This is a genomic window from Variovorax saccharolyticus, from assembly GCF_030316765.1.
Taxonomy (GTDB): Bacteria; Pseudomonadota; Gammaproteobacteria; order Burkholderiales; family Burkholderiaceae_C; genus Variovorax; species Variovorax saccharolyticus.
The window spans coordinates 55,329-486,243 of sequence record NZ_JASZYT010000005.1; the positions used below are offsets into that span (position 1 = coordinate 55,329).

The 430,915-nt window shown below is 68.8% G+C and carries 390 protein-coding genes and 3 pseudogenes (1 of these 393 running past the window's edge); 187 read left to right on the top strand and 206 right to left on the bottom strand.

Going from position 1 to position 430,915, the window contains the following annotated elements; genetic code table 11:
• The 3 genes from QTI45_RS16520 to QTI45_RS16530 form a co-directional block, all read left to right on the top strand.
• Positions 1 to 1,767, top strand: the 3' portion of a protein-coding gene (locus tag QTI45_RS16520) for an AMP-binding protein (RefSeq protein WP_286655188.1). Its footprint begins 87 nt before the window's first position; 1,767 of the gene's 1,854 nt are visible here — the last part of the coding sequence; the start codon falls outside the window, past its left edge; its stop codon occupies positions 1,765 to 1,767.
• Positions 1,764 to 2,753, top strand: a complete 990-nt coding sequence (locus tag QTI45_RS16525; protein ID WP_286655189.1) for a Bug family tripartite tricarboxylate transporter substrate binding protein — start codon at positions 1,764 to 1,766, stop codon at positions 2,751 to 2,753. The genes QTI45_RS16520 and QTI45_RS16525 overlap by 4 nt, the downstream gene beginning before the upstream one ends.
• Before the next feature lie 140 nt (positions 2,754 to 2,893).
• Positions 2,894 to 3,037, top strand: a complete 144-nt coding sequence (locus QTI45_RS16530) for a hypothetical protein (protein WP_286370244.1) — start codon at positions 2,894 to 2,896, stop codon at positions 3,035 to 3,037.
• 25 nt (positions 3,038 to 3,062) lie between these two features.
• Here the strand turns inward: QTI45_RS16530 and QTI45_RS16535 are convergent, their stop codons facing one another.
• From QTI45_RS16535 to trkA, 3 genes are all read right to left on the bottom strand, one after another.
• A complete protein-coding gene (locus QTI45_RS16535) occupies positions 3,063 to 3,461 on the bottom strand; it encodes a GNAT family N-acetyltransferase (RefSeq protein ID WP_286370245.1) in 399 nt (132 codons plus the stop codon).
• Positions 3,462 to 3,609: 148 nt separating this feature from the next.
• Positions 3,610 to 5,076, bottom strand: a complete 1,467-nt coding sequence (locus QTI45_RS16540; RefSeq protein WP_286655190.1) for a TrkH family potassium uptake protein — start codon at positions 5,074 to 5,076, stop codon at positions 3,610 to 3,612.
• Positions 5,077 to 5,093: 17 nt separating this feature from the next.
• On the bottom strand, positions 5,094 to 6,560 hold the full coding sequence (gene trkA, locus QTI45_RS16545) for a Trk system potassium transporter TrkA (protein ID WP_286655191.1): 1,467 nt from the start codon (positions 6,558 to 6,560) through the stop codon (positions 5,094 to 5,096).
• Between the two features lie 117 nt (positions 6,561 to 6,677).
• Here trkA and QTI45_RS16550 point away from each other — a divergent pair, with 117 nt between their 5' ends.
• Both QTI45_RS16550 and QTI45_RS16555 read left to right on the top strand, forming a co-directional pair.
• Positions 6,678 to 7,667: an alpha/beta fold hydrolase gene (locus QTI45_RS16550; protein WP_286655192.1), complete on the top strand. Its 990-nt coding sequence runs from the start codon at positions 6,678 to 6,680 to the stop codon at positions 7,665 to 7,667.
• A gap of 39 nt (positions 7,668 to 7,706) precedes the next feature.
• Complete coding sequence (locus QTI45_RS16555) at positions 7,707 to 8,204, top strand: flavodoxin family protein (protein WP_286655193.1); 498 nt, start codon at positions 7,707 to 7,709, stop codon at positions 8,202 to 8,204.
• 34 nt (positions 8,205 to 8,238) lie between these two features.
• On the opposite strand, the gene QTI45_RS16560 is transcribed toward QTI45_RS16555, so the two are convergent.
• The 9 genes from QTI45_RS16560 to QTI45_RS16600 form a co-directional block, all read right to left on the bottom strand.
• Positions 8,239 to 8,565 (bottom strand): GYD domain-containing protein, encoded by a 327-nt coding sequence (locus tag QTI45_RS16560; RefSeq protein WP_286370250.1) that lies wholly within the window; start codon positions 8,563 to 8,565, stop codon positions 8,239 to 8,241.
• Positions 8,566 to 8,725: 160 nt separating this feature from the next.
• Positions 8,726 to 9,613 carry a DMT family transporter gene (locus QTI45_RS16565; protein ID WP_286655194.1) on the bottom strand — a complete coding sequence of 296 codons (888 nt, stop codon included), beginning with the start codon at positions 9,611 to 9,613 and terminating at the stop codon, positions 8,726 to 8,728.
• On the bottom strand, positions 9,606 to 10,436 hold the full coding sequence (locus QTI45_RS16570) for a DUF2182 domain-containing protein (RefSeq protein WP_286370252.1): 831 nt from the start codon (positions 10,434 to 10,436) through the stop codon (positions 9,606 to 9,608). The genes QTI45_RS16565 and QTI45_RS16570 overlap by 8 nt, the downstream gene beginning before the upstream one ends.
• Before the next feature lie 39 nt (positions 10,437 to 10,475).
• Positions 10,476 to 11,078, bottom strand: coding sequence for a DUF1326 domain-containing protein (locus QTI45_RS16575; protein ID WP_286370253.1), 603 nt, complete (start codon positions 11,076 to 11,078; stop codon positions 10,476 to 10,478).
• A 142-nt stretch (positions 11,079 to 11,220) separates the two neighbouring features.
• Entirely contained in the window at positions 11,221 to 11,508 is a 288-nt protein-coding gene (locus tag QTI45_RS16580; protein WP_286370254.1) for a hypothetical protein, read from the bottom strand.
• A gap of 120 nt (positions 11,509 to 11,628) precedes the next feature.
• Positions 11,629 to 12,666: an L-idonate 5-dehydrogenase gene (locus QTI45_RS16585; RefSeq protein WP_286655195.1), complete on the bottom strand. Its 1,038-nt coding sequence runs from the start codon at positions 12,664 to 12,666 to the stop codon at positions 11,629 to 11,631.
• Between the two features lie 8 nt (positions 12,667 to 12,674).
• Positions 12,675 to 13,448 carry a glucose 1-dehydrogenase gene (locus QTI45_RS16590; RefSeq protein ID WP_286655196.1) on the bottom strand — a complete coding sequence of 258 codons (774 nt, stop codon included), beginning with the start codon at positions 13,446 to 13,448 and terminating at the stop codon, positions 12,675 to 12,677.
• Between the two features lie 14 nt (positions 13,449 to 13,462).
• Positions 13,463 to 14,134, bottom strand: coding sequence for an RraA family protein (locus QTI45_RS16595; RefSeq protein WP_286655197.1), 672 nt, complete (start codon positions 14,132 to 14,134; stop codon positions 13,463 to 13,465).
• Positions 14,135 to 14,184: 50 nt separating this feature from the next.
• A complete protein-coding gene (locus tag QTI45_RS16600) occupies positions 14,185 to 15,393 on the bottom strand; it encodes an aspartate transaminase (RefSeq protein ID WP_286655198.1) in 1,209 nt (402 codons plus the stop codon).
• A gap of 158 nt (positions 15,394 to 15,551) precedes the next feature.
• On the opposite strand from QTI45_RS16600, the gene nac reads away from it, so the two are divergent.
• The 12 genes from nac to QTI45_RS16660 all read left to right on the top strand — a co-directional run bounded on the left by nac (position 15,552) and on the right by QTI45_RS16660 (position 25,458).
• A complete protein-coding gene (gene nac, locus QTI45_RS16605; protein ID WP_286655199.1) occupies positions 15,552 to 16,502 on the top strand; it encodes a nitrogen assimilation transcriptional regulator NAC in 951 nt (316 codons plus the stop codon).
• A 135-nt stretch (positions 16,503 to 16,637) separates the two neighbouring features.
• Entirely contained in the window at positions 16,638 to 17,087 is a 450-nt protein-coding gene (locus QTI45_RS16610; protein ID WP_286655484.1) for an acetyl-CoA carboxylase biotin carboxyl carrier protein, read from the top strand.
• A gap of 10 nt (positions 17,088 to 17,097) precedes the next feature.
• Positions 17,098 to 18,450, top strand: a complete 1,353-nt coding sequence (accC, locus tag QTI45_RS16615) for an acetyl-CoA carboxylase biotin carboxylase subunit (protein WP_286655200.1) — start codon at positions 17,098 to 17,100, stop codon at positions 18,448 to 18,450.
• Positions 18,447 to 19,118, top strand: coding sequence for a 5-oxoprolinase subunit PxpB (gene pxpB, locus QTI45_RS16620; protein ID WP_286655201.1), 672 nt, complete (start codon positions 18,447 to 18,449; stop codon positions 19,116 to 19,118). The genes accC and pxpB overlap by 4 nt, the downstream gene beginning before the upstream one ends.
• On the top strand, positions 19,115 to 20,104 hold the full coding sequence (locus tag QTI45_RS16625; protein ID WP_286655202.1) for a 5-oxoprolinase subunit C family protein: 990 nt from the start codon (positions 19,115 to 19,117) through the stop codon (positions 20,102 to 20,104). The genes pxpB and QTI45_RS16625 overlap by 4 nt, the downstream gene beginning before the upstream one ends.
• Positions 20,101 to 20,532 carry an acetyl-CoA carboxylase biotin carboxyl carrier protein gene (locus QTI45_RS16630; RefSeq protein WP_286655203.1) on the top strand — a complete coding sequence of 144 codons (432 nt, stop codon included), beginning with the start codon at positions 20,101 to 20,103 and terminating at the stop codon, positions 20,530 to 20,532. The genes QTI45_RS16625 and QTI45_RS16630 overlap by 4 nt, the downstream gene beginning before the upstream one ends.
• Positions 20,533 to 20,550: 18 nt before the next feature.
• Entirely contained in the window at positions 20,551 to 21,315 is a 765-nt protein-coding gene (locus QTI45_RS16635) for a LamB/YcsF family protein (RefSeq protein ID WP_286370264.1), read from the top strand.
• A gap of 171 nt (positions 21,316 to 21,486) precedes the next feature.
• Positions 21,487 to 22,239: an SDR family oxidoreductase gene (locus QTI45_RS16640; RefSeq protein ID WP_286370560.1), complete on the top strand. Its 753-nt coding sequence runs from the start codon at positions 21,487 to 21,489 to the stop codon at positions 22,237 to 22,239.
• A 28-nt stretch (positions 22,240 to 22,267) separates the two neighbouring features.
• Entirely contained in the window at positions 22,268 to 22,969 is a 702-nt protein-coding gene (locus QTI45_RS16645) for an amino acid ABC transporter permease (RefSeq protein ID WP_286370265.1), read from the top strand.
• A gap of 3 nt (positions 22,970 to 22,972) precedes the next feature.
• Positions 22,973 to 23,728, top strand: a complete 756-nt coding sequence (locus QTI45_RS16650; protein ID WP_286655204.1) for an amino acid ABC transporter permease — start codon at positions 22,973 to 22,975, stop codon at positions 23,726 to 23,728.
• A 98-nt stretch (positions 23,729 to 23,826) separates the two neighbouring features.
• Positions 23,827 to 24,561: an amino acid ABC transporter ATP-binding protein gene (locus QTI45_RS16655; RefSeq protein ID WP_286370561.1), complete on the top strand. Its 735-nt coding sequence runs from the start codon at positions 23,827 to 23,829 to the stop codon at positions 24,559 to 24,561.
• 54 nt (positions 24,562 to 24,615) lie between these two features.
• Complete coding sequence (locus tag QTI45_RS16660; protein ID WP_286370267.1) at positions 24,616 to 25,458, top strand: ABC transporter substrate-binding protein; 843 nt, start codon at positions 24,616 to 24,618, stop codon at positions 25,456 to 25,458.
• A gap of 2 nt (positions 25,459 to 25,460) precedes the next feature.
• On the opposite strand, the gene QTI45_RS16665 is transcribed toward QTI45_RS16660, so the two are convergent.
• Together QTI45_RS16665 and QTI45_RS16670 are read right to left on the bottom strand one after the other, a co-directional pair.
• Positions 25,461 to 26,030, bottom strand: a complete 570-nt coding sequence (locus QTI45_RS16665) for a hypothetical protein (RefSeq protein WP_286655205.1) — start codon at positions 26,028 to 26,030, stop codon at positions 25,461 to 25,463.
• Between the two features lie 100 nt (positions 26,031 to 26,130).
• Positions 26,131 to 27,150 carry a Bug family tripartite tricarboxylate transporter substrate binding protein gene (locus tag QTI45_RS16670; RefSeq protein ID WP_286370269.1) on the bottom strand — a complete coding sequence of 340 codons (1,020 nt, stop codon included), beginning with the start codon at positions 27,148 to 27,150 and terminating at the stop codon, positions 26,131 to 26,133.
• Between the two features lie 133 nt (positions 27,151 to 27,283).
• Between QTI45_RS16670 and QTI45_RS16675 the strand changes: the two genes are divergently transcribed.
• On the top strand, positions 27,284 to 29,251 hold the full coding sequence (locus QTI45_RS16675; RefSeq protein WP_286655206.1) for a hybrid sensor histidine kinase/response regulator: 1,968 nt from the start codon (positions 27,284 to 27,286) through the stop codon (positions 29,249 to 29,251).
• A gap of 10 nt (positions 29,252 to 29,261) precedes the next feature.
• Here the strand turns inward: QTI45_RS16675 and QTI45_RS16680 are convergent, their stop codons facing one another.
• The gene (locus QTI45_RS16680; RefSeq protein ID WP_286370271.1) at positions 29,262 to 29,525 is read right to left on the bottom strand and encodes a hypothetical protein; all 264 of its coding nucleotides are present in this window, start codon (positions 29,523 to 29,525) and stop codon (positions 29,262 to 29,264) included.
• A 254-nt stretch (positions 29,526 to 29,779) separates the two neighbouring features.
• On the opposite strand from QTI45_RS16680, the gene QTI45_RS16685 reads away from it, so the two are divergent.
• On the top strand, positions 29,780 to 31,102 hold the full coding sequence (locus QTI45_RS16685; RefSeq protein ID WP_286655207.1) for a lytic murein transglycosylase: 1,323 nt from the start codon (positions 29,780 to 29,782) through the stop codon (positions 31,100 to 31,102).
• A 9-nt stretch (positions 31,103 to 31,111) separates the two neighbouring features.
• Here the strand turns inward: QTI45_RS16685 and QTI45_RS16690 are convergent, their stop codons facing one another.
• Both QTI45_RS16690 and QTI45_RS16695 read right to left on the bottom strand, forming a co-directional pair.
• Positions 31,112 to 32,542 carry a trypsin-like peptidase domain-containing protein gene (locus QTI45_RS16690; RefSeq protein WP_286655208.1) on the bottom strand — a complete coding sequence of 477 codons (1,431 nt, stop codon included), beginning with the start codon at positions 32,540 to 32,542 and terminating at the stop codon, positions 31,112 to 31,114.
• A 116-nt stretch (positions 32,543 to 32,658) separates the two neighbouring features.
• On the bottom strand, positions 32,659 to 33,648 hold the full coding sequence (locus tag QTI45_RS16695) for an AraC family transcriptional regulator (RefSeq protein WP_286655209.1): 990 nt from the start codon (positions 33,646 to 33,648) through the stop codon (positions 32,659 to 32,661).
• Positions 33,649 to 33,773: 125 nt separating this feature from the next.
• Between QTI45_RS16695 and QTI45_RS16700 the strand changes: the two genes are divergently transcribed.
• The 11 genes from QTI45_RS16700 to QTI45_RS16750 all read left to right on the top strand — a co-directional run bounded on the left by QTI45_RS16700 (position 33,774) and on the right by QTI45_RS16750 (position 42,927).
• A complete protein-coding gene (locus QTI45_RS16700) occupies positions 33,774 to 34,829 on the top strand; it encodes a beta-keto acid cleavage family enzyme (protein ID WP_286655210.1) in 1,056 nt (351 codons plus the stop codon).
• 11 nt (positions 34,830 to 34,840) lie between these two features.
• Positions 34,841 to 36,139 carry an MFS transporter gene (locus QTI45_RS16705; RefSeq protein WP_286655211.1) on the top strand — a complete coding sequence of 433 codons (1,299 nt, stop codon included), beginning with the start codon at positions 34,841 to 34,843 and terminating at the stop codon, positions 36,137 to 36,139.
• A gap of 56 nt (positions 36,140 to 36,195) precedes the next feature.
• Positions 36,196 to 37,605, top strand: a complete 1,410-nt coding sequence (locus QTI45_RS16710) for a histidine kinase (RefSeq protein ID WP_286655212.1) — start codon at positions 36,196 to 36,198, stop codon at positions 37,603 to 37,605.
• A 63-nt stretch (positions 37,606 to 37,668) separates the two neighbouring features.
• A complete protein-coding gene (locus QTI45_RS16715; RefSeq protein WP_286655213.1) occupies positions 37,669 to 37,971 on the top strand; it encodes a sensor histidine kinase in 303 nt (100 codons plus the stop codon).
• A complete protein-coding gene (locus QTI45_RS16720; protein WP_286655214.1) occupies positions 37,968 to 38,609 on the top strand; it encodes a response regulator in 642 nt (213 codons plus the stop codon). Before QTI45_RS16715 ends, QTI45_RS16720 begins: the two co-directional genes overlap by 4 nt.
• A 111-nt stretch (positions 38,610 to 38,720) precedes the next feature.
• Positions 38,721 to 39,110, top strand: coding sequence for a response regulator (locus tag QTI45_RS16725; protein ID WP_286655215.1), 390 nt, complete (start codon positions 38,721 to 38,723; stop codon positions 39,108 to 39,110).
• Positions 39,111 to 39,132: 22 nt separating this feature from the next.
• Positions 39,133 to 40,245 carry a beta-keto acid cleavage family enzyme gene (locus QTI45_RS16730; protein ID WP_286655216.1) on the top strand — a complete coding sequence of 371 codons (1,113 nt, stop codon included), beginning with the start codon at positions 39,133 to 39,135 and terminating at the stop codon, positions 40,243 to 40,245.
• Positions 40,246 to 40,345: 100 nt separating this feature from the next.
• Entirely contained in the window at positions 40,346 to 41,071 is a 726-nt protein-coding gene (locus QTI45_RS16735; protein WP_286655217.1) for a carboxymuconolactone decarboxylase family protein, read from the top strand.
• Between the two features lie 27 nt (positions 41,072 to 41,098).
• Entirely contained in the window at positions 41,099 to 42,013 is a 915-nt protein-coding gene (locus QTI45_RS16740) for a hypothetical protein (RefSeq protein WP_286655218.1), read from the top strand.
• Positions 42,014 to 42,032: 19 nt separating this feature from the next.
• Positions 42,033 to 42,554: an FUSC family protein gene (locus QTI45_RS16745; protein WP_286370282.1), complete on the top strand. Its 522-nt coding sequence runs from the start codon at positions 42,033 to 42,035 to the stop codon at positions 42,552 to 42,554.
• Between the two features lie 172 nt (positions 42,555 to 42,726).
• A complete protein-coding gene (locus tag QTI45_RS16750; RefSeq protein ID WP_286370283.1) occupies positions 42,727 to 42,927 on the top strand; it encodes a hypothetical protein in 201 nt (66 codons plus the stop codon).
• Between the two features lie 81 nt (positions 42,928 to 43,008).
• On the opposite strand, the gene QTI45_RS16755 is transcribed toward QTI45_RS16750, so the two are convergent.
• From QTI45_RS16755 to QTI45_RS16800, 10 genes are all read right to left on the bottom strand, one after another.
• Positions 43,009 to 43,731 carry a type 1 glutamine amidotransferase gene (locus QTI45_RS16755; RefSeq protein ID WP_286655219.1) on the bottom strand — a complete coding sequence of 241 codons (723 nt, stop codon included), beginning with the start codon at positions 43,729 to 43,731 and terminating at the stop codon, positions 43,009 to 43,011.
• A 14-nt stretch (positions 43,732 to 43,745) separates the two neighbouring features.
• The gene (locus QTI45_RS16760; protein ID WP_286655220.1) at positions 43,746 to 44,465 is read right to left on the bottom strand and encodes an ABC transporter ATP-binding protein; all 720 of its coding nucleotides are present in this window, start codon (positions 44,463 to 44,465) and stop codon (positions 43,746 to 43,748) included.
• The gene (locus QTI45_RS16765; protein WP_286655221.1) at positions 44,458 to 45,225 is read right to left on the bottom strand and encodes an ABC transporter ATP-binding protein; all 768 of its coding nucleotides are present in this window, start codon (positions 45,223 to 45,225) and stop codon (positions 44,458 to 44,460) included. The genes QTI45_RS16760 and QTI45_RS16765 overlap by 8 nt, the downstream gene beginning before the upstream one ends.
• Positions 45,222 to 46,184 (bottom strand): branched-chain amino acid ABC transporter permease, encoded by a 963-nt coding sequence (locus tag QTI45_RS16770; protein ID WP_286655222.1) that lies wholly within the window; start codon positions 46,182 to 46,184, stop codon positions 45,222 to 45,224. The genes QTI45_RS16765 and QTI45_RS16770 overlap by 4 nt, the downstream gene beginning before the upstream one ends.
• On the bottom strand, positions 46,181 to 47,041 hold the full coding sequence (locus QTI45_RS16775) for a branched-chain amino acid ABC transporter permease (protein ID WP_286655223.1): 861 nt from the start codon (positions 47,039 to 47,041) through the stop codon (positions 46,181 to 46,183). Before QTI45_RS16775 ends, QTI45_RS16770 begins: the two co-directional genes overlap by 4 nt.
• A gap of 37 nt (positions 47,042 to 47,078) precedes the next feature.
• Positions 47,079 to 48,275, bottom strand: coding sequence for an ABC transporter substrate-binding protein (locus tag QTI45_RS16780; protein ID WP_286370289.1), 1,197 nt, complete (start codon positions 48,273 to 48,275; stop codon positions 47,079 to 47,081).
• An 85-nt stretch (positions 48,276 to 48,360) separates the two neighbouring features.
• On the bottom strand, positions 48,361 to 49,620 hold the full coding sequence (locus tag QTI45_RS16785; RefSeq protein WP_286655224.1) for an NAD(P)/FAD-dependent oxidoreductase: 1,260 nt from the start codon (positions 49,618 to 49,620) through the stop codon (positions 48,361 to 48,363).
• Positions 49,620 to 49,943, bottom strand: a complete 324-nt coding sequence (locus tag QTI45_RS16790) for a 2Fe-2S iron-sulfur cluster-binding protein (protein WP_286370291.1) — start codon at positions 49,941 to 49,943, stop codon at positions 49,620 to 49,622. The genes QTI45_RS16785 and QTI45_RS16790 overlap by 1 nt, the downstream gene beginning before the upstream one ends.
• A gap of 11 nt (positions 49,944 to 49,954) precedes the next feature.
• Complete coding sequence (locus tag QTI45_RS16795) at positions 49,955 to 51,394, bottom strand: glutamine synthetase family protein (RefSeq protein WP_286655225.1); 1,440 nt, start codon at positions 51,392 to 51,394, stop codon at positions 49,955 to 49,957.
• A 13-nt stretch (positions 51,395 to 51,407) separates the two neighbouring features.
• Complete coding sequence (locus tag QTI45_RS16800; RefSeq protein WP_286370293.1) at positions 51,408 to 52,733, bottom strand: aromatic ring-hydroxylating dioxygenase subunit alpha; 1,326 nt, start codon at positions 52,731 to 52,733, stop codon at positions 51,408 to 51,410.
• A 277-nt stretch (positions 52,734 to 53,010) separates the two neighbouring features.
• Here QTI45_RS16800 and QTI45_RS16805 point away from each other — a divergent pair, with 277 nt between their 5' ends.
• Complete coding sequence (locus QTI45_RS16805; protein ID WP_286370294.1) at positions 53,011 to 53,745, top strand: GntR family transcriptional regulator; 735 nt, start codon at positions 53,011 to 53,013, stop codon at positions 53,743 to 53,745.
• Between the two features lie 6 nt (positions 53,746 to 53,751).
• Here the strand turns inward: QTI45_RS16805 and QTI45_RS16810 are convergent, their stop codons facing one another.
• Positions 53,752 to 54,957 carry a GGDEF domain-containing protein gene (locus QTI45_RS16810; protein ID WP_286655226.1) on the bottom strand — a complete coding sequence of 402 codons (1,206 nt, stop codon included), beginning with the start codon at positions 54,955 to 54,957 and terminating at the stop codon, positions 53,752 to 53,754.
• A 148-nt stretch (positions 54,958 to 55,105) separates the two neighbouring features.
• Here QTI45_RS16810 and QTI45_RS16815 point away from each other — a divergent pair, with 148 nt between their 5' ends.
• Together QTI45_RS16815 and yccS are read left to right on the top strand one after the other, a co-directional pair.
• Positions 55,106 to 56,551 carry a sensor domain-containing diguanylate cyclase gene (locus QTI45_RS16815; protein WP_286370296.1) on the top strand — a complete coding sequence of 482 codons (1,446 nt, stop codon included), beginning with the start codon at positions 55,106 to 55,108 and terminating at the stop codon, positions 56,549 to 56,551.
• A 132-nt stretch (positions 56,552 to 56,683) separates the two neighbouring features.
• Positions 56,684 to 58,804 (top strand): YccS family putative transporter, encoded by a 2,121-nt coding sequence (gene yccS, locus QTI45_RS16820; protein ID WP_286655227.1) that lies wholly within the window; start codon positions 56,684 to 56,686, stop codon positions 58,802 to 58,804.
• 15 nt (positions 58,805 to 58,819) lie between these two features.
• On the opposite strand, the gene QTI45_RS16825 is transcribed toward yccS, so the two are convergent.
• Together QTI45_RS16825 and QTI45_RS16830 are read right to left on the bottom strand one after the other, a co-directional pair.
• Complete coding sequence (locus tag QTI45_RS16825) at positions 58,820 to 59,365, bottom strand: nucleoside 2-deoxyribosyltransferase (RefSeq protein WP_286655228.1); 546 nt, start codon at positions 59,363 to 59,365, stop codon at positions 58,820 to 58,822.
• A 23-nt stretch (positions 59,366 to 59,388) separates the two neighbouring features.
• Entirely contained in the window at positions 59,389 to 59,976 is a 588-nt protein-coding gene (locus tag QTI45_RS16830) for a hypothetical protein (RefSeq protein WP_286655229.1), read from the bottom strand.
• A gap of 248 nt (positions 59,977 to 60,224) precedes the next feature.
• Between QTI45_RS16830 and QTI45_RS16835 the strand changes: the two genes are divergently transcribed.
• The 10 genes from QTI45_RS16835 to QTI45_RS16880 all read left to right on the top strand — a co-directional run bounded on the left by QTI45_RS16835 (position 60,225) and on the right by QTI45_RS16880 (position 69,116).
• A complete protein-coding gene (locus tag QTI45_RS16835) occupies positions 60,225 to 60,482 on the top strand; it encodes a hypothetical protein (protein WP_286655230.1) in 258 nt (85 codons plus the stop codon).
• Positions 60,483 to 60,533: 51 nt separating this feature from the next.
• On the top strand, positions 60,534 to 61,448 hold the full coding sequence (locus QTI45_RS16840) for a LysR family transcriptional regulator (protein ID WP_286655231.1): 915 nt from the start codon (positions 60,534 to 60,536) through the stop codon (positions 61,446 to 61,448).
• Positions 61,449 to 61,602: 154 nt separating this feature from the next.
• A complete protein-coding gene (locus QTI45_RS16845) occupies positions 61,603 to 62,985 on the top strand; it encodes an SLC13 family permease (protein ID WP_286370302.1) in 1,383 nt (460 codons plus the stop codon).
• A 19-nt stretch (positions 62,986 to 63,004) separates the two neighbouring features.
• On the top strand, positions 63,005 to 64,687 hold the full coding sequence (gene mdcA, locus QTI45_RS16850; RefSeq protein WP_286655232.1) for a malonate decarboxylase subunit alpha: 1,683 nt from the start codon (positions 63,005 to 63,007) through the stop codon (positions 64,685 to 64,687).
• Positions 64,688 to 64,696: 9 nt separating this feature from the next.
• Entirely contained in the window at positions 64,697 to 65,023 is a 327-nt protein-coding gene (gene mdcC, locus QTI45_RS16855; protein WP_286370304.1) for a malonate decarboxylase acyl carrier protein, read from the top strand.
• Entirely contained in the window at positions 65,020 to 65,913 is an 894-nt protein-coding gene (locus tag QTI45_RS16860) for a biotin-independent malonate decarboxylase subunit beta (protein WP_286655233.1), read from the top strand. Before mdcC ends, QTI45_RS16860 begins: the two co-directional genes overlap by 4 nt.
• Positions 65,914 to 65,942: 29 nt before the next feature.
• A complete protein-coding gene (locus QTI45_RS16865; protein ID WP_286655234.1) occupies positions 65,943 to 66,644 on the top strand; it encodes a biotin-independent malonate decarboxylase subunit gamma in 702 nt (233 codons plus the stop codon).
• Positions 66,645 to 66,652: 8 nt separating this feature from the next.
• Entirely contained in the window at positions 66,653 to 67,345 is a 693-nt protein-coding gene (mdcG, locus tag QTI45_RS16870) for a malonate decarboxylase holo-[acyl-carrier-protein] synthase (RefSeq protein WP_286655235.1), read from the top strand.
• Positions 67,342 to 68,214: a triphosphoribosyl-dephospho-CoA synthase MdcB gene (gene mdcB / locus QTI45_RS16875; protein ID WP_286370308.1), complete on the top strand. Its 873-nt coding sequence runs from the start codon at positions 67,342 to 67,344 to the stop codon at positions 68,212 to 68,214. Before mdcG ends, mdcB begins: the two co-directional genes overlap by 4 nt.
• Entirely contained in the window at positions 68,211 to 69,116 is a 906-nt protein-coding gene (locus QTI45_RS16880) for an acyltransferase domain-containing protein (protein ID WP_286370309.1), read from the top strand. Before mdcB ends, QTI45_RS16880 begins: the two co-directional genes overlap by 4 nt.
• Here the strand turns inward: QTI45_RS16880 and QTI45_RS16885 are convergent.
• The 3 genes from QTI45_RS16885 to QTI45_RS16895 all read right to left on the bottom strand — a co-directional run bounded on the left by QTI45_RS16885 (position 69,103) and on the right by QTI45_RS16895 (position 71,046).
• The gene (locus QTI45_RS16885) at positions 69,103 to 69,852 is read right to left on the bottom strand and encodes an anti-sigma factor (protein WP_286655236.1); all 750 of its coding nucleotides are present in this window, start codon (positions 69,850 to 69,852) and stop codon (positions 69,103 to 69,105) included. The genes QTI45_RS16880 and QTI45_RS16885 overlap by 14 nt on opposite strands.
• Positions 69,840 to 70,403: a sigma-70 family RNA polymerase sigma factor gene (locus QTI45_RS16890; RefSeq protein ID WP_286655237.1), complete on the bottom strand. Its 564-nt coding sequence runs from the start codon at positions 70,401 to 70,403 to the stop codon at positions 69,840 to 69,842. Before QTI45_RS16890 ends, QTI45_RS16885 begins: the two co-directional genes overlap by 13 nt.
• A gap of 76 nt (positions 70,404 to 70,479) precedes the next feature.
• Positions 70,480 to 71,046, bottom strand: coding sequence for a DUF3455 domain-containing protein (locus tag QTI45_RS16895; protein WP_286655238.1), 567 nt, complete (start codon positions 71,044 to 71,046; stop codon positions 70,480 to 70,482).
• A gap of 227 nt (positions 71,047 to 71,273) precedes the next feature.
• Between QTI45_RS16895 and QTI45_RS16900 the strand changes: the two genes are divergently transcribed.
• Positions 71,274 to 71,531 carry a hypothetical protein gene (locus QTI45_RS16900; protein WP_286370316.1) on the top strand — a complete coding sequence of 86 codons (258 nt, stop codon included), beginning with the start codon at positions 71,274 to 71,276 and terminating at the stop codon, positions 71,529 to 71,531.
• Positions 71,532 to 71,540: 9 nt separating this feature from the next.
• Here QTI45_RS16900 and QTI45_RS16905 read toward each other — a convergent pair whose 3' ends face one another.
• Both QTI45_RS16905 and QTI45_RS16910 read right to left on the bottom strand, forming a co-directional pair.
• On the bottom strand, positions 71,541 to 72,476 hold the full coding sequence (locus QTI45_RS16905) for a YcjF family protein (protein ID WP_286370317.1): 936 nt from the start codon (positions 72,474 to 72,476) through the stop codon (positions 71,541 to 71,543).
• Between the two features lie 2 nt (positions 72,477 to 72,478).
• Positions 72,479 to 73,174, bottom strand: a complete 696-nt coding sequence (locus tag QTI45_RS16910; RefSeq protein ID WP_286655239.1) for a Bax inhibitor-1 family protein — start codon at positions 73,172 to 73,174, stop codon at positions 72,479 to 72,481.
• Positions 73,175 to 73,310: 136 nt separating this feature from the next.
• On the opposite strand from QTI45_RS16910, the gene nhaR reads away from it, so the two are divergent.
• The 3 genes from nhaR (at position 73,311) to QTI45_RS16925 (ending at position 77,820) form a co-directional block, all read left to right on the top strand.
• Positions 73,311 to 74,219 (top strand): transcriptional activator NhaR, encoded by a 909-nt coding sequence (nhaR, locus tag QTI45_RS16915; RefSeq protein WP_286370319.1) that lies wholly within the window; start codon positions 73,311 to 73,313, stop codon positions 74,217 to 74,219.
• Between the two features lie 25 nt (positions 74,220 to 74,244).
• A complete protein-coding gene (locus QTI45_RS16920) occupies positions 74,245 to 77,439 on the top strand; it encodes a bifunctional cytochrome P450/NADPH--P450 reductase (RefSeq protein ID WP_286655240.1) in 3,195 nt (1,064 codons plus the stop codon).
• 129 nt (positions 77,440 to 77,568) lie between these two features.
• Positions 77,569 to 77,820, top strand: coding sequence for a hypothetical protein (locus QTI45_RS16925; protein ID WP_286655241.1), 252 nt, complete (start codon positions 77,569 to 77,571; stop codon positions 77,818 to 77,820).
• Here the strand turns inward: QTI45_RS16925 and QTI45_RS16930 are convergent.
• Both QTI45_RS16930 and QTI45_RS16935 read right to left on the bottom strand, forming a co-directional pair.
• Positions 77,792 to 78,052, bottom strand: coding sequence for a hypothetical protein (locus QTI45_RS16930; RefSeq protein ID WP_286370322.1), 261 nt, complete (start codon positions 78,050 to 78,052; stop codon positions 77,792 to 77,794). The genes QTI45_RS16925 and QTI45_RS16930 overlap by 29 nt on opposite strands.
• 129 nt (positions 78,053 to 78,181) lie before the next feature.
• The gene (locus tag QTI45_RS16935) at positions 78,182 to 79,357 is read right to left on the bottom strand and encodes an NnrS family protein (protein ID WP_286655242.1); all 1,176 of its coding nucleotides are present in this window, start codon (positions 79,355 to 79,357) and stop codon (positions 78,182 to 78,184) included.
• 53 nt (positions 79,358 to 79,410) lie between these two features.
• Between QTI45_RS16935 and QTI45_RS16940 the strand changes: the two genes are divergently transcribed.
• A complete protein-coding gene (locus QTI45_RS16940) occupies positions 79,411 to 79,956 on the top strand; it encodes an RrF2 family transcriptional regulator (protein ID WP_286655243.1) in 546 nt (181 codons plus the stop codon).
• 55 nt (positions 79,957 to 80,011) lie between these two features.
• Positions 80,012 to 81,139: a 3-deoxy-7-phosphoheptulonate synthase gene (locus QTI45_RS16945; RefSeq protein WP_286655244.1), complete on the top strand. Its 1,128-nt coding sequence runs from the start codon at positions 80,012 to 80,014 to the stop codon at positions 81,137 to 81,139.
• A gap of 22 nt (positions 81,140 to 81,161) precedes the next feature.
• Here QTI45_RS16945 and QTI45_RS16950 read toward each other — a convergent pair whose 3' ends face one another.
• A complete protein-coding gene (locus tag QTI45_RS16950) occupies positions 81,162 to 81,683 on the bottom strand; it encodes a hypothetical protein (RefSeq protein WP_286655245.1) in 522 nt (173 codons plus the stop codon).
• A gap of 162 nt (positions 81,684 to 81,845) precedes the next feature.
• On the opposite strand from QTI45_RS16950, the gene tagF reads away from it, so the two are divergent.
• Genes tagF through QTI45_RS16965 form a run of 3 tightly spaced genes read left to right on the top strand, consistent with a single transcriptional unit; the run spans position 81,846 to position 84,106 of the window.
• Positions 81,846 to 82,856, top strand: coding sequence for a type VI secretion system-associated protein TagF (gene tagF, locus QTI45_RS16955; protein WP_286655246.1), 1,011 nt, complete (start codon positions 81,846 to 81,848; stop codon positions 82,854 to 82,856).
• Complete coding sequence (locus tag QTI45_RS16960; protein WP_286655247.1) at positions 82,853 to 83,443, top strand: hypothetical protein; 591 nt, start codon at positions 82,853 to 82,855, stop codon at positions 83,441 to 83,443. The genes tagF and QTI45_RS16960 overlap by 4 nt, the downstream gene beginning before the upstream one ends.
• 30 nt (positions 83,444 to 83,473) lie before the next feature.
• Positions 83,474 to 84,106 (top strand): ABC transporter ATP-binding protein, encoded by a 633-nt coding sequence (locus tag QTI45_RS16965; protein WP_286655248.1) that lies wholly within the window; start codon positions 83,474 to 83,476, stop codon positions 84,104 to 84,106.
• Between the two features lie 26 nt (positions 84,107 to 84,132).
• On the opposite strand, the gene QTI45_RS16970 is transcribed toward QTI45_RS16965, so the two are convergent.
• The gene (locus QTI45_RS16970) at positions 84,133 to 84,615 is read right to left on the bottom strand and encodes an SET domain-containing protein (protein ID WP_286370330.1); all 483 of its coding nucleotides are present in this window, start codon (positions 84,613 to 84,615) and stop codon (positions 84,133 to 84,135) included.
• Between the two features lie 14 nt (positions 84,616 to 84,629).
• Positions 84,630 to 86,435, bottom strand: a complete 1,806-nt coding sequence (locus tag QTI45_RS16975; RefSeq protein WP_286655249.1) for a sensor histidine kinase — start codon at positions 86,433 to 86,435, stop codon at positions 84,630 to 84,632.
• A 124-nt stretch (positions 86,436 to 86,559) separates the two neighbouring features.
• Here QTI45_RS16975 and QTI45_RS16980 point away from each other — a divergent pair, with 124 nt between their 5' ends.
• Positions 86,560 to 87,213 (top strand): response regulator transcription factor, encoded by a 654-nt coding sequence (locus QTI45_RS16980; protein ID WP_286655250.1) that lies wholly within the window; start codon positions 86,560 to 86,562, stop codon positions 87,211 to 87,213.
• Positions 87,214 to 87,216: 3 nt separating this feature from the next.
• On the opposite strand, the gene QTI45_RS16985 is transcribed toward QTI45_RS16980, so the two are convergent.
• The 3 genes from QTI45_RS16985 to QTI45_RS16995 all read right to left on the bottom strand — a co-directional run bounded on the left by QTI45_RS16985 (position 87,217) and on the right by QTI45_RS16995 (position 90,208).
• On the bottom strand, positions 87,217 to 87,630 hold the full coding sequence (locus QTI45_RS16985; RefSeq protein WP_286655251.1) for a response regulator transcription factor: 414 nt from the start codon (positions 87,628 to 87,630) through the stop codon (positions 87,217 to 87,219).
• Positions 87,631 to 87,725: 95 nt separating this feature from the next.
• Entirely contained in the window at positions 87,726 to 88,166 is a 441-nt protein-coding gene (locus QTI45_RS16990) for a nuclear transport factor 2 family protein (protein WP_286370334.1), read from the bottom strand.
• A 20-nt stretch (positions 88,167 to 88,186) separates the two neighbouring features.
• The gene (locus QTI45_RS16995) at positions 88,187 to 90,208 is read right to left on the bottom strand and encodes an NADPH-dependent 2,4-dienoyl-CoA reductase (RefSeq protein WP_286655252.1); all 2,022 of its coding nucleotides are present in this window, start codon (positions 90,206 to 90,208) and stop codon (positions 88,187 to 88,189) included.
• Positions 90,209 to 90,292: 84 nt separating this feature from the next.
• Here QTI45_RS16995 and QTI45_RS17000 point away from each other — a divergent pair, with 84 nt between their 5' ends.
• On the top strand, positions 90,293 to 90,826 hold the full coding sequence (locus tag QTI45_RS17000) for a PadR family transcriptional regulator (RefSeq protein ID WP_286655485.1): 534 nt from the start codon (positions 90,293 to 90,295) through the stop codon (positions 90,824 to 90,826).
• A gap of 200 nt (positions 90,827 to 91,026) precedes the next feature.
• Here the strand turns inward: QTI45_RS17000 and QTI45_RS17005 are convergent, their stop codons facing one another.
• Positions 91,027 to 91,422, bottom strand: coding sequence for a hypothetical protein (locus QTI45_RS17005; protein WP_286655253.1), 396 nt, complete (start codon positions 91,420 to 91,422; stop codon positions 91,027 to 91,029).
• On the opposite strand from QTI45_RS17005, the gene QTI45_RS17010 reads away from it, so the two are divergent.
• Positions 91,421 to 91,642: a hypothetical protein gene (locus QTI45_RS17010; protein WP_286370337.1), complete on the top strand. Its 222-nt coding sequence runs from the start codon at positions 91,421 to 91,423 to the stop codon at positions 91,640 to 91,642. The two genes, QTI45_RS17005 and QTI45_RS17010, sit on opposite strands and share 2 nt — an antisense overlap.
• A 36-nt stretch (positions 91,643 to 91,678) precedes the next feature.
• Here QTI45_RS17010 and QTI45_RS17015 read toward each other — a convergent pair whose 3' ends face one another.
• From QTI45_RS17015 to QTI45_RS17025, 3 genes are read right to left on the bottom strand one after another with little or no spacing between them, the layout of a single operon-like run.
• Entirely contained in the window at positions 91,679 to 91,996 is a 318-nt protein-coding gene (locus tag QTI45_RS17015) for an SH3 domain-containing protein (protein WP_286370563.1), read from the bottom strand.
• 5 nt (positions 91,997 to 92,001) lie between these two features.
• The gene (locus QTI45_RS17020; protein WP_286370338.1) at positions 92,002 to 92,238 is read right to left on the bottom strand and encodes a YMGG-like glycine zipper-containing protein; all 237 of its coding nucleotides are present in this window, start codon (positions 92,236 to 92,238) and stop codon (positions 92,002 to 92,004) included.
• Positions 92,239 to 92,250: 12 nt separating this feature from the next.
• Entirely contained in the window at positions 92,251 to 92,634 is a 384-nt protein-coding gene (locus tag QTI45_RS17025) for a hypothetical protein (RefSeq protein WP_286370339.1), read from the bottom strand.
• Positions 92,635 to 92,800: 166 nt separating this feature from the next.
• On the opposite strand from QTI45_RS17025, the gene QTI45_RS17030 reads away from it, so the two are divergent.
• Positions 92,801 to 93,616, top strand: a complete 816-nt coding sequence (locus tag QTI45_RS17030; RefSeq protein WP_286655254.1) for an META domain-containing protein — start codon at positions 92,801 to 92,803, stop codon at positions 93,614 to 93,616.
• A gap of 92 nt (positions 93,617 to 93,708) precedes the next feature.
• Positions 93,709 to 94,068 (top strand): hypothetical protein, encoded by a 360-nt coding sequence (locus tag QTI45_RS17035; RefSeq protein ID WP_286655255.1) that lies wholly within the window; start codon positions 93,709 to 93,711, stop codon positions 94,066 to 94,068.
• Positions 94,069 to 94,087: 19 nt separating this feature from the next.
• Here QTI45_RS17035 and QTI45_RS17040 read toward each other — a convergent pair whose 3' ends face one another.
• The 6 genes from QTI45_RS17040 to QTI45_RS17065 form a co-directional block, all read right to left on the bottom strand.
• A complete protein-coding gene (locus tag QTI45_RS17040; RefSeq protein ID WP_286655256.1) occupies positions 94,088 to 95,524 on the bottom strand; it encodes a cytochrome P450 in 1,437 nt (478 codons plus the stop codon).
• Positions 95,524 to 97,338, bottom strand: a complete 1,815-nt coding sequence (locus QTI45_RS17045) for an FAD-binding oxidoreductase (RefSeq protein ID WP_286655257.1) — start codon at positions 97,336 to 97,338, stop codon at positions 95,524 to 95,526. Before QTI45_RS17045 ends, QTI45_RS17040 begins: the two co-directional genes overlap by 1 nt.
• A 61-nt stretch (positions 97,339 to 97,399) precedes the next feature.
• Positions 97,400 to 98,053, bottom strand: a complete 654-nt coding sequence (locus tag QTI45_RS17050; protein WP_286655258.1) for an ATPase — start codon at positions 98,051 to 98,053, stop codon at positions 97,400 to 97,402.
• Positions 98,053 to 98,400, bottom strand: coding sequence for a type II toxin-antitoxin system prevent-host-death family antitoxin (locus tag QTI45_RS17055; protein WP_286370345.1), 348 nt, complete (start codon positions 98,398 to 98,400; stop codon positions 98,053 to 98,055). The genes QTI45_RS17050 and QTI45_RS17055 overlap by 1 nt, the downstream gene beginning before the upstream one ends.
• Positions 98,401 to 98,463: 63 nt before the next feature.
• A complete protein-coding gene (locus QTI45_RS17060) occupies positions 98,464 to 99,624 on the bottom strand; it encodes a mandelate racemase/muconate lactonizing enzyme family protein (protein ID WP_286655259.1) in 1,161 nt (386 codons plus the stop codon).
• Positions 99,621 to 100,349, bottom strand: a complete 729-nt coding sequence (locus tag QTI45_RS17065; protein WP_286655260.1) for a GntR family transcriptional regulator — start codon at positions 100,347 to 100,349, stop codon at positions 99,621 to 99,623. Before QTI45_RS17065 ends, QTI45_RS17060 begins: the two co-directional genes overlap by 4 nt.
• 145 nt (positions 100,350 to 100,494) lie before the next feature.
• On the opposite strand from QTI45_RS17065, the gene QTI45_RS17070 reads away from it, so the two are divergent.
• Genes QTI45_RS17070 through QTI45_RS17085 form a run of 4 tightly spaced genes read left to right on the top strand, consistent with a single transcriptional unit; the run spans position 100,495 to position 104,734 of the window.
• A complete protein-coding gene (locus tag QTI45_RS17070) occupies positions 100,495 to 101,265 on the top strand; it encodes an ABC transporter permease (RefSeq protein WP_286370348.1) in 771 nt (256 codons plus the stop codon).
• A complete protein-coding gene (locus QTI45_RS17075) occupies positions 101,262 to 102,092 on the top strand; it encodes an ABC transporter ATP-binding protein (protein WP_286655261.1) in 831 nt (276 codons plus the stop codon). The genes QTI45_RS17070 and QTI45_RS17075 overlap by 4 nt, the downstream gene beginning before the upstream one ends.
• 33 nt (positions 102,093 to 102,125) lie before the next feature.
• Positions 102,126 to 103,130 (top strand): ABC transporter substrate-binding protein, encoded by a 1,005-nt coding sequence (locus tag QTI45_RS17080; RefSeq protein ID WP_286655262.1) that lies wholly within the window; start codon positions 102,126 to 102,128, stop codon positions 103,128 to 103,130.
• Complete coding sequence (locus QTI45_RS17085; RefSeq protein ID WP_286655263.1) at positions 103,127 to 104,734, top strand: GMC family oxidoreductase; 1,608 nt, start codon at positions 103,127 to 103,129, stop codon at positions 104,732 to 104,734. The genes QTI45_RS17080 and QTI45_RS17085 overlap by 4 nt, the downstream gene beginning before the upstream one ends.
• A gap of 37 nt (positions 104,735 to 104,771) precedes the next feature.
• On the opposite strand, the gene QTI45_RS17090 is transcribed toward QTI45_RS17085, so the two are convergent.
• The 5 genes from QTI45_RS17090 to QTI45_RS17110 form a co-directional block, all read right to left on the bottom strand.
• Positions 104,772 to 106,232 (bottom strand): hypothetical protein, encoded by a 1,461-nt coding sequence (locus QTI45_RS17090; protein WP_286655264.1) that lies wholly within the window; start codon positions 106,230 to 106,232, stop codon positions 104,772 to 104,774.
• Between the two features lie 425 nt (positions 106,233 to 106,657).
• Positions 106,658 to 107,716, bottom strand: a complete 1,059-nt coding sequence (locus QTI45_RS17095; RefSeq protein ID WP_286655265.1) for a beta-keto acid cleavage family enzyme — start codon at positions 107,714 to 107,716, stop codon at positions 106,658 to 106,660.
• Between the two features lie 43 nt (positions 107,717 to 107,759).
• Positions 107,760 to 108,833 (bottom strand): beta-keto acid cleavage family enzyme, encoded by a 1,074-nt coding sequence (locus QTI45_RS17100; protein WP_286655266.1) that lies wholly within the window; start codon positions 108,831 to 108,833, stop codon positions 107,760 to 107,762.
• Between the two features lie 66 nt (positions 108,834 to 108,899).
• A complete protein-coding gene (locus QTI45_RS17105) occupies positions 108,900 to 109,742 on the bottom strand; it encodes a TauD/TfdA dioxygenase family protein (RefSeq protein ID WP_286370355.1) in 843 nt (280 codons plus the stop codon).
• Between the two features lie 32 nt (positions 109,743 to 109,774).
• Positions 109,775 to 110,746 (bottom strand): Bug family tripartite tricarboxylate transporter substrate binding protein, encoded by a 972-nt coding sequence (locus QTI45_RS17110; RefSeq protein WP_286655267.1) that lies wholly within the window; start codon positions 110,744 to 110,746, stop codon positions 109,775 to 109,777.
• Between the two features lie 192 nt (positions 110,747 to 110,938).
• Here QTI45_RS17110 and QTI45_RS17115 point away from each other — a divergent pair, with 192 nt between their 5' ends.
• The 3 genes from QTI45_RS17115 to QTI45_RS17125 all read left to right on the top strand — a co-directional run bounded on the left by QTI45_RS17115 (position 110,939) and on the right by QTI45_RS17125 (position 114,347).
• Complete coding sequence (locus QTI45_RS17115; RefSeq protein WP_286655268.1) at positions 110,939 to 111,910, top strand: quinone oxidoreductase family protein; 972 nt, start codon at positions 110,939 to 110,941, stop codon at positions 111,908 to 111,910.
• Positions 111,911 to 111,965: 55 nt separating this feature from the next.
• The gene (locus QTI45_RS17120) at positions 111,966 to 113,006 is read left to right on the top strand and encodes an AraC family transcriptional regulator (protein ID WP_286655486.1); all 1,041 of its coding nucleotides are present in this window, start codon (positions 111,966 to 111,968) and stop codon (positions 113,004 to 113,006) included.
• 114 nt (positions 113,007 to 113,120) lie between these two features.
• Positions 113,121 to 114,347 (top strand): porin, encoded by a 1,227-nt coding sequence (locus QTI45_RS17125; protein ID WP_286655487.1) that lies wholly within the window; start codon positions 113,121 to 113,123, stop codon positions 114,345 to 114,347.
• 63 nt (positions 114,348 to 114,410) lie between these two features.
• Here QTI45_RS17125 and QTI45_RS17130 read toward each other — a convergent pair whose 3' ends face one another.
• The 10 genes from QTI45_RS17130 to QTI45_RS17175 all read right to left on the bottom strand — a co-directional run bounded on the left by QTI45_RS17130 (position 114,411) and on the right by QTI45_RS17175 (position 125,375).
• A complete protein-coding gene (locus QTI45_RS17130; protein ID WP_286655269.1) occupies positions 114,411 to 114,896 on the bottom strand; it encodes a Fur family transcriptional regulator in 486 nt (161 codons plus the stop codon).
• The gene (locus QTI45_RS17135; protein WP_286655270.1) at positions 114,883 to 116,868 is read right to left on the bottom strand and encodes an ABC transporter permease; all 1,986 of its coding nucleotides are present in this window, start codon (positions 116,866 to 116,868) and stop codon (positions 114,883 to 114,885) included. The genes QTI45_RS17130 and QTI45_RS17135 overlap by 14 nt, the downstream gene beginning before the upstream one ends.
• Positions 116,868 to 118,073 (bottom strand): efflux RND transporter periplasmic adaptor subunit, encoded by a 1,206-nt coding sequence (locus tag QTI45_RS17140; RefSeq protein WP_286655271.1) that lies wholly within the window; start codon positions 118,071 to 118,073, stop codon positions 116,868 to 116,870. The genes QTI45_RS17135 and QTI45_RS17140 overlap by 1 nt, the downstream gene beginning before the upstream one ends.
• Complete coding sequence (locus QTI45_RS17145) at positions 118,073 to 118,708, bottom strand: hypothetical protein (protein WP_286655272.1); 636 nt, start codon at positions 118,706 to 118,708, stop codon at positions 118,073 to 118,075. Before QTI45_RS17145 ends, QTI45_RS17140 begins: the two co-directional genes overlap by 1 nt.
• A 94-nt stretch (positions 118,709 to 118,802) precedes the next feature.
• Entirely contained in the window at positions 118,803 to 119,153 is a 351-nt protein-coding gene (locus QTI45_RS17150; RefSeq protein ID WP_286655273.1) for a DUF3325 domain-containing protein, read from the bottom strand.
• The gene (locus QTI45_RS17155; RefSeq protein ID WP_286655274.1) at positions 119,150 to 120,811 is read right to left on the bottom strand and encodes a PepSY-associated TM helix domain-containing protein; all 1,662 of its coding nucleotides are present in this window, start codon (positions 120,809 to 120,811) and stop codon (positions 119,150 to 119,152) included. Before QTI45_RS17155 ends, QTI45_RS17150 begins: the two co-directional genes overlap by 4 nt.
• Positions 120,812 to 120,835: 24 nt before the next feature.
• Positions 120,836 to 121,171 (bottom strand): hypothetical protein, encoded by a 336-nt coding sequence (locus QTI45_RS17160; protein WP_286655275.1) that lies wholly within the window; start codon positions 121,169 to 121,171, stop codon positions 120,836 to 120,838.
• Positions 121,172 to 121,232: 61 nt separating this feature from the next.
• The gene (locus QTI45_RS17165) at positions 121,233 to 123,725 is read right to left on the bottom strand and encodes a TonB-dependent siderophore receptor (RefSeq protein WP_286655276.1); all 2,493 of its coding nucleotides are present in this window, start codon (positions 123,723 to 123,725) and stop codon (positions 121,233 to 121,235) included.
• Positions 123,726 to 123,834: 109 nt separating this feature from the next.
• On the bottom strand, positions 123,835 to 124,839 hold the full coding sequence (locus QTI45_RS17170) for a FecR domain-containing protein (protein ID WP_286655277.1): 1,005 nt from the start codon (positions 124,837 to 124,839) through the stop codon (positions 123,835 to 123,837).
• A 2-nt stretch (positions 124,840 to 124,841) separates the two neighbouring features.
• Complete coding sequence (locus tag QTI45_RS17175; RefSeq protein WP_286655278.1) at positions 124,842 to 125,375, bottom strand: sigma-70 family RNA polymerase sigma factor; 534 nt, start codon at positions 125,373 to 125,375, stop codon at positions 124,842 to 124,844.
• A gap of 249 nt (positions 125,376 to 125,624) precedes the next feature.
• Here QTI45_RS17175 and QTI45_RS17180 point away from each other — a divergent pair, with 249 nt between their 5' ends.
• A complete protein-coding gene (locus QTI45_RS17180) occupies positions 125,625 to 131,945 on the top strand; it encodes a HAMP domain-containing protein (RefSeq protein WP_444813288.1) in 6,321 nt (2,106 codons plus the stop codon).
• Positions 131,936 to 134,161 (top strand): response regulator, encoded by a 2,226-nt coding sequence (locus QTI45_RS17185; protein WP_286655279.1) that lies wholly within the window; start codon positions 131,936 to 131,938, stop codon positions 134,159 to 134,161. Before QTI45_RS17180 ends, QTI45_RS17185 begins: the two co-directional genes overlap by 10 nt.
• 4 nt (positions 134,162 to 134,165) lie before the next feature.
• On the opposite strand, the gene QTI45_RS17190 is transcribed toward QTI45_RS17185, so the two are convergent.
• The 4 genes from QTI45_RS17190 to QTI45_RS17205 are packed head-to-tail and all read right to left on the bottom strand — an operon-like array spanning position 134,166 to position 137,309.
• Positions 134,166 to 134,792, bottom strand: a complete 627-nt coding sequence (locus tag QTI45_RS17190) for an SAM-dependent methyltransferase (RefSeq protein ID WP_286655280.1) — start codon at positions 134,790 to 134,792, stop codon at positions 134,166 to 134,168.
• On the bottom strand, positions 134,789 to 135,556 hold the full coding sequence (locus tag QTI45_RS17195; protein WP_286655281.1) for a PIG-L deacetylase family protein: 768 nt from the start codon (positions 135,554 to 135,556) through the stop codon (positions 134,789 to 134,791). The genes QTI45_RS17190 and QTI45_RS17195 overlap by 4 nt, the downstream gene beginning before the upstream one ends.
• Positions 135,544 to 136,560, bottom strand: coding sequence for an acyl-CoA dehydrogenase family protein (locus QTI45_RS17200; RefSeq protein ID WP_286655282.1), 1,017 nt, complete (start codon positions 136,558 to 136,560; stop codon positions 135,544 to 135,546). Before QTI45_RS17200 ends, QTI45_RS17195 begins: the two co-directional genes overlap by 13 nt.
• A 35-nt stretch (positions 136,561 to 136,595) precedes the next feature.
• Positions 136,596 to 137,309 carry a glycosyltransferase family 2 protein gene (locus QTI45_RS17205; RefSeq protein ID WP_286655283.1) on the bottom strand — a complete coding sequence of 238 codons (714 nt, stop codon included), beginning with the start codon at positions 137,307 to 137,309 and terminating at the stop codon, positions 136,596 to 136,598.
• Between the two features lie 203 nt (positions 137,310 to 137,512).
• Between QTI45_RS17205 and QTI45_RS17210 the strand changes: the two genes are divergently transcribed.
• Positions 137,513 to 138,583: a flavodoxin family protein gene (locus QTI45_RS17210; RefSeq protein WP_286655284.1), complete on the top strand. Its 1,071-nt coding sequence runs from the start codon at positions 137,513 to 137,515 to the stop codon at positions 138,581 to 138,583.
• A gap of 51 nt (positions 138,584 to 138,634) precedes the next feature.
• Here the strand turns inward: QTI45_RS17210 and QTI45_RS17215 are convergent, their stop codons facing one another.
• The 3 genes from QTI45_RS17215 to QTI45_RS17225 all read right to left on the bottom strand — a co-directional run bounded on the left by QTI45_RS17215 (position 138,635) and on the right by QTI45_RS17225 (position 141,396).
• Positions 138,635 to 139,033, bottom strand: a complete 399-nt coding sequence (locus QTI45_RS17215) for a nuclear transport factor 2 family protein (protein ID WP_286370375.1) — start codon at positions 139,031 to 139,033, stop codon at positions 138,635 to 138,637.
• A gap of 91 nt (positions 139,034 to 139,124) precedes the next feature.
• Complete coding sequence (locus QTI45_RS17220) at positions 139,125 to 140,267, bottom strand: YihY/virulence factor BrkB family protein (protein WP_286655285.1); 1,143 nt, start codon at positions 140,265 to 140,267, stop codon at positions 139,125 to 139,127.
• A 37-nt stretch (positions 140,268 to 140,304) separates the two neighbouring features.
• The gene (locus QTI45_RS17225) at positions 140,305 to 141,396 is read right to left on the bottom strand and encodes a glycosyltransferase family 2 protein (protein ID WP_286655286.1); all 1,092 of its coding nucleotides are present in this window, start codon (positions 141,394 to 141,396) and stop codon (positions 140,305 to 140,307) included.
• Between the two features lie 380 nt (positions 141,397 to 141,776).
• On the opposite strand from QTI45_RS17225, the gene QTI45_RS17230 reads away from it, so the two are divergent.
• The 4 genes from QTI45_RS17230 (at position 141,777) to QTI45_RS17245 (ending at position 145,662) form a co-directional block, all read left to right on the top strand.
• Entirely contained in the window at positions 141,777 to 142,193 is a 417-nt protein-coding gene (locus tag QTI45_RS17230) for a GFA family protein (protein ID WP_286655287.1), read from the top strand.
• 25 nt (positions 142,194 to 142,218) lie between these two features.
• Positions 142,219 to 142,671 carry a hypothetical protein gene (locus tag QTI45_RS17235; RefSeq protein ID WP_286655288.1) on the top strand — a complete coding sequence of 151 codons (453 nt, stop codon included), beginning with the start codon at positions 142,219 to 142,221 and terminating at the stop codon, positions 142,669 to 142,671.
• 249 nt (positions 142,672 to 142,920) lie between these two features.
• Positions 142,921 to 144,786, top strand: coding sequence for a pectate lyase (locus QTI45_RS17240; protein WP_286655289.1), 1,866 nt, complete (start codon positions 142,921 to 142,923; stop codon positions 144,784 to 144,786).
• A gap of 96 nt (positions 144,787 to 144,882) precedes the next feature.
• A complete protein-coding gene (locus tag QTI45_RS17245; RefSeq protein ID WP_286370381.1) occupies positions 144,883 to 145,662 on the top strand; it encodes a porin family protein in 780 nt (259 codons plus the stop codon).
• Between the two features lie 3 nt (positions 145,663 to 145,665).
• On the opposite strand, the gene hmpA is transcribed toward QTI45_RS17245, so the two are convergent.
• Positions 145,666 to 146,856, bottom strand: coding sequence for an NO-inducible flavohemoprotein (gene hmpA / locus QTI45_RS17250; protein WP_286655290.1), 1,191 nt, complete (start codon positions 146,854 to 146,856; stop codon positions 145,666 to 145,668).
• A gap of 132 nt (positions 146,857 to 146,988) precedes the next feature.
• On the opposite strand from hmpA, the gene norR reads away from it, so the two are divergent.
• A complete protein-coding gene (gene norR / locus QTI45_RS17255) occupies positions 146,989 to 148,614 on the top strand; it encodes a nitric oxide reductase transcriptional regulator NorR (protein ID WP_286655291.1) in 1,626 nt (541 codons plus the stop codon).
• Between the two features lie 2 nt (positions 148,615 to 148,616).
• Here norR and selD read toward each other — a convergent pair whose 3' ends face one another.
• Together selD and QTI45_RS17265 are read right to left on the bottom strand one after the other, a co-directional pair.
• Complete coding sequence (gene selD, locus QTI45_RS17260; RefSeq protein ID WP_286655292.1) at positions 148,617 to 149,696, bottom strand: selenide, water dikinase SelD; 1,080 nt, start codon at positions 149,694 to 149,696, stop codon at positions 148,617 to 148,619.
• Positions 149,697 to 149,759: 63 nt separating this feature from the next.
• Complete coding sequence (locus QTI45_RS17265; protein WP_286655293.1) at positions 149,760 to 151,217, bottom strand: methyl-accepting chemotaxis protein; 1,458 nt, start codon at positions 151,215 to 151,217, stop codon at positions 149,760 to 149,762.
• A 137-nt stretch (positions 151,218 to 151,354) separates the two neighbouring features.
• Here QTI45_RS17265 and QTI45_RS17270 point away from each other — a divergent pair, with 137 nt between their 5' ends.
• The 7 genes from QTI45_RS17270 to mnmH all read left to right on the top strand — a co-directional run bounded on the left by QTI45_RS17270 (position 151,355) and on the right by mnmH (position 156,391).
• Positions 151,355 to 151,636, top strand: coding sequence for a YlcI/YnfO family protein (locus tag QTI45_RS17270; RefSeq protein ID WP_286655294.1), 282 nt, complete (start codon positions 151,355 to 151,357; stop codon positions 151,634 to 151,636).
• The gene (locus QTI45_RS17275; RefSeq protein WP_286655295.1) at positions 151,633 to 151,959 is read left to right on the top strand and encodes a type II toxin-antitoxin system RelE/ParE family toxin; all 327 of its coding nucleotides are present in this window, start codon (positions 151,633 to 151,635) and stop codon (positions 151,957 to 151,959) included. The genes QTI45_RS17270 and QTI45_RS17275 overlap by 4 nt, the downstream gene beginning before the upstream one ends.
• A 94-nt stretch (positions 151,960 to 152,053) precedes the next feature.
• Positions 152,054 to 152,911, top strand: coding sequence for a putative selenate ABC transporter substrate-binding protein (locus QTI45_RS17280; RefSeq protein ID WP_286655296.1), 858 nt, complete (start codon positions 152,054 to 152,056; stop codon positions 152,909 to 152,911).
• A 34-nt stretch (positions 152,912 to 152,945) separates the two neighbouring features.
• A complete protein-coding gene (locus QTI45_RS17285) occupies positions 152,946 to 153,713 on the top strand; it encodes a phosphonate ABC transporter ATP-binding protein (RefSeq protein ID WP_286655297.1) in 768 nt (255 codons plus the stop codon).
• The gene (locus tag QTI45_RS17290) at positions 153,710 to 154,537 is read left to right on the top strand and encodes a PhnE/PtxC family ABC transporter permease (protein WP_286370390.1); all 828 of its coding nucleotides are present in this window, start codon (positions 153,710 to 153,712) and stop codon (positions 154,535 to 154,537) included. The genes QTI45_RS17285 and QTI45_RS17290 overlap by 4 nt, the downstream gene beginning before the upstream one ends.
• Positions 154,534 to 155,337, top strand: coding sequence for a phosphonate ABC transporter, permease protein PhnE (gene phnE / locus QTI45_RS17295; protein WP_444813287.1), 804 nt, complete (start codon positions 154,534 to 154,536; stop codon positions 155,335 to 155,337). Before QTI45_RS17290 ends, phnE begins: the two co-directional genes overlap by 4 nt.
• Positions 155,330 to 156,391, top strand: coding sequence for a tRNA 2-selenouridine(34) synthase MnmH (mnmH, locus tag QTI45_RS17300; RefSeq protein ID WP_286370391.1), 1,062 nt, complete (start codon positions 155,330 to 155,332; stop codon positions 156,389 to 156,391). Before phnE ends, mnmH begins: the two co-directional genes overlap by 8 nt.
• Here the strand turns inward: mnmH and QTI45_RS17305 are convergent.
• Complete coding sequence (locus QTI45_RS17305) at positions 156,388 to 156,999, bottom strand: Dps family protein (RefSeq protein ID WP_286655298.1); 612 nt, start codon at positions 156,997 to 156,999, stop codon at positions 156,388 to 156,390. The genes mnmH and QTI45_RS17305 overlap by 4 nt on opposite strands.
• 207 nt (positions 157,000 to 157,206) lie before the next feature.
• Between QTI45_RS17305 and QTI45_RS17310 the strand changes: the two genes are divergently transcribed.
• The 3 genes from QTI45_RS17310 to QTI45_RS17320 are packed head-to-tail and all read left to right on the top strand — an operon-like array spanning position 157,207 to position 159,402.
• On the top strand, positions 157,207 to 157,980 hold the full coding sequence (locus tag QTI45_RS17310) for a DUF2092 domain-containing protein (protein ID WP_286655299.1): 774 nt from the start codon (positions 157,207 to 157,209) through the stop codon (positions 157,978 to 157,980).
• Between the two features lie 12 nt (positions 157,981 to 157,992).
• Positions 157,993 to 158,517 (top strand): hypothetical protein, encoded by a 525-nt coding sequence (locus tag QTI45_RS17315; RefSeq protein ID WP_286655300.1) that lies wholly within the window; start codon positions 157,993 to 157,995, stop codon positions 158,515 to 158,517.
• Positions 158,518 to 158,559: 42 nt separating this feature from the next.
• Entirely contained in the window at positions 158,560 to 159,402 is an 843-nt protein-coding gene (locus tag QTI45_RS17320; protein WP_286655301.1) for a bile acid:sodium symporter family protein, read from the top strand.
• Positions 159,403 to 159,405: 3 nt separating this feature from the next.
• Here QTI45_RS17320 and QTI45_RS17325 read toward each other — a convergent pair whose 3' ends face one another.
• The 13 genes from QTI45_RS17325 to QTI45_RS17385 form a co-directional block, all read right to left on the bottom strand.
• The gene (locus QTI45_RS17325; protein WP_286655302.1) at positions 159,406 to 161,508 is read right to left on the bottom strand and encodes a site-2 protease family protein; all 2,103 of its coding nucleotides are present in this window, start codon (positions 161,506 to 161,508) and stop codon (positions 159,406 to 159,408) included.
• Positions 161,502 to 162,842: an efflux RND transporter periplasmic adaptor subunit gene (locus QTI45_RS17330; protein ID WP_286655303.1), complete on the bottom strand. Its 1,341-nt coding sequence runs from the start codon at positions 162,840 to 162,842 to the stop codon at positions 161,502 to 161,504. The genes QTI45_RS17325 and QTI45_RS17330 overlap by 7 nt, the downstream gene beginning before the upstream one ends.
• Positions 162,839 to 163,618, bottom strand: a complete 780-nt coding sequence (locus tag QTI45_RS17335; RefSeq protein ID WP_286655304.1) for an efflux RND transporter periplasmic adaptor subunit — start codon at positions 163,616 to 163,618, stop codon at positions 162,839 to 162,841. The genes QTI45_RS17330 and QTI45_RS17335 overlap by 4 nt, the downstream gene beginning before the upstream one ends.
• Positions 163,599 to 165,128 carry a TolC family protein gene (locus QTI45_RS17340; protein WP_286655305.1) on the bottom strand — a complete coding sequence of 510 codons (1,530 nt, stop codon included), beginning with the start codon at positions 165,126 to 165,128 and terminating at the stop codon, positions 163,599 to 163,601. Before QTI45_RS17340 ends, QTI45_RS17335 begins: the two co-directional genes overlap by 20 nt.
• 26 nt (positions 165,129 to 165,154) lie before the next feature.
• Entirely contained in the window at positions 165,155 to 171,802 is a 6,648-nt protein-coding gene (locus tag QTI45_RS17345) for a cadherin-like domain-containing protein (protein WP_353621318.1), read from the bottom strand.
• Entirely contained in the window at positions 171,762 to 174,335 is a 2,574-nt protein-coding gene (locus tag QTI45_RS17350; RefSeq protein ID WP_286655306.1) for a hypothetical protein, read from the bottom strand. The genes QTI45_RS17345 and QTI45_RS17350 overlap by 41 nt, the downstream gene beginning before the upstream one ends.
• A 47-nt stretch (positions 174,336 to 174,382) precedes the next feature.
• Entirely contained in the window at positions 174,383 to 175,807 is a 1,425-nt protein-coding gene (locus QTI45_RS17355) for a DUF4347 domain-containing protein (protein ID WP_286655307.1), read from the bottom strand.
• Between the two features lie 78 nt (positions 175,808 to 175,885).
• Positions 175,886 to 177,088, bottom strand: coding sequence for a hypothetical protein (locus QTI45_RS17360; RefSeq protein ID WP_286655308.1), 1,203 nt, complete (start codon positions 177,086 to 177,088; stop codon positions 175,886 to 175,888).
• Positions 177,089 to 177,114: 26 nt separating this feature from the next.
• Positions 177,115 to 177,597, bottom strand: coding sequence for a YidH family protein (locus QTI45_RS17365; protein ID WP_286655309.1), 483 nt, complete (start codon positions 177,595 to 177,597; stop codon positions 177,115 to 177,117).
• Positions 177,594 to 177,977 carry a DUF1622 domain-containing protein gene (locus tag QTI45_RS17370; protein WP_286370403.1) on the bottom strand — a complete coding sequence of 128 codons (384 nt, stop codon included), beginning with the start codon at positions 177,975 to 177,977 and terminating at the stop codon, positions 177,594 to 177,596. The genes QTI45_RS17365 and QTI45_RS17370 overlap by 4 nt, the downstream gene beginning before the upstream one ends.
• Positions 177,978 to 178,015: 38 nt before the next feature.
• Positions 178,016 to 178,399, bottom strand: a complete 384-nt coding sequence (locus QTI45_RS17375) for a response regulator transcription factor (protein ID WP_286655310.1) — start codon at positions 178,397 to 178,399, stop codon at positions 178,016 to 178,018.
• Between the two features lie 47 nt (positions 178,400 to 178,446).
• On the bottom strand, positions 178,447 to 179,067 hold the full coding sequence (locus QTI45_RS17380) for a response regulator transcription factor (protein WP_286655311.1): 621 nt from the start codon (positions 179,065 to 179,067) through the stop codon (positions 178,447 to 178,449).
• Positions 179,068 to 179,081: 14 nt separating this feature from the next.
• Positions 179,082 to 181,319, bottom strand: a complete 2,238-nt coding sequence (locus tag QTI45_RS17385; protein ID WP_286655312.1) for a sensor histidine kinase — start codon at positions 181,317 to 181,319, stop codon at positions 179,082 to 179,084.
• Between the two features lie 248 nt (positions 181,320 to 181,567).
• Between QTI45_RS17385 and QTI45_RS17390 the strand changes: the two genes are divergently transcribed.
• The 5 genes from QTI45_RS17390 (at position 181,568) to QTI45_RS17410 (ending at position 193,491) form a co-directional block, all read left to right on the top strand.
• The gene (locus QTI45_RS17390) at positions 181,568 to 183,079 is read left to right on the top strand and encodes an arylsulfatase (protein WP_286655313.1); all 1,512 of its coding nucleotides are present in this window, start codon (positions 181,568 to 181,570) and stop codon (positions 183,077 to 183,079) included.
• 141 nt (positions 183,080 to 183,220) lie between these two features.
• Positions 183,221 to 185,614: an arylsulfatase gene (locus QTI45_RS17395; RefSeq protein WP_286655314.1), complete on the top strand. Its 2,394-nt coding sequence runs from the start codon at positions 183,221 to 183,223 to the stop codon at positions 185,612 to 185,614.
• The gene (locus QTI45_RS17400) at positions 185,611 to 187,008 is read left to right on the top strand and encodes a DUF1254 domain-containing protein (RefSeq protein ID WP_286655315.1); all 1,398 of its coding nucleotides are present in this window, start codon (positions 185,611 to 185,613) and stop codon (positions 187,006 to 187,008) included. Before QTI45_RS17395 ends, QTI45_RS17400 begins: the two co-directional genes overlap by 4 nt.
• 71 nt (positions 187,009 to 187,079) lie before the next feature.
• The gene (locus QTI45_RS17405) at positions 187,080 to 190,868 is read left to right on the top strand and encodes an autotransporter outer membrane beta-barrel domain-containing protein (RefSeq protein WP_286655316.1); all 3,789 of its coding nucleotides are present in this window, start codon (positions 187,080 to 187,082) and stop codon (positions 190,866 to 190,868) included.
• A gap of 127 nt (positions 190,869 to 190,995) precedes the next feature.
• On the top strand, positions 190,996 to 193,491 hold the full coding sequence (locus QTI45_RS17410; protein WP_286655317.1) for a penicillin acylase family protein: 2,496 nt from the start codon (positions 190,996 to 190,998) through the stop codon (positions 193,489 to 193,491).
• A 21-nt stretch (positions 193,492 to 193,512) separates the two neighbouring features.
• Here the strand turns inward: QTI45_RS17410 and QTI45_RS17415 are convergent, their stop codons facing one another.
• Genes QTI45_RS17415 through QTI45_RS17425 form a run of 3 tightly spaced genes read right to left on the bottom strand, consistent with a single transcriptional unit; the run spans position 193,513 to position 194,895 of the window.
• Positions 193,513 to 193,986 (bottom strand): GNAT family N-acetyltransferase, encoded by a 474-nt coding sequence (locus QTI45_RS17415; protein ID WP_286655318.1) that lies wholly within the window; start codon positions 193,984 to 193,986, stop codon positions 193,513 to 193,515.
• Positions 193,987 to 194,011: 25 nt separating this feature from the next.
• On the bottom strand, positions 194,012 to 194,449 hold the full coding sequence (locus tag QTI45_RS17420; protein ID WP_286370413.1) for a YeeE/YedE family protein: 438 nt from the start codon (positions 194,447 to 194,449) through the stop codon (positions 194,012 to 194,014).
• A gap of 11 nt (positions 194,450 to 194,460) precedes the next feature.
• Complete coding sequence (locus QTI45_RS17425; protein WP_286370414.1) at positions 194,461 to 194,895, bottom strand: YeeE/YedE family protein; 435 nt, start codon at positions 194,893 to 194,895, stop codon at positions 194,461 to 194,463.
• Positions 194,896 to 195,008: 113 nt separating this feature from the next.
• Here QTI45_RS17425 and QTI45_RS17430 point away from each other — a divergent pair, with 113 nt between their 5' ends.
• Positions 195,009 to 195,413: a PPC domain-containing DNA-binding protein gene (locus QTI45_RS17430; protein WP_286655490.1), complete on the top strand. Its 405-nt coding sequence runs from the start codon at positions 195,009 to 195,011 to the stop codon at positions 195,411 to 195,413.
• 27 nt (positions 195,414 to 195,440) lie between these two features.
• Here QTI45_RS17430 and QTI45_RS17435 read toward each other — a convergent pair whose 3' ends face one another.
• The 4 genes from QTI45_RS17435 to QTI45_RS17450 are packed head-to-tail and all read right to left on the bottom strand — an operon-like array spanning position 195,441 to position 199,638.
• Positions 195,441 to 196,457 (bottom strand): Bug family tripartite tricarboxylate transporter substrate binding protein, encoded by a 1,017-nt coding sequence (locus QTI45_RS17435; protein WP_286655319.1) that lies wholly within the window; start codon positions 196,455 to 196,457, stop codon positions 195,441 to 195,443.
• Between the two features lie 26 nt (positions 196,458 to 196,483).
• A complete protein-coding gene (locus QTI45_RS17440; protein WP_286655320.1) occupies positions 196,484 to 197,911 on the bottom strand; it encodes a sensor histidine kinase in 1,428 nt (475 codons plus the stop codon).
• A 1-nt stretch (position 197,912) separates the two neighbouring features.
• On the bottom strand, positions 197,913 to 198,578 hold the full coding sequence (locus QTI45_RS17445; protein WP_286370417.1) for a response regulator: 666 nt from the start codon (positions 198,576 to 198,578) through the stop codon (positions 197,913 to 197,915).
• A gap of 37 nt (positions 198,579 to 198,615) precedes the next feature.
• Positions 198,616 to 199,638 (bottom strand): Bug family tripartite tricarboxylate transporter substrate binding protein, encoded by a 1,023-nt coding sequence (locus QTI45_RS17450; RefSeq protein WP_286655321.1) that lies wholly within the window; start codon positions 199,636 to 199,638, stop codon positions 198,616 to 198,618.
• Positions 199,639 to 199,767: 129 nt separating this feature from the next.
• Between QTI45_RS17450 and QTI45_RS17455 the strand changes: the two genes are divergently transcribed.
• Positions 199,768 to 200,979, top strand: coding sequence for a hypothetical protein (locus QTI45_RS17455; RefSeq protein ID WP_286655322.1), 1,212 nt, complete (start codon positions 199,768 to 199,770; stop codon positions 200,977 to 200,979).
• Positions 200,980 to 201,009: 30 nt separating this feature from the next.
• Here QTI45_RS17455 and QTI45_RS17460 read toward each other — a convergent pair whose 3' ends face one another.
• From QTI45_RS17460 to QTI45_RS17480, 5 genes are read right to left on the bottom strand one after another with little or no spacing between them, the layout of a single operon-like run.
• Complete coding sequence (locus QTI45_RS17460; protein WP_286370420.1) at positions 201,010 to 201,984, bottom strand: Bug family tripartite tricarboxylate transporter substrate binding protein; 975 nt, start codon at positions 201,982 to 201,984, stop codon at positions 201,010 to 201,012.
• A gap of 34 nt (positions 201,985 to 202,018) precedes the next feature.
• Positions 202,019 to 203,575: a bifunctional 3-(3-hydroxy-phenyl)propionate/3-hydroxycinnamic acid hydroxylase gene (locus QTI45_RS17465; protein WP_286655323.1), complete on the bottom strand. Its 1,557-nt coding sequence runs from the start codon at positions 203,573 to 203,575 to the stop codon at positions 202,019 to 202,021.
• A gap of 3 nt (positions 203,576 to 203,578) precedes the next feature.
• A complete protein-coding gene (locus QTI45_RS17470; protein ID WP_286655324.1) occupies positions 203,579 to 204,442 on the bottom strand; it encodes a fumarylacetoacetate hydrolase family protein in 864 nt (287 codons plus the stop codon).
• On the bottom strand, positions 204,439 to 205,356 hold the full coding sequence (locus QTI45_RS17475) for a VOC family protein (protein ID WP_286655325.1): 918 nt from the start codon (positions 205,354 to 205,356) through the stop codon (positions 204,439 to 204,441). The genes QTI45_RS17470 and QTI45_RS17475 overlap by 4 nt, the downstream gene beginning before the upstream one ends.
• Positions 205,353 to 206,450 carry an amidohydrolase family protein gene (locus tag QTI45_RS17480; protein WP_286655326.1) on the bottom strand — a complete coding sequence of 366 codons (1,098 nt, stop codon included), beginning with the start codon at positions 206,448 to 206,450 and terminating at the stop codon, positions 205,353 to 205,355. The genes QTI45_RS17475 and QTI45_RS17480 overlap by 4 nt, the downstream gene beginning before the upstream one ends.
• A 112-nt stretch (positions 206,451 to 206,562) precedes the next feature.
• Between QTI45_RS17480 and QTI45_RS17485 the strand changes: the two genes are divergently transcribed.
• Together QTI45_RS17485 and QTI45_RS17490 are read left to right on the top strand one after the other, a co-directional pair.
• On the top strand, positions 206,563 to 207,465 hold the full coding sequence (locus QTI45_RS17485; protein WP_286655327.1) for a LysR family transcriptional regulator: 903 nt from the start codon (positions 206,563 to 206,565) through the stop codon (positions 207,463 to 207,465).
• A gap of 53 nt (positions 207,466 to 207,518) precedes the next feature.
• The gene (locus QTI45_RS17490; RefSeq protein WP_286655328.1) at positions 207,519 to 207,905 is read left to right on the top strand and encodes a DUF1090 domain-containing protein; all 387 of its coding nucleotides are present in this window, start codon (positions 207,519 to 207,521) and stop codon (positions 207,903 to 207,905) included.
• 8 nt (positions 207,906 to 207,913) lie between these two features.
• On the opposite strand, the gene QTI45_RS17495 is transcribed toward QTI45_RS17490, so the two are convergent.
• Both QTI45_RS17495 and QTI45_RS17500 read right to left on the bottom strand, forming a co-directional pair.
• Entirely contained in the window at positions 207,914 to 208,762 is an 849-nt protein-coding gene (locus QTI45_RS17495; RefSeq protein WP_286655329.1) for an ABC transporter substrate-binding protein, read from the bottom strand.
• 191 nt (positions 208,763 to 208,953) lie between these two features.
• Complete coding sequence (locus tag QTI45_RS17500) at positions 208,954 to 209,451, bottom strand: VOC family protein (RefSeq protein ID WP_286655330.1); 498 nt, start codon at positions 209,449 to 209,451, stop codon at positions 208,954 to 208,956.
• 145 nt (positions 209,452 to 209,596) lie between these two features.
• On the opposite strand from QTI45_RS17500, the gene QTI45_RS17505 reads away from it, so the two are divergent.
• The gene (locus tag QTI45_RS17505) at positions 209,597 to 210,889 is read left to right on the top strand and encodes a DUF3422 family protein (RefSeq protein WP_286655331.1); all 1,293 of its coding nucleotides are present in this window, start codon (positions 209,597 to 209,599) and stop codon (positions 210,887 to 210,889) included.
• Positions 210,890 to 210,928: 39 nt separating this feature from the next.
• Here the strand turns inward: QTI45_RS17505 and QTI45_RS17510 are convergent, their stop codons facing one another.
• From QTI45_RS17510 to QTI45_RS17520, 3 genes are read right to left on the bottom strand one after another with little or no spacing between them, the layout of a single operon-like run.
• Positions 210,929 to 211,354 carry a GlcG/HbpS family heme-binding protein gene (locus QTI45_RS17510; RefSeq protein ID WP_286655332.1) on the bottom strand — a complete coding sequence of 142 codons (426 nt, stop codon included), beginning with the start codon at positions 211,352 to 211,354 and terminating at the stop codon, positions 210,929 to 210,931.
• Between the two features lie 27 nt (positions 211,355 to 211,381).
• Positions 211,382 to 213,118 carry a thiamine pyrophosphate-binding protein gene (locus tag QTI45_RS17515; RefSeq protein ID WP_286655333.1) on the bottom strand — a complete coding sequence of 579 codons (1,737 nt, stop codon included), beginning with the start codon at positions 213,116 to 213,118 and terminating at the stop codon, positions 211,382 to 211,384.
• A gap of 5 nt (positions 213,119 to 213,123) precedes the next feature.
• The gene (locus QTI45_RS17520; protein WP_286655334.1) at positions 213,124 to 214,113 is read right to left on the bottom strand and encodes a Bug family tripartite tricarboxylate transporter substrate binding protein; all 990 of its coding nucleotides are present in this window, start codon (positions 214,111 to 214,113) and stop codon (positions 213,124 to 213,126) included.
• A gap of 153 nt (positions 214,114 to 214,266) precedes the next feature.
• On the opposite strand from QTI45_RS17520, the gene QTI45_RS17525 reads away from it, so the two are divergent.
• Positions 214,267 to 215,169, top strand: coding sequence for a helix-turn-helix domain-containing protein (locus QTI45_RS17525; RefSeq protein WP_286655335.1), 903 nt, complete (start codon positions 214,267 to 214,269; stop codon positions 215,167 to 215,169).
• A 15-nt stretch (positions 215,170 to 215,184) separates the two neighbouring features.
• Here QTI45_RS17525 and QTI45_RS17530 read toward each other — a convergent pair whose 3' ends face one another.
• Positions 215,185 to 215,829, bottom strand: coding sequence for a DUF6134 family protein (locus tag QTI45_RS17530; RefSeq protein ID WP_286370439.1), 645 nt, complete (start codon positions 215,827 to 215,829; stop codon positions 215,185 to 215,187).
• A complete protein-coding gene (locus QTI45_RS17535) occupies positions 215,822 to 216,376 on the bottom strand; it encodes a DUF2878 domain-containing protein (protein WP_286370440.1) in 555 nt (184 codons plus the stop codon). The genes QTI45_RS17530 and QTI45_RS17535 overlap by 8 nt, the downstream gene beginning before the upstream one ends.
• A gap of 174 nt (positions 216,377 to 216,550) precedes the next feature.
• Here QTI45_RS17535 and QTI45_RS17540 point away from each other — a divergent pair, with 174 nt between their 5' ends.
• From QTI45_RS17540 to QTI45_RS17555, 4 genes are all read left to right on the top strand, one after another.
• Entirely contained in the window at positions 216,551 to 217,102 is a 552-nt protein-coding gene (locus QTI45_RS17540) for a histidine phosphatase family protein (RefSeq protein ID WP_286655336.1), read from the top strand.
• Between the two features lie 52 nt (positions 217,103 to 217,154).
• Entirely contained in the window at positions 217,155 to 217,310 is a 156-nt protein-coding gene (locus QTI45_RS17545) for a hypothetical protein (RefSeq protein ID WP_286370442.1), read from the top strand.
• 90 nt (positions 217,311 to 217,400) lie between these two features.
• Complete coding sequence (locus QTI45_RS17550) at positions 217,401 to 218,042, top strand: LysE family translocator (RefSeq protein WP_286655337.1); 642 nt, start codon at positions 217,401 to 217,403, stop codon at positions 218,040 to 218,042.
• A 34-nt stretch (positions 218,043 to 218,076) separates the two neighbouring features.
• Positions 218,077 to 219,555 carry a patatin-like phospholipase family protein gene (locus tag QTI45_RS17555; RefSeq protein ID WP_286655338.1) on the top strand — a complete coding sequence of 493 codons (1,479 nt, stop codon included), beginning with the start codon at positions 218,077 to 218,079 and terminating at the stop codon, positions 219,553 to 219,555.
• Between the two features lie 20 nt (positions 219,556 to 219,575).
• On the opposite strand, the gene QTI45_RS17560 is transcribed toward QTI45_RS17555, so the two are convergent.
• The 4 genes from QTI45_RS17560 to QTI45_RS17575 all read right to left on the bottom strand — a co-directional run bounded on the left by QTI45_RS17560 (position 219,576) and on the right by QTI45_RS17575 (position 223,164).
• Positions 219,576 to 220,205 carry an MliC family protein gene (locus QTI45_RS17560; protein ID WP_286655339.1) on the bottom strand — a complete coding sequence of 210 codons (630 nt, stop codon included), beginning with the start codon at positions 220,203 to 220,205 and terminating at the stop codon, positions 219,576 to 219,578.
• A gap of 18 nt (positions 220,206 to 220,223) precedes the next feature.
• Positions 220,224 to 221,144, bottom strand: a complete 921-nt coding sequence (locus tag QTI45_RS17565) for an HAD family hydrolase (protein WP_286655340.1) — start codon at positions 221,142 to 221,144, stop codon at positions 220,224 to 220,226.
• Positions 221,145 to 221,172: 28 nt separating this feature from the next.
• Complete coding sequence (locus tag QTI45_RS17570) at positions 221,173 to 222,789, bottom strand: arylsulfatase (RefSeq protein ID WP_286655341.1); 1,617 nt, start codon at positions 222,787 to 222,789, stop codon at positions 221,173 to 221,175.
• Positions 222,790 to 222,936: 147 nt separating this feature from the next.
• The gene (locus QTI45_RS17575; RefSeq protein WP_286370448.1) at positions 222,937 to 223,164 is read right to left on the bottom strand and encodes a hypothetical protein; all 228 of its coding nucleotides are present in this window, start codon (positions 223,162 to 223,164) and stop codon (positions 222,937 to 222,939) included.
• Positions 223,165 to 223,286: 122 nt separating this feature from the next.
• On the opposite strand from QTI45_RS17575, the gene QTI45_RS17580 reads away from it, so the two are divergent.
• Positions 223,287 to 223,772: a cyclic nucleotide-binding domain-containing protein gene (locus tag QTI45_RS17580; RefSeq protein ID WP_286655342.1), complete on the top strand. Its 486-nt coding sequence runs from the start codon at positions 223,287 to 223,289 to the stop codon at positions 223,770 to 223,772.
• A gap of 28 nt (positions 223,773 to 223,800) precedes the next feature.
• Here the strand turns inward: QTI45_RS17580 and QTI45_RS17585 are convergent, their stop codons facing one another.
• Positions 223,801 to 224,550 (bottom strand): metallophosphoesterase family protein, encoded by a 750-nt coding sequence (locus QTI45_RS17585; RefSeq protein WP_286655343.1) that lies wholly within the window; start codon positions 224,548 to 224,550, stop codon positions 223,801 to 223,803.
• 135 nt (positions 224,551 to 224,685) lie between these two features.
• Between QTI45_RS17585 and QTI45_RS17590 the strand changes: the two genes are divergently transcribed.
• From QTI45_RS17590 to QTI45_RS17620, 7 genes are all read left to right on the top strand, one after another.
• The gene (locus QTI45_RS17590; RefSeq protein ID WP_286370451.1) at positions 224,686 to 224,913 is read left to right on the top strand and encodes a hypothetical protein; all 228 of its coding nucleotides are present in this window, start codon (positions 224,686 to 224,688) and stop codon (positions 224,911 to 224,913) included.
• A gap of 79 nt (positions 224,914 to 224,992) precedes the next feature.
• Entirely contained in the window at positions 224,993 to 226,018 is a 1,026-nt protein-coding gene (locus tag QTI45_RS17595; RefSeq protein WP_286655344.1) for a patatin-like phospholipase family protein, read from the top strand.
• Positions 226,019 to 226,023: 5 nt separating this feature from the next.
• On the top strand, positions 226,024 to 229,620 hold the full coding sequence (locus QTI45_RS17600) for a gluzincin family metallopeptidase (RefSeq protein ID WP_286655345.1): 3,597 nt from the start codon (positions 226,024 to 226,026) through the stop codon (positions 229,618 to 229,620).
• Positions 229,621 to 229,634: 14 nt separating this feature from the next.
• Entirely contained in the window at positions 229,635 to 231,017 is a 1,383-nt protein-coding gene (locus QTI45_RS17605) for an MBL fold metallo-hydrolase (protein WP_286655346.1), read from the top strand.
• 56 nt (positions 231,018 to 231,073) lie between these two features.
• A complete protein-coding gene (locus QTI45_RS17610; RefSeq protein ID WP_286655347.1) occupies positions 231,074 to 233,089 on the top strand; it encodes a gluzincin family metallopeptidase in 2,016 nt (671 codons plus the stop codon).
• Positions 233,086 to 234,528 (top strand): MBL fold metallo-hydrolase, encoded by a 1,443-nt coding sequence (locus tag QTI45_RS17615; protein ID WP_286655348.1) that lies wholly within the window; start codon positions 233,086 to 233,088, stop codon positions 234,526 to 234,528. The genes QTI45_RS17610 and QTI45_RS17615 overlap by 4 nt, the downstream gene beginning before the upstream one ends.
• Positions 234,529 to 234,623: 95 nt before the next feature.
• Positions 234,624 to 235,130, top strand: coding sequence for a C40 family peptidase (locus tag QTI45_RS17620; protein ID WP_286655349.1), 507 nt, complete (start codon positions 234,624 to 234,626; stop codon positions 235,128 to 235,130).
• Here QTI45_RS17620 and QTI45_RS17625 read toward each other — a convergent pair.
• The 4 genes from QTI45_RS17625 to QTI45_RS17640 are packed head-to-tail and all read right to left on the bottom strand — an operon-like array spanning position 235,127 to position 243,282.
• Positions 235,127 to 236,167: an adenylate/guanylate cyclase domain-containing protein gene (locus QTI45_RS17625; protein ID WP_286655350.1), complete on the bottom strand. Its 1,041-nt coding sequence runs from the start codon at positions 236,165 to 236,167 to the stop codon at positions 235,127 to 235,129. The genes QTI45_RS17620 and QTI45_RS17625 overlap by 4 nt on opposite strands.
• Positions 236,160 to 236,501 (bottom strand): Hpt domain-containing protein, encoded by a 342-nt coding sequence (locus QTI45_RS17630; protein WP_286655351.1) that lies wholly within the window; start codon positions 236,499 to 236,501, stop codon positions 236,160 to 236,162. Before QTI45_RS17630 ends, QTI45_RS17625 begins: the two co-directional genes overlap by 8 nt.
• Positions 236,498 to 242,311: a GAF domain-containing protein gene (locus tag QTI45_RS17635; protein WP_286655352.1), complete on the bottom strand. Its 5,814-nt coding sequence runs from the start codon at positions 242,309 to 242,311 to the stop codon at positions 236,498 to 236,500. The genes QTI45_RS17630 and QTI45_RS17635 overlap by 4 nt, the downstream gene beginning before the upstream one ends.
• On the bottom strand, positions 242,308 to 243,282 hold the full coding sequence (locus QTI45_RS17640; RefSeq protein ID WP_286655353.1) for an AraC family transcriptional regulator: 975 nt from the start codon (positions 243,280 to 243,282) through the stop codon (positions 242,308 to 242,310). The genes QTI45_RS17635 and QTI45_RS17640 overlap by 4 nt, the downstream gene beginning before the upstream one ends.
• 138 nt (positions 243,283 to 243,420) lie before the next feature.
• Here QTI45_RS17640 and QTI45_RS17645 point away from each other — a divergent pair, with 138 nt between their 5' ends.
• Both QTI45_RS17645 and QTI45_RS17650 read left to right on the top strand, forming a co-directional pair.
• Positions 243,421 to 244,242 (top strand): Rossmann-fold NAD(P)-binding domain-containing protein, encoded by an 822-nt coding sequence (locus QTI45_RS17645; protein ID WP_286655354.1) that lies wholly within the window; start codon positions 243,421 to 243,423, stop codon positions 244,240 to 244,242.
• 110 nt (positions 244,243 to 244,352) lie between these two features.
• Positions 244,353 to 244,910 carry a hypothetical protein gene (locus QTI45_RS17650; RefSeq protein ID WP_286655355.1) on the top strand — a complete coding sequence of 186 codons (558 nt, stop codon included), beginning with the start codon at positions 244,353 to 244,355 and terminating at the stop codon, positions 244,908 to 244,910.
• A 266-nt stretch (positions 244,911 to 245,176) separates the two neighbouring features.
• On the opposite strand, the gene QTI45_RS17655 is transcribed toward QTI45_RS17650, so the two are convergent.
• The 4 genes from QTI45_RS17655 to QTI45_RS17670 all read right to left on the bottom strand — a co-directional run bounded on the left by QTI45_RS17655 (position 245,177) and on the right by QTI45_RS17670 (position 249,036).
• On the bottom strand, positions 245,177 to 245,680 hold the full coding sequence (locus QTI45_RS17655; RefSeq protein WP_286655356.1) for a hypothetical protein: 504 nt from the start codon (positions 245,678 to 245,680) through the stop codon (positions 245,177 to 245,179).
• Positions 245,681 to 245,770: 90 nt separating this feature from the next.
• Complete coding sequence (locus QTI45_RS17660) at positions 245,771 to 246,772, bottom strand: Bug family tripartite tricarboxylate transporter substrate binding protein (protein WP_286370465.1); 1,002 nt, start codon at positions 246,770 to 246,772, stop codon at positions 245,771 to 245,773.
• Positions 246,773 to 246,826: 54 nt separating this feature from the next.
• Entirely contained in the window at positions 246,827 to 247,813 is a 987-nt protein-coding gene (locus QTI45_RS17665; protein ID WP_286655357.1) for a hydroxymethylglutaryl-CoA lyase, read from the bottom strand.
• Complete coding sequence (locus QTI45_RS17670; RefSeq protein ID WP_286655358.1) at positions 247,810 to 249,036, bottom strand: CaiB/BaiF CoA transferase family protein; 1,227 nt, start codon at positions 249,034 to 249,036, stop codon at positions 247,810 to 247,812. Before QTI45_RS17670 ends, QTI45_RS17665 begins: the two co-directional genes overlap by 4 nt.
• Positions 249,037 to 249,127: 91 nt before the next feature.
• Here QTI45_RS17670 and QTI45_RS17675 point away from each other — a divergent pair, with 91 nt between their 5' ends.
• Positions 249,128 to 250,030, top strand: coding sequence for a LysR family transcriptional regulator (locus QTI45_RS17675; protein WP_286655359.1), 903 nt, complete (start codon positions 249,128 to 249,130; stop codon positions 250,028 to 250,030).
• A gap of 24 nt (positions 250,031 to 250,054) precedes the next feature.
• Here the strand turns inward: QTI45_RS17675 and QTI45_RS17680 are convergent, their stop codons facing one another.
• The 6 genes from QTI45_RS17680 to QTI45_RS17705 form a co-directional block, all read right to left on the bottom strand.
• Positions 250,055 to 250,651, bottom strand: a complete 597-nt coding sequence (locus tag QTI45_RS17680) for an NUDIX hydrolase (RefSeq protein WP_286655360.1) — start codon at positions 250,649 to 250,651, stop codon at positions 250,055 to 250,057.
• A gap of 98 nt (positions 250,652 to 250,749) precedes the next feature.
• Complete coding sequence (locus QTI45_RS17685; RefSeq protein ID WP_286655361.1) at positions 250,750 to 252,264, bottom strand: MFS transporter; 1,515 nt, start codon at positions 252,262 to 252,264, stop codon at positions 250,750 to 250,752.
• Positions 252,261 to 252,635, bottom strand: a complete 375-nt coding sequence (locus tag QTI45_RS17690; RefSeq protein WP_286370471.1) for a YciI family protein — start codon at positions 252,633 to 252,635, stop codon at positions 252,261 to 252,263. The genes QTI45_RS17685 and QTI45_RS17690 overlap by 4 nt, the downstream gene beginning before the upstream one ends.
• Positions 252,632 to 253,003: a YciI family protein gene (locus QTI45_RS17695; protein WP_286655362.1), complete on the bottom strand. Its 372-nt coding sequence runs from the start codon at positions 253,001 to 253,003 to the stop codon at positions 252,632 to 252,634. Before QTI45_RS17695 ends, QTI45_RS17690 begins: the two co-directional genes overlap by 4 nt.
• A 128-nt stretch (positions 253,004 to 253,131) precedes the next feature.
• Entirely contained in the window at positions 253,132 to 254,400 is a 1,269-nt protein-coding gene (locus QTI45_RS17700) for an RNA polymerase sigma factor (protein ID WP_286655363.1), read from the bottom strand.
• A gap of 114 nt (positions 254,401 to 254,514) precedes the next feature.
• Entirely contained in the window at positions 254,515 to 254,775 is a 261-nt protein-coding gene (locus QTI45_RS17705) for a hypothetical protein (RefSeq protein WP_286655364.1), read from the bottom strand.
• 460 nt (positions 254,776 to 255,235) lie between these two features.
• On the opposite strand from QTI45_RS17705, the gene QTI45_RS17710 reads away from it, so the two are divergent.
• On the top strand, positions 255,236 to 256,603 hold the full coding sequence (locus tag QTI45_RS17710; RefSeq protein ID WP_286370479.1) for a sensor histidine kinase: 1,368 nt from the start codon (positions 255,236 to 255,238) through the stop codon (positions 256,601 to 256,603).
• 2 nt (positions 256,604 to 256,605) lie between these two features.
• On the opposite strand, the gene QTI45_RS17715 is transcribed toward QTI45_RS17710, so the two are convergent.
• From QTI45_RS17715 to QTI45_RS17725, 3 genes are all read right to left on the bottom strand, one after another.
• On the bottom strand, positions 256,606 to 256,731 hold the full coding sequence (locus QTI45_RS17715; protein WP_286370480.1) for a hypothetical protein: 126 nt from the start codon (positions 256,729 to 256,731) through the stop codon (positions 256,606 to 256,608).
• Positions 256,732 to 256,818: 87 nt separating this feature from the next.
• A complete protein-coding gene (locus tag QTI45_RS17720; protein ID WP_286370481.1) occupies positions 256,819 to 258,402 on the bottom strand; it encodes an MFS transporter in 1,584 nt (527 codons plus the stop codon).
• A gap of 76 nt (positions 258,403 to 258,478) precedes the next feature.
• Entirely contained in the window at positions 258,479 to 258,736 is a 258-nt protein-coding gene (locus tag QTI45_RS17725; protein WP_286655365.1) for a hypothetical protein, read from the bottom strand.
• A gap of 257 nt (positions 258,737 to 258,993) precedes the next feature.
• On the opposite strand from QTI45_RS17725, the gene QTI45_RS17730 reads away from it, so the two are divergent.
• The 3 genes from QTI45_RS17730 to QTI45_RS17740 all read left to right on the top strand — a co-directional run bounded on the left by QTI45_RS17730 (position 258,994) and on the right by QTI45_RS17740 (position 262,431).
• Positions 258,994 to 259,404, top strand: coding sequence for a hypothetical protein (locus QTI45_RS17730; RefSeq protein ID WP_286655366.1), 411 nt, complete (start codon positions 258,994 to 258,996; stop codon positions 259,402 to 259,404).
• 938 nt (positions 259,405 to 260,342) lie between these two features.
• Positions 260,343 to 261,020, top strand: coding sequence for a response regulator transcription factor (locus tag QTI45_RS17735; RefSeq protein ID WP_286370485.1), 678 nt, complete (start codon positions 260,343 to 260,345; stop codon positions 261,018 to 261,020).
• 70 nt (positions 261,021 to 261,090) lie between these two features.
• Positions 261,091 to 262,431, top strand: a complete 1,341-nt coding sequence (locus QTI45_RS17740; protein ID WP_286655367.1) for a sensor histidine kinase — start codon at positions 261,091 to 261,093, stop codon at positions 262,429 to 262,431.
• Here QTI45_RS17740 and QTI45_RS17745 read toward each other — a convergent pair.
• The 5 genes from QTI45_RS17745 to QTI45_RS17765 form a co-directional block, all read right to left on the bottom strand.
• Positions 262,394 to 263,737 carry an HlyD family type I secretion periplasmic adaptor subunit gene (locus tag QTI45_RS17745; RefSeq protein WP_286370487.1) on the bottom strand — a complete coding sequence of 448 codons (1,344 nt, stop codon included), beginning with the start codon at positions 263,735 to 263,737 and terminating at the stop codon, positions 262,394 to 262,396. The genes QTI45_RS17740 and QTI45_RS17745 overlap by 38 nt on opposite strands.
• Before the next feature lie 22 nt (positions 263,738 to 263,759).
• On the bottom strand, positions 263,760 to 265,439 hold the full coding sequence (locus QTI45_RS17750; RefSeq protein ID WP_286655368.1) for a type I secretion system permease/ATPase: 1,680 nt from the start codon (positions 265,437 to 265,439) through the stop codon (positions 263,760 to 263,762).
• A gap of 69 nt (positions 265,440 to 265,508) precedes the next feature.
• Positions 265,509 to 272,741 carry a peroxidase family protein gene (locus QTI45_RS17755; RefSeq protein ID WP_286655369.1) on the bottom strand — a complete coding sequence of 2,411 codons (7,233 nt, stop codon included), beginning with the start codon at positions 272,739 to 272,741 and terminating at the stop codon, positions 265,509 to 265,511.
• 152 nt (positions 272,742 to 272,893) lie between these two features.
• Positions 272,894 to 273,562 carry a DUF1488 family protein gene (locus tag QTI45_RS17760; RefSeq protein ID WP_286655370.1) on the bottom strand — a complete coding sequence of 223 codons (669 nt, stop codon included), beginning with the start codon at positions 273,560 to 273,562 and terminating at the stop codon, positions 272,894 to 272,896.
• Positions 273,563 to 273,687: 125 nt separating this feature from the next.
• On the bottom strand, positions 273,688 to 275,238 hold the full coding sequence (locus tag QTI45_RS17765) for a TerC family protein (protein ID WP_286655491.1): 1,551 nt from the start codon (positions 275,236 to 275,238) through the stop codon (positions 273,688 to 273,690).
• A 349-nt stretch (positions 275,239 to 275,587) separates the two neighbouring features.
• On the opposite strand from QTI45_RS17765, the gene QTI45_RS17770 reads away from it, so the two are divergent.
• From QTI45_RS17770 to QTI45_RS17780, 3 genes are all read left to right on the top strand, one after another.
• The gene (locus QTI45_RS17770; protein ID WP_286655371.1) at positions 275,588 to 275,740 is read left to right on the top strand and encodes a hypothetical protein; all 153 of its coding nucleotides are present in this window, start codon (positions 275,588 to 275,590) and stop codon (positions 275,738 to 275,740) included.
• Positions 275,740 to 276,213: a hypothetical protein gene (locus tag QTI45_RS17775; RefSeq protein WP_286655372.1), complete on the top strand. Its 474-nt coding sequence runs from the start codon at positions 275,740 to 275,742 to the stop codon at positions 276,211 to 276,213. The genes QTI45_RS17770 and QTI45_RS17775 overlap by 1 nt, the downstream gene beginning before the upstream one ends.
• 123 nt (positions 276,214 to 276,336) lie before the next feature.
• The gene (locus QTI45_RS17780) at positions 276,337 to 277,158 is read left to right on the top strand and encodes a MipA/OmpV family protein (protein ID WP_286655373.1); all 822 of its coding nucleotides are present in this window, start codon (positions 276,337 to 276,339) and stop codon (positions 277,156 to 277,158) included.
• Positions 277,159 to 277,202: 44 nt separating this feature from the next.
• Here QTI45_RS17780 and QTI45_RS17785 read toward each other — a convergent pair whose 3' ends face one another.
• Positions 277,203 to 278,378, bottom strand: coding sequence for a PepSY-associated TM helix domain-containing protein (locus QTI45_RS17785; protein ID WP_286370501.1), 1,176 nt, complete (start codon positions 278,376 to 278,378; stop codon positions 277,203 to 277,205).
• Positions 278,379 to 278,565: 187 nt separating this feature from the next.
• Between QTI45_RS17785 and QTI45_RS17790 the strand changes: the two genes are divergently transcribed.
• Together QTI45_RS17790 and QTI45_RS17795 are read left to right on the top strand one after the other, a co-directional pair.
• Positions 278,566 to 280,743 (top strand): TonB-dependent siderophore receptor, encoded by a 2,178-nt coding sequence (locus QTI45_RS17790; protein WP_286655374.1) that lies wholly within the window; start codon positions 278,566 to 278,568, stop codon positions 280,741 to 280,743.
• Positions 280,744 to 280,843: 100 nt separating this feature from the next.
• A complete protein-coding gene (locus QTI45_RS17795) occupies positions 280,844 to 282,373 on the top strand; it encodes a methyl-accepting chemotaxis protein (protein ID WP_286655375.1) in 1,530 nt (509 codons plus the stop codon).
• A gap of 78 nt (positions 282,374 to 282,451) precedes the next feature.
• Here QTI45_RS17795 and QTI45_RS17800 read toward each other — a convergent pair whose 3' ends face one another.
• Positions 282,452 to 284,101, bottom strand: coding sequence for an EAL domain-containing protein (locus QTI45_RS17800; RefSeq protein ID WP_286655376.1), 1,650 nt, complete (start codon positions 284,099 to 284,101; stop codon positions 282,452 to 282,454).
• Between QTI45_RS17800 and QTI45_RS17805 the strand changes: the two genes are divergently transcribed.
• Positions 284,087 to 284,422, top strand: coding sequence for a cupin domain-containing protein (locus QTI45_RS17805; RefSeq protein ID WP_286655377.1), 336 nt, complete (start codon positions 284,087 to 284,089; stop codon positions 284,420 to 284,422). The genes QTI45_RS17800 and QTI45_RS17805 overlap by 15 nt on opposite strands.
• A gap of 24 nt (positions 284,423 to 284,446) precedes the next feature.
• Here QTI45_RS17805 and QTI45_RS17810 read toward each other — a convergent pair whose 3' ends face one another.
• The 5 genes from QTI45_RS17810 to QTI45_RS17830 all read right to left on the bottom strand — a co-directional run bounded on the left by QTI45_RS17810 (position 284,447) and on the right by QTI45_RS17830 (position 291,167).
• Complete coding sequence (locus tag QTI45_RS17810; protein ID WP_286655378.1) at positions 284,447 to 285,991, bottom strand: hybrid sensor histidine kinase/response regulator; 1,545 nt, start codon at positions 285,989 to 285,991, stop codon at positions 284,447 to 284,449.
• The gene (locus tag QTI45_RS17815) at positions 285,988 to 287,493 is read right to left on the bottom strand and encodes an ATPase domain-containing protein (RefSeq protein WP_286655379.1); all 1,506 of its coding nucleotides are present in this window, start codon (positions 287,491 to 287,493) and stop codon (positions 285,988 to 285,990) included. Before QTI45_RS17815 ends, QTI45_RS17810 begins: the two co-directional genes overlap by 4 nt.
• 160 nt (positions 287,494 to 287,653) lie before the next feature.
• Complete coding sequence (locus QTI45_RS17820) at positions 287,654 to 288,862, bottom strand: sugar transferase (protein ID WP_286655380.1); 1,209 nt, start codon at positions 288,860 to 288,862, stop codon at positions 287,654 to 287,656.
• Complete coding sequence (locus QTI45_RS17825) at positions 288,859 to 289,563, bottom strand: hypothetical protein (RefSeq protein ID WP_286655381.1); 705 nt, start codon at positions 289,561 to 289,563, stop codon at positions 288,859 to 288,861. The genes QTI45_RS17820 and QTI45_RS17825 overlap by 4 nt, the downstream gene beginning before the upstream one ends.
• Positions 289,564 to 290,702: 1,139 nt before the next feature.
• Positions 290,703 to 291,167: a hypothetical protein gene (locus tag QTI45_RS17830; RefSeq protein ID WP_286370514.1), complete on the bottom strand. Its 465-nt coding sequence runs from the start codon at positions 291,165 to 291,167 to the stop codon at positions 290,703 to 290,705.
• A gap of 158 nt (positions 291,168 to 291,325) precedes the next feature.
• On the opposite strand from QTI45_RS17830, the gene QTI45_RS17835 reads away from it, so the two are divergent.
• Together QTI45_RS17835 and QTI45_RS17840 are read left to right on the top strand one after the other, a co-directional pair.
• Positions 291,326 to 292,255 carry a DUF6502 family protein gene (locus QTI45_RS17835; RefSeq protein WP_353621315.1) on the top strand — a complete coding sequence of 310 codons (930 nt, stop codon included), beginning with the start codon at positions 291,326 to 291,328 and terminating at the stop codon, positions 292,253 to 292,255.
• A 98-nt stretch (positions 292,256 to 292,353) separates the two neighbouring features.
• Positions 292,354 to 293,598, top strand: coding sequence for a DUF5666 domain-containing protein (locus tag QTI45_RS17840; RefSeq protein WP_286655382.1), 1,245 nt, complete (start codon positions 292,354 to 292,356; stop codon positions 293,596 to 293,598).
• 8 nt (positions 293,599 to 293,606) lie between these two features.
• Here the strand turns inward: QTI45_RS17840 and QTI45_RS17845 are convergent, their stop codons facing one another.
• From QTI45_RS17845 to QTI45_RS17880, 8 genes are all read right to left on the bottom strand, one after another.
• Complete coding sequence (locus QTI45_RS17845; protein ID WP_286655383.1) at positions 293,607 to 295,067, bottom strand: sodium:solute symporter family protein; 1,461 nt, start codon at positions 295,065 to 295,067, stop codon at positions 293,607 to 293,609.
• A gap of 36 nt (positions 295,068 to 295,103) precedes the next feature.
• Positions 295,104 to 295,295 carry a DUF3311 domain-containing protein gene (locus QTI45_RS17850; RefSeq protein ID WP_286370518.1) on the bottom strand — a complete coding sequence of 64 codons (192 nt, stop codon included), beginning with the start codon at positions 295,293 to 295,295 and terminating at the stop codon, positions 295,104 to 295,106.
• A gap of 82 nt (positions 295,296 to 295,377) precedes the next feature.
• Positions 295,378 to 298,383 carry an ATP-binding protein gene (locus QTI45_RS17855; RefSeq protein ID WP_286655384.1) on the bottom strand — a complete coding sequence of 1,002 codons (3,006 nt, stop codon included), beginning with the start codon at positions 298,381 to 298,383 and terminating at the stop codon, positions 295,378 to 295,380.
• Between the two features lie 99 nt (positions 298,384 to 298,482).
• Complete coding sequence (locus tag QTI45_RS17860; protein WP_444813289.1) at positions 298,483 to 299,754, bottom strand: epoxide hydrolase family protein; 1,272 nt, start codon at positions 299,752 to 299,754, stop codon at positions 298,483 to 298,485.
• A gap of 129 nt (positions 299,755 to 299,883) precedes the next feature.
• Entirely contained in the window at positions 299,884 to 300,852 is a 969-nt protein-coding gene (locus QTI45_RS17865; protein ID WP_286655386.1) for a quinone oxidoreductase family protein, read from the bottom strand.
• The gene (locus tag QTI45_RS17870) at positions 300,849 to 302,312 is read right to left on the bottom strand and encodes an aldehyde dehydrogenase family protein (RefSeq protein WP_286655387.1); all 1,464 of its coding nucleotides are present in this window, start codon (positions 302,310 to 302,312) and stop codon (positions 300,849 to 300,851) included. The genes QTI45_RS17865 and QTI45_RS17870 overlap by 4 nt, the downstream gene beginning before the upstream one ends.
• A 52-nt stretch (positions 302,313 to 302,364) precedes the next feature.
• Positions 302,365 to 303,381: an alpha/beta fold hydrolase gene (locus tag QTI45_RS17875; protein WP_286655388.1), complete on the bottom strand. Its 1,017-nt coding sequence runs from the start codon at positions 303,379 to 303,381 to the stop codon at positions 302,365 to 302,367.
• A 416-nt stretch (positions 303,382 to 303,797) separates the two neighbouring features.
• Entirely contained in the window at positions 303,798 to 304,616 is an 819-nt protein-coding gene (locus QTI45_RS17880) for an alpha/beta fold hydrolase (protein WP_286655389.1), read from the bottom strand.
• A gap of 390 nt (positions 304,617 to 305,006) precedes the next feature.
• On the opposite strand from QTI45_RS17880, the gene QTI45_RS17885 reads away from it, so the two are divergent.
• On the top strand, positions 305,007 to 305,600 hold the full coding sequence (locus tag QTI45_RS17885) for a cytochrome P460 family protein (protein WP_286655390.1): 594 nt from the start codon (positions 305,007 to 305,009) through the stop codon (positions 305,598 to 305,600).
• Between the two features lie 72 nt (positions 305,601 to 305,672).
• Here the strand turns inward: QTI45_RS17885 and QTI45_RS17890 are convergent, their stop codons facing one another.
• The 9 genes from QTI45_RS17890 to QTI45_RS17930 all read right to left on the bottom strand — a co-directional run bounded on the left by QTI45_RS17890 (position 305,673) and on the right by QTI45_RS17930 (position 318,880).
• Entirely contained in the window at positions 305,673 to 307,130 is a 1,458-nt protein-coding gene (locus QTI45_RS17890; protein WP_286655391.1) for a catalase, read from the bottom strand.
• A gap of 105 nt (positions 307,131 to 307,235) precedes the next feature.
• On the bottom strand, positions 307,236 to 307,655 hold the full coding sequence (locus QTI45_RS17895; protein ID WP_444813149.1) for a response regulator transcription factor: 420 nt from the start codon (positions 307,653 to 307,655) through the stop codon (positions 307,236 to 307,238).
• A 107-nt stretch (positions 307,656 to 307,762) separates the two neighbouring features.
• Entirely contained in the window at positions 307,763 to 308,776 is a 1,014-nt protein-coding gene (locus tag QTI45_RS17900) for a sensor histidine kinase (protein WP_286370528.1), read from the bottom strand.
• Positions 308,777 to 308,928: 152 nt separating this feature from the next.
• The gene (locus tag QTI45_RS17905; RefSeq protein WP_286655392.1) at positions 308,929 to 309,594 is read right to left on the bottom strand and encodes a response regulator transcription factor; all 666 of its coding nucleotides are present in this window, start codon (positions 309,592 to 309,594) and stop codon (positions 308,929 to 308,931) included.
• A gap of 23 nt (positions 309,595 to 309,617) precedes the next feature.
• Positions 309,618 to 314,726, bottom strand: a complete 5,109-nt coding sequence (locus tag QTI45_RS17910; RefSeq protein WP_444813290.1) for a trifunctional serine/threonine-protein kinase/ATP-binding protein/sensor histidine kinase — start codon at positions 314,724 to 314,726, stop codon at positions 309,618 to 309,620.
• A 340-nt stretch (positions 314,727 to 315,066) separates the two neighbouring features.
• Entirely contained in the window at positions 315,067 to 315,807 is a 741-nt protein-coding gene (locus QTI45_RS17915; RefSeq protein ID WP_286655394.1) for an SDR family NAD(P)-dependent oxidoreductase, read from the bottom strand.
• A gap of 72 nt (positions 315,808 to 315,879) precedes the next feature.
• On the bottom strand, positions 315,880 to 316,461 hold the full coding sequence (locus QTI45_RS17920; RefSeq protein ID WP_286655395.1) for a TetR/AcrR family transcriptional regulator: 582 nt from the start codon (positions 316,459 to 316,461) through the stop codon (positions 315,880 to 315,882).
• 205 nt (positions 316,462 to 316,666) lie between these two features.
• Entirely contained in the window at positions 316,667 to 317,074 is a 408-nt protein-coding gene (locus QTI45_RS17925) for a hypothetical protein (RefSeq protein ID WP_286655396.1), read from the bottom strand.
• A gap of 234 nt (positions 317,075 to 317,308) precedes the next feature.
• A complete protein-coding gene (locus QTI45_RS17930) occupies positions 317,309 to 318,880 on the bottom strand; it encodes a phospholipase D family protein (RefSeq protein ID WP_286655397.1) in 1,572 nt (523 codons plus the stop codon).
• A gap of 435 nt (positions 318,881 to 319,315) precedes the next feature.
• On the opposite strand from QTI45_RS17930, the gene QTI45_RS17935 reads away from it, so the two are divergent.
• Positions 319,316 to 319,444, top strand: a complete 129-nt coding sequence (locus tag QTI45_RS17935) for a hypothetical protein (protein ID WP_286370535.1) — start codon at positions 319,316 to 319,318, stop codon at positions 319,442 to 319,444.
• A gap of 87 nt (positions 319,445 to 319,531) precedes the next feature.
• Here the strand turns inward: QTI45_RS17935 and QTI45_RS17940 are convergent, their stop codons facing one another.
• Both QTI45_RS17940 and QTI45_RS17945 read right to left on the bottom strand, forming a co-directional pair.
• Positions 319,532 to 320,482 (bottom strand): hypothetical protein, encoded by a 951-nt coding sequence (locus QTI45_RS17940; RefSeq protein WP_286655398.1) that lies wholly within the window; start codon positions 320,480 to 320,482, stop codon positions 319,532 to 319,534.
• Positions 320,483 to 320,557: 75 nt separating this feature from the next.
• Positions 320,558 to 321,061: a ferritin-like domain-containing protein gene (locus QTI45_RS17945; RefSeq protein WP_286655399.1), complete on the bottom strand. Its 504-nt coding sequence runs from the start codon at positions 321,059 to 321,061 to the stop codon at positions 320,558 to 320,560.
• 194 nt (positions 321,062 to 321,255) lie between these two features.
• On the opposite strand from QTI45_RS17945, the gene QTI45_RS17950 reads away from it, so the two are divergent.
• Positions 321,256 to 321,675, top strand: a complete 420-nt coding sequence (locus QTI45_RS17950) for a DUF4189 domain-containing protein (RefSeq protein ID WP_286655400.1) — start codon at positions 321,256 to 321,258, stop codon at positions 321,673 to 321,675.
• Between the two features lie 177 nt (positions 321,676 to 321,852).
• Complete coding sequence (locus QTI45_RS17955; protein ID WP_286370539.1) at positions 321,853 to 322,272, top strand: hypothetical protein; 420 nt, start codon at positions 321,853 to 321,855, stop codon at positions 322,270 to 322,272.
• 12 nt (positions 322,273 to 322,284) lie between these two features.
• On the opposite strand, the gene QTI45_RS17960 is transcribed toward QTI45_RS17955, so the two are convergent.
• A complete protein-coding gene (locus QTI45_RS17960) occupies positions 322,285 to 323,202 on the bottom strand; it encodes a LysR family transcriptional regulator (protein ID WP_286655401.1) in 918 nt (305 codons plus the stop codon).
• 71 nt (positions 323,203 to 323,273) lie between these two features.
• Between QTI45_RS17960 and QTI45_RS17965 the strand changes: the two genes are divergently transcribed.
• From QTI45_RS17965 to QTI45_RS17990, 6 genes are all read left to right on the top strand, one after another.
• On the top strand, positions 323,274 to 324,674 hold the full coding sequence (locus QTI45_RS17965; RefSeq protein ID WP_286655402.1) for an aminotransferase family protein: 1,401 nt from the start codon (positions 323,274 to 323,276) through the stop codon (positions 324,672 to 324,674).
• Between the two features lie 34 nt (positions 324,675 to 324,708).
• Positions 324,709 to 325,686 carry a tripartite tricarboxylate transporter substrate-binding protein gene (locus QTI45_RS17970; RefSeq protein ID WP_286655403.1) on the top strand — a complete coding sequence of 326 codons (978 nt, stop codon included), beginning with the start codon at positions 324,709 to 324,711 and terminating at the stop codon, positions 325,684 to 325,686.
• A 17-nt stretch (positions 325,687 to 325,703) separates the two neighbouring features.
• Positions 325,704 to 328,001, top strand: coding sequence for a LamG domain-containing protein (locus QTI45_RS17975; RefSeq protein ID WP_286655404.1), 2,298 nt, complete (start codon positions 325,704 to 325,706; stop codon positions 327,999 to 328,001).
• 32 nt (positions 328,002 to 328,033) lie between these two features.
• Complete coding sequence (locus QTI45_RS17980; protein WP_286655405.1) at positions 328,034 to 328,639, top strand: GNAT family N-acetyltransferase; 606 nt, start codon at positions 328,034 to 328,036, stop codon at positions 328,637 to 328,639.
• Entirely contained in the window at positions 328,639 to 329,016 is a 378-nt protein-coding gene (locus QTI45_RS17985) for a DUF1801 domain-containing protein (protein WP_286655406.1), read from the top strand. Before QTI45_RS17980 ends, QTI45_RS17985 begins: the two co-directional genes overlap by 1 nt.
• A gap of 62 nt (positions 329,017 to 329,078) precedes the next feature.
• Positions 329,079 to 329,396 carry a hypothetical protein gene (locus tag QTI45_RS17990; RefSeq protein WP_286655407.1) on the top strand — a complete coding sequence of 106 codons (318 nt, stop codon included), beginning with the start codon at positions 329,079 to 329,081 and terminating at the stop codon, positions 329,394 to 329,396.
• A gap of 12 nt (positions 329,397 to 329,408) precedes the next feature.
• Here the strand turns inward: QTI45_RS17990 and QTI45_RS17995 are convergent, their stop codons facing one another.
• The 8 genes from QTI45_RS17995 to QTI45_RS18030 all read right to left on the bottom strand — a co-directional run bounded on the left by QTI45_RS17995 (position 329,409) and on the right by QTI45_RS18030 (position 338,044).
• Positions 329,409 to 330,254, bottom strand: coding sequence for a hypothetical protein (locus tag QTI45_RS17995; RefSeq protein ID WP_286655408.1), 846 nt, complete (start codon positions 330,252 to 330,254; stop codon positions 329,409 to 329,411).
• Between the two features lie 81 nt (positions 330,255 to 330,335).
• A complete protein-coding gene (locus tag QTI45_RS18000) occupies positions 330,336 to 332,969 on the bottom strand; it encodes a diguanylate cyclase domain-containing protein (protein ID WP_286655409.1) in 2,634 nt (877 codons plus the stop codon).
• Positions 332,970 to 332,977: 8 nt separating this feature from the next.
• Positions 332,978 to 333,706 carry an EAL domain-containing protein gene (locus QTI45_RS18005; RefSeq protein WP_286655410.1) on the bottom strand — a complete coding sequence of 243 codons (729 nt, stop codon included), beginning with the start codon at positions 333,704 to 333,706 and terminating at the stop codon, positions 332,978 to 332,980.
• A 209-nt stretch (positions 333,707 to 333,915) separates the two neighbouring features.
• On the bottom strand, positions 333,916 to 334,845 hold the full coding sequence (locus QTI45_RS18010) for a dihydrodipicolinate synthase family protein (protein ID WP_286655411.1): 930 nt from the start codon (positions 334,843 to 334,845) through the stop codon (positions 333,916 to 333,918).
• Positions 334,842 to 335,738: an SMP-30/gluconolactonase/LRE family protein gene (locus QTI45_RS18015; protein WP_286655412.1), complete on the bottom strand. Its 897-nt coding sequence runs from the start codon at positions 335,736 to 335,738 to the stop codon at positions 334,842 to 334,844. The genes QTI45_RS18010 and QTI45_RS18015 overlap by 4 nt, the downstream gene beginning before the upstream one ends.
• Entirely contained in the window at positions 335,735 to 336,499 is a 765-nt protein-coding gene (locus QTI45_RS18020) for an SDR family NAD(P)-dependent oxidoreductase (protein ID WP_286655413.1), read from the bottom strand. The genes QTI45_RS18015 and QTI45_RS18020 overlap by 4 nt, the downstream gene beginning before the upstream one ends.
• 87 nt (positions 336,500 to 336,586) lie before the next feature.
• Positions 336,587 to 337,600, bottom strand: a complete 1,014-nt coding sequence (locus tag QTI45_RS18025) for a methyltransferase (RefSeq protein WP_286655414.1) — start codon at positions 337,598 to 337,600, stop codon at positions 336,587 to 336,589.
• A gap of 48 nt (positions 337,601 to 337,648) precedes the next feature.
• On the bottom strand, positions 337,649 to 338,044 hold the full coding sequence (locus QTI45_RS18030; protein ID WP_286655415.1) for a hypothetical protein: 396 nt from the start codon (positions 338,042 to 338,044) through the stop codon (positions 337,649 to 337,651).
• A gap of 156 nt (positions 338,045 to 338,200) precedes the next feature.
• Between QTI45_RS18030 and QTI45_RS18035 the strand changes: the two genes are divergently transcribed.
• The 3 genes from QTI45_RS18035 to QTI45_RS18045 all read left to right on the top strand — a co-directional run bounded on the left by QTI45_RS18035 (position 338,201) and on the right by QTI45_RS18045 (position 340,770).
• On the top strand, positions 338,201 to 338,512 hold the full coding sequence (locus tag QTI45_RS18035) for a hypothetical protein (protein WP_286655416.1): 312 nt from the start codon (positions 338,201 to 338,203) through the stop codon (positions 338,510 to 338,512).
• A 118-nt stretch (positions 338,513 to 338,630) separates the two neighbouring features.
• A complete protein-coding gene (locus QTI45_RS18040) occupies positions 338,631 to 340,172 on the top strand; it encodes an arylsulfatase (RefSeq protein ID WP_286655417.1) in 1,542 nt (513 codons plus the stop codon).
• Positions 340,173 to 340,215: 43 nt separating this feature from the next.
• The gene (locus QTI45_RS18045; protein WP_286655418.1) at positions 340,216 to 340,770 is read left to right on the top strand and encodes a hypothetical protein; all 555 of its coding nucleotides are present in this window, start codon (positions 340,216 to 340,218) and stop codon (positions 340,768 to 340,770) included.
• 41 nt (positions 340,771 to 340,811) lie between these two features.
• Here QTI45_RS18045 and QTI45_RS18050 read toward each other — a convergent pair whose 3' ends face one another.
• The 7 genes from QTI45_RS18050 to QTI45_RS18080 form a co-directional block, all read right to left on the bottom strand.
• A complete protein-coding gene (locus QTI45_RS18050) occupies positions 340,812 to 341,198 on the bottom strand; it encodes a response regulator transcription factor (RefSeq protein ID WP_286655419.1) in 387 nt (128 codons plus the stop codon).
• A 21-nt stretch (positions 341,199 to 341,219) separates the two neighbouring features.
• Positions 341,220 to 341,804, bottom strand: coding sequence for a hypothetical protein (locus tag QTI45_RS18055; protein WP_286655420.1), 585 nt, complete (start codon positions 341,802 to 341,804; stop codon positions 341,220 to 341,222).
• A gap of 21 nt (positions 341,805 to 341,825) precedes the next feature.
• On the bottom strand, positions 341,826 to 342,668 hold the full coding sequence (locus tag QTI45_RS18060) for a DUF2092 domain-containing protein (protein WP_286655421.1): 843 nt from the start codon (positions 342,666 to 342,668) through the stop codon (positions 341,826 to 341,828).
• 61 nt (positions 342,669 to 342,729) lie between these two features.
• A complete protein-coding gene (locus QTI45_RS18065) occupies positions 342,730 to 343,416 on the bottom strand; it encodes a response regulator transcription factor (protein WP_286655422.1) in 687 nt (228 codons plus the stop codon).
• On the bottom strand, positions 343,413 to 345,293 hold the full coding sequence (locus QTI45_RS18070; protein WP_286655423.1) for a sensor histidine kinase: 1,881 nt from the start codon (positions 345,291 to 345,293) through the stop codon (positions 343,413 to 343,415). The genes QTI45_RS18065 and QTI45_RS18070 overlap by 4 nt, the downstream gene beginning before the upstream one ends.
• 213 nt (positions 345,294 to 345,506) lie before the next feature.
• On the bottom strand, positions 345,507 to 347,975 hold the full coding sequence (locus QTI45_RS18075) for a PAS domain-containing protein (protein ID WP_286655424.1): 2,469 nt from the start codon (positions 347,973 to 347,975) through the stop codon (positions 345,507 to 345,509).
• A gap of 74 nt (positions 347,976 to 348,049) precedes the next feature.
• Positions 348,050 to 348,832, bottom strand: a complete 783-nt coding sequence (locus QTI45_RS18080) for an IclR family transcriptional regulator (RefSeq protein ID WP_286655425.1) — start codon at positions 348,830 to 348,832, stop codon at positions 348,050 to 348,052.
• A gap of 110 nt (positions 348,833 to 348,942) precedes the next feature.
• Between QTI45_RS18080 and QTI45_RS18085 the strand changes: the two genes are divergently transcribed.
• The 10 genes from QTI45_RS18085 (at position 348,943) to QTI45_RS18130 (ending at position 360,030) form a co-directional block, all read left to right on the top strand.
• Positions 348,943 to 349,959 (top strand): TRAP transporter substrate-binding protein, encoded by a 1,017-nt coding sequence (locus QTI45_RS18085; protein ID WP_286373506.1) that lies wholly within the window; start codon positions 348,943 to 348,945, stop codon positions 349,957 to 349,959.
• Positions 349,956 to 350,399 carry a type II 3-dehydroquinate dehydratase gene (locus tag QTI45_RS18090; RefSeq protein ID WP_286655426.1) on the top strand — a complete coding sequence of 148 codons (444 nt, stop codon included), beginning with the start codon at positions 349,956 to 349,958 and terminating at the stop codon, positions 350,397 to 350,399. Before QTI45_RS18085 ends, QTI45_RS18090 begins: the two co-directional genes overlap by 4 nt.
• 171 nt (positions 350,400 to 350,570) lie before the next feature.
• The gene (locus QTI45_RS18095) at positions 350,571 to 351,137 is read left to right on the top strand and encodes a TRAP transporter small permease (protein ID WP_286373508.1); all 567 of its coding nucleotides are present in this window, start codon (positions 350,571 to 350,573) and stop codon (positions 351,135 to 351,137) included.
• Positions 351,134 to 352,414, top strand: coding sequence for a TRAP transporter large permease (locus tag QTI45_RS18100; RefSeq protein WP_286373509.1), 1,281 nt, complete (start codon positions 351,134 to 351,136; stop codon positions 352,412 to 352,414). The genes QTI45_RS18095 and QTI45_RS18100 overlap by 4 nt, the downstream gene beginning before the upstream one ends.
• A 162-nt stretch (positions 352,415 to 352,576) precedes the next feature.
• A complete protein-coding gene (locus QTI45_RS18105; RefSeq protein ID WP_286373510.1) occupies positions 352,577 to 353,581 on the top strand; it encodes a TRAP transporter substrate-binding protein in 1,005 nt (334 codons plus the stop codon).
• 17 nt (positions 353,582 to 353,598) lie between these two features.
• The gene (locus QTI45_RS18110) at positions 353,599 to 354,057 is read left to right on the top strand and encodes a DUF1810 domain-containing protein (protein WP_286655427.1); all 459 of its coding nucleotides are present in this window, start codon (positions 353,599 to 353,601) and stop codon (positions 354,055 to 354,057) included.
• Between the two features lie 125 nt (positions 354,058 to 354,182).
• A complete protein-coding gene (locus QTI45_RS18115; protein WP_286655428.1) occupies positions 354,183 to 356,432 on the top strand; it encodes an ATP-binding protein in 2,250 nt (749 codons plus the stop codon).
• Positions 356,425 to 356,886, top strand: a complete 462-nt coding sequence (locus QTI45_RS18120; RefSeq protein WP_286373513.1) for a response regulator — start codon at positions 356,425 to 356,427, stop codon at positions 356,884 to 356,886. The genes QTI45_RS18115 and QTI45_RS18120 overlap by 8 nt, the downstream gene beginning before the upstream one ends.
• Positions 356,876 to 359,395, top strand: coding sequence for a response regulator (locus tag QTI45_RS18125; protein ID WP_286373514.1), 2,520 nt, complete (start codon positions 356,876 to 356,878; stop codon positions 359,393 to 359,395). The genes QTI45_RS18120 and QTI45_RS18125 overlap by 11 nt, the downstream gene beginning before the upstream one ends.
• A complete protein-coding gene (locus QTI45_RS18130; protein ID WP_286655429.1) occupies positions 359,392 to 360,030 on the top strand; it encodes a biliverdin-producing heme oxygenase in 639 nt (212 codons plus the stop codon). The genes QTI45_RS18125 and QTI45_RS18130 overlap by 4 nt, the downstream gene beginning before the upstream one ends.
• Here the strand turns inward: QTI45_RS18130 and QTI45_RS18135 are convergent.
• A pseudogene (locus tag QTI45_RS18135) lies at positions 360,021 to 360,485 on the bottom strand (YgjV family protein); the annotation flags it as partial. The gene QTI45_RS18130 and the pseudogene QTI45_RS18135 sit on opposite strands and share 10 nt — an antisense overlap.
• 100 nt (positions 360,486 to 360,585) lie before the next feature.
• Positions 360,586 to 361,530: a hypothetical protein gene (locus QTI45_RS18140; protein WP_286373516.1), complete on the bottom strand. Its 945-nt coding sequence runs from the start codon at positions 361,528 to 361,530 to the stop codon at positions 360,586 to 360,588.
• Between the two features lie 105 nt (positions 361,531 to 361,635).
• On the opposite strand from QTI45_RS18140, the gene trxC reads away from it, so the two are divergent.
• Positions 361,636 to 362,073: a thioredoxin TrxC gene (trxC, locus tag QTI45_RS18145; protein WP_286655430.1), complete on the top strand. Its 438-nt coding sequence runs from the start codon at positions 361,636 to 361,638 to the stop codon at positions 362,071 to 362,073.
• A gap of 109 nt (positions 362,074 to 362,182) precedes the next feature.
• Positions 362,183 to 362,740 carry a hypothetical protein gene (locus QTI45_RS18150; protein WP_286655431.1) on the top strand — a complete coding sequence of 186 codons (558 nt, stop codon included), beginning with the start codon at positions 362,183 to 362,185 and terminating at the stop codon, positions 362,738 to 362,740.
• A gap of 27 nt (positions 362,741 to 362,767) precedes the next feature.
• Here the strand turns inward: QTI45_RS18150 and QTI45_RS18155 are convergent, their stop codons facing one another.
• On the bottom strand, positions 362,768 to 363,616 hold the full coding sequence (locus QTI45_RS18155) for an IclR family transcriptional regulator (RefSeq protein WP_286655432.1): 849 nt from the start codon (positions 363,614 to 363,616) through the stop codon (positions 362,768 to 362,770).
• 279 nt (positions 363,617 to 363,895) lie between these two features.
• Between QTI45_RS18155 and QTI45_RS18160 the strand changes: the two are divergent.
• The 3 genes and pseudogenes from QTI45_RS18160 to QTI45_RS18170 form a co-directional block, all read left to right on the top strand.
• Positions 363,896 to 364,834: pseudogene (locus QTI45_RS18160) on the top strand (Bug family tripartite tricarboxylate transporter substrate binding protein); the annotation flags it as partial.
• 310 nt (positions 364,835 to 365,144) lie between these two features.
• Positions 365,145 to 367,499: a cytochrome P450/oxidoreductase gene (locus QTI45_RS18165; RefSeq protein WP_286655433.1), complete on the top strand. Its 2,355-nt coding sequence runs from the start codon at positions 365,145 to 365,147 to the stop codon at positions 367,497 to 367,499.
• Positions 367,500 to 367,608: 109 nt separating this feature from the next.
• Positions 367,609 to 369,318, top strand: coding sequence for a uracil-xanthine permease family protein (locus QTI45_RS18170; protein WP_286655434.1), 1,710 nt, complete (start codon positions 367,609 to 367,611; stop codon positions 369,316 to 369,318).
• A gap of 5 nt (positions 369,319 to 369,323) precedes the next feature.
• Here the strand turns inward: QTI45_RS18170 and QTI45_RS18175 are convergent, their stop codons facing one another.
• Positions 369,324 to 370,463 carry a Kelch repeat-containing protein gene (locus tag QTI45_RS18175; protein ID WP_286655435.1) on the bottom strand — a complete coding sequence of 380 codons (1,140 nt, stop codon included), beginning with the start codon at positions 370,461 to 370,463 and terminating at the stop codon, positions 369,324 to 369,326.
• Positions 370,464 to 370,605: 142 nt separating this feature from the next.
• Here QTI45_RS18175 and QTI45_RS18180 point away from each other — a divergent pair, with 142 nt between their 5' ends.
• Positions 370,606 to 371,382: a PAS domain-containing transcriptional regulator gene (locus QTI45_RS18180; RefSeq protein ID WP_286655436.1), complete on the top strand. Its 777-nt coding sequence runs from the start codon at positions 370,606 to 370,608 to the stop codon at positions 371,380 to 371,382.
• A 35-nt stretch (positions 371,383 to 371,417) separates the two neighbouring features.
• On the opposite strand, the gene QTI45_RS18185 is transcribed toward QTI45_RS18180, so the two are convergent.
• Positions 371,418 to 372,407, bottom strand: a complete 990-nt coding sequence (locus QTI45_RS18185) for a hypothetical protein (protein ID WP_286373525.1) — start codon at positions 372,405 to 372,407, stop codon at positions 371,418 to 371,420.
• Positions 372,408 to 372,681: 274 nt separating this feature from the next.
• On the opposite strand from QTI45_RS18185, the gene QTI45_RS18190 reads away from it, so the two are divergent.
• From QTI45_RS18190 to QTI45_RS18240, 11 genes are all read left to right on the top strand, one after another.
• Entirely contained in the window at positions 372,682 to 373,056 is a 375-nt protein-coding gene (locus QTI45_RS18190; RefSeq protein ID WP_286655437.1) for a hypothetical protein, read from the top strand.
• Positions 373,057 to 373,240: 184 nt separating this feature from the next.
• Positions 373,241 to 374,179: a DUF6502 family protein gene (locus QTI45_RS18195; protein WP_286655438.1), complete on the top strand. Its 939-nt coding sequence runs from the start codon at positions 373,241 to 373,243 to the stop codon at positions 374,177 to 374,179.
• On the top strand, positions 374,176 to 375,780 hold the full coding sequence (locus tag QTI45_RS18200; RefSeq protein WP_286655439.1) for a DUF5666 domain-containing protein: 1,605 nt from the start codon (positions 374,176 to 374,178) through the stop codon (positions 375,778 to 375,780). The genes QTI45_RS18195 and QTI45_RS18200 overlap by 4 nt, the downstream gene beginning before the upstream one ends.
• A gap of 176 nt (positions 375,781 to 375,956) precedes the next feature.
• The gene (locus tag QTI45_RS18205; RefSeq protein ID WP_286655440.1) at positions 375,957 to 376,820 is read left to right on the top strand and encodes an FAD binding domain-containing protein; all 864 of its coding nucleotides are present in this window, start codon (positions 375,957 to 375,959) and stop codon (positions 376,818 to 376,820) included.
• Positions 376,821 to 376,842: 22 nt separating this feature from the next.
• Positions 376,843 to 377,337 (top strand): (2Fe-2S)-binding protein, encoded by a 495-nt coding sequence (locus QTI45_RS18210; protein ID WP_286655441.1) that lies wholly within the window; start codon positions 376,843 to 376,845, stop codon positions 377,335 to 377,337.
• 67 nt (positions 377,338 to 377,404) lie between these two features.
• Entirely contained in the window at positions 377,405 to 379,819 is a 2,415-nt protein-coding gene (locus tag QTI45_RS18215; protein WP_286655442.1) for an aerobic carbon-monoxide dehydrogenase large subunit, read from the top strand.
• A gap of 24 nt (positions 379,820 to 379,843) precedes the next feature.
• Positions 379,844 to 380,464, top strand: coding sequence for an SRPBCC family protein (locus QTI45_RS18220; RefSeq protein ID WP_286655443.1), 621 nt, complete (start codon positions 379,844 to 379,846; stop codon positions 380,462 to 380,464).
• 7 nt (positions 380,465 to 380,471) lie between these two features.
• Positions 380,472 to 381,371: an AAA family ATPase gene (locus tag QTI45_RS18225; RefSeq protein ID WP_286373533.1), complete on the top strand. Its 900-nt coding sequence runs from the start codon at positions 380,472 to 380,474 to the stop codon at positions 381,369 to 381,371.
• Complete coding sequence (locus QTI45_RS18230) at positions 381,368 to 382,534, top strand: vWA domain-containing protein (RefSeq protein WP_286373534.1); 1,167 nt, start codon at positions 381,368 to 381,370, stop codon at positions 382,532 to 382,534. Before QTI45_RS18225 ends, QTI45_RS18230 begins: the two co-directional genes overlap by 4 nt.
• A 32-nt stretch (positions 382,535 to 382,566) precedes the next feature.
• A complete protein-coding gene (locus QTI45_RS18235; protein ID WP_286373535.1) occupies positions 382,567 to 383,454 on the top strand; it encodes an XdhC family protein in 888 nt (295 codons plus the stop codon).
• A gap of 1 nt (position 383,455) precedes the next feature.
• A complete protein-coding gene (locus tag QTI45_RS18240; RefSeq protein WP_286655444.1) occupies positions 383,456 to 384,130 on the top strand; it encodes a nucleotidyltransferase family protein in 675 nt (224 codons plus the stop codon).
• Here the strand turns inward: QTI45_RS18240 and QTI45_RS18245 are convergent.
• The gene (locus tag QTI45_RS18245; protein WP_286373537.1) at positions 384,091 to 384,420 is read right to left on the bottom strand and encodes a GIY-YIG nuclease family protein; all 330 of its coding nucleotides are present in this window, start codon (positions 384,418 to 384,420) and stop codon (positions 384,091 to 384,093) included. The genes QTI45_RS18240 and QTI45_RS18245 overlap by 40 nt on opposite strands.
• A gap of 121 nt (positions 384,421 to 384,541) precedes the next feature.
• Between QTI45_RS18245 and QTI45_RS18250 the strand changes: the two genes are divergently transcribed.
• The 7 genes from QTI45_RS18250 to QTI45_RS18280 all read left to right on the top strand — a co-directional run bounded on the left by QTI45_RS18250 (position 384,542) and on the right by QTI45_RS18280 (position 390,449).
• A complete protein-coding gene (locus QTI45_RS18250; RefSeq protein ID WP_286373538.1) occupies positions 384,542 to 384,706 on the top strand; it encodes an FmdB family zinc ribbon protein in 165 nt (54 codons plus the stop codon).
• A 35-nt stretch (positions 384,707 to 384,741) separates the two neighbouring features.
• Positions 384,742 to 385,422, top strand: a complete 681-nt coding sequence (locus QTI45_RS18255) for a redoxin domain-containing protein (RefSeq protein WP_286655445.1) — start codon at positions 384,742 to 384,744, stop codon at positions 385,420 to 385,422.
• A 120-nt stretch (positions 385,423 to 385,542) separates the two neighbouring features.
• A complete protein-coding gene (locus QTI45_RS18260) occupies positions 385,543 to 386,196 on the top strand; it encodes a hydrolase (protein ID WP_286655446.1) in 654 nt (217 codons plus the stop codon).
• A 15-nt stretch (positions 386,197 to 386,211) separates the two neighbouring features.
• The gene (locus tag QTI45_RS18265; RefSeq protein WP_286655447.1) at positions 386,212 to 386,511 is read left to right on the top strand and encodes a XapX domain-containing protein; all 300 of its coding nucleotides are present in this window, start codon (positions 386,212 to 386,214) and stop codon (positions 386,509 to 386,511) included.
• The gene (locus tag QTI45_RS18270) at positions 386,504 to 388,387 is read left to right on the top strand and encodes an amidohydrolase (RefSeq protein WP_286655448.1); all 1,884 of its coding nucleotides are present in this window, start codon (positions 386,504 to 386,506) and stop codon (positions 388,385 to 388,387) included. Before QTI45_RS18265 ends, QTI45_RS18270 begins: the two co-directional genes overlap by 8 nt.
• Positions 388,387 to 388,824 (top strand): DoxX family protein, encoded by a 438-nt coding sequence (locus tag QTI45_RS18275; protein WP_286655449.1) that lies wholly within the window; start codon positions 388,387 to 388,389, stop codon positions 388,822 to 388,824. Before QTI45_RS18270 ends, QTI45_RS18275 begins: the two co-directional genes overlap by 1 nt.
• On the top strand, positions 388,821 to 390,449 hold the full coding sequence (locus QTI45_RS18280; RefSeq protein WP_286655450.1) for an MFS transporter: 1,629 nt from the start codon (positions 388,821 to 388,823) through the stop codon (positions 390,447 to 390,449). Before QTI45_RS18275 ends, QTI45_RS18280 begins: the two co-directional genes overlap by 4 nt.
• A gap of 31 nt (positions 390,450 to 390,480) precedes the next feature.
• On the opposite strand, the gene QTI45_RS18285 is transcribed toward QTI45_RS18280, so the two are convergent.
• The 3 genes from QTI45_RS18285 to QTI45_RS18295 all read right to left on the bottom strand — a co-directional run bounded on the left by QTI45_RS18285 (position 390,481) and on the right by QTI45_RS18295 (position 392,151).
• A complete protein-coding gene (locus QTI45_RS18285) occupies positions 390,481 to 390,918 on the bottom strand; it encodes a TA system VapC family ribonuclease toxin (RefSeq protein WP_286655451.1) in 438 nt (145 codons plus the stop codon).
• On the bottom strand, positions 390,915 to 391,148 hold the full coding sequence (locus QTI45_RS18290; protein WP_286655452.1) for a DUF6364 family protein: 234 nt from the start codon (positions 391,146 to 391,148) through the stop codon (positions 390,915 to 390,917). Before QTI45_RS18290 ends, QTI45_RS18285 begins: the two co-directional genes overlap by 4 nt.
• 79 nt (positions 391,149 to 391,227) lie before the next feature.
• Positions 391,228 to 392,151, bottom strand: a complete 924-nt coding sequence (locus QTI45_RS18295; RefSeq protein ID WP_286655453.1) for a LysR family transcriptional regulator — start codon at positions 392,149 to 392,151, stop codon at positions 391,228 to 391,230.
• Positions 392,152 to 392,256: 105 nt separating this feature from the next.
• On the opposite strand from QTI45_RS18295, the gene QTI45_RS18300 reads away from it, so the two are divergent.
• Positions 392,257 to 393,423, top strand: a complete 1,167-nt coding sequence (locus QTI45_RS18300) for a mandelate racemase/muconate lactonizing enzyme family protein (protein WP_286373548.1) — start codon at positions 392,257 to 392,259, stop codon at positions 393,421 to 393,423.
• A gap of 30 nt (positions 393,424 to 393,453) precedes the next feature.
• On the top strand, positions 393,454 to 394,431 hold the full coding sequence (locus tag QTI45_RS18305; RefSeq protein WP_286655454.1) for a tripartite tricarboxylate transporter substrate-binding protein: 978 nt from the start codon (positions 393,454 to 393,456) through the stop codon (positions 394,429 to 394,431).
• A gap of 17 nt (positions 394,432 to 394,448) precedes the next feature.
• Here QTI45_RS18305 and QTI45_RS18310 read toward each other — a convergent pair whose 3' ends face one another.
• The 6 genes from QTI45_RS18310 to QTI45_RS18335 form a co-directional block, all read right to left on the bottom strand.
• A complete protein-coding gene (locus QTI45_RS18310; RefSeq protein ID WP_286373550.1) occupies positions 394,449 to 395,402 on the bottom strand; it encodes an AEC family transporter in 954 nt (317 codons plus the stop codon).
• Between the two features lie 102 nt (positions 395,403 to 395,504).
• Complete coding sequence (locus QTI45_RS18315) at positions 395,505 to 396,503, bottom strand: transketolase family protein (protein WP_286655455.1); 999 nt, start codon at positions 396,501 to 396,503, stop codon at positions 395,505 to 395,507.
• Complete coding sequence (locus QTI45_RS18320; protein WP_286655456.1) at positions 396,503 to 397,342, bottom strand: transketolase; 840 nt, start codon at positions 397,340 to 397,342, stop codon at positions 396,503 to 396,505. Before QTI45_RS18320 ends, QTI45_RS18315 begins: the two co-directional genes overlap by 1 nt.
• Positions 397,343 to 397,379: 37 nt before the next feature.
• Positions 397,380 to 399,269: a TRAP transporter large permease gene (locus tag QTI45_RS18325; protein WP_286655457.1), complete on the bottom strand. Its 1,890-nt coding sequence runs from the start codon at positions 399,267 to 399,269 to the stop codon at positions 397,380 to 397,382.
• A gap of 125 nt (positions 399,270 to 399,394) precedes the next feature.
• Positions 399,395 to 400,411, bottom strand: coding sequence for a TRAP transporter substrate-binding protein (locus tag QTI45_RS18330; protein ID WP_286655458.1), 1,017 nt, complete (start codon positions 400,409 to 400,411; stop codon positions 399,395 to 399,397).
• Positions 400,412 to 400,449: 38 nt separating this feature from the next.
• Complete coding sequence (locus tag QTI45_RS18335) at positions 400,450 to 401,199, bottom strand: SDR family NAD(P)-dependent oxidoreductase (RefSeq protein ID WP_286373579.1); 750 nt, start codon at positions 401,197 to 401,199, stop codon at positions 400,450 to 400,452.
• Positions 401,200 to 401,316: 117 nt separating this feature from the next.
• Here QTI45_RS18335 and QTI45_RS18340 point away from each other — a divergent pair, with 117 nt between their 5' ends.
• Positions 401,317 to 402,201 (top strand): LysR substrate-binding domain-containing protein, encoded by an 885-nt coding sequence (locus tag QTI45_RS18340; RefSeq protein ID WP_286655459.1) that lies wholly within the window; start codon positions 401,317 to 401,319, stop codon positions 402,199 to 402,201.
• Between the two features lie 11 nt (positions 402,202 to 402,212).
• On the opposite strand, the gene QTI45_RS18345 is transcribed toward QTI45_RS18340, so the two are convergent.
• The 5 genes from QTI45_RS18345 to QTI45_RS18365 all read right to left on the bottom strand — a co-directional run bounded on the left by QTI45_RS18345 (position 402,213) and on the right by QTI45_RS18365 (position 407,489).
• A complete protein-coding gene (locus tag QTI45_RS18345; RefSeq protein ID WP_286655460.1) occupies positions 402,213 to 404,816 on the bottom strand; it encodes a flavin-containing monooxygenase in 2,604 nt (867 codons plus the stop codon).
• Between the two features lie 108 nt (positions 404,817 to 404,924).
• Complete coding sequence (locus QTI45_RS18350) at positions 404,925 to 405,281, bottom strand: hypothetical protein (protein ID WP_286373557.1); 357 nt, start codon at positions 405,279 to 405,281, stop codon at positions 404,925 to 404,927.
• 49 nt (positions 405,282 to 405,330) lie between these two features.
• Positions 405,331 to 406,371 carry an RNA methyltransferase gene (locus tag QTI45_RS18355; protein WP_286655461.1) on the bottom strand — a complete coding sequence of 347 codons (1,041 nt, stop codon included), beginning with the start codon at positions 406,369 to 406,371 and terminating at the stop codon, positions 405,331 to 405,333.
• A gap of 76 nt (positions 406,372 to 406,447) precedes the next feature.
• The gene (locus QTI45_RS18360) at positions 406,448 to 406,735 is read right to left on the bottom strand and encodes an acylphosphatase (protein WP_286655462.1); all 288 of its coding nucleotides are present in this window, start codon (positions 406,733 to 406,735) and stop codon (positions 406,448 to 406,450) included.
• A gap of 4 nt (positions 406,736 to 406,739) precedes the next feature.
• On the bottom strand, positions 406,740 to 407,489 hold the full coding sequence (locus tag QTI45_RS18365; RefSeq protein WP_286655463.1) for a pirin family protein: 750 nt from the start codon (positions 407,487 to 407,489) through the stop codon (positions 406,740 to 406,742).
• A 137-nt stretch (positions 407,490 to 407,626) separates the two neighbouring features.
• Between QTI45_RS18365 and QTI45_RS18370 the strand changes: the two genes are divergently transcribed.
• Positions 407,627 to 408,535 (top strand): LysR family transcriptional regulator, encoded by a 909-nt coding sequence (locus QTI45_RS18370; RefSeq protein WP_286655464.1) that lies wholly within the window; start codon positions 407,627 to 407,629, stop codon positions 408,533 to 408,535.
• A 36-nt stretch (positions 408,536 to 408,571) separates the two neighbouring features.
• Here the strand turns inward: QTI45_RS18370 and QTI45_RS18375 are convergent, their stop codons facing one another.
• Genes QTI45_RS18375 through QTI45_RS18385 form a run of 3 tightly spaced genes read right to left on the bottom strand, consistent with a single transcriptional unit; the run spans position 408,572 to position 411,542 of the window.
• Entirely contained in the window at positions 408,572 to 409,477 is a 906-nt protein-coding gene (locus QTI45_RS18375; RefSeq protein WP_286655465.1) for an AraC family transcriptional regulator, read from the bottom strand.
• 26 nt (positions 409,478 to 409,503) lie between these two features.
• Complete coding sequence (locus QTI45_RS18380) at positions 409,504 to 410,592, bottom strand: maleylacetate reductase (protein ID WP_286655466.1); 1,089 nt, start codon at positions 410,590 to 410,592, stop codon at positions 409,504 to 409,506.
• The gene (locus QTI45_RS18385) at positions 410,589 to 411,542 is read right to left on the bottom strand and encodes a tripartite tricarboxylate transporter substrate binding protein (RefSeq protein WP_286655467.1); all 954 of its coding nucleotides are present in this window, start codon (positions 411,540 to 411,542) and stop codon (positions 410,589 to 410,591) included. Before QTI45_RS18385 ends, QTI45_RS18380 begins: the two co-directional genes overlap by 4 nt.
• Positions 411,543 to 411,724: 182 nt before the next feature.
• Between QTI45_RS18385 and QTI45_RS18390 the strand changes: the two genes are divergently transcribed.
• Entirely contained in the window at positions 411,725 to 412,657 is a 933-nt protein-coding gene (locus QTI45_RS18390; protein ID WP_286655468.1) for a LysR family transcriptional regulator, read from the top strand.
• A gap of 3 nt (positions 412,658 to 412,660) precedes the next feature.
• Here QTI45_RS18390 and QTI45_RS18395 read toward each other — a convergent pair whose 3' ends face one another.
• On the bottom strand, positions 412,661 to 414,796 hold the full coding sequence (locus tag QTI45_RS18395; protein WP_286655469.1) for a putative bifunctional diguanylate cyclase/phosphodiesterase: 2,136 nt from the start codon (positions 414,794 to 414,796) through the stop codon (positions 412,661 to 412,663).
• A gap of 191 nt (positions 414,797 to 414,987) precedes the next feature.
• Between QTI45_RS18395 and QTI45_RS18400 the strand changes: the two genes are divergently transcribed.
• From QTI45_RS18400 to QTI45_RS18440, 9 genes are all read left to right on the top strand, one after another.
• Complete coding sequence (locus QTI45_RS18400; protein WP_286655470.1) at positions 414,988 to 415,662, top strand: DUF2628 domain-containing protein; 675 nt, start codon at positions 414,988 to 414,990, stop codon at positions 415,660 to 415,662.
• An 83-nt stretch (positions 415,663 to 415,745) separates the two neighbouring features.
• Positions 415,746 to 416,843 carry a lipocalin-like domain-containing protein gene (locus QTI45_RS18405; RefSeq protein ID WP_286655471.1) on the top strand — a complete coding sequence of 366 codons (1,098 nt, stop codon included), beginning with the start codon at positions 415,746 to 415,748 and terminating at the stop codon, positions 416,841 to 416,843.
• A gap of 84 nt (positions 416,844 to 416,927) precedes the next feature.
• The gene (locus QTI45_RS18410) at positions 416,928 to 417,446 is read left to right on the top strand and encodes a hypothetical protein (protein WP_286655472.1); all 519 of its coding nucleotides are present in this window, start codon (positions 416,928 to 416,930) and stop codon (positions 417,444 to 417,446) included.
• A gap of 211 nt (positions 417,447 to 417,657) precedes the next feature.
• A complete protein-coding gene (locus QTI45_RS18415) occupies positions 417,658 to 418,500 on the top strand; it encodes an ABC transporter permease (RefSeq protein WP_286655473.1) in 843 nt (280 codons plus the stop codon).
• Positions 418,490 to 419,731 carry an ABC transporter ATP-binding protein gene (locus tag QTI45_RS18420; protein WP_286373570.1) on the top strand — a complete coding sequence of 414 codons (1,242 nt, stop codon included), beginning with the start codon at positions 418,490 to 418,492 and terminating at the stop codon, positions 419,729 to 419,731. The genes QTI45_RS18415 and QTI45_RS18420 overlap by 11 nt, the downstream gene beginning before the upstream one ends.
• A 12-nt stretch (positions 419,732 to 419,743) precedes the next feature.
• Positions 419,744 to 420,628, top strand: coding sequence for a glycosyltransferase (locus tag QTI45_RS18425; RefSeq protein ID WP_286655474.1), 885 nt, complete (start codon positions 419,744 to 419,746; stop codon positions 420,626 to 420,628).
• 8 nt (positions 420,629 to 420,636) lie between these two features.
• Positions 420,637 to 421,521: a glycosyltransferase gene (locus tag QTI45_RS18430; protein ID WP_286655475.1), complete on the top strand. Its 885-nt coding sequence runs from the start codon at positions 420,637 to 420,639 to the stop codon at positions 421,519 to 421,521.
• A complete protein-coding gene (locus tag QTI45_RS18435; RefSeq protein ID WP_286373573.1) occupies positions 421,518 to 422,615 on the top strand; it encodes a Gfo/Idh/MocA family protein in 1,098 nt (365 codons plus the stop codon). The genes QTI45_RS18430 and QTI45_RS18435 overlap by 4 nt, the downstream gene beginning before the upstream one ends.
• The gene (locus tag QTI45_RS18440) at positions 422,615 to 423,739 is read left to right on the top strand and encodes an NAD-dependent epimerase/dehydratase family protein (RefSeq protein WP_286655476.1); all 1,125 of its coding nucleotides are present in this window, start codon (positions 422,615 to 422,617) and stop codon (positions 423,737 to 423,739) included. The genes QTI45_RS18435 and QTI45_RS18440 overlap by 1 nt, the downstream gene beginning before the upstream one ends.
• Here QTI45_RS18440 and QTI45_RS18445 read toward each other — a convergent pair.
• Positions 423,702 to 424,241: an antibiotic biosynthesis monooxygenase gene (locus QTI45_RS18445; RefSeq protein ID WP_286655477.1), complete on the bottom strand. Its 540-nt coding sequence runs from the start codon at positions 424,239 to 424,241 to the stop codon at positions 423,702 to 423,704. The two genes, QTI45_RS18440 and QTI45_RS18445, sit on opposite strands and share 38 nt — an antisense overlap.
• Positions 424,242 to 424,614: 373 nt before the next feature.
• Between QTI45_RS18445 and QTI45_RS18450 the strand changes: the two genes are divergently transcribed.
• The 3 genes from QTI45_RS18450 to QTI45_RS18460 all read left to right on the top strand — a co-directional run bounded on the left by QTI45_RS18450 (position 424,615) and on the right by QTI45_RS18460 (position 426,307).
• Positions 424,615 to 424,821 (top strand): hypothetical protein, encoded by a 207-nt coding sequence (locus tag QTI45_RS18450; RefSeq protein WP_286373576.1) that lies wholly within the window; start codon positions 424,615 to 424,617, stop codon positions 424,819 to 424,821.
• 207 nt (positions 424,822 to 425,028) lie between these two features.
• Positions 425,029 to 425,439: a hypothetical protein gene (locus QTI45_RS18455; protein ID WP_286655478.1), complete on the top strand. Its 411-nt coding sequence runs from the start codon at positions 425,029 to 425,031 to the stop codon at positions 425,437 to 425,439.
• A 214-nt stretch (positions 425,440 to 425,653) separates the two neighbouring features.
• Entirely contained in the window at positions 425,654 to 426,307 is a 654-nt protein-coding gene (locus tag QTI45_RS18460) for a hypothetical protein (protein WP_286655479.1), read from the top strand.
• Between the two features lie 268 nt (positions 426,308 to 426,575).
• On the opposite strand, the gene QTI45_RS18465 is transcribed toward QTI45_RS18460, so the two are convergent.
• Positions 426,576 to 427,676, bottom strand: a complete 1,101-nt coding sequence (locus QTI45_RS18465; RefSeq protein ID WP_286655480.1) for a DNA-binding protein — start codon at positions 427,674 to 427,676, stop codon at positions 426,576 to 426,578.
• A 276-nt stretch (positions 427,677 to 427,952) separates the two neighbouring features.
• Between QTI45_RS18465 and QTI45_RS18470 the strand changes: the two genes are divergently transcribed.
• The 3 genes and pseudogenes from QTI45_RS18470 to QTI45_RS18480 all read left to right on the top strand — a co-directional run.
• Positions 427,953 to 428,984 carry a site-specific integrase gene (locus QTI45_RS18470; protein ID WP_286655493.1) on the top strand — a complete coding sequence of 344 codons (1,032 nt, stop codon included), beginning with the start codon at positions 427,953 to 427,955 and terminating at the stop codon, positions 428,982 to 428,984.
• A 229-nt stretch (positions 428,985 to 429,213) separates the two neighbouring features.
• The gene (locus QTI45_RS18475; RefSeq protein WP_286655481.1) at positions 429,214 to 430,551 is read left to right on the top strand and encodes a hypothetical protein; all 1,338 of its coding nucleotides are present in this window, start codon (positions 429,214 to 429,216) and stop codon (positions 430,549 to 430,551) included.
• A 199-nt stretch (positions 430,552 to 430,750) separates the two neighbouring features.
• Positions 430,751 to 430,915 (top strand): annotated as a pseudogene (locus tag QTI45_RS18480) (IS3 family transposase); the annotation flags it as partial.

The following is a 430,915-nucleotide window of genomic DNA, read 5'->3' on the forward strand; positions in this document are numbered from 1 at the left end:
CTGGAGGCGCTCGAGCACTCGGCCCGCCTGCATGGCGACAGGCGCGCCCTGACCTACATCCCTGCGGCCGATCTGCAGCAGCCTCCGGCCAGCTGGACCCACGCCGGCTTCGTCGCCGAAGTCCGCCGCGCCGCGCGCCTGTTCCAGCGCCTCTCCGGCGACGAAGCGCCGAGGGTGGCGATGCTGCTGCCGGCCATTCCCCAGGCCTACTTCACGCTCTGGGGCGCCGAGGCGGCCGGCGTCGCCTGCCCGGTCAACTACCTGCTGGGCGCGGAGCACATCGCCGAGCTCCTCTGCGCGGCCGAGGCCAACATCCTCGTGGCGCTGGGGCCGAACGCGGAACTCGACATCTGGCCGCGCATCGCCGAGATCCGCGCGCGCTGTCCGAAGCTGCGCTGCGTGCTGGCCGTCGGCGCGCCGGCCGGCGATGGCGCCGTGCTCGATTTCGATCGCGAGCTGGCTGCCACCCGCGCCGATGATTTCGTGGCGCCCGGCGACGACCCCGACCGGCTGGCGGCGCTGTTTCACACCGGCGGCACCACCGGCCGCCCCAAGTTGGCCATGCAGACCCAGCGCAACCAGCTGCATGCAGCCTGGGGCGCGGCGCGCATGTACGGCGCCGGCCCGGCCGATGTGATCCTCAACGGCTTCCCGCTGTTCCATGTGGCGGGCTCGATGGTCTACGGCCTGTCGACCCTGCTGGCCGGCGGCGAAGTGCTGCTGCCCACCTTGCTGGGCATGCGCAACCTCGACTTCGTGAAAGCCTACTGGCGCTGCGTCGAGCGCCATCGCGTCAGCCTGCTGGCCACGGTGCCGACCGTGATCTCGGCCCTGCTCGGCGTCGAGCGCGGCGATGCCGACCTCTCGAGCGTGCGCGCCCTGCTGACCGGCGGCTCGCCGCTGCCGACCGAGCTGGCGGACGGTTTCGAGCAGCGCTTCGGCATCCCGGTGCGCAACATCCTCGGCATGACCGAGTGCGGCGGCGTCATCGCGATCGAGCCGGTGGCGGGGCCGCGCGTGGCGGGTTCGGTCGGCCTCGCCTTGCCGTTCACGCGGCTGCGGGTGGTCGACGAGCTCGGCCTCGAGGTCGCGGCCGGCGTCGACGGCGTGCTGCAGATCAGCGGTCCCAACGTCGGGCCCGGCTACACCGAGGCATCGCGCAACGCCGGGACCTTCACCGACGACGGCTGGCTGGTGTCGGGCGACATCGCGCACATCGATCTCGAGGGCCGCGTGTTCGTGACCGGCCGGGCCAAGGACCTGATCATCCGCAGCGGCCACAACATCGACCCGATCGTGATCGAGGACGCGCTGCTGCGGCACCCCGACGTGCTGATGGCAGCGGCCGTGGGCGCGCCCGACGAGTACGCCGGCGAAATCCCGGTCGCCTTCGTCTCGCTGCGCCCCGGTGCCGCGGTCACGGCCGCCGCGCTGCATGACTTCGCGCAGCAGTTCATCCCCGAGCGGCCGGCGTTCCCGAAGCGCATCGTGGTGCTCGACGCGCTGCCGACGACCGCCATCGGCAAGCTGTTCAAGCCCGAACTGAGGGCGCAGGCGGTGCGTGCCGTGCTGGCGGACCGCCTGGCGGGCGAAGGACTCGACACCCTCGTCGCGCTCGACGTGCTGCTGGAGCCGCGCGGCCCGGTGGCCGAGTTCTCGGCGGTCGCCGACGCCGGCCTCGAGGCGCGGATCCGAAAGCTGATGAGCGGCTTCGCGCTCGAGTACCGGCTCTCGCGACAACATTCCAATGGAGACCCAGAAAGATGACTTTCAGATCCTCACGCAGACATTGCCTGCTCGGCGGCCTGGGCCTGGCGGCCGCCGCGATCGCGCCCTCGGCTGCGTTCGCGCAGGCCTTTCCCAGTCGCTCGCTGCGGCTGGCGGTCGGCTTCGCGCCCGGCACCGGGCCCGACGTGGTCGCGCGCACCCTCGGCCAGCGCCTGGGCGATCTGCTCCAGCAGCCGCTGGTGATCGAGAACCGCGCCGGTGCGGGCGGGCAGATCGCGGCGCAGTTCGTCGCCAAGAGTCCGCCCGACGGCTACACGCTGCTGATCGCCGATGTCAGCGCGATCAGCATCGCGCCGGCCGCGTTCTCCAGGCTCGGCTACGACCCGGCGAAGGAACTGGTCGCGGTGTCGGAGGTGGTCCGCACCGACTTCATCCTGGTGGTGCCCAACCAGTCGCCGGCGCGCACGGTGGCCGAGTTCGCCAAGCTCGCCGCCGCCAGCCGCGAGAAGACCAACTTCGGCACCTTCGGCGCCGGCACGCCGGGCCACTTCGGGGCCGAGATGTTCGCCGAGCAGGCGGGTTTCAAGGTCGAGCCGGTCCACTACCGGGCCACCGGCGATGCGGTGTCGGCGATCATCGCGGGCGACGTGCAGGGTGCCTTCGTGTCGACGGCCCTGGCCACGGCCCAGGTCAAGGGCGGCAAGATGCGCGCCCTGGCGACCACGGCGCCGCAGCGTTCGCCGCTGTTGCCTGAGGTGCCGACCTTCGCGGAGTCGGGCTTTCCGAAGGCCGACTTCTCGGCCTGGTTCGTGCTGTTCGTGCCGGCCGGGACGCCGCCCGGCGTGATCGCCACGCTCAACGAACAGGCCATCGCCGCGGTCCGCACGCCGGATGTGCGCCGCCGGCTCGAAGAGGCGGGCTTCAGCGTACTGGGCACCAGCCAGGCCGAGGCCGCCAGGATGGTGGTCGACGAGACTGCGAAGTGGAAGAAGGTGGTGGCGGCGACCGGCTTCAAGGGCGACTGAGACACGCCCGCGCGCTGCATCGAGCGCAGGGCGGGGCGGGCCGAAGTCCACCGGGGCTTCGTGGCCGTTGATCGTGTCGGTTGCGCCCGCGCGCCGACCTGCTTAACCTGCCTGAAAACCAACGCCTCCAAGGAGGTCTCATGTTCAGGCTCACGGTCGCGACCTTGCTGCTCGTGCTGGCAGGCTGCTCGGGAAATCCGCAGCCCCGCCAGTTCTCGGTGTGTTCGACCCAGCCCGGCAGCTACGCCTGCCAGGTCGAGCGCATGTCGAACGCCGGCATGTGACAGCGGCCGCCTGCAGGCATGTCTGTCAGCGGACCAGGTAGTACGCGGAGAACTCGCCGGCGCTGTGCGCGCAGCGCTGGAACCCGACGCGAAGCAGCCAGCCTTCGAACCTGGGACTCGCGATGTTCTCGAGATAGAGCACGCGTGCCTGCAGGCCGTCGCTGCCGTCGAGGAAGCGCTCGACCAGCCGCGCGAAGTACCCCTGGCTTCGGGCGTCCTCGGCCACGTGGACGTGGGCCAGGCAAAGCGCCGGCTCTCCCGGCGTGGAGGCCTTGAACCAGGAATAGCGCAGGTACGCCTGGAGCGCGGCGCTCGTGTACCAGCGCGAGACGACGTCGTGCGCCCGAGGGATGCTGGCCTCGAACTGTGTGAGCCATGCGAAGCAGAGGTCCAGCTCGGCCTCCAGTTTGGTCGTGCAGTCCATGAGCCCATCGTAGCCGCCGTGCGAGGGCCGCTATTGCGCTACAGCAACAGTGCAGCGTCTCGAAATCGGTTTCCGGCCTGGGGACTTTCCCCAAGCGGAAATGCCCGCCGGCGTCTCATTGGGCCGGGCCGGTGGTGGCGGAGCGCATTCACTTGCGCCAGAACGAGGGCGTCAGCAGCGCGATGAAGCTCAGCATCTCGAGCCGCCCGAGCACCATCGCGAAAGTGCAGACCCAGACCTGGAAATCCGTCAGGCCGCTGAAGTTGCCCGCCGGCCCGACGGTGCCGAGCCCCGGCCCGGTGCAGTTCACGCTGGCCAGCACCGCGCTGAAGGCCGTGACCGGGTCGAGGTCGGTCAGCACCAGCAGCATGCTCAGCGAGATCGTGGTCACGCCGTAGACCAGCATGAAGGCCAGCACCGAGAAGATCACGCGGTGGTCGACCACCATGCTGCCGAGCGTCACCGGCTGGACCGCTCGCGGATGCACCAGCCGGGTCATCTCGCGCCGCGCCTGCTTCACGAGGATCAGCACCCGCACCATCTTGATGCCGCAGCCGGCCGAACCGGCGCTGGTCGCCACGCCCGAGAGCAGCAGCATGAAGAGCGGCGCGAACACCGGCCAGGCCAGGTAATCGACGGTCGCGAACCCGGTCGTGCTGCCGACCGAGATGGTGTGGAAGACGCCATAGCGCAGCGCATCCACCGGCCCGTAGACCCCCTTCACCCACAGCACCACCGCCACGAGCAGGCCGCCGCCGATCAGCGCGATCAGCGTGGCGCGCAGTTCCGGGTCACGCCAGAAGCCGCGCCAGTGACCCTTTCGCATGGCGACGAAATAAAGCGCGAAGTTGCAGCTGGCCGCGAGCATGAAGATCACGGCCACGCCTTCGAGCAGCGGCGATCCGAAATGCGCGAAGCTCGCGTCGTGGGACGAGAGACCGCCCAGGCTCACGGTGGCGAACATGTGCATCATCGCGTCGATGGCCGTCATGCCGCCGGCCCAGTAGGCGAGGAAGCAGGCCGCCGAGAACGTGGCGTAGATGCCCCACAGTCCCTTGGCGGTTTCCTTCACTCGCGGCGTGAGCTTGCTGTCCTTGATCGGGCCGGCCACCTCGGCCTTGAAGAGCTGGCTGCCGCCGACGCCCAGCAGCGGCAGGATGGCCACCGCCAGCACCAGGATCCCCATGCCGCCCAGCCATTGCAGGAAGGTGCGCCAGACGTTGATCGACACCGGCAGGTCGTCCAGCTTGGCAAGCACCGTCGCGCCCGTGGTCGTGAGCCCCGACACCGCTTCGAAGTATCCATGCGTGAAGTTGATCGGCCGTCCGATGCTGTCGAGCGACCACATCATCGGCAGCGTGGCGAACAGCGGCAGCAGCACCCAGGTGAACGACACCAGGAAGATGCCGTGGCGCGGTTGCAGCTCGCGCTTGTATTTGCGCAGCCCGCCCCACAACGCACCGCCGCAGGCGAAAGAGATCGCCGCCGAGATGGCCCACACATGGCGCAGGCCGTCGGCGTGCGTCCACGAGATGATCCACGGCACGAACATGGCGAACGAGAAGAAAGTCAACAGCGCGCCGAGCACGCGCAGCACCGGAAAGAAGTCGCTCATGGACGAGGCCGGTGGCGTCAGAAGAAGGTGGCGCTGACGCGGAACAGCTTCTCCACGTCGCGCACCTGGCGCTTGCGCGGCACGAAGATCACGACGTGGTCGTTGCTCTCGATCACGGTGTCGCCGCGCGCGATGATCACCTGCGCCGGGATCGGCGCCGCGGTGCCGGCCGGAGGCTCGCCCTCGCCGATCTCCGGCAGGCCGCGCATCACCAGCCCGAACTGCGCGCCCTTGGGGAGCTGGATGTCCGAGATCCGGCGGCCGACCACGCGCGAGGTCTTGCGGTCGCCGCGCGCCACGATTTCCAGCGCTTCGGCCACGCCGCGGCGCAGGCTGTGGACCGCCTGCACGTCGCCCTGGCGCACATAGGCCAGCAGCTCGCCGAGCATGGTCTGCGCGGGCGACAGCGCGATGTCGATCTGGGTGCCGTGCATCAGGTCGGCATAGCTGCGCCGGTTGATCAGCGCCAGCACGCGCCGCGCGCCGAGCCGCTTGGCCAGCAGGCTGGCCATGATGTTGTCCTCGTCGTCGCTGGTGAGCGAGAGGAACAAGTCGATGTTCTCGATGCCTTCGTCTTCCAGCAGGTCTTCGTCGGTGCCGTCGCCATGCAGCACCAGCACGCTGCCCGGCAGTTCGGAGGCCAGCTGCACGCAGCGCGCGTGGTCGCGCTCGAGCACCTTGATCTGGTAGTTGCCCCCGGTCTCGACCAGCTGCTTGGCGAGCCGCAGGCCGACGCGGCCGCCGCCCGCGATCATGATGCGCTCGACCTCGCGATGGTCCGCCTTGTCATAGCGGTGCAGCGCCGACAGCACCGCCGGCAGGTGCTCGCGCGCCGACAGCACGAACACTTCGTCGCCGGCCTCGATCAGCGTCGGGCCTTCGCAGATGATGAAGCGGTCGGGCTCGTTCTCGAGCCGGCGGTAGATGCCGACGATGCGCATGTCGGCACCGGGCACGGTTTCGCGCAGCTCGGCGATGCTGTGGCGCACCATCGGCGCGCCGGCGACCGCGCGCACCGCCACCAGGCAGGCCAGCCCGTTGGCGAACTCGCGCACCTGCAGCGCCTCCGGGTACTCGACCAGCTTGCCGATGTAGCGCGTCAGCGATTCCTCGGGGCAGATCACGCAGTCGACCGCGAAGCCCTCCTTGCCGAGCAGCGGGCTGTCTTCCTTGAAGGCACTCGAGCGCACCCGCGCGATGCGCGTCGGGATGCCGAAGACCTGGTAGGCGACCTTGCAGCACACGAGGTTGGTCTCGTCCTGCGCGGCGCAGGCGATCAGCATGTCGCAATCGCGCGCACCAGCCTCGGCCAGCACGTCGGGCTCGATGCCGCTGCCCACCACGCCGCGCAGTTCGATGCGTTCTTCGAGTTCGCGCAGCCGCACCGCGTCGGTGTCGATGACGGTGATGTCGTTGCGCTCGGACACCAGCGTGCCGGCCACGCTCTCGCCGATCCGGCCTGCGCCGAGGATGATGATTTTCAAGTGTTGGACTCTCCGGGACGCTTTATACGCTTGAAGGGCGAGGCCCGAGCGCCGGTGATCCTTGCCACGGCGGGGGTTTGTCGGCATCATCGCCGGCGCTGAGGAAGGAGCCCGCCGATGAAACCGTGGATTCGACATGCCGCCGCGCTCGCCACCTTCGTGGCCGCGGCCGCCGCGCAGGCGGCCGGCCTCGTGGGCAGCACGCTGCCGGCGGGCTTCCCCTCGATCGAAGACACTTCGCTGCGCAAGCCCCTGATCGGCTTCGGCGCCGCCGGAGCGGTGACGCGAACGCCGGTGATCTTCATTCACGGCAACAACGACACGCCGTTTCCCACGCCCTGCAATCCCTTGGGGCGTATCCAGGCGCTGGCCCAATACCTGGCCGACCACGGCTACGCCACCAGCGAGCTGTGGGGCGTGGGCTACCAGGGCGACCAATGCGACCTCGCGGCCGACCAGACACGGCGCTCGAGCATCGCCCACACCAATGCGGCCAACGTGCCCGACCTGCGGCGCTTCGTGCGCGCGGTGATGGAGTTCACGGGCGCCAGGCGGGTCGACATCGTCGGCCACAGCCTGGGCGTGACGCTGGCGCGCGAGTGGATCCGCCAGGACGAGGCGCAGCAGCTGGTGCGCCGCTTCGTGGCCATCGACGGGCCCAACCACGGCATCATCAACTGCTCGCCCGACCCCGCCAACTACTTCCAGGCCCCGGCCGCGGGCGGCTTCACGCCGGCGAGCGATGTCTGCCAGGAACTGGGCTCGCCCGACACGCCGTTTTTGCGCCTGCTCAACGGCCGCAACGGCCGCAACGAGAACGACGGGCCCACGCGGGTGCTGGTGATCCGCAACGGCGATGCCAGCTTCGTCTACTTCCCGGTGCAGGACGGCGTGATCGCGCCGGTGCCCGCCGTCGATTCCTTCGGCAAGCCGACCGACTTCTCCCGCAGCGCGAGCCTGCGCGGCGCGCGCGAGATCGTGCTCACGGGGCAGGGCGCCTACGACCTCGTCCTGGGCACCGGGCACCTCGGCATCCTGAATTCGCCGCAGACCTGGCAGGCCACCTTCGAGTTCCTGAACGACCGCTCCAGGGGCAAGGACGACTGAGTCGGCCCCTCATCGGGCCGGGCCGCTATGCTGGGCGGCATGACTCCCAAGACGCTGCTCGTCGTCTACCACACCATGACCGGCGGCACCGCGCAGATGGCGCAGGCCGCCGCCGCCGGCGCAGGCGCCGAAGCCGGTGTGCGGGTGCGCCTGCTGCGGGCGCCGGAGGCCCAGCCCGAGGACGTGCTGGGCGCCGACGGCTACGTGTTCGCCACGCCCGAGAACCTGGCTGCGATGGCCGGGCTCATGAAGGACTTCTTCGACCGCTGCTACTACGCCGCGCTCGACCGCATCAACGGCCGGCCCTATGCCGCGCTGGTGTGCGCGGGCAGCGACGGCCAGAACGCCGCGCGCCAGATCGACCGCATCGCCACCGGCTGGCGGCTGCGCTCCATCGCGCCGGCCTTGATCGTGTGCACCCATGCGCAGACGCCCGAGGCCATCGCGCGGCCCAAGCAGATCGGCGCCGACGACCTCGCGCAATGCCGCGAACTGGGTGCCGCGCTGGCGGCGGGGATGGCGCTCGGCGTGTTCTGAGCGCCCGGGCGCTCCTGCCGCGCCGCGCCGGCGTTCAGCCCTTGGGCGGCGGATAGGCCAGCTTGCCTGCGTTGCCCAGGAGCTCGACGGTTTCCGCGACGGTGTAGAGCTGCGAGGTCTTGAGGCTGCGTACATGCCCGGCGAGCTCGACCGCGATGACCGCCGTGGCCGCCACCTTGGCATCGGGTGCTTCGTAGATGATGAAGCCGTCGTGGTCGCCCGCCATGTAGTACATGCTGAGGAGCTTGCCGCCCAGTTTCTCGATCAGCGCCTTGACCGGGGCGCTGCGGTCTTCAGGGTTCTTGGCCAGCTTCTGCCAGCCTTCGGTGTTGTAGCTGAAGCAAGTCATGTAGGTAGGCATGCGCGTCTCCAATCTTGAAACCGGGGCCGCAACGAATCCGGGCCCGCGGCCCGGCGCCGCCCGGGTCCCTCGTGGCGGCCGGTTCGCTTTTACTCCGTCGAAGGCGGAATGCAATGCGGGCCTGCTTTTCCCTCACTGCAGGCGGGTCTGCGCGTCAGCTTCAGGCCGTTCGTTGCGGGCCCGCCTTGCGCGCCTTGCCGATCAGCACCAGCGCGATGCCGCCGAGGATCGCGCCCGAAGCGAGCGCGAGCCGCAGCGAGATCGCCTCCGAAAGAAGCAGCGCCCCGCCGAAGGCGGCGATCGGCGGAACCGACAGCTGCACCGTGGCTGCGCGCATCGCGGACAGACCGGGCAGGGCGGCATACCAGATGACGTAGCCGATGCCGGAAGTGATGGCGCCGGAGGCGATCGCCAGGGCCGCGCCGTGCGCATCCGCGTGCATCCGGCTGGCGAACAGCAGGCTCAGCAGCAGCGCCACCGGAGCCGCCCGCGCGAAGTTGGAGGCGGTCGCGGCCAGCGGATCCGCGACGCCGCGGCCGCGCAGCGAGTAGACGCCCCAGGCGATGCCGGCAATGGCCATCAAGCCCGCACCCAGCGGCGGCGGCGCGGCGATCCCCGGCGACACCAGGTAGAAGAGCCCCGCGACGGCCAGCACGAAACCGGTCCACGCCATCGGGCCGAAGCGCTCGCCGGCGCGCAGTCCGGCGCTGAACATGGTCAGTTGCACCGCGCCGAAGAGGATCAAGGCACCGCTGCCGGCGGACAGGCTCAGGTAGGCGAAGGAAAAGAACGCGACATAGGCGAACAGCATGGCGGCAGCGAGCCAGTCGGCAGCGGCCGACGGCGCCGGGCCCGACCTGAGACGCACGATGACGGCGAGCATCAGCGCGCCGGACACCAGCCGGATGCTCGAGAAGCTGGCCGGGTCGATGCTCCCGTGCTGCAGGGCGAGCCGGCACAACAGCGAATTGGCGGCGAAGGCCAGCATGGCCGCGGCAGTCAGGAGGATCGTCCGCAGCCTGGCCGGGCCGCCGCGTTCCTCAGGCATTCGTCGCCACCAGCACGGCGGCCCATCCCAGCAGGGCGAATCCCAGGGGCGCGCTCAGGCGCCGGCCCCAGCGGAGGTTCTTCTCGATCGCCATCACGGCGGCGAGCAACAGCATCCAGCCGAGGCTGCCGGTGCCGACGACGAACATCAGCAGCATCAGCGCCCAGCAGCAGCCGACGCAGAACAGGCCGTGGTGCATGCCGAGCGCGAAGGCCTGGCGCGCCTGGCCTTGGCCGCGCCAGTGCTCGATGACGAAGCTCAAGGGCGTGCGGCACTTGTCCATGCAGCGGTGCTTGAGGCTGCTGAACTGGAAGGCGCCGGCCAGCGCGATGGTCGCGGCGCCGATCAGCCAGCCGTTCCAGGCCACGGTGGGCGAGTTGGCGAGCAGCGCCAGCACGCCGCTGTGAAGCGCATGCGCGAGGAGGCCGAAGGCGCCCCACACCGCCACGTAGCCGAGGCCGAGCAGCACCAGGAGGCGCCCATGGTCCGGGCGCCCGGCCGTCAACCGGTCGAAGGCGTTGAACAGGGGCAGGGTGGTCGGCAGCATCATGGCGGCCGTCATGAGGATCCAGGCGGCGGCGTAGAGCAGCATCGGCAGCAGCACGCTGCCGGCCGGCACGGCGCGGCACAGGAAGGCGGCCGGACCGGAGGTCATCCAGTCGTCGTGCGCGAGATAGCGCCCGTACGGGCTGCGCGCCCAGGCCCAGAGCAGCAGCCACGCCAACGCGATCAGCGCTGCGAGCACCGGCAGGAAGATGCGCTGGTGACGCGAGGCAGCGCCCGTGGGTGGGGGCGCCGGCTTCTCGCCCCGGACGGCACTCACAAGGCGACTTCCATGTTGCGCAGTCGGTCTGCAGGCCGTTCAACAGTCGAAGACGAAGGTGCTTTGCAGGGCGTTGTGGTTCTTGATGTCGAGGTCGATGCCCAGGGCGGGGTTCTTCGACCGGTAGGTGGGCGCCTTGCCGACGAATACCGGCGCGCCCGGCACGGTCGAGAACACGGTGTCGGACAGCGTGGTCTGGCCGCCGGTCGCGCCGCGATAGGGTTCGAGTTCGGCGTAGTAGTCCTTGCCGATCTCGAGTTCGCCCTTGCCCTCCTTCACCGTGAAGCGGATCGGCGCCCGCTCCACCGAAACGACTTGGCCGATGAGCTTGGCGAGATCGGCGATCGGGCCGCCGGCCTGGCCGGTGTAGACCTTGAGAAGCGCCTCCTCCTGGGCCTTCGACGCGTTGTCGTCGACGAAGATCGCCGCGGTCCAGTTGCCTTCGAGGATGTTGCCGGGCACATGCGCCACGGCCGCGATGGTGTTGCCGCCCACGTCGACGCCGTCGATCGTGCCCTTGTCGATGCGCCACGCGACGATGGTGTCGCAGGTGCCGTTGTCGGGGTCCTCACCAATCCAGCAGGGGCACAGCACATTGCAGTTGCACACCTCCAGCAGACGTCCTTCCAGGTGATAGCTCATACGAACCTCCGTTGAAGCCGCACGAATACCACCTTGTCGTCGCGGCCCGGGCGGCAAGGGGCCCAACGATGCTACGCCGCGCGAAGAGTCAAGTCCAGTTTGGGTGACGGCCCGGCCGGCCGCCTCCTGCCTGCGGCGATGCCTAGGAGTTCTTTGCCTGGCCGTCGAGGCGGCGGTTGGCGTCGAGCGCGTAGACGACCTGCTTGTCGTCCGCCGACTTGTGGGGCGTTGCGCCTTCGCCCGAAGGCAGGGCCGAGGAGCCGTAGAGCTCGCGTTCGAGCCGCTTCGCACGCTCCGCATACATGCGGGCCAGCGCGCCGTGATGCTCGGCGGCGGCCTGGTGCTCGATGCGCGCCATGTGCGCTTCCTCGAGCAGCGTCATGACGCGCCGCAGGTGGCCGTTTCGGCTGGGTTGAAAGATGTTGAACATCAGACCCTCCTTCGCTGGAAGCGATTGAACACCCCCGCTTTTTACTTCAATCGGGCAGGGCGCGCTGGCGGCTCGAAGGCCTAGGCCGTCCGGACGATGGCGCGAACGGCCGGCGCTGGATCAATCGAAGTTCAGCAGCACCTTCATCGCCTGCGAGCGATCGGCCGCCAGCGCGAAGGCGCGCGCCGAATCGCGGTACGAGAGCGTGGCCGAGATCAGGGGCTTGACGTCGACCAGCCCCTTGTTGAGCAACTCGACCGCGACCGCGAACTCCTCGTGGAAGCGGAAGGCGCCGCGCAGGTCGAACTCCCTGGCGACGATGGTGTTGATCGGCAGCTGGATCTCGCCGCCGGCCAGCCCGAGCTGCACGATGATGCCGCGCGGGCGCAGCGCCTCGAAGGCGCCGACCAGCGCGCGCGGGTTGCCGCTGGCCTCCAGCAGCACGTCGAAGCTGCCCTTGTCCGCGGCGAATCGCCTGAGGCCATCGGGTTCCTCGGCCACGTTGACCACCTCGTCGGCGCCGACCTTCAGGGCCTTCTCGAGCGTCAGCGCGCCGACGTCGGTGGCCACGATGTGGGCCGCTCCCGCGCGCCGCGCCGCGATGATCGCCAGCGCGCCGATCGGCCCGCAGCCGGTCACCAGCACGCGCTGGCCCAGCAGCGGGCCGGCGCGGCGTACCGCGTGCAGCGCCACCGACAGCGGCTCGGCCATCGAGCCCTCGCCGTCGCTGACCGAATCCGCGAGCTTGTGGGCTTGGTGCGTCTCGACCACGATCTGCTGGCGGAAGGCGCCCTGCACATGCGGGTTGCGCATCGCGCTGCCGTAGTAGCGCATGTCCAGGCAGTGGTTCTGCAGGCCCTGCTGGCAGAAGCGGCACAGGCCGCAGGGCCGGCTCGGGCTGATCGCGATGCGCTCGCCGGGGCGAAAGCCCGTGACGGCGGAGCCCACCGCCTCGATCATGCCGGCCACCTCGTGGCCCAGCACCATGGGCTGCTGGATGCGCACGGTGCCGAAGCCGCCGTGCTGGTAGTAGTGCAGGTCGGAGCCGCAGATGCCGCCGCAGCGCACGCGCACCTGCAGCTGGTCGGCGCCGAGCTCGGCGGTTTCGATCTCCTCGACGCGCAGGTCGCCGGGGGCATGGATGACGAGGGCTTGCATGGTGGTTCTCAGAGCGTTGCGGTCACGCCGCCATCGACGTAGAGGATGTGGCCGTTGACGAAGTTGGAGGCATCGCTGGCGAGGAACACGGCGGCGCCGACCAGGTCTTCCACGTCGCCCCAGCGCCGCGAGGGCGTGCGCCCGACGAGCCAGTTCGTGAACTCCTCGTTCTTCACCAGCGCCTCGGTCAGCTCGGTCTTGAAGTAGCCGGGCCCGAGGCCATTGACCTGGATGCCGTGCTGGCCCCAGTCGATCGCCATGCCCTTGGTCAGCATCTTCACGGCGCCCTTGCTGGCGGTGTAGGGCGCGATGCCGGGACGGCCCAGCTCGCTCTGCACCGAGCAGATGTTGACGATCTTGCCGCGGCGGCGCGGGATCATGTGGCGCGCCACCGCCTGGCCGACGAGGAACACGCTGTCGACGTTGGTCTTCATGAGTTCGTGCCAGTCGGCCTCGGCGAACTGGTCGAGCGGCGCGCGGCGCTGCATGCCGGCGTTGTTGACCAGGATGTCGATGGCGCCGACCTCGGCCTCGATGCGTGCCACCGCGGCCGCCACGGCGTCGCCGGAGGTGACGTCGAAGGGCGCGGTCAGCACCTGCAGGCCCTCGCCGCGCAGCACTTCCGCGGCGGCTTCGAGCTTGCCGGCATTGCGGGCGTTGAGGATCACGCGCGCACCCGCGCCGGCGAGGCCGCGCGCCAGCGCGAAGCCGATGCCGGCACTCGAGCCGGTGATGAGCGCGGTGCGCCCGCTGAGGTCGAAGCTTTTCAGTACAGGGCTCAAAGTGGGTCTCCAGGTCAGTTGGGGCAGCGCGCCTCCAGCGCGTCGACGAAGCTGCGGTCCCAGCGCCCTTCCTTCATGGCGCGCATGGTCTCGGCTTCGGTCGCCAGGTGGGCCCGGGCCTTCTCGATGAGCCATTCTGCATCGTCCGGCGAAAAGGCCATCAACCCGTCCTGGTCGCCGACCACGATGTCGCCGGGGTTCACGCGCATGCCGCCCACCGACACCGGGACGTTGATCTCGCCGGGCCCGTCCTTGTACGGTCCGCGATGGTTCACGCCGCGCGCGTAGACCGGGAAGTCGCGTTCGCGGATCTCGGCCAGGTCGCGGATGGCGCCATCGAGCACGACGCCCACGGTGCCGATGGTGGCGGCATAGAAGGACAGGATGCCGCCGATGACCGCGTTGGCCACGTCGCCGTCGGCGTCGATCACGATCACGTCGCCGGGCCGGCAGAACTCGAAGGCGCGCAGGAGCGTGAGGTTGTCGCCGCCGCGCGACCTGATCGTGACCGCCGTGCCGGTCATCGTGCCGGGCCCGGGCCGGTGGTAGGGCCGGAGGCCGACGCTGCCGATGTTGCGGTGCATGTTGTCGCTCAGCGCCGCGACCGGGATGTCGCGCAGCGCGGCGATGTGCGCCGGGTTCACTTGCGGCGCGGACGGATTCTTGCGGATGCCCTTGAATTGCATGGGTGTCTCCTGTTCGGTGAGGTTGGGGTTCGAGGGGCCTTTGCCGCTGCTCAGCGAAGTTCGGCGACCGCACGCGAGATGCGCGCGCAGCCTTCCTCGAGGATGTCGATCGAGGTCGCGATGGACAGCCGGAAGTAGGGCGAGAGGCCGTAGGCGGTGCCCGCGACCATCGCGACCCCTTCGCTTTCCAGCAGGTACATCACGACGTCGCCGTCTTGGGCGAGAAGCTTGCCGGCCGGCGTGGTCTTGCCGATCAGGCCCTCGCAGCTGACGTAGAGGTAGAAGGCCCCGGGCGGCGTGGCGCAGCGCAGGCCGGGGATGGCGTTGATCAGGGCCAAGGTGCGGTCGCGGCGCTGCTTGTAGACCGCGACGCTCTCGGCGACGAAGGACTGGTCGCCGTTCATCGCGGCCGCGGCGGCGGCCTGGCTGATCGAGCAGCAGTTGCCGGTCGATTGCGACAGCAGCGTGTCCATCGCGCGGATCATGTCGGCCGGGCCGGCCACGTAGCCGATGCGCCAGCCGGTCATCGCATAGGTCTTCGAGACGCCGTTGACGACCAGCGTGCGGTCGCGCAGCTCGGGTGCGGCGCCGAGGATGTGGGGCGTCTTCTGGCCATCGAAGCGGATGTGCTCGTAGATGTCGTCGGTCATCACCATCACCTGGCTGTGGCGCAGCAGCACGTCGGCCAGCGCCCGGTATTCGGCCGCGGTGTAGGCGGCGCCGGTCGGGTTGCTCGGCGAGTTGATCAGCAGCCAGCGCGTGCGCGGCGTGATGGCTGCCTCGAGTTGCGCGGGGGTCAGCTTGAAGCCGTTGGCTTCGGGGCAGGCGACGGTCACGGGCTGGCCGTCGCAGGCCAGCACCATGTCGGGGTAGGACACCCAGTAGGGCGCCGGCACGATGACCTCGTCGCCCGGCTCCAGCGTGATCGCGAAGGCGTTGTAGATCGCGCTCTTGGCGCCGCTGGTGGCGATGATCTCGTTCATCGCGTAGTCGAGGCCGTTCTCCCGCTTCAGCTTGGCGACGATGGCTTCGCGCAGCTCGACGGTTCCGGCCATCAGGGTGTAGCGCGTGGCGCCCTTGTCCATCGCCGCGGCGGCGGCCTGGCGGATGTGCAGCGGCGTGTCGAAGTCGGGCTCGCCGACGACGAGATTCACGATGGACTTGCCCTGGCGGCGCAACTCGTTGGCGCGGTCGGCGGCCGAGGTGCTGGGCGAGGGCTTGATGCGGCGGACGCGCTCTGCGATGCGGGTGGTGGTCATGGCTTGCTGGAGTGGGATGGCAGGACCGTACGGTACGCAGATCGCCTCGCCGAGGCCAAGACGACATCGCTCTGGTCGTATAGGCAGAGCTTATGGAAGGCCCGGATGACCGGTGCCGAGCCCCGGTGCTAGGCTCGGCTTTTGCTTCGGAGGCAGCCGTGAACCTGCGGCGACTCAAATACTTCGTGAAGATCGTGGACATCGGCAGCCTGACCCAGGCGGCCGAGGTTCTTTTCATTGCCCAGCCGGCGCTGAGCCAGCAACTGGCCACGCTGGAGGGCGAGGTGCGGCAGCAGTTGCTGGTGCGCACCAAGCGCGGCGTGACGCCGACCGAAGCCGGCAAGGTGCTGTACCGCCATGCGCAGATCATCCTGCGCCAGTGCGAACAGGCGCAGATCGACATGGAGGCGGCCGGGCAGGGCGTCTCGGGCCAGGTGTCGGTGGGCCTCGCGCCCGGCACCGCGGCGGCGGCGCTCTCGCTGCCCTTGCTGCGCACGGTTCGGGCGCGCCATCCCGGCATCGTGCTCTACCTGAACGAGAACTACGGCACCACGCTGAGCGAGCTGATCATGAACGGCCGCATGGACCTGGCCGTGCTCTACGGCGACAAGGCGATCCACGGCCTGACCTTCCTGCCGCTGCTGAAAGAGCCCCTGTTCCTGGTCGGCCCGGCCTCGATCCCGGCGCCCGCTCAACCGGTGCGGCTGGCCGACCTGCGCGACATGGAACTCTTCCTGCCGCGTCCCTACAACGTGGTGCGCAAGCTGGTCGATGCCGCTTTCGGCCGGCTGGGCGCCGCGCCGCGCGTCGTGGCCGAGATCGAGTCCGCCTTCACGCTGACCGCCGCCGTGGCCGACGGCCTGGGTGCCACCATCCTGCCGGCCTCGATGGCGCGCGAGGTGGTGGCGGCCTGCGGGGCCTGGCAGTTCCAGATCGTCGATCCGGTGATCGAGGCGCCGCTGGCCCTGTGCCAGTCGGACCATCTCCCGCTCTCCGAGCCGGCGCAGGCGGTGAAGGACATCCTGCTCGAGCTGGTCACGGAGCTGTCGAACAGCGCCGCGTCGGTGTCGCAAGCGCTGCCCGACGCGGTGTCGCCCGTGGTGTCATAAGCCGGCCTTATCCCGGCACAGCCAATCCGTCTTTGGCTTTGCAGCCCCCGCGGGCTACCTTTCATGCCTGCCGTCACGCGTTCGCGGAATGCGTCGGCCACCAAGGAGATCCCGCCGTTCGCCGGCGGGGCCGGCATGAACCAGGAACAGATCAGGAACCTCATCGACGCGTTGGCAAGCTCCGGGCTGTCGGAGCTCGAGTACAGCGAAGACGGCTGCACCTTGCGGCTGGTGAAGCAGGGGGTGTCGAGCGCCTCGCCCCGGGGTGGGCGCGACGCGGACGATGACCATGCGGCCCCGCAGGCCACGGTCCAGCGCGCATCCGACCTTTCCGACGCCCTGGCGGCGCGCCCGGACGAATGCCTGGCGCCGCTCTATGGCGTGATCCACCTGCAGCCCTCGCCGGGCGAGCCGCTGTTCGTGCAGCCGGGCCAGCAGATCGCGGCCGGCCAGACCTTGTGCGTGATCGAGGCGATGAAGGTCTTCAACGAGGTGCGTGCCGAGGCTGACGCCACCGTCGTCGAGGTGCTGGTGCGCTCCGGCGACGAGGTCGAGGCCGGCCAGCCCCTCTTCCGTCTTGTCTGAGAGGGACATCATGTTCGACACCGTCCTCATTGCGAACCGCGGCGAGATCGCCCTGCGCATCCTGCGCGCCTGCCGGGGCCTGGGCCTCCACACCGTGGTCGCGCATTCGGAGGCCGACCGCGACGCGCCCTATGTGCAACAGGCCGACCAGGCGCTGTGCATCGGTCCGGCGAGTCCCGGGCTGAGCTATCTCAACCCGTCGGCGCTGCTCTATGCGGCCGAGGTGAGCGGTGCGCAGGCGATCCATCCGGGCTACGGCTTCCTGTCGGAGAACGCGGGCTTCGTCGAGCAGGTCGAGCAGGCCGGCCTGCGCTTCGTCGGACCGAGCGCCGCCTGCATCCGCGTGATGGGCGACAAGGTCGCCGCCAAGCGCGCGATGCGCCGGGCCGGCGTGCCCTGCGTCCCGGGTCCGGACGAGGGCCTGCCCGAGGACCCGGAGGCGGTGCGCCGGCTGGCGCGCGAGGTCGGCTACCCGGTGATCGTGAAGGCGGCCGGCGGCGGCGGCGGTCGCGGCATGCGCGTGGTGCGGGAAGAGGGCGAGCTGCTCGAGGCGCTTGCGCTCACGCGCGAGGAAGCCCGGCGCGCCTTCGGCAATCCGGAGGTCTACATCGAGAAGTTCCTGCTGCATCCGCGGCATGTCGAGATCCAGGTGCTGGCCGACAGCCATGGCCACGCGATCTGGCTCGGCAGCCGCGACTGCTCGCTGCAGCGGCGGCACCAGAAGGTGATCGAGGAAGCGCCGGCACCCGGCATCGACGAGGCGCTGATCGCCTCGGTCGGCGAGAGCTGCGCGGCGGCCTGTCGGCAGATCGGCTACTCGGGCGTCGGCACCTTCGAGTTTCTCTACGAGAAGGGCGCCTTCTACTTCATCGAGATGAACACCCGGCTGCAGGTGGAGCACCCGGTGACCGAGATGACCACCGGCATCGACATCGTGCAGCAGCAGCTGCGCATGGCGCGCGGCGAGCGGCTGGCGATCGTGCAGGCCGACGTCCCCTGCCGGGGGCATTCGATCGAATGCCGGATCAACGCGGAGGACCCCGACAGCTTCGCGCCGTCGCCGGGCCGCATCACGGGCTGGCGCGTGCCCGGCGGCTTCGGCGTGCGCTTCGACTCGCATGCGGGCGTGGGCTACCGCGTGCCGCCCTACTACGACTCGATGATCGGCAAGCTGATCGTGCATGGCGCGAACCGCGAGGACGCGCTCGACCGCATGCGGCTCGCGCTCGGCGAACTGCAGGTCGACGGCATCGCGACCAACGTGCCGCTGCACCGCGCACTGCTCCAGGACGAGGGCTTCGCCATCGGCGGGGTCGACATCCACCACCTCGAACGCTGGCTTCAGCACAGGAGCACGCCGTGACTGCCTCGACCCCTGGACCGGTTCCGACGCTGAGCCTGCTGGGCACCACCGCGCTGCTGTTCGAAGCGCCGGGCGCGCTGGAACTGCATTCGCAGCAGCGCATCTGGGCGCTCGCGCAGGAGGCGGCCGGATGGCCCGAGGTGCGCGAGGCCGTGCCCGGCATGAACAACCTGATGCTGAGCTTCGTTCGGCCGCCGCGCGCGCTCGATGCATTGAAGGCGCGGCTGGAAGCCGCCTGGGAAGCCGTCACGCCGCTGGCCCGCGAAGGCCGCGTGGTGGAGCTGCCGGTGATCTACGGCGGAGCCGGCGGCCCGCACATGGCCGACGTGGTGGCGCACACCGGCCTGTCGGTCGAGAACATCGTCGAGCTGCACAGCGCGCCGCTGTACCCGGTGTATGCGCTCGGCAGCCACCCCGGCTATTGCTACCTCGGCGGCATGGACCCGCGCATCGCGACGCCGCGGCGCAAGGTGCCGGTGCTCAGCATTCCCGGCGGTGCGGTGTCCATCGGCGGTGCACAGACCGGTGTCTCGGCCTCGGCCGGCCCGAGCGGCTGGAACACCATCGGCACCACCACCATGGCCTTCTTCGACCCGGCGCGAAATCCGCCGGCCACGCTGCAGCCGGGCGACCGCATCCGCTTCCTGGTCGAAGGGATCGAAGCATGATCGAGATACTTTCCAACGCCGCGCTGGCGACCGTGCAGGATCTGGGGCGCCTGGGCAGCCTGCGCTTCGGCGTCGGCACCGCCGGGGCCATGGATGACCTCGCGCTGGCGGCGGGCAACCTGCTGCTGGGCAACGAAGCGGGCGCCGCGGGCATCGAGATTCCGGTCTTTCCGTTCAAGGTCCGGTTCATCGAGGATTGCGCCTTCGCGCTGACCGGCGCCGACTGTGGCGCCAGGCTCGACGCGGCGCCCCTGCTGCCGTGGTGGTCGCACCAGGCGCGCGCCGGCCAGGTGCTGACGCTGGGCCTGCCCCAGGGCGCGCAGCGCGCCAGCCGGGCGCTGCTGTGCCTGCCGGGCGGCATCGACGTGCCGCAGGTACTGGGCTCGCGCAGCACCCAGATGCGCGGCGCCTTCGGTGGCCACGAGGGCCGCGCATTGCGCAAGGGCGACCGGCTGCGGGCCGCCGAGCCGCAGCGCGCTTGCCGCACCGGTTTCGGGCTGGTGCCGCCGGCCTTGGCCCTGCCCCAGGAGATCGATGGGCTAATCGCGCTGCGGGTGCTGCCGGGCGCCGAGTACCTGGGTTTCGAAGCCGCATCGCGCGCCGCCTTCTGGGCCGGCGAGTGGCGCATCACGGCACAGAGCGATCGCTATGGCTATCGCCTGGCCGGAGAGCCCCTGCAGCCGGTGGCTCCGATGGAGCTGCGTTCGCACGGCATCGTGCCCGGCGTGATCCAGGTGCCCCACAGCGGGCAGCCGATCATCCAGATGCGCGATGCCCAGCCTTCGGGCGGCTATCCCAAGTTCGGGACCGTGATCGAAGCCGATCTCTGGCGCCTGGGGCAGGCGCCGATCGGCAGCCGGATCCGCTTCGTCGAAACCGGCTGGGACGAGGCCGTGGCCGCGCTGGAGCAGAAGGAAGCCTGGTTGGCGAAGGTGGCCCGCATGGTGGCGCTGCGCCGCAGCGCGCCGATGGGAGCCGCCGCATGAAGAAGGCGCCCCACGAACTCCGCGAGATCGCCGGCTGGATGGCGGCGACCGACATCGGCTTCCTCGAACTGCGGATGCCCGGCGTCACCGTGCGCCTGGAGCGGCGCGGCGAAGAGGTCGTGATGCTGGACCATGGCCAGCGTGCCGACGCGCAGGCCGAGGGCCGGGCCAACCCGGCCGGGCTGCGCCCGGACACCGTCACGGCGGGTTCCGTCGGTGTGTTCCTGCATGCCCATCCGGGCGCCACCGCGCCCTTCGTGCGCACCGGCATCGAGGTGCTGGCGGGACAGACGCTGGGCCTGCTGCGCATCGGCGTCCTGCTGCTGCCGGTGCTCGCCTCCCGCGCCGGCACCGTCGCCGCGCTGCGTGCCGGGGACGGCGCGACCGTCGGCTACGGCGCGCCGCTGGTCGACCTGCATCCCTTCTGACGACAAAGGACAACCGACATGGACATCGACCTGAATGCGGACCTGGGCGAAGGCTTCGGCCCCTGGCGCATGGGCGACGACGAGGCACTGCTGGGCATCGTCTCCTCGGCCAACGTCGCTTGCGGCTTTCATGCAGGCGACCCGCAGACCATGGACCGGACCGTGCGCACGGCGCTGGCGCGCGGCGTGGATGTGGGCGCGCATGTCGGCTTTCCGGACCTGGCCGGCTTCGGCCGCCGGCCGATGCAGATGGACACGCGCGAACTGGTCGCGGCCGTGGTCTACCAGCTGGGCGCCCTGGCCGGCATCGCGCGCAGCGCCGGCCACCGGATGACGCACATGAGCTTTCACGGCGCGCTCGGGAACATGGCGGCGGCGGACGCGGAATTCGCGGCGCCGCTGGTGCGCGCGGTGGCGGACTTCGACCCGGCGCTGACGATCAGCTCCTCGGCCAGCCGGGCCATCGAGGATGCGGCCGAGCGCTGCGGCCTGCGCGTTCGCACCACCTTCCTGGCCGACCGCGCCTGCGACGAGGCCGGGCTGCTGATCCCGCGCAAGATGCCGGATTCGGTGATCCATGAGCCCGAACGCGTGCTGGCCCGTGTCCGGCAGCTGCTGGAGGAGGGCACCGTCACCGCTTATGGCGGCAGCCGGATCCCGATGCGCGTGCACTCCATCCTGGTCCACGGCGACACGCCCGGCGCGGTGGCGCTGGCGCGCGGCGTGCGCGAAGTGGTTGAGGCGCACGGCCGCGTGGTCCCGATCTCTCGCCAGCCGGCCTGAAGCGCACCCTCGAAAAGGCCCGGACATGGTGCTTACCCTGACTCGGCGCGCACCCTTGCGGGGCGACATAAGGGCGCCTTATCGCTCCACAGCCAAACCGTCTTGGCGCGCCGAAGCGGCGGTCGATACAGTGAATTCATCGCGCCATTCCACAGAAAGAAAGTGACCCTGATGCCCTTCTCCGACTACAAGACCGCCCTGGTGACAGGGGCCTCCTCCGGCATCGGCGCCGCCGTCGTCGAGCGACTCTGCAAGGAGGGCCTGCAGGTCCACGCGCTGGCCCGCAGCGGCGACAAGCTCAAGGAACTCGCCGCCCGCACCGGCTGCATCCCGCACGCCATCGACGTCAGCGACCTGCAGGGCGTGACCGCACTCACGAAGGAGGTCGACTTCGACGTGCTGGTGAACAACGCCGGCGTGGATCGGCCGGGCTCGATCCTCAAGGCCGACGCCGAAGGCATCGACCTGCTGGTGGACGTCAACCTGCGCGCGGTGCTGCATCTCTGCCGGCTGGTGGTTCCGGGCATGGTGGCGCGCGACAACGGCCACGTGGTCAACATCAGCTCGATCGCCGCGGCCTACAACTTCGGCGGCAACAGCACCTACCACGCCACCAAGGCGGCGGTCAGCATGCTGTCGAGCCAGCTGCGGGTGGATTGCTTCGGCAAGCGGGTCCGCGTGACCGAGATCTGCCCGGGCCGCGTGGCGACGGACATCTTCGCGCACGTGCATGGCGACTCCGAGGAGACGCGCAAGCGATTCGTCGAAGGCTACGAACTGCCGGAAGCCTCGGACATCGCCAACGCCATCGCCTTCGCCATCGCGGCGCCGGTCGCGGTGAACATCGGCCACATGGAGATCACGCCGACCCTGCAGGTGCCCGGCGGCCTCTCCACCGCCAAGCCGGAGACGGTGCGGGCCTGAGAGCCGCGCGTTCACACGAGGGCACGCCATGAAGGACTTCGACCTCCTCGCGATCCTGCTGAAGCCCGAGTTCGGCGCCATGCTGCTGCACGGGATGGTGCTGACCCTGAAGATCGCGGTCGGCTCCTGGCTGCTCGCGATGACGATGGCCGTCGTCCTGCTGGTGGTCCGGCTCAGCGCCAATCCGGTGGCCGAGCGGCTGGTGGCGGCCTACGTCTCCTATCACCGCAACGTGCCGACGCTGGTCCAGCTGATGCTCTGGTACTTCGGCATCTTCAGCCTGCTGCCCGACCCGGTGCAGGCCTGGCTGTCGGACAACAACGCCGAGGCGCTGATCTCCATCGTCGCCCTGGGACTTTGCCAGGCCGCCTACTTCAGCGAGGACATGCGCTCCGGCCTGCGCGCCATTCCGGCCGGACAGTCCGAGGCGGCGCGCGCGCTCGGCCACGGCTACATCGGCGCGATGCGGCACGTGATGCTGCCCCAGGCGGTGCGCAACGCGGTGCCGGCGCTGGTGAACCACAGCGTGTCGCTGTTCAAGAACAGCAGCCTGGCGATGGCCATCGGCGTCGCCGAGCTCACGCATGCGGTGAAGGAGATCGAGAGCCAGAGCTTTCGCACCTTCGAGGCCTACAGCCTGGCGACCGTCATGTACCTGCTGGTCTCGATGCTGATCATGGCGGTGGGCGCCTGGATCGCGCGCCGCTATCGCGTTGCCGGGGCGAGGTGAGACATGTTCGGCATCTTCGACATCCTGCGCGACAACTGGCTGCTGCTGCTGGTCGGCCAGTACCCGAACGGGCCGCTGGGCGGCATCGTCGCCACGCTCATCCTCTCGGTGCTGGGCATCGTGCTGGCCTTCCCGGTCTCGGTGCTGCTGGCACTGGCGCGCCTGTCCCCCTGGCGCGCGCTGCGCTGGCCGGCGACGGTGCTGGTCTACATCGTGCGCGGCGTGCCGCTGCTGATGGTCATCCTGTGGGTGTACTTCCTGGTGCCGATCCTGATCGGCCACGATGTCTCGGGCTTCACCACCATGCTGTGCACGCTGGTGATCTACGAGGGCGCCTACCTGTCGGAAGTGGTCCGCGCCGGCATCCAGGCGCTGCCGAAGGGGCAGGCCGAGGCGGCCCGCGCCCTGGGCCACAGCCACCTGGGGACCATGGCCTACGTGATCCTCCCGCAGGCGCTCTACAACATGCTGCCGAGCATGCTGAGCCAGTTCATCTCCACCATCAAGGAGACCACGCTGGGCTACGTGATCAACGTGCAGGAACTCACCTTCGCGGCCAACCAGATCAACAACCAGCTGCTGACCAAGCCCTTCCAGGTGTTCTTCATCCTGGCGATGACCTACTACGTCGTCTGCTTCAGCCTGACGCAGCTGGCGCAATGGCTGGAGCGGCGGATCGCCCACAAGCGGCTCGGCAGCGCCACGCCCGCAAGCACCGAGGACGGCCTGCCGCTGCCGCCGGTGGCAGCCAACCCCTGACACCGCGCCACGACGGTGAGTGAATCAAAGAACGGAGACAGACCATGGAAACCCTTGAACAACCCAGCGCACGGCAGAAGCCGCGCGAAGACGACACCATGATCCTGTTTTCCAACATCAACAAGTGGTACGGCGACTACCAGGCGCTGACCGATGTCAACGCCGAGGTCAAGAAGGGCGAGGTGGTCGTGGTCTGCGGGCCATCCGGCTCGGGCAAGTCGACCCTGATCCGCACCGTCAACCGGCTCGAGGAGATCAAGTCCGGCCAGCTGCTGTTCGATGGCCACGACATCCATGCACCGCTGAGCAGCCATGCGCTGAACAAGCTGCGCAGCCGCATCGGCTTCGTGTTCCAGAGCTTCAACCTGTTCCCGCATCTGTCCGTGCTCGACAACATCATGCTGTCGCCGGTGCGCGTGCTCGGCGTCAAGCGCGCCGAGGCCAAGGCGAGGGCCGGCCAGCTGCTCGAGCGCGTGGGCCTGTCGAACAAGGCCAATTCCTATCCGGCGCAGCTCTCGGGCGGTCAGCAGCAGCGCGTCGCGATCGCCCGCGCGCTGGCGATGGAGCCGCCCGCGATGCTGTTCGACGAACCCACCAGCGCGCTCGATCCCGAGATGGTCGGCGAGGTGCTGTCGGTCATGCGCAGCCTGGCCAACGAGGGCATGACCATGATGTGCGTGACCCACGAGATGAACTTCGCGCGAGAGGTCGCCGACCGCGTCTGGTTCATGGACGCCGGCCGCATTCTCGAGAAGGCCGACCCCGAGACCTTCTTCACCCGCCCCGAGCACCCGCGCGCGCAGCGATTCCTGTCGGACCTGCGGGCGCACTGAGCCGATCCGTTTCCCCTTTTGTCGTTCACCCGATATTCTTCCCAGGAGCTCCCCATGTCGAATGCCAACGTGTTTCGTCTCGCCGCCCTCGCTGCGGCCCTCTGCGCGTGCTCGCTCGCGGCCCAGGCCGACCAGTGGAGCGACATCAGCGCGCGCAAGGAACTCAAGTGCGGCACCTTCGCCGACGTGCCGCCCTTCGCGGCGCCGGACCCGAAGACGCGCGAGATGGTGGGCCACGACGTCGACCTCTGCAATGCGATCGCCAAGGAACTCGGCTTGACGGCCAAGGTGACGCCGCTGTCGGTCGAGGCCCGCGTGCCCGAGGTCAAGCTCGGCCGCGTCGACGTGACCATCGCCAACCTGGCCTACACCAAGAGCCGTGGCGAGCAGATCCAGTTCAGCGACCCGTACTATGTCGCCAAGGAGATGCTGGCGGTGAAGGCCTCCGACCCCGGCACCACCAAGGCCGACTTCAAGGGCAAGCGCCTGAGCTCGACCAAGGGCTCGACCTCGGAGCTGTCGATCAAGATGAACGGCTCCGAGCCCGTGACCTTCCAGGACACCGGCTCGGCCTTCATGGCGGTGCAGCAGAACAAGTCGATGGGCATGGTGGCGAATACCATGACCATCACCAAGCTGGTCAACCAGTCGAAGACCGAGGGCGTGGCGCTGAAGATGATCAAGGAGCCGATGGTGCTGCAGCCGATCGGCATCGGAATGAAGAAGGACGAGCCGGCGCTGCTGGCCAAGGTCAACGAGGCGCTCTATTCGCTCGAGAAGAAGGGCGAGCTCGACAAGCTCTGGAACAAGTGGCTCGGCCCGAACACCGAATACAAGATGACGCGCGAAGAGAAGGTCACGCCGCTGGCCGAGCTGAAGTTCGAACTGCTGCCCTGAGCTCAGTGATCGAGCCGGCGGTCCGAGGCGCGCCAGCGCTCGACCAGCCGCCGGACCACCCCGGCGCCGCCCTTGGGGTCGGTGCCGACCACGCGATCCCGGTACAGCGCGCGGAGCTCGCCGAGCACCTCGTTCAGGGCGGCGACGTTGCGCTCGGTGTAGAGCCAGACCCCGGTGACCACGAAGTGCCCCGGGATGACGGACGGCTTGGGCGCGACGCGGATGTCCTCGATGCCGATGCGGTGCATGATCTCGGCGCGGTCGGCCGCGTGCTGCGAGCCGGCCGCGAGCAGTTCCACCGGCCGTGAGAAGGCAAAGCTCACGGCCTGGATCTGCTCGAAGTTCTCGACCACGAAGGCGCAGATCTCCAGGAACACGAGGCGTCCCAGATGGCGCGTTTCCTCGAGGCCGCTCAGCGATGGCGTGAAGTGTTCCACCCGGATCTCGGTTCCCGAGGGATTGACCGGCACCGGGTCCAGGGTGCAGAGCAACTGCTCTCCGTCGTGCACCAGCATCGGCTCGCCGAGCCTGTAGTCCGCCCGTCCCGGGCCCGTGATCCGAAGTTTCTTCAAGGTCTGCTGCGCTCGTTGCACGGGCCCATGCCCCTGCGGGCCCGCCGCTGCGGCGGGGCCCGGGGCTGGATTTTAAGGGAAGCGCGTTTCGGGCCGGCCGCTACTCGGCGCGGATGTCGTTGTTCTTGACCACCTCGCCGAGCAGCTTGTAGTAGTCGCGCGTCAGCGCCGCGAGCTGCTCGGGCGTGCCGCCGCCGGCGTCGTCGCCGCGATCGGCGATGGTCTTCTGGACATTGGGTTCCTTGAGGGCGCTGTTCATCGCCGTGTTCGCTTTCTTCACGATGTCGGGGCTCAGGCCCGGCGGGCCGTACAGGCCGATGAAGGAGATGATCTGGAAGTCCTTGATGCCGGCTTCGGCGGCCGTGGGCACGTCGGGGAAGGCAGGCACCCGCTTGGGGCCGGTGACCATCAGCGCCTTGAGCTGGCCCGACTTGAGGAAGGGCGCGACCACCGACGAGGCATCGAACATGGCGGGCACACGGCCGGCGATCAGGTCGGTCATCGCCGGGCTGCTGCCCTTGTAGGGCACGTGGCTCATCTTCGGCTTGCCGATGCGCTCGCGGAACAGCTCCATCGCGGTCTGCACCAGGCTGCCGGGCCCGCCCGAGGCGTAGTCGACCGCCTTGCCCGCCTTGTCCTGCGCCTTGATCCAGGCGATGAACTCGGGGACGTCCTTGACCGGCAGGCTGGTCGGCACGACCAGCATCAGCGAGGAGGTCAGCAGCAGCCCGATGGGTGTCATCTTGAGCGGATCGGCCACCGGCGTGTTGCGGTAGGTGTGCGGGTTCAGCACCATGTTGCTGCCGTTGCCTACCAGCAGCTTGTAGCCGTCGGGCGGCGCCTTGAGGACGTAGTCGGTGGCGATGTTGCCGTTGACCCCGGGTTTGTTGTCGATCACCACGCTCTGGCCCAGGCTGGTCTGCATGCCGGCGGTGAGCACGCGCCCCGCGAAATCGGTCTGTCCGCCCGGTGGATAGCCCACCACCAGCGAGACCGGCTTGGTGGGCCAGGTGCCCTGGGCGAGGGCGGACGCGGGCAGGATGCCGGCGCCGAGAGCGCCGAGCCCGTAATGCAACGCGCTGCGGCGCGACAAGGAGCGCTTCGACTGGATCGGGTTCATGCGGGTCTCCGATGTTGGCTGGGCTGGCGGGCCATCATAGGAGTGTGCGGGGGGCCTCACAAGGCCCGTCGGGGTGTATTGGACTATCCTTCCCGCAGATCCTCCCTCACGATTTTGGCCAGGAGTCACCCCGTTGGACCAGTCCTCGCATCTCTCCACGACGCTCGGGCCCGAGGAGCGGTATCGCCTGCTGGTGGATGCCGTCGAGGAATACGCGATCTACATGCTCGACCCGGATGGGTTCGTCATCAGCTGGAACTCCGGGGCGCAGCGCCTGAAGGGCTATGCCGAGGCGGAAATCCTCGGGCGCCACTTCTCGACCTTCTACACGCCCGACGACGTGCGCGCCGGCGCCCCGACCCGGACGCTGAACACGGCCCAGCGCGAGGGCCGCTTCGAGACCGAGGGGTGGCGCTGCTGCAAGGACGGCCGGCGCTTCTGGGCGCAGGTGCTGATCCACCCGATCCGTTCCCCGTCAGGCGAACTCCTGGGCTACGCGAAGGTGACCCGCGATCTCACCGAAAGGCGGAATGCCGAAGATGCGCTGCGGCGCAGCGAAGAGCAGTTCCGGCTGCTGGTGCAGGCGGTCACCGACTACGCCATCTACATGCTCGATCCCACCGGCCTCATCACGAGCTGGAACACCGGCGCCCAGCGGATCAAGGGCTACGCGCCGGACGAGGTGATCGGCACGAATTTCTCGCGCTTCTATCGCACCGGGGACCAGACCCGCGGCGAGCCTGCGAAGGCCCTGGCCACGGCCGCCTCCGAAGGCCGCTTCGAGAGCGAGGGCTGGCGCGTGCGCAAGGATGGCTCGGAGTTCTGGGCCAGCGTGGTGATCGATCCGGTGCTCGATGCGAACGGCAGCCTGATCGGATTCGCCAAGGTCACGCGGGACATCACGGAGAAACGCCGCGCCCAGCAAGAGCTCGAGCAGGCCCGGGATGCCCTGTTCCAGGCCCAGAAGCTCGACGCCATCGGGCAACTCACCGGCGGTGTCGCCCACGATTTCAACAACCTGCTGATGGTCGTCCTCAGCAGCCTCGAATTGCTGCGTCGCCGCCTGCCGGCCGACGAGAAGCTGCAGGGCCTGGTGAACAACGCCATCCAGGGGGCGCGGCGCGGTGCCTCGCTGACCCAGCGCATGCTGTCGTTCGCCCGGCGCCAGGACCTGGCCCCGGTGGCGGTCGATGTTCCCCGGCTCGTCGACGGCATGCGGGAAATGCTCGCGCGAACGCTCGGTTCGGCGATCCGGATCGAGACCGTCTTCCCGGCGGCGCCCGATCCGGTGCTGGTCGACCCGAACCAGCTCGAACTGGCGATCCTCAACCTCTGCGTGAACGCGCGCGACGCCATGCCCGAAGGCGGGCGGCTCGAACTCAAGGTCGAAGAGAAATCCGTCGCCGCCGCAGCCGAACTGCGGCCCGGAGCCTACGTGTGCCTGTCGATCTCCGACACCGGCGCAGGCATGGACGCGGCGACGCTCGAGAAGGCGGTCGAGCCCTTCTTCACGACCAAAGGAGTCGGCAAGGGCACCGGACTGGGACTGCCCATGGTCCAGGGGCTGGCCGCGCAGTCCGGCGGCCGCTTCGTCCTGAAGAGCACCGAGGGCGCGGGCACGACGGCCGAACTCTGGCTGCCGGTGGCGCAAGGCGCGGCCGATGCGGTGGCGGCCGAATCCGACGCCGATGGCGGCGCCAAGGCCGGCGAGCGATCGCCGCCCCTGCTGGTCGTGGCGGTCGATGACGACAGCCTGGTGCTGGCCAACACCACCTCGATGCTCGAGGACCTGGGGCATTCGGTCATCACCGCAGGTTCGGCGCAGGACGCCTTGAACCTGGTTCGCGGCGAACCCGCGGTCGGCCTGGTGGTCTCGGACCAGGTCATGCCCGGCATGACCGGTGCGCAGCTGTTCGCGGTGCTTCGCAAGGAGCGTCCGGAACTGCCGCTGATCCTCGCCACCGGCTATGCCGAGCTGCCGCCGGGGCTGTCGGTCTTCACGTCGAAGCTGGCCAAGCCGTTCGACCAGGACCAGCTGGAGGCGGCGATCTCGCGGGCATTGCGCGTCAGGGGCTGGCACACGCGCGGACAGGGCCGTTGAGCCGCCGGCGTCAGGCGTTCGATCGCTCGGCCGCGCGGCGCAACTGATCGATCTGGCGGGCCTGCTCTGCATCCCGCAGGCTCTTCGCCGCCCGGGCGGCCGCGTACTGAACGTAGAGCACGTCGATGGCTTCCCGCCATCGCTGGATCGCCAGCTTGTGTTCGGTGTCGGTCTCGGGATCGTGCGGATTCGCGGCGGCGTGGCGCTCGGGGAAAGAGGGAACGGCTATCCCTGCCTTGCGCAGGATGACTTCTTTTTGGTCGATGGTCAGCATGATTGTCTCCAGCAAGCACCGTTCCAGCTTCGGGCCGTGAAAACTGGCGATCACGGCAGTTTGAGCTCTGCCGTTTTCGCCGTCGCTCAGAGGCGCGGATGCCGGTCGGGTGCCTTGAATAGATGGGTCCGCTGCGCGGGCGCTCAAGGGTTGGCGACGTCGCGAAAAGCGATGGATTCCACCCCGTCTCGGACCCCGTGCCACGGCTCCTTGACCGACAGCGAGGGGCCTCGCGCCGGGGCGAAAATCGGCACATGCACAGATTTCCTTTTCCTCCGCCGCGCCTGCGAACACCGGCCACCCTGGCACTGGCCGCGGCCTTGCTGGCGGGCTGCGCCTCCGCGCCACCCCCTGCGCCTGCGCCGGCGCCGACGGCCGAGGCCGCGCCCGTGCCCCGGCCGGCGCCGCCTCGGCCGCAGCCGCCGCTGCCCGCGGCCGCGGACGATGCCGCACTGCAGCAGGGCTTCGCCCGCTGGGTCGCCGACTTCCGCGTCCAGGCGCGCGAAGCGGGGATCAGCGAGGCAACGCTGCAGTCGGCCTTCGCCGAGGTCCGCTACCTGCCGCGCGTCGTCGAGCTGGACCGCGCCCAGCCCGAATTCACGCGCACCGTCTGGGACTATCTCGACAATGCCGTGACGCCGCAGCGCGTGGCGCTCGGCAAGGAGAAGATGCAGCAGGTGGGCGCCCAAGCCGATGCGGCGGCCGCGCGCTACGGCGTTCCGTCCGCCGTGGTGGTCGCCATCTGGGGCATGGAAAGCAACTTCGGCGGCAACTACGGCAGCACGCCGACCATCGACGCCCTGGCGACACTGGGCTTCGAGGGCCGCCGCGAGGAATGGGCGCGCCGCGAACTGCTGGCGGCGCTCAGGATTCTCGACAAGGGCGACATCGATCGCGCGCACATGATCGGCTCCTGGGCCGGTGCCATGGGCCAGACGCAATTCATGCCGTCGAGCTTCCTGGCCCATGCGGTCGATGCCGACGGCGACGGCCGGCGCGACATCTGGGGCAGCATGGCCGACGTCACGGCGTCGACTGCGAACTTCCTTGCGCGCTCGGGCTGGAAGGCGGGGCAGCCCTGGGGCGTCGAGGTGCAACTGCCAAACGGCTTCGACTACGGCCGCGCCGACACCAGCGTGCGCCAATCCAGTGCGCAATGGGCCGCCGAGGGCTTGCGCACCATGGACGGCCGGCCGCTGCCGGAGTTTGCCGACGGCATGATCCTGCTGCCCGCGGGCGCGCGCGGGCCCGCGTTCCTGGTGGGTCCGAACTTCCGCGCAATCCTGCGCTACAACAACTCGACCAGCTATGCGCTTGCGGTCGGCCTTCTCGCGCAGCGGCTCGCCGACGGTCCCGGCGTGCAGGCGGCCTGGCCGCGCGACCTGCCCGCGCTCTCGCGCAGCCAGCTGCTGGAACTGCAGACCGCCTTGAACCAGCGCGGCTTCGCCAGCGGCACGCCCGACGGCATGATGGGGCCGGCCACGCGCGAAGGCATCCGCCAGTTCCAGCGCAGTGCCGGCCTGCCCGCCGACGGCTATCCCAGCGCGGCGCTGCTGCAGCGCTTGCAGGCTCCGTAGGCCGGCGGCTCATGGCGCATTGACGACCGGGACATAGGCCAGCCGCCGATCGCGCAGCACCAGCAGCGCCACCCTGCGGCCTGGCGGGGTTTCGGCCAGCTTGCGCCTGAAATCCTCGACACGGTCGAGCCGGGCGTGGTTGGCGGCGACGATGATGTCGCCCGCGCGAATGCCCTCGCTGCGCGCGGCCCCGGCGGCTTCCCGGACCAACAGGCCGCCATCGCTGCCGAACTGGAGCTTCTGCAGCGGCGAAAGCTCGCCGAGACTGAGCCCGAGGCCGTCGCCCCGCTCGGAGCCCGCCTCCGACTTGGGCACGGTCCGCGGCGCCGGCTCCTCCGACGGCGTCACCCAGACCGTCCGCCGGCTGCCGTGCCGCCACAGTTCCACTTGGCTGCGGCGGCCGGCCGGTGCGCTGGCCACGCGTTGCAGCAGCTCCGAGAAGTGCGCGATCGGGACGCCGTCGAAAGCGGTGACGATGTCGCCGCGGGCCAGGCCTGCGGCCCGTGCCGGCCCCTGGGCATCGACCCGCACCACGAGCGCGCCCCTCGGCTCGCCGAAGGCGAAGGACTGGGCCAGTTCGGGGGTCATCTGCTGGAAATCGGCGCCGAGTCGGGCTCGCCGGACCCGGCCGGATTCCTTCAGCTGGGCCGCGATCCGGGTCGCCAGGTTGATCGGCACGGCAAAAGACAGGCCCATGTAGCCGCCGTTGCCGCTGTAGATCATCGAGTTGATCGCAACCACTTCGCCGCGGCTGTTGAACAGGGGGCTGCCCGAACTGCCGGGATTGATCGCCACGTCGGTCTGGATGAAGGGGACTTCGCCGGCGCCCCCGATGTAGCGGTCGACCGCGCTCACCACGCCCGCGGTGACGCTGCCGTGGAAGCCGAAAGGCGCCCCGATGGCCGCCACCCAGTCGCCCGGCGCCAGTTGCGACGAGTCGCCGATCACCGCGGCCGCGAGCCCGCCGGCGTCGATCTTCAGCAGGCCCACGTCGGTGCGCCGGTCGAAGCCGATCACCCGCGCGGGGAAGCGCCGGCCGTCGTCCAGGCGGACCTGGACCTCGTCGATGCCCGCCAGCACGTGGGCGCTGGTGAGGATCACGCCGTCGCGCGCGAGAATCAGGCCGGAGGCGAGGTCGCGGATCTGGCTGATGCGCACCTCCGCCGGCAGCGGCCAGGCCAGGCGGTCCGCGAAGTCGGTCTCGGGCGCGAACTCCAGCTCGATGCCCTCGGCCCGCTCGTCGCGGCCGATCCGCAGGGTGACGATGTCGACCACGCTGGCCCGGCGGCTGGCGACCAGCGAGGAGAAGCCGGGTGCGGCCGTTGTGACCTGCGCGGCAGGCGGCGATGGAAGAGGCGGCGGCCCGGGCGCTGACGCGCAGCCGGCGACCAGGCCGGCCACCATGCCGAGGGCGGTGACCCTGCGATTCAGGACGCGCATCTACGTCGCCTGCGGCGCCAGGTTGCAGACCACCAGAAGCTTGCTCATTGCCGACTCCGCGTCGTGGGCGAGCAATCAATGTAGGCGCATGCTGCGGACGCGGTCTTTGCGCCGGATCAAGTCCTCCATGTCGAAACGCTGCACCCGAACCGGCCGGTGAACCAGCGCGAGAACGCGCTCAGCGAAGCAAAGCCCAAGAGGCTCGCCACCTCCGACAGCGGCCGGTCGCGGCTCGCCACGTAGCGCGGCACGACTTCGGCGCGCGCCGCGTCGAGGATGGACGAGTAGCTTTCGCCTTGCGCCTCCAGGTGGCGCTGGAGGGTCCGGGCCTGCACGCCGAGCTGCTGCGCCACGGCCGTCATCGAACAGGTGCCCGTGGGCAGCAGCGCGAAGACCAGCTTGCGGACCTGGTCGATCATGGTGGCGTCGGACTGCGCGAGCAGCGCGTCAAGGTAGCGCCGCGTATGCCGCGCCATGTCGGGCTCGTAGGAGGCGACTGCGACGTCGAGGTCCGTGGTCTGGCACACGATGCCGTCGAAGTCCTGGTCGAACAGCACGGGCGCACCGAACACGCGCCTATAGACGTTGAGCCTGGGCGGCGGGCCGTGGATGAAGCACACGCTGCGCGGCTTCCAGGCGGCGCCCAGGAACACGGCCAGCGTCCGGTGCACGACGCCGACGATCAGCTGCATCTGCTGCCGGATCGAGCCCGGATGGCCACCCATCATCTCCTGGCGAATGATGGTGAGCCCGTCGGCTTCCTCGATCCGGATCAGCAGGGCCTCGTTCTGCAGCCGCGCGTAGTAGGCCATCGAGACCAGGGTCTTGCGCAGGGTCGGCTCTTCCCGCGCCACGAAGGCGAGCGGGCCGAGGTTGGAGAGTTCGCGGGTCTCGGCCATGCGCAGGCCGAAGTCCTCGCAGCCGGAAGCCTGTGCCGACGATTCCAGCAGGCGCCCGACGGCCTCGGTGGGCACCTTCATGTCCGGATCGAGCAGCACCGACGGATGGATGCCGGCCGCGCGCAGGTGGCGAAACGGCTCCAGGCCCACCGAGCGCGCCACCTTGACGTAGTTGGTGAGGCTGGCGGCTCGGATCAGGTAGGGCATGGGCGACTTTCGCGTTGTCGCAAATTGTCAAATCAATGACGCATTCGGTCAAACCGAAAAAGCGGCCGCTTCCCATACTTCGTCCCATCCAACGGCAACGCCGGCATTCCAAAGGACGACAAAGCATGAATTTCCTCGACGACTCCCTGCTGCCCGAAAACCAGGAAAAACTCGTGATCCAGGTGGCGCCCTACGGCCCCCAATGGGTACCCGGCGATTCGGACGACATCCCCGTCACCCTGGAACAGCAGGTCCAGAAGGCGGTCGATTGCTACAACGCCGGCGCCACCGTGCTGCACGTGCACGTGCGCGAAGCCGATGGCAAGGGCAGCAAGCGTCTTTCGATGTTCAACGAGATGCTGGCCCGGCTGCGCGATGCGGTTCCGAAGATGGTGCTCCAGGTCGGCGGCTCGATCTCCTTCGCCCCCGAGGGCGAGGGCGCGGCCGCCAAGTGGCTCAACGACGACACGCGCCACATGCTCGCCGAGCTCGATCCGCGCCCGGACCAGGTGACGGTGGCCGTCAACACCAGCCAGATGAACGTGATGGAGCTGATGACCGCCGCGGACGTGGCGGGCACCTCGCTCACCAACCCGGCGATCCAGGCCGCCTACCGCGACATGGTGGTGCCGTCCAACCCGTCGTGGCACGAGGAGCACATCCGCCGCCTGGTCGCCAACGGCATCCAGCCGCACTTCATGCTCGGCAGCCTGACCGGGCTGGAGACCGTGGAGCGCTTGATCCGGCGCGGCGTCTACTGCGGACCGCTGGTGCTCAACTACGTGGCCATCGGCGGCGGCGCCGCGGGCCTGAACCCGGCCGACATGATGGAGTTCGTGCGCCGCACGCCCGACGGCGCGGTGCTGACGCTGGAGACGCTCAACCGCAACGTGGTGCCGATGAACACCATGGCGATCGCGCTCGGCATGCATGTGCGCGTGGGGATCGAGGACACCCTCTTCGGCCCCGATGGCCAACGGGCGACCTCGGTGCAGCAGATCGAGAAGATGGTGCGCATCGCCCGCGAGCTCAACCGCGAGGTGGCCACCGGCAGCGATGCCCACCGCATCTACCGGACGGGCACCTTCTGGGACGACGCTGCCCAGACGCTGTCGTGCCTGGGCATGGTGCCCAATCGCAAGCCGGAGCAGCGCGGGGTTCCGCTGCGCCGGGTCGCCTGAGGCGCACGACCATGGCCTGGAAGAAGAACCCCTCCGCCGTGCTGGCCGGCCTGCTGTTCATCCACCTGCTGGCCCACATCGACCGCAACATGCTGCTGGGCTTCTCGCCTCAGATCATCGCGGACCTCGGCATCAGCAACGCGCAATACGGCTTCCTGGTCGGCGCCGTGTGGGTGATGAGCTTCGGGGTGATGGCCCTGTTCCTCGGGTCGCTGGCCGATCGCTTCAGCCGCACCCGCATCATCGCCGCCGGCGTGTTCATCTGGAGCCTGTGCACCTGGGCCTCCGGCCATGCCCAGAGCTTCGAGCAGATGGCCCTGGCGCGCTTCTTCGTCGCCAGTGGCGAGGCCGCCCTGGTGCCCGCCGCGGTGTCGCTGTTGACGGAGCTGTTCCCGGAGAAGCGGCGCGGCACGGTCATGGGCGTGTTCTTCATGGGGATTCCCATGGGCATCGGCGTCAGCTTCCTGCTGGCCGGCACCTTCGGCGCCGCGCACGGCTGGCGTTCGACCTTCTACACGCTGGGCGTGGCCGGCGTCGTCATTGCGCTGCTGCTCTCGTTTCTCAAGGACGATCGCAGCAACGCGCCGGCGCACGAGCGCGGCGCCCCCTTCGTGCTGCAGGTGCGCACGGTGCTCGGCCAGATGCGCCAGCGCCCCGCGCTGCTGTTCCTGATCGTCGGCTTCGTCCTGATCCACGTGCTGTTCGCCGGCCTCTCGTTCACCCAGTTGTGGCTGGTCCAGGAGCGCGGCCTGGACGCGGCGTCCATCGCGTCGCGCATCGGCGCACTCCAGTTGCTGTTCGGTGCCCTGGGGGCGGTGGTCGGCGGCGTCGTGGGCGATCGTCTGGCGCGACGGATTCCCGGCGGACACGCGGGCGTCATCGTTCTCTTCATCGCGCTGTGCGCCGTGCCGATGATCGCCTACCGCTTCGTCGCGCCGGGCTCGTGGCTGTTCTACCTGGGCATGTGCGCGGGCTTCTTCCTGCCGCTCGGCAGCTACGGGCCCGCGAACGCCGCCATCATGGGCATGGTTCCGCCGCAGACGCGCTCGACCGTGAGCGGCTTCACCATGCTGTGCATCAACATCCTGGCGATAGCGGTCGCCAACCTGGTGGCGGGCAGGGCGGTGGACGTGCTCATCGCCCAGGGCGTCTCCTCGCCGCTGACGCATGTCGTCCTCGCGACCGATGTCGTCGGCATCGGATCGATCTTCTTCTTCGCATTGGCCGCGCTGTTCTCCGCCGGGCAGCGCGCGGGTCGCGGCACGGCCCCGACCGCGGCTGTCCAGCCTGTCGCGGACACGGCCCGGTAGGTACAAGGTCGCATTGCATCGGCCAGCCCGGACCCTCACCATTCGCGATCATGAGGATGTCGCCTCGTACCCTGCGGATGCGGATCGCGCTGGTCTGGCTGCTGCTCGCAGGGTTCGTTGCGATCGGCGCCGAAGCCGCGGGCCCGAGGCGAGTGCTGACCCTGCACTCCTTCGGCCGCGACTTCGCACCCTACGACACGATCGCGTCGACCTTCCGCACCGATCTTGCGCGCCGATCCGCAGAACCGATCAACTTCGTCGATGCCAACCTCGACCTGAGCCGCGCTCCGAACGAAGGCGAGGAACGGTTCTTCGTCGAGTACCTGCGCGCCCGTTTCGAGCAGGCGCCGCCCGATGTCGTCGTGACGATCGGTCCGCCGGCAGCACGCTTCTACCTTCGGCACCGGAGCGAGCTCTTTCCCGCCACCCCGCTGGTGGTCGGCGCCTTGGACGAGCGCATCCTGAAACAGCTCCCGATCGGGCCGGCCGATGCGGCCGTGGCCGGAAAGGTGGACCTGCCGGCGCTGGTCAGCAATATCCTGACGGTCCTCCCCGACACGGAAACGATCTCGGTGGTGATCGGGTCCTCCGAGCTCGAGCGCTTCTGGAAGGCGGAACTGCAGCGCGAGTTCGCCCAGTTCGAGGGGCGAGTCGGCTTCGAGTGGCTCGACAAACTGTCGCTGGTCCAGATGCAGCAGCGCATCGCGACCTTGCCTGCGCGTTCGGCGGTGCTCTATGCCTACATGATCGTGGATGCCGCCGGCATTCCGCACGAGCAGCGGGCCGCCCTGGAAACCCTGCGAAGCACCGCGAGCGCTCCCATCTTCGGGATCTACGAGAGCGAACTCGGCAAGGGGGTGGCGGGCGGCCCCTATTCGTCGCAGAAGAAGCGCGGGGAACACATGGCCACGGCTGCGCTTCGTTCATGGGGCGCACCGGCGCCGTCCCAGCCGCGGCTGGACGTGATCGGCTTCGAGCCGCCCGTCTACGACTGGAGAGAGCTCGAACGATGGAAGATCGACAAGGCACGTCTGCCGCCCGACAGCGAGATCCGCTTCAGGCCGCCCTCGATCTGGGAAGAGCACCGCGTCGCCGTCCTGGCGACCAGCGCTGCGCTCGTGTTCCAGGCGGCGCTGATCGTGGCGCTTCTGATCCAGCGCGTCGAGCGACGCAAGGCCGAACGCGAGGCACAGCACTTCGGGGGGCGGATCCTGACCGCCCAGGAAGACGAGAGGCGAAGGCTCGCGCGCGAGCTGCATGACGATGTCACGCAGCGCCTCGCGGCGCTCGCGATCGATGCCGCAAGGGCCCAAGGCCACGCGGGCAGTTCCGCCGCCACGACCGCGCTGGACGCGATCCGGCTGGGGCTCGTGAAGTTGAGCGAAGACGTTCATGCGCTGTCGTATCGCCTGCATCCTTCGGTGCTCGAGGACCTCGGGCTGGTCGCGGCATTGAAGGCGGAATGAGGTCGCGTCGCGCGCCAGCAGCCGATTCGCGTCGATCTCGATCTCGAGGCGATCACGAGGAAAGTGCCTCCGAACACCGCGATCTGCGTCTTCAGGGTGGCGCAGGAGGCATTGCGCAACGTCGTGCGCCACGCCAAGGCAGGCAGCGTGGAGGTCTCTCTGCGCGCGCGCCAGGGCGGCATCGCGCTGACGGTGCATGACGACGGCCAGGGCATCGGAAGCGCGCCCGGCGACGCCCGGACCAGCCTCGGCCTCGTGAGCATGCGCGAAAGGGTCAGGCTGGTCGGCGGCAGGCTCGAGGTCGTGAGTCGACCCGACCACGGCACCTCGGTGATCGCATGGGTACCCCTCCAGGAGGCCGCATGACCGGCGCGCGCATCCTGCTCGCCGACGATCACCGGATCGTGGCCGAAGGGCTGAAGAGCATCCTGGCGGCGGAGTTCGATCTGGTCGGCGTGGTCGAGAACGGGCGGGACATGGTGGAGGCTGCACGAGGCCTGCAGCCGGATGCCATCGTCGCCGACATCACCATGCCCCTGCTCAACGGCATCGAAGCGCTCGAACTGCTCAGGAAGGAAGGCATCGAGACCCCGGTCGTCTTCCTGACCATGCACCGCGAGGTCGACTACGCCATCACCGCGCTGGAGGCCGGCGCCGCGGGCTATGTCCTCAAGCATTCGGCGCCCGACGAACTGGTGCGTGCGGTGCAGGTCGTTCTCGGAGGCGGGACCTTCGTCAGTCCCTCGCTGGCTGGCGAACTGTTTCAGGCAACCCGGGCCAGGTCGAGGGAGCACGGCGAGGCGGCCGTGGCCTTGTCGGTGCGCCAGCACGACATCCTGCGGCTGCTGGCCGACGGCAAGTCGGCGAAGGAGATCGCCAAGGCGCTCGATATCTCATCCCGCACGGTCGAGTTCCACAAGTACAAGATCATGGAGTCGTTTGGCCTGAAGAACGGCGCCGAACTGATCCACTTCGCGATCAAGCGCGGCATCGCGCGTCCCTGACTCGTAATTTTTCCGGCGACCGCCAGCAATCGTTCGAGCTGACACCCGCTTCCATCCGGTTCATTCTTCGTCTGCGATCTCGGCGAAGAGCCTGCTTCACAAGGGAGCGACATGAACTGCGTACTACTGGGTGATCGACACCACGGCCTGAGCGAAGGCATGCGTGGCTTGCTCGAGACCACCTTCAGTGCGGTGTTCATGGTGGCGGACGCGGTCTCGTTGATCGAAGGCGCCGCGCGGCTCCAGCCCGAGCTGGTGGTGGTCGATCTCGCGCTCGCCGGCGGAGATCTTCCGACGCTGGTGGGCACGCTGCGCAAGGAGGCGCCGTCGGCCAAGGTGCTTCTGCTCAGTGCGCACGACGAGGGCGCGGTGGCGTTGGCGGCGCTGGCGGCGGGCGCCGACGGATTCGTGTTGAAGCGCCTGATCGCAGGCGAGTTGCTGGCGGCGGTCGACGCGCTTCTTGCGGGTGATCGCTATGTATCGGCAGGGGTGGTTGTTTGACTCTAACGAAGGAGCGATGGAAATGTATTTCACCGACGATTCACTGTTTCCCGAACTGATGACGCCCACGATCATCACCGCGGCGCCGTACGGTCCCGAGTGGCTGCCCGGCGATGTCGAGGACCTGCCGCTGAGCTTCGAGCAACAGGTGCAGGCCGCGGTGGACTGCTACAACGCCGGCGCCACGATGCTGCACTTCCACGTGCGAGACCCGAAGACCGGCGAGGGATCGAGCAACTTCGATCACTACAACGAACTCCTCGGCATGGTGCGCAAGGCGGTGCCGAAGATGATCATCCAGGTCGGCGGCTCGATCTCCTTCGCGCCGCACACCGAGGGCGCGAAGGCCAAGTGGCTGGACTACGACACCCGCCACATGCTCACCGAGCTCGACCCGAAGCCGGATTGCGTCACGGTCACGACCGGATCGAGCCTGTGGGACATCACGCAGGCCTTCGTGCCGGGCGATGCGGATGGCACGCACCTGGACGACCCGAAGGTCGCGGCGGCCTGGAGCGGCATGGTCGTGGACTCGCTGCCGGCCTTCTATATCGAGCATCTGAAGCGGCTGCGCAAGAACAGGATCCAGCCCTACTTCGTGCCGGGCCACGTGCACCAGCTCGAGATCATCGAGCGCCTGATCCGCTCCGGCGTCTACATGGGGCCGCTGAACCTGGCGCTGTGCGGCTACGGCGGCGGCACCATGGGCCGCAATCCCTTCGACTGGATGGAGATGCTGCGCCGCACCCCGCATGGTGCCTCCAGCGTGACCTTCTGGAGCAGCATGCGCGGCAACATCGCGATCCAGACCCTGGCGACGATCCTCGGCGTCAACGTTCGCGTGGGCAACGAGGACAACATCTGGGACATCGACAAGAAGCGCTGGTCGACGGTCAAGCAGGTCGAGTGGGCGGTCAAGCAGAGCGAGCAGTTCGGCCGCAAGGTCGCAACGGCGGAGGAGGCGCGCGAGATCATGAAGATCGGCGTCTGGTACGACAGCGTGGACGAGACGCTGTTCAACCTCGGCCTGCCGCCGAACCGCAAGGACGGCCACAAGGGCTTCCTGGCATACGAGACCGACGGTCGGCTGCCGCGGGCGACGGGCGTCGTGACGCGGCCTACCAGCATCCTCTAGAGCATCTGGAGCAGGCCGGAGAGCGGCGCGTCCGGGAGCCCGGAGGCGCCGCTTGATGCCACCCGAAACGCTCATGCACCGTGACCCAGAGGAGAACTGCATGCAGGTCAACGACGAAACCGGTCCGTGGGAGGATGCGCTGGCCCAGTTGCGCGAATGGGATGGTGCCTGGGCGGAGTCCAGCACCCGCATGGCGACCAATCCGTGGCGCAGCGGCGTGCTGTCCCGCAAGCTGGCCGAACTGGTCGGCGTTGCGATGAACGCCGCCTGCACCAACCTGAATCCCGAGGGGACCCGTCGCCACATCCGCAGGGCCCTCGAAGCCGGAGCCAGCCGGGACGAGATCCTGTTCGTGCTGAAGTGCGCTTCCGTGATGTCGATCCATTCCTGCAGCCTCGGGGCGCCGATCCTGCTGGAAGAAGCGAAGTCAGCGCAGGCGGTTCCGACCAGCAAGGCCGGCCTGCTGACGCCCGCCTGCGACCGGATGAAAGCCATTGGCCAGTGGAACGCGGCGTGGGATCCGTTCTACGAACTCGACCCCGTGTGGACCGACGAATTCATGGCCACGGGCGCGGGCATCTACGCAAGCGGCGTCCTGCCCGCGAAGGAGATCGAACTGCTGAGCATTGCCTTCGATGCCTCCTACACGCACATGTATGCGCCAGGCACGCGACGGCATATCCGCAACGCCTTGGCCGCCGGTGCCACGATCGAGGAGATCATGGAAGTGCTCAAGCTCTGCGTCGGGCAGGGCGTGCAGGCTTGCAATCTCGGCGTGCCGATTCTTGCCGAGGAGTTGGCGCGGCGCGCTCGCCAGGCAACATGAAAGGGACTCGAGATGGCCAAGCTGAAGATGAATGATCCGCGAAGCGAACGCGTCGCCGACCTGAGGGCCGGACAGTACGCGGACGGCAGCCCGCTGCACGACGTGCAATACCTCGAATGCAAGCTGATCCTGAAGACCGACGAGTTCACCTCGCCGGCGGGCTTCAGGAAGTACGGCAAGCTGGTCGCCCAGGTGGCCGAGGAGTGCGGGATCGGTTTCGATCAGAAGCCGGCCAAGGGTGCGCGGCCGGCGATCCGGGAGGTGATGTTCCTCGACACCGAGGACTTCAGGCTCTACAGCAACGCCTTCATCCTGCGGCGGCGCATCCGTTTCGAGGACGGCTTCCCGGCCGAGGAGCCGGAGGTGGTCTTCAAGTTCCGTCACCCCGACCAGCAAGAGGCGGCCGAGGTGGATGTGCGGCCCAACCTGCCGGGCGACTACCGCATCAAGTTCAAGGCCGAGGCCTTGCCGCTCAAGGACCGGCTCGGCGGCTACCGGCTGCTGTTCTCGCACAACGTCCAGTTCCCGCTGAGCCATGCGCCGACGGACGGCGATCGCACCGCGATGGAGCAGCTGATGCAGGTTTTCCCCGCCATGAAGGTCTTGCAGCTCGACAAGGGCGACCATGTCTCGCTGGTCAACCAGACGATCGTCGAGGAGGTGCTGCAGGACCTCGGCACGCTCGACTTCGGCAAGGGCGTCACGGCCGACGCCAACGTCGCGCTGTGGCGCACGCGCGGCGAGCACCTGCCGCTGGTGGGCGAGTTCGCCTACCAGGTGAAGTTCAAGCGCCGCGAGGAGGTGCACGACAAGGCACGCGAGCGCTGCGCCAGGTTCTTCATCCGGCTGCAGCAGGTCGGCCACGCCTGGATCTACCTCGGGGCCACCAAGACCGGCATGGTCTACCGGCTCAAGGGCAATCCGCCGCAGGCCCACGAGTAGCGGGCAGCGGGCACTCGCCATGAAGCTGAGCGAGCGCTTCCTGGCGGACGACCTGCGCGGCGTGCGCTATGCCGCGAACGTCTTCCTGGCCACCACGGTGCTGTGGATCGTCGTCAAGGTCTACGGGGATTCGAATCCGATCTGGGCCGTCAGCTCGATGGTCGCGACGAGCGACCCGCAGCTGAAGCAGTCGCTGGCGACTTTTCGCGGGCGGCTGATCAACACGCTGGTGGGCTGCGCGATCGGCCTGCTCGCCATCGCCATCGGCCGCACCGCGTGGGAGCTTCCGGCGGCGCTCGCGCTGACCGTGCTGCTGTCGTCCTATCTGGTGCGGGTTCCGACGATGTGGCGGCAAGCGCCGATCACCGCCGCGATCGTCATCGCCGGCAACCTGCAGCACCACGACAAGCTCGGCGCCCTCGAGAGCGGTGCCGTGCGCGTGGGCGAAGTGCTGTTCGGCTGCGCGGTCGGCATCGGCAGCGCCTGGCTGCTGTCCAGGCTGTGGCCGCTGCACGAGGAATCGTCGATCCAGAAGGGTTGAGCGGGTTCATCGCGTCCCGGCCGGCAGATACCTCATCGGGGGCTTCCAGACCCAGCCTTTCGGGTCAGCTGTGAACTATTTCACGGTCAAGATTAGTACTTAGCGACTACATGTGGCGATTTGTAAGTACCTTGGTACTACTATTCAGCCATCGCACAGGCAAAGGAGAAGCATGAATACGTACCCCACCGCAAGCCAGGCAAATGGCGTCGCCCGCACCCTGAGCAAGCACCTGTCGTGCACCATCGTCGTCTACCGCACGCCACAGGCGAAGTTCGTGACCGCGCGCACCAGCGACACGGTGGTCGGAAACATCGAAGGCATCTATCGCAACGGCTATTGCACGCCGACCCTCCTGAGCAGCGTGCACTGAAAGAACTCGACTCCCTCGGCTCCACGCAGCCGGACGGATTTATGCCTCCTTCGGGAGGCTTTTTTTTTGCCTTCGCGCAGGTCAGGCGCAGCCCATCACCCAACGTGCGTAGAGACGCGCCAGCAAGGTGTGCATGCCTTGCGTGCGCCGCGGCAGGTCGTTCAGCAGGTCGCCGCTGGCGCTCGCCGCCGGATTCGCGAGCGCATTCTGCCGAACCAGCTGCTGGCCGTTGCGCGCCATCGAGAGCTCGACCAGGGCCGGCGTCATCTCGAGGTGCGACTGCACCAGCAGGTGCAGGTCGCGCAGCACGAAGGCCTGGTTGGCGCAATGGGCGCCGCGCGCCAGCGGCACGGCGCCGGGCGGCGGCGCGAAGGTGTCGGCGTGCCACTGGAAGGTCTGAAGCACCTTGCCTGCGTGCTCCTCGCCCCACCACGCGCGCGCCGTGTCGCTGGCCTCCGCGGTGATCTCGCACCAGCCGATCTCGGGCCGGTCGTGCGGATGGACTTCGCCGCCCAGCGCGAGCGCCACCAGCTGGCTCCCCAGGCAATGGCCGGCCACCGGGATGCCGCGCGCATCGGCGTCGCGGATCAGTGCGAGTTCGTGTGCGATCCATGGCAGCGGGTCGTGCGCGCCCATGTAGCCGCCCATGAAGACCAGGCCGCCGAAGCGCGAAGCGTCCGCAGGGACCGCGTCGCCGTCGACGATGCCCACCAGCTCCACGTCGCGGCCCAGGGCCTCGAGTATCGGCAGCACCGCGCCCGGCGCCCCCACCTCGGCGTGCTGGAAGACCGCGATCGGCTTCATCGGCCCAGACCCCTTCAGGCCGGCACGTCGGCCATGCCGACGCCGAGCAGTCCCTCGAGCAGCGAAGCATCGCCGGCCAGCGCCGCGCTCGGGCCGGCATGCACCACCGTGCCGCGTTCGAGCACGATCGCCTGGTGCGTCATCTCGAGGGCCAGCACCGGGTGCTGCTCGACCACGATCGATGCCAGGCCCTCGCTTTCGCAGAGGTGGCGGATCGAGCGGGCCAGCTCCTCGACGATGATCGGCGCCAGGCCTTCCATCGGTTCGTCGAGCAGCAGCAGCTTCGGGTTGGTCATGAGAGCGCGGCCGATGGCCAGCATCTGCTGCTCGCCGCCCGACAGCTGGTTGCCGTAGTTGCCGCGCCGCTCGCGCAGGCGCGGAAAGAACTGGTAGACCCGCTGCAGGTTCCAGGGGCCGGGCCGGCCGATCACGGTCAGGTTCTCCTCGACCGTGAGCGACGGGAACACCTCGCGCTCCTGCGGCACCCAGCCCAGGCCGGCGCGCACGCGCCGGTGGGACGGCCAGCGCGTGATGTCCTCGCCGCACCAGCGCAGCGCGCCGCGCATCACGCGGGTGTTGCCCATCAGCGTCTCGAGCAGGGTGGTCTTGCCCACGCCGTTGCGTCCGAGGATCGCGAGGCTCTGCCCCTGCGCGAGCGAAAAGCTCAGGCGGTCGAGCACCACGGCGTTGCCGTAGCCGGCGACCACCTGGTCGAAGGCCAGCATCTCAGACATGGGCTGCTCCCGCGTGGCCTGAATGGCCCAGATAGACCTCGCGAACCCGCGGATCGCGGCCGATCTCGGCCGGCGTGCCCTCGGTCAGGATCTGGCCGGCGACCAGCACCGAGATGCGGCGCGAAAAACGGAAGACGAGATTCATGTCGTGTTCGATGAACAGCACGCTGATGTCCTGCGGCAGTTCGGCAATGACTTCGAAGAGTTCGCCGCTCTCATCCTCGGGCACGCCGGCGGCGGGCTCGTCGAGCAGCAGGATCCGGGGCCGGGCGGCCATCGCGAGCGCGATCTCGAGCAGGCGCTGCTTGCCGTAGGCGAGTTCGGCCACCGGCACGTCGGCCAGCGCGTCGAGCTTGAGACGGCCGAGCAGCGCATGCGCTTCATCGAACGCCGCCTTGTTGCGCTTGAGCGGGCGCCACCAGACCGCGCCCAGGCCGTCGCGCTCGCTGATCGCGAGCACCACCGACAGCAGCGGCGTGAGGCTCGGGAACAGGGTATTGATCTGGAAGGTGCGTGCCAACCCCATGCGGGCGCGCTTGTCGGCGCTGAGCGCGGTGAGCTCGCGCTCGCCCATGTGGATCGTTCCGTGCGTGGGCCTGAAGACCCCCGTCAGCAGGTTGATCAGTGTGGTCTTGCCGGCACCATTGGGGCCGATCAGGGCCTGGCGGGCACCGGGCTCCAGGGTCAGGTTGACGTCGTCGACGGCGCGGAATTCGCCGAAGGAGATGCCCAGGCCGCGTGTGCGGAGTGCGGCGCTCATGACACTCTCCCGGTCTTCACCAGGCGCGACAGCGCGCCCATGATCCCGCCGCGGCCCAGCATCACGGCAGCGATCAGGAAGATGCCGAGCCAGAACATCCAGTACTGCGGATTGAGATCGGCGAACCAGTCGTGCACCAGCATGTAGACGATCGCGCCGATCATGCCGCCGTAGAGCCGGCCGGTGCCGCCGAGCACGAGGATGATCAGCACCTCGGCCGAGCGGTTGAAGCCGATCGACTCGATGCCGACGAACTGCGTGGTCTGGGCCAGCAGCGCGCCCGCGATGCCGGCCACGCCGGCCGACAGCGCGTAGGCCATGCGCAGGCGCGCCTCGACCGGCGAGCCGATCGCCAGCATGCGCTTGCGGCTGTCGTGGATGCCGCGCAGCGTCAGCCCGAAGGGCGAGCGCAGCACCAGACGCACGCCGAGGAACACCACCAGCACCACGCCGTAGGCATAGGCGAAGGCGGTCTTGCCGAACAGGTCGAACTCGAACAGGCCCAGCACCGGCGCGATCACCACGCCCTGCAGGCCGTCGGTGCCGCCGGTGATCGACGACAGCCGGTTGGCCAGCTCGGCCAGCAGCATGCACACGCCGATGGTGATCATGAGCCGCGTGAGGTCGGCGCCGCGCACCACCAGGTAGCTCAGCACGTAGCCCAGCGCGACGCACAGCAGCAGGGCGAACAGCAGGCCGCTGAAGGGCTCGCTCCAGCCGTGCTTGGCCAGCAGGCCTGCGGCGTAGGCGCCGGCGCCGAAGAAGGCGGCGTGGCCCACGGTGAGGATGCCGGCGTAGCCGAGCGCCATGTCCAGCGAGACCGCGAACAGCCCGAAGATCATGACCTGGCTCATCAGCGTGAGCTTGTCGGGCAGCAGGAAGAAGCTCGAGGCCAGTGCGAGCCAGAAGAAGACCTCGGCGCCTCGGAGGCGCGCGGGCGACAGCGTGAGAGCCTTCATGCCAGGCCCTTGCGCGGGATGATGCCGTTGGGCCGGGCCAGCAACATGATGATCATGACGACATAGATGAGGAATGCGCCGGCTTGCGGCAGGTAGTACTTGCCTGCGACATCCACGATGCCGACCAGCAGTGCGGCCACGAAGGGGCCGGTGATGGTGCCGGCGCCGCCGACGCAGACCACGATCAGGAAGTACACGAGGTACTTGAGCGGGAACGAGGGCTCGAGCCCCAGCATGCCGAGGCTCAGCGCGCCGCCGAGGCCGGCCAGGCCGCAGCCCAGCGAGAAGGTCAGGAAGAACAGCCGCTGCACGTGGATGCCGGTGCCGCCGGCGACGCGCTGGTTGTCGACCGCGGCCCGCACCATCGCGCCGTAGCGGGTCTTGCCGAGCACCAGCAGCAGGGCCGCGAGCACCGCCACGCCGCAGACGATCAGGAACAGGCGGTAGCGGCCCACCTCGAGGCCCAGCAGAGACACCCGGCCGTCCAGCAGCGGCGGCAGCTGGAAGGCCTGCAGGGTCGGGCCGAAGAAATACGTGAACACCGCGACCGACACGAACACGATGCCGATCGACAGCAGCACCTGGTCGAGCGGATGGGCGCGGTAGAGCCGCCGGTAGAAGCAGACCTCGAGCGCCGCGCCCACCAGCGCCGCGGCGACGAAGGCCGCCGCCAGCGACGGGAAGAAGCCGACGCCGAAGTGGTTCATCAGAACACTCGCGGCGTAGCCGCCGACCATCGCGAACGTGCCGTGCGCGAGGTTGACGAAGTTCATGAGGCCCATCGTGATGGACAGGCCCACCCCGATGAGGAACAGGAGCATGCCGTAGGCCACCCCGTCGAAGATCACGATTCCCATGGATTTCCCGTTGCTGCTGGCGCGCTGCGCTGGCTGATTACTGGCTTTCCTTGGCCGGGTCCTTGACGCGCTCGAACTTGTCGAACTCGACGTTCACGAGCTCGCCCTTCACGCGTTCGGTCTTGCGGATGTAGACGGTCTGCACGATGTCGCGGGTGGCGGGATCGATCTCGATCGGGCCGCGCGGGCTCTCGAACTTCAGCCCCTTGAGCGCTTCCATGAACTTGTCGCCGGAGGCGTCGCCCTTGGTCTTGGCGAGCGCGAGGTCGATGGCCGCCATCGTGTCGTAGGCCGTCACGGCGAAGTAGCTGGGGCGCAGCTTGGTGCCGAACTCGGCCGCGAAGTCCTTCACGAACTTCTGGTTCTTCGGCGAAGCATGGCCGTACGAATAGTGGTGGCTGGTGAGCAGGCCCAGCGCCACGTCGCCGGTGGCCTCGAGGTAGCTGTCGTCGGTGGCTTCGCCGGTGGCGTAGAGCTTGATGCCGGCTTCTTCCATGCCGCGCTCCTTCCAGACCTTGAGGAAGGCCGGCGGCATCACGCCCGAGGGAAAGAAGAAGAACACCGCCTGCGGCTTGGCGTCCTTGATGCGCTGCACGTAGGCCGAGAAGTCGGGGTTGTTCATCGGCGTGCGGACTTCGCCGACCACCTTGCCGCCCTGGGCCGTGAAGGCCTTCTTGAAGGCGGTCTCGGCATCGACGCCCGAGGCATAGTCGGCGACCACGGTGTAGGCCTCCTTCACGCCCTGCTTCGCCATCCAGCGCGCCATCGGGTCGGTGACCTGCTGCACCGTGAACGACAGCCGTGCCACGTAGGGCGAGCTGGCCGTGATGGCGGAAGAGGCGGCGTTCATCACGAGGGTCGGGACCTTGGCCTGGGTGGCGATCGCGGCGACCGCGTAGGCGTTGGGGCTGAAGTCCAGGCCGGTGATGACGCTGACCTTGTCGCGCACCACCAGTTCCTGCGCGATGCGCTTGGCGGCATCGGGCGCGGGACCTGCCGTGTCCTTCTTGATGATCTCGACCGGGCGGCCGGCGATCTTGCCGCCGTGCTCCTTGAGGTACAGCGCGACGCCGGCGTCGAACTGGCGTCCGTAGTCGGCGTAGGGGCCCGAGTAGGTCGCGATCATGCCGATGCGCAACGGCTCGTCGGCTGCCTGCGCGGCCGACATGGCACCGAGGGCGCCGAGGCAGGCCAGCGTCAGGGTGGCGAGCGCGTTTCTCTTGTTCATCATCATCGTGGAAGCTCCGTTCAGTGAAGCCGGCGAACCGGCGGGCAAGGGTGATTGGGGAATGCGGCGGGGCCCGGCGCGGCCCCGGAACTCAAGCGGCCATGGCCTCCGCCATCTTCGGGACGAGCGACTTGAGATCGAAGGATTCGTCGGCGAGCTGGCTGGCGCCGGCAGCGGCCGGGGCGCCGATCAGCTTGCGGCTCAGCATGTGCTCGGCCGGCCTGTTGACCGACTGCGCGGCCACGAGCGTACCTTGTCGCAGATGGAAGACGCTGAAGCGGTCGCCGTCCATGTCGCCGCGCAGCACGACCTCGTCGCCGGGTGCGGCCAGGCCGGCCATCTGGAACTTGAGGTCGAACTGATCGCTCCAGAACCAGGGCACGGAAGTGCAGGGCTGCTCGCGCCCGACGACCAGCGAAGCCAATGCCTTCGCGCCGTCGTTGGCCGACTGGATCGATTCGAGGCGCATGCGCGCCGGCACGCCGGGCGCCGGCGGCAGCGCCATGCTGGCGACATCGCCCGCCGCCAGCACGCGCGGCGCCGAGCTCCGGCCCAGCATGTCGACCAGGATGCCGTTGTCGACCGCGATGCCGGCCTGCTGCGCCAGCTCGGCGTTCGGCAGCACGCCGATGCCGAGCACCACCAGGTCGCAATCGATGCGCTGGCCATCGTCGAGTTCGACCGCGGCGACGCGGCCCTGTTCGCCGTGCAGCGCCCGCACCCCGCGGCCGGCCAGCAGCTCGACCCCGCGGCGCCGATGCGCGTTCGCGACATAGGCCGACATCGCGGGCGGCAAGGCGCGCGCCAGCAGCTGCGGCTGGGCCTCGATCACGCTGACCGCGGCGCCCCGCGAGCGCAGCGCGGCAGCGACCTCGAGACCGATGAAGCCGCCGCCGATGACGCAGGCGCGCTGCGTGCGCTCGGCCGCCTGGGCCAGGCGCAGCGCATCGTCGAGCGTGCGCAGCTCGAGCACGCCGTCGAGCTTCGCGCCCGGCAGCGTGAAGGGCCGGCAGCGCGCGCCGGTGGCCAGTGCCAGCCAGCCGTAGTCAAGCCGGTCGCCGTTGTCGAGCCGCAGGGTGCGCGCGCCGGCGTCCAGCGATTCGGCGCGCCGCCCGAGCTGCAGCTCGATGCGGTTCTGCGCGAAGAAGCCGGGCCCGCGCAGCTGCAGCTGGTCGACGCCGGTCTTGCCGGTCAGCAGGCCCTTGGACAGGGGCGGGCGCTGGTAGGGCGCATGCAGCTCGTCGCCGACGATCACGATGCGCTCCTCGAAGCCGAACTCGCGTGCGCTCGCGGCCAGCTGCACGCCGGCGTACGACGCCCCGACGATCAGGAGGGGAGGGGTGGCGGCCATCAGCTCTGGGTCTCGGGCACGCGCACCGTGAGGCCGTCGAGCTCGGCGGTCATCGTGAGCTGGCAGCTCAGGCGGCTGCCCGGCAGGCGCTCGGCGGCGACCGCGTCGAGCAGTTCGCCTTCCATCTCGTCGGCCGAGGGCAGCAGGTCGATGAAGGCATCGTCGACGTAGACATGGCAGGTCGCGCAGGCGCACGAGCCGCCGCACTCGGCGTCGATGCCGCGGACGTTGCCGTTGATGGCGTTCTCCATCACGCTGGAGCCGGCCTTGGCGTCGACGCTGCGGCGGCTGCCGTCCTTCAGGATGTAGTGGATCGTGGGCATGGCGGGCGCGATCAGAACATGTCGAAGTACTCGCGGTGTTCCCACTCGCTGACTTCGAGGTTGAAGCGGGCGATCTCCGCTTCCTTGATGTGGCACAGGTAGTCGACGAAGCTCTTTCCCATCTGGGCGTTGAGCATCTCGTCGTTGCGAAGACACGCCAGCGCCTCGCCCAGCGAGCGCGGCAGCTGCTCGGCCGGCGTCTCGTAGGGCGCGTCGGCGGACGGACCGGGGTCCGTCTTGTTGCGCATGCCGTCCAGGCCCGAGAAAAGCTGCGACGCCAGGTAGAGATACGGATTGGCGGTCGGCTCGCCGACCCGGTTCTCGATCCGGGTCGCGTTCTGGCCGGCGCCGCCCAGCACGCGAAGCATCGCGCCGCGGTTGTCGCGGGCCCAGATCGCGCGGTCCGGTGCCAGCGAGAAGGGGCGGTAGCGCCGATAGCCGTTGATCGTCGGGCTGGCCAGCGCGGCGGCGCCGCAGGCATGCTGCTTCAGTCCGCCGAGGTAGTGCAGCCCGGTCTCGCTCAGGTCCTGCCCGTTCTCGGCAGGCATGAAGGCGTTGACGCCGTCGCTCTTGCGGCGCAGCGACTGGTGCAGGTGCCAGCCGCTGGACATCACGTTCGGGATCTTCGGGCGGCACATGAAGGTCGCGTGGTAGCCGGCGCGCTGGCAGATCTGCTTGATCGCGCTGCGCAGCAGCACCATGGTGTCGGCCGGCAGCACGCCGGCCGTGGGGCCGAAGGTCAGCTCGAACTGGCTCGGGCCGAACTCGATCTCGAGCGAGCGCAGCGGCAGGCCCAGCGCGATCAGGTTCGAGCGCAGCAGTTCCATCACGGCGTCGACCCGGTCGTAGCGCAGCTCGGTCAGGTACTGGTGGCCGTGCGACAGCAGCGACACCCGCGGCGGCTCGCCGGGCTGGCCCGAATCGGCCAGGCCCATGCGCGCGTCCTCCAGCTTGAAGACATGGAACTCGACCTCCAGGCCGGCGATGAAGTCCAGTCCCATCTCGTCGAGCTGCCCCACCGCGCGCTGCAGGATCTGCCGCGTGGCATAGGGGCAGGGCTTGCCGTCGGCCATGTAGGCGTCGCACAGGACCCAGCCCGAGCGCGGCGCCCAGGGCAGGACCTTGAAAGTCGAGGGGTCGGCCACGACCGTGAAGTCGGCGCCGCCCTGGAAGCCCTCGATGGCAAAGCCGCCGCCGGCCGCGAACACCGGGAACACGGTCTTGTGCGAGGTGTCCTTGGCGAGCAGGGTGGAGGTGAGGTTGACGCCGTCCCACAGCGCGGCGCGGGCTTCGCCGGCGACCAGGGTCTTGCCGCGCAGCAGGCCGTGCTGGTCGGGCCAGGCGAATCGCACGACATCGACTTCGCCGGCATCGATGCGGCGGACCAGTTCGCGGGCTTGCCTGTGCTGGTCGTCGGACCAGAGGCCGTGGCGGTCTACGAAGGAGCTCATGGTGCGGGGCCGTTCAGGCGGCGGCCAGGCGGGCCGAGGCCCAGTCCGACTTGAGGCGACGCTCGCGGTCGGCGCTCTGCCAGTAGCCGTCGGTGTTGCCGGCCTCGCCGATGCCGTCGATCGACGGCGGTCCGGTGAGTGCGCCGGCCTGTGCGGCGTCGATCAGCATCGGTGCGCTTTCGCCGGCCTGCGTGGCCTCGATGGCCTTCACCAGCATGCGGCGGTAGGTGATGATGCCCTTGTCGGTGCTGCCCAGGTGTTCGCGGGTGCGGTCCTGGATCGGGCCCTGCGACTCGATCGCCCACTGGTCGTGGACGTTGATGTCGTCGCCCATGCCGGTGTAGGTCTCGGTCAGCTGCTCCTCGACGCTGAAGCCGTAGTTGTTGCGCTTGTTCTTGCGCGAGGTGTAGTCGGGCAGCTCGTAGAGCTTGAGCCGCTGGTCGCGCATCTGCTGCTTGTCGACCGGGCCCGTGAAGCTGGTGAAGATCGCATACCAGTAGCAGTGCGTGTCGTCGACCGGCACATGCCATTGCGAGATCGTCATCTCCGCGCTCATCGGGATCACGAAGGCCTGCGGGAACACCACGTTGGTGACGCGCACGTGGGTCTGGGTCTCAGAGAGCTGGCGCAGCGCGGTCAGGCGCATGCCGTAGTCGGTCGGCTCGACGCTGATGTCCGGGCGGTCGAACTCGCGCAGCACCTTGGTGATCGGCATGTCCGAGTCGGCCGAGGCGCCCCGGAATTGCTTGCCGTAGCTTTCGGAGGTGTCTGCGTCCTCGAAGAAGCGATGCAGGTAGGAGGCGTGGGCGGGGTCGATGCCGACCTCGAGCGCCTGCAGCCAGTTGCATTCGAACAGGCCCTTGAAGGCGAAGGTGTGCGAGTCGGGGGCGACGAAGCAGTCGAACTCGGGGAAGGCCGGCGGCTCGCCTTCCCCGATGTAGGCGAACACGGTGCCGGCCCGCTCGACCACCGGATAGGCCGACTGCCGGATCCGGCTGCAGAGCTTGCTGCCCACCGGCTCGGCCGGCGTCTCGAGGCAGTTGCCCTTGGCGTCGAACAGCCAGCCGTGGAAGGCGCAGCGAATGCCGCCGTCCTCGAGGCGTCCGAAGGCCAGGTCGGCGCCGCGGTGCGGGCAGTCGCGGTCGAGCATGCCGAGCTGGCCTTTCTCGTCGCGAAAGAGGACGAAGTGCTGGCCCATCAGCTGGACCGGCCGGACCGGCCGCGGGCCCGCGAGTTCGTCCGCCAGGGCCACGGGTTGCCAGTAGCGGCGCAGCAGCGCGCCCGCGGGAGTGCCCCGGCCGACCCGGGTAATGAAATCATTCTGTTCAGCGCTGATCATGGGTGCTCCATCGAGGTTTGACTGTGGGGAAGCTGCATTGCATGCAATGGAATACATTGTTCAAGATGCATCTGTTCCAAGTCAATCATTTTTCGTTCGATCCGGCTCATGAAAGCCATTAGTCAAGGGTTAACACTGATTATTCGACGCCTCGTTGCGGTGCATCCAGGCTGCATGAGTGCATTGTTCCCGTGATGCATGCAACAACCGGACCAGACTACCAATGATGTGTGCAGGAGCCTTAGAATTGCGCCATTCCTCCGCTTTGCCGATACAGATGGACTCCCAACAATCCCGCGTACTGGTGCAACTCCGCGACCTGATCCTCAAGGGCGAGTTCGTGCCCGGCGAGCGGCTGGCCGAGATCCCGCTGGCGGAAAAGCTGGGTGCCTCGCGCACGCCCGTGCGGCTGGCGCTGACCAGCCTCGAGCACGAGGGCCTGATCGAGCAGTCGCCCAGCGGCGGCTACCAGATGCGCCGCTTCACCTCGCAGGAGATCGCCGACGCGATCCGCGTGCGCGGCGTGATCGAGGGTTTCGCGGCCCGCCTGCTGGCCGAGGACGGCGCGTCGCGGCAGTTGCTGCGCGAGTTGCACGAGTGCCTCGACGCCGGCGACAAGGCGGTCAACAAGGCCGAGATGAACCTCGACGACTACACGGCCTACGTCGAGATGAACGACCGCTTCCACAAGCTGATCATGGAAGGCTGCGGCAACGTCGCGCTGAAGCGCGTGATGGACATGCTCGACGGCCAGCCCTTCGCCTCGCCCAGCGCGATGCTGCCCATGCAGTCGTCGATGGAGGAGGGCCACCAGTGGATGAAGCAGGCCCATCGCACGCACCACGCGATGGTGCAGGCCATCGAACGCGGCCAGGGCTCGCGCGCCCAGGCGCTGGGCGAGGAGCATGTGGAGATCGCGCGCATGAATCTCGAGTACGCGCTCGAGCGGCCGGAACTCGCGGCCGAGCTGATGCCAGGCATGCGGCTGGTGGCCGGGAAGACGCGCGGCTAGCTCCGGCTAGGCGAAAGCCAGCGCGATGCAGTAGTCGACCCAGTTCCAGTAGTGGTCGAGCGTGCGTCCCTCGGCGCGTGCCCGTCGCCAGGCGGCGCGATCGAAGCGCGGGTGCTGGTCGCCCTGCGCCTGGTACTTCTGCTGCAGCCGTGCCGCGTCGAGGCCTTCGTCTCCCAGCAGGTCGGCGGCGACCGATGCGGCCGGCACAGTGGCCGCGGCCGGCGTGCCGCCGGCTTCACCGGCGGCGGGCCCCGGGTGATCCCAGAAGATCATGTCCCTGCCGCCGTCCTTCGCCTTGAAGAGAGCCACGTCGGCCTGGCGCAGCGAGTCTTCCGGCGAGCGCGCCGCGCTCAGCCACGCGAGGCCGATCGAGGCCGTGAGCTCGATCTCCGCCACGCCGACCATGAACGGCCGGGCGCCGAGGATCCTGCGCAGGCTTTCCGCGGCTTCGGAACCCTGCGCCAGCGACACCGACCTGAACAGCACGCCGAACTCTTCGCCGCCCAGCCGGGCCAGCAGGTCGCCGGGCCGGAGCGTCCGAGCCATCCGGGCCGCCGCCTCGACCAGCACGGCGTCGCCGGCATCGTGTCCGAAGCGGTCGTTGACGGCCTTGAAGAAATCGAGGTCGACCACGCCGACCGCGTCCGGTACCCCCTCGCCCACCCGTCCCCGGGCCTCGGCCAGGGCGGCCTGGAAGCGCCGGCGGTTGGGCAGTCCGGTCAGGGCGTCGGTCTGGGCGAGGTCGGTCAGGCGGGTGTTCAGCAGCTCGAGCTCGGCCTGTGCCGTCCGCAGGGCGTTCTCCCGGCCGACCAGTTCGCTGACGTCGGTCCAGACCGACGCGATGCCGCCTTGCCAGCCCTGCTCCTCGATGCGGTAGAAGCGGCCGCTGCGGGCGCGCAGGGTGACCGGCTGCGGCAGCGGGCCGGCCGCCTCGTCTTCGACCAGCTGCCGGTACGCCGGCGTGTCGTCGAAGTCCTCGTGGAACTCGCGCCAGTAGTCGCCGCGGCGCTGCCGGGTCTGGATCTCCGGCACGCCGCTGGCGATGCGCGGGAAGTGCTCGGAAAAGAAGCGCGAGTTCACGTAGACCAGCCGGCCCGCGCCATCGTGCAGGGTCAGGCCGACGTTGACGACCGCCATGAGTTCGACCGGCGCGCTGCCCCCGGTGCCGGGGGCGTGCTGCGGGTTCAAGAAGGGCGGGCGGGTGGTTTCCATCGTTGCGGGGGGCCGGTTGGAGCGGCGGCCATTGTCGTGCAGCCGCGGATCGGTGCGAGGCCGCCGCGAAATCCAATGCATGGACAATAGGCGCCAACGCCGACCGCTTTCGCGCCATCCAGTCCATCTTCCCCAGGAAGCCGCACCCATGTCCCTGTCAACCGACCTCGAGTCGATGTTCGATCTGTCGCCCGTCTCCCTCTGGCTGGAGGACTACAGCGGACTCAAGGACCTGTTCGACGAATGGCGGGCCGACGGCGTCACCGACCTGGGCGCGCACCTGGCCGCCGAGCCTTCGCGCATCCGCGACTGCATGGCCCGCTTCAAGGTGCTGCGGGTGAACCAGCACACGCTGACCCTGTTCGGCGCGCCGAGCCAGCAGGAGCTGCTGGCCTCGCTCGACCGGGTCTTTCGCGACGACATGGCGGACTCCGTCCTGCACGAACTCGAACAGCTCTGGCAGGGCGCCCTGAGCGCGGAGAACCAGACGGTCAACTACACGCTCGACGGCCGCCGGCTCGACGTGCAGGTGCGCCTGCGCATCCTGCCGGGCCACGAATCCCGCTGGGACCGCGTGCTGGTGTCGCTGGAGGACATCACGGCCCGCGTCGCCGCCTATCGCGAACGCGCCGAGGCCGAGCGCCATGCGCGCGACCTGTTCGGCCACTCTCCGGTCTCGCTGTGGGTCGAGGACTTCAGCGCGGTCAAGAAGCTGCTCGACGACATCCGGCGCCGCGGCATCACCGACTTCACCACCTTCCTCAAGGTGCATCCTGAATTCGTCACCCGCTGCATGCAGGAAATCCGGGTCATCGACGTCAACCGCGAGACCCTGCGGATGTTCGGCGCCGCCGACACGCCCGACCTGCTGCGCAACATCACCAAGGTGTTTCGCGGCGAGATGCAGGACTCGTTCGCCGAACAGCTGCAGGACCTGTGGAACAACAAGACCTCGCAGCAGCGCGAGGTCGTCAACTACTCGCTGAGCGGCGAGCTGATCAACATCCACATGCAGTTCACCGTGCTGCAGCACCACCTGCAGACCTGGGACCTGGTGCTGGTGTCGCTGGTCGACATCACGGCGCGCAAGAAGGCCGAGGCCTATCTCGAATACCTCGGCAAGCACGACGTGCTGACGCAGCTTTGCAACCGTGCCTTCTACACCGAGGAACTGCACCGGCTGTCGCGCAAGGGGCCGTGGCCTGTGTCCATCATCGCGATCGACCTCAACGGACTCAAGCGCATCAACGACGAGGACGGCCACGCGGCCGGCGACGCCATGCTGCGCCGCGTCGGCGAGGTGCTTTCCAAGGCGGTCGACGCGCCGGGCTGGCCGGCGCGCATCGGCGGCGACGAGTTCGCGGTGCTGCTGCCGACCACCGACGAGCGCGGCGTCGCCGCGATGCGCGATCGCATCCTTTCGCTGCTCGATCTCAACAACCAGTTCCACGCCGGGCAGAGCGGCCACGTCGTCAGCCTCGCGATCGGCGTGGCCACCTGCGGCTCCGGCGACCAGCTGGAAGCCGCGCTGCTGCGGGCCGACCGCGCCATGTACGAGGACAAGGCGCAGCACTACGCGGGCGACACCACGTAGGACGGCCTGCGGCGCACCGATTTCAGGGCCATGGCATGCATCCTGCGATGTCATGGCATGTTCATTTCCATGACCGAACCCTTTGCGCAGCGACTCCACCGGTGGGGCAGGGACCAGGCCCAGGCGTTTCGCGTGCTGCTCACTCTCGGGACCCTGCTGGCGCTGTGCGGCGCCACGGGCCGGATGGAGGCCGTGACGCCGCTGTTCCTCGGCGCCATCGCCAGTGCGCTGGCCGAGACCGACGACAGCGGGCGCGGGCGCTATCGCGCGCAGCTGGTCACGCTGGCCTGCTTCGCGGGTGCCGCCTTCGCGGTGTCGGCGCTGATCGACGCGCCCGCCGTCTTCATCGGCTGCCTGGCGCTGGCCGCCTTCTGGCTCACGATGCTCGGCGCGGTCGAGGCGCGCTACAAGGCGATCGGCTATGCCACCCTGATCCTCGCGATGTACGCCACGCTGGGCATAGGCAACCACCCGCTCGCGGGGCCCGGCGAGCGCCACCGCGACCTGTTGCTGCTGCTGGCGGGCGCCGCCTGGTACGGCGCCTTCTCGGTCGGCTGGTGCGTGGCCTTTCCGGCTCAGCCGGTGCAGGCGCGGCTGGCCAGGCTCTATGCGGTGCTCGGCCACTATGTCCGCTTCAAGGGCTCGCTGTTCGAGCCGCTGCGCGGCATCGACATCGAGCGCAAGCGGCTGTCGCTGTCGCAGCTCAATGCCGACGTGGTGGCCGAACTCAACGCCGCCAAGGAGAGCATCTTCAGGCGTATCGGCGCGCGCGCGCCCACCGGCCGGATCGCGCGCTATCGCGGCCTCTACCTGATCGCGCAGGACGTGCACGAACGCGCGAGCTCGTCGCATGACGACTACAACGCGCTGGCCGACGCCTTCTTCCACAGCGACCTGCTCTACCGCTGCCGGCGCGTGCTGCACCTGCAGGGAGAGGCCTGCGCGCGGCTGGCGCAGTCGATCGAGCGGCGCGAGCCCTTCGTCGCCGACGGCGCCACGCTGCAGGCGCTGGCCGACCTGCGCAGCGCGATCGCGCACGAGCGCAGGCAGGCGAGCGAGCCGGCGCGGCAGGCGCTGCTGGCGTCGGTCGAGGCGCTGGCGCGCAATCTCGAGCAGCTCGACGGACAACTGGCAGGCGCCGCCGAACCCTTGGCGCGGGCCGGACGCACGGACATGGGCCTGTTCGATCGCTCGCCGCGCTCCTGGCGCGACGCGCTCGAACGGGTGCGCGGGCAGCTCACGCCGCGATCGCCGCTGTTTCGCCACGCGCTGCGGCTGGCGCTCGCGCTCGTCGCCGGCTGGGGCGTGATGCGCGTGATCCATCCCGCGCAGGGCTACTGGATCCTGCTCACGACCCTCTTCGTCTGCCAGCAGACCTGGGGCGACACCATCTCGCGCATGGGCCAGCGCATCGCGGGCACCGCGGTCGGCGTCGTGGTCGGCTGGGCGCTGCTCGACCTGTTCCCCGATCACCGGCTCCAGGCGCTGCTGGCCGTGGTCGCCGGCGTGCTCTTCTTCGCCACGCGCAGCACGCGCTACCTGCTGGCGACGGCCTGCATGACGGTGCTGGTGCTGATGTGCTTCAACCAGATGGGCGACGGCGGCATGCTGATCGTGCCGCGCCTGGTCGACACCGCCATCGGCAGCGTGATCGCGGGCCTGGCCATGGTGCTGGTGCTGCCCCACTGGCAGGCGCGGCGCTTCAACGAACTGGCGGCGGCGGCGATGCGCAACCAGGCGCTCTATCTGCGCGGAATCGCCGGGCAGTACCGCGCCGGCGCGCGCGACGACCTGGCCTACCGGCTGGCCCGGCGCAACGCCCATAACGCCGACGCCGCGCTGGCCAGCGCCGTCTCCGAGATGTTCCGCGAACCGGCGCTCGTGCGGCCGCGCGCCGGCGTGGCGCTGCGCTTCCTGATCCAGTCGCACACCCTGCTGAGCTACCTCTCGGCCCTGGGCGCGCACCGCGTGGCCCTGCCCGAGCCCGGACACGCCGCCGCGCTCGATGCGGTGGCTGCTGGCGCCGCGCAGGCACTGGAGGAACTCGCGGCGGGCATCGAGTCCGGCTCTGCGCAGACGCTCGAGGCGATGCGTGCCCGGGTTGCCGACGTCCAGGCGCTGAGCCGGGCCGGGCCGGACGGCGCGGGCGACCCGGCGACGCAGTTGGTGCGCACCGAACTCAGCCTGATCGGGCAGCAGGTCGAGGCCCTGCGCGGCCACGCGCTGCGGTGGCTGCAGCCGGAGGCCGGCTGAATCCGGGGGCCTCGCTCAACGCGCCGGACGCCCGCCGCGCACCCTGTGGGCGATGCGCTTCAGTGCCGCCGCGGCATCGGGCGCGAATTCGATCGAGCGCGCGAGCATGAGGTTCAGCGGCTGCCCGAGCCCTTCGACCAGGGTGCCGCCGGCCGCTTCCGTCACCACGCCCGCAGCGTCGAGCCGGCAGGGGATCGCGGCCTGCACGCGCTGCGCGTAGCTGCCCTCCGGCACGCCGTAGCCGACCACCGGCTTGCCGAGCGCCACGGCATAGCCGACTTCGAACACGGTGCCGGAGTCGGGTTCCTGGCCGCGAAAGCTCATCAGGTTGGCGATCACGCCGTCCGCCTCGCGGATCAGCGCCACGTTGCCTTCGTAGATGGCCTGCGCCTGATCGTCGTCGTTCGCCGCGGCCTGCAGTGACAGCGGTGCATCGGTCGGCGCGACGCCGGTCATCTGCAGGCGATCGCAGTGCGCCTTGAGCGCAGCGAAGATGCTCTCGTGCGCCGGAAAGAAGACATCCGGGCCGGCCAGGTAGATGCGGGGACGTTCGGGAAACATGCCGCCGATGGTATCGGCCCGGGCTATCGCAGCGCCGGCCGTTCGGCCGTCTTGTCGGCGCTGGAACGGCCCAGCACGCTGGCGCGCAGTTCGTTGTAGCGCGACACGAAATTGACCAGCACGCTGGCGGTCCAGGCGAAGGCGAAGATGCCCGAGATCCCGATGATCGGCGGCACGATGCGCCAGGCGCGCGGCAGCGAGAACGGCTCGCCCAGCGCGGTGTAGCAGTTGGCCGCGAAGTAGGCCGCATCGGACCATTCGGCGACGATGCCGCCGAAGATCAACGCAGCCGACCAGAGCACCACTTCGGCCAGGTGCAGCGCCAGCAGCATCATCACGGTCAGCGTGAACAGCAGGTCGGCGCGCCACAGCGAAGGGCCAGCGCGCAGCGCGTCCGATCGCTTGAGGAAAGAGCTCGTGATGATGCGGATCCAGAAGGCATGGAACATGATCACGAACACCAGCACGGCGCCGCCGAACATGATGTCGGGCAGCGGCAGGGCCTGGGTCAGGGCGTTCTCGACCAGGCTGGGCCGCAGGTTCTGCAGGTCCGAGGCGGCCGTCGATACGACGCTGGGCAATGTGTCGGTGTCGAGTTTCGAATCAGCCATGTGCGAGCTTCCGATCGAGCGATGACGTTTTCAGGGGGGAGCGGCAGTCCATCCCATGGGCCGTTGCCTTGTTGACCGGCGCAGCTTACGCGATCCGGGGGCGACGAATTCGGGGGGTGGAGTGGCCCGCGGCCATCGAGCGCCAGGCGTCGCGTCTAGGGACGGACGCCAAAGCAGGAACCTAGGGTTAACCCTATAATTGCCCTGTCCGCGACGCATGGGCGCCGCGGCTCCAGGAGAAGCCCTTCATGTCCACGATCCTCGCCAACGGTCTTGCCGTCGACGCACCCGGTTCCTCGCCGGCCACCCGCAGCCTCTCGCACGTCCTGGCCTTCGGCCTGCGGCTGCTGACCGGCTGGAATGCCACGGCGCCCGCAGCGCCGCAATCGCGCAAGGCCGAGGCCGACGCGGTCCGCGAATGGGCCTGGACCTTCGCCCGCACCGATCGCAGCTTTTCCGACGACCTGTTCGCCGCCGCCGACCGCCACGAACGCCTCCAGGGCTGACGCCGCCCCGAGCGCCGAAGCGCTCGACGGGTGCCTGCGTAAGATGCGCCCATGGACGAGCGCGTCGACGACGACATCACTTTCCGCAGGCTCGAGATCCTGCTCGCCTTCATGGAGACCGGCAATCTCGCGCGTGCCGCCGAGCGGCTCGGCACCAGCGCGGTGACCGTGCACCGCGCCCTGCATGCCCTGGAGACCGGCACGCGCTGCGCGCTGTTTCGCCACGAGGGGCGCAACCTTCATCCCACCGAGGCCGCGCAGGCATTGGCCGAAGTCGCGCGCGAGGTGCTGCGCACCATGGCCGAGGGCATCCGGGCGACCCGTGAAGTCGCGGGCTACTCGGCCGACCGGATCCGCATCGGCTCGCTCTATTCGCTCACCAGCCGCACCGTGCCGGCCGTGGTCACGGGCATGAAGATCCGCAAGCCCGAACTGCAGACCGAACTGGTGCTGGGCTCGAACGCCGACCTGCTGCAGAAACTGCGCGACGGCGGCATCGATGCCGCCCTGATGGCGGTGCCCGATGCAGCCTCCGACGTCGAGAGCGAGCCGCTCTTCGTCGACGACATCTTCTTCGCTGCGCCGGTCGGCTCGCGCTATGCCGATCTCGCCGAGGTCGATCTCGCCGCCTGCGCCAACGAGCGCTTCGTGAGCCTGAGCGAAGGCTTCGTGACCTACGGCGGCTTCCTCGAATCGTTCCGCGTCGCCGGCTTCTCGCCCGAGGTCGTGATGAAGACCGACGACATCTTCTCGCTCATGAACCTGGTCGGCGGCGGCGTCGGCTTCACGCTGCTGCCTGGGCGGGTGCGCGGCGTGATGCCGCAGCAGGTGCAGCTCATCGCGCTGCAGCCGAAGTACCTGATGCGCCAGACCATTGCGCTGAACTTCCTGCGCTCACGCGAACGCGACCCCAACCTGCTGGCATTGCTGGCGGTGTGCCGAATGGCCCGCGCCGGACTCTCCTGAGCCCTTTTCGTCGGTTTCGGGTTATCCCGTGATCGTTTCAGTTCGCGTAACGGTCGCGCTGCGCGGCTGATTGATCGGCATCGGCCCGATGCGTAACTTCGGTCCCCAGGCAAACAGGCGCATCAGACGCCGCTCACAAACCTGGAGACGACGAATGAGTTCCCACTGGATTTCGATTTACGCGCTGGTCGGCATGTTCGTGCTGGCCACCGTGCTGCCGGTCAACATGGGCGTGATCGCCTTCGTCGGCGCCTTCGCGGTCGGCACCCTGGTCGCGGGCATGAACGCCAAGGCGATCATGGCCGGCTTTCCGGCCGACCTGTTCCTGACCCTGGTCGGCATCACCTACCTGTTCGCGCTGGCCCAGAACAACGGCACCATCGACTGGCTGGTGCGCCTCGCGGTGCGCGCAGTGCGCGGCCGGATCGCGGCGATCCCGTGGATCATGTTCCTGATCGCGGCGCTGCTGACCTCGGTCGGCGCCGTCAGCCCGGCGGCGGTGGCCATCATCGCGCCGATCGCGCTCGGCTTCGCCGCCAAGTACGGGATCAACCCGCTCATGATGGGCCTGCTGGTGATCCACGGCGCCCAGGGCGGCGGCTTCTCGCCGATCAGCATCTACGGCGGCATCACCAACAAGATCGTCGCCAAGGCGGGCCTCCCGATCAACGAGATCGCGACCATGATGGCCAGCCTGGCGGTCAACCTGGCGGTGGCACTGCTGCTGTTCTTCCTGATGGGCGGCATGAAGCTGCTGCGCCAGAAGGCCGAGTTCGGCGGCAACGTGGCGGCCACGCCGCGCGTCGCCCACGGGCAGCGTGGTGCGCAGGTTTACGGCGACGCGGAGGGCGAGGCCTTCGGCGAGGAACGGCGCACCGCCGACCCGGCGCGGGCCTCGCTGATGGATCCGGCCACGGACGCCAAGGGCGGCCCGGCCGGAGACCAGTCCCGGCTCTACCAGATGGCGACGGTGGCCGGCCTGCTGACGCTGGCGGTGCTCACGCTGTTCTTCAAGCTGGACATCGGCTTCGTTTCGATCACCATTGGCCTGGTGCTGAGCCTGATGGCGCCGAATCTGCAAAAGGGCGCGCTGGGCCAGGTGTCCTGGCCCGAGATCATGCTGATCGTCGGCGTCAGCACCTATGTCGGGGTGATGGAAAAGATGGGAACGATCGACTTCGTCGGCCATGGCGTGGCCGGACTCACGTCGCCGCTGATGGCGGCGCTGCTGCTGTGCTTCGTCGGTGCGGTGGTGTCGGCCTTCGCCTCATCGACCGCGGTGCTGGGCTCGCTGATTCCGCTGGCCGTGCCCTTCCTGCAGGGCGACAGCGGGGTCGGCGCGATCGGCTTCATCGCGGCGATGGCGGTGTCCTCGACCATCGTCGACGTCAGTCCCTTCTCGACCAATGGCGCCCTGGTGCTCGCGAATGCGAAGGGCATCAGCCGGGAGGTCTTCTTCCGCCAGTTGATGGCCTATGGCGCCATCGTGACGCTGCTCGCACCGGTGGTGGTGTGGCTGCTTTTCGTCGTGATCTGAACCGCCCATCGAGGCCCACATGAATTCAACAACCTGGAACTCCAAGGCCCTGGGCCGCGAAGCCCGGCTCGCGCGGGCCGCCGCCGCGCTCGGTGCCCGCCTGGCCGGCAAGCAGGTGGACAGCGAGGCCATCGGCAGCCTGCTCGAAGCGGTGCTCGAGCCCGGCGACCGCGTCTGCCTCGAAGGCAACAACCAGAAGCAGGCCGACTTCCTGGCCCGTGCGCTGGTCGCGGTCGACCCGGCCCGGGTGCACGGCCTGCACATGGTGCAGTCGGTGCTGGCGCTGCCGGAACACCTCGACATCTTCGAGAACGGGGTCGCGTCGCGGCTCGACTTCAGCTTCTCGGGGCCGCAGGGCGCGCGGCTCGCGAAGCTGGTGTCGGCCGGCCGCATCGAGATCGGCGCGATCCACACCTACCTCGAACTGTTCGCGCGCTACTTCGTCGACCTGACGCCGAAGGTGGCGCTGGTGGCAGCCCACGCCGCCGATGCCGAGGGCAACCTCTATACCGGGCCGAACACCGAGGACACGCCGGCGATCGTCGAGGCCACCGCCTTCTCGGGAGGCATCGTGATCGCGCAGGTCAACGAGCTGGTCGACGGCCGGACGACGCGGCTGCCGCGCATCGACATCCCGGCCGACTGGGTGAGCTTCGTGGTCAAGGCGCCGAGCCCGAACTTCATCGAGCCGCTGTTCACGCGCGACCCCGCGCAGATCAGCGAGATCCAGGTGCTGATGGCGATGATGGCGATCAAGGGCATCTACGCCGAGTACGGCGTCGAGCGGCTGAACCACGGCATCGGCTTCGACACCGCGGCGATCGAGCTGCTGCTGCCGACCTATGCCGAATCGCTCGGGCTCAAGGGCCGGATCGCGAAGCACTGGGCGCTCAATCCGCATCCGGCCCTGATTCCGGCGATCGAGGCCGGCTGGGTCGAGTCGGTGCACTCCTTCGGTTCCGAGCTCGGCATGGAGGACTACATCCGGGCCCGCTCCGATGTCTTCTTCACCGGTCCCGACGGCAGCCTGCGCAGCAACCGGGCCTTCTGCCAGGCGGCCGGCCACTACGCCTGCGACCTGTTCATCGGCTCGACGCTGCAGATCGACCTCGACGGCAACAGCTCGACCGCCACGCTCGGGCGCATCGCCGGTTTCGGCGGCGCGCCGAACATGGGGGCCGATGCGCGCGGCCGGCGCCATGCGAGCCCGGCCTGGCTCAAGGCCGGCCGCGAGGCGCGCGCCGGCCGCGGCGGCGCCGCCGGCACGCCGCGCGGCCAGAAGCTGGTGGTGCAGATGGTCGAGACTTTCCGCGAGCACATGCAGCCGGCCTTCGTCGACCGCCTCGATGCCTGGACCCTGCAGGAGCAGGCCGGCATGGACCTGCCGCCGATCATGATCTACGGCGACGACGTCTCGCACATCCTGACCGAGGAAGGCATCGCCAACCTGCTGCTGTGCCGCAGCGATGAAGAGCGCGAGCAGGCGATCCGCGGGGTCGCCGGCTACACCGCGATCGGGCTGGCGCGCGACCGCCGCGCGGTCGAGAACCTGCGCGACCGCGGCGTGATCCGGCGTCCGCAGGACCTCGGCATCGATCCGCGCGATGCCACCCGCAACCTGCTGGCAGCCCGCAGCATGCGCGACCTGGTGCGCGCCTCGGGCGGGCTGTACCAGCCCCCCAAGCGTTTCAGAAACTGGTAGGAGGCCGCCGTGTCCACATCCCATTCCCCCGGGCTCGAAACCCTCGAGTTCAGCTTCCCCGGCAGCCGGCCCGCCGGCGCCATCGCGCCGGTGCTGGTCGGCGTGGTCGGCTCCGGCAACCTCGAGGTGCTGCTCGAGGCGGCCGCGGGCGGCGACTGCAGCGTGCGCATCGAGACCTCGGCGCGCGGCTTCGGCCCGATCTGGGAAGCCGTGCTGAGCGACTTCCACCAGCGCCATCCGCTGGCCGGTGTGCGCATCTCGATCAACGACATGGGTGCCACGCCCGCGGTCGTCAGCCTGCGGCTGGACCAGGCGGCGGCGGAGCTCAACGTATGACGCTCATCAGCTATGCCGAATGCTCGGCGCGCGAGCGGATCGCGCAGCTGCTGGATGCCGGCAGCTTCCACGAATGGCTGCCGCCCGCCGAACGCGCGACCAGCCCGCACCTGGCGCAGCTGGGCCTGCCCTGCGCCTTCGACGACGGCGTCGCGGTCGGCCGCGCCACGCTGCACGGACGACCGGTCTTCGTTGCCGCGCAGGAGGGCGAGTTCATGGGCGGCGGCGTTGGCGAAGTGCACGGCGCCAAGCTGGTCGGACTGCTGCGGCGGGCGCTGCGCGAGCGGCCGGATGCGGTGCTGCTGCTCGCGGAGTCGGGCGGCGTGCGGCTGCACGAGGCCAATGCCGGGCTGATCGCGGTCTCAGAGGTCATGCGTGCGCTGCTCGACGTCCGGGCCGCCGGGATTCCGGTGGTGGTGCTGATCGGCGGCGCCAACGGCTGCTTCGGCGGCATGGGCATCGTGGCGCGCTGCGCCGATCGTGTCGTGATGAGCGATGTCGGCCGGCTCGCGATGTCGGGGCCCGAGGTCATCGAGGCTTCGCACGGCGTCGAGGAATTCGATTCGCGCGACCGGGCGCTGGTCTGGCGCACCACCGGCGGCAAGCACCGTTTCGTGTGCGGTGACTGCGATGCGCTGGTCGAGGACGACGTCCATGCCTTCCGCGTCGCGGCGATCGCCGCCATCGGCGCACCCGACGCCTCGCGGCCGCTGTCGCTCGAGACGCTGGAGGCCGAGCATGCCCTGCTCGCGGCCCGACTCGACGCGCTGTCCGGCGCCGCCGCCGGCGACGACGAGTCCTTTCGCCTGTGGGCCCTGCTGGGCGTCGCAGAACCCGATCGGGTGCCCGATCTCGACGTCAAGGCGGTGCGCGCGCTGCGCCCCTCCTGAAACCTTGCTGACCAAACAGGAGACCCGCCATGGAATGGAAAGCACTTGCCGAAGCCCTCTTCGGCCCCGGCCACGGCATCGAGGCCGAGGGCGACTTCCTGCGCGGCGAGCCGCGTTTCGACGGCCGGCCGGTCACGGTCATCGGCACCACGAATCACGCGCCGATCGGCGTCGCGCTCGCGCTGGCGCAGGCCCGCGAGGTGCTCGACGCCGTCGCCGAGCGGCCCGGCCAGCCGATCCTGCTGCTGATCGACACGCAGGGCCAGCAACTGCGCCGGCGCGACGAACTGCTCGGCATCAACCGCGCGATGGCGCACCTGGGCGCCAGCATCGACCTCGCCCGGCGTCGCGGGCACGCGGTGATCGCGCTGGTCTACGACCAGGCGCTGTCGGGCGGGTTCATCACCTCGGGCCTGATCGCGGATGCCTGCTATGCGCTGCCGGAGGCCGAGATCCGCGTCATGCGCATCCCGGCGATGTCGCGCGTCACCAAGCTGCCCGAGGAGATGCTGACCGCGCTGTCGCAGTCGAACCCGGTGTTCGCGCCCGGCGTCGGCAACTACATCGCGATGGGGGGCGTGCGCGCGCTCTGGCAGGGCGACCTCGCGGCGGCGCTGCGCGGCGCCCTGGCGCAGACCGCCACCGACGATCGACGCGCGCAAGACGGCGCCGAGCGCGGCGGCCGCAGGCTGGCGGCGGGCATCGCGCAGCGCGTGCTGGACGCGGCTTGAGGCTGGCGATGGTTCCGCTGCGTCGCCATCGTCTGGCCTACCTCTCCGCTTCCGGCTGGCACGAGGTGCTGGCACGCGCCTGGGACGGGGAGGCGCGGGCCTGCCTCTCGCACTGGGCTGCCGAGCGGCTGCCACTGGTCGTGACCCGGCAGCATCAGGCCGGCGAGGGCGCGGCTGCCGCGCCGATCGCGCTGGGCCTGCCGGCGCCGCTGCGCTGGGGCCGCCGGCGGCTGGCGCTGCAGGTCGCGCGCGAGGCCCTCCTGTGTTTCGACGAGTTTCCGCGCGCTGCCGAGGCGGGCCGCCTGCTGCCGCGTCCGGTGCGCGCGGCATGGCGGGCGCTGGACGCCGGCCTGGGCGCGCTCCATGCGGGCGCGCGCGTGTACGGCAGCCATGGCTGGCAACTGCTCAGCGGGCTCGACTACCTGCACCCCGGCTCCGACATCGACCTCTGGATCGCGGTCGACGATGTCGCCCATGCCGATGCCGTCGCGCGCGCGCTGCAGGACTTCGCCGGCAGCCAGCGCGTGCGGCTCGACGGCGAACTGGTCTTTCCGGACGGCGCCGCGGTCGCCTGGCGCGAGTGGCACGCCTGGCGCGGCGGCCGCACGCGCCGGCTGCTGGTCAAGCGGCTGGACGGCGCGACGCTGGCCGAGCCGGACCCGACGACCGGCTTTCGTGTCCGCGACGGGGCGGTGGCATGAAGGCGGCGCTCCGACTTCGCGCGGCGCCGGGCCCGCTGGCGCCCGCTGCGGCCGCGCACGAGATCGGCCGCGCTGCGGTGCTCGCCCTGCACGACGAGCTGGCGCTGTCGCCCAAGCCCGGCCTGGTGTCCTTCCTCGACAACGGCAGCCACGAGGACATGGACGCCCACACCTTCATGCGCAGCCTGTTCGCGCTGCGCCACTACTTCCCGGCGATCTTCGAGCTGGGCCGCGGGGGCGTGGCTTTCGCCCGTCTCGAAGCCTGCGGCCTCGCGGCCGAGCAGCGCATGCTGGCCGCCACCGGCGGCATCAACACCCATCGCGGCGCGGTCTTCTCGCTCGGCCTGCTGTGCGCGGCCGCGGGTGCGGTGGTCGCCGAAGGCGGGCGGCTGCATCCGGCCGCGCTGCGCGACGCCTTGCGCCGCCATTGGGGCGCTGCGCTGGCCGATCGCGCACGGCGGGTCTCGGTGCTGCCCGGCGGTGTCGCGGCGCGGCGCTACGGCCTGCGCAGCGCTTCGCAGGAAGCGGCGCTGGGCTTCCCGGTCATCTTCGAGACCGCGGCACCGGCGCTGGCGCGGGCGAGCGCTTGCGGCCTGACACCGCAGCAGGCCCGCATCGACACGCTGTTCGCGGTCATGGCGGTGCTCGACGACAGCAACCTGGCGCACCGCGGCGGTCTCGAGGGGCTGCGTTTCGCGCAGGACGCCGCGCGCCGATTCCTCGAGCGCGGCGGCATCGCGGCGCCCGATGGCTTGCAGCATGCACGGGCCGTGCACCGTGACTTCGTGGCGCGTCGCCTGTCCCCGGGTGGCGCGGCCGACGCGCTGGCCGCCGCCTGCTGGCTGCGGCGCATCTGCGCTTCCTCATGAGCTTCGCACTGATCTTCTCGGGGCAGGGCATGCAGCACGCCGGGATGCTGCCGTGGCTCGCAGCCGACGACTCGGTGCGTGCGGTGGCCGCGGCGCTGGGCAGCGACTGGCGGGCTCGGCTGGCCGATCCGGACTGGGCCGGGCGCAACGCGCATGCGCAGCCCCTGCTGGCCGGCCTCGGCTGCGCGGCCTGGTCGCAGCTCGCGGCGCACCTGCCGGCGCCCGCGGCGGTGGCCGGCTACAGCGTCGGCGAGCTGGCGGCCTTCGCGGCGGCCGGTGTCTATGGCCCGGCCACCGCGATCGACCTGGCGCTGCGCAGGGCTGCGTTGATGGACCGCGAGGCCGGCGACGCTGCGGCCGGCCTGCTGGCGATCAGCGGGCTGGCAGGCCCCGCCTTGCAGCAGCTGTGCGAGGACGCCGGGCTGGCGATCGCGATCCGCAACGGGGTCGACAGCGTCGTGGTCGGCGGCCCCCGGAGCGCGCTGGCGGGCGCCGCCGACACGGCCTCGCGGCTGGGCGCGCGCTGCACCCCGCTCAACGTGAACGTCGCCTCGCACACGCCCTGGATGGCGAAGGCCGCGAGCGGCTTCGCGCAAGCGATCTCCACGCTGTCCTTCGAAGCCCCGCGGATGCCCCTGATCAGCAACTTCAGCGGCGGTGTCGTCGGCCGGACGCAAGCGCGCGAGGCGCTCGCGGCGCAGATCGACCACACCGTGCGCTGGGACGAATGCATGGAAGGCATCGCCGCCCGGCGGGTCTCGTGCGTGCTCGAGATCGGCCCGGGGCAGGCCCTGGCGCGCATGTGGAACGAGCGCTTTGCGCAGATCCCGGCGCGTTCCGCGGACGAGTTCCGCAGCGTCGCCGGCATCGCGGCGTGGGTGGCGCGGGCTACAGCACCTTGACCGCGCGCCCGATGAACTGGATCGGCCCGGTCGGCCGGTCGATCGGCGACCCGTTGGCGGGTTCCAGCGTGAGTTCGAACAGCTGATTGGCTTCCAGCGGCGGCAGCTTGTCGAGCGGCACCTGCAGCGTCTGGCCCGGCTTGACCAGACCCAGCGACACCGGGCCGCGCCAGCTGTCGGCCTTGGTCCAGAACTGCAGCGACTTGTCGCTCGGCACCGTGATGCTGCCGAGCGGGATCAGGTTCAGCTGGCGGGCGCCGGCAGCGGTCTGCACCACCCAGCCGGGCGCCTTGTCCTGCGGCGCGACCAGCACCACCATGAACTGCGTCTCGGGCGGCGGCTGGACGCGCGTCACCAGCACCGCGGCCATCACGGCCGCGGCCGCGAAACCGGCGCCGGCCAGGCCGCGCCAGAGGCCGAGGCTGTGCCACCAGCTCGTGCTGCCGTCCGCGCGCGGTTCGGCGCGGGGTGCTACGCGTGGACCTGCGCGTGCTTCCGACTGCGCCGACACGCTCGCATCGATGCGCTGCCACAGCGCAGCCGTCGGCTCGACGGGCTGCGCCAGCGCCACCAGCGGATGCAGGCGCTGCTCCCAGGCCTCGACCGCGGCCTGCAGGGCCGGCTCGTGCGGCATGCGCGCCTCGACCTCGCGGCGTGCGGCCGAAGACAGGGTGCCGAGCACGTAGTCGCCGGCCAGTGCGTCGATGGCGTCGTCGTTCGGGTTCATGCCATGCATTCACGCAGCGAGCGCATGCCCCGCTGGATCCAGGACTTGATGGTGCCCAGCGGCTTGTGCGTGCGCTGCGCGATCTCCCCGTGGGAGCAGCCGTCGAGGTAGGCCAGCACGATGCACTCCCTGCGTTCGGGTTCGAGTCGGTCCAGGCAGGTTTCGAGCCGGCCGAGTTCGGCCCGCGTCTCGGCCGGGTCGAGGCTGCCGGCATGGCGGTCCAGCGCCAGCTCGTCCTCGAGCGCGGCCTGGCGCTCCTCGTCGACCGGCACTTCGCGGCCATGGCTGCGCACCCAGTTCAGCGCCGCATGCCGCACCACGCTGTAGATCCAGCCGCGGCCGGCGCCGCGGCCCGGGTCGAAGGAGCAGGCGCGCTGCCAGATGCTGACGAAGGCATCGTGCAGCACGTCTTCGGCGGACTGGCGCTGGCGCACGATGCGCAGCGCCACGCCCAGCAGGTAGCGGCCCTCGCGCTGGTAGATCTGCGCCAGCGCCTGCCGCTCGCCCCGCGCGCACGCGGCCAGCGCGGCGTCGTAGTCGAAGGGGTCGGGTGCGGACAAGGGCGTGGGGGCAGGGCGATGGAGCCCGGATGTTAGTCGAGGCCCTGCGCGCGCCGGCAGCTTTCGCCGCCGGGCCTCAGGCCGCCTTCCAGAAGATGTAGTCGGCCTGGTAGCGCACGGTCTCCTGCCGGCCCTTGATGGCCGTCGTGCAGGGGCTGGCCGGCGCGATGCCGCCCGTGAGCGCCACGCGCTGGATGTAGGTGACGCCGGCCATCGCGCCGCTGCCCGTCGCCGGGTTCGCCTTCACGAGCTGGTAGGGCAGGCTGGTGGCGCCGGACGGCGCGACCGCGAGCTGCGTGGCGGTCAGCTTCGAGCCGTCGTTGGCCTCCCAGGTGGCGGGCGGGCCGTAGTACTTGCCGACCGCCTTGCCGCTGCGGTCGTTCAGCACCGCCTTGGGCCCGACGAACACCCATTCGGTTTGCCCGGGCATGTTGGCCTTGTCGCGGCATTCGTAGGTGATCTCGCCGATGCCGACGGTTTCCATCGCCACCTTGTGGCCGGCCGGCACCTGGATCGGACCGGGCAGCGCGGCCTGAGAGAACGTGGAGCCGGACGGCGGCATCGAGCCGCAGGCGGCCAGCAGGCTGGCGGCGGCCAGCAGCGGGAGGGTGGCGAGAGGGCGGGACGCGATGGTTCGACGCATGGAAAGCTCCTTCAGTGGTTGGGCAGGCAGCGGTTTGCTGCTGCAGGTACTACCCACCGGAGGCGCTTCTGGATGCAGGGGCGGAAGAAAAAATTTCGGGCCTCCGGGCCGCCGCGCACGCGGCTTTCGCCTGAGGAATTCAGGGCCGTGCGGCTCGGATGCCGGCGCAGGTGCGCAATAATCGTCCCCATGTATTCCGCGAAATGCTCATCTCGGGCCGACTTGCCATGAGCTCCAGCGTACCCACCCCGCAGCAGCTTGCCGACATCGACGACGAAGAACTGCTGCGCCTCGCCGTCAGTTGGCGGGCCCAAGCCTCACGGGGCGACCGCGAGGCCTTCGGCATCGCCCATGCGCTCGAAGTCGAATGCCGACGGCGCCTGCGCGCGAGCCAGCTGCATCAGCTGCCACCCGAGACGCCGCCTGCGGCGCGACCCTGGTGGAAGTTCTGGAGCGGGAAGACCGACTCGATCTCCGCCCCCTGAGGCTGCGGCTCAGCCGCCGCGCACCATCGACAGCACCTGCTTCGCGTCCAGCGTGCGCGCTTTTTCCTGCATCGCCGGCAGGTAGCGCGTCTGCAGGCCTTGCGCCTCCTGCATCACGCCCGCGTAGGCGTCCTTGAGCATCTGGGTCGAGAGCTTGCGCCCACCCGCGTAGTAGCGCTTGGCGACATGGCCCAGCGCATAGGTGGTGGCGAAGCTCATGCCCGAGCTCACGGCCTGCTTGCCGATCCCTCCGAGCAGCCCGCCGCCGACCTTGCCGAGCAGGCCGCCCAGCAGCTTGCGGCCGGCCTGCTCCAGGTACTGGGAGGTCAGGCCGACGCCGACCGTGGCGATGAAATCCTTGATGTGGCCGCTGTCCAGCTCGAAGCCATGGGCCTTGCCGATGCGGTAGACCAGCTTCATCTGCAGCGGGATGATCGCCATGGTCGAGAGCGTCTCGGGCAACAGCTCGAGCGCGCCATTGAGGATCGCGGCGTTGAGGATCGCCTGGTCGAGTTCCGCCTGGCCGGGCCCGGCGGGCGCAGCAGCGACCGCGGCGCCCGCGGCCACCGGCACCGTCGCGAGCGCCTGGGCCTGCTCGGTGAACCGGGCCGAAGCCGCGGCTTCGAGCCCGAGCGAAGCGCGCAGGTCGGCCAGGAAGTCGCTCTCGGCGGCCGAGTGCGCTCCATCGGCATCGCAGACGCAGACCGCCATCTCGTAGGCCAGCTGCCTGGCGCCGCTGCTCTGTAGCTGGGCTGCGAGGTCGGCCATCGACATGCGCTTCATGAGCACGTCCTGGTAGAGCGTCGGCAGGTTGATGGCCTCGGCTTGGGAGAAGCCTTCGGCGATGCGCTTGATTTCCTCGCGCTCGCGTTCGTGCTTGTCGCCGTCGACGAAGGCCGCCATCAGGCTCAGCGTGACGATGGCGCGGGATTCCTGTGGCGTCATCGTCATTCCTCGCGGCTGCCGCCGAGGCCCAGCAGCATCAGCAGCGACTGGAACACGTTGTACAGGCTCAGGTAGACGCCGAGCGTGGCCGTGATGTAGTTGGTCTCGTGGCCGTCCTTGACGCGCTTGAGGTCGTGCAGGATGAAGGCCGAGAAGATGCCGATCGCGAGCACCGCGAGCGTGATCATCAGCGCACCCGACTGGATGAAGAAGTTGGCGATGCCCGCCACCAGCAGCAGGATGGCGCCGATGAAGAGCCACTTGCCCATGGCCGACAGGTCGCGCTTGATCACGGACGACAGCATCGCCATGCCGAGGAAGATCGCGCCGGTGCCGGCGAAGGCGGTCATCACGAGGCTGGCGCCGTTCTGCATGCCGAGCACCACGCCCAGCATGCGCGACAGCATCAGGCCCATGAAGAAGGTGAAGCCCAGCAGCACCGGCACGCCGGCGGCCGAGTTCTTGGTCTTCTCGATCGCGAACATCAGGCCGAAGGCACCGGCCAGGAAGACCACCATCGAGATGCCCGGCGACATGGCGCGGGCGATGCCGGTCGACAGGCCCAGCCAGGCGCCGAGCACCGTGGGAACCATCGAGATGGCGAGCAGCCAATAGGTGTTGCGAAGCACCTGGTTGCGCTCCGCAGCGGCCGGCAGCGCCGCCTGGGGCGAGCCGTAGACCTGGATGTTTTCGTTCATTTTGGAATGTCCTTGGTAGGTTGAAAAACCACGCGTATGGACGCGCATGAGCAGCACTCTAGACCGGGATAGCCTTCGAGAAAAGTCGAATTTTTGACACCATTCATTCGCCTTTTCCGTAATATGCGGGGCAAGGATGAACTTCAAGCACCTGCACTATTTCTGGGCGGCCGCCAAGGCCGGCGGCATCGTGCGCGCCAGCGAGCAGCTGCACATCACGCCGCAGACGCTCTCGGGGCAGATCAAGCTGCTCGAGGAAAGCCTGGGCTGCAGCCTGTTCCAGAAGCGCGGCCGCGGGCTCGAGCTCACGCCCGAGGGGCGCACCGCGCTGAGCTATGCCGACCAGATCTTCGCGCTTGGCTCCGAGCTCGAGGCGGCGCTGGGCAGCCGCGGGGAGGGCGCCCGCGCGCTCGACTTCCGGGTCGGCATCGCCGACGCAGTGCCGAAGTCGATCGCCTACCGGCTGCTCGAACCCGCGCTCGGCATCGCCGAGCCGGTGCGCCTGATCTGCCACGAAGGCAACTTCCGCGACCTGCTGGGACAGTTGTCGGTGCAGCGCATCGACCTCGTGATCGCCGACGAGCCGATGGGCCCGCACCTCGGCGTCAAGGCCTTCAACCACACGCTGGGCACGACCGCGATGAGCTTCTTCGCCACCGCGGCCCTGAAGCGGTCGCTGAAGGGCGAGTTCCCGGCCTGCCTCGACCGCGCACCGATGCTGATCCAGGGGGCGTCCTCGGCGGCGCGGCAGCGGCTCGACCTGTGGCTGGCCGAGCACCGGCTGCGGCCGCGGCCGATCGGCGAGTTCGACGATGCCGCACTGCTGAAGGCTTTCGGTGGCGAGGGCCGCGGCGTCTTCATGACGCCCGAAGTGCTCGAAGAGGAGACCTGCACCCAGTACGGCGTCGAGGTGATCGGCCGTGCCGCCGAGCTGATCGAGGAGTTCTTCGCGATCTCGGTCGAGCGCCGCATCACCCACCCCTGCGTGGTCGCGATCACGAAGGCGGCGCGCGGACGCTTCCATCGGCGCCGCGGCTCCGCATAATCGGCCGGCTCCTCCAAGGACCTCCATGAAGACCTCTTCCAGCGACAAGCCCCAGGTGCCCCAGCCGCCGCTGAAGCCGATCATCGGCAATCTCGGCGAACTCGATTCGAAGGCGCCGATCCAGAGCATGATGCGGCTGGCCGGCATCTACGGGCCGATCTTCAAGCTCACGCTGCTGGGACGCGACGTCTACGTCGTGAGTTCGCAGGAGCTGGTCAACGAGCTCTGCGACGAGAGCCGCTTCAACAAGCGCGTGCACGGCCCGCTGCACGAGATCCGGGCCTTTGCCGGCGACGGCCTCTTCACGGCCTACAACAGCGAGCCGAACTGGGCCAAGGCGCACCGCCTGCTGATGCCGGCCTTCGGCCCGCTCGGCGTGCGCTCGATGTTCGACCGCATGGTCGACATCGCGCACCAGATGTTCGTGAAGTGGGAGCGCTTCGGCGGCTCGGCCGTGATCGATGTCGCCGACAACATGACGCGGCTGACGCTGGACACCATCGCGCTGTGCGCCTTCGACTACCGCTTCAACAGCTTCTACCAGAACGAGATGCATCCCTTCGTCGCCGCGATGGTCGATGCGCTCGAAGAGGCCGGCCAGCGCGGGCGGCGGCCGCAGGTGGTGTCGAACCTGATGGTCGGCACTCGGCGCCGCTACGAGGCCGACCAGGAGCTGCTGGCGCGGGTCGCCGAGCAGCTGATCGCCGAGCGCCGCAGCGACCCGCAGGGCGCGGGCAAGGACGACCTGCTCAACGTGATGCTCAACGGCGTCGACCCGGTCAGCGGCGAGAAGCTCTCGGACGAGAACATCCGCTACCAGATGGTGACCTTCCTGATCGCCGGCCACGAGACCACCAGCGGCCTGCTGTCCTTCGCCTGCTACCTGCTGCTGAAGAACCCCGAGGTGATGCTGAAGGCGCGCGCCCTCGTCGACCAGGTGCTGGGCGACCAGATGCCGCGCTTCGAGCATCTGGCGCAGCTGCGCTACATCGAGCAGATCCTCATGGAGTCGCTGCGGCTGTGGCCCACCGCGCCGGCCTTCGGCGTCAAGCCGATCGCCGACACGCTGCTGGCGGGCCGCTACCCGCTCGCGACCCGGGATACCTTGCTGGTGCTGCAGCCGATGCTGCACCGCGACCCCGCGGTCTGGGGCGAGGACGCCGAGGCCTTCCGCCCCGACCGCTTCGAACCCGACACCGCCGAGAAGCTGCCGCCGAATGCCTGGAAGCCCTTCGGCAACGGCGCCCGCGCCTGCATCGGCCGGCCGTTCGCGATGCAGGAGGCGCAGCTGGTGATCGCGATGATGCTGCAGCGCTTCGACATCGTGATGGACGACCCGTCCTACCAGCTCGAGATCGCCGAGACGCTGACCATCAAGCCCCACGGCCTCAAGATCCGGGCCCGCAGCCGCGGCGCCGGCGGCTTCGCGCTGCGCAGCGCGGTGCCCTCGGTGCCGCAGCGGCTGGTCAAGGACACTGCTGACGACATCGCGCTGCCGGCGGACGCGCCGCAATTGCTGGTGCTCTATGGCAGCAATACCGGTTCGTGCGAGATGTTCGCGCGGCGGATCGCGGCCGAGGCGCCGCGGCAGGGCTATGCGGCCACGGTCGCCACGCTCGACGAATACGCGGGCGGGCTGGTGTCGGCCATGCCGGTGCTGGTGGTCACGGCATCCTACGAGGGCCAGGCGCCCGACAACGCCAAGAAGTTCCTGTCGTGGGTCGAGGGCTGCGCGGCGGGCGCGCTGGACGGCGTGCGCTTCGCGGTGCTGGGCTGCGGCAACCGCCAATGGGCGCGGACCTACCAGGCGGTGCCCAAGCGGGTCGACGCCGCGCTCGCCGCGGCCGGTGCGCTGCGCCTGCGCGCGCGCGGCGAGGCCGATGCCGGGGGCGACTTCTTCGGCGCCTTCGACGACTGGGCCCTTGGGCTGTGGGCCGACCTCGGCACGGCGCTGGGCCGCGCAGTGGCCGGCCACCCCGGCGCGCCGGGCTTCGAGGTCGAGATCGTCGAGTCGTCCCGCGAGCGCGCGCTGGCGCTCAACGAGCTCGAACTCGGCACCGTGGTCGAGAACCGCGAGCTGGTCGACCTGCGCGCCGCCGGCGCGCGCTCGAAGCGCCACCTGCAGATCGCCCTGCCAGCCGGCATGCGCTATCGCAGCGGCGACTATCTGGCGGTGCTGGCGCGCAACCCGCAGGCCAGCGTGGCACGCGCGCTGGCGCGCTTCGGCCTGGCGGGCGACACCCAGATCGTGATCCGCAAGCAGGCAGGCACCGCATCCGCCTTGCCGGCCGACTACCCGATCGCGGCGGCGGAGGTTCTGGCCGGCTATGTCGAGCTGGCCCAGCCGGCGACCCGGGCGCAGGTGGGCCAACTCGCCGAGGCGACCCCGTGCCCGCCCGAACGCCGGGAACTGGAGCGGCTGGCGCAGGAGGAGGCTTATGCGGCCGAAGTGCTCGGCCCGCGGGTCAGCGTGCTCGATCTGCTCGAGCGCACGCCCTCGTGCGCGCTCGGGCTGGCGCGCTTCCTCGCCATGCTGCCGACGCTGCGGGCGCGCCAATACTCCATCTCTTCGTCGCCGCTGGCCAATGAAGCCGAGGCCAGCCTGACCTTCGCCGTGGTCGATGCGCCCGCGCTGTCGGGACAAGGCGTGTTCCAGGGCGTGGCCTCGACCTACCTGGCGGGCCTGCGGGCCGGGGACAGGCTCTCGGTGGCGGTGCGGCCATCGCAATCGGGCTTCCATCCGCCGGCCGACCCGAAGACGCCGATCGTCATGGTCTGCGCCGGCACCGGCGTCGCGCCCTTTCGCGGCTTCCTGCAGGAGCGGGCCTGGCAGAAGGCGGCCGGGCGCGAGGTCGGCCCGGCGCTGCTGTTCTTCGGCGTCGACGATCCGGAGGTCGACTACCTGTATCGCGGGGAGCTTGCTGCCTGGGAGGCGGCCGGCGTGGTCGAGCTTCGGCCGGCGTTCTCGTCCCGCCCCGAAGGCGATGTGGTGTTCGTCCAGCACCGGGTCTGGCAGGACAGGGCCGACATCGGCGCCTGGTTCCGCCGGGGCGCCCAGTTCTATGTCTGCGGCGACGGCAGGCACATGGCGCCGGCGGTGCGCGAGACCTTCATCCACATCTACCGGCAGGCGACCGGCTGCGATGCCGGGGCCGCGTCAGCCTGGGCCGACCGCATGGAGCACGAGCACGGGCGCTACGTCTCGGACGTGTTCGCCTGAGGGGCGATTCGCCCAGGCGTGAGCTTTGTCACGAAGCATGCGAGGCGTCTCGCCGCAATGATGCAAATGCACTATTCGGCCCGGCGGCGAGCGGCCCGAGACTGTGGGCTGAACCCTTCCAGTAGTCCCATGCTCACCCTCCATCGGAAAGAAAAAATGCTTCGCAAGGCCGGGATCGCGGTGCCGCCGTTCCCGGCCCGCCGCCTGCCTTTGCAGGAGCGCCACTTGCGCGATACCGCCCGGGTGCCGCAGGAGGAACGGGACGCCGACGCCGAACAGCGTGCAGCGGTCGAGGCCTGGCGCCGGGCGGTCGACGCCCTGCATGCGGCATTGGCCGCCGGCAAACAGGTTCTCAGGTCAGCGCGCCCGGAATCGTCATGATGTCCCAGGCGCCGCCGAAGCCGCTCGGCGTCGGCCGCTCGACCACCGGCTGGATGCCGGCCAGCACCCGGTGGCCCGCCGCCTGCGCTTCCTGGTAGGACGGCAGTGGCCCGCTGCCCGAATCGACCACCTGACAAGGCCCCAGCCGCAACCATCCGCCGGGCCGGACGATCATCCAGTAGTAGTGTCCGGCAATGGGTTCTTCGATGACGAGGCTGAGTTCAGGCTTCATGTGCGGCGGGTTTCAAACGCATGGGCTGGCATCGGATTGAATCGAAGCCGTGCGGGCGCGCCAAGGAAAAAGATCACACCGGCGGACCCTATCTGCCCCGGGCAATCCCCATGGACGCACCGCGCCTGCTCAGCCATCGCGGCCGTCGGCGCGCGTGCTAAGCAGCCAGGGGGCGAAGCGCAACAGGTACAGGGCGAAGGCCAGGGTCCAGGCTGCGGCGGCGCCGAAGAGCGCCATGGCCTGGAGCGGGGGCGGCAGCCACGGCACGGCCACCCGCGCCAGGGCCGCCGCCATCACCAGGCTGTAGGCCGTGACCTCGGCGCGCGAGACTTTCAACTCGCGGCCGGTGTGGCCGCGCGCGGTGCGGGTCATCATGCCGATCACCAGGCCGCCGATGCAGCCGACGGCCAGGGCGTGGATGCCGGCCGATTCGCCGATCCAGCCGGCCTGCGACGCGGCGAGCAGGCCCAATCCCAGGGGGAGCCAGGCATAGGACAGGTGCAGCACCCAGAGGATCGGCCGTCCCCGGCCGGCCATCGGCGCCCAATGGGCCAGGCGCAGCGCCTGCAGCAGGGCCGCGGCCGCCAGCACCGCGGCACCCGGGCGCGCTGCCATGCCCGATGTCCAGAGCGCCAGCCCGAGCGCCGTGCAGGCCACGGAGACGGGCGACAGCCAGCCAGGCTCGGCGAGCCGCAGCCCCGGCGTCGCGCTCTGCGTGAAGGCCGGGATCACGCGGCCGGCGATGATCGAGATCAGCACCACGACCAGGGCCAGGCCGCCGTGCAGCGCCTGCAGGGGATCGGCCCAGGACAGCCCGAGCGCGCCCAGGTGGAACATCCCGTTGGCGATCGCGAGCAGAACCAGCACCGCCACCACCTTGAGGTTGCGCAGGTTGTGTGCGCGCAGGATGAGCGTCGCGAAGATCGCCGCGGCGGTCAGCAGGAACAGCGTGTCGACGGCCGCGAACAGCGGTGGCGCAGCCGCCACCGACGCGATGCGCCCGGCCAGCCAGAGCAACCACAGGGCCGCCAGCGGCGCGCCGCGCGGCGTCTGCAGCCCGGTCCAGACCTTGCCGGCGGTCAGCAGGAAGCCGACGATCACCGCGGCGACGAAGCCGAACAGCATCTCGTGTGCGTGCCACAGGACGGGCGGCATCGCGTTCGGCAGTGCCGCATGGCCGCCCAGCAGCAGCCACCACAGGGCCATCCAGGCCACGGAGATCGCTGCCGCGCCCAGGTAGAAGGGCCGGAAGGCGAGCCGCAGCAGGGGCAGTCCCGAAGGAGGTTCGGCCTTTAACATATACATGAAATGTATTTTATGATCGAAGGCCACGAAATGCATTAACCGCGATCAATGTCATGCGATTGACCCTTTTCACCGACTATTCCCTGCGCGTTCTGCTGGTGCTGGCGACCCGCACCGAATCGCTGGTCACGATCGCCGAACTGTCCAGGGCCTTCGACATCTCGAACGCCCATCTGATGAAGGTCACCCACATGCTCGGCAAGTCGGGCTGGGTCGAGACCGTGCGCGGGCGCAACGGCGGCATGCGGCTGGCGGCGCATCCTTCGAAGCTCGGGATCGGCACCATCGTGCGCCACCTCGAAAGCGACTTCGCGCTGGTCGAGTGCTTCGGCGACGACAACCGCTGCGCGTTGACCGGCGGCTGCGAACTGGCGGCGGTGCTGGCGCGCGCGATGCAGGCCTTCCTGGACGAACTCGACCGCTACAGCCTGGCCGACCTGGCCAACGCGAGCCCGGCGCTGATGGTGCTGCCGCTGTGGCAGGAGGTCACCTGGCACGGGCGCGTGAGGCAGCCCAGCATCGAGGTGGTGCCGGGCGTGGCCCAGGCGCTGCTGAGCGAGCCGGCCCCGGGGCGGGCGCGCCGCAAGCGCGGCGGCTGAGAACCCGGCCGGGGGACAATCGGGGCCACAACGCCCGAAACCACAGCCCACGACCATGTCACGCCTCGACGACCCCCTCCACGATGCCGAGATCGGCTCCCGCGACAGCACCCTCGACACCACCCGCATCGACGATGTGCGCATCGGCGCCGTCCGCCCCCTGATGACCCCCGCGCTGCTGCAGGAGCGCGTGCCGGTGCGCGACAACACGCTGGCGCTGGTCGAGAGCAGCCGGGCCGCGATCGCCGACGTGCTGCACGGCCGCGACGACCGCCTGGTGGTGGTGGTCGGTCCCTGTTCGATCCACGACCACGACCAGGCGATCGAGTACGCGCAGCGCCTCAAGACGGTGGCCGATTCGCTGCAGGACGACCTGCTGATCGTGATGCGCGCCTACTTCGAGAAGCCGCGCACCACGGTGGGCTGGAAGGGCTACATCAACGATCCGCACCTGGACGGCAGCTTCGCGATCAACGAAGGGCTGGAGCGGGCGCGGCGCCTGCTGCTCGAACTGACCACGCTGGGCCTGCCGACCGGCACCGAGTTCCTCGACCTGCTGAGTCCGCAGTTCATCGCCGACCTGATCGCCTGGGGCGCCATCGGCGCGCGCACCACCGAGAGCCAGAGCCATCGCCAGCTGGCCTCGGGCCTGAGCTGCCCGGTCGGCTTCAAGAACGGCACCGACGGCAGCGTCAAGGTGGCGGCCGATGCGATCCTCGCGGCGCGCGCGCCGCACGCCTTCATGGGCATGACCAAGATGGGCATGGCGGCGATCTTCGAGACCCGCGGCAACGACGACTGCCACGTGATCCTGCGCGGCGGCAAGGCGCCCAACTATGCCGCTGCCGATGTGGCGGCCAGCTGCGAGGCGCTGCTGGCCAACGGCCTGCGGCCGCAGGTGATGATCGACGTCTCGCACGGCAACAGCAGCAAGCAGCACCAGCGGCAGATCGTGGTCTCCGAGGACGTGGCGGCGCAGATCGCGGGCGGCGAGCGGCGCATCACCGGCATCATGATCGAGAGCCACCTGGAAGAAGGGCGGCAGGACCTGAAGCCGGGCGTGGCGCTGCGCCACGGCGTCTCGATCACCGATGCCTGCATCGGCTTCGGGCAGACGGTGCCGGTGCTCGAGGGCCTGGCGCGGGCGGTGAAGGCGCGGCGGCGGCTGGTGAAGGGTTCGTAGTCGTCGAACCAGGCCAGGGGCCTTAGGGCATGCCGCCGGCGTTGCGCCGCAGGATCGCGGCCAGCAGCTCGGTATCGGGATCGGGTGCGGCCCGCTTGCGGGCATCGGCCATTGCCTTGCCCCTGGCTTGTGCCCTGGGCCGGTTGCTGCCGGAGGAGAGGGCGGCCGACCTGGATCTTTCCGGCTTTGAAAGTGACTTGTCCGTCACTGTTTCTGCAGCAGTCGCAGGTTCCGATGAGGGGGTTTCTGATGAAACGGCCATCGTCGGCGTCGACACTCGCATGGCGCTGACCGCTGCCAACGGTTGTGCGGACGGGTTTGCAGGCGATGTCCGGGTGGCCCCATAGAGCCCGCCGATCGAGATCGCTGCAAGGCCGCATGCCCAGCTGGCTGCGATGCGCTTGCGCCGCGTTGCGGCCCACTGGGCGCCGAGGCCGGCGAGTACGCGGCGCGGTTTCGGTGCCGCGGAATCCGCTGCCTTGCGGGGGGCCATGAGGCTCGGGCGAGGCGCGTTGCGAACTGCGTTGAATTCGGTATTGCTCATTGATCTTCGATGAACTCGCCGTGGTCAGCGAGGGTGACAGCGCAGTCAGCGTAGCATTTTTCGCCTGGCGCATTGAAGGCAGGGAGGAGACACGATGATTCGATGGAGCGCAATGCCCCCCGAGGGTGGCTGCGAAGCAGGTCGGCACGCGGGAGCGCAGCCGTGAACCCGCCAGCATTGCGGTCCCTGCAGCTGACCTACCTCGGAAGGCTGCCGTCGCACGCCGACTCGATCCAGGGCGCCCACAATCCGCAGCTGCTGCCCGCGCTCGACGAGTGGATGTCCCGGACCATGGTGCGGCTGTCGGACGCTCCGCGCTGGAGGCGGATCTACGACGATGCCGCGCCCCTGCATTTCGTCTGCCTGGGTTCGCGCAGCCGCCTGGCCATCGCGGGCCATCTGCGGCCGAGCCGCAATGCGTCGGCCCAGCGCTATCCCTTTCTGGTTGCAGTGCCGATCGAGGTCGCGAACGCGAACGACTTCATGGTCGGCGCGCCGATGCTGCTGCAGTCTTGGTGGATGCGCGCGGCGCGTGGCGTCGACGCGCTGTCGGGCCGGGCCGATGTCGAATTCAAGGGTCTGGAGGCTGCTTCGTCGCAGATCGAGTCCGGCTTCGAGGGCTCGGTCGAGCAGGCTGCCTATCAGCAGTTCTTGCACCACACCAGCCTGACGAGCCTCGAGCAGATACTCAACTTCGACGGCCACGACGTGGCGTTGAAAGGCCTCATGCTGGCCCTGGGCCTGCTGTTGCACCCCGTGATGAAGAAGGCCGAGCCGTGCTTCGACAAAGGCTTGAGCCTGCCGCTGCCTTGCGATCCGCTGCTGCAGCCGCTGGTCGCAACGTTCTGGCTCGATGCGGTCTCGCGCTTTTTCCTCAAGGCGGACGTCGAACTGCTGCTCTGCATCGCGCCGGTGGACGGCATGCCGCGTCTGGTCGTCGGGTTCAACGGGCTGTCGTCGACGACGCTGCTCAGCGTGCTGCACGCCCGGGTTGGCGCCGAACGGAACATCACGATCGACCGCCCGGGCTGGGTCGACGAGAGCGCTCACGGCGATGCCGCGATGCGCGAGCTTGCAAGCCGACTCGATCGGTCGCAGCAACCGTTGGAGGGCGTGCTGTCGGCGTTCCATGAAGCGTTCATCGACCCACAGAGGCCAGGGAGAGGGAAGTGAGCAAACTGCACTTCGCAAGCGCGGCGATCGCGTTTGCCGTCGCCGCCGGACTGTTGAGCGGCTGCGAGACCGCGCCGACCCGGCTTGCCGTCGGGCAGGCGGAGTCCTTTGCGCGCGAGATGGCCGAGATCGACGCGGTCGCGAAGTCCGCAGACAAGGACGGCGCGATCCACCGGTATCAGCAGCTCGCCGCCGCCAACCCCGGCAAGGCCGAGCCGTGGGCCCGCATCGCGCAGATCCGCTTCGGCCAGAGCGCCTACAGCCTTGCGATCCAGGCCGCCGAAGAGGCATTGGCGCGGGATCCTTCGAACCGCGAGGCCAAGAGCGTCAACGCGGTCGCGGGATTGCGCCTGGCGGCGCGTTCGCTCGAAAGCCTTCGGGCCGACAGTTCCTTGACGGGGGACGCCCATGCCGATGCGCAGCAGCTGGCCGGCCAGCTGCGCGAGACGCTCGGGACACCGGTGCTGTTGCCCGCTGCGCAGGCGCCTCCACCAAAGAAGAAGAAGTCGGAGCGCCGTGCGCGTCCGGGCGCCGCTCCCGCAGCGCAGACGCGAATCCGTGACAGCGGCGACCCGGCGAGCCGATAGCGGCTTCGATGGCGCGGTATGGTCGGGGCCATGCGCAATCCCCATCCACCCGTGATCCTGCACGTCGAGAAGCTGTGCTTCGCCTACCCCGGACAGCCGGCGCTCGCCGCCGACTGGACGGCATCCATCGGCCCGGGCGTGACGCTTCTGCACGGCGACACCGGCAGCGGCAAGTCCACCCTGCTGCGCGTGCTGGCCGGGGCCCAGGCGGCTCGCGGCCGACTGATGCTGAACGGTGCCCGCCTCGACACTGACCCGGAGGCCTACCGGCGCGGCGTCTTCTTCGTCGATCCGGCGACCGACGTCTTCGACCCGCTCACGGTGCGCGCCTGCACGGCCAGGCTGCGTGAGGGCGACGACAGCTTCGACGAACTCGCCTGGCAGCGGCTGATCGACGGCTTCGCGCTGGCGCCGCATCTGGAGAAGTCGATGTACATGCTGTCGACCGGTTCGAAGCGCAAGGTCTGGCTGGCGGCGGCACTGGCGTCGAGCCGGCCGCTGCTGCTGCTCGACGAGCCGACGGGCGGGCTCGACGCGGCGTCGATCCGCTGCCTCTGGAGCGCCCTGTCGGCATGTGCGCAAGTGCGGGCCGTGGTGGTGGCGAGCGGAGAGCAGGTGGATACGCTGCCGCTGGCGGCGACGATCGAGCTGCCGATACGCTGAGCGCCTTCGGATGCCGGCGCTGGCGACTACACCTCGTCGCGCATCTCCACATCCAGCATGGTGCCGCGGCAGTTGGCGGCGCCGCAGCGGCAGGGGTAGTCCGATGGCGAGGAACCGTCCTCGGCCGTGAGCCCGTAGTCGATGAAGAGCTCGTCGCCGGCCTCGACCGGGACCAGGGTCTGGAACTTGAGCACCAGGCGGCCCGCCTCGTCGTACTCCTCGACCGCCTCGCAGTTCGGATCGCAGGAATGGTTCAGGTGGCGGGTCGCGTTGCCGCCCTTGCCGCCGTCGATGACCTCTTCGTTGGAAAGCATGAACAGGTAGGTCAGCTGGTCGTTCCACTGGCGGGCGGCGATCTCGCCGGCCGTATAGCGGCGGCCCTCGTAGAGACCCAGCAGGGCGTTGGCGGGCAGGTCCCGGGTGGCGAATGCGCCCAGTCCGTGGACGCCGCTGGACGACACCCGCAGGCAGGGGGTGGAGGAAGCGGAGGATTTTCTGGCGGCGGTCATGGCCAGTGATTTCATCACGAAGCGACCGGCTGCGGCGCCCGCGGCAGCAACACATGGAAGGTCACGCCCGGCCCTTCGTTGCGTGCGACCGAGAGGCTGCCGCCATGCGCCTCGAGGATCGAGCGGCACATGGCCAGCCCCATCCCCAGGCCCTTGGCCTTGGTCGTGTAGAAGTGATCGAAGACGTGGTCGAAGTGATCGGCGTCGATGCCGGGGCCGCTGTCGCGGATGGCCACGCGCACGCGCCGCCCGAGGTCCGGCGCCACCGACACGTGCAGCGAGCGCGACCCGCGGGGTTGCTCGACCATCGCCTCGTTGGCATTCATCGCCAGGTTCAGCACCACCTGCTGCAACTGGCCCTTGTCGCCCAGCACCATGCAGTCCGGCGTCATCGAATGCGTCACTTCGACGCCGCGTTCCAGGAAGTCGCTGTGCATCAGGTCGACGACTTCCTGTACGCAACGGCCGACGTCGAGCTGCTCGCGTTCGGTCTCCTGGCGCCGCAGCATGGTGCGCAGGCCGTTGATGACTGCGCTGGCACGCTTGTCGTCGCGCACCACGTCCTGCAGGATCTCGCGCAATTCGGCGATGTCGGGCGGGTCGTGGGCCAGGAAGCGCAGCCCCGCCTGGGCATTGCTCAGGATCGCGGTCAGCGGCTGCGAGAGCTCGTGCGCCAGCGAGGCCGCCAGCACCGCGGTGCGTGCCACCCGGTCGGCGTGCCACACCTGGCGCCGCAGCAGGTACATCTCGCGTTCGTTCTGGCGCAGGTCGGTGATGTCGGTGAGGATGCCGCATACCGCCTCGGGCCTGCCGTCGCGATCCAGCAGCGGAAACAGCAGGGAGGCGAAGATGCGCGGCGCACCGCGCGCGTCGCTGCCGATCCGCACCTCGGTGCGCACGGTTTCGCGATTCCGCAGCACGCGCTGGTCGCTGGCGCGCGCCGCCTCGACCTGCGCGGCGGGAAAAAGGTCGGCGTCGCTGCGCCCGACCGCCGATCCGCTCGCCAGGCCGAACAGCTCGTCGTAGACGCGGTTGGTCATCAGATAGCGCCCGTCCTGCAGCTTCACGTGGACCGCGGCCGGCATGTGGTCCAGCATGCCGCGCACCCGGTCGCGGCTCTGGCGCCGCTCGCGCGCGAGCTCGAAGTCCAGCAGCACGACCATGGCGATGAAGGTGAACTCGGCCAGATGCACGCCCGGCACCCATTCCAGGTTCACGAGGTGGTTGTAGAGCATGCCGAGCATCAGCAGCAACAGGCAGGCCGCCAGGGTCAGGCTGCTGCGCCGGTTGCGGCCGGCACGGTATTCGCGCAGCGCCGCCCAGGCGCACCAGCCGTAGACGAGGTAGTAGAGGCTCGCGCCGAAGACGAACCACACGGAGGCACGATGAACCCGCAGGTCGGTCACCTGCTCGCCCCAGGGGAGCACGATCTGCATCGCGTCGGGCACCCCGGTGAAGGCGACGCCCCAGGGCAGCCAGAGATTCGCCACCAGCAACGCCGCGCAGGCCATGCTCATCGCCACCAGCGGGCGTCGTGCCGGGAGTTGGAGGTAGGCGCTCACGAACCAGGGCAGGAGGCCCGTGAAGACGGTGCTGGCGCTGAGTTCCAGCCGCCGCATGGCCACCAGCTGCGTCGCCGACTCGGCCCGGTAGGCGCCGGTCTTGGCGCTCACGTAGACCGTGATCGTGACGCAAAGGCAGGCGAACAGGAGGTGGGGGCGGTGCACCGGGCGCTGCAGTCCGATGACGCCGTTGTGCAGCGCCGCGTAGGCGATGACCCCCGTCAGGACGCTGAGGGTCAGGACCAGGAAAGCACTCATCACCCTGACTCTATCCGGCAGCGGAGCTGGCGGCGCGCTGGCGGCGCGCCGGCGTGGTGCGGATGCGCCATACGCCTTCTTGCGAGTTGCGCCGCGTGGGCGGACGGCAAATAATGCGCCGGCTATGAGCCCCTCCGACCTGACCGTGTTCGTGATCGACGACGACGCGGCCATCCGCAGCAGCATGGAACGCCTGATCCGCTCGGTGGGGTGGAGGGTCGAGTCTTTCGCGTCGGCGGACGCCTTCCTCGAGCGCCTGCCCGTCGCCGGCACCTGCTGCCTGCTGCTCGATGTGCAGCTGCCGGGGACCACCGGCGTCGCCTTGCAGGACCTGATGTGCGAGCAGGAATGGGAACTGCCGGTCGTCTTCCTGACCGGGCAAGGCGATGTGCCGACCTGTGCCGCCTCGATGAAGAAGGGCGCGGTCGACTTCCTGCTCAAGCCGGTCGACGACGAACTGCTGATCGCCGCCCTGCGCCGCGGCCTCGAGCGCGATGTCGCCCGGCGCGAGCGCGAGGCCCATCGCCACGGCCTCCAGGCTCATCTCGACAGCCTCTCGCCGCGGGAACGGCAGGTGATGGATGGCGTGCTCTGCGGGCGCCTCAACAAGCAGATCGCCAGCGACATGGAGATTTCCGAGAAGACCGTGAAGGTGCACCGGGGGCGGGTCATGGAGAAGATGGGCGTGCGCTCGGTGGCCGAACTGGTGAGTCTTTGCGGCGCCGACCTCGTGGCCCGGGCATCGGCGGCGAAGCGCGAGTCGGCGCCGGCCGATTGAGCATCATCCGCTGCGCGGCGCGGGCGGGGGAGCGGCGCCGCCGCTGCCCGTGACCCAGTCGATGGCGTCCAGCAGCGCTTGGTCGTCGGCCGGCTTGCGCAGGAAGAAGCGGGCGCCGAGGGCACGCGCCAGGCGCCGGGTCTCGTCGTCGTCGCGTGCCGACAGTGCGATCACCGGGATGTCGATGGTGTTGCGTGCCAGGCATTCCTGCACCTGGTGGCCATTGAGGCCGGGCATCGAGATGTCCAGCACCACGCAGCCTGCGACGCCTTGCAGGCCGTGCGCCAGGAAGGCCTCGCCGCAGTCGAACGCCATCGTCCGGTGGCCTGCGGAACGCATCAGGCGCGTCAGCCCGACTCGAACCGAGGCGTCGTCGTCGACCACATAGACGACCAGATCGGCTGCGGATTTCGCCATGGGCAACGGGTCCTTCGCTTTGGCGTCAGGGTGCCGCAAGCGGCACGCGAACGGTATTGGACCTTGGTCCCATGGACCCCGGGCAAGCGCCGCGCTCAGGCCTTCGTCTTGAACGAGGGCAGCTGCTGGCCGAGCCGCTCGCCCATGGCCTGCCCCAGCGCCTGCAGGCCGCTCAGCGGACGCACCATGACTTCGAACTCGACGATCTTGCCGTCGGCGTCGAACTGGATCAGGTCGATCCCCTTGAGCTTCTTGTCGCCGACGCGGGCACTGAACTCGAGCACCACGCTCAGGCCGTCGTCGCTGGCCAGCTCGCGGTGGTAGGCGAAGTCTTCGAACACGTTGATGACCGTGCCGAGCACCAGCAGCACGGCTTCGGCCGGGGCGTAGGCATTGAATGCCATCGGCGAGCGGAACGAGGCGTCGGGGTGGACGATCGATGCCAGCTGGCTCAGGTCGCGGCGGGCGATCATGTCGTGCCAGGCGGCGAGGGAGGCGGCGACGGCCGGCTTCAGGCGGGTGAGGTTCGAAGTCATCAGGGTCTCCATGGTGTGAATCAGATGCTCGCGGCCAGGCGCGTGCCCTGGTCGATGGCGCGCTTGGCATCGAGCTCGGTGGCGACGTCCGCGCCGCCGATCAGGTGCACGCTGCAGCCTTCGTCCTGCAGTTCGCGGTACAGCTCGCGCTGCGGCTCCTGTCCGGCGCAGATCACCACATGGTCGGCGGCGATCAGCTTGTCCTGGCCGTCGACCGTGATGTGCAGGCCTGCATCGTCGATGCGGCGATAGCTGACGCCCGGCGTCATCGAGACGCGGCGCGCCTTGAGCGAAGTCCGGTGGATCCAGCCGGTGGTCTTGCCGAGCTGGTCGCCGACCTTGGTCTCCTTGCGCTGCAGCAGCGCGACCTTGCGCGGCGGCGGATCGACCTGCGCGGCGCGGGTGCCGCCGGCCTCGGCGTAGCGGGTGTCGACACCCCACTCGGCGTAGAACTTCTCGGGCACCACGCTCGCGCTCTCGCCCTCGTGCACGAGGAACTCGCTGACATCGAAGCCGATGCCGCCGGCACCGACCACCGCCACGCTGCGGCCGACCTCGCGGCCGTCGCGCAGCACGTCCAGGTAGCTCAGCACCTTGGGATGGCCGACGCCCTGTATGGCCGGCACGCGCGGCACGATGCCGGTGGCCAGCACGATGTGGTCGAAGCCGTCTTTCTTCAGGGCGTCGGCGGTCACGCGCGTGTTCAGCCGCAGGTCGACGCCGCGCAGTTCGATCTGGCGCCGGAAGTAGCGCAGCGTCTCGTTGAACTCCTCCTTGCCGGGCACCTTCCTGGCGATGTTGAACTGGCCGCCGATCTGGTCCGAGGATTCGAAGAGCACGACCTCATGGCCCCGCTCTGCCGCGGTGACGGCGAAGCTCAGTCCGGCCGGCCCGGCGCCGACGACCGCGATGCGCCCGGGTTGCGGCGCGCGCTCGATCACCAGCTCGGTCTCGTGGCAGGCGCGCGGATTGACCAGGCACGAGGTGATCTTGCCGGCGAAGGTGTGGTCGAGGCAGGCCTGGTTGCAGCCGATGCAGGTGTTGATCTCGTCCGCACGGCCTTGGCGCGCCTTCTGCACGAAGAAGGGGTCGGCGAGCAGCGGCCGGGCCATCGAGACCATGTCGCAGCAGCCGTCGGCCAGCAGCCGCTCGGCGACTTCGGGCGTGTTGATGCGGTTGGTGGCCACCAGCGGGATGCCGACCTTGCCCATCAGGCGCTGCGTGACCCAGGCATAGGCGGCGCGCGGCACCTTGGTCGCGATGGTCGGGATCCGTGCCTCGTGCCAGCCGATGCCCGTGTTGATGATGGTGGCGCCGGCCTGCTCGATCGCCTGGGCGAGCTCGATCACCTCGGCCAGCGTCGAGCCGCCTTCCACCAGGTCCAGCATCGAGAGCCGGTAGACGATGATGAAGCGCTCGCCGACGCGCTCGCGCGTACGCCGCACGATCTCGACCGGGAAGCGCATCCGGTTGGCGTAGCTGCCGCCCCATTCGTCGTCGCGCTGGTTGGTGCGTGCCGCGATGAACTCGTTGATCAGGTAGCCCTCGGACCCCATGACCTCGACACCGTCGTAGCCCGCGTGCTGCGCCAGCGCGGCGCAGCGCACGAAGTCCTCGATCGTCTGCTCGACCTCTGCGCTGCTCAAGGGGTGCGGCACGAAGGGATTGATCGGCGCCTGCAGTGCGCTCGGCGCCACCAGGGACGGCTGGTACGAGTAGCGGCCGAAGTGCAGGATCTGCATGGCGATCCGGCCGCCTTCGGCATGCACCGCCTGCGTGATGAGCCGATGGCGATCGGCCTCCTGCTCGGTGGCGAGCACGGCGCCATGCTTCATCGGGCGGCCGCGCTCGTTCGGCGCGATGCCGCCGGTGACGATCAGGCCGACCTCGCCGCGCGCGCGTTCGGCATAGAAGGCCGCCATGCGCTCGAAGCCCTGCGGAGCCTCTTCGAGGCCCACGTGCATGGAGCCCATGAGGACGCGGTTCTTGAGCGAGGTGAAGCCCAGCTCCAGCGGATTCATCAGGTGGGGATAGTGGTTCATCAGGCCTCTGTCTATGCAACGGGTTGCATAAATGTGCCCGATTTCCGCTGTTCATGCAACTGGTTGCATTTAGAATCGATCACGATGTCATTGCCCCATGCACTGCTGACTGCGCTCGTCGAGCGCCCTGGTTCCGGCTCCGAACTCGCGAGCCGCTTCGATCGCTCCATCGCCTTCTTCTGGCAGGCCACGCACCAGCAGATCTACCGCGAACTCGCGCGCCTCGAAGAATCGGGCTGGGTCCAGTCGCTCCCTGCGGAGCAGGGCCGCGGACGCAAGCGCGCCTACAAGATCCTTCCGGCCGGGCGCAAGGAGCTCAAGCGCTGGGTCCTCGAGATCGACGACCCGGCTTCGTTGCGTGAACCATTGATGGTCCGGCTGCGTGCCGACGCCGCATTGGGACCGACCGGCCTCGACAAGGAGATTGCCCGGCGACTCGCAATTCATGTCGAGAAGCTTGCGGTCTATCGAGAGATCGAAGCGCGTGATTTCGCCGACGTATCCGACTCGCGCCAGAAGCAGGTCCAGCATCTGGTTCTGCAGGCGGGCATCATGCTGGAGAGCCTGTGGGTCCAGTGGTCGAAGAATGCATTGAAGGTTCTCGAACGGCGAGACTAGTCAAGTGCGGCCCGGCCGAGTCACGCCGACTCTGGCGCAAGGCGCTCCCCGGGCCCGGCGATCGGACCATCGCCCCCCGGCCGAGGCCAGGAAAAGACACTGGGCGAGCGACATTCGCCGGTGAGTTGAACGGATCCGTGCATTTGTGCGCAAATGGCGGTATACAGATGCAAGTAATCCATTCGACTTCATTGTGATCGTTACACAATGACGACAACCCGCCGCTCCCAGCCCATGAAAGCATCACCCTTCCTCGGAACATTGCATCGAATCCGCAGTCGCCTCCGGCTTCTGTTCGGCAGGCGCAAGCCGCTGCGGGCAACGCCGCGCGTGGTGGCGACCGCCGCATTGCGGCCCGCGGCGCCGGTTTCGCGGCCGGTGGAATCGAAGCCGATAGCGTCCAGACCGATGCCGATCGCGCTCGAAGCGGCAAAGCCGGTCGTGCGCGAAGCGCCGAGGCCGCCCGTTGCGCCGGCCGCCGTGGCCGTGCCGCCGCGCGTCGAGCCGAGGCCGGGCCCGGCGCCGGTCGTGGTTCCGCCCCCCGTTGCGCCGGCCGCTGCCAGGGTGGCGCCGGTCGAGCCGCCGGCCAAGACCATGCGTTCGCTGGAAGAAGTGCGGGCCGATCTGGCCCGGCTGCGCGAGAGCGCCAAGGAACGCCACGCCAGAGTGCCGGTTCCGGTGCGGCGCGACATCAGCTTCGAGCCCACCGATTTCATGGACTTCGCCAAGCCCGAGCCCGAACGGGCGGCTGACGAGTCCTTCGAGCAGACCGCGTTCCTCGACTTCACGACCCTCAAGACGCCCGCCAATCGCTAGGCGGCCGCGCCGGCCGCGCCCGGCCTGTGGCTTGGCCTAGCCTGCAGGCCGCTGCGATCTGCGGTCGTTGATGACAGGCACGCGGCCGCGAACCGAATGCTGCAGGTAGTGCGAGTCGACCCAGCCCCGGTGGCGCCGTGTCACGACCTCGCACCAGCGCCAGTTGCTGATGCAGCCCGTGACCCTGACCGAGGTACGCGCCGGAAGCACCGTCATCACTTCGAAGAAGCGGTCGGGTCCCGTGCGCATGTTGAGCGCGCGGGTGGTCGACGTGCTGAGCGCGAACGCCGAGAGCGGCAGCGCGAGGAGCAGCGCCAGGACGAAGCCCCTGGCCCCTGGCCGCGTGCGCCCCATCGCGCTCACCAACCCATCTGTTGCTGGCGGCCGCCGCGGATGTTCCCGGCCACGCCGCCGGCGATGCCGCCGATGGCTGCGCCGGTCCAGGCATCGCCGCCCGAGATGGCCGCGATGCCGGCGCCGCCGGCGGCGCCGATGGCCGCGCCGCTCATCGTGCCCTGCTGGCGCGGGGTCATGTCGGTGCAGGCCGTCGACAGCGCGATCGCCGCGACGATCGCAACCCAATGAAGTCGTTTCATGGTGGTTCTCCGTTACTTGTTCTTCTGCAGGCCGGGCACGGCCATCTCGAACCAGATAGTGTCCAGCACCGGCCGCTTGAGCTTGGTCGGATTGGCTGCGTACCAGCGATCGAGGCCCTCGCGCACGCTGTCGAGGGTCTGGCCCTGCATGCCCTTGGCAAGACGTGGCACGAAGCTCTGCGCATCGGGCGGCGGGTTCGCCGCGTGATAGGCACTCTGGACCTGGACCAGGTTCGCAATGCCGACCAGATAGGCCTTCTTGACGGCCTCGCTCGAGGTGGTCCATTGCTCGCCCGTGACCAACGGGACTTCGGCTGCGCGTGCCGGCAGGGCGATCATCGCGAGCGTCATGCACGTCGCAGCGAGTGCGCTGCGCATCTGCAGTTTCATTGTCATCGGCTTCTCCATCTGTAGGCCATGCGGGATGCTCGGTGGATATTGCGCTCGGCATTCCGCCGCTGTCAAACACATCGAAGAAGCGCTTCCGCGATCACGCGCGGCGCTGCAGTCCGGCGTCTCGCGGTGACTAAGATGGGGCTCCGATTTGCATGAGGAACGTGGAATGAAGCCAGCTTCGACATGGATCATGATCGCTGCGGGCGCCGTCGCCGCTGCCCTGCTGGGTGCAGCGGCGGTCGCGCAAACGCGCCCGATGCCGCCCGCCGCATCCCAGGGCCCGTTGGCGGCCTTCGAAGGCCCGACCTGGCGCCTCGTCGGACTGCGCGGCTTCGACGCCGCGGCACTGCCCGGCGGGCCGCGCTCCGTCACGGCGCGCTTCCAGGGCGGCCGCATCGAGGGCTTCTCGGGCTGCAACCGCTACTTCGGCGCCTATGAATTCCGGCAAGGGCGGCTGGCCATCGGCTCGCTGGCCGGATCGATGATGGCCTGCGAACCGGCAGCCATGGCGCTCGAGAGCGCCGTGCAGCGTGCCCTGGCAGGCAGCTTTCGTCCGCTGCGCGACGACGATCGCCTGAGCCTGCTGTCCGACGCGGGCGAGCCGGTGCTGGTCTTCAAGGTCGAGCCGGCACCGTCGCTCGCCGGGCTGCGCTCGAACATCACCGGCTTCAACAACGGGCGGCAGGCGGTCGTGAGTCCGAAGCTCGGCACCACGCTGTCGCTGTCCTTCGGCGAGGGCGTCGTCAAGGGTTTCGGCGGCTGCAACACCTTCCGCGCCACCTACACGACCCGGGGCAACCAGATCGCGGTCGGGCCCGTGGCCAGCACGCGCAGGGCCTGCCCCGGCGAAGGCGTGATGCAGCAGGAGCGGGAGTTCATCGCGGCCTTGCAGTCGACCACGACCTGGGCCTTCAGCGGCGCCCTGCTCGACATGCACCGGGCGGACGGCGAGCGCACTCTGACGGGCAGCCGCGAGGAGTGATCTCCGCGCGCGCGAAAGCGTCTTGGACGAAGTGGCAATATGCGGTGGCCTGCCGAACGGTGGGCGTTCTTCAACGTCTTGAAAAGGTTCACATGAGAAAGATCATTCCCCTGCTGGGCGCGACTCTGATCCAGATGGTGGCCGGCGCGGCTCTCGCGCAGAGCAGCGGCGAGGTCGATCCGGCGCAGGGCAAGGCGCCGCCGACCGCGCGCACGACGCCGGCGGAACGCTCCGATGCCCGCACCGAGCGGCGCGCAACCGGCCGCGAGGCCGCCCGCGGACCGCAGATGGGCGAGGCCCAGGCGAATCCGGTCACGGCGCCGTCGAAGCCGCGCGCCGACCGCAAGGCCGCGGCGTCCAAGCGCCGGGCCGCGAACGCCGCGGCCAACAAGCAAGGCCAGTTCTCGCGCGGCGGCAACGCCGACGCGCCGGAGCGCCAGACCAAGCCCTGAGGCTCGCGCTGCGCGCCGATCAGCCGCGCTCGTGCTGCCGCTCGCGCAGCCGCATGCGCAGGCCGATCGGCGTCATCGTGAATGACAGATGCTCGCGGGCCGGACTGCCGTCCGGCGTGCCGACGCTTGCAAGGTCGAAGCTGTTGAGCAGTTGGGCCATCGCCATCTTCATCTCGAGCAGCGCCAGATAGCGCCCGGGGCACATGCGAGGCCCGGCGCCGAAGGGCATCGAGATGCGCTTGGCACGACCGGCCATGGCGCCGGCCGGGCCGTCGGCCAGCCAGCGCCCGGGCTCGAAGGCCGCCGCGTTCGACAGATGGCCGTCGCTCACGCTGTCGATGCGCATCAGGTCGATCACCACCGTTCCTGCGGGCACCTGCACGTCGCCCACCCGGGTGTCCCGCTCGGCCTGCAGCGCGAGGATCGGCGCCACCGGCTTGAGCCGCATCGTCTCGTGCGTGCAGGCCTCGACGAAATCGAGCTGCGCCAGGTGCTCGAGGCTCGGGCAGCGCGTGTCGCCCAGCACGCCGCGCACTTCGGCGGTGGCGCGCTGCAAGGCCTCGGGATGGCGCCACAGCAGGTCGATCATCCAGGCGATGGTGTTGGCGGTCGTGTCCTCGCCGGCCAGCAGCATGGTGAGCACGTTGCCGGCCACCTGCTGGTCGGTGATGCCGCTGCCGGGCTCGTCGGCCGCGGCGATCATGGCCTCCAGCAGATTGCGCGGCTGGGTGCGCAGCGCGGGGTCGGCCGCCATCCGGCCGCGCGCTTCGGCGATGAAGCCCGCCACCGCCTCGTTGACCGCCAGCACACCGCGCTTGAGTTCCCGGTCGGCCGCGGTCGGCAGCAGGCGCCAGGTCGGCAGCGGCGCCAGCATGCGCTTGAGCAGGGCCGGGAAGATCTTGTCCAGATGCTGCTGGATCACGTCGCCGTCGGACTCCAGCGTGTTGACCTCGGCACCGAAGGCGAGCCCGGCGATCGTGTCGACGGTGTAGCGCATCAGGTCGGCCTGCAGGTCGATGGCCTCGCCGCGCCGCGCGGCCGCCTGCCATCGGCCGACCAGCCGTTCGGCGACCTTCTGCAGCGACGGGAAGTAGTGCCGCACGTGGGCGGGATCGAAACTGGCCATGACCATGCGGCGCTGTCGCCGCCAGTCTTCGCCGTTGGCGCCGAAGAGGCCGGGCTGGAGGCCCATCTCGGACGCCACGGCCTGGAGGCGGACGGTGCGCTTGAAGCCCTCGGGCCGGTCGCGAAGCGTCATGGCCACGGCTTCGTGATCGCCAACGATCAGGATCTTGCGGCGGCCCATCTGCAGCTTGAAGTAGGGGCCGAACTCGCGGCACCACTGCTCCAGCTGCTGGTGCATGCGCGCCGCGTCGATCTGCAGCAGGTTGCCGATCAGGGGGGCGCCGCGCGGCCCCGGCAGGTCGGCGATGCGGCGCGATGCGAGGGTTTCCATCATGCGATCCGGGTGAAGCCGTCGGCGCTCCAGCGCTCGCTGCCGACGCCGTGGTGGACGAAGAACAGGCCGTCGGGGTCGTAACGGTCCTTGGCCGCGAGCAGCCGCGGATAGTTGGCGCCCCAGAAGGAGCGTTGCCAGTCGGGCTCGAAGTAGTTGCTTTCCGAGAGGTACGAGCCGGGCTGCGGGACGCGCTTGCGCAGTTCGTCGACCGCGCGGCCGATCGCCGCGGCCTGGCGGCGCGCCAGCGCGGCGTCGGGCTCGCGCCCCGCCACGCCGGGCAGCGCCGGCGGGCCGTCGGCGCCGCTGATGACCAGCGCGAAGGCGTCCAGCACGGCCGGGTTCATCGCGGTATCGCGGGCGGCGGCGATGGCTTCGGGCGGCGCCCCCGCCAGGCCCTTGTTGACGTGCAGCGACACTCGCCAGTGCCGGCTGGCGTCGAACAGCGCGTCGCAGAGGGTCGGACGGCGCTCGGGATGCAGCAGGGCGGCGGGCAGCCATGCCGATTGGTAGCCGTGCAGCACCTGGCCCGCCTGGCCCTGGTCGCCGGGCCAGAAGACATTGCCTTCGGGTGCGCCGGGCCGGTCGTCGGTGCTGATGAATCCGAGGGCGCGCTTGATCAGGGTCGGGGACCAGAAGTCGCGCGCCGAGGTCGAGACGATCTTGAGCGGCGAGAACTCGATCTTGAACGCCTCGGGCTCTGCCTCGACCGCGTCGAGGAAGGGCCGCCAGACCGCCTGCGCCTCGCTCCGGCTCAGGCCCTGGAACACCATCTCGAGGCGCAGCGTGTTGTCGGGCCGCAGGCGGATCTGCTCGCCCCAGTGCGGGTTGTGCAGGCTGCCGGCGTAGAAGTCGACCATCAGGCCGATCAGGCGGCGGAAGGCCGCTGCCGAAGAGGCCTTGATCGTCATGTTGACCGCGCCGAAGGATTCGGGGAGCGCATGCACCTTCAGGGTCAGGCGCGTGACCACGCCGAGGCTGCCGCCGCCGCCGCCCTTGAGGCCCCAGAACAGCTCCGGTTCGCTGCAGGCGTTGGCGATCCGCACGCGGCCGTCGGCGGTCACGACTTCGGCCTCCAGCAGGCTGCCCGAGGCCAGCCCGTAGGCCTTCGAGAAGCTGCCGAAGCCGCCGCTCTGCACCAGTCCGGCAACGCCGACCGTCATGCAGCCGCCGCCTTGCACGTAGCCGCCACCACGGGTGGTCACGGCGTCGTAGACATGGGCCCAGATCGCGCCGGCGCCGACCGAGACCGCCCGCGTGGGCGCCGCCTGCGCGTCGCAGCCCTTGGCGACGAAGGACTCGTGCAGCCTGACCTGGTTCATGCGGCGGGTCCACACCAGCAGCGAATCGGGTGCGTTGGAGGTGCCCTGGTAGCTGTGGCCGCCGCCCTTGACCACCAGGCGGAGCCTGTTCTTGCGCGCGAAGTCGACCGCCGCGACGACGTCGGCGGTGCTGCGCGCCGCCACCGCATGGACGCTCGGGCTGGAGGTCCACGCATCGACCCAGCCGAGGGTCTGCGTGAGGCCGATCTCGTCGCCGAGGAAATAGGGGTTCTTGACCGCCTTGAAGAACTGCGTGCAGGCGGGCCCGGCGGGCGCCTCGAGGCAGGGCGCGAAAGGCGATGGCACCTTGACCAGCGCGTCGCCGCCCAGCTGGTCGCCGAACTGCCTCCATTGCGCTTCGGAAGGCCAGTCCGGGTCGCCGGGGCGCACGCGGGAGGCCGGGGGGGCGGCGGCGTGCGCTGGTGCCAGCGGCCCGAAGGGGTTTGCGAACTGGGCAGCGGCGGCGATCTGCAGCAGACGTCTTCTGTTCACAGGATCCCTTTCATCGAGGACTGCGTTCGAGGAGCCGGCTGAAGTATGCCGAATACGGGGCTCAGCCCTGTTGCTCGATCGCCGCCTGCACGATCGGCCGGGCCCATTCGGGGGTCGCCTGCAGGGCGGCGGCATCGTCGGCAGGAGGAAACACGAGGCGGCCGCCGATGGTTTCGAGCAGCAGCACCGGGTCTGGAATTTCCTCGCCCGGCGCCGCCTCGGCGCTGTTGTCGAAGACCTGCAGGCGCGCCAGCAGCGGCATCAGGCGGATCAGGTTGATGCGCGAGCTGATCCAGCGTTCGCGGATCTTGGCCACCGGGATGTCGTGGCCGCCGCTGGCAACCCGCGCCTGCACCCGCCGCAGGTGCATCTCGGCCGAGGCGAGGCCGCAGAAGATCATGACCACGTCGTGGCTGCGCGAGGCCCGGGCCAGCATTTCGGGGATGGTGTTGGCGCCTAGGGTGGTCTCGAAGGCGTGGTTGCGGCCGTCGGCGATTGCGGCGGCCAGCTGGGCGCGGCCGAATTCCCAGGCGCGGGCGTTGGCGTCGACCGCCCCGAGGCCGAGCTGCGCGACCAGTTCGCGCGCATAGGTGTCGGGGTTGAACCAGGCCAGCCCGTGCTCGGCGAGCAGGGCGCCGCCGACCGAACTCTTGCCGGCGCCATTGACACCGGCCAGCACGAAGATGAAGGGCCGCGCCTTGCGGGCCGAGGCCATCAGAACGAAGCGCCGGCCTTCGGACGCCGCGCCAGCTTGCCGCGGGCTTCGAACAGGGCGCCGACCCGCTGCGAGGCCTCGGGCTGCTGCAGCACGGCGAGGCGGCTGTCGAATCGGCCCGAGAGCTCCTGGAGCACCGATTGCTCGCGGGCACTGAGGGTCGACAGGTCTTCGGTCAACTGCTGGTAGGTGGCGGCGTCGAGCAGCACCATTTCGACCGCGGCATGGTTCGTGATGGCCACACTGCCGCTCTGGCGGACCAGGCGCACGACGTCGCCCCATTTGTTCTTCACCTGCGAGGCATTCTGGCGCGGGAGGTCGTCGAGGGCGGGCAGGGCGGTGATCATGGCGGGACTCCGAGTGGAGTTGCCATTATGGCAAAAATGGCCAGATTGTGCGTGGTGATGGGCTCAGCCCGCCGCGGCACGGATGGCTTCGGAAATCCGGCCCAGGTCCGGTTCCACCCCGATGCCCGGCGCCTCGCCCAGGTTCACGCGCCCGTCCTCGCCCGGATGCCGGAGCGCGGGGGCGACCTCCGTTCGGAGAGGGTTGTCGTTGGCATCCACTTCCAGCAGGCCATCGCCGCCTGCCGCAGCCAGCAGGTGCGCCGACGCCAGCAGGCCCACGCCTGCTCCCAGGTAGTGCGGGCAATAGCGCAAGCCGGCGGCCTGCGCGCGTCGAATCACCGGCAGGCATGCCGAGATGCCGCCCCACTTGGCGGCGTCGGGCTGCAGCACCGACAGCACGTCGGCGCGCAGCGCGGCATCGAAGTCTTCGTCGCCCGCGATGTTCTCCCCGGCCGCCAGCGCGATCCCGGTGCATGCCTTCAGCGCCTGCCAGTCGCTCCACGGGCGATCGGCACGCAGGGGCTCTTCGAGCCAGCGCAGCGCATAGGGCGCGAGCAGCGGCGCCATGCGCTGCGCCTCGGCCAAGGTCCAGCTCTGGTTGGCGTCCGCCATCAGCTCGGCATCGTCTCCCAGCGCGCGCCGCATCGCATCGAGATTGGCGAGGTCGCGCTCCTGCCCGAAGCCGATCTTGAGCTTGAATGCGCGGTAGCCCTCGTCGCGCCGGCGCAGTGCCATCCGCTCGGGCTGGTCGGGATTGATCCCGCTCGCATAGACCGGGACGCTGCCCCGCGTGCCGCCGAGGTGGCGGTACAGCGGCTGGCCGGCGCGGCGCGCGCTCAGATCCCACAGGGCCAGGTCGATGCCCGCGATCGTCTGCGCGATCGGCCCCTGCTCGCCCGACTGAATGGCCAGCACCGCCGTGCGTTCGGTCAGCGTCGCCCAGGCCTGTGCCGGGCCCGCGAAGGCCTGGCCGAGCAGCAGGGGCGCCATCACCGTGTCCAGCAGGCGCGCCCGGTGCTCTGCGCCGCAAGCGGGGAAGTTGCACCAGATCTCGCCCCAGCCGACCGCGCCATCCGCATCCTCCGCGCGCACGAACACGGCCGGCCTGTCGTGCATGACGCCGAACGAGGTGCGCACCGGCGTCGTCACGGGGTAGCGGAACACCACCGCCTCGAGTCGGGCCAGGGTGATGGAGAGGGCGGGCAGCGGCGGGGCGTCGGTCATGGCTTGAGGTTCATTTCGACGTGGATCGCATCGCCGCGGTAGGTCACCTCGGCAAAGTAGATGACGCGGCCGGCCTCGTCCCGGAACACGCGGCGCACCTCGGCCACCGGCGCGTTGACCGGCACGCCGATCAGGTGGGCGACCTCGAGGTCGGCCGTGCCGATGGTCAGCACCTGATGCGCGTGCGCGATCGTCACGCCCTTCATCGAGGCCAGCAGGGGGATCACGGTTTCGTCGCGGAAGCGCTTGGGGCTGCGGCGGAAGATGCGCTCGTCGAGGTGGATGTTGATCACGCAGTAGGGCTGGCCGTCGCGCGAGTGCACCCGGCGCATGAACACGTAGCGCTCGGCCGGCGTGCCTTCGTCGGGACGCAGCGCGGGGGCGGTGGTCGACTCGTCGATGTTGACGATCTGCGGCTCCGTGTCGCGGTACATGCGGGCCAGTTCGTCGAGCGTGGTCACCACGTTGAGCCAGCGCTCGTGGGCGGGGCGCCCGGTGACGAAGGTGCCGCGGCCCTGCTGCGGCGAGACCAGGCCGTCGCGCGCCAGCAGGTCGATCGCCTGCCGCACGGTGACGCGCGCCACGCCGAACTCCACGCCCAGCTCCTCGAGCGACGGCAGCCGATGCCCCTGGATCCACAGGCCGCGTGCGATGCGCTGGCGCAGCACGTCGGCCACCTGCAGGTAGCGGGGGATCGGGCTGGCGGAAAAGTGCAGGGCGGACATGAGAACGGGCGCAGAAGCTTATGCGGAAAAAGTCGAAGAACTGCAGGTCGGACAGGGGTGGTCTGCTAAAGGTCTGGTCTATAGTATGACCTGACTGATCGAGCACAACAACACGGCCACCGGCCATGCTTCCAGGAGACCCGTTTTGACGCCACCCTTCTCGGCGCCCCGGCGTGCCGCCCTGATACTCGCGCCCTGGCTGGCGTTGCTGCTGGCGTGGTACGCAGTGCGCGCCAGCGGACTGGTCAACCCTGCCCTGGTGCCGGCGCCGCACCAGGTGGCGGCCAAGTTCGTCGAGCTGGCGCGCGACCGTCTGCCGCTCGACGTCTGGATGTCCACGCAGCGGGTGTTCATCGGCGTCACCCTGGGCACGCTGCTGGCCGTGCCGGTGGGGTTCTGCCTGGGCTGGTACAAGGGCCTGCGCAGCTTCGTGGACCCGGTGATCAACTTCTTCCGCGCCCTGCCGCCGATCGCGCTGATCCCGCTGGTGATCGTGTACTTCGGCATCGGCGAGGCGGCCAAGACGGCGATCCTCTTCTACGCCTCCTTCTTCGCCGGCGTGATCGTGATGTACGAAGGCATCGCGCAGATCAGCCCGATCTACGTGCGCGTGGCACGCACGCTGGGCGCCAACGACTTCGAGATCTTCGCCAAGGTGATCGTGCCGCTGACGGTGCCGCACATCCTCACGGCGATCCGCGTGGCGCTGGGCGTGGCCTGGGCCACGCTGGTGGCTTCCGAGCTGATCGCCGCGCAGCAGGGGCTGGGCGCGCTGATCCAGAACGCCTCCGCCTTCTTCCAGCTCGACATCATCTACGTGGGCATCATCTGCATCGGCTTCATCGCGCTGGTCATGGACCTGCTGCTGCGCGCCCTGAGCCGCCGCCTGGTGGCCTGGCAGGACCGCATCGCATGAGCCAGCTCGCCACCCAGACCGAGGCGCCAGTGCGCGTCTCCTTCCGCGACGTGTCGGTGGAGTTCCCCACCGCGCAGGGCCCGATGCGGGTGCTCGACGGCGTGTCGCTCGACATCCGCCAGGGCGAGTTCGTGTCGATCATCGGGCCGTCGGGATGCGGCAAGACGACGCTCATGAACATCCTCGGCGGCTTCCAGCAGCCCACCGAGGGCCAGGTGCTGCTCGACGGCCAGCCGGTGCGCGGGCCCGGCCCGGACCGCGGCGTGATCTTCCAGGAGTACGGCGTCTTCCCCTGGCTCACGGTGCGGCAGAACATCGCCTTCGGCCTCAAGCTCGCGGGCAACAAGATCCCGAAGCCCGAGCACCAGGCCATCGTCGAGCGCTACATGGCGCTGATGGGCCTCAAGGATTTCGCCGACCATTTCCCCAAGCATCTCTCGGGGGGCATGCGCCAGCGGCTCGCGATCGCGCGCGCCTACGCGGTGCGGCCGCAGTTCCTGCTGATGGACGAGCCCTTCGGCGCGCTCGACGCCCAGACCCGCAGCGCGATGCAGGACCTGCTGCTCGAGGTGCTCCAGACCGAAGGCAAGACCGTGCTGCTCATCACGCATTCGGTCGAGGAGGCGATCTACCTGTCCTCGCGCATCGTGGTGGTGACGGCGCGGCCGGCGCGCATCCGCACCGTCATCGACGTGCCCTTTGGCTACCCGCGCGCGGAGAACGTGCACGCGGATCCGCGCTTCGGCGTGCTGCGCGCCCAGATCCACGAACTGGTGATGCAGGAATACGCAGCGCAGGCCCGCCAGACGCTGCGCATGGCCGATTGAACCCTTGCCGCTTTCAACCCAGGAGACTCACCCATGCCCATCCAACGCAGAAGCTTCATCCGCCATACCGTCGCCGCGACCGCAGCCCTCGGCATCGGTGTTCCGGCCTTCGCGCAGTCGCGCACCAAGGTCAAGGTCGGCTACCTGCACACGCCGGCCGTCGATGGCCAGCTCTGGCTGGGCATCCAGGCGGGCAGCTTCGCCAAGCAGGGGCTCGAGCTGGAGCCCATCCAGTTCACCACCGGGCTGGAGCTGTTCCAGGCGATGATCGGCGGCAGCCTCGATGTGCTGACCACGGGCGCCGTGTTGTCCAACTTCCCGGCGCGCGGGCAGGGCAAGGTCTTTCTCATCAACAACATCGAGTACGCGACCGCCCAGCTCTGGGTGCGCGGCGATTCAGGCATCAACAGCCTCGCCGACCTCAAGGGCAAGCAGATCTCCACCACCACCGGCACCACGGCGCACGTCTTCCTCGACCGCGCGCTGCGCTCGGCGGGCCTGGATCCGGCCAAGGATGTGCAGCTCGTCAATCAACGCATGTCCGAGGCCGTGACCTCCGTGATCTCCGGCGCCGTGCCGGCCGTGGCCCTCTGGTCTCCCTTCGACTCGGTGGTGCGCCAGAAGCTGCCCGGTGCGCGCAAGATCGTCGATGCCTCGGCCTTCTTCCCGCAGGCCGCGATCGTCGGCGGCTGGGCCGCGCGCAACGACTACTACGAGAAGAACAAGGCGGTCCTCAGCAAGCTCAACGCGGGCTGGTTGCCGGCCAACGAGCAGATCGTGTCCAGCCCCGACGCCGCGGCCGAGCAACTGCAGAAGACGCAATACAAGGAAGTGCCGCTGGCCGAGTTCAGGGAGCAGTTCAAGGCCTCCAAGTACTACTCGTCGGCCGAGTGGCGGGCCAAGTACACCGACGGCACCGTCACGCAATGGCTGCAGCAGGTGACGGACTTCTTCGTCCAGACCGCCAACATTCCCAATGCGCTGAAGGCGCAGCAGTACTTCGATCCGTCGCTGTTCACCGCCCTCGTGAAGGCATGACGGCTGCACGCGAAGGCTTCGACCACATCATCGTCGGCGCCGGTTCGGCCGGCTGCGTGCTGGCCAACCGGCTCAGCGGTGCGGGCCGGCGCGTGCTGCTGCTGGAAGCGGGCGGCGCGGGCGGCCATTTCTGGCTGCGCCTGCCGGTCGGCTACTTCCGCTCGATCTACGACCCGCGCTTTTCCTGGCAGTTCGAGGTCGAGCCCCAGAGCCAGACGGACAACCGCCGCATCGTCTGGCCGCGCGGGCGGGTGCTGGGGGGGTCGAGCGCCATCAATGGGCTGATCTACATCCGCGGCCAGCGCGCCGACTTCGACGATTGGGCGCGCGCCGGTGCCGAGGGCTGGGGCTACCGCGAGGTGCTGCCCTTCTTCAAGAAGTCCGAGCGCTATGCGGGCGGCGAGAGCGAATACCACGGCGCCGGCGGCGAGCTCGGCGTCTCCGACCTGCGCAACGACCATCCCTACTGCGCGGCCTGGCTCCAGGCGGGGGCGCAGGCGGGCTTTCCGGCGAGCGACGACTTCAATGGCGCGCAGGACGAGGGCCTGGGTGCCTATCAGCTCACGCTGCGCGGCCACTGGCGCTGCGATGCGGCGGTCGCCTTTCTGCAACCCGCGCTGGCGCGGCCGAACCTGCGCGTGCGCACCGGCGTGCACGTGACGCGCGTGCTCATCGAAGGGGGCCGCGCGACCGGGGTGGAATGGCTCGAGGACGGGGTGCTTCGCCGCGCCGTGGCGGAGGGCGAAGTGATCCTGGCGGCCGGTGCGCTGCAAAGCCCGCAGTTGCTTCAGCTGTCGGGCATCGGCCCCGCCGACGCGCTGCGCCGGCACGGCATTCCGGTTCGCATGGACGCACCCGAGGTGGGCGCCAACCTTCAGGACCACTACCAGGCACGGGTGATCGTCAAGCTGCGCGAACCGATGTCGCTCAACGACCAGGTGCGCAGTCCGCTGGGCCTCGCGCGCATGGGTGCGCAATGGCTGTTCGGCCAGCGCGGGCCTCTGACGGTGGGCGCAGGCCAGGTCGGCGGCATGGTCCGCAGCGCGGTCGCCAAGGATGCGCGCGCCGACGTGCTGTTCAACGTGATGCCGCTGTCGGTCGACAAGCCGGGCGACGCGCTGCACCGCTTCTCGGGCTTCTCGGCCTCGGCGGCGCAATGCCGGCCCGAATCGCGTGGCACGGTGTCGCTGCGCTCGGCCGATCCGCTGGCGCCGCCGCGCATCGTGTCCGACTACCTCACCGAGCCCCACGACATCCGGGTGCTGGTCGAGGGCCTCAAGATCCTGCGCGACATCTACGCCCAGCCGGCCTTCCGTGTCCTGGTGACCGGTGTCGAACACCTGCCGGGCAATTCGCTTCGTACCGACGAGGAACTCGCGCAGTTCGCACGCGCCAAGGGCGGCACCGTGTTCCATCCGGTCGGCACCTGCCGCATGGGCGGCGATGCGCGTTCGGTCGTCGATGCACGCCTGCGCGTACGCGGCGTGCAGGGCCTGCGTGTGATCGACGCCTCGGTGATGCCGACGATGACATCGGCCAACACCAATGCGGCGGCCATTCTCATCGGCGAGAAGGGCGCCGACCTGGTGCTGCGCGGCGGTTGAGCGGAGAAAGCGTCGAGGCCGCGCTGCAGTGCAGCTGTCAGCTGGGCTGCTCCGAAACACCCATCAGGACGTAGTCCAGGTCCCCGTTGGTGACCGGCGTGGTGGCACCCTTCGTCGAACTGACGAAGACGTACACGTACTTGGTCATGCCGTCGAACTGGTACTTGAAGGCCTTGGCACGCAGCACGGCGGTGCCGCCGGACTTCTGCTGTTCGAGGCCCGTCGCGGCGAAGGCTTGCGCAATGCCTTCGGTCGCCGGGTCGCTGGTCTGGCCGGCAGGCTGGAACACGAACGAGCCGTCCGACTGGAAGCGGGAGGTGCCGGTGCGCGTGCAGTTCTCGTATTCCGCGAACTCCAGGCCCTGCAGTTCGGCCGGATCGGAGACCGGAACCAGGTCTTCCGCGACATAGACGTACTGGCTGCGCGCAACGCTGGCGTTCGAGACGCAAAGCTCGCCGACCCGGTTGCCATCGAGGCTCACGAAACTGCTCATCCCTGACAGCGTGGCCAGATTGCCTGCGGAGCCGTAGGTTCCGGAGATCGCCACGGTTCCCCGGTGGGGGTCGGGGATCGACATCGTGTAGGTGTCCGTCAATGTCTTGGCCGCGCCGACCCGCATGGTCGTGAGGTTCGGCGTCGTGAAGGCGGTCCCCGCATAGGCTTCCAGCGTCAACGCCTGGCCGGCCGCCGCACGGGTGGCCGCTTCCGTCTGGCTGAGTCCGGCGCCCTGCAGGGCGGCGCGGTAGCTTTCGATCAGGTCGTCGCCGGCATCGCCCTTCGTGGCGCTGAACTGCGAAGTGAGGGGATCGAATCCGTCGGGCAGGGCAAGCCGGCCGGGCAGCGTGGCCAAGGTCAGCTTGAACTTGGCCAGCGCGTCGGCCAATGCGGTCGATGTGATGAGGCTGGTCAACGCGCCGTTGGTCGAACTTGCGAACCAGGTCGCGGGAACCTGCCCGCTGAGAATCCCCACGATCAGGTCGGTGAGCGGCGTGATGTTCGTGGTGCCCGGCGCCGCCACCACGGAATGCAGCACGGTCTGGCTGGGTGCCGATGCAAAGTTGAGCACCGAGGCGTAGTTGACGATGCTCTGCGTTCCCGTGACACGCGCCGCGCAGGGATAGTCGGTGCTCTTGAGCGATGCGGTCCAGACACCGTCGGTGTCGGTGGTCGCGGAGGCCGTTGCGCCCGAAGCGCACTTCAGTTCCACGGTCCCGCCGCTGATCGGAGCGCCGACGGCGGCGACGCCCGTGACAGTCGTGGTGGTGCTGGCCGGGGTACTGGCCGGGGTGGTGGGCGAGGGGCTCGTGATCGGCGCGAAGCCGCCGCCGCCACCACCACCGCATGCCGCCATCGCGGCCACCATCAGCGCGCTCAGCGCCCACCGGACGCTCAGGCGCCTGTTCCGAGTGTTCTTCAATTCCTGTCCTTCGATCATGTGGAGGAAGTCGCCGTGCGCCGTGGCGGCAGGCGGCCCCGGACGGGCGATGACCACGTCCATCGATTCATATCGGCACGGGGAGGGCAAGTCTGAAGGGCTTGCCTTCGCAGGCGTCGCGCAGCAGCGCGGAAATGCTGCCAAGTCGGAATTACGACCGGTCCAGCATCTTCATCATCCAGGCGTGGTAGCGATACTTCGCCCAAGCGATCCACCAGGGCCACATTCCTTGGGAAGTTGTCGGGGCGGCGCACGGCTATTGGCTCGCGCACAACGAAGCCAAGGCGTCCATTCAGAAGATCTTCTCGGGTGCGAACGCAGGCGACGTCCTCAAGAGCGATCACAGTAGCTGGTTCCGAGCCATGTTTTCCGGGCCTTCATTTCGGCGCCGCCTCGGCGGATCATGAAGCTGACGGGGTGTTCGGCATGGGGCAAGACAGGCCGAGTACTTCCAGACGCAGGGCGTTCGACACGCCCTCGATGAGGAGTCACGCGGCCTTGCGCAGGAATCCCTGGTTGGCCCCGTTGCGATTGGGCGCGAAGCCATTCGCCAGCAGCGATTCTTCCGCCGTGTCGTAGAAGACACCGATCCTCGAGATGTCGCGCGCCTGTTGGGCAGTCGCGATGGGGCGGCCGAACTGGCGCGAGATCTGCACCAGTTGCTCGATCTGCGCCACGGTGCCGATCTTGGCCGTGCGCGTCTGGTTCCAGAGCACGTCCTCGGTGCCGCAGCGCACGTGCAGGCCCATGGCGATGCCCATCATGTTCACGGGCAGGACGTTGCGGACCGAGCTTTCCACCGTGAGCACCGCGCCATCGGGAACGGCGCGCAGGAAGTTGGCGAGGTTGTAGATGTTCGGTGCATCCATGCCGCCGCTGATCGCCACCCAGTTCATCACCAGCGGGCCCTTGTAGACACCGCGGCGCATCAGTCGCTCGACCGACTCGAAGCTGTTGATGTTGTAGCACTGGAAGGCGCTCTGGATGCCGGCGGCCGTCAGGCGGCGGATGTGCTCCTCGACCCAACCGGGCTGTGCCGGCACCGTCATCTCCCTGTAGGCCTCGAAGATGGCGGGGATCTCCCGCGAAGTGCCCTTGAAGTCTGCCAGCTCGGCGTGCTCCGTGACGTTCATCTGCGAGGTGTTGACCGTCACCGTCACCTGGTCCGGTTTCGGATCGAGCTCGGCGAGCATGTGGCGCGTGTCGTCGCTCAGCCACTTGGCGGCCGCGCCTTCGGACTCTGGCGCGAAGCTGATGGAGCCGCCCACCTGGATGATCATCTCGGGCACGCGTGCACGCACCCCGGCGATCAGCTCGTTGAACTTGGACAGGCGCTTGCTGCCCTTGCCATCGAGTTCGCGCACGTGCAGGTGCAGCACCGTTGCGCCGGCGTTGTAGCAATCCACCGCCTTCTGGATCTGGTCCTCCATCGTGACCGGAATTTCTTCCGGGAAGTCCGACGGAAGCCAGCCCGGCGCGTAAGGAGCGGCCGTGATGATCAGGGGCTGCTGGTTTTCGGGAAACAGGTGGCCGTCGAGGAAGTTCATGTCGTTTCGTCTCAGGTTGCAATGCGGATGTCGGAAGGATCGGTCAAGCCACCAGTTCGCTGTCCGGCTTGCGCAGGAACCCCTGGTTGCCGCCGTTGCGATTCGGCGCGAAGCCATTGGCCTGAAGCGTCTCTTCCGTGGTGTCGTAGAAGACCCCGATCTTCATGATCTCCCGTGCCTGCTGCGCTGTCGCGATGGGGCGGCCGAATTCGCCCGAGATGCGCACCAGCTGCCTGATCTGCTCGACGGAGCTCGCCTTTCCTGTGCGGGTCTGGTTCCAGAGCACGTCCTCGATACCGCAGCGCACGTGCAGGCCCAGGGCAATGCCGATCATGTTCACCGGCAGCACATTGAGCACCGAGCTTTCCACCGTGACCACCGCGCCGTCGGGCACGGCACGCAGCATGTTGGCCAGGTTGTAGATGTTCGCCTGATCCATCCCGCCGCTGATGGCCACCCAGTTCATCACCAGTAGCCCCTTGTAGATGCCGCGACGGATCATTCGCTCGATCGTTTCGAAGCTGTTGATGTTGTAGCACTGGAATTCGCTCTGGATTCCAGCGGCTGTCAGGCGCCGGATGTGTTCCTCGACCCAGCTGGGATTGGCGGGCACGACCATGTCCTTGTAGGTTGCATAGAGGTGCGGGAATCCGCGCGACACGCCCTTGAAGTCGTCCAGGCCCGCATGCTCCGTCACGTTCATCTGCGAGGTGTTGACTGTCACCGTCACCTGGTCGGGCTTCGGATCGAGCTCGGCCAGCATGTGGCGCGTGTCGTCGCTCAGCCACTTGGCTGCTGCGCCGTCCGATTCGGGCGCGAAGCTGATGGAGCCGCCCACCTGGATGACCATCTCGGGCACGCGCGCACGCACCCCGGCGATCAGCTCGTTGAACTTCGACAGGCGCTTGCTGCCCTTGCCATCGAGTTCGCGCACGTGCAGGTGCAGCACGGTGGCGCCGGCTTCGTAGCAGTCCACCGCCTTCTGGATCTGGTCCTCCATCGTGACCGGGATGTCTTCCGGAAAGTCCGATGGAATCCAGCCCGGCGCATAGGGAGCGGCCGTGATGATCAGGGGCTGCTGGTTCTCGGGGTACAGGTGGCCGTCGAGGAAGTTCATGGGATGGGTCTCCGAGTGGATAGGGGATGTCGGGAATGTCGAACGGGATGAAGAGACTTCAGGCACTCAGTACGGAACGTCGCCCACGATGCCGGCGCGCTCCATCTTTCGCGGCGCGGGCCAGTAGTCGTTGACTGCGTAGTGCTGCGTGCTGCGGTTGTCCCAGACGGCCACGTCCCCGGGCTGCCAGGACCAGCGCACCTGGTACTCGGGAATGGTGGCCCGGCTCGTCAGGTAGTTCAGCAGCAGCGATGCGCCCGGCAACTTGTCGATGCCGTGGCGGATGTTCTCCGGCGTGTTGTAGTTGACGAAGTGCGTGGTGAAGCCGCCTACGTACAGGATCTTCTCGCCGGTTTCGGGATGCGTGCGCACGACCGGATGCTCGACCGGCGGGTTGTCCCGATCCAGCTTCCTGCGCGCTTCATCCGGCATGACGGCGCCGAAGGAAGGCTCGATGCTGGCCTTGGCGCGAAGCTTCAGGATCTTCTGTTTGATCTCCTCCGGCAGTTCCTCGTACGCCTGAACCATGTTGACCCAGATGGTGTCGCCGCCGATCTCCGGGCATTCGATGCAGCGCAGCACCGCGCCCATGGCGGGGTTCTGGCGCCACAGGCCGTCGGAGTGATACGAGTTCTCGTAGCTGTGCCTCGAGTCGCTGCGGTAGATGAGAACCAGGCCGGGGTGCTCGGGATCGCTGTTGACCACGGGGTGGTCTTCCAGCTTGCCGAAGCAACTCGCGAAGGCCACGTGGTCGGCGCGCGTGATGTCCTGGTTGCGAAAGAAGAGCACCTTGTGCTTGAGCAGGGCGGACTTGAGCTGTGCGAAGAGCTCGGGGTTTCGCGCTGCTTCGCCGAGATGGATTTCGCTGACTTCGGCGCCAATGGCCGGCGTGACTTGCTTGATCTTCATGTCTTGCTCTCTGGAGGAATGGCGGCGCTGGGTCAGTTCGCCTGGATGTTGAACTTCTTGACGATGGCGGCGTTCCGCTGTGACAGCAACTTGTTCTCGGACAGCAGCGCTGCCGTATCGATGCTCACGTCGGGCTCCACGCCCACGTCGACCAGCTTCTGCTGCACCGCGGGCGCATCGGCTGCCTTCTTGATGATGGCCTGGAGCTTCGCCAGGACATCGGCCGGCAGCTTGCTGGAGCCGTAGAAGCAGACCTGTCCCTGGAACTGGATGTCCCGGTAGCCGAGTTCGGTCATGGTCGGCACGTCCGGGAAGTACCTGGAGCGGCTCTTGCCGGAGACCGCGTAGGGACGCAGCATGCCGCCCTTGATCAGGGGCAACGAAGTCACCACGCCATCGAACATGATGTCGACCTGGCCGCCGATCAGGTCCTGAAGCGCTGGCGGCGATCCGGCGTAGCCGACGTGCTGCATGTCCAGTTCAGCCTGGTTGCTGAGGATCAGTCCCGAGTACTGCGACACCGTCCCCACGCCGTAGCTGGCGAAGCTGGACTTGCCCTTGCGCGATTTCAGTTGCGCGATGAGACCCTGGAAGTCCTTGGCCGGGTAGCTTGCACCGGTCACGAGCACGTAGCTCGACGTTGCCACCCTGGCGATGGTGGCGATGTCCTTCAGCGGGTCGTACGGTACCTTCATCACCTGCGGCGCTTCCACCAGCAGGTTGCTCGCGCCCAGCAGGATCGTGTTGCCGTCCGGTGCCGCCTGCAGCATGGCGTTGAGCCCGATCGAGCCCGTTGCCCCGGGGCGGTTCTCGACGACCACCGGCCGGCCGGTGTCCGCGGCGATCTGTTGTCCGACGACGCGTGCGGCGGTGTCCATCGTTCCGCCCGCCGGCGCCGGAACGATCACCCTCAGGGGCTTGTCTCCGGAAGCGGCCCAGACGTTGAGCGCCAGCGAACATGTGATCAACGCCATCGCAGGGCGCGCAAACTGATGCAGTTTCATTCCAGTGTCTCCATTTCCAGTTCGTTTCGGATCGATCTGTCAGCGGGTCCAGTATCTGGCGCATGGGCAACAGCTTCTTGCTTATCTGGGACATGCAGTTGTCGAAACGGGACATTGCCGACGTCGCGCTTCCAGTCCGGGAGCCGTCCCCCAAGAATCGCGTCTCCACATGCATTTACAAGGACACGAACCATGACCAAGGCCATTCGCTTTCATGAAACCGGCGGACCCGAAGTCCTGAAGCTGGAAGACGTCGATGTCGGCGAGCCCGGGACCGGCCAGGCCCGCGTGCGCCACACCTATATCGCGGTCAACTTCATCGACATCTACTTCCGCACCGGTCGCTATCCGCTGCCGTTGCCCAACGGACTGGGCTCCGACGCGGTCGGCGTGGTCGAGGCGGTCGGCGCCGGGGTGACGGACCTCAAGGTCGGCGACCGCGTGGGCTACCTGATAGGCCCGCAGGGCGCGTACTCCGAAGCGCGCGTGATGCCTGCCGAGGTGCTGATCCCGCTGCCCGACGGCGTCTCCGACCGCACCGCGGCCACGCTGATGATGAAGGGCATGACGGCGCAGTACCTGTTCCGCCAGGTCTTCCCGCTCAAGGGCGGCGAGACGATCCTGTACCACGCGGCCGCCGGCGGCGTCGGCCTCATCGCCTGCCAGTGGGCGCGTGCGATGGGCGTGACCATGATCGGCACCGTCAGCACCGACGAGAAGGCCGCGATCGCCAAGGCCAACGGCTGCGCCTACACCATCGTCACCTCGCGCGAGAACATCGCCAAACGCGTGCGCGAGATCACCGACGGCAAGGGCGTGCCCGTGGTCTACGACTCGGTGGGCAAGGACACGCTGACGGCCTCGCTCGACAGCCTGCAGCCGCGAGGCTCGCTGGTGAGCAACGGCACGTCGTCGGGGCCGGTGGTGATCGACTCGCAACTGCTCGCCACGAAGGGCTCCATCTGGGTCACGCGGCCGGCGATGAGGCACTACATCGAGCCACGCGCGCACATGCTCGACATGGCGCGGGAGCTGTTCGACCATGTGCTCGCCGGGCACATCGCGAGCGAGCCGAAGCAAATCTTCGCCCTGGCCGATGCGGCCGAGGCACACCGCGCGCTCGAAGGACGCAAGACGATCGGCTCCACCGTCCTCGTGCCCTGAGCAACGTGCGTTCGGGCGCGAGGTCGGTACGATAATGGCGCTCCAGCACCGTCCCATGAGACACATTGCACGACTCATGCGCAGCGCCAGCTTGAGCGGTTACGTCGAGTTGGTGAAGTCGCTCGGTCGCGACCCGTATGCCTTCATGCGAACCGTGGGGCTGCAGCCGAAGGTCCTCGAAGATCCCGAGACGCTGATCCCGAGAGATGCCGTGCGCGAACTGCTGGAAATCACCGCGCGTGCCACGCGGACCGAAGATCTGGCGCTGCGTCTCGCGGCGCAGCGCAAGCTCTCCGCCCTCGGGCCCATCAGCCTCGTGCTGAGGGAGGAAGCCACGCCGAGGGACGCCCTCGACACGCTGTGCCGCTACCTGAAGCTGGTCAATGCCTCGCTGACTGTCCATGTCGAAGACACCGGGAGCATGGTGGTCATCCGGGAAGAACTGATGCCAAGCCCCGGGCTGCCGATGCGACAGTCGGTGGAACTCGCCGTGGGCACCATGTTTCGCATGCTGAGCGATTTGATCGGCCCGCATTGGCGCCCCCTGGAAGTCTGCTTCACGCATCGCCCGCCCAGTGACGTTTCCGCCCATCGCGCCTTCTTCGGACGGCGCGTCAGGTTCAACCAGGATTTCAACGGCCTGGTCTGCCTGGCGATCGACCTGTCCAAGCCGCGCGAGCCGGGAGATCAGGTGGCGGCGGGCTACGCGCGCAAGTACCTGGAAGCCGCCCTCAGGGATCGAAGTGAAAGCGTGCATGACAGCTGTCGCCAGCTCATCCTCGCGCTGCTGCCGGGTGGCGCCTGCAGCGCGCAGGAGGTGGCCCGGCACCTGGGCGTCGATCGCCGCACGCTGCACCGGCGGCTGGTTGCGGAGGATCTCACCTTCAGCGGCCTGCTCGACCAGGTGCGCTCCGATCTGGTCAAGCGCCATCTGCGCGACAGCGATCTGCCGCTGAGCGAGGTGGCCGAGCTGCTGGGCTTCTCCAGGTCCAGCAGCTTCAGTCATTGGTTCCAGAGTCAATTCGGCTGCAGCGCCTCGCAATGGATCAAGCAAGCGGCAGGCATGGCAGCGGCGAAAGAGTACGAGATGTCGTGACCGGTCGGGTTGTCCCAGTTCGGAAAGTTCGTGTCCCCGAAGGACAAGTGAGAAAGGTTGAGCTACCAGATACTTTTCAACAACTTGGACAACGAAGACAACGGAGCGACGCTCATGAGAAGACCCCTGATCGCCTTGACCGTCCTCGCCGCCGGTGGCGCTGCGGCACAGTCCTCCATCACGGTGTTCGGGGTCGTCGACGCCACGGTCAGCGGCTACTCGAACAAGGCCGAGACGCCGCTCGGCATCGCCGTCACGACCAGCAGCACGGTACAGAACAGCGGAGGCTACGCCAGCAGCCGACTGGGCTTCCGCGGCACGGAGGATCTCGGTGGCGGTGCAGCTGCCAGCTTTTGGCTCGAAGCCGGGATACTCAACGACAGCGGCTCAGGGCTGGCGTCTGGCGGGGGCTTTGCCTTCAACCGTCGTTCGACCGTCAGCCTGTCAGGGATCCTGGGTGAAATCCGCCTCGGCAGAGACTACACGCCCACGTTCTGGAACGACGCCGTGGCGGATCCGTTCACCTCCAATGGCGTGGGCATCAACCTGATCGCCACCGCGAGCGGCTTCAACACCCCGGGACAAGCGGCCAACGGATTCCAGGCCAACCCCAACTACATTCGTGCCTCCAACTCGGTGGGCTACTTCCTGCCGCCGGACCTGCGCGGCTTCTATGGCCAGGTCATGTACGCCTTCAATGAAGCAACCAGGTACGACCCGGGCGTCCTGACCCCGAACGTTCCGAACAGCCAGCGCGCCGGCCGCTACGTCGGCGGTCGCTTCGGCTACGCGTCGGGGCCCCTCGATGTCGCAGTGGCGGCGGGCCGAAGCACCATCGGCGACCAGTTCTTCCAGGGCACGACGACCAACCTGGACATCTGGAACGTCGCAGCCACGTACGACTTCGGTGCCCTCAAGCTGTTCGGCGAGTATTCGAACAACAAGCTGAAGACCGACTTCTCGGGCATCCCGCCGGTCGCGAACGCCTTCGGCTTCACGAGCCCGGGAGCCAACGGCGCGTTGGTCGGCTTGACCGTACCGGTCGGACCCGGCCTGATTCGCGCCGTCTTTACCCAGGTGAAGTACAACAACGTCACGGTCGCGAACCAGATCGCTCCTGGGCTGTCTCCGGACCCGAAGTCCGAGAAGTTCGCCCTTGGCTACGTGTACAACCTGTCGAAGCGTACGGCTCTCTACGCGACGGCTGCCCGGATCGACAACAAGAATGGCGCCGACCTGACCGTTGGCGGGCCCGCCTTCTTCACAAGGGCGATCAACGGCTCGGTGCCGACGCCGCACTCGTCGACCGGCTACGACCTCGGCATTCGACACGTCTTCTGATCAAAGCCCTGTGGATCGGCACGTTCTCGTGTTCGGGGCGGGAAGGCCTCGACCCTTCGAAGGTCACCAACGAGGGCCGTCGCCATGCACCGCCGGTGCGTTCCGATCGGGATCCAGGCAGATGGTCAGGGTCTGGCCGGCGGCGTCGAACCCGATCTCCTGCAGGATGGAGGCCAGGTGATCGGCCAGCGCCGGCTCCACGATGGTGAGGGTGCGTCCCGTGCGATGGCACACGACCTGAAGCGTGCCGGGCGGGTCCGTGTGAACGCGCAGGCGGTAGAGCGACCTGCGCGAGCGGTCCGGGACACGCAGCAGGAGGCCGTGCAGTTCCAGGTCGTGGATGGCGCGATAGATCGTCCCGCCGCTCGCCCGTGCGCCGCGCTGCAGCAGGCACCGGCAGAGTTCGGCTGCGGTGGCGAAAGCCGCGCCGTGCGTCGCCATGACCTCGAGCACGCCGACGCGCGCCGCCGTCGGGCGGAGACCGGCCGCGCGCAGCCGCTCGGCCGACGGCGCCAGCGCGGATGGCCGCGATGCCTCACTGGCCTGCAAGGGCAACCACCGGGTCGAGCCGGGCGGCGGTGCGCGCCGGCATGTAGCCAAAGATCAGGCCGGTCGCGACCGCGCACATGAAGGCGCCGGCCATCGCGCTGACCGAGAAGATCACCGGCACGCCCCAGGCGATCAGGGCTGCCCCGATCAGCAGTCCGGCCAGCACCCCCAGCGTCCCGCCCACCCAGGTCACCAGCATGGCCTCCGTCAGGAACTGGCGCAGGATGTCGCGATGGCGCGCGCCGGTGGCCATGCGAATGCCGATCTCGCGCGTTCGCTCGCGCACCGTCATCAGCATCACGTTCATGACGCCGATGCCCCCGACCAGCAGCGACACGGCAGCGACCAGGCCCAGCATCATGGTCATGGCGCTGCGCGTTTCGGCCTCCGCCTGCAGCTTGGCGGCCGGGTTGCTGATGGCGAAGTCCTCGCGGCCATGGCGCGCGAGCAGCAGCGTGCGCATGGCCGCTTCGGCACTTCGAACCTGCGCCACCGAGGCAGCGGTGACCACGGTGTAGTCGGGCTGCGTCTGCGCCTGGTAGACGCGCGCGCGCCCCGCCCGGTAGGGTATGAAGACCATGTCGTCATAGCTCTCGGCTCCCGAATCGCTGCCGCGCTCGGCCATCACCCCGATGACCTCGAAGGGCGAATTTCCGATGAGCAGCTGGCGTCCCAGCGGATTGATCCGGCCAGGGAAGAAATGCGCCCTGGCGTTGTGGCCGAGCACGACCAACGGCGCAAGATCGCGGTCCTCGGCGTCGCTGTAGTAGCGGCCGAGCGCCAGCTTCCAGTGATGCACCGCCGGCATGTCCTGGCTGGCGGCGAAGACATAGACCTCGCGGTCGGCGCGGCCGTAGCGAACCGTGATCGGGTCGCCGATCACCGGCATCACGTGGCCGATCGCGGGCAGTTCCGCGATCGCCGCGAGGTCCTCGGGCGTGATCGGCCCCGGCGGACCGCCGCTGGCAGGCCCCCGGGCACCCAGGTACATGATGGTCGTTCCGAGCGTGCCCATCTGCGCGACCACGCGCTGCTTCGTGCCTTCGCCGATCGCCAACATCACGATGACCGATGCGACGCCGATCACGATCCCCAGCAGCGTCAGGCCGGTGCGCGACCGGTTCAGCCGCATGCCTCGCAAGGCAGTCCGAAGCGCTTCCCGCAGGTTGCCGCCGAAGCTCGCGCCGCGATCGCGGCCCGCCTCGGCGACATCGAGCGCGGGCAGGGCGCGCGCTGCCGCAAGCGCATTCCTGGCGCCGCTGTCATGGACGATGCGGCCGTCGCGCAGCTCGATCAGCCGATGGGCCTGCGCCGCCACCTCCCGGTCGTGGGTGATGAGGATCACGGTGTGGCCGGCGTCGGCGAGTTCGTGAAGCAGTGCCATGACCTCGGCGCCGCTCTGCGAATCGAGCGCACCCGTCGGTTCGTCGGCCAGGATGATCCGGCCGCCGTTCATCAGCGCGCGTGCGATGGAAACCCGCTGCTGCTGGCCACCCGACAACTGGTTCGGACGCAGGTCGATCTTGCCCTCCAGCCCCAGCCGTTCGAGCAGTGCCGTGGCACGGGAGGCGCGTTCGCCTTGCGGCGCGCCGGCATAGACGGCCGGTACCTCCACGTTCTCGCGCGCCGATTCGGTGGGGATCAGGTGATAGCCCTGGAACACGAAGCCGAACGCCTCCCGCCGCAGCCACGCCAGCTGGTCGGCCGAGAAGGCCGCAACATCGTGGCCATCGAAGTGGTAGCTGCCTTCGCTCGCCGTGTCCAGGCCGCCCAGGATGTGCATCAGCGTCGACTTGCCCGAGCCGGACGCACCGACGATGGCGACGAACTCGCCGGCGTCGATGCGCAGGTCGATGCCGTGCAGCACCTCGACTTCCGGTTGCTGGCCATCGCCCTGCGCCTCGCCGCCGTAGCGCTTGCGCACATCCTGCAGGGCGATCAGCGGCGGGGCGCTCTGGCGCGGGGACGGCATCACCACTGGAGCCACCTCTTGTCGGCGGGCGGCTTCTCGCCGACGACGATCTGCTCGCCTTCGCGCAGCCCTTCGATCACTTCGGCCAGGTGGCGATCGCGCACGCCGATGCGCAGTTCGCGCGCCTGCACCCGGCCGTCGCCGTCCAGCACGCGCGCGGCGAAGACGCCGGGCCGGGCCGCGACCGGCTCCAGGGCCGCCAGTGGGACGGCGAGCACGTCCTTGGCCTCTGCCGCCACGAAGCCCACCTGCGCCGTCATCTTCGGCATGAGCTCGCCGTCGGCGTTGTCGACGTCGAAGAGCACCGTGTAGACCACCGCCTTGACCGCGCTGGCGGCGCCGCCAGCGCCGGCCTTCGAGGCCGCCTCGCTGTCGCTGCCGGGTGGGGCGGGAAGGACCTGGCGCACGCGGGCCTCCCAGCGGCGCGGGTGGGAGGTGTCGGCATTGCCCAGGGTCGTGAAGTAGACCGGCATGCCGGCCTTGACCCGCCGCACGTCGGCTTCGGAGACTTCGGTCCAGACCGTCATCGTGCCCAGGTCGGCGATGCGCAGGATGTGGGGCGTCTGGTAGGTCGCGTTCAGGGTCTGGCCTTCGCGGGCTTCGACGGACACCACGGTGCCGTCCATCGGTGCGTAGATGCGCGTGAAGCCCAGCCGCGCCTCTTCGGCCCGCTGGGTCGCCTGGGTCTGTGCGATCTGCGCCTGCAGGTTCGCGATCTTGGCCGCCGCGGAGTTGAAGCCGGCTTCGGCGATCTGCATCTCTTCGAGCCGCGAAGCCCCCGCTGCGGCCAGGATCTTGTGCCGCGAGAATTGGCGCTCAGCCAGCACGTGCTGAGATCGCTGGTCGTCGAGCTGGGCACGCAATGCGGCCAATGCGGCGCGACCGGCGTCCACGGTGGCGCGTTGCACGCTCGGATCGATCTCGGCCAGCAGGTCGCCGCGCTTGACGGTGCGGCCAGGCTCGACCGGGAGGCTAAGGATCAGCCCCGACACTTGCGCGCCGACGTCGATGTATCGCCGCGGCTGGAGCGTGCCGATCGCGGTCACCGTCGATTCGATGTCAGCGCGGCCGACCCGCTGCGTCACGTAGGCCGAATCGGCGCGCGAGTGCCAGGAGCCGAAGCCGGCGGCTGCGGCGAGCAGCAGCAGCAGCGCGACGGCGAGGAGGCTGCCGCGGCGTCGGGAGGCCCTGCTTTTCGGGAGCATCAGCGGGGCACTTCGAAGCTGAGCGTCGCGGTGTGGCGCACGTCCTCGTACTTCTTGCCTTCGATCGTGGCGGCCCCGTCCACCCGGGCCGTCACTTCCAGCACGTAGAGGCCCGGAAACGGCGTGGCGAGCGTGACCGTGCCGTCGGCCGCCGGCTTGAGGACGCGCTGCCAGCCGTCGGAGGTGTCGACGTTGACCTGCGAGGCAGCGACCTGCTTGCCCTTCCACATCAGCTTGAAGCTGTTGCCGTTGGCTTCGGTCGGCACCAGCTCGAGGTCGTTGACCGCCCGGGTCTCGCTGCGGCCGGACTTCGCCTGGTAGTAGTGCAGCACGCCGGCCGCCTTGCTCAGGCTCGCGGTCAGGCGCAGATCGCCGTCGTGGCCGGATGAGAACACGATCCGATCGGTCTCGACCGTCAGCGGCAGCTCCTTGCCGCTGGCACCCGAGGCACGCACGGCGGCGAGGCTGGCGACCGGTTGCGCCGCCTTTCCGACTTCGCCGAAGCGCCCGGTCGTGGCGGCCGAGCCATCGCGTTGAAGCCAGAGATATTCCGCCTGCACATTGCCGGCAACGAAGAGCGCAGCTGCGGCGACCGCAGCGAGGGGGCGAAGGCGTGGGAACTGTGAGGAAGGCATGGAGGGATGTCTCTCTTGAACGATGAGTTGGAATGAACGGGGGGAATCCGCGAGCGGCGTCTCGATGGGCGCGTGAGTCCCGGGCGCGTGCCGGCTAGCCCGGCCCCAGCGCCATGAAGGCCAGGCCAGACAGCGCCAGCGTCGTCGCCAGGCCCGCCACCAGGCGGGGCTGCCAGGGCAGCAGCAGCGCCACCGGCAGCGCGCCGGCGGACAGGAAGCCGATGAACGCGGCGGTTCCCACGCTGCCGCCCCAGGCCGCGATGCAGGGCGCACAGGCCAAGGCGAACAGGATCAGGGCGGCGGTGCGCAGCAGCAGGCGATGGGGGCCCGGCACCTCGTGCTGCTGCGTCAGCTGCGCGTAGTGGCGATCCATCGCGAAGGCCAGCGCCGACATGCCGGCGAAGCCGAGGCCGAGTGCCAGCATCGAAGCGTTCAGCGCGGTCATGGCTCGGCCCTCGGCGGCGCCGGGGCCCGCCCGCGGCGATGAAGCCCGCGCAGCGCCAGCGCCGCGCCGGCGCCCAGGATCAGCGCGCCCGCGGCGACGCCCAGGCTCTCCCAGTCGCCACGCCGGAGCTGGGCCGACGGCCAGTCGCCGGTGGTCAGTCCGTCGAGGGCCGGCAGCAGCAGGCACAGGGCCGCGAGTGCGCCGAGTTGCTCGCGCCAGGCCTGGAACCGCGGCCGCAGCAGCGCGTGGGCGAGCGCGATCAGCCACAGGCCGAAGAAGACGCGCAGTTCCCAGGCCGCCCGCTGGTCGAGCGCCACCGGCAGCAGCCGGTTGGCCCAGAGGAAGCCGATGCAGGCGATCGGCAGCCCGGCGATCGCCGCGATGTTGAGCGATTCGATCAGGCCATGGACCCGCGAACTGGCGGCGCCGAATGCGCCGGCGTGGCGGCCGCGGCGCTTGACCATGAACAGGACGGCACCGGTCGCCATCATGGCCGTGCCGGCCATCCCGGCCAGGAAGTACAGCCACTTCAGTGTCCAGCCGCCGTAGCTCGCCATGTGCAGGCTGCCGAGCACCGACTGCGCCAGCGATGCGGTGCCGCCATCGACGCCGCCCGGCTGGCGGACTTCCAGCGTCCGGCCGCTCGCGGCCTCGAAGGACGCCATGCCGGTGGTGGGGCTCAGGCGGCGCCGGGTCTCCTCTTCGCTGTTCCAGCCGTACACCGCGATGCGCGCGGCGGCGTCGCCCGGGTGGTCGATCACGACCGCTCGCACGGGCTGGCCGATGAGGCGCTCGCCGCGCGCGGCGAAGGGTTCGAGCGACGGCAGGGGCAGTGCCGTGCCGCTGGGCGCCGGTTTCCCGGGGTTGTTCAACGCGGTCAGCAACTGCTGCCTGGAGGCGCTGTCGGTGCCGAAGTGCAGCAGGCCGGCGGCCGGCATGAAGGTCAGTCCCGAGATGACCAGGCCGGTGTAGGCGATCATGAACTGGAAGGGCAGCGTCAGCACCCCGACCGCGTTGTGGGCGTCGAGCCAGCTGCGCTGGCCCTTGCGCGGCCGGAAGGTGAAGAAGTCCTTGAAGATCCGCTTGTGCGTGATCACCCCCGAGACCAGCGCGACCAGCATCGCCATCGCGGCGATGCCGACGATCCAGAGGCCCAGGCTGCCGGCGTGCAACTGGTAATGGAAATCGACGAAGTGGTGCCCTCCCGAGGTGGCGCGATGGGCATCCGGCGAGTCGGCTGGCAGGGGGCGCCCACTGGCCGGGTCCAGCCGGGCGGACGCGTATTGCTGCTTGTCGTCGAACCAGTACACCGTGAGCGCGCCCCCGCCCTCGGCGTCGGCCGGCCAGAGCTCCCACATCGAAGCCGAGGGATGGTGTCGTGCCATGTAGGCCACGGCCCAGTCGAGCCGCTGCGCCCGGTCCGAAGTCGACCCGGGCCCCTCCGGCTGCCCCGGCTGCTGCGGACCCCGCGCTTCGGCCGCCGCTTCCTCGGCCCGGTGCTCCGGCGACATCCAGTGGGTGATCGGCTCGTCGAACACCGCGAGCGTGCCGGTCAGGAAGACCGCGAACAGCAACCACGAAATCCAGAGCCCGCACCAGGTGTGAAGCCATGCCATGGCCTGGCGGAAAGTGCCTTCGGCCATCCGGCCGGTCGTCATGGGGTTGTTCGTGCCGGCCATGGCCTAGACCCCGGCGCGCGGCAGCAGCCACCCGGACGCGGCCAGCAGGCCGGTGGGCAGCAGCAGTCCGGCCCAGACCCGCGACAGCGCGACCGGGGAGAACGACCAGATCACGGCCCCGGTGTAGACCGCGAAGCTGAACTGCATGCCGGCCAGCACGCCCTCGGCCCGCCCCGTGGGCAGCACTGCCGCGAGAAAGACCGCCGCGGCGGAGGCCAGCAGGTAGCCGCCCAGGATCGCGGCGAGCACGCGCGACAGCAGCGGCAGGGCTCTGGGCGCGCGCGCCGCGGCGCGCCGCGGCCGGCCTCGTTCGGCGTCGATGTTCGAAGTTCTTGTCATGGTGTGGGTCCTTGTGACACCTAAGACAATCGGCGCGCGAATTCGGGTAGGGCCCGGGCCGTCAGAACTGATAGCGCATCGTCAGCATCGCGTTGCGTGGCGCCCCGTAGAAGCCGGTTTCGAAGAGGCCCAGGCCGGCGTAGTACTTCTTGTCGAACAGGTTGTTGATGTTGAGCGTGGCCGACAGCTGCTTGCTGAACTCGTAGCGCGCCATGAGCGCGACCAGCGCATAGGGCTTCTGCTCGATGATCGCGTAGTCGCCTGCTGCCGGATTCCAGACCTTGCCGTAGAAGGCGCTCTGCCAGCTGACGCCGCCGCCGATCGTGAGCTTCTGCCACGCGCCCGGCAGCCGGTAGCTGGTCGACAGCCGCAGCATCTGCGCGGGCTGGCTGGCCATCAGCGTGGCGCCGTAGACGCGTTCGCCCTCGGCATCCCGCACATGGTTGTAGGTGTAGCCGGCCTGCAGGTTCCAGCCCGGGGCGATCTGTCCGTTCAGTTCGGCTTCGATGCCCCTGCTGGTGACGCCCTGGACCGCGCGGTAGACGGATTCGCCATCGACGAAATCGACGTACTCGGCCACGTTGTCCTGCTTGATCTGGAACGCGGCCAGGCTGGCGTTCAGGCGGCCGTCCAGAAACTCTCCCTTGATGCCGGCCTCGACGCCGCGCCCCTCGATGGGCGGCAGGTACTGGCGGTTGACGTCCATCAGCGACTGGGGCGAGAAGATGCTCGTGTAGCTGGCATAGACCGACCAGGTCGGGTCGAGGTCGAACACCACGCCGGCGTAGGGCGTCGTCACGCCCGATTCGCTCAGGCTGCTCGACAGCGGCGGGGTCATGCCGTCGACATAGGTCCGGGTGTCGCTGGCAGTGACGCGCGTGACGCGCGCGCCCAGGATCACCGACAGCGCATCGGTCGGCCGCAGGCGCGTGGCGCCGTACACGGCGGTCTGGCGGTCGCGGTCCTCGTAGGAGGCGATCGGCGGAAACTCGGGCTGCGGGAAGTGGCCGGTCCAGTTGAAGATGCTGCCGGGCAGGAGCGGATAGAGGGACTCGGACCAGGGTCCGTCGGTCCGGGTGTTCGACCACATGCCGCCGAACATCAGATCGTGCTTGCGGCCTCCCAGCGCGTAGCTGCCGGTGATGCTGGCGTTGGCCGTGTCCTGCGTGCGGTTGCCGCGGAAGTCGCCCGAGAACAGGTACATGCCCTCGCCGGTCACCGGGTCCGGGTTGCCCCCGCTCGCCGAGCCGAGCAGCGAGCGGTGCTTGCTCTCCTGGTTGTTGACGGTGAGCTTGAGCCGCCAGTCGTCGGCCAGCCGGTGCTCCAGCGTCGCGAACAGGTTGCGGGTTTCCAGTTCGCGCCGGCTCCAGGTCGTCGCCGGGTTGAACGAGCGGCTCCAGTCGGTGCGGCTGCCGTCGCTGAAGAAGATCGGAAAGCCGGTCCAGGTCGAGCCGCGCGGATCGGTGTTCTGGTAGTCCATGCCCAGCGTCAGGAGCGTGTCGCGCGACAGGTCGGCCTCGATCACGCCATACGCCACGCTCTTCTTCTGGCGGTAGTGGTCGAGGTAGGACTCGCGGTCCTGGTAGGCACCGACGAAGCGGCCGCGGACGCTGCCGCTTTCGTTGAGCGGGCCCGACAGGTCGAGTTCGGTGCGGGCGCTCTGCCACGAGCCGAGGCTCGCCGCCACCGAGCCGGCGAAGCTCTGGGTCGGCCGCTTGCGGATGAAGTTGACGGCAGCGGACGGATCGCCGGTACCGCTCATCAGTCCGGTCGCGCCCTTGACGATCTCGACGCGATCGTAGATCGCCATGTCGCCGTTGGTCGCGCCCCAGTCGTAGACGCCGTCGTAGTCCTTGGAGACCCCGTCGTACTGGAAATTGGTGACGGCAAAGCCGCGCGCGCTGAAGCTCCAGCGCTCGCTGTCATAGCTCTGCACCGTGATGCCCGGAGCCCTTTCCATCACGTCCGAGACGTTGAGGGAACCCTGGTCGTCCATCTGCTGGCGCGTGACGACGGTGACGGTCTGCGGCGTTTCGCGCGGCGACAGGCTGAGCCCCGTGGCCGAAGACGAAGGGCCGGCGGCGTAGGAGCCGGTGCCTTCGGTCGTGCCGTTGCCCGGGCCCTGGGCCGTCACCCTGACTTCGGGCAGCGTCGAGCCGGTGGCGTCGCTGGAGGGTGCCTCGGCTGCGGGCTTGCGGCGCAGGAGCCACGCCCTGTCGCCGCTGGGCACGGCTTCGAGGCCGGTGCCCGCGAGCAGGCGGGCCAGGCCCTCGGGCACCGCGTAGCTGCCGCTGAGTCCGGGCGACGTGATGCCGCGCACCAGCTCCGGCGGTGCGCTCAGGCTGACGCCGGCATCGGCGGCGAAATCAGCCAGCGCGGGAGCCAGCGGGCCGGCATGCACCTCGAAGCGGGTGGGCGCCGTGGCGCCGGCCTGCTGTGCCATGGCCACGGTGGTCATCGCAGCGGTCGCGATCAGGCCCAGGAGAAAGCCAAGGGAGGAGCGCGCAGCGATGCGGGTCGCGCTGCCGGCGCGGCCGGCGGGTCGGGAAGCCATGGGACGTTGTTCCTTCGAGAGATTCGGTCGATGTTGAAAAGAGCACATCGAACAGGACACGCCACCGCGGCAAAAGGGGCCAAAGTTTTTTTCTGGGGGGTCGGGGCGCTCAGCCAGTCGCGCCGCGTGGCGCCAGCGTCACCCAGTAGCGGGTGCGGTAGAGCACTTGCACCGGGAGCAGGCGGGCGACGTTGCGCAGCACCGCATCCGTGTCGTCGAGCTGGAAGGCACCCGTGATGCGCAGGCCGGCGACCGCGGCTTCGCATCGCAGCAGTCCGCTGCGGTAGCGCGAGAGCTCGGCCGCGAAGCTGTCGAGCCGCATGTCATCCACCGCAAGAACTCCCCGCGCCCATTGACCGGCGAAGGGATCAGCGGGGCGCACCGCTTCGATGCGCGATGCATCGAAGCCGAGCTGCTGGCCCGCCTGCAGCCGCCGGACCTCCCTGCCGTCGCCCGTCTTCACCTCGACGGCGCCCTGCAGCACGGCCACCTGGCTGCGCTGCGCGTCGTCCCGCACGATGAAGCGCGTGCCGATGGCGCGCGCGCTGCCATGCGTCGTGCGCACGAGAAAGGGCCGCGCGGAGCTCCCGGTCGCGGCCCCGGGATCGCGGGCGGTCTCGATCAGAACGGCGCCGGAGCGCAGCCACACGAGCCGCTGTGTGTCGTCGAAGTCGATGTCGATGGCGCTCGCGGTGTCGAGCCACACGCGCGAGCCGTCCGGCAGCAGCAGGTCGCGCTGTTCGCCGGTGGCGGTCGCATGGGTGGCACTCCACTGCTGCCACGGCGCCAGGCGCCAGGCCAGCCAGCCGACGGGCGCGGCGGCCATGAGCAGCATCAGGCTTCGCACGGCTTCGCGTCGATTGCGGGGACGGCGCAGTGCCGGTGATCCGAGCGCGGGCGGAACGCTGCCCGCGCGGTCGCTCACCTGGATCGCGCGCTGCCAGGCCCGGGCGTGGGCGGGATCGTGCGCCAGCCAGGTCTCGAACTCGCCGCGCTGCCGCGGTGTGCACTCGCCCGACTGAATCAGGACGAACCACTCGGCGGCCCGCGACGCCACCTGGCGCGTCAGCGGATGCGCTGCCGCCGGGCCCGCTTCGCCTGCCGAAGCGCTCATGCTCAGGCGGCCAGCAGGATGCATTCGGTCATCGCCAGCGCCATGTAGCGCTTGACCGACCGCAGGCCGATCTTCAGTTCTTCGGCGATCCCGGCGTAGGTGAGCCCGTCGACCTGCGACAGGATGAAGACGGCCCGCACCTTGGGCGGCATGCCGTCGAGCATGGCGTCGATTTCCTGCAGCGACTGCAGGATGATCAACTGCTGTTCGGGCGATGGCGTCTGCGCTTCAGGCAGCACGGCGAGCGCCGACAGATAGGCCTGCTCCAGCGAGCGGCGGCGCAGGTGGTTGACCAGCAGCCGGCGCGCGACGGTCGCAAGGTAGGCCCGAGGCTCGCGCAGCGCCCCTTCGGCCACCGGCAGGCCGGCCCCCGCGCAAGGGGCGGCGAGCAGACGCACGAAGGTGTCCTGCGCGAGATCCGCGGCCTCGAACGCATCGCCCAGCTTCCGGCGCAGCCAGCCCTGGAGCCAGCCATGGTGATCGATGTAGAGCGCGTGGACTTGGGGATGCGGAACGGCGGAATCGGCGGCGGACATGGGCGGCACTGGGGCGATGGGCCAACAGGCCCGAAGCGCGCTGCACGGAGGAAAGAGGGAAAGGCGCTAAGTATAAATGAGAGTCATTCGCGTTAACTAGAGACTGCGCAGATGCCGCCGGATCGCCGCACAGCAGGGGTGCCACGCCGCTAAAGTCGGGTCGGTTGCAAAGCTGTCCACTTGTCGAAACACGAGGTGCAGATGAGAGTTCTGGAACACGCCCCCGACGCAGACAACGCCAACGAGGAAATGGCGATCCTGCTTGATGCGCTGACCCGGCTTCGAAAGGGCGACGCCAAGGTCAGGCTTCCCGTCCACTGGGTGGGCTTGCCCGGCAAGGTGGCCGACACCTTCAACGAACTGGTCGAGCAGAACGCCACCCTGGCATCGGAACTGACGCGGTTGCGGCAGGTCGTCGGCAAGCAGGGCAAGCTCAAGCAGCGCGCCGTGATGGCCGAGACCCGCGGCTTCTGGGGCGATTCGATCGCCTGCGTGAATTCCCTCATCGACGACCTGGTGCATCCGACCAGCGAGGTTGCACGCGTGATCGGCGCGGTGGCGCAAGGGGACCTGTCCAAGAGCATGGCGCTGGAGGTGGAGGGCCGCGAACTCGAGGGCGAATTCCTGCGGACCGCCAGGACCATCAACAAGATGGTCGAGCAGCTGGGCAACTTCTCCGCCGAGGTGACCCGGGTGGCGCGCGAGGTCGGGACCGAGGGCAAGCTGGGCGGCCAGGCCAAGGTCAAGGGCGTGGCCGGTACCTGGAAGGACCTGACGGACTCGGTCAACTCCATGGCCGGCAACCTGACGGACCAGGTGCGCAACATCGCCGACGTGACCACCGCCGTCGCCAAGGGCGATCTGTCGAAGAAGATCGACGTCGACGTGAAGGGCGAGTTCCTGACGCTCAAGAACACCATCAACACGATGGTCGACCAGCTGCGCTCCTTTGCTTCGGAGGTGACCCGGGTGGCACGCGAGGTCGGCACCGAAGGATCGCTCGGCGGCCAGGCGCGGGTCGAAGGCGTGTCCGGCACCTGGAAGGACCTCACCGATTCGGTCAACTCGATGGCCGGCAACCTGACGAGCCAGGTGCGCAACATCGCCGACGTGACCAAGGCGGTGGCGGCCGGCGACCTGTCGAAGAAGATCACGGTCGACGGCAAGGGCGAGATCCTGGAACTCAAGAACACGGTCAACACGCTGGTCGACCAGCTGCGCTCCTTCGCCGCCGAGGTGACGCGGGTGGCACGCGAGGTCGGCACCGAAGGCAAGCTGGGCGGCCAGGCCGACGTGCAGGGCGTCGCCGGGACCTGGAAGGACCTCACGGAGTCGGTCAACTTCATGGCCGGCAACCTGACCTCGCAGGTGCGCAACATCGCCGAGGTGACGACCGCGGTGGCGGCCGGCGACCTGTCCAAGAAGATCACGGTCGACGTCAAGGGCGAGATCTCCGAGCTCAAGAACACGATCAACACCATGGTCGACCAGCTGCGTTCCTTCGCTGCCGAGGTGACGCGGGTCGCACGCGAGGTCGGCACCGAAGGCAAGCTGGGCGGCCAGGCCGACGTGCAGGGCGTCGCCGGCACCTGGAAGGACCTGACCGACTCGGTCAACTCGATGGCCTCGAACCTCACTTCGCAGGTGCGCAACATCGCCGACGTGACCAAGGCGGTGGCCGCCGGGGACCTGTCGAAGAAGATCACGGTGGACGTGAAAGGCGAGATCCTGGAGCTGAAGGCCACCATCAACACCATGGTCGACCAGCTGTCCTCCTTCGCGGACGAGGTGACCCGCGTCGCGCGCGAAGTCGGGACCGAAGGCCGGCTCGGCGGCCAGGCCGAAGTCAAGGGCGTGGCCGGCACTTGGCGCGACCTGACGGAATCGGTCAACTCGATGGCCGGCAATCTCACCAGCCAGGTGCGCAACATCGCCGACGTGACCAAGGCGGTCGCGGCCGGCGACCTGTCCAAGAAGATCACGGTCGACGTCAAGGGCGAGATTCTGGAACTCAAGGCGACCATCAACACCATGGTCGACCAGCTGCGCTCCTTCGCCGCCGAGGTGACGCGGGTGGCACGCGAGGTCGGCACCGAAGGCAAGCTGGGCGGCCAGGCCGACGTGCAGGGCGTGGCGGGCACCTGGAAGGACCTGACGGAGTCGGTCAACTTCATGGCCGGCAACCTGACCTCGCAGGTGCGCAACATCGCCGACGTGACCAAGGCGGTGGCGGCCGGCGACCTGTCGAAGAAGATCTCGGTCGACACCAAGGGCGAGATCCTCGAACTCACCAACACCATCAACACCATGGTCGACCAGCTGTCGTCCTTCGCCGCCGAGGTCACGCGGGTCGCGCGCGAAGTGGGCACCGAAGGCAAGCTGGGCGGACAGGCCGACGTGCAGGGCGTCGCCGGCACCTGGAAGGACCTGACGGAATCGGTCAACTCGATGGCGTCGAACCTCACTTCGCAGGTGCGCAACATCGCCGACGTGACCAAGGCGGTGGCGGCCGGCGACCTGTCCAAGAAGATCACGGTCGACGTCAAGGGCGAGATCCTGGAGCTGAAGAACACGGTCAACACCATGGTCGACCAACTGCGCTCCTTCGCGGCCGAAGTGACGCGGGTCGCACGCGAGGTCGGCACCGAGGGCATCCTGGGCGGGCAGGCCGACGTGCAGGGCGTGGCGGGCACCTGGAAGGACCTCACGGAGTCGGTCAACTTCATGGCCGGCAACCTCACCTCGCAGGTGCGCAACATCGCCGAGGTGACGACCGCGGTCGCCGCCGGCGACCTGTCGAAGAAGATCACGGTCGACGTCAAGGGCGAGATCTCCGAGCTCAAGAACACGGTCAACACCATGGTCGACCAGCTGCGCTCCTTCGCGGCCGAGGTGACGCGCGTGGCGCTGGAGGTGGGCACCGAGGGCATCCTGGGCGGCCAGGCCGACGTGCAGGGCGTGGCCGGCACCTGGAAGGACCTGACCGATTCGGTCAACCTGATGGCGTCGAACCTCACCTCGCAGGTTCGCAACATCGCCGACGTGACCAAGGCGGTGGCCGCGGGCGACCTGTCCGAGAAGATCACGGTCGACGTCAAGGGCGAGATCCTCGAACTCAAGGCGACGATCAACACGATGGTCGATCAGCTGTCCTCCTTCGCGGCGGAAGTCACGCGCGTCGCGCGCGAGGTCGGCACCGAAGGCCGTCTCGGCGGACAGGCCCAGGTGCGCGATGTCTCCGGCACCTGGAAGGACCTGACCGAGAACGTCAACTTCATGGCCGGCAACCTGACGGGCCAGGTGCGCGGCATCGCGAAGGTGGTGACGGCGGTCGCCAACGGCGACCTCAAGCAGAAGCTCACGGTGGAGGCCAAGGGCGAGATCGCCGCGCTGGCCGAGACCATCAACAGCATGACCGACACGCTGGCGACCTTCGCCGACCAGGTGACCAGCGTGGCGCGCGAGGTGGGGGTCGAGGGCAAGCTGGGCGGCCAGGCCAAGGTGCCCGGTGCCGCCGGCACCTGGAAAGGGCTGACCGAGAACGTCAACCAGCTCGCGGCCAACCTGACGACCCAGGTGCGCGCGATCGCCGAGGTGGCCACGGCGGTGACGCAGGGCGACCTGACGCGCTCGATCACGGTCGAGGCCCAGGGCGAGGTGGCGGCGCTCAAGGACACCATCAACGAGATGATCCGCAACCTGAAGGACACGACCCAGAAGAACACCGAGCAGGACTGGCTCAAGACCAACCTCGCCAAGTTCAGCCGCATGCTGCAGGGCCAGAAGGATCTGCTGACCGTGGGCCAGCTGATCCTGTCCGAACTCGCGCCGGTGGTCGGCGCGCAGCAGGCCGAGTTCTACCTGCTGACCTCCTCGGGCGGCGCATCGAAGCTCAAGCTCTTCGCCAGCTACGCCTCGGGCGGCCACGCGGCGCACGGCAAGGAGATCGACCTCGGGCAGGGCCTGGTCGGGCAGTGCGCGATCGAGAAGTCGAAGATCCTGCTGACCAACGTGCCGAGCACGGCCTTCAAGGTGGCCACCGGGCTGAGCGAAGGCGCGGCGATGGACGTGATCGTGCTGCCGGTGGTGTTCGAGGACGAGGTGCGGGGGGTGCTCGAACTGGCGTCGCTCGAGCGCTTCAATCCGTCGCACCAGGCCTTCCTCGACCAGCTGACCGAATCGATCGGCATCGTGATCAACACGATCTCCGCCAACATGCGCACCGAGGATCTGCTGACCCAGTCGCAATCGCTGGCGGAGGAGCTCCAGAGTCGCCAGCAGGAGCTGCAGCAGACCAACGAGGAGCTGCAGGAGAAGGCCCGGCTGCTGGTGCACCAGAACCAGGAAGTCGAGAGCAAGAACCAGGAAGTCGAACAGGCCCGCCAGGCGCTCGAGGAGAAGGCCGAGCAGCTGGCGCTGACCTCCAAGTACAAGTCGGAGTTCCTGGCCAACATGTCGCACGAGCTGCGCACGCCGCTGAACAGCCTGCTGATCCTGTCGGACCAGCTGTGCAAGAACGCGGAAGGCAATCTCACCGAGCGGCAGGTGGAGTTCGCCAAGACGATCCACCTGTCGGGCAACGACCTGCTGATGCTGATCAACGACATCCTCGACCTGTCGAAGATCGAGTCGGGGACGGTCGCCGTGGAGGTGAGCGAACTGCGGATGGACGATCTGCAGCGCTCGGTCGAGCGCAGCTTCCGCCACGTGGCGGAGGCCAAGCACGTGGACTTCGACATCCTCATGCGGGAGGCGCTGCCCGACACCATCGTGACGGACGTCAAGCGCCTGCAGCAGATCATCAAGAACCTGCTGTCCAACGCCTTCAAGTTCACCCATCACGGCTCGGTGGGCCTTTCGGTCGCCACGGTCGACAGCGGCTGGTCGCGCGACCGCGAGGAGCTCAACAGGGCGCATCAGGTGATCGCCTTCGCCGTGTCGGACACCGGCATCGGCATCGCCGCGGACAAGCAGCAGATCGTCTTCGAAGCCTTCCAGCAGGCCGACGGCTCCACCTCGCGCAAGTACGGCGGCACCGGGCTGGGGCTCGCGATCAGCCGCGAGCTGGCCCGGCTGCTGGGCGGGGAGATCCGGCTGAGCAGCGTTCCTGCCCAGGGCAGTACCTTCACCCTGTTCCTGCCCCAGAGCTACAGCCCCGCGCGCGGCCGAGGCGTCCGCGCGGGCAGCGCAGAGGCGCCGGCGCTCCAGCCGCTGCCGGATCCGCGCCCGGTGGTCCGGGCGCGGAGTCGTCCCGTCGCCGAGCCCCTGCATCCCGATCGCGCCTTGGCGCCGCCCGGCGATGAGGCGGGCGATGCGGAAGCCGCAGCCGCCGACCTGCACCAGCAGAACGTGGCCGGCGACGACCGCGACGCGCTGCTGCCGGGCGACAAGGTGGCGCTGATCGTCGAGAACGACCTGGCTTTCGCGAAAGTCCTGATGCAGGCCGCGCGCCGCGCCGGCTTCAAGGCGCTGGTCAGTGCCAGCGGCGCAGTGGCGCTGGCACTCACCGCCGACCACCGCCCGGCCCTGATCACACTCGACATCCACCTGCCCGACATGCCGGGCTGGCGCATCCTGGAGCGCCTGAAGGCCGACCTGACGACGCGGCACATCCCGGTGTGCGTGGTGTCGACGGACGATTCGCGCGAGCGCGCCCTGAACTCCGGCGCCGTGGGCTTCCTCGCCAAGCCCCTGCAGTCGATCGACCAGGTGGAGGCGGCCATGGAGCGGCTGCACGCCTTCGCACTGGCGGGTCCGCGCAAGCTGCTGGTGGCCATGCGCGACTCCGAGGCGCGGGCGGCCTTGCTGGACGCCTTCGCCGGTGCCGAGGTGGCGATCTCGCTGGCCGAATCGAGGCAGGCGGTCGCCGGCGAGATCGCCGATGGGGCCGTCGATTGCCTGGTCACGGACGGCTCCGTGCCGGGCTTCAGTCCTTCGGACCTGGCCGAGGCGCTCGAGGGCAGGGCGCCGGTGCATCAGCTGCCCGTGATCGTCTACGCAGCGCCCCAGGGACAGCTCGCGGGCGGTGCGCCGCTGGCGGCATGGAGCCGGGGCCTGGACGGCTCCGCATGGCGCGGCATCGGCACGATCGACGGACTGATCGACAGCTGCGCCTTCTTCCTGCATCGCAGTTTCGGCCTGATGTCGGAGCCCGAGCGCCGTGCCGTCGAGGCTGTCGGCGATGCCGCCTGTTCGCTGGCCGGCCGCAAGGTGCTGATCGTGGACGACGACATGCGCAACATCTTCGCTCTGGCGACGGTGCTCGACCAGCAGGGCATGGTGATCCTCTCGGCAGAGAACGGACGCGACGCGATCCGGCTGGTGCAGGAGGACGAAGGCATCGACATCGTCCTGATGGACATCATGATGCCCGAGATGGACGGCATGCAGACCATGCGCGAGCTGCGCCGCCTGCCGCGCGGCAGGCAGCTTCCGCTGGTGGCCGTCACCGCCAAGGCCATGAAGGGCGACCGCGAGAAGTGCATCGAGGCAGGGGCCTGGGACTACCTTTCCAAGCCCGTGGATACGGCCTATCTGCTGGTCGTGATGCGGGGCTGGCTGTGCAGCTAGGCACCCCCCAGGGCCCGTCGCCGCAGCGCGATCCGGCTGCGGGCGAGCGCGCCAGCATCCTGATCGTCGACGACCTGCCCGAGAAGCTGCTGGTGTTCCGCACCGTGCTCGAGGAACTCGGCCAGGACCTGGTCACGGTGCGCTCGGGGGCGGACGCGCTGCGCGAGATCCTCAAGCGCGAGTTCGCCGTGATCATGCTGGACGTGAACATGCCCGGCATGGATGGCTTCGAGACCGCCACGCTGATCCGCCAGCACCGGCGCAGCGCCCATACGCCGATCATCTTCATCACCTCGTACGCGGACGAGATCCAGACCGCCCGCGGCTACTCGCTCGGCGCGGTGGATTACATCCTGTCGCCGGTCGTGCCGGAGATCCTGCGCAGCAAGGTCGGCGTCTTCGTGTCGCTCTACCTGATGCAGCGTCAGGTCGAGCGGCAGGTCGATGCGCGTGCCGCGATGATGGCGGCCGAAACCGCGCGCCGCATGGCCGAGGAGAGCGACCGGCGATCCTCCTTCCTGGCGGCCGCCAGCCAGGCGCTCAGCCGCTCGCTGGACATCGAGGTGGCGATGCGCGAGCTGACCGGCTTGCTGGTGCCGACATGGGCCGCGGCGGCGGTGGCCTGGGTCGCCGACCCGGAGCTCGGTCGCGGACAGTTCGCGATCGCCGCGCGGGGGGCGGGCGAGGGCTCGCCCGCGGTGGTGGCCGGCACCGGGCTGGGCGCGGATGCCGCGGTCATGGCGGTCCTGCAGGATTCGACCGCACTGCGCCAGATCGGCAGGGTTCAAACAAGGGCCCTCCCAGGCCTGAGCGCCGGCGCGCTGGGCCATCCGGGCGCAGACCCCGGGGGACCGGTGCTGAATTCCGTCGCCGCGGTCGCGCTCCACTTCGGCGAGCGCGTGCTGGGCGTGCTGCTGGTGGCTTCGCCCGACGAAGCCGCCTGGACCCACGAGGCCGACCTGAACCTGCTGCAGGAAGTCGCGACACGCGCGGGCGCGGCGTTCGAGAATGCGCGGCTCTATCGCAATCTCCAGCGCGAGATCGTGGAGCGGCAGGCGGCGCAGCAGGAGCTGCAGCAGGCGAGCCAGCGCAAGGACGAGTTCCTTGCCATGTTGTCCCACGAGCTGCGCAATCCGCTGGCCTCCGTTCACACGGCGATCGAGGTCATCCGGCGGGTGGCGGACAAGCATCCCAAGGTGGGGTGGGCGCTGGACCTGGCGAGCCGCCAGCTGCGCCAGATCACGCGCCTCATGGAAGAGCTGCTCGACGTCACGCGCATCAGCCAGGGGAAGATCACCCTCAAGTGCGAGCCGGTCGATCTCAGGGTCGTCATCGCGCACAGCATCGAGACCGTGCATCCGCTGCTCGAGAGCCGGCGCCAGACGCTCGGTGTGCAGATGCCCGAAGCGCCGATCTGGGTGCATGCCGACGGCGCGCGGCTCACGCAGGTGATCGCCAACCTGCTGCACAACGCCGCGAAGTACAGCCCGGAATCGACGCCGATCGACCTCTGCGTGGCGATCGTCGGCCAGGATGTCGAAGTCAGGGTCAGGGACCAAGGCATGGGCATCGACGAGGAGCTGCTGCCGCGAATCTTCGATCTGTTCGCCCAGGGCAAGCGGGGACTCGACCGGTCGCAGGGCGGCCTGGGCGTCGGACTGACCCTGGCCCGACGGCTGACCGAGATGCATGGCGGCCGGATCGAGGTGCGCAGCGGCGGGCGCAACCTGGGGTCCGAGTTTCGCGTCACCCTGCCGCGCGGGGAGACGGTGCCCGCAGGCGAGGCGCCGGCCTGCGCGCCGGTCGGGACGCACCCGTTCCAACCCGAGCGCATCCTGGTGGTCGACGACAACCTCGATGCCGCGCAGGCCCTGGCCACCATGCTGGAGATGGAAGGTCACGCGGTTCGTACCGCGGTCGACGGCGAAGACGCGCTGGCATCGGCGGCCGAGTTCCGGCCCGATGTCCTGCTGCTGGACATCGGCTTGCCGCGGCTGGACGGCTACGAGGTCGCGCGCCGACTTCGTGCGGCGGGCGAGGCGGGCGTGCTCCTGATCGCGATCACGGGTTACGGCCAGCACGAGGATCGCCAGGCGGCGCTGGAGGCGGGCTTCGATTGCCATTTCGTGAAGCCGGTCGAGGCGGACAGCCTGCTCGAGAGCATCCGCGCCTGGCGCCAGGGCGCGCCTTCGCATGCGGGTCAGCGAGCACCGTGAGCGCTCAGCGGATGCCTTCCCGCTGCGCCACGGATCGGCCGTCGCGGGTCCAGACTTGCAGCAGGAAGTCGTCCTCTTCGTGGCGCACCAGCCGCGCCAGGCCGAGCCCGGCCAGCTGCGCATGCACCTGGTCGGTGGCCAGCCTGCGCTCCGCGAAATCGGGGCGCCAGTCGCAGGCGAGCAGCGTGCCCTCGGCATCGAGCGAGCGGTCGCAGCAGCGCGCCAGCTCGCGCATCGCCTCGGCGTCGAGAAAATAGCCGATCTCGCCGAGAACGATCAGGTCGAAGGCGGCGCCGCCGACCTGCCAGTCGGCCGGCAGGTCCTGCCTTTCGATGCTCACGTTGCGAAGCGATGCGGTACGCCGCCGCGCGATCTCGACCGCGCGGGCGGAACGATCGCTCGCGCTCAGCTTGTCGCAGCGTCCGGCGAGCGCCACGGTGAATTCGCCGATGCCGCAGCCGGGCTCGAAGGCATGGCGGTAGCGCCGCCGCCCCAGCGCGGCCAGGATCAGCGCGCGCTTGCGTTCCTCGTACCAGCGGTCGCGCAGCCCATAGGGATCCTCGGCGGCGCCATAGAGGCGGTCGAAGTAGGCTTCCGTGCCTTCGGCTCGGCGCGAGGGCGTCGGGTTCACGTGAAGACCACCTCGAATGGCCGTGCAGCCCGTTCGACCGTCGTCGGACGCAGGACGGCTGCCCGCCCGGTCGACGCGTCGGCTTCGAGCTGGCTGGCAAAGGCCTGCACCGCACAGCGCTTGCGGCGGCTCGCGTCGGTATCGAGGCTCAGCCGCCGGGCCCGTGCCCAGGGCAGGCGCGGGTCGCCCGGCGCGGCCCAATGCCAGGCCCACACCGGCACCTCCACCAGCCTCGCGCCAGTGCGAGCGGCGGCGAAGGCGCAGGCGTGACCGGTGGCTTCATGATCGGGATGCCCGTCGCGTCGCCAGGTGCTGAAGACCACGTCGTTCCGCTCCAGCAGCGGCAGGAGCCGATCGGCCAGCAGGCCTTCGAGGCCCGCCAGGCCGCCATCGGGCAGGCCGAGCCGGATCGGCTCGATGTCGACGCCCAATCGATGCAGGGCCTCGCGGCTCTCGGAAGGACGTTCGCGCACCAGCCGCTCCACCGGCCAGTCCCGCGAGCCGCGGTGGCTGGCCGTGCCGTCGGTGACCGCGATCACGCGGATCGGCGCCCCGCGCCGCGCCAGCTGTGCCAGCAGGCCGCCGACCGCCAGCACTTCGTCGTCCGGATGCGGCGCGACGACCACTGCGCGCGAGCCCGCGGGCACCAGGGCCTCGACCGTGGTCGCGCGCAGCGGGTGCAGGCCGGTCCAGGACTGCCATTCGGCCTCGCTCGTGCCGTCGCCGCGGATCGCGCGGTCGTCCTTCATCGCTACAACTTCCATGGTGTGGCTTCCGCATCGAGGACGCATTCGCCGAGCGCGGCGAGATCGCGTTCGGCATGGCTCTGGCGCATGAAGACGGGCAGGTCGGCGACCGCCCGCGCGAAGCGCGCATCGCGGCACAGGGGCGCTGCACCCGTGGCGCGGCAGGCGTGGGCAATGAGCGCATGGGCCGCGTCCTCGACCACCAGACGCAGGCGCAGCGCGAGCTGACGCGCATCCTCGCCGGGGCGGGCATCGATCCATGCGGCGCTTTCGCGCAGCACGGCCGCGGCGGCAGACAGCGCCGTGTCGATCGCGCCCAGGTGCGCGAGGCGGTGGGCGTCGGGCTTGGTGCCGCAGAAGCCACGCGTCTGGCGTGCGATGCCGAGCGCGCCGCCGAACCAGCATGCCGCGATCCCGGCGCCGCCCTGCCAGAAGCCGGGCCGCCGCACATAGTCGCCGGGGCGGCCGATCTGGTGTGCCGCTGCGCCTTCGAAGCGGACGTCCACGCTGCCGCTGCCGGCCATGCCGACCGCATGCCAGCCTTCGTCGGTGACGATCACGGCGGGCTGGCCGAGCGCCACTTCCGCGAGGCAGGGCTCGCCCTCGGCGTTCCAGCAGCTCACGACCGCATGCGTGACGCTGCGGGCGCCCGAGCACCAGGCCTTGGTGCCGTGCAGGCGGATCGGGGCCGGGCCCGAGCGGTGCGCCGGGAGGGCTTCCAGCGTCACCCGCGCATCGGGCGGCTCCGCGCACCAGGTGGCCCAGCGCGTGCCGGCAACCGCATCCGCGGCGCCGAGTTCGCGGCGGATCGCGAGCGCATCGGTGTGGCCCTCGAAGAGCTTGACCAGCGAGAGATCGTGCGCCGCCACTTCGGACAGCATGCGCCAGCGCTCGAGCGTGGCGCCGGAACCCGGCAGCGGCAGGCGGTCGACGCCTGCATCCACCAGGTGCTCGAGCGAGAGCGCCTCCCGGTGCCGAGCCCGGAGGCGCTCCAGCGTGGCGGCGGCCTCGGGAGCGGGCATCGGGGAGCGTCGCAGGGATGAATCGTCGATCGGCATCATGTGGCGGCGACCGGCGGGGTTGCGGTTGCCGGCGCCACGGCGGCCAGGCTCGCCGCGAGTGCGTCCAGCAGGGCGTCGGCGAAGCCTCCACGGGCGCGGGCGTCGCGGCGCGAACTGGTGAGCACGCGCGGCTTCGCGCTCCACGCGATGCGGGCGCCGGTGGCCTCGAGCGCGCGCACCAGCGCGACGTCTTCGCTGCAGGCCAGATGGCGGAAGCCGCCCGCGCGCCGGTAGGCGGCGGCCGAGACGCCCAGGTTGGCGCCATGGATGTGGGAGTGTCCGTCGACGTCGGCGTAGGTGCGCAGGAAGTGAGCCTCGATGACGTCCGCGTGAACCCCATGGGCCGACCAGTCGTTGACGCCGATCGAACCGCAGACCGCATCGGCGTCCTGGGCGAGCTGGTCGACCAGCCAGCTCGGCGAGACCACGGTGTCGGCATCGGTGAAGGCCAGCCAGCGTGCGCCGGCGGCGAGCATCGCTTCGGCGCCCACTGCGCGCGCCACGCCGACGTTCCGTGCGCGCAGGCTGACGGTGCGCGCGCCCGCGCGCGCCGCGATCACGCCGGTCAGGTCGCTGCAGGCGTCCAGCACCACCACGATTTCGACCGGCTCGCCGTGCAGGCCCGGGTGCACCGCCGCGGCCATGACGGCATCCACGGCCTGGCCGATGAGAAGGGCTTCGTTGTGCGCCGGGATGACGATGCCGATCATGTTGTTGTCTCGCGGAGTGGAGTGCAGCGAAGGTAGTGGCAGGTCTTGTCCGCGCCGAGTCGGTGCGGGCGCCTAGGGCATGTAGGCGCGGGGCGGCAGGCGTCGACATCGCGTCCATCGCAGCGCTTGCGGGATCGATGCCTACGCCACCGTTGCCGCGCCGCTGGCGCGCGGCGCTCCGGCATCGTCCTAGCGTCGGCACCATGATCAAAGTCCGCAAAGGCCAGGCACCCGGTCAGCTTCAACGCGCGGCCTTCCACGAGCGCTTCATGCAGTCCTTCTTCGACCCGGCCTTCGCGCCGGAAAGCGAGGCACTCGGCAGGCTCGAGGACATTGCATGGAAGGCCTACAAGGAAGGCCGCAAGGCGCCGCTCACGCGCCGTGCCGGCAAGGGATTCGCGGACCCCGAGTACCCGATCTCGGTCGACTGGCTGCAGGCCCGCTCGCGGCTGCGAAAGGCGCAGGCGGCCTGGGGGAGAGCGTCCACGCGCTCGCGCGTGCTGCTGGTGAACGGCTCGCCGCGCAATGACGGCACTTGCCCGGGCGAGATCTCGAAGACACACCGCATGGTGCAGTGGGCGCGGACGCAGCTGGAGGGCGCCGGGATCGAATGCGACGTGCTCGACCTGAGCCTGCTGACCTCTGAGTACGGCCGGAGGATCCATCCCTGCAAGGGCTGCGTCTCGACCGCCATGCCGCTGTGCCATTGGCCCTGCACCTGCTATCCGAACCATTCGCTGAACCAGGTCGGCGACTGGATGAACGAGATCTACGAGCTCTGGGTCGCGGCGCATGGCGTGATCCTGTTCACGCCCACGCATTGGTACCAGGCCACCAGTCCGCTCAAGCTCATGATCGACAGGCTGGTCTGCGCCGATGGCGGCAACCCCGATCCGACCACCACCCACGGCAAGCATGCCGGCGAGGCGAAGGCGCTCGAGATGAAGGGCTGGGACTACCCCAAGCACGTGGCCGGCCGTGCCTACGGCGTGGTGGTGCATGGCGACGTCGCCGGCGTCGAGGACCTGCGCCGCAATCTCTGCGACTGGCTCGACTGGATGGGGCTGATCGACGCCGGCGCGCAGGCCCGCCTCGATCGCTACCTCGGCTACTACGAGCCCTATGCCACCAGCCACGATGCGCTGGACGCCGACAAGGCCCTGCAGGAGGAGGTGCGCAACGTTGCGCGCGCGGTGGCCGATGCGGTCGCGCAGCTGCGGGCGGGAAGGCTGAAGGTGCCCGACCGGGCCCTCAAGCGGCCGCGGCCGAAATAGGACTCGGCGCTGCGTCGGCGGCGGCGCCGTGGACGTCGCAACGAACCGGGCTCAGTGCGCCTTGGTCGACGCCGTAGGCGTCTCGGTGTGCAGCACGCAGCGCCATTGATCACCGTCCCGCACCCACGTCGACGTGTCGTTCATCTCCTGCGTGACGCTGTCCTTCTTGCCGCGCGGCGCGACACCCTGCTTGACGCGATAGCTGACGACCGCCGTGGTGTCGGTCGGGAACACGACCTCCATGTCGCTGAATTCGAAGGAAGTGACGACCATCGGACCCTGCTCCGCCATCCTGCGATAGCCCGCATGATCGAACTTCATCGCCCCATGGGAACTGACCATCATTGCCGGCTCGGTGAGCAGGTCGAGCGCGACCTGGGCGTCGTTGTCCACCATCGACTGCCAGAACCGGGTCTCGAGGCCGATCAGCGTCTTGCTTGCAGCTTGCATTTCGCGACTCCTTTTCAGGGAAAGGTCCAGCCTGCGAAATCGCGCCGCTGCGTGCTGCCGGGGTGCGCCTTCGCGCGACGTAGGGCCTGTCTTACGGCCTCATGCCGGTCGAGCGGCGTGCGTTGCGCGTGCTTGCGCGCTGGCGCCGGGTCCAGCGCGCGACCAGGATGTTCCCGATCGTGATGGCCGCGAGCAAGACCACCCGCTGACTCAGGATCCCGGTTGCCTTCGCGATGCGCCGATCGACCTCGTGCTGCGTGGCCGCGGTCCTCGCGATACCCGAATAGTCCGGCAGCGCTTCGCGCATCGCCGGCATCGGCGCTGCACCGGCGCCGGCATCCCCATCGTCCTGGCCAGCGCGCTCGGTGGCGTCCATGGCCCTCGCGCCCGCCAACGATCCGTGCGAATCGGCATAGGCCTTGGTGAACTCCGCGCCGAGCAGGAAGATTTGCGCCGCGTAATACACCCATGCGACCAGGACCACCAGCGAGCCCGCGGCGGCGAAGGATTCGCTGACGCCGCTCTTGCCCAGGTAGAGCCCGATCAGCAGCTTGCCGATCTCGAACAGGATGGCCGTGACGAAGGCCCCGGTCCAGACGTCGCGCCAGGCGATGTCCGCGGTCGGCATCAGCTTGAAGATCAGCGCGAACAGCAGCGTCAGGATGGCGATCGATGTCGAGCCGTTGATGACTTGCAACGCGATTTCCCAGCCTGGAAGCAGGCCGCCGACCCAGCTGTCGAACGCCGCCAGGCCCGCGCTCACGATCAGCGAGACGATGAGCAGGAAGGCGAGGCCGAGGATCAGTCCGAACGACAGCAGGCGTGCCCGGAGGACCGCCCACAACCCGGAGGGCTTCTCCCGCTCGGGCACGTGCCAGATGCGGTCCAGCGCGCTCTGGAGTTCGGCGAAGACGGTCGTTGCACCGACCATGAGCACCACCAGGCTGATCGAGCCGGCGATCAATCCCTTCTCGGGTTCGTCCGCGCTGCGCAGCAGCGCCTCGACCGCGGCGGCGCCTTCCGGCCCCACCAGGCCGGCGATCTGCGCGACGACCTCTCCCTGTGCCGCATCGTGGCCGAAGACCCTGCCCGCGATCGCGATGACGATCACCAGCAGCGGCGCCATCGAGAACAGGGTGTAGTAGGAGATCGCGGCCCCCATGCTCGGCGCATAGTCGTCGACCCAGGCCATGCCCGCGCGCCAGCAAAGATCGAGAAAGGCCTTGGGCTTCATGGGCTCGGCAGCTGGCATCTGGAACAAGCGCGCCCTCTCAGCGTCGTCCCATCCACTTGCGCAGCCGCGTCTTCAATGCACTGTTGCCGAAGACCAGGCGCGAGTACGAGACGAAAGCCGCGCGCGGCAGCACCACGCCGCCGTAGTAGTACACGCGGTTCTGCGCCGCCGAGTGACGCGTGTCGGGATGGCGCAGCACCTTCCACAGCAGGCGGAAGTCCTTGCCTGCGCCGGACAGCCAGCGTTCGAGGAAGGTCAGCCACAGGTAGGCGCCCTGGTCGTCGAGCGGCCGCCAGAGGCGCGCGGCGCCGGGTTCGATCTTGTCGAGCTGTTGGCGAAGCCAGACATCCGATCGCTCGGCGCGCTTGCGGGTCGCGCTGATGGTTTCGACGGACGCCATCATCCCGGTGCTGGCCGATGCGCCGTGCACGCGATAGCGAGTCAGCGGCTCGCCGATCCACGCTGCCGGGCTCAGCAGCGTCGCCGCCGCGATCAGTTGCGTGTCCTGGTACATCAGGCGGTCGGTATCGAGCTTGCCGATCATCCGCACGACCTCGATCCGGAAGGCCAGGGCCGATGTCAGCGAGCTTACGGGGCTCACGGCCGCATCGACCGCCCTGGCTGCGAGCCATCCTTCGGGGCCGCTGCCGCCGGGGTAGTAGGGCGCCTGGCCGAGGTCGGGGATCTGCTCTGAAAAGCGCTGCATCCGATGGTGGACCCAGCCCGGCAGCAGGCCATCCACCCGCCGGCGCAGGGCGGCGAGCACCTTCTCCGTGCGCTGGGGCTCGAGCGCGTCGTCGGCGTCGAGCAGCAGCACGACGTCGCCCGTACAGGCTGCGAGCGCCGTATTGGTCGCGCTGCAGATGCCCGCGTTGGCCTGGTGGATCGGCCGCACCTGCGGGGCACGGGCGGCGTAGGCGTCCAGGATCTGCGCGGTCTCGTCGGTCGAGCCATCGTTCGCGACCACGATCTCGTCAGGGCGGTGCGTCTGTGCGAGGCAGCTGTCGAGGCATTCGACGAGAAAACGGCCGTAGTTGAAACAGATGATCGCGATGCTGACGCTGGGCGACCGCGGCAACTCCTCGAGCTGCAGCGGTTCGATCCGGATGCGTTCATTCACGGCGGTCATGGAGTTCCTCTCGTCATTGCTTCGCCGCTCCGGCGGGCGACATTTCGCCGGGGTGCGGCATGGCAGCTTTCCCGAGGGATGATCTCGATGTCGGCAGCTTGCACTTTCCGGCGCACGCCGTATGTCGGACGTCGCCTATTCGACCCTCGCGACCGGCGAGCCGCAGCGCTACATGCGGGCCTTCGTCGACAGGCCCAGGCCTGACTGACCGGGCAGCGCCGGGACCGAAGTCCCATCGACTCATCTCGACGTTGAAGGTGATGGCTTCCAGGCATCAGCGGTCTATAGTGGCACCCAGTCGCCGCCTTGATGTCGGTCGGCTCGATTCAGGCGTTGGGCCGCAGGGCCGCCTCGCCCTCGCTACCTGGAGGACAAAACGAATGAACGGTCATTGCCTTTGCGGCGCAGTCAGCCTCAGGTCGCCGGATTCCCGAGCGATCGGCGCGTGTCACTGCGGTTTCTGCCGCAGATGGGGAGGCGGGCCACTTCTGGCTGTCCACTGTGGCCCGGATGTTCAGTTTGAAGGCAGCGAGAACATCACTGTCTATGCGTCATCGGACTGGGCACAACGCGCCTTCTGCAGCCAATGCGGAACGCACCTCTACTACAAGCTCTTGGCAACAGGCGAGTACTTCGTTCCCGCGGGCGTGTTCGAGTCTGCCGATTTCGACCTTGCCTCGCAGATCTACGTCGACAAGAAGCCCGGCTACTATTCGTTCGCCAACCAGACGCCCATGCTCACCGAGCAGCAGGTGATCGATCAGTTTTCCTCACCCGGCGGCGAGACGACGGCATAGCTCAACGGCCTTTCCGAGCATGGCTATGCGAACGACGCTACGTGTATGGCTGACAGGCTTTCCGCGGCGACTTGCACGGCAAGCGTTGATCCTGGATGTTGCAGATCACCGCGCTGCGCTGAAGAGGGCCCGTCACGCGCTGTTCGGACTGCGGCCGACCCCGCTCGATTGCACCGTGAGGGGCGGGCTGACGCGCATTCCCGAGACCTTTTCCGAACGCCAGGCCTACCTGGCACTGGACTTGGCAACACTTCATCTGAGCAGCCGTGCCCGCGCGCTTCACACGTTGCACGACTTGGCGCATGTGCGGCTTGTGAGCCCGAGCCAAGCCGAATGCCTTGCGCAGATGCTCCTGCTCGACCGGCAAGACTTCCTGGCCACGCTGGCCGACGCCATGAAGCCGTGCGCGCTCCGCCACGAGTTGCGTGTCGCGCGTCATCACTCCCGGCGCGGCGGCACGGCGGCCGCCTGGTCTTGAAAGCGAAGGTGGTCGCGACATGGCCGGGGTCCGGTCGATAGCACGCGCGTTCGCCAAAGGCAACAAATTCATACGTTGTCGTACAACTAAAGACTGCACTCAATCCCTGCTGATCGCTAGGGATGATTGACTCCCTTGGAAGGTGCCATCAATAATCGCCCCCCGCAGTTGTATGACAACAGATGTTGTACGACATCTGATGACTGCGGATGGATAGCACCCCGACAACCAAACCACAAGGGAAACTCGATGAAACGCAGGCAGTTTGCAATCTCCGCCCTGTCCCCCCTCGCCCTGGCCGCCTGTGGCGGCGGCGGCAACGACAATCCTCTTGCCCTGGTCCCCGCGCCCGCACCGGCGCCCGCCGCGCCGGCGCCCGCGCCTGCAGTCGTCCCGGCGACCGATGCGACGGCCAAGGCCACCGCCTCGGCAGCGCTCAAGCGCGCTGCGAGCTACATGGACGAAGTGGTCTCCTACCGGGGCGGCTACGTCTGGTCGTACTCGCCGGACCTCACCCAGACCTTCGGCGAGATGGAGGCCAAGCGCACCATGCTGTGGCTGCAGCCGCCCGGCACTTCCTCCATCGGCCACATCTACCTGGACGCCTACCACGCCACCGGCGACGAGCGCTTCTACCAGGCCGCCGACCGCACGGCCAAGGCGGTCGCCGCGGCGCAGCACGTTTCGGGCGGCTGGAACTACATCTACGACTTCGCCGGCGAGGCGTCGCTGCAGCACTGGTACGAGACGGTGGGCATGAACGGCTGGCGGCTCGAGGAGTTCCAGCACTACTACGGCAACGCGACCTTCGACGATGCCACCACCGCGGTGGCCTCGCAGCTGATGCTGCGCATGTACCTGGAGAAGAAGGACCCGGTCTACCAGGCCGCCACCGACAAGGCCATCAAGTTCATCACCGATGCGCAGTTCGGTCCCCAGTTCGGCATCGCCGACGGCGGCTGGCCGCAGCGCTTTCCGCACAATCCGAACGCGGTCTCGTCCATGCCCTTGCCGAATCCGCAGCAGCTGCCGGCGGGCGCGCGTGCGGGCATGGAAGACAGCGACTACACGCTGCACGTGACCTTCAACGACGACGTCATGGGCGAGAACATCAAGTTCCTGACCCTGTGCGTCATGGCGCTGGGGCGCACGGAGCTGGTGGCCAACATCACGCGGGCCATGGACTGCATGCAGCGCATGCAGTGGACCTCGACGGTGCAGCCCCTGCAGTCGGGCTGGAGCCTGCAGCATCTGTCGCGCGACACCCTGGGCCGGCTGGCCGGCGCTCCGGCCGGCGCGCGATCCTACGAGCCGCGCTCGCTTGCCACGCACACGACGCAGACCAACATCCAGCAGCTGTTCGGCTATTTCACGCTGACCGGCGACCGGAAGTACCTGTCGCAACTGCAGAAGGCGATCGACTGGCTGAAGTCGGCCTCGATCCAGCTGCCCGCCAACGTGGCGACGCTCAACCCGCTATTGGCCGGCCGCAACGTGGCGACCTTCATCGAACTCGACACCAACGAGCCGCTCTACATCCACCGCTACGGCTCCAACGTCCACAACGGTGCGTACTTCTTCGACAAGGACATCGCCAACACCATCAGCCACTATTCGTCGGGCCGTTCGGTGGATGCCGCGGCACTGCAGAAGCGGCTGGACGAGCTCAACGCGATGACGCCGGCCCAGATCGACGCCATGGTCGCGAAGTCGCCGCTGAAGGCCACCACGGCCCGCGCCCTGCCCAGGTACTTCGGCGTCAACCGGGAAGTGGACTTCCCGGACCTGTTCGAAGGTGCCGTGATGAAGACGCCGGTGGTGCCGGAATCCGAGGTGCAGGCGATCGTGGCCGCGCTGGTGGACGGCAACTACTGGACCGCGCCGGTGCCCGAGATCGTGAACCCCTATCGCGGCAACGGCCCGGCCGTGGCCTACACCGGCACCGCCTACCGCAGCCGCCACGTGGGCGACGTGTACGACACCTCGCCCTATCCGGCCGATGTGCCGCCGGACATCGCGCCCTACGTGAAGCGCGAGAAGCCGCAATTCATCATCACCTCGAACTTCATTGCCCGCATGGGGCGGCTGATCGCGTTCATTTCGCCGGTGGCCTGAGCCCGGTCGGCCGCTGCAGTGGGGCGGGGCGGCACGCACGCCCCGCCCGCATGTCCCTATGATCTCGTGGTCACAACCCCTTCGAGGCCACGAACGATGCGTCCATCCCTGCACGGCCGGTCCCCGGCGAGTTCCTTCCTCCTGCGCTTGAGCGGCCTCGGCGCCGCGCTGGCCTGCCTGCCGGCCGGTGCCCAGAACATCCCGCCCGCCGACGCCTGGCAGTTCGAATTCGTGCCCTACCTGTGGACCGCCGGCGTGCGCTCCGACCTCAAGCTCGGGCCCTTGCCCACGGACGCCGTCTCGGTGAGCGCCACGAGCCTCCTGAAGGCGCTGAAATTCGGCGCCATGGGCACGCTGGAGGCGCGCAAGGGAGACTGGGGCGCCTTCCTGGACATGCAGTACATCAAGCTCGGCGTCACCAACCAGGTCGCCGGCGGCCTGCTGGTCAACAACGACATCGACCTGACGCAGCAGTTCTACACGATGGCCGGCACCTACCGCGTGTACAACGGGCGGGTGGCGGTCGACGTGCTCGGCGGCGCCCGCTACGCCTATGTCAAGACCGAGGTGAACGCCTTGCCCACCCTCCGGGGCCCGGGACGCCAGATCGAGCAATCGGGCGACGCTTGGAACGGCATCCTCGGCGTGCGCGCCCTCATGCCGCTCAACGACAAGTGGTCGCTGCTCGGCTACCTCGACGCCGGCGAGGGCAGCTCGACCTCCAGCTGGCAGGCCGTGGCCGGCGCCAGCTACCAGTACTCGCCCGCCGTCTCGCTGAAGTTCGGCTATCGCTACCTGAGCTACAAGTTCGATGACGGCCTGCTCACCAAGAACGCGATGGGCGGGCCCTACTTCGGCGCCGGCTTCAAGTTCTAGCCGCTATTCGAGCGCCGCGGCCGGCCCGAAGAATTCGTAGCGCGCCTGCTTGTCCGGCACGCCCAGCGTGCGCAGCGCGGTCTTCACCTGCTGCATGAAGGGCTTCGGGCCCAGGAAGTAGGCGTCGACGTCGCGCGTGGCGGGCAGCCATTGCGCCAGCTTCTGGGCGTCGATGCGGCCGACGGCGTGCGGCGCATCGGCCTGCGGTGCGTCCTTGGCCACCTCTTCGTAGCAGTAGAAGCGCTCGAGCTGCGGGTGCTTGTGCGCCAGCGCATCGATGGCGTTGCGGAAGGCGTGAACGCCACGGGTGCGCGCGCAGTGGATGAAGTGCACCGCGCGCGAGGTCTTCAGCGCGGCTTCGAGCATCGCCAGCGTCGGCGTGATCCCCACGCCGCCGCTGATCAGCACCAGCGGACGCTCGCTCGCCTCGAGCGTGAAGGCGCCCGCGGGCGGGAACAGCTCGACCGTGCCGCCTTCGCCGACCTGGTCGTGCAGGTGGTTGGATGCCACGCCGCCGGATTCGCGCTTGACGCTGATGCGGTAGGTCTTGCCGTTGGGCGCCGCCGACAGCGAGTAGTTGCGGCGGATCTCGTTGCCGTCGACCACCAGCCGCAGGCCGATGTACTGGCCGGGCTTGAAGTCGAGGATCGCCCCGCCATCGGTCGGCGCGAGGTAGAAGGAGTTGATCTCCTCGCTCTCGACCTCCTTCTTCACGACCGTGAACGAGCGGGCGCCGCGCCAGCCGCCGGGCGCGTCGGCGCGCTCGTCGTAGGCCTGCTTCTCGGCGCCGATCAGGATGTCGGCGAGCTGGCCGTAGGCTGCGGCCCAGGCGGAGATGACCTCGTCGGTGGCGATCTCGGCGCCCAGCACCTCGCGGATCGCGCGCAGCAGGCAGGCGCCGACGATCGGGTAGTGCTCGGGCAGCACCTGCAGCGCCACGTGCTTGTTGACGATCTGGCCGGCGAGATCGCCGAGCGCCTCGAGCCGGTCGATGTTCTTCGCATACATCAGCACGCCGTTGGCCAGCGCACGCGGCTGGTCGCCGCTGGCCTGGTGGGCCTGGTTGAAGAGCGGCCGCACCTCGGGATGCTCGGCGAGCATGATCCGGTAGAAGTGGGTCGTGAGCGCCTCGCCGCCGGTCTCGAGCAGTGGCACGGTGGCGGTGACGATGGACTTTTGTTCGGTGGTCAGCACGGAAGGGCTCCTGGAGTTCACATGGGATGGGATGCGTTGTGCACTGCAATACCCGTTCCAGGCGAAGCGCCCAGCAAAATCAATCACTTGGCCCGGTCAATGTCATTTCGACCTGGATAAAATCGTGTCGCAATGACTCCTGATCGTGTCACTTTGACTGCCGACGAACTGCTCGAATCGGTCGCGCCGCTGGTCGCCGACATGGGCGCCGGCCTGCCCGGCGAGGAACTCTATCGCCGCCTGCTGCAGTCGCTGCGCGTGCTGCTGCCCTGCGATGCGGCGGCGCTGCTCCGGCTCGAAGACGGCAGCCTGCTGCCGCTGGCGGTCGACGGGCTGAGCCGCGACACGCTGGGCCGCCGCTTCCGCATCGCCGAGCATCCGCGTTTCGCGGCGCTGCTCGGGGCCGGCGGACCGCTGCGCTTTCCGTCCGACAGCCCGCTGCCCGACCCCTACGACGGACTGGTCGAAGGCGTGCATGGCGATCTCGACGTGCACGACTGCGTCGGCTGCCCGATCCAGCTCAACCAGCGGATCTGGGGCCTCTTGACGCTCGACGCATTGCAGCCCGACCGCTTCTCGCTGGCCGACCTCGCGGCGCTGCAGCTGTTCGCCAACCTGGCCGCGGCGATCGTGACCGTGGCCGGCCGCATCGAGCAGCTCGAAAACCGGGTCGCGCTCGAGAGCCTGCGCGCCGAGGGCTTCAGGCTGGCCGCCGCCCCGCGGGCGCGCGAACTCATCGGGCGCAGTGCGGCCATGCGCCGGCTGCTGGCCGACATCGAGCTGGTCGCCGGCAGCGAGCTGTCGGTGCTGATCCAGGGCGAGACCGGCGTCGGCAAGGAGCTGGTCGCCGAAGCGATCCATGCCGGCTCGCCGCGCGCCGCGCGGCCGATGATCAGCCTCAATTGCGCGGCCTTGCCCGAGACGCTGGTCGAGAGCGAGCTCTTCGGCCATGTGAGGGGCGCCTTCACGGGCGCCGCCGGTGATCGCCCGGGCAAGTTCGAGCTGGCCGACGGCGGCACGCTGTTCCTCGACGAGGTCGGCGAGCTCCCGCTGCCGGTGCAGGCCAAGCTGCTGCGCGTGCTGCAGAGCGGCCAGCTGCAGCGCCTGGGCTCCGACCGCGAACACCGCGTCGATGTGCGGCTGATCGCGGCCAGCAACCGCGACCTCGCCGAGGAAGTGAAGGCCGGGCGGCTGAGGGCCGACTTCTATCACCGCCTGAGCGCCTATCCGCTGCGCGTGCCGCCGCTGCGGGACCGCGGCCGCGACGTGCTGCTGCTCAGCGGCTTCTTCCTCGAGGAGAACCGTTCGCGGCTCGGCATCGGCGCCGCCCGGCTGGACGCGAGCGCGCAGGCGGCGCTGCTGGCCTACGGCTGGCCGGGCAACGTGCGCGAGCTGGAGCACTTGCTCGGGCGCAGCGTGCTGAAGGCACGCGCGCGGCATCCGCAGCGGCCGCGGATCCTGAGCCTGGGGGCGGAAGACCTCGAACTGGAGGCGCAGCCAGCCGACCCGTCATCGGCCGCGGCAAGCCCCGGGCTTGCGGCGCCGGACGGCGGTGCCGTCAGCCGGCCGGCGGGCGAATCGCTGCAGGAGGCGGTCGATGCGCTGAAGCGGGAGCGTGTCCGGGCGGCGCTCGCGGCGCACGGCTTCAACCGGGCCGCCGCGGCCCAGGCGCTCGGCCTCGACCGCGCCAACCTGATCCGGCTCGCCAAGCGGCTGGGCGTCGCGCTGGAGCCGGGCAAGGGGCCGCGAGCGGGCTAGGTTCAGGTTTGGATACGCAAACCGGGCGGGCCGGCCTCGGTGCGGCCGATCACCGCCGCGGCGCCGAAGCCTTCGCTGCGGAAGATCTCCAGCACCGCATCGACCGCTTCGGGCGCGCAGCTCACGAGCAGGCCGCCGGCGGTCTGCGGGTCGCTCGCCAGCGCCTGCGCGGTGGCGGGCAGGCCGGCGGCGAGCGCCACCTCGGCGCCATAGCCGCTCCAGTTGCGGCCCGAGGCGCCGGTTACGAAGCCCTCGGCGGCGAGCGCCTCGACGCCTGCGAGCAAGGGCACTTTCGACCACTCGATCACGGCCGTCAGCCGGGCGCCGCGCGCGAGTTCCAGCGTGTGGCCCGCGAGGCCGAAGCCGGTGACATCGGTCAGCGCGTGCACGCCGGCGAGTGCCGCCAGCGCGATGCCCGGCGTGTTGAGCCGGGTCGTGCTGTCGATCAGCTGGCGGTAGCCGGACTCCGGCAACTGCTCCTTCTTTAGCGCGGCCGAGAGCACGCCGACGCCGATCGGCTTGCCGAGCACCAGCACGTCGCCGACCTGCGCGTCGGCATTGCGCTTGACCTGCGCCGGGTCCACCAGGCCCATCACGACCAGCCCGTAGATCGGCTCGACCGAATCGATGGTGTGGCCACCCGCGATCGGGATGCCGGCTGCGCGGCAGACATCCTGGCCGCCGCGCACGATCTCGCCGATGGCCTCGAGCGGCAGCTGGTTGACCGGCATCGCGACCAGCGCCAGCGCCATGATCGGCCTGCCGCCCATCGCGTAGACGTCGCTGATCGCATTGGTGGCGGCGATGCGGCCGAACTCGTACGGATCGTCGACGATCGGCATGAAGAAATCGGTGGTCGCGATCAGGGCCTGGCGGTCGTTCAGGCGGTAGACCGCGGCGTCGTCGGCGGTCTCGATGCCGACCATCAGCTCCGGCGGCATCAGGCCGCCGCCGCCGCTCTTGAGGATCTGCGAGAGCACGCCGGGCGCGATCTTGCAGCCGCAGCCGCCGCCGTGCGAGAAGCTCGTGAGGCGCAGCGGCGCCAGCGGGTTGAGGGGGCGGGGAGAGGGGAAGTCGGTCATGGTGGGGGCAGGCGGATCGGGCGGGCTCCCATTATCGAGACCCGACGGCCTCCCCAGGCTTGATCAGACCACCTCGAGGTCGAAGGCGGCCATGGCTTGCGAGAGATGCGCGGCCTGGTCTCGCAGCGACGCTGCCGCGGCTGAAGACTCCTCGACCAGCGCCGCGTTCTGTTGCGTGGCCTGGTCGAGCGTCGCCAGGGATTCATTGACTTCCGCGATTCCGCTGTGTTGCTCCGATGCCGCTTGCGAGACTTCGGAGAGCAGGCCATGCACGCCCTGAACCTCCGCAAGAATCATGTCGAGGACCTCGCGCGTTTGCCCTGTGGCCGCGACACCGTTTTCGACCTGGGTCGTCGACTCCGCAATGAGCTTGCGAATTTCGCCGGCCGCACCGGCGCTGCGCTGTGCGAGCTGTCGCACTTCCGAGGCGACGACCGCGAAGCCCCGTCCGTGGTCGCCGGCGCGGGCGGCCTCGACCGCGGCATTCAAGGCCAGGATATTGGTCTGGAACGCGATGCTGTCGATGACGCCGGTGATGTCGGCCACCCTGCGTGAGGACGCTGCCAGAAGCTGCATGCGGCGTGTCAGGTCTTCTGCGGCGACCTCGCCCTCGCTGGCCTTTCTGGCTGCGGTCTCTGCCAGCAGCGACGCCCGCATCACTGTCTGCGTGGTCGCGGAAACCGTGGCGGTCAATTGACCGACGGCCGAGGCGGTGCGCTGCAGGCCGGCCGCGGTCTGTGTCGTGCGTTTCGACAGTTCGCTGCTTCCGCTTGCGATGTCGCTGGACGACAGGTTGACCAGGTTGGCCGACTCACGCGCGATGAGCGCCGCATCGCGGACTGTGCCGAGGACCTCGAGCAGTTGCCTGGCGGGCCGGGTGTGTGCCGGCCGCTCCACGCCCGCAAAGCTGACCTGGCCCGTGCCGGCGCCGAGCGCCTTGGTGATGTATTCCAGCTCTGCGGAAAGCAAGGCGTCACGGCGCATGCGCACTGCAACCAGCATCCCGAAGACCACCTCGACGACGACATAGGCGGCGTGCAGGACCACGGTGAAGATGTCGGGCGCCTGCAGGCAAAAGACGGGAAATCCCAGGGCCTGCAGGCGGTCGAACAACAGGTGGTGGACCGCAAAAGCTGCGCCGCCGACAAGGATCGGCAACCAGTGCCTATAGGCAAGAAGAAAAGCCAGAGCGACGAACACGCCGAAGTGATACTCGGTCTTGCCTCCGGCGAGCTGGAGGTGAAGCGCGATGAAGCTCGCCAGCAGCACGGGATAGCAGAGGCTGCTTAACCAGGTTCCGCGGCACAGGAGGTAGAGGAAGACCGCCCCGGCAGACAGCCCGGCCGCCAGCCCTGCGGCCAATGCGAACTGCCCGAAATGCCAGCCGATGGCGAGCGCCACCACGGCTCCCAGGCCACAGGTCGCCAGCATCAGCGTGTCTGCTGCGCGACGGACGAGCGGTAGCGATGCGTCGAATCCCTGGTGCGGGTCGCGGGCCGGAGCGTCGTAGGAATAGGTCATGGGGGGAGGCTGAAGAGCGTCGGCACAGCCGATCGGATGGATATCGGCGTCGTTGCAGATTTCTTGAGGGGGAGCAGGAAGAAAATTTGCCCCCGGCCGCCAGTTGACTGCATTACAAACGTGCTACATTCGCCGCCATGAAATCCTGCACCTTGCCTGCCGTTCGCGTTGAGCCGGAACTGCGTGCCGAGCTCGAAGCAGTTCTGGGTGAAGAGGAAACCATCAGCACCTTCGTGGTCGATGCCGTGCGCCGGGCAGTTGATTTCCGCCGCGTCCAGACCGACTTCCATGCGCGCGGAGAGGCCGCTTGGCAGGACTACCTGCGAAGCGGTGTTTCACACCCCGTGGACGAAGTGTTTGACCGCGTCCAGGCCCGCATCGATGCACGACGTCGCGAACTGCAAAGCCCCAGCACGTGACCGAGTTGTTCGGGGTCGAGATGACCCCGCAAGCCGAGGATGACCTCGAGCGCTTGTTCGAGTGTCCAGTCGCAGGGTCGGAGACCTTGGAGGAACTGGACCATGCCCAGCATGTACTGCACCAGCTTCGCAGCAGCATCAAGAAGCGGCTGGCCGAGAATCCCTGGGCGTATCGGAAAGCGGGAGACGGCAGGCGAACTACGCGCCGAGAGTTGATCGCAGGCCTTGGTTCCACCGGCTACGTGGCCCTCTACGAAATCCTTCCAGGTCGGGAAGTCAAGGTGTTGGCCGTTCGTCATCAGCGCGAAGAGGACTACCACTGAGCCCCCCGAACGGGCAATCATCGAAGCCCGGACGCCGCCGCGCTTCCTACAATCCAGCCTTGTCCGCTCATCCACGCCCAGGCGTCGTCCACCCATGAAAACACTCTCCCGCCTCGCCGTCGCGCTGGCCCTGTCGGCCTGCGCCGTGGCTGCTCTGGCCCAGGTCAGGGTGCTGCGCGTCTCCGCCATTCCCGACGAGGCGCCGACCGAATTGCAGCGCAAGTTCAAGCCGCTCGGCGACTACCTGCAAAAGGAAACCGGCATGGAGGTGAAGTTCACCCCGGTGACCGACTACGCCGCGGTGGTCGAGGGCCTCGCCACCGACAAGCTCGACCTCGCCTGGCTCGGCGGCTTCACCTTCGTGCAGGCGCGCATCCGCACCAACGGCGGCGTGGTGCCGATCGTGCAGCGCGCCGAGGACAAGGTCTTCACGAGCAAGTTCATCGTGCCGACCGACAGCAGCGCCAAGACCCTCGCCGACCTGAAGGGCAAGACCTTCGCCTTCGGCGCGCCGTCCTCCACCTCGGGCAGCCTGATGCCGCGCTACTTCCTGCTGCAGGCCGGCATCGATCCCGACAAGGACTTCAAGACCGTGGCCTTCTCCGGCGCGCACGATGCGACCGTGGCCTTCGTCGCCGCCTCGCGCGCCGAGGCCGGCGTGCTCAACGCCTCGGTCTGGGAGAAACTGGTCGAGGCGAAGAATCCGAACGCGGCCAAGGTGCGGGTCCTGGCGACCACGCCGACCTACTACGACTACAACTGGACCGTGCGCCCGGGACTCGATCCGGCCGTGACGAAGAAGCTGACCGAGGCCTTCCTGAAGCTCGATCCCGCGAATCCGGCGCACAAGGAGATCATGGACCTGCAGCGCGCCAGCAGCTTCATTCCCACGCAGTCGTCCAACTACGACGGCATCGAGGCCGCGGCCAGGTCGGCTGGCCTCGTGAAGTGATGCGGCGGCATCCGCCTGCCGCCGGGCCGGGCGCGTGAGCTTCTCGCTGGCTGCGGTCGGCCTGGTGCATCCGAATGGCCAGCGCGCGCTGCAAGGCGTGACGCTGGCGGCCGGCGCGGGCGAGCGGCTGGCCATCATCGGCCCCTCGGGTGCCGGCAAGACCACGCTGCTGCGCGTGCTCGGCGCTGCGCTGCGGCCCGGCGAAGGCACGGTGCGACTGCTCGACGAAGCGCCCTGGCAGTCGAGCGCGCCGGCCCTGCGCCGGCTGCGCGCGCGCATCGGCACCGTGCACCAGAGCCCGCCGATCGCGCCGCGGCTGCGCGTCGTCACCGCAGTGCTCGCGGGGCGGCTCGGCCAGTGGTCGCTGCCGCGCGCGCTCGGCTCGCTGCTGCTGCGGCCGGCCGACCTCCCGGGCGCGCACGAGGCGCTGTCGCGGCTGGCGCTCGAGGACCGCCTGTTCGAGCGCTGCGATCGCCTGTCGGGCGGCCAACTGCAGCGCGTCGGCATCGCCCGCGTGCTGTACCAGCGGCCGGCCCTGCTGCTGGCCGACGAGCCGGTGTCGGCGCTCGATCCGACCCTGGCCGACGCCGCGCTGCAGACGCTCGTCAGGCAGGGCGAGGCGACCGGCGCGACGCTGGTGGCCTCGCTGCATGCAGTCGAGCTGGCGCTGCGCTGGTTCCCGCGCATCGTCGGCATGCGCGAGGGCCGGATCGTGTTCGACAGTCCGGTCGGCGAGGTCAGCCAGGCGATGCTCTCGGCGCTCTATGCCAACGAGTCCGCCGCGCGGGAGAGCGCCGCTTGACCACCGCTGCAGCGCTGCGCGACCCGGCGGGCCGGCGCCGTCTGGCCGGATGGCTGGCAGCGCTCGCCATCGCCTGGCCGCTGCTGCAGTTGTCCGAGTTCCATCCCTCGGCGCTGTTCGGCAGCGGCAACCTGCAGGTGATCGGCGGCTTTCTCGGCGGCTTCCTGCCGCCGGCCACCGCGCCGGACTTTCTGGCGCTGCTCGGCAGGGCCACGCTCGAAACCCTGGCGATGGCCACGGCCGGCACCGCGCTGGCGTTCCTGATCGGGGCGCCGCTGGGCTTCGTCACCACCCGCGCGCTGTCGCAGTCGCGCATCGGGCCGGGGCCGGGCCGCGTGCGCGCGCTGGCGCTGCGGCAGCTCGCGCGCTCGCTGCTGATGGTGCTGCGCGCCATTCCCGAAATCGTCTGGGCCCTGATCTTCGTGCGCGCGCTCGGGCTCGGCCCCGCTGCCGGCGTGCTGGCGCTCGCGATCACCTACGGCGGCATGCTCGGCAAGGTCTATGCCGAGGTGCTCGAGTCGACCGACACCGCGCCCGCCCGGGCCCTGCTCGAAGCCGGCAGCGGCCGGCTCGGGGCCTTGTTCTACGGCCTGCTGCCGAACTGCGCCCAGGAGCTGACCTCCTACACCGTCTACCGCTGGGAGTGCGCAGTGCGGGCCTCGGTCGTGATGGGCTTCGTCGGCGCCGGAGGCCTGGGCCAGTTGATGGACCAGTCGATGAAGATGCTGAACGGCGGCGAAGCCAGCAGCATCCTGCTGGTCTTCCTGCTGCTGGTGCTGCTGGCGGATGCGCTGAGCAACGCGCTGCGGAGGCTGCTCGCGTGAGCGCGTCGTCACTGGCCTCCTCGCCGCCGCGCTGCCTGCGCTGCTGGGCCGCGACGGCCGCCGTGCTGGCAGCGGTGGCGGCCAGTTTCGTCTACCTGGCGATCGACTACCGGGCGCTGTTCACCGCCGAATCGCTGCTGCTCATGGGCCGGTTCATCGCCGAGTTCTTCCCGCCCGACCTGTCCGCTGGATTTCTCTCGAAGACCGCGTGGGGCGCGCTGCAGACGCTCGCCGTGTCGGCGCTCGGCACGCTGCTGGCCGCGGCCGCCGGCGCGCTGCTGGCGCTGCCCGCCTCGGGCCGCTCGGGTCGGGTGGTGCAGGGCGTCACCCGCTTCGTGCTGAACTTCCTGCGCAGCGTGCCAGAGCTGGTCTGGGCCGCCCTGATGGTGCTGGCGGCCGGCATCGGACCCTTCGCCGGTGCGCTGGCGCTGGCGCTCCACACCACCGGGGTGCTGGGCCGGCTGTTCGCCGAGAGCCTCGAGAATGCGCCGCGCACGCCCGAGCAGGCCTTGCTGCTCAGCGGCTCGGGCGCGGCCGCCGCCTTCGGCTACGGCAGCCTGCCGCTGGTGCTGCCGCAGTGGGTGGCCTACACGCTGTATCGTTGGGAGATGAACATTCGAATGGCCACCGTGCTGGGCTTCGTCGGCGGCGGCGGGCTGGGCCAGTTGCTGTACTTCCACCTGTCGATCTTCCAGCAGGCGCAGGCCATGACCGTGCTGGCCGCGATGTTCGGGCTGGTGGTGCTGGTCGACATGGCCAGCGCGCGGCTGCGCCGCGGACTGGGGCCGGCCTATGCATGAGGACGACAAGCGGCACCGCCCGCCGACGCGGGTGGCGGACATCCCGGCCTTCGACACGCTGATCGACGCCCGCTCGCCGGCCGAGTTCGCGCTCGACCACATTCCCGGTGCGATCAACTGCCCGGTGCTCGACGACGAGGAGCGCCGCATCGTCGGCACGCTCTACAAGCAGACCGGCGCCTTCGAGGCCCGCCGGGTCGGCGGCGCGATGGTCGCCGCGAACCTCGCGCGCCATCTGCGCGAGCAGTTCGCCGACCGGCCCGCCCATTGGAAGCCGCTGGTCTATTGCTGGCGCGGCGGCCTGCGCAGCGGCTCGATGGTCACCTGGCTGCGGCTGGTCGGCTGGGACGCGCAGCAGCTCGCCGGCGGCTACAAGAGCTTTCGCCACCACGTGCTGGCGCAGATCGAGGCGATCTGCCCGCAGCTTCGGCTGCGCGTGATCTGCGGTGCCACCGGCAGCGCCAAGACGCGTGTGCTGCAGGCGCTGGCCGCGCGCGGCGAGCAGGTGCTCGACCTCGAGCACCATGCCCGCCACAAGGGCTCGCTGCTGGGCGCCTTGCCCGGCGTGGCGCAGCCGTCGCAGAAGCAGTTCGAGACCCGCATCGCCAGCTGCTTCGACGGGCTGGACCTGGCGCGGCCGCTGTATGTCGAAGGCGAGAGCGCACGCATCGGCCGCCTGTCGCTGCCGATCCCGCTGGTGGCGCGCATGCGCGAATCCGATTGCATCGAACTGCAGGCCGGCCCCGAGGCGCGGCTGGCCTATCTGCTGCGCGACTATGCCTACCTCGGCGACGACCCCGAAGCCCTGGCCGGACAGCTCGGCAAGCTCAAGGAACTGCAGGGCAAGGCGGTGGTCGAGCGTTGGCAGCGATGGGCGCGCGAGCGCGAACTGGCGCCGCTGTTCGCCGAGCTGATGGCGCTGCACTACGACCCGCACTACGAGCGCTCGCAGGCCAGGCACTTCGGCCGCTGGGAGCAGCGGACGAAAGTCGCGGCGGCCGACCTGACCGATGCGGGGATCGAGGCGGCGGCAGAGGCGGTGCGGGCGCTCTAGGCGGTCACGGGCGACGCCGCCACCAGGTGCTCGGTGAGGAACCACACCTGCAGCTCGTTGGTGCGCAGGACGTTGCTCACGAACACGTCGTTGCTTCCGGCATCGCCCGACTTGTCGACCTTCTCGGCGGCCTCGCGTGCGCCGATGATGATCTGTTCATGCGCCTCGGCCAGACGCTTGAGTTGCACGGCTGCCGGTTCGCGGCCGCGCGGCGGGCGTTCGATCTTCGTGGTCTCTGCGATGTCGGCCGCCATGGCCAGCGCGATGCCGCCCAGCAACTGGATGCGCTCGGCGAGGATGTCGACCAGCAGCACCTGGCCTTCATAGTGCTGGTCGTACATCAGGTGGAGCTGGTTGAAGGTCGGGCCGACGACCTGCCAGTGATGCTTCTTGTACATGTCGCGCAGCGTGATGGTGTCGGCCAGGCACTGGTTGAGCAGCGCGACGCTGTCCTTGCAGACCTTCTCCGAAAGGCCGTTGGGCAGCTTGACGATCTCGCCGTACTTCTGCGTTTCGTGGCTGGTCTGGTCGAGATCGGGCTTGACCGCCTGTTGGCGCTGGGCGAGGGTGCGAGAGGTCGAGGGCTGCTTGGGGCGCGGGGTTGCCATTGGGTACTCCATGAATTTGATGGCATGTTCTAGCGCCGGCGCCGAAGGCTGCGCGTAGGCGTGGTGCCCGCACCCGGGCCGGTCCAGACCGCCTGGTCCGGTTACCGCTGCACGCACAACTGCACCAAAGGACAGTGGCGACGCCTGCAGGGCTTTCGTATGCTGGCCGGGCGCCGATCATGACGCCTCACCGGGAAGGAGTCCGCCTTGAAATTCAAGTTGCTCGCAGCCGCCCTGATTTCAGCGTCGCTTGCCGCGCCGCTCGTCCATGCACAGACCGATCCGTCGGCCACCGCCAAGCCGGTCGAGAACGCGGTCGATCCGGCGTCGATCCAGGCCCTCAAGGACATGGGCACCCATCTGCAGACCCTCAGGCGCTTTCATGTGTCGACCGGCCTGACCGGCGAGGTCGTGCTGGCCGACGGCCAGAAACTGCAGCACACGGCGACGGCCGATCTCGATGTCCTGCGCCCGAACAAGCTGCGCGCCCGCATGTTCAGCACCCGCTCCGAGCGCGTCGTCTTCTTCAACGGCGAGAAGGCGACGATCTTCCTGCCGGCGCAGAAGTACTACTCGACCGTCGATTTCTCGGGCACGGTCGACGCCCTGGTGGGCAAGCTGGAGGAGCGCTACGGGATCGAGATCCCCTTGTCCGACCTGTTCCTCTGGGGCACGCCGGCGGCGCCGCTCGACAAGATCGATTCGGCCATGAATGCCGGCCAGGATTTCATCGGCAAGGACCTGTGCAATCACTTCGCCTTCCGCCAGGGGAATTTCGACTGGCAGATCTGGATCACGACCGGAAGCAAGCCCTTGCCGCGCAAGCTCGTGATCACCAACCGGGCCGACGAGGCCCGGCCGCAGTCGGTGTCCCTGATCGACTGGAACCTCAATCCGGGCTTCAAGGACGACATCTTCACCTTCGTGCCGCCCAAGGGCACCCGGGCGGTGGAGCTGCGGGCCCTCGAAGCCAAGAAGTAAGGGAGAGCGAACATGAAGCACTCATTCGGCAAGCTGTTCCTGTTGCCCCTGGCGATCCTGTGCACGGCCGGCCTCGGGCTGGCACCCGAGGCCGAGGCCAGGCCGGGCGGTGGCGGGGGCGGTGGCCTCGGACACGGCGGTGGCGGCGGCGGAGCCCGGGCCGGCGGCGGGGCGCACGCCGGCGGCGCCAACCGGCAGGTCAACAACGTCAACCGCGACGTGCGGGCCAACAACGTGCGCAGCACCAGCGTCAACAACGTGAACATGAACCGCAACGTGAATGCGAACGTGAACCGGAACGTCAATGTCAATGTGAACAACCGCGGCGGCTGGGACAACGACTACCATCCGGTCGCGACCGCCGCGGCGGTCACGGCCGGCGTGGCGGTGACTGCCGCCGTCGTGGGCTCGATGGTTCGCACCGTGCCGCCCGGCTGCGTGCCGGTCAACTACGGCGGCCTGGTCTACCAGCAGTGCGGCACCGTGTGGTACCAGCCGCAGGGCGGCCAATACGTCGTCATCAATCCGCCGTACTGAGGCGGGCCGCTGCGCGCCGCCATGACCGCCCAGGAAATGATCATGCTCGCCGTTCAGGCGAGCATCGTGATCACCGTCTTCGGCTACGGCCTGGAGGCCACGCTCGACGACGTGCTGTACGTGGTGCGCCGTCCCCTGTGCTTCCTGCGCTCCTTCGTGGCGATGTTCCTGGTCATGCCGCTGCTGGCGATCGGGCTCGACCTGGCCTTCGACCTGCGGCGCGAGATCGAGGTCGCGCTGGTGGCGCTGTCGCTGTCGCCGGTGCCGCCCCTCCTGATGAAGAAGCAGGGCAAGGCCGGTGGACGGGAGTCCTACGGCCTGGGCCTGCTGGTGACGATGGGGGTGCTGTCGGTCGTGATCACGCCGATCGGCATGATGCTCATGACGCAGGCCTTCGGCCGCCAGTTCGAGCTGCCCCTCGGCGCCATCGCGCTGGTGATCCTGAAGGCGGTGCTGCTGCCGCTGGCGGCCGGCATGGTGGTGCAGGCGCTGCTGCCCCGGGTGGCCGCGCGCATCGCCCGCCCGGCCGCCATCATCGGCACCGTGCTGCTGGCCGTCGTCGCGCTGCTGATCGTGTACGCCAGCCGGCATGCGATCCTGGGGCTGTTCGGCAACGGCACCCTCTTGGCGCTGATCGCCTTCATCGTCGCCGGGCTGGCCGCCGGCCATTGGCTGGGCGGGCCCGACGCGCAGGATCGCGTGGTGCTCGCGCTGTCGACCGCGTCGCGCCATCCGGGCATCGCGCTGGCGCTGGCGACCTTCAACTTTCCGAACGAGCCCGGCGTGACCGCGGCGATCCTGCTCTACCTGCTGGTCAACGTGCTGGTGTCGATGGTTTACGTGACCTGGCAGCGCAAGCGCATCGGCTCGGCGGCCGTCGCCTGAGCTTCAGAACCCGCTCTCGCGCAGCAGCACCGCGAACACGCGGGTCAGTCCCTCGCCCAGCAGGCTGCGCCGGGCGGCCTCGATCTGCAGGTGGCCCCGGGTTTCTCGCAAGGCCGGCGGCGGCGCATCGAGTTGCACCAGCACATGGAACAGGGCTGGCGTCGGCACCAGCGCCTCGCCGTGCGGCGCGACGCCGAGCGGCCCGCCGAAGCGCGATGCCAGCGCCGGGTGCTCGAGCTGGTTGATGCGGGTGCTGCCGACGTCGATCACGCGGCCCTCGATCGGCGTCGGCTGCCCTTCGGGGTAGAAGCGCACCGTGCCGCCCGGCGTCAGGCGCTGCACCTCGTCCTGCCGGACATAGGCATCGACCTGCCAGCGCGACGGATCGACCAGCACGCCGATCAGTTCGCGGCTGCCGATCCACTGGCCGCCGCGCCGCTCCGGATCGAGGTCCAGCCACTGGCCCGCGAACGGCGCCTGCAGCTGCAGCCGCGCCATCTCGGCGCGGGCCGCGCGCGCCTGCTCGACTTGCACGCCCAGGCGCTGGCGGATGCCGGCCTGCCGTTCGAGGCCGGAAGGATCGGCGATCAGTCCGGCCAGGCGTTCCTGGTAGCCGCGGATGCTGGCCTCGTTGGCCTGCGAGCGCGCCATGATGTCGGGCTCGTCGAGCACGGCCAGCGTCTCGCCCGCCCGCACCGGGCCCGCGGGGCGCACCTGCTGGAGCAGGGCAGGGTAGGGCGCATAGACGCGCATCTGCACCTCGGCGCGCGCCAGCCCGACGGCATGGACCTGCGTGCGCCAGGGCAGGGCCAGCAGCAGCAGCAGGCCGAGCAGTACGGCGCCGAGCAGCAGCCGGCGCCCGCGCACCACCTGCTGGCGCCGCGCCCACCAGTGCCGGAGTTCGCGCCACACCGGCATCGCGATGAACCACGAGATCTCGACCGCGAACAGGAGGATCCCGAGCGCCTTGAAGAAGAACAGGTAGACCGCCACCGCGATGCCGAGAAAGACCGCCAGCCTATAGAGCCAGGTGAGCATCGCGAAGGCCACCAGCAGCCGCCGGCGCGGCGGCGCGAAGTCCTCCGGCCAGGGCTCGGGCAGGCCCAGCAGCGTGCGTCGCAGCGCGACACGGGCCAGGGCCGAGGAGCGCTCGTGCAGGTTCGGGAAGTCCAGCAGGTCCGACAGGATGAAGTAGCCGTCGAAGCGCATGAAGGGGCTCGCATTGAGCGCCAGCGACAGCACCCAGCTGGTGGTCGCGAGGTACAGCAGCGCATTGCGCAGCGGCCCCGGGTCGCTGAGCGCCCAGCCCAGCGTCGCCAGGCCGGCGAGCCCGAGCTCGGTGAGGATGCCGGCCGAGGCGATCGCCAGCCGCTGGCGCGCGCGCGGCAGCTTCCAGCTTTCGCCGGTGTCGGTGTAGAGCATCGGCCACAGCACGACGAAGGCCACGCCCATGTGGGCCACGCGCAGGCCGAGCCGCGTCGCGACCAGCGCATGGCCGAGCTCGTGGAGGGTCTTGGCGACGATCAGCGCCAGCGCGAAGCTCAACAGGCCTTCGGTCGTGAAGGACTCCACCACCGCGCTCGCGAAGGTGTCCCACTGGTGCAGCACCATCACGATGCCGGCCAGGCTCAGCAGGATCACGGCCCAGGCCGTGAACGGATGGAACAGCCAGTCGAGATGGCCCGCGACCCGGCCCAGCAGCCGCTGCGGGCGCAGCAGCGGAATGCGGAAGAACAGGTAGTGGTGCAGCCACCAGCGCCAACTGGTCCAGCGCCGCGACGGGCTGCCGTTCTGCAGCCGCGCGATGCCTTCGGCTCCGGGGCGCAGCAGCTGGTTCTGCTCGAGAAAACGACGGAAGTCGAGCACCTGGCCCACCTCCGGCCGGAGCGCCGTCTGGTCCGCGATCTGACGGCTGATCTGGCGCGGCGACTGCTCCCAGCGCAGCAGGCATTCGAACTCGAGCCAGCCGATCCGGTAGAAGCGATTGACGACCGTGTCCTGGATCACCCAGGCCGGATCGCCGCGCAGGCCCGGCGCCGCTTCGCGCAGCCGCAGGTCTTCGCGCAGCGGCGGGGTCGGCTGGTCGGCGGCGTCGTCGTTCACCATCCGGTCCAGGCGCGCAGCGCAGCCAGCGGCCGGCGCAGCAGGTAGTAGCCCAGCATCACGCGCTCGCCCTGCAGCTTGGCCGTGCCATGGAGGCCGAGCCGGGCGTGTGCCGGCGTGCCCTCGATGCTGGCCAGCAGGCGGTACGAGGCCACGCCTTCGTCGCTGGTCTTCGCCTGGTAGCTGGTCTCGAGGATGCGGCCGTGCAGGGGGTCCAGCGGGTAGGCGGTGAGGAACAGCGTCACGGGGGCGCCGGGCTCGATCGCGATGGCGTCGGCCACCGGCAGCTGCACGCGCATGCCGGGCTGCGTCGGGTCGGCCACGTGCAGGATGCGCTCGCCGGTCACCACCGGCTTGCCGAGCCAGTCGTCGGGGTCGCTGAAGACCGCCACGCCGGCCCGCGGCGACAGCACCTGGGTGCGCCTGAGCTGCGCCTCGACCGCCGCCAGCTCGGCCCGGCGCTGCCGCGCCTGGGCGCCGAGCAGGGTCAGCTCGTTCTTGCTCTGCGGGTTGTCGAAGGCGCGCTGGCTGGCGGCTTGCAGCTCGGCATCGGCCACGGCGACTTCCTTGTCGAGCACGTCGGCGCGATTGCGCAGCGTGGTCTCGTCGAGCAGGAACAGCGGCGTGCCGACCTCGACCGCCTGGTTGGGCCGCACCTGCATGCGCTGGATCACGCCGTCGATCGGCGAGCTGACGACCTGGGCATTCATCGACACCACTTCGGCCGGTGCCAGCGTGGTCTGGCTGACCGGCAGCAGCAGCAGGGCTGCCAGCAGCGCCAGTCCGATCAGCCAGTGGCTGCGCCTGGGCCGCCAGCGCGGAAGCCGCCGCCGCGCCGCGAACGCGGCCCAGCAGTGCGCCCAGGTCTGCCAGACGCCCTGCAGCAGCCCGCGCAGCGGTTCGGCGGGCGGCTGGTCGAGCAGGAAGACCAGCAGCCCCAGCCGGTGGCCTTCGCGGTCGTGCATCGGAATGCACCAGAGGCCCGCGGGCCACCATTCGGCCCAGCCTTCGGCGATGTCTTCGGGCAGCGCCAGGGCATCGCGCGCCAGCCAGCGCGGCTGGCCGTCCGGCAGCTGGGTCGACAGCCAGCGGCCGGCGCGTTTCAGCCAGACCAGGTAGGGCGAGTCCTCGGTCGGCCGGGCCAGTCCCGAGACGCACAGCAAGGCGAGGCGGTCGCCCTGTTGCGCCAGCACCAGTGCCTGGCGGAAGCGCAGCAGCGGATGCAGGTCGTTGGCCATCGAGAACCCGAGCGCTTCGAGCGTCGGCGCCGCCAGTGCGCGATCCCGCAGCGCGCTCAGGCTGGCCAGCAGCTGGAGGTGCGCCGAGGGCTCGGTCACGGGCCTGTCGTGAAGCGGGCGATGCCGCTCATGCCCGGAATCAGTTCGGGATGCTCGGCGTTGAGGCGCGCCTCCAGCTCGACGGTCTGCGCCACCGCGTCGACCCGGGCGTTGATCGCGCTGACCTGTGCCGCATAGCTCTTGCCGGTTTCGTGGATGCCGACCGTGAGCGGCGTGCCGGGCTTGAGCCGCGCCAGCAGGTTGGAGGGCACGTTGAGGCGCACCTTGAGCGGCCCGTCGCTGACCAGTTCGAACATCGGCGTGCCGGCGCTCACGGTCTGGTGCGGCTTCGCGAGCACCTTGGCGATGCGGCCGCCGAAGGGCGCGCGCACCTGGCAGTAGCCGGCCTGGGTGCGCGCCAGGGTCAGGGCGCCCTCGGTCTTCTCGACCTCGGTGGTCGCCATCAGCACCTCGAGGTCGCCGGCAGCGTTGAGCTTCTGCAGGTTGCGCTTGGCATCGAGGTTCTGGCGCGCCATGTTGAGCTCCGCGCCGGCCACCTTGGCGCGCGCCTGGGTCTCGGTGCAGATGAACTGCGCGAGCAGGGCGTTCTTCGCCACCTTCTGGCCCAGCTCCGCCTGCAGCTCGCCGATGGTGCCGTTCATCTGGCTGGACAGCGTGGTCTCGGTGCGCGCCACCAGCAGCACGCGGATCGCGCCCGGGTCGTCCGCCGGGCCCGGCGCGTTGCGTGCGTCGGCGGCCCAGCCGGCGGGCAGCACCCCGACCGCGGCGGCGGCCAGCAGGGTCCGCAAGGCGCGATCAAGGCTTGGCGGCGACATCTGTCTTGACCTCGTTGCCGGCCAGCAGGCCGCGCTGGCTGTTGATCGTGCGTTCGATCTCCGCCGCCAGCGTGCGCACGTCGTTCTTCTCGATGGCCTCGGGCAGCACGTCGAAGCCGATCGAGTTGTAGAGCCGGCCCTGCGCCGCCTGGGCGTTCGAGTAGGCGGCCTCCCGCTGGTAGCGCGACAGCAGCATCCGGCCTTCGGCACGGATCAGCTCCAGCTCGGTGCCGACCGAGGCGGTGCGCGCGGACTGCGCATACTCGAGCAGCCGCTGGTCGACGCGCAGGCTTTCGTCGGCGAACGCCACCTCCTGGCGCGCCAGCTGGTAGCGCAGGTAGCCGACCCGCACCTGCGTCAGCACCGCCATCGACAGGGCGGTGCGCCGCGCCTCGGCGGTCTGGTTCTGGCTCTGCTGCGCGGCATTGAGCGAAGGCAGCTGGGCCAGCTTCAGCAGGTTGAACGAGACCTGCAGGCCGATCGCGTTCCAGGAGTTGTTGAAGAGGTAGATGTTGGAGTCGTACTGGTGGCCGAGGTTGATGCTCGCGTTGGGCCACAGCAGGGCCTTGGCGATCTTCAGGTCGTAGTCGTCGACCCGCATGCGGTACCACTCCTCCATGATCTCGGGCCGGTTTTCCAGCGACAGCTGCTCGAGGCGATCGATGTCGCGCGTGACCTCGGGCATCGGCGGCTCGGGCATGTCGGCCAGCACCATGCGGGTGCCCGGGGGCAGCGACATCAGCGCGATCAGCTCGGCCTGCGAGAACTCCAGGTCCTGGCGCCGCACCGTCAGCAGGTACACCGAGTCGAGCAGCGCGCGCTGGTAGGCCAGGATGTCCTGTCGCGGCAGCAGGCCCTTGGTCTCGGCCTCGCGGGCCGCCGCGAGCGCCTTGTGGGTGCGCTCCAGCAGGCCGTCGACCTGCGGCAGCAGGCGCTGCGCACCGAGCGCGCGCCAGTAGGCGTTGCGCACGTCCTGCAGCACGTTCTGCGCGACCTTGCGGCGGCGCTCGTTCGCCATCAGGATCTGGTCGGACTTCTGCTGCGTGCGGTAGTAGGCGACGCCGAAGTCGAGCAGGCTCCAGCTCAGGCCCAGGCCGTAGAGGTCGCGCTCGCGCTGCTCGGAGGTCGAGGCGCGCAGGCTGACCTGGCCGTCCTCGATGCCGACCGAGGTGCCGCCCGAATCGTTGTTGCGATTGACGTAGCCGGCCGACGCCACCACCCGCGGCAGCATCTCGTAGCTGGCGACATCGCGCAGGTTCGAGGCCAGCGCGCCCTCCATGAGCTTCAAGCGGTAGTCGAGGTTGTACTTGAGGGCGCGCGCAGCCGCTTCGTAGAAGGTGATCGGGACGGTCACCGGTTCCTGGTCGACGTACATGCGGACCTTGTCCTCGGTCACGCGCTTGCGCAGCTCGTCCTGCGTATAGGGGCTCGGCTCGAGCGAGCCGCAGGCGCTCAGCAGCAGTACCGGCGCCAGGGCGGCGGTCAGGCGCTTGAGTGGATTCCCTGCCATGAGTTGTCCTTTTTTCATCGCCGTTGTCATTCGGCTATGGGTAGGCTCGCCGGGCCGATCGCATGAAGCCGCGCTGCCGCGGCCTGGAGCTGGGCCCTGAAGCCCAGCGCGGTCTGCGGGTCGGGGGGCGTGTCGTTCACGGCCAGATCCTCGGCCGCGGGCGTGAAGAGAGAGGGCGCGGCCAGCAGGCCATCGGCGCCGAGGTTGACGCGGCCCTCGCGGCCGAGGATCCAGGCCAGGTCCTGCGCGCTTTCGCGCCGGCTTTCGCCCACGGCGGTCCCGACGTGCTGGTGCGGCACGATGCCGAGTCCGGCGCCCAGCGAGCCGCTTCGGATCTCCGGCGTGCCCAGCCAGCCGCTTTCGCTGCCGTCGCTGCCGAAGCTGGACAGCCGCAGCGCCGACTCGACCTGCCGCACCACCGGCCCGACGTACACCGCCGGCCGCACGTCGGGCAAGGGCAGGCCGATGTAGTCGTTGCGGTCCAGGTAGCTGAAATAGTCGTACGAGGGCGGCGCCACGTAAGGCGCGGGAATGTCGAGGTCCAGCACCAGCGCCGCGAGGTCGATGTCGCCGCGGCGGTCGCCTACCGTGTAGGTGAAGGTGTCGCGCAGCACCCGGCCCAGCCCGGCGGAAGCCAGCACGTCGGGATTGTTCTGGTCGATGGTGTAGGTGTAGCTGCCGTCGGCGTTGATCACCAGCGTGCCGTATCTGCCGATCAGGGCCTGGCCGATGGCGCCCGCGGTGCCGGTGCCGGCCTCCTCGCCGGTCCGGATGGCGATCACCTGCAGGCCGTCGCCGCCGTCGACGTCCGCGTCGTTCGGCAGCACGTTGCCGGTGGCTTGAGGCGCCGGCCGCTCGTTGGGCGCCACGTTGCTGTCGTCGAGCGCAACCGGCGTGTCGTTGGCACCCTGGATCAGCACGCTCAGTCGCGCATCGGAGGTCGCGCCCGCGGTGTCGCGCATGCGGTAGATGAAGGTCTCGCTGAGCGTCTCGCCCGCGGTACGCAGGGCCTGCACGGCGGGGTTGGCGTTGTCCAGCACATAGCTGTAGCTGCCGTCGGCGTTCAGCGTCAGCTGGCCGTACAGGCCCATCAGCACCTGGCCGGCAGCGACCGATTGCCCGGCCGAGTTGCTCACGGCGAGCACCTGGCGGCTCTCGCCGTTGGCGACACTGTCGACATCGCTGTCGTTGCCCAGCACATTGCCCGTGGGGTTGGTTCCCGGCGTGCCGTTGGCGATGCCGCCGGCCTCGACGGCGGTGGTCGCGTCGTCCTGGGCGACCGGCGTGTCGTTGCGGCCATCGATGGTGATGCGCAGTTCGGTGGTGTCGGTGGCGCGCCAGATGTCGCTCAGCGTGTAGGTGAAGGTGTCGGTCAGGGTCTGGCCGCTCGCGCGCAGGGCCTGCACCTCGGCGAGGCCGTTGTCGACCACGTAGTTCCAGCTACCGTCGGCGTTGAGCGTCAGGTCGCCGTAGAGGCCGCGCAAGCTGCTGCCCACCGTGCCTGCCGTCCCGCTGGCGGCTTCGGTCCCGGTGCGGACCGCCGTGACTTCCAGGGCCTCGCCTTCGAGGTCGCTGTCGTTGGCGATCACGTTGCCGCTCGGATTCACGCCCGGCTGCGCATTGTTCAGTCCGCCCGCCTCCACCGCATCGGCGACATCGACGACCGCCACCGGCGGATCGTTGATGCCGCGGATGATGATGCGGATCTCGGCCAGATCGCTCAGGCCGCCGAGGTCGGTCGCCTGGTAGGTGAAGGTCTCGCTGACGAACTGCAGCGGGCCCAGGGCCAGCACCGCGGGGTTGGTGTTGTCGATGGTGTAGGTGTAGAGGCCGTTGGCGCCGATGATCAGCTGGCCATAGAGCCCGTCGACCAGCGTGCCGTTGGTGTTGTCGGTGGCGGCGTTGACGCCCTGCAGCGGGGCGCCGCTGCCTTCATTGCCAAGGCGGATGCCCGAGACGTGCAGCAGGTCGCCGCGGTCGACGTCGGTGTCGTTGGGCAGCACGTTGCGGGTCGGGTTCACGCTGCTCCCCTGGCCGTTGTCGCCGACGCCGACCGCGACATCGTTCACCGCCACCGGCGCGTCCCATGCGCCGCGCAGCGTGATGGTGAACTGCGCGATGTCGGCAGCGCCCGCGGTGTCGCGCATGCCGTAGCTGAAGACCTCGGTCAGCGTGTCGCCGGGCCGCAGCGCCTGCACCGCCGCCAGGCCGTTGTCGACCTGGTAGCTGTAGCTGCCGTCGGCGCCCACCGTCAGGGTGCCGTACTGGCCGTTGATGGCCTGGCTCGACGCGACCGCGGTGAACGCGCCGCCCGCGGCTTCGGCACCGCCGCGGATGCCGGTCAGTGTCCGGGTGTCGCCGCCGTCGACATCGGTGTCGTTGGCCAGCAGGTTGCCCGTGGGATTGACGCCGGGCGTGCCGTTGGCGGTGCCGCCGGCTTCGGTCGCGAAGGTGGCGTCGTCGACCGCCACCGGGTTGTCGTTGCGCCCCAGGATGATGACGGTGAGCGGCGCCGAACTGGTGGCGCCCGCCAGATCGCGCAGCTGGTAGGTGAAGGTCTCGACCAGCGTGTCGGTGGGGGTGCGCAGCGCCTGCACGAGCGGGTTGCTGTTGTCCACCGTGTAGGTGAGCGTGCCGTCGACGTTCAGCAGCAGCGAGCCGTAGAGACCGGCGAAGGGCGTTCCGATGACGCCGTTGATGACGCCGCGCGCGATGCCGGCGGCGATCAGCAACTCGCCGGAGCCATCGACATCGTTGAACACGTTGACCACGTTGCCGCTCGGATCGAGGCCCGGCGTGCCGTTGGCCTGGCCACCGGCCTCGATCGCGATGACCTGGACCGGATCGGCCACCGGCGTGTCGTTGGCGCCCTGGATGGTCAGGGTCAGCGTGGCGCGGTCTTCGGCGCCGGCGGCATCGATCACCGTGTAGCTGAAGCTGTCGCTGAGGGTGTCGGTCGGTCGGCGCAGGGCCTGCACCGTCGGGTCATTGTTGTCGAGCCGGTAGCTGTAGCTGCCGTCGGCATTGAGGGTCAGCCAGCCGTAGGCGCCGCGCAGTTCGGTGCCCAGCACGCCCGCGCTGCCGGTGGCGGCCTCGGTGCCGGTGCGCACCGAGGACACGGCCCGGGTCTCGCCGTAGTTCACCGGGTCGGCCGGGATCTCGCCGCCATCGACGTCGCTGTCGTTCGCGAGCACGTTGCCGGTCGGATCGACCCCGGGCAGGTTGTTGTTCTGGCCGCCGGCCTCGACCGCGGTGGCGGCATCGTCGGCGGCCACCGGGTTGTCGTTGGCGCCGCGGATCAGCACGATGACTTCGCCCAGGTCGGTCTCGCCGTTGCCGTCGTCGATCGTGAAGGTGAAGCGCTCGGTCAGCAGGTCGGACCCCAGGCGCAGGGCCTGCACCGCGGCGTTGCCGTTGTCGACGGCGTAGCTGTAGGTGCCGTTGGCCTGCATGCTCAGCGTGCCGTACTGGCCGACGATCACCGCGCCGGCCGCGCCGACCGGCGTGTCGGTGCCGCCGGCCGCCTCGGCGCCGGCCCGCACGAAGCTCACGGTCAGTGCATCGCCGTCGGGGTCGAAGGCCACGCTGGTGACGTCGCCCGCCGGATCGACGCCCGGCGTGGCATTGGCCACGCCGCCGCGTTCGGTGGCCAATGCCACGACGTTCTGCGCCACCGGCGGATCGTTGACCCCGCGCACCGTGATCACCAGCTGCGCCAGGTCGCTGAGGCCGCTGGTGTCGGTGAGCTGGTAGGTGAAGATGACATCGACCGTCTCGCCCCCCTGCAGGGACTGCAGCGTGAGGTTGTCGCTGTTGACGTCGAAGGTGAAGGCGCCGTCGGCACCGATGACCAGTGTGCCGAAGTCGCCTGCCACCTGCACGCCGCCGAGCAGCGCGTAGGTGCCGGCGATCGCGGTGCCGTTGCCCAGGCTGGTGCCGGGGGCCACGCCCGACAGCACCACGCCCGGCCCTTCGGGCCCGGTGCCGATGCCGCTCACGACCAGGAGCGAATTGGGCGTGTCGGTGCGGTCGACGTCGAGGTCGACGCCGTTGCCGCCGGGCTGGCCGATGTCGCCGGGGCGGCTCGGGAAGAGGATGACGTTGCCGGCCGGGTTGCCTTCCGCGGCATTGCCGTTGGTGGAGGCGGCCTGGGCGTCCGCATGGTCGTCGCTGGCAACCGGGTTGTCGTTGGCCCCGGTGATGAGGATGCGCAGTTCGGCCAGGGCGTTGAGGCCGCCGGCGTCGGTGACCTGGTAGCTGAAGAACTCGGTCAGCGTGTCGCCCGGCACCAGCCGCTGCACGGCAGGGTCGTTGTCGAACACGGCGTAGCTGTAGCTGCCGTCGGCGCCCAGGGTCAGGGTGCCGTAGACGCCGATCACGACGGTGCCGTTGGCGCTCGTGGTGCCGGGGTTTACCACCGACAGCGGGCCTTGTGCCAGCGGGGCCACGTTGCGCACCCCCGTCACCTGGCGCGTCTCGCCGTTGGCGGCGCTGTCGACATCGGTGTCGTTGGCCAGCACGTTGCCGGTCGCGTTACTGCCCGGTGTGCCGTTGTTCACCCCGCCGGCCTCGACCGCGCTGCCGACATCGCCGACGCCCACCGGCGTGTCGTTGGCGCCGTGGATCGTGACCGTGAGCACGGCGCCGTCGCGCAGGCCCTCGATGTCCGAGAGGGTGTAGTCGAAGCGCTCGACCAGGGTCTGGCTCGACAGCCGCAGCGCCTGGACGGCCGGGTTGTCGTTGTCGACCACGTACTGGTAGCCGCCGTTCAGGTTGACGGTCAGCGTGCCGTAGAGGCCGGCGAAGGAGCGCGCGCCGATCGATGGCAGTACGCCCTGCGGCGTGCCTTGCAGGCCCACCGAGATCACGCGCAGCCGGTCGGCGTTGGTGGCGATGTCGACGTCGGTGTCGTTGGCGAGCAGGTTGCCCGCCGGGTCGAGGCCGACCAGCCGGTTGGAGGTGCCGCCGGCTTCGGTCGCCGAAGCGCTGTCGTCGATCGCATCGGGCGGGTCGTTCACGGGCGCGAGGACGATCTGCAGCGTGTCCTGGTCGATGAGGGCGTCGGCCGGGTTCTGGGTCGGGATGCCGTCGCCGTTCGCATCGCCGGTGTTGCCGCGGTCGTTGGTCAGGATGGTCAGCGTGTCGGCGCCGTTGTAGTTCAGGTTGCCGAGGTACTGCAGGCCGGCCAGCGCGAGGTTGAGCGCCGTGAGGTTGCCACTCAGGGTCAATGTGGCGGTCGCCGAGCCGGTCACCGTGACGCCGGCCGGGATGCTCGCGAGGGTCAGCGTGCCGTGCAGCACCGAGAGCCTGATGTCGAGCGTGCCGCCGGCCGCATCGACGTCGGTCACGGACAGCCCGGTCAGCGCCAGCGCCAGGTCCTCGAAGCCGCTGGCAGCGACCGCGGGCAGCTGGTTCTGCGGCGCATCGTTCTGCTCGACATAGCCGGCATCGGCTGCGGCGGTCGCGCCTTCGCCGAGGCTGACGACGACCTGGCCGAGCCCGCTGGCCGCGTCGGTGTCGATGCGCACCCGCAGGTCGCCGATCGGCTGCGGATAGCTGATGGTGCCGCTCGGCGTGTCGATGCGGAACACGCCCGCCGGCAGCACGCCGAAGCGGTACTGGCCGTTGGTGTCGGTGGTGGTCGTGAAGACGTGGTTGTCGGCCGCCGTGGCGAGGTCGCCGTCGGCGCCGCCCCAGGTCAGGGTCACGCTCTGCCCGGCGAGCGCCGGGCCGTCCGGAACCGCGCTGGCGGTGGCGCTCGCCGTGTCGTTCCAGAGCGTGCCCTGGATCACGCCGAGGCCCGCGCCTTCGGCCAGCACGTAGGTGTTCGGCGTGCCGCCGATGCCGGTGCGCTCGCCATCGACCGCGCCATCGGTGCCCACCGGCGAGCCGCCCCAGCCGGTGAAATCCTCGGGCAGGCTGGTCCAGGTCAGTACTGCGTTGCTGCTGGCGATCGCGGTGCCGTTCGGCAGCGTGACCTGGTAGACCACGCGCACCTGCGCGCCGGGGTCCAGCTGCTCGAAATCGACCGTCAGGCCGCCGCTGGTGCCGACCGTGATGCCGGCCGGCAGCGTCGCTGCCGTGTAGAGGGTGCCGTTCAGCTCGAGGCTGACGAAGGTGTAGGCGCTGCCGGTCGGGAATGAATCCGCGAGGTGGGTGTTGAAGGCCGCCAGGCTGCCGTTCTCGGTGAAGCTCACCGCCACGGTGGCCGTGCCGGTGCTGCCCGCCGGGTTCGGATCGAAGTCGATCACGCGCTTGTCGACACCGCTGAAGCTGGGCTCGACGATGCGCTCGCCCACCGTGTTGCCGACCGCGCGCGGGGCGCCGCCGACCAGCTCGCGGGCGGTCACGTTGAGCACCGTGCCGGCCGTGTTCGACGCCTGGTTGAGCACGCGCGCGTTGAACTCCAGCGAGATCCCCTCGAGGTCGGCGTCGTCGCCGTTGCCGTTCACCAGGTTGCCGAAATTGAAGGTGATGGTCTGGCTGCCGTCCGCATTGACGACCACCTGGATCAGCGACGGATCGAAGATGCCGGTCGGGGCGAGGCCCGAGAGATCGGGCGTGATGGGCCGGGCTTCGGGGCTGTTCTCGTTGCCGTTGATGGCCAGCGTGCCGCCGACGATCAGGTTGATGTCACTGCTCAGCTCGTTCTGCGAGATGAGGGCGACCCGCACCGCGTTGGCGAGCGCATCGGGCGTGATGAAGCCGAGGCCGTTGGGCAGCGTGACCTCGATGTGGTAGTCGGGATTGTTGCCTTCGGGCACCAGCACCAGCACCCGGTAGCGGATCACCTCGCCCACGGCGACCTGCTCCAGCGCGGCCGATGTGGGCGAGGGCGCCGCCGTGTCCGGCAGGCCGCCGACGCGGGAGATCTGCAGCGCCTGGGCGACGTCGAACACCAGCAGTGCGTTGCTCCGGTAGTCGTTGAGCACGCCGGTGTTGAGCGCCGTCGACGCCGGTGCGCTCGCCCGCGGGGTCGGCGCTGCCTGCGGTGCTGCCGTCGAGGCTGGTCCACTGCACTGTCGCCAGGTTGGTGAAGGCGGACTCGGCCGCGGCCGAGGCGTTGACCACGCCCGTGATGCGCAGCACGATGCTGCCGCCCTTGCCGATGTCGATGTTGGCGCCGGCTGCGGTGCGCAACTGGCCGCCGACGATCTCGAAATCGGCGCCGCCGTTGTTGCTCGCGGCGCCCTGGTAGGCCACTCCGGCCAGCGTCAGGTTGTTCAGCTCGGTCGGCAGGGTGTCGAGCAGGCTGATGTCAAAGGCGTCGAAATCGTTGCCGCCATTGCCGTTGCTGATCGTGATGGTGAACTCGACCGCATCGCCGTCGTCGAAGCCCAGTCCCGGATCGGTGACCAGCGTCTGCGCGATCTGCAGTGTCGGTTCGCGCAGGGTCACCGTGGGCGTGCCGCCGGTCAATGCGACGTTGCGGTCGACCGGCGCGGCGCCGTTGGGCGTGTCGCTGTCCGGGTCGCTGAAGGTGATCTGGGCGTTGTTCTGCAGCGCCCGGTTGGCCTGGTTGCCGCTGACGTTGCTCGCCACCAGCCGCACGCGGATCACGAAGCTGTTGTTGCCGACGAGGTTGTCCGCCGCGGCGCCGGTCGCGGTGAAGGTCAGCCGCGCGCCGACGCCGTCGTTGCCGAGGGTGCCGGTGGTGCCGGCGAGCGCACCGGGCGTGACCGTGCCGTTGAAGTTCGCGGCCAGCGCGGCGCTGCCCGCCGTTGTCGTGATGAGTTCGTAGCCGAGCCCGCCGTTGAAGCCCGTGTCCAGGCGCAGGCCCGGCGGAATCAGGTCGTCCAGCCGCAGGGACTGGGTGTTGCCTTCGGGCAGCGTGACGACGATGTCGTAGAGCATGCTCTCGCCGACCACGAGGTCGCTGCCCGTGGTGTGCGCGGCGCTCGAATCGCCGTTGTCCAGGCTGCCGCCGGCGAAGTTCTTGCCGACCTCGGGCGCCGCCACCTGCTGGCCGGCGATTTCCACGATGTCGGCCGGTGCGAAATCGGTGCCGCCTTCGACGCTGGCGTAGTGGGTCAGGGCGGCGCTGCTCTGCAAGGTGCGGGCGGCGTCGATGCTGCCGCTGACCACCACGTCGTAGGTGATGACCACCAGGTTGGCGCCGCTGGCATCGGCGGCCGTTCCGGCGCGGCCGGCCGCGAGCGTGGGGATGGCGCCGGCGTCGAGGAAGCTGATCTCGTTGCCAGACACGCTGTAGTCGATGCCGGCCACGAGCAGGCTGCCGTCGCCGCGGTAGATCCGCAGGTTCGCCGCGCCGAGGCTGTTGCCGACGAAGCTCAGGCCGGCAGGCAGGGTGACGGTGGTGCGGACGTCGAAGGCGCCGCCGCCGCCGCGGTTCTCGATCGCGGTCGCCAGGCGCAGGGTGTCGCCGGCGTCGATGCCGGTGACGTTGCCGTCGACTGCCGCGAGATCGGTCACGCTGCCCTGGAAGGGCACGCCGGCCGAGCCGGGCGCGTTCCAGGTGCCGGTGGTGCCGCTCACCGTGCCGTGGCTGGTGGACACCACGCCATGGCGGATGTCCAGCACCGGCTCGGCCACCGACACGATCACCGCCACGTCCGAGGAGACCAGGTGGTTCTTCGCGATGGTGGTCTGCTGGTCGGACTGCGCGAGCACGTCGAGCGAACGCTGGTCGGCAAAGGGCTGGTCGCCCACGCGCAGGCTGAACTGCAGCTCGACGCGGCTGCCGTTGACCGTGGAATTGACGTAGTTGCCGAAGTCGAAGATCACCGAATTGCCGGGCCCGGTGCTGACCGAGTCGACGGCGTCCGGATTCGTGTTGCCCGGCCCCAGCGTCCACTGCCCGACGCCGCTGCCCTGGCTCCAGGTGACGCCCGCGAGATCGAGCAGCGGCAGCGGCAGGTAGGCCAAGAGCCGGAAGGCTTCGTAGTCGCCCGTGACCAGGTCGTAGCTCAGGCGGAAGGTGACGACATCGCCCGGATGCAGCTCGGGCGTGGCCGAAGGCGAGCCGCCGTTGACCGTCAGCAGCTGGATGTCGACCTGGCGCGTGGCGATCGTGCTGCTGGTGGTCGAGCCATCGGATTCGTCGAAGCCGGTCAGGTTGAAGGCATCGACGAGGAGGGTGCCCGTCACCGTCGCGTTGTTGCCGACGGCGTCGCCTTCGTTGATCTCGCTGTGCGGCGGATGCGGCGTGGCGTAGCTCTGGGCGATGGTGGCGCCATAGCTGATCACCGCCGTGGTGGCGCCGTCGCGGAAGTCCTCGAAGGCCAGGTCGCCGATCAGCGCGCCCAGCTGCAGGGCGCCGGGCGTGGCCCGCAGCGACGCGGCGATATCGAAGACCAGGGTCGTCGTGCCGTCGGCGTTCGGGGTGCTACGGGCGCGGGCGTGACGGTCACCGTCTGCGAATGCGGGTAGTTCGGTCCGGTGACGGTCTCGCCCTCGGGCATGTTGATCGACTGGTCGATCGTGACCAGCGTCGGATGGACCACGAAATCGTGCAGCGATGCCTCGACCAGGCTCGGGTCCACGGTCGGGTTGTCGAGCGCGTCGTTGCCGAACTCGAAGCCGCCGCGGGCCCGGATCGTGAGGTCCGGCGTGCCGTTGGACAGCGCGGTGTCGGCCAGGTTGCTGAGCTGCGCGGTGACCTGCACGGCCACGGTCGGCTGGTCCTGCGACAGGCTGCCGTAGGGCAGCTGCAGCACCACCAACTGGTCGCCGGGACGCATGCCGACGCTGGCCGCCGTGATGACCAGCGGATTGCCGCTCGCATCCCGGGCCAGCGGATGGGTGGCGTTGCCGGCCGCGTCGAAAGTCACGACGAAGGACTGCACCGGCTGGCCGAGGTAGCTGGCCGCGATGAAGGTGGCGCCGTCGTTGCCGTCCTTGCCGGTCGCCGGCATGAAGAGGTCGATGTACGGGGCATAGCCGATGTCCACCGAGGTGTTGCTCATGTTGACCGTGAAGCTGAACTGGCCGCCGAGCAGGGCGTCGGTGCCGCCCGCCGAGAGGCTGACGCTCGGGCCGGCGGCCAGCAGGCCCTGGAAGCCGGCGAGCGCGGCGGCGTCGAGCGCGATGGCCTTGTCGACGTCGCCGCTGCGCACCTCGAGCGTCCAGTTGCCGCCGGCGGCCGCGTTGCCGGTGTCGTCGGCCGAGGCGCCGACGTCGGCGCCGGTCCAGCGCGCCAGTTCGCCCACGAGGGTCCGGCCCGCGAGGCCCTCGCCGACCCGGCAGCCGTACAGCTGGATGTCGGCGCCGGCGCCCAGTTCGGCGCGCCAGCCGCTCAGCAGCTCGCCGGCCTGCGCGATGTTGTCGCTGGAGAGCGTGCGGCTGCCCAGCGTGAACTGGCCGGAGGCGCCGTGCGAGAAGATCTGGATCGATTCGACCGGACCCATCTCGGCCAGCGCCGCGGAGATCGCGGCCAGGCCGTCGGTGCGGCTGTCGACCACCAGCAGCCGGGCATCGGAGGGCAGCTGCGCCGCCAGTTGGGTACGGTTCTCGACCCGGCTGTCGATCACCACCAGCTGCTGCGCGACCGGTGCCGGCGGAACGGGTGCAGGCTGGGCTTCGGTCGTGACGGGCATGCGGGGCCCGGCGTCGGCCGGATGCGAAGGATCGGTGTGCTGCTGCTCGGTGGCCGCGGCCGCATCGAACAGGATGCGCGGCTCAAGTGCCAAGGCGTTGCTTTGCGGAGCGAATGCGTTCATGTGGGAGAGATCCGTTGAACCATCTCGGAGCATTCAAATCGTCAAGCCGTCATGCGTCAAGCCTGTCCTGCCCGGCGGCTAGAGGAACAGCCCCACCATCTTTTCGAGCACCTTGTCAAAGGGCACCAACGCCAGCGCAACCACGCCGAAGGGCAGGGCGGTGGCCATGGCCAGCGTGAAGGCGCTGCGCAGTTCGACCGGTATGACCCGCATCTGGTAGGCCTTCTCGACCGACTGGAACAGGTCGGCCACGGCGGAGAAGTCGGGCGACGACAGCGGCTCGGCGGTCTCCGGGCCCGGTGGGGAGCGCATCCATCGGTCCTCCAGGCTGGTGCCGACGCGCTGCGCGAGCGCGCCATAGGCCTTGACGCCCTGGCGCCAGGTCCGCAGCAACGGCGCGCAGAAGCACAGCAGCGGGGCCGTGAACAGCACCAGCACGAAGACGATGCTGCCGAAGGCGACCCGGCCAAGCTGCTCGGGCGTGATGTCGCCGCCGGCCAGCAGGTGCGCCAGCTCCAGCGCTGCCACGATCACGCCGATCGCGATGCCGAGCAGCGAGAAGCTGTTGAGCGAGTAGCTCACGAACATGAGCCCGCCCGCGCCTTCCGGGTGCGAAGCGACCAGCCGCAGGTCGAGCCGCGAGACCCGCCACAGGTAGAGCGCCCAGAGAAAGATCCGCCAGGCCCAGCCGAGCAGCAGGACCAGCAGCAGGGGCAGGCTGACCAGCATGGCCCACCAGCTGGCGGGCGAGCGTCCCAGCGGCGCGCCTTCGCTGGCCGAGCGATGCCAGTCGGGCAGGAAGCTCGTCGGCACATGGGTCACGAGCAGGACCGCGAGCACATAGGCGAGCACCACCGCAACGGCTTCGACCAGCCACCAGTCGCGCAGCCGCCGGATGGAGTGGACCACGCGCTCGTAGGCCGGGAGTTCAGTCGCCGGGATCAGGCCGCGATCCCTGAAGGTGTGCGCGAGTTCGCCCAGCAGCGGGATGCACGCCGCCTCGGCCAGCACCAGCAGCGGGGCCACGATGAGCGAGCGCGCATGCACCGAGGCATCGCGCAGGAAGGCCCGCCACACTTCGTCGTGGCCCGCGGGAATGGACAGCAGCGCGAGCAGCAGCAGGGGCAGCCAGCCGACGCAGGCGACGATCAGCGCGCGCCGGACCACATGCTGGTGGTCCGGATCGAAGCGCCCCCAGAGCCGCAGCAGGCGCAGCGGCGGCCCGCCGTTGAAGAGATGGAGTTCGCGCGTGTCGCGAAGATCGGGAGCGTTGCTGGGCAATGGACTCTCGCGGTGGTGCCGCGTCCTCAGGTGAGCATCAGCCAGATGGCGCTGACCGAGCCCATCACGAGGATGGCGAGGGTCAGCAGCGTGACCGACATCGAACTCGGCTCGAAGCGCTCCTCCACGATCTCGTGATGCACGCGGCGATAGCGCAGCAGCGCCCACAGCAGCAGCACGACACCGACGATGACCATGCCGAGCCCGACGGTGGCCGCGTCGCGCAACGCAAACGACTCCTGGTTGAGCTTCTCGGCGTTTCCGCTCTGCTGCAGGTAGATGCTGAAGCGGTTGATCGTGATGCCGAAGCTCATGAGCGACAGCGCCGTTCGCAGGTAGGCGAGGTGGGTGCGTTCGTTGGCCAGGTGCGATCGCACATCCGACAGGGCGGTCCGGTGCTCCGACATCTGGGTCCGAAAGGCGGACAGCTGGGTGGCGGTGTTGGTGGGCTCCTTGGCGACCTCCTGCGCCAGGTCGGGCGGCAGGTCCGGCAGGCGGGGCCCGGTCATGGCGGCTTTCCTCGTGCCGCCGCCTTCGACTCCTCGGTCTCGAGCGAGATCCGGCGCGCCATTTCGAGGTCGCGTCCCAGGAAGAAGCCCAGCAGCGTGCGGATCGCGGCGATGGTGGCGAGGCGGCCGAGTTCGTCCCAGCTCGGCGCCACCACCGTGGAGACCAGGTCGGCTGCCAGCATGAACTCCAGCCCGACCATCAGCCAGCGCGACATGCCCTGCCAGACGCTGAGCGACAACTCGCTGGCCGCCGCCCCCGTGAACGCGCCGACCAGCAGGTTCTTGATCGCCAGCAGGGCACCGATGGCGAGCAGCACCAGCGTCGCCGCCTCCAGCAGCTGGGACAGGATGATGGCCGAGTCGTGCAGCAACTGTTCCATGGGATTCTGGTTGTACCGGCAAGCGTCCTGGCCCGGAACTAGCCTTTGGTTAAGTCGCTGCCGTGCCGGCGGATCGCCTCGAGCAGTTCGTCGCTCGAGAAGGGCTTGCGCAACAGGCATGACGCCTTCGCCTCGGCCGCCAGCCGGGCCAGCGCGGCATCGTCGCTCGCCGTGATGAACACCACCGGGACCCGGATGTCGGCCGCCTGCATGCGCATCTGGACTTCGAAGCCGGACAGCCCCGGCATGTGGATGTCGAGAATCACGCAGGCCGGGCGCTGCGTGTCCAGCGAGGCCAGGAACTCCTCCCCCGATGCGAAGCTGCTGACCCGGTAGTCGGCGAGCCGCAGCACCCGCCCGAGCATCGTCCGCATGGGCGACTCGTCGTCCACCACGGCGATAAGCGGATCGATGGCGTGCACGGCATGAAGGTACCGCGTTGCCGCTGCGGCGGGGACTGGTCTTTGGTTCAGTCCCGTTGTGCCGCCGGGATGCCGAGCCGGGCCGCGATGTGCATCAGCTCGGCCGCGGTCCGCACCTGCATGCGCTCCATGATGCGGGCCCGATGGAACTTGACGGTCTGTTCGACGATGCCGAGGTCGGCCGCGATCTGCTTGTTGAGCCGGCCCCGGACCACGCCCGCGAGCACCTCGCGTTCGCGCGGCGTGAGCGTGGCCAGCCGCTGCTCGCAGACCGTGCTGTCGGCCCGGGCCCGGCGGATCGATGCCGATTCCGCGAAGGCGGCGCGCACCGCGCTCGCCAGCGCCGGCCCGCCGACCGGCTTGGTGAGGAAGTCGGCGGCGCCGGCCTTGATCGCCTTGACCGACATGGGGATGTCGCCGTGGCCGGTCAGGAACACGATCGGCCAGGCTTGTCCGGATTCGGCCAGGCGCCGCTGCAGTTCGAGCCCGTCGAGTCCGGGCATGGTCACGTCCAGCACCAGGCAGCCTTCGGTGTCGGGATCGGGCCGGGCCAGGAAGGCTTCGGCCGAGTCGAAGGTCCGCACCTCCCATTCGTCTTCCTGGCGCAGCATCCGCGCCAGCGCCCTTCGCACCGCGGGGTCGTCGTCGACCAGGAAGATGGTGTGCATCGCGCGTTCCACGTTCAGGCGCCCTGCCGTGCGGGCCAGGTGGCGCAGAAGACCGCGCCGCTGTCCGGCGCGTTGGCCGCGGTCAGTGTGCCACGGTGGCCCTCGACGATCGAACGGCAGATCGCGAGCCCCATCCCGGTGCCTCCGGGCTTGGTGCTCCAGAAGGGGTCGAACAGGTGCGGCATGTCGGCCGCCGCGATCCCGCTGCCCTGATCGATCACGCACAGGCGCACCCTCGTGCCGAGCAGCTCGGTGCGGACGACCAGCCGGCGGCGCGCCGGCGCGATGCCGGCCATGGCGTCGGCGGCATTCAGGATCAGGTTCAGCAGCACCTGCTGCAATTGCACCCGGCCGCCGTCGACCAGCGCGAGCGCTGGCGCGAGCTCGGCCACCGCCTCGACATGCCGCGTCGTCAGCTCGGTGCGCACCAGCTCGAGCGTCTCGGTCACCAGCGCGTTGAGGTCCAGCGGCGCGAGCGTCATCTCGCCGCGCTTGAAGAGGGCGCCGAGCCGGCGGATCACCTCCGCCGCGCGCCGGTCCTCGCTGATGATGTCGTCGCAGATGGCGCGCAGCTCGACCAGGTCGAGTTCAGGCTTGCCGAGCATCTTGCGCGCGGCCTCGGCATTGCCGAGGATGGCGGCCAGCGGCTGGTTGAGCTGGTGGGCGATCGATGCCGAGAGCTGTCCCAGCATCGACACGCGCGTCATGTGGGTGAGCGCCGAACGGTCCTTCTGGGCCTGGAGTTCGGCTTCCTTGCGGGCCGTGATGTCGAGCGCCACGCCGGTGATGCGCCGGCTGCCTTTTTCGGCCCGGCCCCGTGCGGCGATCCAACGCACCTGGCCGCCGGGCTCGAGGACGCGGTACTCGACGTCGAGCTCCTCGTCGCGCTCGACGGCCTGCTGCGCGGCCTGGTGCAGCTCTTCGCGATCCGCCGGGTGCACGGTGTCGAGTACCTCGTTGAGCGGGCTGGCCGCGGTGCCGGCATCTTCCGGCGGCTTGCGGTCGACGTCCCAGATCCAGGTCGAAAGCCGCGAGGCGCGGGCCGCGAGACTCATGCGGTGCTCGCTGCGCTCGAGCGCCAGTGCGGTGTGCCGCCGCCGGCGCCGCTCGATGAACAGAGCGGCGATCAGGAGGGCCTGGATCAGGAACAGCGCCGTCGCCAGCAGCGCCTGGACCCGATACCGGTCCCAGAAGGTCGGCTCCTTGAAGAAGACGACGGCGTCCGGCGGGATGTCGGCCTCGGCGATGCCCCACCTGCGCACCTGCCGCCAGTCGACCTGCAGCACGGCCGGCAGCACCGCCGGCAGGGCCACGGCCGCTGGCGCGACGCCATCGAGCAGCGCATTGAGCGCGTCCGCCGTGAAGCGGCCCATGTCGCGGTTCGCGGGCATGCGCCCGCCCACGATGCCGGTGCCGACGAAGGCGCTGAAGGGCCCGTAGACCGGCGCGCGGGTCGATGCGGCGGCGATTCCCGCGATGGCGTCGCGCGGCGAGTAGTCGCGTCCGGTGCCGTCCCGGTAGTAGCCGGGCGAGAACACCAGGTCGCCGGCACCGAGCGCCTGCAGTCGCGCCTTGAGTGCCTCGGTCGAGAAGCCGGCGAGATATTCGACCACCGCGGGCTTGACCGCGAGATCGTCGAAATCGGCGCGGGCCTGGGCTTCCCAGATGCGGTCGCGCGGGCTGGTGCCCGTGACGACCACGAGCCGCCGGGTGCCGGGATGCCAGCGCAGCGCTTGCTCGACAGTGCCACGGAAGTCGTATTCGACCGGCACGCCAAGCAGCGGGGCCGGCGTCGGCCGGAGGGTCTGAAGATAGGACTTGTCGATCCCGACATGGACTACCGGTGTGCCCGGGAACAGGGCTGGGCGATGGTAGAGGACGAAGTTCAGCGCCGGGTCGCCGATGGCGACGATCGCCCGCGGTGGCCGGTCGGCGTACTTTTCGCGAAGGTAGGTGGCGAGGTTGCGGTCGAAGGCCTCGCCCGAGAAGAGGGGCCGGTCCAGGAATTCCTGGAAGATTTCGACCGGCTGCGCCGCGGTGCTCGCGATCCGTTCGCGCATGGCGCGATCGACTTCGATGTTGGCCGGCAGCAGGCGGTTGTTCGAAAACAGCACCAGCACATCCTTGGGCGTGACTTGCGCGATGGCGCCGGCGGAGATGCAGAGACCGGCAAGCAGCAGCGCCAGGCCCATGGCTGGCGGACGCCTCGCGGCGGCGTCCAGGGGGGCGTGCGCGTAGGTCCGGAACAGCAAGGAATGGTCTCGTCGAGGCGCGTTGAGGCAACACCGATGATGAGATCGCCCCGGCTTGCCGCACATCGGCCCAAGGTGCAGCGCCCCCTGCACCTTGGGGCAATCATGCGCCTGATGGCGCCGGCGCAGCGGGCTCGCCGTCGTCTATACCAAAGGCCAGTTGCGCCGGGAGACGCCACGCGGATGATCGCCATCGCCGCAACCTGCAGCCTGCAGGGCGTCGGTCAACGAACACAAGGAGTCCCGGCATGGCGAAGAGCAAGAAACCGAACATTCTGGTGATGTGGGGCGACGACATCGGCCAGTCGAACCTGAGTTGCTACACGAAAGGGATGATGGGCTATCGCACGCCCAACATCGACCGGATCGCGAAGGAGGGCATGATCTTCACCGACGCCTACGCCGAGCAGAGCTGCACGGCCGGGCGCGCCTCCTTCATCACCGGCCAGTGCGGCCTGCGTACCGGCCTCACCAAGGTCGGCCTGCCCGGCGCCGAGCTGGGCCTCAAGGCCGAGGACATCACCATCGCCGAGGCGCTGAAGCCGCTTGGCTATCGCACCGGCCAGTTCGGCAAGAACCACCTGGGCGACCGCGACGAGCATCTGCCGACGATGCACGGCTTCGACGAGTTCTTCGGCAACCTGTATCACCTGAATGCCGAGGAGGAGCCCGAGGAGGTCGACTATCCGAACGTGAAGGACTTCCCGGACTTCAAGAAGAAGTACGGCCCCCGCGGCGTGCTGCACTGCCATGCCGACGGCAAGGGCGGGCAGAAGATCGAGAACACCGGCCCGCTGACCAAGAAACGAATGGAAACCATCGACGATGAGTTCATGGTCGGGGCCAAAAAGTTCATCCAGGCCGCCCACGACGCCGGTGAACCCTTCTTCGTGTGGTTCAACACCTCGCACATGCACGCCTGGACGCACCCCAAGCCCGAGAGCGTCGGACAGTCCGGCCGCTGGCAGTCCGAATACCACGACGTGATGATCGACCACGACAAGCACATCGGCGAACTGCTCGACTTCCTGGACGAACTCGGCATCGCCGACAACACCTTCGTGAAGTACAGCACCGACAACGGCCCGCACATGAACACCTGGCCGGATGCGGGCACGACCCCGTTCCGCAACGAAAAGAATTCGAGCTGGGAAGGTGCGTACCGAATTCCGCTTGTGGTTCGATTTCCCGGCGTGATCCCGGCCGGTTCGGAGTCGAACGAGATCGTCAGCCACCTCGACTGGTTCCCCACCATCCTGGCGGCGGCCGGCGAGCCCGACATCAAGGAGAAGCTCAAGAAGGGCCACAAGATCGGCAAGACCACCTACAAGGTCCACCTCGACGGCTACAACCTGGTGCCCTATCTCACGGGCAAGGAAGCCAAGAGTCCGCGGCCGGGCTTCATCTACTTCACCGACGAGGGCGACGTCGCGGCGCTGCGCTACGACAACTGGAAGATGCTGTTCATGGAGCAGCGCGTCACGGGCACGCTCAAGATCTGGCAGGAGCCTTTCGTGGTGCTGCGCACGCCCTACATCTTCAACCTGCGCATGGACCCTTACGAGCGTGCGCAGATCACCTCGAACACCTTTTACGACTGGATGTTCAGGCACATCTACCTGCTGGTGCCTGCGCAGGCCATCGTCGGGGAGTTCCTGGCGACCTTCAAGGAATTCCCGCCGCGGCAAAAGGCAGCGAGCTTCAGCCTGGACCAGGTCATCGCGAAGATGACCGAGGCATCGGGCGGCGGCGGTCACTGACGCGGCCGGAGGGGTTCGCGCTGCACTGCCCCAAGGTGCAATTGCGCGCCGCATCGAACCACGTCATTCTTGAGCTCCGCCCGCAGCGACAAGGGGATGCTTCGTCCACCGGTTGGTGCGCGGCGCTCCAGGAGCAATGCGATGGCAAAGAAGGCGAACCCTCCCGAATCGCGCCAGCAGGCCGCCGCCGGCAAGGCGCCCGCGAGCGGCACGCCCGCGATCCTGCCGCGGCCGGACTTCCACTTTCCCGGTGAGGTCGGGCGCACCTTCCTCGATTCGGACCCGGCCCGGTTCCCCAAGCCGGTCCAGGCGCCCAAGGGTGCGCCGAACATCGTCCTGATCCTCATCGACGATTGCGGCTTCGGCCAGTACGGCACCTTCGGCGGCGGCATCCCCTCTCCCACGATGGACAAGCTGGCCGCCGAAGGCCTGCGCTACAACCGCTTCCACACGACCGCGCTGTGCAGTCCCACGCGCGCGGCGCTGATCACCGGACGCAACCACCACTCGACCGCCTTCGCCGGCATCACCGAACTGGCGACGGGCTACGACGGCTACACCTGCATCCTGCCGCGCAGCTGCGGCACGATGGGCGAGGTGCTGCGCCAGAACGGCTACATGACGGCCTGGGTCGGCAAGAACCACAACACGCCGACATGGGAGACCAGCATGGCCGGGCCCTTCGACCGCTGGGCCAATGGACTGGGCTTCGATTATTTCTACGGTTTCAATGCGGGCGACATGAACCATTGGAATCCGATCCTCTACCAGAACCGTGATCTGGTGCCGGCCTCGACGGACCCCGACTACCACCTCACGACCGATCTCGCCGACAAGTCGATCGCCTGGGTGCGCCAGGCCAAGAGCGTCGCACCCGACCGGCCCTACTTCCTGTACCTGGCGACCGGCGCGACCCACGCACCGCACCACACGCCGGAGGACTGGATCGCCAAGTTCAAGGGCCAGTTCGACGGCGGCTGGGACAAGTACCGCGAGCAGACCCATGCCCGGCAACTCAAGCTCGGCGTGATCCCGAAGGGCACCCGGCTCACGACCCGCTCCAAGGGGCTGCCGGCATGGAGTTCGCTCAATGCCGACCAGAAGCGCCTGTATGCGCGGATGATGGAAGTCTTCGCGGGCTATGCCGCGCATTGCGACTTCGAGCTGGGCCGCGTGGTCGAGGCCTGCAAGCAGCTGCCCGATGCCGACAACACGATCTTCATCTACATCGCGGGCGACAACGGTGCCAGCGCCGAGGGCGGACTCGAGGGCTCGCTCTGCGAGAACATGTTCTTCAACGGCTTCTCCGAGAAGTGGCAGGACAACATCAAGGCGATCGACGAGCTGGGCGGCCCGAAGCACTTCAACCACTTCCCGTCCGCGTGGGCGCATGCAATGAACACGCCCTTCCAGTGGACCAAGCAGGTGGCGAGTCACTTCGGCGGCACCCGCAATCCGATGATCATCTCGTGGCCGGCGCGCATCAAGGACAAGGGCGCCCTGCGCGATCAGTTCCTCCACACCATCGACATCGTGCCGACGATCTACGAGCTCTGCGGCGTCACGGCGCCGGCCGTGCTGAACGGCGTCGTGCAGAAGCCGATCGAAGGCAAGAGCTTTGCCGACACCTTCGACAGCGCCGACGCCGGCAGCCCGCGCAAGACCCAGTACTTCGAGCTGGGCTGCAATCGCGGCCTCTATCACGACGGCTGGATGGCCTCGTCGCCGTCTTTCGTTCCGTGGGATCCGAACCGCCAGGAATGGGACCCCGACAAGGCGCCCTGGGAGCTCTACAACATCGAGGAGGACTTCTCCCAGGCCAACGACCTGGCCAAAAAGCATCCGGATCAGTTGCGCAAGCTGCAGGATCTCTGGTGGGTGGAGGCCGCCAAGTACAACGTGCTGCCGCTCGACTGGCGGGCCACCATCCGCATGAACGCCGAGCTGATGGGGCGCCCCAGCCTGATCGCCGGGCGCAGCCGCATGACCTACTACCCCGGCACCATCGGCCTGCCCGACGCCGCCTCGCCCGCGATGTGCAACAAGTCGTGGACCATCACGGCGGAGATCGCGGTGCCCGCGGGCAAGGCGGAAGGAATGATCGTCACGCACGGCGGCCTGGAGGGCGGCTACGGGCTCTACCTGCGCGACGGCAGGCCCACCTTCGTCTACAACTACCTGAGCATCGACCGGCCGACCTTCACGGCCAAGAGTGCGCTGCCACCGGGCAAGGCGACCCTGGTCGTCGCCTTCAAGTACGACGGGGGCGGGATGGGCAAGGGCGGCACCGTCACCATGAGCGCGAACGGCAGAAAGATTGCCGAGGGCCGCCTGGAGCGGACGATCCCGATCCAGTTCTCCCTGGGCGAGGGACTGGACGTCGGCATGGACATCGGCTCGCCGATCGACTTCAGCTACAAGATGCCATTCGCCTTCACGGGCAGCATCGAGAAGGTCACCGTCGAGCTGGGTCAGCTGGCGGCTGCACCCAAGGCGGCAAGCGCACGAGCGGCAACGCGGAGGAGCGCCAAATGAACCGGCCGCCGGTCTCGCCCGGTTGGGCTCGCGCATTGCCACCCGCTCCCGACGCGCGCGTGAGCATCACCGAGGCGTACGCGGCCCACGTTGCGCGCGATGTCTTCTTCTGGGCCTGGCCGCTGGTCAACCTGTACAACCGCCGGCTCGCCTTCTCGAAGATGAAGGAGCAGCGCTATGCCGGCCCGCTGCTCGAAGCGCCGCTCAACCGGCTGACCATGCTCAGGGACTATGTCGATCCCGAGGAGCGCAATGTCGCGTGCCCGAACCAGGACGTGGTCTACGGGCTCGGCATGCTGGCGCTGGATGTGTCGCCGGTGGTGCTCCAGGTGCCGGATTTCGGCGACCGCTTCTGGGTCTATCAGGTCGTCGATCTGCGTACCGACAGCTTCGTGCAACTTGGAAAGATGCACGGCAGCAGCCCTGGCTTCTACCTTCTGGTCGGGCCCGACTGGCGCGGCGAGGTTCCAAGGGGAATCACCCGCGTGTTTCGCGCATCGAGCCAGACCGGCCTGGTCGCGCCGCGCATCTTTCAGGACGATACGGCGCAGGACAAGGCAGCGATCCAGGCCGTCCTGACCGGGATCATGATGTATCCGCTTGCGGAGTACGACGGGCAGATGAAGCACATCGACTGGAGCAAGCTGCCCAAGGTGCCGGGTGGCCCGCCCGGCGAGGAAGAGACGCGATGGGTCTTGCCGGAGAGATTCTTCGATGAGCTGCCCGATGTCCTGGCCGATGCGCCGCCGCTGCCGGGCGAAGAGGCACGCTACGCGCAGGTGCTCGCGGTGCTGGCTGCTGCCAAGGACGATCCGAAGCTGAAGCAGGCGATGATCGAAGCGGCCAGGGACGCCGAAGAGAAGCTCGTGAATCCGTTGTTCCAGTTTCGCAACTACGGCCTGCGGCTGCCGCACCACTGGCGCACGATCTCGAACGAATCGGCCTTCGGCAGCGACTATTTCACGCGGACTGCGGTTGCGAAGTCCAACATCCTGGTCAACTCGCCCGACGAGACCAAGTACTTCTACCAGGACCTGGACGAAGCGGGCCAGAGGCTCAACAGCGCGAACCGGTACACGGTCAGCTTTCCGAAGGATGGCACGCCACCGGTGAATGGCTTCTGGTCGCTCTCGATCTACAACGAGCACCATTTCTTCGTCGCCAACCCGATCGGTCGCTTCTCGGTCGGCACCAAGAACAAGGATCTCCAGCTGGCGGCCGACGGCTCGCTCACGATCCATGTCCAGACCGAAGCGCCCACCGACCCGGTGCAACGAGCCAACTGGCTGCCCGCGCCGAAGGGCGACTTCTCGCTCTATGTCCGCGCCTACTGGCCGAAGGTCGCGGCCATGGACGGCTCCTGGACACCACCGCCTGCCCGGCGAATCGACTAGGTGTGCGTCTGCTCTCCCAAGGCCATCCGCGTCGCCTTCGCCTCGCCGCATCCGGCCGCGAGATGAGTCGCGTGTCGACGGGGGTCGTCACCGGTGCGCTGGCCTGCATGATTCCCGGGCCGGCCCTGGCGGACTGCCTGCCCAACCCGCCGGCCAGCGGCCAGACCGTCACCTGCAGCGGACCCGCCCCCACGACCGTGCCGCTCGATGCGTCCGCGGCTTCCGGCGTGACGGTCAACGTCAACGCCGATGCCGTGATCACGGGCAGCGGCAACCTGATCGTGCTTGGAGCAGGCGCCCAGCTCAACAACTTCGGCAGCATCGAGCCGGTGTCCACCGGCGCCGGAAACATCGGCGTGGTGGCTCTCGGCGACAACAGCACGCTGCGCAACTTCGGGACGCTCGCGACCACCGGGTTCAATTCGCTGAGCTTCGTCAGCGTCGGGAACAACAGCGTCCTGCGCAACGAAGCGGGGGCGAGGATCACGATCTCGGGCGACCTCGCCACCGGCCTGATCGCCTCCAACAACGAAGGAAATCGCCTGGTCAACGCCGGCCAGATCACATTGAACACCTTCCAGGGCGCGGGGATGTTCGCGCAGGCAAGCAATCGATCGGAACTGACGAACACCGCGACCGGCGCGATCGAATCCAATCTGGACGAGGCCTTCGGCATGGCGGCCATCGGCGGCACCGGCCATGCGTTGCGCAACGAGGGCAGCATCGTCACGCGGGGCCAGGGTTCGCACGGGATGCTGCTCGGCGAGGCGACCAACTCGACGCTGGTCAATGCCGGATCGATCACCACCTCGGGCGGCAGTTCGGAAACGGTCAACCGTGCGTTCGGCATGTTCGTGGCGGGCGGCCAGGGCAACACCCTGCAGAACACGGCCAGCGGCGTCATCACCGCCAGCGGGATCGGCTCCAGCGCCATCGAAGTCGCCGGCAGCGGCGGCAACCTGCTGCGCAACGACGGGACCCTGAACGTGGGCGGCACGGGTGCGCACGGGCTCTTCGTGCTCTCCGGCGCGGGCAACACGCTGGACAACCGCGGCATCGTCAACACCAGCGGTCAGCGCGGCAACGGCATGCGCGCAGACGACGGCGACAGCAGCTTCTTCAACAGCGGCGAACTCCTGGTCGGCGGCAGGGATGCATTCGGTGTCTTCATGCAGGGCAACAACAACACGCTGGTGAACAGCGGGACGATCCGGGCCTCGGGCATCAATGCCGACGGGGTGCTGTCCAACACCACGGCGGGTGGCTTCGTCGCCAGGATCGAGAACACGGGCTCCATCATCAGCGAGCGCGGTTTTGCGGTGCGGGGCGTGAACGGCCAGGAGACCGTGGTCAATGCCGGCGTCATCCGCAGCGATGCCGGAACCGCGATCGACCTGCGCGCCGGTAACGACACGTTGATCCTGCGTGCGGGCTCCGTGATCACGGGGCTCGCCGACGGCGGTACCGGCACCGACCGCGTGATCCTGGAAGGGGCGGGCACCGCCTCCAATGCGTTCGCCAACTTCGAGACGCTGCGCATGAGCGGCACCGACTGGACCTGGTCGGGCAGCGGCACATTCAACGACACGCAGATCGAGAGCGGCGTGCTGCGCGTGAGCGGGACCCTGACCAGTCCGGTGACCGTGCAGGCAGGAACCCAGTTGCGCATCGGAACCGGCGCGGCCAGCGGCACCGTGGCAGGCAGCATCACCGACAACGGCGCGGTGGTCTTCAACCGCAGCGACGACCTGAGCTACGGCGGCGTCATCGGGGGCACCGGCAGCCTGACCCAGCAGGGCCCCGGGACCCTGACCCTGACAGCGGCGAACAGCTATTCGGGCGGCACCACCATCGCTGGAGGCGTCCTCGGCGTCGGCGCCGACGCCAACCTCGGTGCCGCGAGCGGCGGGCTGACGTTCAACGCGGGCAGCTTGCGGCTCAGCGGCTCGTTCGACACGGCGCGCCCGGTCACGCTCAATGCCGGCGGCGGAACCATCGACACAGCCGGAACGACCAACGCCTTCTCCGGCGTGATCTCGGGTGCCGGCGCACTCGCCAAGGCGGGCAGCGGAACGCTGGTCCTGGTCGCCAACAACAGCTACGCAGGCGGCACGACCATCGCCGGCGGCACGCTGCAACTCGGCAACGGCGGAACCAGCGGCAGCGTGGCGGGCGACATCCTCAACAACGCCAACCTGGTCTTCAACCGCTCCGATACGCTGACCTATGCCGGCATCGTCAGCGGCACCGGCTCGATGAGCCAGCAAGGGCCGGGCCTGCTGATCCTGCCGGGCCATCACAGCTATTCCGGCCCGACGACCGTGCAGCAGGGGGCCTTGTGGGTCAACGGTTCGATCGCCTCCGCAACCACCGTCGCCGCGGCCGGCACGCTGGGCGGCACCGGCACGATCTTCGGCAATGTCCTGAACCGGGGCGTGGTCGCGCCGGGCAACTCGATCGGCACGCTGACCATCAACGGCAACTACGTCGGGCAGGGCGGCGCAATCTTGCGGATCGAGTCGCAGGTGGGCAACGATGCCTCGCCCACGGACAAGCTGGTGATCGTCGGCGGCACCGTCACGGGTTCGACCGCGATGCAGGTGGTCAATCTCGGCGGTACCGGCGCGCTGACCACGGGGAGCGGCATTGCGGTGGTCCTGGGGGTCAATGGCGCAACGACGGCGGCCGGAGCGTTCTCGCTGGCCGCGCCGGTGGCAGCCGGGCCCTACGAGTACCTGCTGTACCGTGGCGGCATCACGGCGGGCACGGCCGAGAACTGGTATTTGCGATCGACCGCGCCGGCGACCCCGGTCGCATCCGTGGACATGCCCGTGCCGCCGCCCGTCCCGCAAGTGGCGCCGGGCTCTCCGCCTGTGCCGGCGGCCGCAGCGGGCCAGCCGCCGAGGCCGCTCTACCGTCCCGAGGTCGCCGTGCAGGCGGCTCTGCCGCCGCTCGCTGGCGAACTGAGTCTCGTGACCCTCGGCACCTTCCACGAGCGGCGCGGCGAGCAGGGGCGCCTGAGCGGCAGCGGGCCGTTGGCTGCAGGCTGGGGTCGCGCGTTCGGCCAGTCGGACGAACAGCGCTGGTCCGGCGATGTGAGCCCCGAATTCGACGGCAGCATGTGGGGCGTGCAGCTCGGCGTGGACCTCTACGGCATCGACCGGACCGATGGCCATCGCGACCGTTTCGGCGCCTTCTTCGGCCATGGGCAGGCTCGCGGCGATGTCCGGGGAACGGCGCTGGGCCGGTCGAACACCCCGGTCGGCCGGATCGAACTGGAGAACAACAGCCTCGGCGCCTACTGGACGCACATCGGCCCTTCGGACTGGTATGTCGATGGCGTCCTCATGCAGAGCTGGCTGGATGGCGACCCGCGCTCGAACCGCGGGGTCGGGACGAGCACCGACGGGAATGCCTTCACGGCCTCCCTCGAAGCCGGCTATCCGATCGTGCTGGGCCGCGGCTGGACCCTCGAACCGCAGGGGCAGCTCATCTGGCAGCGCGTGTCGCTGGACGGCACGCAGGATCGCTTCTCGACGATCGCCTATGACGACCACGAGGGTTTCACCGGGCGCCTCGGCGTGCGCCTGCAGGGCTCGCTGCAATGGGGCGGAGCCGCCTGGCAGCCGTGGCTCAGGGCCAACCTCTGGCGCGGCGCGCACGGCACCGGGTCGGTCGTTTTCGGCGGCGTGCCGATCGCCACGCGCGGCGACGCCACGGCACTGGAGATAGGCGCCGGCATCGATGTGCAGATCACAAAGGCAGTCGGCTTCTACGCAACAGCCGGCTACACCACCAGCATCGACGGCGATCGCCGCAAGAGCATCGGCGGCAACGCCGGCGTGCGGGTGGCCTGGTAGACGAAGCGCACGGTCATCGCATCTCCCACCGGTCGACCAAGACCCGCGGGAAGGGTATTCCATGACTTGTAATTGATTCATGTCTAAAGGAATATCGTGCCAGTCCCCAATGTGACGAGGAACGATGATGACTGGACGCTTCAATGGGCTCGTGGTGCTGGCAATCGGCTGCACTGCGGCGCTCGCTTCATGTGCCGGTGGCGGCAGCGCCCCGCTGGCGCCTCTTGCGGCAGCTCCGGGTGGACAAGGAGCGGTCGCGTCGAAGCTGACCATCAAGCGCGACACCTACGGCACGCCGCATGTCTACGCCGACAACACGCACGACCTGTTCTACGGCTTCGGCTACGCGGTCGCGGAAGACCACCTCTATCAGCTCGAGATGGCCAAGCGCTCGGGCAACGGAACCGTCGCTGCGGTGCTCGGGCCGCGCTATGCCGCGACCGACATCGCGACCCGCTCGGGCATCGACCCGGCTTCCGTTCGAAGGCAACTCGACGCGCTGTCGGCAGAAGATCGGGCGATGTTCGATGGCTATGCCAAGGGCGTGAACGCCCGCGTCAGGGAAGTCCTGGCCAACAAGACCGAACTCCTGCCAAGGGAGTTCGTCGACGCCGGCTTCGAGCCCGGCAGCTGGAGTTCCGAGGATGTGGCCCTGGTCTGGATCGGATTGATCCTGAACCGGTTCTTCGGGGGGAGCGCCGAAGTGGCCAACCTTGCGCTCTTGAACCAGTTGAAGGCGGAGAAGGGCGCCTCCGCAGGTCAAAGCATCTACGACCAGATGCGCTGGCTGGAGGACCCCGCTGCCCCGACCATCATCCCGCGGCCAGGAGCCGTTGCCTCTGCCCGGCAGGGCTCCGAGGCCACAGGCGATGCTCGTCTGGCGCTGCGACCGATATCGCAGTCCGGCGCTGCTTCGCATCGGGCATTGCAGGTGGCGGCCCTGGGGCTCGCGGCGACCGAGAACATGCCGACCGCGAGCAATGCGTGGGTGCTGGGGCCTTCGAGATCCGCCGACGGCACCGCCATCCTCTACAACGGGCCGCAACAGGGCTTCAACAACCCGTCCTTCGTGACGGCGATCGGACTGCATGGCGCTGGCTATGACCTGACCGGCATGACGCCCATCGGCCTTTTGCCCGTGCTCTTCGGGACCAACGGCACCATCGCCTGGGGCTCCACCGTGGGCTCGCTCGACACCAACGACACCTACCAGGAGCAGTTGAATCCGGCCAACCGCTACGAGTACCGGTTCAAGGGCCGGTTCATTCCCATGGAAAAGCGCACGGAATCCATCAAGGTGAAGGGCGAGGCCGACCGCAGCTTCGACGTCTACTCGACGGTTCACGGATTCGTTCAGACCTGGGACCTTGCCAACCAGACGGCCTACAGCGCGAAGCGCTCATGGGAAGGCGTCGAAGTCGAGACCATGCTGGGCTGGGGCAAGGCCGCGCAGGCCAGGAACTGGAACCAGTTCATGGCGCAGGCAGCGCGCGTGAGCGCATCCATCACATGGTTCTACGCCGACGTCGACGGCAACATCGGCGCCGCCGGCCTGGGCGCATTGCCTGTCCGGCCCGCGCAGCAGAACATTCAATTTCCCGCGCTCGGCGACGGCAGCATGGAGTGGCAGGGCCGCCGGCCCTTCAGCGAGAACCCGAAGGCCTACAACCCGGCTCAAGGCTACTTCGTGAGCTGGAACAATCAGATTGCGGCAGGCCTTCGCGCCGACGGCGCCAACTTCTCGGCGGTCGATCGCGTCAACGAGCTCGGCGTGCAGCTGGCGGGCCCAGCGAAGTTCACGCCGGAGCAAGCCTGGAGCATTGCGGGCAACGCGGCGGTGGCCGACCTCAATGCGCGCTACTTCGTGCCCTACATCAAGGCTGCCACCGCGTCGCTTCCCGCGTCGGACCCGGTGCGCAAGGCAGCCGACGCCCTCGTCGCCTGGGACATGCGCCTGCAGGACACCAACAAGGACGGCCAGTACGACGGCCCCGGCGTGACGATCCTCCAGGCCTGGCTGAAGGCGATGACCGTGGCGGTCCTCAAGGACGACCTGCCGGCCGGCGTCTTCAACTCCCTGGTCGACCTCGGGTATGCGCCGCTGGCGGGCGGTGCCCCGGGAAGCCTGCAGCCTGCCCGGGCCTCCAAGCTCCTCTTCAATGCCCTCCAGGGTGCTTCCTCCGGCGTTCCGCAGCGCTACGATTTCCTGAGCGGCCAAACGCCGGACAGCGTCGTGCGTGCCGCGCTTTCGACAGCGGTTGCAGAGCTGACCACCACCTACGGCGCCGACCCGGCCAAGTGGGTCACGCCGTCCGCAAGGCACCGGTTCTCGAAGACGAATGCGATCGGCGTGCCGTGGGCCGCCGAAGACCAGGAGACCCCGCTGTACCAGAACCGCGGGACCGCGGGATTCCGTGTGGTCCTGCGAAAGGACGCGGTCGAGATGTGCTCGCTGATGGCGCCGGGCCAAAGCGGATTCGTGAGCGCAAGCCTCGGCAGGACCAGGCACTACGACGACCAGCTGCCGCTCTTCGAGACCAACTCGTGCAAGCAGGACGCGGTGGGTCGGGCGCAGGTCGATGCACGCGCGAAGGCGACCAGGACGCTGACCGTGAGCCCCTGAAGCCGCCGCGAGGCGGAGCGCTCATCCGCGCTGCTTCAGATCCTTGCGCATCCAGGCATTCTCGAGCGTCACGCCCCGAAGGACCGGGCATCGCCGCTCGACCACATGGAAGCCGTGGAGAGCAAAGAAGGGTTCGGCCGTCTTGCTGACGTCCGAACTCAGCTCGGCCAGGCCGAGCGCCTCGGCCTCCTCGTGAATGCGAGCCATCAGCCTCGTCCCGATGCCTTGTCGCGGATGGGCGCCCGAGACGAAGAAGTGGTCGATGTAGCCGTTCTGCTGGACGTCCGCGTAGCCGACGATCTCGTCGCCGAGCTCGGCGACGAAGGGATTGATTCCCCGAACTCGCCGGGCCCACAGCCCGGTGTCGAGGTCCGCCGGTGCCCATGCCTCGACCTGCTCCGGCGCGTAGTCGCGGGAAGCGATCTCGTGGATGGCCGTGAAGTAGACGCGGAACAACGCAGCTTCGTCACCGGGCCTGAAACGACGAATCTCCATGACGTCCGCGCGAGGTGGACAGGACCTAGGAGGCATCCGCGACCGCCGGCTGCCCGCGGCGCTCGAGTCGCTCGAAGCCGCCCATGCCGGCCAGCATGGCGACCACGAAGACCAGCGCCTTGCCTTCGCCCATGCCGAGCGCGACGAGCGCCGGGCCCGGGCAGAAGCCGGCGATCCCCCAGCCGATGCCGAACAGGACGCTGCCGAGCACCAGGCGGCGATCGATGTCGCGCGAAGCCGGCAGTCTCATCGGTGCCCCGAGGACCGAGACCGTGCGCTTGCGCGCGACGGCGAAGGCGATAGCGCCGACGGCAATCGCGCCGCCCATCACGAAGGCCAGGGACGGATCCCAGGCGCCGCCCAGGTCGAGGAAGCCGAGCACCTTGGCGGGATCGGACATGCCCGAGACGATGAGGCCGAGGCCCAGCACCAGTCCGGCGAGCAGGGCAGTGAAAACGGTCATGGCGGGATTTCTCAGAGGGCGAGCAGGTGGCGGATCAGGAACACGGTGGCGAAGCCGGCTGCCATGAAGGTGGCCGTCGCCACCAGCGAGCGCGGCGACAGCCGGGACAGGCCGCAGACGCCGTGGCCGCTGGTGCAGCCGGAGCCAAGGCGCGTGCCGAATCCGACCAGCAGGCCGGCGACGACCAGGGCGCCGAACTGGGCGTCGATTTGGGGTCGCGGGAAGGCCGCGAACAGTGCATGGACGCACGGTGCGCCGACCAGTCCGGCCACGAAGGCGAGGCGCCAGGCGAGCTCGCCCCTGGCCGGTCTCAGCAGGCCTCCGAGCACGCCGCTGATGCCCGCGATGCGGCCGTTCAAAAGAATGAGCATCGCGGCAGCGATGCCGATCAGGATGCCGCCCGCGAGGGCGGACCAGGGGGTGAACTGATTCCAGTCGATGCGCATCGGGCTTCCTCGGGCCGCGGGGACGGCCAGGCAGCGAGGATAGCGAATGCGGGGTGTGTGTCGTGGCCGTCGTTCGCGGCATGATGTGCGGCATGGCCGCCTCCGACCTCCCTCTGCAGACCCTGCCGGTTCGCCTTCGCCCGGGCGACGATCTGCGCCGGGCGCTCGAGGCCGTCGTTGCGGGGCAGGGCGTCGAGGCGGCATTCGTCCTGTCGGGCATCGGAAGCCTTCGTCCGGCCGAGATTCGCCTCGCCGGCGCCGAGGACGTCCTGAAGATCGACGCCGATTGCGAACTGCTCACGCTGTCCGGCAGCATCGCGGCGCGCGCCTCGCACCTGCACATGAGCGTGGCCGACGCGCAGGGGCGCGTGGCGGGTGGCCATGTCTGCTACGGCTGCACCGTGCGCACCACGGCCGAGGTGCTGCTGGCGCTGCTGCCCGCGTGGCACTTCGCGCGCGAGTTCGATCCGGGCACCGGCTGGGCCGAGCTGGTGGTCAGGCGGCGCGGCGAAGCCTGAGGTCCGGCGCCCCCGACGCGGCCCTGCCTATCGACCCCAGCGCCGCAGCCCCAGGTCGGCCGCCACGTCCTTGTAGCGCGCGAGGCTCGCCATCACATGGTCTTCCAACGCCGCGCCGGTCAGCGAGAAGGGATAGAGGCGATGGCGTTCGCGCAGGGCCGGGTAGCCCGGTGCGGCCATGGCCTCGGCGAAGGCGTCGATCCATCCGCGGGCGGCCGCTTCGGCGACATCGGCGCTCATGTAGACGCCACGGACCGTGGGCCATGCGAGATCCACCTTCTGCGCGCGCGCCGTGGGGATGCCGGCCAGCCCGCCGCCCAGCGCGGCATCGGAGAGCACTGCGAGGATGCGAACCGCCGCGCCGCCCGCGATCGCCTGCAGCGCTTCGGCCGCGTCGCCGGGAAACACGTCCACATGCTTGCCCTGCAGCGCGCTCAGGGCATCGCCGCCGCCTTCGAAGGACACGAAGCGCATCGACTTGTGATCGCGCCCTGCCGCCCGCAGCAGCAGCGCGGCCTTCACCCAGTCCTGGCTGCCCACCGTTCCGCCGGCGCCGAACACGACCTTGGATGGCTCCTGGCGCACGACCGCCATCAGGTCCTGGAGCGATCTGTAGGGAGAGTCCCGGTGCACGGCGATCACGCCGTAGTCGGTGCCGAGGGCGGCGATCCATCGTGCCGCCGACGGCGAGTGGGGCCCGAAGCGCCCTTGCGCGATGTTGAGCAGCGACCCGCTGGAGAAGGCCACGAGGATCGCCGGACCGCCCATCCGGCCCGTGGCGATGCGGTCGAAGGCCACGGCGCCGATGCCGCCGGGCAGGAAGCGCTGGCCCAGCGGCGGGCGGCTCGGCCGGACCACCTGCAAGCCGTCCCGCGCCAGCGCGCAGGTCAGGTCGAAGCCGCCGCCGGCCTTGGCGGGAATCACGCATTCGGCGGCGGCCAGGCTGGGATCGTCGGCGGCGCCGGCCGCGGTGCCTGCACCGGCCAGCAGCACGGCGGGCAGCGCGCGCAGCGCCTGGCGTCGGGTGGGTTCCAGCGTGGACATGGTCGGCGAGTCTACGGTTCGATGCCTTAGGCGCTGCGCACAGGCCACCAGAGCGTGGCGTGCAGGCCCCGCGTGCCTTCGCGCGCCTTGAGTTCGAGATCGCCCTGGTGCCGTTGCGCGATCGAGCGCGCGATCGCCAGTCCCAGTCCCGATCCGCCCTTGCCGGCCCGCGCGCCGCGAACGAAGCGCTGGCCGAGCGCGGCGCATTCGGCCTCGCTCAGCCCGGGGCCGTCGTCCTCGACCGTGATCCGCCAGCCCCGCTGCTCGGCGCCGGCCAGCAGCGTGATGGTGCCGCGTGCCGGCGTGTAGGCGATCGCGTTGACCACCAGGTTGCTCAGGGCCTCGCGCAGCAGGCCCGCATCGGCCACGGCACGCAGCCCGCTGGCCGGAGGATGGATGCCGAGGTCGATGTGCTTGGCGCGCGCCAGCGGCAGCAGGGCGACCGCGACCTCGCGCAGCAGCGGCTCGAGCTCGACCTCCGCGAACGCCAGCGACACCGTGTCGCTGCGTCCCAGGGCGAGCAGCTGCTGGGTGCTGCGCGTGACGCGGCCGATCTCGACGCCGAGGGCTTCGAGCGCCGTGCCGACCTTGGCCGGGTCCTGTTCGCGCTGCGCATAGTCGACCTGCATCTGGAGCGTCGTCAGGTGGGTGCGCAGCTGGTGCGAGGCATCGTCGAGGAAGCGGCGCTGCTGGGCCACCAGCTCCTGCGTGCGGGACATCTGCTGGTTGACCGCCTCGACCAGCGGCCGGATGTCCGCCGGCAGATCGGATTCGTCGATGCGCGTCAGGTCGTCGGCCTTGCGCGCCTGGACCTCGCGCGCCAGCCGGGTCAGGGGCCGCAGCGCAGCCGCCAGCGCCACCGCGGTGCTCAGCAGCAGCAGCGCCAGCACCAGGCCGTCGCGCAGCGCCGCCCGGCGCACGAAGCGCGAGGTGAATTCCTGCCGCGAGCGGGTGCTCTCGCCGACCTGGATCAGCACGCTGCGCCCCCGGCTGCCCGCCGGCGTGCGATCGAGGTCGCGGCGATAGGCGGCGAAGCGGACCGATTCGCCGAAGTAGCTCGCGTCGTAGAACACCGGAACCCCGGGCACCAGCTCGCCCGCCGGCTCGGGCAGGTCGGCGCTGCCCAGTTCGACCAGGCCGTCGGAGGTCGCGACGCGGAAATAGACCTGGCCGCTCGCGGTCAGCTCGAAGAACTCGAACAGCGTGTACGGGAGTTCGACGGCCAGGCCGCCCGAGGCGGTCGAGATGTTGGCGTCGATCGATTTCAGCGCGCCGAGCACCGACCGGTCATAGGCCGCGTTGGCGGCTTCGAGGGCATCGTGCCGCGTCATCCAGAGCTCGACGCAGGTCACCAGCAGCAGCAGCGGCAGCAGCAGCAGCGCGAGGCGTTGCCGCAGGCTCGCGCGCCGGATCCGGTCGGCGGCGGCGGCCAGGGGGCGCGGCAGGGCGCTCAAATCAGCCGGCCTCCAGCGCGTAGCCCAGGCCGCGCAAGGTCGTGATGCGGACCCCGCTGCCGTCGAGCCGCTTGCGCAGGCGGTGCACGAACACTTCGACCGCCTCGGGATGCACGCTGTCGTCGTCGGAAAACACGCGGTCGAGGATCTGCTGCTTGGACAGCGGCTCGCCGCTGCGCTGGGCCAGCACCCGCAGCACGGACAGTTCCCGCGGCGACAGCGACAGCGGCTCCCCGTTCAGCAGGAACTGCCGGCGCGTGCCGTCGTACACCAGCGGCCCGCAGGCGAGCCGGGGATGCTCGACGCCCCGGGCCCGCCGCACCAGCGCATGCAGGCGGGCCTCGAGTTCGGCCAGCGCGAAGGGCTTGGCGAGGAAATCGTCGGCGCCGGCGTTCAGCAGGTCGACGCGCTCCGACAGCGAGTCGCGCGCCGTGAGGATCAGCGTCGGCAGCCGCTGGTCGCGCTCGCGCAGGCGCTGCAGCACCTCGTGGCCGTCGAGTCCCGGAAGCCCGAGGTCGAGCACCAGCGCGTCGTGGTCATGCTGCTGCAGTGCGCGGTCGGCGAGGCGGCCGTCGTCCACCCACTCGACCTGGATGCCGGCGTGCTCGAGCGCCTTGCACAGCCAGGTGCCCAGCGTGTGTTCGTCTTCGGCCAGCAGGATGCGCATGGCGCGATGTTAGAGCCTGGCTCTCGGACGGCGGGCGTCAGTCCGGCTTGATGTTGGCCCGGGCGATGACCTTCTTCCAGCGTTCCTGTTCCAGCGCGATGAACTGGGCGAACTGCTCCGGCGTGCCGCCGATGGCCTCGGCCGCATCGCCGCGCAGGCGCTCCAGCGCGGCCGGCGCGCGCACCGCCTTCATGGTCTCGGTCGACAGCTTGGCCACGTTGGCCGGTGCCATGCTGGCCGGCGCGAGCATGCCGTACCACTGGGTCATCTCGAAGCCCGGGTAGCCCTGCTCGGCCACGGTCGGGACATCGGGCAGCTGCGGCAGGCGCTTGGCCGAGCCGGTGGCGATGCAGCGCACCTTGCCCGACTTGATGAAGGGAATGATGGCCGCGGCGCCGATCGCCGAGGCGTCGAGCCGGCCCGACAGCAGGTCGGTCAGCATCGGCCCGGTGCCGCGGTAGGGCACATGCAGCATGAACACGCCGGAGGTCACCTTGAGGTACTCGAAGGCCAGGTGGCCGGCGCTGCCGTTGCCGGCCGAGCCATAGCTCAGCTTGCCCGGCTTCGACTTGGCGTAGGCGATGAATTCGGTGAGGTTCCTGGCCGGCACGTCCGGATGGACGACGTAGAGGCTGGGCACCTTGGCCAGCAGGCTCACGGGCTTGAAATCCTTGTTGGCGTCGTAGGGCAGCTTGTCGAAGATGAAGGGATTCACCGCCAGTGTGCCGATGTGGCCGAGGATGATCGTGTGCTGGTCGTCGCTGCGCGCGACCTCGGACATCGCGATGTTGCCGGCGGCGCCCGGCTTGTTGTCCACGAAGACGCTCTGGCCGAGCGTGTTGGAGAGTTCGGCTGCCGTGGAGCGGGCCACGATCTCCGAGCTGCCGCCGGGCGCGAAGGGCACCACGAAGCGCACCGACTTGGCGGGCCAGCCGCCGCCCTGGGCCGCGGCGATGCGCGGCAGCAGCCCGGCGAGGCCGAGGGCGCCGCCGGCCAGCAGGAAGCGGCGCCGGGCCTCGGGGCCGGCCGCGGGAATGTGAGCGAGGGCATCTGCAGTCATGGGTCTTGTCTCCATCGGTTGTTCGAAGTGCGCCGATGTTGCCCTGGCGAGGCTTTCGGAATGCTGTCAGCTTCGGCCGCTCGCCTATCATGCCGGCGGCGTGTTTGCGTTCGATGGAGCTTCCGACCCATGACCCCTGCCACCCCGGACACCGACGAACTGCCCGAGCTCGACCCGGCCGATTTCTCGCTGGTGCTGGGTGGACCCCTGTTCCAGCTCTGGCGACGCTCGCGGCTGTCGGACCACGAGGGCAACCTGCCGCACCGCCGCGCCTTCGTGGCGGTCCTGCTCGCATGGCTGCCGCTGCTGCTGCTGTCGCTCGCCGAAGGCCACGCCTGGGGTGGCGGCGTCGAACTCGCGTTCCTCGAGGATCTCGAGCTGAACGCGCGCTTCCTGGTCGCGCTGCCGCTGCTGATCCTGGCCGAGGTGGTGGTGCACCGGCGGATGCGGCTGGTGGCCCGGCAGTTCCTCGAAGACGGGCTGATCCCGGATGCCGCGCGGGCGCAGTTCGATCGCGCCATCGCGTCGGCACTGCGCCTGCGCAACTCGGTGGTCGCCGAGGTGCTGCTGGTGGCGCTGGTGTACGGCATCGGCGTCTTCGTCGTCTGGCGCACCCGATTGACGCTGGACGTCTCGAGCTGGTATGGGGCCGTCGCGACCGGCCGGCTCGACCTCACGCTGGCCGGCTGGTGGCTCGCCTGCGTGAGCCTGCCCCTGTTCCAGTTCCTGCTGTTGCGCTGGTACTTCAGGCTGTTCATCTGGGCGCGCTTCCTGTGGCAGGTCTCGCGCATCAGGCTGAGGCTGATACCCACGCATCCCGACCGCTGCGGGGGCCTCGGCTTCCTGTCGCTGGTGCGCGTGGCTTTCGCGCCCTTCCTGTTCGCGCAGGGCGTGCTGCTGGCGGGGATGATCGCCGACCGCATCTTCTTCGGCGGCGCCACGCTGCTCGAGTTCGAGGTCGAGATCCTCGGCGTGGTGGCCCTGATGGTGTGCGTGATCCTCGGGCCGCTGTGCGTGTTCAGTCCGCAGCTCGAGGCGGCGGAAAACCGGGGCCGCCGCGAGTACGGCACGCTGGCGCAGCGCCACGCCCGCGAGTTCGACCAGAAGTGGCTGCGCGGCGGCGCCGCCCCCGGCGAGGTGCTGCTAGGCAGCGCCGACATCCGGTCGCTGGCCGAGATGGGCAGCAGCTTCGAGATCGTCGAGAACATGCGCTGGGCGCCCTTCACGCTGAAGACCGTGCTGCACCTGGCCGTCACCACGCTGCTGCCCTTGCTGCCGCTGACGCTGACGATGTTCTCGGCGCAGCAGCTGATCGAGCGGCTGGTCCACGTGCTGATCTGAGCGCGCCGGTGGCGTCCGGGCGCGGCCGGCTCACTCCGGCAGCAGGCCGATCTCCAGCGCGATCTGCCCGAGCCGCTTGTGCTCGTCCAGCAGGAAGGCCTCGAACTGCGCGGGCGAGCCGCCCGGCGCGGCGATCGGGCCGATGGCGAGCATCTTCTCGGCGATCGCGGGCTGGACCAGCAGCCTGTTGATCTCCGTGTTGAGCCGCTGCACGACCGCCTGCGGCGTGCCGGCCGGTGCCACCATCGCCATCCATCCGCTCATCTCGATGCCCGGCAGGAACTCGGCCACCGTCGGCACCTGTTCCCATCCCGCGACCCGCTTCGCGGTCGTCACGGACAGCACGCGCAGCCGCCCCTGGCGCGCGAGCTGCGAGGTCGATGCGAGGTCGGCGACCACGGCATCCGCATGGCCGCCCAGGATGTTCTGCAAGGCGACGCCGACCGAGCTGTACGAGACCAGGTTCGCCTGTGCCTTGCTGCGGGCGTTGATCACCCGAGCGATCATGCCGCCGAAGGTGCGCGGGCCTTCGTTGGCGATCGACAGCTTGCCGGGTTCGCGGGCGCTGCGCGCCACCAGATCGGGCAGCGAGGCGATCGGCGAGTCTTCCTTCACGAGCACCGCGAACGGGCTGTTGGCCACGAAGGCCACCGGTGCGAAGTCCTTGACCGGCTCGTAGGGAAGGGTCTTGAACAGGTAGCTGTTCGTGACCAGCGCCGCCGTGGTCGCGAAGTAGAGCGTGTAGCCGTCCGCCGGCGCGCGGGCCACCGCCTGGGCGCCGATGACGTTCTGGCCGCCGGGCTTGTTGTCGATGACCACAGGCTGGCCGATGGCCTGCGCGAGCCCGTCGCACAGCAGGCGCGCGACATTGTCGGGGCCCGAGCCGGCGGGCTGCGAGAGCACCACCTTGACCGGTCGGTCGGGCCACCGGTCCTGCGCCGGCGCCAGTCCGGCGCGCCCCAGGGTCGCCGCCAGCAAGGCCAGCTGAAACTCTCTTCTTTTCATTGCTTGTCTCCGTGGTCGTCTTCGAAGGGGTGCGTCAGTTCAGCCTGGCGGCCAGCGACTGCAGCAGGCGGGCGAGCTGGCCGGCATCGGCAGCCACGCCGTAGATGTAGCGGTCGGGCCGCACCAGCGCCGCGCCGCAGGCATGGCGGCGGAACCAGCCCGCGGCCACGCCTTCGGTCTCCTGCAGGGCGTCGCCCAGCGGCAGGACCGCGAGGCCGGGGATCGCCACCGCGTCGACCTCGACCGGTCCGGGGTCGAAGCCGCGATCGAGCACCAGCCACCAGCCGTCGCCTGCCAGCGCATCGAAGCGAACCCGGCCGCCGTCGCGCGCGATCCAGGGCTGCGGGAACAGCGTCCCGTTGGCCGGATGGGGCGTTGTCGCCAGCAGGCCCGTCTCGAGACGGGGCAGCACGTCCTGGCGCGGCATGTCGCGCACCACGCCGCCGCATTCGGCCAGCATGCGGGCGTCTCGCTCGCGCGCCCGCGCCGGGTCGCGCTCGCCGATCACGCTGCCGATCGCCTTGATGCGGCCGGTGAGCTCGCGCACATGGTGCTTGCGCTCTTCGCCATAGGAGTCGAGCAGGGCTTCCGCCGCCGGGCCGCGGACCTGTCCCTGGATCACCGACGCGAGCTTCCAGGCCAGGTTGGCCGCATCGCGCACGCCCTGGCACATGCCCTGGCCCAGGAACGGCGGTTGCTGGTGCGCCGCATCGCCGGCCACAAAGATGCGCCCGCTGCGCCAGCGATCGGCCACCAGCGCATGGAAGCGATAGCTGGCCTGGCGCCAGAGCTCGCCGTCCTCCGGGCCGAGCCAGCGGGCCAGCAGCCGCCATGTCTCCTGCGGCTCGACGACCTTCTGCGGGTCTTCGTCCGGCTTGAGCGAGATCTCCCAGCGCCGGTGGTTGCCGGGGCCGATCACCAGCGTGCAGGGCCGCTCGGGCTCGCAGTACTGGACGCTGGTGGCGGGCAGCTTGGCCAGGCCCCGGGCGTTGGCCAGCACGTCGACCACCAGCCAAGCTTCGTCGAAGGCCAGGTCTTCCAGCGCGATGCCGGCCAGCTCGCGCACCGTGCTCGAGGCGCCGTCGCAGGCCACGACGTAGCGCGCCCTGACGCTGTCGCGCCCGCCGTCGTCGCGGCGCAGCTGCAGCGTGGCGCCGTCGGCGTCCTGGTCGATCCCGACCACCGTGCTGCCGAGGTCGACGCGGGTGCGGTCCGAGCGCGTCACGTGCTCGCGCAGGATGGCCTCCACCGGCGGCTGCGTGAAGACGTTCGACGGCGTGTAGCCCAGCGGGTAGGGCGCATCGATCATCGTCAGGCGCTTGATCAGCCGGCCGTCGACGCCGTAGTACTCGGAGGGCGTGAAGGGCTCGACGAACCGCGCCACCTGCTCTTCGATGCCCAGCTGCTGGAACACGCGCAGCACCTCGTGGTCGATGGCGATCGCACGCGGCTTGTCGTAGACCTCGCGCGAGCGGTCGCAGACATGCACGCGCAGGCCCATGCCGGCGAGCAGGCCCGCGGCCACCGCGCCGGTCGGGCCGAAGCCGACCACCGCGACGTCGAAGACTTCGCGCTGCAGAAGGGAGGACATGGCTCAGGCCTCGGCGCGGATCGGGTTCGCGAGCGTGCCGATGCGCTCGATCTCGACCTCGAAGCTGTCGCCCGCCTTCATCCACACGGGCGGCGTGCGCGCCTGTCCCACGCCGGCCGGCGTGCCCATCACGATGACGTCGCCGGGCTCCAGCGTGAGCACCTCGCTCAGCAGCGAGATGGTCTCGGCCACGCCCCAGATCATGTCGGCCGTATTGGCGCTCTGCATGACTTCGCCGTTGAGGCGGCCCTGGATCCTGAGGCCGGCCGCGGCCGGCGGCAGTTCGTCCGCCGTCACCAGGACCGGGCCGAAGCCGCCGGTGCCGTCGAAGTTCTTCCCGATGGTCCACTGCGGCGTGCGCTTCTGGTAGTCGCGCACCGACATGTCGTTGAAGCAGGTGTAGCCGAAGACATGGCCCGGGGCGTCTTCCTGCGAGACGTGGCGCGGCACGCGGCGGCCGATCACCAGCGCCAGTTCGGCCTCGTAGTCGAACTTGGCCGAGACTTTCGGCAGGATGCCCGGCGCGCCGTGCGCCACCAGCGAGCTCGCGCCGCGGAAGAAGAACCAGGGGTACTCGGGCTTCTCGCGGCCGCCTTCCTTCGCGTGATCGAAGTAGTTGAGGCCCAGGCAGATGATCTTGCCCGGCTCGGGCACCAGGGGCGCCAGGCGCAGGCCGGCCATCGGCAGCCGCGCAGCGCTGGAGGCCAGCGCGGCCCGGGCGGCGGTGCCGAGGTCGGCGCCGGCGGCCAGCGCCGCGCGCAGGCTGGACGGAACCTGCGGCTGGGCCGCATTCAGGTCGATGACGGCGTCGCCGTCGACCAGGCCGAGGCGGGGCTGGTCGCCGTGCAGGAAGGTGGTGAATTTCATGGTGCTCCAGGATCGGTTGGACGGATGAAGAAGACTTGTCGCTGGGCCTGCTTGAGGCGGGCCGACGGCGGCTGCGAGATGCCCCACTGGTCGACGCGGCCGGGGGGCCATTTCCAGTCGTCGGGGCCGCCGGCGACATGGCTGTCGTCGATCTGCTCGACCTCGGCCGTGTATTCGATGACTTCGCCGAAGGGGCCGATGAAGTAGTTGAAGGCGTTGTCGCCAGGCCCGTGCCGGCCCGGGCCCCACTCGATCTCGTGCCCGGCATCGCGCATGCGGCCGCCGCCGCGCATCACGGATTCGAGGTCGGGCATCAGGAAGGCGATGTGATTCAGCGCGTCGTTGTCGGCGTCGCCGAGCGCCACGCTGTGATGGTCGGCGGCGCAGTTCAGGAAGGCCATGATCCGGGTCCGGTCGGCCAGCGTGAAGCCCAGCGCCTGCTCGAAGAAGCGCTGGGTGGATGCGACCTCGTGGCTGTTGAGCACCACGTGGGCGAGCCGCACGGGGCGGTCCTTCGCTTCGTGGGCATCGGCATGGTGCGCATCGCCATGCACCACCTGCAGCCGTCGCCCGTCGGGGTCGCACAGCGTCAGGGCGATGCCGCCGCCCGGCTCGTCGAGCGCGCCGATCGCGCTCTCGATGCGGCCGCCGGCGCGCACGGTCGCCGCCGCCACCTGGTCGAGCGCCGCGGCGCTGCGTGCGCGCAGGGTCACATGCCGGATCCCGGCCGACGGGCCGCCGCGGTGCAGCGCCAGCAGATGGTGGTCGGCGCCGGTGCCGCGCAGATAGAGGGCCTCGGGCGTGCGTGCCGCCACGTCCAGCCGCCAGACCTGCGTGTAGAAGGCCTCGGCGCGGGCCAGGTCGGGCACCTCGAGGGCCACGCTGCGCAGGCCGGTGATCCAGGGTGAACTCATGCGGATTCCTCCAGAGGGGCGGAGAAGGCGCGGGCCAGGAAGCGTCGCGCGTTGCCCGCGCTCAGCTGTTCGAGCTGCGCGGTGTCGAGTGCGGCCGCGTCGAGTTGCGCCAGCGGTGCGGATTCGTGGAAATTGAAGGGGTAGTCGGTGCCGATCAGCAGTTGCGACGCGCCGAACTGCCGCACCAGGTGTGCCAGCGTGGCCGGGTCGAACACCAGGGTGTCGAGGTAGAGCCGGCGCGCCTGCGCCAACGGCGAGTCCGGCATCTGTTCCTTCAGCGCGGGGAACACTGACCAGCCCTTCTGCAGCCGCGGCAGCAGCATCGCCAGGCTGCCGCCGCCATGGCTGAAGGCGATGCGCAAGCGCGGCCGGCGCAGCAGCAGCCCGCCCGTGATGACCGAGGCGGCGGCCAGGCCGATGTCGGTCGGATAGGCCAGCACCTGCTGCAGCGGCGCCGGCCCGATCAGCCGGTCCATGCCGGCGGGCTTGAGCGCATGCACGAAGACCGCCGCATCGAGCGCCTCGCAGGCCTCGAAGAAGGGATCGAAGCGCGGATCACCGATCGGCATGCCATTGACGTTGCTGCCGATCTCGACGCCGGCGAAGCCCAGCGTCTGGACCGCATGCCGAAGTTCCGCGATGGCGCGGTCGATGTCCTGCAGCGGCACCGCGCCCATGCCGATCAGGGTGCCCTGCGACTCGGCGGCCATCTCCGCGATCTGCTCGTTGAGATAGCGCAGCAGTTGCGCCGCATCGGCAGCGCCCATCCAGTAGGACAGCAGCTCGGGCATCGGCGAGATGGCCTGGTGCGCGAGGCCCATGCCGGGCAGGTCGGCCAGGCGATGCGAAACGCTCCAGCATTTCTCGGAGACGGTGCGGTAGTTCTTGCCCGAGATCATGACCTGCCGGTGGCACAGGCCGTTCGCGCGGGGCGCGGCGACGGTGGACGGCCAATCGGCCGGCACCTTGCTGCCGAGGCAGGCGGGGAAGTGCTCGGGCACCACATGGGCATGCACATCGACGCCGCAGGCGCAGCGCAGGCGCTGGTGGCCAGCCTCTGCCGGCGGCTGTGGCGGGCCCGTTCGATCGACCATCTCGTCTCCATCTTCCGCCGGCGACATCCGCGTTCGGCGTGTTCAGGGGCGCAGTCTAGGCAGGCTCATGGCATTTATGAAGCGGATTGGCGATATACATAGAATCCACGCCATGGATATCAAGGATGTCGACCTGAACCTGCTGGTGGCCTTCGCGGCGATGCTGGAGCACCAGAGCGTCACGCGGGCTGCGGAGTCGGTGGGCCTGAGCCAGCCGGCCATGAGCGCGGCGGTGGGGCGGCTGCGTCTGCTGTTCAACGACGCGCTGTTCGTCAAGACCTCGGCCGGCATGCAGCCGACGCCGCGCGCCAGCGAACTCGCCGAGCCGGTGCGGCGCGTGGTGGAGGCGATCAAGACCGAGATCCTGCCGCTGCCGGCCTTCGAGCCGCTCACCGCGGCCAAGCAGTTCTCGATCGTCACGCCCGACATCGCCGAGGTCCATTTCCTGCCGCGCATCCTGGCGCATTTCGCCGAGGCGGCGCCGCAATGCGCGCTGCGCACGCTGTCGATGGCGCGCCACGCGGCGGCCGAGGCACTGGCGTCGGGCGCTGCCGAGCTGGCGATCGGCTACCTGCCGGACCTGCAGAAGGCGGGCTTCTTCCAGCAGCGGCTGTTTCGCAACGACTATGTGTGCATCGTGCGCGAGGCGCACCCGGTGATCGGCGAACGCCTCACGATGAAGACCTACCTGGCCGCATCGCACGCGGTCGTGAGCCCCGATGGCCGCGAGCATCTGCTCGAGCAGGCGCTGCAACGGCGCGGCGTCGCACGGCGGGTGGTGGTGGGCTTGTCGCACTTCATGAGCCTGCTGCCGATCATCGAGGGCTCGGACCTGGTCGCCACCGTGCCGCGCGACCTCGCCAACATCTGCGTCCACCACGGCGGCATCCGCATCGTCGAGCCGCCATTCAAGTCGCCGGCGGTCGAGGTCCACCAGTTCTGGCACCGGCGCTTTCACCAGGATGCGGCCAATGTGTGGTTGCGCGGGCTGGTGCAGCGGCTGTTCGGGGCCTGAGCGCCGGTTGCAGAATGGGGGCAACGGGCAACACGCCTTCACTCGGAGCATCCATGAAGATCCAGAGCTTTCTCCTCGCCGCTGCACTCGCTTCGATTCCGGCCTGGGCCGCCGCCGAGCCGGTGCCTGGCGGAACCTGTCAGGGCAAGCGCCAGGAAATCAGCCGCAACCTCGACGAAGCGAAGGCCAAGGGCCAGAAGCAGCGCGTTCGAGGACTGGAGCAGGCCCTCTCCGAGCTCGATGCCCATTGCACCGACGCGAAGCTGCAGGCCGAGCATCGCAAGCGGATTCAACGCCAGGAACAGGCGGTCGCCGCCCGCGAGCGCGAGCTGAAGGAAGCCGAACGCGATGGCAGCGCGAAGAAGGTGGAGCGCCGCAAGAGCAAGCTGCAGGAGGAGCAGGCCAAGCTCCAGCAGCTGAAGGAGTCCAAGTCCGAATAGCCCGACCCCTAGCTGATGAGCCGGTCGGCGCGCACCAGCAGCGATCGCGGCAGCTCGAGGCCGATCGCGCTGGCGGTCTTCAGGTTCAGCACCAGCTCGAAGGTGGTGGGCCGCTCGATCGGCAGGTCGGCAGGCTTGGCGCCCTTGGCCATGCGATCGACATACGAGGCGAGCCGCGCGTAGGAGTCGACCAGGCGCGGCCCGTAGGTGCAGAGCGCACCGCTGTCCGCGAAGATCGGCCAGCCCGACATCACGGGCATCTTGCGCGCGATCGCGAAATCGAGGATCTGCCGCCGGTTGGTCACGACCACGCTGTCGCTGAAGATCGACACCGCACGTGCCGGCGATGCGGCCATGGCCTCCAGCGAGGACGCCACCTCGTCGCGCGTGCGGGCCGGAAAGTACGCCGTGCGCAGGCCGAGCTGGCTGGCGGCGCCGTCGGTGTAGTCGCGCTCGATGTGCGAGCCGGGGTGCTCGGGGTTGAGCACGATGGCCACGTCGCGCAGCGACGGCACCATCTCGCGCAGGATCTCCAGCAGCTTCCCGTTCATCTCGGCGGCCAGCAGCGTGAGGCCGGTCATGTTCGAGTCGGGACGCGCGAGGCTCTTCGCGAAGCCGGCGGAGACCGGGTCGCCGCTGAAGACGTAGGCCACCGGCACGGCCACCGGCAGGCCGTTCACGACGTCGACCGCCGGCCCTCCCTGCGCCAGCAGGATGTCGATCGGCAGGCGCTGCAATTCCGCGACCAGTTCCGGGACGCGTGCAGCCGCGCCGTCTCCATACCTGAATTCGATGACGAGGTTGCGGCCCTCGACGTAGCCCAGCCGGGCCAGCGAGGCGCGCAGGGCGGCGACCATCGGGCCAGGCTGGTGGCGTCCTGGGCCGTGACCCATCCAAGGCGCAGCACGCTTTCGGCTGCGCCTGTGCGCTGGCTGCCTTGCAGCAAGGCAAGAGCGAAGGGGGTGCCCAGGACCGTGCGACGTTTCATGGCGGGAGCGTGCGCCTTCGGCGGCCGATGTGCAAGACGCCGGCTCGTCGCAACGCCCGATCAGCCTGCGGACGACCCCGGACCCGACCGTGCCGCCTCGATCGCGGCGATATCGATCTTCCGCATGGTCATCATGGCGTCGAAGACGCGTTTCGCGGTTGCGCGGTCGGGATCGGCGATCGCCGCGGTGAGCACGCGCGGCGTGATCTGCCAGGACAGGCCCCAGCGGTCCTTGCACCAGCCGCACTCGCTCTCCTGGCCGCCGTTGTCGACGATGGCGTTCCACAGGCGATCGGTCTCGGCCTGGTCGTCGGTGGCGATCTGGAACGAGAAGGCCTCGCTGTGCTTGAAGTGCGGGCCGCCATTCAATCCGATGCAGGGGATGCCGGCGACCGTGAACTCGACCACCAGCACATCGCCCTGGCTGCCGTCCGGATAGTCGCCCGGCGCGTGGAGGATGGCGCCGACCGCGCTGTCGGGGAAGGTCCTGGCATAGAAATTCGCGGCGTCGACGGCGTCACCGTCGTACCACAGGCAGATCGTGTTCCTGGCTGTCATTGCGGGTCTCCTGAAGAAGGGTGCGCCGGCATGCAGGCGCCTGCAAACTGTTCCATCGTCGTCGCCGCCGATACCGGGTCTGTCGGACGAGACCGATGCGCTTGTGCGGATCGGCTGATCACGCGCACGCAGTATGCTGCAGCCCATGCCTCCCATCAGCAGCGTCATCCAGCATCCGCAGCGCGTGGAGCTGCACAACGAAGTCCACGCCCGCCCGCCGGAAGCGCTGACCGGCGCCTTGCGCATCGCGCATGTCGTGATGCTGGCCGACGCGGCGCAACGCACGCAGAGCCGGGCGCATCTTGCACGGCTGTTGCGCGACCATCATCTGGCGCCGCCCGACGAGACCACCACGCATCTGCGGGTCGAGGTCGGATCGCTTCGATTGCGCTGGGAGCTGCACACCGAGTTCGTCACCTGGACGTTCACGCTGCATGAGCCCGCGCAGGACAGCCCTGCTCGCCGGCCCGCCAGCGCGATCGATGCGGTGCCGCACGACTGGCTCGGCGGGCTTCCCGGGCAGTGCCTCTGCAGCCTCAACCTCTGGGTGTTCGCAGCCCGCGGAAGCGTCGGCGACGTCCGTGTCAGGGAACTGCTGAACGAGCAGGCGCTGGTGGGCTCCAGCGTGGCGGGCGAGCAGGCGCAGGTGTACACCGACTTCGCCATCCATGCGGACGGCTCGTCCCGCATCCTGCTTTTCGCGGACCAGCTGCAGCCGCGCCGACTCGGCCGGCTGGTGCAGCGGATCCTCGAGATCGAGACCTATCGAATGGCGGCCCTGCTCGGGTTGCCGGCGGCGCGGCAGGCAGGCGAGGCCCTGGGCAGTGCGGAAGGCGAGCTGGCGGCACTCGCCCAAGCCATTCGCAGCGCGGACCGCGATGCGGAACCCGTCCTGCTGGACCGGCTCACGCGCCTCGCCGGGGAGGTCGAGAGCCAGCATGCCGCCACCCATTCGCGGCTGTCGGCGAGCAGCGCCTATTTCGAGCTGCTGGACCAGCGCATCGTGCAGATCTCCGAGGCCAGGCTGGGGGGTCTTCAGAGCATTGCCGAGTTCATGGACCGACGCCTGACCCCGGCGCGCAAGACATGCGAATGGGCGGTGCGGCGACAGGACTCGCTGTCCCAGCGCGTCTCCCGGATGAGCAACCTGCTGCGCACCCGCGTGGAGATCGAGCAGCAGCAGAGCAGCCAGGCGCTGCTGGAGGCCCTGAACCGCCGGCAGGACCTGCAGCTGAAGCTGCAGGCCACCGTGGAAGGACTTTCGGTCGCGGCCATCACCTATTACATCGTCGGCCTCGTCAGCTACCTGGCCAAGGGGGCGCAGGCCATCGGTTGGCCGCTCTCGCCGGAGACCACGGCCGCGCTCGCGATTCCGCTGGTGGCGGTCAGCATCTGGTGGTCGCTGCGGCGCCTGCATCGCAGGATGTTCGTCCACTGACCCTCGAGCAGCATGATCCGCTGGCTTCGGCGTCGCCGCTCAGCCCGCCGCCAACCCGGCCGCCTGGACCCCCGCGATGCAGATGGCCTCGTCCTCGTCTCCCGTGCCGCCGCTGGCGCCCACCGCGCCCAGCACCCGGCCCTGGGCGTCCTTGATCAGGACAGCCCCCGTCTGCGGCAGGAAGCGCCCGGCCGAGGTGGCGGCGAGAGAGACGAAGAAGTTCGGGTTGCCCTTGGCCCGTTCGCCCAGCAGGCGGCTCGACACCCCCATGCCGACCGCGCCCCAGGCCTTGGCCTGGGCGACGTCGAAGCGGAACATGCTGGCGCCATCCTCGCGCGCGAAGGCCTTGAGGTTGCCGGCATCGTCGAGCACCGCGATGCCCATCGGCTGGTAGCCGGCCTGCTTCGAATGGGCGAGCGCGGCGGTGATGATCTGGTTGGCTTGTGCAAGGGTCAGTGAGCTCATGGTCGTGTCGTCTGGCAGTGAATGGAATCAGCCCGGGGCGGGCAGCGGCATGAAGGCTTCGAAGCCGAAGCGGTTCATGCTGCCGAAGGCCGGCGCCGCCGGGTGCGGCACGAAGCGCGTGCGGCAGTCCAGCACCGACGGCAGGCCCGAGGCCAGCGCGCGCGCGAGTGCCGGCGCCACCTCGTCGGCGCGGGTCACGGTCTCGCCGAAGCAGCCGAAGCCGCGCGCGATCGCCGCGTAGTCCGTGCCTTCGAGGCCGGTCGCGAATTCGAAACCGAGCTGCGCCTTCTGGCCCTGGCGGATGATGCCCCAGGCGGCGTTGTTGTGGATGATGCTGACCACCGGCAGCCCGGCCCGGCGGGCGGTGTCGAGTTCATTCAGCGTGAAGCCGAAGGAGCCGTCGCCCGTGATGTTGAGCACCGCTTTGTCCGGCTGCTGCAGCTGCAGCGACATCGCATAGGGCAGCCCGAAGCCGAGGTGGCTCATGCCGGGTTCGTGAAAGCGCGTGCGCACCGCATCGACCGGCGTGAAGTCGTTGCTCCAGAAGGTGGTGTGGCCGCCGTCGAACACCGCCAGCGCGCCGGCCGGAAGCGCATCGGCGATGGCCTTGGCGAGCGCGGCCGGATGCATCGTCGGCTCGGAGGCGTCGCGCGCCATCGCGTTCAGGCCTTCCTCGTAGTGCGCGCGCAGCTCGCGAATGCCGGCCAGCCAGCCGGATGCCTGCGCATTCGTCGGTGGCGCTGTCGCGAGCGCGGCCAGCAGGTCTTCCAGCGCCGGCCGCGCATCGGCCTGCATCGCGACCTCGTGCAGCGCCGGATGGCCCAGCGCGCCGGGGTCGATGTTGATGCTGATGGTGCGATGGGAGCGGCGGGCGAAAGGCCCGCGCGCGTCCCACATCCAGGACGAGAAGCGGCAGCCGACGCTCAGCACCACGTCGGCCTGCTCGAAGGCGCACCGGATCGCCTCGCCCGCGATCAGGCCGCCATGGCCGATGAAGTGGGGGCTGTCGCTGGCGATGACGCCGAGCGCCATCTGCGTGGGCACCACCGGCGCGCCGAGCCGCGCGGCGATGGCGCGCAGCGCCTCGACGGCGCCGCTCGCCACCACGCCGCCGCCCGCCACCACCAGCGGCCGCTGCGCGCCGCGCAGCAGGGCCGCCGCCTGCGCGACCGATTCGGCCGCGGGACGCGGGCCGAGCACCGCCCGGTAGCGCGAGGGCGGCAGTTCGAATTCATCGTCCGGGTAGTCGGTCGCGGCCGACAGCACGTCCTGCGGAATGTCCAGGTGCACCGGCCCGAGGCGGCCCGACAAGGCCTCCCTGAAGGCGCGGCGCACCAGTTCCGGCAGGCGGCGCGGGTCGTGCACGACCGCATTCCAGCGGGTCAGCGGCGCGAAGACGGCCTGCGTGTCCAGGTCCATGAACATGCCGCTGTGGGGGTAGGCGGCGGCGCGATGCTGGTTGGTCGTGATCGCCAGCAGCGGCAGGTTGTTGTTGAACGCCACGCCCATGCCGGACGCCAGGTTCAATCCGCCCGGGCCCATCTCGCCCAACGCGACGGCCATGCGGCCCGAGCCCGCATGCACCGCGGCGGCCATCATCGGCGCGGTCGCTTCATGCCGCACGCCGACGAAGCGCACCGCCTCCTGCTGCGACAGGGCATGCATCAGCGGCGCGAGCTTGCCGCCCACGATGCCGAAGGCGAAAGGCACCTGCTCGATCGCCAGCAGGCGCACCAGGGCCTGGGCGGCAGTGAGTCGGGGCACGGTTCTCAGTCCTCCGCGGTGAAGCCGGTGGCCCGCACGATCGGGGCCCATTTGTCGAAGCCGGCCTTGACCAGCCGCGCGAACTCCTGGGGCGACTGGTGGACCGGCTGCAGGCCGTGGGTGGCCAGCGCGGCGACCAGGTCGGGCGCCTGCAGGGCTTCGCCGACCAGCGCGTTGAGCTTCAGCACCAGATCGGGCGGCGTCCTGGCCGGCAGGAACCAGCCCAGCCATTCCTGCACCGCGATGTCCTTGTAGCCCTGCTCGACCATCGTCGGCACTTCGGGCAGGAAGGGCGAGCGCTCGGCACTGGTGATCGCCAGCGAGCGCAACTTGCCCGAGCGCACGTGCGGCATCACCTCGCCGATCACGTTGAAGCTCACCGGCACTTGGCCGCCCATCACGTCGTTGAGCAGCGGAGCGCCGCCGCGATAGGGGATCGCGCTCATCTCGATGCCGGCCGCCTTCTGCAGCATCATGCCGGCGAAGTGCAGCGCCGAGCCCGCCGCCGGCACGCCATAGGTCGCCAGCTTCGGGTTGGCCCTGGCCCATGCCACGTAGTCGGCCACGGTCTTGACCTCGACCGGCAGGCCGGGCCCGGCGGTGAACGAGAAGGCGTAGGTCACGGTCGAGCAGACCGGCGCGAAGTCGGTCAGCGGGTCGTAGTTGAGCTTCTTGTAGGTGTGCGGATAGAGCGTCATCGGCGAGCTCGGGATCTGCAATATGGTCAGCCCGTCGGGCGCGGCGCGCTTCACGTACTCGACCGCGATGCGCCCGCCGGCGCCGGTACGGGCCTCGACCACCAGGCTGGTCGCATAGCGGCCGCGCAGGCGCTCGGCGACCGGGCGGGCCACGTTGTCGCCCATGCCGCCCGCGGGAAAGCCCGAGATGATGCCCGCGTTGCCATTCAGCTGCGCCCATGCCGTGCGTCCGAGGCCCAGGCTGGCCAGGGCGGACAGTGCCGCGCCGCCCTGCAGCAGTTCACGTCGATTCCACATTGCTTGTCTCCGGTTCGTCGGCGCCTGGGGCTTTGCATCTGCCGACGCTCTGTCGTTGATTGAACGGGGTCCAGCTTAGGGACACGGCGGGCTTGCCACCATGGACGAAAGTGAGAGCTTCTTGTAGATTTCCGGCCTCCACGGCGCCGTTCCATGCGATCCAGCAATCTTCTTGTCGTCCCGTTCCGCGAAGTGCGTCACTTCATGCCGGAGGACAGCCTGCATGTCGAGTCGATCCGCGTGCGGGCGCAGCAGCATCATTGGAGAATTCCGGCGCACCGGCACGAGGAGCTGCACCAGTTCCAGCTGCTCACCGACGGCGCGATGGTCGGCACCCTGGACGGCGAGCGCCATGCGCTGCGAGCCCCCGCGGCCCTGATGATCGCCCCCGGCGCGGTGCACGGCTTCGACTACGAGCCGGACAGCGCCGGCACGCAGGTGAGCGTGCCGAGCCGCGCCCTGGCTTCGCTGTGCGAGCACTCGCCGGTCGTGGCGCAGCGGCTGGGGCAGACGCGGGTGCTCGATGCCGCGAACCTGGGCGACCATGCCGCTGAATGCGCCCGGCATTTTTCGGTGGTTGCCGACGAGTTCCAGTCGCAGCGCATCGGCCGGGCCGAGGCGCTGCGCTCCCACGTCGTGCTGCTGGCCCTGTGGTTCCTGCGCCAGGAGGCGGCCGCGACCGGTGTCGGCCGGCGCCAGGCCCTGCGCGACACGCTGGTGCAGCGCTACCGCGCGCTCATCGAGCGCCACTTCCACGAGCATCGCCCGCTGGCCTTCTATGCCGAGGCCCTGGATGTCACGGCCGACCACCTGAGCCGCGTCTGCAGGGCCGTGGCCAGCAGCAGCGCGCTGGCGCTGCTCCACGAGCGCGTGGTGCTCGAGGCCAGGCGGGTGCTGGTCCATACGCCGATGTCGGTGTCCGAGGTGGCGCTGCACCTGGGCTTCGACGATGCCGCCTACTTCAGCCGCTTCTTCAAGGCCGAGGTCGGCTGCGCGCCATCGGAATTCAGGCTGCGCATCGCTGCGGGCACGCAGGCGGTGCCGGCCCGGCCCTGAGCGGCGCCGGGCGCTTCATCTCAACCGATAGCTGAGCCGCCGGCCGCCGGAGACCGTCGAGTCGAGCCCTATCCACTCGCCCTCCGGCGAGTACCAGAGATCGATCGGCTGCGCCGGGCCGGTGATGCGCCAGCGCGCGGCCACGACCGGCTCGCCGCGCACGTCGATGGTGCCGTTGCCCAGCGGCTTCAACTGCACGTTCTCGGCGCGCCCGGTTTGTGCGTTGAACAGGCGCGCCTGCTTCAGGATCGCCGGGTTCCAGTAGGCGAAGCTCATCACGCAGCCATCGAGGGCCTGTGCTGCGGTCTCTCCCGGGGCAGCCGTGCCCACGGCGTCGGCCCGGACCCGGCTGATCTTGCCGTTTTCTTCCGTGGTGGCGGCGAGGCCGGTCAGGCAATTGCCGCGCCACTGCTCGACCGCGTGATGGCGGTAGCGGTAGGCGACGATCCCGAGGATGCGGACCACGAAGCTGGCTTCGCTGCTCACTTGCCTGTCGCTTCCCGACGCGGTGCTGCTGAAGAGATGGTCGCCGATCGGCTGGTCGTCGAGCGTCACCCGGAAATCCCATTGGCGCGCGGTGTCCGCCCGCGCGGGCGCGACGCCCGCGACCAGTGGGCCGAGCACGATCAGCGCGGCGATCGGTGCGCGGCGGCTAGCCATGCCTCGGCTCCGGGACGGCTACGCCATCGAAGCGGCTCGACAGCCAGACCAGCGCCGGCAGCGCGAATGCCCAGCCGAGGGCCAGGGCAAGCAGCGCCGGACGGGCATCGACGAACTGCGCGGCGCCGAGCCGGACGCCGGAGGCGAAGGCCAGCGGCCCGGCCACCGCACCCAGCAGCGCGGCCAGCCAGAGCCGATGCCGAAGCCAGCGCAGCGTGACGTTCAACGCGATCGCGAACAGGCCCCAGAGCGCCACGATCCAATAGGGCGCGAGGCGCGCGTCGAACTGGCCCGATGGATAGATCACGCGACCCATGGCCGTGTGCACCGACTCGGTGGCAAAGCCGATCAGCATCGCAAGCCCGATCAGGCAGGCTTCGCGCCGCGGGCGGGCCGATACGACGAGGTGCCAGCCGATCGCTGCCAGTACGCAGGCGGTGCCCCACAGGGGAATGTGGCGCGCCGCAGCGAATACCGCGGCGAACCAGGCCAGCTGGGACACGACGATGTTCGCGAGTCGGATGGTGGGCGTGGGCCGCTGCGTCATGGGTCGTTCCTTGGTGCAGCAGGCACGGATGCCGCCGCAGTCCCCTGTACGCACGGAGGCGCCGATTGGATTTGTCCGTCGCACGGCAAGGGCTCCGTTCGCGGACCGTGCACAGCGGGCTATGCTCGGCCCCTCGAGACGATTCGCAGCTCTCGATGCCCGAGGAGACGACGCATGCATCGACGTGATGTCTTCCTGCTCTGCCTGTGCGCGGCCTGTCAGGTCCGCGCCCAGCCGGCGGCCGAGGCGCTGGCCGCGCAGCTGCGGGCCGGTCGCTGCGTGGTGCTGTGGCGCCATGCCCAGACCACGCCCGGCGTCGGCGATCCGCTGGGCTTTCGTCTCGGGGACTGCGCAAGCCAGCGCAACCTGAGCGCGGAGGGACGCGACCAGGCACGGGCCGCGGGCGAATGGTTCAAGGCGCGGTCGCTGCGTCCGGCCGGGGTGCGTTCCAGTGCCTGGTGCCGATGCCGGGACACGGCCGACCTGGCCTTCGGCAGCCATGTGCACTGGGCGCCGCTCGATTCGACCTTCGGCCGCGCCGGCGAGCCGGACGGTCGCCGCCAAGCCCTGCTGGACCGCTTGGCCGCAATGCCGGCCGGCAGCTTCGAGGTCTGGGTCACCCACCAGGTGAACATCGGCGCCTTCACCGGAGAGTCGGTCGCCATGGGCGAGGCCGTGATCGTGGAAGCCGGGGGCAGGGTGATCGGTCGAAGCAGTTTCGGCTGAACGGCTTGCGGCTCACAATGGAAGACTGCCCCAGAAGCCCGAGGAACCACCCATGACCATCCCCAAAGTCCCCTCCGAGGACGATCCCGCGCAGCTTCCCGTGGAGCCGGAATTTCCGACCGATGCCGATCCGACCAATCCCCATACGGACGAAGGCACGCCGGCCGTGGACGAGAACGCTGCCGGCTTCGTCAAGGAAAAGCTCTAGGGCGGCCTGAAACCCCGGCCGAGCGCCGGTTGCCGGTATCGGAGAAAATCGCGGGTCGCCGCCGCAAGGGCGGCATTGTCTGGAGCGATGGTGACCTGGTCCAACTGGCTTGTGTTCTGCGGTGTTTCCTTGTTCATGGCCTTCACGCCCGGCCCGGCCGTGCTGCTGGCGGTCTCGAACTCCGTGTCGGTCGGCGCGCGCCGCGCCATGTGGGGATCGCTCGGCAATGCAGTCGGGGTGTTCCTGGTCTCGGCGGTGGCGATGGCCGGACTCGGCGTGCTGCTGAGCAGTTCGGCCACGGCCTTCATGGTGCTCAAGCTGGCGGGTGCGGCCTATCTCGTCTATCTCGGCATCCGCCAGTGGCGCAGCGGCACCAATGCCTTTGCCGACACGCGCCGTTCGCCCGATGAATCCGCGCCGCCCGCGACCCTGCGGCTGTTCGGCCACGGCCTCACGGTGGCGCTCACCAATCCGAAAAGCATCCTGTTCTTCTCCGCGCTGTTCCCGCAGTTCCTGACGCAGGGCGCACCCGTGGCCGAGCAGTTCTTCGTGCTGACGGCCACCTTCGCCGTGTTCACGGTGCTGTCGCATGCCTTCTACGTGCTGCTGGCGCGGGGCATGAAGCACAGCTTCTCCGACCGGCGCCGCGTGCGGCTGTTCAATCGGGTCTCGGGCACCGCCTTCGTGCTGCTGGGGCTGGGCATGCTGCGCCTGCGCAACCGGCTCGGATGATCGCCTTGACGCAGATGTCGCTCGCAGTGCCGGCATGAAGTCGTGCCCGGCGGCGGCCTGGATGCGCAGGTGGGCGTGGGTGGCGGCAGGCGCGGCCGTGCTGCTTGCGGGTTGCACGTCGATGGCGCCGATCAATCCGCCGATCGAGCGGGTCGACCCGCAGGGCGGCTACCGCGTCGGCAACCTGCTCAAGCGCCAGGACAAGACCGCCAATGACAGCGGCACGCTCTTCGTGCTGACCTTCTCGGGCGGCGGGACCCGCGCCGCGGCGTTCTCCTACGGCGTGCTCGAGGAACTGCGGCGCACCGGCATCACGGTCAAGGGAGTGCCGCGCAACCTGCTTTCCGAGGTGGACCTGATCACGGGCGTATCCGGAGGCAGCTTCACGGCACTCGCCTACGCCTTGTACGGCGACCGGCTGTTCACGGAGTACGAGCCCCGCTTTCTCAAGCGCGACGTGCAAGGCGCGTTGACCTCCCGCACGCTGAATCCCAGCAACTGGTTCAAGCTGGGCAGTGCGGACTACGGCCGCTCGGAGCTGGCGGCCGACTACTACGACGAGATCCTCTTCGGCGGCGCCACCTTCGACGACCTGGTCGCCCGGCCGACCCCGGCCACCGCCGTCACCGGCACCGACCTCTCGACCGGCGCGCGCTTCCAGTTCTCGCAGGAACACTTCGACCTGCTGTGCTCCGACCTCGGCAAGGTGCGGCTGGCACGCGCGGCCGCGACCTCGTCGGCGGTGCCGGTGGTGCTTTCGCCGGTCACCTACCGGAACTACGGCGGCCATTGCGGCGCGGTGATGCCGGCCTGGGTCAAGGACGTCATCGACCCGGCCGCCCAGGCACGCCCGTCGGGGCGGGCCTTGCTGCGCTACCGCGACATGCAGGCCTTCGAAGACAGCGGGAACCGCCCCTACCTGCACATCGTCGACGGCGGAGTATCGGACAACCTCGGCCTGCGCGGCGTGATCGAGGCGCTCGAGGAAGTCGAAGCCAGCCCCGCCTTCCAGCAGCAGATCGACTTCAGGAACATCCGGCGCATCGTGGTCGTGGTGGTCAACTCCCGCTCGGCGCCTGCCACCGACTGGGACCGCAGCCCGAGGGCGCCGGGCATCGTGGCCCAGGCGCTGCAGTCGTCGAGCGTGCCGATCGACCACTTCTCCTACGAGTCGGTCGAACTGCTGAAGGACATCGCCCAGCGCTGGGCCGACGCGCGCAAGTTCGAGATCGCCGACAAGCGCATCGCAGGCATGTCCAAGGCACAGGCCGAAGCCGATGTGCCCGAACTTCGCTTCGATGCGATCGATGTCAGTTTCGATTCGATCGCCGACAAGAAGGAGCGCCTCTACTTCATGAACCTGCCGACCAGCTTCGTGCTTTCCGAAGAAGAGGTCGACAAGCTTCGCGCCCTCGGCGGCCGGCTGCTGCGCGAGTCGCCGGGCTTCCGGGATCTGATCGACTCGCTCCAGGGCGCGGCGACGCCCGCGCAGCGGGCCGCGCTGAAGCCGTAGCAGGGCATCCGCACGCAGAGTCAGCCGAGCGGGCCGACCTGGCAGACCTGTTCGTTGCCGCCCGGCAACTGCACGATGGCCTCCGGGCCCTTCTGCCAGAAGGTCGCTTCGCCTGCGGGGAACGAGGCGGTGTATCGCGCGCCGGAGCCGGACCGTGCGATCGTCAGCACCAGGCTCTGGCCGCCGCCGGTCAGGTAGGCCAGCGGCGGTTCGACATTCACGAAGGTCGCGGCCATGGCGCCGGTGTCCGGGCAATTCACCGCCACCGGGCCGATGCTGACGCCGCCCTTGCCGTGCACTCCCGCGTCGCCGTCGCGGAGTTCGGCGATGCGCACGACGTAGGCGTCGCGGATGCAGGAGCGCTTGTCGTCGGCCTTCCAGCAAGCGTCGCGGCCCTTGATCCATCCGCGCTGCGTGGCGGCGAGCTCGCTCCTGCGCTGGCTGTCGAACCCCGCATTGGCGCGGGAGAGCCCATACAGGCGCGCCGTCTCGCGGTCGAGCGCCGCCAGCGTCTCGTCCTGGCAGACGGCCTCCTCGGCAGCGCCCGCGGGCTTGGCGCAACTGAAGCTCGGGGAGGCGGCGAATGCCTGCGCGGCGGCCAGCCATCCCAGCGGCAGGCCGACAAGCAAACCGATGCGAGCGAAGTTCATGGAGCAGTCGGCGGCCGCTCAGGCCGCGAACACCTGGCGCCAGTCGCGCTTCATGCTGACGACGTCGATGCCGTACTCCTGTGCATGGTCGAGCGCTTCGGCCAGCGGACTGATGCGGAACTCGCGGTCGTAGGCGAACTCGCGCTCGGCGTCGTCGTGGTGCAGCAGCAGCGCGAGGCGCGGCCCCGGGCCGCTCCGGGTGTAGCGGAGCATCGCCAGGTCGCCATCGGAATTGCCGAAGGCCAGGATCGGCCGCCGGCCGATGTGCAGTCCGATGTTGTGCGGCTTCACCTCCCGGTCGTCGAAGGTGTCGATCTCCGCCAGCTTGACGAGATCGCCCCGGCCGTCCTTGAACTCGAAGCGGGTCTTGACGCTGGAGCCGACCACCTGGTCGCGCGGAATGCCGTACACCTCTTCGGAGAACGCGCGGATCAGGTCGATGCCGCCGCCGGACACGATGAAGTTCTTGAAGCCCTGTCGCTGCAGATAGCCGAGCAGCTCGACCTGCGGCCGGTAGGCCAGCGCCGTGAAGAGCCGGCCGAGCTTGGGGTGCTTCGCGCTCGACAGCCAGTCCCGGGCGATGGCTTCGAACTCGTCCTCGGTGACCCCCGCGTGCGTGGCCGCCGCGACCTCGAACAGGCCCTTCATGCCGGCGTCATGGATGGCCGCCATGTCGCGCTCCAGAAAGGCCTTGAACGGCTGCCGCTGCTTCAGCGAGGGGTCCTGCGCGGCGAGCTGCTCGAGGCGATGGTGGGCGAAGAAGAACTGCACCTGCAGCGGCTGCTCGCACCACAGGGTGCCGTCGTTGTCGAAGGTGGCGATGCGGTCGGCGGGCTGCACGAAGTCGGGCCCGTCCACCGTCGTCACGCGCTGGACGAAGTCCAGCAGCGCTTGGCGCGCCGGCCCCTCGTTCCAGGAAGGCAATGCAGTGGTGTCCATCACTGTCTCCTTTCGAATCGCCTCGTCCCTACTTGGCCCTGGCCGCCTCCGACTCCATCCGGTGCCGGATCTCGGCCATCGTCTGCTCCAGCACCGTCGCCGGATTGAAGCTCGGCGGGAAGGAGCGCGGCGGGAACTCCTTGAAGGTCTGCGCGAACTTGAAGACCTCTTCCATGAGGCCATAGACCTGACCGATGTGGTTCAGCTGCCAGTCCCAGAAGGTGTTCGAGGTGATGTCGGCGCGCTCGAAGGGATCCTGGAACAGGTTGAAGATCTTCTGCAGGCGCAGCTCGGTGAAGGGTTCGGCCCACACCTGCATCGTGCCCGCCACGCGCTGCTCGGCGCAGACGTACTTGTAGTCGCCCTGGCGGATCGCCACCAGCAGGCCGTCGTCGTCGGTGTAGAAGAACAGGTCGCGCGCGCTCTTCAACGCACCCTTGCGGCCGGCGCCGCCGCTCACCTTGCGCAGGAAGTCCGACTGGTCGTAGCCGTCCAGATGGACCTTGTAGGAGATGCCGTTGGCCTGGTAGCCCTTCTTGAGCTTGCCGACGATGTCGGCCTCGCCGGCGAAGGCGCACAAGGTCGGGATCCAGTCGTTGTGGCTCATCAGCGCGTTGGTCACCGTGCCGGCCTCGATCACCTTGGGATAGCGAACCACGCACGGCACCCGGAAGGCGCCTTCCCAGTTGGTGTTCTTCTCGGAGCGGAAGTGCGTCATCGCGCCGTCCGGCCAGGAGTTCATGTGCGGGCCGTTGTCGGAGGAGTAGACGACGATCGTGTTGTCGGCGATGCCCATCTCGTCCAGCGCATCGAGCAAGCTGCCGACGGTGTCGTCGTGCTCCATCATGCCGTCCAGGTACTCGCTGTCGCCGTGCTCGTAGCGGCCGCGATGCTCGCCGCGCACATGCGTGCGCAAGTGCATGCGGGTCGAATTGAACCAGCAGAAGAAGGGCTTGTCGGCGCCGTTCTGGCGCTTCATGAAATCGATCGCGGCGGCCGAGGTCTCGTCGTCGACCGTCTCCATGCGCTTCTTCGTCAGCGGACCGGTGTCCTCGATGGTCTGCTTGCCGATGCGGCCGAAGCGCGGGTCGACCGTGGCGTCGTCCTTGGTGCTGGCCTTGCACCTGAGAACGCCGCGCGGGCCGAACCTGGCGCGGTAGGCGGGGTCCTTCGGGTAGTCGGGCAGCTCGGGCTCCTCCTCGGCGTTGAGGTGGTAGAGGTTGCCGAAGAACTCGTCGAAGCCGTTGACCGTCGGCAGGCTCTCGTTGCGGTCGCCGACGTGGTTCTTGCCGAACTGGCCCGTGGCATAGCCGAGGTTCTTGAGCAGGCCGCCGATCGAGGGGTCGAGCTGGCTCATGCCCATCGGGGCGCCGGGAAAGCCGACCTTGGTCATGCCGCTGCGCAAGCCGTGCTGTCCGGTCAGGAAGGCGGCGCGGCCGGCGGTGCAGCTCTGCTCGCCGTAGTAGTGAAGAAAGCGGACGCCCTCGTGCGCGATGCGGTCGATATGGGGGGTCTCGTAGCCCATGATGCCGTCGCTGTAGGCACTGATGTTCGTGACGCCGATGTCGTCGCCCCAGATCACGAGGATGTTGGGTTTCGCGGTCGCGCCGCCGGCTGCGCCGCTCTTCTTCGTCTTCGTCGCCATTCGAGAGTGCTCCTTCAGTGACTTGGCCGGCCGCGCTGCCGCCGGAGGCCGGGGACCCGGCCCGTGGGCGAGCCTAGCCATTCCGTGCCCGGCTGCCTATCGCCCTTTGGTGCAATTCAGGAGCAAGGATCCGAAGGGCGCCGTGGCTCAGCGCCTGCGGACCACCGCGCCGTTCGGCCCTGCGCAACCCTCGCGGTAGACACCCTTGGCGCAGGTCACCTGTGCCGGCGGCGGCTTCTTGACCACGGCCGCGCCGTTGGGGCCGGCGCAGCCCGCGCGATAGACGCCCTTGGCGCAGGTCACGGCCCATGACGTCGAGTGAGCCAGGCCGAGGATGGCCAGCGCGGCTGTTGCGGCCAGTAGATGGTGCTTCATTGCGATCTCCATGGATTGCGCCGGCCGGAAGCCGGACGAGGGTGTCCTGCCGGGATCATCGCGCGATTGCCCTCGGCTGGGAATAGGCCCGGGGCTGGCGCGGCCTGCACTAACATCGGCCCATGGACGACGAACTGCTGCAGCGCGCCGCCGGTCTGCCCGAGATCACGCTGGCGCCCGGTGACACCGTGGTGCGCGAAGGCGAGGCCGGCGAAGGCCTGTGGATCCTCGTCTCGGGGGCCCTGCAGATCACCAAGGCCGGCGTCGTGATCAACTCGATCACGCGCCCCGGCGCGGCGATCGGCGAGATCTCCCTGTTGCTGGACTCGGCCTACAGCGCCACGGTCGTGGCCAGCGAGCCGAGCATCGTCCGCTTCGCGGCCGACGGCCGCGCCTTCCTGATGAGCGACCCGGCCATCACCCGATTGATCGCGGTCGGGCTGGCCGAGCGGCTGAATTTCGTCACCACCTACCTGGCCGACCTGAAGCACCAGTACGGCGATTCGCCGGGCCTGGCGATGGTCTCGGAGGTGCTCGGGCACCTGGCGCACCGCCAGGGTGCGCCGGCGCGTCCCGGTTCGGCCCGGGAGCCGAATCCCGACTACTGAAGGGCGCCTGCTACCTTGCGTTCCGGACTCAGAAGACCGAGCGCGCGGGCGCGCGTTCGGCGGCCAGTTCCAGCGCTTCCTCGCCCATCATCGAGCGCCACGCTGCGGTGCCGGCTCCCAGGTCGATCACGATATGGGCCGGCACCGGCCCGATCTGCCGGCCGGCGTTGAACACCCAGGTGCTGCCCATGCGGTCCGCCCAGGCGCCCGCCGGCTTGAACGGCGGCTCGTGCACATGCCCGGTCAGCACGAAGTCGGGCCGGTGGCTGGCGATCCAGGCGGCGACGTCGGCGTCGCCGTACTCGCGCTTGCCGGTCCAGCAGGTGGGCGAGCCCAGAGGGGGCCAGTGATAGATCCAGACCCAGCGGGCGGGTCGCCTTCGGGCATCGGTCGCCAGCTGCATGTCGACCGCGGCGCGGCCCGCCGGGCCGTCCCACCAGGGGCAGATGGTGATCAGGGTCTCGCCGATGGTCAATGAATCGCCGTCCATGAAGACGCCGGCGCGGCGGCTCTCGGTCAGCCACAGCGCGGCCCGCTCGCCATGCCGGTCGGCACCCGTCAGGTCGTGGTTGCCCGAGGCCAGCACCAGCGACTGGCCCGGGTTCATCAGCGAGAAGTAACGCAGCAGGACCACCGACTGCGCATCGAGCGACACCGGCGAGGCGACGTCGAGGTGATCGCCGGCGAGCACCACGAGGTCGTAGGACGGCGCCGCCCGGACCACCCAGTCGAGTTGGGGCAGGGTGTAGTGGAGATCGGAGACGAGCAGGATGCGCACGACGTGGGGCTGCAGCGGACGGACTGCGCATTTTCGGGGCAGGAGTGCCCGCATTCATCCGCTGGCGCTCATCCTTTTTGGGGTCAGAATCGAGATTCCTCAAGTTGAAGCTGGACCCCGGAGAGGATGCACACGATGGAACTGGAAGAAATCAACACGCGGCTGCGCGCGCTCGAGTTGCGGGCCGTGGCCCAGACTGCGGCGATCGCCGTGCTGCTGCAGGAGCAGCCCAACGCGACGGCCAAACTGCACCTGGTGGCCGAGCACCTCGTCGACGCGCCCCCGATCCCGATGTCCGACGCGGACCTGGTGAAGGTCGCCGCCTACATCCAGGCCATGCTCGGGGGACCCTGGATCGACTGACGCCGGCATCCCCCATCTGGCCGATTGCATTCGGTCACCGCAGGACTAGCATCCGTGGCCTCTGGAGAGGGGATGCGACATGGCGTTCAAGATCGACGGCGTCGACAAGCGGATCGGACTCGCGCTGTCCGGCGGCGGATTCAGGGCGGCGGCGTTCCACCTGGGCGTGATGCGCAAGCTGCAGGCGCTGAACCTGCTCGACAAGCTAGACCTCGTCTCATGCGTCAGCGGCGGCAGCATCGCGGGCGCGACGCTCGCCGCGAACTGGGGCGACCCGAGCTGCCTCGACAAGCTCGAGACCTATCTGCGGACCCGCTCGATCGCCGTCGCCTCGGTGGTGGGCGGCCTGCTCGACCCCTTCGAGTCCCGGCTCGAGAAGCTCGCCGGCTCCTATGACCGCGACCTGTTCCACGACAAGACGCTGTCGAGCCTCCAGGGCGGCCCGCGCATCTACTTCAACGCCACCAACCTGGCGACCGGCAACATGTTCTTCTTCGTCGCCGGCGGCGGCAAGGACGCGGAGATGGGCGAACATGAACTCGGCGTCGTGCCCGCGGCGGGCTTCCCGATCAGCCGTGCCGTGGCGGCGTCGTCGGCGTTCCCGCCGGTGTTTCCGCCGCTGCTGCTCCCGGCCTCGGTCTACCCGCCGGCTGCCGCCACCGTCGAGTACGTCACGCTGACCGACGGCGGCGTCTACGACAACATGGGCGTGAACCCGCTGCTGCGCATGGCGCGCAACCCGATCGACTACCTGATCGTCAGCGACGGCGGCAAGCCCTTCGCGTTCGAGGAACGGCCGACGGAGTCGGGTGCCGTGGTCCTCAAGGCCAGCCTCGACATCATGATGGAGCAGATCCGGGGCCTGCAGTTCGACCGCCTGCAGCATCGCCACCTGGCCGGCAAGGGCGCCCGGCCGCTGTGGTTCTCCATCGACAGCATCGAGGGCGAGCAGCAGCAGGGCGATGCGAGCTTCGCCTCCGCGATCTCGACCAACCTGAAGAAACTCAACGACGACGAGATGCGCGTGCTGGTCCGCCACGGCGGCGCACTGCTGGGGTCGCGCATCGGCAAGTACGCGCCCGAGCTCGCGACGGTCGCCCCGTAGAGTCCATGGAACCGCGGATCGACAGGCACTGGCGGGTTCCGCTTCCGGTCTATCGCAGGCTGCGCGTCTTCGCCTTCGATCCCGGCACCACCGCGCGCTTCGAGACCGCGGTGATGAACGAGATGACGCTGCTGGTGCCCTGGGAGGACCTGCAGCCCGGGCCGATCGGCGAATACGTGGCCGTGGTCGACAAGGACGACAAGGGGCGCCAGGTGCATGCGCCGGTCGACCTCGACGATCCGCAGATCCTGGCCAACGACGGCCTCGCGCCGTCCGACGGCAACCCGCAGTTCCATCACCAGATGGCGTATGCGGTCGCGATGCGGACGATCCGCAACTTCGAGCGCGCGCTCGGGCGCTCGATCCACTGGCCGCCGGCAGTGAGCGCCCAGCGCATCGCCTATCGCCGGCAGCTCGCCATCTATCCGCACTACGTCGCCGACACCAACGCCTACTACAAGCCCGACGACGGCCTGTGCCTGGGGTACTTCCGCGCCGGGGAGTCCTCCGCGTTCGCCGGCACGACGGTGTTCACCTGCCTGTCGCAGGACGTGATCGCGCACGAGATCACACATGCGATCCTGGGCGGCATGCGCATCTCGTTCAAGGGGAAGAGCCCGGATGTGCTGGCCCTGCACGAGGCCTACGCGGACCTGATCGCCGTGCTGCAGCACTTCTGGCCCTCGGACGTGTTCCGCGGCCAGATCGCGGCGATCCGGGGAAAGCTCGAGAACTCGAGCCTGCTCGGTGCCATCGGCCCGCAGTTCGGCGAGGCCATCGGGCGGCCCGAAGGCATCCGCAATGCGCTCGGTTCGATCGACGAGGCAGGTGTCTGGCATCCCCGCAAGCCCGACCCCAAAGCCTACGCCGCGACGCTCGAGCCGCACGAGCGCGGTGCCATCGTGGTGAGCGCGGTGTTCGAGGCCCTGCGCAAGATCCACGAGGCGCGCACCTCGGACCTGCGGCGCATCGCGACCAAGGGCAGCGGCATCCTGCCCGAGGGCCAGCTGCAGCCCGATCTCGTGAACCGCCTGGCGCAGGAGGCGTCGCGCTCGGCGCAGCGCGTGCTGGAGATGATCATTCGCGCGCTGGACTACATGCCGCCGGTGGAGACCACCTGCGGCGACTTCCTGCGCGCCATCGTCACGGCCGACTACGACATCCGTCCGGTCGACGACGGCAACTACCGGCTGGCGTTCATCGACGCCTTCCGCAGCTACGGCATTCCGTTCTCGGAGGTGGGCACGCTGTCGCAGGACACGATCCTCTGGCGCGCGCCGGCCAAATCCGACGCCACCCGCGCGGTGAGCGAATTCGTGCGCGAGCTGTCGCTCGAGTTCACGCCGTGGACGATGCCGCGCGATCGCGAGGCGCTCTGGAAGCTGCTCGAGGCCAAGCGAGCCCAGCTGCACCAGCGCCTGTCGGCCAGTCCGATCGGGGCGATCGGCCCGGTCGAGCTGCGCCGGCGCTTCGAGGTCGAGTCCTTCCATCCGCGCGAGCGCAGCGACGCCTCCGGCAACTTCGCGTTCCAGTGGATCATCAAGCTGGTCCAGGAGGTGTCGACCGCTGCCGCCAAGCCGAAGGCGAGGGCGCTCCAGCTGGAGATCGAAGTCGACGTCCGACCCTGGGCCGGCGTGACGCTGATCGTCGACGCCGATACCGGGCAGGTGCGCTACCAGATCGAGCGCAAGACACGCAAGCCCCCGGCCCGCAAGAGCGCGGCCGCCGCGGTGCCGAAGGTCGAAAGCACCCCGATCGCACCGCTCGCGCAACGGCTGGTGCGGGTGTTCGCCTTCGACCCCAGCATGGGCAGCCGGCGCGAGACCGCCGGCATCAACGAGACCCTGATCCGCATTCCCTGGGAGCGCGATGCCGAAGGCGCGGACATCCTCGAGCCGGGGCCGGCCGGCGAGTACATCGAGGTCCTGGACCGCGATCCCGCGAGCCAGTGCTTCTACGAGCCGGTCGACCTGAACGACCGCTACGTGGTGGCGCAGCACGGCCTGCCGCCTTCGGAGAGCAGCCCGCAGTTCCACCAGCAGATGGTCTATGCGGTCGCGATGCGCACCATCCGCACCTTCGAGCGCGCGCTCGGGCGGCTGGCCTTGTGGCGCGCACGCGGCACCCGGGACGCCGAAGGCCGGCTCGGCGAGGACTATGTGCGGCGTCTGCGCATCTATCCGCACGCGCTGCGCGAGCCCAATGCCTACTACAGCCCCGACAAGGTGGCGCTGCTGTTCGGCTACTTCTCGGCGCCGGCCTCGGCCGAGGAGACTTCGGCCCGGCTCACGGTCTTCAGCTGCCTTTCGCACGACATCGTGGCGCACGAGGTCACGCACGCGCTGCTCGACGGCATGCACCGGCGCTTCAGCGAGCCCAGCAATCCGGACGTGCTCGCCTTCCACGAGGCCTTCGCGGACATCGTCGCGCTGTTCCAGCACTTCTCGCTGCCGGAGGTGCTGCGCCACCAGATCGCGTCGACCCGCGGCGACCTCGCCGGCCAGAGCGAACTGGGCCAGCTGGCGCAGGAGTTCGGCCAGGCGATCGGCAGCCGGGGCGCGCTGCGCAGCGCCATCGGCACGCTGGACCCGCAGACCGGCCGCTGGCAGCGCCTCGAAGGGCAGCCCGGCGACTACCAGCGATCGTCCGAGCCGCATGCGCGCGGCGCGGTGCTGGTGGCGGCCGTCTTCGATGCCTTCCTCTCGATCTACAAGGGCCGGGTCGCCGACCTGTTCCGGATCGCGAGCGAGGGCACCGGCGTGACGCCCGAGGGCAGCCTGCACCCCGACCTGGTCGCGCGCCTCACCGACGAGGCCTCCCAATCGGCGCGCCAGGTGCTCGACATGTGCATCCGCGCGCTCGACTACTGCCCACCGGTGGACATCACCTTCGGCGACTACCTGCGGGCCCTGATCACGGCGGATTTCGAGAACGACCCGGTGGACGAGGAGCACCGCCGCGTGGCCTTCATCGAGGCCTTCCGGCGGCGCGGCATCGTGCCCGAGAACGTCCAGGCCTTCTCGGTCGACGGGCTGCTCTGGCGTGCGGCGACGGCGGCGCCCGACGAGGACGAGCACGTGGTGGTCGGCATCGTCAAGGAATGGGCCAAGGACATCCGCTCCTGGGGGCTCTCGAAGGACCGACGGGCGCTCTTCGAGCTGACACGCGATCGCCGCGCGGCACTGCATGCCCACCTGAAGCCCCGGCTGTCCAAGGAAAGCGTGGTGCTGGCCGGCATCGACCCCGAGCTGTCGTTCGAGGTGCATTCGCTGCGGCCGTCGATCCGCATGGACTGGGAAGGCCGGCCGACTTTCCAGTGGGTCATCGAGCTCACGCAGCGGATCCCGCAGTTCATTGAAGGCGGCGCTGGCGAGCGAGCCGGCCGCAAGGCCGACTACTACTTCCGCGGCGGCTGCACGCTGCTGGTCGATGCCGAGACGGGCGAGGTGCGCTACAGCATCAAGAAGAAGCTCAACGAGGAGCGCAAGAGCCGGCAGCGCCGCTTCTTCATCGACGAGGGCAGCCGCAGCCTGGCCGCCACCTACTTCGGTGCGCCGGGCGCGGAGGAGCGCGAGCCCTTCGCGGTCCTGCACCGGCATTGAGGCAGGAGCGCGGCATGGCCTCGGTTCGCATCCGCATGTTCCGCCAGGGCCTGGGGGATTCGTTCCTGCTCACGTTCCCCGGCGACACCGGCGAGGTGCATGTTCTGATCGATTTCGGCGTGCTGCTCGGCACGCCCGAGGCCAAGGCCAGGATGCAGAAGGTCGCGGGCCACATCGTGGCGGCGACCCACCGCAAGCTCGACGTGATCGTCGCCACCCACGAGCACTGGGACCACGTCTCGGGCTTCGCCCAGGCCCAGCCGATGCTGGAGGCGGACAAGCTCGAGGTCGGCGAGGCCTGGGTCGCTTGGACCGAGAAGCCCGGCGAACCGCTCGCCGACGAGCTTCGCGGACGGCGGGCGGCGGCCGTGAACCGCATCGCGGCGGCGAGCCGGCAGATCGCGGCGGTGGCCGAGCCGGCGGCCCAGAAGGCCGCGGCGCGGCTGGATGCGATCCTGGCGTTCTGGGGCGGTCCGGGCGCCGCTGCGCGTGCCACCACCCGCTCGGCCATGGACTGGGTCAAGCAGCGCACGGCGCCCCGGGCGCCGCGCTATCTCTTTCCCGGCGAGACCTTCACCCTGCCCGGGGCGCAGCGCATCCGGGTCTATGTGCTCGGACCGCCCCACGACCGCAAGTGGATCGGCAAGAGCGATCCGTCCCGCAGCGCGAGCGAGGTCTACCAGCTGGCCGCGGTCAGCGGCGCGGAGTTCGGCCTCTTCGCGGCCATCGACGCCCTGGAGCAGGGCGATGCACCCGGAGTGCAGCCCTTCGACGAGTGGTTCCGCATCGGCGAGGACAAGGCGCGCGCCATGCCGTTCTTCCGCGACCGCTACGAGGGCGGCCCGGCCTGGCGCCGCATCGAGCACGACTGGCTCGGCCCTGCGGGTGCGCTTGCGCTGCAGCTCGATTCGGACACCAACAACACGAGCCTGGTGCTGGCCTTCGAGCTGGAAGACAGCGGCGAGGTGCTGCTGTTTCCCGCCGATGCCCAGGTCGGCAACTGGATGTCGTGGGACGACATCGAATGGACCGTCGAAGCGGGCGGCGCCACGCACAAGGTCAGGGCCGAGCAGCTGCTCGCCCGCACCGTGTTCTACAAGATCGGCCACCACGGCAGCCACAACGCGACGCTGCGGGCCAATGGCCTGGAGCGCATGACCGACGAAGGCCTGGTCGCGATGCTGCCGCTCGACCGCAAGACGGCCTCGAAGATGAACTGGAACATGCCCTTCCCCTCGCTGTACGAGCGCCTGGGCGAGCGCTGCAAGGGCCGCATCCTCGACCTCGAACTCGGAATCCCCGACAAGCCGGCCGCGATGTCGGACGCCGAATGGTCCAGCTTCCTCGACCGGGTGGACGTGAAGGAGGACTGGATCGACTACCGGCTGCCGCTGTGAAGGCGGCGGCGCGATGCATTGGCAACTGCAACCCGAGAAGAGACGGAGACCCGCGCATGGCAGACGAGAAGAACGGCAGCGCAGCAGCGCGCAAGAAGGCGGTCGCGAGCAAGGCCCAGCCGCCCTGGATGAAGATCCCCGAACCGGCCACGCGCAAGCTGCGGGTCTACGCGCTGGATCCGAGCGCCGGCAACTTCGTCGGCAACGTGATGTCGATGAGCATCCGCTGGGAGCGCAACCTCAAGCCCGGCCCGGTCGGGCGCCGCTTCGCGGTGATCGACTACGACGGCGCGAACCGGTGCTACTACCCGCCGGTCGATCTGAACGACTACCGCATCCTCGCGCGCAATGGCCTCGATCCCTCCGAGTCCGATCCGCGCTTCCACCAGCAGATGGTGTACGCGGTCGCGTCGCAGACGGTCGAGAAGTTCGAGGCCGCGCTGGGCCGAACGATCCACTGGCGCCGCGCCGACCGGCCCGCGGGACAGGAGAAGCCCACCGACCCGGCGGACGACATCTGGGTGCTCAAGCTCTATCCGCATGCGATGGTGCAGGCCAACGCGTTCTACAGCCGCGAGGCGCAGGGGATACTCTTCGGCTACTTCCGCGCGGCGGAAAAGAACCAGGGCAACAACCTGCCGGGGCAGCGGGTCTTCACCTGCCTGTCGCACGACATCATCGCGCACGAGGTCACGCACGCGGTCATCGACGGCATCCGCACCTTCTTCACGGAGCCGACCAACCCGGACGTGCTCGCCTTTCATGAAGCCTTCGCCGATCTCACGGCGCTGTTCCTGCACTTCTCGCACAAGGACGCGCTGCTCGACACCATTCGCAAGACCGGGGGGCGCCTCTACGCGTTCGAACTCACGCCGGATGCTGCGCCGGTGGAAGGATCGGCCAGCCTGGGCGGCGCGAGCACCGGCACCGGCGCCCGCCTGCGTGCCGAGGCGCCGGTGCGCAATCCGCTGGTCGAACTGGCGCAGCAGTTCGGGCAGGCGTCCGGCATGGGCCACGGCTTGCGCGCCGCGCTCGAGGAGCGGCCCGACCCCGGCGCGATGGGCAAGCGCGTGAACGACCCGCACTACCGCGGCTCGATCCTCGTGGCGGCGGTCTTCGACGCCTACTTCTCGACCTACCTGCAGGCCTCCGCGGACCTCTTTCGCATCTATCGCGCGGGCGGCGCGTCGATGGCCTCGCCAGAACTGCCGACCTCGCTCGCGACGCTGCTGACCGAGACCGCATCGAAGACCGCCGACGAGTTCTTCCAGCTTTGCGCACGCGCACTGGACTACTGCCCGCCGATCGATGTCACCTTCGGCGACTTCCTGCGCGCGCTCATCACCGCCAGCGTCGACCTGCGCCCGGAGGACGATCGCGGCGTGCGGCAGGCGCTCATGCAGGCCTTCCGCGTGCGTGGCATCTACCCCGACGGCGCCAGCTTCTTCTCCGAGGGCGCGCTCTGCTGGACGCGGGTGCCCGACTGGACGAGGAGTCCCGATCCCGAGGCGCTGCCGCCGGTCGCCGCCGAGATCGAAGACCCCGACTCCGGGGAGCGCGCGCAGCATGAACTGCAGTTCGGGCTGCCGGGCGGCCTGACGCGCGAGCAGAAGAACCTCAACGGAGCGATCCTGCGCGCCTACGCGAAGCAGAACGCCGCCCGGCTCGGCTTCGACGACGATCCGGGGCTGGCGCCCGAACGCCTGCCCTATGCGCCGTCCTTTCACCAGGTGTTCCGCATGGCGCTGGACGGCAGGACGCGCATCGACATGGTGGTCGAGCTGGTCCAGACCCGCCGCGTGCCTTTCGACAAGGACTATCCGGAGGGCGGCTCCTTCCCGCTGCGCGGCGGCGTGACGCTGATCATCGCGGCGCCCGACCGCGATCACTACGGCCACCACATCCCGCCCAAGGTGCGCTTCGCGGTGCGCAAGCCGCTGACCGGCGCCGAGGGCGAGATGCGCGAGGCGAGGCAACGGCGCTACGCGCTCGCCACCGGCCTGGCCAATGGCGACACCGGCAAGGACAGCCACTTCCAGGTCGACTTCGGTCTGCTGCACCAGGGGGTATGACGATGGCAACCAAGGCGATCAAGGCGATCAAGGCGGCTGCACCGCCGGCAAAGACCACGGCCGGAAAGACCGCGGCCGCGAAAAAGAAGAAGCCGGCCGGCAAGACCACCGCGGCGGACCGCGGCGGACTGCGCGTGCGCATGTACCGCGTGGGCTTCGGCGATTTCTTCCTCATGACCGTGCCGACGCGGCATGGCCCGCGCCACGTCCTGATCGATTGCGGCGTGCACGCCGGCAACATCAAGAGCATGCCGGCCTGCGTGAAGGACCTGGTCGAGGTCACGGGCCGCAAGCTGGCGCTGGTGATCGTGACCCACTACCACGCGGACCATCTCTCCGGCTTCGCGACGCAGGCCGGCGAGTTCGAGCAGTTCGAGGTCGAGGCGGTCTGGATCACCAATCGCCTGGACCCGAAGAACGGCGGGGCGGTGAAGATCAAGACGCAGATCCATGCGCTCGCCACGCACCTGCGCCTGCAGCTCGCGGCGCGCCAGGACCTCGACGGCGCACAGGCGCTCGCCATGGCCGAGAACGCGCTCGGTGTCGCGGGCGGCAGCAACGACCGGGCCATGGCGCTGGTCACCAGCGGCTTCAGGAACAAGCCGCCGGTGCACTACTACGAGGCCGGCGACACGGCCGAGCTGCCGCCCTCGCTGCGTGGCGCGCTGACGGCGCAGATCCTCGGGCCCGCTCCCAAGGATGCGGCTGCCGATTTCACCGCCAGCGACAACAAGGCGGAGCAGTATCTTGCGGCAGTCGAGGACCAGGGCCTGCCGAGCGCGGAAGGCTTCGAGCCCTTCGATCGCCGATGGCCGGCGACGGCGGCCGACTATCCGCCGGAAGCCTTCCGGCCCTGGGCATCGCCCGCCATGATGGAGAAGGCGCTGCATGCCGTGCAGCCGGACGTGCTGGCCGCGGCGGCGAAGGCGATCGACGGCGCGCTCAACAACCAGAGCCTGGTGGTGCTCTTCACCTGCCAGCGCAGGAAGCTGCTGTTCGTCGGCGATGCCCAATGGGGCAACTGGGCGTACTGGCTCTACGGCAAGCCGGTGAAGGGCGCGGACCCCGGCATCTCGGCCGAGGCGCGGAAGATCCTCGCATCGATCGACTTCTACAAGGTCGGCCATCACGGCAGCACCAATGCCACGCCGATCCCGGCGGTCGGCGCGCTGTCGATGCGCTGCGTGGCGATGTGCTCGACCGAGACCGGATTCCCGAGTGCCAAGCGCACCTACGGCAGCATCGAGAAGCAGACCGAGGTGCCGCGCATCCCGCTCATGGAGGCGCTCGAGAAACAGACCGGCAAGAAACTCGTGCGCAGCGACTGGCTGGCCACGACCTTCGCCAAGGCCTCCCCGGAGGCGCGCAGTCAGCTGGACCGGCTGCCGCCGGATTTCGAGACCGGCGACATCTTCATCGAGTACGTGTTTCGGGAATGACGGGCCTGGTGCCGCGAGCGAAAGGCACGGCGACCGCTCGACCATAATCGCCTCGTGTTCCACCGAGCCGCTCGTCCGCTTCCAGGCTCAAGACCATGACCGACGGCACTACCCACAAGAGACTTTTGCCGAAGCAGCTGCCGAGACTGCTGAGCATGGTCGCCTGTCTGCTCGCCCTCGGCTGCGCGAGCCCGCCGTCCCCGCTGCCGGCCAGCGGCGCGGGCACGCTGTCGGCCGAGCAGTCGAACGATGTCGCGATCCATGCGCTGGGCCTGGTCGGCACGCCGTACCGCTATGGCGGCAACACCCCCGAGGGCGGCTTCGACTGCAGCGGGCTCATCGGCTACGTGTATGGCAAGAGCGCGGGGCAGGCGACGCCGCGCACGGTGGCGCGCATGGCGGGTGCCGGCCGTCCGGTGGCGCTGTCCGAGATCCGGTCGGGCGACCTGGTGATCTTCGGTGCCTCGACGCCGTCGCATGCCGGCATCTATGTCGGCGCCGGGCGCTTCGTGCATGCGCCTTCGACCGGCGGCGAGGTTCGTCTCGATCGCCTCGACGGCGTCTACTGGTCGCGCCAGCCGACCCAGGCGCGCCGGCTCTAGCTGACGACCGCGTACACCTCGACCGGCAGCGCCTTGCCGCGCAGCGCCACCGGCCCCAGCAGCTCGACCGGGATGCGGCCGCCGAGCGAGACGCAGGTCGCCGGGTCGATCAGGATCGTGCGCTGCGCCGTCTTGGTGTGCTCCTCGAGCCGGGCGGCGAGGTTCACCGTGTCGCCGATGCAGGTGTAGGTCGCGCGCTGCCGCGTGCCGGTGTAGCCGGCCACCATCTCGCCGGTGGCGATGCCCACGCCGATGCGGATCGACGCCTTGCCCAGCCCGCTGCGCTCGGCATTCAGGCGTTCGACCATCTCGACCATGCCGAGCGCCGCGCGGACCGCGGCGGCGCCGTGATCTGACAGCGGCAGCGGGGCACCGAAGATGGCCATCAGGCCATCGCCGATCATCTGGTTGACCACGCCGCCATGGCTGTTGATGGCTTCGAACATCAGCGCGTAGTAGGTGTTCAGCAGCTCGATCGTTTCCTGGGGCGGCTGCGACTCGACCAGCGCGGTGAAGCCGCGGATGTCGGAGAACATCACGGTGCCCCGCAGGTTCCGTCCGCCGAGCGCGAAGCCGGACTGCTCGAGATCCTGGGCCACCTCGGAGGTGGCGAAGCGCCGCACCAGTTCCTTTTGCTGGTCGCGCAGGCGCTTCTTCTCGAGGCTGGCGCCGATGCGCGCCTTCAGCAGCACCGCATTGACCGGCTTGTGAAGATAGTCCTCGGCGCCGAGTTCGATGCAGCGCACGATGTTGGCCATGCCTTCGAGCGACGAGGTCACGATGACCGGGAGATCGCGCAGCTGCGGCGTTCCGGTGAGCTGCTCCAGCACCTGGAAGCCGTCCATCTCGGGCATCTCGATGTCGAGCAGCAGCAGGTCGAAGGTGTCGCGCCGCAGCAGCTCGAGGGCGACCCGCCCGTTCTCGGCACACTCGACGCTGTGGCCCTGCAGCTCGAGGCTGTGGGCCAGCAGCTGGCGGTTGACCTTGCTGTCGTCGGCCACCAGCAGGCGCGTGAGCGGGGCTTGGGGCTCAGCCACGGCTCAGCTCCTCGAGCGCTTCGGCCGCTCGCCCGTATTCCGCCTCGAGCGCCGCGAGCGCACCCGGCCGCCGGGCCGCCTCGAAGCCTCCCAGCTCCTGCTCGCGCGCCATGGCGCCCAGTGCCAGCGCGCCGAAGGTGAGGCTGTTCGATTTCAGCGAATGCGCGGCGCGGCGGAAGGCGTCGGCATCGCCGGTGGCGAGCGCATCCCGCATCGCCTTGAGCAGCGGCGGAGCTTCCTCCAGGAAGGTCTGCACCAGCTCCTTCACGAAGTCGGCGCCCGCGGTGTCCTGCAGTTCCGCGTAGGTCGCCCGGTCGATCGTCGTGTCGCTCATGTCACTCGGTCCTTTCGTGCCGGCACGCTTGTCAGTGCCTCTACCAGCCGGTCGACCCGGATCGGCTTGGTCAGGTAGTCGTCCATGCCGGCGTCCATGCACATCTCGCGGTCGCCCTGCATCGCGTTGGCCGTCATCGCCACGATGCGGGGCCGCTGCGGTGCCTGCAGCAGCTCGCAGATCTGCCGGGTGGCGTCGAGCCCGTCGAGCTCGGGCATCTGCACGTCCATCAGCACCACGTCGTAGGTCTGGCGCTGCACCGACTCGACCGCCTCGATGCCGTTGGAGGCGAGGTCGGCGCGGTAGCCCATCTGTTGCAGCAGGCGCAGCGCGAGCTTCTGGTTCACGGCGTTGTCCTCGGCCAGCAGGATGCGCAGCGGATGCCGCGCCGCCATCGTCGGGTCGATCTGCGGCTTGGCCGCGGGGCCGCTGGCCGGCTTTGCGGCCGCATCGTGCGCCAGCAGGCTGGACAGGGTGTCGAACAGGTGCGACTGCCGGATCGGCTTGGCCAGGAAGGCGTCGAACAGCGACTCGGCGTCGCCGGCCTCGCGCCGTCCGAGCGAGCTGAAGAGCACCAGCGGCAGGGCGGGCTGCGCCGCACGGATGCGCCGCGCCAGCTCGATGCCGTCCATCCCGGGCATGTGCATGTCGAGGATCGCGAGATCGAAGCGCTCGCCCCGGGCCAGCCACTGCAAGGCCTCGGCCGGCGATTCGGTGTCGCGCGATTCCATGCCCCAGCGGTCGGCCTGGAGCGTGAGCACGCGCCGGTTGGTGGCGTTGTCGTCGACGATCAGCAGGCGCTTGCCCCGCAGTTCGAGCTGCACGCCGGCGTAGTCCCGCTGCCGGCTCGGCGGCAGCTGCGCCGGCGGCGCCTCGATCGTGAAGAAGAAGGTCGATCCCATGCCCGGGCCGCCGCTCTCGACCCACATGCGGCCGCCCATCAATTCGGCCAGCCGCTTGCTGATCACCAGGCCCAGGCCAGTGCCGCCGTACTTGCGGGTGGTGCTGGAGTCGGCCTGCGAGAACGACTGGAACAGCCGTCCCATGCCCTGCGGCGACAGCCCGATGCCGGTGTCGCGGACCGCGAAACCGAGGGTCGCCTTGCCCGTGGGACCGGCTTGCGCACTGACCGTCAGCACCACCTCGCCGGCCTCGGTGAACTTCACGGCGTTGCTCAGCAGGTTCAGCAGGATCTGCCGCAGCCGCGGCAGGTCGCCGCACACCGCGGGCGGCACCTCGCCCTCGAAGACGTAGGCGATGTCGAGGTGCTTCTCGGTGGCCCGCGTGCTGATCAGGTCGAGCGCCGACTCCACGCAGTCGCGCAGGTCGAAGGGATGCGACTCGATGTCCATGCGGCCGGCCTCGATCTTCGAGTAGTCGAGGATGTCGTTGATGATGGTCAGCAGCGCGTCGCCCGAATCGCGGATGGTCGAGACGAAGTCCTGCTGCTCGGCGTCGAGCGGCGTGTCCAGCAGCAGGCCGCTCATGCCGATCACCGCGTTCATCGGGGTGCGGATCTCGTGGCTCATGGTCGCCAGGAAGGCGCTCTTGGCTTCGTTGGCGGCCTCGGCGGCGGCGCGCGCCTCCTTGGTCTCGGCAAACATCCGCGCGTTCTGGATCGCGACCACGGCCTGGTCGGCGAAGGTCTTGAGCAGCTTGATCTCCTTGCCGTCGAAGGGCCCCGGCGGCTGCCGGGTCACATGGATCGAGCCGATGCTGCGGCCTTCCCACATCAGCGGCGCCACCATGATCGCGTAGCTGCCGACCTGCTCGGCCATCTGGCGCATGAACGCCGGCAGCGACGGCGCGGCGAGCGTGTCGGGGATGTGAAGAAAAGCTAGCCCGCCGGCGGCGAGTCCGAAGGGCGTGCGATCGATCGGCCGCGGGTAGTAGCGCTCGAGCAGGGCGCGGGCCGAGCCCCGGTGGGCGCCCAGGTGCACCATGCCGTCGCTGCCGATCAGCGAGATCCCCATCTGGGAGCCAGAGAACAGCCGCTGGCAACTCTCGAGGATCTTGTCGAACACGGGCTGCGCGTCTTCCATCGAACCGCTGATGACCTGCAGCACGTCGGCGGTGGCGGTCTGCTGCTCCAGCGCCTCGCGCGTCTCGTTGAAGAGCCGCGTGTTCTCGATGGCGATCACGGCCTGGTCCGCGAAGGTCCGCGCCAGCTGGGTCTCCTGCTCGCTGAAGGCGCCCACCGTGTTGCGCAGGATGGCGATCGAGCCGATCGCGCGCTGCTCCTTGACCAGCGGAACGAACAGGCCCGACCGGTAGCCCAGCGCCAGCGCCAGGTCTTTCATGCGGGGGAATTCGGCGAGGGCGATCCGGGTGTCGGGCACGTTGATCGTGCGGGCGTCCAGCATGCTGGCGCCGGCCGCGCTGCCGCGATCCAGTGGCCAGGGGTTCAGGAAACCGCCTTCGCGCCCGCCGCGCGTGCCGTCGTCGGCGAAGGCCGCGGTCTCGATCATGCCGTCGCGCGCCACGCAGAAGGCGACGGCGCGGCCATCGAAGAGGCGCTGGCAGGCTTCGACGATGGCGTCGAACACGGGCTGGGTCTCGGTGGGCGAGCGGCTGATGACGCGCAGGATCTCGGCGATCGCGGTCTGCTGCTCCAGGGCCTCGCGGGTCTCGTTGAAGAGGCGGACGTTCTCGATCGCGATCACCGCCTGGTCGGCGAAGGTCTGGACCAGCGCGATCTCGGCCGGCGCGAAGGGCCGCACCTGGTTGCGCAGCACCGCGATCACGCCGATCGACTGGCCATCGCGCAGCATGGGCACGGCGAGCACCGTGCGAAAGCCGTTGCGGGCCTGGAGTTCGCGCACGTCCGGATACTCAGTGTCGAGCAGGGGCACGACATCGTCCACATGCACGCAGCGGCGCTCCAGGAAGGCGCGGCCGGCGACCGAACCCGCGCGCAGCGGCAACTCGGCGCCGACCGACTCGGGGCCGTAGGCGGGGCCGTAGCTGGTCATCGCCCGCAGCCGGTCGCCGAACGCCAGCCAGACCCGGCTGCCTTCGGCGCGGCACAGCAGGCCGGCGCGCTCGGCCACCGTGTCGAGCACCGGCTGGACGTCGGTCGGCGAGCCGCTGATGATCCGCAGCACCTCCGAGGTCGCGGTCTGGCGCTCGAGCGCGTCCTGCGTCTCCTCGAACAGCCGCGCATTCTCCAGGGCCACGCCCATGCTGGCCGCCACGGTTTCGAGCAGGCGGACCTGGTGGCTGCCGAAGGCGTACTCGCGCTCGTGGTCCTGCAGGCCGATGACGCCGAGCACGCGGTTGCTCCCGATGATCGGCACCGCGGCGATCGAGAGCGCCCAATCGGTGCCGGGTGCCGGCGAGAGGCCGGCGAGAGTCTGCTCCTCGCGCGTGTTGGCCACGCCGGTCTCCCGGGTGAGGAGCAGCCGCTCCAGCGGTTCGCCCGGTTTCAGCGGCCGTGCCGGAGGCAGCGGCAGCGGGCGGTTGTGTTCGTAGCGGTAGAACGCCTGGACCAGCTGGGTCTTGTCGTCCCACCAGATGATGTTCACGTCGCCGGAGTCGAACACCTCGCGCAGCTTGTCGCCCACCAGCTGGATGATGGCCCGGAATTCCATCCGCGCCGCCATGCCCTGCTGGATGCTGTTGATCAGCGCCAGCTCGCTCGAGCGTTGCGCCAGCTCGGCATCGCGCTCGGCGAGCCGGGCGCGCAGGTCGTCTTCGGGCGTCAGCGTCTGGGCGGAGGCGGGCGCAGGCCCCAGCCGCTCCCACAGAAACCGATACGCCAGCGCCTGCATCATCGCCGCCTGCTCGTTGTTCGCGGCGCCCCCGTGGCCGCCCTCGATGTTCTCGTAGTAGCTCACGTCCTTGCCGGCCTCGATCATCGCCGCGGCCATCTTGCGTGCGTGGGCCGGGTGGACGCGGTCGTCGCGGGTCGAGGTGGTGAACAGCACCGGCGGGTAGTCGCCGTCGGGGTCGAACAGGTGGTAGGGCGAGAAGCCGCGGATGAATTCCCATTGCGCGGGGTCGTCGGGGTCGCCGTACTCCGCCATCCAGGAGGCCCCGGCCAGCAGGTGCGAGTAGCGCCGCATGTCCAGCAGCGGGACCTCGATCACCACCGCGCCGAAGAGCGCCGGGTAGCGGGTCAGCATCATGCCGGCGAGCAGCCCGCCGTTGGATCCGCCCTGCGCGCCGAGATGCCTCGGCGAGGTGATTCCGCGCGCCACCAGGTCCTTCGCCACGGACGAAAAATCTTCGTAGGCGCGATGGCGGTTCTGCTTGAGGGCGGCCTGGTGCCAGCGCGGCCCGTATTCGCCGCCGCCGCGGATGTTGGCCACCACGTACGCGCCGCCCCGGTCCAGCCAGGCCCGCCCGAGCGCGCCCGAGTAGCCGGGGGTCAGCGAGACCTCGAAGCCGCCGTAGCCGTAGAGCAGGGTCGGCGTGCTGCCGTCGAGCGTGAGCCCGGCCCGGCGCACCATGAAGTAGGGCACGCGGGTGCCGTCGTCGGAGGTGGCGAAGTGCTGCTCGACCACCAGCCCGGTGGCATCGAAGAAGGCCGGCATGGCCTTCAAGAGCTCGGGCGGCCGGCCCACGGTGGCCAGCGAAAGGGTCGAGGGCCTGAGGTAGTCGGTAGTGCTGAGCCAGACCTCGTCGCTGGCGTCGCGGTCGACCGCCCAGGCATGCACGCTGCCGATCTCCGGGGCGCCGACGAATTCGCTGCGGCTCCAGGGCCCGCTGCCGCTCGCCGGCGGGGTCAGGACGTGCAGGCGGTTCTTGACGTCGTCGAGCACGTTGAGCACCAGGTGGCTGCGGGTCCAGGTCGTGGCGTCCAGCGATCGCGTCAGTCCCGGTTCGAAGAGGACTTCGAAGTCGCGTTCGCCGCCCATGAAGCGGTCGAACTGCATCGCCAGCAGCGAGCCCGCCGCATGGCTACGGCCGCCGACCTGCCAGGCCTCGCGCAGCTCGACCAGCAGCCATTCGCGCTGGATGCTCGGCTGGGCGGAGAGCGGCAGATCGACCTTCAGCAGCTGGCCGCCTTCGGACAGCAGGAACAGTTCGGAACTGTAGAAGGCGAGGGACCGCGACACGAAGTCGCGCTCGAAACCGGGCGTGTGCGTCCGCCAGGCCGAGATGTACATGTCGTCGGCCAGGCCTTCGTACACCGCCGGCGCGGATTCGAGGGGCGTGCCGCGCGCCCAGCGCCGGGCGACGCGGGGGTAGCCCGAAGTGGTCGACGCCGCGTCGCCGAGGGTCGTGAACGCATACACGGTGTCGTCGTCGATCCAGGCCAGGCCGCCCTTGGATTCGGGCCGGTGGAAGCCGCATTGCGCGGGCGCCACGAAGGCCTTGGTCACGAGGTCGAACTCCCGCGTCACATCGGCATCGGAGCCGCCCGGAGAGAGGCTCACGAGGGCCTTGCGGAAGCCCGGGCGCAGCACGCTGGCCCCGTGCCAGACCCAGTGCACGCCCTCGGCGGCGGCGAGGGCGTCGAGGTCGAGCACCGTCTCCCATGCCGGTTCGTCGCGCCGGTACTGCTCGAGCGTGGTGCGTCGCCAGAGGCCCATCTTGTGCTCGGCGTCGCGCCAGAAGTTGTAGTAGAAGTCGCCCAGCCTGGAGACTTCGGCGATCCTGGCGTCGGAATCGAGAACCGCCTGCACCGCGGCTCGGGTGCGCGCGAATTCTTCCGTCGCGCCGAGGGTCTGCAGGGTCCGGGCATTGCGCTCGCGCACCCAGGCCAGCGCGTCGGCGCCCTCGACTTCCTCCAGCCACAGGCGCGGATCGGCAGGCTCCGTGGCGGGCGAGCCGGGACCGGGAGCCGGATCGGGGCGGGTCGTCATTGGAGGGCCGGCTTGATCCGGATCTCGCGGAACGAGCTGCGCCGCACCGATCCCGGCGAGACGCCCGCGAAACGCTTGAAGGCGCGGCTGAACGCGGCCTCCGACTCGTAGCCGACCCGACTCGCGAGTTCCGACAGCGGGGTCGCCTCGTCCTTCAGCCAAGCCTCGGCGGCGTGCATCTTCCAGCGCGCCACGTACTGCATGGCGGGTTCGCCGACCCGCTGCGTGAAGCGGGCCGCGAAGGCCGAACGCGACATGCCGACCTGGCGCGCCAGCAGTTCGACCGTCCAGTGCCGGGACGGGTCGCGATGGATCAGCGCGATGGCGCGGCCGATCTGCCGGTCCCGCAGGGCGCCCAGCCAGCCGGTCTGCGCGGCCGGGTCGCTCGCGATCCACGACCGGATCGCCTGGACCACCAGGATGTCGGCCAGCCGCGTGATGATCGTCTCGCCGCCGGCGCGCAGTTCCTGGGCCTCGGAGACGATCAGCCGCAGTGTGCTCTGCAGCCATTCCTTCTCGGGCGATTCCCAGGCGTCGACGCGGATCACGCGCGGCAGGGCTTCCAGCAGGCGCTGCGCCGCGGCGTCGTCGAAGCGCACCGCGCCGCAGATCATCGTGGTCGGCGCGCCACCGCCGCCATAGCGCAGGATCTCGTAGCGGTCCTTGACGAGCTCGCGCGGCAGGTCGAACAGCTGGACCGGCAGGGCGCCCGCGCCGCAGCCCATGCGGTGGCCTTCGCCATGCGGCACCAGTGCAAGGTCGCCGGTGCGCAGCAGCAAGGGGGCCGACTCGCCGACCTCGAGCCGGCATTCGCCCGAGGTCACGACGTGCAGCATCAGGCAGTTCTCCATGGCCGGCAGCGCGACCGTCCAGGGCGCCGTGAGTTCGGAGCGGCAATAGAAGGTGCCGCTCATGCGCAGGAAGTGCAGCGCCTCGCCCAGCGGATCGACCGGAGTCATGGATTCGAGCATGGCCGGAGTATCTCCGCGCAGGTGGCGGGACGTCCACCGTTCTGGACGATCGGGCATGAACCAGCGACAGACTGCAAAGGCGGACGGCGCCTGTCCGGCCACCATCGCAGACATGTTCCACCCCCCGAGGAGATGTTCGTGAAGCAAGGATTGAAACTGGTTCTGGGCGGCACCGGCAAGTCCGGTCGCCGCGTGGCGCAGGGGCTCCGGGCCCGTGGGTTCGAGCTGCGCATCGGCTCGCGCGGCGCGCAGCCGGGCTTCGACTGGAACGACGCCAGGACCTGGCCGGCGGTCCTGGACGGCGTGGACGCCGTCTACATCGCCTTCTACCCCGACCTGGCGGTGCCGGGCGCGTCGGCGGCGATCCGGGCCTTCACGGAACTGGCGGTGCAAGGCGGCGTCGGGCGGCTGGTTCTGCTGTCGGGCCGCGGCGAGGCCGAGGCCCGGCACTGCGAAGACATCGTGCGCGCGGCCGGCGCCGACTGGACCGTGGTGCGTGCCAGCTGGTTCAGCCAGAACTTCAGCGAGAGCCACCTGCTGGAGCCGGTGCGCGCCGGGGTCGTCGCCCTGCCGGTAGGTGCCGTGGGCGAGCCTTTCGTGGATGCGGACGACATCGCCGATGTCGCGGTCGCGGCGCTGACCGAAGCGGGCCACGCGGGTCAGCTCTACGAGCTGACCGGCCCGCGGCTGTGGACCTTCGCAGAGGCGGTCGCCGAGATCGGCCGCGCGACCGGTCGCCGGATCGAATTCGCCCAGGTGCCAATGGACGCCTATGCAGAGGCGCTGCAGCGGGAACGACTGCCGCCCGAACTCGTCGCGCTGATCCGCTATCTCTTCTCGGAAGTGCTGGACGGGCGCAATGCGTCGACCGCGGACGGCGTGCAGCGCGCGCTGGGGCGGCCGCCGAAGGATTTCACGGACTACGTGCGCGCGACCGCGGCCAGCGGTGCCTGGGGCTGAAAAGCAAGCTCAGGGTTGCAATTCAACGTCACATTGCCTATTTTTACGAAAGCCCCGGAGAGCGGCTCGCCGTTCTGCCGAATCGCGGAAACCACGCTGAAGGGACCGTCATGAAGCGCTTCCTGGGTGGCTGCATGCCCCTCATGTTCGGGCTCGCATTGGTTGCGTGCGGTGGCGGCGGCAGTGGCGGCTCGCCGGCCATCCTGGTGGCTGCAGTCGAGGGAAGCGGGGGCACGGGAAACAGCACCGCCACCGTGTCCCAGACCTTCGACAACGCCAACGCCAAGCCGACGGAGCCGGCACCGATCGAGGTCCGCTTCGATCCGGCGTCGATCGTCACGTCGCTGGCCGTGGCTTCCCAGTCGGGCGCGGCCATCGTTTCGATCACCGCCTTCGCCTCGAACCTGCCGAGCGCGCCGCTGACTGTCTTTCTGGTGGACGAAGCGGGCATCCTCGAGCCCGGGCCGCACCCGCTCTTCGGCGCGGGGGGCAACGTCTTCGTCGCCGCACCGCCCTTCATGCCGGCCCTGAGCGGGGGGCTGAGCGAGGGCGTGCACGAAGGGGTCCTGAAGATCAGGTTCTGCAGCGACAGCAGTTGCGCCGTCGAGTACCCGGTGAGCGCCGCGAGCGTCCTGCCGTACACCGTCACCGTGACCGGGCGGGTTTAGGGCTTGTTCACCCTACTTCCGGGGATCGCGTTGTCGAGCCAAGGGGCTGGATGCAAGGCGCCCGCGCGCAGCAAGGCTTTCGCCTTGAAAGCGCGGGCAACGCCGCAGACGGCCCCTTGGCTCGGCAACCCGAAGGGAAGGTATGCCAGGGTGTGCCACTCAGCGTTGCACTCCTTGCATGTGCCAACGCACATGCAGCGTCGCGCGCCTTGATTGGCCCACCCTGGCATACCTTCGCGACCCCGGAAGTAGGGTGAACAGGCCCTCTACCAGCGCCGGCGGTCGTACATCAGGTCGTCGCCGACGTTGTAGTGCTCGACCCGGCCCGTCGGATCCACGTAGATGTAGAGAAAGCGGCGGTTGTTGATGTGCAGGTAGCGCCATGACCAGACGGAGCCGTTGAAGGAGGTCACGCGGCTCGTCTCGTAGGGCGGCCCGTAGGTGAACAGAACGTCGGGCACGCGCCATTCGCCGGGCCGGATGGTGCTGCCGAAAAGACCTTCGTCGAGCTCCTGCCGCACCGAGCGAACCCGTCCCGAGGCATCGAGATCGACGTTGCTGACCTGGAATCCCATCGGGCCCTGGGAGTATTGCAGCCGTTCTCCGCCGGCGAACGGATAGATGGCGGTCGGCTGCCCCAGTTGCTGGAGGACCTCGCTGCGACCGGCCCCGATCGGGACCCGCGACGGGTCGCTGGCGCAGCCGGCCAGGAGGCCGCACAGCACGGCGAAGGCGGCCGCGGCTTGGCGCGGGAGGGCGAGTCTGGGCATGGTGACTACAGTATGAGCCGCCCACGGCCGGTTGGCTGTCGGACGAGCCGCCGCGCCGTGGTCGGCCGCTCGCGCGCCCGTCCGCGGCGCTCAATCCGCCTCGATGCGCGCCGCCTTGATGACTTCCGCCCAGCGTGCGGTTTCCGACTTCACCATGGCGTCCATCTGCTGCGGATTGAGATAGTCGGCGGTCGCGCCCTGTTCCTGCGCCTTCTGCCTGAAGGCCGGCGTGGAGACCACCGCGGCGATCTCGGCCGTCAGCTTGTCGATGATCGGCTTGGGTGTCTTCGCCGGTGCGAAGACACCGAACCAGGAGGTGGCGTCGAGCTTCGGCAGGCCGGCCTCGGCGGTGGTCGGCACCTCGGGCATGCTGGCCAGGCGCGTCTTGCCCGTGGTGGCCAGCACCCGCAGCTTGCCCGACTGGATGTGCGGCACGAAAGGCGGCGCGGTGCCGAAGGTGATGTCGACCTGGCCGCCCAGCAGGTCCTGCAGCGCCGGGCCGGTGCCTTTGTAGGGGATGTGGGTCAGCTTGATGCCGGCCTGCTGCTCGAGCATCGCGCCGGTCGCATGCTGCAGCGAGCCGTTGCCCGAGGACGCATAGTTGATCTTGCCGGGATGCGCCTTGGCATAGGCGACGAACTCGGCCATGGTCTTGAAGGGCAGGTCGGCGCGGACCACCACGATCTGCGGCGCCGACAGCACGTTGGCCACGGGCGCGAGGTCCTTGGGCTCCCATTGCATTGCCTGCTTGCTGACCAGCGGCGTGATCACGTGATAGCCCGAATACTGCATCAGCAGCGTGTAGCCGTCAGGCTCGGCGCGTTTCACCGCCACCGCGGCGATGGCGCCGTTGGCCCCGCCCTTGTTGTCGACCACCACGGTCTGGCCGAGCGCGCCGCCGAGCGGCACGCCGAGCATGCGCGCGGCGATGTCGGTGGTGCCGCCGGCCGCCGTGGGCACCAGCATCAGGACCGGCCGGCTCGGATAGCCGGCGGGCGTCTGCGCCTGCAGGGCCGGCGCCATGCCGAGGGCGGCGAGGCCGAGTGCCGCAAGGCCGAGCCTGCGGCGCGAGATGTCATGCGCGGGTTTCATCGAAGTCTCCTGTCGTCGTTCTGGGAAAAGGGTGGGAATAAACGGGGAAGCGGTTCAGGCGCCGCGCGCCAGGGCGCGATCGCGCCACAGCGCGAAATCCGGCGGCGGCGAATGCAGGTCGAGGCGGCGGCCGGCCTTGGCGATCTGGCTCGGGATGTCGTGGCCGATCAGGGCCGGCAGTCGCGCGGCGGCCTGCAGCAGCAGAGCCAGGTCGCAGCCGGTGTCGAAGTCCATCAACTCGAGCGCGTGCACGATCTCCTCGGTGCAGACGTTGCCGCTGGCGCCCGGCGCATAGGGACAGCCGCCGAGGCCGCCGAGCGAGGCGTCGAAGCGATCGGCGCCGGCGTCCAGCGAGGCCAGCACGTTCGCCAGGCCCATGCCGCGCGTGTTGTGGAAGTGCAGGGTCAGCTCGGCGGCCGGGAGCCGTTCGCGAAACGCCTGCACCATCCGCGCGACCTGGGTCGGGAAGGCCATGCCAGTGGTGTCGCACAAGGTGATGCCGCGGGCGCCGGCGGCCATGAAGCGCTCGGCCCAGTCGAGCACCACCGCCGGGTCGATCTCGCCCTCCATCGGGCAGCCGAAGACACAGGAGAGCGACACGTTGATCGGCACCCCGGCCTGCCGCGCCAGCGCGATCACCCCGGACAGCGCCGCGAACGACTGCGTCCGCGTCATCCGCAGGTTGGCCAGGTTGTGGGTCTCGCTGCACGACATCACGAGGTTGAGCTCGTCGGCGCGGGCCTCGATCGCGCGCTCGGCGCCGCGCAGGTTCGGCACCAGGCAGGTGTAGACCACGCCCGGCGCGCGCTCGATCTCGCGCAGCACGATCTCGGCGTCGCGCAGCGCCGGGATGGCCTGCGGCGAGACGAAGGCGGTGGCCTCGATCTTGGCCAGGCCGGCCGCCGACAGCGCATCGATCAGCGCGATCTTGTCGGCAGTGGGCACGAAGGCCGATTCCATCTGCAGGCCGTCGCGCGGGCCGACTTCCTGCATCCGGATGCGGCGGCGCGCGCCGGTCCAGGGCTTGTTCGAGGTCGTCATGCGATGGCTCCTTTCGAGCGCAGCAGCGAGATCTGCTCGCTCGTCAGGCCGGCTTCGCGCAGCACGGCGTCGGTGTCGTCGCCGAGCCGCGGGGCCGACGAGCGCACGCTGCCCGGCGTGCCCGACAGCTTGGGCACGATGCCGGGGACGTCGACCTCGTGGCCGTCGCGCGTGGTCTGGCGCAGGATCATGTCGCGCGCCCGGTAGTGCGGGTCTTCGTGGATGTCCTTCGCGGTGTAGACCCGGCCCGCCGGCACCCTGGCGGCGCCGAGCAGGCGCAGCACCTCGTCGATAGTGCGCGGCAGGGTCCAGGCGCCGATGGCGGCGTCGAGTTCGTCGACCCGCGCCACCCGGCCGGCGTTGCTCTGCAGGTCGGGCGCGGTCGCCAGGTCGGGCCGTTCCACCACCTCCATGAGCCGGCGGAAGATGCTGTCGCCGTTGCCCGCCACCAGCACGTAGCCGTCGGCGCAGCGGTAGGCATTGGACGGCGCGATGCCCGGCAGCGCGCTGCCGGCCGCCTCGCGCACCGCCCCGAAGGCGCTGTACTCGGGCAGCAGGCTTTCCATCACGTTGAAGACCGCCTCGTGCAGCGCGACGTCGATCACCTGGCCGGGGCCGCCGTGCGCCTTGCGGTGGTAGAGCGCCAGCAGCACGCCGATGGTGCCGTGCAGCGCCGCCAGCGTGTCGCCGATGGAGACGCCGACGCGCACCGGAACCCGCCCGGGCTCGCCCGTGAGGTGGCGCAGGCCGCCCATGGCTTCGCCGATGGCGCCGAAGCCGGGCAGGTCGCGGTAGGGACCGGTCTGGCCGTAGCCCGAGATGCGCAACATCACGAGGCCGGGGTTGATCTCGCGCAGCTCGTCCCAGCCCAGGCCCCAGCCCTCCAGCGTGCCGGGGCGGAAGTTCTCGATCAGCACGTCGGCCTCGGCGATCAGCCGGCGCGCGAGTTCCTGGCCTTCGGTCGCCCGCAGGTCGATCGCCACCGAGCGCTTGTTGCGCGACTGGACCTGCCACCACACGGAGGTGCCGTCTTGCAGCAGGCGCCAGTTGCGCAGCGGGTCGCCGCTGACCGGCGCCTCGATCTTGACCACGTCGGCGCCGAATTCGCCGAGCGTCTTGCCGCAAAAGGGGCCGGCGATCAGTTGGCCCATCTCGACCACCTTGAGGCCGGCGAGGGCCGCGGCGGCCGGGGGCTGGGAGGAGGGGTTGGAAGCAGAGTTCATGGGGACGAATGATGGCCAGCCGCCGCCGGGCTGCAAAGCGGCCATTGGCGAGGCTGCCATCGCGGATCGCGATGGTGGTTCAATAGGCTCCATGAAACTCGATCCCGTCTCGCTGCGCCTGTTCGTCGCCGTCATGGAGGAGGGCACCATCGCGGGCGCCGCGTTGCGCGAGCACCTGGCCCCGGCCGCGGTGAGCAAGCGCATCAGCGAACTCGAGGATGCGCTCGACGCGGTGCTGTTCCAGCGCAGCAACAAGGGCGCGCAGGCCACGGCGGCCGCGCATGCGCTGCTCGGGCTCGCGCGCGGCGTGCTCAACGGCCTGGACGACATCGCCGAGCAGATGGCCGGCTACGCGAGCGGGTTGCGCGGGCATGTCCGGGTGTTCGCCAACATCTCGGCCATCACCCAGTTCCTGCCCGACGACCTGCGCAGCTTCATGGCGAGCGCGCCGCTGGTGCAGGTGCACCTGCAGGAGCGGATCAGCTCGGCCATCGCGCGCGCCGTGGCCGACAGCACGGCCGACATCGGCATCCTCAACGCGGGCGCCTACGGCGAGGCGCTCGCGATGCTGCCGTACCGGGAGGACGAGCTGGTGCTGATCGTGCCGCGCGAGCATCCGCTGGCGCGGCGCCGGAAGGTCGGCTTCCGAGAGGCACTGGCGCACGAGTTCGTCGGCGCCCATCCGGGCAGCGCGGTCAACAACCAGCTGCACAAGGCGGCGGCCGAGATCGGCCTGCCGCTGCGCCTGCGCATCCAGGTCAGCGGCTACGACGCGATGTCCTTGATGGTGGCCGCTGGCATGGGCATCGGCATCCTGCCACGGCAGAGCGCGCGCCTCTACCTGGCGGCACTCCCGATCCGCGCCGTGGGGCTCGACGAGCCCTGGGTGCGGCGGCAGCTGGTGGTCTGCGTGCGCTCGCTCGAGGCGCTGTCGCCCGCGGCGCGCAGCCTGGTCGACCACTTGTGCGCGAGCGCGCCGGTGGCCCGCGCTTGATGCGGAGCGCGGCGCGGGCGGGCTTCACTTTCTCGCGAACATCGGTTGTTCGTAATGCGCCACGCGGATGTCGCGCCCGGCGATGCACTGCTCGCGGAACTGATAGAGAAAGGCCGCGGTCGGGGCGGCGATCCAGGTGTTTCCCACGGGCATCCGCAGGACCGGATGCACGCTGTCTTCGATGGCATCGAGCATCGGCGCATCGCTGCGCATGAACTCGCGCACGGGAATGCGGTGGATGCTCGCCACTTCCGCATCGTTGACGACCAGCCGTCGCGCGGGGCCTGCCCACATCACCACGGGCGTGATGGCAAATCCCGATCGCGTCGTGAAGTCGTCGAGCTTGCCGAGCACCTGCGCCATGCCGAGTTCGAGCCCGACCTCCTCGCGCAGTTCGCGCAGCGCGGCTGCCTCGGCGCTTTCCCCCGGGTCGATGGTGCCGCCGGGAAGTGCCCATTGCCCCGCGTGATTGCGCAGCGCCTCGGACCTGCGGGTCAGCAGGATCGCCGGACTGTCGCTCCAGGACGGTGGCCGGGCGATGCCCGGGAGATCGGCGCCCGGCCCCTCTTCGAGCAGCACGAGGGCGACGGCCGCCGGCCGCAGCCCGGGCGCGGCCAGCACCAGGCGCTGCTGGCGTTCGAGGCCGGCGCAGATGCGCCGCCTGAGCGGGTCGTCCAACTGCATCGGAGGGGTGGGGTCCTGGGGCTTCACCCGGCGGATTATTTCAGGCTGGAGATCGGCTCCGGCTGCGACGATCTCGGCGCCGGAGGCCTTCCGACTTCGCGCAGGATGACCGCTGCCAGCAATGCGGCCGCCAGCGCGACGGCGGCGCTGATGAGCGCGGTCAGCTCGAAGGCCTGGGCAAAGGCCTCGCGCGACGCGTCGCCGAGGCGATCGCCCGCCGGTCCGGCAAGCCCTGCCGCCAGGTCGGCCCCCGCCATCGCGCGCCGGTAGACGGCGACGGCCACGCTGCCCAGGATCGCGATGCCGAGCGCACCGCCCAGTTCCGAGCTGGTCTCGGACAGCGCCGAAGCCGTGCCGGCGCGCTCCGCAGGCGCGGCTCCCACCAGCATGTCGGCGGCCAGGGTGAACACGAAGGACAGCCCGAGCGACAGCATCACATAGCCGATCACGAGCATGCGCAAGCCGTTGTCCCGGTCCAGCTGCACCAGCAGCCCGAAGCCGGCTGCAGCCAGCACCAGGCCCGCGGCGACCACGAAACCCGGGCGGATCCGGCGCACCAAGCGCGCTGCCAGGTTGGACCCGACGATGAATGCCAGGCTGGACGGCAGCGACCACAGGCCGGCTTCGAGCGGCGACAGGCCGAGCACCAGTTGCAGGTACTGCGCGATCAGCAGGAAGGCCGCGAAGCCGACGAAGAAGCCCAGCGTGTTGATGAGCAGCGCCGCACTGAAGGCCGGCGCACGCAGCAGCCGCAGGTCGATCAACGGATCGGCCAGCTTCCCCTGGCGCCTGACGAAGGCGATACCGGTCGCGACGCCCGCTGCCATCACCGCGATCGGCCAGGCGCCGAGGCCCGACTCCGCGATGCGCTTGAGCCCATGGATCACCGCCAGCACCGCGACGACCGAGAGCGCCGCGCTGGGCAGGTCGAGGCGGCCCGCCTTCTCGTCGCGGTACTCCGGCAGCAGCCAGGGCCCGATCGCGAGCAGCAGTGCCATGACCGGCACGCCCACCAGAAACACCGAGCCCCACCAGAAATGCTCCAGCAGCAGGCCGCCGACCAGGGGCCCGATGGCGCCGCCGACCGCGAAGCTGGTCACCCAGACGCCGATGGCGACGGTGCGCTCCTGGGCATCGAGGAACATGTTGCGGATCAGCGAGAGGGTCGAGGGCGCGAGCGTGGCGCCGGCGACGCCGAGCAGCGCGCGGGTGGCGATCAGCATTCCGGCGCTGGTCGAGAAGGCGGCAAGCACCGATGCGGCGCCGAAGCAGGCGGCGCCGATCAGCAGCAGCTTGCGCCGCCCGATGCGGTCGCCCAGCGTGCCCATCGTGATCAGCGAACCCGCCAGCATGAAGCCGTAGATGTCGACGATCCAGAGCATCTGTGCGCTCGTGGGGCGCAGCGCCGCGGTCAGGTGGGGCACCGCGAGATTGAGGACCGTCAGGTCCATCGCGTAGAGCAGGCAGGGCAGCGCGATGACGGCGAGGCCGATCCATTCGCGCGCCGTCGCCTTCGGCTGGGCGCCGGCGCCGGCGGTGGCCGCTTTCATCGTGCGTCTCCCGCAGTGCCCTCGGGCGGCGCCAGCACCGGCCGCACCTCGATGCTGCCGACCCGCGCCGAGGGGATCCCCGCCGCGATGCGCAGGGCTTCCTCGTCGTCCGCAGCGTCCACAAGGTAGAAGCCGCCGAGCTGCTCATTGGTCTCGATGAAAGGACCATCGGTCACGGACAGCTTGCCGTTGCGCATGCGCACGACCACCGCCTTGTCGGCGGACTCCAGCCCCTCGGAGGCGACCAGCTTGCCGCTGGCGCCGAGCTGGTCGTCGTAGTCGAGGTGCGCGTTCACGAAGGCCGGCAGCTCGGCGGGCGGGATCGCGTCCACCTGCGCTTGTGTCGCGAAGATCATGCAGAGGTATCTCATGACGTGCTCGCCTCCATGCGATCGACCTTGGCGATGGGCCGCACTTCGATGCTGCCCACGCGCGCGAGCGGAATGCCCGACGCGATCCGGATCGCCGCGTTGAGATCACCGGCCTCGATCAGCACGAAGCCGCCGAGCTGCTCCTTCGCGTCGACGAACGGGCCGTCCCTTCGCGACATCCTTCCGCTGCGCAGTGCCACCACCTTGGCGCGCTTGCCGCGCTGCAAGGCGTGCCCCGCGACGAGTTGGCCGCGCGATGCCAGTTCTTCCTGGCAGGCCATCGATTCGGCGGCGAGCGCAGCGCTCGCAGCGTCGGAAAGGGCGTCGAGCAGCGCCTCTTCGACATAGATCAGACACAGGTATTTCATGGGACTCTCCAGGACTTCGAGTGATGGGACACCCACTGGTCGTTCGGCGAGCCCACGGATCGACATCCATCCACGGGGCAGCGCAGGAAATTTGTATCGGCATGCATCGCGCCGCGCCATGCCGCCAGCTATGCCGGCAGCGCGGCCAGTCTTCGCGCGAGGAACTTCCGCTCGGGTGCCAGGCGGGCGAGCGCCAGTGCGCGTTCGTATGCACTGCGGGCCTCCGCATTGCGGCCGAGCCGCCGGCAGAGGTCGGCGCGTGCCGCGTGGGCCAGGTGATAGTCCGCGAGTTCGCCGGTCGCGAGGATGCCGTCGATCAGCGCGAGGCCCACCGCCGGGCCGTCGCGCATGGCGATCGCGACCGCGCGGTTCAGTGCGACCACCGGCGAGGGCTCGGCCCTCGACAACAGCTCGTAGAGGCCGGCGATCTGCCCCCAGTCGGTGGTGGCCGCATCGGCGGCTTCGGCATGCACGGCCGCGATGGCGGCTTGCAGCGTGTAGGGGCCGATGCGGCGCGCCGCGAAGGCGCGGGCCACCAGTGCGGCCCCTTCGGCGATCATTTCGCGGTTCCAGAGCCCGCGGTCCTGCGCCTCGAGCAGCACCAGGTCGCCCGACACGGACGTGCGTGCGGTACGGCGCGACTCCTGCAGGAGCATGAGCGCCAGCAGCCCCAGGGCCTCGGGCTCGGGAAGCAGGTCGAGCAGCAAGCGCCCGAGCCGGATCGCCTCGGCGCACAGGTCGGCCCGGGTCAGCGTTTCGCCCGAGGAGGCGGCATAGCCCTCGTTGAAGACCAGGTAGATCACGCGCAGCACGGCATCCAGCCGCTCCGGCAGATCCGCTGCCGAAGGCACTTGGTACGGGATGCCCGCATCGCGGATCCTGGCCTTGGCGCGGACGATGCGCTGGGCGATCGTGGGTGCCGACACCAGGAAGGCGCTGGCGATGTCTTCGGTCGCGAGTCCGCACACCGCGCGCAGCGTGAGCGCGACCTGCGCGTCCGGTGCCAGCGCGGGATTGCAGCAGGTGAAGATCAGGCGAAGCCGATCGTCCTCGAGGACTTCCGCCTCCTCGTCCCATGCGGGGGCGGCATCCGGCGCCGCCTCGACGGCATCCGCCGAGTCGTCCCACGCCTGGAAACGCGCTCGGCGGCGAATGGTGTCGATGGCCTTGAAGCGCCCGGCCGACACCAGCCACGCGCGCGGATGGTCGGGGACTCCCTGCGTGGGCCATTGTTCGAGCGCAGCGCGAAAGCCATCGTGCAAGGCTTCCTCGGCCAGGTCGAAATCGCCGAGAAGCCGGACCAGCGTGGCGAAGATGCGGCGCGACTCCTCCCGGTACATGGCGTCCAGGGTTTCGCGCACCACCTCGGGCGCAAGCCGTGGCGCCGACTGAAGCATGGAACTCGATTTCTTTGGCATCCGATGCGCCTCCGGGTCGACATCGCCACGCGCTGCGACGAATGCTATCGCTTTGGGCGACTCGTTCCCGGCTTGCCTATTGAAGCATCACACCTAGTAGCGGATGCCGCGGTGATACTCGTCGGCGATCGCGATCTCCTGCTTGGCCTGCTGGATCAGCTCTATGGCGCGCGCCGCGTGCCCGCCGAAGGTCGGACCATTGACTTGCTGAGCGCCGCGAACGTGATTGATCGCGACCTGCAGCGCATCTTCGGCGTTCTGGAAGTTCGGGTGCGAGAGCGCGTAGGCGGCAGCGCAGCCCATGAGGAGGGCTGCACTGGCGACGCCGGCGAAGAAGGACGAACAGGACTTCATGCGGATGACCTCGGTGAGAGGGTTGCGGTCTGGCCACGCGACAGGCGAAGAGCGCGGCGGAAGTGATTCTAGGAGGAGGGCGGGATACGACACTCGGCACTGCACGAGCACCCCGACAGGCCCCACAGGGCGATCGAAAGAGTCTGCCCTGAACCTCGCGGCGCCCACCTAAAAGAACTTCTTCGTTCTTTTCCTGCGGGTTCGGCCCCGCGATCAAAAGTCACACATCGTGCGTATTCGTCCCGTGCGTCGGGCGAAGCGACGGAGCGTCCGTCCTACGATGGCCCCCACAATTCAAGCCGATCATGTGACTGTTTTCTCAACTCGCGATGGGCGTCGGCAGCTGGCCGCCGACCCTTTGCAACCCGGACCCCCACCGATGCCTGGACAGCCCGATGTCTCGCCGACCCGACCTCCGGTCGCAGTAGCCTGTTTCCCATCGCTGTCTTCTGCCCCCCTCATGGCGCCCGGCGTCCCGCTCGACGAACGGGAGGAATTCATCCGGCGCAGCCTCGTCAACCGCTACATGCGCGAGTCGCTCGGGCAGGTCCCGCTCGGCCTGCTCCTGTGCATCGTCATGGCATCCCTGTGCCTGCGCGTGATCCCGATGGAGCATGTGATGCCCTGGATCACGGTGGTCGCTGCGTGCTACATCCTGCGCCATCTGGCCGAGACCAACTATGTGCGCCATCTCCAGGACGCACCGACGGCGGTGCAGCGCGGATTCGTGCGCGACATCCGGCCGGTCTACCTGGTGCTGGCGATCGGTCTCGGCAGTTCGGTCCTTCTCTTCTTCGATCGCCTCGGCGACATCAGCGAATTCGCCTGCTGGTCGATCCTGGCCGGGATGATGTACGTGCCGACGCCCCGGCTGGCGCTGCTTCCCGCGCTGGGTCGCGTGTACACCACGGCCTTCTTCGCGTCGGCGCTCTGCGGCATGCTGCTGGTCGCCTGGCAGCACCCGTCCCCCACCTCCCACACGGCCGTCTGGTTCATCCCGCTGGCGATCCTTCAATGGGCGCTCACCAACCGCATGACGCGCGAGATGCACAGGACCCAGCGCGAACACTACGGACTGGTCTTCGATCTCGCCGCCCAGAAGCGCGAGGCGGTCGAGGCCGTCCAGACGAAGAACCGCTTTCTCGCCGCCGCCACGCACGACATCCGCCAGCCTGCCGTGGCGCTGGCGATCTATGCGGAGTACCTCGAGGCCTACCCGGACATGCACCTCGAACTCGCGCCCAAGATCCATCGCGCGAGCCGGGCCGTCAATGGCCTGTTCGACTCGTTGTTCGACCTGTCCAAGTTCGATTCCGGCGAAGTGCAGCTCGCGGTCGGCCCGACGCGCATCGCCGAAGTCATCGCAGCGCTGGTGTCGACCGCCGACCCGCTGGCCCGCGAGAAGGGCATCGAGCTGCGCGTGCGCGTCGTCGACGCACTCCTGCAGACCGACGCCGCGCGCCTGCAACGCATGATCGGCAATGTGCTTGCGAACGCCATCAAGTACAGCCACCCCGGAACGAAGATCCTGCTGGCCACGCGCATGCGTGCGGGCTGCGTGCGTGTCGAGGTGTGGGACCAGGGCATCGGGATTCCGGCCGACCAGATCCAGAACGTTTTCGCCGAGTTCTATCGGGTCGATGCGGCGACCAGGCTGGCGCCGGACGGCATGGGCATCGGCCTGTCGCTGGTCACGCGCCTCGCGGCGGCGCTGAACACCCGGCTGACGATTGCCTCCGTCGAGGGTCGCGGCACCCGCGTGAGCATGGAGATTCGCGACGTGGACCCGGACCTGGCGAAGTGCAGGATCGCGCTCGACTGCGGTTGAACCTAGTTGCCGACCATGTGGTGATAGGTGCCCACGCCGACCAGCAGGAGCAGCACCGCAACGAAGGTCCAGCGCAATGCGCTTCGCACGCGCTTCGTGGTGTTCCTTGATTCACTGTCCCTTTTCATCCAAGGCTCCTGGCTGCGACGGGCCAGGACCTTTTACGCATCGGGTTCGAGGGGAACAATAGAGAAAAGACACTCCGGGCGTTCACCTCAACGCTCGGCGAGGTAGTGCTGGGTCGTCACCGCCTCGCCTTCGCGCAAGAACACCCGCACGCGGGCCTCGACTTCCTGGTCGGCCAGCGTGGCGCGGGCGCGCTGGTGCAGGTATTCGGCCCACGAAGTGACGATGAAGCGTTCGATGTACCGCGAAGGGTCGCCGAGGTCGCGATAGACGCGCCAGAGCGTGGCGCCGTCGCGCCGTCGGGAGGCGCGCAGCTGGGTCACGGCGTTGAGGAACTCCTCGGCCTCGCCGGCACGGATGCAGTAGCAGATCTCGACCGAGACCGGGCCATCTCCCGGCAGCGGCTGATTCTTGATCGGAAGATCATCCCAGAGGGCGACGGGTGTGATCTCCTGCGAGGCGCCCATGCGCAACGGCAGCCAGCGGGAGAGAAACACGCCGCCCGCCATGACGACCGCCGCGAGGCTCAGCGCAATCGCCAGCCCCGTGATGCCGGACACGGCACCCCAGAAGGCCGAGCCGATGGCGAACGAACCCAGCGCACTGAGCGTGTGCAGTGCCACGGCGCGTGAACGGACCCAGGGCGGCGCGCTGGACTGCGTGGCGGTGTTGAAGGTGGCCATCACCGCCATCCAGGCGGCGCCGCCGATGGCGAGCGCCGCGAACACGACGACCGGTATGCGCACGTAGGCAGCGATGACCATCACGGCCGCGAACACCATGCAACCCCCTGCGACGAGGCGCTCGAGTCCCAGGCGTGCGCGCAGCCTGCCCAGCACCAGGCCCGCAGCCACCGCGCCCGTGCCCAGGCATCCCATGAGGAAGCCGAACCCGGTTGCGCCCAGCTTCAGTTGCTGCGCCGCGATGGCCGGCAGCAGCGCCCACAGGGCCGAACCCGCACCGCTGTAGGCCACGGTGCGCAGCAACTGCGCCAGGATGATCGGCGAGTGTCTGGCATAGCGCAGGCCGGCGAGGGTCCCGCTCCAGAGCCGTTCCGCCGGCAGGGGGGACTGCGCATGGGGCGCAGGAGGCCAGCGCCGCAGTGCCTGCATCATCACCAGGACGCTGACGGCGGCCACCACGAACACCCAGCCCGCGCCCAGCCATGCGAAAACGAAGCCCGCGATCGACGGCCCCAGCGCCCGTGCGCTGTTCCAGGCGATGGACATCGCCGTGATGGCTTGCGGCATGTCCTCGCGCGGCACGGTGTCGGCCAGGCTGGTGTTCCAGGCGGGCGACAACAGCGCGGTGCAGCAGCCGGCGCCGAAGGTGAACAGCAGCAAGGTCCCCGGGCCTGCCCATCCCGCCAATGCGAGCAGGGACAGGACGAGGACGATCGCCACCTGGACGGCCAGCGCATTCAGGATCAGCCGTCGCCGGTCCGTGATGTCGGCCAGCACGCCCGCGGGCAGCGCCAGCAGGAACATCGGCAGGAAGACGGCGGTCTGAACCAGCGCCGCGAGGAAAGAGGAGCCCGTGAGCTCCACCATCAGCCACGAGGCCGCCATGACCTGCATGGCGTTGCCGGTGAAGTAGATGGCGCTGCCGGTCCATAGCCCCCGGAAGGCGGGCAGACGCAACGGGGACCAGATGGAGTGGGAAGCGGCGGGCATCGAAGGACTTTCGCCCGATTATGGGCGGGGCGTCGGTCGCTTCTTTTCGAGGGCTACAGGTGCCGACCCCCGCCGATCACCTCTTGCGATCCAGATGGATGAGGCCCTTGCGCTCCAAACGCTGCAGGATCTGGGTCAGCGTCGAGTGCGGCACGTCGATCCCCTGACGCATCAGCGCCAGCACCGCGGCGCTGGGGGTTCGGCTTTCCGCAGGGAGTCGGCCGAAGGCCTCCAGGACCGCCAGCTCGCGCGGCCGGAGCGCAGGCACGCGCGGCAGTTGAACGAACTGAGGCTGGTCCTGTGGCCTCGCTCGCAATGGCTTCCTGGAGATCATCGGCGTCCACTTCGCGTCGCCTTCGGGAGGGCTCGTGCGGCTGCACTGTACAAGTGAACGACAGCGCCGTGCGTAGAGGGCGGCGAACGCAAGTGGAGGGGAGAATTACAACGATTCTTGTTCCTGTGATGCAGCCTTGCCCCCTGATGCCAGCGTGTGCCGACCGAAGCGGCAGTTGGCGCCGGCACCGTGCGCGTCGGCATCAAGGCTACAGTTCAGGCCGAGGTTTCATCTGTTCTTCACTCCAGGCAAAAGCAATGAACAAACTTCCGTCCATCTTCAAGAGCATCTGCGCCATTGCACTGATTGCGATGGCTGCCGGCTGCGCAACCAGCCATCCGGACCGCGACAAGATCGCAATCGCGGCGGGCTTCAAGATCGTGACACCGACCACTCCTGAACAGAAGGCGCTCTACGCGAAACTGCCCCAGGACTCCGTCACGCCCGTCAAGTACAAGGGTGGCCTCTACTACATGATGCGCGATTCCTCGAATGGCATGGTGCTGGTCGGCAACTCGGCCCAGTATTCGGTCTACCAGGAGATGCGGTATCACCAACGCATGAACAACGAGGACCTGCGAGAGGCGCAGATCGACGAGATGAACAACGTGGATTGGGGTGCGTGGGGCGGTGGGGGTGCGGCCTTTGTCGGCGGCTTCGCCCCTTGAACGAAGAATCGACGAGTCCACACGTGTTGCTCGTGTCGATGTGGGTGAGTCGGGTCAGTCCCGGATAGTCCGCCAACGGCGGCCGCCCTTGAGCAAAATGCACGGAGGCGTCGCGCAAGAGTCGGCTATGGTTCGGCCATCTGCCCTCCTAACAATGCTCCTGCCAGAGTCGCCGCCATGCCCCCACCGGACACAGTCCCCGATTCGCTGAACCTGTCGAGCTCGCCTTCGATGCCTGAAGCGACGCCACCCGGCCGCTTGTCACCGGCCGAGCAAGCCGAGCCCGCCAGCCGCTTCGGGGCAGCAGCCAGCATCATCGATCGCCTCGACCTCCGCCCGCTGCACATGCGGCAGCGGCGCCCATGGTGGAGGCTCTGGTAGCGCCAAGTCCGATGTCGTTACTTATGTTGGATAAGAAAAAAGATTGCACTTTCACGTAACCAACAATACATTTGATACGGCTGGTTGCGTTATGCAATGCAGACCGTCAAGCACAGGAGACACAAGTGCACATGGCAAAAGTCCACGAACGATCGGCCATCGGCCCGCCCCCGTCCATGAAGAAGTCGCGGGTCGGTCCAGGTTTGCGCCAAGCACCCGATGTTCCGAGTCGCCCCCAAACGCGGTGGCGTCTGTGCATGCTCTGCCAGTAGGACCCGCGCGGCGACATCTCGAACGCCGTCCGGCCCTCGAAGCAGGCCCTTCCAACACCTAGAAGCCCGCAGTGCGGGCTGACCGTCGACGCGGCGCGTGCGCGTGCCGCATGACACTTCTTGCGCCCGAAAACCGACCATTTGATACAGCCAGGAGAGCTCCCATGCCAGCGCTCATCCAAGCCGATCCGCCAGTCCTTCATCCACGGAGGCGGCGCACTGCAGCAGGCAGCACGCTTCAGACTGTGACCTTGCGCCACGAGTCCTGACCTCGAGGAGCGTCCCATGCGCTTGCTTCTGGTCGAAGACAACGAACTGCTGGGCAGTGCCGTTCACAAGGGTCTGGTACGCGCCGGCTACGCCGTGGACTGGAGTCATTCGGGCAAAGGCGTTCTCAGTTCGCTCGCGTCCTGCAACTACGACTGCGTCCTGCTGGACCTGGGCCTGCCGGAAGTGCCCGGCGATGTGCTCCTCAAGAGCATGCGCACGCGGGGATTCTCGGTCTCCGTGATCGTGATCACCGCGCGCTGCGGGATCGCGGATCGCGTCAAGCTGCTCGACATGGGTGCGGACGACTACATGGTCAAGCCGCTCGACCTGGACGAGGTGGCCTCGAGGGTCCGCGCCGTGCTGCGCCGGGTGCAGGGCAAGGCTCCCGCGTCGGGCAATCCGGAGCATGGCCCGTTGAAGCTGTACCCCTCCAACCGCATGGCGACCTGGCACGGCGAACCCGTTTCCCTGACCAACAAGGAGTTCTGGCTGCTCGAGATCCTGGTCCGCCGCAAGAACCAGGTCCTGACCCGCTCCCAGCTCGAAGAGGCTCTCTACACCTTCGACGTCGAGGTCGAGAGCAACGCGGTCGAGGTCTACGTTCACTACCTGCGGCGAAAGCTCTCGCCGGACCTGATCCTCACGGTGCGAGGCGTCGGCTATCAACTCGGGCCCGAATGCCGAAATGTCTAAGCTGATCGCCTCCTGGTCCCTGCGCCGCCGGGTCTCGGCAATCGCCATCTTCGTCTGCATCGCCACCTTGATGGCGGGCGGCATCGCCATGCATCGGGCCGATCTGATTGCCGACAGGAACGTGCTGGATGCCCGGCTGGTCACGTTGGCGAAGACAGTGCTCGCCTTCGTCGAGCACGAGATCGAGGAAGAAGGAATCATCAAGGGGCTTGGCGACGCGGCGAAGGAGACCGCCGGTTCGCTCGGCTCGAGATACCACTATCAGATCTGGTCGCGCGAGGGCCAACTCCTGCATCACAGTCACGAAGCGGATTCGACCGACCCGATGCGTCCGCTCGACGAGCGTGGCTTCGGTGAAGCAAGCGTCGATGGCGAAGCGGTCCGAACCTATGCCGAGGGCGCAAGGAAGAGCGGGATGGTCATCCAGATCGCGGAGCGCATGCGAGACCGGGAGATCGCCGCCGGCATCACCACCGGGTACTTTCTGGCCTTCCTGGCGGTCCCGCTGCTTCTGATCTTCGTCGCCACCTGGTGGTTTCTCGACCGCGCCCTTCACTCCGTCGACGGCTACGCTTCCCAACTGAAGGAGCGGCATCCGCTCGATCTCTCCATCCTCAAGCCCGCCAACCCGCCCGCGGAGCTCAAGCCGATGGTCGATGCGATCAACGAACTGTTCAACCGCTTCAAGAAGGCGCTGTCCGTCGAAAGGGAGTTCACGGCCGTGGCCGCGCATCAGATGCGTACGCCTCTGGCCGGCTTGCGAGCGCAGGCGCAGTTGGCCGCCATGTCGACCGACTCGCCCCGGGACTTGTCGACCTCGCTGCGCAGCTTGATGACAGGCATCGACCAGGCCAGCCACCTGCTGAACCGGCTGCTCGATCTCGCCCGCATCGACAGCCTGACGGCCGTGGGCGGGCATCGCATGGACTCGGTCGATCTGGAAGCGCTCTACCGCAGCGTCATGTGCGATCTGGGGCCGCTGGCGGCCGAGAGGCAGCTCACGCTCAAGCGCCGATTCGCGGTCGACGAGGTGCCCGCGGCCGAACTCGGTGTCCACATGCTGATGCACAACCTCATCGCCAACGCGATCCGCTTCACGCCTGCCGGCGGCTCCATCGAGGTCGGCAGCTCCAGGGACAGGCAGGCGGTTCTCCTGTGCGTGGATGATTCCGGCCCCGGCATCCCTGCCAGCCAGCATGCCGAGGCCTTCCAGCGCTTCAACCGCCTCGGCCGTGTCGACGGCCACGGCGTCGGGCTCGGCCTGTCGATCGTGCAGGCGGTGGCGCAGGCGCATCAGGCGGTGGTGCGCTTGCTCGAATCTCCGCTGGGCGGCCTGCGGGTCGAGGTCCGATTTCCGCTTTCCCATCAGGCACTCACATCTGGCGCGCCGCCCGGCGCATCGTGGAAGTGACCGGGTCGAGAAGATATTGCAGGGCGGTCTGGAAGCCGCCCTCGATATAGACCTCGGCCGGCATGCCCGCCTGCATCTTGAGGTCGCCCACTGCCTTCACCGATTCGGGGTCGGCAAGGATCAACACGCTGTAGTAGGGAGATTGGGTCACCTTGTCGGTGAACCGATCTCCCGAGACATAGGTGACCTTGCCGGTCACCATCGTGGCGTTCCGGTACTTGAACGCCGTGAACTTGATGCGGGCGGCTTGCCCGACCAGCACGTTGTTGACTTCCTCCGGCCGGATCTGGGCCTCGATCATCAGCGCCGTGTTGCTCGGCACGATCTCCGCGATCGCTTCACCTGGACGCACGACGGCCCCGGCGGATGTGAACTTCAGGTCGATGATCTCGCCGGCTGCCGGCGCGAGGACGACCTGGCGCGTCGTGGCGTCGTCGGACTTGCGCAGCTCCTGCTCGATCTCGCTCACGCGGGCCACCGTCGTCTTCAGCTGGTCGCTGGCGGAGCGAAGGTATTCATTGATGATCGAGTTGCTCTTGATGTCCGCGTCGATCAGTCGCCCATGGCCGCGCGCGAGCTCGGAGCGACGCTCCTCCAGCTTGGAGGTGTAGTCCGCCACCGCGGCCTCCATCTGGTTGATCCGCGCGGTCGAGACGAAGCCCTCGCGCACCAGATCGCGATTGGCATCGAGGTCGCGATGCTGCAGGCCGAGCGACTCCTGCGCCTTGGCGCCTTGAGCTTCCAGCGCGCCGATTTCCTGCTGCACGCGCTGACGCAGCTGCTTGATCAGGGCCAGTTCGCTTTGCAGTGCATGCTGCCGGGCGGAGAACAAGGCTGCTTCCTTGGCCATCGCGTCCTGCAGGCGAGGGTCCTTCTGGGCCTCCGCGCGCAGCGCTTCGGAGAACACCAGCTTGCCGGCGCGCCGCTGCTCCGCGTCGAGCCGCTCGAGCGTCGTGCGTTCAACCGCCAGGCGGTAGGTCAGCCGGTTGCGGTCCGCATCGACCCCCACGTCACCGATGACGACCAGGGGATCGCCTTCCTTGACCACCTGCCCGTCGCGGACGAGGACCTGACGAACGATGCCGCCTTCCAGGTGCTGCACCGGCCGCCGATTGAGATCGACCTTCACATGCGCCGGCGCCACCACCGCCATCGCCAGCGGCGCCAGCCCGATCCAGAGGGCCAGTGGAACGACGATGGCCAGCACCGTTCCCAGCCCCAGTGCCGTCAATTTCCTGATCAGCTGTTCGTTGGTCTTGCGCGGTGCTGCATCGCCACCCGGCGGGATCGCTTGGACGTGAGACATGGACTTCAGCCTTTCTGGCGGGTCATGCGGCGCGCTCGGTGAGCGCCGCCTGCGCCTGCCTCTGCATCGACTTCATCAACTCCGCAGCCGGCCCGAACTGCTTCACGTGGCCGCCCTCGAGAATCAGGATCTTGTCGACATGCGCGATCAGGGACGGGCGGTGCGTCACCACGATCGAAGTCACGCCTTCGGCGCGCAGGCTGCTCAGCGCGCGGGCCAGCGCGATCTCTCCCTCGGTATCGAGGCTGGCGTTCGGCTCGTCGAGCACCAGCAGGCGCACGTCGCCGAACATCGCCCTGGCCAGCGCGATGCGCTGGCGCTGACCGGGCGACAGGCGCGAGCCGCCGTCGCCGATCGGCGTGTCGTAGCCCTGCGGCAGCTGCACGATCATGTCGTGGGCGTTGGCGCGTTGGGCCGCGGCGATGATCGCTTCCGCATTCGGTTCCCCGAGGCGGCCGATGTTGTCCGCCACGGTGCCGTCGAACAGTTCCACGTCCTGGGGCACATAGCCGATCCAGGGTCCGAGTTCGCGCCGTGGCCAGGTCGACATGTCGTTGCCGTCCAGCCGGACCGTCCCGATGGTCGGCTGCCAGATGCCGGTCAGCAGCCGCGCGAGGGTGGATTTGCCGGCAGCGCTGGGCCCGATGATGGCCAGGGACTCGCCCGCGGACAGGCTCAAGGACACGCCGGAGAGCACCAGTTTCTCGATGCCGGGCGGACGGAACGAGATGTTGTCCACGCGCAAGCGGCCGGTGGGGCGAGGCAGCGCCAGGCGCGGGGCGTCCTTCAGCTGACCGCAAAGGTCGCGCAGGCGGCGATAGGCCGAGCGCGCCTCGCTGAGAACCCGCCAGCTGCCGACGATCTGTTCCACCGGCTGCAGGGCGCGGCCGAGCAGCACGGTGGTGGCGATCATGACGCCCGCCGAAGCCGCCTGCGTGAGCACCAGGTAGGCGCCGATCGTCATCATCATGACCTGCACGCCCTGGCGCACAAAGCGTGATGCGGCGCTGAAACTCACGCTCGCATGGCTGGTGCTGCCTTGAAGGGCCAGCGCTTCGTCCTGCTGCTTGCGCCAGCGGTCCAGCAGGCGCTCGGTCATGCCCATGGCCTGCAGCACCTCGGCGTTGCGCAGCGAGCCTTCGACGTAGCGCGAGGCCTGGCGCACTTCCTTCTGTACCGTGTCCAGCGACTTCCGGTTCATGCGGTCGTTGAGCCAGGCCAGGCCGATCATGAGGACGGCGGCGCCGGCGGCACCCCAGCCCAGCGCCGGATGGAAGACCGCAATGACCGCCACATAGACCACGATCCACGGCGCGTCCATCAGCGCCGTCAAGCCGTTGGCCGAGAACAGGCTGCGCAGCGTGGCGATGTCGCGCATCGCATCGGGCCGCGCGTGAAGCGGCGAGCGGGCAGCAGCGGTGACCACCGCGTGCACCACGGGCGGCGAGAGCCGCTCGTCGATCACGTTCCCCATGAGATGCTGCAGGCGCAGTCGCACATAGTCCAGCACGAGCAGGATCGCCAGTGCGGAAGCGACTCCCGCCAGCAGGACCCACAGGGTGTCCCGGCTGTTGGTCGGCAGCACCCGGTCGAACACCTGCAGCATGAACAGCGCAGGCACCAGGTACAGCAGATTGATGACGAATGAAAAGAGTGCGAGGTTGAACAGCAGCGGCTTCAGCTTGGCCCAGATCGGCGTCATGTCTTGGTCTCCTCCGTTGTGCAGGGCCGGCCGCTCGCGCAACCGGCCCCGTCCCTCTTCACCTTGCGCTCAAACGAAGTCGAAGTTGTCCGCCGTGACCGTGGCGTTGGCCGTGAAGGTGCCGATGTGCGTCAACTCCGCGGCGGTGATTTCCCCGCCGCCGGCCTGGACCCACTGCCACACGGAGAAGCTGTTGCCGCCTCCGGTGTCGTTGATGACCAGCATCGCGTCTTCGCCGTTCAGGGCGGTGATGACGAACTCGTTGTTGAACGCCGCCGCGACCGCCGCTGCACTGCCCAGATTGCCGGTGGTCACGCCTTCGGCGGCGACCGCGCCCGACAGCAGCAGCGCCTCGACGTTGGCGTTGGCCTGGCCGATCGTGACGTTCACCGTGCCGGCGCCCCCGTTCCCCGAAGCGAACAGGAAGTTGTCGTCGCTGTTGCCGTCGTCCCAGGCCGTGTTGAGCGCGCCGGCGAACTCGATGCGATCGTCCGTCGCGGTCGTTCCGTTGGAATCGAAGCCGGTTACCGTGTCGCCGAACTCGCTGGCAGCGCTGAACCTGAAGACGTCCTGCAGGTTGTCGTTGGTGGCGCCCGTGTTGATCTGATCGGCACCATCGCCGCCGATCAGGACATCGGCTCCCGCCCCGCCGTTGATGATGTCGGCGCCGGCCCCGCCGCTGATGGTGTCGTTGCCGGCCCCGCCGTTGAGCGTGTTGGCGCCCGCGTCGCCTGTCAGTGTGTCGTTGCCCGAGCCGCCGGTGATGTTCAGGATGCTCGTGATCGACGTGAAGCCGGTCGCCGTGTCCGTTGCCCCCGAGAGATTGACCGTCACGTTCGAGGTCGTGGCGCCATAGGACAGCGTATCGGCGGCGCCACCGAGATTGGCGCTGATGGCCTCGACGTTGGTGACGGTCCCGCCTTCGATCGAGGTGATGGCCGTGCCGGTGAGGACGACATCGAGGACATCGTTGTTGCCGGCCCCGAGGATGTTCAGCGTGTCGGTTCCGGTACCGCCGTCGATGGTGTCGGCGCCGCCGCCGATCGTGTAGGTGAAGGTGTCCGCCCCCGCGCCGCCGTTCAGCACGTTGTTGGCGGTGCTGCCGGTGATCGCGTCGTTGCCGCTGCCTCCGGTGAAATTCTCGATGGCCACCAGCACGTCGGAATTGGCCGCGTTGGAGCCCGACCCGCCGACGATGATCTGACCGGCGCCGCCCAGATTCACGCTGAGCGCGGCGGCCGGCCCGTAGGACGAATAGTTCGCCGTGTCCGTTCCGGCGCCGCCATCGAGGGTGTCGCGAACGTTGTCGATCGTTGCGTTCAGCACGTCGTTGCCGGCGCCGCCGCTCAGAACGTTGGCGACCCCGTTGCCCGTCAGCGTGTCGTTGAAGTTGCTGCCCAGCAGGTTCTCGATGGTCGCCAGCGTGTCGGTGCCCGCGCCCACGGTGTTCTGCGCTGCCGCGATGGCCAGCGAAACGGTCACCCCGGTGGCTGCCGTGGCGTAGCTCGCGGTGTCGATGCCGCCGCCCCCGGTCAGCACGTTGTTCGAGGCATTGCCGGTGATGACGTTGGCCAACCCGTTCCCGGTCCCGTTGGCCGCGGTGCCCAGCAGGACCAGGTTCTCGACATTCGCTCCGAGCGTGTAGGAGACGGTCGCCTGCACGGTATCGGTGCCGTCGCCGCCGTTGACGCTTTCCCCCGCGTTGTCCACGAGGATGGTGTCGTCGCCGGCGCCGCCGTTCATGACGTCCACGCCGAGGCCGCCGTCCAAGGTGTCGTTGCCGTCGTTCCCGTTCAAGGTGTCGATGCCGTCGCCTCCCAGCAGGGTGTCGTTGCCGTCGCCGCCGTTCAGCGTGTCGGTGCCGACGCCGCCATTCAGCGAGTCGTCGTCGTCGCCGCCATTGAGGATGTCGTTCCCGTCGCCGCCGATCAGGATGTCGGCGCCCAGACCGCCGTTCAGCGTGTCGTTGCCCAGGCCACCGTCCAGCGTGTCGGCGAGGTCGCCGCCGCTGATGACGTTGTTGAGTGCATTGCCCGTGCCGACGAACTGGTCCGCGTCGAGGCCGGTGTACGTGAGGTTCTCCACGTTGTCGACGAGCGCGAGCGAGTACTCGGCCATTTCGGTCTGCACTTCGTCCGTTCCGGCGCCCGCCGCCTCGACCACCACGTCGGCCAGGTCATCGACGATGTAGGTGTCGTTGCCGCCCAGGCCCACCATCGTGTCGGCGTCGAGGCCGCCGTCCAGCACGTCGTCGTCATTGGCGCCCGAGCCGCCCACCAGCAGATCGTCGCCGGCGCCGCCGTTGAGCGTGTTGTCGCCGGTGCCTCCGAAGATCAGGTCGTTGCCGCTGCCGCCGGTGATGACGTCGTTGGTGCCGTTCTCGCCCGCGATGAAGTTGTTGACCACCGAAGCCGACAGGTTGATGGTGCGACCACCGCCGGTGGGGTCCAGGCGGCTGACCAGGTAGTCGTCCGCTCCGAGCAGGTAGCCCTGGAAGACGCCGTCACTGAAGTTGATTCGCTCCACGCCGGTGCCGGCCGTGCCGCCGGTGAAGTGGCCGGCGACGGTGACGGTCTGGCCGTTGAAGTTGAGCACCAGGCTGCCGGTAGTCGTGGCGGTGTTGTTGTCCGCGGCGTTGAGGCCGGTGATCGGGTTGAGCGTTCCGGCCACCGGTTCCAGCACACCTGGCAGTATCACGATGCGGTCGGCGGTGCCGCCGCTCGTCGCGCTGACCGCCTCGTTGATCGTGTCGCTTCCGTCCGCGAGGCCGAAGCTGTAGGTGTCGTCGCCCAGGCCACCGTTGAGCGTGTCGTTGTCCGCCCCGCCGACCAGCGTGTCGTTCCCCGCACCGCCGTTCAGTGTGTCGGTTCCGGCGCCGCCGATCAGCACGTCGTTGCCGCCGTTGCCGTTCAGGATGTCGTTGCCTGCGAAGCCCATCAGGATGTCGTCGCCCTCCGTGCCGTTGAGCACGTCGTCGGCATTGGTGCCGGCGACGATGTTGAGGACGACGCCGCCATCGAACTGCAACCTCTCGATGCCGCTCAGCGTGTCGGTTCCTTCGATCGCATCGGCGCTGATGTCGGTCACGGTGAGCCGGCCGTCGCTGGTGCTCCCGAAGGCGTAGTTGGCCAGCGGACCCACGTACGCGACCGTGTCGATGTAGACCGGGGCCGGTTGGCCCGGCAAGAGCGCCGGAGTGCCCGGCATGGGGCCCGAACTGATCGATCGGACGATCGCCAGCTGGCCTGGATTGATGGTTCCCGCGAACATGCTGTTGACCAGCGTCTTCATGCTGCTGTGAAGCGCGATCGGCGTACCGAGGTGCTCGGGATCGTTGGTCGCGAAGACACCGATCTGGACATTGAGCCATTTGTCGCCGTCGATGATGTCGTCGCCGCCGCCGCCCCGGATGAGGTCGCTGCCCTCGCCGCCGAGGATGATGTCGCCGGCGATGAAGCTGGTCGCGGTGTCGCCCAGCAGGGCCTGCAGGCCGCTGATGCGGGCGATGCCGGCGGCGTCGAGCGCGCTTCCGGCGTAGCCTTCGGTGCCGCCCTGGAGGAAGGGCAGCCGATCTGCGGCGACCGTGTCGGCGCCGACCAGCACGTCGTTGAACCGCGTGCCGGACAGGCCTTCGACCGATTCGTAGGCATCGAGCGTGCCGTTCTGGGGCGGCGTCGGGTTCTCGTCGAACACGATGGCACGGGTCAGGTCCGCGTCCACTGCGAAGGTGTTGTCCTTGTAGGTCACCCAGTCCCAGCCGGACATGCCGGCCAGCTTTCCGCGGCCGGGGCTGCCGACCATGATGTCGTCGCCGCCCTCGGCGATGAATTCGTCGAAACCGCCGTCGCCCAGGAAGACGTCGTGTCCCACGATGCTGTCGCGCGCGAAGATCTCGTCGAAGCTGTCGCCCGGCGCGCCGTCGAAGGTACCGGTCTCGATCCAGTCGTCGCCCTCGTTGCCCAGGATGCGTTCGGCGTTCTTGCTGCCGAGGATGAAGTCGTTGCCCTGGCCGGCGAACACTTCGGAGCCGGCATCCGTGCCGAGCACGATGAAGTCCTGGCCGTCGCCTCCCATGATCAGGTCCAGGCCGGGGCCGCCGTGCACCACGTCGTTGCCCGCGCCGGCCTTGATGTTGTCGTCGCCGCCCAGGTCGCGGACGATGTCATCGCCGTCGCCGGCATTGATGATGTCGTTGCCCGCGCCGCCTTCGAGGATGTCGTTGCCGCCATCCGCATGGATCGTGTCGTCGCCTTCGCTGGCGATGATGATGTCGTTGCCTTCGGTCCCGCCCAGCACCACGTGCTGATCGCCCGTGTACCGGAGATAGTTGGTGTCCGGCCCGGCGGTGGCGGGATTGTTGCGGATCACCAGCGGCGTCAGGATGCCGCCGCCGACGGGATCGCCGTCGAAGCGATTGTCGGCGCTCTCGTCCACGTCCGGCGTCGCCGGGTTGTCGAGCAGGATGCCGTCCGCGCCGGCTGTTTCAAGCCCGAGGATGCCCGGGAAGGGGTTGTACTGCTGGGTTCGATCCATCTCGAGGATCAGGCCGGGTGTAGAGAACACGTCCGACGGCAGGTGCGTCGCGTTCGTGTTGGTCATGATCATCTCGGCGAAGGAGTTGTTCTCCATCTCGCCGAACAGGTGCAGCCCGTCGAGGCGCTGGAGGTAGTAGAAGCGGTCGCCGTTCTGCAGGTTCTCCATCTGCTGCTCGAACACGAAGTTGAACGTGGAGCCCAGCATCCCGCCGAACGGAAGAATCTTCTCTGCCAGCCCGCCGATCCACAGATCGACGTTGTCGAGCCCTCCGCGGGCGCCGCTCCCGGGGCCGTAGGCTCCGGTACCGTTCAGGAAGTCCTCGGCGTCGACCGGAACCAGCAGGCCGTCGACCGAGACCCCGGTGATGATCGTCAGCGCTGCGTCCCGCCTGCCTTCGATCGTGGTCTGGCTCGTGATGAGCGAGTGCGTTCCATAGGCCGCGATGAAATTGATGATCGAGGCCTCGTGCTTGAGGTTGCCCGCGAAGTCGACCCAGCTGTCGTAGGGCCTGAGTTCGGCGGCGTTGTTGGTGGCGTCGTAGAACTGTGCCCGGGCGGCGTTGAGCGATGGCACGCCGGTGTCGCGGCCGCGTGCGAGGTTGATGGTGGCGAGGTCGAGCGGAAGGCCCAACAGGTTGTTGCGCAGTGCGCCCGTCACGAACTCGTCGATCTCGTTGCCCACCTGCCGCGTCATGCCCCGGATGATGGCGCCGGCGGCCACGTCGTCGGTGATCGCATGCTCGGAGTCGAACGCAACCGGATTGAGGAAGCCTTGAATCAAGCCGATGTTGTCGGCGTTGAAGCTCGGGTCCAGGCGGTCGATCGACTCGGTGAGCATCGAGTGGCCGAAGCGGTACACGACGTGCGCGAACTCGGCCACGATCGAGGGATCGATCGTGACGTCGAAGCCGTCGGGCACCACGAACGGATTGATCTGCGGCTGGATCTTGCGCGCGAACTCCTCGAACACCAGATGCTGGTATTGCATCTCGGTGGTGAACTTGGCGGACTGGAACAGCCGCTCGCCATCCCAGACCAGGGTGCCGAGGTCGGTCGGCAGGGCGTCGACGTCTTCGAGCAGCCACTCGTTGAGGAAGTCCAGGTTGCCGCCCTCCGCCACTTCCAGGATGACCTGCTTGTTGTGCTCGACCATGCGGTTGTGCTCGGCATGGAACACATGGTGCACGGCGGTCAGGCCGATGTTCTCGTTGACGCGGCCGTCACCGGCGATGAAGTGGGCGTCGAGCAGTTCGTTGTCGTACTCGGTATCGCCATTGCCCGGATTGGCCAGGCCGATCGTGATGTCGCCATCGGCGAGCTTGCCGATCGGCACCGCCTCGTGCGCGATGTCGGCCAGGAAGGCGTGTCCGGTGCGCAGCGCGGAGACCGTGGGAGGCGTGAGCGGGTCGCCGTCCGGCACCAGGTCGGACGGATCGACGGGGTTGTCCGGCGTGCCCGAGAAGACGATGTCGTCCGCCGTGTTCGGAATGCCATCGGCGCCGATGCCCGCGATGACCTGCGCGAATCCGGTCACCGGATCGGGAATGAAGTTTCCGTATTGGTCCGTCCTGAGCAAAGGCACGCTGCCGACGTCGAAGTCTGTCAGCTTGATGCCCAGCAGCAGCGCCTGTGCCTTGACCTCGCCCCATGTCGCCATGCCACCGTTGGCGCCTTCGATCAGCTTGCCGGTCGCGACCGGTTGGCCGGCGTCGTTCAGCTCGTACTGGCGCAGGAAGACCTGATGCGAGGAATGCGAGGTATAGGTCTGGTTCTGGTCGACGAAGGAGGTGGTGGTATTCACCGGACCGACGTCGTCGGCGGTGCCCATGACGCCGTCCTGTCCGGCCGAGACGGTGGCACGCGTCAGCACCATGAAGTTGGTGTGGCTGCCTTCGACGTAGAGTGGATCGTCCGGTTGCAGGGGAATGAAGACGGTGCCGCTGCCTCCCTTGTTGACCAGGTCGAGGCCGTGATCGAAGAACTGGCCGAAGAGGGTGAACCACGAGTTGAAGGAGGCCGAAAGACCGCCGTCCGGCGAGATGTTGGGCAGGCTGACGTTGTCGCCGTCCATCGTGATGCCGAAGGGCTCGACCCCGGCGTCGCGAACCACGCGGGCGGCGTCCAGGGTAGCGACCGTCGTGGCGTGCTGGGACTGTGCGGTCGCCAGTGCGGTCTGGGCCGCCTCGACATCCGCAGGCGGCGACTCGGGATTTGCCAGCAGGGCATCCAGCGCGCTCTGGGCGTTCTGCGCGACGACGCGCGCCTGGTATTCGGCATCCAGGGCCGGCTTGAAGGTCTGATAGACGGCTGTGACCAATGCAAGGTCGGCCATCGCGTTGCTCGATCCGGCGCGCTCCAGCGCAGTCAGGATCGCAGCCGGATTGCCCAGGGTCTGATCGACGAGCAGGTTGGAGATGGTTCGCAGGCTCGAGTCGAAGACCAGCGAATTCGGGTTGTTGCTCGGGTTGTAGTTCGGCGCCGTCTGCATGGCGGGCGCGCCCCCGGGCCCGTCGGGATCGAACAGCGTGCCGTCAGCCGGCCGGTAGACCGGATCCATCAGCGACGGGAACTGCTGATCGGCGGCACCCCAGGTCTCGTGAAGCAGGTTGTTGTAGGTGCCGTCCACCGTCCGCAGGCCCAGGCTGAGGTTGTATGCGGGGACCAACCCACCCGGCCCGAACAGAGGTTGACCGGCAGCATGAGCTTCCGAGATCTTGATCTGCGCAAGGATGAATTCGAGGTCTGCTTGGTTGACGGTAACGGACATGTCGCGGCTCCTCAGGTTGTGAAAGCATGTTGGAGAACGTTTCTTCCAGCAACGACAGTCTCAGCGCCGACTCTTAAGATCTCCTTAAGTTTTGATGAGTAGTTGATCGGGTGGCGGCATCGCCAGTGCAAGGCACCGGAGGCGGCCCCGCATCAGACCGAATCGAAATCGGAAGCCCGGACGATGATCGGCTCACGCTGCGTGGCGTCATAGCGCGACCATGCGGCCACGTTGATCGCCACATGGTTCTCTTCGTATGCGCTCACCGCGCGGCTGGCGCCATCCGAGGCGTGCACGCTGGCCCCGAAATGGGAGGCGAGCGCGTCGTCGGTGATCAGGGCTTGAATCTCGCGGCCTTGCGCGGCGAGGGCGAAGGCCACCCCATTGCCGACCCAGCGCGCGCCGCGTGAGCCGCCGATCCGATGGCCGTTCGCATCGACGTCCCGGGCGGCCTCGAGAGGCGCCCGATCGGTTTCCAGGTCTTCCACCTCGGGATCGAGCGGGGGATCCTCGATGACTTCGGCCGATGCGAAGTCCCGGTCCAGGTACATCATTTCGTAGTCGCAGATCTGGATGATGTCCCGGTCCAGCAGCGGCCGCAGCATCACCTCATCGCCGTTGACCAGCGTGCCGTTGGTGCTGTGGAGGTCGTGAAGCGTGACGAACCGACCTTGCCGCGTGAGGACGACGTGCGTCTTGCTGACGGTGGCGCTCGGAAAGACCAGGTGGTTGCTCTTGCCGCGACCGATCCTGAACTCGCCCTCGAGGAGCCGCACGTTGCGCAGCGCTATCCCGTTCTTCGTCACGATCAGAGTCGGCATCGCTAAAGTCCTCGCTTGCCTGGGATGGTATGCGGGCACACGCGCAGAGCCGCCAGTCGTCACACGAGGAGAGCAATGAGACGAACTGATACAGCACTGGCGAAAGCCAATGAGCGGCCCTTGCCTCAGTGTTCACTTTCGGACATGACCCGGCGAACCGCCACCGACTTGATCCTCTGCTCGTCAGCGTCGGTGATCTCGAATGCGAGATCGTCGTGCGTCCAGACTTCGCCGATGCCGGGGTGGTGGCCGAGTTTCGCCAGCAGCAGCCCTGCCATCGAGATGTAGCTGTCATCGTGGCTCACGAGGCCGTGGGTTTGCAGCACCTGCTCCAGCAGGCGCAGGTCCGCCGTTCCGGCGACCGACCACTGGCCCGGCCCGGTCGCCTGGACTTCGAGTGTCTCGTCTTCGTCGGGAAACTCCCCCGCGATGGCTTCGAGCACATCGATCGGGGTGACCAGGCCCCTGAGCGCGCCGTGCTCGTCGTTGACGAGGACCAGCTGGCCCCGTGCCTTGCGCAGGATCTCTATGACGCGAATGGCGGTCGTCGATTCGGGAACATAGAGCGGCGCACGGAGACAGGTCTCGTCGAGCCTGTCGTTCTGCATGATCGCTGCCAGCAGGTCCTTGGCGCGTGCGGTGCCGACGACCGCGTCGAGCGAGCCCCGGCAGACAGGGAACATGCCGTGCGGTGTGTCCAGCAGTTGTGCTCGGATATGTCCGGGCGCATCGTCCAGGTTCACCCAGGACACGTCGGAGCGCAAGGTCATGATCGAGCGCACGTTCCGTTCGGCGAGCGTGAGGACGCCGCTCACCATGTGGCGCTCCTCGGGCGCGAAGGCCGGCGCCTCGGCCTGCGCACTGCGTGCCGGGTCTTGCGCCATCGCTCCGTCCCGGCCGCGCCCTCCGAGCAGGCGAATGACGGATTCGGCGGTGCGCTCGCGCAATGGCCGGCGCGCCTGCGCCTTCAGGTCATTCCGGTGCGCCCACTGATTGAACACCTCGATGAGGATCGAGAAGCCGATGGCCGCATAGAGGTAGCCCTTGGGCAAATGAAAGCCAAGGCCCTCGGCGACCAGGCTCAGTCCGATCATCAGGAGGAAACTGAGGCACAGCACGACCACGGTCGGATGGGCGTTGACGAAGCGCGTCAGTGCCTTGGACGCGAGCAGCATGACGCCGATGGAGATCACCACCGCGGCCATCATGACCGGCAGTTGATCCACCATGCCCACGGCCGTGATGACCGCATCGAGCGAGAAGACGGCGTCGAGCACGACGATCTGGGCGACGACCACCGAAAAGCTTGCGTAGGCCGCCGTCGCCGGGCCGGTGTGCGGGACGCCCTCCAGACGCTCATGCAATTCGGAGGTCGCCTTGAACAGCAGGAACAGGCCTCCCACAAGCAGGATGAGGTCTCGGCCGGAGAAGGACAAACCGCCCAGACCGAACAGGGGTGTCGTCAGTGTCACCAGCCAGGAGACGACCGACAGCAGCGCCAGACGCATCACGAGGGCGAGGCCTAGCCCGATCACCCTGGCCTTGTCGCGCTGATGCGGAGGCAGCTTTTCGGCCAGGATGGCGATGAAGATGAGGTTGTCGATGCCGAGGACGATCTCGAGCACGACCAAGGTCAGCAGGCCCACCCAGGCGGCGGGGTCCGAAAGAAGTTCGATCATGGGGATGGATTCACGCGCCGGAGCAAGCCGGCGAGCGACAACACGGAAAGCCCGGGATGGTCGGAACCATGTCGGGCAAGGCTGGAGGCGAGGGGGGATCGAGATCGGGTGATCTCGTGGCAGTCGGCCCAGGGGCGCTGGCGTTCGCCAGCAACCTACTGGGCGGCTCTGAAGCAGTGGTCACAGCCTCAGTCTACGCAAGCGACGGCTCGGCCACGGACGAAATCCCTGCACCGGCGACGGAAATCGAAGCACCCCCGCCTCGCGCTGTCGGCACCATCGCGTTCCGTGCGCCCCATGCGCAGGCCCATTTCGTCGCCGTGGCGGCATTCAACTTCGCGATCAGATGAACGAACTTTTCACGATGGCGGCCATCCTGGCCGTCGTTCTTTCCTTCCTGGCCTGGAGAGAGCACGCCTCGGCCAACCAGCGGGATGCGGGATTGCTTGCGAGCATTGCCGCTCTGACCGGCGTCGGTGCCTTGCTGGCGCTGATCTGATGCTGCCGCAGGGTGCGAGCGGGAGTTCGCCCGGCGCCATGCGCGTGCTGAATCGCGCGGCGCTGCTTCTATGCGGGGCGTCGGCACTCGGCTGTACCGATGGCTATCCCACCAACGATGCGGTCAGGCTGGACGCAATGTCTCCCGTCGAGCATGTCCGATCCCTCAACCGCTACCTCGAGCTTTCGCGAGCGCAGTCCGATACCAGGCTGACGGTGATCGATGCCTGCACGCTGTCCAGCCGAGGCGAAGCAAAGCAAACCCGAATCGGGCTTCGCGCCATCACCGTGACCTTCGACACCCGGCCGGACAGCGGCGAGTATCTGGTGAACGTCAGGGAGCCTGCCGCCGGTGACTCCGGGCAGGTCAGCTACGCGGTCAAGGATTGGGTGGCCGCGACCGCCTTCCGCTCGCACCTGCAGCAACTGCAGCAGCTTTGCCTCGACGGAAGTCGAAGCGCGGCGACGGGGTAGCGGGGCGCGATCGAACTCCACGTGAGAAGATCGCTGTCCTTTTTGCGTGACGAGGACCGGAAAGATCTGATCGAATTCCGGTTCCCGCCGATCGACTTCCGGCATCGACCACCAGACCCCCGCATGAACACCATTCGCACATTCAGCGCACGCCTGCTCCTCGCGGGAACGACGCTCGCCGCAACGCTCGGCGCGCAAGGCGTGCAGGCCCAGGCCTTGCTCGAACAGGCGGCGGACACCAACTGGCGCTTCTCGGCCGGGCTGGGCGTCTTCAGCCGCCCCAAGTACCCGGGCAGCGACGACACGCAGATCGTGCCGGTGCCCCTGGTCAGTGCCAACTACGGGCGCTTCTTCATCGGGGGCACCCCCGGCGCCGGCTTTCCGGTCGGCGTGGGCGCCAACCTGATCCAGAACGATGCCTGGCGCTTCGGCGTGGCGCTGGGCGGGGAGCTCAGCAAGCCACGCTCGGCCTCGGATGCGCCGATGCTGCGGGGTTGGGGCGATATTTCTGAAACGGCACTGGGCAGCGTGTTTGCCGCGTACACGCAAGACTGGCTCAGCGTGCGTGGCTTCGTGGTTTCCGATATCGGGGGCAACGACCAGGGCACGCGCATCGCCATCGACGTCGAAGGACGGTACCAGGTGAGCGACAAGCTCACGTTGTCCGCGGGACCCGGCGTCACCTGGGCCGACGGCAAGTACACGCAGACCTTCTATGGCATCAGCGCCCAGCAGAGCCTCATCGCCGGCATCGGCCCGTATGCGGCTTCAGGCGGCCTCAACACGGTCCGCTTCTCGGTCGGTGCCCAGTACCAGCTGACGCCGCAGTGGAGTCTTGGCGCCAGCGTGATCGCTGCCTGGCTCAAGGGTGATGCCGAGGACAGCCCGGTCACCAAGGACAAGTCGCAGAACACGTACGGCATCTTTGCCTCGTATCGTTTCTGACGGGCGTTCCGACTTGCGGCTGACCGCGGCCCGGCAGCTCCCGGTCAAGACGCCTGCCCGAGCGCCTCGCCCTCCCGCGCGTCCGCGGCTTCGCTGGTGCCTGCAGCCTGGGCAGCAGGGGCCGTCTGCTTGCCTTTCCGGAGCCAGAGGTAGAGCCCGCTGCCCAGCACGATGATGGTCGCGATGTCGAGCAGCGCCCAGAGGATCTGCATCGGCATGCCGCCGTAGTCGCCGAAGTGCAGTGGCTGCGACAGCAGCAGGCCCGTGAGGTACCAGGGCAGTTCGGGCGCTGCCGTGAGCTCGTTGGTCTTCGCGTCCACCAGCACGGGTTGCAGCAGGCGTGAAGTCAGCGGTTCGTTGCCGCGCAGGAACACGGCGTTGTGGTGCGGGCTCGAGAAGGCGGTGCCCGGGAAGGCGATGAAAGACGGCTTCATGCTCGGCGCGTGCGCCAGTGCGACCTCGAGCGACCGCTGCACCGAGCCGCGTTCGGCCGCGGGGACCACCGGCTGGTCCTTGTAGGGCGCCATCAGCACCGTGAGCTTGTCGTACTGCCAGTACTTGATCAGCAGATCGGCCCAGGTGTTGATCATGCCGGTCGCACCGACCGTGAAGGCCCAGACCAGGGTCACGATGCCCAGCAGGTTGTGCAGGTCCAGCCATCGAAGGCGTGGCCGCTTGGCGCGGCGCACGGTTCCGAAATCGAGCTTGCGCATGAAAGGCGCATAGAGCACCACGCCCGAGACGATCGCGACCAGCAGCAGCAAGCCCATGAAGCCGAGGAACAGCTTGCCCGGCAGGCCCGCGAACAGGTCGACGTGCAGTTTGAACATGACCCACATGAAGCCCTCGTCGAACTTGGGCTGACCCAGTACCTCGGCGGTGCGCGCGTCGACCACCACCGATTTGAAGTCCTCGGTCGGCGCCGGCGTGGGCGTGAGCGTCACGAACCACTTCGCGTCGTCGTCCTCGGCCTGCGAGACGAACTGCACGACGCGGTCGGGGTGTCTGGCGCGCGCCACCTCGAGCACCCGGTCCAGGCTGGCGCGCGGCGTGCCTGCAGGCATCTTCGGCGCCTCCACCTCCGTGCCGAGCAGGTGGCCGATCTCGTGATGAAAGATCAGCGGAAGGCCCGTGATGCAGAGCAACAGCATGAAGACGGTGCTGATGAGGCTGCTCCACTTGTGGACCCAGGCCCAGGCTTTGATCCCGCGACTGCTCACGCTGTGCTCCTGTGCTGATCGGGCGTTGCCAGACAGCAACAATGCCACGCTCATTCAAAACAAATGATTATGATTCGCATTATCGTTAATGGGGCCGATCCGGTCAATTTCGGGGCCCGCAGCGCCCAGCGAGGCCCCCGGGGGATTTCGAGCGGGCCATCAAGAGGAAAGAAGAATGAAGAGGGAAATGAAGTCGTTCCGTGCCGGTGCACCGGGTCCGCTGAGGCTGCTGGCCCTGGCCATCAGCATGGCCATTCCGGCACTGGCGGGCGCGCAGGACGCCGGCAACACCCTGTCCGAGGTGCGGGTCACCGGGTCGACCGAAACCACCGAGGGTTCGGGCTCCTACACGACCTCCGGCCCCTCGCGGACAGCCACGCCGCTTGGCCTGACCCTGCGCGAGACACCCCAGTCCGTGACCGTGATCACGCAGCAGCGAATCGAAGACCAGAACCTCCAGAACATCACCGAGGTGCTGGCCAACACGACCGGGATCTCGGTCAACCAGTACGAAACCAGCCGGGCCCAGTTCACCGCACGCGGCTTCGACATCAACACGCTGATGATCGATGGCGTTCCGACCACCTGGCAGCAGCCCTGGAGCTCGGGTGAGATCTTCACGAGCACGGCCATGTACGACCGGATCGAGGTCGTGCGGGGCGCGACCGGCCTGACGACCGGTGCGGGCGACCCGTCTGCGGCGGTGAACCTGGTGCGCAAGCGAGCCACGAGCACGGTGTTCACTGGCAGTGTGGAACTGGATGGCGGCAGCTGGAGCACCGGCCGCGCCATGGTCGATCTCTCGACACCGGTCAACGAGGCGAAGACATTGCGCGCGCGCGTCGTCGGCGAGTACTCCGACGGCAACAGCTACATCCGTGGGCTGAGCAAGAGCAACGGGACCCTGTTCGCCACCTTCGAGGCGGACCTCGGTCCCAGCACGCTGCTGACCGCGGGCCTGGGTCGCCAGCAGGTGGACTCGAAGGGCCCCATGTGGGGCGGCCTGCCGGTCTGGTACAGCGAGGGCTTCCGGACGAACTGGGACCGTTCCAAATCCACCGCCGCCGACTGGACGCGCTGGGACACGAGTCTAGACACCTACTTCGCCTCGGTCGCGCACCGCTTCGACAACAACTGGAAGCTCAGCGCGAGCTACAACCACGGCGAGCGCAAGGCCGACTCCCACCTGCTGTATCTCTCGGGCGCGCCGAGCTTCCTGACCGGCCAGGGCATGTTCGCCTTCGCCGCCTCCTACGACGTGACGACGAAGCAGGACGACTTCGCCGTGCAGACCAGCGGTCCCGTGCAACTGTTCGGACGCGAACACGAACTGGCTTTCGGCTACACGAGCTCGACGCAGAAGTTCAACGCGCAGGACCGCGCCGCGCTGCCGACATCGTTCGGCATCGTGCCGAACTTCAACCTCTGGAACGGCACCTACCCCGAGCCGGTCTGGGGGCCGCTGGCCCACTACGGATCGAGCGAGACCAAGCAGGACGCCGTCTACGGCGCAGCTCGCTTCAGCATCAGCGATCCGCTCAAGCTGATCGTCGGTGCGCGCGTGACCGACTACCAACGCTCCGGCGACGAGCGCTTCAGCAACCCCTTCGACCAGAAGTACAACGGCGAAGTCACGCCGTACCTGGGCGTGGTGTACGACCTCACGAAGCAGATGTCCCTGTACGCGAGCTACACCGACATCTTCCAGCCTCAGATCGCACGCGACATCAATCGCAACTACATCGAGCCGATCAAGGGCGAGAGCCTGGAGACCGGGATCAAGGGCGCGTTCCTCGACGGCCAGCTCAACGCGTCGGCCGCCATCTTCCAGATCAAGCAGAAGAACCTGGCAGTGGCGACCACCGAGACGATCCCGGGCCTCGGCGGCTTGCCGGAGACCGCCTACCGTGCATCGGACGGCGCGACCAGCGAAGGTTTCGAACTGGAAGCGACCGGCGAAATGGCGCGGGGCTGGAACATCAGTGCCGGCTACACGCAGTTCCGCCTGAAGGACGAGGCCGGCCGCGATGTCAACAGCATCTATCCGCGCAAGCTGCTGCGGCTGTTCACCACGTATCGCCTGCAGGGCGCGCTCAGCGGCCTGACCTTGGGCGGCGGCGTCAACTGGCAGGGCAGCACCTACACGGACGCGATCAATCCGCTGGGCTTCGTCGAGCGCATCGACCAGGGCGCCTACGCGCTGGTGTCCCTCATGGCGCGCTACGACTTCAACCCGAGGCTGTCGCTCCAGCTCAACGTCAACAACCTGCTGGACAAGAAGTACTACGGCATGTTCGACGCCTACAGCCAGATCACGTACCTGCCACCGCGCAACGCGACCCTGACGATGCGCTACCGGTTCTGAAGGCCTGGCGTTCGTCGGACGGGAACAGAGGGGGCTCAACATTTCGGCCGCGGTGCCGATAAGCGAGAGAAACCTCTTGCTGTCGCCCCACCGCCACCCGATGAAACTCAGAACTCGAATCCTTCTCCTGTGCGCTGCCGCGCTGCTCGGCCTGGTCGTCCTGGCATCGGTGTCGCTCAACACGCTTCGGCAGACGATGATGAAGGAGCGCACCGCGCAGCTCTCCACGCTGGTGGTGCTCGCGAACGCCTCGCTCGAGAAGCTGCATGCGCAGGAAAAGGCCGGCGAGCTGACGCGCGAGGCAGCCCAGAAGGAAGCGAAGAAGCTGATAGGCAGCCTGCGCAAGGACGAGCTCTATTTCTTCGTGCGTGGCTACACGGACGACGTGAACCTGGTGCACCCGAACCCCAAGCGCGTGGGCATCGTCGACGCCAAGGGCGGCAAGGAAGCCGGCGAGCGCTACCGCGCGGCGCTGGCCGGACACAGCGTCGCCACCCTGACGGCCTACGGCACCCGTCCCGGCGCCAAGGCTGAGGTGCAGAAGCTCTACGCGATCATCAAGTTCGAGCCCTGGGACTGGATCGTCGGCTTCGGCGACTACATCGACGACATCGACACCGCCTTCTGGCGCAGCACGGCAATCCTGCTGTCCATCGGCGGCGCACTCATGCTGGTGCTGGGCGGACTTGCCTGGAGCATGGTTCGCAGCCTGTATCGACAACTCGGCGGCGAGCCCGCCTATGCCACCGAAGTGGTGCAGAAGATCGGCTCAGGAGACCTGGATGTCTCGGTACGGTTGCGTGCGGGCGACAGCAGCAGCCTGCTGCACGCCATGCATCGGATGCAGCAGAGCCTGGCCGGCACCGTGCAGGAGATCCGCGGCTCGACCGAGACGATCGCGACCGCGTCCGGGCAGATCGCCTCGGGCAACCAGGACCTGTCCTCGCGCACCGAGGAGCAGGCCAGCTCGCTCGAAGAGACCGCGGCCTCGATGGAAGAACTCACCAGCACGGTCAAGCAGAACGCGGACAACGCGCGCCAAGCCAACCAGCTGGCCGTCTCGGCCTCCGAAGTCGCAGTCAGGGGCGGCAGCGTGGTGAGCCAGGTGGTCGGCACCATGGGCGCCATCAATGCATCGTCGCGCAAGATCGTCGACATCATCGGCGTGATCGACGGCATCGCCTTCCAGACCAACATCCTGGCGCTCAATGCCGCAGTGGAAGCCGCGCGTGCCGGCGAGCAGGGCCGCGGCTTCGCGGTGGTGGCCTCCGAGGTGCGCAGCCTGGCGCAGCGCTCGGCGGCGGCGGCCAAGGAGATCAAGGGGCTGATCGACGACTCGGTGAGCAAGGTCGAGGAAGGCAGCAAGCAGGTGGCCGAGGCCGGTCACACGATGGAAGAGATCGTCGACAGCGTGAAGCGGGTGACCGACATCATGGGCGAGATCACGGCAGCCAGCCAGGAGCAGACCTCGGGGATCGAGCAGATCAACCAGGCGATCACGCAGATGGACCAGGTGACGCAGCAGAACGCGGCGCTGGTGGAGGAAGCCTCGGCGGCTGCGCAATCGCTGCAGGAGCAAGCGGGCGGCCTGGTGCAGGCGGTCAGCGTGTTCAAGGTCCGAGGGCGCTAGGATGCGTTTCGCAACTCATCGACCCATCGGCCCTGCTCACCATGCCCACACCTCCTCGCGATGCCGCACGGGGAGGCCTCATGTGTTCGCAAAGACCAGGAACTCCTCGACCGGCATGGCCTTGGCATAGAGCCATCCCTGCGCGTAGTCGACACCGTGGGCAAGCAGATAGTCCGCCTGCGCCTGGGTCTCCACGCCCTCGGCGACGATCATGAACCGAAGCTCCTTCGCCAGTTCGATGATGTGCGGTGCGACGCACGCAGTCACGGTCTCGAGACCGACGGTGTCGACGAAGGACTTGTCGATCTTCAACGCATCGATCGGCAACTTCTGCAGATAGGACAGGCTCGAGTACCCGGTGCCGAAGTCGTCGATGGCCACCACATAGCCCGCGGCGCGGGCCTTGTCGAGCCACGCACGGGGTGCACCGTCGTCGACGAAGCCGCGCTCGGTGACCTCGAGCCAGACCTGTCGCGGCTCGATGCCGCGCCGCGTCAGGTCGTCGAGCAAGCCGAGGAGGCACTCGCCCTCCAGGTCCCTGGCGCTAAGGTTGATGGCCACATGCAGAGTCCGATCGGCGGCCAATGCCGCTCCGAGATCTCGCCCGACCGCGGCGATCACCTGCTCGGTGATCTGGACGATCTGCCCGGTCTCCTCTGCCACCGGGATGAACAAGTCGGGCTTGACATAGCTGCCGTCCGCCAGTTGCCACCGCACCAGCGCCTCGGCGCCCACGCAGCGGCCGGTGCGCAGTTCGATCAGCGGCTGGTAGTGGACGCAGAATTCGCGGTTCCGGATGGCGATCGCCAGCTCGCCGGACAGCGACAGGCGACGCCTGGACAACCAGACCACCCCGGCGGCCATGAACCCGCCCATCGCCACGCCGATCGGCAGCAGCACCCGCTGCTGTCGCGCGAGATCGTCGGCGATGCGGGACCGCGGCCCCAGCACGACCGCGACCACGTCGCCGTCTTCCGTGCTCACCATGACGTGGCTGTCGTCCAGGTCCTTGCCCGGGTGACCGACGAGATGGCGCACCTGGGCCGGATCGGGCGCGTTGCGCGTTGCCAGCAGCGCGCCGGCATGCGTCGCCACCGCGAGTTGCATCGCCGGATCGATGACCACATCGACCAGCCGCGCCGGATCGATCAGCACGTTGTGGTTTCCGTACCGCATCGCCAGCAGCGGGCGGCTCTCCCGCACCACCGACAGCACATCCCTGCTCAGCTTCACGCCGTCTTTCGTGACGGCGTCGATCGGCCCCTGATGCACCGTCTGCGTCGTGATTCCCCACGATGTGCACTTCAACAGGTCGTCTTCGAAGAAGCCCATCTCCTGGACCGAGATCGTGTTCAGGGTTGCCGCCTGCATCTGCGCGATGTGCTCCGGAGAGCAGGGCGCGGTCCGAAGCGGCTCGAGCGCCCACAGCGCCTGCGCGGTCTCGTCCATCGTGCGCCGGGTTCGCAGGATGACGCGTCCGGCGACTTCGGCGAGCTGCTCCTGCTCATCCCGGACCGCACGCGCCCAGGCCAGGTAGAACATCGCAGCCACCGGCACCGCCACCGCGCCCACCGCGAGCGCCACGGCGACGACGATGACCTGGGTGCGTTTGCGGGCTTGATGCGGCATGGACTGCGCCTTGTGCGACACCCGACTGTATCTGCCAGAACGGGCTTCTGGACAGCGCCGCCCGGCCTTGCCATACTGGCCCGCATGGCACTCGTCCACACCGCATCCGGTCAGGTCGTGAATCTCGCCGCGCTGGATGTGCAGGCCACGGAAAGCTGCGCACTCCTGAAGGCCGACGACATCGAGCTCATGTGGCTGGTGCTTCCGGCCGGCAAGCAGATGCCGGCGCATGCCGTCTCGACGTCGATGACCTTGCAGTGCCTGCGCGGTCGGGTCGAGGTGCGCCTCGACACCAGCATCCAGCTGCTCGAGGCGGGTCAGGTCATGGTTCTCGCCGGCGGCTTGCCGCACGGCCTGCAGGCGCTGGAAGACAGCAGGCTGCTGATGACGCTCGTGCTGCCGGCGAGCCGCACCGATTGAACCCGGGCGAGGCCGCTGCCCGCTCTAGGCAGCGCGAAGCGCCGTCATGAACTCCGCGAGATTCAGCGGCTTCAGCAGGTGGTGGTCGAAACCCGCCGCTGCGATGCGTTCCTTGTAGCCTTGCTGACCCCAGCCCGTGAGCGCGATCAGCATCACCTGGTCGCCGCCGGGCTCGGCCCGCAGATGCCGCGCCAGGTCGCAGCCGTCCATGCCGGGCATGCCGATGTCGAGCACGGCGATGTCGAAGCGCTCGGATTGGGCCACCCGGAGCGCCTCCTCCCCGCCGTAGGCCACGAAGGTCGTCGCCCCCAGCGTTCGCAGCAGATCCGCCAGGCTGTCGGCCGCATCGCGGTTGTCGTCGACGACGAGGATGACTTCGTCCAGGGTCGGGCCCCAGGCATCCTGCGATGCGATCCCCGGCGGCGGTGCCAGCGGCGCACTCTTGGCCAGGGGAAGGCGCACGGTGAACTCGGCGCCCAGGGCCAGGCCCTGGCTTGCGGCCTCGACGCTGCCGCCGTGCAGTTCGACAAGGCTCTTGACCAGGGTCAGGCCGATGCCGAGGCCGCCCTGCGCCGCCTTCGAGGTCCCGCTCACCTGCACGAACATGTCGAAGATGGACTTCAGCATGTCCGGCGACAGGCCGGTGCCGGTGTCGCTCACCTGGATCACGGCCTGGCGGTCCTGCTGTCCTGCGCTGACCCGGATGCGGCCGCCCGTGGGCGTGTACTTTGCCGCGTTGTTGAGCAGGTTCGAAAAGACCTGGGTCAGGCGCACCGCGTCGCCACGAACCACGAGCGGCTCGGCGCCCATCTCGACGGACAGCGTGTGGCCCGCCCGCTCGACCAGCGGCCGGCTCAGCTCGATCGCGTCGTCGATCACCGCGTCGAGCAGCACCGGCCGCATCTGCAGTTCGATCTTGCCGCGCGTGATGCGAGAGACTTCCATCAGGTCGTTCACCAGTCGCACCATGTGATCGACCTGGCGGCGCATGAGCTCGTAGTACTTCTCGGACTCCTCCGGCGACGGCCGCTTGCGCGCGAGCAGCGACAAGGCGGTGCTCAACGGCGCCAGCGGATTGCGCAGCTCGTGCGCCAGGGTGGCCAGAAACTCGGTCTTGCGCTGGTCGGCATCGCGCAATCCGTCCAGGAGGTCCCGCAGTTCATATTGCCGGCGGCGCGAGCGCAAGGCCGTGCGGACCGCACTCACGAGGGCCGCCACGCGCATCGGCCGCTCGATGACCGTCACATTGGCAAATTCGTCCATCACGTGCGCGATGGCCCGCGAGTCCGCCCCCTGTCGCGCCAGGACGATCACCGGCAGGTCGGACCAGGGTCCCTGCGAGGCCAGCGCGACCTTCAGTTCCGTCATCACCGGACCGGCGATCACTTCCTCGGCCAGCATCACGGCGCCGGCACCGGCCGAGAGTTCCCTGACCAGCCCGGCCATGTCGGTGCAGACTTGCGGATCGAACTGCGCGCGTTCGAGCACGGCGCTCGCGATCAGGGCGTCCCTCGAAGTCGCCGTCCGCAGCAGGATGCGGAAGTCCAGCCTGGAAGGTGCCTCGCTCACGGTGTTGAACGGACGCCGTCGATCGGCACCGGAATCCCGGTGAGGATGCCGCGGAAGTTGCGCAGCGGCTCGCCGACCCTCACGCCATCGGAGGTCAGCGTGAAGGCGCGGATGGTCCGCTCGTGGGCGCCGCCACGCTTCTTGAGCACGGAGATGGCCTGCCTGACTTCGCCGTCGATTTCGTAGTAGCGCAGCAGCACCACCGCATCCGCGAGATAGCTCGCGTCGACCGGCGTCTGCATCTGCATGCCGATCAGGCCGTGCTGCGCGCCGATCAGCATGGTCGCCACGCCGTACTGGCCCAGATAGGTCAGCAGCTCATGCAGCTGGGCGATCAGGAAGCGCTCGTCCGGCATGGCGTTGAGATACCCGTTGAGGCTGTCGATGACGACCACGGTCGCATGGTGCTTCTCGACCGCGTCGCGGATCTCGTGCACGAACTCGCCCGGTGACAGCTCTGCGGGGTCGATCTGGCGCACCCGGATGCGCCCGGAATCGATGTGCGTGGCAAGGTCCATCCCCATGCCCTCGCAGCGCGTGCGCAAGGTGTTGATGCTCTCGTCGAAGATGAACAGCGCGGCGCATTCGCCGCGCCGCGCGGCCGCAATGGCGAACTGCACCGCCACGCTCGACTTGCCGGTGCCCGGCGCGCCCACGAAGAGCGTGCTGGTGCCTTTTTCCAGTCCGCCGCCCAGCAGTTGGTCCAAGGCCGGCAGGTCGCTCGGAATGCGGGTCTGCGTCAACGGCGACACGTGCTCCGCCGCGATCAGCCGGGGGAACACGCGCAATCCCCCGCGTTCGATCTTGTAGTCATGGAACCCGCCCCGGAATTCCTTGCCGCGGTATTTGCTGACCACCAGCCGGCGCCGCGACGCTCCGTAGTCGGGGTTCAGCTGCTCCAGCCGGATGACTGCGTGCGCAATGCTCTGGACCTGGAGGTCCTGGTCGGAAGCGGTCAGGTCGTCCAGCAGCAGCACGGTGCACATGCGGCCCGTGAAGAACTGCTTGAGGGCGAGGATCTGGCGGCGGTAGCGCAAGGAGCTGCCCGCCAGGAGGCGCAATTCGGAGAGCGAGTCGAACACCACCCGGGTCGGCTTGATGACGTCGACATCGGCGAGGATGCGCAAGGTCGTCTCGCTCAGTTCGACCTCCGAGGGGTGGAACATCGTATGTTGCTCGTCCGGTTCCAGCGCATCCTGCGCCGGGAGCATCTCGCGCACTTCCACGCCGCGCATGTCCCAGCCGTGCGAATTCGCCACACCCTCGAGTTCGGCCTTGGTTTCCGACAGCGTGACGTACAGCACCGACTCTCCGAGCGCGGCGCCTTCAAGCAGGAACTGGATCGCGACCGTGGTCTTGCCGGCGCCGGGCGCGCCCTCCAGCAGGTAGAGGCGATGCGGCGTCAGGCCTCCGCCCAGAATGTTGTCGAGGCCGGGAACGCCCATGCGCAGCAGGGCGAGCTGTTCCACGTTGCCGACCTCGGGGGAAACGTTGATGGTCATTCCTTCTCCTGCAACGCGCATGGCTGCCTGTATCGCTTTCGCGGGGCGAACGCGAGGACGACAATGGATCGCCAATGCTAGAAATCCGGCCCTTGGTCGAGGGTCGGCTGGCTGCCCTTGCGGCTGTAGGTTTTCGCCGTCTCCGAGCTCGATGGCTGGATCAGGATGACCCGTCGCCGCTCAGCACCACCCAGAAGGTGCGCGCGAGAATCTGCGCGTCCAGGCGCAGCGACCATCGCGCTGCATACCGGGCGTCCAGGGCAACGCGATCGGCATAGGGGAGGTGATTGCGGCCGCTGACCTGCCACAGGCCGGTGATGCCAGGTCGCATGTGGCAGTAGTGACTCCAACTGTTTCCGTACAGGCTGCGCTGTCGAACCATGCAGGGACGTGGGCCGACCAGGCTCATGTCGCCCCTCAGCACATTGAAGAACTGCGGCAGTTCGTCAAGGCTCAGCCTTCGGATCGCTCGCCCCACGCGCGTGATGCGTGGATCGTCTTCCAGCTTCTGGAATCGGTCCCATCGAGCTCGCGCAGCGGCGTCTTGCGCCAGATGACGCAAGAGGGTTTCGTCCGACTCCTTCAACATGGAGCGGAACTTGTAGCAGCGAAACGGTTGACCACCCTGGCCCAGTCGGGTCTGCCCATAGTGCACCGGGCCACCCATGCCGATGAAGACCGCGGCGGCCACGAGCAGGTAGAGCGGACCGAGGAACACGAAGAAGGCCAACGCGCCCACGATGTCCACCGAGCGCTTGAGCGCTCGCTGGAACCGTGTGAGGCGACAGGGTTGCGGGACGGCATCCGGGTGCAGGCTCATGGGATACCACCAGCTGGGCACGTCACGCAGCATCTCGGGGTCCGGGTCCTGCAGGTCGACGCGAACGTCGTTGAATCCGAGTCCATCCATCGAGGTGATGTTGACGATGTGTGTCGAGAACATCTCCCCGAACGCGAAGGTCAAGGTGATGAGCCCGCGCCCGGTGATCCGGACCATGAGCAGCCTGAGACAGTCGCAGAACTCGGCCTTCGACTTCATGGGCGCTTCGAACATCACCATGATTCCCGCCTCGACAGGACGTTCACCGAAACGCCAGTCGGCGTTGTAGGCCTCCAGCGCGTTGGCTGCGACGAGTTCCCGGGCTTTCTCACTCAGAGCATCGATGTTGTCGATGACCTTTTCGGCGAGGGCCAGCGCGGTCTCGGCGGCTTGGCCCTCCGGGTTGACCGACACGCCAATGACTCCGTTCTCCGATTCGACCCGTCCCTGAAAGACGCCCGCGGTACGACGCAGCCGGCCCATCGCCGGATGGTCGATGGCTTGCGCCTGGCCGCCTGGCGCTCTCATCTTCTCGAGCAGTGCAGTCATGGAAGTCTCCGTGATGATCTGGCGTCGAAGACGCCTTGTCGTGCGAGGCGCGCTCTCTCCGCTCTCGCTTTCCGTCCCCCGGTGTCGTCGCAACGCCAGGACCTTTTTTTCACCTCAACGGCCCGGGCCACCGCCGCCTGGGCCGCCACCGCCACCGCCACCGGGGCCGCCGCCGGGGCCGCCGCCGCCGGGGCCGCCACCGCCGCCCGGGCCGCCACCGGCACCGCCACCGCCACCGCCACCGCCACCGGGGCCGCCACCGCCGCCCGGGCCGCCACCGCCACCTGGGCCACCGCCTGGTCCACCGGCACCGGCCCCGCCACCACCGCCACCACCGCCGGCGCCGCCGCCGCCGCCGCCTCCAGAACCACCACCCGGGCCCCCGCCTCCAGCACCGCCCGCGCCAGCGCCGCCACCGCCGCCGGCACCACCCCCAGCCCCACCGCCGGGTCCACCACCTGCGCCGGCTCCTGCGCCGCCACTTCCACCGCCGGGGCCGCCGCCTGCTCCAGCCCCCGCACCGGCACCAGCCCCAGCTCCGGCACCAGCCCCAGCCCCAGCACCGGCACCAGCCCCAGCCCCAGCACCGGCACCAGCCCCAGCCCCAGCACCGGCACCGGCACCGGCACCGGCACCAGCACCGGCACCAGCACCAGCACCAGCACCAGCACCAGCACCAGCACCAGCACCAGCACCAGCACCGCCGCTCGCGCCGGAGCCCACGCCGCTGCCGCCCGGATCGGCCGGGCTGTTCGCGACCGCGACGCTGCCGAACGTGCCCGTGCCCTTGGAGGCGAGTGCGGAGGAGATCACCGCGGCTGCCGCGGTGAACGCGCTCGGCGTCTGGCCCCCCGTCGTCGGCACGCTCACGCAGGGCGCTTCGCCGAAGGGGTTGTACCGATCGCAGCCCGGTGTGCTGGCCGCGGTCCGGGTCGGTGAGGTTGGCACTCGTGGTGTGGAGCGTGGCGTCAGCGGCGTACTGTCAGGGCGAGCCGGCGCCTGCGGCACGATCATTCGGCTCTCGGGGGCGAGGCTCAGCGCCGGACTTCGTCGGGCGGCCAGGATCGCGGGCTCGGCGCTTCTCTTGCGTGCGCTGACGCGGTCACTCGGTGGCGTGCTGGGGCGCACCCTTTGCGGCGGCGCCGCCGTGGCGGTTTTTCGGGCTTCGGCATTCGGTCCGTTCTCACGCGCTTGCGGCTGCGCCGAGGGTTCCGGCGCGCGCGGAGCTTCCGGCGACGCGGTGAGGGTCTGGGCTGGCGCGACCTGTGGCACGGCCGAGACTTCGGGCTCGGCCGGTGCTGCGGCCGCCGGTGCGGACTCGACCGGAGGCGCCGGCGCGGGATCCACGGCCGGCCCCGGAATCGGAACAGGCCGCGGCTCCACCGGCTTCGACACGATCGCTGCGGCGACGTACGAAGGCGGCGGGCTCCGGTCGAGCGTGCGGTTCCAGTACCAGAAGACGAAGGCGCCGATCAGCAGGACGACGCTGACCAGCAGAAGCACGACCGGCGCGTCGAGGCCGCCGGGCAGCGCGACCCGGCTGCCGGGCGTCTCGCGCTTCTCGATGCGCTTGGCCACCGCCTGCGGTGCGACGAGCAAGCTGCCCGCCGTGGTTGTCGCCGCACGCGCCGGCAGGGGGACAGGGAGCGCCGAGGGCCGGATGGTCGTCGGGCCACTCTGCGCCCATGCCTCGGAGAAGGGCCCCGCGAAGGCATGCGCTGCGGTGCGGATGCCCGTGAACTTGCCAGCGCAACCGCGACAGTATCTGGCGCGATCCCGGTTGGCTGTGTGGCAGGACTCGCAGAATTTCGTCATGTCGATGACCGCGAGGCCGGGAGGCTCAGCGAATGGGGATGGACGCGGTGATCACGATCAGCACGTTGATCACCACGGAGAAAGCCGCGAAGTCCATCACCGAGGCCCGCTCCGACAGGCCCAGCGATTGCCAGAGAAGCACGCTCGCGCGCGATTCCTTCGGGCGATCGACCGCGGCATAGAACGCAGGCAGCTTGCGAGCGCAGCATTTGCAATGGCGCGCCGAGCCGATGTTGATGGTGTTGCAGGCGTCGCAGATCTCGGCCGATGGGCTGCCCATCTGGAGCCTCGCGAAATCGACCAGGTTGCCGAACGCTTCGGGAGACGCAGTGTCCAGGCCTTCGCCAGCCGGAATCGCCGAAGCGCTTGCCGCCGTCCTGTCAGCGGGTTTGCTGTGCGCGAGAGCCGGTCTGTGCGGCCGGACGCGGCGCAACATGCCGCGGGGTGAGTGACTCCATGAATGGACGGAAAACCACAAGACGCTGGCCATATCACTCTCCAGGACACATGAAAAGATGTATGTGAAAAGTTCACATGAATGTTAATCTCGTCTCGCAGGCGCTGGGGATATGTAAGACAGAAGCTGGAAAGCTTGTCCACTTCGTAACGAGTCGTTAAATCTGGTGTCGCCCCGGGTCAGAATCAAAGATGGCCACGAAACACACGGGTTCGAAAAGCAGCAGGCATGGTCGAAAAAGGCGCGGGCCTGCGCAGCCCATGGGCCACACGCGGGCCGGCCAGATCGCGTGGGTGCTCGGCGCCTTTGCCCGCGCCCTGCGTCCCCTGGTCAGGCTCGCGCTGGCCTTCGGCGTCAAGCACGCGCACCTGGAAGAACTGCTGCGCGATCTGCTGCTCGACGAGGCCCGGCGCGCGTGGCTAGAGAAGGGCACCGAACCCAACATCAGCCAGTTGTCGGTGACCACCGGTCTGAACCGCAAGGCCGTGACCAGCCGTGTGCGTGACACTGCCGTGTCCCTGCCGCAAAGCGAGATGTCGGCCGAGGCCAGAACCCTGACGTTATGGTTGCAGATGTTCGCCGACGACCCGGCCCAGCGCTTGCTGCCGATCGTGTCCGACGACGAGTCGGTGCCTTCCTTCGAGGCCGTCGCCCGGCGCGCGAGTCGCGGCAACGTGCACCACCGCGCCATCCTGGATGAACTGGTGCGTCTCAGGATGGTGATCGAGCGCGATGGCAAGGCGGAACTCGCCGTGGAGGGCTTCGTGCCGGCGGACGACCTGAAGGGAATGCTTTCCTTCCTCGGCGACAACGGGCGCGACCATCTGCTGGCGGGCGTCTCGAACATTCTCGGCAACAGGCCGGCACTGCTGGAGCGGTCGGTGTTTGCGTCCGGCATTTCTCTCGCGGAATGCGAGCGCATTCATCAGCTTGCCCGCGAACGCTGGAACGGCCTCCACCATGAAATGACACGCGAGATGAGACTCGCCTTCGAGGCCGCGGGCGAGCAGAAGACGGCTCGCATGCGGGTCGGGATCTACACCTACTACGAGGATGGCCTGGGCGAGAACACTGCCTTGCCCGCCGCACCCTCCGAGTCCCCAGGGAGAAAAAGCTCATGACCATCCGGCTTCGCAGCGGCTTTCTGTTGCTTCTGACGGCTCTCCTGCTTTCCTGCGGAGGCGGCGGTGGAGGCGGCGGAGGAGGGGGGGCGGCGCTCGTGGGGCCCGCAGCGCTGGGCGCGGCCGGTACGGGCCCGGCTGCTGCGGCCAACCCCGGGGATGCCGGCGGCACGGCGGCAGGCAACGGCCTCGGCGGCATAGCGGCCGATGACGGCAGTGCCACCACGGCATCGAGCGGCGATGACGGCTCCGGCGTGGGCTCTGGTGGCACCGGTGTCAGCACCGCCGATGCGACCGGCGTCGGCGCGGTCGACGGCGCTGGCAGCATCATCGTCAACGGCTTGCGCTACGACACGCGGACCGCCGTCGGGCAGGTCGAGGATGCGCCCGCCGGCCTCCAGTTGGGCATGAGCGTGAAGGTGATCGGCCCGGTCAACGCGGACTACACCCAAGGCATCGCCCGCCGCGTCGAATCGGCGGCGGACATCCGCGGCCCGGTGACCTCGCTCGAACCGGCACAAGGCAGGTTCGTGATCCTGGGCACGACGGTGACCACCGACGAAGCCACCGTGTGGGCGGACGCAGCCGGTCTGGCCGCGATTCCGGCGGGGCGCACGCTGCAGGTGTGGGGGCTTCCGGCCGCACCCGGGGTCTTGCGCGCCACGCGCGTCGAGCAGCGCGATCCGTCCGCTGCGGCCATTCTCACGGGCACGGTCCAGAACCTCGACACCATCCGCCGCAGCTTCTCGCTCGGCGGCCTCGTGGTGGACTACGGCGCCGCCGTTCTGAGCGGAAGCCCGGATGGCCGACCGCTCGCGAACGGCACCCTCGTGCGCGTTCGCGGGACTGCGGCGGCTCCGGGCGGTCTCGTGGCGACGCTCGTGCAGTGGTGGTACCCGCTGCCGACGGCCGATGGCGTCCAGGCCCAGTTCTCCGGCATCGTCACGGACTTCGCCAGTCCGGGTTCGCTGCGCGTGCTCGGCTTCCCGGTCGATGCGAGTGCCGCGCAAGTCAACGGCGGCCCGCCGGGCGCCCTCGGCAACGGCGTCAAGGTCGAGGTGGGCGGCGTGCTTGCCGGTGGCGTGCTCCGGGCGACCAAGCTCAAGATCCGTCATGTGCCGGGCACTGGCGGCCCGGCATCCTTCGACCTGATCGGCGCTGTCGGTGCCTTCAGATCGCCTGCCGATTTCCGCGTCAAGGGGCAACCCGTGGATGCCAGCGGTGCCGATGTCCAGTTCGTCAACGGCACGGCGGCGAAGCTGGGCAACGGCGTGCGCGTGAGCATCCACGGGACGCGGGTGCTCAACGGCGTGCTGATGGCGGCCAGCGTCAGGTTCGAGTGAGCAAGATGTCAGTTTCCTCGAGTGCGCGGCCGGCCCCGTGCGAGCAGACTCACAGTGAACATCGTCAGGACGTTCAACGCCAGGCCGACGATGCCGAGGTTGACGTCGTGGACCCATTCCGGCGCAGCGGGAAGCAGCCGCCGCATGGTGAGACCGGACACCACGCTGCCGGCGACGAAGGTCACGCCGACGAAGATGCCCGCGAATGCGCCATGGCGGTTGACCCGATGGTCTCGCGCCAGCGCGGCCAGCAAGGCCGGTGCCAGTTGCGTCACGAAGCCGAAGCCCATGAGCAGCAGGGAGACGATGCTGGTGCCGCCAGCCAAGGTCCAAGCGACGGCGGCCAGCATCAGCAAGACGGTCGCGCCACGCGAAACCATGGACAGGTGTGCATCGCTGCTGGCTGGCCGCCAGGGACGGTAGAGGTCGCGCGCGACCAGGGTGGATGCGGACACCAGCATGATGGAGCCCGGAACGATGGCCGTGAGCATGCCGGCGGCGCCGATCACGCCGACGATCCAGGGGTCGAAGGTCTGAATCGCGAGCGTCAGCAAGGCCAGGTCGATCTGGTCTCCGGTCAGCGCAGGAACCTGCAGCACGGCGGCGAGCCCGGCGAACATCGAAAACAGCATCACGAGCGCGTAGAGCGGCATCACCATCGCATTGCGACGGAAGCTGCGCTCGTTACCAGCTGTGAATGTCGCGGTGAAGGCATGGGGCCACAGGTACATGCCCAGCGCCGACAGCGCGACAGTCGACACGAACCAGGCGCCGCTCTTGCCGGTGGCGGGGAGCGCCAGGAAGCCCGGCCGGTGCTGCTCGATGTGCCTGAACATCGCTTCCAGCCCGCCGTCGTAGCGATACGGCAGGTAGAGCCCCAGGAACACGCAGACCGCCAGGATCAGGACGTCCTTCAGAACGGCCGTGCTGGCGGAGCCGTGCATGCCCGACAGGATCACGTAGGCCGTCATGGCCAGAGCGCCGATCCAGATCGCCGCCGACGACGTGAGGCTGCCGTACGACGTGAGTTCCACGATGATGCCCAGCCCCTTGAACTGAAGGACCAGGTAGGGCAGCAGCGCGAGCAGCGCGACCGCGCAGACCAGCAACCCCAGCAACGGGCTGTCGTAGGCCTTCGCGAAGAACTCTGGCTGTGTGAGCACGCCGTGCTGCCGGGCGAAGCGCCAGATGGCCGGAAGCAGCCAGTAGGACAGCACGAACGCCAGGCAGGAATAGGCCATGACGTAGAACGCAGGGCCGCCGTGGCCATAGGCGAAGCCGCTGGCACCCAGAAAGGTGAAGGTGGTGTAGAGCTCGCCGGCCATCAGCACGAACACCAGCCGGCCGGAGAAGGCACGCCCGCCGACGCTCCATTGCTCAAGGCTCATGCGCACCCCTTGCCGGGCATGCAGTCCAAGAAGCAGGACGCCGACCAGGGTCGACGAAATGATGGCTAGCGCGGGATTCATGCAGGTCGCAGCGAAGAGGAAGGCGTTGGCGCAGCGCTACGGCGCGCGATTGGCGGGGTCGAGCCGGAAGACCAGCCACATCACCGCGGCCGTCGCGATCACGCAGCCGATGGTCCATGCGACGAAGAGCGGGAGTCCGAGCACGAAGGGCTGCACCCGGGCGGCGAACAGCGAGCCGCAAAGAAACAGCAGGAACGGAATGACGGCGAGCCAGTGATGCAGCTTCATCGCAGGTCCGGCACGTGACCGCCTTGGCCGTGCGCGACGTGGCGGGACAAGGGCATTGCAGAGGTCGAGCGGTCAGACACGGCTAGCCGATCGGTGCGGCCGACGCTGCCATTTCGTCGATGTGCGCCAGGACCCCACCCGCTTCCTGGAGGTCCGCGGTGTCGAAGCCTTCCGCGTAGTGGGCGAGTACCCCCCGCAGCAACGCTTGTCCCTGCGGGGCGCGACGCGTTTCGCTCCACTGCCGTGCCAAGTCCATCGCCGTCCTCAGTTCCCACCCCCGAGCGCCTTGGCGGCGGCTCCAATCAAGGGATTGCACCAGGCATTCCTCCGCCTCTTCGATGCGGCGCTCGGGCGCACTGCGCAGTGCGCGTGCCTTGACCCGAAGTAGTTCGGGAAGGTGGCACAGATCGCCGTTCGCGTGCACCGACGCCAGGGTGTCGTCGATCAACCCGAGCGCTTCGGCCGTCCTGCCGACCATGGTCAGACCTTCGGCCAGCGTGAGACGGAAGGAGGTGGTGAGCAACTCATAGCGAGATTCGTGGAGATCGCCCAGGCAGCGCTCGAGCGCCTGCACGCCGTGCTCCGTGTCGCCGCGCCTGAGCGCCAGTTCGCCCTTGATGCCGCGGCCGACGGCCAGATAGGGCGTCAGCGAATGAGATTCCGCGTAGGCGATGAAGCTGTCGATGTCCCGCTCGGCCCTGTCGAGGTCGCCGACCCAGAGGTAGACCGAAACGGCCCAGATCAGTGCGATGCACAGGGTCACCGGATGGTCCAGCTGGCGGGCGTCGTCCACGGCGCGTTGAGCGACGATGACGGCCTGCGCCGGGTACCCCTGCAGCCAGAGCGTTCGAGCCAGCGCGATGCTGGCGCGGTTGGCATGGTCGAAGCCGGAATAGATCGTGCTGGCCTGTGTGGATTGCACCGCGCCGGCGATCGCTGCTTCCAACAGAAGGCGTGCCTTGGCCTGGTCTCCGGTCAGATGGCTGCAGAGGCCGACCAGGGAATTCGCGGTCGCACGCGCCGTCGGGTCGTCGATGGTTTCGGCCACCGCGGCGCTTCGGTGGGCGTAGTCCAGCGAGACCACGAAGTCGCCGATGCGCTCGTGGAATATCTGCAACCGGGCAAGGAGCTGGACCTGGCTGGCGGCGTCGCCCAATTCCTGGGCAACCGCCAGACTTCGTTCGAGGGCATGGCGCACCTCCTCGCTGTTGCCGCGCGTGAACATCTGCGACAGGCCCAGCGCGGCCTGCAGGGTCATTTCCGAGCGGCTCGCGACGGTACGCTCGGTCAGCTCCCCCAGCGCACGCGCCGACCAGCGGTGGCATTCCGCCAGCAGCGACATCGCCATGAAGGCCGGCACCGCTGCCGCTGCCAGCGCGACCCCGAGCTCGGTCGCACCTTGGGGGCCGAAGCACCATTCCAGCGCCGCCCTGACATTGCCCAGGTCGGCCGTGTCCGAGGCGCGGCCGGCGTCGCGCGAAAAGGCAGCGTCCTTCTCGGCCCCCTGTTCGAGCCGGTGGCAAAAGTACGACGCGTGCCGAAGCGCCGCCGCTTCGGTCGTCTCAGGGCCGGCTTTCGAGAGTGCATAGACGCGCGTGCTCTCCAGCAGCCGGTACAGCGTACGCGCGCCTGACCGATGCACGGCAAGCAGCGATTTCTCCGCGAGGCTCGCGATCGCGGCGAGCACCTGCTCCTCGCTCAGAGCTGGCGCGACCACGACCCGGCGCGCGGCCTCGAGCGAGAAGTTGCCGACAAACACCGGAAGCTGGCACAGCACCTGTCGCTCTGCGCCGTCGAGCAGCTCGAAGCTCCAGTCCAGCGTGGCCTGCAGGGTCTGATGGCGCGGCCGCGCGGTGCGCTGCCCCGGCCACGACAGCGTGAGGCGATCGTTCAGCAGGGTGGCGGTCTGGTGCAGGCCGTAGCTCACCACGCGCCGCGCCGCGAGCTCGATCGACAGCGGCACGCCGTCAAGCTTGCGGCAGATGCCGGCGACGACCTGCGCATCGGCGTCGTCGAGACCCAGCATCGCCCCGCTGGCACCTGCCCGTGCCACGAACAGCCACGCCGCCGGATAGGTCAGGACGCCAGCCGCCGTGAGCCCGGGCTCGTCCGGGGGGCTCGCCAGCGGTTCCAGCCTGTGGACATGTTCGTCTTGCGTGCGCAGCGGTTCCCGGCTCGTCGCCAGGATGTGGACATGAGGTGTCGCCGCGAAGATCCGCTCGGCGAGCAGCGCCGCCGCATCGATCACATGCTCGCAGTTGTCAAGAACCAGCAGCATGCGCTTGTCGCGTAGGTACGCGAGCAGACTGGGCACCGGGTCGCTCGAACGGACGGACAGCCGCAGCGTCGAGGCGATCGCAGTCGGCACCAGGGACGCATCGCTCAACGCCGCGAGGTCGATGAAATAGACGGCGTTGCCGAACATCGCAAGCAGGTCGTGGCCCGTTCGAACGGCAACCGTTGTCTTGCCCACGCCGCCCGAGCCGACGATGGTGACAAACCTGCTGGTGGCGAGCCGGGCCCGGATTTCGGACAGATCCGTTTCCCGCCCCACCAACTGCAGCGGCTGTCCGGGAAGGACGGGCTCGGCAGGGTTGGCGGTGTCGACGCCGCCTTGCCTCGAAATGGCAGCGACGAAACAGTAGCCGCGGCCGACGATGCTGACGATGTAGCGGGCGCCGTCCTTGCCGTCGTCGAGCGCCTGCCGCAGCATCGTGATCTGGAAGCGGAGGCTGCCGTCCGAGACGACGACCCCGGGCCAGGCCAACCGCATGAGTTCGTGCTTGCTGACCACCTCGTTGGCGCGGGCAACCAACACGATCAAGACATCCATGGCGCGCCCTCCGAGTTCCACCGGAACGCCGTCGCGCGTCAGCAGCCGCTCGTTCTCCCTGAGGGTGAACGGTCCAAACGTCACCGTGGCGCCTGTTCTCGCTGCGAATTCGTTCATCGATGAAAACTCTGAGGCGCCGGGGTGCAGGAAAAGCGGATCAAGCCGCTCGACGGATGTCTTCCCGAGCCGATGCAACAAGGCAATGGCCGCGTCCCGGCGCAGGGGCGAAGTCGACCACTCGGCGGCTTCGCCCATTGAAAAATGACGCGAAGTTTAGCTTGCGGGCCGGCGGCCCGACGCCGCCGGCCGGAGGCTCAGGTGCCGGCGATCGGGCGAGCGCGGGAGCGAACGAGCCTAGTTGCGCAAAGGGCCGAAGGCGGACCTCATCTCCTGCGCGAACAGCTGCGGTTGTTCCCAGGCGGCGAAGTGACCGCCTCGATCCACCTCCTTGAAGTAGTAGAGCGTCGGGTAGGCGCGCTGCGCCCACGACTTCGGTGCCCTATAGATTTCGCCCGGAAAGACCGTGATGGCAACCGGGACCGAGATCTCGGTCGTTCGCTGGGCGGCGGAGCTGAAGTTGTTGTTGTTGTTCTCCCAGTAAAACCTCGACGAGGAACTGGCCGTGTTCGTGAGCCAGTAGAGCGAGATGTCATCGAGAATGCGTTCCCTGCCGAGCACGGCCTCGGCATTCCCCGACGGATAGGTCCACTCGGTGATCTTCTCGTACATGAAGGCAGCGAGGCCGGCCGGAGAATCATTGAGGCCGTACCCGATGGTTTGCGGTCGAGTGACCATCATGGCGCCATACGCGGCGTTGCGAGCGAAGAACTTGCTCAGCGTTTGATACGCGGTTCGTTCGGCTTCCGGCAGTCCCGCCGGGGGCTCGTCGCCGCCATGGATACCCTTGACGAGTTCGGGTGGTACGGTGGCCGGCATGTTCAGATGGATGCCGAGCAGGCCCTGGGGCTTCTGCCGGGCCAGGGCGTCGGAGATCACGGAGCCATGGTCGCCACCTTGAGCCACGTACCGCGTGTAGCCAAGGCGGTGCATCAACACGTCCCAAGCCCGAGCCACGCGGTCTGGCCCCCAACCCAGGTCCGCAGGCCGGCTGGAAAAACCATGACCCGGGATGGCAGGTATCACCACGTCGAAGGCATCTTCGGGTCGGCCGCCGAACGCGGTTGGATCGGTGAGAGGTCCGATGGCGTCGATGAACTCCAGAGGCGAGCCTGGCCAACCGTGCGTCAGGATGAGTGGCAGCGCATTCGGGTGACGAGACCGGACGTGAATGAACTGCACCTCCACGCCGTCGATCCTTGTGACGAACTGGGGCAGAGCGTTGAGTTTCGTCTCGACCTTGGGCCAGTCGTAGTCGGTCTCCCAGTGCTTCACCAACTCTTGAAGCCTTGCCAGTTGAACGCCCTGGGACGAATCGTCGACGGTCTCCTTGTCCGGCCAGCGCGTCGCCTGAAGGCGGGCCCTCAAGTCCTTCAAGGCCTGGTCCGAAATGTGGGCCTTGAACGGACGGATCGCCTCGGACGGCGACGCCGACTGGCGCTGGCTTCGATCGGCCGTCGAATCGCCGGCGTCGCCTGGGCCCGCGAACGAGTGACCGGACGCCATCATGAGGCTGGCCGCGCAGAGGGTGGCGGCGAGTCGGACGCCCGGTCGTTGCGGCCGGGCGGAATTGCGCTTGTACACGGGAATGATCTCCATGGATGAGTGAGCGGGTTGCGGCCTTCGGGCCAGGCGGTCTCAGGGCACCAGCAAGAGCTTGCCGGTGGTCGCGCGGCTCGCCATGTCGGAGTGGGCCTTGGCCGCCTCGGCCAGCGGATACACCCCTCCGAGGTGGACGTTCAGCTTGCCTTCGGCCAGCCAGCCGAACAGCCGGGCCGCGTGGGCGCGCAACAGTTGCGGCGTATGGATGTGATCGAAGAAAGTGGCATAGCCCAGCTTGATGCTCCTGGGCAGGCTCATGATGTCGATCGGGCCCGGGCCGCCCAGCACCGGGCCGTACCAGCAAAAGGTCCCCGAGCGGCGCAGGACGTCCATCGAACCCTGAAACGTGCTGGGGCCGGAGCCGTCGAACACCACGTGCACGCCCTCGCCGCCGGACAGCGCCAGCGCCTGCTCGACGAAGTTGCCGTCGGTGTCGACGATCACACGGTCCGCGCCGGCCGCTTTGGCCACGGCCACCTTGGCTGGCGACGACACGCGGCCGATCACTCGGCCGCCGCGCAGCTTGATGATCTGGGTCAGCAGCAGCCCGAGGCCGCCGGCCGCCGCGTGGACGAAGGCGATGTCGCCCGGCTGGACGGGATGGAAATCGGTCGCGAAATGGCTGGCGGTCAGGCCCTGCATCATCACCGACGCGGCGGTGTTGTCGTCGATGGCGTCGGGAATGGGCACCAGCGAAGCGGCCGCCACGGCGATCTTCTGCGCATAGCTGCCGGGAGCGTAGACCCAGGCCACCCGCTGGCCGATGGCGAAGCCCGCTACACCTTCGCCCACCGCCAGCACGCGGCCTGCGCCCTCGACGCCGAGGATCTTCGGGTTGGGTATTTCGTTCCACGCCATGCCCTGCCGCACGCCGATGTCCATGAAGTTGACGCCGGCGGCGGCGATCTGCACCAGCACCATCCCGCGCTCGGGTACGGGGTCCGGCTGATCCAGATACGCCAGCACGCCGACGTCGCCGGTCTGCTTCATCACGACTGCTTTCATTTTTCGTTCCTTGACTGTTTGGGGATCGCTGGGGCCAGGCCGTTCGCCATGGCGATGGTCTTGGGCTCCAGGAAGGCTTCCATCCCGAAGACGCCGAACTCCCTGCCGATGCCCGATTGCCTGACACCCCCGAAAGGTGCGATCAGCTCCGGCGTGATGCGATTGACCAGCACCGTGCCGGCGCGCAGCCTGGAGGCCACGCGGCGTGCGCGCTGCGGCTGCGACGAGAAGACGTAGGCCTGCAAGCCGTAGATGGAGTCGTTCGCGATTTCGACCGCTTCATCTTCGTCGTCGTAGCCGATCACCGAGAGCACCGGCCCGAAGATCTCCTCGCGTGCGATGTCCATGTCGTTGCGCACACCGGCGAACACGGTGGGGCGGACGAACCAGCCCTTGCCGAGTCCATCCGGGCGGCCCTCGCCGCCGACCACCAGCGTTGCGCCCTGCGCCAGGCCGCGGCGGATGAACTGCTGCACGCGCTCGAACTGCGCCTGGCTCGCGAGCGGCCCGACCGCCGTGGCGGCGTCGCGCGGATCGCCCACCCGCAGGGCGGCGACGGCATGCCGCAGGCTTTCGATGGCCTCGGTCATGCGCACGTTCGGGACCAGCAGGCGCGTGCCGGCCACGCAGGCCTGGCCGTTGTTCATGAAGGCGGCGTTCAGCGCCATCGGCAACGCGATGGCCAGGTCGGCGTCGTCCAGAATCACGGTGGCCGACTTGCCCGACAGCGCGAGGCTCACCCGCTTCAGGGTGTCCAGGCCGGCATGCGCGATGCGCTTGCCGGTCTGCGTCGAGCCGGTGAAAGAGATCTTCGCGATGCCCGGGTGGGTGGCGATCTCGTCGCCCACATCGCCGCCGCGCCCGAGCAGCACATTGACGACGCCGGCCGGCAAGCCGGCGTCATGCAGTGCCTCGGTCACGACCTGCGCCTGCAGCGGGCCCAGCTCGCTCGGCTTGACGACCGAGGCGCAGCCCGCGGCGATGGCCGAAGCCAACTTGCTGCACATGCTGCCGGCCGCGCTGTTCCATGGCGCGATGAGGCCGGCGACCCCGATCGGCTCCATGACGACGGCGGCCTCGCCCAGGCGGCGTTCAAAGGCATAGTCACCCAGCATCTGCGCCGTCGTGGCGAAACACTGCGAGGCGTAGTTGCTGACCCATTGCGAACGGGCCAGCGGGCCGCCGTACTCCTCGATCGTGGCATCGCGGATCTGGTCGCTGCGGGCCAGCACGGCGGCCTCGAGGCGCCTGAGCATCTCGATGCGCTGGGCCTTGGTGCTGTTCGCCAGCCCCGGCTGGGCCCGGTTCGCCGCGGCGATGGCCTGTCGGGCATCGTCGCGGTTGGCCAGCACCACCGTCCCGATGGCCTGCTCGGTCGCGGGGTTGACGATCTCCAGCCGTTCGCTGCCCTGGACAGGCACGAAGGCGCCGTCGATGTAGGCTTGATCGAGGTTCCACATGATTCGCTCTCCTGGTGCGATGGAGGTGCTTGTTCGCCGACCGGACGACGCCTTACCCGCGTGCAAGGTCGAGCACGGCCCTTGCAAAGGCCTCGGGGGCTTCCTGCGGCAGGTTGTGGCCGATGCCACCGCTCACCAGCCGATGCTCGTAGCGCCCCGAGAACTTCTTCGCGTAGGTGCTGGGCTCCGGATGCGGCGCGCCGTTGGCATCGCCTTCGAGGGTGATGGTCGGCACGCCGATCACGGGCGCCTTGGCCAGCCGGTCCTCGAGCGGCTGGTACTTCGCCTCGCCGTCGGCCAGACCGAGGCGCCAGCGGTAGTTGTGGATCGAGATGGCCACGTGGTCGGGGTTCTCGAGTGCCGTTGCGCTGCGGTCGAAGGTCGCCGCATCGAAGTTCCACTTCGGCGATGCCAGTTGCCAGATGAGCTTGGCGAAGTCGTGACGGTTCTTCTCGTAGCCCGCGCGGCCGCGCTCGGTCGCGAAGTAGTACTGGTACCACCACTGCAGTTCGGCCTGCGGTGGCAGTGGCACCTTGCCGGCCGCCTGGCTGCCGATCAGGTAGCCGCTGACCGAGACCAGCGCTTCGACCCGCTCCGGCCAGAGCGCGGCCATGATGCAGGCCGTGCGTGCGCCCCAGTCGCAACCGGCCACCGTGGCGCTGCGGATATTGAGCGCATCCATCAGCGCGATGATGTCCACGGCGACCACCGATTGCTGCCCGTTGCGTGGCGTGTCGGCCGACAGGAAACGCGTGGTTCCGTAGCCGCGCAGATGCGGCACGATGACGCGCAAGCCCGCCGCCGCCAGGGCCGGCGCCACGTCGACGAACATGTGGATGTCGTAGGGCCATCCGTGCAGCAGGATCACCGGTGCGCCGTTGGCCGGGCCCGCTTCGTAGTAGCCGATGTTCAGTGTGCCGGCATTGATGCTCTTGAGCGGTTCGAGGCGCTGGAGTGCGCGAGCAGGCTGGGCGAAAGCAGGCGTCACGGCAGCGAGTTGTGTAGCAGCAGCGCCAAGCGCTGTCGCGGCGAGGAAGGACCGGCGGGGCAGTTGGAACGACAGTGTCATGTGAAAACTCCTGAGGAAGAACGCGTTGAATGGGTGGATGCAATGCTGCCTGTGGCATCACCAAGCCGTCGGCACTGCGTATCGCTCTGTATCTACTGCTGGTTTCTCGACAGTAAATTTCGATGACCGTCGATTCGTCGACGCGAGCGAAGTGTCAGCTCGACGATCTCGGTATCGGCTGATTCGGCAAAGGGATCGATGGAGTTGGCGTCGGCGTAGGGTGGCTTCGCCCAGGCGGTGGCCGGAGCGGAAGCCGTGCGGCCGGACTGAGGGCAATAGCGGAAGCCGAGGCGGCCAGGATGGGCCGCAGGCTCGGCGAGGAGATTTCCACGAGATCGAAATTCATGGCCGAAGCTTGGTTGGCAATGGCGATGGAAAGCGCTTCGGGGTTGGCCGTGTCGTGCGTAGCAGTCCGTCTATCGGCTTGCGGCTTCGACGATGAGCCTGGCGACCACATCGGGCTTCGACGTCATCACGACGTGCGAAGCGCCTTTGACGACCACCGTCTTCATGGACTTGGCGCGCTCGGCCATGAAAGCCTGTGCCGCCGGCGGGATGTTCTTGTCGCCGTCGCCGTAGACGAACCAGGAGGGGACCGTCTTCCATGCCGGTGCTCCGGCCGGCTCGCCGAGCGCCGCCTCGGCGATGGGGCGCTGCGTCGCGGCCATCAGGCGCGCAGCGGCGGCCGGCACGTCGGCGGCGAACTGGTCGCGGAACCTGTTCCTCAGGATGTACAGGTCCTTGCCGCCATCGGCGAGTGCGACTGGCGGTGCCAGCGCGGGCCCGAGCGTGCTGCCGGGGAACTTGCCGGCGAGGTCGGCGGCCGACTCGCCGGCGTCGGGTGCGAACGCGGCCACGAAGACCAGCGCCTTCACGTTGCTCTTGCCCGCGGCGGCCGTGGAGATCACCGAGCCGCCGTACGAGTGGCCCACCAGCACCACCGGTCCCTGGACTGAATCAACGATGCTCGCGATGGAGGCCGCATCGGATTTGACGCCGCGCAATGGATCTGCCGCAGCGATGACCGGGTAGTGCTGTGCCTCCAGCTGGCGGATCACGCCGTCCCAGCTCGATGACTCCGCGAAGGCACCATGCACGAGCACGACGGTGGGCTTGGCGTGCTGCGCGGCGCTGGGGGTCTGTGCCGAAGCGGTGAGCGTGACGAAGACGCCCGCCAGTGCCATCAGGCCTCCGGTGGCGACAGTGCGAGCGAGGCGGCGGCTAAGTTGTTTCATTCGATTTTCCTGTCGTTGAAGTAGAGAACAAAGAGAAGTGATCGCCCTTCGGAACGCAAGAAGCGCGCGGCGTGGGCAAAGCACGGACGCGGTTATAGGATGCGCCGCCGCGCGTACGCTGATCTCTGTATGGCACTGTGTCCGTCGAACTTGCCGACAAGAAGAATTACGCGAACGCACCACGGCGATTGCCCCCGCACCGCGTTCGGCTCGGGAACGGCTATCGCGTGGTCGACTCAGCGGCGCTCGTCGGTGAAACGTAGTGTGGCCTTCTGCAGTGGAGATACACGGGCATACGAAGGCTGGTCCGCAAGAGGCAAGGTCGCCAAACAATCGACGCGCTCTGGGGATTCACTCCAGCCGACTTCTCAACACTCAAGGGCACATCTCATGAAACGACTCAACACGCAGCAGGCTTCCGCCCCGATCGCTAAAAGTCTCCACGAATCACCGTCTCCAGACCGGACGGCGTTGGCGGCGATCACGGGCCTTGGCGTCCTTGCGCTTGCGGTGGCGGCGGCCGTCTTCTCGGTGGCCTCCAGCGCCGCTGCGGACGCGAAGGCTTCGGCTGCCTCGCCCCTGTACGGCGTCACGATTCCCGAGGGCTACAGACAGTGGCAACTGATCGCACCGGCCATCGAGGCGGAGCCGTTGAACGAGCTTCGGGCGGTGCTCGGGAACGCCAAGGCCGTCGAGGCCTACGACCAGGGCAGCCTGCCGTTCCCGGATGGCACCGTCCTCGTCAAGCTGGCATGGAAGCAGGTGCAGTCATCGGAGTCGCCCCCCGCCACCGTTCCGGGCGCGGCCACGACCGTTCAAGTGATGGTGAAGGACGCGAAGAAATACGCCGCCACAGGTGGCTGGGGCTTCGGCCGGTTCGTGAACGGAAAGCCCGTCGACCTGGCACAGCACCAGACCTGTTTCGCCTGCCATCAGGCGCTGGTGAAGAACCACGACTACGTGTTCACGCGGCTGGCACGCTGACGAGCAAAGCGCCCCCGTCCCGAGCGCGGGCGCTTGCGTCGGCGCGGCGCCATCGGACGCCAAGGGTTTCGCCTAGAGACCGAGGGCCCGGGCCACGCCCGCCCCGTAGGCCGGATCGGCCTTGGCGCAGTTGTCGATGTGGCGGCGCTTGATGAACTCCGGCGCATCTCCCATGGCACGTGCCGTGTTGTCGAACAACACCTGTTGCTGTTCAAGCTTCATCAAGCGGAACAGGTCGCCGGGTTGCTTGAAGTAGTCGGCATCGTCCTCGCGGAAGTTCCAGAAGTCCGCATCGCCGCGCAGCCCGAGTGGTGGCTCGCGATGGTCGGACTGCTCCTGCCACTGGCCGAAGCTGTTGGGTTCGTAATGCAGCGTGCCGCCATAGTTGCCGTCCACGCGCATGGCGCCGTCGCGGTGGTTGCTGTGCACCGGGCAGCGCGCGGCGTTCACCGGGATCTGGTGATGGTTCACGCCCAAGCGATAGCGCTGCGCATCCGAATACGCGAACAGGCGCGCCTGCAGCACCTTGTCGGGCGACACGCCGATGCCGGGCACCAGGTTGTTGGGCGCGAACGCACTTTGCTCGACGTCGGCAAAGAAGTTCTCGGGGTTGCGGTCGAGTTCCATCACGCCCACCTCGATCAGCGGGTAGTCCTTCTTGGGCCAGACCTTGGTCAGGTCGAAGGGGTGGTAGGGAACCTTCTGCGCATCGGCTTCGGGCATCACCTGCACGTAGAGCGTCCACCTGGGGAAGTCTCCGCCCTCGATGGCGTCGTACAGATCGCGCTGGTGGCTCTCGCGATCACCGCCCACGAGTGTCGAGGCTTCGGCATCCGTGAGGTTCCTGATGCCCTGCTGCGTCCTGAAGTGGAACTTCACCCAGAAGCGCTCGTTCTGGGCGTTGATGAAGCTGTAGGTGTGCGAGCCGAAGCCGTGCATGTGGCGGTAGCTCGCCGGAATGCCGCGGTCGCTCATCACGATGGTGACCTGGTGCAGCGCCTCGGGCAGCAGCGTCCAGAAGTCCCAGTTGTGGGTGGCGCTGCGCATGTTGGTCCTGGGGTCGCGCTTCACGGCCTTGTTGAGGTCAGGGAACTTGCGAGGATCTCGCAGGAAGAACACGGGCGTGTTGTTGCCCACCAGATCCCAGTTGCCTTCTTCCGTGTAGAACTTGAGCGCGAAGCCGCGGATGTCGCGCTCGGCATCGGCCGCACCGCGCTCGCCGGCCACGGTGGTGAAGCGGGCGAACATCTCGGTCTTCTTGCCCACGGCGCTGAAGAGCTTGGCGCGTGTGAACCTGGTGATGTCGTGCGTGACGGTGAAGGTGCCGAAGGCTCCGGAGCCCTTGGCGTGCATGCGGCGTTCCGGAATGATCTCGCGGTTCAGGTTGGCCAGTTTCTCGATCAACCACACGTCCTGCATCAGCAGGGGGCCGCGGGGACCGGCGGTGAGGCTGTTCTGGTTGTCGACCACGGGGGCACCGAAGGCGGTGGTCAGTGCGATTTCTTTCGAAGCCTCGGGCGATCTGCTCATGGGGATGTTCCTCTTGTCGGTGTTGAAAGGACCGCCACTCTAGCGATCGGCCGTCGCAACTTCCATCGACTGTTCGTAGGGGCGAGGCATACGACAGCATGAATGTCAGTCTTGCGCCAGCGCCAGCTCGATCCAGGTCTTCAGTTCGCCGGCGTCGATCGGCTTTTCGATCAGGCACAGCGCCGTGCTGGCCGCCACGCGCTCACGCACGCGCGTCGACGCGAACGCGGTGATGAACAGTGTCCGAAGATGGATGCCCTGGCCTTGGAGCCGGTCCAGCAACTCGATCCCGTCCATCGCCGGCATCTGCACATCGCACACCAGGCAGCGCGTGCGCGCAGCCATGCCGGAGGCAAGGAAGGCCGAGGCCGATGCGAACTCGCGCGCTTCCCAGCCGAGCGAGCGCACGAGGCTGCTCGTCGCGGTGCGCACGAAAGAATCGTCGTCGACGATGGACACGAGTGCGATGCGATGGGGGGACAAGGGAGATTCCGGCTCTTTACCTGGGATAGCGGCTGGGACCATCCCATCATTGCCCGGTGTCCGAGAATACCGCCGCCAGCGGGCGGCGCCATCATATGGACGTATGGGCGCTCGACGTTTGCAAGTCCGAAGGCCCCGCTCCAGCGGCGTCATGCCATTGCGAGCGGCAGCGTCAGCCGCGCCTCGAAGCCTCCGCTGCGACGGTTCCGCAACAGGAGCTCGCCTTGCATGGACCGCGCCAGGCGCCGGGCGATCGCCAGGCCCAGGCCCGATCCGGGCTTGGGCTCCTGTCCCTGCTGTGCTCGCACCCAAGGGGAAAGGACGGCCTCCATCTGCGCCGGGCAGATGCCCGGTCCCGAGTCGACCACGGCCAGCACCAGGCTGCGGGTATCGACGCGGGCGCTGATCCGCACGTCGGTGCCATATCGCAGCGCGTTGTCGATCAGGTTGGCAAGCACGCGGCGCAGCGCGAGCGGGCACGCGGCCACCGGCCGGCCGATGTGCCCGTCCAGCGCTATCGCCCGGCCCGCGTCGCGATAGTCGCGCACCAGGTTGCCGATCAGGCCGTCGGCATCGACACGCTGCAGCGGCTCGGCGACGCTGCGCTGCATCCTCGCGCTCGCGACACTGGCCTCCACCAGTTCGCGCATCTCCGCGAGATCCCGCGCCATGGCTTCGCGTGCCGCGGGATCCTCCAGCATCTCGCAACGCAGCCCCATGCGGGTGAGCGGCGTGCGCAGGTCGTGCGCATAGGAGGCCTGAATATCCAGATGCTCTGCCTCGCGCTCCGCCTGGCGGCGGCGGACCGCGTTGATGGAGCGCGCGAGCTGCGCAATGGCCATCGGACCGCCTGCCGCGATGGCGGGCAGGCGGGCGTCCTTGCCCTCCCGATCCAGTTCACGGGCAATTCGCATCGCGCCTGCGCGATGGGCGTGGACGGTGAAGCCGAGGAGGGCGCCGAGCAGCGCAAGACCGACCAGCAGCGTCGGGGACAGCATGCCCCACAGGCTGGCATCGACCGTGGAGGCTGCGGATGGCAGCATCGCGGCATGCGTGGTCTGGCCGAGGGTGGCGATGGCGAGCGCGCGGCCCGCGATCATCGCGATTCGAGCCGCGGACGCGGCGGGGGCGGTGCCGGGGTGCTTCACGGGGCTGTTGGTCATCGTCGTTCTCCTGTTGCCGGCGCAATGGGCGGCATGGAGAGATGACATCACGCGCAGTGCCAAGCGCGCCATTGCACCCCCGTTCGCCTGACCCCTACGAAGGTTTGTCCTTGTCATCCGGGCGCGCAGCGGGCCAGGGCCGGGCGCGGCGCTCAGTGCGTGCCGTGAACCACGCCGAGCGCCTCCATCTTGCGCACCAGTTCGGCGACCGAGCGGGAGTTCATCTTGCGCATGGCCTGGCCGCGATGGATCTTGGCGGTGATTTCCGCGATCCCCATCTCGGCGGCGATCTGCTTGTTCATGAGGCCTCCGGCCACGTGCTGCATCACCTCGCGCTCGCGCGGCGTCAGGGCGTCCCAGCCGTTTCGAACCGCCAGCAACCTGCGCGCCTCCTCGAGGCGCTTGGCGTCGCTGTCCAGCGCGGCGGTGACCGCATCGATCATGTCCTGGTCGCGAAAGGGCTTGCTCAGGAAGTCCACGGCACCCGCTTTCATCGCCTTCACGGTCATCGCGATGTCGCCATGCCCGGTCATGAAGACGATGGGAATCGGCGGGCGCGCGAGCTGGAGCAGGCTTTGCTGCAGTGCGAGGCCGCTTTGGCCGCGCAAGCGCACGTCCAGCACGAGGCAGGACGGCCCGTCGGCGCGCGCGGCGGCGAGGAATTCCTCGGTCGAATCGAATGCGCGGACCTCCAGGCCGATGGAGCGCAACAGGCTCCCCAGTGCGCCGCGCACGAGCTCGTCGTCATCGACGATGTAGGCGACACGTGGATCGTGGGCGGGGCGAGGGCCGGTCGGGAAGGGAAGGGCGGGATGCATGGTTCGGTGGTTCGCGGAAGGGCTCAGACGTTCAAGGCCGCAACGGTCGCCGCAGCGCCCGGGTCCAGGCGCGGCAGAGAGAACACGGCGCGCGTGCCCGTCGTCTCGCGCGGCAGCAGCGCGAGCGTCCCGCCGTGTGCATCGAGGATCGACTTGCAGATCGCCAGCCCCATGCCCATGCCGTTGGCCTTGGTGGTGAACAGAGGCTGGAGCAGCGTGTCGGCGGTCTCGGCGCCAATGCCGCTCCCGACGTCGTCCACTGCGACCTGGGCGCGGCCTTGGTCGTCGGTCGCACACGCGAATCGCAGCAGACGCGGGCCGTGCTCGAGCGCCGCCATCGCCTCGGCGCCGTTCATCAGGAGATTGACCGCGACCTGCTGCAGCTGGACGCGGTCGCCGCGCACCTGCACCCGTGCGTCCAGGCCTTGAAGTTCAAGGGCGACACCCAGCGATTCGAGCGGACCGGCGACCAGCGTCGCCGCTTCGCGCAGCGCCTCGCCGAGGTCGAAAGAGGCGAACTGCGGCTCGGCGTTGCGCGCCTTGGATCTGAGGCTCTGGATGATGGTGCGCGCTCGCAGCGCACTCTTGCTGATGTGCGCCAGCATCTGGCGCGCTTCGTCGATGTCGGGCGTGCTGCGATCGAGCCAGCGCAGCGCGGCACTGGCGGAAGTGTCGACCGCTGCGATCGGCTGGCCGATCTCGTGGACGATGGAGGCGACGAGTTCGCCCATGGCCTTGAGGCGGCTGGCGCGCTCGAGTTCGGCGAGCGCGCCGCGCAACTGTTCCTCGGCGGCGGCACGCTGCCGATTCTGATCGAGCAGTTCGTCGTACAGGCGGGCATTCTCCAGGGCGAAGGCCGCCTGTGAGGCGATCACCTCAAGCAGCTCGGCCTTGGCGAGCGTGAACACCTGGGCCGCGAGATTGTTCTCGAGGTACAGCACGCCGACAAGGGTCGCGTGGCGCATCAACGGCACACACAACACCGAGCGCGGGCGCCGGACTCGAACGTAGTGGTCTTGTGCCAGGGAGGGTTCCTCGCGCGCGTCGCCCACCACCAGGCGCTGCTGGGTGCGTGCGACGGCCTGCACGATCGATACCGGAAGAATCTCGCTGCCGAACGCGGGCGCCTCCTGCGTCACCGGGATGGCCCCGTCGAGCACGCGTGCCTGCGCGCGCACCTGCCAGACGCCGTCACGCAGCAGCGCCAGCGTGCCGTGTTCGGCGCCGGCACTCTCGAGCGCGGTGCGCAACAGCGTTTCGACCAGGCGCGCGGGAACGATGTCGCTCGCGAGCGCGGTCGATATGCGCAGGACGGCCTGCGCGTCGAGCGCCTGCAGACGGCTCGCCGCCGGCGCCCACGCGTCCTGCTGGAAAACCGCTGGATGGGCCGCCTGCAGTTGCCGTACCTTGGCCGCGGCGCCCCAGCGCTGCCATGCGCCGCGGGCATGGCGCAGGTTGCCCTGTGCGGAGAGTTCGTCGCCGCGGCCGGTGTGGAACGCCGCCGCCAGTTCGGCGGCCAGCGCCTCGATCTGGGTGAAGCCGTGTCGGCGGGCATGTGCGACCGCGCGGACGTAGGCCTCGGCGGCTTGCAGCGGCTCGCCGCCGACCCGCGCGAGCTCGGCGCGCACGAGGTCGAAGCGGGCCGAGAAGTTGTCGGGGCAGGCACCGGCCCAGGCTGCGAGCTGCGCCACGTCGCGATGCAGCGCCGCCTGTTGGTCCGCGTCCCGCGCCGGCAGCGCGAGGAGCGCCAGCGCGCCGTAGAACGGCAGTTCGCCGCTTTCTGCAAACGTGCGCCCGGCCGATGCACAAGCCTGGGCCCTCCGGCGCGCCTCGAGGGCGTCCGGCAGGTCACCCGACAGCAGCGCGCCCTGCAGCCGGTACACCCAGTATTCGAAATCCACCAGCGTCGTCGACGCGCCTTCCTCGGGCACGCTGGGCAGCGCAGCGAGGTGCGAGTCGGTGCCGTCCTGCAGCCGGGCAAGAAGCACCTTCTGCGCCAGCAGCGCGTTGACGACGAACTGGAAGTTGGCGTCGCGCGCCAGGGTGAGGCCGCGCTCGACCGTGTCGCGCACGTTGCCGAGGAACTCGCCCGAGAACAGCAGGCCGCTGGCTTCGTTGGCGCCGCAATAGATCGCGAAGGTGTGGTCCGCGGCCTCCACCAGGACCTTGTAGGCACGGCGGATGAAGTCGCGCGCCGCGCGGATGGGCTGCGTCCAGGGCACGACCATGGTGCCGTAGGCCATGTAGACGCGGCCGCGGTAGAGGCCCAGGCCGCGCTCGTCGACCAGATGCAACGCCAGCGCGCCGAACTCGCGCGCGGTGCCATAGTCGCCGTAGCGCACGCCGAAGACCTGCGTCATGCACACATAGCCATTCGCCGATGCGTCCGTGTGCCCGTGCACGATCCCGAGGTTGGCCATGCGCAGCAGAATCAGATCGACCAGGTTCTGGTCGGTGTAGAGCGCTGGCGGAATGAGGTCGCAAAAAATGTTGGTGATCGCCAGGCGCAGCGGATCGACTGCCATCGGCAGGCGCCGCAGGGCAAGGATGCCGTGCCGGTCCAGCCAGGCCCGCAACTGGGCGTACTCACGGTCGACCGCCGCGTCGTCCGGCTGCATGGGGACGTAGATGCCGGCCTTGCGCAGAAAGCTCAGTCCGACGCCCAGCGCGAGGTCGAAGCGCCCGAGGGTGGTGTAGAGCGCCGCGCGCAGGCGCGCCAGGTCGGCGCCGAAGACGCCGTCGCCCGCCACCTGCTCCAGGGCCGACAGCCGCGCTTCGGCCGCCTCGAGGGCGCCGGTCAGGAATTCGGCTTCACCGCACGACGCGCGTGCGTTCAGGCCATCTTCGGTGGCGTCGTCCGCGCCGAGGAAGTCGAGCGCGGCGCGGAAGAAGCCGAGCGCCGAATGGTGGGCGGTGGCCGCCTTGGCTTGGCGGCCGGCTTCGAGGTTGAGCTTTGCGAAGTCGCGCCGTTCCTGAAGTGTGTCGACGGCCGAACGGGCGAGGTTGGCCTGGGCGGCGATCGCGAAGACATGGGCCGGCGCCGTGGGGTGCGCGCTCTGGCGGCGCGCGATCTGCAGATGCAGCGAAGCGCGATCTGCCGGCCCAACGGATGCATAGGTCGCTTCGCGGAACCGGTCGTGGCAGAACACCCAGTCGTCGTCCTCGCGGCAAAGGGTTCCGGCTTGGAATGCCGGCTCGAGCATTGCTTCGAGGCCGCGGATCGAACGGGCATCCGGCGCCAGTCCTGCGGCGACGGCCAGCGTCGCGCCCGACGCGCGATGGCCGAGGAAAGCCAGCAGTTGCAATGCGGTCTGCGTCGGGGCCGGCAGCTCCTCGAAGCGGCGCACCAGCAGGTCGACGACGTTGTCGACGCCCGGATGCGCAACGATGGCTTCGAGGCTCCAGCGCCATGCCGACGCCTCCGCGCTGTAGGCGAGAAGGCCGTCGTGGGCGAGCAGCCCGAGCAGGTGCTGCGTGAAGAACGGGTTGCGCTGGGTCTTGCGGCCGATAACGTTGGTGAGCGGCCCCAAATCGTCGGCGTCCTGCTGCAATGCCTGCGCGATCAGCTCGCGCAGCGCGCGCTCGTCGAGCGGTCCGAGTTCCAGCTTCACGGAGGCGGGCACCTCGGCGAGCCGGTCTGCACGCAAGGGATGGTCAGCATCCACTTCGTTGCTGCGGAACGTGCCGACCAACAGCAGCGGCGTGCCTGCATGCTGATGAAGCAGCCGTTCGAGCACCTCGAGCGTGCCGACGTCCGCCCATTGCAGGTCATCCAGCAGCAGCACCAGGGGCCGCGCGGCGGTCGCAAAGCAGGCCAGCAGGCGCGCCATGCCCTGGCGCACGCGCTCCCGTTCGAACACGGCGGACGCGTCCGGGGTCTCGGTCGCGGCGGGTTGCGCACCCAGAACGACCGGCAGGGCGGGCAGGAAGCTGGCCAAGGTGCGATCCACGGCCGTCGTTGCAGCGCGGATCCGGTCCTGCCAGGCCGCAAACTCTTCCTCGGGACAGCCGAGCACGAATTGCAGCAACTGTTCCAGCGCCTGCACCAAGATCGCATATGGCTTTTCGCGGGTGCCTGGGTCGCACTTGCCAGCGGCGACCAAGGGCGAGCCCGACTGCCGGATGCGCGCGAGGGCCTCGCGCAGCAGCAGGGATTTGCCGATACCCGACGGGCCCGCGACCCATGCGACGCGCGCTCGCGAATCGCTGGCGGTCTGGCGGTAGAGCGACACCAGCGTGTCGAGCTCGGCGTCGCGGCCCAGCACCTGGTCCGTGTAGCGCAGCCTGCGCAAGAGGGCCTGGGCGTCCAGCGCGAAGGTCGGGATGGATCCATGCTGGCGATACAGGGTCTCGCAGCGATGCAGGTCGGCGAGCACACTGGCGGCGCTGCCATACCGGTGCTCTCGCGTCTTCTCGAGCAGCTTCAAGATCAGCAGCGACAACTGCCGTGGGAGGCCCTCCACCAAATCGGAGGGTGGCGACGGCTTGTGCGTCGCATGCGCATGCACCCGCTGCGCAGGATCCGCACCCTGGAAAGGGGGCCTGCCGACCAGCAGCTCATGGAGGATGCAGCCCAGCGAATAGAGATCCGCGCGTGCATCGACCTGCACGTTCATGCGCCCGCCGAGTTCGGGCGCCATATAGTCGAAGCTGTTTTCTTCCCAGGCCAGATGCGCCTCCGGCTGCACATCGTTTCCTGTTGCAATGCGCCTTGCGAAACCGAAGCCTGTCAGGCAGGCGCGGCCATCGGGCGTGAGCAGGACACGATCCGGTGTCAGCGCGCGATGCATCACGCCTGCCGCATGCATGGCAGCGATGGCCGCGGTCAGCCGGATCGCAAGGGCGATGAATGCGTCCATGCTGCGGACCGGGCAATGAATGCGGCGCAGCAGATCCCCGGCTGGATCCTTCAGGACGAGCAGCGCGCCTTCACCATGCGCCACCAGAGCAAGTGGCAGCGTCGCCCAGTCTTCATCCAGCGCGTTGCGGAACGCATACTCGCGCTGCAGCGTGGCCTGAGCCGTCAATTCTGTCTGGCCGCGTCCCGCCACGAGCACGGACATCCGACCGTCGGCGATGGCGCGCTCGAGGCGCGGTGCGGCCGCGCCCAGGTCATGAAAATCGCGTGACATCAGGTCAGGGCCGCAGACCGTCGGGTCGGGATTAACCGGCACCCTGGAGCCGTTGCGCGGGACGAATTCCGGGTTCGCGTCGCGAATGCCCGCCTCGCGTCGCCGCGTGATTGCTTCTTGTTGCATGGAAAACAGGCCTCCGACGGGCGTTCGGGTGTGGATGCGCCTTGTCGAGATCCGAATGATTCTTTGCCGGATCCTCGGATCTCGAAGGCGTCTCTTTCGCTCCGCGCCCATTGGAGCCCAGATGTCGGCGTGCCGGCAGTGGGGAGCGTTGGCGTGTGTTAGCTGTTGTTAGACGCGCAGTTGTTGGCGGCCGCGAACGCCTCGACGGACCGGCTCAGAGCGTGAGCCCGCCATCGATGGTGATGCTGGAGCCCGTCACGTAGCGGGCTTCGTCGCGCGCCAGATACGAGATCAAACCCGCGATCTCCTGGGGCTGCGCCACGCGTTTGAGTGGGCTGCGTTCGGCGAGCATGTCGATGGCACCCGCATTCATGTCGGTGTTCGTGGGGCCCGGTTGAATGTTGTTCACCGTGATCCCGCGCGGCGCCAGGTCCAGGGCGACTCCCTTGACCAGACCGGCGACGGCTGTCTTCGTCAGTTGATAGACGCTGGCGCCAGGCATGCCGGTGCGCACCGCGACGTTGCTGCCGATGGTGATCACGCGAGCGCCGTCCTGGAGGTGCGGGCTTGCCGCCTGGATCGCGAGATAGACCGCGCGCACATTCACATTCAGCATCAGGTCGAGATCCTGCAGGCTGACCTCGTCGATCGCCCCCATGCGCAGCAGCCCGGCATTCACCACCAGCACACTGAGGGTTCCGAAACGATCCACGGCCTGGCTCACGGCTTGGCGAATCGCCTCGGGATGGGCGCTGTCCGCCTGTATGGCGAGCGCCTGACCGCCGGCGGCCTCCACGGCGGCAACAAGCAGATTGGCTTTGTCGGCGCGAGATACGTAGGTGAAGGCAACGCCGTAGCCGTCCGCTGCAAGCCGCTCGACCGCTGCCGCGCCGATGCCCCGAGAGCCGCCGAAAACAAGTGCGACTTTGGCGGGACGATGGTCCGAGTTGCGCATGAGAATTCCTTTCTTGACTAATCAGTCAATAACAGATCAAAAAAATGCCTGCATGTCTGCAGGCCCCATCGGCTATGCCTTCAACCGCGCCACCGCGAACGCCGCGAGCTGCTGGATGTCCGCGATGCTGGCGCCTGACCTCGCCGCGAGCTGGAGCCCCGTCATGGTCAGCAGCACGAAGCGAGCGGCCTCATCTGCATCGAAGCCCGGAGCGATCTCGCCGATCTTCTGGCCTTCTCGAATGCGGGTCGCAATTCGACTGCACATCCACACGCTGGCGCTCTCGTTGAGGCGCTGGAGTTCAGGGTCGGAGGTTCCGAACTCGCCGACTGAACCGACGCCAAGGCAACCGAGCGCCCGCACATCGTCATCCGTGGCGGCCAGGCCGCTCAGCAGATCCGAAATCCCCGACAACGGCGACGCTGGCGTCGTCAGCCGTCGCAGGTGGCCGCTGAGCGACCTCTCCCGATACGACTGGAGCACTTGCAGATACAGCTGCCGCTTGTCGCCGAATGCGTTGTAGAGGCTCTGCCGTCCGATGCCCATCTCCTTCACCAGGCTGTCCGTCGAAGTGGCTGCAAAGCCCTTCGCCCAGAACAACTGCGTGGCCCGTTCCAGGGCCGCGTCCCGATCGAATTCGCGAGGTCTCACCATGGTCAGGAATCTACGTGTTATTGACTGATCTGTCAAGAATGGACGCGGTGGACAGGGGTCCGGCCCGGCCTCGATAGAGAAGGAGTCGGGCTGGTACAACCCGATCTATCTCAAGGCGCACGATTGCGGTGGGCACGCCACCGCTTTGGACGATCCGAAGGCTGTCATCGAAGACATTCGAGCCACGTTCCGCCCCTTGCGCTGATCAATTGCCGCCGTAGTTGTCGCTGTACGAGGGCAGTTGTCCCGCCCTGTTGGCCTTCGCCAATTCGGAGCGACTCGCCTTTCGCCCGGCAGAGCGCTCTGCGCGGGACAGCTTGGTGGTCGGCGTCGGAATCGGGTCTCCCTCGCCGGGGGTGAAGGTACGCGCGGCTTCGACTGCCTGCGGTTTCCGCGCCTGGCGGGCCGCCGCGCGTTCGGCCTTCGATACTCTCGCCTTCGGCTCTGGGATCGGGTCGCCCTCGCCGGGCATGAAAGTGCGCGCAGCTTCCACACCCTCGACTCTGCGCTCCGCGCGGGTGACCGCGTTGTCGATGGGCTGCGTCTGAGCGTGGGCGGTGAAGGCGATGATCTGTGCACCTGCGAGGGCACACGTGGAGAGAAGCAATCTCATTTCAAATTCCTCAGTATGTGAAAGTCGGGGATCGGATCGATACCCGGGATGGGGACCTACTCGTGCGCGATTCCGCACACAAGCAATGAAATCAGGAACATCCGGCTTCAGCTATTGAACCTTGGTTTGGGAGATACGTTCGTATGAGCTGGTGAAACGAGTTCGGCGCCCCCCGCTCGCGTCAGGTTCCGCGCAGATGGGCAGGCTCGAGGACCGATCGTCGATCGGCTATCGCTACAACAGCGATTCGGGCATGAACGGCGACATCAGCAAGTAGTAGAGCTTCTGCATCAGGCTTGCTTCCGGCTCGGATGAGTAGATCTCTTCCTTCTGGCCTTCGCGGGTCGACCATCTCAGCGAAACGCCGTCGTCCGCAAACAGCACCCTGTAAGAGTTCTGAATCCTGCTTACATTGAAGATGCGAAGCAGCTCACGCGCAAGCTCCGGGCTTTCGACCACCACGCCCATCTCGGTGTTCTGGGTTGCAGATCGGGGATCGAGGTTCATGGAGCCCAAGTAGACCCGTGTGCGATCAATGGCCAGTGTTTTTGCGTGCAACCGGCCGAGCGACTTGCCGAAGTCGTCGAAACGCATGCCGGCAGTGGTCCGTTTGGGACTCAACTCATACAGATCCGCACCGCTTCTGAGCAATCTCTCGCGGTATCGCGCATAGCCCGTGTGCACCAAGGGCTCGTCATTGGCGGCCAGCGAGTTTGTCAGCAGCGTGACCTTGACGTTTCGATCCGTCATGGCCTGGATGGCCATGACCCCACGATCTCCAGGCACGAGATAGGGAGAGGAGAGGTCGACCTGGTGCTTCGCATCGCGCATCATTTCCCAGACCGTCATGGTCACACTGGTGGCGATAGCCTCTTGCGCGGTCATGGTGGCGGGCTTGGTCGGCGGATCCGCGATGGCGACCGCATGACCCCAGAGGAGGCCCAGCCGACCGTCTTCCAATTCTTCCGTGATCGGCCCGTAGCCCAGGATGTCCGACGCTGGGAGCATGAGCTTCGGCAGTGGCTTTGTCATCGCAATCCTGTCATCGAAATCTACATCGACCGGCCGATGGCCGCCTTCGGCGCCGACGATCTCCGAGATAGGCCACACCTGGACACTATTCCAGTACGCGTAGAAGATCGTCTCGAGTTGGGGCACCACCTTGCCAACAATCAACGCATCCATATCGATGAAATTCTGTGCTTCGCTCAAGACGAAGTACTCGTTAGCAATGTTGCGACCACCGACGATCGCCATGACACCGTCTGCGATGAACAGCTTGTTGTGCATGCGGTGGTTCAACCGGGCCACGTCGAGCGGCGACGCAGCGAAGCGCGTCAGGAAACCGTCGCGCCCGCAGCAGAAGGGATTGAATACACGTACCGAGACGTTGGGCGTCCTCGACAGCGCCAGCAACAGGTGCTGGCTGTTCGCAGTGTAGAGATCGTCCACCAGAATCCGGACCTGCACGCCCCGCAAGGCGGCTTCCCGCACCGTTCGCAGCAGGAGGCGACCCACCTCGTCGTTCTCCAACTGGTAGTACTGAAGAACGAGTGAGCGTTGTGCCCGCTGCGCCAGCTGGATGCGTGCGTCCAGGGAATACACCCCCAGAGGCATCAGGCGGAAGCCTGAGTGCGCGCCGGGCGGCGTGGAGGCGTGCGCGATCCGGGCCAGCAAGGTCGTGCCGTCTGCCGCTTCGGCTTGTTCCGCTGCTCTTGCGCGCTGTTCCGGCAGTGAACCGCAAGCGCCAAGCGTCGCCAGGCAAGTGCATGCGAGCAGGAAGCGGAAGAGAAAGGAAGGATTCATGATTTTGCTTGCCGGGTTGCTTTCATCCGCGCGGCCCGGACGAGGTCCGTGTCGGTGCGCCGTTCGATTGGACGTGGCCCATGTATTCGGCATGTGTCTCGCGCAGGCCGTGTTGCATGGCGATGTGTACGCAATCCGGCTCGATACACTGCCACACGAAAATCCGGCAGGTCACGGCGGCACAGACCTCGTCGTGAAACGCAGTGTGTGCGCTTGCCAGACCGACACAGAGGCATACGCGATGTCGGGCGAAGGCGAAGGGGGCGTCGAATAATCCGCTCGATCCCTCTCCAAGCCCCACCTTCCATCAAGGAATCGCCATGAAGATCTCCCGCGCCAGCGCCGCCTCGTTCTCCGTCCTCGACACGACCGAGAAGAAGATCCAGGCGTTGCTGGCCGAGCCAGCGCCGGCGTCGCCATCGACCGGAGGCTGAGTTGAAGAAGCTCTGGTTCGTGCTTCTCTTTCTTGCGGGCGGCGTCGCGCACGAAGTGCGCAACCCGGTCGGTTGCCAATGCATCAACGTCCGCGAATCCGAGGGCGGGCGAAAACGCGGTCGCCCATGAAAAGGCGGGACGCTCAGTCGTCCCGCGCCCCGACCGACGAAGCGAAGACGTAGCCCTCGCTGCGGTCGCGGCCCTCACCCGGCAGCATCAGGCGGAGCCGTAGAGCGCCCGCGCCTCGCTCTCATAGTCCGGATACGACGCCTTCATGACCGCGCCATTGAGGATCATCTCCGCCACCAGGGCACGCGAGCCTGCGTCGTACACGCGGGTGCGAATCCACACCGATTCGGTGCGGGCGCTTTCGCTGAGGGCGATGATCTCGCGCTCCAGCTCGTAGTCCTGATCGACGAACAACGGCCCCTGCAGCAGGCGGATCTCCTGGCCCGCGAACAGCCCGACCGCAGGCTTGCGCCCGCTCAGTCCCGACTGCGCGGAGGTGGAGCCGAGCAGCACGCTGATCATCTCGGTCGGGATGATCGGCCGGCCCCACGGCGATTCATGTCCCGACTCCCGCGTGTACCACGGGCTGGGTTCGGTGATGACCGCGAGCTTGTCGGCCAGGGTGAACGGGTAGTGGTCGCCCATGTGGGTGTCGAAGCCCATGCGGATCTTCTCGACCACCGCGCCGCGCTGGCCTACCCGCAGGTCCCGGTTGATCACCAGGCCGGTCGGCGGGCGCAGCTTGGCGATGCGCTGCTGCAGTTCGTGCGGCAGGCCCATCGCATCGCCGATCGAGGCGCTGCCCGTTAGCACCGGCGTGCCGTCGCGCTTCTCGGCCCGCAGGCGCACGAAGCGCGCCTCGCCCGCAACGGGCTCGACGAAGGCCCGGACCTCCTCGCCTTCGACCACCATGTTCTGGTAATGGGCGCTGATGCAGCCGGTCTCGAACCAGGCCTTGCCGAAGACCTGATGGAGCAGGGGATCGAACTGGCTGAAATGCGTCGGCCCTTCGATCGGGCCGGCGCGCAGTCCCAGGCCCTCGGCCATGGCGTCGTCATGGATCGACTTGTGTCCGTCGTAGCGCTGGTCGGCCAGCATCTGCCTCGGCTGGCGCAAACGCCCGCACAGGGCGGGCGCTTCGGAAAAAGGTTCGGTCATCGGGTGCCCCTGGCTGAAGGACGGCGATTCTAGGGCGCCGTCCCCGCAGCCAAAGTCACGCGCGGGACCGGGGTGTCAGCCCTTCGCGCGTGCGGCGTTGCGCAGGTCGCGGATCTGGTCGTGGTTGCGCTGTGCGCCCGCGGCCTGCCGCTCGACCACGCTGCGCACCTCGGCCGGCAGGTTCTGCTTCAGGGCCTTGCGGTAGCGCGCGATCGCGGTGTCTTCGCCGCGTTCGCAGGACTCGAGGATCGACAGTTCGCTGTTAGCGCCGAGCGAGCCCTTCACGTGGACCCAGCCCCGATGCAGCGCGCCGGCCGCCGTTCCGCCTTCCGCCGGTTCGCCGCCGTAGGCCCCGATCAGCTGGAGCAGTTCCGCCTCGGCTTGCCGGCAGCCTTCGGCCCGGCTGGCGAACAATTGCTTGGCGGCCGGCGATTCGACTTCTTCGGCGCAGGCGAGAAAGCCGTAGCCGCCGTCGCGTGTGTTCTCCAGCAGGTCGTTCAGGACGTCGACGACCTCGTCGTTGGCCAGCGGTTCGCCGCGGGTGTCGCGGGGGTCGAGCATGTCTTTGTCGAGTGCCATGGGGAAATCCTTTCAAGCGCCTTCCTTGCACGGAAGGCCGGGTTGGGAACTCGGGGGCAGGAACCCCCGAGGCATGGCCCACCATCGCGGCAATCGGGGGCGCAAGCCGTCAGCCGCGGGGCCCGCTGCGTGTAGGGCTTGACGGGCAGGGCCGCAGCGGGGCGCTGCCGGTCGCGTTGGGCGATGATCGGCAGATGCAATTCCGATCACATGCCGCGCGCGTGGCCGCGCTGCTCATGCTGCTGCTGCTGGGCTTCCAGGCGGCGGGCATCGCCGCCCCCTCGACGCCGAACGATCCCGACCAGGGCGCCAGCTGGGGCGCGATCGCATCGCGGCGCGGCTGGTACGGCTATGCGTTCAACCACAAGTCCGTCGACGCGGCCGAGCGTGCGGCCCGCGCGCAATGCGACCGGGCCGCGGGCCGCTCCGGGCCCTGCGAAGTGCGCATCCATTTCGATCGCTCCTGCGCCGCGCTGGCGACCGGCAACTTCGGCGAGTGGGGCGCGGCCAGCGCCGCCACGACCCAGGCGGCGGGCCAGGCGGCGATCGCCCAGTGCGAGAGCCACCTGCCGACCGAGCCCTGCAAGATCGTCGTCAGCGCCTGCTCGCGCTGAGCCGGCGCGCCGCCTCGCCCCGCCTGTGGCGAGTTGCACGAAAGCTGGGGAATTCCCGGGGCGCCGGAGCCGCGGCGGCGATGACGAAAGGGCGCAAGTCGGAGTACAAATGCACTGCGGGAAGCGCGCATCTGCAGGCGGTGCTTCCGGGCGCAGTGCAGTGAAAGGAGGGCAGTCATGGCCAGACATCTCGCAGTCGGGGATACATCCGGACCGATACCCATCGCCAGTGCCAGCTACTACAACCCGACTGGCGTGCTGCTGGCGCCCGGCGAGACCTACGAGATCGCCGCGGACGACAGCCGATGGGTCGACTGGTACCTGGCGTCCAGCGCCGACGGCCGGATCGAGCCCAGCCTCATTCAATCGCTGGCGCATTGGGCGCTGCGCTGCAAGCAGGGCCGATGGTTCCAGCTGATCGGCGCGGTCGGGTGCTCGGACGAGAACCTGTTTCCGATCGGCATGCATGCCGCCTGGACCTACACCGGCCAGAGTGCCGACGCCGAGCCCGAGCTGCAACTGTTCGCGAACGACGCCTGGTTCGCCTACCTCAACAACCACGGCGCGGTGAAGGTGACGATCACCCGCGTCGGATAGGTGCGGGCGTGCTCAGCTCGCCGGCCGGAAGCCGGGCAGCGAGTGCATCCGGCGCTTGAGGGCCTCGATGAAGGCCGTCACCCTGGCCGGGCGGTAGATGCCGGGCGGCAGCGCGACATGGATGCCGATCGGTTCCAGCCACCAGTTCGGCAGCACGCGCCGCACCCGGCCCGCTTTCAGGTCGTCCTGGCACATCCAGGGTGCAGCGGCGCCGATGCCGGCCCCGTTGAGGATGGCCCGGTAGCTCGACAGCAGGCTGTCGGTCTTGATCGGCGTGTCGAGGGCGACCATGCGCGGGCGCCCTGAGCGGTCGAGCAGCCGCACGCTCCCTTGCACGTAGGGCACCAGGCCGACGCAGGGCAGCGAGGGCAGTCTGGAGATCGTGACCGGCCCGAGCTGTTCGAGCAGTCCGGGGGTGGCGAGCAGGATGCGCTCCATGGCACCGAGCTTGCGGCTCACGAGGTCGGGGTCGCGCACTTCGCCGACGCAGATCCAGCATTCGGCGCCCGAGGCCACGAGGTCGATGACCCGGTCGGTCAGGGTCAGTTCGACCCGCAGCGCGGGGTGGGCTGCGCGCAGGTCGGTCACGGCGTCGGTGAGGAACCCGGTGCCGTAGCCCGACGGCCCGATCACGCGCAGGGTGCCTTCGGGCCGGCTCTGGCCGCCCGACAAGCGATGCGACAGGCTCGACCAGCGGTCGCCGAGGTCACGGGCCTCGGCCAGCAGCGAGCGGCCTTCGTCGGTGAGCGAGAAGCTGGCCGTCGTTCGCAGCGCCAGCTTGCAGCCCAGCATGCGTTCGAGTTCGAGCAGCCGGCGGCTGACCGTCGGCTGCGAGGTACCGAGCAGGCGCGCCGCCTTGCTCAGCGATCCGCTCTCGCCGATCTTCTGAAAGGTGTCGAGCAGGTCGAGCCGGTCGTGGGTGTGCTTCATGCGTGTCACGTATAACACTTCATCGATCCATGCGTCTACTCGAAGTTCGACTTGCTCCGTATCGTCGCTCCATGAGCACACCGAACCCCACCGAACGCCGCATCGGCGATACGCCCAAGGGCGGCTCCGTCCTGGGCTTCTACGCGCCGCGAGGCACGCCGCGCCCGCCGCGCATCGCACGCGGCGAGGGCGTCTTCCTGTGGGATTCGGAAGGCCGGCGCTATCTCGACGCCACGGCCGGCGCGGTGGTCGCCAACATCGGCCACGGCAATCCGCACGTGCTGGCGGCGATGGCCGAACAGGCCGGCCGCGTGACCTTCGCCTACCCGCGCTTCTTCGAGAGCGAGCACAGCATCGCGCTGGCCGACCGGGTCTGCGCAATGGCGGGCGAGGGTTTCGATCGCGCCTTCTTCGTCTCCGGCGGATCCGAGGCCAACGAGTCGGCGCTGAAGCTGGCGCGCCAGTACGCGGTGGTCAGCGGGCAGCCGCAGCGGGCCAAGGTGATCTCGCGCGAGCCGAGCTACCACGGCGCCACGCTGGGCGCGCTGGCGGTCACCGGCGACGCCCACACGCTCGGCATCTACGGGCCGATGGTGCGTGAGATGCCGAAGGTGCCGGCACCCCAGAGCTACCGCCTGCCCGAGGGGCACACGGCCGAAAGCCACGCGCTGGCCTGCGCCGATGCGCTGGAAGACTGCATCGTGCGCGAAGGTCCGGACAGCGTGCTGGCCTTCATCCTCGAGCCGGTGGGCGGCCTGTCGAGCGGCGCGGTGGTCTCGCCCGCGGCCTACTACCGGCGGGTGCGGGAGATCTGCGACCGCCACGGCGTGCTGCTGATCTACGACGAAATCATGAGCGGCGCCGGACGCACCGGGGCCTTCCTGGCGGCGCATCACTTCGCCGACGCGCGGCCGGACATCGTCACGCTGGCCAAGGGCCTGGCGGCCGGCTACACGCCGCTGGGCGCGATGCTGGTGCCCAACCGCATCGTCGACGCGATCGCCGATGCCGGCGGCTTCGTGCACGGCCACACCTACTTCACCAATCCGCTGTCCTGCGCGGTGGCCAATGCCGTGCTGGACGAAGTGGTGCGGCAGGACCTGGCGGCCCAGTCGCGCCTCCGCGGCGAGCAGCTCATGGCGCGGCTGCAGGCGATCGCCGGGCGTTCGCCGATCGTCGGCGATGTGCGCGGCAAGGGCTTGCTGACCGCGATCGAGATCGTCGCCGACAAGGAAACCAAGCGGCAGCTGCCGGCGGCCTTCAACGCGCCCGCGCGGCTGACGCAGCATGGCCTGCAGCGCGGCATCGCGCTCTACAACCGGCGTGCCAACCTCGGCGCCTACGGCGACATGCAGCTGATCACGCCGCCGCTCACGATCACCGAGGCCGAGGTCGACCTGCTGGCCGAATTGCTCGAAGCCTCCCTGCGCGATCTTGCGCAGGAGATCGCACGCATCAAGCCGACCACCTGAAACCCTTACCCCACTTCCTGCGCAAAGGCCACCGATGAAACTCCCCGCACTTCTCAAGATCGCGCTCGCCGGCGCCTCGCTCTGTGTCGCCGCGGCCGCGCCGGCCCAGGTCCCGACCCAGAAGGGGCCGCTGAAGCTGATCGTGGGCTACCCCGCCGGCGGCTCGGCCGACGTCCAGGCGCGCACGCTGGCGGACAAGCTCGCCGCCGAGCTCGGCGTGGCGGTGGTGGTGGACAACCGCACGGGCGCCGGCGGCCAGATCGCGGCCGACTACGTGCGCGCGGCGGCACCGGACGGCCTCACGGTGCTGCTGGCCAACATGCACATGATGGTCATGCTGCCGCTGACTTCGAAGTCGGTGCGCTACGACCCACTGAAGGACTTCAAGGCGGTGGGCCGCATCGCCAGCTTCTACGAAGGCATCGCGGTTCCGGCCGAGCTGCCCGCAAGCAGCGTGCAGCAGTGGCTGGACCTGGCGCGCAAGGACAGCGCCAAGGCCAGCTACGGCGTACCGGCACCGGGCAGCGTGGCGCAGTTCATGGGCTACCGGCTCGGTGCCGAGGCCAAGGTGCCGCTGGTCGCGGCCCCGTACCGCGGCGCCGCGCCGCTGGTGCAGGACCTGCTGGGCAACCAGATCGCCGCGGGCATCACGCCGATCGCCGACCTGGTGGCCTACCAGCAGAGCGGCAAGCTCAAGGTGCTGGCGGTCAACGGCGCCAAGCGGGCCCAGTTGCTGCCCGACGTGCCGACGCTCAAGGAACTGGGCCAGCCGCATTTCGACAACCTCGAGTGGACCGGCTTGTTCGTTCCGGCTGCCACGCCCGCGGCCACGGTCGAGCAGCTGCACGCGGCGCTCAACAAGGTGCTGGCGAACAAGGAGGTGCAGGAGCGCCTGCAGAAGCTCAGCAGCGAGGCGAGCCCGAGCAGCTCCGAGGAACTCGCCAGGCTGATCGCCGACGACCTGCAGCGCTGGGGTCCGGTGATCAAGGCCTCGGGCTTCACGTCCGAATAGGCTCTTCGCTGCATCCCATGTCGACGCAGACCACGCCGATCCCCCCCCATCGGCCCCTCCATCTGCCCGGGGTGCACGGCTATGCGGACCGCAAGAGCCTGCACGCCGGCGAGACGCTGACCCTTCATGTGAGCAGCGACCGTCCGTACCGGATGAGCGTCTGCCGCCTCGGGCATGACGTGGAGCGGCGCAGCGACGACACGCTGCTGCACCGCTTCGAACCGGCCCCGGCCAGGGTGCAGCCGATCCATCCAGGCTCCTATGTGCACATCCCGAAAGGGCTGGCCGCCGCCGCGCCTCTGGCCGGCCTGAGCATCGAATGCTGGGTCAAGCCCTGGAGCGTGGAGATGCGGCAGACGCTGGTCAGCCAGTTCGATCACCCCTCCCGCTGCGGCTTCGGGCTCTTCATCGAAGCCGGCGGGGCGCTCGGCCTGTACCTCGGCGACGGCGGCGTCTTCCGGGCCGATGCGCAGCAGGCGCACGGCCGTCTCGCGGCGCGGCGCTGGCAGCACGTTGCGGCTACCTGGGACGGCCGGACGGCGCGGCTCTGGATCGACGCCGTCGAGGTCGGCTGCTGGCCGGAGACCGGGCCGGTGTGCGCCGGCGACGCGCCGCTGCGGCTCGGCGCCAGCGGGGTCGAGGGGGTGGCCAGCGTGTTCCTGGAAGCGGACCTGGCCATGCCCGCGATCCACGATCGCGCGCTGTCGGCGCCGGAGCTGCGCGAGCGGATGGCCCGGCGCGGACTGCAGGCGGCGAGCGGGCGCTCGGTGCTGGCCTGCTGGCCGCTGCGCGAGGAGCGCGGCGATCGGGTCGCCGATTGCAGCGGCCACCAGCGCACCGGGCGCATCGTCAACCATGCGACCTGGATGATCGTCGGGCCGGCCTTCGAGCCCTCGAAGGTGCCCGAGCACGAGGGCGGCAGCTACGACCCCCTGAGCGATCCCACGCGCGGCCATGGCCTGCGCTTCGCGGGCGACGACCTCTACGACTGCCGCTGGGAAAGCACGCAGAGCTGGCGCGTGCCGGACGATGCCCGGCCCGGCGTCCATGTCGCCCGGCTGCGCTTCGAGCTCGATGGCCGCGAGGCCGACTACGACATCAGCTTCATCGTGAAGCGGGCAGCGCATGCGGCCCCGGCACCGGTCCTGGTGCTGTGCGCGGTGAACAGCTGGATCGCCTATGCCGCGACGCCGTTCGCGAAGAACGTGGTCGACGACCCGGTCTGGCCGCGGCGCTCGACCGGCCTCGAGAACTGCCACCCCGAGGCGCCTGCCTACAACAGCTACACCTTCCACCGCGCCGGCCAGCCCTGCTACCAGGTCGGCCTGCGCATGCCCTGGCCGAACGCCAGTCCGAACGCGCTCTACGATCCGGCGGACAGCGGCTTCAGCCAGTGGACGCGCCTGGAGCGGCACCTGCACGTGTGGCTCGAGCAGCAGGGCTACGACTGGGACATCGCCAGCGACATCGACCTGCACCGCGACCCGGGCATGCTGTCGCGCTACAAGACGGTGGTCGTCAACGGCCACAGCGAGTATTGGTCGCTGCCGGCGGTCGACGGGCTCGACGACTACCTGCGCCGGGGCGGCAGCGCGATCGTGCTGTCGGGCAACACGATGTACCTGCGGGTGAGCTATGACGAGGACTTCACCGTGATGGAGCAACGCAAGGTGAATGGTCCGGACCATGACGAGAGCGTGCCCCCGGTCGGCCCGCCGGCCGGGCCTTTCGGGGAGCAGTACCACAGCCAGGACTGGGCCCGCGGCGGCCGGCTCAAGTCATCGGGGCGGCCGGCGGCGGAGCTGATCGGCCTGGAGACGGCGGGATGGGGCTTCGCCGATGCCGGCGACTTCGGCGTCTACCACGTGCATGCGCCCGATCATTTCCTCTTCCACGGGCCGCAGCCGCTGGGGCTGGCGAAGGGCGAGACCTTCGGCCATGCGCCCGGCGGGGGCTTGCCGCGGGCGATCGGCCACGAGTGGGACCTGAGCGCCGCCACGCTGGCGCGCATGACGCAGCGGGTGCCCGAGGGCGCCTCGTTGCCGGAGCCCCCTGGCGGGATGACCGTGATCGCCCAAGGCATCCGCGACCGGCCGGGCCGGATGGATGCGTACCTCGACTACTTCTCGAACCTCACCGAGTCGCTGGGAGGCCTGTCGGCCGAGATGATCTACTGGGAACGGCCGCAGGGCGGGCGCGTGTTCCATGCCGGCGCCGTCGGTGCGGCCTGGGTGGTGGGCAGCGACCCGCTGTTCGGGCGACTGCTGCACAACGTGCTGCATCACTTCGGTGTCCCGTGCCCCGGCACGCGCTGATTTACGATGGACGCTTTTTCGTTGCATCGTTCATGCCCTCCGACACGAACCGACAGCACGCGGACACCCTGGCCGGCGCCACGATCGAGCTCCACCCCCTTCGGGCGCAGCACGCGCCCGAGCTGTTGCGCGCCGCCGCCGATGGCGAACTCTGGAAGCTGAAGGTCACGGTCGTTCCGGGTCCGGAAACGGTCGATGCCTACATCGACAAGGCACTGGCCGGCCGGCGCGCCGGCAGCGTGATGCCCTTCGTGATCGTGCGCCGCGACGGCGGCCAGGTGGTCGGCAGCACCCGCTTCTGGAAGATCGACCGCAACAACCGCAAGCTGGAGATCGGCCACACCTGGTTGAGCGCCTCGGCACAGCGCACCGGCATCAACACCGAGGCCAAGTACCTGCTGCTGCGCCATGCATTCGAGGCCATGGCGTGCGTGCGCGTGCAGTTCACGACCGACGAACTGAATGAAAAGTCGCGCGCGGCGATCCTGCGCATCGGCGCCACGCAGGAGGGCATCGTGCGGCACGAGCGGATCATGCCCGATGGCCGCAAGCGCAATTCGGTGCGCTTCAGCATCATCGACAGCGAGTGGGCCGACGTGAAGGCCAGGCTGCTGGCCAGGATGGGGCGCGTGCCCTGATGCAGAAGTCCGTGCCGGCCGCGAGCCCGGACGCCTACGTCGCCGCCCTGCACGGCTGGCGGCGCGAATGCGTCGAGGGTCTGCGCTCGGCGGTGCTCGGCGCGGCGGTGCTGGAAGAGGTCGTCAAATGGCGCCACCTGGTCTATTTTTCGAACGGCCCGGTGCTGCTGATCCGGGCCGAGGAGAGTCGGGTGCTGTTCGGCTTCTGGCGTGGCCAGCGGCTGCGCGGGATCGCACCCGCGCTCAAGCCCGGCGGCAAGTACGAGATGGCGACACTTGAATTGCGCGAAGGCATGGCGATCGATGCCGCCACCGCGCGGGCCTTGACGCTCGAAGCCGTCGCCTTGAATCGGACGCTGGGAGATCCTACGCTCTGAGATCATGGCCGGCCTTCGCTTCGAAGACTCATGAAAGGGATACGCGCATGGAATCGGATCACGTGAAGACACCCGCCCAATTGGCGGAGGAAGCCCGGCAGGCCGGGCGCGATGGCCTGGACACGGTCCGGGGCCTGGCCAGCGACGCCAGGGACATCGCCGGCGACGCCGCGGCCACCGGCCGCGCCTATGCCAAGGACGCGGTCAATGCCGCTGGCAGGAAGCTGCACGATGCCAGGGGCCAGTTCGAGCAAGCCAGGCAGGCCTGCGTGACGTACATCGCCGAGGAGCCCGTGAAGGCGGCGCTGATCTCGGCCGCGGCGGGCGCCGTGCTGACCACGCTCGCGCTGTCGCTGCTGCGCGGCCGCCGCCGCGACTGAGGCCCGAGGCGGCTATCCCGCTGTGGTCGTCCGCGCGCCGGTCCGGAGCGCCGTGCCGGGGAAGCCGGGGAAGGGCGTCGGCTCGGCCTTCGGCAGCGCCGGCTCGACGCGGCACAGGCCGAATTCGCAGCGGATCGCCAGGTCGTCGCCCGTGGCGCAGGCGACCTGATGGATCTCGAAGCCCGCGCCTTTCTCGACCAGCACGGCGCGCGGGGTGGCGCTGCACTGCAGGGTGGCGGCCAGCTTCTCGGCCCCGTAGGTGTCACGGCCGGTGCGCCGGGCCCCGGGCCGGACCAGCTGGCTGGCGGTCACGTTGAAGTTGGCCCGGTAGTACTTCGCGAGATCGTTGGCGGGCAGCACGACCACGCTGGCCGCGCCTGCAGGCCCGAGGCGCCGGGCGAAGGTGCCGGCGAGCGGGCCGTCGCCGCTGTCCCTGTGGTCATAGACCCGCTCCTCGCCGGCGACCAGCGTGATCCACGCCGGATAGGCATAGGCGGCGCCCGACAGCTGGTCGATGGTGGCGCTGATCACGCCGCCCACCACCAGGCTCACCAGCCCCATGTCGGCGCGCGAGATGACCGTGGCGGAGGCCACGACCTGGCCCTTCGAGACGCAGTGGATCAGCAGGTCGTCGGTCGAGCGCCTGACCTTGATCTGCGGGGCCGCGGGCCCCGGCGCGGCGCCGCCGCTCGGCCGGCAGTCCGCGGACTCGAGGGCCTTGCCGTCGGTCGAGACCGCGTTCACCTGGATGTTCTGCTGGGTCCCGCGCACCACCAGCGCGCAGCCCGACACCGAAGCCAGGACCGCCACGCCCATCAGGGCGCGTCGAAAAATCTGGGTGATTTCCTGGGATGTCATCGGCCAGCACTCCTTCGGCATCGTCCGTCGGGCGCGGAATTATGACGACGCGCTCCAGGCGCGCATAGCTAGCGGAATTTCTTACATGGCGTCGACGGCCGAGAGCTGGAAGTTGTTTCTGCCCGCGCTCTTGGCCCGATAGAGCATCTCGTCGGCCATGCCCATGAACTGCTTGGGCGTGGTCGAGCCGCCCGCGTAGAACGCCACGCCGACGCTCGCGCTGACCTCCACGCGCTGGCCGTCGATCACGAACGGCCTGGCCATCGCCTCGACGATCTTGCCGGCCACGCGTGCGGCGGCATCCGCATCCGGAACGCGTTCGATGATGACCGTGAACTCGTCGCCGCCCAGGCGGGCGACGATATCGCCGCTGCGCACGCACTCGAACAGCCGCCTGGCCACCGAGCGCAGCAGCGCATCGCCCGTGCCGTGGCCGAATTCGTCGTTGACCTGCTTGAAGCGATCGAGGTCGAGGAAGAGCAGGGCGGCCATCCGGCCGGTGGCGCTTGCGGTCGCCATCGCCTGTTCGAGCGCCTGGTCGAAGCCGGCACGGTTGGTCAGGCCGGTCAGCGGGTCTTCGTGCGCCAGTTGCAGGAGTCGTCTTTCTTCCTCTTTCTGGCGCGTCACGTCCGTCGTCACCGCATGGAAGCCGGTGATCGTACGGCCGTCGATGCCGCGCTGCGGAATGTAGAGGGTCTCCAGGCAGGCATAGCCCTCGGGGCCGTTCACGTCGCGCTGCATGGTTACCTGCTCGCCCCGCAGCGCGCGATCGACGTAGGCGCCGATGCTGGGGAAGCGATCGCCGAAGAACTCGCTCACCGTGCGGCCCACGATCTCGTCGCGCGTCATGCCGAAGGTGCCTTCGTAGGCCCGGTTCACGAAGCGGTAGCGCTTCTCGGCATCGACGAATGCCAGCCGCATGGGGAGCGCGTCGGCCATCGTGCGCAGCCGCGCCTCGCCTTCGACGAGCGCGCGCTGGGTCGCCCTCGCTTCGGAGATGTCGCGCATGATGGCCGAGAAGCGCTCGATCTTTCCGGCCTTGTCCCGATGCGCGATCACCATGTGGCTGACCGGAAACACGTCGTCCGGGCCGGTGCCGCGGATCTCCGACTCGCCCACCCAGATGCCGTTCGCCACCGCCTGCGGAACGATCACGTCCCGCAGGCGCTGCAGCGCCGCAGGCGGATTGAAGTTCTCCATCGTGAGGCGGGTCAGGGGCTCGTTCTCGGCCACGCCGGTACGCCGCCGGGCCGCCGGATTCATGTAGGTCAGGCTGCCGTGCTTGTCCAGCTGCACCACGTAGTCGGTGGTCTTCTCGAAGATCGCGGTCAGCGTCCGAAGGGCCTCCTCGGCCAGGGTCCGCTCGGTGATGTCCGCCAGCGTGCCGACCTGGCCGATCACCTGGCCGTTCGAGACCATGGGTCGCATGTGCAGCGAGATCAGCACCTTGTGGCCATCGCGCCGGCGGATCCAGCGCCTGAGCTGGAAGGGTGCATTCCTGTTCACGAGCTCCACCCATTGGCTCCAGGCCAGGTCCCGGCTCTCGGGTCTGGTCAGCCCCAGCCAGCCCTCGGCCGCCTCCTCGCGGCCCAGGCCGTGGATCGCGAGGTAGGCGTCGTTGACATGGACCATGCGTCCCGCGGTGTCGCAGCGGAACAGGCCGATCGGCGACGCGTCGATCAACACGCCCTTCTCGCTGCGCTGGGTGCGCAGCTCCGTCATCAGGGCGTCGAACTCGCGCGCGAGATCGCCGCGCTCGTCGTTGGGCCTGACATCGAAGGCGACGGTCGCATCGGGATCCTGTCGCAGCCGCTGGATCGCCAGGTGCAAGGTGCCGAGCGGGCGCATGATCCACAGCGTTGCCGCCCATACCAGCGCGCAGGAGACGGCCGCGAGCAGCAGCATCTGCAGCACCAGCGCCTGGCTGGCCTTGACGAGCGGCGCGTAGGCCGCTTCGGCCGGCAGCACGACGCGCAGTCTCCAGCCGGTGGTGGCGATGCGCGCGCTGCTGGCGAGGTCTTCCGGCTCGCTCGCATCCCGACCGGCGCCTGCGGCCGTCGCCGGCGTGAGCACCTTGCTGCGGTCCGGGTGAAACACGTACACGGGCTTGGAGCCGCCGGTGTCGATCATGTAGTAGCCCTCGCCGCCAAGGCGCAGCGCAGCGAGGCTGCCGAGCACGTTCGGCCGGTTCAGATTCAAGCCGCCGCCGAGCACCCCGATCACGCTGCCGTTCGCGTCCTTGACCGGCACCGTCAGCAGGATCGCGGCCTCGCCGCTGGTGCGTGCGTGGAGCGGCTCGGAGATCGAAGGCTGGCCGTCCCGGGCGCGGCGGAAATAGTCGCGGTCCGCGATGCTCAGGTGGGTCGGCGCGGGCGGGTCGTTGGCCAGTATGGTGCCGTCCGTGGCGATCAGCGCGATGCCGTCGAACATCGGGCGCAGGCCGCTTTGCGTCAGGAACTGCGGGTCGATCTCGCCGCGCGTGAAGCGTATCGCGACCGCGCGGCGCGCCTCGCGCGACAGCGTCGCCACGTGCATGGCGAGCTTGTAGTCGAGGTCTTCGGCCGCCACTTGTGCGAGGCCGTTCAGCTGCTGCTCGAGCAGCGCCGTGTACTCCCTCGACAACTGCCGGTACTGCCACGCCGCCGTGACGCCGAGCAGCGCGAGCACCAGCGAGGTCGTCAGCAGCGCCGACTTGGTGGGCAGGCTCAGGCGCATGCGGAACTTCACAGCGCGTCCCAGGCGATCGGCGGCAGCACGCCGATGGCGGGCCTCGCGAACAGGTAGCCCTGGAAAAGGCTGACGCCCATGTCCCGCAGCACCGCGTACTCGCCGCGCGTTTCCACGCCTTCGGCGATCACGCGCACGCCCAGTTCGCCGCAGGTCCGGGCGACGCCCCTGACCAGGGTCCGGCGCACCCGGTCCGAGTCGAGCGAGCGCACCAGGTTCATGTCGATCTTCACCAGGTCCGGCTGGAAGGCGGCCAGCAGCTCGAAGCCGGCGTAGCCGGCGCCGAAGTCGTCGATGGCCGAGGTGATGCCGAGATGCCTGAAGGCCCCGAACGAGGCGGCGAGGTCGCCGAGGTTCGGCACGCGCTCGCCCTCGGTGATCTCGAACAACAGCTGGTCGACCGGAAAGCCGTGCCGCATCGCGGTGGCGATCGCGGTTCTGAAGCACTCCTCCTTGCCGGCGACATCGTTGGGTGCGACGTTGAGGCTCAGCTTCACGCCCATGTCCAGCGCCGCTGCCATCTCGATCGCCCTGACACGGCAGGCCTCGTGGAAGGCGAAGCGCTGGCCCGGGCCGACGCTGGCGAGCACTTGCGCCGCGCCCTGTCCCTGCGGTCCGCGCACCAGTGCCTCGTAGCCGAAGATCCTGCGCTCGACGGCGTCCACGATCGGCTGGAAGGCCATCGTGAATGCGGTGTCGGGGCTGGAACTCGGGGCTGGGGCCATGGAAGGGGGAGGAGAGTCGGAGGCTGGCACCGGAACGCTTGCCGGCCCTCATGACAATCTAATCGCCCGCGCTTCGGCGGCCTGTGGCATATGTCACACAGAGCGTCCGCTGGCGGCATCGGGCTCGAAGCCGCCGCCGATCTGTCTCGGTTTGACAACGAAAAGCCAGGGCTGCGGTCATCGCGACCTGCAGCCCCGGTGCGCTGCCTTCAGCGGCCCCAGCGCAGCACCAGGGCATCGAGCCGGCGCGCGGTCTCGATCAGCAGCGAGCGGCTGGCCGGGTGGATCGCCGGGAAGGGATGGCGCGGCGCCTCGCAGGCGATCACGCCGCCTTCCTTCATGAGCGACTTGGCGGCCAGCGGCCCGCACTGGCGGTTCTCGATGTTGATCAGCGGCAGCCAGCGTTCATAGGCCGCGATGGCCTCGTCGCGCCTGCCTGCGCGGTGCGCCTCCAGGATCGGACGGATGCCGTCCGGAAAGCCGCCGCCGGTCATCGCGCCGGTGGCGCCGGCCTCCAGATCGGGCAGCAGCGTGATGGCTTCCTCGCCGTCCCACGGGCCTTCGATGGCATCGCCGCCGAGGCGGATCAGTTCGCGCAGCTTGGCCGCCGCGCCCGCGGTCTCGATCTTGAAGTACGACACCTGCTCGATCTCCGTCGCCATGCGCGCGAGGAAGGCCGGCGACAGCGGCGTGCCGGCGGCCGGCGCGTCCTGGATCATGATCGGGATGCGCACCGCATCGGACAGCCGCGCATAGAACTCGAAGACCTGCGGCTCGGGCACGCGGAAGGTGGCGCCGTGGTAAGGCGGCATCACCATCAGCATCGCGGCGCCCAGGTCCTGCGCGCGGCGGCTGCGCTCGGCGCAGACACGGGTGCTGAAGTGGGTGGTGGTGACGATCACCGGCACCCGGCCGGCCACGTGTTCGAGGATGGTGCGCGTGAGCAGCTCGCGCTCGTCGTCGGCCAAGAGGAACTGCTCGGAGAAGTTGGCCAGGATGCACAGGCCGTCGGAGCCGGCGTCGATCATGAAGTCGACACAGCGCTTCTGGCTCGCGAGATCGAGTTCCCCCGCTTCGGTGAAGGGCGTGGGGACGACCGGGAACAGGCCCTGGTAGCGGGGTGGCTTGGTTGGCGTCATGGCTCTTGTCTCCGGGTTGAACGGGCGTGGGCGAAGCGCGGCTCGGGCAGGCCGCGCCAGCCCGGCTGCAGCACGAAGACGCCGCCGGCCCCGGGTTCCTTCTCGAGTGCCGCGGGGTCGAGGCCGGCGCGCGCCGATGTCAGGTACAGCTGGTCGAGGGCCGCGCCGCCGAAGGCCGGGCAGGTGAGCTGCGAGGCGGGGACTTCGAAGCGCGCCGACTCGACACCCGCCGCGTCGTAGCGCACCACGCGGGCGCCGCGCCACTGGGCGTTCCACAGGCCGCCCTCGGCATCGACGGTCGAGCCGTCGGCGAAGCCGTCGCTCGCGGGCAGCTGCACGAAGCTGCGGGGCGTGCCGATGCGGCCATCGGCGCCGTAGTCGACACGCTGGATCGTTCGCGTCGGCGAATCGGTGAAGTACATCGTGGTGCCGTCGGGGCTGAAGGCGATGCTGTTGCCCACGGCCACCGGCGGCAGCGGCAGACGCTCCACGCGCAGGTCCGGATGCACGCGATAGAAGTGGCCGATCGGCGCCTCGGCCGGATTGAACATGCCGAACACGAAGCGGCCCTGGCGGTCGCAGCGGCCGTCGTTGATGCGGGTGCCCGGCTGCTCGGCATCGACCGGCACGATCGGCGACAGGGTCTCGCGCGCCAGGTCGAACAGCGCGATGCCCGAGGCCAGGCCGAGCAGCAGTTGCGAGTCGTCCGCGCACAGCGCGAAGCTGCCGAGGCGCTCGGGCAGCGTCCATCGGCGCAGGCGGCCATCCGCCGCCTGCCAGCAGTGCAGGGTGGCGCTCTCGATGTCGGTCCAGTACAGGGCGCCGGCGCGTTCGCACCACAGCGGGCATTCGCCGAGCCGGGCCCGGGCATCGACCAGCAGCCTCGGCTTCACGTCCAGCCTCCATCGACCACGAAGTCCTGCGCGGTGCACATGGCGCTGTCGTCGGCCGCGAGGAACAGCGCCATGCGCGCGATGTGCTCGGCCATGAGCGGCTGGTTGATGCACTGGCCGCGCGCGATGTCGGCCCGTGCCGCATCGTCGACCCACAGACGCAGCTGCTTCTCGGTCATGACCCAGCCCGGCACCAGCGTGTTGACCCGGATGTTGAAGGCCCCGAGATCGCGCGCCAGGCTGCGCGTGAGGCCCTGCACCGCGGCCTTGGCCGTGGTGTAGACCGGCATGCCGCCCTGCTTGAGCTTCCAGCTGATCGAGCCGAAGTTGACGATCGAGCCGCCGCCCGCCTTCTGCATGTCGGCCGCCACGTTGCGCGCGGCGAAGAACTGGTGCTTGAGGTTGACGGCGATGCCGGCGTCCCAGGCCTCCGGCGTGGTGTCCTCGATGCGGTGGCGGCGGTCGTTGGCCGCATTGTTGAGCAGCACGCCGATCGGGCCATGGCGCTGGCGCACGTTCTCGATCGCCGCTTCGAGCGCCACGACGTCCGTGAGGTCGGCGGCGACGAAATGCGGCGCATGACGGGCGCGCGCCAAGTCTCGGGCGAGCGCGTTGCCGGCGGCTTCGTCGATGTCGAGGAAGCCGACGCGGGCGCCCTGCGCCGCGAATTGCTCGACCAGCGTGGCACCGATGCCGGTGGCACCGCCGGTGACGAGGACGCTGCGGTCGGCCAGGCTGGGGTAGTGGGCAAAGGCGGTCATGGTGGGCCTGCAGAGTGGGCGGAATGAATTATGTAGTCCCAACGGACACCCCTCGAGACAGCCAGCATCCCAATCGCCTGAGTCCGATCAGGCAGCGGCGGCCTCGACGATGCAGAAGCTGCCGGCATCGAGAACGCGCTCGAGCCGCAGCCCCGACGCTTCGAGGAGGCGGGTGAATTCCGCCTCGGTCCGTTCCCGGCCGCCGGGCCCGACGAGCATGTTCAGGTCGGAAAACTTGGCGTCGCGTCCTTCGTCGGGTGGCGCAATGACACGCTCGACGAGCAGCATCCTGCCGCCTTCCCTGAGTGCGCTCCCGACCCGCGCGAGGATGCGGACGGCGTGTTCGTCGTCCCAATCGTGGATGACGGCGCGAAGCAGGTAGGCGTCGCCGCCTTCCGGGACCGAATCGAAGAAGCTGCCGCCGACCGTGCGGCAGCGGTCGGCGACGCCGGCGCGCGCGAGCAGGGGGGCGGCGGCCGACACGACATGCGGCTGGTCGAACAGCACGCCCCGGACCGCGGGGTGGGCGGCGAGGACCGCCGCGATGAGGGCTCCGTTGCCCCCGCCGACATCGATGACGGTCTCGAAGCGGCCGAAGTCGCAGGCGGCGAGCAGCGCCGCCGTGGAGCGGCGCGAGAGGGAGGTCATCGCGCGGTCGAAGATCGCGCCTTCCTCGGGATGCGTCGACCGGTAGGTCCAGACATCCGTGCCGTGGACATGCTGGAAGGCGTTCTCGCCGGTCTGCACGCTGTGCAGCAATCCGGCCCAGGCCTCCCAGTAGTAGGGGCGACCGACGAAAGCCGCCCAGCCGGCGATCGAATCCGGCCCGTCCGAACGCAAGGCCCGGCCCAGCGGCGCGAGTTCGAAACGCCGGCCCTCTTGCTCATGCAGGATCGCCGCAGCGGCCAGCGCGCGCAGCAGGCGGTACAGCGTGGGCGGATGCGTGCGGGTGGCCGCGGCCAGTTCGTCGCTCGTGAGGGAAGCGTCGGCGAGCAGGTCGGCGATTCCCAGGGTTGCCGCAACGTGAATGGCCTGAGAGACCTGATAACCCTCGACCATGCGGCGAAGCGCGGTCGCCGCATCCGGATCCGTGTGCGCCATCGGGGCCCCCTGTAGCGTGCGTCAGGGAGGCATTGTGGACCCGCTGGGTCAGTTGGTGGGAGCGAGTCCGATCACCTGCCAAGCCCCCTTCGGCTGGCCCTTGCTGCGGCAGAAGATGTAGCTGCCGGAGTTCTGCAGGGCCCGGTGGCGGTTCTCGATCCGGGCCAGCCTGCAGTGCTTGCGGTCCTCGGGGTCCTTGCCCGGCGTGACGCTGCCGCCGCTGGTGCCGCGAGGGTTCTCCCAGGTGACGGCGACACCGTCCGCGCCGCTGTCGAGGGTGCGGTGAACCGTCTGGGTCATCAGGTCGACATCGGCCGTGCTGAACCGCGTGATGGGGGTATCACGCATGGCGTTGAAGAGGGTCAGCGGCCTCGCTCCCGCCGGTACCGTGGCCAGCATGGCCAGCGCCAACGCGAGCAACCTGGGTCCTTGGAACACACTCATATTCGAATCTTCGGGTTGAAGGATGAAGCCGGGCGAATTCTATCGGGCGGCGGCGGCTTGCCCCTTCGGGCAACGAAACTGCCCTTCACCATGATTCACGCGCGCGATAAGCTTCGCGACCATGTGGCAGACCCCCCATCGTCCCAAGGAGCCAGCATGCCCATTCCCAGCCGTTCCTCGGCAGCAGCGACCCTGGCGTTCTGCGCCATCGTCGGCGGTTGCGCCAACTACCAGCCGCCTCCGGTGTTCGCCGGCTTCATGTCGCCCCAGGTGTCGCGCACCAGCTGCGTCGACGCGGTCGCGCGCGAGCACAAGGTGCCCAAGGACAGCGTGAAGCCGCTCTACGATTCGCAGACCATGCAGGAGGGCGTCTACGTGGTCACCCTGAGCATCGGTGCGGGCCAGCCGCAGATCAACTGCACAGTGAACGAGAACGGCGTCGTCTCGGACGTGATCCGCGCGCGCTGAACCCACCGGGCGCGGGCTGCCCGAAAGGGCAAGGGCTCTGCCCGCGGGCCCTATTCGCAGCCTTGGCCGCTGCTGTCAGGATGGTGAGGCGAAGAATCGAACCCCACCGGAGAGACGCATGGCTGACAAGGCCCCCAACATCATCATGATCATGGCCGACGACGTCGGCATCTGGAACCTCAGCGCCTACCACCGCGGCATGATGGGCGGCAGCACGCCGAACATCGACCGTCTGGCCAAGGAGGGCGCGCTGTTCACCGACTACTACGGACAGCAGTCCTGCACGGCGGGGCGCGCCGCCTTCATTCTGGGCCAGACGCCGTTTCGCACCGGCCTGTTGAAGGTCGGCATGCCGGCCGCCAAGCAGGGGCTGCAGGACAAGGATCCGACCATCGCCGAACTGCTCAAGCCCCTGGGCTATGCCACGGCGCAGATCGGCAAGAACCACCTGGGCGACCGCAACGAGTACTTGCCCACGGTCCATGGCTTCGACGAGTTCTACGGCATCCTGTACCACCTCAACGCCATGGAGGAGCCCTACGACGGCGAGTATCCGAAGGTGCCGGGCTTCCACGAGCAGTTCGGTCCGCGCAACGTCATCGAATCCTTCGCCACCGATGTCGACGACCCGACCGAGGAGCCGCGCTGGGGCCGGGTCGGCAAGCAGAAGATCAACGACTGCGGCCCGCTGCCGCCGCACCCGGGCATGGATCCGGCGGCGAAGTTCAGCATGGAGGACGTCGACGCCGAACTGGTGCGGCGCTCGGTCGACTTCATCGACCGCTCCGTGAAGGCCGGCAAGCCCTTCTTCCTCTGGCACAACTCGACGCGCTGCCATGTCTGGACGCACCTGTCGGAGAAATGGAAGGACAAGAGCGGCTTCGGCCTCTACGCGGACGCGATGATGGAACTCGACTGGGTGGTCGGCGAGATCCTTCAGAAGCTCGACGACGAGGGCATCGCCGACGAGACGATCGTGCTGTTCACCAGCGACAACGGCGCCGAGATCTTCAGCTGGCCGGACGGCGGCAACCACCCGTTCCGCGGCGAGAAGGGCACCGTCTTCGAGGGCGGGTTCCGCGTGCCGATGCTGGCGAAATGGCCCGGCGTGATCCAGCCCGGAACCATCGTCAACGAGATCATGGCGGCCGAAGACTGGCTGCCGACGCTGGTCGCCGCGGCCGGCGAACCGAAGGTCAAGGAGAAGCTGCTGACCGGCTACAAGGCGGGCGAGAAGACCTTCAGGAACCACCTCGACGGCTACGACTTCATGCCGTACTTCAAGGGCCAGGCGCCCGGGCCGCGCCACGAGTTCTTCTACTTCAGCGACAACGCCGACCTGATGGCGGTGCGCTACAACGCCTGGAAGGTCAGCTTCAAGACCATCGAGGGCAACCTCTTCAACGGCAAGCCCGATTCGACCAACGTGCCGCTGGTGACCAACCTGCGGCAGGACCCGTGGGAGCGTTACCAGAGCGAAAGCCTGCTGTATGGCCGCTGGTGGGGCGAAAAGCTCTGGACGATGATTCCCGCGGTCGGCATCGTGGGCCGCTTCCTGGCCACCTTCAGGGAGTACCCGCCGAGCCAGGTGTCGGGCTCCTTGAGCGTGGAGAAGGCCCTGCAGATGCTGCAGGAAGGAAGCCGGGGCAGCGGGGGATGAAACAGCCTCGCTTGCCGCGCCGCAAGCGTGGTTCAATAACGGGATGAAACCCGCCCCAGCCGCCAAGCCGCCGTGGCGCCGGCGCCTGCTCGACGAGGCCAAGGAGATCGGCGTCCTGACCGGCTACCTCTTCGTCACCATCGCGGCCGTGAACGTGATGAAGGCCGCGGTGCTCCACGACCATGGCATCCACGCCGCCTATTGGGGCGTGGCCATCGTCAAGGCGGCGCTGCTGGCGAAGTTCGTGATGCTCGGCAAGGCGCTGAAGGTCGGCGAGCACAAGGCGACCGACCCGCTGATCTGGCCCACCTTGCACAAGGCGTTCGCATTCCTGGTGCTGCTGGTCGTCCTGACGGGGCTCGAAGAGCTGGTCAAGGGCTGGATCGAAGACCGGTCGTTCACCGAGTCGCTGGCCCGCATGACCGGCCACCGGCTCACTGAAACCCTGGCCGACATACTCCTGCTGTTGCTGGTGCTGATTCCGTATTTCGCCTTCCAGGTGCTGGCCGAGGCCCTCGGCGAGAAGAGGCTGGTCCGGATGTTCCTCTCGGACCGCCATGCCTTCGACGACAAGAAGCCCGGCGAGCCGCGTGCCTGAGACCTGCCGCGGCGGGCGCATCGATGACGCGCCTGGCTGCCTCAGGGCACGGCCCCGTGATCGACTGCAGCGTCGATCGCCTCCAGCAGGTCCTTGCCGTGGAACGGTTTCGACAGATAGGCCGATGCGCCGCGTCTCATCGCCTCGGCGCGCAGCTCCGGCGTGTCATGGGCCGTCACCACGATCACCGGCGGCCAGTGGCCTTGACGACGCAGTTCGGTCAGCAGCTCCAGACCGGACAGGCCCGGCAGCTTGAAGTCGCTCACCACGCAGGCGGCACCGGCGACCGGGCCGCCGTCGAGCAGGGCTTCGGCCGACGCAAAGGTCTGCGTCTTCAATCCGGCGGCGTTGAGCAGCCGCCGGATCGCCTGGCGCATGCTGTCGTCGTCGTCCACGACCAGTACCGCGCCGGTCGGGATCGGTGTCATCGCCAAGCCGGCGCTGCGCGCCTACGGCGCGCCGACGACCGTGTAGTAGACGCCGTTGGCGCCGTAGAAAGGCCGGAACCAGCTGTCCCCGACCTGGTAGTAGTCGACGCCGTAGCGGTTGACCATGACCGCGCCTTCGGGCACCCGGGCATAGCTGACGCCCAGCGGATAAACCGCCCGGTTGGCGCTGGCAACCGCCGCACCGGCGGCCACGCCCACCACGGCACCGGCGGCCACCGCACCCGCGCAGTCGTAGCAGCCCGCGTGGTAGTAGGGCACCGCCACCGGCGCGTGGTAGGGCGCGTAGCCCGCCGCGCCGTAGGCCGGCGGCCGGTAGGTGCTGAAGCCCCCGGCGGTGGTGTGCACCGCGCCGTAGCCCGCCACGCCGGTGGTCGTACCGCCGTACACGTTGGTGTGGCTGGTGGCACCGTCCCAGCTGTGGGTGGTGGTTCCACCGTAGCGGTTGGTGTGCTCGGCGCCGCCCCAGCCACCTTCGGAGTGGCCGCCGAAGCGGTTGGCGCTGGCCCACGCAGCCGCCGGCGCGTGGAACCCGGCCGCGACGAGCAGGGCGGCCAGCAGAGGCAGAGATGTCTTGAGGGTGGTCATCGTTGGTGCTCCTCCTGCTGCCTATTTCGCATTGGCCGAAGCCTTGGTGGCCTTCTTCGCGGGGGGCACCGGCTTCGGCGCCGCGAAGGCGATCTTCTTCGCGTTGGCCGCGTTCATCGCCGCGAAGGCCTCGGCCGCGATCACCGGATCGAGCTTCCAGTTCGACAGCTCGACCTGGTGGCGCAGCCGCAGCGGATCGCCGCGGAACACCGCGCGCATCTTGCGTGGCAGCTTGTCGTCGGCGCCGATCCAGATCTGCATGAACATCTGGTCGCTGGCGATCGCGACCATCTCGGTGGTGATGCCGCCGACGACCTTCGACTGGCCGATGTAGAAGGCCTTGGTGAGCCCCTCGCCGAGCGTCTTGAAGGGGTCGCTGCCGACGATGTCGGCAAAGGGGAAATAGATCGCCGCGTTGTCGAAGGCCTGCTTCAGCATGGCATCGATGGTGGGCGGGGCGGGTGTCACGGCCACCAGGTTCTCGGCCGGGGCGAAGGCCGTGAGGGTCTTGCCGTCGTAGTAGTACTCCGCGGGCGGACCATCGCCCAGCGTGACGACGCGCAGCCTGTCGGGGCGCTGCAGCAGCACCTCGGAGCTCGTGGCATAGGCCAGCGGGGGACCCACGCTGCTCGGGCTCTCGTAGGTCGCGACGGCCGTGAAGGCCAACGACTTCGCGCCCGTCAGGCTGGCACTCATCGCGCGCAGCAGGTCGATGGCCTTGGCCTCGAGCTGGGGCGCCCGGGCCTGCGGAGTGGCCGCAGCGCGAGCCGGCCTGGGCGGCGTGGCCATCTGGGCGGCGGCATCTGCCGCCAGCCAGCCGGCAGCCGCGAAGATCAGCGCGGCAGTGAATCGGGACCGGTCCATGGACACCTCCTGGCGCAGGGCGACGGCCTATGGTCAGCCCGTCTGGCACCCCGGCCGACCATCATCTGGTTCGCATGGCGGGCGCGGAATCGGGTGCAGGGGCAAGTTCGTTGCCCGAAAGGGAAGCGACGCCCAGCCCGGATGCCTGGCGCTGCTCGGCCAGGCGGCCCAGCTCGGCCGCGGACTCGACCCCCAGCTTCGACATCAGCTGCGAGCGCTGCGTCTTGACCGTCCGCTCGCTGGTGTGCAGTTCGTCCGCGATCTGCTTGTTGAGCCTGCCGGCGACGATGCGGTCGAACACCTCCTGCTCGCGGGGCGTCAAGGTGGCGAACAGCGCGGCCAGCCGTTGCCGCGCCTCGCGCGCGGCGCGCTGCGATTCATCCTGCGCGAGCGCGCGCTGGAGCGCGGCGATGAGGGTGTCGGCTTGCACCGGCTTCTGCAGGAAATCGACCGCGCCGGCCTTCATCGCCCGCACGCTCGACGGCACGTCGTCGCGGCCGGTGAGGAACACGACCGGCAGCAGGCAGCCGTGCTGGCGCAGGACCTCCTGCAGCTCCAGCCCCGAGGGACCGGGAAGGTTGACGTCGAGCAGCAGGCAGCCTGCATGGTCGGGCAGGGGATGCAGCAGGAACTCGCCGGTCGCCGCGTAGCCGCGGGCCTCGAATCCTGCCGCGTTCAGCAGGCGCAGCAGTGCGATGCGCAGTTGCTCGTCGTCGTCGACCACGTGAATGACAGGTGTCGGTCTCATCGGCGCTCCTGATGCCCGGCGTGGGCTTCGACCCGGATCGGCAGTTCGACGTGGAAGACGGTCGATTCGCCCGGCGTGCTCGCGGCCCCGATTCGTCCGCCATGGGCCTCGACGATCGAACGCGTGATCGACAGGCCCAGACCCATGCCGCGGCGCTTGGTGCTGAAGAAGGAATCGAAGAGCTTGGGCAGATCGTCCGGCGCGATGCCATGGCCGCGGTCGCTCACCGTGACCGAGACGCTGTCGGCGCGCTCGGCAATGGCCACCACGATGGTTCGCCGCGGCTCGGGCAGGTTGTCCACCGCATCCATGGCGTTGAGCACCAGGTTGATGAGCACTTGCTGGATCTGGATGCGGTCACCGACGACCTGCACGGGATTCGTGCTCGGCCGCATCACCAGTTCGATCGAACGCCGGCGCGCCTCCCCCTCGATCAAGGCGCATCCCTGGGCAATCGCCTCGTTGAGTTCCAGGGGCTGGCGGGCGATCGTGTGCTTGGCCAGCAGCGCGCGCAGCCGGGCGATGACGTCGCTGGCGCGCAAGTCGTCGCGCCGGATGTCGGCCAGGATGCTGCCGATCTCGTCGGCGCTCCGATGGCCCGACTTCAGCATCAGCTCGGCGGCCTCGGTGTTGGCGAGGATCGCGGCCAGCGGCTGGTTGATCTCATGGGCGATCGACGCGGTCAGTTCGCCCGCGATCGCAAGGCGCGATGCGTGCGCGAGTTCGCTGCCCCGCTGCACCAGCGCCACCTCGGCCTTGCGCCGACGGCGGTGCTCGAGCATCAAGGCGGCGATCAACCCGGCTTGCAGAAGAATCACCGTGGCGCCGATCAGGGCCGCCGTGCGATAGGCTTCCCAGAAGGTGGGTTGCTTGAATTCGACCACCGCATCGCTCGGGATGTCGGCATCGGAGATGCCCCAGCGGCGTGTCTGCCGCAGGTCGACGTTCAAGGTGTTCGGCATGCGCTCGGGCAACTCGAGCGACGCGGCTGCGGCGCCGCCCAGCAGGCTGTTGACGATCTCGCCCGCCTGCCGGCCCATGGCCTCGAAGCGGGGCACGCGGCCGCCGACCGCGCCCGTGCCGACGAAGGTGCTGAAGGTTCCGTAGACCGGCACGGCCGAAGCCTGGGCGATCAACTCGACCGAGTCGCGCGGCGAGAACCACTGCGCGTCGCCGCTCTGGTAGAAGCCGGGGGTGAACACCAGCGAGCCGGCGGCGAGTTCGCGCAGGCGCGCCGTCAGGTCGTCGATCGGCAGACCGGCAAGGAACTCGGGTTGCAGGTGCCCGCCCAGGCGCGCAGCCTTGTCGCGCAAGAGCGCGTCCCACTGGCGGTCGCGCGGCGTGCTGCCGGTCACGAAGTAGATGCGCTCGGTCTTCGGATGCCAGCGCAGGGCCTGTTCGATCGTGCCGCCGATGTCGTAGTCGACCGGGACGCCGACCACATCGGCGGGCATCGGGCGCAGCGGCGTCGGGAAACTCGCGAACACCGCCGAATGCACCACCGGGACGCCCGGGAACAGCGCCTCCCGGTGGCGCAGCACGAAGTCCAGCGAATCCCTCGCGACCGCGACCACCACGGCCGGCGGGTGGTCGGCGTACTTGTCGTGCAGGTAGGTCGTCATGGTGTTCTCGTAAGCCTCGCCGACGAACTCCGGGCGATCGAGGAACTCGCTGAATATCTGCACCGGGCGCTTCGCGCTGCTGTCGATCGCACTGCGCAGCCCGGCCTCGACATCGATGTTGCCGGGCACCAGGCGGCCATTGGAATACAGCACCAGCACGAAGCTGCCATGGCCTGCGATCGCGTAACCACCGGCCATGAGAAGGCACAGCGCGACGATCACGGACCGGGCCCGGCGGGCGCCCGATGTCGTCATCGGCACGCGGGCTCCGCTCGGGTGAAATCCTCCAGTGCATTCGGCTGCGCGGGTGAATCGCATCGCATCGTTTTTTGTTTTCTCGACAGCGGCACGGTAACCAGTTTTTCTGCATCGGCGCTTCCGCCGACTCGACTATCCGGCCTATTTCGAAGGGCCGGCCCCGATGCCGAGGCCCGTGGCGAGACTGCGGCCCGCCGGGTGCGCTGTTCGCTAGTGCCCGATCATCGCCCGCACCCGATTCGCCAGCGCAGCGACCTCGAAGGGTTTGGTCATGATCTCCATCCCCGGTTCGAGGTGCCCGTCGCCCACGGCCGCGTTCTCGGCATAGCCGGTAATGAACAGCACTTTCAGTCCGGGCCGCACGACCCGGGCTGCATCGGCGACCTGGCGCCCGTTCATCCCGCCCGGCAAGCCGACGTCGGTCAGCAGCAGGTCGATTCGTCGGGTCGTCTCGAAGACACGGAGGCCCGCACGCCCGTCCTCGGCGCCGATGACCTGGTAGCCGGCTTCCTGCAGCACTTCGGTGATGAGCAGCCGGATCGTCGCTTCGTCCTCGATCACCAGCACGGTCTCGCCGTCGCCTCGCTCCATCGCCTCCCGCAGCGCGACCGCTTCCTCGGCGCCGGTGTCTCCCGCGTGCCTCGGAAGATAGAGTCCCATCGTCGTCCCGTGTCCGGGCTTCGAGCGGATGCGGACCTGGCCCCCCGATTGCCGCACGAAGCCGTAGACCATCGACAGCCCGAGGCCGGTGCCCTGTCCCAGCGGCTTGGTGGTGAAGAACGGATCGAAGGCCCGCGCCATGACCTCGGACGACATGCCGACGCCGCTGTCGGTCACGCACAGCGAGACGTACTGGCCGGGCGCCAGCTCGCGCTCCGCCGCCGCCCGCTCGTCGAGCCATTCGTTGGCGGTCGCGATGGTCAGCCGGCCACCGTCCGGCATGGCGTCACGGGCATTGATGCACAGGTTCAGCAGGGAGTTCTCGAGCTGTGACGCATCGACCCGGGTGGGCCAGAGACCGCCGGCACCGACGACCTCGAGCGTGATCGCCGGGCCGACCGTGCGCCGGATCAGATCCTCCATGCCGCCGACCAGGCGATTGAGATCGGTGGGCTTCGGGTCCAGCGTCTGTCGCCGCGAGAACGCCAGCAGCCGCTGCGTGAGGGCGGCGGCCCGGCGCACCGAGTCCTGGCCCATGCCGATGTAGCGTTCGACGCCGTCGAGCTTGCCCTTGGCCAGACGCGCCTCCAGCACCTGCAGGCTGGCGCTGATGCCGCCGAGCAGGTTGTTGAAGTCGTGCGCGATGCCGCCCGTGAGCTGCCCGACCGCCTCCATCTTCTGCGACTGGCGCAGGGCCTCCTGCGCCAAGGCGAGTTCCAGCTGCGTCTCCTTCTCGGCGGTGATGTCGCGGCCGCTGCAGTAGTACTTGCCTTCTTCGGGCACGCCGATCCATGACAGCCAGCGGTAGCTGCCGTCCTTGCAGCGGTAGCGGTTGACGAAGTTCAGCACCGGCGTGCCGGCGACCAGCTGCTCGAAACCCAGGCGCGTGGCCTGGCGGTCGTCCGGGTGCAGCAGATCGAAGATCGGGGTGCTGCCGACCTCTTGCTGCGACCAGCCGAGCACTGCCTGCCAGGCGGGGTTGGAGGTCTCGAACACGCCGTCGCCGTTGAGCACGCCGAGCAGGTCGGAGGTCAGCTCCCAGAACAGGCCGCGCTCGCGCGAGCGCTCGATCACCTGGCGCTCCAGGTCGGCGTTGAGAGCGAGTAGCTGTTCCTCGGTGCGCCGCAGCGCATGCACCGATTCGGTCCGGTCGGTGACATCGACGCCCTGCACGAAGATGCCGGCGACGCTGCCCTCGGCGTCGCGGATCGGCTGCAGCACGAAGTCCAGAAAGCGCTCGCCGACCGGGCCGCCGGGCTCGGTCGCGACCGCGTACTTGGAACTCGTCGCGGCATGCGCTTCGCCGCTGGCATAGACCCGGTCGAGCAGCGCCAGGTAGCCTTGCGCGGCGACATCGGGCAGCGCCTCGGCAAGGGTGCGGCCGAGCACCGGGCGGTGGCCGATCAGCCGCATGTAGCCGGGATTCGCGAGTTCGATCCGATGCTCGGGGCCGCGCAGCATGGCCATGAAGCTCGGCGCCTGCTCGAAGAGCTGGGCGAGGCGCTCGCGCTCGCTGCTCAGGCGCCGCTCGGCCATCACCTTGGCGGTGGTTTCGACGACCACCGCTATCACGCCCGCGGGTCGACCCGCCTCGTCGAGCAGCGGCGAGTAGTCCAGATTCATCCAGACCTGCTCGGCGCGGCCGTTGCGGTGCAGCGTGAGTTCCTGGTCCTGGTAGTTGAGGGTGCCGCCCGCCAGCCCGACCGTCATCACGTTGTCGTTGAAGTCGGAAACCTCGTCCCAGCCTTCGCGCACGTTCGAGCCCAGCAGGGCGGGATGCCGGCTGCCCGCGAAGACCGCGTAGGCGTCGTTGTAGACCATCACGCCGGCCTCGCCCCAGAGCATCACGATCGCGACCTTGGATCGCAGCATCAGCGCCGTGGCGTTCTTCATGTGGGGCGGCCAGCCGGCGATCGGGCCGAGGGAGGTCCGGCCCCAGTCGAACTGCGCGATCAACACGCCGAGTCGGCCGCCACCCGCGAGGAACGGCAAGGCCATGTCTTCTTCGCCGCTGCGCATCGATGGTCTTCCTTGCACCGGCCCGGCCATCGTGGCAGCGGGCGCGTCCGGATGCTAGCCGATGTGCCCGGCCTTCAGGCCCGGCGCTTGAACAGCGCCGAGGCGCCGCTGGCGTGGGCCACGTCCTCGGCGGCGAGCAGCAGCGTCGGCCCCAGGGCCAGCATGCGCTCCTCGGTCAGGCGCACCAGCGGGCCGGCGATCGTGATGACGCCGATCACCGCGCCGTTGCCGCTGCGCACCGGTGCCGCCATCGCGGTCATGGCCGGCGCGAACACCTCGTTGATCATGCTGAAGCCGCGCTTGCGCGCCGCGCGCAGGTAGGCCAGCAGCGCCTTCACCGTGGTCGGTGCGCGGGGGCCGAAGTCCTCGGGCTTGCCGAAGCCCTGGCGCGCCACCAGCTCGAGCGCCTGCTCGTCGCTCATGGTCGACAGCCAGGCATGGCCGGCCGAACTGCAGGACAGATTCACCGACAGGCCCATGTCGGGGTCGTAGCGCAGCCCGCGCGTGGCGCCCTGCGCCTTGGCGACGAAGGTCAGCGCATCGCCATCGACCACCGCGAGCCGCACCAGCTCGCCCGATTCGGCCGCCAGCCGGTCGAGCAGCGGCTGGGCGACGTCGACGATCCCGCTGTTGCTCAGGAAGCACAGGCCCAGGGACACCAGCTTGATGGTCAGCATGTAGTCGCCGTGGCTCTGGTCCTGGCGCACGTAGCCGCAGCGGATCAGCTCGGAGAGCAGGCGATGCGTCGCGCTCAGCGGCATCTGCAGGTCGCTGGCCAGGGCGGACAAGGGCCGGCCTTCGGGATGGGCCGCGAGGTGCTCCATCAGCTTGAAGCTGCGTTCCAGTATTGCGCTCATGACAGTCGCGACTTTACTCCGGATTCCGCCAAGTGTTTTCCCTTGTGGAAAACATTTCCAGTTTTGCCTATGATCGCGCCCCATCGCACATCACCCACTGGAGAACCGCCTTGAGATTCATTCTTCGTTCGCTGGCCGGCGCCGGCCTTTCGCTCGCCCTGGCCATGCCGGCCCTGGCCCAGGAGGCGCAGGAGCGCGTCATCCGCTTCGGCCACCTGAACAATGCCGACCACCCGGTGAGCTTCGGCGTCAAGCGCTTCGCCGAGCTGCTGGCCGCCAAGAGCGGCGGCAAGATGAAGGTGCAGGAGTTCCCGGCCTCGCAGCTCGGCAACGAGATGCAGCAGCAGTCGGCCCTGCAGGGCGGCGTGCAGCAGATGTCGGCACCGGCCACCACCTCGCTGGCCGGCATCGTGAAGGAGTTCGGCCTGGTCGACTTCCCGTTCGCGGTCGCCAACTTCGCGCAGGCCGATGCGCTGCTCGATGGCCCGCTGGGCCAGGCGCTGATCGACAAGCTGCCCGAGAAGGGCCTGGTCGCGCTGGGCTACTGGGACCTGGGCTTTCGCAATGTCACCAACAGCCGGCGGCCGATCGCCAAGCCGGAGGACCTCGACGGCCTGAAGATCCGCGTGATCCCCAACCCGGTGTTCCTCGAGACCTTCAAGGCCTTCAAGGCCAACCCGGTGCCGATGCCCTTCGCGGAGCTGTACGGCGCGCTGGAAGCCAAGGCGGTGGACGGCCAGGAGAATCCGTTCTCGGTGATCCTGTCGAACAAGTTCTTCGAGGTGCAGAAGTACCTGAGTGCGACCAACCACGTCTATGCCGCCAACATCGTGCTGGTGAGCAAGAAGTTCTTCGATTCGCTGAGCCCGACCGAGCAGAAATGGATGCGCGAGGCCGCCAATGAAGCCCGCGGCTACCAGCGCCAGGTGAGCCGCGCCGCGGCCCAGAAGTCGGTGGGCGACCTGCAGGCCAAGGGCATGCAGTTCAACGAGGTGGCGCCGGCCGAGCAGGCCCGCATGCGCCAGATCGCCAAGCCGGTGGTCGACAAGTTCGCCGCCAGCTACGACCCGGCGATCGTCAAGCTCTACAACGACGAACTCGCCCGCATCCGCAAGTCCGCACCATGAAGATCCTCGTCCTGCACGGCCCGAACCTAAACCTGTTCGGGCGCCGCGAACCCCACATCTACGGCAAGACCACCCTGGCCGAGATCAACGCCCGGCTCGAGAAACTGGCCGGCGAGCTCGGCGTGACGTTGGACATCGTCCAGTCGAACATCGAGGGCGAGCTGATCAATTTCCTGCACCACAACATCGACGAGGCGCAGGGCGCGCTGGTCAATCCGGCCGGCCTGACGCAGCACGGCGTGCCGCTGCACGACGCGATCAAGGCCATGCCTTTTCCGGTGCTGGAGGTCCACATGTCGAACATCGCGGCGCGCGAGGCATGGCGGGCCCACTCGATCATTTCGCCGGCGGTCAAGGGGACCATCCAGGGCCTCGGACCCCAGTCCTACCTCGCGGCGCTGCGCGCCCTCGTTGAAATGCAGCAGGAAGCCAACCCCTGAGCTTGTGCCTTTCGCGTTCGATGATCGAACGCGAAAGGGCGATCATCGATCAGTTTCAGGGTTAGCACCCTGATGCGCATATCGGCGACTCCGCTTCGAATAGAGGCCCCCGGAGAGGCCATGCCCACAAACTGCAACAGTCGATGACGGTTCACCAATGAGATCAACAACATGAACAGATGGATTGACCGATGCTGCACCGGCATCGAGGCGCTCATCGCCTTCTTCCTCGCGGTGATGGTGGTGCTGGTGTTCGGCAACGTGGTCCTGCGCTACGGCTTCAACTCGGGCATCACGGTGTCGGAGGAGGTCTCGCGCTGGCTCTTCATCTGGGTGACCTTCCTGGGCGCGGTGGTCGCGCTCAAGGAGCACGGCCACCTGGGCGTCGACATGGTGGTGCAGAAGCTGCCGCCCGCGGGCAAGAAGTTCTGCCTCGCGGCGAGCCACGCCGTGATGCTCTACATCGTCTGGCTGCTGTTCCAGGGCAGCCTGGCCCAGACCCGGATCAACTGGGATGTCACGGCGCCCGTCACCGGCGCGTCGATGGCGGTGGTCTATGGCGTCGGCGTCGTGTTCTCGGTGCTCGCCGCGTTCATCCTGGCGCTCGACCTGTGGCGCCTGCTGAGCGGGCAGATCGCCGATGAGGACCTGGTCATGGTGCAGGAGTCCGAGGAAGCGGTGCAGCTGAAGGAAATCCTTGGCACCGCCGCAGCCGACGGGCAAGGGAGCCGCAAATGACGATCATCGTCTTCGTCGGCTCGCTCCTGCTGGCCATGGCGATGGGCATTCCCATCGCGTTCTCGCTGCTGGCCAGCGGTGTCGCGCTGATGTGGCACCTCGACCTGTTCGATGCCCAGATCCTGGCCCAGAACGTGATCGGCGGCGCCGACAGCTTCCCGCTGCTGGCCGTGCCCTTCTTCATGCTGGCCGGCGAGATCATGAACGTCGGCGGCCTGTCCAAGCGCATCGTCGATTTCGCGCTCGCGCTGGTGGGCCACATCAAGGGCGGCCTGGGCTACGTCACGATCCTGGCGGGCTGCCTGCTGTCGGCGCTCTCGGGCTCGGCGGTGGCCGACGCGGCGGCGCTGACGGCACTGCTGCTGCCGATGATGGTCAAGGCCGGCCACGACAAGGCGCGCGCCGGCGGCCTGATCGCGGCCACCGGCGTGATCGGGCCCGTGATCCCGCCCAGCATCGGGCTGGTGATCTTCGGTGTCGCGGCCAATGTGTCGATCTCCAAGCTGTTCCTCGCGGCGATCGTGCCGGGGCTGCTGATCGGTGCCGCCCTCTGGCTCACCTGGGCCTGGCTGGTGCGCAAGGAGAAGATCGTGCCGCCGCCGCGCCAGTCCGGTGCCGAGATCTTCACCGCCTTCCGCAAGGCCCTGTGGGCGCTGATGCTGCCGTTCATCATCCTGGTGGGCCTGCGCATGGGGGTCTTCACGCCGACCGAGGCGGCGGTGGTGGCTGCGGTCTACGCGCTGTTCGTCTCGACCGTGATCTACCGCGAGCTGACCTGGGGCGATCTCTATCGCGTCTTCGTCGGCGCCGCCAAGACCAGCGCGATCGTGATGTTCCTGATCGCCGCCGCGATGGTCAGCGCCTGGCTGATCACGGTGGCCGACCTGCCGTCGAAGGTGGTCAGCCTGCTGCAGCCCTTCATGGGCAACCAGATCCTGCTGATGATCGCGATCATGATCCTGGTGATGATCGTCGGCACCGCGATGGACATGACGCCGACGATCCTGATCCTGACGCCGGTGCTGATGCCGATCGTGAAGGCGGCGGGGATCGACCCGGTGTACTTCGGCGTGCTGTTCATCATCAACAACTCGATCGGGCTGGTGACGCCGCCGGTGGGCACGGTGCTCAACGTGGTGGCTGGCGTGGGCAAGATGAAGATGGACGACGTGACCCGCGGCGTGGTGCCGTTCATGATCGCCGAGTTCGTGGTCATGTTCCTGATGGTGCTGTTCCCGTGGCTCGTCATCTGGCCCGCCCGCTTCTTCGGCGGCTGAAATGTTGCCCACCCCCGATAGCGCCTACGGCGCCCCCCTCAAGGGGGCGATACCAGCGGACTGGCAAAGCCAGATCCGCGGTATCCCTGGCAATGGGCTGCGCCGGATCATGCGCAGCGCCATAGGCAATCTGAAACCGATCAACTAAAGGAGAGACTTCTCATGAAAAACATCGCTCGCAACACCCTGGTCGCGCTGGCTGCGGTGCTGGCCCTGTCCGGTGCCCAGGCGCAGGTCAAGGAGCGCACGCTCAAGTTCGCGTTCCAGAACCAGACCGGCCACCCGCAGGCGCAGGGCGCGCAGAAGTTCGCCGACCTGGTGGCGCAGAAGTCCGGCAACAAGATCACGGTCAAGCTGTTTGCGGGCGGTGCGCTCGGCGGCGACCTGCAGACCGTGTCGGCGCTGCAGGGCGGCACGGTGGAGGTGACGGTGCTCAACGCCGGCATCCTGGGCGCGCAGGTCAAGGAGTTCGCGGTCTATGACTTCCCCTTCCTGTTCAACAATGCCAAGGAGGCGGATGCCGTGACCGACGGCGCGTTCGGCAAGGGCCTGATGGCCAAGCTGGACGACAAGGGCCTGCACGGGCTGGGCTACTGGGACCTGGGCTTTCGCAACCTGACCAACAGCAAGCGCCCGATCGCCAAGGCGGACGACATCGCGGGCCTGAAGATCCGCGTGATCCAGTCGCCGATCTACATCGACCTGTTCAACACGCTGGGCGCCAATGCCACGCCGCTGCCGTTCCCCGAACTGTATTCGGCACTCGACCAGAAGGCGGTGGACGGCCAGGAGAACCCGAACACGGTGATCCTGTCCTCGAAGTTCGCCGAGGTGCAGAAGTACCTGACCCAGACCCGCCACATCTACAACCCGCAGGCGCTGATCATCAGCAAGAAGACCTGGGACGGCATGAGCGCGGACGAGAAGAAGATCATCTCCGACGCGGCAGCCGAGGCCACCACCTTCCAGCGCGAGGTGTCGCGCGGCGCTGCCGACAGCGCGCTCGAGTCGCTCAAGAAGGCCGGCATGACGGTCACCGAACTGCCGCCGGCCGAGATCGCCAAGCTGCGCGAGAAGGTCAAGCCCGTGATCGACAAGCACACCGCCGCGGTGGGCGACGCGACCGTCAAGGAGCTGATGGCCGAGATCGCCAAGGCGCGCAAGTAGGCAAGCAGGGCGCTTCCATGCCGGCGCCGCCGCGCCCTGCTGCCGACGACCTGCAGCGCTTCGTCGATGCCCAGGCGCCGGTCCATGAGGCGGTGCGCCGCGAACTGCGGGCCGGCCGCAAGACCAGCCACTGGATGTGGTTCGTGTTCCCGCAGTTGCGCGTGCTGGGGCGCAGCGCGACCGCGGAGTTCTACGGCCTCGCGGACCTCGCCGAGGCCCGGGCCTTCGCGGCCCATGCGCTGCTCGGCCCCCGCCTGGTCGAGTGCGCCGGACTGGTGCTCGCGGTCGAGGGCCGCAGCGCGCACCAGATCTTCGGATCGCCCGACGATCTCAAGCTGTGCTCCTGCATGACGCTGTTCGAAGCGGCGGCGCCATCGGAACCTGTCTTTGCCGAGGTGCTGGAGCGCCTTTATGCCGGCAGGCGTGATCCGCTCACGCTGGCGGCACTCGGGCGCGCGGCGCCGCCGGCGGGTTGATACCGCACCGAGTCGCGCCCTGAGCGTACAGCCAAGTAGGAAGGCGCCGACCCGCACGCGCAGGGCGCACTGGCAGCATCCCCAGCTACTTTTTCCGGGGGTTCTGGCCATTGCGGTCGTGACGCATGAGAGACGCTTTCATCGATTCAGGGATTCGGCGCGAAGCGGCCGAACCGGGTCTGGCCGACCTGTCGCTGTGCGATCAGGAGCCGATCCGCACGCCCGGTGCCATCCAGCCGCATGGCCGCTTGCTGGTGCTGCTTCCGCGCACGCTGGCATTGGCCGCCTTCAGCGAAAACTGGCCCGCGGGCGAGATCGACGAGGCCCGCGAGGCGCTGCGGCAGTTCAGCTTCGATGAACTGGCGGTCGATGCGTCGCCGCTCGCTCTCGGCGCTCTCGCGATCGGCGGGATGTCGTTCGATGTCTCCGCGCATCGTTCGGCCGAGCACCTGATCGTCGAGTTCGAGCCGGCCTCGTCGAGCGCCGGCAACCAGGCGCCGATCTACTCGCTGGCGCGGGTGTTCCTGCCGCAGCTCCACGACGCCGAGTCGATCGAGCAGTTGGCCGGGCTGGCGGCCGCGGAAATGAAGCGCCTCACCGGCTTCGGGCGCTGCCTGGTCTATCGTTTCGACGAGGGCGGGCACGGCGAGGTACTCGGCGAGGCCTGCGATCCGGGCTACGACAGCTATGCGGGCCACCATTTCCCGGCCACCGACATTCCGCAGCAGGCGCGTGCGCTGTACCTGCTGAACCGGTTCCGCCAGATCGCCGATGCCCGCTACCGGCCGGTGCCGCTGCACACCACCGCGCCGGCGCTGGTGGCCGACGGCATCGACCTGTCGCAGGCCCAGCTGCGCAGCGTCTCGCCGATCCATCTCGAGTACATGCGCAACATGGGCACGCTGGCCTCGGCCTCGGTGTCGATCGTGGTCGACGGGCGGCTGTGGGGGCTGATCTCCTGCCACGACCACCAGCCGCGTCTCCTGGGCATGGCGACCCGGCTGGCCTGCGAGCACCTCGGGCAGCTGCTGGCGCTGCAGATCCAATCGAAGGCGGCCAACCGGCTGGTGGCCGAACGGCTCGAACTGCGCAAGTTGACGCTCGAGATCGTGGCCCAGCTCGCCGACAGCGACGCCACGCTGCAGCGGCTGGTCGGCGAAGCCTCGCCGATGCTGCGCGTGATGCGCGCCACGGGAGCGGCCGTGGTGCTCGACGATGCCGTGTGGACGGTCGGCGACGTTCCGGACGACGAGCAGATCCGCGCGCTGGCGCAATGGGTGGCCGGCATGGGCGTCGATGTCTACCGCAGCGACGCGCTGGCGCAGACCCATGCGCCGGCACTGGCTTATGTGCAAGCCGCCGCCGGGGTTCTCGCGGTGTCGATCTCGCAGGTGCACCGCCACATGATCCTGTGGTTCAGGCCCGAGATCGTGCGCACCGTGAAGTGGGCCGGCGAGCCCCGCAAGGCGGTGCTGCCCGATGGCCGCATCCAACCGCGCCTGAGCTTCGAGAGCTGGGCGGAGCAGATCCGCGGCCGCTCGGCGTCGTGGTCGGTGGCCGAAGTGGGCGCCGCCGGTGAACTGCGCCAGGCACTGATCGGCATCGTGCTGCGGCGGGCCGAGGAGCTGGCCGAGGTGGCGGGCGAACTCGGCCGGGTCAACAGGGAACTGGAGGCCTTCTCGTACACCGTCTCGCACGACCTGCGGGCGCCGATGCGCCATATCGCCGGCTACGTCGACCTGGTGCTCGAACAGGATGGAGCGAAGCTCGGCGAGCGGGCGCGTCGCTACCTCGGCAACGTCAAGGAGGCCTCGGCATTCGCGGCGATGCTGGTCGACGCCTTGCTGGACTTCTCGCGCATGGGTCGCGCCGCGCTCAAGCCGCGGCGGGTGGACACCGGCGCGCTGGTGGCCGGGCTGGTGCGCGAACTGGTCCGCACGGAGCCGGCCCGCGCGATCGAATGGCGCGTCGATGCCGACCTGCCGGCGCTCGAGGCCGACCCGCTGCTGCTGCAGGTGGCGGTGCGCAACCTGCTGGCCAATGCGGTCAAGTACTCGCGTACGCGCGAGCCCTCGCGGATCACGGTGCGCGCCCTCCGAGAAGCGGAGGGCGACGGCCTCGAGATCGAGGACAACGGCGTCGGCTTCCAGATGAAGTACGCGGACAAGCTGTTCGGCGTCTTCCAGCGGCTGCACCAGGCCGACGAGTTCGAGGGCACCGGGATCGGCCTGGCCAACGTCAAGCGCATCGTCGAGCGCCACGGCGGCCGGGTCTGGGCCCGCGCCGAACCGGGCCTTGGCGCCTGCTTCGGCTTCCTGCTGCCGCGCGCCGGATCGCCTTCCCTGGCCCTTTCGAATGGAGACGAAGATGCTTAAGCCCATCCTGCTGGTCGAGGATGACAGGCGCGACCTCGAACTGACGCTGATCGCGCTGGAGCGCAGCCAGCTCGCCAACGACGTGGTGGTGGTGCGCGATGGCGCCCAGGCGCTCGACTACCTGCGGCGCGACGGCGAGCACTCGGGGCGCGATGTGGGCAATCCGGCCGTGATCCTGCTGGACCTCAAGCTGCCCAAGCTCACCGGTCTCGAGGTGCTCAAGGAGGTGCGCGCCGACCCGCTGCTGCGCAGCGTGCCGGTCGTGATGCTGACCTCGTCGCAAGAGGAGGCGGACGTCGTCAGGAGCTACGAGCTGGGCGTCAACGCCTACGTCGTGAAGCCGGTGATCTTCGAGCAGTTCGTCACCGCCATCGCGGAGCTGGGCATCTTCTGGGCGGTGCTCAACGAGCCGCCGCCGGGCTCGCTGAAATCGTCGAGGCGCCATGACGCCTGAGCTCGACGTGGCGCACCCACCCGCTGAGCAGCCCGAGTTCCTCATCCTGGAGGATTCGCGCTTCGATGCCGAACTGCTGATCGAGGCGCTGCGCATCGCCCAGCCATGGGCGCGAACCCGCGTGGTCGCCACCGAGGCCGGCTTCGTCGAGGCGCTGGCCGCCGGTCCGGCGCTGATCCTGTCGGACTACGAACTGCCGGGGTTCTCGGGTGCGCAGGCACTGGAGATCGCGCGGCGGCTGGTGCCCGAGACGCCGTTCATCTTCGTCTCGGGCGTGATCGGGGAAGACAACGCGGTCGAGTTGCTCAAGCGCGGCGCCACCGACTATGTGAGCAAGGGCCGGCTGGCTCGCCTGCCGGTGGTGCTCGAGCGCGCGCTGCAGGAGAGCCGCGACCGGAAGGCCGGGGAGGCCGCGCAGCGCAGCCTGCGGGAGGCGAACGCGGCCTTCGGCCGGGCGGAGGCGCGCCGGCTGGCGCTGATCGAACTGGGCGACCGCATCCGCGACCTCGATGAACCGGGCGACATCGCCTACGCGGCCTCGGAGCTGCTCGGCGGCGAGCTGCAGGTCGACCGGGCCGGCTATGGCATGGTCGACAAGGCGGCCGAGACCATCGCGATCGAGCGTGACTGGTGCGCGCCCGGCGTGGCGAGCCTGGCGGGCCTGCTGCACTTCAGGGACTACGGCTCCTACATCGATGACCTGTGCCGCGGCGTGACCGTCGCCTTCGCGGATGCGCACGAGGATCCGCGCACCCGCGGCACCGCGGCGGCGCTCGATGCGATCAATGCGCGGGCGGTGGTCAACATGCCGCTGACCGAGAAGGGCGGCCTGGTCGGGCTGCTCTACCTCAACCACGGGTCGGCCCGACCGTGGTCGGCCAGCGAACTGGCGTTCATGCGCGAGGTGGGCGAGCGGGTGCGCACGGCGATCGCGCGCCGCGAGGCCCAGACCGAACTGAAGGCCTTCGCCGACTCGCTCGAGCGGCAGGTGGCGGAGCGCACGCGCGAGCGCGACCGGACCTGGGCGCTGAGCCAGGACTTGCTGGGCGTCGCCAACGCGCGGGGCTACTTCGAGAGCGTGAACCCGGCCTGGGAGCCGGTGCTCGGCTGGCGCCGGGAGGAACTGCGGGCGGTTCCCTTTCGCAGCTTCGTCCATCCCGACGACCTCGCCGCCACCGAGATCGCGCTGACGCGCCTGGAACGGGGCGAGCGCCTGCTGGGCTTCGAGAACCGCTTCCGGACGCAGTCCGGCGCCTACCGCTGGCTGTCGTGGACCGCCGTTCCCGACGACGGCCTGATCTACACGGTGGCCCGCGACATCACCGAGCAGAAGGAGCGCTCTGCCGAACTGGAGGCGGCGCGCGAGCAGCTGAGGCAGAGCCAGAAGCTCGAAGCCGTGGGCCAGCTCACCGGCGGGCTCGCGCACGACTTCAACAACCTGCTCGCCGCGATCTCGGGCAGCCTCGAGCTGATGCGGCGGCGCGGCCTCGAAGGCCGGTTCGCCGACCTGGAGCGCTATGTGGGCGTCGCGCAGGGCGCGGCCAAGCGCGCCGCCGCCCTCACGCACCGGCTGCTGGCCTTCTCGCGCCGCCAGACGCTGGCGCCGAAGCTGCTGGACCTGAACCGGCTGGTGGCGGACATGGAGGAGCTCGTGCGCCGCACCATGGGCCCGCAGATCGCGCTGGAGTCGGTGGCCGCGGTGGGACTGTGGAAGGTGCTGGCCGATCCGAGCCAGCTCGAGAGCGCACTGCTCAACCTCTGCATCAACGCCCGCGACGCGATGCCCGAGGGCGGCCAGCTGACGATCGAGACCGCCAACCGCTGGATCGATGCCCGCACCGCGAGGGCCCGCGACCTGGCGCCGGGCCAGTACGTGTCGCTCTGCGTGAGCGACAACGGCGTCGGCATGTCGCCGGAAACGGCGGCCCGGGCCTTCGACCCCTTCTTCACTACCAAGCCGATCGGCATGGGCACCGGGCTCGGGCTGTCGATGATCTATGGCTTCGCCAAGCAGTCCGGGGGGCAGGTGCGGATCTACTCCGAGATCGGCAAGGGCACGATGGTGTGCATCTACCTGCCGCGGAACACGGCGCCCGAAGAAGCGGTCGACGAAGAAGTCGCCGAGGCCGCTGCGCCGCGCGCCGACCAGGGCGACACCGTGCTGGTCGTCGATGACGAGCCGGCGATCCGGATGCTGATCGTCGAGGCCATGCAGGATCTCGGCTACGCCACCCTCGAGGCCGGCGATGGTGCCGATGCCCTCCAACTGCTGCAATCGGAGCAGCGCATCGACTTGCTGGTGACCGACGTCGGCCTGCCCGGCGGCATGAACGGCCGCCAGGTCGCCGATGCGGCGCGGCTCGCGCGGCCCGGGCTCAAGGTGCTGTTCATCACCGGCTACGCGGAGAACGCGGTGCTGAGCCATGGCCATCTGGCTCCCGGCATGCATGTCATGACCAAGCCCTTCGACATGGATGTGCTGGCCCGGCGCGTGAAGGAACTCATATGAGCGCGCCCGCCGTGCTGCAGGCCTTGCGCGCCGCGACCGGTGAACTGCACCGGCGGCTCGACAGCCAGTTGCCGATCGCGGGGGCCGAGGCGACGCTGCAGGACTACCTGGCGCATCTGCAGCTGCTTCGGCCCTGGCTGCAGGCGCTGCGCGCGGCGATCGCCGGGCCCGGCGACGCCGGGCTCGATGCGGTTGCGCGGCGCATCGATGGCCGCTTGCAGGCGCTGCAATGGGATCTGGCCGATGCCGGCGAGCCGCAGCGGGAGCGCGCCGGCGTCGAGGACTTCGTGCCGCCGTCGCCGGGCGCGGCTCTCGCCTACGCCTGGGGACTGGCCTATGTCGTCGAAGGCTCGCAGCTGGGGGGCGCCGTGATGCGCCGGCGCCTGCTGCCGCGCCTGGCGCCGCATCCGCTGTGCTACTTCGCGCCGGCCGAAGGGAGGGGCCCGGCGTCGGGCTGGCAGGATTTCATCGCCGAACTCGCTGCGGCCGTCGACGGACAGGCGGCGGTCGAGGCGGCAGCCAGCGGCGCCGTGGCGGCATTCGAGCGGCTGCTGGCCCAGCGGGCGCGCCAGGCGCCGAACAGCGCGGCGCCGCCCGAAGCCAGGTTGGCGAACATCTGCCACCACGAGTCGTAGAACCAGGCGTTGTACATCCACAGCGCCGCCACCAGCACCATCGCCAGACGCAGGCGCATGCCGCGCAGGTAGAACATCGCCCAGGTGCCGACCAGCGAGCCGGCGCCGGTGCACAGCGTGGTCCAGCCGTTCCAGGTCAGCGCGCTGGCGACCAGCGTGATCGCGACCATCGCGACGAAGGCTGCCAGCCGCATCCGGGCGGTCTTGTGCTGCGTCGCCTCGGCCGAGGCCTGGCGGCCGACCGACACCATGCTCAGGGCCGCGGCCGTGTGGGCGCCCAGCAGGAAGTTGTTGAGGGCCCAAATGGCCGAGGCGATGCCGGTCGAGCGGCGCAGCGACTTGTCGCTGGCGCCGACCAGGCCGCGAACGTTGAGCGAGAGGGCGACGAGGCCCGTGGCGTGAATGAGATGGGAGGCGTCCATGAGAAATGGGCCAGCGCTGTTCGCGTGGCCCATTGCAGGATTGTAGGTGGACTACGTGTTAACCCTTGGTTCAAGGGTCGATGGCGGCTATTCGACAGTTCTCGGGGTCGAGAGTCGTCGAATCCGCCAGGTTTCAGCGATAGCCCGTGTCGGTCGCGTTGTGGATGATCCACACCAGGTTGCCGCCCGAGATGTTGCCGAGGTTGCCGCCGGCGAAGATCAGTCGGCCCTGGCCCTTGTAGGCGAGCTCGATCCGGGTCCGGTCGCCGCCGAAGTAGAAGGGGATGAAGGCCTTGCCGGTCACGTAGGCGCCCGAGTCGGTGGGCTGGCCCGCGATGTCGGTGACCTGCTTCAGGCTCATGCCGATCTGCAGCTGGGTGAACTTGGTGTTCGGCGCCGGGTTGCCGGTGATCTCGCCCTCGTAGTCGTTCATGCCCTTCACGGTGCGGCCGCTGCCGGCTTCGATCTTGCTCGAATCGATGACGTTGCCCTGGGCGTCCATGCCGGGCTTGGCGCCGGCGCGGGCAGCGGGAGCCGCTGCAGCTGCCGCGGCGGCCGGCGCGGGTGCGGCGGCGGCCGCGGGGGCCGGCTTCGGCGCCGGGACGGCCGCGACCGCGGGTGCGGGTGCGGGGCCGCAGCGGTCGAGCTGCAGCAGCGCGCGCTTGGTGTCGGCCGACCAGTCGACGCCGACGATCCGCGAGGAGACCTGGCCGCCCGCGAAGGTCTCGCCGTCGTCGCAGCGCAAGCGCACCGGATCGGCCGGACGCACGGCGAAGTCGTCGCCGGCACCCTTGACCTTGGTCACGCGGGTGCTCAGGTCCTTGCCGACCAGCGCCTTCTCGAGCTTGGCCTCGTCGCCGCGGGCGCCGCGCACCAGCTTCACGAGCTGGTCGTAGCTGATCTTGCCGGTGCTCGCCACCTCGGGCTTGACCGGGGCCGGCGCGGCAGCGACCGGCTCGGGTGCCGGAGCGGCGGCAGCGGGCTGGGCCGCCTGGTTCTTGGACTGGCCGGCACAGCCGGCGAGGACGGAAAGCGCGGCCACAACGGCGAGGGCGGTCGAAGGGGTTCTCAAGATCACGAAATAAGACTCCTGTAACGAAGTGTTCATTATTTCAGGATCTTGCAGGTCACTCCCGGCGCCCCCAGCTGCCGATGACCCGAACGCCCCGCCGATGGAGATTCCATGACCGACAAGCTTCACATCGTCTGCCCGCACTGCCACACCACGAACCGCGTGCAGGCGGCGCAGCTCGCGAGCGCGCCCGATTGCGGCAGCTGCCACCAGCCGCTGTTCGCCGGCCGCTCGACCGCCCTGGACGAGGCGGCCTTCGATCGCCACGTGGCGCGCAACGAGATCCCCGTGCTGGTCGATTTCTGGGCGCCGTGGTGCGGCCCGTGCCGCCAGATGGCGCCGGGCTTCGAGCAGGCGGCGGCGCAGCTGGAGCCGCGGGTGCGCCTCGCCAAGGTCGACACCGAGGCGGTGCCGGCCCTGGGCGCGCGCTTCAACATCCGCAGCATCCCCACGCTCGCGCTTTTCAAGGGCGGGCGCGAGGTGGCCCGCCAGGCGGGGGCCATGGGGGCGGGGGACATCGTCCGCTGGGTCGAGGCGTACAGCCGCTGAAGCTGCCGGGGATCGCCGGCGAGTGCCGCAGGCGACAGATCGGGATTGCGATGGCTTGCGGGCCCCACGGCGCCAAGTACAGTGCGCTCTGGGCCACCTGCTTCAATTCATGACGTTCCAGCATCTGCAACTGACCGGCCCGCACGGCAGCCCTTATGTGCTGGGGCAGCGAATCGAGGTTTACGACGGCACCACGCTCATCGGGCGGGTCCAGTCCGTGACCGTGAGCGCGGAGCGCGACGAAGTCCGGCTCGAGAACTTCCTGACCACCGACTTCGCCGATTTCCGCGCCAGGGCGCTGCCGAAACTGGTGCTTGCCGAGGTGGTGAGCTTCATCGCCGAACGCTATCCCTCGGTCCACGCCATCGGCATCGAACTGAGCCGCGACATCGAAGGCTACGAAGGCCGCGAGGCGACGCTCGCCAGCGCCCGGGCCGACATCCTGCAGAGCATCGGGACCGATGGTGTTCGCATCAGTCCCAAGCCGCACGCCGGGCAGGCCGGCCACTTCGCGGTGACCGGCGTCTGGCGCTACGACAAGGCCAGCGTCGCCGCGCTCGGCGCGGTGCTCGAAGCCCAGCGCGCCGCTTACCGGGAGCGGATGGGGGCCGAGTCCCCGGTGCCGCCCCGGCCGACCTTGCGGCAGTTGCTGCGCAAGGATCGCTGAGGGGTCTCGCCGCTTGGACCCGGATGTTCACCCGCCCGGATCCACATAACCCAGCCGCAGGCTGGTCGCATGCGCCTCGCGCCGCACGGCGCTGGCGATCTTGCCGTCGACCGCCGGATCGAAGCCGCCGGTGGCGCCCAGGGCCGTGATCACCGCGCAGACACGCCCCGTGAAATCGAAGACCGGCGCGGCGACCGCGCTGATGCCGCGCAGGTAGGTGTCCTTGACCGTGGCGCAGCGCGCCGCCCGGACCTCGCGCCGCAGGACCTCGATCGGGTCCGCCGCGGGCAGCAGGGCGCGCATCTCGTCGCTGGCCGCCGCCAGTTCCTCGGTGGCGAGTTGCCGCACCCGCGCCTCGTCCAGCAGGCCCAGGAAGACCCGCCCCGTGGCCGACCACAGCAAGGACATCACCGAGCCGGCGCGCACGTTGACCGTGACCGGCAGGCCGGGTTCCTCGAATCGCATGATGGTCGGCCCGCGGTTGCCCATCACGGCCACGAAGCAGGTGACCTCCAGGCTCTCCCGCAGGCGGATCAGGGCCGGTTCGGCATGGCGGATCGGTTCGGCCTGGCGCATCGCCGCCAGGCCGATCCGGATCAGTTCGGGGCCGAGGACATAGCGCTGGGTCGTGATGTCCTGGTCGACCAGGCCTTCCTGCATCAGGCTGGCGAGGTAGCGGTGGACCTTGGCCGGGCTCTCGCCCACGTGGGCGGCCAGGGCCGTGAGGCTGGCGCTGCCGCCGATCGCCGCCAGGCCCTTGAGCACCACCATGCCGGTTTCCGCGGATTGCACCCGCTGGCGGCGTTCGGGCACGCGCGAGGGCGGCGGAGTTTCGGGCGGCGGCGAGGGCGGCGAAGGCGGCGAGTTTTGGTTCATCGATGGTGTCGTGCGCGTCGGGTCTGACGGCGCATCGTAATGAATCAACTCGCGCAGGCAAAAAAGAGAGCCATCGGTGGGTGGTCCACTCCGGATGGCTCTGGAGAGCCGCCGACCGTTGCCGATCGACGTACTTGCAACTCGTCCGTGTTGGAGCGCGGCGGGCGACGAATGTTCCTCATCGTGGCGTCCGGCCGGCGGCCGGGGATCAGTGGAAACCCGATCATTTGATTACGCATTGCGTATAAGAATTACGCGATATTGACAAGGAGACCCCTGATGAAGAAGTTGCTCGCCGCCGCACTGGTGGCCGTGCCGTTCCTCGCCGCCACCGTGGCCGCGCAGACGGCCTTTCCGTCGAAGCCGATCCGCTGGCTGGTGCCCTATGCAGCGGGCGGCGGCTCGGACTTCCTGGCGCGCACCATCGGGCAGCGGCTGTCGACCCAGGTCGGGCAGCCGGTCCTGGTCGACAACGAGCCCGGCGGCAACACGGCGCTGGCGGCGGCCGAGACCGCACGCGCGCCGGCCGATGGCTACACCGTGCTGTCGGCCGACAACGGCACCCTGGTCTTCAACCCGGCGCTGTACAAGAGCCTCAGCTACAGCCCGGCCAAGGACCTGGCGCCGGTCACGCTGATGGGCCGCTTCCCGATGATCCTGGTGGTCGGTCCCGCCAGCGACGCGGCCAGCGCGAAGGACTTCATCGCCAAGGCGAAGGCCAAGCCCGGCGGCACCAACTACGCCTCTGCCGGCGCCGGCAGTCCGCACCACCTGGCGATGGAACTGCTCAAGGTCGAGGCTGGCCTGTTCATGGTCCACGTGCCTTATCGCGGCGCCGCACCGGCGCTGGCGGATGTGGCCGGTGGCCAGGTGCCCGCGATGATGGTCGACCTGGCCGCGGGCGCCGGCTTCATCAAGGGCGGCAAGGTCAAGCCCCTGGCCGTGGCCAACCCGACCCGCCTGCCGCAGTTGCCCGAGGTGCCGACTTTTGCCGAACTGGGCTTCAAGAACGTGGAAGCCGCCGCGCTGGTCGGCATGGTCGTGCCGGCGGCGACTCCGCCCGAGGTCATCGCCACGCTCAACAAGCAGGTGGTGGCCGCGATCCACGACCCGGCCGTGCATCAGCGCCTGATCGATTTCGGGGTCGAGCCGGTCGGCAACACGCCGGCCCAGTTCGCCGAGTTGCTGAAGAACGAAACGGCGCGCTGGCAGAAGCTAGGGCCTGTTCACACTACTTCCGGGGATCGCGTTGTCGAGCCAAGGGGCTGGATGCAAGGCGCCCGCGCGCAGCAAGGCTTGCGCCTTGCAAGCGCGGGCAACGCGGCAGACGGCCCCTTTGCTCGGCAACCCGAAGGGAAGGTATGCCAGGGCGTGCCACTCCGCGTTGCGCTCCTTGCATGTGCCAACGCACATGCGGCGTCGCGCGCCTTGATTGGCCCGCCCTGGCATACCTCTTCGCGACCCCGGAAGTAGTGTGAACAGGCCCTAATCCTCGATCTCAAGATCACGCTCGACTGAGGACCTTTCGATGACCACCTCGCATCCCGCCGCCGCCGCGCCCGCGCGCGGCTGCCCCTTCGCGTCGCAGCCGCTGTCGGGCCACCAGACGCCGACCGGCTGCCCGGTCAGCCAGCGCGCCGCCGACTTCGATCCCTTCGAGGATGGCTACCAGCAGGACCCGCCCGAGTACCTGCGCTGGGCGCGCGAGAAGGAGCCGATCTTCTGGAGCCCCAAGCTCGGCTACTGGGTGGTCACCCGCTACGAGGACATCAAGGCGATCTTCCGCGACAACATCACCTTCAGTCCGTCGATCGCGCTCGAGAAGATCACGCCGACCGGCGAGGAGGCGAACGCGGTGCTGGCCTCCTACGGCTTCGCGCTCAACCGAACCCTGGTCAACGAGGACGAGCCGGCCCACATGCCGCGCCGCCGCCTGCTGATGGAGCCGTTCACGCCCGAGGCGCTCAGGCACCACGAGCCGCTGGTTCGCGAGCTGGCGCGCGAGTACGTCGACCGCTTCATCGACGACGGCCGCGCCGACCTGGTCGACCAGATGCTGTGGGAGGTGCCGCTTACAGTGGCGCTGCACTTCCTCGGCGTGCCCGAGGAGGACATGGACACGCTGCGCAAGTACTCGATCGCCCACACGGTCAACACCTGGGGCCGGCCGAAGCCGGAGGAGCAGGTGGCGGTGGCGCACGCGGTCGGCAACTTCTGGCAGTTCGCGGGCCAGGTGCTCGACAAGATGCGCCAGGACCCGTCGGGCCCGGGCTGGATGCGCTACGGCATCCGCAAGCAGGTCGAGCACCCCGAGGTCGTGACGGATTCCTACCTGCACTCGATGATGATGGCCGGCATCGTGGCCGCGCACGAGACCACCGCCAACGCCACGGCCAACGCGATGAAGCTGCTGCTGCAGCACCCCGACACCTGGCGCGAGATCTGCGAGGACCCGGGCCTGATCTCCAACGCGGTCGAGGAATGCCTGCGCCACAACGGCTCGGTGGCGGCCTGGCGGCGGCTGGTCACGAAGGAGGTCGAGGTCGGCGGTGCACTGCTGCCGGCCGGCTCCAAGCTGCTGATCGTGACCTCGTCGGCCAACCACGATTCGCAGCAGTTCGCCGATGCCGACCTGTTCGACATCCGGCGCGACAACGCCAGCGACCACCTGACCTTCGGCTACGGATCGCACCAGTGCATGGGCAAGAACCTGGCGCGCATGGAGATCCAGATCTTCCTCGAGGAGTTCACGCGGCGCCTGCCGCACATGCGGCTGGCCGAGCAGCGCTTCAGCTACGTGCCCAACACCTCGTTCCGCGGGCCGGAGCACCTGTGGGTCGAGTGGGACCCGGCACAGAACCCCGAGCGCCGGCACCCCGGATTGCTCGATGTGCGCACGCCGGTGCGAGTCGGCGAACCCTCGCGCCATGCCGCGACCCGGACGCTGCTCGTGGAGCGCGCGACGCCGGCGGCCGAGGGCGTCCTCCGGCTGCGCCTGGTCGCGCCCGACGGACGGGCCTTGCCGCGCTGGACCCCGGGCGCGCACATCGACGTCGAATGCGGCGGCCCCGAGCTGTCGCGCCAGTACTCGCTGTGCGGCGACCCGGACGACGCGCAGGCGTGGGAGATCGCGGTGCTGCGCGAGGCCGATGGCCGCGGCGGCTCGGCCTGGATCCACGACCGGCTGAAGGCCGGCGACCGGCTGCGCGTGCGCGGTCCGCGCAACCACTTCCGGCTCGACGAGGCGGCCCGCAAGCTGATCCTGATCGCCGGCGGCATCGGCATCACGCCGGTGAGCGCGATGGCGCGGCGGGCCCGCGCGCTCGGCCTGGACTACCAGCTGCACTACAGCGGGCGCCGGCGCGGCGCGATGGCCCTGGTCGAGGAGCTGTCCGCGCTGCATGGCGACCGGCTGCACCTGCATGTCGGCGACGAAGGCCGGCGCTGCGACCTCGCGGCCCTGCTGGCGCAGCCCGAGGCGGCTACGCAGGTCTATGCCTGCGGACCGCAGCGCATGCTGCAGGCGCTCGAGGCCGCCTGCGCCGGCTGGCCCGAGGACGCGCTCCGGATCGAGCACTTCGCCTCGACCGTCGGCACGCTGGACGCAAGCCGCGAGCACGCTTTCGAGGTCGAGCTCAGGGACTCCGGCATCACGGTGCCGGTCCCGGCCGACCGGACCCTGCTGAGCGCGCTGCGGGCCGCCAATGTCGACATCCCGAGCGATTGCGAGGAAGGCCTGTGCGGCACCTGCGAGGTGCGCGTGCTCGGCGGCGAAGTGGACCACCGCGACCTGGTCCTGACCCGTGCCGAGCGCGAGACGCAGACACGCATGATGAGCTGTTGCTCGCGGGCCCGGGGAGGGCGGCTGGTGCTGGAGCTCTGAGCGGGAAGGCGGCGCCGGACGCGGCTCGCCGCTATGATCGCGCGGCAGTCGACGACCCCTCGGGTTGATTCGGCCCCGCGCCCATCCACCCACCAACGATCGGAAGTCGATGTCGCACAAGCCTGCGGGGCTCATCTACGGTGTCGACGACATACCGCCTCTGGGCGTCAACATCCTCAGCGGGCTCCAGCAGGTCGGCCTGATGTCGATCTTCCTGGTCTACCCGGTGCTGATCGCGCAGGCCGCCGGCAGCAGCCCCGAGGTGACCGCGGCCCTGGTCAGCGCCACGCTGGTCGCGCTGGCCGTCGGGACCCTGCTGCAGGTCGTCACCATCGGACCCTTCGGTTCGGGCTATCTGTGCCAGCCCTCTCCCAGCGTGGTCTACATCGTGCCGTCGCTGGTGGCGGCGCACACCGGCGACCTGTCGGTGGTGTTCGGCATGACGATGCTGGCCGGGCTGTTCGAGATGGCGCTGGCCCGCGTCCTGCCGCGCCTGCGGCCGCTCTTCACGCCCGAGATCACCGGCCTGGTGGTGCTGATGGCCGGCATCTCGGTGGGCGTCGTCGGCCTGCGCACTGCGCTGCGGAGCTCGCACGCGGACAGCGTGCCGGACCAGGTCGACCTGCTGCTCGGCCTCGGCACGCTCGGGCTCATGGTGGCGCTGAACGTCTGGGGTCGCGGCGGGCTGCGCGTGTTCAGCGTGCTGATCGGCCTGGCTGCCGGCTACCTGGCCGGCTGGGCGCTGGGGCGGCTCGACGCCCACGAACTGGTCCAGGTGGCGGCGGCCCCCCTGATCGCGGCGCCGGCGCTGGGCCACGTGGGCTGGTCCTTCGATGCCGGCCTGGCGGTGCCGTTCCTGATCGCCGCGGTGGCGGCGGCGTTGAAGGTGATCGGCAACGTGACCATCTCGCAGAAGGCCAACCAGGTGGGTTGGGTGCGCGCCGACATGCGGTCCATCAGCCGCGGCGTGCTGGCCGACGGCCTGGGCTCGGTGGTGGCCGGCGCGATCGGCTCGGCCGGCATCAATTCGTCGACCGGCGCGGTCGGCCTGGCGACGGCCACCGGCGTGGCCAGCCGCCGCATCGGCTGGTCGGTGGCGGGGCTCTTGCTGCTGTTCGCCTTCGTGCCCAAGCTGGGCCTGCTGTTCAACTCGATTCCGCGGCCGGTGCTCGGCGCGGCGCTGGTGTTCTCGTCCACCTTCATCGTCATCAACGGCCTGGTCATCATGACGTCGCGGCTGCTGGATTCACGCAAGACGCTGGTGATCGGCCTGGCGATCGTCTTCGGCCTGGCGGTGGAGATCTTCCCGGGCCTGCTGGTCGTGCTGCCGGCGGCACTGCGGCCTTCGTTCGGCAACTCGCTGGTCTTCGGCACGCTGGTGGGCCTCGGGCTCAACCTGCTGTTTCGCATCGGCCTGCGCCGAAGCGTGTCGATGACGGTGGGGCCGGGCGCGATCGACCCCGACGCGCTCGATCAGTTCCTCGACGTGCAGGGCGCGGCCTGGGGGGCACGCCACGACGTCATCGAGCGCGCCAAGTTCAACCTCGTGCAGTCGATCGAGACGCTGGTGTCGAGCCGTGTCGCTTCCGGTCCGCTCGAGATCGAGGCCTCGTTCGACGAGTTCAACCTCGACCTGCGGGTGTCCTACGAGGGCGAGCAGCTCGACCTGCCGGAGCAGCGGCCGACCATCGAGGAGATCATCGAGTCGGACGCCGGCGAGCGCCGGCTGGCCGGCTTCCTGTTGCGGCAGTTCGCCGACCGCGTGACCTCCAGGCGCGCGGGCAGCCGCGCGACCGTCGGGTTCCACTTCGACCACTGAAGGCGTCAGCCGGGCGTGAAGGCCTCGTGCACCGCCGATTGCACCGAGCCCCCGAGCACGGCACCGCCGCCCGCGACGTAGATCCGCTCGCCGATCGCGGCGGCGCCGACCGCGTGCCGCGGCGTGGGCATCGGCGCGTGCTTCTGCCAGCTGTCGCCGGCCGGGTCGTAGCTTTCCATCTGGCCGAACACGGAGGCCTGGCGCGGCACGCCGCCGACCAGGATTCCGCCTTCGCCGCCCATGGCGTAGAAGCGCCCGCGCAGCACCACCAGGCCGTGGCCCGAGCGGGCCGTGGGCAGCGGCGCGCGCAACTCCCAGGTGTCGCGCGCCGGCAGGTAGACATGGTGCAGGTCGGTGTTGTATTCGAAGGTGTTGAAGCGTCCGCCCACCACGTGGATCGAGCCTGAGTGGGCGACGCAGCCGACGTGGTCGCGGGCGCCCGGCAGCGCCTTGCGCTGGCTCCAGCGATCGGCCTGCGGGTCGTAGACCTCGTGCCAGCCCACGCTGGCGCGTTCGCTCGCCGGCTCGGAAGCCCCGCCGATCAGGTGCAGCCGGCCGTCCAGCATGACCGCCGCGGCGGCGCCGCGCGGCCGCGGCAGCGGTGCGATCTCGCGCCAGCGATCGGTCGCGAGCTCGTAGGCGTAGGCCTGGGTGTCCGAGCGGCGGTTCTGCTCGACGAAGCCGCCCAGTGCATAGACGAAGCGCTCGTCCGACGCCACCGCCACATGGTTGGCGCCACGCGGCAGCGGGGCGCCCTGCAGCCAGCGGTCGAGCGCCGGATCGTAGATGTGGTGGTAGGCCCGGTTGACCGCGCCTTCGCCGTAGCCGCCGACCACGTGCATGCGCCCCGCGGTCGCGGTCGCCCATGCCATCTCGCTGCGCGGCAACGGCAGCGCGGCGCGCGCCGCCCAGCGGCCGGCCGGGCCCGCGGGCGCCGGGCTGTCGGTCTTGCGCTGCGACTCCTGCTCGGGCGTGAGGTGGTGCGGCACGCCGCCCTGCAGCCGTGCGTAGGGCTCGGCCGAGGAGGGCGCCGAGGGCAGGGCGGGGTGGCCGGCGTGCGGGGCATCGGGCGCGGGGGGCCGCGAGCCGGCGCAGCCCGAGAGGGCGGCGCCCGCGGCGGAGAGCAGAAGCTGGCGGCGTTGCATGGCGAAAGGCACTCCCGGGCGGTTGGAACGTGCCGCGCAGCTTAAGGCCTGCAGGGGTGCGCCGGGCAACCCCCGTCGACGGGCGGCGGAGGTCGTGCTTCAATCGTGCCAAGGCGGATCACACGCCGCTGGAGACCCCCCGATGCCCGTGCGCAGTCCGCTCTACCTGCTCGAACGTTTCGACCCCGGCGTGGTCCAGCTCGACCGGGAGCTCCGGGTCATCGCGATGAACAGCCTGGCCCGGCGCCTGCTGCCGGTCGAGGACAAGCAGCCCTTCGAGAAGATGGTGCTGTCGTTCCATCCCGAGCGCTCGGTGGCCAAGGTCAAGTTCCTGCTCGACCAGGCCGAGTGCCCGGTCAGCAACCCGCCGCCGATGACCATGATCATCAACATCCCGGAGCGAGTGCTGCTGATCAAGGTGTCCAAGCTGTCCGACCTTCGCGGCGACACCACCGGCTACACGCTGATCTTCTACGACATCACCGAACTGGTGAGCGGCGAGCTGCTGGTGCAGCCGATGACGCCCGAGAGCCTGTCGATCGAGAAGCCCGCGCCGGCCAAGCGGCAACTGCACAAGATCCCGACCGTCTCGCAGAACCGGATCGTGCTGGTCGACGTCGAGACCGTCACCTACATCCGCTCCGAAGGCCACTACACCTGGGTCAGCACCGCGCAGGGATCGAGCTTCTGCAACCTCAACATCAGCGACCTGGCCGAGCGGCTCGACGGTGCCTCATTCCTTCGCATCCATCGCAGCTACCTGGCGAACCTCGACTTCGCCGAGCAGATCCTGCGCGACGAAGGCCGGGTCAGCCTCAAGCTGCGCGGCGAGACCACGCCGCTGCCGGTGGCGCGCACCAGCGTGTCGCGGCTGCTCGAGCAACTCGGCATCGGCGAGGTCGACGCGCTGCGGACCTGAGCTGCGACGCCGCCTCGCCGCTGCCTGGGCGCCGCTCAGGGCGAGGTCGGCGAGCGCGGCTTGAGCTTGTCGGCTTCGGCCACCGGGAACGGGAAGCCCAGCTTCACCGACTGCCCGCGCACCCGGTTCTGCGCCTGGCACTTGCTCACGCAGATGGTGGCCGGCGGTGCCACTTCGATCGCGTCCTCGCCAGTCACCAGACCCATGCGCCCGCCGCTGGCCACGGCCCAGCGCGAGACGCCGCCGCAGTGCTGCACGACCACGCTGGGCGGCGTCGAGTTCGGCCGCTTCTGGATGACGTTGGAGCAGCTCGGGTCGACCAGGCGCGTCGCCACCTGGGGACTGTCGCGGCCGATGAAGCGGCGCGAGATGCCGTTGCCGAAGTTGATGCGCGCCGCCACCACGACGGTGGTGTCCTTGTAAGGCACGACATCGCCCTCCCGGTTGCGGAAGTTGCGGTTGTCGAAGTAGAAGGCCGACAGCGGGCTGATGCCGTCGCCGGCCAGCACGTGGGTGATCTCGGTCGCCGTCTGGTCCGAGCGCTCCACTTCCATCTGGAAGACGCCGCCTGCTGCGCAATCCTTGGCCTGGATCTTCATTGCCACGCCGGGCCCTTCGCGCTGGAGCTCGATGTTCTCTTCGCCGAGTTCGAGCGCCAGGTCGCTGGTCAGGCGCAAGCCGCGGTGGTCGGGCGACTTGCTGGCGAACACCGGCGTGACGACGCCGTTCGTCATGTCCAGCGGATTGGCGGTCGGCAGGAAAGCGTAGTTGCGGATGCCCAGCGTGGCGGCATCCACCTCGAAGCGGACGTAGCGGCCCTGCACCACGAAAGTGGCGCCGACCTGCGCGGCCGGCACGTTGACGTCCTGGGCGCCGCTGCGGCCGAGGACGGTGAATCCGCCACCCTCGCAGCCTTCCGACTTGGCGGCGTAGGCGGAGACGGCGATCAGGCCGGCCATCACGACGCCGGCGCCGCGCAGGCTCCGGTCGAGGCGGCGGGGAAATCCGAGGCGATGTTCATTCATGTCTTGCTCCTGTGTGAGCGCGCAGTGGCGCGCAGAGATGTCTCGAAGGGTCCGTATCGCTCGCCGATGCGCTTCTGCGCCTGGGGCCGAGTGATGAGTGCCGTCGCATCAGCGATGTCCGGGCGGGTCGTCGGCGCCGTGGCCGAGGCCGTGTCCGGCGTCATGTCCGGGTGGGTCGTCCGCGCCATGGCCAATGCCGTGGCCCGGCGCGTTGTTGGCGCCCTGGGCGCCTCCGCCCTGGCCCGGTCCGGAGTTGGCGCTTCCGGGGCCGCTGTTGCCGCTTCCGCTGCCACTTCCACTTCCACTGCTCGCGCTGCTTCCGCTGCTGCTACTGCTTCCGCTGCTCCCACTGCTGCTGCTGCCGGATGACCCGCTGCCGGAGGACGATGCACCTGCGCCGGAGCCCGAGCCGGAGCCGGAGCCGCTGGACCCGCTGCTGCCACCACCACCGCCACCGCCACTGCTTCCGCTGCCGCTGCCGCTGCTTCCGCCGCCACCACCACCACCACCACCCCCACCGCCGCCGCCGCCACCACCGCCACCACCGTGCGCCAGCGCCGATGCCGCAGCGACGCACAACGTCAACGCGACGATGCCCGCCGATCCCGTCTTCCTGAACTTGACCATGACGCTCTCCAAGAAATGTTGAAAGGCATGTCCGCCGCCGCGCTCCGCCCCTCGCGCGCTTCTGGACCACTGACGCGGGAAAAATTCCCGCGACGGGGTGGAGAATAGGTGGGAAAATTTTCCACGTCAATAAATGTGTAAAAATTTCCCACGAGTCTGGGCTAAACTGATTCCCTGCCGGCTTCCCTCATTTCCTGCTCGCGCCCATGTCCGACTCCGCTCCATCCCACGCAACGCCGCCTCGCGCCCTGGTGCAGGCGCTGCGCCATGCATTGCGGCCGCTGGTCAAGCTCATGCTCTCTCGCGGCGTGACCTTCACCTATGCCAGCGAGTTGCTGAAGTCGCTGTTCGTCGAGGTGGCGGATCGCGACTTCCGCATCGATGGCAAGGAGCCGACGGACAGCCGGGTCAGCCTCGTTTCCGGCGTCCACCGCAAGGAAGTCAGCCGCCTGCGGCAAGCCCTGGAATCGGGCGAAGAGACCGTGCCCGAGGTGGTTTCCCTCGGCGCCCAGGTAGTCGCGCAATGGATGGGAGCGCCGCCCTATGTCGATGACGCCGGCCAGCCGCTGCCGCTGGCGCGGTTCGCGAGCGAGGGTGCCGAGCAGTCCTTCGAGGCGCTGGTCGCCCGCGTGAACCGCGACATCCGTCCCCGCGTCGTGCTGGACGAATGGCTTCGACTGGGCGTGGTGCACATCGACGAGGGCGGCCGCGTGTGCCTGAACGTCGGCGCATTCGTGCCGACCAAGGGTTTCGACGAGCTGAGCTTCTACCTGGGCCACAACCTGCACGACCATGCCGCGGCGGCGGTTCACAACCTGCTGGGCGAGCAGCCTCCCTTCATGGAGCGCAGCGTGCACTACGACGGACTGGGCGCGGCGGCCGTCGGCCAGCTCGCCGAACAGGCCCGCTCGCTGGGCATGCAGGCACTGGTGGCCGTGAACAAGAACGCGCTGGCACTGGCCAAGCGGTCTGTCGACGACGATGCGCCGCGTCGGCGCATGACCTTCGGCGTCTACTTCTATGCCGACGCGGCGGGTTCGCCCATGGCGGCACCGGATGCGGAGTCGCCGGAGGCCGGGCGCTCGCCGGCCGTCGCGCCTTCGCCCTCGCGGTCGTCGCGCGGCGGCAAGAAGGAAGCGGGATGACCGCCCGCCTGTCGCAGCGGCTGGGCCGCCTGATGCTGCTGGCCTCGTTGCTGGCGCTGCCGGCATGGCGGGTGGCCGCGCAGGACCTGTGCCAGGCCGGTGGATCGCCGGTGAACCCGGCCGCATCGACCGGGCCGGGCGAACTCGGCGGCAAGGGCGGCGGAAGAGGAGGCATCGGCGGCACGGGTGTCACGGCGCAAGGCGGCAACGGCAGCGGCGGCATCGGTGGCACGGGGGCGACGGCACGGGCGCCCGATCCGACCGGGGGCATCGGCGGCACCGGCATCGTCGGCGTGATCACCGGCTTCGCCAGCATCTGCGTCAACGGGCTGGAGGTGCAGTTCGATACGAACACCCCGGTCGTGGACAACGGCCGGCCGGCGTCCGCACGCGGCTTGGCCGTGGGGCAGGTGGTCGCGGTGCGCGCGACCGGGCCGGACCACGACCTGCGCGCCCAGGCGATCGCCGTGCTGCATGCGCTGGTGGGGCCGGTCGAGTCCGTCGATGCCGCGGCGGGCACGCTGCGGGTGCTCGGCGAGCGCGCCAAGGCAGTCGCTCCCGCAGCGCTGGGCGGCTTGCGGGCCGGGGACTGGGTGCGACTCAGCGGCCACCGGCAGGCCGATGGCGTGCTGGCGGCCTCGCGCATCGAGGCGCTGCCTTCCCGGGCACCTCGCCAGGCGCAGGTCGCGGGCCGCGTGAATGCGATCACCTCCGATGCCATGCAGGTCGACGGCACGCGCGTCAGCCTGAATGCGCGTGCCTTGCCGCGCGGCCTCGGCCGCGGCCGCGAGGTGCTGGTCACCGGCCAATGGAATGCCGGCGTCCTGACGGCGCAGCAGGTCACGCTCGACCCGACCCGCGAGCAGCTCGGCATGGTGCGGGACGTGGTCCTCGAAGGCTACGTCCAGGAGATCGGGGCGGGATCTTTCAGCCTCGGCAGCGGCGACCTGCAACTCGACGCCGGGGCTCGGGTGGTCGGCGGCGGACCGGCCGACCTGGTCGTGAATCAACTCGTTCGCGTCACCGGACGCATGGACGCGGAGCGTCGCATCGTGATCGATCAGGTCGTGATCGAGGCGGGCGGACCCAGCGGTGGATCGGGCAGCGCTTCCGGATCTGGGCAGGGGTCGAGTGGGTCCAGCGGCTCGAGTGGGTCCAGTGGTTCGAGTGGTTCAAGTGGTTCAAGTGGTTCAAGTGGTTCGAGTGGTTCGAGTGGCTCCGGCAGTTCCGGCAGTTCCGGCAGTTCCGGGAGTTCCGGGAGTTCCGGCAGTTCCGGCAGTTCCGGCAGTTCAGGTTCGTCGGGAAGCTCCGGGAGTTCCGGTGGCTCGAGCGGCAGTGGGGGAAGCGACGGTGGCAGCGGAAGCGGCAGCAGCGGTAGCGGTGGCGGCAGCGGCGGAAGTGGCAGCGGCGGTAGCGGTGGCGGCAGTGGTGGAAGTGGTGGAAGTGGCAGCGGCGGCAGTGGTGGCAGTGGCAGCGGAGGCAGTGGCGGCGGCAGTGGTGGAAGTGGCGGCGGAGGCAGCGGCGGCGGCAGTGGCGGGAGCGGCGGCGGCGGCGGAAGCGGCGGAAGCGGAGGCAGCGGCGGAAGCGGCAGCGGAAAGTAAAGCGGCGAGTTGAAGGCTCGCCCGGGAAAACCCGAGACGCCGGCCCGCCTGCCGCCGTTCATGCACCCGGCGCCGCCATTCGTGCTTGTGAAGCGGCTGTTCGTGCTTTGGTGCCTGCGGTCGAAACCCGGTCGTCTTAACTTCTGCGGGCGACCCCTCGCCAGGAGACAACAACGATGATCCCAGCCGGATTCGACTATCACGCGCCCCGCTCGGTGGGCGATGCGATCTCGCTGCTCGGGCAGTACGGCAGCGATGCCAAGCTGCTGGCCGGCGGCCACAGCCTGCTGCCGATGATGAAGCTGCGATTCGCGCAACCGGCACACCTGATCGACCTGAACCGCATCGAGGCGCTGCGCGGCATCCGGGAGGAGGGCGACACGATCGTGATCGGCGCGATGACGGTCGAGAACGAGCTGATCGCCTCGGCGCTGCTGCAGCACAAGCTGCCATTGCTGCCTGAGGCGGCCAGGCAGATCGCCGATCCGCAGGTGCGCAACCGCGGCACCATCGGCGGCGATATCGCGCATGGCGACCCGGGCAACGACCATCCTGCGCTGTCGATCGCGCTGGACGCCGTGTTCGTGCTCGAAGGTCCCCAGGGCACGCGCCAGGTCGACGCCGACGGTTTCTTCCAGGGCACCTACATGACCGCCATGGCCGAGGACGAGGTGCTGACCGCGATCCGCATCCCGGCGCTCGCCTCCGGCACCGGCTACGCCTACCAGAAGCTCAAGCGCAAGACCGGGGACTGGGCCACCGCCGCGGCCGCGGTCGTGATGCGGGTGGACGGCGGCAACGTGAGCCATGTCCGCATCGCGCTGACGAACCTGGCGCCGACCGCCCTGCGGGCCCGCGATGCCGAAGACGCGCTGCTCGGCAAGCCACCGAGCGATGCCGCGATCACCGATGCGGCCGCGCGGGCGATGGCGATCTGCGACCCGGCCGAAGACCTGCGCGGCGACCGCGACTACAAGATCGCGATGGCCGGCCAGATGGTGCAGCGCGCGCTGCGCCTGGCGCTGTCGCGCTGCAAATAAGAACGACGAAGGAGCAGACCCCATGGGCAAGCAGATCATCGGTCTCACCATCAACGGCAAGCGCGTGGAGAAGGCGGTCGAGCCGCGCACGCTGCTGGTTCATTTCCTGCGCGAGGACTGCCACCTGACCGGCACCCACATCGGCTGCGAGACCAGCCACTGCGGCGCCTGCACGGTCGACCTCGACGGCCAGTCGGTCAAGAGCTGCACCCATCTGGCGATCCAGTGCGACGGTTCGGAGGTGCTGACGGTCGAGGGGCTGGCCCAGGGTGCGCTGCTGCACGCGGTGCAGGAGGGCTTCTACAAGGAGCACGGCCTGCAGTGCGGCTTCTGCACGCCGGGGATGTTGATGCGCAGCTACCGCTTCCTGCAGGAGAACCCGAACCCCACCGAAGAGGAAGTGCGGGCCGGCATCGGCGGCAACCTGTGCCGCTGCACCGGCTACCAGAACATCGTGAAGGCGGTGCTGCATGCGGCGGCCGCGCTGCAGCAGCAAACTGAAAAGGTGGCCGCATGAGCACGCCCGGCCGCCCGAAGTGCGAATTCCCCCTCGGGGGGACGGCGCGCAGCGCCAAGGGGGTCCAATGAACGCCCCGATCAACCCCGACCTGCTCGAGCGCGCTGCCGCGCTGCAGGGCATGGGCGACAGCCGCCTGCGCAAGGAAGACGCGCGCTTCATCCAGGGCAAGGGCCACTACGTCGACGACATCCAGATGCCCGGCATGCTGCACATGGACATCGTGCGTTCGCCGGTCGCCCATGCGCGCATCCGGAAGATCGACAAGAGCGAGGCGCTGAAGGTCCCCGGCGTGATCGCGGTGCTCACGGCCGACGACCTGAAACCGCTCAAGCTGCACTGGATGCCGACCCTGGCCGGCGACGTGCAGGCCGTGCTGGCCGACGAGAAGGTGCACTTCCAGATGCAGGAAGTCGCGGTCGTGATCGCCGAGGACCGCTATGCCGCGGCCGACGGCGTCGAGGCCGTGATCGTCGAGTACGACGAGCTGCCCGTGGTGCTCGACCCTTACGCCGCGCTGGCGCCCGATGCGCCGGTGCTGCGCGAAGACCTCGCGGGCAAGACCGAAGGCGTGCACGGCAAGCGCGATCACCCCAACCACATCTTCACCTGGGAGGCGGGCGACAAGGCCGCCGCCGATGCGGCCTTCGACGCCGCGCCGGTGAAGGTGGCCGAGCGCATCTTCTACCCGCGCGTGCATCCGTGCCCGCTGGAAACCTGCGGCTGCGTGGCCTCCTTCGACCCGATCCGCGGCGAGCTCACGACCTGGATGACCTCGCAGGCGCCGCACGTGGTACGCACCGTGGTGTCGCTGCTGTCGGGCATCCCGGAGTCGAAGGTGCGCATCGTCTCGCCCGACATCGGCGGCGGCTTCGGCAACAAGGTCGGCGTCTATCCCGGCTACGTGTGCGCGATCGTCGCCAGCATCGTGCTGGGCAAGCCGGTGAAATGGATCGAGGACCGGATCGAGAACATCTCGAGCACCGCCTTCGCCCGCGACTACCACATGGACGGCGAGATCGCGGCCACGCAAGACGGCCGGATCCTCGGCCTGCGGGTCAACGTGGTCGCCGACCACGGCGCCTTCGACGCCTGCGCCGACCCGACCAAGTACCCGGCCGGCATGTTCCACATCTGCTCGGGTTCGTACGACATCCCGGCCGCCTGGTGCAGCGTGAAGGGCGTCTACACCAACAAGGCGCCGGGCGGCGTGGCCTATCGCTGCTCGTTCCGCGTGACCGAGGCGGTCTACGTGATCGAGCGCATGGTCGACATCCTGGCCCAGCAGCTGGGCATGGACAAGGCCGAGATCCGGGCGAAGAACTTCATCCGCAAGGAGCAGTTCCCCTACACCTCTGCCTTCGGCTTCGAGTACGACTCCGGCGACTACCAGACCGCGCTCGACAAGGTGCTGGCCGCCTGCGACTACCGGGGCCTGCGCGCCGAACAGGCCGTCAGGCGGGCCGACCCGGCCTCGCCAACCCTGATGGGCATCGGCCTGGTCGCCTTCACCGAAGTGGTGGGCGCCGGGCCCAGCAAGATGTGCGACATCCTCGGTGTCGGCATGTTCGACAGCTGCGAGATCCGCATCCACCCCACCGGCAGCGCGATCGCGCGCATGGGCACGATCACGCAGGGCCAGGGCCACCAGACCACCTATGCGCAGATCATCGCCACCGAGCTCGGCATTCCTTCGGAAGTGATCCAGGTGGAAGAGGGCGACACCAGCACCGCGCCCTACGGCCTCGGCACCTACGGCTCGCGCTCCACGCCGGTGGCCGGCGCGGCGATCGCGATGGCCTCCCGAAAGATCCACGCCAAGGCGCGCAAGATCGCGGCCCACCTGCTGGAGGTCGGCGAGAACGACCTCGACTGGGAGATCGACCGCTTCAAGGTCAAGGGCGACGATGCCCGCTTCAAGTCGATGAAGGACATCGCCTGGGCCGCCTACCACCAGGCGCCGCCGGGGCTGGAGCCGGGGCTGGAAGCCGTGCACTACTACGACCCGCCGAACTTCACCTTCCCGTTCGGCATCTACCTCTGCGTGGTCGACATCGACCGAGGAACCGGCGAGACGAAGGTGCGGCGCTTCTATGCGCTGGACGACTGCGGCACGCGCATCAACCCGATGATCATCGAAGGCCAGATCCACGGCGGGCTCACCGAAGGCTACGCGGTCGCGATGGGCCAGCAGATGCCTTTCGACGCCCAGGGCAACCTGCTGGGCAACACGCTGATGGACTACTTCCTGCCGACCGCGGTCGAGACCCCGAAGTGGGAGACCGACCACACGGTGACGCCGTCGCCGCACCATCCGCTGGGCGCCAAGGGCGTGGCCGAATCGCCGCATGTCGGGTCGATCCCGACCTTCACCTCGGCGGTGGTCGATGCCTTCGCGCACCTCGGTGTCAGGCACATGGTCATGCCGCACAGTGCCTACCGGGTCTGGCAGCAACTCAAGGAGAGCGGTGTCGCGCTCTGAGGCGCCGCATCGAATCGAAGACCCATGGAAGTCAAGCTGGACAAACGCTACCCGCTCGATGTCGATGCCGTGCGCGCCTGGACGCTGCTGGCCGACGTGCCGGCCACGGCCGGCTGCATGCCCGGCGCGGCGATCACCGAGAAGATCGACGACACGCACTACAAGGGCAGCGTCAAGGTCAAGGTGGGGCCGGCCAACGCGGCCTTCGCGGGCGACATCGAGGTGCTGGCGCTCGACGAGCTGCACCAGACGCTGCAGCTGCTGGGCAAGGGCTCGGACCGCGGCGGCTCGTCGGCGTCGATGAAGCTCACGGCCACGATCGAGGCCGGCGAGACGGCCGGCACATCGGTGCTGGCGGGCCAGGCCGAGGTGATCGTCAACGGCAAGTTCGCGCAGTTCGGCGGCCGGCTGATGGTGCAGGTGTCGGACATGCTGCTTGGCCAGTTCGTCGACAACTTCCGCGTCGCGGCGGCGGCCTTGCCGGCGCCGCAGGCGAGCGCCGCTGCGGCGACCGCCATCGGGGCCGCGGCCGCGGCCGAGCCGGCCGCCGTGGCGCCGGCCAAACCCAACGAAATCAATGCGCTCGCGGTGTTCTGGCATCTGGTCAAGGGCTGGGTGGCCGGCCTCTTCGGCAAGCGCGCCTGAGCCCGCCATGACCGACGCCGAGCTGCGAGAGTCGCTGCACCGGGCCGGCTACATCGCCGACGAAAGCCTGGCCACCGCGCTGTGGCTGGCCGGCGAGCTCGAGCGGCCGCTCCTGATCGAGGGCGACGCCGGCGTCGGCAAGACCGCGCTGGCCGGCGCGCTCGCGCGGGCCCGCGGCCAGGCGCTGGTGCGGCTCCAGTGCCACGAAGGCCTGGACTTGTCGCAGGCCGCGTACGAGTGGAACTACGGCCGCCAGCTGCTCGCGATCCGCCTCGGCGAGACCCAGCCCCAGGGCCTGAAGGAGTCCGACCTGTTCGCGCGCGACTACCTGCTGGAGCGGCCGCTGCTGCAGGCGATCTCGAGCGAGCAGCCCTGCGTGCTGCTGATCGACGAGATCGACCGCGCCGACGAGGCCTTCGAGGCTTTCCTGCTCGAGGTGCTGGCCGACTACCAGATCACCGTGCCCGAACTGGGCACGCTGCACGCCAGGCACATCCCGCAGGTCGTGCTGACCAGCAACGGCACGCGCGAGCTGTCGGATGCGCTGCGCCGGCGCTGCCTGTATCACTACCTCGACTATCCGAGCCTGGCGCGCGAGATCGCGATCGTGCGCGCCACCCTGCCGGAGGCGGAGGCCGCCCTGATCGAACAGGCCGTGAGCTTCGTGCAGCGGCTGCGGCGCGAGGACCTGGCCAAGGCGCCCGGCGTGGCCGAGACGCTCGACTGGGTGCGCGCGCTGCACCGGCTGTCGTTCAAGGCGCTGCCCGAGGATCCGCACGCACTGGCTGCCACGCTGGCCTGCCTGGTCAAGACGCGCGAAGACCGCTTCCAGCTCGGCGAGGATCGCGTGCGGCAGCTGATCGAAGGACGGCGCGCGGTCGGCGTTGCCGAGAAGTCACCGACATGAACACGGTGGCGCGACCGCTGGAGAGCATCGCCGGCTTCGCTGCGCTGCTGCGGGACCATGGCATGAAGGTCGGCATCGCCGAGCAGCAGGCCTTCGTGCAGGCGGCCCTGCGGCTGCCGCTGGAGCGGGTGTCGCGACTCGATCCGGCCTGGCGCGCGATCGCCTGTCACGACGCCCACGACTGGCGGCGCTGGCCCGAGCTGTTCGACAGCTACTGGTACCCGCGGCGAGTCCGGGGCCGCACGAAGGTCGGCGGCCAGGCGCGGCCGAGCCGCAGCCTGCAGCAGGTGGTGCAAAGCCTGCACGAGCGCATGGACGGCTCCGCGCCTTCGCCAAGACCGGCCTCGGCCGACACCGCCCTCGATGCGCCGCCCGTGGCCGAGGGAGACCCGGCGCAGCAGCGCGCCAAGGGCGGTGCCAGCCGCACCGATGCCCTGCACGACCGGTCGCTGTCGCAATGGCTGCCGCAAGACCTCGCGCTGCTGCAGAGCCTGGCCGAGCGGATCGCGCAGCGCCTGCGAAAGCGCTTGACGCGCCGCTGGCACGACGCTGCGCGCGGCCGTCGCCTCGACGTGCGGCGCACGCTGCGCGCCAGCCTGCGCACCGGCGGCCTGCCCGTCCACCCGGTGTGGCGCGCGGTCCGGCGCGAATGGCCGCGGCTCTTCATCCTGGTCGACGTCAGCCGCTCGATGGAGACCCATGCCCAGCTGTTCCTGCGCATCGCGCGCGCCTTCGTCGCCGCCATGAATGCGCGGGTCTTCGTCTTCCATACGCGGCTGGCCGAGGTCACGCCATTGCTGCGCAGCGACTCGGCGGCGGTGCAGGAGAAGATCAACGCCGTGACGGCCGGCTTCGGCGGCGGCACCCGCATCGCCACCAGCGTGGCGGACTTCCACGCGGTGCATGCGCGCGCGCAGCTGCAGCGCAACGCGCGCGTCTGGGTGCTGTCCGACGGCTTCGATGCCGACCCGCCGGAGCGGCTGGCGCAGGAACTTGCGCGCATCCGGGCGCGCGGCGCGCGGGTGCACTGGTTTCATCCGTCCGAGGCGCCGCCCGCATCGCAGTCGATGCAGGCGGTGATCGGGCGGCGCGAACTCGTGGAGGCTTTCTCGAGTCTCACCAGCCTGCGTGATCTGGCCGATCTGGCGCAGCACCTGCGCTGAATCGCCGGCATCCCCCTGAAGGAGAAGATGACATGAGCAACGCCGACACCGTCCTCGATTCCGCGCGCCGGCTGCAGCAGGCTGGCACGCCCTGCGCGCTGGTCAGCGTCGTGAAGTCGCTGCCGCCCGCATCCGCGCATCCGGGCGACAAGGCGGTCGTCACGGCCGATGGCCGGATGCAGGGCTGGGTCGGCGGCGGCTGTGCCCAGCCGGCCGTGATCCGCACGGTGCGTCAGGCGCTGGCCGACGGCCGGGCGCGGATGATCCGCATCTCACCGGCCGAGGAAGGCCACGAGCGGGACCTGGGCGATGTGCTCGAGTTCGGCATGGCCTGCCACTCCGGGGGCACGCTGGAGCTGTTCGTCGACCCGCTGATGCCGCGCGCCGAACTGGTCGTGATCGGCAGCTCGCCGGTGGCGGCCAGCCTGGTGCAGCTCGGGCCGCGGGTCGGCTTCGCCGTGACGCTGGTGGCCCAGGGCGCGCAGGCATCGGATCACCCCGACGCCTGCCGGGTGATCGATCGCGACGATGCGGCGACCGTCTGCCCGCAGGTCGGCGCCGGCGCCTGGGTCGTGATCGCGACGCAGGGGCGGCGGGACCTGCAGGCGCTCGGCCTGGCGCTGTCGCTGAATGCGCGGCAGGTGTCCTTCGTCGCCAGCGCCCGCAAGGCCCAGGTGCTCAAGGATTCGCTGATCACCGCCGGCGCCGATGCGGCGGCGGTGGCCGCGATCGTCGCGCCCGCGGGCTATCCCATCTCGGCGTCGACGCCCGAGGAGATTGCGCTGTCGGTGCTGGCGGCGGTGGTGGCGAACCGTCGCCAGGCCTCGGGTCCGCCCGCGCCTCGAGCGGGGGACGAGGCGCACGCTCACGGTGCGACAGTGGCAGCGCCGGCGGCCCGGCGCGCCTGCTGCGGAGGCTGACATGGGCTGCATCCTCAAGGGCGGGGGCGGGCTGTACGCGCGCCTGGTGGTGGGCGCGGTGCTGCTGGCCGCGGGGTCCGGCAGCCGCCTCGGCGGGCGCCCCAAGTCGCTGCTCGAACTCGGCGGCGTGCCGTTGATCCGGCGCCAGCTGATCGCACTGTCGGGTGCCGGCGTCGACGAGGTGGTCGTGGTGCTGGGACATCACGCCGAATCGATCGAGGCTGCCGTGCGCGACTTCCCGGTGACGCTGGCTCGCAATCCGTCGCCGGACGACGGCCAGGCCTCCTCGGTGCGCATCGGCCTGCAGGCGCTGGCCGGCAAGCTCGACGCCGTGGTCGTCGCGCTGGCCGACCAGCCGATGATCAACTCGCAGGACATCACGGCGCTGATCGGAGCCTTCAAGAAGCGCGGGGAGGCGTCGATGGTGGTGCCGCGGGTGGCCGGCGAGCCCGGCAATCCGGTGATCTTCGAGGCCGCACTGCGCGACGAGTGGCTGGCCGGGGATGTCAACGGGGCCTGCCGGCGCTGGCGCGACGCCAACCCCGGGCGGGTCTGCTGGCTCGACACCGACAACCAGCGCTACCGGATCGACATCGACACGCCGCAGGACCTCGAGCGCTTTGCCGAGCGCACCGGTCACGTGCTGCGCTGGCCGGCTCCGCCCGCGATGGCCTGAGGCGCGCAGGGCGGCGACTCGGCCTCGAAGAAGGCGAGCTTGCGGGCGCGCGGCAGTGCCTTGAGCCTCAGTTCGGCCCGCAACGCTTCACTCTTGCTTGCATATTCGCGCGCCGCCAGCACACGCAGCGGGGGCCGCGCGCGCGTGAACCTGGCGCCCAGGCCGAACACATGCCGATAGAAGCGCTCTTCGACGTCGAGCGCGATCCCCGCGTAATACACGCCGCCCTCGCATTCCAGCAGATAGAGCCAGTAGGGCAGGGATGGCGGGTCGGGCAGGGTTCGAGGCACGCCGCGATTGTGCCGGCCCGGCAGGAGTATCCAACCCGGCGCCATCGTCGTAGGATCGCCGCGGGGGCGTTGGCATTCGAGCTCGCAGCTGCGCCGCCCGCAACTGTCGCGGAGAAGCACCATGCCTACCTACCAGTATCGTTGCGTGAAGTGCGGCGAGGTGTTCGACCATGTCGAGCATCTCGCGGAGCATGAGACGGCCCGCTTGAACTGCCCGAAATGCGGCAGCGATGCGGTTCAGCATCAGCCGACCCAGTTCTTCGCGAAAACCTCCAAGAAAAGCTAGAGGCGCCACCGGCCCACACCCGAAGGAGAGCTTCCATGGGAGACCAGAGACGCCCCCTGCAGCCCGGGGAGCCGGCGCCCGCGTTCGCACTTCCTGCGGCCAACCTCGAAGCGATGGTCTCCCTGGACAGCCTGCGCGGTCGCGCGTTCCTGATCGGCTTCTACCGCGGGCTGCATTGTCCGTTCTGCCGGCGCCAGGTGCTGCAACTCGCCGGCGTGCAGGCGGACTTGCAGGCCCTGGGGGTGCAGACCCTCGCCGTGATCAACACGCCGGTGGAACGCGCCCGACTTTATTTCCGCCATCGGCCGACGCCGGTCACGCTCCTGTGCGACCCGGATTGCCTCACGCACCGGGCCTTCGGCGTGCCCTACCTCGAGTTCCAGCCCGAAGTCGAGGGCGAACGCCCCGAATGGCCCTATCGCGCGAGCATGGCGGAATTCGGCGCGGCGCGCATCAATCCCGGGGGCGCTCTGCCGGTGCCGATGCAGCCGATGGAAGCCAATGCCGCGCTCAACGCCCTGGACGGCTTCGAACTCGACCAGACCGACCAGGCCATCTTCGAAAGCCACGCGACCCAGCTGGTGGGGCATTTCCTGGTCGACGGGTCCGGCATCGTCCGCTGGGCGCAGATCGAGGCCCGCGACGGGCCGAACGGCCTCTGCAGCTTTCCGGACGCGGCGCAATTCATTGCCGCCGCCGGCAGCCTTTCGCGTTGATCTTCATCGCACAAACAGCAAAATTCCCGCCGCATCGTTCAAGCCAGCCGGGCCGGTCTCCTTTACCCTCGGCGACTTCCCTCCGCGGGCCCGCTCCGCTTCCCCGAAAAGGACCTTCCCATGCCGATCACCGCCAAAGCCGTTCCCGGCGCCAAGCTGCTCACGCCGACCGACCACACGCTGGTCATGATCGACTTCCAGTCGCAGATGGCGTTCGCGACGCACTCGATCGACGCCGTCACGCTGCGCAACAACGCGGCGCTGGTGGCGCATTCGGCCGCCGGCTTCGGCGCCTCGACCATCCTCACGACCGTCGCCGAGAAGAGCTTTTCCGGCCCGATGTTCGACGAGATCAAGGCCGCCTTCCCCGAGCAGGCGATGCTCGACCGCACCTCCATGAACAGCTGGGAGGACGCCGCCGTGATCAAGAGGATCAACGAGATCGGCAAGCCGCGCATCGTGCTGTGCGGGCTCTGGACCAGCGTGTGCATCGTCGGCCCGGCGCTGTCCGCGCTCGACCAGGGCTTCGAGGTGTACGTGATCGCCGACGCCTGCGGCGACGTCTCCGCCGAGGCCCACAACCGGGCCATGGACCGCATGGTGCAGGCCGGCGCCCAGCCCATGACCGCGCTGCAGTACCTGCTCGAGCTGCAGCGCGACTGGGCCCGCGGCGATACCTACGACCTGACCACCGGCATCGCGAAGAAGTTCGGCGGCGCCTACGGCCTCGGCATCATCTACGCCAAGACCATGTTCGGCGCCCACGAGGGCTGACGCGGAGCCGCCCGGATGAAGCCGTACCTTGTTTCCCTGGCGCTCGGCGTGCTGGTCGGCGTGATCTATGCGCTGTTCAGCGTGCGCTCGCCGGCGCCGCCGATCATCGCGCTGGTGGGCCTGCTGGGCATCCTGGCCGGCGAGCAGCTGCCGCCGCTGGCCAAGCGCCTGCTCGACCGCAGCCCCGCTTCGACCTCCTGGCTGCACCATCAGGTCAAGCCGCACATGTTCGGGCGCCTGCCCGAGTGCGCCAAGGAGGCGCTGCCGCCGACCGCGGGCGTTCCGGTCGCCAACGGGGAGCAGGGCCGTGGCTGAATCGCCCTCGCTGATCCTTCACAACGGCCGCATCACCACGCTGGACCGCGCCAACCCGGTGGCCAGCGCGGTGGCCGTCAGCGACGGCCGCTTCAGCCGGGTCGGGCGCGATGAAGACGTCCTGCCGCTGGCCGGGCCCGCCACCCGCGTCATCGACCTGCAGGGCCGGCCGGTGCTGCCGGGCCTGATCGACAACCACCTGCACATCATCCGCGGCGGCCTCAACTTCAACCTCGAACTGCGCTGGGACGGCGTGCGCAGCCTGGCCGACGCGATGGCGATGCTGCGGCAGCAGGTGGCGATCACGCCGGCGCCGCAGTGGGTGCGCGTGGTGGGCGGCTTCACCGAACACCAGTTCGCCGAGAAGCGGCTGCCGACCATCGAGGAACTGAACGCCGTGGCGCCGGACACCCCGGTGTTCCTGCTGCACCTGTACGACCGGGCCCTGCTCAACGGCGCGGCCCTGCGCGCAGTCGGCTACACGCGCGACACGCCGGCGCCGCCCGGCGGCGAGATCGTGCGCGACAGCGCCGGCAACCCGACCGGCCTGCTGCTGGCCAAGCCGAACGCGAGCATCCTCTACGCGACCTTGGCCAAGGGGCCGAAGCTGCCCTTCGAGTACCAGCTCAACTCGACGCGCCACTTCATGCGCGAGCTCAACCGGCTCGGCGTCACCGGCGCCATCGATGCCGGCGGCGGCTTCCAGAACTTCCCCGAGGACTACCAGGTCATCCAGCAGCTGGCCGACGCCGGCCAGCTCACGATCCGCCTGGCCTACAACCTGTTCACGCAGAAGCCCAAGCAGGAGAAACAGGACTTCCTGAACTGGACCGCGAGCTCGACCTACAAGCAGGGCGACGACTACTTCCGCCACAACGGCGCCGGCGAAATGCTGGTGTTCTCCGCCGCCGACTTCGAGGACTTCCGCCAGCCGCGTCCCGAGATGGGCCCCGGCATGGAAGGCGATCTCGAGGAGGTGGTGCGCGTCCTGGTGCAGAACCGCTGGCCGTGGCGCATGCATGCCACCTACGACGAGACCATCGAGCGCGCGCTCGATGTCTTCGAGAAGGTGAACCGCGACACGCCGCTCGCGGGCCTGAACTGGTTCTTCGACCACTGCGAGACCATCTCCGAGAAGTCGATCGACCGCGTCGCGGCGCTCGGCGGCGGCATCGCGGTGCAGCACCGCATGGCCTACCAGGGCGAGTATTTCGTCGAGCGCTACGGCGCGGCGGCGGCCGAGGCGACGCCGCCGGTCAAGCGCATGCTCGAGAAGGGTGTGAAGGTCTCGGCCGGCACCGACGCCACCCGCGTGGCCTCGTACAACCCGTGGGTGTCGCTCGCCTGGCTGGTCACCGGCCAGACCGTCGGTGGCCTGCGCATCACGCCGCAGCGCAACTGCCTGGACCGCGAGGCGGCGCTGCGCATGTGGACCGAGCACGTCACCTGGTTCTCCAACGAGGTCGGCAAGAAGGGCCGCATCGAGGCCGGCCAGCTGGCCGACCTGATCGTGCCCGACCGCGACTTCTTCGCCTGCCCCGAGTCCGAGATCGCCGACACCACGGCGCTCCTCACAGTGGTCGGTGGCAAGGTGGTGTATGCCGCGGGCGACTTCGCGCCGCACGACGAAGGCCTGCCGCCGCCGGCCATGCCGGACTGGTCGCCGGTGCGGCGCTTCGGCGGCTACGCGGCCTGGGGCGATGCCGAGGGCGCGCCGCTGCAGGCCACGCTGCGTCAGGCGGCCCAGGCCTGTGCCTGCGCCAACGATTGCGGCGTGCATGGCCACCGCCATGCGACCGCCTGGAGCAGCCGGCTGCCCGTGGCCGACCTCAAGAGCTTCTGGGGCGCGCTCGGCTGCGCCTGCTGGGCGGTCTGATGCAGGCACTGCGCAATCTGGCGACGACGCCCGCGCTGCGATGGCTGGCGCTGCTTCTGCTGTGCGCGGCCTATCTGCAGGGCGCCTTCGTGAAAGCCACCGACTTCGCCTCGGCGATCGCCGAGATGCAGCACTTCGGTCTCGCGCCGGCGGCGCCGCTGGCCGTGCTCGTGATCGCGTTCGAGTTCGGCGCCTCGCTGATGATCCTGACCGGCTTCCATCGATGGCTGGGCGCCCTGGGCCTGGCCGGCTTCACGCTGATGGCGACCTTCATGGCCAACCGTTTCTGGGAGATGGCGCCGCCCGACCGCTTCATGGCGGCCAATGCCTTCTTCGAGCATTGGGGGCTGGTGGGCGGCTTTCTGCTGGTCGCCTGGCATGATCTGCGCGCACAGGACGAACGCACGGAAGTGCAAAGAACCGAGGTTTCCATTTGAGCTCCGAGCCATCGACCCCAGCCGCGCCCGCGTCGGCCTCGGGCAGTTTCGCGCCTCTGCGCCAGCCCGTGTTCGCAGTGCTATGGGTGGCGACCGTGCTCGGCAATGTCGGCAGCTTCATGCGCGACGTCGCCAGCGCCTGGATGGTGACCGAGCTGTCGGCCAGCCCCACCGCGGTGGCCCTGGTGCAGACGGCCGCCACGCTGCCGATCTTCCTGCTCGCGATCCCGGCCGGCGTGCTGTCCGACATCCTCGACCGGCGCCGCTTCCTGATCTTCATCCAGATCATGCTGGCAGCGGTCAGCGGCACGCTGCTGCTGCTGGCGAGCACCAAGTCGCTGACGGTCGAGTACCTGATCGCGCTGACCTTCGTGGGCGGCATCGGGGCCGCGCTGATGGGTCCGACCTGGCAGTCGATCGTGCCCGAACTGGTGCCGCGTCCGGACCTCAAGAACGCCGTGGCGCTGAACTCGCTGGGCATCAACATCGCACGCGCCATCGGCCCGGCCGCCGGCGGCCTGCTGCTGGCCAGCTTCGGGGCCGCCACGGCCTACGGCGCCGACGTGCTGAGCTATGTGTTCGTGATCGCCGCGCTGCTCTGGTGGAAGCGGCCGCCGACGCCCGACAGCGGCCTGTCGGAGCAGTTCTTCGGTGCTTTCCGGGCCGGCCTGCGCTATGCCCGGGCGAGCCGCGAACTGCACGTCGTGCTGCTGCGCGCGGCCGTGTTCTTTCTCTTCGCGAGCTCGGTCTGGGCACTGCTGCCGCTGGTGGCGCGCCGGATGCTGGGCGGCACGGCCGGCTTCTACGGCCTGATGCTGGGCGCTGTCGGCGTCGGCGCGATCCTCGGCGCCTTGCTGCTGCCCCGGCTGCGCGCCAAGCTCGACGCCGACGGCCTGGTGCTGCTGGCATCGCTGCTGTCGGCCCTGGTGATGGCGGTGCTCGCGAGCGCGCCGCCGCAATGGCTGGCCGTGCTGCTCATGCTGCTGCTGGGCACCGGCTGGATCATCGCGCTCACCACGCTCAACGGCGTGGCCCAGGGGGTGCTGCCCAATTGGGTGCGCGGACGGGGCCTGGCGATCTACCTCACGGTGTTCAACGGCGCCATGGCGGCGGGCAGCCTGGGCTGGGGACTGGTGGCACAGAAGATGGGCGTGCCGGCCACCCTGCTGGTCGGCGCCGCGGGGTTGACGGTGGTGGCCTTCGTCTTCCACCGGGTCCGCCTGCCGTCGGGCGAGGCCGATCTGCAGGCTTCCAACCACTGGCCCGAGCCCTTGCTCGACGAGCCGGTCGCGAACGACCGCGGGCCGGTCATGGTGCAGGTCGAGTACCGAATCCGCAAGGCCGACCGACCGGCCTTCCTGCATGCGCTCAAGGCGATGTCGCTGGAGCGCCGCCGCGATGGCGCCTACGCCTGGGGCATCACCGAGCACACCCATGAGCCCGAGCGCCTGATGGAGTGGTTCCTGGTCGAGTCGTGGGCTGAACACCTGCGCCAGCACCAGCGGGTGTCGAAGGCCGACGCCGACCTGCAGCACGAGGTGGTGCGCTTCCACATCGGGCCCGAGGCGCCGGTGGTGCACCACTTCCTGGCGCTGGATCTGGACGAAAAGCGCGGCGCGGGCTGAGGCCGGCGCACGCCGATCGCGTCCGCTTGCGTCAGGCGGCCTGAAGCAAGGTGAACTGGCGTCGGGCGAGCAAGCGCTTGAAATCCCTATCAAAAGTCACGAGGTGCTCGCCCTGCTGAATTACCGCGGCCGCCAGCCAGGCGTCGGGCAGGTCGTTGGCGGCGAGGCCCTTGTCGATGCAGAGCTTTCTCAGGATCGGCCATTCGTCTCCAAGCGCCGGTGCGCTGACGCCCGGCATGTCGAGCAGTGCATCGACGAAGCGCACGGCTTCGGCGATCGGCGTCGGATTCACAAAAATCCTTGGATGCGTGGCCAGGCGCAGGAAGCTTGCCATGACCATGGGTTGCAGCGTAAGCGGCACAGCGGTGGCGGCCCTGTCCACAGCCTTCTGGAGCCAATCAAGTGCGACCTCGTGATGCGAGTGGTCAGTGCGAGAGGCGGCGACCAGCACGTTGACGTCGGGCGTCATTCGTCGGCAGCGTTGAGCATGGCCTTGTTGCTGAGCCCCGTGAGACCCGTGGCCAGCCCTCCCTTGCCGCGGTAGACGGGAAGAGCGCGAGGGGCGCGCGCACGTGGGTTGGCCTTCAGGCGCAATTGCAAGCCCTCCTCGATCAGCCGCGTCAGGCTGGTGTGTTGCTGTGCTGCCATGGTCTTGGCCCGAGTCAGCAATGCATCATTGAGGTTGAGCGTGGTTTTCATGGACAAATGATACAGATTTCTGTATGAAATTTCCCGCCAAGCCGGGCCAACGCCATGACCGCACCGGCGTGGCCCGACATCATCGAGGTGTCGTTGAATTCCATTCGCCACCAACCGCCAGGCGCCAGAACGCGTTCGCCGCATTCCCCAGCAGATCCCGATCGCGGTAGAGCCTGATCTCCAGGGGCACGTTCCAGTCCTCGCTGGCGGAGATGACGAGGCGTCCCTGGGCGAGGTCTTCTTCCACCAGCGTGCTCGGCAGCCACGCGAGCCCCCGGCCGTCCAGCGCCATCGTCCTGAGGACGGAGGCCAGATGGGCCGTGAAGACGGCTTGCACCGGCACGGACTCCAGCCTGGGGCCGATGACTGCGCGCAGGATGCGACCCAGGCCCGATTCCTCCGTGTACTGCAGCACCGGGACCGCCGTCGACCCGGCGCGCACGAGTCGGTGACGGGCCTTGCCTCGCTCGTCGGGCACCGACACCGCGATCAGCAGGTCCTCTCCGATTCGCGCCGAACGGTACGGCTCTGAATCGAGCGCGCCCCGTGCCTGAGGGTGCGCGTGACTCAGCACGAACTGGACCTTGCTCTGCAGCATCAGCGCCTCGCAGCGCTGCAGCACGTCGGAAATCAATTGCACCGGTCCGAGCGTCGTGTGCGATTCGAGGCTTCGCAGCCAGCGCGGCAGGAAGGTGAAGGAAAGCGCGTGCGTCGATGCGATCCGCAGCGTGTCGGAACCGGCTTCGGCGACCTTCTTGGCTTCTCCCGGCACCCGCGCGACCCTGGCGATCAGGTCCTGCGCGATGTCGGCGAACCATTCGCCGACTTCGGTCAGCCTCGCAGGCTGAGAGCTCCTGTCGAACAGGTCGGCTCCGACCCACTCCTCCAGGGCGCGAATGCGGCGGCTGAAGGCAGGTTGCGAGCTGTGGCGGTCTTCCGCGGCGCGCGAGAAATTGCCGGTCGCGGCCAGGGCCACGAAGTCTTCAAGCCAGATCAGGTTCATGTGCGGTTCGTCCGGTGCATGGAAGCAGCGAAAAAGAGCATTGGCCGAAAAAACCGGCGCGGCGGACCATCGAGGCTCTCAATCAAACAGCACCTGGAGCCAAGCATGAAGATCGTCGAGATCCGCGAGAAGACCATTCCCATCAGCTCGCCCATCCGCAACGCCTACATCGACTTTAGCAAGATGACGTTGAGCCTCGTCGCCGTGGTCACCGACGTGATCCGCGACGGCAAGCCGGTGGTGGGCTACGGCTTCAACTCGAACGGTCGTTACGGCCAGGGCAAGCTGATGCGCGAGCGCTTCATCCCCCGCATCCTCGAAGCCGATCCGGCCTCGCTGGTGGATGCGACCGGAGACAACCTGGACCCCCACAAGATCTGGAACACGATGTTCACGAACGAGAAGCCCGGCGGCCATGGCGAGCGTTCCGTGGCCATCGGCACCATCGACATGGCAGTGTGGGACGCCGTGGCCAAGATCGAGGGCAAGCCGTTGTTCCAGCTGCTGGCTGACCGCTACGGCAACGGCAAGCCCAACCGCCGGATCTTCGTCTACGCGGCTGGCGGCTACTACTACCCCGGACAGGACCACAAGAAGCTTCAGGACGAGATGCGCAGCTACATCGACCGGGGCTACACCGTCGTGAAGAAGAAGATCGGCGGCGCCTCGCTCGACGAGGACCTGCGCCGCATCGACTCGATCATGGAAGTTCTGCAGGACGGCCAGAAGCTCTGCGTCGATGCCAACGGCCGCTTCGACCTCGAGACCGCGATTCGCTACGCCAAGGCCCTGTCGCAGTACGACCTCTTCTGGTACGAGGAGCCGGGCGACCCGCTGGACTTCGAGCTGCAGGCGGCCCTGCGCAACTTCTACAAGAACCCGATGGCCACGGGCGAGGATCTGTTCTCGATGCAGGACGCGCGCAACCTGATCCGCTACGGCGGCATGCGCCCGGACCGCGACTGGCTGCAGTTCGACTGCGCCCTGAGCTACGGTCTGGTCGAGTACCTGCGCACGCTCGACATGCTGAAGGAGCATGGCTGGTCGGCCAGCCGCTGCATCCCCCATGGCGGGCACCAGATGTCGCTGAACATCGCGGCCGGGCTCGGGCTGGGCGGCAACGAGTCCTACCCGGACCTGTTCCAGCCTTTCGGCGGTTTCCCGGATGGCGTGAAGGTCGAGAACAGCTTCGTGACGCTGCCCGAGCTGCCCGGCATCGGCTTCGAGGGCAAGGCGGACCTGTATCGCGAGATGCAGGCCCTGTCGGCCTGACGCAGCACCCAAGCACAACGGAGACAAGACATGAACAATCCTTGGCGCTGCGTCGCCGGCCTGGCCCTGGCCGGGTCCGCCACGCTGGCTTGTGCGGACTACCCCGACAAGCCCGTCACGATCGTCGTGCCGTTCGCGGCCGGCGGGCCTACGGACAAGATCGCCCGCGATCTGGCCGAGGCGCTTCGCAAGCCGCTGGGGCAGACCGTGATCATCGACAACACGATCGGCGCGGGCGGCACCATCGGCGCGGCCAAGGTGGCCAGGGCGGCGCCCGACGGCTACACGCTGCTCGTGAGCCACATCGGCATGGCGACCGCCCCCGCGCTTTACCGCAAGCTGAGCTACAAGGTGCCGGAGGACTTCGAGACCCTGGGACTGATCAACGAAGCACCGTCGGTCCTGATCGGCAAGCCGAGCCTGGCGGCGAACAGCTTCGCGGAACTGCGCCAGTGGATCGCAGCGAACGGCGCCAGGGTGAACCTCGCGAACGCGGGCCTGGGCTCCGCATCGCACCTGTGCGGCCTGATGTTCCAGAGCGCACTGAAGACCCCGCTGACGCCAGTGCCGTACAAGGGGACGGCGCCGGCCATGACCGACCTGATCGGCGGGCAGGTCGATGTGATGTGCGAGCAGGCCGTGAACGCAGTGCCGCAGATCGAAGGCAGGAAGGTCAAGGTCTACGGCATCACCAGCCTGCAGCGGCTGCCGCTTGCGGCCCTGAACGAGGCGCCGACGCTCTCGGAAGCCGGCCTGAAGGACTTCAACGTCCAGGTGTGGCATGGCCTCTACGCCCCGAAGGGCACGCCGCCCGCGGTCGTTGCAACGCTCAACACCGCGTTGCGCGCCGCCTTGAAGGATCCCGAACTGATCAAGCGCGAGGAGGCGCTGGGACTCACGGTGGTGAACGACGAACGGCTGGACCCCTCGGCCCACAGGAAGTTCGTCGAAGCGGAGAAAGTCCGCTGGGCCAAGGTCATCAGGGACGCGGGCGAGTACGCCGACTGAGCGCGAAGGGAGCCCCGCTACGCAGCCCATCCGAGCACCGGTCCCAGCAACCACAGGGCGACGCTGATCGTCACGAACGACAGCACGGTCGCCAGCAGCAGGGCGGCCGCGCACATCTCCTCGAAGCCGTACTTCTGCGCGAGGATGGGGTAGATGCTGAGCATCGGCGTCGCGGCGAAGACCACCGCCGCGGCCCGCAGCGTCGGATCGCTCGGCGGCACGAGCCACATCATCACCCCCACCGCCAGGGGGTGCAGCAGGAGCTTGCCGAGGGCGATGGTGGTCACGTCGCGCCGCATGCCCTTGGTTCTCAGGCCGGTCAACGTGCCGCCGATCACGAACAGCGAGACGGCCGCCGAGGACATGGCCAGCATGTTGATCGTGCGCGCCAGGACGCCGGTGATCGGGATGCCGATCAGCGAGACCGCCAGGCCCCCGGCGATCGCCAGGATGACCGGATTGCGGGACAGCTGCACCAGCGACTGCATCAGAATGCGATGCCACTTGCCCGCGCCCGCGTGGCCGCTGTCGGCCATCACCAGCGTGAGCGGAATCATCAGCAGGTTCTCGACCAGCATGCACATGGCCAGGCCGACCGCGGCCGAGGACGGCCCGGCGGCCAGTATCGCGATGGGGTAGCCGATGAAGCCGCTGTTCGAGCTGGCGCAGCCGAGTCCGCACAGCGCACTCAGCGTGAAGCTCTTGCCCTGCCAGCGCCATGCCCAGCCGAAGGCGAGCATCATCACGGCGAGCGAACCGAGGGCGTAGCCCAGCACGTAGCGGCCGTTCATGACCTCGCCGACCGGGCGCTGGGAGAGTGCGGTGAACACCAGGGCCGGGAGCGCGAACTTGACCACGTAGGTGCCGAGCACCCGCATGTCCAGCTTGCTGAAGGTGCCTGCGCGCCCGGCCAGGAAGCCGAGCGCGATGACCAGGTAGATGGGGCCGGTGATGGCCAGTGTTTGCAGCATCGCGTCAGCGCGCCGCGCATCCGTTCCGGCGGATGGCGGCGCAGAAGGGTCCTTCAATGCACCGAGTGTGCCAACTTCGCCGGCGAAGGCGCGCCTGATCGCTCAGAGCCAGCCCTTGATCTGACGGGCCATCGCCGCCGTGGAGATGCCGTAGCGGTCATGCAGTGTCGGCAGCGCCCCCGCATCGAGGAAGGCGTCCGGCAGGCCGATCTGGCGGAACGCGGTCGCGACGCCCGAGCGCATCAGCAGGCTGGCCACCGCCTCCCCGAGGCCGCCGATCACCGAATGGTTTTCCGCCACCACGACGAGCCTGCCCAGCCGCCGCACTTCGGCCAGGATCGTCGCCTCGTCGAGCGGCTTGATCGTCGGCACGTGCAGCACCGCGACATCCACGCCCTCGGCCTGGAGCTGCTGGGCGACTTCCAGCGAGCGCATCGTCATGAAGCCGCTGGAGATCACCAGCACGCTCCTGCCGTCGCGTATCAGCTTGGCCTTGCCGAGCTCGAACTTGTAGTCGTACTCGTCCAGCACCAGCGGCACGTTGCCGCGTGGCAGCCGCATGTAGACGGGCCCTTGGTGATCGGCCATCTGAGGAACCGCCTGCTCGATGTCGAGCGCGTCGCAGGGATCGATGATGGTCAGGCCCGGGATGCCGCGCATCAAGGCCAGATCCTCGGTCGCCTGGTGGCTCGGGCCATAGCCGGTGGTCAGCCCCGGCAGCGCGCAGCACATCTTGACGTTGAGGTTCTCTTCGGCGATCACCTGGTGCACGAAGTCGAAGGCGCGCCGGGTGCCGAAGACCGCATAGGTGGTCGCGAACGGGATGAAGCCTTCCTTGGCCATGCCGCCCGCAGCCGCCATCAGCAGCTGCTCGGCCATGCCCATCTGGAAGAAGCGCTCGGGATACGCGTTCGCGAACAGGTGCAGGTCGGTGTACTTGGCGAGATCGGCCGTCATGCCGACGATCTCCGGGCGGTCGCGCCCCAGCTCGACCAGCGCCTTGCCGAAGGGCGCCGCCTTGACGCGCTGGCCCTCGCCGGCGATGGAGGCGATCATTGCCGAGGTCTTGAGACGCGGCTTCTTTTCGGTGATGGCAGTCATCATTCGGCTCCTTCGGTTTGCGTGTGGTCGACATGGGCGATGGCCTGCTGCCATTCGGGCGGGTCGACGCGGATGAAGTGGTTCTTGTCCCGGGTTTCCAGGAACGGGACGCCCCGGCCCATCAAGGTGTCGAAGAGGATCACGCGCGGCCTGTCCTCCTTCAGTTCACGCGCCGCATCGAAGGCGGCGATGACCGCCGGCAGGTCGTTGCCGTTCACGCGCTGCACGTGCCAGCCGAATGCTTCCCATTTGTCGGCCAGCGGCTCGAAGCCCATGATCTTTCCGGACGGGCCGTCGGCCTGCTGGTTGTTGATGTCGACCAGGCAGATCAGATTCGACAGGCGGTGGTGGGCGGCGCCCATCGCCGCCTCCCAGGTCGAGCCCTCGTCCAGCTCGCCGTCGGACATCGAGTTGTAGACGAAGGCCGGGTTCTTTTTCAAACGCAGCCCGAGCGCCATGCCGACCGCGATCGGAAGGCCCTGGCCGAGCGAACCGCCGGACATCTCCATGCCGGGCGTATAGGTGGCCATGCCCGACATCGGCAGCCGGCTGTCGTCGCTGCCGTAGGTTTCCAGCTCGTCCTCGGCAATGGTCCCGGCCTCGATCAGCGCCGCATAGAAGGCGATGGCGTAGTGGCCGTGCGACAGCAGGAAGCGGTCGCGGCCTTCCCACTCCGGGTCCTCGGGCCTGTAGGTCATCGCGTGCTTGTAGGCGACCGCGAGCACATCGGCCCATCCCAGCGCCTGGCCGATGTAGCCCTGCCCTTGAACCTCGCCCATGCGCAGGGCGTAGCGGCGGATGCGGTAGGCGCTTTGTTGAAGCGTCGATAAGTCAGACATGGAAATCTCCTTGGGAGAGTGAGTTGAGAGGCGAGAGTCAGAGGAAGCCGACAGAGATCCAGGGGATCGCCGCCACCAGCACGGTCCCGAGGAACAGCGCGACCATGTAGCCCACGATCGGCTTCATCCCTTCGTTCGGATGAATCCGGCTGATGGCGCAGGCCGCGTAGTAGCCGACCCCGAAGGGCGGCGCGAAGAGGCCGATGCCCATCGCGAGGGTCACGACCATCGCGTAGTGCACCTCGTGGATGCCGACCTGGCGGGCGATGGGGAAGAGCAGGGGGCCCAGCAGCACGATGGCAGGGATGCCCTCGAGCACCGAGCCGAGGATGATGAAGGCGAGCACCGAGACCGCCATGAAGGTGACCGCGCCGCCGGGCAAGGCCTTCATCGCATCGGCCAGCGCGGTCGAGAATCCCGACTGGGTCAGCGCCCAGGCCATGCCGGTGGCAGCACCGATGATGAACAGGATGGAGCCGGAGAGCGACGCGGTGCTGACCAGCATCGGATAGATCCGCTTCCAGTCGAACTGCCGGTACACCAGCAGTCCGGCGATCACGGCGTAGACGATGCCGATGGTGGACACCTCGGTCGCGGTGGCGACGCCCTCGACCACCGCAGCGCGGATGACGACCGGCAGCGCGAGGGCAGGGATCGAGATCAGGAACGACTTGGCGATCTCGCGACCGCTCGCCTTTCGAACGCCCGACAGGTCCTCGCCCCGGTAGCGCCACCAGACCAGTGCGGCCAGGGTCACGCCCACCACGAGCCCGGGCAGCAGGCCACCGGTGAAGAGCGCGGCGATCGAGACACCGGTGGCGGAGCCGATCGTGATCAGCACCAGGGACGGCGGGATCGTCTCGGTCTGCGCGCCCGTGGCGGAAAGCAGGGCGACCAGGTCGCCGGGTTTCGCACCGCGCTTGCGCATCTCCGGGAACAGTGCCGGCGCCACGGCCGCCATGTCGGCCGCCTTGGACCCCGAGATGCCCGAGACCAGGTACATCGCACCGATCAGCACGTAGGAGAGTCCGCCGCGCACGTGCCCCAGCAGGCTGGCCAGGAAGTTGACCATGGCGCGCGCAATGCCGGTCATCTCGATGAGCAGGCCCAGCAGGACGAACAGCGGGACGGCGAGCAGGATCAGATGGCTCATGCCTTCGTCCATCCGGCCGACGATGACCACGGTGGGCGTGCTGGTCGTCAGCGCGATGTAGCCGAAGGTCGCCAGCCCGAAGGAGAACGCGATCGGCAGGCCGAGCAGCACCATGGCGCCGACGCCGAGCACGAAGAACAGGAACAGATTCCAGTTCCCGAGCGACTTGAACAGCGGCCCCGCCAGCGCCATCGCCGCGATGACGAGCGCAACCACGCCCAATGCCAGCACGGCGTCCTTCATCCGGCCCAGCCTGAAGATCTGCATCAGGCCGACCAGCAGCATCAGGCCCAGGCCGACCGGCAGCGCCGAGGCCCGCCATGAGTTCGGAATGCCCATCGCCGGCGTCGTGACGAAGACTTCGTCCTGCGCGAACTCGTAGGCCGGGTGAAGCACGAATGCGAGGAAGGCGACCGCGGCAGCGATCGCGACCAGGTCCAGGAAGGCGCGCTGTCGGGCATCGAGCCTGCCGACGATCGCCGTCATGCGCATGTGCTCGCCGCGCTGGAAGGCAACGATCGATCCCAGCATCGCGAGCCAGAGGAACAGGATCGATGCCAGTTCGTCGGACCATACGAGCGGCTCGTGGAAGACATAGCGGCTGGTCACCCCGGCGAGCAGCACCACGACCTCGGCCAGCACCAGCAGGGCGGCCGGGACTTCGACCAGCGTGGCGATGGCCTTGTTCAAGCTCTCGAGCCATGCGACAGGTGCGCGCTGGCTGAATGGGTCCATGTGCCCGGTAGCGCCGGGCTCGTCACTAGAGATGTTCATGGGTTTCTTTCATGCGACGGGCGGCCGCCGGCCTCCGCGGTGTTGCGGCTCACCCGTCACGCAGTTCATCGAAGGGAGCCACTCGCCCCGGAGACCACCGGGCGAGCGAGCGATTGGCTTGCCTGTCAGCCGAGCTTTCCGGAGACCTTCTCCAGGAGCTCCCAGGGCGCTGCGCCGTACTTCGTCTTCCACTCGCCGTAGAAGCCGGTGGTGGCCAGCTTCTTGCGGAAGTCGTCCTGCTGGACGTCGATGAAGCTGATGCCCTTGGCCTTGAGATCGGTCATCAGGCTGGTGCTGAGCCTTGCCACGTCGGCCCGCTGGTCGGTCGCGGACTTGTCGATCTCCCGGGTGATGATCTGCTGCACGTCCGGCGGCAGCTTCTGGAATGCGCGCTTGTTGCCGAGCACCCAGTAGCCGTCCCAGACATGGCCGGTCAGGCTGCAGGTCTTCTGGACTTCATAGAGCCGCGCGGTGGCGATGATGGCCAGCGGGTTCTCCTGGCCTTCCACCACCTTGGTCTGCAGGGCGGTGTACACCTCGTTGAAGTTGATCGGCGAGGGCGCGGCGTCCAGGGACTTGAACAGCGAAGTCAGCGGAGGTGCCGCCGGCACCCGCACCTTGAAGCCCTTCAGGTCGGCGGCGGACTTGATCTCGCGCCCGGACGAGGTGACGTGGCGGAAACCGTTGTCCCAGATCTTCGAGACGGTGATGAGAGGCGTCTTCGCGATCTCGGCGCGAATGTGGTTGCCCAGGTCCCCGTCCATCGCCTTCCAGACATCGTCGTAGTTCTTGAAAGCGAAGCCGACGCTCGTGATGCCCGAAACAGGCACGAAGGTCGACAGGATCAGCGACGACAGGTTGAAGAACTCGACCGAGCCATTCCGGACCTGCGTCAGCAGGTCGGTGTCGCTGCCGAGCTGGTTGGCGGGGAAGAGCTTGATATTGACCCGGCCCGACGTCGCTTCGCGGATGCGGTCGTGCGCTTCCTTGGCGCGCAGGTTGACCGGGTGCGTCGGATCCTGGCCGGTCGCGTACTTGAGTTCGAACTCCGCGGCGTCCGCCCTGCGCGTGACGATCGAGAACAGCGGCAATGCAGCACCTGCGGCCAGCAGCTGGCGACGAGTGAATTTCGTTTCGGTCATGTCTGTCTCCTGTTTATGGAATGAGAGGGAACGCTGATTCAATGAATCAACATGCCGCCGTTGACGTCGAGCGTGATGCCGGTGCAGTAGAGCGACAGGTCGCTGGCAAGGAATACGCAGGCGCCGGCAATGTCCTCGGCGCGGCCCAGGCGGGCGAGCGGAATGGTCTCGGCGATCTCCGCCTTCTTCTCTTCGGTGAGCTTGCCCTTGATGATGTCGGTGCCGATCAGGCCGGGCGCGATGCTGTTGATGCGGATGCCCTCGGGTCCGAACTCCCGCGCCATGGCGCGCGCCAGGCCCAGCACACCCGCCTTTGCCGCCGAGTAGTGCGGGCCGCCCAGAATGCCGCCGCCGCGCTGGGCGGACACCGACGAGATGCAGACGATCGATCCGCTCCCCTGTTCCTGCATGGCGGGCAGGACCGCCTGCGACATGTACAAGGTGCCGCGCAGGCTGACGTCGAGGATGCGGTCGTAGTCGGTGCCGCTGATAGCGAGCGTCCTGGCCGGCTGCGTGATGCCTGCGTTGTTGACCAGGGCATCGATGCGGCCGAAGGCCTCGAGCACCGCCGCGGCGGCCGCATCGCACGAAGCCTTGTCGGTGACGTCGGCAACGATCCCCCGATGGCCGGGGCCGAGCTGGGCGGCCGCCGCGGCAGGGTCGGCGCGCTCCAGGTCGAGCACGGCGACCCGGGCTCCGTGGGCCGCCATCAGGCGTGCCGTGGCGAACCCGAGCCCGTTGAGGCCGGCGCCGCCGGTGATGACGACGGTCTTGTCTTTGAGCAGCAGCATCGATGTGTCTCCAGAGTGGTGTGGAGCCGATGGTCGTTCGCTGCGAGCATGACGACAAGCGATGTATTTTCAGCCTAAGATGACGGTTCATCATCTAACGACCGGGTTGACCCTATGTCCGCATTGCCCGCCGTGACCAACCTGCAGGCCTTCGAGGCCGTTGCCCGCCGCAGGAGCTTTGCGCTCGCCGCCTCGGAACTCCATCTCACCGCCTCGGCCATCAGCCATCAGGTTTCGCGCCTCGAAGCCCACCTGGGCGTGCGGCTGTTCGAGCGCAGCGCCCACGGCGTGCGGCTCAGCGCTGCCGGCGACATGTACCTGTCGAAGGTGGGCGGCGCGCTGCAGGCGATCGCCTCGGCGACGGACGATCTGCGCCAGGGCGTGAGCAACAGCCTCTACGTGCACTCGGCACCCAGCATCGCCAGCCTCTGGCTGATGTCGCGGCTGCGCCGCTTTGCCCAGGCCTACCCGGACATCTCGCTCAACCTGTCAGCCGCGCACACGCCCAGCGACTTCGCCCTCGGCCAGTCTGATATCGACATCCGCTATGGAATACCGAACTGGCCCGACCTCGTGGTCGAACCCTTGTTCGAGGAACGCATCGTGCCGCTGGCCAGTCCTGCGTTCATCCGGCAGAACGGCTTGAAGCGCGTCGAGCAACTCTCCGCCGTGAAGCTGATCCAGAGCAACGTCAGCGTGGTTCAGTGGTCGGACTGGTTCGCGCAGTTCAGCGACAAGCGGGCGCCGGACTGGTTCGCGGTGCGCTTCGATCGGGCCCAGATGTCGCTCGACGCCGCCACCCAGGGTCTCGGCGTCGCGCTCGAGAGCACGACGATTGCCGCGAGACACATTGCAGAGCGCAAGCTCAAGCCCGTGTTCGGCCTCGATCTGGCCGTCAGGGTCAAGGCGCATTTCGCCGTCTATCCGCCGCGGCACGCCAGGCGACCCTCCGTGGAGGCCTTCCTGGAATGGCTCCACTCGGAGGCGGCCGCAGGCTGAACGCGCGGGCCTCAGGCCGGCGCCGCGGCCTTGAAAAAGCCGCGCAGCGCGTCGGCCATCTCGCCGCGGACCTGCTCGCCCGACACGACCACGTCGACCATCGTCGGCGAGGTGTGGGTGTGGCCGCGTGCCGTGATCCAGCGCGCGGGCGTGCCGGCCGCGGCCAGCGCCCGCGCGTAGGCAATGCCCTCGTCGCGCAGCGGATCGAACTGGCAGGTGACGACGAACGCGGGCGGCAGCCTCGACAGATCGTCGGCGCGCAGCGGCGATGCCTTGGGATGGGGGCGTTCGGCGGCATCGGCGTACTGGTCCCAGAACCACTTCATCAGCGATGCGGTGAGCACGTAGCCTTCGGCGTTCTCGTCGAAGGACGGCGTGCTCATGCCGCAGTCGGTCACCGGTGCCAGGAGCAGTTGCCCCGAGATCACCGGCCCCCCGTGGTCTCGCGCCTGCTGGCAGATCACGGCGGCGACGTTGGCTCCGGCGCTCCAGCCGGCCACCGCCAGCGCGCCAGGAATGCCGCCCAGTTCGGCCGCGTGCGCGGCGACCCAGCGCACCGCGGCCAGGCCGTCGTCGGCCGCGGCCGGAAAGCGCGCCTCGGGCGCGTGCCGGTAGTTCACCGACACGATCAGGGCGTCGGAGCGCCGGCACAGGTCCCGGCACAGGGGATCGTCGGATTCGTGGCTTCCGAGCACCCAGCCGCCGCCATGGAAATAGACGACCACCGGATGCGGGCCCGGGCCGGCGGGCCGGTACAGGCGATAGGCGAGCGGTCCGGCCGCTCCGGGCAGGCTGCCGTCGACGGTGTCGCCCACCGCGGGGCCCGTCGGGCGTGCTGCCGACAGTTGCTGCAGGAGGGCGCGCGCCTGCCCGACGGGCAGCGAATCGAAGGTCGGCAGGTTCAACTGCGCCATCATCTGCAGCACCATCGCGACGTCGGGCTGCAGGCGCCGGACCACGCCGTCGGTGCAGCGCGTGCCCTTCGCGCCGCTGCGCCTGAAGCCCAGGTAGTCGCAGGCCGCCACCTCGTCGCAGGCGCCGCGGTAGGCATCGACACCGCCCACATAGGGCAGGAAGCCGCGCGGCTTGCCCGGCACGTTGGCTCCCATGTACCAGGAGTCGGCCGTCGGGTAGAGCGTGATGCCGGCACAGTCGTCGACGTGCGTCGCCCAGCCGGTCTCGGCGGTCTCGGTGGGCTCGATGGTCGTCATGCCATCCGCGCGCAGGCGGACCAGGCAGTCGGCAAGCCAGTCGACGTGCTGCTCGATCGACACCATCATGTTCGACAGCACCGACGGGCTGCCCGGCCCGGTGATGGTGAACAGGTTGGGGAAGCCTGCCGTCATCAGGCCGAGGTAGGTCTGCGGCCCGTGGGCCCACTTCTGCTTCAGCGTGATGCCGTCGCGCCCGGTGATGTCGACCGACACGATGGCGCCGGTCATGGCGTCGAAGCCGGTGGCGTAGACGATCGCATCGAAGGCCATCGACTCGCCGGCCAGCGCGATGCCGGTCTCGGTGATGGTCTCGATCGGATGGCGGCGCAGGTCGACCAGCCGCACGTGGGGCAGGTTGAAGGTGGCGTAGTAGCCGGTGTCCAGGCACGGGCGCTTGGTACCGAAGGGATGGTCCCGGGGGCTCAGCAACTCGGCGAGCTGCGGGTCCTGGACCACCTCACGGATCTTCTCGTGCACCATGCCGGCCACGATCGCATTGGCATCGCGGAACAGGATCTGGTCGGCGAAAACGGCCAGCATGGGGATCAATTCCCCCGATTGCCACGCCGCCTCGAAGCGCTCGCGGTGCACTTGCGGCGGGCTGTAGCGGCCGTAGACCTGGGTCTGCTCGTTCGGCACGCCGGCGCGCGACCACTTCGCCTCCCGCCGATAGGCCTCGCGGTCGGCTTCGAGGGGCGCGCGCCGCTCGGGGCGCACCGGGCCGTTGCCCGCCGGGATCGAGAAGTTCGGCGTGCGCTGGAACACGGTCAGCTGGCTGGCCTGGCGGGCAATGATCGGGATCGACTGGATGCCCGAAGAGCCGGTGCCGATCACCGCCACCCGCTTGCCGCTGAAGTCCACCCCTTCGTGCGGCCAGCGGCTGGTGAAGAAGACCTCGCCCTTGAAGCGCTCGGCGCCCGTGATGTCGGGTGTCTTGGGCAGCGACAGGCAGCCGCTGGCCATGACGTAGTAGCGGCAGCGGATGTCGCGGCCGGTGTCGGTTCGCACCTGCCAGTGCCCGGCCTCGTCGTCCCAGCGCGCGGCCACCACGCGGGTGTCGAAGTCGATGTCGCGCCGCAGGTCGTAGCGCTCGGCCACGAACTGGGCATAGCGCAGGATCTCGGGCTGGGTGGCGTACTTCTCGGACCAGGTCCAGGCCTTTTCCAGATCGGGATCGAAGCTGTAGGTGTAGTCGGTGGTCGGGATGTCGCAGCGCGCACCGGGATAGCGGTTCCAGTACCAGGTGCCGCCCACGTCGCCGGCGGCCTCGAGCACGCGGGTGGAGAAGCCCAGCTGACGCAGCTTGTGGAGCAGGTAAAGACCCGAGAAACCCGCGCCCACCACCACCACGTCGACCGTGGCGGTCGCGGGAGAAATGTCCTTGCTCGATGGCTCCACCATGCCCTTGCCTCCTGATCGATGACATTGCCGGCGACGGCCGGATCGGTTCAGGGTACAGCCTGCGGGCGCTGCGCGCCAGCTCAGGAAGTGGGTCGGCGCGCCATGTCCTCAGACCCGCGAGCCCAGATCGAGGTGCCGGCGGTTGGCCCAGAGATTGACCAGGGCGTCGAGCTCCGTCCCGTAGATGCCCAGCTGAGGAGGTCCCAGCGAGCCATCTTCACGCGGCGGGCTGCGCAGGGACGCGTGCCAGAAGCCGTCCGAAAGCAGGCGGTACTGGCCCAGCAGTTCGCAGCAGAGCGGCGCGGCGAGCGAGAAGGCGCAGCGGCGAAGCAGGATGCCGTCGCTCCTCGATCCCTCGACGCCCTTCGTCGACACGAGCATGTGCACACCGTCGTCCTGGAGGACGTTTTCTCTGGGAAGCTGGGTCAGCAGCTCGGGCGACGGGTTGGAAGGTGGCGTGTCCATGACGACTTGTGTATCGGCGTACATAGGCCGAATTGAAGGCCACCTGTCACTAAAATTGTGTAATCGCCACGACCCTTCGAACCGGCACCGGGTCCTGAACCGCGCGCGCCCTCAGCTGGCCGCAGCCGCCGTCGACATCCTGGCCGGCCGAATAGCGCAGCTTCGTGAGGATGCCTCGCTGGTGCAGCGTGCGCGCCAGCTGCTTGCAGCGCTCCCACGAGGGGCGGCCGAAGGCCACGCCATCCACCGCATTGAAGGGAATCAGGTTCAGCACGGCGTACTTGCCGGACAGCAGGCGGACGATGCCTTCGATCTCGTCCTCGCCGTCGTTGATGCCTTCCAGCAGCGTCCACTGGTACTGGATCGGGTAGCCGGTCGCCCGGGCATAGGCTTCGCATGCGCCGACCAGTTCCTCGGGCGTCATGTCGGGCGCGCGCGGCAGCAGCCTGCGCCGCAGCTCGGCCTTGCTCGTGTGCAGCGAGAGGGCCAGCGCCGGCCTGACTCTTCCCTGCTGCAGTCTCTCGAAGGCGCGCGGATCGCCCACGGTGGAGAACACGATGTTCTTGTGGCCGATGCTGCCCGCCGTGCCGAGCAGGTCGATCGCCTCCAGCACGTTGTCCAGGTTGTGGGCCGGCTCGCCCATGCCCATGAACACCACCTTGCGTACCGGACGCCGCAAGCGCGCGAGGGCGAGCTGGGCAATGATCTCGGCACTGCCGAGCTGACGCAGCAAGCCACCGCGACCGGTCATGCAGAACTGGCATCCGACGGCGCATCCGACCTGCGTCGAGACGCAGAGGCCGTCGCGGGGCAGCAGCACGCTCTCCACCGTCTGGCCGTCCGCCAGCGCGACCAGCAGCCGCTCGGAGCCATCGGCGCCGGGATGGACCGCGTGCAGCCGGGCCAGTCCGGCGAGCTCGGCTTCGATGGCGGGCAGGGCAGCCAGCAGCGACGACGGAAAAAAGCTCTGCGGCAGGCGCCGGCCGCTGTCCCGGGGCAGGGCATGGGACCAGAGCCTCAGGATGCGCTGCTCATGGAGGGGGCCCGCGCCCGCATGCTTCAGTCGCCGTTTCAATTCGTGGATTCGCATGCGCCGCCTGGGGCCGGTGGGAGGGTCGACATGCGAAGGATTGTGCACGGCACTGGGCCGGTGGCCCGGCGCGCCGCTACACCGTCGCGCGCTGCTCGAATCCTGCCGGGGCCTGCGCCGGTTCGAGCGAGTCCAGCACCTCGACCCGTTCGACCCGCGCCTCGGGAGGGCCCTGGCGGGCCCACTGCACCAGCGCATTGACCGCCGCGGCATCGCCGACGGCAAGGGCCTCGACCGTGCCGTCGCGGCGGTTGCGCACCCAGCCGCGGACACCCAGTGCCTCGGCGGCCTGGGCCATGGACCAGCGGTAACCCACGCCCTGCACGCGGCCGTGGACGATCAGCTGCTTTCGGACCGGCGTCATGCCGCTACTGTAGTGCGCCGGCCCGGCATCCGTGCTGAATCGAAGGCCGTTCGTGCGGCCGCAGGTCGAACACCAGCAGCTCGGCCTGGTCGGCCTTCGCGAAGCGCAGCGTGCGTTCGTCGCGGATGCGCGCGCCGTCGCCCTGGCCGAGCCGCTCGCCGTTGACCTCGATGCTGCCGCGCGCCACGTGCACGTAGGCGTAGCGGTCGGGCCTGAGCTGCAACGTGGCCGTCTCCAGGCCGTCGAAGAGGCCGGCATGGACGCGGGCATCCTGGTGCACCGAGAGCGAGCCCTCCGCGCTTTCGGGCGAGACGATCAGGCGCAGCTTGCCGCGCTTCTCGGCGGCGCTGAAATGCACCTGCTGGTAGCGCGGCACCGCGCCGCGCGCCGATGGCACGATCCAGATCTGCAGGAAGTGCACCGGCTCGCTGGCCGAATGGTTGAACTCGCTGTGGCGCACGCCGGTGCCCGCGCTCATCAGCTGCACATCGCCCGGCCGGATCACCGAGCCGGTGCCCATCGAATCGCGGTGCTCCAGCGCCCCTTCGAGCACGTACGAGATGATCTCCATGTCGCGGTGCGGGTGGGTGCCGAAGCCCTGTTCCGGTGCGACCCGGTCGTCGTTGATCACGAGCAGGTCAGAGAAGCCCTGCTGCTTCGGGTCGTGGTAGTGGCCGAAGGAGAAGGTGTGGCGCGACTTGAGCCAGCCGTGGTCGGCGAGGCCGCGATGGTCTGCCTTGCGCAGTTCGATCATGGGCGTTCCTTGTGGTTGATCATCGATCTGATTCACGATTCGATTCAGGAAGTATCCGAGGTCGAAGGCTCTTGTATGCTGATACTTTTCGGTGTTCATGATCGATTAATTCGAACATCAAAAGCAAAGGACATGCCGTGTTGAAGCTCAGCCTCGAGGCCATTGAACTGGTGGATGCCATTGCCCGCCACGGCTCCTTCGCGGCGGCGTCCGAGCGGCTGAACAAGGTGCCGTCGACCATTTCCTATGCGATCGCCAAGCTCGAGGAGCAGCTCGGCATCGCGCTGTTCGTGCGCCAGGGTCCGCGCGTGAGCCTGACGGCCGCGGGACAGGAGATGCTCAAGGAAGGGCGCTGGCTGGTGGCTGCGGCCGCCGACCTGGAATCGCGCATGCGCCAGATCGCCACCGGCTTCGAATCCGAGCTGCGGCTGGTGCACGACTCGCTGATCCCGACCTCGGCCTTCAGCCACGACATCCGCGCATTCGAGGACCTGAACTGCGGCACCCGGCTGCGCATCGCCTGCGAGACCCTGACGGGCACCTGGGAGGCGCTGCGCGACGGCCGCGCCGACCTGATCGTCGCGGCCGGCGACGGGCCGGCCGGCGGCGGCTACAAGGCGGTGGCGGTGGGCAGCCTCGAGTTCGCGTTCTGCGTCGCGCCGACCCATCCGCTGGCGCTCTTGCAACGGCCGCTGACCCGGGCCGACCTGCTCGCGCACACGGCGGTGGTGGTGGGCGATGGTGCCCGTTCGATGTCCGACCGCACCATCGGCCTGCTGGCCGGGCAGCGCCGCATCACCGTGCCGTCGATGGCCGCCAAGATCGCCTTCCAGTCCGAAGGGCTGGGCCATGGCTTCCTGCCCCGCGCCTGCGTGCGGGCGGCGCTGGCCGGCGGCGCACTGGTCGAGCTGGCGCTGATGGAGGAGTCGCGGCCCGAGGAGCACTTCTGGCTGGCCTGGAAACCGGCCAGCGGCACCGGCGAGGCGTTCAAGTGGTGGCGCAACCGCCTGCAGCGGCCGCTGCTGCCGGAGCTGCTGCCGGCCTGAGGCTCGCGCCGCCCGCTGCGCCAGCGGGGCGACACCTCAAGCGCGGCGCTGGCGCCGCCACAAGGCCGGCGAGCTGCCGGTACGGGCGCCGAACACCCGCGTCAGGTGGCTCTGGTCCGCGAAGCCGCAGGCGACCGCGATCTCCGACAGCGAGGCCGTGGATTCCAGCAGCATGCCGCGCACCGCCTCGATGCGGCGCTCGATCAGCCAGGCGTGCGGCGACCGGCCGGTGGTCGCCTTGAAAGCCTTGCTGAAGTGGCCGCGCGACAGGCCGCATTCGGCCGCCACTTCCGCCAGCGACACGTTGCGTGCGAGATTCGCCGCCAGCAGTTCCTTGGCGCGGCGCTCCTGCCAGGGCGCCAGGCCGGCAGCGACCGGACGGCGCCCCTGACTGCCGCCGTAGGTGCTGGCCAGATGCGCGCACAGCGCCAGTGCCATGTGATCGATGAACAGCCGGCAGGCTTCCGCGGGCCGTTTCAGGGACGGCAGCAACGCCGCGGCGATGCCCGCCAGCACCGGATCGGACGCGCCCGGCGTGCAGTGCAGCTGCGCGACCGCGGGCCCGCCGGACTCGCGCGCGAACTCGTCCATGGTGCTGCGCGGCAGGCGGAACAGCACCGAATGGAAGGGGCTGCAGACATAGGCGGAGGGGCGCTCCGCGAGGTCGGCGATATGCACCGCGCCGGGCTCCAGCAGCCCGAGGTGGGTCTGGGCATTGCCATGAAAGAAGCGCCGGCTGCCGGCGCGCTCGAGTTCCACGCTGACCACGAAGGCGTCCTCGGCCGGCAGCGGCGCCAGCACGAACAGATGGGGCTCGGGGTAGTGCATCCGCGCCATGTCGAGCGACGGCATGGCCGAGCGCGATGCCGGCACCTCGTCGAGTCCGTACTGCTGTGCGAGCTGGTGCGCGAAACGGCTGGGCGATGCGGCGGCGTGGGTCATGCGGCGAGGGGATTGGGCGGCGGGGTTCAGGCTCTGGGTGCCGCGCCGTCGAAGGCATCCTGCAGCAGTTCCCGCAGGGCCCGGGCCTCGATCGGACGCGGATTGGCATACGCATTCTGCAACGCCAGGGCGCAGGCGCGGTCCAGGTCTTCTTCGCGCATGCCGATCTGCTTCAGCGCCGTCGGCGCGCCGTTGCGCCGGGCCAGTTCGTGCACCGCCCGCGGCGCGCTGTCGGCGCCCAGCGCGCCGGCGATGCGCCGCATCGCACCGGCTGCCGCCGCGGCGTTGTAGGCCAGCGCGTGCGGCAGCACGATGGTGTGGGTCTCGGCATGCGGCAGGTTGAAGCTGCCCCCCAGCGTATGGCACAGCTTGTGGTGCAGCGCCATGCCGACGCTGCCCAGCACCGTGCCGCACAGCCAGGCGCCGTACAGCGCATCGCTGCGCGCCTGCGCGTCGGCGGGGTTCGCATGGATGCCGGGCAGGGCCCGGCCCAGGGCAGCGATGCCCTCGACCGCCATCAGGTCGCAGACCGGGTTGCCATCCGTCGAGTACAGCCCTTCGGCCGCGTGCGCGATGGCGTTGATCCCGCTGACCACCGACAGGCCGACCGGCAGGCCGACGGTCAGGGCCGGGTCGTAGATCACGCTGCGCGGCAACACCCGCGGGTCCTTGCCGGTGCGCTTCTGGCCGCCTTCCGTGAGGCCGTAGATCGGCGTCATCTCGGAGCCCGCGTAGGTGGTCGGGATGGCCAGGATCGGCAGCCCCGATTCGAGCGCGATCGCCTTGCCCAGGCCGATGGTCGAGCCGCCGCCGATCGCCACCGCGCCGTCGGCGCCGAGGCGGGCCGCGGCCTCCCGGGCCGCGCGTGCGCTCTCGATCGGCACGTGCATCACGGCGCCGTCGAAGATGCCGGCGGCGCGGGCGCCGAGCAGGTCGGCCACCCGCTCGGCCTGGGCCCGCTGCGGCGGCGTGCACAGCACCAGCGCCCGGCCGATCCCCATCCGCTCGATCTCGCCGGCGGCCTGCGCCAGGCTGCCGTGTCCGAACAGGACCCGCTGGGCGCGGCTCTCGAAGCTGAAGGACTGGATGCCGCCAGGTTCGGAGTCGATGCTCATTCGGCGACGATCTTGCGGGCCTGGATCAGCCGGCCCCAGCGCTCGCTCTCGCTGCGGATCAGCTGGTCCGTCGCCTTGCGGTCGCCCGCGACCACCTCGAAACCGCCGTCCGACAGGCGCTTGGCGACCTCGGGGTCGCGCAGGGTGGCGGTCATGTCGGCGGACAGCCGGTCGAGCACCGGCGCCGGCGTCTTCGCCGGTGCCACCATCCCGACCCAGGAATAGACCTCGAAACCCTTGTAGGTCTCGGCCACCGCCGGCACCTCGGGCAGGGCGGCGTTGCGCTTGGCCGAAGTCACCGCGAGCGCCCGCAGCTTGCCGCTCTGCACCTGCTGCAGGACCAGCGGGAGGCTGGCGATCATCGAGTCCACATGTCCGCCCATGAGGTCCGTGAGGGCCGGGCCGCCGCCCTTGAAGGGCACGTGCAAGCCCTGGCTGCCCGCGGTCTCGTGGAACAACTCGGCCGCCAGGTGGTTCGAGCTGCCGGCGCCGACCGAGGCGTAGGAGACCGCACCCTTGACCTTGGCGGCGGCCACGTAATCCTTCAGGCTCTTGTGGGGCGAGCCGGCCGGCACCACCAGCACCATCGGCGAGCGCGCCACGTAGCTCACGCCGGCGAAGTCGCGCAGCGTCGCGTAGGGCAGCTTCGGATAGATGTGCTGCTCGGTCGCGTAGGAGTCGAACACCAGCGCGACCGTGTAGCCATCGGGCGCGCTCTTGGCCAGTGCCGCCATGCCGATGGTGCCGCCGGCGCCGCCGCGGTTGTCGACCATCACCTGCTGCCCGAGCCGTGCCCGCAGCGGCTCCTGGATCTGGCGGGCCACCTTGTCGACCGTGCCGCCGGCGGCGAAGGGCACGATCACCGTGACCAGCCGCGAGGGATAGCCGTCCGCCGCGACGGCGCCGGCCGTGGCCAACGCCAGGCCGAGCGCGAGGCTGCAGCCGATCATGCGGCGGCGGCCCACGGGCAGGGGAAGGCGAGGGCGAGGGGGAAGGGGCTTTGTCTCTTGCTCGAACATGGTTCGGATCCTTGTGCTGATGCGGGTGCTTGTGCTGCGAGTCGATGCTATTCTTTGCGCTTCGTCATGGGAATCCGGCGCCAGGGCCAAATGCCTTTGCGTGGTTTGCACAAATGGAATCGATCCGCTTCGCCGAAAGCCTCTCCATGTTCGTCGACGTCGCGCAGGCGAAGAGCTTCTCTGCGGTGGCCCGGCGCAAGGGGCTGGTGGCCTCTTCCGTGGCGCGCCAGATCGACGCGCTCGAGCAGGACCTGAAGGTGCCCTTGTTCACGCGCTCGACCCGGGCCCTCGTCATGACCGAGGCCGGCACGCTGCTGTTCGAGCGCGCCGTGAAGATCCTGCACGAGATGAGCGACGCGCGCAGCGAAGTGGTGTCGCTCGACGGCAGCGTGCAGGGCCTGCTGCGGGTCAGCTGCGTGCCGGCCTTCGGCCGCCGCCACGTGGCACCGCACCTGGGCTCGCTGTTCGACAAGCATCCGGCGCTCAACGTCGAGCTCGAACTCACCGAGCGGGTGGTCGATCCGGTGCTTGAGCGCTTCGACCTCGTGATCCGCATCGGCGACCAGCCCGACAGCAGCCTGATCTGCCAGCGCATCGGCAGCCAGCGCTACATCATGGGCGCCTCGCCGGCCTACCTGCAGCGCCACGGCCGGCCGCGGCGCTTCGCCGACCTGGCGCAGCATCGGCTGATCGACCGCCAGCACAGCACCAGCGCGCGCGGCTGGCGCGAGCTCGACGGCTTCGACTGGAGCCGTCCGCCGCAGTTCGCGCTGGAAAGCAACGACTGCGACGCGCGCCGCATGTGCGCGGCGCAGGGCCTGGGCATCGCGCTGATGCCCAACTGGGCGATCGGCGAGGACCTGGCGGCGGGCCGCATCGTCGAGCTGGACCTCGAGGGTGCGCCGCGGCAGGAACCCAGCGGCATCTTCCTGGTGCGCGCCGCGCCGCGCGCCAGCGCCAAGGTGCGCGCCTTCACGGCGCACCTGCTCGAGAGCATCGGCCGTTCGGCGAGCTGGGTCGGCGACGAGGCGACGGCGCGGGAGTAAGGGCTACCGGGCCGGCGTCAGTTCGGTCGACGCGTCCAGCGACCAGCCCAGCACCGCGGACGCCCGCATCGGCCGCGCGTAGAAGTAGCCCTGCAGCTCGTCGCAGCCGAGGCTCAGCAGGACGTCGCGCTGGCCCTGGGTCTCGACCCCTTCCGCCACCACCGTGAGCTGCAGCGCATGGGCCAGCTTGATCACCGCCTCCACCACGGCACGGGCATCCTCCTGGCCTTCGATGTCCCTGACGAAACTCCGATCGATCTTCAGCTGCCGCGCCGGCAGGTCGCGCAGCTGGCTCAGGCTCGAGTAGCCGGTGCCGAAGTCGTCGATCGACAGGTGGACGCCGATGCGGGCCAGTCCCTCGAAGATCCGGGTGGTGATCTCGCGTTCCTGGATCGCGACGGTTTCGGTGATCTCGCAGATCAGCTGGGAGCCCAGCAGGCCGTGCCGCCGCAAGGCTTCCTCGACCGAATCGACCAGCGACACCTCGCGCAGCTGATGCACCGAGAGGTTCACCGCCACCCTCATGTGGCGGCCCTCGTTGCCCCAGGCAGCGACCTGCCGGCAGGCCTCGTTGATCACCCAGTGGCCGAGCCGCACGATCAGGCCGAAGCGCTCGGCCAGCGGGATGAAGGTGTCGGGGCCGACGACGCCCAGCCGCGGGTGATTCCATCGCACCAGGGCCTCCAGGCCGCTCATGCGATGGCGTCTGCCATGGATCTTCGGCTGGTAGTAGAGCTCCAGCTGGTTGTCCTCGAGGGCCTGGCGCAGGTCGCTCTGCAGCTGCAGGTGATCGGCCGCGTCGATCGCCATGTGCGCTTCGAAGAATGCCAGGCTGGAGCCGCCCGTGCGCTTGGCCGCATACATCGCTGCGTCGGCGTGGGCGACCAGCTTTTCGGCATCGCCCTGCACCGAGTGCATCGCGATGCCGATCGAGCACGAGATGCGCAGCTGCCGGCCGACGACCTCGAAGGGCTGCGCGAAGGCGCGCAGGATCTGGTTCGCCACCGCGACGCAGGCCTCGACATCGCGCAAGCCCTCCAGCAGCAGCACGAACTCGTCGCCGCCGACCCGTGCCACCGTGTCGCCGGATCGCACCTCGGCGAGCAGCCGCTGCGCGCTGGCGATCAGGATCTGGTCGCCGGCGCCGTGGCCGAAGGTGTCGTTCACCGGCTTGAAGCCGTCCAGGTCGACGAACAGGACGGCCAGCTGCTCGACCACCGCGCTCTGGTGGCTGCGCGTGAATCGCTGCACCGCCTGGCGCAGCCGGTCCTCGAACAGCAGCCGGTTGGGCAGGCCGGTCAGCGGGTCGGACAGGGCCCGCTGGAGCAATTCGTCGTTGGCGCTCTGCAGCCGCTCGTTGGATTCCTGCAGCGACTGGGACAGCTGGCGCGCGACCCGCTGCAGCCGGACCTCGAGGATCGAGGCCAGCAGGGTGCCCAGCAGCAGCATGAGGGTCGCGATCGCCACGATCGCGGCGAGGCTGCGGCCGCCCAGTTCCTGGGCGCTCAGGCAGACCGATCCGAGCGGAAAGCTGGCCGCCGCCATGCCGGTGTAGTGCATGCCGCAGATCGCCGCGCCCATGACCGTGGCGGCCAGTGCCTGGGTCGCGAACTCGCGCCGCGCATGCACGCGCTGGAGCAGCCGGAAGATCATCAGCGCGGACGCGGACGCGGCCACGGCGATGGCCGCCGAGGCGGCGACGAGGCGCCAGTCCCAGACGATGCCGGGCGTCATGTCCAGCGCCGCCATGCCGATGTAGTGCATGCCGCAGATGCCCGCGCCCATGGCAACCGATGCGCCGGCCACCGAGCCCAGGCTGTACCGGCCGGCACTGGCGACGCCGAGCGCGACCACCGAGGCCGCCACCGCGGCCAGCCAGGAGACGAAGGTCAGCAGGTGGCTGAAGCCGAGCTGGATCGGCAGCGAGAAGGCCAGCATGCCGACGAAATGCATGGACCAGACGGCGGTGCCCATCACGAGGGAGCCCGCGATCCACCACATCTTGCTGACGCCCCCCTCGGGCTTCCTGACCTTCAAGGACAGGTCGAGGGTGACGTAGGACGCGAGGATAGCGACGGCCACCGAGGCGAGGACGATCCATGGATCGTGCTCCGAGGCAAGGTAGCTGACATCGTTCATGGAGGCGCCCGGAAAGGAATCCCCGTCTATCGGCACTTCGCGGCAAAAGTTGAGGGCCCGGGGCGCCACGGCCCCATCTGTCCGCGGCATTGCTGAAAAAGTCACGCACGGCGCACGTAAGTCTTTCTGCTTCAGGATGTAACTGATACGCTCGGCGGGCAAGCTGATCCGCAACCTGGAAATCGTTGACGATGACACTCGCCCGATCTGGCACCTCGAACGGCGCCGAGGCAGCGCCCGCGCCTCGGGCGCGGTCTTCATCGCGGGTCGCGCAGAGCCAGGAAGAGCTCTATGCGCTGGTGATCGGCGAGGCCAACCTGCCGCGCTACCTGCGCAAGTTCGCACAGTTCGATCGCGACGGCAGGACCTCGGCGGGCTGGCACTGGGCGGCCTTCTTCGCCACTTTCTGGTGGCTGCTCTACCGCAAGAGCTGGCTGAACGCGGCGCTTTATCTCTTTCTGCCTGGGGTTCTGCTGGGCCTCGCCACCGCGATCGCAAGCCCGTTCGGCCCGGCAGCCGTGGGTGTCGCGACGCTGGCGATCGGCTTGCCGCTGCTGCTGCTGCCGCCCTTGTACGCGGACGCTGCCTACTACCGGCTGTGCAGGAAGCGGATCTCCACGGTTCTGAGGCTGGCCGGAAAGGACCCCGAAACGCTGCGGGCGCTGCTGGTCGGCCAGGGCGGCACGAGCCGGGCCGCGCCGATCCTCGCCACGCTGCTGGCGATCCCGCTGGCCGCGGGCATGCTGGCCGTGGTCTCGGTGGCGGCCGACCCGGACGACCGGGCGCGCGCCAGGGTGCTGCAGCCCTACGCCGACGGCGAAGTCGACCGCATGCAGGCCGACGCGCCAAGGACGCTCCGAACATGAAAGACGACGACCTCGCCAGAAACTACCATCGGTCCGGTTCGCGCTCGCGTTCCTCCCGCATCCGGAAGGCACGGCGAAAGGGCTTGTGGATCTTCTTCGCGACGATGGTGGTGGTCGTCGCTGCCGTCGGTGCCGGCCTGTCGTTGCTGGCCGACTCCGAGTCGGCATCGGTCGCCGCCGCCCGGGTCGCTGCAGCGGACGCCGGCCGAAAGCCCATCGAACGCACGGCGGCCCTGGCGCCGCTGAACCTGCCGGCCGACGACGCGCCCCATGGCTCCGCCATGGAATGGTGGTACTACAACGGCATTCTCGACGCCGCGGCGGGCCAACGCTATGCGTTCCACATCGCCGTCTTCGTCGCCAACGGCCTGGTCAAGCACACGGTCATGCACGCGGCGCTGATCGACCTGCAGACCGGAAAGCGCTACGCCAGCCAGACGCGCACCGGCGGCATTCCCATCGCGAGCAGCGCCAGCGGCTTCGATTTCCGGCAGGACGGCTGGCAGGTCGCAGCCTCGGGTCCGGCGCATCTGCTGCGCGTGGCCTTCGAAGGCGCTTCCCTCGCGCTCGACCTCAAGGACGCGCAGCCGCCGGTAGCCCACCGGGCCGCCGATTCGGCGACGCCGGGGCTGCTCGATTTCGGCAGCAGCGGCATCAGCTACTACTACTCGCGCCCCCGCATCGCGGCACAGGGCGAGATCAGCGTCGGCGGCAAGACGCTGGCGGTCAGCGGCGCGGTGTGGTTCGACCACCAGTGGGGCGAGTTCGATGTGCTGACGCTGGGATGGAACTGGTTCGCCCTGCACCTGGCGGACGGCTCCGACCTGATGCTCTACCAGCTGTTCGACATGGACGGACGCAAGGTCATGACCGCCGGCACGGTCTCGAACGCCAAGGGCTCGGCGCCGCTGAAGGCCGGGGAGGTCGAGCTGATCCCGGGCGGCACATGGACCAGCCCCAAGACCGGGATCACCTATGTCGTCGAATGGGGCGTCAAGACGCCGTCCGGATTGCTGAACGTCAAGCCCTACTTCCCCGATGGCGAGTTCGATTCGTCGCGGACGACGGCGAACATCTACTGGGAAGGTCCGGTGAAGGTGACGGGGAGTTCCGGCGGCGAGGGCTTCCTCGAGTTGAGCGGCTACGATCGCGTGAAGGCCAAGCCGGCCTTTCGCAACTGAAAGAGAAAGGGAGCGACTGCAGCCGGGCGACGCGCGAGTCGAGCCCGGGCTGGGTGTCTTATGGTGTTTGATCAGGGATTTGCGGTGGTTCTCGGCGTGGCGGTGGGTGCGCTGGCCGGGATCGTCGGCGGCGCGCTTGCGGGCTGGCGCCAGTCGAGAATCGAAACGGAAAAATGGCTGCGCACGCGCGAAGAGCAGGCGCGCGCCGAGACCCGGGGCGCGGTCGCGACGCTCGCCAGCACATTGGCTTCGACGGCGCATTCGATGATGTGGGCCACCTTCAAGGCGCTCACCTCGGGCAAGGCCAGCCTCGAGACGCTGGCCTCCTTCGAGGTCGAGTTCCACGCCGAAGTGGCCGGGCTGGTCGGCGCCCAGATGCGACTGGCCGAACTCGACTTCGGGCTCTACCAGAAGGTCACGCCCTATGTCGGCCAGGTCATCGCGCTCGGCGGCGGCACCTATGCGGCGCTGCGGGCCTCGATGGAGAAGGCGCTCGATGCCGAGGAGCAACTGCGGGCCCGCAACCAGGAGGCGCTCGACCTGATCAGGGAGGTGCCCACCAAGGTGGCGGGCCTCCTGGCGCCCGCCGGCTCGCCAACCTGAAACGCAGGAGCAACGCCTTTCATGGACACTGTGCCTTATTGCCCGACCCGGTACTGATTTTGCTTTCAGCCAGTCCGTTATCTCCTTTGACATACCGAGATTTGTAGTCACTAAGTGTTATGATTCCCGACATGTATCATGTTGCAACATTGTTTCCAGACGCCGGTCAAGAAGTAACCCTTCGTTTCGATCGGAATTGGGGCGCTCGTCGATGACCAGCGCCAGCAACACCCCCCATCTCATTCTCAAACCAGGCCTTCGGGGAGTTCTCTTCCCGTTCAAGGAGGTTCTGGAATACCGGGATCTCTTGCACATCCTCGCCCTGCGGGACGTGAAGCTTCGCTATCGGCAGACCGCCGTGGGCGTGGTCTGGGTGCTCCTGCAACCGCTGATTGGCGCCTGGCTGTTCGCATTCGTATTCGGGCGCGTCGCGAAATTGCCGACCGGCGACGACCGAATCCCTTATTTCATATTCAGCTATGCCGGCCTGCTGATCTGGAATGCCTTCATCCAGATACTCCAGAAGTCCAGCGAATCGCTGGTGAGCAATTCGGGCCTGGTCAGCAAGATATATTTTCCCCGCGTCGTCTTGCCGCTTTCCACGGTGCTCGGCGTATTGATCGATTTCGCCATCGGCGCGGTGGTGCTGGCATTGCTCATGGCGATCTACGGCATCGCTCCGAGCGTCTCGCTGCTGTTCATGCCGGTCGCGCTGCTGATGGCCATCCTGCTGGCTCTGGGCATCGGACTGTGGGCCGCCGCGCTCAATGTGAGCTATCGCGATGTCCGGTACGTGGTCCCCGTGTTCGCCCAGTTCCTGCTCTGGGCGAGCCCCGTGGCCTATGCCTCTTCGAATATCCCGGCATCGGCGCAATGGTTCGTCGCGCTGAATCCGATGGTCGGCATCCTCGAGTCGTTCCGCTGGGCGGTGCTGGGCATTCCGGTTGCGAACTGGAGCCTGGTGGTGGTGAGCGCCGTGGCCTCGGTCTTGTTGTTCGTCATTGGCTCGGCCATCTTCCAGCGGCACGAGCGGAGATTTGCAGATGTCATCTGAGCTTGCGCTTTCGGTCCGCGGGCTCACCAAGGAGTACCGGATCGTCCACAAGTCGCAGCAGCACAACCGGGTCACCGATGCCGCTGTCGCCGCGCTGAAGGGCGTCTTCGTTCCCCAGGAGTTCGAGACTTTCCGCGCCCTGGACGAGGTGTCGTTCGACGTCAAGAAGGGCGATGTGCTCGGCGTGGTGGGCCGCAACGGCGCCGGCAAGAGCACGCTCTTGAAGGTACTCAGCCGGATCACCGAGCCGACCGCGGGCGAGGTTCACCTCTACGGCAAGGTCGGCTCGCTGCTCGAGGTCGGAACCGGCTTCCATCCCGAACTGACCGGGCGCGAGAACATCTACCTGAACGGCTCGATCCTCGGGATGCGCAGCCGCGAGATCACCCGGCAGTTCGACGCCATCGTCGACTTCGCCGAGGTCGAGCGCTTTCTCGATACGCCCGTCAAGCGCTATTCGAGCGGCATGTACGTCCGCCTGGCATTCGCGGTCGCGGCCCACCTGAACCCTGAAATCCTGATCGTGGACGAAGTCCTGGCGGTCGGCGACACGCAGTTCCAGGAGAAGTGCCTCGGCAAGATGAAGGACGTCAGCAGCCAGGAAGGCAAGACGGTCCTGTTCGTCAGCCACAACATCGCGGCGGTGAAGGCCTTGTGCAACAAGGGCCTGCTGCTGGCCAACGGCAAGCTGCTCATGCAGGGCTCCGCGGACGAGGTGCTCGCCGAGTACGCGAAGCGGGCGCCGGTGTCGATCACGGCACTGTCCAAGCCCGGAGTCGACGGCAACCTGCGGCTGGTGGACCTGAAGATCAACGGCGTCCAGACGGCGGTGAGCGATGTCGATTTCCTGAAGCCGGTGACGATCGAACTGGTGATGGAAGCCTCCCAGCCCACGCCGCTCTGCATCCCGTATCTGCGCTGGCAGGACGCCAACGGCATCGTGCTGTCCGAGATCTGGGGCCCCGAGGAGGCCGTCGACTTCCAGAAGTACGCGGGCCGGTTCTCTTTCCGGATGTCGCTGGAAACGATGAACCTGCTGCCCGGGCGCTACTTCATCGACTACTTCCTGCACGATGCCGCCGGCAAGGAAGTCTTCGCGGCGCCGGAGTGCGTTCAGCTCGAAGTGCATCCGGTGGCCTTGCCGGGCGCGCCCCGGGCCTACGAGGCGCGCCATGGCCTGCTGCGGCTCGCCAGCCGCCTGACCCAGCAAGCGGTTCCGCCGCAGGCGTGAGCCATGGGGCCCGTGGACCTGGAGGCCTTGACGGCTTCCTACAACTCGGCGGCAACGCTGGCCGGCACCCTGGCCTCCGCATGGGAACGCAACCGCATTCCCGTGCTGCTGGTGGACGACGGCTCCACGGACGGCTCTGACGATTTCGCGGCCGGCTGCGAAGGGGTGCGGGTCATCAGGCAAAGCAACGCCGGCCCCTCGGTGGCCCGCAATCGGGCGATCCTCGAGAGCCGGGCGGCATTCGTGCTGTTCCTGGACAGCGACGATCTGCTGCTGCCCGGCTACCGGGAGGCCTTCGAGGCGGCCCTGGCCGCGCATCCCGACGCCGACGTCTTCGTTTGCGGCATGCAGGTGGTCGACGACGACGGGCGGCCGATCGGGCACAACGCGGCGCCGAGCCTGCAGCCGACGGCCTTCCTGAGCATCCTGGGCGGCGAACCGGTGCCGACCAACGGCATCGTCGTGCGGCGGGAGATCTTCGCCCGCAGCGGATTGTTCCAGCCGGGACTGCATCACGCGGAGGACCTCGATCTCTGGCTGCGCATCGCCGCAGCGACCGACAAGTGGGTCCGCATGGACCACACGCTGGCCGTGTATCGCCTGCGGGCCGGGTCATTGAGCAAGAACGGGAACGCCATGTGGCAGGGCATCCGCCAGGTGGTCGCGAAGGCAGCCGGACGGCCGGTGGGAGCTTCTCGCCAGCGCCGCGCCACGGCCCGCCACGGGGTCGCGAATGCTGCCCGCTACGTCTATCTGACGGCCTTTTCGCCGCTGCTCAGGCAGCAGGCGCGGTCGTCGGTGGCAGGCGCGCTGCGCGAACTCGCGAGGCTCCCGGTCCGCTTCTGGCCGCTGGCGCTGCACGACGGATACACCAGCATCCGCCGACGACGGAAGTGAACCCGGCAATGGCTGATTTCAGCATCATCATTCCCTGCTACAAGCAGGCCCACCTGCTGCCGAAGGCGATCGAGTCGGCGCTGCAGCAGAAGCAGGACGGGGATCTGGACCTGGAAGTGATCGTCGTCGACGACGGCTCGCCGGACGCAGCCGCGGAAGTCGCCGGCCGCTACGAGGGCGTGATCGTCATACGGCAGGCCAACGCCGGCCTCAGCGCGGCGCGCAATCGCGGCATCCTGCGATCGACCGGCCGCTACCTCCTGTTTCTGGACTCGGACGACTTCCTGCGGCCGGGCATGCTGGCGGCTGCAGCGCGCGCGCTGGCGCAGGACCCCGGCATCGACGTGGTCCACGGACTGGCCGATGTGGTGGACGAGGGCGGCGAGCGGATCCTGGCGGAGTTCGGCGGCCGCGACCTGAGCGTCGATCCCTTCCACATCCTGCTGCGGGGCAACGTCGGGCCACCGGTCACCTTCGTCGTGCGCCGCGAGGCCTTGGCGCGCGCGGGGGTCTTCGACACCGGACTGCGCTCCTGCGAGGACTGGGACCTGTGGCTGCGCATCGCGGCCGGCGGCGCCAGGTTCAGCTTGGTGCGCGAAATGCGCAGCGGCTACCGGACGGTGCCCGGCAGCATGAGCAAGAACCTGGAAGTGATGTGGCGAACCGGCAGCGAGGTGCTTCGCCGCAGCGTGAAACTGCACCCGGACTGCCGGCTGTGCCGCGAGGCGCAGCAAGCCGGCTTCGCTTCGCTGTCGCTGTCGGTGCGTCCCTTGCTGCGGGATGTGGTCCGGGCCCCCGGCGGTGCCTTGCGCGGCGCGCGCATCCTGCTGCGCAACCCGCGGCTGCTGGCCTGGCAATTGCGATGGATTTTGAAAAGAGGACTGGGTCAATGAATGGCATGGAAACGGGGAATGGCGCGGGTGCTCCGCTTCGAGTCCTTATCGTCGGCTGCGGCGCTCTGGTCGAGGAATACCAGGGTCCGGCGGCCCGGGAGGCCCAGCGCCTGGGGCTGCTCGAGGTGGTCGGCCTGGTGGACCGCAGCGAAGACCGGTTGGCCCGGTGCAGCAGGTTCTTTCCCTCGGCGGCGCGCTACACCGATCTGGACGCCGCCTGCGAGGCGGACCTGGCGCTGATCGCGACGCCGGCTCGCAGCCATTCGAGCCTCGCGCTGGCGATGCTGGGGCGCCACTGCCACCTGCTGGTCGAGAAGCCCATGTGCGCTTCTGCCGCCGAAGCCGCCGCCATGCAGGCGGAGGCGGATCGCTTGGACCGCGTGCTGGCCGTCGGCCATTTCCGGCGCTTCTTTCCGGCCCTCGAAACGATCCGCTCGATGATCGGCTCCGGCGTCTTCGGCCCGGTGCGGCGCATCGTGGCGGAGGAGGGCGGCCTGTTCCGATGGCCTGCGGCCTCGGCCGGATTCTTCACGCGGGAGGAGGGCGGCGGCGGCGTCACGCTGGACATCGGCATCCACATGCTCGAGATCCTGGTCTCGTGGCTCGGCGTGCCGGAGGTCCTGGACTACGCCGACGACGCCATGGGCGGCGTGGAGCTCAACAGTGCCGCCCGGCTGCGTTGGGCGAGCGGCGCCGAGGCCGAGATCCGGCTCAGCTGGGATGTCGAGCTGGCCAATCGCTACCGCGTCGAATTCGAACGCGCCACCGTCACCTGGCGCACCGGCCAGGCGACCGACCTGCTGATCGAGATGGACGGCGTGTCGGCCCCGCAGCTGGCGACCAGCCGCCGCGCCCATGGCAGCAGCGCCGAGTATTCCCTGCCCCAGCATGGCTACCTGGGCGCCTTCACGGCCCAATGGAAGGATGTCGTCGATGCGATCCGAGAAAAGCGCGAGCCGCGCGTGACGAGCCGCACGGCAGGCGCCGCGCTGGCGCTGGTGGAGTCGATGTACGGCCGCAAGCGGCTCCTGGACATCCCGTACCTGGAGCCCGCCGAGCAGCTCCGGGCCCGGCAACTGGCGGGGGTCCAATGATGAAAGTCGCTTTGCTCGGCGGTTCCGGATTCGTCGGAACACGGCTGCTGGAGAAATGGCTGCTCTCGGGCTCGCACGATGTACGCGTCGTCGTCAGGAGCCCCGGCAGCCTGGCCCGCATGGCCCGCTTCGCGCTTCCGGAATGGGAGCAGGCCGATGTGTTCGATGCCGGGTCGCTGTCGCGCGCCATCGAGGGTTGCGACACGATGGTCCATGCGATCGTCGGCGATGCGGACCAGATCGCCACGGCCGCGCAAGCCGCGCTGGAGGCATGCCGATCCGCCGGCGTGCGGCGCCTCGTGTACCTGAGCAGCGCGTCCGTGCATGGGCAGAATCCGCCGCCGGGCACCAACGACCTGAGCCCGCTGCGGGACGACCAGCCGGCCGAGTACAACAACGCCAAGGTGCGGGCCGAGCGGCTGCTGCGCGATGCTTCGGGCGTGGAGGTCTGCATCCTCAGGCCCGGCATCGTCTATGGACCGCGCAGCCAATGGTTCAGCGGCCTGCCGCGCGCATTGCGCTCCCGGCAGGCCTTCCTGGTCGAGGGCGGGCAGGGCATCTGCAACCACATCTATGTCGACAACCTGGTCCATGCGATCGAGTTGGGCCTCGTGCATCCGCGGGCGACCGAAGGTCCTTTCTATGTGGCGGACGATGCCGCACTGAGCTGGCGCGAGTTCTACCGTCCGGTCGTTCAGGCGCTCGGATTCGATGTCTCGGATTTCCAGGTCGTTCCGGCGGCGCCGCCGAGACCGCCGACCTTGCGGGACCGCGTGATGCGGGTCAATCGGGGCCGCGCCTCCCAGCTGCTCATGCCGATGTTCAGCCGCCGCCTGAAGGACGCCGTCAAGGCCGGCCTGGATCGCTACTCGGCAGCCGCGGTGCCGAACGGTTTCGTGCTGCCGCAGCCCGGCGCGCCGGCTGCCGACTGGGAGATCAGCCAGTTGCACACCTGCGCGACGCGGCTGCCCATGGACCGTGCCGTCGAGATCCTGGGCTACGCGCCGCCGCTCGGCACCACCGAGGCACTGGATCGCAGTGCGCGCTGGCTGGCGGGCATGTGGGGAACTGCGGCGCCGGCCGATCCTACGGCCTCGACCGACGGGCGAACAGCCAGGGCCTGAAAAGCTTCGTCAGCTGCGGCGCCACGACCCAGGTCATCAGCAGGACGACCGCGAGCGAGAGCACGACCGTTCGCGGCAGCAGCCACCACGACTTGAGCAGGTCGCTGGTCAGCAGGAACAGCACATAGACCGTGGGGCAGATCCCCAGCCAGGTCACCACGGCCACCTTCCATCGCGGTGGGTTCGATGGCGCAGTGCGAAACCACAATCCCAGGCCCGACACCGGCTTGAAGCTGGGCTTGCCCTGGACCAGCGGCTCGGCCGCTTCCAGCCCCCGCTTGCGCTCCGGCGACTCCAGCCAGGCGTCCAGGCTGGATTGCCGATCGAACGCCAGCACGACGTGGTACATCGCGTCCTCGACCTCCGGGTCGTCGCCCGGATGGACCAGCTGGGCGCCCAGGTAGCCCTCGAAGCGGGCCGCGGCCTCCATCAGCGTCCGGGTCATTCGTTCGAAGTCCGCTTCACAGCCGGCCCTGACGTTGCGGCTGATCAGGACTGTCACTGCATGCTCGCTCAATTTCTGCTCCCACTTGCTTGGCTCCGCATCAGCGCGAGAGCCCCACGATATTGCCACTGGTGGTTCGCGGGGTGCGGGACGGCTGCCGATCCGCCGCACGCGTACAATCGCGCCCGAAGTCCGCCTTGTTCAGGCGCTCGGCCGAGCCAGGCAACCCGTCTTTTCGCGACAGGTTCCGCTCGACGCGAAGCACCTGTCCGAGCCGCTCAAACCACACCCCGAACCTGGCGTCGTTGCCTGGCTGGACAAGCCAGGCCAACGATCATTCGTGCCCGTTCGACGAACCGCTCGCGCCTGCGTACGCCTGATCCGAACGGCGGGCGGCAGAGCCATTTTTTTGACAACCGAGATCACTCGCATGACCACATCTTCCATCGCTACGCCGGCAACGCCCGTCACCACCGAAGGCGCACCGGTCGTCAAGACGACTTTCCATGGAGAGAGCCCCTGGGCAGCCCTGCACCTCATCGCTCACGACGCCGCAGCCGCTGAGGCAACGCCCCGCACGCGGCTGAAGCCGGCGGCCAAGGCGAAGAGCCCGAAGAAGGCAGCACTGCACCAGTGACAGCCCCCTTGCTGCCTGCCGCTCGCGTGTTGCGGCTGGAAGCTACTTGTCACTTGTATTTCCCGATGTAATTCGACAGCCTTCGCTGAACCGGTTATGTTGGTTGGCCGTCGCAAATCCCTGTCAACCAAGGGCTCAAAGTCATCGTTTTGCTCTGACCTCTGCCGATGGCGAGGCGAATCGACCTCCAACTCCCAAGGAAACGCAATGACAAAACTTCTCGCAGTCATGATCGCCGGCCTGTTCGCAGGGGGCGCCTATGCTCAAAATCCGGCCGGCACCTCGTCGGAGCAACAACCCGTGACCAACAGCAAGGCCCAGAATCGCGCTCAAGCCAGGGTCGATGCGCGCCCGCAAGGCAATGTGAAGAAGCCGACGGGCGACCTGGCCACCAGCCCCGAACTCAATCCCGAGGCCAGCGGCGGCAAGGCTGCAGCGGCGGGTCAGAACAGGGCCAACGCCAGGCCCCAAGGCAACGTGAAGAAGCCGACCGGCGACCTGGCCACCACTCCCGAACTCAATCCCGAAGCCAGCGGCGGCAAGGCCGCGAACACGGGACAGGCCAGGGTCGGCGCGCGCGATGCCAGGGCCGCGGCCAAGAAGCAAGCCGCCAATTGACCGTTTCGGCGTCCGATCGAAGAGCGCCTGGCGCTTTTCGATCTCCAGGGGCGTCACAGAGGTCGCGCGGAGGAGGGCGATTCGCCTGCGCCTCGGAGATTGTTGTTTTCTGCACTGACTGCCATCCGCGCGCGCCTTTCCGCTGGCGAAATCCAGTTCAGTAACAAAACGTGTGATCAAATCGCTTCCAGTTGCGATCAACGAGGAGCGATCCATGCGCAGAGTCGTGAGTGCCGCTTTCGCGACCGCGCTGGTCTGCGGCTGTGCCACGCCGGCGGCGACCGGACCGGGCCAGGGAGAAGGCGCGGCCTACGTTCCGATGGTCGACATGGAGGGCGTGGCGCCAGCCGCCTTCGCTTCGGACCTGGATGCCTGCCGCACGGCCGCCGAGAAGATCCGGGTCATGCGCACCGGACCCAGCAACTCCGACGTCCTGGACGTTGTCGCAGTGGGCGTTGCGATCGTCTTTCCTTTGGGGGTGGTGGCGGCCGCGGCGATCGGCGGCATCGCAGCCGTGGTCACCGACAGTCCGAACGGCGTGCCTGCCGGCCCCAAGATGATGCAGACCGCGCTGGTCAACTGCATGGCTCGGCAGGGTTACAGGAACCTCGATCCCCAGGTGACGGCGACCTACATCGTGCCGCCCAAGGCCGACCCGCAGTCGCTGGCTCGCAAGACCGGCCAGGACACCTACGTCGCCGAGAGCTATGCGAAGGCGAACAACTGCGGCGTCACGCCTCGAGCCGTGCTGCAGGACAAGGGGCCGGGGTTCGAGCGCTACAGCGTGGCATGCGCCGATGGACGCTCCATGGCGCTGCGCTGCGAGTTCGGCAACTGCACCTCGCAGGTCGTCGCTTCGGTGGATTGATCTCGCTGGAAAGAAACACAATCTTCATTATGTTAACTTATTGAGTGATCGAAGGATTCCTCGCGGACCGATCGGCGGCCCGGGGTTGGGACGGCTGTGTGGAAGCCGGTGGCCCGATTGCGGCATTGCCCGATCAGCTAGCGAGCAGGCGCCTCAGCCCGCCGTTGAGCGCTTGTTCTTCATGCAGTTCGCGAACGGCTCAGCTCGCTGATGGTCTTTCAGGTTCACATTAATGGGGCTGGATAGACGCGGGATAGTGACAGCGCGCTCATTTGGTTGATTTTTTGGGGCGCGCCGGAGGGTCGGCTTCGCGACCTTCGCTGTGGATTTCCAGCTGGCGCAGCGCTGCCACCGTCGCCGCTTGCCCCTCACGCAGCTGCGAAATCTCGCGCTCGGCCTGCCGCTGCTGGCGCTCCAGCTGCGAGGCCAGATCGCCGGCTCGCTGCTCTGCCCCGGCGGCGCGCTCTCGGAGCGTCGCAAGTTTGACCCGGCCCTCCTGCTGCTGGCGGGACCACGCGGCGGCCGCATCGCGATGCGCGGCCTTCTCGGCCTGAAGCGCCTGCTGTGCCGACTCCTGCGCGGCGCGTGCTGCGTCGAGGTCCGCCGCGCGGGCCTTACGCTCCTTCGCTAGATCTGCGGCGAGCTGGCGCGCGGCCGCTCGTTCGCGATCGACGTCGGCCAGAAGCCGGCGCTCGTGGGCGACATGGCGCTGTTCGGCCTCCCTGGCGTCACGTTGCGCAGCGCCCAGTTCCATCGCCGCCTTCTCCCTCAGGGCTTCCTTGCCGGCCACGGTCTCCTCGAATGCCTTGCGCAACCGGCGTACCTCGGCTTCGGAGTCGCTGAGGAGGCGAGCCGATTCCTGCTGCTGCGTGTGCATCTGGGCCTCGATCGCCGCGACTGCCTGCCGGGAAGACGCCAGTGCCTCATCGAGCGCCACGCGGGCTTGCTCGAAGGATGCCTCGCGCTGAGTGAGCTCCGACTCCTTCCGGGAGAGCGCCTCGCGCTGCAACTCTATCTCGTGCCGGGCCGCCTCGGTCTTCTGGACCTGCACCTGGTCGGCCTCGCGGCGGGCGGCCTCCCAGAACAGCTTGGCGGCCTGGACGATGCCCTGGGGCAGCTGATGCGCCTCGCCGTCGGCCAGGTTGGCTCCCTGGCCATCCAGGCGCTTGCCGAGCGTGGCGAACCAGCGCTCCAGCATAGGGCTCACGGTGTTGGGCGAGCCGCTGCCGATCTTCTGGCGCACGCGCTCGATGGTCGGGCGCAGGCCTTCATGCACGAGCGCATCCGCGGCTTCCCAAACCTGGGCCTCCTGGATGCCACGTCCGCTTCGGATCGGATGAATGTTGCCGCTCGAACTTTTCAGATCCATGCGGTCTTTCCTCGGTGTCTTTTACTTACGATAATAATAGATTATCGGAAACTATGTAGAATACACGTTAGACATCATACATGGCATGTGTGATAAATAACGATAAGACGGCCTGAGGTGGACATCGTCCGTCCCTGTCCGCCGAGCAAATGCCGCTGGAGGTCATCTATGAAATCTGCTGAGAAAACGTCGCCGTCCCAGGTGCCCAAGGTGTCCAAGGCCTTGGTGCCCTTGAAAACCGACCACGCGCTGCTCGACCCCAGCCAGCTGTCCGACATGGCCGAGGAAGCCGCGCACGACTTGATGGCCGAGGGCGAGTCGGACAACACGCGCCTGGCGTACCGCGCCGCCATGCGCTACTGGGCCGCCTGGTTCGGCGCGCGCTATGGCCAGCAGATGGCGCTGCCGGTGGCCGTCCCCGTGGTGGTCCAGTTCATCGTCGACCACGCTCAGCGCTCGACCAAGGCGGGCCTCGAGCACCAGCTGCCGCCCGAGATTGACCAGGCGCTGGTGGAAGCCGGCTTTAAGGGAAAGCTCGGGGCGCCGGCGCTGAACACCCTGGTGCACCGGGTCTCAGTGCTCTCGATGGCGCACCACGTCTCCAAGCAGCCCAATCCGTGCGTCGACCCTGCGGTGAAGGCACTCCTGAGCAAGACCAGAAAAGCCTATGCGAAGCGCAACGCCCTGCCTCACAAGCAACGTGCGCTGACCAAGGAGCCGCTGGAGGCGGTACTGGAGACCTGCGACGACTCGCTGAAAGGAAAACGTGACCGCGCCCTCCTCCTCTTCGCCTGGGCCTCGGGCGGACGCCGGCGCTCGGAGGTGTCAGAAGCCGCCTTCGAGAACCTGCACCGCGGGGATGAAGGCGCCTATCTGTACACGCTGGCGAGTTCGAAGACGAACCACAACGGGAAGATCCGGGCGGAAGATGTAAAGCCGGTGGTGGGGTCGGCGGCCGTGGCACTCGAGGCCTGGCTCAAGGCGAGCGGGATCACGTCGGGGCCCCTCTTCCGGCGGATCCTCAAGAACGGCAAGCTCGGCACCGATGGGCTCTCGGGGACGGCGGTGCGGGACGTTGTGAAGGCGCGATGTGCGCTGGCCGGTGTGGGGGAGGATTTCTCGGCCCATTCGCTGCGCTCGGGGTTCGTGACCGAGGCGGGACGGCAGAACATGCCGCTGCAGGAAACGATGGCGATGACGGGGCATCGGAGTGTGGAGACGATCGGGGGGTATTTCAGGGCGGGGGCAGCGCACGTGAGCGCCGTCGCAAGGATGATGGATCCGGGAAAGCCGGTCGACAAGACTTAGGGGTTGACGCGGCTAAGCAAGGCGCCGAGTTCTAGTCACAGAGTTGGCAAATGTGGAAGGGCTGGCCGAGATTACCTTGCATCCACCGCTGCAGGGCCTACTCAACGAACCCATTCATCTTTCTTGCAATTGCTGTTCACTTTTCCGAGGCGTATCGTCGCCTGCTCCGCCGCGGTTCGCCAACTGCAGGCTGCGCGCGCTCTGTCTCATCCTGGCTGTGAGGAGTTCCATGTCGCTGTTCGTGCACACCTCGACCTTCAAGATCAACACCTGCGTTCATCGACAGGCCTACGGCAATTTGCCGGCGGGGGGCATACGCGTGCGACTGGCCACCCTTAGCGGGATTCTCTCGGGCAATGAGCAAGTTCACATTGGCCCGCGGCAGCGACCCAGGTATCAGGAACTGCACTCGGACGACACGTATCAGGCGCTCGACGTTTGCTTCGACGAGAGTGCGGTTGCGAGCTTGGCCGACATGGTGTTCACCAGTCTGGGGGTACTGAGCCTCTCGCAACTAACCTTCCGTTTTCTCGACTTCGGCTTTCTCTACGTGGTGGCCGGCTTTACGCTGTCAGGGTCGATGGCAGATCCCTCGACTGTGCCCATGACCGACATATCTAGGCAAATCAAGCGCTTGCTTGACGATCTTCAGTCTGGGGAGACTGGCCACTCCCTATTTAGAACCCTGACCAACGAACAGCTCATTGAATCGACGGCGCTGCAGGAAGGCGACTCCTCGAGCTTGCTGTCGTCAGTGCCGTTCGAATGGGACGATCACTACGTTTACGGCACGCACATGTTCCTGATTGGGGAGACGCCGGAAGTGGTGGAGGAGTACAAGAAGGGGTTCGAAGTACTCGACGTCAAACTGTCTTACGACGATGTCACGATTTACTTGTCAGAGGAGTTCCCTCTCTGGGTCAGTCCTAGGCGGATAGCCTTCGACGAACTCATGTATTTCCTGGATGCCGACTGTATTTACCTGGCCGAACAGACATTTCATTCTTCGTGCATCAACGGCTACCAGCGCATCCTCAAGCAATTCGTGGCCTCAAACGAAACGACGCCCCAGACGATGACGGAAAGTGTGAGAGCGCGGTGGAGCGGATGGTGGCGGAGGCCTGGGTCGTCCCAGAGCTTGTTAACCAGCCACGAACTGAGGCATATCCTCATTCGCGACAAGTTGACACTAACGCAGATCGCGCAGCGCAGCGAGTGCTTTGATTCCGATCAGAACAAGTACCTGAAGGCGTGCAAGGCGCTGTATTCGCTGGAGCAGGGCTTTGAGCTTTATCAGGATGTCGAGGAAACCCTTAAGTATGTGGTGCATGACCAGGAGCAGAAGGACAAAGAGGAAACGGACGCAACGATCCAAATACTGGTGGCATGCTTTGCGGCCCTCGCCGTCTTGTCCGTCATGGCTGACCTTGTTGGATTGATCAATCTGCCGCGAGTTATCCCCGAGCAGTTGCGCTGGAGGCGGCTCGCAACGATCTTGACGGTTCTGGCAGTGCTGCTCTATCTGATATGGCGCTTCGGGGCCAAACGCCGAAGGACTCGAACGTAGAGACCCTGGGTGCCAGGTCTTGGCCGGCTGCGCTGATGTGCGACGCGGACGCAAATCACGTGTTGGCGACGAAGCCGAAGCGCGCCAACTTGTCGAGGAAGGGGGTAGTCGTCCTTTCTATGCAGAAAGATGTTGAGTTCCATGCAATCCTGACCCGGCGGGGATGCGGACGAAAACTTGGACTACCAGGAGGTAGTTCATGTATTCATACGACGACAGAATCCGAGCCGTTGAGCTTTACATCAAGCTTGGTAAACGGGTTAGGCCCACCATCAGACAGTTGGGTTACCCAACCAAGAACGCTTTGAAGGGCTGGTACCGCGAGTATCAGCAGCGCCTCGACCTGCCAGTGCGCTATGCAGGT

Excerpts from the sequence above, each read along its gene's own strand:
- QTI45_RS16525 (WP_286655189.1), top strand. The coding sequence starts at position 1,764 with ATGACTTTCAGATCCTCACGCAGACATTGCCTGCTCGGCGGCCTGGGC.
- QTI45_RS16530 (WP_286370244.1), top strand. The coding sequence starts at position 2,894 with ATGTTCAGGCTCACGGTCGCGACCTTGCTGCTCGTGCTGGCAGGCTGC.
- QTI45_RS16535 (WP_286370245.1), bottom strand. The coding sequence starts at position 3,461 with ATGGACTGCACGACCAAACTGGAGGCCGAGCTGGACCTCTGCTTCGCA.
- QTI45_RS16540 (WP_286655190.1), bottom strand. The coding sequence starts at position 5,076 with ATGAGCGACTTCTTTCCGGTGCTGCGCGTGCTCGGCGCGCTGTTGACT.
- QTI45_RS16550 (WP_286655192.1), top strand. The coding sequence starts at position 6,678 with ATGAAACCGTGGATTCGACATGCCGCCGCGCTCGCCACCTTCGTGGCC.
- QTI45_RS16555 (WP_286655193.1), top strand. The coding sequence starts at position 7,707 with ATGACTCCCAAGACGCTGCTCGTCGTCTACCACACCATGACCGGCGGC.
- QTI45_RS16560 (WP_286370250.1), bottom strand. The coding sequence starts at position 8,565 with ATGCCTACCTACATGACTTGCTTCAGCTACAACACCGAAGGCTGGCAG.
- QTI45_RS16565 (WP_286655194.1), bottom strand. The coding sequence starts at position 9,613 with ATGCCTGAGGAACGCGGCGGCCCGGCCAGGCTGCGGACGATCCTCCTG.
- QTI45_RS16575 (WP_286370253.1), bottom strand. The coding sequence starts at position 11,078 with ATGAGCTATCACCTGGAAGGACGTCTGCTGGAGGTGTGCAACTGCAAT.
- QTI45_RS16580 (WP_286370254.1), bottom strand. The coding sequence starts at position 11,508 with ATGTTCAACATCTTTCAACCCAGCCGAAACGGCCACCTGCGGCGCGTC.
- QTI45_RS16585 (WP_286655195.1), bottom strand. The coding sequence starts at position 12,666 with ATGCAAGCCCTCGTCATCCATGCCCCCGGCGACCTGCGCGTCGAGGAG.
- QTI45_RS16595 (WP_286655197.1), bottom strand. The coding sequence starts at position 14,134 with ATGCAATTCAAGGGCATCCGCAAGAATCCGTCCGCGCCGCAAGTGAAC.
- QTI45_RS16600 (WP_286655198.1), bottom strand. The coding sequence starts at position 15,393 with ATGACCACCACCCGCATCGCAGAGCGCGTCCGCCGCATCAAGCCCTCG.
- QTI45_RS16610 (WP_286655484.1), top strand. The coding sequence starts at position 16,638 with ATGAACCAGGAACAGATCAGGAACCTCATCGACGCGTTGGCAAGCTCC.
- accC (WP_286655200.1), top strand. The coding sequence starts at position 17,098 with ATGTTCGACACCGTCCTCATTGCGAACCGCGGCGAGATCGCCCTGCGC.
- QTI45_RS16625 (WP_286655202.1), top strand. The coding sequence starts at position 19,115 with ATGATCGAGATACTTTCCAACGCCGCGCTGGCGACCGTGCAGGATCTG.
- QTI45_RS16630 (WP_286655203.1), top strand. The coding sequence starts at position 20,101 with ATGAAGAAGGCGCCCCACGAACTCCGCGAGATCGCCGGCTGGATGGCG.
- QTI45_RS16635 (WP_286370264.1), top strand. The coding sequence starts at position 20,551 with ATGGACATCGACCTGAATGCGGACCTGGGCGAAGGCTTCGGCCCCTGG.
- QTI45_RS16640 (WP_286370560.1), top strand. The coding sequence starts at position 21,487 with ATGCCCTTCTCCGACTACAAGACCGCCCTGGTGACAGGGGCCTCCTCC.
- QTI45_RS16645 (WP_286370265.1), top strand. The coding sequence starts at position 22,268 with ATGAAGGACTTCGACCTCCTCGCGATCCTGCTGAAGCCCGAGTTCGGC.
- QTI45_RS16650 (WP_286655204.1), top strand. The coding sequence starts at position 22,973 with ATGTTCGGCATCTTCGACATCCTGCGCGACAACTGGCTGCTGCTGCTG.
- QTI45_RS16655 (WP_286370561.1), top strand. The coding sequence starts at position 23,827 with ATGATCCTGTTTTCCAACATCAACAAGTGGTACGGCGACTACCAGGCG.
- QTI45_RS16660 (WP_286370267.1), top strand. The coding sequence starts at position 24,616 with ATGTCGAATGCCAACGTGTTTCGTCTCGCCGCCCTCGCTGCGGCCCTC.
- QTI45_RS16670 (WP_286370269.1), bottom strand. The coding sequence starts at position 27,150 with ATGAACCCGATCCAGTCGAAGCGCTCCTTGTCGCGCCGCAGCGCGTTG.
- QTI45_RS16680 (WP_286370271.1), bottom strand. The coding sequence starts at position 29,525 with ATGCTGACCATCGACCAAAAAGAAGTCATCCTGCGCAAGGCAGGGATA.
- QTI45_RS16685 (WP_286655207.1), top strand. The coding sequence starts at position 29,780 with ATGCACAGATTTCCTTTTCCTCCGCCGCGCCTGCGAACACCGGCCACC.
- QTI45_RS16690 (WP_286655208.1), bottom strand. The coding sequence starts at position 32,542 with ATGCGCGTCCTGAATCGCAGGGTCACCGCCCTCGGCATGGTGGCCGGC.
- QTI45_RS16695 (WP_286655209.1), bottom strand. The coding sequence starts at position 33,648 with ATGCCCTACCTGATCCGAGCCGCCAGCCTCACCAACTACGTCAAGGTG.
- QTI45_RS16700 (WP_286655210.1), top strand. The coding sequence starts at position 33,774 with ATGAATTTCCTCGACGACTCCCTGCTGCCCGAAAACCAGGAAAAACTC.
- QTI45_RS16705 (WP_286655211.1), top strand. The coding sequence starts at position 34,841 with ATGGCCTGGAAGAAGAACCCCTCCGCCGTGCTGGCCGGCCTGCTGTTC.
- QTI45_RS16710 (WP_286655212.1), top strand. The coding sequence starts at position 36,196 with ATGTCGCCTCGTACCCTGCGGATGCGGATCGCGCTGGTCTGGCTGCTG.
- QTI45_RS16720 (WP_286655214.1), top strand. The coding sequence starts at position 37,968 with ATGACCGGCGCGCGCATCCTGCTCGCCGACGATCACCGGATCGTGGCC.
- QTI45_RS16725 (WP_286655215.1), top strand. The coding sequence starts at position 38,721 with ATGAACTGCGTACTACTGGGTGATCGACACCACGGCCTGAGCGAAGGC.
- QTI45_RS16730 (WP_286655216.1), top strand. The coding sequence starts at position 39,133 with ATGTATTTCACCGACGATTCACTGTTTCCCGAACTGATGACGCCCACG.
- QTI45_RS16735 (WP_286655217.1), top strand. The coding sequence starts at position 40,346 with ATGCAGGTCAACGACGAAACCGGTCCGTGGGAGGATGCGCTGGCCCAG.
- QTI45_RS16740 (WP_286655218.1), top strand. The coding sequence starts at position 41,099 with ATGAATGATCCGCGAAGCGAACGCGTCGCCGACCTGAGGGCCGGACAG.
- QTI45_RS16745 (WP_286370282.1), top strand. The coding sequence starts at position 42,033 with ATGAAGCTGAGCGAGCGCTTCCTGGCGGACGACCTGCGCGGCGTGCGC.
- QTI45_RS16750 (WP_286370283.1), top strand. The coding sequence starts at position 42,727 with ATGAATACGTACCCCACCGCAAGCCAGGCAAATGGCGTCGCCCGCACC.
- QTI45_RS16755 (WP_286655219.1), bottom strand. The coding sequence starts at position 43,731 with ATGAAGCCGATCGCGGTCTTCCAGCACGCCGAGGTGGGGGCGCCGGGC.
- QTI45_RS16760 (WP_286655220.1), bottom strand. The coding sequence starts at position 44,465 with ATGTCTGAGATGCTGGCCTTCGACCAGGTGGTCGCCGGCTACGGCAAC.
- QTI45_RS16765 (WP_286655221.1), bottom strand. The coding sequence starts at position 45,225 with ATGAGCGCCGCACTCCGCACACGCGGCCTGGGCATCTCCTTCGGCGAA.
- QTI45_RS16770 (WP_286655222.1), bottom strand. The coding sequence starts at position 46,184 with ATGAAGGCTCTCACGCTGTCGCCCGCGCGCCTCCGAGGCGCCGAGGTC.
- QTI45_RS16775 (WP_286655223.1), bottom strand. The coding sequence starts at position 47,041 with ATGGGAATCGTGATCTTCGACGGGGTGGCCTACGGCATGCTCCTGTTC.
- QTI45_RS16780 (WP_286370289.1), bottom strand. The coding sequence starts at position 48,275 with ATGATGATGAACAAGAGAAACGCGCTCGCCACCCTGACGCTGGCCTGC.
- QTI45_RS16785 (WP_286655224.1), bottom strand. The coding sequence starts at position 49,620 with ATGGCCGCCACCCCTCCCCTCCTGATCGTCGGGGCGTCGTACGCCGGC.
- QTI45_RS16790 (WP_286370291.1), bottom strand. The coding sequence starts at position 49,943 with ATGCCCACGATCCACTACATCCTGAAGGACGGCAGCCGCCGCAGCGTC.
- QTI45_RS16795 (WP_286655225.1), bottom strand. The coding sequence starts at position 51,394 with ATGAGCTCCTTCGTAGACCGCCACGGCCTCTGGTCCGACGACCAGCAC.
- QTI45_RS16800 (WP_286370293.1), bottom strand. The coding sequence starts at position 52,733 with ATGATCAGCGCTGAACAGAATGATTTCATTACCCGGGTCGGCCGGGGC.
- QTI45_RS16805 (WP_286370294.1), top strand. The coding sequence starts at position 53,011 with ATGGACTCCCAACAATCCCGCGTACTGGTGCAACTCCGCGACCTGATC.
- QTI45_RS16810 (WP_286655226.1), bottom strand. The coding sequence starts at position 54,957 with ATGGAAACCACCCGCCCGCCCTTCTTGAACCCGCAGCACGCCCCCGGC.
- QTI45_RS16815 (WP_286370296.1), top strand. The coding sequence starts at position 55,106 with ATGTCCCTGTCAACCGACCTCGAGTCGATGTTCGATCTGTCGCCCGTC.
- QTI45_RS16825 (WP_286655228.1), bottom strand. The coding sequence starts at position 59,365 with ATGTTTCCCGAACGTCCCCGCATCTACCTGGCCGGCCCGGATGTCTTC.
- QTI45_RS16830 (WP_286655229.1), bottom strand. The coding sequence starts at position 59,976 with ATGGCTGATTCGAAACTCGACACCGACACATTGCCCAGCGTCGTATCG.
- QTI45_RS16835 (WP_286655230.1), top strand. The coding sequence starts at position 60,225 with ATGTCCACGATCCTCGCCAACGGTCTTGCCGTCGACGCACCCGGTTCC.
- QTI45_RS16840 (WP_286655231.1), top strand. The coding sequence starts at position 60,534 with ATGGACGAGCGCGTCGACGACGACATCACTTTCCGCAGGCTCGAGATC.
- QTI45_RS16845 (WP_286370302.1), top strand. The coding sequence starts at position 61,603 with ATGAGTTCCCACTGGATTTCGATTTACGCGCTGGTCGGCATGTTCGTG.
- mdcA (WP_286655232.1), top strand. The coding sequence starts at position 63,005 with ATGAATTCAACAACCTGGAACTCCAAGGCCCTGGGCCGCGAAGCCCGG.
- QTI45_RS16860 (WP_286655233.1), top strand. The coding sequence starts at position 65,020 with ATGACGCTCATCAGCTATGCCGAATGCTCGGCGCGCGAGCGGATCGCG.
- QTI45_RS16865 (WP_286655234.1), top strand. The coding sequence starts at position 65,943 with ATGGAATGGAAAGCACTTGCCGAAGCCCTCTTCGGCCCCGGCCACGGC.
- mdcG (WP_286655235.1), top strand. The coding sequence starts at position 66,653 with ATGGTTCCGCTGCGTCGCCATCGTCTGGCCTACCTCTCCGCTTCCGGC.
- mdcB (WP_286370308.1), top strand. The coding sequence starts at position 67,342 with ATGAAGGCGGCGCTCCGACTTCGCGCGGCGCCGGGCCCGCTGGCGCCC.
- QTI45_RS16880 (WP_286370309.1), top strand. The coding sequence starts at position 68,211 with ATGAGCTTCGCACTGATCTTCTCGGGGCAGGGCATGCAGCACGCCGGG.
- QTI45_RS16885 (WP_286655236.1), bottom strand. The coding sequence starts at position 69,852 with ATGCATGGCATGAACCCGAACGACGACGCCATCGACGCACTGGCCGGC.
- QTI45_RS16895 (WP_286655238.1), bottom strand. The coding sequence starts at position 71,046 with ATGCGTCGAACCATCGCGTCCCGCCCTCTCGCCACCCTCCCGCTGCTG.
- QTI45_RS16900 (WP_286370316.1), top strand. The coding sequence starts at position 71,274 with ATGAGCTCCAGCGTACCCACCCCGCAGCAGCTTGCCGACATCGACGAC.
- QTI45_RS16905 (WP_286370317.1), bottom strand. The coding sequence starts at position 72,476 with ATGACGCCACAGGAATCCCGCGCCATCGTCACGCTGAGCCTGATGGCG.
- QTI45_RS16910 (WP_286655239.1), bottom strand. The coding sequence starts at position 73,174 with ATGAACGAAAACATCCAGGTCTACGGCTCGCCCCAGGCGGCGCTGCCG.
- nhaR (WP_286370319.1), top strand. The coding sequence starts at position 73,311 with ATGAACTTCAAGCACCTGCACTATTTCTGGGCGGCCGCCAAGGCCGGC.
- QTI45_RS16920 (WP_286655240.1), top strand. The coding sequence starts at position 74,245 with ATGAAGACCTCTTCCAGCGACAAGCCCCAGGTGCCCCAGCCGCCGCTG.
- QTI45_RS16925 (WP_286655241.1), top strand. The coding sequence starts at position 77,569 with ATGCTCACCCTCCATCGGAAAGAAAAAATGCTTCGCAAGGCCGGGATC.
- QTI45_RS16930 (WP_286370322.1), bottom strand. The coding sequence starts at position 78,052 with ATGAAGCCTGAACTCAGCCTCGTCATCGAAGAACCCATTGCCGGACAC.
- QTI45_RS16935 (WP_286655242.1), bottom strand. The coding sequence starts at position 79,357 with ATGTATATGTTAAAGGCCGAACCTCCTTCGGGACTGCCCCTGCTGCGG.
- QTI45_RS16940 (WP_286655243.1), top strand. The coding sequence starts at position 79,411 with ATGCGATTGACCCTTTTCACCGACTATTCCCTGCGCGTTCTGCTGGTG.
- QTI45_RS16945 (WP_286655244.1), top strand. The coding sequence starts at position 80,012 with ATGTCACGCCTCGACGACCCCCTCCACGATGCCGAGATCGGCTCCCGC.
- QTI45_RS16950 (WP_286655245.1), bottom strand. The coding sequence starts at position 81,683 with ATGAGCAATACCGAATTCAACGCAGTTCGCAACGCGCCTCGCCCGAGC.
- QTI45_RS16965 (WP_286655248.1), top strand. The coding sequence starts at position 83,474 with ATGCGCAATCCCCATCCACCCGTGATCCTGCACGTCGAGAAGCTGTGC.
- QTI45_RS16970 (WP_286370330.1), bottom strand. The coding sequence starts at position 84,615 with ATGACCGCCGCCAGAAAATCCTCCGCTTCCTCCACCCCCTGCCTGCGG.
- QTI45_RS16975 (WP_286655249.1), bottom strand. The coding sequence starts at position 86,435 with ATGAGTGCTTTCCTGGTCCTGACCCTCAGCGTCCTGACGGGGGTCATC.
- QTI45_RS16980 (WP_286655250.1), top strand. The coding sequence starts at position 86,560 with ATGAGCCCCTCCGACCTGACCGTGTTCGTGATCGACGACGACGCGGCC.
- QTI45_RS16985 (WP_286655251.1), bottom strand. The coding sequence starts at position 87,630 with ATGGCGAAATCCGCAGCCGATCTGGTCGTCTATGTGGTCGACGACGAC.
- QTI45_RS16990 (WP_286370334.1), bottom strand. The coding sequence starts at position 88,166 with ATGACTTCGAACCTCACCCGCCTGAAGCCGGCCGTCGCCGCCTCCCTC.
- QTI45_RS16995 (WP_286655252.1), bottom strand. The coding sequence starts at position 90,208 with ATGAACCACTATCCCCACCTGATGAATCCGCTGGAGCTGGGCTTCACC.
- QTI45_RS17000 (WP_286655485.1), top strand. The coding sequence starts at position 90,293 with ATGTCATTGCCCCATGCACTGCTGACTGCGCTCGTCGAGCGCCCTGGT.
- QTI45_RS17010 (WP_286370337.1), top strand. The coding sequence starts at position 91,421 with ATGCGTTCGCTGGAAGAAGTGCGGGCCGATCTGGCCCGGCTGCGCGAG.
- QTI45_RS17005 (WP_286655253.1), bottom strand. The coding sequence starts at position 91,422 with ATGGTCTTGGCCGGCGGCTCGACCGGCGCCACCCTGGCAGCGGCCGGC.
- QTI45_RS17015 (WP_286370563.1), bottom strand. The coding sequence starts at position 91,996 with ATGGGGCGCACGCGGCCAGGGGCCAGGGGCTTCGTCCTGGCGCTGCTC.
- QTI45_RS17020 (WP_286370338.1), bottom strand. The coding sequence starts at position 92,238 with ATGAAACGACTTCATTGGGTTGCGATCGTCGCGGCGATCGCGCTGTCG.
- QTI45_RS17025 (WP_286370339.1), bottom strand. The coding sequence starts at position 92,634 with ATGACAATGAAACTGCAGATGCGCAGCGCACTCGCTGCGACGTGCATG.
- QTI45_RS17030 (WP_286655254.1), top strand. The coding sequence starts at position 92,801 with ATGAAGCCAGCTTCGACATGGATCATGATCGCTGCGGGCGCCGTCGCC.
- QTI45_RS17035 (WP_286655255.1), top strand. The coding sequence starts at position 93,709 with ATGAGAAAGATCATTCCCCTGCTGGGCGCGACTCTGATCCAGATGGTG.
- QTI45_RS17040 (WP_286655256.1), bottom strand. The coding sequence starts at position 95,524 with ATGGAAACCCTCGCATCGCGCCGCATCGCCGACCTGCCGGGGCCGCGC.
- QTI45_RS17050 (WP_286655258.1), bottom strand. The coding sequence starts at position 98,053 with ATGGCCTCGGCCCGCAAGGCGCGGCCCTTCATCTTCGTGCTGGCCGGT.
- QTI45_RS17055 (WP_286370345.1), bottom strand. The coding sequence starts at position 98,400 with ATGATCACCGCCCTGCCCGCCCTCGACGACCTCCCGCGCCAGAATGCC.
- QTI45_RS17060 (WP_286655259.1), bottom strand. The coding sequence starts at position 99,624 with ATGACCGACGCCCCGCCGCTGCCCGCCCTCTCCATCACCCTGGCCCGA.
- QTI45_RS17065 (WP_286655260.1), bottom strand. The coding sequence starts at position 100,349 with ATGTCCGCCCTGCACTTTTCCGCCAGCCCGATCCCCCGCTACCTGCAG.
- QTI45_RS17075 (WP_286655261.1), top strand. The coding sequence starts at position 101,262 with ATGAGCCAGCTCGCCACCCAGACCGAGGCGCCAGTGCGCGTCTCCTTC.
- QTI45_RS17080 (WP_286655262.1), top strand. The coding sequence starts at position 102,126 with ATGCCCATCCAACGCAGAAGCTTCATCCGCCATACCGTCGCCGCGACC.
- QTI45_RS17085 (WP_286655263.1), top strand. The coding sequence starts at position 103,127 with ATGACGGCTGCACGCGAAGGCTTCGACCACATCATCGTCGGCGCCGGT.
- QTI45_RS17090 (WP_286655264.1), bottom strand. The coding sequence starts at position 106,232 with ATGGACGTGGTCATCGCCCGTCCGGGGCCGCCTGCCGCCACGGCGCAC.
- QTI45_RS17095 (WP_286655265.1), bottom strand. The coding sequence starts at position 107,716 with ATGAACTTCCTCGACGGCCACCTGTTTCCCGAAAACCAGCAGCCCCTG.
- QTI45_RS17100 (WP_286655266.1), bottom strand. The coding sequence starts at position 108,833 with ATGAACTTCCTCGACGGCCACCTGTACCCCGAGAACCAGCAGCCCCTG.
- QTI45_RS17105 (WP_286370355.1), bottom strand. The coding sequence starts at position 109,742 with ATGAAGATCAAGCAAGTCACGCCGGCCATTGGCGCCGAAGTCAGCGAA.
- QTI45_RS17110 (WP_286655267.1), bottom strand. The coding sequence starts at position 110,746 with ATGAAACTGCATCAGTTTGCGCGCCCTGCGATGGCGTTGATCACATGT.
- QTI45_RS17115 (WP_286655268.1), top strand. The coding sequence starts at position 110,939 with ATGACCAAGGCCATTCGCTTTCATGAAACCGGCGGACCCGAAGTCCTG.
- QTI45_RS17120 (WP_286655486.1), top strand. The coding sequence starts at position 111,966 with ATGAGACACATTGCACGACTCATGCGCAGCGCCAGCTTGAGCGGTTAC.
- QTI45_RS17125 (WP_286655487.1), top strand. The coding sequence starts at position 113,121 with ATGAGAAGACCCCTGATCGCCTTGACCGTCCTCGCCGCCGGTGGCGCT.
- QTI45_RS17135 (WP_286655270.1), bottom strand. The coding sequence starts at position 116,868 with ATGCCGTCCCCGCGCCAGAGCGCCCCGCCGCTGATCGCCCTGCAGGAT.
- QTI45_RS17140 (WP_286655271.1), bottom strand. The coding sequence starts at position 118,073 with ATGCTCCCGAAAAGCAGGGCCTCCCGACGCCGCGGCAGCCTCCTCGCC.
- QTI45_RS17145 (WP_286655272.1), bottom strand. The coding sequence starts at position 118,708 with ATGCCTTCCTCACAGTTCCCACGCCTTCGCCCCCTCGCTGCGGTCGCC.
- QTI45_RS17150 (WP_286655273.1), bottom strand. The coding sequence starts at position 119,153 with ATGACCGCGCTGAACGCTTCGATGCTGGCACTCGGCCTCGGCTTCGCC.
- QTI45_RS17155 (WP_286655274.1), bottom strand. The coding sequence starts at position 120,811 with ATGACGACCGGCCGGATGGCCGAAGGCACTTTCCGCCAGGCCATGGCA.
- QTI45_RS17160 (WP_286655275.1), bottom strand. The coding sequence starts at position 121,171 with ATGACAAGAACTTCGAACATCGACGCCGAACGAGGCCGGCCGCGGCGC.
- QTI45_RS17165 (WP_286655276.1), bottom strand. The coding sequence starts at position 123,725 with ATGGCTTCCCGACCCGCCGGCCGCGCCGGCAGCGCGACCCGCATCGCT.
- QTI45_RS17170 (WP_286655277.1), bottom strand. The coding sequence starts at position 124,839 with ATGAGCGCTTCGGCAGGCGAAGCGGGCCCGGCGGCAGCGCATCCGCTG.
- QTI45_RS17175 (WP_286655278.1), bottom strand. The coding sequence starts at position 125,375 with ATGTCCGCCGCCGATTCCGCCGTTCCGCATCCCCAAGTCCACGCGCTC.
- QTI45_RS17180 (WP_444813288.1), top strand. The coding sequence starts at position 125,625 with ATGGCGATCCTGCTTGATGCGCTGACCCGGCTTCGAAAGGGCGACGCC.
- QTI45_RS17195 (WP_286655281.1), bottom strand. The coding sequence starts at position 135,556 with ATGGAAGTTGTAGCGATGAAGGACGACCGCGCGATCCGCGGCGACGGC.
- QTI45_RS17200 (WP_286655282.1), bottom strand. The coding sequence starts at position 136,560 with ATGCCCGCTCCCGAGGCCGCCGCCACGCTGGAGCGCCTCCGGGCTCGG.
- QTI45_RS17205 (WP_286655283.1), bottom strand. The coding sequence starts at position 137,309 with ATGATCGGCATCGTCATCCCGGCGCACAACGAAGCCCTTCTCATCGGC.
- QTI45_RS17210 (WP_286655284.1), top strand. The coding sequence starts at position 137,513 with ATGATCAAAGTCCGCAAAGGCCAGGCACCCGGTCAGCTTCAACGCGCG.
- QTI45_RS17215 (WP_286370375.1), bottom strand. The coding sequence starts at position 139,033 with ATGCAAGCTGCAAGCAAGACGCTGATCGGCCTCGAGACCCGGTTCTGG.
- QTI45_RS17220 (WP_286655285.1), bottom strand. The coding sequence starts at position 140,267 with ATGAAGCCCAAGGCCTTTCTCGATCTTTGCTGGCGCGCGGGCATGGCC.
- QTI45_RS17225 (WP_286655286.1), bottom strand. The coding sequence starts at position 141,396 with ATGACCGCCGTGAATGAACGCATCCGGATCGAACCGCTGCAGCTCGAG.
- QTI45_RS17230 (WP_286655287.1), top strand. The coding sequence starts at position 141,777 with ATGAACGGTCATTGCCTTTGCGGCGCAGTCAGCCTCAGGTCGCCGGAT.
- QTI45_RS17235 (WP_286655288.1), top strand. The coding sequence starts at position 142,219 with ATGCGAACGACGCTACGTGTATGGCTGACAGGCTTTCCGCGGCGACTT.
- QTI45_RS17240 (WP_286655289.1), top strand. The coding sequence starts at position 142,921 with ATGAAACGCAGGCAGTTTGCAATCTCCGCCCTGTCCCCCCTCGCCCTG.
- QTI45_RS17245 (WP_286370381.1), top strand. The coding sequence starts at position 144,883 with ATGCGTCCATCCCTGCACGGCCGGTCCCCGGCGAGTTCCTTCCTCCTG.
- norR (WP_286655291.1), top strand. The coding sequence starts at position 146,989 with ATGACTCCTGATCGTGTCACTTTGACTGCCGACGAACTGCTCGAATCG.
- selD (WP_286655292.1), bottom strand. The coding sequence starts at position 149,696 with ATGACCGACTTCCCCTCTCCCCGCCCCCTCAACCCGCTGGCGCCGCTG.
- QTI45_RS17265 (WP_286655293.1), bottom strand. The coding sequence starts at position 151,217 with ATGACCTATTCCTACGACGCTCCGGCCCGCGACCCGCACCAGGGATTC.
- QTI45_RS17270 (WP_286655294.1), top strand. The coding sequence starts at position 151,355 with ATGAAATCCTGCACCTTGCCTGCCGTTCGCGTTGAGCCGGAACTGCGT.
- QTI45_RS17280 (WP_286655296.1), top strand. The coding sequence starts at position 152,054 with ATGAAAACACTCTCCCGCCTCGCCGTCGCGCTGGCCCTGTCGGCCTGC.
- mnmH (WP_286370391.1), top strand. The coding sequence starts at position 155,330 with ATGCATGAGGACGACAAGCGGCACCGCCCGCCGACGCGGGTGGCGGAC.
- QTI45_RS17305 (WP_286655298.1), bottom strand. The coding sequence starts at position 156,999 with ATGGCAACCCCGCGCCCCAAGCAGCCCTCGACCTCTCGCACCCTCGCC.
- QTI45_RS17315 (WP_286655300.1), top strand. The coding sequence starts at position 157,993 with ATGAAGCACTCATTCGGCAAGCTGTTCCTGTTGCCCCTGGCGATCCTG.
- QTI45_RS17320 (WP_286655301.1), top strand. The coding sequence starts at position 158,560 with ATGCTCGCCGTTCAGGCGAGCATCGTGATCACCGTCTTCGGCTACGGC.
- QTI45_RS17325 (WP_286655302.1), bottom strand. The coding sequence starts at position 161,508 with ATGGTGAACGACGACGCCGCCGACCAGCCGACCCCGCCGCTGCGCGAA.
- QTI45_RS17335 (WP_286655304.1), bottom strand. The coding sequence starts at position 163,618 with ATGTCGCCGCCAAGCCTTGATCGCGCCTTGCGGACCCTGCTGGCCGCC.
- QTI45_RS17340 (WP_286655305.1), bottom strand. The coding sequence starts at position 165,128 with ATGGCAGGGAATCCACTCAAGCGCCTGACCGCCGCCCTGGCGCCGGTA.
- QTI45_RS17355 (WP_286655307.1), bottom strand. The coding sequence starts at position 175,807 with ATGAACGCATTCGCTCCGCAAAGCAACGCCTTGGCACTTGAGCCGCGC.
- QTI45_RS17365 (WP_286655309.1), bottom strand. The coding sequence starts at position 177,597 with ATGACCGGGCCCCGCCTGCCGGACCTGCCGCCCGACCTGGCGCAGGAG.
- QTI45_RS17370 (WP_286370403.1), bottom strand. The coding sequence starts at position 177,977 with ATGGAACAGTTGCTGCACGACTCGGCCATCATCCTGTCCCAGCTGCTG.
- QTI45_RS17380 (WP_286655311.1), bottom strand. The coding sequence starts at position 179,067 with ATGCACACCATCTTCCTGGTCGACGACGACCCCGCGGTGCGAAGGGCG.
- QTI45_RS17390 (WP_286655313.1), top strand. The coding sequence starts at position 181,568 with ATGGCGAAGAGCAAGAAACCGAACATTCTGGTGATGTGGGGCGACGAC.
- QTI45_RS17395 (WP_286655314.1), top strand. The coding sequence starts at position 183,221 with ATGGCAAAGAAGGCGAACCCTCCCGAATCGCGCCAGCAGGCCGCCGCC.
- QTI45_RS17400 (WP_286655315.1), top strand. The coding sequence starts at position 185,611 with ATGAACCGGCCGCCGGTCTCGCCCGGTTGGGCTCGCGCATTGCCACCC.
- QTI45_RS17410 (WP_286655317.1), top strand. The coding sequence starts at position 190,996 with ATGACTGGACGCTTCAATGGGCTCGTGGTGCTGGCAATCGGCTGCACT.
- QTI45_RS17415 (WP_286655318.1), bottom strand. The coding sequence starts at position 193,986 with ATGGAGATTCGTCGTTTCAGGCCCGGTGACGAAGCTGCGTTGTTCCGC.
- QTI45_RS17420 (WP_286370413.1), bottom strand. The coding sequence starts at position 194,449 with ATGACCGTTTTCACTGCCCTGCTCGCCGGACTGGTGCTGGGCCTCGGC.
- QTI45_RS17425 (WP_286370414.1), bottom strand. The coding sequence starts at position 194,895 with ATGCGCATCGACTGGAATCAGTTCACCCCCTGGTCCGCCCTCGCGGGC.
- QTI45_RS17435 (WP_286655319.1), bottom strand. The coding sequence starts at position 196,457 with ATGTCCACGCTGGAACCCACCCGACGCCAGGCGCTGCGCGCGCTGCCC.
- QTI45_RS17445 (WP_286370417.1), bottom strand. The coding sequence starts at position 198,578 with ATGCGCATCCTGCTGGCCGAAGACGAACACACGCTGGGCACCTGGCTG.
- QTI45_RS17450 (WP_286655321.1), bottom strand. The coding sequence starts at position 199,638 with ATGACTGCAGATGCCCTCGCTCACATTCCCGCGGCCGGCCCCGAGGCC.
- QTI45_RS17455 (WP_286655322.1), top strand. The coding sequence starts at position 199,768 with ATGACCCCTGCCACCCCGGACACCGACGAACTGCCCGAGCTCGACCCG.
- QTI45_RS17460 (WP_286370420.1), bottom strand. The coding sequence starts at position 201,984 with ATGAAAAGAAGAGAGTTTCAGCTGGCCTTGCTGGCGGCGACCCTGGGG.
- QTI45_RS17465 (WP_286655323.1), bottom strand. The coding sequence starts at position 203,575 with ATGTCCTCCCTTCTGCAGCGCGAAGTCTTCGACGTCGCGGTGGTCGGC.
- QTI45_RS17470 (WP_286655324.1), bottom strand. The coding sequence starts at position 204,442 with ATGAAATTCACCACCTTCCTGCACGGCGACCAGCCCCGCCTCGGCCTG.
- QTI45_RS17475 (WP_286655325.1), bottom strand. The coding sequence starts at position 205,356 with ATGAGTTCACCCTGGATCACCGGCCTGCGCAGCGTGGCCCTCGAGGTG.
- QTI45_RS17480 (WP_286655326.1), bottom strand. The coding sequence starts at position 206,450 with ATGGTCGATCGAACGGGCCCGCCACAGCCGCCGGCAGAGGCTGGCCAC.
- QTI45_RS17485 (WP_286655327.1), top strand. The coding sequence starts at position 206,563 with ATGGATATCAAGGATGTCGACCTGAACCTGCTGGTGGCCTTCGCGGCG.
- QTI45_RS17490 (WP_286655328.1), top strand. The coding sequence starts at position 207,519 with ATGAAGATCCAGAGCTTTCTCCTCGCCGCTGCACTCGCTTCGATTCCG.
- QTI45_RS17495 (WP_286655329.1), bottom strand. The coding sequence starts at position 208,762 with ATGGTCGCCGCCCTGCGCGCCTCGCTGGCCCGGCTGGGCTACGTCGAG.
- QTI45_RS17500 (WP_286655330.1), bottom strand. The coding sequence starts at position 209,451 with ATGACAGCCAGGAACACGATCTGCCTGTGGTACGACGGTGACGCCGTC.
- QTI45_RS17505 (WP_286655331.1), top strand. The coding sequence starts at position 209,597 with ATGCCTCCCATCAGCAGCGTCATCCAGCATCCGCAGCGCGTGGAGCTG.
- QTI45_RS17510 (WP_286655332.1), bottom strand. The coding sequence starts at position 211,354 with ATGAGCTCACTGACCCTTGCACAAGCCAACCAGATCATCACCGCCGCG.
- QTI45_RS17520 (WP_286655334.1), bottom strand. The coding sequence starts at position 214,113 with ATGTGGAATCGACGTGAACTGCTGCAGGGCGGCGCGGCACTGTCCGCC.
- QTI45_RS17525 (WP_286655335.1), top strand. The coding sequence starts at position 214,267 with ATGCGATCCAGCAATCTTCTTGTCGTCCCGTTCCGCGAAGTGCGTCAC.
- QTI45_RS17530 (WP_286370439.1), bottom strand. The coding sequence starts at position 215,829 with ATGGCTAGCCGCCGCGCACCGATCGCCGCGCTGATCGTGCTCGGCCCA.
- QTI45_RS17535 (WP_286370440.1), bottom strand. The coding sequence starts at position 216,376 with ATGACGCAGCGGCCCACGCCCACCATCCGACTCGCGAACATCGTCGTG.
- QTI45_RS17540 (WP_286655336.1), top strand. The coding sequence starts at position 216,551 with ATGCATCGACGTGATGTCTTCCTGCTCTGCCTGTGCGCGGCCTGTCAG.
- QTI45_RS17545 (WP_286370442.1), top strand. The coding sequence starts at position 217,155 with ATGACCATCCCCAAAGTCCCCTCCGAGGACGATCCCGCGCAGCTTCCC.
- QTI45_RS17555 (WP_286655338.1), top strand. The coding sequence starts at position 218,077 with ATGAAGTCGTGCCCGGCGGCGGCCTGGATGCGCAGGTGGGCGTGGGTG.
- QTI45_RS17560 (WP_286655339.1), bottom strand. The coding sequence starts at position 220,205 with ATGAACTTCGCTCGCATCGGTTTGCTTGTCGGCCTGCCGCTGGGATGG.
- QTI45_RS17565 (WP_286655340.1), bottom strand. The coding sequence starts at position 221,144 with ATGGACACCACTGCATTGCCTTCCTGGAACGAGGGGCCGGCGCGCCAA.
- QTI45_RS17570 (WP_286655341.1), bottom strand. The coding sequence starts at position 222,789 with ATGGCGACGAAGACGAAGAAGAGCGGCGCAGCCGGCGGCGCGACCGCG.
- QTI45_RS17575 (WP_286370448.1), bottom strand. The coding sequence starts at position 223,164 with ATGAAGCACCATCTACTGGCCGCAACAGCCGCGCTGGCCATCCTCGGC.
- QTI45_RS17580 (WP_286655342.1), top strand. The coding sequence starts at position 223,287 with ATGGACGACGAACTGCTGCAGCGCGCCGCCGGTCTGCCCGAGATCACG.
- QTI45_RS17590 (WP_286370451.1), top strand. The coding sequence starts at position 224,686 with ATGGAACTGGAAGAAATCAACACGCGGCTGCGCGCGCTCGAGTTGCGG.
- QTI45_RS17595 (WP_286655344.1), top strand. The coding sequence starts at position 224,993 with ATGGCGTTCAAGATCGACGGCGTCGACAAGCGGATCGGACTCGCGCTG.
- QTI45_RS17600 (WP_286655345.1), top strand. The coding sequence starts at position 226,024 with ATGGAACCGCGGATCGACAGGCACTGGCGGGTTCCGCTTCCGGTCTAT.
- QTI45_RS17605 (WP_286655346.1), top strand. The coding sequence starts at position 229,635 with ATGGCCTCGGTTCGCATCCGCATGTTCCGCCAGGGCCTGGGGGATTCG.
- QTI45_RS17610 (WP_286655347.1), top strand. The coding sequence starts at position 231,074 with ATGGCAGACGAGAAGAACGGCAGCGCAGCAGCGCGCAAGAAGGCGGTC.
- QTI45_RS17615 (WP_286655348.1), top strand. The coding sequence starts at position 233,086 with ATGACGATGGCAACCAAGGCGATCAAGGCGATCAAGGCGGCTGCACCG.
- QTI45_RS17620 (WP_286655349.1), top strand. The coding sequence starts at position 234,624 with ATGACCGACGGCACTACCCACAAGAGACTTTTGCCGAAGCAGCTGCCG.
- QTI45_RS17630 (WP_286655351.1), bottom strand. The coding sequence starts at position 236,501 with ATGAGCGACACGACGATCGACCGGGCGACCTACGCGGAACTGCAGGAC.
- QTI45_RS17635 (WP_286655352.1), bottom strand. The coding sequence starts at position 242,311 with ATGACGACCCGCCCCGATCCGGCTCCCGGTCCCGGCTCGCCCGCCACG.
- QTI45_RS17640 (WP_286655353.1), bottom strand. The coding sequence starts at position 243,282 with ATGCTCGAATCCATGACTCCGGTCGATCCGCTGGGCGAGGCGCTGCAC.
- QTI45_RS17650 (WP_286655355.1), top strand. The coding sequence starts at position 244,353 with ATGAAGCGCTTCCTGGGTGGCTGCATGCCCCTCATGTTCGGGCTCGCA.
- QTI45_RS17655 (WP_286655356.1), bottom strand. The coding sequence starts at position 245,680 with ATGCCCAGACTCGCCCTCCCGCGCCAAGCCGCGGCCGCCTTCGCCGTG.
- QTI45_RS17660 (WP_286370465.1), bottom strand. The coding sequence starts at position 246,772 with ATGAAACCCGCGCATGACATCTCGCGCCGCAGGCTCGGCCTTGCGGCA.
- QTI45_RS17665 (WP_286655357.1), bottom strand. The coding sequence starts at position 247,813 with ATGACGACCTCGAACAAGCCCTGGACCGGCGCGCGCCGCCGCATCCGG.
- QTI45_RS17670 (WP_286655358.1), bottom strand. The coding sequence starts at position 249,036 with ATGAACTCTGCTTCCAACCCCTCCTCCCAGCCCCCGGCCGCCGCGGCC.
- QTI45_RS17675 (WP_286655359.1), top strand. The coding sequence starts at position 249,128 with ATGAAACTCGATCCCGTCTCGCTGCGCCTGTTCGTCGCCGTCATGGAG.
- QTI45_RS17685 (WP_286655361.1), bottom strand. The coding sequence starts at position 252,264 with ATGAAAGCGGCCACCGCCGGCGCCGGCGCCCAGCCGAAGGCGACGGCG.
- QTI45_RS17690 (WP_286370471.1), bottom strand. The coding sequence starts at position 252,635 with ATGAGATACCTCTGCATGATCTTCGCGACACAAGCGCAGGTGGACGCG.
- QTI45_RS17695 (WP_286655362.1), bottom strand. The coding sequence starts at position 253,003 with ATGAAATACCTGTGTCTGATCTATGTCGAAGAGGCGCTGCTCGACGCC.
- QTI45_RS17700 (WP_286655363.1), bottom strand. The coding sequence starts at position 254,400 with ATGCTTCAGTCGGCGCCACGGCTTGCGCCCGAGGTGGTGCGCGAAACC.
- QTI45_RS17705 (WP_286655364.1), bottom strand. The coding sequence starts at position 254,775 with ATGAAGTCCTGTTCGTCCTTCTTCGCCGGCGTCGCCAGTGCAGCCCTC.
- QTI45_RS17710 (WP_286370479.1), top strand. The coding sequence starts at position 255,236 with ATGGCGCCCGGCGTCCCGCTCGACGAACGGGAGGAATTCATCCGGCGC.
- QTI45_RS17715 (WP_286370480.1), bottom strand. The coding sequence starts at position 256,731 with ATGAAAAGGGACAGTGAATCAAGGAACACCACGAAGCGCGTGCGAAGC.
- QTI45_RS17720 (WP_286370481.1), bottom strand. The coding sequence starts at position 258,402 with ATGCCCGCCGCTTCCCACTCCATCTGGTCCCCGTTGCGTCTGCCCGCC.
- QTI45_RS17725 (WP_286655365.1), bottom strand. The coding sequence starts at position 258,736 with ATGATCTCCAGGAAGCCATTGCGAGCGAGGCCACAGGACCAGCCTCAG.
- QTI45_RS17730 (WP_286655366.1), top strand. The coding sequence starts at position 258,994 with ATGAACAAACTTCCGTCCATCTTCAAGAGCATCTGCGCCATTGCACTG.
- QTI45_RS17735 (WP_286370485.1), top strand. The coding sequence starts at position 260,343 with ATGCGCTTGCTTCTGGTCGAAGACAACGAACTGCTGGGCAGTGCCGTT.
- QTI45_RS17740 (WP_286655367.1), top strand. The coding sequence starts at position 261,091 with ATGGCGGGCGGCATCGCCATGCATCGGGCCGATCTGATTGCCGACAGG.
- QTI45_RS17745 (WP_286370487.1), bottom strand. The coding sequence starts at position 263,737 with ATGTCTCACGTCCAAGCGATCCCGCCGGGTGGCGATGCAGCACCGCGC.
- QTI45_RS17750 (WP_286655368.1), bottom strand. The coding sequence starts at position 265,439 with ATGACGCCGATCTGGGCCAAGCTGAAGCCGCTGCTGTTCAACCTCGCA.
- QTI45_RS17755 (WP_286655369.1), bottom strand. The coding sequence starts at position 272,741 with ATGTCCGTTACCGTCAACCAAGCAGACCTCGAATTCATCCTTGCGCAG.
- QTI45_RS17760 (WP_286655370.1), bottom strand. The coding sequence starts at position 273,562 with ATGCCGACTCTGATCGTGACGAAGAACGGGATAGCGCTGCGCAACGTG.
- QTI45_RS17770 (WP_286655371.1), top strand. The coding sequence starts at position 275,588 with ATGAACGAACTTTTCACGATGGCGGCCATCCTGGCCGTCGTTCTTTCC.
- QTI45_RS17775 (WP_286655372.1), top strand. The coding sequence starts at position 275,740 with ATGCTGCCGCAGGGTGCGAGCGGGAGTTCGCCCGGCGCCATGCGCGTG.
- QTI45_RS17780 (WP_286655373.1), top strand. The coding sequence starts at position 276,337 with ATGAACACCATTCGCACATTCAGCGCACGCCTGCTCCTCGCGGGAACG.
- QTI45_RS17790 (WP_286655374.1), top strand. The coding sequence starts at position 278,566 with ATGAAGTCGTTCCGTGCCGGTGCACCGGGTCCGCTGAGGCTGCTGGCC.
- QTI45_RS17795 (WP_286655375.1), top strand. The coding sequence starts at position 280,844 with ATGAAACTCAGAACTCGAATCCTTCTCCTGTGCGCTGCCGCGCTGCTC.
- QTI45_RS17805 (WP_286655377.1), top strand. The coding sequence starts at position 284,087 with ATGGCACTCGTCCACACCGCATCCGGTCAGGTCGTGAATCTCGCCGCG.
- QTI45_RS17815 (WP_286655379.1), bottom strand. The coding sequence starts at position 287,493 with ATGACCATCAACGTTTCCCCCGAGGTCGGCAACGTGGAACAGCTCGCC.
- QTI45_RS17820 (WP_286655380.1), bottom strand. The coding sequence starts at position 288,862 with ATGACTGCACTGCTCGAGAAGATGAGAGCGCCAGGCGGCCAGGCGCAA.
- QTI45_RS17830 (WP_286370514.1), bottom strand. The coding sequence starts at position 291,167 with ATGGCCAGCGTCTTGTGGTTTTCCGTCCATTCATGGAGTCACTCACCC.
- QTI45_RS17835 (WP_353621315.1), top strand. The coding sequence starts at position 291,326 with ATGGCCACGAAACACACGGGTTCGAAAAGCAGCAGGCATGGTCGAAAA.
- QTI45_RS17845 (WP_286655383.1), bottom strand. The coding sequence starts at position 295,067 with ATGAATCCCGCGCTAGCCATCATTTCGTCGACCCTGGTCGGCGTCCTG.
- QTI45_RS17850 (WP_286370518.1), bottom strand. The coding sequence starts at position 295,295 with ATGAAGCTGCATCACTGGCTCGCCGTCATTCCGTTCCTGCTGTTTCTT.
- QTI45_RS17855 (WP_286655384.1), bottom strand. The coding sequence starts at position 298,383 with ATGGGCGAAGCCGCCGAGTGGTCGACTTCGCCCCTGCGCCGGGACGCG.
- QTI45_RS17860 (WP_444813289.1), bottom strand. The coding sequence starts at position 299,754 with ATGATGGCGTCCGGTCACTCGTTCGCGGGCCCAGGCGACGCCGGCGAT.
- QTI45_RS17865 (WP_286655386.1), bottom strand. The coding sequence starts at position 300,852 with ATGAAAGCAGTCGTGATGAAGCAGACCGGCGACGTCGGCGTGCTGGCG.
- QTI45_RS17870 (WP_286655387.1), bottom strand. The coding sequence starts at position 302,312 with ATGTGGAACCTCGATCAAGCCTACATCGACGGCGCCTTCGTGCCTGTC.
- QTI45_RS17875 (WP_286655388.1), bottom strand. The coding sequence starts at position 303,381 with ATGACACTGTCGTTCCAACTGCCCCGCCGGTCCTTCCTCGCCGCGACA.
- QTI45_RS17880 (WP_286655389.1), bottom strand. The coding sequence starts at position 304,616 with ATGAAACAACTTAGCCGCCGCCTCGCTCGCACTGTCGCCACCGGAGGC.
- QTI45_RS17885 (WP_286655390.1), top strand. The coding sequence starts at position 305,007 with ATGAAACGACTCAACACGCAGCAGGCTTCCGCCCCGATCGCTAAAAGT.
- QTI45_RS17890 (WP_286655391.1), bottom strand. The coding sequence starts at position 307,130 with ATGAGCAGATCGCCCGAGGCTTCGAAAGAAATCGCACTGACCACCGCC.
- QTI45_RS17895 (WP_444813149.1), bottom strand. The coding sequence starts at position 307,655 with ATGGTCCCAGCCGCTATCCCAGGTAAAGAGCCGGAATCTCCCTTGTCC.
- QTI45_RS17900 (WP_286370528.1), bottom strand. The coding sequence starts at position 308,776 with ATGACCAACAGCCCCGTGAAGCACCCCGGCACCGCCCCCGCCGCGTCC.
- QTI45_RS17905 (WP_286655392.1), bottom strand. The coding sequence starts at position 309,594 with ATGCATCCCGCCCTTCCCTTCCCGACCGGCCCTCGCCCCGCCCACGAT.
- QTI45_RS17910 (WP_444813290.1), bottom strand. The coding sequence starts at position 314,726 with ATGTCACGCGATTTTCATGACCTGGGCGCGGCCGCACCGCGCCTCGAG.
- QTI45_RS17915 (WP_286655394.1), bottom strand. The coding sequence starts at position 315,807 with ATGCGCAACTCGGACCATCGTCCCGCCAAAGTCGCACTTGTTTTCGGC.
- QTI45_RS17920 (WP_286655395.1), bottom strand. The coding sequence starts at position 316,461 with ATGGTGAGACCTCGCGAATTCGATCGGGACGCGGCCCTGGAACGGGCC.
- QTI45_RS17925 (WP_286655396.1), bottom strand. The coding sequence starts at position 317,074 with ATGAGATTGCTTCTCTCCACGTGTGCCCTCGCAGGTGCACAGATCATC.
- QTI45_RS17930 (WP_286655397.1), bottom strand. The coding sequence starts at position 318,880 with ATGAATCCTTCCTTTCTCTTCCGCTTCCTGCTCGCATGCACTTGCCTG.
- QTI45_RS17940 (WP_286655398.1), bottom strand. The coding sequence starts at position 320,482 with ATGACCGAACCTTTTTCCGAAGCGCCCGCCCTGTGCGGGCGTTTGCGC.
- QTI45_RS17945 (WP_286655399.1), bottom strand. The coding sequence starts at position 321,061 with ATGGCACTCGACAAAGACATGCTCGACCCCCGCGACACCCGCGGCGAA.
- QTI45_RS17950 (WP_286655400.1), top strand. The coding sequence starts at position 321,256 with ATGCAATTCCGATCACATGCCGCGCGCGTGGCCGCGCTGCTCATGCTG.
- QTI45_RS17955 (WP_286370539.1), top strand. The coding sequence starts at position 321,853 with ATGGCCAGACATCTCGCAGTCGGGGATACATCCGGACCGATACCCATC.
- QTI45_RS17960 (WP_286655401.1), bottom strand. The coding sequence starts at position 323,202 with ATGAAGCACACCCACGACCGGCTCGACCTGCTCGACACCTTTCAGAAG.
- QTI45_RS17965 (WP_286655402.1), top strand. The coding sequence starts at position 323,274 with ATGAGCACACCGAACCCCACCGAACGCCGCATCGGCGATACGCCCAAG.
- QTI45_RS17970 (WP_286655403.1), top strand. The coding sequence starts at position 324,709 with ATGAAACTCCCCGCACTTCTCAAGATCGCGCTCGCCGGCGCCTCGCTC.
- QTI45_RS17975 (WP_286655404.1), top strand. The coding sequence starts at position 325,704 with ATGTCGACGCAGACCACGCCGATCCCCCCCCATCGGCCCCTCCATCTG.
- QTI45_RS17980 (WP_286655405.1), top strand. The coding sequence starts at position 328,034 with ATGCCCTCCGACACGAACCGACAGCACGCGGACACCCTGGCCGGCGCC.
- QTI45_RS17985 (WP_286655406.1), top strand. The coding sequence starts at position 328,639 with ATGCAGAAGTCCGTGCCGGCCGCGAGCCCGGACGCCTACGTCGCCGCC.
- QTI45_RS17995 (WP_286655408.1), bottom strand. The coding sequence starts at position 330,254 with ATGACATCCCAGGAAATCACCCAGATTTTTCGACGCGCCCTGATGGGC.
- QTI45_RS18000 (WP_286655409.1), bottom strand. The coding sequence starts at position 332,969 with ATGCGCCTGAGCCTGCCCACCAAGTCGGCGCTGCTGACGACCTCGCTG.
- QTI45_RS18005 (WP_286655410.1), bottom strand. The coding sequence starts at position 333,706 with ATGGCCCCAGCCCCGAGTTCCAGCCCCGACACCGCATTCACGATGGCC.
- QTI45_RS18010 (WP_286655411.1), bottom strand. The coding sequence starts at position 334,845 with ATGACGCCAACCAAGCCACCCCGCTACCAGGGCCTGTTCCCGGTCGTC.
- QTI45_RS18020 (WP_286655413.1), bottom strand. The coding sequence starts at position 336,499 with ATGACCGCCTTTGCCCACTACCCCAGCCTGGCCGACCGCAGCGTCCTC.
- QTI45_RS18025 (WP_286655414.1), bottom strand. The coding sequence starts at position 337,600 with ATGGCGCACACGGATCCGGATGCGGCGACCGCGCTTCGCCGCATGGTC.
- QTI45_RS18030 (WP_286655415.1), bottom strand. The coding sequence starts at position 338,044 with ATGAGTGTGTTCCAAGGACCCAGGTTGCTCGCGTTGGCGCTGGCCATG.
- QTI45_RS18035 (WP_286655416.1), top strand. The coding sequence starts at position 338,201 with ATGCCCATTCCCAGCCGTTCCTCGGCAGCAGCGACCCTGGCGTTCTGC.
- QTI45_RS18040 (WP_286655417.1), top strand. The coding sequence starts at position 338,631 with ATGGCTGACAAGGCCCCCAACATCATCATGATCATGGCCGACGACGTC.
- QTI45_RS18045 (WP_286655418.1), top strand. The coding sequence starts at position 340,216 with ATGAAACCCGCCCCAGCCGCCAAGCCGCCGTGGCGCCGGCGCCTGCTC.
- QTI45_RS18050 (WP_286655419.1), bottom strand. The coding sequence starts at position 341,198 with ATGACACCGATCCCGACCGGCGCGGTACTGGTCGTGGACGACGACGAC.
- QTI45_RS18055 (WP_286655420.1), bottom strand. The coding sequence starts at position 341,804 with ATGACCACCCTCAAGACATCTCTGCCTCTGCTGGCCGCCCTGCTCGTC.
- QTI45_RS18060 (WP_286655421.1), bottom strand. The coding sequence starts at position 342,668 with ATGGACCGGTCCCGATTCACTGCCGCGCTGATCTTCGCGGCTGCCGGC.
- QTI45_RS18065 (WP_286655422.1), bottom strand. The coding sequence starts at position 343,416 with ATGAGACCGACACCTGTCATTCACGTGGTCGACGACGACGAGCAACTG.
- QTI45_RS18070 (WP_286655423.1), bottom strand. The coding sequence starts at position 345,293 with ATGACGACATCGGGCGCCCGCCGGGCCCGGTCCGTGATCGTCGCGCTG.
- QTI45_RS18075 (WP_286655424.1), bottom strand. The coding sequence starts at position 347,975 with ATGCGCAGCGGCGAAGAAGACATGGCCTTGCCGTTCCTCGCGGGTGGC.
- QTI45_RS18080 (WP_286655425.1), bottom strand. The coding sequence starts at position 348,832 with ATGAGCGCAATACTGGAACGCAGCTTCAAGCTGATGGAGCACCTCGCG.
- QTI45_RS18090 (WP_286655426.1), top strand. The coding sequence starts at position 349,956 with ATGAAGATCCTCGTCCTGCACGGCCCGAACCTAAACCTGTTCGGGCGC.
- QTI45_RS18095 (WP_286373508.1), top strand. The coding sequence starts at position 350,571 with ATGAACAGATGGATTGACCGATGCTGCACCGGCATCGAGGCGCTCATC.
- QTI45_RS18100 (WP_286373509.1), top strand. The coding sequence starts at position 351,134 with ATGACGATCATCGTCTTCGTCGGCTCGCTCCTGCTGGCCATGGCGATG.
- QTI45_RS18105 (WP_286373510.1), top strand. The coding sequence starts at position 352,577 with ATGAAAAACATCGCTCGCAACACCCTGGTCGCGCTGGCTGCGGTGCTG.
- QTI45_RS18110 (WP_286655427.1), top strand. The coding sequence starts at position 353,599 with ATGCCGGCGCCGCCGCGCCCTGCTGCCGACGACCTGCAGCGCTTCGTC.
- QTI45_RS18115 (WP_286655428.1), top strand. The coding sequence starts at position 354,183 with ATGAGAGACGCTTTCATCGATTCAGGGATTCGGCGCGAAGCGGCCGAA.
- QTI45_RS18120 (WP_286373513.1), top strand. The coding sequence starts at position 356,425 with ATGCTTAAGCCCATCCTGCTGGTCGAGGATGACAGGCGCGACCTCGAA.
- QTI45_RS18125 (WP_286373514.1), top strand. The coding sequence starts at position 356,876 with ATGACGCCTGAGCTCGACGTGGCGCACCCACCCGCTGAGCAGCCCGAG.
- QTI45_RS18130 (WP_286655429.1), top strand. The coding sequence starts at position 359,392 with ATGAGCGCGCCCGCCGTGCTGCAGGCCTTGCGCGCCGCGACCGGTGAA.
- trxC (WP_286655430.1), top strand. The coding sequence starts at position 361,636 with ATGACCGACAAGCTTCACATCGTCTGCCCGCACTGCCACACCACGAAC.
- QTI45_RS18150 (WP_286655431.1), top strand. The coding sequence starts at position 362,183 with ATGACGTTCCAGCATCTGCAACTGACCGGCCCGCACGGCAGCCCTTAT.
- QTI45_RS18155 (WP_286655432.1), bottom strand. The coding sequence starts at position 363,616 with ATGAACCAAAACTCGCCGCCTTCGCCGCCCTCGCCGCCGCCCGAAACT.
- QTI45_RS18165 (WP_286655433.1), top strand. The coding sequence starts at position 365,145 with ATGACCACCTCGCATCCCGCCGCCGCCGCGCCCGCGCGCGGCTGCCCC.
- QTI45_RS18170 (WP_286655434.1), top strand. The coding sequence starts at position 367,609 with ATGTCGCACAAGCCTGCGGGGCTCATCTACGGTGTCGACGACATACCG.
- QTI45_RS18175 (WP_286655435.1), bottom strand. The coding sequence starts at position 370,463 with ATGCAACGCCGCCAGCTTCTGCTCTCCGCCGCGGGCGCCGCCCTCTCG.
- QTI45_RS18180 (WP_286655436.1), top strand. The coding sequence starts at position 370,606 with ATGCCCGTGCGCAGTCCGCTCTACCTGCTCGAACGTTTCGACCCCGGC.
- QTI45_RS18185 (WP_286373525.1), bottom strand. The coding sequence starts at position 372,407 with ATGAATGAACATCGCCTCGGATTTCCCCGCCGCCTCGACCGGAGCCTG.
- QTI45_RS18195 (WP_286655438.1), top strand. The coding sequence starts at position 373,241 with ATGTCCGACTCCGCTCCATCCCACGCAACGCCGCCTCGCGCCCTGGTG.
- QTI45_RS18200 (WP_286655439.1), top strand. The coding sequence starts at position 374,176 with ATGACCGCCCGCCTGTCGCAGCGGCTGGGCCGCCTGATGCTGCTGGCC.
- QTI45_RS18205 (WP_286655440.1), top strand. The coding sequence starts at position 375,957 with ATGATCCCAGCCGGATTCGACTATCACGCGCCCCGCTCGGTGGGCGAT.
- QTI45_RS18210 (WP_286655441.1), top strand. The coding sequence starts at position 376,843 with ATGGGCAAGCAGATCATCGGTCTCACCATCAACGGCAAGCGCGTGGAG.
- QTI45_RS18215 (WP_286655442.1), top strand. The coding sequence starts at position 377,405 with ATGAACGCCCCGATCAACCCCGACCTGCTCGAGCGCGCTGCCGCGCTG.
- QTI45_RS18220 (WP_286655443.1), top strand. The coding sequence starts at position 379,844 with ATGGAAGTCAAGCTGGACAAACGCTACCCGCTCGATGTCGATGCCGTG.
- QTI45_RS18225 (WP_286373533.1), top strand. The coding sequence starts at position 380,472 with ATGACCGACGCCGAGCTGCGAGAGTCGCTGCACCGGGCCGGCTACATC.
- QTI45_RS18230 (WP_286373534.1), top strand. The coding sequence starts at position 381,368 with ATGAACACGGTGGCGCGACCGCTGGAGAGCATCGCCGGCTTCGCTGCG.
- QTI45_RS18235 (WP_286373535.1), top strand. The coding sequence starts at position 382,567 with ATGAGCAACGCCGACACCGTCCTCGATTCCGCGCGCCGGCTGCAGCAG.
- QTI45_RS18240 (WP_286655444.1), top strand. The coding sequence starts at position 383,456 with ATGGGCTGCATCCTCAAGGGCGGGGGCGGGCTGTACGCGCGCCTGGTG.
- QTI45_RS18250 (WP_286373538.1), top strand. The coding sequence starts at position 384,542 with ATGCCTACCTACCAGTATCGTTGCGTGAAGTGCGGCGAGGTGTTCGAC.
- QTI45_RS18255 (WP_286655445.1), top strand. The coding sequence starts at position 384,742 with ATGGGAGACCAGAGACGCCCCCTGCAGCCCGGGGAGCCGGCGCCCGCG.
- QTI45_RS18260 (WP_286655446.1), top strand. The coding sequence starts at position 385,543 with ATGCCGATCACCGCCAAAGCCGTTCCCGGCGCCAAGCTGCTCACGCCG.
- QTI45_RS18265 (WP_286655447.1), top strand. The coding sequence starts at position 386,212 with ATGAAGCCGTACCTTGTTTCCCTGGCGCTCGGCGTGCTGGTCGGCGTG.
- QTI45_RS18275 (WP_286655449.1), top strand. The coding sequence starts at position 388,387 with ATGCAGGCACTGCGCAATCTGGCGACGACGCCCGCGCTGCGATGGCTG.
- QTI45_RS18285 (WP_286655451.1), bottom strand. The coding sequence starts at position 390,918 with ATGACGCCCGACGTCAACGTGCTGGTCGCCGCCTCTCGCACTGACCAC.
- QTI45_RS18290 (WP_286655452.1), bottom strand. The coding sequence starts at position 391,148 with ATGAAAACCACGCTCAACCTCAATGATGCATTGCTGACTCGGGCCAAG.
- QTI45_RS18295 (WP_286655453.1), bottom strand. The coding sequence starts at position 392,151 with ATGAACCTGATCTGGCTTGAAGACTTCGTGGCCCTGGCCGCGACCGGC.
- QTI45_RS18300 (WP_286373548.1), top strand. The coding sequence starts at position 392,257 with ATGAAGATCGTCGAGATCCGCGAGAAGACCATTCCCATCAGCTCGCCC.
- QTI45_RS18305 (WP_286655454.1), top strand. The coding sequence starts at position 393,454 with ATGAACAATCCTTGGCGCTGCGTCGCCGGCCTGGCCCTGGCCGGGTCC.
- QTI45_RS18310 (WP_286373550.1), bottom strand. The coding sequence starts at position 395,402 with ATGCTGCAAACACTGGCCATCACCGGCCCCATCTACCTGGTCATCGCG.
- QTI45_RS18315 (WP_286655455.1), bottom strand. The coding sequence starts at position 396,503 with ATGACTGCCATCACCGAAAAGAAGCCGCGTCTCAAGACCTCGGCAATG.
- QTI45_RS18320 (WP_286655456.1), bottom strand. The coding sequence starts at position 397,342 with ATGTCTGACTTATCGACGCTTCAACAAAGCGCCTACCGCATCCGCCGC.
- QTI45_RS18325 (WP_286655457.1), bottom strand. The coding sequence starts at position 399,269 with ATGAACATCTCTAGTGACGAGCCCGGCGCTACCGGGCACATGGACCCA.
- QTI45_RS18330 (WP_286655458.1), bottom strand. The coding sequence starts at position 400,411 with ATGACCGAAACGAAATTCACTCGTCGCCAGCTGCTGGCCGCAGGTGCT.
- QTI45_RS18340 (WP_286655459.1), top strand. The coding sequence starts at position 401,317 with ATGTCCGCATTGCCCGCCGTGACCAACCTGCAGGCCTTCGAGGCCGTT.
- QTI45_RS18345 (WP_286655460.1), bottom strand. The coding sequence starts at position 404,816 with ATGGTGGAGCCATCGAGCAAGGACATTTCTCCCGCGACCGCCACGGTC.
- QTI45_RS18350 (WP_286373557.1), bottom strand. The coding sequence starts at position 405,281 with ATGGACACGCCACCTTCCAACCCGTCGCCCGAGCTGCTGACCCAGCTT.
- QTI45_RS18355 (WP_286655461.1), bottom strand. The coding sequence starts at position 406,371 with ATGCGAATCCACGAATTGAAACGGCGACTGAAGCATGCGGGCGCGGGC.
- QTI45_RS18360 (WP_286655462.1), bottom strand. The coding sequence starts at position 406,735 with ATGACGCCGGTCCGAAAGCAGCTGATCGTCCACGGCCGCGTGCAGGGC.
- QTI45_RS18365 (WP_286655463.1), bottom strand. The coding sequence starts at position 407,489 with ATGATCGAACTGCGCAAGGCAGACCATCGCGGCCTCGCCGACCACGGC.
- QTI45_RS18375 (WP_286655465.1), bottom strand. The coding sequence starts at position 409,477 with ATGACCCACGCCGCCGCATCGCCCAGCCGTTTCGCGCACCAGCTCGCA.
- QTI45_RS18380 (WP_286655466.1), bottom strand. The coding sequence starts at position 410,592 with ATGAGCATCGACTCCGAACCTGGCGGCATCCAGTCCTTCAGCTTCGAG.
- QTI45_RS18385 (WP_286655467.1), bottom strand. The coding sequence starts at position 411,542 with ATGATCGGCTGCAGCCTCGCGCTCGGCCTGGCGTTGGCCACGGCCGGC.
- QTI45_RS18390 (WP_286655468.1), top strand. The coding sequence starts at position 411,725 with ATGGAATCGATCCGCTTCGCCGAAAGCCTCTCCATGTTCGTCGACGTC.
- QTI45_RS18395 (WP_286655469.1), bottom strand. The coding sequence starts at position 414,796 with ATGAACGATGTCAGCTACCTTGCCTCGGAGCACGATCCATGGATCGTC.
- QTI45_RS18400 (WP_286655470.1), top strand. The coding sequence starts at position 414,988 with ATGACACTCGCCCGATCTGGCACCTCGAACGGCGCCGAGGCAGCGCCC.
- QTI45_RS18415 (WP_286655473.1), top strand. The coding sequence starts at position 417,658 with ATGACCAGCGCCAGCAACACCCCCCATCTCATTCTCAAACCAGGCCTT.
- QTI45_RS18420 (WP_286373570.1), top strand. The coding sequence starts at position 418,490 with ATGTCATCTGAGCTTGCGCTTTCGGTCCGCGGGCTCACCAAGGAGTAC.
- QTI45_RS18430 (WP_286655475.1), top strand. The coding sequence starts at position 420,637 with ATGGCTGATTTCAGCATCATCATTCCCTGCTACAAGCAGGCCCACCTG.
- QTI45_RS18435 (WP_286373573.1), top strand. The coding sequence starts at position 421,518 with ATGAATGGCATGGAAACGGGGAATGGCGCGGGTGCTCCGCTTCGAGTC.
- QTI45_RS18440 (WP_286655476.1), top strand. The coding sequence starts at position 422,615 with ATGAAAGTCGCTTTGCTCGGCGGTTCCGGATTCGTCGGAACACGGCTG.
- QTI45_RS18450 (WP_286373576.1), top strand. The coding sequence starts at position 424,615 with ATGACCACATCTTCCATCGCTACGCCGGCAACGCCCGTCACCACCGAA.
- QTI45_RS18455 (WP_286655478.1), top strand. The coding sequence starts at position 425,029 with ATGACAAAACTTCTCGCAGTCATGATCGCCGGCCTGTTCGCAGGGGGC.
- QTI45_RS18460 (WP_286655479.1), top strand. The coding sequence starts at position 425,654 with ATGCGCAGAGTCGTGAGTGCCGCTTTCGCGACCGCGCTGGTCTGCGGC.
- QTI45_RS18465 (WP_286655480.1), bottom strand. The coding sequence starts at position 427,676 with ATGGATCTGAAAAGTTCGAGCGGCAACATTCATCCGATCCGAAGCGGA.
- QTI45_RS18470 (WP_286655493.1), top strand. The coding sequence starts at position 427,953 with ATGGCCGAGGAAGCCGCGCACGACTTGATGGCCGAGGGCGAGTCGGAC.
- QTI45_RS18475 (WP_286655481.1), top strand. The coding sequence starts at position 429,214 with ATGTCGCTGTTCGTGCACACCTCGACCTTCAAGATCAACACCTGCGTT.